Origin of the sequence: Streptomyces maremycinicus, from assembly GCF_001184025.1 — a bacterium.
In the GTDB taxonomy this organism is placed as follows: Bacteria; Actinomycetota; Actinomycetes; order Streptomycetales; family Streptomycetaceae; genus Streptomyces; species Streptomyces maremycinicus.
The window spans coordinates 112,635-569,013 of the sequence record NZ_BBYG01000012.1; the positions used below are offsets into that span (position 1 = coordinate 112,635).

The following is a 456,379-nucleotide window of genomic DNA, read 5'->3' on the forward strand; positions in this document are numbered from 1 at the left end:
GCACGCGCCCGCGTCCCGCGAGGCGGCATCCGACGCACCCCGGATGCCCGTCCCGGGCCCAGGGGTCACGGACCCGCATCCCCCACTCCGCCCTCGGCCGCACCCCCGGCGGCTTGCCCCACCCGGCGAGATGCAGCCCCCAGGTGACCAGCGTGCCCAGCGCGACGATCACGAGCCCGGCGCCCAGCAGAAGCCCGGACACGGCACACACCCCCACACCCACCACGGCGGTCCCGACGGTCACGATCCCGACGCCGGTCCAGCCGGCGACCGTATGCCCCTCGTCGTACAGATGACCCGCCACGATTACCTCACCCTCTAAGAAGTTGCAGAACTGAACCTCTTAGAGGGTAAGAGAAACCGAAAGCAGATAACAAGGACCCAGCAGAACCCCTCATCACACGGACCCGCAGCCCGCTGAGCAAGGAAAAGAGAGCAGCCCCCAGATGCCAGCCGAGCCGACACCGCCGCACCACGGCCGCCCCGCCGCCACCCCCGCGCAGGCGCTCGCGGCGATGGACGACCTCATCGCGGCCAGCATGGTCGGCCAGCAGGAGATGGCCCAGCGCCTGGGCCTGAACGTCACCGATCTGACCTGCTTCGGCTACGTCGTCCAGGCCGGCGAGAACCTCCTCACCGCGGGCGACCTCGCGACCCGCGTGCACGTCACGACGGGAGCCGTGACCGGCATCCTCAACCGCCTGGAGCGCGCCGGCTATGTCACCCGCCGCCCCGACCCCGAGGACCGTCGCCGGATCCGCGTCGCCGCGATCCCCTCCGCCGTCGCCCGCGTCCACGCCCTCTACGAGCCGTACTACGCCCGCCTCGACGCCCTGTTCGCGGAGTACTCCCCCGAGGAGACCGCCGTCCTGACGGACTGGTTCACCCGCGCCACCGGCCTGGCCAACACCTACCGCGAGGAACTCCGCCTGCACGACGGCTGAACGGCCTCCCCGTACTCCGCATCGGGCGGCACGGTCCGCACGGTCGAGGACTCGAGCGCGAGGAGCCGCTCGACCTCGGCCTCACGGTCGGACCGGCGGCGGTGGGCGAGGGCGAGGAGTACGCCGCCACCGCGGTACGACGCCTCACGATGCTCGAACAGCCGGACCCGCTCCTCCAGAGCCTCCAGCAAAAGCTCCTCGCCCACTTCACCGAACCATCCACCTAGCCGCCCGACGACCCGCCCGAGGCGCGGTTCCGCGAACGGGACTGCCGTCCTGCCGTGAGCACGACTCGATCCTTCGAGCCGTACGCGCCGCCGGGCCCGCCTTGCGCGGGTACGGCTCCGGGGCGTGCCGCCGCTCCGGGCGCCGGCCGTCCACTGCCCGTCCGCTGCACCACGCGTCGGCGGAGACGAGGCAGGAAGGTGTAGCAGCGGTCGGGAAGGAACACGGCGTCCGCGACGATCATCGCGCCGGAGAAGAGAGGCAGCCCCATCAGCACGGCGATGCCGATGTGCATGCCCATCAGCATCGCCAGAACCGGGTACTTGAGCCTGCCGAAGAGCACGAACGGGAAGGCCACCTGCAACAGCACGGTCAGGTAGCCGGCGACGGCGACCACGAGCGTGTGCTCGTCGACGAAGGCCGAGAGAGCAGGCCAGGGCCGGAACAGCTCCAGGTTCAGGACGTAGTGGAGGGCCGTCCCGCCGCCCCAGAACGCTCCCTGGACCTTGTACAGGCCGGCCGAACCGTAGAGGAAACAGACCTGCGCCGCGATGACGAACATGCCGCAGTTGTGCACCACCGTCACCAACGTGGTCCGGGCATCGCGGAGCTGCCGGGCGAAGGAACTTCCGACTCGTTCCGGCGCGCTGCCCGTACGGGCGGCCTTCAGCCTGTTTCTGCGTGCGTCCAGGGACCAGCGTCGGCCGCACGCGGTGAGGACGAGATAGAGGGACATCAGCAGGACCAGGTTGTCGCCCCCGTCCGTCATGAAGATCGCCCGGCCGTGGAACGAGGTCACCATGACGGCGAAGAGGACCGACAGGACACGGGTTCGCCAGCCCAGCGTGAACAGTGCGGCCGTGACGAGCGCCAGCGCGTAGCAGAGCTCGAAGTAGGCACGGCTGTCCGACAGGATGAGAACACTGAACCAGCCCGTCTGCTCGGAGAGCTGGTGTGCCAGGGCGGGCGTCCACGCAGAGCCCGGACCCCAGATCTCGTCCCGGTGCGAGAACTCACGCAGCAGGAAGATCAGGTAGAGCAGTCCGTAGCCGATGCGCAGCACCGACGCCGCGTACAGGGACACCGGACGGCCGGTCAGAAGGTTCCACACGCCGGTGATCCGGTCGGCGAGCCACCGGTCGACGCCTGTGGCCGCGGACCTCTGCGCCTCATTTTCCATAGCGGGTCACCTTCCACCAGGGCAGGAGCCGGTTCTCGGCCGGCGTCGGCGGGCGATTGCCGGCGGCGGGGCCGGGAGCGGGGATGGACAGTGCGACGACGCGGAGCTGGATGAAGTCGAAGGGGCCGTTCTCGCGGGCGGCGGCACGGTCCGCGGCGATATTGCTCAGGTACTTCTGCATCATCAGGGCGCGTTCGGTGCGCGCGTTGTCGTCTCCTCCGTGAGAGTCGACGTAGCCGGCCCAGGCACGGCGCAACATGTTCTGTGCCGTATGGCTGGGGAACGGATCATGCGCGACCGCGGAGCGGTCGACGGCGGTCAGGTCGAACCAGGGACTCACCTGGACCGATCCATCGGAGCTGGTGTGCGCGGTGCGCGCCAGAATCTGCCGGTTGACGGATTCGGGGTCCGGAGCGAAAAGACGCCAATTCTGTTCGAAGAAGGGGTACACCCATGAATTGATCAGCGGGCTGTAGCGCCTGGAGACGGTGTTGGCGGGTGCCACGTGAAGAAACACCAGAAGCACGTGGACGAGACTCGCCATCAGGCACAGGACCACGGTGGCGCACAGCCCGCATTTCAGCGCACGGGAACCTCTCGGCAGCTTGGGCGGCGCAGCCGTCGCGTCAGGCCTTTCCTGCACGACCGGACCGGATTCGGAGTGCTGAACTTCCTGCACATCCGCTGAGTCAATTCCGCTCGACACCGCGTACCCTGTCTTTCTCGTTTCAGCTGCTCGCACCTGCTTTCCGCGTCGGATGCCCCCGACGGCGCGCGGCGGATTCGACGAGAATTCCGCCGCGCGCCGTCATCCGGTGAGCGGACCTGTCGCAGTGCGCTGCCTAGCCCTCGTGGCCCTGGGAGTGGTCGTCGCCCCCGTGGCTCTTGGGCACGTCGTCGTAGCCGAAGTTCTCGTCGGACTGCTTGCCGTGACCGTCCTGGCCGTGGTCGTCGCGGCCGTGGTCGTACTTGCCGTGGTCGGGATTGCCGGGGTGGATGTACTGGCCGAGGTCGAGCTTGCCGCCGTGGTCGTGCTTCCCGTTGCCACCGTGGCCCGGTCCGCCCGGTCCGCCCGGTGCGTGATCATTCCCGCCGTGGCCGTTTCCGCCGGTGGTGTTTCCCGCGCTGTTGCCTGCGGTGTTCCCACCGGTGGTGTTCCCCGCGGTGTTGCCCGCGTTGTTACCGGCGGTGTTGCCCGCGGTGTTCCCGGACGAGTTACCGGCGGTGTTGCCCGAGGTGCCGCCGGTCCCGACGATGGGCCCGCCCAGGACCCCACCGGTGACGAGGCCACCGCTGACGAGGCCACCACCGAGGAGCCCGCCACTGGTGGTCGTTCCGGTGGTGGTACCGGTCGTCGTTCCCGTTGTCGTTCCACCCGTGGTGGAGGCCGCGCACCCGCCGAGGAAGATCCTGTTGTTGTTGAGGGTCACAGAACCTACCTGGGCCAGCAACCGGCCCTCGACGTTCGTTCCCTGGTTCACGGTGATCGAGTTCTCGGCCATGAGGGTGCCCACGAAGGCGGTGGTGACGCCGAGCGACGCGTCTTCGCCGATCTGCCAGAACACGTTGCACGCCGAAGCGCCGTTGGTGAGGAGAATCCGGCTGGAGGTCGCCGTCGTCAGGGACTCGGGGATCTGGAACACCCAGACCGCGTCGGAGCTGCCCTGACCGTCCAGGACCAGGTCTCCGGTGATGCCGACACCGGCCGTGGCGTGGTAAACGCCGGGAATCAAGGCCGGACCTCCGCCGATTCCCGCCGGAAGCGCGAAGTCGACGGCCTGGCCGGCGGCGTTGTTGTACGCCACGAGCAGGTCCGCCTTGGCCTGGAGGGCCGCGGCGTCCGCAGCGTGGATGGCACCTCCCACCTGGCCGGGCGGGAATCCGGTGATCGACGGATTCGGGTGCGTCCCGAGGTCGTGGGCGAGCACCGAGTTACCGGTGTTGGTGACTCCCGCACCCGCCAGAACGGAGTAAGTGGCGGTGGTGCCCAGAGGTACGGGCAATGCGATCGCCGACGCGGCCGTCGGCGTCAGGAAGACCATCGCAGCGGAAACCGTCGCCGCGAGAGCAGAGGCCAGCAAGCCGGACAGAGTGCGGCGGTCAGCTGCTTGAGGGATCTTCAGCTTCATCAAAGCCATTTTCTGTGGGGGCCATGGCGTACCGGGCCCTACCGATCACCCGGAAGCCTTTTCACTGCTGCCGCATATTACGCAGAAATATCCTGCCCCGGCAGCAACGAAACAGGGGCAGTTCCCTCTCGTTCAAACAGCGGACTGTGCTGCGCTAATACTCCGATTAACATTTCTGACTATGCGCAACACTCCACGAATAGCGGCGCCGTCGGAAACGCAATACCCCGGTCCGTCGCTGCTTCGCCTCGTCCGGGCAGCGCGGCCGTCCCGTCGGCACGGTGGCCGGCGGAACCCCGCCTCCCTCACACGGTGGACACGCCCACGCAGCCGAGCCTGCTCGCTCCTGGCTGATCCCGTCGGGCTTCCGACAATGGCCTTACGCAGAGGACGCGGCCCGACCCGCGAGAACCGAAAGGCGCCACATGTCCAAAATCTGTACAAGCGATAGCATGAAAGCGGGTCGGCACACTCTCACGTGCGTCCGGCCCGGAAGGGCGACCCCGGTGTGTATACGCCGGGGTCGTTGATTTCCGGGGCGACCTCTGCCGGCCGACCGGTCGGCCATGCCGCCCAAGGCCCGCTCGATCAAGACCGGTACCCCGAACGTGGCCCGCCCATCGGGAGGCGTGCCCCCGCCGGCACCGTCCGGTCGGCGCCGTCCGGTCGGCGCCGCCCGCACCGGCTGCGGTACGGCGAGGCCGGGGCACCGAGCCGCCCCCTCGGGGTGATGGCCGCCACCCCGGACAGGGCCGATGACGACGTACCGGCTCCCTCGCCGAGGCCTGTCGCCGGCCTGTGGTCGGTGGGCGCTAGGTCGTTCAGGACGGGATCATCGCGTCGACGTACGTCCTGGCGATGTCGGTGATGAAGTCGCGGCTGCTGTCCGGGGTGAGGGCCTGCGCCCGGAGGTGGTCGTACATCACGTCGTAGTGCCGCACGTCGGACGGCTTCTCCAGGTAGAGGTCACTGGCGAACCGTTCCAGGTACACCACCCCCGCCTCGGGACTGTCGGCGAACCGCAGGATGGAGAACTGTCCTGACAGACCCGGATGAGCGCCGACCGTGTAGGGAAGGACCTGCACCGTGATGTGCGGCTCCGCGCTGAGTGCCTTCAGGTGCTCCAGTTGTTCACGCATGATGTCCGGGCTGCCGACGACGCGGCGCAGGGCGGATTCGTCGATGACGACCCACAGGCGCAGCGGGCAGGCCAGGTCATAGATCCGGTGCTGACGACGCAGCCGCACCTTGAGCTGTGTGGCGGCCTGTTCGGCAGTGAGCCGAGGGATGGTCTCGCCGATGACGGCCTGGGCGTAGGCAGGGGTCTGGAGCAGATCGGGCACCATCATGGGGGCGTGGCTGTGCAGGGAAGCGGCGTCCGTCTCCAGGCCGATGTAGACGCTGCCGGAGAGTTCGCCGTAGGAGTGCCACCAGCCCCGCTGACCGGATTCCCTGGCCATCTCCATCAGGGAGTCGATGACCTGCTGATCCGTCACTTCGTAGATCACGCACAGGTCGCGCACGTCGCGGGGGCTGATGGCGCGGTTGCCGTTCTCCAGATGACTGATCTTGGGCTGAGAGACCATGAGCCGCTCTGCCACTTCTGTGCTCTTCAATCCACTGAGCACGCGGAGCCGACGCAGCTCGGCGCCGAGACGGCGTCTCCTGACAGTGGGATTGGTCTTCGCCGCCACGCGCGGTGTACCTCCGGGTCCAAACGGGTGTGTCGGCACGCAGGTTGCCACGGCACGAGGGGTGCCGATGATGCGCAATGCCGCTGTGATCGCCAGCAGCCGAAAAGGACTCTTACGTTGGCAATTGCCTTGGCGAAGGCCCGGCGTCGACGGGGCCGACCGACTCGGCCGCTCGGTGACCCCCCGCGCTGAGCAGCCGGCGTCCACCTGTCGGCGAGGAGGAACCTGAGCCGGGTGGCGGGAACCGGGGCGGCATGTCTGGACGACCGAACCGAGGGGTCTGATCCGCCCCGCACCCGGTTGCCGTCAAACACCGCCGTCAAGGCAAAAGCCAGAGGCCCTGAGGAGTGATCCTCAGGGCCTCTGGGCAGCTGTGCACTCGGCAGGATTCGAACCTGCAACCTTCTGATCCGTAGTCAGATGCTCTATCCGTTAAGCTACGAGTGCTTGTTATTCGGTTTTTCTGTCTCTGCTCTCGGCCCTTGCGGCCCGCTCGCGGCGACAGGAAGAACATTACATGACTGCCGCCGACATGTGAAATCCGTTTGCCATACCGCTTGTGAGCTGCGGAAACGGCTGTCTGGGGGCCTCCTGGGGAACCTTCCGGAGAACGACGAAGCCCCGGTCCTGAGGACCGGGGCTTCGGTGATCGCGCGGAGGCGGAGGGATTTGAACCCTCGATGGGATTGAAGTCCCAAACCGCATTAGCAGTGCGGCGCCATAGACCGGACTAGGCGACGCCTCCAGCACAACCGCTCGCGTGTGTGCGAGTGGTGCGTGCAGATGATGACACAGTCGAGCGGCGTGTCACCAATCGGCGTCCACGGTACTAGGCAGGTGGGTCGCAGGGCAAAGCGGTTGCCGGGCGCAACGTCGTCGTCGGCGTGGCGTTAGACCTGTCATGTTCCAGGTCATCCCGCTCCGCCGGCTCGCCGTCACCGTCTCCGCCGCCTGTTCCGTCGTGGTCGCCTCGGCCGCCACCGGGCCCGTCACCGCGTACGCCTCCGGGACGGCCGAGGCCGTCACGGCCCTCGCCGGCGTCACCTCGCTCGCGCCGCCGCCCGTCCGGGAGGAGGACCGGGTCTCCGGTGACCACCTCACGGTCACCGTCCGACATGCCGGCGGGCGGGCCGACGGGACGTTCGAGGTGTACTGCCACCAGGACGGCGGCAGTCACCCTGACGTGGAGAACGCCTGTCTAGCCGTGGACCGGAACACCCGGTGGGGCCGGGACACCTTCGCGCCCGACCCGGAAGACGGCGTCTGCACCATGCGGTACGGCGGGCCGGCCACCGCCCATGTCACGGGCCGCTGGGCCGGGCGCCCGGTCGACGCGACGTACGACCGCAGCAACGGCTGCGCGATCGAGCGGTGGGACCGGCTCGTGCCCTTGCTGCCCGACCTGCGCCGCGCGGCCGCCCGCTGACGCGTGTGACCGAGGCGCGAGGCGCGCGAGGGCCGGCTGTCCTGGGTGCCGATGTGGCGATGTGGCGATCAGCCGAGGCGCCGGGGCTCGACGGCCGGGTGCGCTCACAGGCCGCGCCTGACGGAAGCACCGGTTCCGTAAAGGTGGCGCGAAGGTCCGGCGAAGTCCGGGCGGGCGGCGCGGCGGGCGCGGAGGCGGTCCACCGGGCGCGGGGACAGGTCAGGACAGGTGAGGACAGACGTTCTGTGTCACTTCGTGGTGCGACCTCCCTCTCATCCGGCGCCGCCGACCGGACCCCAGCCCTTAGACTCCCTCGCGTGACACGGTGCGGGTCGGTTGGCAAGATGGCCCGAACGGTCGGCAAGGTGCGGTAACAGGGAGGAAGCGACTCGTGAGCAGCAGGCCATCCCGAGGCGCTGCTCGCCTCGCAGCCATACTCGACGCACTTCCCGACGCGCTGGTGCTGGTCAACGCCAACGGGACCGTCGTCAACGCGAACACCATCGCGCTGGAGGCGTTCGAGACGCCGGGTACCGCGCTGGTGGGGCGGGGCCTTCTCGATCTGCTGCCGCAGTTCGACTCCAAGCTCATCCCCGGCTCCATGCGGCGCCCCGATCACATGGACCCGCGCGGCCGGACCAAGCCGACCCGGATGGTCGCGCGCCGCACCGACGGCAGCGAGTTCCCGGTCGAGGTCACCAGCGCCAACCTCGAGAACGGCCAGCAGGCCTACGACGGCTACGGCTACTCCTCCGCCTCCGACGAACTGCTGATGCTCGTCGTACGCGACCTGTCCGGGACCGTCGACACCGAGGCCGAACTGGCGCGTTCGCAGCGGCAGACCGAGATGATCCTGAGGGCCGCCTCCGAGGGCGTCGTGGGCACCGACACCGACGGGCGGATCGTCCTCGTCAACCCGGCCGCCGCCCAGATACTGGGATACCGGGCCAGCGACCTCGGCGCCAAGGAACTGCACACCCTCGTGCTGCACTCGCGCGCCGACGGCTCGCCGTTCCCGTACGACGAGTCGCCGCTCGCCGACACCCTGCGCTCCGGGCGCAAGCACCGGGTGCGCGGCCAGGTGCTGTGGTCCAAGAGCGGCGACCGGGTGGCCGTCGATCTGACGACCGCGCCCGTGCGCGACGGCGATCAGCTCGTCGGCGCCGTCATGACCTTCACCGACCGGCGGCCCTTCGACGCGCTCGCCGAGGAGAAGGACGGCGTCGAGAAGCGGCACGCGGAGGAGTTGGAGAAGCTCTCCGAGGAGCACGCCTCCGACCTCACCGCGCTGCGCCAGCAGCACGTCACCGAGCTCGAGGAGCTGCGCGAGCGGCACGAGGAGGAGCTCGCGGCCGGCGAGGAGCGCTACGCCTCGCTCGGCGAGCGGGAGAAGGACCGGTACGAGGCGCTCGCCGGGCGGCACGAACAGCTGCTCACCCTGCTCGGCGGGTCCCTGCGCGGCCCCCTGGACGAACTGCGCCGCGAGCTCGCCGCGCTCGCCGCGGACGACGCCGGTCAGCTCTGGCCCGAGGCCAACCAGGTGCTGCACCACCTGTCCGCCGGTTACTCGCGGATCACCACGCTCATCGACAACGTGCTCGGCTACCAGCGTCTGGACACCGGGGCGGAGGTCGTCGCCCGGACGAAGGTGATGCTCGACGCCGTCGTCGCCGCCGGTGTCGACGGCGCGGTGGATCTCATCGGGCCCGGACGGGTGCAGTTCGCCGTGCACGCGCCGCCCATCGAGGCCGAGGTCGACGCGCGGCTCCTCGCGACCGCGCTCGCGCACCTCGTGGCGGACGTCGCGGGCGTCGACGCCACCGGCAACGCGCCTGTCTCCGCGGGCGGTTACATGGACAACACGGTCGTGGTGGCGGCGGCCCAGCGCGGCGAGGTCGTACGCATCGAGGTGCGCGGGCCCTACGCCGGCGGCGACCCGGTGCACGAGCCGATCGTGCGGGGGATCGTGCGGGCGCACGGCGGCGTGCTCCAGACGCACGAGGTGCCGGGCATGAGCGGCAGCGCGTACGTGCTGGAGGTGCCGTTGGGCGGTGGCGCGGGGGCCGTGGCGGCTCCGGCGGCCACGGCCCTGCCCGCTCTGGCGGCCGGTGACGGCGCCGCCGACGCGGTCCCGGCGGAGGACACCGCGGGCGAGTACGGCGCCGGTGGGCGCCGACGGGCCCGGCGGTCCTCCGTGGACGCCTTCCTGGAAAGCGACGGGCCTGCCGCGGAGGGCGGCGCCGACGCGGACGCGGCGGTTCCGACCGGGCGGCGGCGCAGGCGCGCCGGGGCCCCGGCCGCCGAGGAGACACCGGGTGACCTGGTGCCCGGCACGGACGAGGCCGAGGGCCCGGAGGGCTCCGGCGGCACCGGGCGACGGCGTGGGCGGTCGGCCGAGGTCGCCGTCATGGGGGCCGACGCGGGACCGGCCGTCGGGGTCGACGGAGCGGTGAGCGAGGGGGCCGTCCTCACCGCCGCCGAGCACGCGGCGGGAACCGCGGCCTCGGGTACGGGACTCGGCGGCACCGTGCCGCCGCAGGGCGTACCGGCGCCGGGTGGCCAGCGTGCCCCCCACGCCCCGGACGGCCGGCAGCCGCAGAACGCGCTGGAGCCCGCGCTGCCCGCGCTCGCCGGCGCTCCGGCCGAGACCCCCGGGACGGGTCCGGGCACGGGTCCGGGGTCCATGGCACCGGCTCAGGCGCAGGACGGGCAGCCGACGGGCAGGCGACGACGCGCCCTGGCCGCCGCCAACGAGCGTGCCGCCGCGCAGGAGGCGGGGCCGCGCTCGGTGTTCGCCCTGCCGCCCGCACAGGCCGACCGGGTGCCGGACGGTTCCGTCGGCGCGGGTGCGGCAGCCCAGATCGCACAGTCCCCTCAGGCCGCACAGTCCCCGCACACCGCGCAGTCCCCTCAGGCCGCGCCTGACCAGCAGACCGCCCAGGCCGCCGCCCGGACAGCGGGGCCGATCCCGATGCCCGCTCCGGGTCCGGTGCCCGGTCCGGTTCCGGGAGCCGTGCAGCCGCTGGGCGCGGTCCAGGTACCCGCACAGGCACCCGTTCCCCCGCAGGGCCAGGCGCCCGTTCCCCCGCAGGGGCAGGCGCCCGTTCCCCCGCAGGGGCAGGCGCCCGTGCCGGCTCAGGGCCAGGCGCCCGTGCCGGCTCAGGGGCTGGTTCCGGTTCAGGGGTCGGTTCCGGGTTCCGTCGGGGATTCCGCGCTCGACCACGGGCGGCACGACGCCGTCCCGCACGACCAGGCCGACGACCACACCCCGCCCCAGCCGCACCCCACGAACGCGCCCACGGGCCGCCGTCGACGGGCCGTGGCGCAGGCCGCGGAGGCCGCCGCCCCGGGGCAGGTCCAGCCGCAGCCCGCCCCTCAGCCGCAGCAGGCAGGGCAACCGGTCGCCGCCGTCGCACAGCCCGCCCCCGCGCCCGCGCAGCCGGTTCCGGCAGCCGGGCCCGTCCCGGGTCAGCCGCTGCCGGGTCAGCCGACCGCAGGTCAGCCGCTCCCCGCGCAGGCCGCACCGGGCCAGGCCGCCCCCGCTCCCGTCCCGAACGCCCCCGTCCCGAACCCGCCCGGGCCGAACCCGCCCGGGCAGGGGCAGCCGCTCCCGGCCGAAGCGGCCCCGGCAGCGGGCCCCGCGGCGCCGCGGCCCGCACCGGCGGCGGCGACGCCGAGCGGTGGGACCCCGCTTCCGCCCGAGGCCGCCGTCGGGCAGCCGCGGGTGGCGCAGCCGCTGCCCGCCGAGGCCGCGGCGGGCCGGCCGCTGGACCCCAACTCGACGCAGGGACGGGCGATCAGCGTGCGCACCCTGGGTCAGGGCGTGCCGTTCACCCGGCAGGCCGCCCAGGTGCAGCAGGCTCAGCAGCTTCAGCAGGCGCAGCAGGCGCAGGGGTTGAGTCACTCGCAGCCGGGGCTGCCGTCGGCGCAGTCCACGGCCACTCCCGCCCCGCACAGCCCGGGTGGTTCCGGGCGGCGCCGCAAGCTCGGGACTCCGCCCGACCCGACGACGCGGCCGGAGCAGACGGCGCGTCCGCACCCGTCGGCCGAGCAGCCCGCCGCGGCCCAGCCCCCGGCGCAGGCGCAGGCGCAGCCCGCCGCGGCAGCCACGCCCACGCCGGCCCCCGTACCGCATCCCTCTCTCGCGGGTCAGTCGCGGCTCGTGCCCGGTGGACCGGGCGGGCCGGGAACCGAGGGTGCCGGGCGGTCGTACGCCATAGGGGCTCCGGACGAGAACGCCGCCGAGGGACCGGAGCCGCTGGACGGACCCGGTGGGGCCGTCGAGGTGGCGGATCCGCCGCGGCCGCAGCCACTGGACGACGAGCTGCCGCCGGAGCCGCTGGACAACCCGCGTCGGCTGCTGGTGTGGCCGGCGCCGGACGTCGGTACGCAACAGGCGCTCAGCGACCGCGGCTACCGGCCGGTGATCGTGCACTCGCGCGAGGAGGTCGACGCGCAGATCGCCGCCTTCCCGGCCGCGCTGTTCGTGGACCCGCTGACCGGGCCGATCACCCGTACCGCGCTTCAGTCGCTGCGTACGGCCGCGGTGGCCGCCGAGGTTCCGGTGCTGGTCACGGCCGGGCTCGGACAGGCGACGCGCGAGGCGGCGTACGGCGCCGACCCCGCCGTCCTGCTGAAGGCGCTCGCGCCGCGCGACAGCGAGCAGCACCCGCCGCGGGTGCTGCTCATCGAGGAGCACGCCGAGATCGCCCTCGCCCTGACCTCGACGCTGGAGCGGCGCGGGATGCAGGTGGCGCGGGCGGCGAGCGACGCGGACGCCGTCACGCTCGCCGGGCAGCTGCGGCCGAACCTGGTCGTGATGGACCTGATGCAGGTCCATCGGCGCCAGTCCGGGATTCTCGACTGGCTGCGGGCCAACGGCCAGCTCAACCGCACCCCGCTGGTCGTCTACACGGCCGCCGTCGACCCGGCGGACCTGCCGCGGCTGGCGTCGGGGGAGACGGTCCTCTTCCTCGCCGAGCGGTCGACCAGCGCCGAGGTGCAGAGCAGGATCGTGGACCTGCTGGCCCGGATCGGCACCAACTAGGACCCGGCCCGGCGAGCCGGACGGGCCCGGGAGGCCCGGCGGGCTGGACCGGGCGGGTCCGTCGGGTGCCTCCTACCGGGCGACCATCCGCCGCGCCGCCTCCTTGATGGAGGCGCGCAGGCGCTCGCGGTCGGCGTCCTCGGAGCCCGCCAGGATGCGGCTCATCTGGGGGACGAACGCAGCCCAGTTGGCCATCGCGATCAGCAGGAAGAAGAGGTCGGGGGCCGGGATCGCGTCGGAGATCACGCCCCGGTCCTGGCCGTCCTGGATGGCGGCGACCTTGAGCGCGTAGTGCTCCTGGCGTTCCGTCTCGTCGGGGAGCAGCTCGGTACCGCCGTACTCGATGCCCTCCCAGTACAGGAGCCGCAGCAGCTCGGGGTGGGCGCCGTGGTAGTCCATCACCCGGTCGAGCCAGCCCTCGATGTCGTCCGGGTCGACGGGGACGGCGGCGGCGAGGTCCAGCATGCGGCGGCCGAGGACCTGTGAGAACAGCTCGGCCTTGTTGCCGAAGTAGGCGTAGATGAGCTGCTTGTTCGCCTTGGCTTCGGCGGCGATGCGGTCGATGCGGGCGCCCGCGATGCCGTGGCGGGCGAACTCCGCGACGGCGGCGTCGAAGATCCGGGCTCGGGTGGCCTCGGGATCCCTGGTGGTTGCCATGGAACCATCGTAGCCAGGGAACTAACCAACTGGTTGGTTGACAGGGAATTCACGCGCGCCGCAGACTGTTTCCCCCTTGTTCCAACCAACTGGTTAGTTGCTAGAGACGCAAGAAGGAGGACGTCCGCCATGCCGTCCGAAGTCACACAAGTCCGAGAAGCGGGCGAGGACGTCGCCCCCTCGGCGGTCGCGGGCCGCCGCAACGGGCTCCTCCTCGTCCTCATCGCCCTCTGCACCGCCGTCACGGCCGCCAACATCTACCTCGCTGCCCCGCTGCTCCCCCTCATCGCCCACGACTTCGACTCGGCGCCGTCGGCCGTGGCCTGGATCGCCTCCGTCGCCCAGTTCGGCTACGCGGCCGGGCTGCTGTTCTTCGCCCCGCTCGGCGACCGCGTGAACCGGCGCCGTCTGGTCGCCGTCCTCTCCCTGGTCACCGCGGGAGCCCTGGTCGCCGCGGCCACCGCCGCCGGGACCGGCGCGCTCGCGGCCGCCGTGCTCGTCGCCTCCGCGGCGACCGTCGTCCCGCAGCTCCTCGTGCCGCTGGTCGCCGCCCGCGCGCCCGCCGACCGGCGCGCCCGGCACGTGGCCGCCGTCATCGCCGGGCTGTTCACCGGCATCGTCGCGGCCCGCGTGCTCGGCGGGCTCGCCGGGCAGGCCTTCGGCTGGCGGGCGGTGTTCGTGGGCGCGGCCGTCCTCACCACGGTCCTGGGCCTGCTGACCGCGGCGGCGCTCCCCACCGAGGACCGCCGCCCCCGCGAGGGCCATCTCTTCACCGGGCTCACCGCGATGCCGGGCCTGGTGCGGCGCTCGCCCGACCTGTGGCGGGCCTGCGTGCGGCAGGCCGGGATGTACGGCGCCTGGAGCGCCCTGTGGACCTCGCTGGCCCTGCTGCTGACGGGCGAGGAGCCCTACGGCCTGTCGACCGCGACCGCGGGCCTCTTCGGCCTCTTCGGCCTGGCCGCCAGCGTCGTCGCGCCCCTGGCAGGCGGTCTGGTCGACCGCTTCGGCGCCGCCAAGGTCGTCCGCAGCGCGTATCTCCTCGCCGCGGTCTCGGTCCCGCTGTTCTGGCTGGGCGGGCAGGTGCTCGCGGCGCTCTTCGTGGCCGCGATCGTGATCCACGCGGCGCTCGTCGCCTCCCACGTCGCCAACCAGACCCTCGCCCTGACGACCACCTCCGCCCCGGCGACCGCCAACAGCGCCTATGTCGTCGCCGGGTTCGCGGGCGGCGCGACCGCCTCGGCCCTGGCCGGCCTCGCCTTCACCCACTTCGGCTGGACCGGCGTCGTCGCGGTCGCGGGCGCGTGGCTGCTCCTGGGCTGGACGACGACGTCCGTACGACGCTGATCTCCGCACGACGCGGCGGGCTCCGTACGACGGGGACGTCCGTACGCCACCGCCGTCCGTACGACGGCGATCCGCGGACGACGGTGATCCGCGGACGTGAGGAGACGGTGGACGCCGGGCAGGGGCCGCGAGGTGCCCTGCCCGGCGTACCCGCCGCTCGGGCGGTCAGAGCCGGGTGACGTCCAGCTCGCCCTCCGCGTACCGCCGGCGCAGCACCTTCTTGTCGAACTTGCCCACGCTCGTCTTCGGGACCGCTTCGATGATCGTCCAGCGCTCCGGGAGCTGCCACTTGGCGATCTGCCCCTCGGCGGCGAGGAAGGCACGCAGGGCCTCGAAGTCCGCGGTGGCGCCCTCCCTGAGGACGACCGTGGCCAGCGGGCGCTCGCCCCACTTGTCGTCCGGGACGGCCACGACGGCGGCCTCGGTGACGTCCGGGTGGGACATCAGCGCGTTCTCCAGGTCCACCGACGAGATCCACTCGCCGCCGGACTTGATGACGTCCTTCGCGCGGTCGGTGAGGGTGAGGAAGCCGTCGGGGGAGATGGTGCCGACGTCGCCCGTCTTCAGCCAGCCGTCCTCGCTGAACTTGTCGGCGGGGCGCAGGGGCTCACCGTCGGGTCCGTTGTAGTAGGCGCCGGCGATCCATGTGCCGCGCACCTCCAGCTCGCCCGCGGACTCGCCGTCCCAGGGGAGGCGTTCGCCGCCGGGGCCCGTGAGGCGGCCCTCGACACCGGCCGGGAAGCGGCCCTGGGTGAGGCGGTAGCCGAGTTCCTCGTCGGTGCCGACCGCGTGGGCCGGCGGACGGGCGACGGTCCCGAGCGGGGAGGTCTCCGTCATGCCCCAGGCGTGGCAGACCCGCATGCCCAGCTCGTCGAACGCGGTCATGAGGGAGGGCGGACAGGCCGATCCGCCGATGGTGACCTGGGTGAGGGAGGAGACGTCGCGCGGCTTGGCGGTGAGCTCGGCCAGCAGGCCCTGCCAGATGGTGGGGACGGCGGCCGCGTGGGTCGGTTTCTCGCTCTCGATCATCTCGGCGAGGGGCACTGGCTGGAGGAAGCGGTCCGGCATCAGCATGTTGATGCCGGTCATGAAGGTGGCGTGCGGCAGTCCCCAGGCGTTGACGTGGAACTGCGGGACGACGACGAGCGAGGTGTCCTGGTCGGTCAGGCCCATCGACTCGGCCATGTTCACCTGCATGGAGTGCAGGTAGATCGAACGGTGGCTGTAGACCACGCCCTTGGGGTCGCCGGTGGTCCCGGAGGTGTAACACATGGCGGCGGCCTGGCGTTCGTCCAGCTCGGGCCAGTCGTAGGTCCGCGGCTTGTCCGCGATCAGCTCCTCGTACTCGTGCACGCGCGCGTGGGCGCCGTCGAGGAGCGAGCGGTCGCCCGGACCGGAGACCACGATGTGCTCCAGGGTGGGCAGCTTCGGCAGCAGGGGCGCGAGCAGCGGGAGCAGCGAGCCGTTGACGATGACGACCTTGTCGGCGGCGTGGTTGACGATCCACACCAGCTGCTCGGCCGGGAGGCGCAGGTTGAGGGTGTGCAGCACCGCGCCCATGGAGGGGATCGCGAAGTACGCCTCCACGTGCTCGGCGTTGTTCCACATCAGGGTCGCCACCCGGTCGTCGCCGCGGACGCCGAGGTCGTCGCGCAGGGCGTTCGCCAGCTGTATCGCGCGGGTGCCCGCCTCGGCGAAACTGCGCCGCTGCGGTTCGCCCTCACCTGTCCAGGTGGTGATCCGGGAGCGGCCGTGCACCAGCACACCGTGCTCGAGGATGCGGGTGACGGTCAGCGGTACGTCCTGCATGGTGCTCAGCACGGCGTCCTCCCAGGGCGGCGACATTGCCTACGCGGTGGTAACGGTTGTGCTGATTCTGCGCACATACCGCGCGGTATGTCACTAGGGAGCGGTGATCGATCAGATCACGTCAGGCCCCGATCGCGGCCGGGCCGGAGATCCAGCCCTCTTCGGCGGGCCCCGTCAGCGGACGAGAACCAGCTCGGGGTCCTCGCGCAGTTTGCCGAGCGCCCTCGACACCGCCGACTTCACCGTGCCCACCGAGACACCGAGCACCTCGGCCGTCTGCACCTCACTGAGGTCCTCGTAGTACCTGAGGACGACCATCGCCCGCTGCCGCGCGGGCAGCTTCATGATCGCCCGCCACATGGCGTCGTGCAGCGCCTGCCGCTCCGCCGGGTCGTCCGCGCAGACGAGCGGCTCCGGCTCCGGCAGCTCGTCGCAGACGAACTCGTCGACCTTGCGCTTGCGCCACTGCGACGTACGGGTGTTCAGCAGGGCACGGCGGACATAGCCGTCGAGCGCCCGGTGGTCCTCGATCCGCTCCCACGCGACGTAGGTCTTGGCGAGCGCGGTCTGGAGCAGGTCCTCCGCGTCGCTCGGGTTCGCGGTCAGCGACCGTGCGGTGCGCATCAGCACCGGCTGTCGGGCCCTGACGTACGACGCGAAGGACGGGTACGGAGAAGGCCGCGTCATGCCGTGCGAAGCGCTGGTGCAGACGGGTGTGGTCATGGCTCCACGCTAGGTTCACGGCCCGCTCGGGCGGATCGGCCGCAGGTCCCGAAGCCGGATCCCTCTCAGGTTGTAGGGGTGGTGCCCGCCCCACCTCCTGAAGGTGGACGGGACGACGGCGACTACTCCGGGATGACCCCTGGGTGCTCATCCCTCCACGGCTCCGTCCGCGGTCAGGACCAGGCCCGACGTCGGCACCCCGGTCCCCGCCGTCACCAGGGTCCGGGCGGCCCCCGGCACCTGGTTCACGGACGTGCCGCGCAGCTGCCGTACGGCTTCGGCCACCCCGTTCATCCCGTGGAGGTAGGCCTCGCCGAGCTGACCGCCGTGGGTGTTCAGCGGCAACCGGTCCTCCGCGACGAAGGCCGGGGCCTCGCCCGGGGCGCAGAAGCCGAACTCCTCCAGCTGCATCAGCACGAACGGGGTGAAGTGGTCGTACAGGATGCCCACGTCGATGTCGGCCGGCGCCAGACCGGAGCCGCGCCACAGCTGGCGGGCGACCACGGACATCTCCGGCAGGCCCGTCAGGTCGTCGCGGTAGAAGCTGGTCATCTGCTCCTGGGACCGGCCGGCGCCCTGGGCCGCCGCGGTGACCACGGCGGGCGGCTGCCGCAGGTCCCGGGCCCGCTCCACCGAGGTGACGACCAGCGCCTGGCCGCCGTCCGTCTCCTGGCAGCAGTCCAGCAGCCTGAGCGGCTCGGCGATCCAGCGCGAGGCCGCGTGGTCGGCGCGGGTGATCGGCCGGCCGTGGAAGTACGCCGCCGGGTTCGCCGCCGCGTGCCGGCGGGCCGTCACGGCGACCGGCCCGAAGGCGTCCTCCGGCGTCAGCCCGTACGCGTACAGATAGCGCTGCGCCGTCATCGCCACCCAGGAGGCGGGGGTGAGCAGGCCGAACGGCAGCGTCCAGCCGAGGGCCGTCCCCTCCGCCGACGGCTCGCGGTGCCGCACACCCGAGCCGAAGCGCCGTCCCGACCGCTCGTTGAAGGCGCGGTAGCAGACCACGACCTCGGCCACCCCGGCCGCGACGGCGAGCGCCGCCTGCTGCACGGTCGCGCAGGCCGCCCCACCGCCGTAGTGGACCCTGGAGAAGAACGACAGCTCGCCCATGCCGCAGGCCTGCGCCACGGTGATCTCGGGGCTGGTGTCCATCGTGAACGTCACCAGCCCGTCCACGTCGGCGGGCGTGAGGCCCGCGTCGGCGAGGGCCGCCCGCACCGACTCCGCCGCCAGCCGCAGTTCGCTGCGCCCCGAGTCCTTGGAGAACTCCGTGGCCCCGATACCGACGATCGCCGCCCGGCCACCCAGGGAGTCCCGCGTCCGCACACTCATCCCACACCGCCCGGCCGACCGTCGGACGGGTCCGGGGCCGGGGTCGGAGCCAGGCCCGGAACTGTCACCGTCACCGTCCCGGTGACATGTCGGCCGATCCCGTTGTCCCCGGTGACCCGCACCACGGCGGTGTCCCCTTCGACCTCCTCGACCCTGCCCCGCAACACCATGGTGTCCCCGGGGTGGTTGGGCGCCCCGAGCCGGACGGCGACCTTGCGGAGCACGGCCGCCGGGCCGAAGTGGTCGGTGAGGTAGCGGCCCACCAGGCCGTTGGTGGTCAGGATGTTCATGAAGATGTCCGGGGACCCCTTGGCGCGGGCCAGTTCGGGGTCGTGGTGGACGTCCTGGAAGTCCCGCGAGGCGAGGGCGCCGGCGACGATCAGGGTGCGGGTGATCGCGATCTCCAGCGGCGGCAGCTCGTCACCGGCCCTCACGCGGCCGCCTCCCCCGCGCGCGGGCGGAACACGGGCAGCACCGAATCGTCGTCGTAGGCCCGGAACTCCAGCTCCACCGGCAGGCCGATCCGCACCTTGTCGTAGGGCACGTCGACCACGTTGCTGACGATCCGGACGCCCTCGGCGAGCTCGATCAGGCCGATCGCGTAGGGCGGGGAGAAGGCCGGGAAGGGCGGGTGGTGCATGACGACGTACGAGTAGACCGTGCCCTCGCCGCTCGCCTCGACGGTGTCCCACCCCGCCGAACCGCAGGTGCCGCACCCGGGGAGCCAGGGGAAACGGAGCGTGGCGCACGCGGTGCAGCGCTGGACGAGGAGGCGGTGGCGTCGGACGCCCTCCCAGAAACCGGCGTTGTCCCGGTTGACGACGGGCCGCGGCCGCCGCGCTGCTTCCTGCCGGCCCCGGTCCTGGTTCCGGTCCCCGTCCTGGTTCCGGTCCCCGTCCTGGTTCCGGTCCTGGTCCCGGTCCTTCAGGTCGTGCCCGGCCGGCGCGTACTTGAGGATGCGGAAGCGGTGGGTGCCGGCCGACGCGCCGCCCACCCGGATGTCCGTCCGGGTCGTGACGAAGTACCCGGTGCCCAGCTTGGTGGTCTTCCGCCCCGAGACCGACTCGATCACCGTGTCGAAGGTGACCTCGTCCCCCGGCCGCAGCGGGCGCAGGTACTCCTGCTCGCAGTCGGTGGCGACGACAGAGGTGCAGCCCGCCTCGTCGAGGAGCGCGAGCAGCTCGCCGTAGGCCCGCGCGCGGCCCCCGTGGCCGCTCAGGCCGCCCATGATCCACGCCTGGAGCATGGTGGGCGGGGCGATCGCGTCGGGGCCGGTGTACGCCGGGTTCCGGTCGCCCATCGCCTCGCACCAGTGCCGGATCATGGGCGCGTTGACCGGGTCCCGGCCGACGCCCGCGACCGTCGCGGCGCGGCCCTCGTAGGCCTTGAGCCGCGTGTGCAGCTCGTCCTCGTCCCGCGTGGGGAACTCGTCGTCCACGGCCGTACTCCTTCCGCGGGAAAGGCTCACCGGGGCTCACCGGGAACGGTTTCTGACTGTCCGTCAGATGCCGCCGCCTGTCAAGGTCACTCCCGGGTGCGGAGGCAGGCCGGCAGACGCGTACGGATGCGCGCACGAAGACGCGTCCGCGTAGGCCGTCTCGGACACCGAGGTCGAGTACCGGGAGGGCGACGCGTCCAGAAACGCCTGCGCGGCGGTACCGAAGTACCGCCGCGCAGACGCGTTGCCCCCCACACACGCCCCCCACCCGGCGCGAAGCTCCCCTCCCCCGGGGCCGGCGCCGGACACCCGCACCCTCAGGCCACCGCCCCGGTCACCACCACAGCGGGGTGAAGGTGACCCCGACATTGCTGTTGCCCTGGTTGATCGCCGTGAACGCGGACCCGTTGACCTGCGCGGAGTTGTTCTGGTTCGAGGCGCCCGAGCCGACGGCGTTCTGCTGGGTGGTGGCCGAGTTGCCCCTGTTGTCGTGCCCGATACCACTGCCGACGACGCTCGCGACACCCGCGTTCGATCCGTCGTCCGCGAAGCCGCCGTTGTCCGCCACCGCGGCGCCGGAGAAGAGGGCGGCTGCCAGCGGGAGGGCGGAGACGGCGGCGATGACGCGGGCGGTACGGATGCTTGCCATGTGATTCCTCCAGAACGGAAGTACGTGCATACCCGGGACACATGAGGCGCACGCGGCGCGCGACCTGCACGGAGGGCATGAAGTACGGCTTTTGCCCGGGCAGTTGGCCGACCGCCCCGGCGCTTGTGACGACGTCGCGAGTCCAGAGTTGCCCACGGACCACCGGCGAACCACCCCGGAAGCCGCTATTCGCACTCAAGCGTGATGACAAGTCGATAAACCCCCCATGCCATGTTTCCTGCCCGATACCCCATAACCCCCGGCAAGTCGGACACCCATCCGCCGGGCCCCGCACCAGGCGAAGCGTTCCCTCAGAGTTCCGGCACCTTTCCGCCTCCACCGCCCCTCCTCGGGCGCGTCGCACCCCACCCTCTTCCCTTTATCGAACACCTGTACGACACTGGATTCATGGCCACCACCGACCGGTACCCCCGGCAGGCCACCACGCTGGCCCTCGCCCACGCCCTGTCGGCCGCCGAACGCGGCCTGGCCGTCATCCCCCTGTCCCGGACGAAACTCCCGGCCCTGCGCTCCCCCCACCGCGACACACCCGAGCCCGCGGGGCCGCCCTGCCACGGCGAGTGCGGCCGGTTCGGCCACGGCGTGTACGACGCCTCGACCGACCCGGCCCGCATCCGCGCCCTGTTCGCCGCCGCGCCCTGGGCCACCGGCTACGGCATCGCCTGCGGCCTGCCCCCGCACCACCTCATCGGCGTCGACCTGGACACCAAGTCGGACACGGACTCCACGGCCGCCCTGCGCGAACTGGCCCTGCGGCACCTCTTCACCATCCCGCCCACCGTCGTGGTCCTCACCCCGTCCGGCGGACGGCACCTGTGGCTCACCGGCCCGCCGGACGTCGTCGTCCCCAACTCGGCCGGCCGACTCGCCCCCGGCATCGACATCCGGGGCGCCGGCGGCTACCTGGTCGGCCCCGGCTCCCGCACCGCCCACGGCGTCTACGCCACCGCTCCCGGCACCGCCCACCTCACCCCCGCGCCCTGCCCGCGCTCCCTCCTGCGCCTGCTGCTGCCACCGCCGCGCTCCTCCCGCCCGGGCCTCGGCTCGGCGGCGGGCGGCGCACACGGCAGGGGCCTGGTCCAGTTCGTCCTGGCCGCCCATGAGGGGCAGCGCAACACACGGCTGTTCTGGGCGGCCTGCCGGGCCTACGAGGACGGCATCGGCCCGGAGTTGACCGAGGACCTGGTCGACGCCGCCGTACGGACCGGCCTGACGGCACGGGAGGCACGCGGGACCATCACATCGGCGGCCCGCATGACCGCCCACCGCCCCGAACCATGACGGCCCCGGCGCTCCGCCGTACACCGGCCGAGTCGGAGCAGGCTCCCGCCCCCGCCGAGCGCCGACACCGCAGCGCCACCGGCGCACGGCCGGACACCTCGATCCCGGCAAGCACGGCACCGCGGGTACCGCCCCACCCCGCATCAGGACTGCCGCCGGGGATAACCTGCCCCTCCGTTCAACGCTCCCCGGAGGCTCCCGTGCACACCACCGTCTTTCTGCTGCGGAGCACGCTGGGCCTCGGCGGCGGCCTGGTGGGCAGCTGGGAACTGTCCCGCCAGGCGTCGGGACCGGGCTGGAGAAAGCCCCGCCTCTACACCGCCCTGGCCGCACTCGCCCTCGCGGGCCTCCTCACCGCCTAGCCCCAACTGTTCTTCGCACCCACTCCGTCGGGACTCTCATCAGGTACCCATCGTGGTGAGATCGCGGGTATGTCCGACCCCTTGGTGCCCGGTTGGCCGCCTGTTCTACTTCACGCATGACGATCACGATCTGCGTCTTGGCCGGCTGGGCGATCGGGACAGTGCTCGTGGCACGGCGGGCGCGGCGGGCTGCTGAACGGGCCGCGGCAGGCGAAGCGGTCTTCTTCCTGGTCGGGGCCAACGGCCGGACGAGGGACGCCGGTACAGCCTGGGCCGGGTGCGGACCGGGAGCGAGTTCCGATGGCAGCCTCGCCGGCCGTGGACGCGGCTGCGCGAACTGCCGGCCGACCTGCGCTTTGTCCGCGCACGTCGTGCGACGTCCCGCGAGACGTGGCGGATCCCGTTCGGCGCGCTGGTGATCGAGTGTGAGTCGTCTCGAGGTCCGGTAAGGCTGTGGGCCCGCCCGCAGCAGTTGGCACAGGTCGTGGAGATGATCGGGCGCCCGGACACCCCGGACCTGTCGACCCCTTAGGCGGACACCGGCCGACAGCCAACGCCCATGACGACGGCCCCCGACCGATTCACCTGGTCAGGGGCCGTCCGTACCGCTCTCGACGCGGTGGGTGTGGGATTTGAACCCACGGTGACATCGCTGCCACGACGGTTTTCAAGACCTCTCGGCGATAGGGATGGTGAGCCGCTCCACCGCAGGTCAGGCGGGTACGAGGACTCCGTCAGCGCCGTCGTCATCGTCATCGTGCCCGCTACGTGCCCCAGGCTCGTGATCGTGCCCGCTGAGCCAAGAGTCGGCCGCTTCGGCCACCTGGTCGTCGCGACCGGCGACCGGCCGGGCGTAGTGCCGGGTCGTGACGCTCGCGTTCGAATGGCCAAGGCGATGAGCGGCGGTCATCACGCCGTACCGGTCGGCCACCCAAGTGCCGTGCGAGGCCCGGAGGTCATGTGGAGTGACGTCGGTCAGCCCAGCCGCAGCCACGGCCGGGTCGAAGTACGCCTTGCGCCACTGGTTGTAGCGCAACGGCTTCCCCGCTGGCGTGGTGAACAGGAGCGTGTCATCCCCGCCGGGCAGAGTCTCCAAGTGCCGGCCGAGCCGCTGCGCCAGCGACGGGCCGACGCGAAGGAGCCGCTTCTGATGGGACTTCGGGGTGTCGAAGACCAAGGTGCCGTTGGCTTCGGCAAGGTTCTCGTCGACCAGGACGAAGCCGCCGGACACGTCGATGTCCGCGCGCCGGAGGGCGAACGCCTCACCTACACGCAGGCCCGCATACGCGAGGAGCGCGATCAGCAGTCCGTGAGGCTCGGCGGCACTCTGTACGACCCGTGAGGCTTCGAGCGGGGTGAGGATGTGCGGCTCGGTCTGTGGCATCCGAGGCAGCTTCACGCCCCGGCATGGCGTCTGCGGGATCATGCCGTTGTCGACGGCGGCCCGCATAACCTGCGACAGGACGCGGTACGCCTGCCGGATCCTGGAAGCGCTGAGCCCCTTGGTCTTCATCCCTCCGACCCACTCGGCAACCGTGATCGGCCGCAGGCTGGACAGCTCACGGTCCCCGAGAGCCGGGTTGATCAGCGAGTTGATCAGAGACCGGTACGAGGCCTGCGTCTTGTGCTTGAGCTGGGGGGAGACGGCTGCAAGCCACCGTGCCGCCCAGTCACGTACGAATGTCTGCCCCTCGGCGGGGTCGAGCCAGTGCCCTTCCTCGATCTCGATGCGCTTCCGGGCAAGCCACCGGTCGGCGTCCGTCGTGGTGGCGAACGTCCGGTCGGCCGGGCGGAGCACTCCATCGGGCCCGGGGTATCGAGCTTGGAAGCGGCCTGAGGGGAGCTTGCGGATCCGGCCGAAGGCGCGGCGGGACTTGCGCTTGCCAGCCATCAGGCCGCCCTCCTGAGCGCGTTGGGCCGAAGGGTGATCGGCTGCACGGTGTTCTCGGCCACGTACGCCTCAAGAGCCCATTCCGGGATCCGCACGTGTCGGCCGACCTTCACGAAGGTGATGCGACGTTCTTCAACAAGCCGACGGGGGAACCTCACGCCGGTACCGAGCCGATCGGCGACCTCCTGCACGCTCAACAGCCGATCCACACTCACCACTCCCCCTCAGCATCAAGATCAAGTTCAGATACGTCGGCCAGCGCTTCACGGGCCGTCTCTCGGTTCAGTCGGATCTCCTTTGCGATCGATGCGGCGAGCCAGGATTCGCCGGGGGAATGGCCATGCCCGGCGTAAGCCCAGTGGGCGAGCACGAGCGTGGAGCGTTCCGCGTCCTCCTGGTCTTCGGGCAGTCCTCGCTCCCTACGCTCCTGGCGGGCGCGGAAGTCGGCGCGGACCTGGCGCCGTTCGGCGAAGGTCGAGGAGTAGCGGCGGGACTTGGTGAGGAAGTGGCCGCGGAAGCCCAGCATGTGAGCCCAGGCCCAGAGCTTGCGGTCCGGGTAGTGCTGGTCAAGGGCATGACAGGCTCGGATCAGACGCCGAGTGTGGTCGGGCAGGTCCGGCCGCTTGTCGAGTTCGGAGAGCTCCCCGACGCGGCGGTCGACCGTGCCGGTGGACTCGGCGGCCTTGGTCGCGTACTTCGCGACGTACGCGGCCACGGCCTGTTCGTTCAGCTCCTGGCCGTCGGTGCCGATGGCCCGTACGTCGACCTGGGCACCCCAGCGCAGGACGCGCGCCGGGTGGTCATCGGCAGGCGCCACCGGGACGGAGACTCGGGCGGCGGCATCACGGATCGCATCCCCGAGCAGTGCCGTACTGGCCCACTCGGGCGGGGAGTCGTCGGGACCGGCCGGACCGTCCAGTCGGACGATGGCGTGGAAGTGGATCGCCCCGCGCTTCTGGAACTCGGCGACCTTGCCGAAGGAGATCCGGCAGACCTCCCGCAGCGTGGCCTGAGTGATGCCAGCGCGAGCGGCGATCTCCCGGCGGAGGTAGATCGTGAAGCGTCGCCAGAGGTCCCCGGCGTGGTTGTTCCAGAGAACGGCTCCGGCGTAGTCGTACGTGTCAGCGTCGAGCGCCGTGCCGAGTTCGGCGGCGTCCTCGGAGTGTGCGACACCGCAGCGGCAGCGACCGTTCTCGGGACGGTTGTGGACCGGCCCGAAGGAGGGCGCGGTCAGGGTGGCGAACACGCCGGGGTGGATGCGTACTCCGTCGGGGATTCCCATGCGCGGGTCACCGGTGAGTCCGGCGCGTATGAGGTGGTAGGCGTCGCCCGCGTACGTCCAGGCGCAGGAGGGGCAGCGGGAGGCCCGCCTATTGCCGCAGGCGACCCGCAGACGTCCGCCCGGCTCCTCGGCCGTGGAGTACGAGTAGAGGACGTCCCCGGTCAGGGCGTCACGGGTGACCGTCGTACCGGACAGGTGGATCGGGTCCGAGCAGCCACCCGTACGGCGTACCTGGTCGCGCCACCGGTCGAACCCGGGAGCCGAGGCGACCCGCAGCAGATCAGCCAGGGTCACGGGGTCGGTACCCATGAAGGCCGCAGCACCGGCCACGGCCTCAGGGGCGACGGGGAACACCGTCACTCGACCACCCCCGGAGCGTCGACGATCTCGACCTCCAGGACCTTCGCGCCGCCGCAGTCGGGGCAGTAGAGCTGGAATCCGGTGGTGTCGTAGCCGCTGCCCGCGCAGGCCGGGCATTCCAGCCACTCGGTGGTGCCGAAGGCCGTACGGCAGGCCTTCGCGTCCTGGCAGCGCGTCTTGCCGCACACCGCGCAGCTACGAGCCGTGCGGCGAATGATCCTCGGCGCTAAGACTCCGGTCGGCCGACCGGCGTGGATCAGCGAGACAGGCATGATGGAGGCTCCCTTGAAAGAGGGGTGGGGCGGCGCATCTGCTTGGCGGTAGGGGCGCCGCCCTTCTTCAGGGAGTGTTCACCTCCCTAGGGAGATTGAAACTAAACCTCCCTAGGGATGTCAACGGGACCTGCGAAGGGACGTGGGTTCGGGAAGTGATCGGGTACGCGTTCGTGCGTCCGGAAGGCGGTGGCGGGTAGGCTGACCACCCTAGGGAGCATCGACGAGTGGAGAGAGACATGCCCGAGACTGCGCGGCAGATTGCCGACGATCTCCGGGCGCGGATCGAGTCCGGTGAGCTGGTGCCGGGCGATCGGTTGCCCGGTGAACCCTCGCTGGTGAAGACGTACGGCGTCGCCAAGATGACCGCCAACCAGGCCTTGAAGATCCTCGTGAGTGAGGGCCTGGCGGTCGCGCGACCCGGATCCGGCACCTACGTCCGGGAGTTCAGGCCGATCCGACGGGTCGCGAACGACCGCCTCTCCAAGTCCCGCCGCGAGGCCGGTCAGTCCATCTGGTCTGCCGACGTGGCCCAGCGCCCCCTGGTCACCGACGTACAGGTCTATGAGGCCGAAGCTCCGCGCCAGATCGGGCGGTTGCTGAACCTCGAGCCCGGGGCAGCCGTCATCGTGCGGAGCCGGAAGTTCGTCGTCGAGGACCGTCCGGTGCAAATCGCGACGTCGTACCTCCCCGCGGACCTGGTCCGGGACACGGCGATCGCCCAGCCGAACACGGGCCCGGGAGGCAGTTACGCCCGCTTGGCCGAGCTGGGAGCGGAACCGGTCGCCTTCTCCGAGGAGCTGCGGGCGCGGATGCCGAGCGAGGAGGAGCGCACCGCCCTGAACCTCGCGGCCGGCACTCCGGTCCTGGAGATCTGCCGCACGGCCTTCACCGAGGACGAACGTCCCGTGGAGGTCAACCAGATGCTCCTGGACGCCGGTTCGTACGTCCTGGAGTACCGCCTGAGCAGCTGAGCTGTTACAGGAATCTCTACCTCATCAAGCACCCGTCGTCGCTTCGCTCCTCCGGGCGGGCGCGGGCCGCCGTCCGCGCCCGCGCTCATGTCTCCGCCCCGCTCGGCACGGCCGACGGCCCCCGCCCGCCCAAGAGGCAGGAACACGGAGCATGAGGTCAGAACACGTCGTGGCCGGGGCGGTCGGCTCCACGGCTTTAGGCAGCCACTTTGGGGGGAGCCTCGAAGATCATGGCCCCAACGTCGTGCTTTAACGGGCAGGTCCACAGACTGCCCGACTCGCCGGAAGCTTACGGGGCCATGATCACTCCCCCCAAAGCAGCTCCAGCCCAAAGCCGCTCCGCCGACCGCGCGCTACCGTGCACAGAGGGGGTGTTCATGATCGACCGAGATCTGCTCGCATATGAGCCAATGTGGACCACCGAACGCGATCGTTGGGAGCTCCATCAGACGAGCCTGGGCTACCTTCCGATCTTGAAGGGTGATCCGCCAGTGGCCGAACTCATCTGTGATGACGGCCTGGCAGACCAAGTGATCGCGAAGATGCTTGCTGCGGGCGTCGCAGTCGTAGCCCTGCCCGACTAGGCAGCGTGCCCCCGGCGTGCCCGATCGGGCGGGGAATCACGGGGAACAACGGCTACTCACAGACAGCACACAGCACAACGGCCCCTGACCATTTCCCTGGTCAGGGGCCGTTCACCTGCGGTGGGTGTGGGATTTGAACCCACGGTGACATCGCTGCCACGACGGTTTTCAAGACCGTTCCCTTAGGCCGCTCGGGCAACCCACCCGCGCCCCGGCCCACCTGGGGCGGAGCGGGTACAGACTACCGGGCGCGGGCGCCGCTCGGGGGGCGCGGTCCACACGAGGTCCACCGGCTCGGTGCCCTCACCTGGGCCGCCCCCCCGGACCCGGGCCGGCCGGGCGGAGGTCAACCGGGTCCTCGGGCCGCTCGGACGGTCTGCCTGACCGGCTGCCCCGCGTCGCCGTTCGTGGACGGTGGCGCGGGGCGGGGCCAAGAGGTGAGCACGCGCGCGTGGGTGTCAGCTGTCGCCCTTGCGGGAGCCGAGGGTGAGGTCGACGGTGTGGGACTTGCCGTCGCGCTCGTAGGTGATCGTGACCTTGTCGCCGGGCTGGTGGGTCCAGATCTCGCCGATGAGGGTCGGGCCGCTGTCGATCACCATGTCGTCGAGCTTGACGATGACGTCGCCGGGCTTGAGGCCCGCCTGGGCCGCCGGGCCGCCCGACTCGACCGCGGAGGAGCCGCCCTCGGCCGTCTCGGTGATCTTCGCGCCCTCCGTGGAGTCCGCCAGGGAGACGGACGCGCCGATCTTGGCGTACACCGGCTCGCCGGTCTTGATCAGCTGCTGGGCGACGTACCGGGCCTGGTTGATCGGGATGGCGAAGCCGAGGCCGATCGAACCGGACTGGGTGGTACCGCCCAGGCCGCCGCTGCCGGTGGACTGGATCGCGGAGTTGATACCGATGACGTTGCCCGAGGCGTCCAGCAGCGGGCCGCCGGAGTTGCCCGGGTTGATCGAGGCGTCCGTCTGGAGGGCGCTCATGTAGGAGGCGGCGCTGCTGGTGCCGTCGCTGGAGGCCACGGGGCGGTTCTTCGCGCTGATGATGCCCGTCGTGACCGTGTTGGACAGGCCGAAGGGAGCGCCGATCGCGATCGTCGAGTCGCCGACCGCCACCTTGTCGGAGTCGCCGAGGGTCAGCGGCTTCAGGTTCGAGGGGGCGTTCTTGAGCTTGATGACGGCGACGTCGTAGCCCTGGGCGTGCCCGACGACCTCGGCGTCGTACTTCTTGCCGTCGGGGAAGGTCGCCGTCACCTTGCCGCCGTCGACCGCGTCCGCGACGACGTGGTTGTTGGTGACGATGTGGCCCTGGGTGTCGAAGACGAAGCCCGTGCCGGTGCCGCCCTCGCCGCTGCTGGACTCCGCCTCGATGGTGACCGTGCTGGGCAGCGCCTTGGCGGCGACCCCGGCGACCGTGCCCGGGTCGCGCTTGACGTCGCCGCCGTTGGTGGACGCGGAGACGGTCGTCGAGCCGGTGTCGTCGTCGTTCTTGGCCAGCGTGTAGCCGAGTCCGCCGCCCAGGCCGCCCGCGACCAGCGCGGCGACCAGGATCGCGGCGACCAGCCCGCCGCGGCCACGCCCGGACTTGGGCGCGGGTTGCTGGTAGGAGGCACCCCAGACGGTCCCGCCGGGGCCACCCGGACCGCCGACCCCACCGGGGCCACCGGCGGCGGCACCGCCGGCGTTGTGGGCGCCGTACGCGTGCGTGCCCGCGCCGGCGTCGGCGTAGAGCGGCGTCGTCGGGGCCGGGTTCGGCCAGTCGTCGGCGGTGGCGGCCGGGGCCGGATGGGGGGCAGGGGCGGTCTGCGGAGCGGTCGGCGGCGGCCAGTCGCCGTCGACCGGGGCCGGCGCCCCCTGCGGCGCGGTGGGCGGCGGCCAGTGGCCCTCGGGCGCGCCCGAGGGGGCGTGACCGGCTTCCGGTGCCTGCGCGGGCGCCGCCGGGAGCGGAGTCGTGGGCGCTCCGGCGTCGGGCGCGGACGCCTGCGGGGAGGCCGAGGGAGATTCCACCGGCACGGGGGGTGCGGACGGGGCCGGGGGTACCTGGGTGCCCTCGCTCTTGCCCTCGTTCTCGGTGCTCACAGCTCTTCTCCTCGATCCACGGCTGTTGTCGTCGGTCGCACTGGGTCACACTCGCCCGCGCTTGTCACGCTTGCGCACGCTTTGTCGTCGACCCGGCGCGCTGAAGCTGTGCATGTGCTTTTGTACGTCTCAGCTTTTCCCACGGGCCGTCAGAGCACCATAAGCGGTGGCTGTGGGTCCTTGGCCATTCCTTATATGGGTCATTACGAACAATAAGTGCGCATCATCGAAACATCTCAGAGGGTTCTCAGACGACAGGGCGCCGATGGCACCATGACGCGGTGACCCACGCACGGCAGCACCACATTCAAGTCGTCGCCCACCGCGGGGCTTCCGAGGAGGCACCCGAGCACACCCTGGCCGCGTACAAGAAGGCCATCGAGGACGGTGCGGACGCCCTCGAGTGCGACGTACGGCTGACCGCGGACGGCCATCTCGTCTGCGTACACGACCGTCGCGTCAACCGTACGTCCAACGGTCGCGGCGCGGTGTCCGCCCTGGAGCTCGCCGACCTCGCGGCGCTGGACTTCGGCTCCTGGAAGACACGGGAGGCCCGCGAGGCCTGGCATGCGCGCGAGGAGGACCCCGACTGGGAGGTCCGCCCCGAGGACCGCGCGGAGACCTCCGTCCTGACGCTGGAGCGCCTGCTGGAGCTCGTCTCCGACGCGGGGCGCCGGGTGGAGCTGGCCATCGAGACGAAGCATCCGACGCGCTGGGCCGGACAGGTGGAGGAACGGCTGCTGGTGCTGCTGAAGCGGTTCGGCCTGGACGCACCGGCGTCGGCGGCCGAGTCCCCGGTGCGGATCATGAGTTTCTCCGCACGATCGCTGCATCGCGTGCGTGCCGCCGCGCCCGCGGTGCCGACGGTCTACCTGATGCAGTTCGTCTCGCCCCGGCTGCGCGACGGGCGGCTGCCCGCCGGGGTCCGGATCGCCGGTCCCTCGATCCGGATCGTGCGCAACCATCCCGCGTACATCGAGCGCCTCAAGGCGGCCGGCCACCGGGTGCATGTGTGGACCGTGAACGAGCCGGAGGACATCGACCTCTGCGTCGACCTGGGCGTCGACGCCATCATCACCAACCGCCCGCGCGAGGTACTGCACCGAATGGGTCGCTGAGGCACCCGACAGTCGGCCGCGCCCGGCCACCCTTCGCGTCCGCCACCCATGGCGCCCGGCCACCCTTCGCGTCCGCCACCCATGGCGCCCGGCCACCCGCCGCGTCCGGCCACCCGCCGCGCCCGGCCACCCCATGGCGCCTCACAACCCACCGCTCTCAGCCACGCGTCACGCCCGACAGAGGTCACAACAGTCACAAGAGTCACAGAAGCCCCGTCCATCCTCTTGACCCCACAGCGCCCTTACAGCATCCTCCGTTCTCAGCCATACCGTCCAAATCAAGCCACTCACTGACAGGCCCCTCACAGGGAGTGCTCCGGCGCGTTCGTTCCGTGTTCGAAGATGACGAATGCGTCTCCGGGGCCGCATTGGCCGGTTTCCGGTACAGGCCAATGGGGCATCCACACCGTGGCGTGGGGCGAAGGAGGTCTCGGGGGTGGCGTTGGTGGTGGCACAGGAGGTGCCCGCGTCGTCGAGCATGGCCGTACCCCATGGCCCTGCGGGCGTGGGGAGCGCAAGACACCGTATGCGCGATCAGTTGCGCACGGGCGGGGTGTCGGAATCGGTCATCGACGATGCCGTACTGATCCTTTCCGAACTTTTGAGCAACGCGTGCAAGCACGGCAGACCACTGGGCGACGCCCTACCCGGGGACGGCGACGTCCGGGCCGCGTGGCGTGTCGATCCGGGCGGCCGGCTGGTGGTCGAGGTGACCGACGGCGGTGGACCGACCCGTCCGGCCCCGGCGACTCCCTCCGTCACCGCGCACGGCGGCCGGGGACTCAACATCATCACGGCGCTGGCCGACGACTGGGGCGTCCGGGACGACGCCCGCGGCGAGGTCACGGTGTGGGTCGTCGTCCACGCGGACGTCCACGACCCCGACGCGGGCTGCCGCCGCGACGACTTCGCGTCCCGGGTCGCGGCCCCGTCGGTGGCGTCGATGCCCGGCCTGGACTTCGCGGACGTGTTCGACGACCTGGACTGACCGGAGACGGCCGGGGCGGCAGGCGAGGCGCGGGAGAGGCGGCGGCAGGGTGCAGGCGGCAGAAGCACCCTGGACGGCGGAGCCGACAAGCGGGGCGAGGCGGACGGGCGGGGCTCACCAGTGGGACAAGTCCGAGTCGCGGCCCGGTCGGAAGGGACTCGAAGCCGTCGGCGGACGCCCCGTAGGGCGTCGTGGAGCGCACCGCGGTGATCGCCGGGCCGTTCCCGGCGCCGGTCGTCCACAGGCCCCGCGTCGTCCACAGGTTCCCGTGACGGAGCGTACGAACGGCTAGGCTCCCGCCGTACCAGACGAGCCGTACCCGGGAGACACCCAGATGGCCAAGAAGCGACCCCAGACGAAGGCCAAGCGGCCGCAGCCCACCGACGCGGACATCCCGGTCGTCGGCGCGCGGGAGCCCTGCCCGTGCGGCAGCGGCCGCCGCTACAAGGCCTGTCACGGCCGGGCCGCCGCGCATGCCGTGACCGAGCTGGTGCAGCGGCCCTTCGAAGGCCTGCCCGGCGAGGGCGACTGGGTGGCGCTGCGTGAGCTGGTGCCGGCCGCCACGGTCGAGCTGACGCTCAAGGACGGCCTGCCCGAGGGCGTCCCGTCCGTCACGCTCGCCACGGTGCTGCCGATGGCCTGGCCCGCCCTGCGCCGTGACGACGGCTCGGTGCTGCTCGGCCTCCAGAACGACACGCCGTCGGGCGACATCAGCCGCGACCTCGCCGACACCCTGCGGCGGGCCCTGGAGGCGGAGCCGGGCACTCCGGTGCAGGCGCGCCGCGCTCCGGCCGACGGTCCGCGGATGCAGGATCTGCTCGCCGCCGAAGGCGTGTTCGAGCCAGTTGTGCACAGCGGTTTCGAGTTCTGGGTCCCGGACCCGGAGAACGCCGCGCCGGAGGTGGCCGCCTCCCTGGAGCGGGCCAACGCCGCGGCCATCCCGACCGTGAAGCTGACCGGAGTGGACGCCGCGTACTGGTGCGAGACGCCGGACAAGAACCACCTGCGCTGGGTCATGCCGCACCCGGAGGAGCGGCTTTTGGACGCCCTCGCGCGGCTGCACGCGGCGGGCCGTTCGAGCCTCGGCGAGGGCACGCGCCTGGTCGGCTCCTTCCGGGCGCACGGTCTGACGGTGCCCGTCTGGGACCTGCCGAGCGCGGTCACGGCGGACGACGTGGAGAAGCCGGCGGCCGAGTTCGCCGAGCGGCTCGCGACCGCCCTGGCCTCGGACGCTCCGCTCACGGCCGACGAGCGCCGCGCGCGGGGCGGCCTGACCAACCGACAGGTGACGCTCAGCTGACACACGGGGACGGGCTCCGGCCGAACTGACCGACCGGTCAGCAGGTATCGGGCCGGCGGGCGGCGTGACTCCGCTCACAACTACCCTCCGCACAGGGTGAGTCGGCGCGAGAAGCGCCGATTCGCCGGTGTCCGGAATACCGATGAAAACAAGAGATCGAATTTGCGTGGAGCAGATCTCTTGTTACCGTTCGAGTTGCCCGGTTGCTGATGCATCCCCCGTCGTCAGCAACCGGGTCTTTTCATGTCCGGCGCCGTTTACAGGATGCGGTCGCACGTCAACTGCCCGCAACCGTCGGGGAGTTGCTCCCGGAGCGCAGCAGCAGCGGTCCATCGCCGGTCGCTCGCGCGAACTCCGCGACCGCGGTGTACTCCGCCAGTTCTCCGCGGGTCCGCTCATGGGGTGTCTCGCAGGATTCCGGCTCGTCCTCGGCACCCACCGCGCAGTGCGTCCGCACGGTACGGCCCTCGGGTCCCATGAAGCTCAGAAAGGCGTCCAGGGCGCGTCCGGTGGCGTTGCGGTAGTAGGTGCGCGCCCAGCTGTCCTCCCCCTGGGACAGCACGCAGGTCTGCGCCTCCACGCCGTCGGGGGAGGTGAGTTCGGGGCCGCAGCGGGCGGCCGTGGCCAGTCCCAGGCCGAGGAGCAGCGGGGACCGGGAGGGCTCGACGGGCGGCGCCTTCGGATCCGTACCGCCGACGGCACGGGTGGCGGCCGCTTCGGCCGCGCCGGCCGTACGCCCCTCGTCGCCGGCCGGCCCCGCGGACGCCATGGCCAGAGGCAGCGCGATCGCGCCTGCCACGGCGCCCCCGAGGGCGAGGAGACGAAGGTTCATGTAGCGGAAGATAGAGGGCGAACACCGGTGTGCCGTCCGGCGCGCGCCCGACACCCCTACAACTCGGGTGCGCTCACACCCGTACGAGTGAGGGCGTCGACGACGGCGTCCACCACGGCCTCCACGTCGGGCACCCAGGGCGAGGCCGAGCCGGGCAGCGGCGCGCGCTCCCACCGGATGTCGCCGCGGCCCGTCTCGGACGGGGGCAGCGCGATGTAGCCGCCCTCGCCGTGGAAGCGGAGGGAGCCGGGCACGAAGTCCTTGGCGTAGAGCAGTTCACCCAGCTGCTCCATGGTGTAGGGCCGGACGAGGACCGACCAGCGGGTGGGCGAGGCGACGACCGGGCCGAGCCGGATGCCCTGCCGGTCGAGCGCCACGAGCGCGCGCGAGGCCGCGAGGGCGGGGAGGCTGACCGCGCAGGGGGCCGTGCCCCCGGTGGCCAGGATGATCGGTGCGGTCGGCCGGTTGGTCCACCACCAGCGCACCATGCGCGCCTCGGTGGTGGCCGCGAGCAGGCCGGGGTCGAAGGGGTGAGCACCGGGAACCGTGCACTCCGGGTCCGGACAGCCGCAGCGGGAACGCCCCTGCGGGTCCGCCGGCACGCCCGGGAGGACGGGCCACCGCCATTCCGTCGCGAAGGTCAGGGCCGAGTCGATCAACTCAGGTCCTCTGTCGCTGGACTGGGACAGGAGCCTGCGTCGCTTTCCGAGGATCTCGCGCATGAGCGCTCGTTCCTTTCCGTTGCACCGCTGGCAACACCGTGGGCCACATCACATCATGTGTCGATCACTTCACTGTGCGTACCTGTTGGCGCATCACACCCCTGTACGAGACAAGGGGAACCCCTCAGGGTCGAGCGGTGGCTGCTTCCGCGGCCACTCCGTTCGACTTGCATCCATCTAATGCCTGGGCGTGGCGTGGGGTGGCGAAGTCTGGCGTTTGACGTCGCGCGTATTTCTCTTCGCCTCCGCCACGGGAGGATGGGGCACGGTCGTCGATGACTATGACGCCCGGGCCGGTCACCAGGTTCCGGAAGGCTCCCGACGAGCTCCCGACGACACCTGGCCCTTACCGAGTACGTACCCATCACGACCGCTGTGACGCTCCGTGGAGCAAGCCCAGTCGACCGCAATCACCCGTTACCCGAGGCATTTTTAAGCCAACTTTACAATTCCGCAAGGGAGCCGGAAGAACTGTGCCCGATTCTCCCAAAGAGCCCACGGACACCAGCAAGCCCAGCAGGACAATGCTGGACATCCCCTCACGAGTGCGTGTACATGTGGAGACACCGCTAGCGGCGCAGAATGACATGGGGGTTTGCGATGCTTTTGAGCAATACGCTCCGGTCCGAGAGCCGGACGCCATGAACGCCCCTCACCCTCCGAAAGTGGCCGGAATCGATTCAACGGTTCCCTCGCCCGCACACACTGTCGCGCCCGCGCCCGCCACCCCGGGCGCCCCGACGGTCCCTGCCGCCCCCACCGGCGCGTCCGGTTCCACCGGCCCGGGCGCCCTGCTGACCGACCGGCTCGCCGGCTGGGTCTCCGATCTCACCACCCTCCACGAACTCACCGAACGCCTGGCCCGTACGGACGCGTTGCCGGACAGCCTCGAGGAACTGCTGCGCGCCGGAGCCGCTCTGGTCGGCGCCCGGCGCGGTCTCGTCGTCCTCGAACCCGCCGACCGGCTCGGGCCGGACCGCATGATCGGGCTGGGCCTCGGCCGCGCCGATCTCGGCCACATCGAGACCGTGCCGCGCAGCGCCCTGTCCTACGGCCGCATCCTCGAGGGGCTGCCCGGCGGCGAGGGGGAGATCGCCGAGCCCGACCTGTTCGCCGAGGACGGCATGGACCCCCGCCACCGGGAGGTGGCCGCCCGCCTCGGCTACGCCGCGAGCTACGCACTGCCCCTGGAGACGGACGGCACTCCCGGCCGCCTGGGCGCGGCCGTATGGCTCTACGACGAGCCCGCCGAGCCGGACGAGCGCCAGCGCCACCTGATCGGCCTGTACGTCCGCTACGCCGCCGAGCACCTGGCGCGGCTCCTGGAACTCGAACGCACGCGCGCGTGCATGCGGACGATGGCCGAGGAACTGCTGCCCTCCCGGCTGCCGCGGGTGCCCGGCGTCCAGCTCGCCGCCCGGCATCACACGGGTCCGCGCGGGGGCGGTGACTGGTACGACGCGCTGCCGCTGCCGGACGCCGCGCTGGGTCTCGCCGTCGGGTCCGTCACCGGGTCCGGGCCGAGCGCGGTCGCCGCGATGGGCCGGCTGCGCGCCTCCCTGCGGGCGTACGCGGTGATGGAGGGCGAGGACCCCGTCGCCGTCCTGTCCGACCTGGAGCTGCTGCTGCGGCTGACCGAGCCCGCCCGGTCGGCCACCGCGCTGTTCGCCTACTGCGAACCCGCCCTGCGCAAGATCACTCTGGCCGGCGCCGGGCACTGCCCGCCGCTGCTGGTCGGCGAACGGCGCACGGAGTTCGCCGAGACCTCCGTCTCCGCCCCGCTGGGCATGCTGGCCTGCTGGGAGGCGCCGAGCGTCGAGCTGGAGGCCGAGCCCGGCGAGACGGTTCTGCTCTACACGGACGGCCTGCTGCACCGCACCGGCGAACCCGTCGACCGCGCCTTCGCCCGGCTGCACGCGGCCGCCGCGGGGGTCCCCAGGCCGCTGCGCAACGATCCGGGCGCGATCGCCGACCACGTGCTGCGCACCCTCCTTCCGGACGGCGCGGCCGAACGGGACAGCGACGAGGACGTGGTGCTGCTCGCGGCCCGTTTCGAGTGAGCCGCCGTCACAGGCCGTGACAGGTCTTTCGGCCCTGGGCCCCCTTACGTACGTCCGTACGATGGAGGGGGTCCAGTGCCGTATCAAGGAGGATGACCGTGGCCGACGAGCTCACCCCGGCTGTGCCGGACGATGCTGCCACCGCAGCGGGCCCGGAGACTGAGAGTGAGGAGCCCATCAAGCAGCGGAAGAACGGCCTGTACCCAGGCGTCTCCGACGAGCTGGCCGAGAACATGAAGTCCGGCTGGGCCGACACGGAACTGCGGGACCTGGAGCCGATCGCCCAGGCCGCCGAGACGGCCGCCCGCCGCGCCGCGCTCTCCGCGCGCTTCCCGGGCGAGCGCCTGGTGATCCCCGCGGGCAACCTGAAGACCCGCTCGAACGACACGGAGTACGCCTTCCGCGCCTCCGTCGAGTACGCGTACCTCACCGGCAACCAGACGGAGGACGGCGTCCTCGTCCTGGAGCCCGTCGCCGACGGCCACCGGGCCACGATCTACCTGCTGCCGCGCTCCGACCGCGAGAACGGCGAGTTCTGGCTGTCCGGTCAGGGCGAGCTGTGGGTCGGCCGCAGGCACTCGCTCACCGAGGCGGAGCGGCTGTACGGCATCCCGGCCGCCGACGTGCGCCGACTGCCGGACGCACTGCGCGAGGCCACCGGCCCGGTGCGGGTCGTGCGCGGCTACGACGCGGGCATCGAGGCGGCCCTGACCGACAAGGTCACCGCCGAGCGCGACGCCGAACTGCGCGTCTTCCTCTCCGAGGCCCGCCTCGTCAAGGACGACTTCGAGATCGGCGAGCTCCAGAAGGCCGTCGACTCGACGGTCCGCGGCTTCGAGGACGTCGTGAAGGTCCTCGACCGGGCCGAGGCGACGAGCGAGCGCTACATCGAGGGCACGTTCTTCCTCCGCGCGCGGGTGGAGGGCAACGACATCGGCTACGGCACCATCGCCGCCGCCGGTCCGCACGCCTGCACGCTGCACTGGGTGCGCAACGACGGCCCGGTCCGCTCCGGCGACCTGCTGCTGCTCGACGCGGGCGTCGAGACGCACACGTACTACACCGCCGACGTCACGCGCACGCTGCCGGTCGACGGCCGCTACACCGAGATCCAGAAGAAGATCTACGACGCCGTTTACGACGCCCAGGAAGCCGGTATCGAGGCCGTCAAGCCCGGCGGCAAGTACCGCGACTTCCACGACGCCGCGCAGCGCGTGCTGACCGAGCGGCTCGTGGAGTGGGGCCTCGTCGAGGGCCCGGTCGAGCGGGTCCTCGAGCTCGGTCTCCAGCGCCGCTGGACGCTGCACGGCACCGGTCACATGCTCGGCATGGACGTCCACGACTGCGCCGCCGCGCGCGTGGAGTCCTACGTCGACGGGACGCTGGAGCCCGGCATGGTGCTGACGGTCGAGCCCGGCCTGTACTTCCAGGCCGACGACCTGACGGTGCCCGAGGAGTACCGCGGGATCGGCGTACGGATCGAGGACGACATCCTCGTCACCCGGGACGGCAACCGGAACCTGTCGGACGGCCTGCCGCGCCGCTCCGACGAGGTCGAAGCCTGGATGGCTTCGCTGAAGGGCTGACACATCGCTGTCGGATGGCCGGGTACGGGTGAGTGCCCGGCCATTCACCTGTCCGGGAGGAACCCCGGGCGGGCGGACTTCCGCGCGGGGCGGGGCTGGTGTGCAGGGGCGTTTTCTGTCTGGGGGAGACCGCGTGAACGACTTCTGGTCCGGTGTCGGCGTCGATCTGCACCTGGATCCGGATGCCGCCGAAGGGCGGCGGGCCGGTCTGGAGCGGGCACTGCGGGACGCCGTGCGGGAGGGGCGGCTGGCACCCGGCAGCCGGCTGCCGGCCACCCGGCGGCTCGCGGCCGAGACCAGCATGTCCCGCAACACGGTGAAGGCCGCCTACGACCAGCTGGTCGCCGAGGGCTATCTGACGGCGCGCCAGGGCTCGGGCACCCGCGTCGCGGCCCTGCCGTCCGACGCCGCCGCACCACCGGACGCCGCCGCACGCGCGCGTGAGCCGCGTTTCGACCTGCGGCCCGGGAGCCCGGACGTCGGGGCGTTCCCGGCCGCCGCCTGGCTGCGCGCGCTGCGCCGGGCCATCGCGACGGCGCCCTCACTGGCGTACGACTACGGCGACCCGCGCGGCCGCATCGAACTGCGCACGGCGCTCTCGGGGTATCTGGGGCGGGCCCGGGGGGTCATCGCGCCGCCCGAGCGGATCGTGATCACCTCCGGGTACGTGCAGGGTCTCGCACTCCTCACGCGCGTACTGGGCGGCACCGGGATCGCGATGGAGGACCCGGGGCTGCCCTTCCACCGCGAGGTCGTACGGCGCAACGGCGGGACCGTGACGCCGGTGCCGGTGGACGAGCGCGGGGTGCGGGTCGGGGAACTGAGCGACGCCGGGGCCGTGGTCGTCACGCCCGCGCACCAGTACCCGACCGGCGTGACGCTGCACCCGGGGCGGCGGCGGGCGCTGACGGAGTGGGCACGCGCGCGTGACGGGCTGATCGTCGAGGACGACTACGACGGGGAGTTCCGCTACGACCGGCAGCCGGTCGGCGCCCTCCAGGGGATGGCGCCGGGGCGGGTCGTCTATCTGGGCACCGCCTCCAAGACGCTCGGGCCCGCGCTGCGGCTGGGCTGGATGGTGCTGCCGCCGCAGCTGGTGGACGCGGTCGCCGACGTCAAGCTGCACAGCGACCACCACACCGAGACCATCGGGCAGCTCGCGCTGACCGAGCTGATCGTCGGCCACGCCTATGACCGGCACGTGCGCGCGTGCCGGCTGCGCTACCGCCGTCGCCGGGACCTGCTGCTGGAACGGGTGGGCGGGCGCCGGGGCGTGCGCGGGATCGCGGCCGGGCTGCACGCCCTGGTGGAGGTCGACGACGAGGCGGAGGTGCTGGCGCGCGCGGAGGCGGAGGGGCTCGCGGTCGGCCGTCTCGGCGAGCACTGGCACACTCCCGGCGCGGGCCGTCCGCAGGGGTTGGTCGTGGGGTACGGAACGCCTCGGGAGCGGCTGTACCCGGAGGCGCTGGAGGTGCTGACGAAGGTCCTGGGCGGCGGCCGTCCCTGATCGGACCGCGACCGCACCCCGCCGGACCCGGCCGGGCCTCGCGGACCGGGACGGACTTCGCCCGGGACAGCGCGGGGCAGGGGCGAGCGGGCAGGCAGGCGGGCAGGCGGGCAGGCAGGCAGGCAGGCAGGCAGGCAGGCAGGCAGGCAGGCAGGCAGGCAGGCAGGACAGGGTAGGCAGGCGGGCAGGCGGGCAGGCGGGCAGGCGGGCAGGCGGGCAGGGACGAACGGGGTGTGATCCGGGCGGGATTGGGCCTGTTTTGCGGCCGGTGATTGGGGCTGTCGAGCGGCCCACCGCGCCCCTAGCGTCGTCGGTATGTCGAAGACTCGCCCCGCGCGGCTGCTCGCGGTCGCCCAGTTGGCCAACTCGGTCGGGGACGGCGCGTACTACACGACGTCGGCCCTGTACTTCACCCAGGTGATGGGGCTCGCCCCCGCGCGCGTGGGCCTCGGTCTCACCCTCGGGTGGGCGGTCGGCTCGCTGGCCGGAGTGCCGCTGGGACGGCTCGCCGACCGGCGCGGAGCGCGCGGCACGGCGGTGCTGCTGGCCCTCACGACCGGGCTCGCGGTGGCGTCCTTCACCCTCGTGCGCGGCTTCGTGCCGTTCGTGCTCGTGGCGTGCGGGTACGCGGCCGCGCAGTCGGGGCTGGCGGCGGCCCGGCAGGCCCTGCTGGCCGGGTTGGTGCCGGCCGGGGAGCGGACGGGACTGCTCGCCCGGCTCCAGGCGACGCTGAACGCGGGGCTCGCGGTGGGCGCCGGGCTCGGCGGGCTCGCGCTGCACGCCGGGACGCGGGAGGCGTACCTCGGGGTGTTCGTGGTCGACGCGGTGAGCTTCCTGGTGTGCGCGTCGCTGCTCGCCCGGCTGCCCCGGCCGGCTCCCGGCGCGGTCCGTCCGCGCGGGAGCGGCCTCGGGGTGCTGCGGGACCGGCCGTACGCCCTGGTGGCGCTCCTGAACACCGTGCTGCTGCTGCGGATGCCGCTGCTCAGTCTGGTGCTGCCGCTGTGGATCACGGAGCGGACCGGGGCGCCCGCCTGGCTGGTCTCCGCGCTGTTCGTGCTCAACACCGCCGTGGTGACGGTGTTCCAGGTGCGGGCGGCCCGTGGCGTGACGGGGTTGGCGAGCGCCACGCGCGCGGTGCGTCGGGCGGGCTGGGTGATGTGTGCCGCGTGCGCGGTGTTCGCCCTGTCCGCGGGCGCCTCGCCGTGGGTGGCGGCGGGCGTGCTGGTGCTGGGGTCGGTGCTCCAGGTGGTCGCGGAGATGGGGCAGTCCGCGGGCTCCTGGCAGCTCTCCTTCGACCTGGCGCCGGCCGACCGGGTCGGCGAGTACCAGGGGTTGTTCGGCACCGGTGTCACGGTGGCCCGCACCCTCGGTCCGCTGGTCCTGACCTGGCTGCTGGTCGAACGGGGCACACCGGGCTGGCTGCTGCTGGGCGCGGCGATGGTCGCGGCGTCGTACGCGATGGGGCCGGCCGCCCGGCGGGCCGCGGCCGACCGGGCGGCCGGGCCGTCGGCCGCGCTGGTCCCGGCGAGCTGACGGCGCCGCCCACCCTGAGCACCCTGACCACACCGGACGAGCCTGAGCAGACCCGCGCAACCCGGAGCAGGCCCGAGCGCGCCCCTGGCCCACGCGCTCCGGGGCGGCCCGAAGACCGCCGCCTCATACCCTGCGCCCTACGTCCGCCGCGGCCCGTGGCGGGCCCGTGTCCGGTTGCCCGATGCCTGCCGCCCGTTGCCCGTTGCCCGTTGCCCGATATATGTCGACGGCCGCCCGATACCTGTCGCCTGTCGCCTCTCGACGGCCGCCTGTCGTCGCCCTCGGCCCGCTCAGGGCGCCCGGGTGAGTGCGGTGACCGGCAGGGAGTCGACGAAGAGCGCGCCCGCCAGGAGACCCGCGCTGCCGCGCGGGCTCCACGCGCGCGTGTGGAGGTCGGTGTCGAGCTCGGACAGGGCCGCGCGGCCGGCCGGGGTCGCCGTGCCGCCCGCCTCGAGGATGCCGCGGGCCCCGGCCTGTACATGACGCAGCCCCAGGGGACCGGCGGTGTGCAGGAGTTCGGTGTCCTGGAGGGTGGACATGACGGTGAGCAGGGCGTCGAGTCGCGCCTCGGGTTCGTCCGCGCCGGCCGAGCGGGCCGCGGCCAGCGCGTCCAGGGCCCGCCGTACGTGCGGGAATCCTGCGCGTGCCTCGCCCCGGGCACCGGCCGCGCCGTACTTCGCCGAGACCGTCGCGCCCCGCGAGGGACGCCGCGGGGCGGCCCGGTCGGGGTGGGCGGCGATCCTCTTGGCCGTCGCGGCGACGTCGACGCCCCGCGCGCGGGTGTCGAGGGCGGCCGCCGCGACCAGCAGGCCGAGCGTCCACAGCGCACCCCGGTGCCCGCCCCCGGCGAGGCCCACCGAATGCTCGGTGCACCTTCCGATCGCGCCCAGCTCCGCGCGGAGCCGGGGCGTGGGTTCGCCGGTGCGACGGGCGGCCGCGGCCATCGCCGCGAGGCCGGGTGCGAGCGCCTTGGCCGACCAGCGCAGCCCGCGGTGGTCCTTGCGGGTGACGCGGGCGGCCAGGTCACGTGGGTCGGGCAGGCCCGGCTTGGGAGCCAGGGCCAGTTGCCCCGTCAGCGCGGCCACGGCGGCCTGCGCGAGCGCCTCGTCCTCACGGCTTGTCATGTACCGACCCTATGAGGAGGCGGAGGCCGACGGGGTGTCGCTCGGCGGGGTGCCCGTCGGAGCGTCACCGGGGGTGCCGCTCGGGGGCGTACCACCGCCGCCTCCGCCGCCGCCCGCACCGGTGTTCTCGGCGTCGGGGTCCACGCCCAGGGTGATGGACCCCTTGTAGCCCTTGGAGGGATCGGCCTTGTGCACGGCCTTCAGGGTCAGCAGGCCGCTGGGAACGCCGCCGCCGTCGTAGACCATGTCGTTGTCGAGGGTGGTGTAGCTGCCGGAGTGCCGGGAGTAGGGCTCCAGCGTGAAGATCTCCTCGGCGATGTCGTCGGGGAAGAAGAGCTGGCCCGTGTAGTTGACCTTGCCGCCCTCGTAGGTGCCGTCCTCCTTCTGGCCGCCCGTGTGCACCTTGAGGTGGATGTGGCAGGTGCGCGGGGTGTACCAGCCGGGGAAGATCGTCTCGAACTTGACCACCCCGTTGGCGTTGGCGATCTGGTAGCCGCGCAGGTAGGTGTCGTCGTCGGCGGTGGAGCCGTCCTCGCTCTCCGCCGGGGCCGAACCGCCCGGGTTGGCGGTCGTGTAGCCGGAGTAGTAACCCCAGGCGTCGCAGTGCCAGATCTCGACAGCGGCCCCGGAGACCGGCGTGCAGCCGTCGGTGGCGTCGACGACGGTGAGGCGCAGGGTCAGCGGCACACCGCTCTTGCCCTCGGTGATGTCCTTGCGCACCAAGGCACCGTCGAGGTAGTAGGGCCCTTCCGTGACGCTCGTCATCAGCGTCATACAGCTGCTGCTCGTGGAGGTCGAGGTGGCGGACGCCGACGCGCTCGCCGCGTCGTCCGCGGCCGTGTCGGCGAAGGCGGCCTGGTACCCGGCGACGGCGAGACCGCCGGCCGCGACCGTGCCGCCGGTCACCACGAGGGCGCGGCGCCGGGTAATGGTGGAGTCCTTGTGGTTTCCCGTCATGGACATGAACGTAGGGAGGGCAGCCGTCAGCGACATGAGGGAACACTGAGAGGGACCTGTGAGCGCCCGGAAGGCCGAACTCCCGCCTCCCGGAGAGATCCTGCCGGCCCCGACCGGCCCCTGCCCGCCCCTGCCCGCCCCGAGGGGACGCCTGCCGTGACCGACGCGGGGTCAGACGGCGATGAGCGGAGCGTCCTTGCGCCACTTGAGGATCTTGTCGAAGCTCACCACCGCGCCGCTGCGGCCCGGCTTGTTGCCGATGTGGACGTGGTCGGCGAGTTCCTGGATGAGGTAGAGGCCTCGGCCGTGCTCGGCGTAGGTGTCGCTGTGGACGGGGCGGTCATGGACGGAGTGGTCCGCCCGGCCGGTGCGGCCGCCGGCGAATCCCGGCCCCGAGTCCGCGACTTCGATGCGGCACTTCTCGCCGTCGAGGTAGGCGGTGACGCGGTACGCCTCCGAACAGCCGCCGCGCGCGGCGCCCCCGCCGTGCTCGACGGCGTTGGCACAGGCCTCGCTCAGGGCGACGGACAGGTCGTAGCTGACGTCGGGATCGACGCCCGCCGTCTCCATGGTGCCGAGCAGCAGGCGGCGGGCGAGCGGCACGCTCGCGGCATCGCGCCGCAGATGGAGTGACCACCAGATGCTCATGCTCCAGCCTCCAGGCCGCGGCTCGACATACCGATACGTATTGCCCCTCGAGGCCCTGCGTAAGCGCGAATTCCGCGTGATGCCGCCCATATGGGGGATGCCCGCGGCTCTGAAATCGGTGTATGTGGGACCCAGGGCCATCAGTCGTACCAGTCATTACAGAAGATGATCTTCCGCATCGTACGGAATCTTGTGGACCTGCCGTATGGACGAGGTGAGGCCAGTGCGATGATGAGCCCGCCATGACTGCCCCCCACAGCGAGCGCTCAGGTCGCGATCTACGGCTGCTGCGAGCCGCGGTGTTCGCCGTGGTCTGCGTCGTGCTGGCCGCGGCCGGGCACACCATGGCCTCCTGCGCCACGGTTCCGCTGTGGACACTGGGCGCGGGATTCCTCGGCGCCCTCGCGGTCGTCGTGCCGCTCGCCGGACGCCGGCGCTCGCTGCCGGGCATCGCCGTACTGCTCGCGGTCGGGCAGACCGTGCTGCACACGCTGTTCGGACTCGGCCAGCACACCGCCTCCGTCACGGCTTCCGCCACCGCTTCCGCCTCCACCACGGCCTCGGCCATGTCCGACGCCACGCTCGTCGCACGGGCGGCCCGGCTGGTGTGCGGGGCCACGGCGGCCGCGATCAGCCCCGCCCGGGCCCAGCGGATCCTCGTCGACGCGCGGCTCTACCCGAGCGGCGACGGCGGCGCCGCCGGGAGCGGTACGGAGATGAGCGGCATGAGCGGGATGGGGGCCGCGCATCACCCCGCGGACGCCCTGGCCACCGCCGGCACGTCGATGTCCCTGCTGCCGTCCCTGCCCATGCTGCTCGGCCACGTCCTCGCGGCCGTCGCCGCCGGATGGTTGCTGCGGTGCGGTGACACGGCCCTGCTGCGGCTGATCGCCCTGTCGGCGCACGGGGTCGCCGAGGGCGCGCTCGTACGTTCCCTGCGAGGGGCGCTCGCGCTGGTGCGCGCTCTGCTCGCCGGGCTGCCCGCCGTACCCGGGGCGGGACCGCGCGTCCCGCGCGCCGCCCTGCTCGCGGCCGTGCCCGCTCCCCGCACCACCGCACTCCAGCACTCGGTGATCAGACGCGGCCCACCGGACGTGTCCCTTCTCGTCCTCGCTGCCTGACACGACACGACCAGCACTCCACATCAGGGGGGAGCGGCCGCCGTCGTGCGGCACGCGCGCGTGCGCACCCGTGTGCCCACGCCTCTCTCACCCGCAGATTCACTCAGAGTGGAGTGCTCGCTGTCATGAAGGCCTCTCGTATCGCCTCCCGCGTCGCCGCCGCCGCTGCCGTCGCCGGTTCCGCCGTTCTCGTCCTGTCCTCGCCCGCCTTCGCGCACGTCAGCGTCGCCGCCGAGGGCACCGCCGCCAAGGGCGGCTACGCGGTCGTCGACTTCAAGGTCCCCAACGAGCGGGACAACGCCTCGACCACCAAGCTCGAGGTCACCTTCCCGACCGACCACCCGCTGGCCTCCGCGATGCCGGAGCCGGTCAACGGCTGGAAGATCGCCGTCACCAAGGCGAAGCTCGCCAAGCCCATCGAGCTGCACGGCAAGCAGATCTCCGAGGCCGTCTCCAAGATCACCTGGACCGCCACCGGCAAGGGCATCGAGGCCGGCTACTTCCAGAAGTTCCCGGTCTCCGTCGGCGCGCTTCCCGAGGACGCCGACGAACTCGTCTTCAAGGCGATCCAGACGTACTCCAACAACGAGGTCGTGCGCTGGATCGAGATCCAGGAGGACGGCGCGGAGGAGCCCGAGAACCCGGCTCCCGTGCTCGCCCTGACCGCCGCCTCCGAGGACGAGCACTCCCACGGCGCGGCCGCCGAGGACGCCTCCGACGAGTCCTCCGACGACGCCAAGGCGGCTTCCTCGACGACCGAGGCGGCCTCCGACTCCGACAGCAGTGACACCACCGCCCGGGTCCTCGGCGTGGTCGGCATCGTCGTCGGCGCCGCCGGTGTGGCCTACGGCGTCCTCGCGGGCCGCCGCCGGAACACGACCGAGGCCTGAGCCCCACCCCAGCGTCGGGCGGCCGCGGTCGCCCGACGCCTGCTCCTCGACGGTGCGCACCGGGGCACCTGGGCCCTGTCGTACAGCCGCCCCGTACACCCCGGTGCGCGCCGGAGTTCACACATCTGGGACATTTTTCTATGCGCAAGAAGACGTTCGCCGTGGCCGCGCTGCTCGCCGCCGCGACCCTCACCCTCTCCGCCTGCGGTGGCGGCGACAGCGGCAGCAGCCCCGTCGCCGTCGTCTCCGAGGACGGCAAGCAGCAGGCCGCGACCGTGCTCGACCAGCCCTTCACCAAGCCCGACCTGGTCCTCACCGACACCCGGGGCAAGAGCTACGACCTCCGCAAGGAGACCGCGGGCCACCCGACGCTGATCTACTTCGGCTACACCAACTGCCCGGACGTCTGCCCGCTGACGATGAACAACATCGCCGTCGCCAAGAAGCAGCTCCCCCAGGCCGAACAGGACGACCTGCGCGTCGTGTTCGTCACCACCGACCCGGACCGCGACACCCCGGCCGCGCTCGGCACCTGGCTCAAGGGCATCGACCCGCAGGTCGTGGGGCTGACCGGGAAGTTCGCGACCATCCAGGCCGCCGCCCGTACCCTCGGCATCTCCGTCGAGGCGCCGCACAAGGACAAGAACGGCAAGATCGTCTCCACCCACGGCACCCAGGTCGTCGCGTTCTCCCCGAAGACGGACGGCGGTTACCTCATCTACGGCGAGGACGCCACCGTCGACGACTACACCAAGGACCTCCCCAAGATCCTCAAGGGCGCGAACCCGTGAGGCGTGTGAAGGCCGCGAGGCCCGCGCGACCGCTCGCCGTGCCCACCGCCGTGATCACCGGGGCGCTGCTGCTCACGGGATGCGGGTCGGACGCCGACGGGCCGGCCGAGCTGTCCGTCCGGGCCGCCTACATCCCCCAGCCCGTCTCCGACACCATGGCCGCCGGATTCCTGACCATCGTCAACGAGGGCGGTACGAAGGACGAGCTGACCTCCGTGACCAGCACCGCGGCGGACAGCGTCACCCTCCACGAGACCGTCGGGTCGTCCATGGAGGAGGTCACGTCACTGGACGTGCCCGCGCACGGTCAACTCGTGTTCAAGAGCGGCGGAAACCATCTGATGTTCGAGAAGCTGAAGAGCAAGCCGGTGCGGGGCGGGACGGTGACCGTGGAGCTGCACTTCGCCACGTCCGATCCCCTCGAGGTCGAGATCCCGGTGAAGTCCGCCACGTACAACCCGCAGACCGGCCAGTGAGGGAGGGACCACCTTGACGCAGACCATCGCCCCCCGCGTCCGGATGCTCGTGCTGCTGTTCCTGGCGGTCACCGGCGCGCTCCTGGCCGGCGCCGGGCCCGCATCCGCGCACGCCGCGCTGACCGGCAGCGACCCCGCGCAGGGGGTGGTGGTCGACAAGGCGCCCACACAGGTGTCGCTGACCTTCTCCGAGACCGTCTCGATGAACGACGACTCGCTGCGCGTCCTCGACCCCAAGGGCAGCCGGGTCGACACCGGCAAGCCCTCCGGCGTCAGCGGCACCACCTACGCCGTGCAGCTGCACTCGGGGCTGCTCGACGGCACCTACACGGTGACCTACCAGGTGGTGTCCGCCGACAGCCATCCCGTCGCCGGCGCCTACACCTTCTCCATCGGCTCCCCGTCCAGCACCAGCGTCTCGGTGTCCGACCAGGCGGCCGGCGGAGGCGTCGTCGGCTGGCTCTACGGCTTCGGCCGGTACGTGTCGTACGCCGGGTTCATCATGATGACCGGCGGGGCCGCCTTCGTCCTCGCCTGCTGGCAGCGCGGCACCGGCGTCCGGGCCCTTCAGCGGCTCGTCGTCTCCGGCTGGGTCGCGATGACCGCGGCCACCCTGTTCCTGCTTCTGCTGCGCGGCTCCTACACCGGCTCCGGCAAGCTCGGTGACGTCTTCGACCTCGACCTCCTCGGGGAGGTCCTCCAGACCAAGACGGGCGCGGCCCTCGTGTCGCGGCTGCTGCTGCTCGCCGCGGCCGCGCTGTTCATCGCCGTGCTCTTCGGCGCGTACGACAAGCGCGAGGGCGAGGAGAAGCGGGACCTGACCTTCGGGCTCGCCATCGGCGGCACCGTCGTGGCCGCGGGGCTCGCGGCCAGCTGGGCCATGGCCGAACACGCCTCGACCGGACTCCAGCCGGGCATCGCGATGCCGGTCGACGTGCTGCACCTGCTGGCGGTCGCGACCTGGCTCGGCGGGCTCACCGCGCTCCTCGTCGCCCTGTACCGGGCGCCCGCCGACCGGCCCGTCGAGGCCCCAGCGGCGCGCCGCTTCTCCCGGCTGGCCCTCAGCAGCGTCTCCGTCGTGGTCGCCACCGGCACCTACCAGTCCTGGCGCCAGCTCGGCTCCTGGTCCGCCTTCACCGACACCCGCTACGGCCAGCTGCTGCTCGTCAAGATCGGACTCGTGGCGCTGCTCGTCGGCGTCGCGTGGATCTCGCGGCGGTGGACGGCACGGCTGGCGGACACGACGCCCGGGGAAGCCGTACGCAAGTCCGCACCCGCCAAGGAGCGCGTCACGGCGTCGGCCGGGGCCGGGGACACCGCGAAGCAGACGACCGGCGACGCCGGGTCCGGGTCCGCGAGCACCAAGCCCGGCTCCGCGAATGCCAAGAGGGCCGCGCAGCTCGCCCGGCAGCAGGCCGCCGTCGACGCCACCCGGCAGAGGCGTCTGCGTGACTCCGACACCCACCGCTTCGGTCTGCGCCGCTCGGTGCTCGCCGAGGCCGGCATCGCCGTCGTGGTGCTCGCCGTCACCACCGTCCTCACGTCGACCGAGCCCGGCCGTACGGAGCAGGACGCGGCGGCCGCGAACCGGGCCTCGTCCTCCTCCTCGTCCTCCGCGGGAGACTCCGCGTCGGGTGCCCTGACGCTGGACATGTCGTTCGACACCGGCGGTACGGACGGCAAGGGCGTGGTCAGCGTCGACCTCGACCCGGCCCGCACCGGCGCCAACGAGATGCACGTCTATGTGACCCGGCCCAACGGCCGCGCCTTCGACGTGCCCGAGGTCAAGGTCGCCTTCACCCTCGAGGCCAAGGACATCGGGCCGCTGCCCGTCGTCCCCGACCACATCACCACCGGCCACTGGTCGGCCTCCGGCGTCCAGATCCCGATGGCCGGCGAGTGGGAGGTCTCCGTGACCGTGCGGACCTCCGACGTCGACCAGGTGACCGTCTCCAAGAACGCGCAGATCGGCTGAACCGCACCATGCCCGACCAGTCCATTTCGCAGTCCCTCCCCGGGGGCCGTACACCCGAGAGCCGTACACCCGAGGCCGCAACCTCAGGGCTGACGCGCCGCAGGCTGCTCGGCACCGCCGGTGCCACCGGCCTCGCACTCGGCGCGGCCGGGGCGGCCGTCGGCTACACGGCCGCGCCCTCGCAGGCGACGCCGCTGTCCTCGATCGGCACCGGCGAGGCGATGTTCCACGTGAAACATCAGCCGGGCATCACCCAGGGCCTCCAGGCCCGCGGCCATCTCGCCGCCTTCGACCTCGCGGCCGGCGCGGGCCGCAAGGAGGCCGCCGCGCTGCTGCGCCGCTGGTCGGAGACGGCCCGGCGCCTGATGGCGGGCGAGGCCGCCGCCACCGGCGACACCGATGTGGCGCGAGACGCGGGACCCTCCTCGCTGACGGTCACCTTCGGTTTCGGCAACAGCTTCTTCAGCCGCACCGGCCTGGAGAAGCAGCGCCCGGTCGCCTTGGACCCGCTTCCCGACTTCTCCTCCGACCACCTCGACAGAACGCGCAGCGACGGCGACCTGTGGGTACAGATCGGCGCGAACGACGCCCTGGTCGCCTTTCACGCCCTGCGCGCGATCCAGAAGGACGCGGGCGCGGCGGCCAAGGTCCGCTGGCAGATGAACGGCTTCAACCGGACGCCGGGCGCCACCGCCCACCCCATGACGGCCCGCAATCTGATGGGCCAGATGGACGGCACCCGCAATCCCAAGCCGGCCGACCCGGACTTCGACCAGCGCATCTTCGTCCCGGTGGGGAGCGCGAAGGACCCGGCCTGGATGGCCGACGGCTCCTACGCGGTCGTACGCCGGATCCGCATGCTCCTCGACGACTGGGAGAAGCTGTCGGTCACGGCGCAGGAGCAGGTCATCGGGCGCCGCAAGGCCGACGGGGCGGCGCTGTCCGGGGGTACGGAGACGACCGCGATGGACCTGGAGAAGACCGACGCGAAGGGGGATCTGGTCGTCCCCCTCAACGCGCACGCCCGCATCACCCGCCCCGATCAGAACGGCGGAGCGGCCATGCTGCGCCGGCCCTTCTCCTACCACGACGGCATCGACCCGGACGGCACTCCTGACGCGGGCCTGCTGTTCGTGTGCTGGCAGGCGGATCCGTTGCGCGGCTTCGTCACCGTGCAGCGCAAGCTGGACCGCGGCGACGCCCTGTCGAAGTACATCCGCCACGAGGCGAGCGGCCTGTTCGCGGTGCCGGGTGGGGCGGCGGAGGGCGAGTACGTGGGACAACGCCTGCTGGAGGCGTGAAGCCCGGAACGGGAAGTCCAGGAGCGGGAAGTCCAGGAGCCCGGATGCCCGGGCCCGAGAACTCAAATGCCCGGGCCCGGGAGCTCGGATGCCCGGAAGCCCGGAAGCCTCGACGCAGGAAGTTACGCCCGCTCGGGCGGATTCATTCCTGCGTGGGGCTGTCTTGAGACACGTACACCTGCTTCGGCAAGGGCCATTAGGGTGAGGTCATGCCAGCGAGCTATGCGTATCTCGGCCCCGAGGGCACCTTCACGGAGGTCGCCCTGCGCACGCTTCCGGAGGCGGCCACCCGGCAGCTGATCCCGTACGTGTCGGTGCAGTCGGCGCTGGACGCGGTGCGCACCGGCGAGGCCGAGGCGGCGTTCGTGCCCATCGAGAACTCCGTCGAGGGAGGTATCACCACCACCCTGGACGAGCTGGTCGCGGGCACACCGCTGATGATCTACCGCGAGGTGCTGCTGTCGATCACCTTCGCGCTGCTCGTCCGGCCCGGTACCGCGCTCGCCGACATCAAGACGGTCTCCGCGCATCCGGCCGCCCAGCCGCAGGTGCGCAACTGGCTGAAGGCGAACCTGCCGGACGCCGCCTGGGAGTCGGCCGCCTCGAACGCGGACGCGGCCCGGCTGGTCCAGGAGGGCCGATACGACGCCGCCTTCGCGGGCGAGTTCGCGGCCGCCCGGTACGGGCTGACCGCCCTGGAGACCCAGATCCACGACGCCGAGAACGCCCAGACCCGGTTCGTGCTGGTGGGCAGGCCCGCCCGGCCCGCGGCACCGACCGGCGCGGACAAGACGTCCGTCGTCCTGTGGCAGCGCGACGACCACCCCGGTGGCCTGCGTGACCTGCTGGGGGAGTTCGCCACCCGGGGCGTCAACCTCATGCTGCTCCAGTCCCGCCCGACCGGCGCCGGCATCGGCAACTACTGCTTCTGCATCGATGCCGAGGGGCACATCTCCGACCGCCGGATGGCCGAGGCCCTGATGGGGCTGAAGCGGATCTGCCGCGAGGTGCGCTTCCTGGGTTCGTACCCGCGTGCGGAAGTCGATGTGGCGGACGTGGCGGCGCCGCTGCCCGGGACCTCGGACAGGGAGTTCCTGGCGGCCTCGGACTGGGTGGCGCGCTGCCAGGACGGCCGGTTCTAGCAGCCGTTCCGCCCGGTCCTATCTGCACATCTTCGTTATCCACAGAAGTTATCCACAGGGCTGGTTCTCGACCTGGGGACAAGTCGACAGTGAAGGGTCATTCAGTCGACAAATCGCCCTGCAACACCCCTGGGTGGCGCTCACCTCCGGGGTCACCCTTCGTCCACCTGTTTCCTTCGATCAATCCGTTGGGGCGACCCATTTCCACCCGAAAGTGGGTCGGAGCCGGGTTTGAGCAAGGAATTGACCACCCCGTACAGCCGTATCGGAATGATCAATTCCAATGTCCACAGATCTTTCGCACACCCTGTGGATAACTATTCGGGAAGTGGGGGCGCCTGTGGACAACAGCTCTCCCAAGTCCCCGCTCCCGCAAGGGAATCGGGTCAACGAGACGCCCGCCACATGCTCCGTCCCAGGGAGTGAGACACTTTTTATTGACACGCTGGGCAATTCGCTCATAACGCACCGTAAGCCATGATTTCGGCACGGGCCGCGCACCGAGCGGAATGGTGTCGTGAGCCGCAACCCCGCACGGGTAGCCTTGGCCGCGTGATTGACCTTCGCCTGCTCCGTGAGGACCCCGACCGTGCGCGCGCTTCCCAGCGTGCCCGTGGAGAGGACGTCGCGCTCGTCGACTCCCTCCTGTCCGCCGACGAGCGGCGCAGGTCGTCCGGCGTCCGCTTCGACGAGCTGCGCGCCGAGCAGAAGTCGCTCGGCAAGCTCATCCCCAAGGCCTCCGCGGACGAGAAGGCCGAGCTGCTGAAGAAGGCGAGCCAGCTCGCCGCCGACGTCAAGGCCGCCGACGCCGAGCGCGACGCGGCCGACGCCGAGACCCAGGAGCTCCTCCAGCGGCTCGGCAACCTCGTGCACCCCGACGTGCCCGTGGGCGGCGAGGAGGACTTCGTCACCCTCGAGACGCACGGCACGATCCGTGACTTCGGCGCCGAGGGCTTCGAGCCCAAGGACCACCTGGAGCTCGGCCAGATCCTCGGCGCGATCGACGTCGAGCGCGGCGCGAAGGTCTCCGGCTCCCGCTTCTACTTCCTCACCGGTGTCGGCGCCCTGCTCGAGCTGGCCCTGGTCAACGCGGCGATCGCCCAGGCCACGGCGGCCGGCTTCACGCCGATGCTCACCCCGGCGCTGGTCCGTCCGCAGTCCATGGCGGGCACCGGCTTCCTCGGCCAGGCGGCCCAGGACGTCTACCACCTCGACAAGGACGACCTCTACCTGGTCGGCACCTCCGAGGTCCCGCTCGCCGCGTACCACATGGACGAGATCATCGACGCGGACAAGCTGCCGCTGCGCTACGCGGGCTTCTCGCCCTGCTTCCGCCGCGAGGCCGGTTCGCACGGCAAGGACACCAAGGGCATCTTCCGCGTCCACCAGTTCGACAAGGTCGAGATGTTCTCGTACGTCAAGCCCGAGGACTCGCAGGCCGAGCACCAGCGTCTGCTGGCGTGGGAGAAGCAGTGGCTGTCCTCGCTGGAGCTGCCGTTCCGCGTCATCGACGTCGCCTCCGGTGACCTCGGCTCCTCGGCCGCCCGCAAGTTCGACTGCGAGGCGTGGATCCCGACGCAGGGCAAGTACCGCGAGCTGACCTCGACCTCGGACTGCACCGAGTTCCAGTCCCGCCGGCTGTCGATCCGGGTCCGCGAGGGCAAGCAGGTCCGCCCGCTGGCCACGCTCAACGGCACGCTCTGCGCGGTCCCGCGCACGATCGTCGCGATCCTGGAGAACCACCAGCAGCCCGACGGTTCCGTGTACGTGCCCGAGGTGCTGCGCCCGTACCTCGGCGGCCGGGAGATCCTGGAGCCGGTGGCCAAGTGACCGCCTCGTTCCCCTACCGCCTGGTCGCGACCGACCTCGACGGGACGCTGCTGCGCTCCGACGACTCGATCTCGCAGCGCACCCGTGACGCCCTCGCCGCGGCCACCGCGGCGGGCGCCGCGCACATCGTGGTGACCGGCCGGGCGGTGCCGTGGACCCGGGCCATCCTCGACGACCTGGGCTACGACGGCCTCGCGGTCTGCGCCCAGGGCGCCCAGGTCTACGACGCCGGCGCGCACCGGCTGCTGACCTCGGTGACCCTGGACCGGCAGCTGGCCGGGGTGGCGCTGGCCAAGATCGAGGCGGAGGTCGGCCCGCTGTACCTGGCCGCCAGCCGTGACGGCCTGGACGGGGACGTGCTGGTCGGTCCCGGTTACGCGGTCACCGGCCGCCTGCCGTCGACCCCGTTCACGGACGTGTCCGACCTCTGGTCCGCCCCGCTGAGCAAGATCTACATACAGCATCCCGAGCTGTCGGACGATGCCCTGGCGGCGGCTGCGCGGGAAGCCGCGGGTGGCTTCGTCACGGTCGCCATGGCGGGCGCCGGCATCGTGGAGCTGCTCCCCCTCGGCCTGTCCAAGGCCACGGGCCTCTCCCTGGCGGCCCGCCGCCTGGGCCTGAAGGCCGCCGACACGATCGCCTTCGGCGACATGCCCAACGACATCCCGATGTTCGCCTGGGCGTCGCACAGCGTGGCCATGGCCAACGCCCACGAGGAACTGAAGGCAGTGGCAGACGAGGTCACCACCTCCAACGACGAGGACGGCATCGCCGCAACCCTGGAAAGCCTCCTGCCCGCATAACCTCCCCCGTGCAAGAGAGCCGGGCCCGCAGGGGCCCGAGCCACGCCGGACGGGAGGGCAAGACGACAGAGGCCGCCAGACCGCCACAGACGTCCCGGAACGCGAAGACGACAGGAGCGGCCGCGATCGCCGCAGGCGATCAAGGGCGCGAAGACGGCAGGGCGGCCCCGATCGCCGCAGACGATCAGGGCTGCGAAGACGGCAGGAGCCGTCCCGACCGCCGCAGACGATCGGGACCCACGGCACAGAGACGACACGGGCCGCCCCGACCGCCGCAGACGCTCAGGCCCCACGGCACGGAGACGGCAGGAGCCGCCCGATCGCCGTAGGCGATCAGGAGCGCGGGGAACTGCGCGATCGCCGTAGGCGATCAGGGGCGCGGGGAACTGCGCGACCAGCCACGACGCACCCGCGCCGAAAGTCCGACCGCACAGGCGCAGACACACGCGGCGCCCCACCGACAACAAGCCGCGGGCACGCGCAGCGCACCAGCACAACCCCCACCAAGTCCCAGTGACAACGCCCCGCGGAGGATGCACGGATCGAACGTGCGCGGGGTCACCCCCGACCACGGCTTAGCAAGCCGGTGCCTTACCTCTCGGCCAATCCTCCGGGTGGGCGGCCCACGCGAGAGCGACAATCGCGTGCTCGAAGCGGCCGCCCCGGGCAGCTCCCCAGTACGGGTCGGGTTCGACGGAGGGTTGGCTACTCCGGAACCCGCCCCTGGCTGCCCTGAAGGGAACTCGACGGACTGCCGTGCATGGGCATCGTCGGGCTCCTCCCCAGTCTGTGGCGCCGGAACCCTTCCGGCCCTGCGGGTACAACCACTGTGCCCCGGGCGCGAGTTGGACGCCACCGAATAAAACGTCTGTGCGAGGAGCGGGACGCGGGCACGGGGCCGGCCCGGCGACGCGCGCCGGGCGACGGGCGACGGGCGACAGGCGACAGGCGACAGGCGACAGGCGACAGGCGACAGGCGACAGGCGACAGGCGACGGCTACCGGCGACGCCACCTGCGTCGGCGCGCCTTGCTGAAGAACCACCCCGCGGGCGGCTCGTCGGAACGCCAGGGCTGCGGCTCCGGCTCCCGCGCCCGCCAGCGCGCGGCCAGCATCCGGGCCCGGGCGGACGGCTCGGACGTCTCGGCCGCCCGTATGAAGTCCTCGTCCAGCACGAGGTCGTTCCCGACCTCGCCCCCGGACCGCTCGCGACCGCCGTTCACCGGCTCGTCGTCCGCCATCCCCGCCTCCCAGCCTGTCGGTTCCGCCCAGTGTGCCGGGGCGCGGGTGAAGCCACCGTCAAGAACGCCCGGCCCGCCCCCGCCCCCGGCAGGGCCGCTCACTCCTCGCCGGCGAGGGTCAGCGCTCGCAGTTTCTGTCCCGCGTACCAGGTGGCCAACACGGTCACCACGATCAACAGCACCGTCGCCGTGGTCAGTCCGACGTCCGAGGTGACGAGGTCACCGCCCGCCACCTTGTGGGCGACGGCCAGCGACCACTGCTGGACGCTGAGCGTGCGCGCGCCCGGCACCAGGGAGCCGAACAGGGCCTCCCAGACGAGGGCGTAGACGAGGCCGAACACCACCGCGTGCCGCGACACCGTGCCCAGCAGCAGGAAGACCGCCGCGTAGGCGATGGAGGAGACCAGCGCGGCCACGGTGTAGGCGACGGCGATCTGCTGGCCGTTGCCGTTGAGGATGAAGCCGGCGATGAGCGTGGGCAGCGCCGAGAAGACCATCGTCACGGCGATCGCCACGATCAGCTTGGTGAAGATGATCGTCGGCCGCTTCAGCGGCTTGGACAGCAGGTACACCACGGAGCCGTCGTCGATCTCCGGGCCGATCGCGCCCGTGCCCGCGATGACGCCGATGATCGGCACCATCGTGGCGAGCGCGAGCCCGCCGAGCAGGTCGGACGCCGTCTGGTCGTCGGCGCCGGCGAGGCCCCGCACCACCACGGAGATCGCGATCAGCAGCAGGGGCAGGGCGCCCAGGATGAGGGCCCGGCGGCGGCCGAGCAGGGCTCGATACGTGAGCCGGGCGACTGTGGGGTCGTACATCAGGGCCTCCTACGCCGCGACCAGGTACGAGAACACGGACTCGAGGGACTCGTCGGACGGCGAGACCGTCAGCAGCCGGATGCCGTGGTCCCTGGCGACCCTCGGCAGCAGTGCGGTGAAGCGGCCGAAGTCGACGGCCTGGATGCGCAACGCGCCCTCGGCGAGGTCGACTTCGATCCCGGACGTCGACGGATCGGCGATCAGCGCGGCCGCGAGCGCGCGGTCGTCGCTGGAACGCACCAGGTAGCGGTGCGGGCGATCGGTCATCAGACGGCGGATCTTGCGGAAGTCGCCGCTCGCCGCGTGCCGGCCCGCGACGACGACCTCGATGTGCCAGGCGAGCTGCTCGACCTCTTCGAGGATGTGCGAGGAGAACAGCACCGTGCGGCCCTCGTCGCCCATGCGCCGCAGCAGGTCCATGAGCTGCATGCGCTGGCGCGGGTCCATGCCGTTGAAGGGCTCGTCGAGCAGCAGCAGCGACGGGTCGTGGACCAGCGCGGACGCCATCTTCACGCGCTGCCGCATGCCCTTGGAGTACGTGGAGATCTTGCGGTCCTGCGCGTGCTCCATCTCGACCGTGGCAAGTGCCTTCTGCGCGGCCTTGGCGCCGAGACCGTGCAACTCGGCGTTGGCGACGACGAATTCGCGGCCGGTGAGGAAGTCGTACATCGCCTCCCGCTCGGGGACGATGCCGATGTGCTGGTAGATCTCCTCGTTGCGCCAGACGGGCCGGCCGTCGAGGGTGACCGTGCCGGTGGAGGGGGCCAGGAAGCCGCCCATCATGTTGATGAGGGTCGACTTACCGGCGCCGTTGGGGCCGAGCAGGCCGGTGACGCCGGGGCCGATGGTCATGGTGATGTCGTTGACGGCGACCACGTTGCCGAACCAGCGGGAGACGTGGTCGATGCTGAGCGTGGTCACAGTCCGACCCTTCGGTAGCGGCGCATCAGGAGGCCGTAGCAGGCGGCGATGAGGCCGAGGACGACGAGGACGTAGACGACGCCCTCCCCGTCGGACGGGCCGATCCCGCCCGGGAAGGCGGAGGTGGCGCCCAGGAAGGCGGACTGCACACCGTCGATGAGGGTGACCGGCGAGAACAGGCCGATCCAGGCGATGGATCCGGTGCTGTTCTGCGCGTCGGCGATGGCCTGGAGCGTGGAGACGGCGCCGTAGGAGATGGTCAGGACGGCGATGACGGCGGCGATGCCGAAGCCGCGCCGCGGGGTCACCGAGGCGATGACCAGGCCCAGGCCGGCGAAGAGCAACGAGAGCAGGGTCACGGAGACGAGTCCTTGAGCGAATCCCTTGGTCTGGTCGGCGAAGTCCAGCTTGGCCAGCAGCGCGCCGATGTACAGCACCAGCAGCGGGGCGGCGGTCAGGACGAAGAGGGCCGAGGCCAGCGCCGCGAACTTCGCGCGGACGTAGTCCGCGGTCTCGATGGGCCGTGAGAAGTACAGCGGCACGGTCTTGAAGCGGAGGTCGCGCGAGACGGACTGGGGCGCCTGCGAGGCGACGTACAGGCTGATGACGGCCTGCATGACGATCGCGTACCGCGTGTAGTCCACCGGGAGTTCGTCGGCCTTCGTGGCGACCGCGACGGCGACCATGATGGCCGCGGGCACGCACATCACCACGAAGAGCAGCATCGGCAGCACCTTGGACTTCACCGAACGGCCGAGGCCGTAGGAGCCGCGCAGGGACTGCGAGTAGAGGGACCGGCGGGCGTAGGCGCGGCCCAGCCGGGGGCCGTCGTAGTTGCGGTAGCCGATGTTGTGGATGCGGGTCTGGTCACCCGAGGGGGCGGTGACCGGGTGCTCAACTGCCATGGTTGACGGCCTCCTTCCGCTGCTGGTCGTCGGTGGCGTCGCCGTCCGTGAAGACCTCGGAGATGTGGTGCCTGCGCTGTTCCATGCGCACCAGGCCGAGGCCGAGGTCGGCGACCACGTCCCGGACGACGTCGTAGGTGTCCTCGCCCTGCGCGGTCAGCAGCAGGACGTGGCCGGCGCCCGGCAGGCCGCTGTTTCCGTCCAGGACGGCCACCCCGCGCGCGTGGAGCGCCTCGCGGACCGCGCGGGTGCCGTCCGGGTGGGCGTCGGTGTCGGTGACCTCGATCGCGAGGGTGGTGGTGGTCTGGGTGAAGTCGGTGGTGGAGCTGGAGCGCAGGAGCTTGCCGCCGTCGACGACCACGACGTGGTCGCAGGTGCGCTCCAGTTCGCCCAGCAGGTGGGAGGTGACCAGGACCGAGATGCCGAAGTCGGTGTGAATACGACGGATCAGGCCCAGCATCTCGTCCCGGCCGACCGGGTCGAGGCCGTTGGTCGGCTCGTCCAGGAAGACCAGCTGCGGGTCGTGGACGAGGGCCTGGGCGAGTTTCACGCGCTGCTTCATGCCGGTGGAGTAGCCGCCGATGGGGCGGTAGCGCTCCTCGTACAGGCCGACATGGCGCAGGGTGTCCGCGGTGCGTTCCCGCGCGGCGGTGGGCGGCAGGCCGGACATGCGGGCCATGTGCACGACGAACTCGGTGGCCGAGACGTCGGGCGGCAGGCAGTCGTGCTCCGGCATGTAGCCGACCCGCTCCCGGATGTCGGCGCCCTTGCTCGCGACGTCGAGGCCGAGCACCTCTGCTCGTCCCTCCGTGGCGGGCGACAGACCCAGAAGGATCTTGATCAGTGTGGACTTGCCGGCCCCGTTGGCTCCGACGAGTCCGGTCACACCGGGCCCGACGTCCACAGAGAGCCGGTCAAGAGCGGTCACCCGGGGGAACCGCTTGCTCAGGCTTTCGGTCACGATCACAGTCACGTCATCGAAATTAGTGACGCACGCCACGAAAATCGTCAGACCTCAGAGCCGTCTTCGCCTCAGACCTCAGATGTACGGGTCCGTAGGGGATGCCATGCCTGAGAGCTACGGGGGCGGCGACGGCGGGTTTTCCACAGGCCCGGGACCCCCCTATTGACGCGGCCTCTAACAACTGTCACATTCGGCGATGTCAAGTTACGGGCACGTAGCGCAGTCGACGAGGACCGCGTGGGACGGGGTGGCATGACGACGGCACCGACGACGGCGGGCACCCGCGAACTCTCCGCCGAACTGCGGGGATTCAGACGGGTGCAGCGCTTGGCGTACGACTGCGCGCAGGCGGTGGCCGCGGAGCTGCGACCTGGGGTGACGGAGCGCGAGGCGGCGCGGATGCAGCGGGAATGGCTGCGCGAGCGGGGGGTGCGCGACTGGTTCCACCTGCCGTTCGCCTGGTTCGGGGACCGCACGGCGTTCACCGGCTTCCGCTTCCCCCTCCAGTTCTTCCCCACCGACCGCCGGCTGGAGCCGGGGATGCCGTTCATCCTCGACCTGGCACCGGTCTACGAGGGGTACACGGCGGACATCGGCTTTTCGGGCGCGCTCGGCGCCCATCCGCTGCAGGAGCGGCTGATGGCCGACCTCGCGGCCCACCGGGAGCTGATCCTGCGCGAGGTGCGCGAGCGGCGGTCTCTGCGCGAGATCTACGCCGACGTGGACCGCCTCATGGTCCGCCAGGGCTACGCCAACCGGCATCGCGCGTATCCCTTCGGCGTGATCGCGCACAAGGTGGACCGGGTCAGGGAGCGCCGCTTCTCGCCCCGGCTGTTCGGGTTCGGCACCCAGTCCCTCAGGGGTCTGGTGTCCGACGCGCTGCACGGCCACCGGGAGGGCTGGTCGCCGCTCTGGTCGCCGTACCGCTTCTCCGACCATCCGCCGCAGCCGGGTCTGTGGGCGGTCGAACCCCATCTCGGGTTCCGGGGCACGGGCGCGAAGTTCGAGGAGATCCTCGTCGTCACCGACTCCGCGGATCCCGGGGAGAGCGCGTTCTGGCTCGACGACGATCTGCCGCACGTCCGCGGCTGGGCGGGCAAGGGAGCGACGAAGGACACGACAGCGACGAAGGACACGGCAGGGAAGGCGGAGGGGAAGTGACGTTGCCGGAGGGTGTGCGGGAGCGCCGGGTGCGGACCGGCGGGATCGAGCTGTGCGTGGCCGAACTGGGGGAGCCGGGGCGGCCGACGGTCGTCCTGGTCCACGGCTACCCGGACAGCAAGGAGGTGTGGTCCGAGGTCGCGTCCCGGCTGGTGGACCGGCACGGGTTCCATGTCGTGCTGTACGACGTCCGCGGACATGGCCGTTCCGGCGTGCCGCGGCCGCTGCGGGGCGGGTTCACCCTGGAGAAGCTCACGGACGACTTCCTCGCGGTCGTGGACGCCGTCAGCCCGGACCGGCCGGTGCACCTGGTGGGACACGACTGGGGCTCGGTGCAGTCGTGGGAGTTCGTGACCGTCGAGCGCACCAGGGGACGTATCGCGTCCTTCACCTCGATGTCCGGGCCGTCCCTCGACCACTTCGGCCACTGGATCAACAAGCGGCTGACCAGGCCGACTCCGCGCCGGGTCGGCCAACTCCTCGGCCAGGGCGCCAAGTCCTGGTACGTGTACCTGCTGCACACGCCCGTCCTGCCCGAACTGGCCTGGCGCGGCCCGCTCGGCAAGCGCTGGCCGGGCATCCTGCGGCGGATCGAGAAGGTCCCGGCCGGTGACTACCCCACGCCGTCGCTGGCGTCCGACGCGGCGAACGGAGCCTGGCTGTACCGGGACAACGTGCGGCCCCGTCTGCGCCGTCCGCGGGCGGACGCGCACGCTCACGCGCCCGTGCAGCTCATCACGCCCTCGGGCGACCGTTTCCTGTCGGAGCGGCTGTACGACGAACTGGCCCACTGGGTACCGCGCTTGACCCGGCGCACCATCCCGGCCGGGCACTGGATCCCGCGCACCCGGCCCGACCGGCTGGCCTCCTGGATCGACGACTTCGTCACGTCGGTCGAGAGGGACCAGGAGCGGGAGCGGGAACGGACGCGAGAGGGCGGGGGCGAGGTCGCGGGAGAGGCCTGGTCGGACGGCGTGGGCGGACCGGCGCGCAAGGCCGCCACCGGCCGGTACGCCGAGCGTTTCGGCGGCCAGCTGGTGCTGGTCACCGGCGCGGGCAGCGGTATCGGCCGGGCCACGGCGTTCGCGTTCGCCGAGGCCGGCGCCCGGGTGATCGCCGTCGACCGGGACGCCGAGAGCGCGTCCCGCACCGCCGAGCTGTCGCTCCTGGCCGGCGCGCCCGAGGCCTGGGCGGAGGCGGTGGACGTCTCCGACGAGCAGGCCATGGAGACACTCGCGGCGAAGGTCCATGCGGAACACGGCGTGGTGGACGTACTGGTGAACAACGCGGGGATCGGACTGTCGGGCTCGTTCTTCGACACGACGCCCGAGGACTGGCGCCGGGTCCTGGACGTCAATCTGTGGGGCGTCATCCACGGTTGCCGTCTCTTCGGCCGGCAGATGGCCGAACGCGGACAGGGCGGCCACATCGTCAACACCGCCTCGGCGGCGGCCTACCAGCCGTCCAAGGCACTGCCCGCCTACAGCACCTCCAAGGCGGCGGTGCTGATGCTGAGCGAGTGCCTGCGTGCGGAACTGGCCGACCAGGACATCGGCGTCACGGCGATCTGCCCCGGCCTGGTGAACACCAACATCACCGCCACGGCGAGCTTCGTGGGTGTGGACGCGCAGGAGGAGCGGCGGCGCCAGAAACGCTCCACGCGCGTGTACGGGCTGCGCAACTACCCGCCGGAGAAGGTCGCGGACGCCGTCCTGCGGGCGGTCGCCCTCGACAGGGCGATGGTTCCCGTCACTCCGGAGGCGCGGGTTTCCTACGCGCTGGCGCGTTTCCTGCCCCGGGCGTTGCGGGCACTGGCGCGGGTGGGACCGCCGCTGTGAGCCGCCGACCCGCGGCACCGCGCCGGTCGAGGGGCGCGGCGTCCGCCACGGCAACGACCGTGTGGGGAAAGACGCCTTGACCACCGATCCGCCGGCCGGGCCGCCGTACCGCATAGAGACGCTCGCGCATCTCACCGGCACCACCGTCCGCACCATCCGCGCCTACCAGGACCGTGGTCTGCTCCCCCGCCCCGAGCGTCAGGGGCGGGCCAACCACTACTCCGACGCCCATCGCACCCGCCTCCACCAGATCGCCGGCCTCCTCGACCGCGGCTACACGCTCGCCTCCATCAAGGAGCTTCTGGACGCCCACGACACCGGCCGTGGCCTGGGCGGTGTCCTGGGGCTGGTCGCCGAGGTCGACGGTCCGTGGACCGACGAGATGCCCTCCCGTGTGTCCCGCGCCGACCTGACCGCCCGCTTCGGCGGCACGGCCGACGACAGGGCGATCGCCGACGCCGTGGCGCTCGGCGTGCTGGAGCGCGTCCCCGGCGAGGAGGACGTCTTCCTCGTGCCCAGCCCCCAAGAGCTTTCGGTGGCGGCGGAGTTGCACGCCGCCGGAGTGCCGCTGGGGGCGATCACAGCGCAGTTGCGGGAGTTGAGGAGCCAGGTCGAGCAGATCGCCGCTCGTTTCCTGGAGTTCACCACCGAGCACGTCTTCGCGCGCTACCTCGACGGACCGCACCGTCCGACCGACGCCGACGCGAGCGAGGCGGCCTCGCTCGTCCGACGGCTGCGCCCGCTCGCCCGGCAGACCGTGGACGCCGAACTGGCGCGGGCCATGCGTCTGTTCGCCGGGCATCACCTGCGCCGGCACCTCGGTGCGGACGACCCTCCGCCACCCCTGTCGGGGACACGGACCGTCACGGTCCCGACGGAGACAATGCGGGCCGTGGAAGCGGCTGTCGGCGCGGAGCACGCCGCGGACTTCGTCGCACTCGCGACCGAACGAGAGTTGCGCGCACGGTCCTTGGACCGTCTGGTCTCAAGTCATGCCACCTCAGATGATCCTGACGAAGAGGGCTGAAGACACGGTCAGTTGTCCACAGAAGCGCCAACTTACCTGTGGATAACTGAAGTTGGTTGTGGACCAAACCTCCACCCCAAAACAAAGTGCGTGATCTGCGTCTCTCGCGTCATGCTGAGTGGATGAACGAAATGGACAGGGACGAGAGACGCACCGTGAAGGTGTCGAAGTACCTCTCGAAGCACCTGCGGCACCAGCCGGAGCGGATCGGTCTCACGCTCGACGAGGCCGGCTGGGTGGAGATCGACGAACTGATCGCGGCCTGTGCCGCGCACGGCTTCCGCTTCACCCGGGACGAACTGGACCACGTCGTCGCCGCCAACGACAAGAAGCGCTTCGCCGTCGAAGGCACCCGGATCCGCGCCAGCCAGGGCCACAGCGTCGAGGTCGACCTCGGACTGCCCCCTGCGACCCCGCCGTCGTACCTCTATCACGGGACCGTGGCGCGCTCGCTGGACGCGATCCGCGCCGAGGGGCTGCGGCCCATGAACCGGCACGACGTGCATCTCTCGGCCGACCGGGAGACCGCGAACCGGGTGGGAGCGCGCCGGGGCCGCCCCGTGGTCCTCGCCGTCGACGCGGGGGCCATGCACCGCGACGGCCACGTCTTCCACGTCAGCGCGAACGGCGTGTGGCTGACGCAGGCCGTGCCCCCGCGATATCTGCGCTTCCCGGAGGGGCACTGAGGTGCGCCTCCGAGTCCCGCATCGCGTCCTCCTTCGGCATGATCACAGGTATGGACCACCTCCCCAGCACTGAGGCCGCCGTCACCGCGCTCCGGTCGATCGCCGCCGAGTACGCGCTCGAGATCGAGGTCACCCACGACATCGGCGCCGATCAGACCTCCCGGCGCACCTCCGCCGGCGTCGGCGTCACCAGCGACCCGGACGGCTCGCTCCCGCACGAGGCCTACGTCGAACTCGGCGGCCGCCCGAGCGTGAGCGTGCGGCTCTACCCCGACGACGACGCCCTGATCACGGTCGACGGCGTCGAATGCCCCGATGTCGACCGCGACGACGTCCCCGCCTTTCTCCGCTCCCTCTACGAGGGCCACGCCTGGGTGAAGAGCCGGCGCTTCCCGCCCGCCCACTTCCTGATGGTGCCGCTGCCGCACGATCGGGTCCACAAGGAGTTCATCCTCGTCGGCCTCAGTCCGTGGCTGGGCGGACGCGTACGGTGACTGTTTCACGTGAAACACGCTCGTCCGCATACGCTCGATGACATGAGTCTGCGTCTGAGCACCGTGATCCTCCCGTACCTGCGTTGGCACGAGGGGGGCCGGTCCACCTGGACACGGGCCGAGCAGCTCGGCTTCCACACCGCGTACACCTACGACCATCTGTCCTGGCGCACCTTCCGCGACGGGCCGTGGTTCGGGGCGATCCCGACGCTGACCGCCGCCGCGGCCGTCACCGACCGCCTGCGCCTGGGCACGCTGGTGACCTCGCCGAACTTCCGGCACCCGGTGACCCTCGCCAAGGAACTGATCTCCCTGGACGATGTCTCCGCCGGCCGGCTGACCCTGGGGATCGGCGCGGGCGGCACCGGCTTCGACGCCACCGCTCTCGGGCAGGAACCGTGGACCCCGCGCGAGCGGGCCGACCGCCTCGCCGAGTTCGTGCCGCTGCTGGACCGGCTGCTCACCGAGGACTCCGTGTCCTACGAGGGCGACCACTACTCGGCGCACGAGGCACGCAACATCCCCGGCTGCGTCCAGCGGCCCCGGCTGCCCTTCGCGATCGCCGCGACCGGCCCGCGCGGGCTGCGGCTCGCCGCGCGGTACGGGCAGGCTTGGGTGACGACGGGAGACCCCAAGCTCTACGAGAGCGGCACGCCCGAGCAGTCGGTTCAGGCCATTCGCGGCCAGGTGGACAAGCTCACCGACGCCTGCGCCGAGATCGGGCGGGACGCGCAGGAACTGGACAAGATCCTGCTCACCGGGTTCACCCCGGACCGCGGGCGCCCGCTGGAGTCCCTGGACGCCTTCGTCGACTTCGCGGGCCGGCACCGGGAGCTCGGCTTCACGGAGATCGTGGTCCACTGGCCCATCGCCGATTCCGTCTTCGCCGCGGACGAGAAGGTCTTCGAGCAGATCGCCATGGAGGCCCCGGCGCAACTGCGCTGACCTCGGCATCCGGTCATCCGCGTGGCCGCCCTGTCTCATGTGTGCGGGCCACCGCCCGACCGTGCGGGCATATGCGCGAGAATGGGCCGGTGACTTCAGCGACCAGACAGCCCGAGACCCCGACCGCCGCCCTCCCGCCGCGGCTGATCGCCACCGATCTCGACGGCACTCTGCTGCGCGACGACAAGTCGGTGTCCCCGCGCACGGTCGCCGCCCTCGCCGCCGCCGAGGAGGCGGGCATCGAGGTCTTCTTCGTCACCGGCCGGCCGGCCCGCTGGATGGACGTGGTCAGCGAGCACGTCCACGGTCACGGGCTGGCGATCTGCGGCAACGGCGCCGCCGTGGTCGACCTCCACGGCGGCCCCGGTGCCCACCGGTTCGTGAAGGTGCGCGAGCTGGCGCGGGAGAACGCGCTGGACGCCGTACGGCTGCTGCGGGACGCGGCACCCGGCACCCTGTACGCCATCGAGCAGACGTACGGCTTCTACCAGGAGCCGGAGTATCCCAAGATGCACCTGGAGATACCCGACACCCTCGCCACGGCCGAGCGGTTGCTCGCGCCGGACGCGCCCGGCGCCAGCGAGCCGGTGCTGAAGATCCTCGCGTTCCACCCCACGCTCGACCCCGACGCCTTCCTCACCCTCGCCCGGCTGGCCATCGGCGACCGCGCCAACGTCACCCGCTCCAGCCCCAGCGCCCTGCTGGAGATCAGCGGCCCCGAGGTCTCCAAGGCCAGCACGCTGGCCCTGTGCTGTGCCGAGCGCGGCATCTCCCACGAGGAGGTCGTCGCCTTCGGGGACATGCCGAACGACGTCGAGATGCTCACCTGGGCCGGCCGGTCGTACGCGATGGGCAACGCGCACCCGGATGTGCTCGCGGCGGCCTCCGGCCGGACCGTCGCCAACAACGAGGACGGCGTCGCCGTCGTCATCGAGCGGCTGATCGCCGAGCGGGAGTAGCCCGCCCCGCCGGACGTCAGCCCCTTTCCCGCTCCACCGGCAGCCACAGTTCGGCGTCGGCCTCGGCCCCGTCCGGTGACAGCCGGGTGCGCAGGATCTCCGGACCGGGGCGGCCGCGGTACGGGTTGGACGGGAACCATTGGGTGAACACGTCCCGCCACAACTCCTGGATGGCCTGCGGGGCCGGCCCGGAGGTGGTGAAGACGGCCCAGCTGCCGGCCGGCACGGCCAGGGCGGTCGTGCCCTCGGGCGCGGCCGCGGAGGTGATCACCCCCTGGTAGTAGTCGAGCTCGGTCCCCTCGGCCCGGCTCGGATCCAGGTCGTCACAGACCGCGACGACACCCTGTGGGTCCTGGTCCGACAGCTTCTCCAGGTGCTCCAGGACCTGCCGGTCGATCCCGCGGACGAAGTCGATGATCGCCTGGTTCGGCCCCAGGTGTACCAAGGGCACCCGGGCCTTGAACCCGACGACGGTGAAGTCCGGCCGGTCCACTACGCGATAGCGCATGCTGCTGCTCCCTTCGACGGTGAGACGGAAGGCCAGCCGGGGCTGGGAGACGAGCGCGGCGCCGGTACGGCGGGCCTCACCGGGCCCGACGCCGTGCACGGCACGGAACGCCCTGGCGAACGCCTCACCCGAGCCGTAGCCGTGGCGCACCGCGATCTCCAGCAGGGAGTCCTCGCCGACGAGCACCTCGGCGCCCGCGACGGTCAGCCGCCTGCGCCGTACGTACTCCGACAAGGGCATACCGGCGAGCGCCGAGAACATCCGGCGCAGGTGGTACTCCGAGGTGGCGGCGCCGTGCGCCAGCGCCGCCACGTCGATCGGCTCGTCGAGGTGTTCCTCGATGTACTCCATGGCCTGATTGAGCCGCTCCAGCACTCCGGTCCCCTTCCGCCGTTGCGATCACCACGCTAGGCGGCGGACATCCGGCCGGACCCGACATCCTGTGCCCGATCGGGTCGGGTGCGCGGGAGGAGCCTCAGCCGACCGGCGCTCCGCGCGCGGCCAGCCAGGGCACCGGGTCGAGCGCCGAGCCCGCGTGGGGCGTGACCCGCACCTCGAAGTGCAGGTGCGGGCCGGTCGAGTTGCCCGACGTGCCCGACTGCCCGATCCACTGCCCGGTGGTCACCCTGTCCCCCTGGTCGACGGTGACGGCGGCGAGGTGCGCGTACTGCGTGTAGTAACCGTCGGCGTGCCGTACCACGATCTCGATCCCGAACGGTCCTCCGCACGACACCCGCACCACACGGCCGGCACCGACCGCCCGCACCGGCGTCCCGATCGGTACCGCGAAGTCCTGCCCGGTGTGCCGGTTCGCCCAGCGCGTGCCGCCGCTGCCGTAGGACGCGGACAGGGCGTACGTCTCGACCGGTGCGACCCAGTCGACGACGAAGTGCGCCGGCGGCTGGTCCAGGCGTACGGCGCCGCGGCAGGAGCCCGCCGCCACCGACGCGTCCGCCCGGCCCTGAAGCTGCCATCGCGCCTGTTCGAGCTTGTCGTCGATGTCCTTCTTCAGCCGGGCGAGTTCCTGGGCATGACGCTCCACCGCCTGCCAGGCCTCGACGGCCTTCGCCTCGTCGGCGGCCAGCCGTGCCTCCGCCCGCCGGTTCCTGCCGATCGCGTTGTCGACGGCGAGGTTCGCCTGCGAGAACACATGCTGCCCGCGCATCAGTTTGTCGGGGCTGCCCGCCAGGACCAGTTGCGCGACGACCGGCAGACCGCCACCGCCGCGGTACTGGGCGCGGGCGATGCGGCCCAGGTCCTCGCGCAGCACGCCGATCTCCCGCCGCTCGCGGGTGAGGAGTCCCTCCACGTGCCGAGCCCGCACCTGCTTCTTCTCCGCCTCGCGCCGCCCCGCCTCGTACCGCTGCGTCGCCACCGCCGCGTCCTCGTACAGCCGCGCCACCCGCGCGCTGATCCGGGAGTCGGAGCTGTCACCGGGCTCCCCCTCGGCGGCCGTGGGCCGAGTCGCGAGCAGTCCGGACAGACACAGCAGAACCGGAACGATCAGGACGCGACGGCGAGATGAGTGCATGTCAGCGATCGTGACCCGGCTGCCGGGCCCCGGTCCTGTTCAAGTCGTACGCCTGGGGGACGCACCGCCCCCGATGGCTCAGTACGGCGCCTGCCACACCACCGTCGTACCGGCGCCGTCCGGCCCGATGCCCGGGCCGTGCGTGCTGTCGCCGCCGAGTGCCTCGGCCCGCCGCCGCAGGTTCCGCAGACCGCTGCGCCGGCCACCGTCGGGGATGCCCGAGCCGTCGTCGGCGACGGTCAGCCGCACGCCCGGGCGGCCGTCGGGAAGGGTCGCGGTGGCGTCGACGACGACTTCGACGCGGGAGGCACGCGCGTGCCGGAAGGCGTTGGAGAGGGCCTCCCGGAGAGCCGCGACGAGGTTCGTGCCGGTGAGGTCGCCGACCAGGGTGTCGACCGGTCCGACGAACCGGTGCGACGGCTCGAAGCCGAGCGGCACGGCCGCCGTGCCGATCTCACGCAGCACCCGCGTACAGAGCCCGGCGGGTGCCTCGGCTGAGCCCTGCTGGAGCGCGAAGACCGCGGTACGGATCTCCTGAAGGGTGACGTCCAGTTCCTCGACAGCCTTGCCGACGCCCTCCCGCACCTCGGGCACGACGGATCCGCGCTGGGCGCCCTCCAGCATCAGCCCGGTCGTGAACAGCCGCTGGACGACGAGGTCGTGCAGGTCACGGGCGATGCGGTCACGGTCCTCGAACACCGCGAGCCGCTCCCGGTCGTGCTGTGCCTCGGCCATCACCAGCGCGAGCGCTGCCTGCGAGGCGAACTGGACGGCCGCGGCGCGCTCGTCCTCGCCGAACGGCCGCTGCCCGCGGGCCCGGAGCATGACCAGGGCCCCCAGGACGCGCGCGTCGCTCCGGAGCGGGAGCAGCATGATCGGCCCGTAGCCTCGCGTGGACGCGGTGAGCGTCCGCGGGTCGCCGGCGGCGTCCACCACGAACACCGCCTGGCCGCGGAGGAGTTCGGTGATGATCTCGCTGTCCGGCGGGACGACCTCGCCGAGCATGGTCGACGGCCGGTCCGCGGCCACGGCGACGATCTCCAGGCCGCCCTCGTCGGCGGGCAGCAGTACGACCCCTGCGGCCGACCCGGAGAGCCCGCGGGCCTGTTCGGCGACGACCTGGAGGGCGTCATGGGTGTCCCCGCCGGACAGCAGCGCGGTGGTGACGGCGACCGACCCGTCGATCCACCGTTCGCGCCGCTGAGCGGCCGCGTACAGGCGGGCGTTGCCGAGAGCGGTGCCCGCCTCGGTGGCCAGCACGCGGACCGTGTCCACGTCCCGGTCGTCGAACGGCCTCCCGTCCCGCTTCTCCGCCAGACAGAACTCGCCGAGGACCTCGCCGTGGGCCCTGATCGGCAGGCGCAGCCCGCGGTGCCCGCCGGGCCGTCGGCCGATACGGCGAGCGGTCGCCTCGTCGACACCGTGGAAGACGATGTCGGTCGGAGTGGCGTGGCCTTCGCCTCGGACCTCGATCAGTGCGTACCGGGCCCGGGTCAGCTCCACCGCGGTCCCGCAGATCCGTTCCAGCGTGGAGCGCAGCTCCGGCAGGGGAGCGGGAAACGGATCCGTGGCCATGCCCTGAGCCTAGTTGCCCTGTTTGTCAGGGAAAGCCGGGACAGCTCGGTGGGTCACCGCGCCGCCACCAACAGCTCCGTGGCCTCCTCGCGTTCGGCCATGCTCCGCAACGGTCCCTCCGAGGCCGCCAGCGCCGCGTAGGAACCCCGCTGCACCACTCGCCCCTCATCCAGCACGAGCACCTCGTCGACCGCTTCGAGACCGGCCAGCCGGTGGGTGATGAGCAGGGTCGTGCGGCCCTCGGTGGCGGCCAGCAGGTCCCGGGTGAGGGCGTCGGCGGTCGGCAGGTCCAGATGCTCGGCGGGCTCGTCGAGCACCAGGACGGGGAAGTCGGCGAGCAACGCCCGGGCCAGCGCGAGCCGCTGCCGCTGCCCGCCGGACAGCCGGGCGCCGTGCTCGCCCACGAGCGTGTCGAGCCCGTCGGGCAGACCGTCGGCCCACTCCAGCAGCCGGGCTCGCGCCAGCGCGTCCCGCAGCTCCTCCTCGCTCGCCTCCCTCTTCGCGAGCAGGAGGTTCTCGCGGACCGAACTGTCGAAGAGGTGCGCGTCCTGCGCGCACAGCCCGACGAGTCGGCGTACGTCGTCACCGTCCAGGGCGTGCGCGTCGACGCCGCCGAGCGTGTACGAGCCCGTGTCGGCGTCGAGGAACCGCAGCAGCACCTGCGCGAGCGTGGTCTTGCCGGAGCCGGAGGGCCCCACGACGGCGATCCGGCGCCCCCGCGTCAAGGTCAGTCCGACCCCGGCGAGCGCGTCCCGGTCCTGCCCGGAATGCCGGGCGGCCAGCCCCCGCAGCACCAGCGGGAAGGGCGACGCGGGCGCCTGACGGGGCCGCTCCGGCTCGCGCACGGGCTCGGGGGAGTCCAGGACCTCGTACACCCGCTCGGCGCTCCGGCGTACCCGTTGGCGGTACTGCACGGCCAGGGGCAGCCCCAGGACGGCTTCGAAGGCGGCCAGCGGGGTGAGGACGACCACGGCCATGGTCACGCCGCCCAGCCGTCCGTCGGCGACCGCCTGGGCGCCCACGAGGGCGGCCGCCGTGACGGTCAGCCCCGACACGAGCGCCGTCAGCCCGTCGCCGAGGGCGGTGGCGGTCGCGGCGCGCGAGGCGATCCGGGTGAGCACCGAGTCGGCCGCGCGCACCCCCGCGGAACGGACGGGCAACGCGCCCGCGACGGTCAGCTCGGCGGTGCCGGTGAGCAGGTCGGCCGTGCGGGTGGCGAGCACCCCTCGGGCAGGGGCGAGCCGACGCTCGGCCCGGCGCGCCACGGCACCCGTGACCAGGGGGACACCGACCCCGGCCAGCAGCAGTCCGGCGGCGAGCACCGCCCCGGCCTCGGGCAGCAGCCACGCGGTGAAGGCGACGGAACCGGCCGAGACGACGAGCGCCGCACCCGCGGGCAGCAGCCAGCGCAGCCAGTAGTCCTGGAGGGCGTCCACGTCGGCGACCAGCCGCGTCAACAGGTCGCCCCGCCGGGTCGAGCGCAGACCCGCGGGCGCCAGCCGCTCCAGCCGGCGCCAGACGGCGACCCGGGTGTCGGCCATCATCCGCAGCACGGCGTCGTGCGAGACGAGCCGCTCCGCGTACCGGAACACCGCCCGCCCGATACCGAAGGTGCGGGTCGCCGTCACGGCCACCATCAGGTAGAGCACCGGCGGCTGCTGTGAGGCCCGCGAGATGAGCCATCCGGAGGTGGCCATGAGGCCCACGGCACTGCCGAGGGCGAGGCTGCCGAGCAAGAGCGCGAGAGCGAGCCGGCCACGTCGAGCGCCGGCCATCGCGCGGACCCGGGCGAGGACGCCACCACCGGTCACGGCCGTACCGGTCCCGGACCCACCGGTGACGGGCGGGGCAGCCGCCTCTTCCAGCGGCGCGGGAGCCTTCTGGCGCACGGCCTCCAGGGGAGCGGGTGCCTCGGCCCCGGCCAGCCGCACCACCCGGTCGGCAACCGCCAGCAGGGCCGGCCGGTGCACGACCAGCAGGACCGTCCGGCCTGCCGCGAGGCGCCGCACGGCCTCCACCACCTCCGCCTCGGTTTCCCCGTCGAGCGCGGCCGTCGGCTCGTCCAGCAGCAGTACGGGCCGGTCCGCGAGAAACGCCCTGGCCAGCGCCAGCCGCTGCCGCTGCCCGGCGGACAGCCCGGCCCCGTCCTCGCCGAGCAGGGTGCCGAGCCCGGCGGGCAGCGCCTCGACGAAGTCCAGCGCCCCGGCGTCCGCCAGGGCCCGGCGTACGGCCGCGTCGTCGGCGTCCGGGCGCGCCAGGCGGACGTTCTCCTCGATCGTCCCGGCGTAGAGGTGCGGGCGCTGCGGCACCCACGCGATCCGAGAGCGCCACTGCTCCAGGTCGGCCGCCGCGAGGTCGACTCCCCCGGCCAGCACCCGGCCCTCGGCCGGCCGCACGAACCCCAGCAGCGCGTTCAGCAGGGTCGACTTGCCCGCGCCGCTCGGTCCGACCAGCGCGACCGTCTCCCCGGGTTCGACGGTGAACGACACATCCGTGACGGCGTCGGCGGACCGCCCGGGGTAGCGGACGGTCACGCCCTCGAAGGCCACCCCTCCCTCGACCACCGCGACGGTGCCCGGTGCCGGTGCCGGCGTCTCCAGCACCTCGAAGATCTCCTCGGCGGCAGCCAGCCCCTCGGCGGCCGCGTGGTACTGCGCCCCGACCTGCCGCAGCGGGAGATACGCCTCCGGCGCCAGTACGAGGATCACCAGGCCGATGTACAGGTCCATCTCGCCGTGGACGAGGCGCATGCCGATCGTCACGGCCACCAGGGCCACCGAGAGCGTCGCCAGCAGCTCCAGCGCGAACGACGAGATGAAGGCGATCCGCAGCGTCCGCATGGTCGCCTGCCGGTACTCACCGGTGATGCGCCGGATCGACTCGGCCTGCGCCTTGGCCCGCCCGAACACCTTGAGCGTGGGCAGCCCGGCGACGACGTCCAGGAAGTGCCCGGACAACCGGGACAGCAGCCGCCACTGACGGTCCATCCGCGACTGCGTGGCCCAGCCGATCAGCACCATGAAGACCGGGATCAGGGGCAGGGTGCCGACAATGATCGCTGCGGACACCCAGTCCTCGGTCACGATCCGCGCGAGCACCGCGACCGGTACGACCACCGCGAGGCCCAACTGCGGGAGATAGCGCGAGAAGTAGTCGTCGAGGGCGTCCACGCCCCGCGTGGCGAGAGCGACCAGCGAACCGGTGCGCCGGCCGCTGAGCCAGTTCGGACCCAGCACGGTGGCCCGCTCCAGCAGCCGCCCGCGCAGCTCGGACTTCACGGCGGCACTCGCGCGGTGCGCGGCGAGTTCGGTGAGCCAGGCCACCAGCGCCCGGCCGATCGCCACAGCCACCAACAGCAGCAGGGGAGTGCGCAGTTCGGCGAGGGACAGTCCGTGCTGGAAGGCCCCCACCACGACCTCGGCGACGAGCATCGCCTGCGCGATGACCAGAGCCGCTCCGACAGCCCCCAGACCGACGACCGCCACCAGGAAGAGGCGGGTGGCGCGGGCGTACCGGAGGAGACGCGGGTCGATCGGTTTCACGTGAAACACCCTTTTCTCACAGAGCGTGTTTCACGTGAAACACGCTCTCCTCATGTGGGGTGTTTCACGTGAAACACCCCACATCAGACTCAGTGGGCGGGCTCGGCGATGTGCTGCGTACCGATCCGCTTGCGGAACACCCAGTACGTCCAGCCCTGGTAGAGGAGCACGATCGGCGTGGCGATTCCCGCACACCAGGTCATGATCTTCAGCGTGTACGGGCTCGACGAGGCGTTGGTCACCGTCAGGCTCCAGCTGTCGTTGAGCGTGGACGGCATGACGTTCGGAAAGAGCGTCAGGAAGAGCATCGCCACGGCGGCCACGATGGTGACGCCGGAGAACGCGAACGACCAGCCCTCGCGTCCCGCCTGGTTCGCCACGAGCGCCGCGACCAGGGCGCCGACCGCCACGACCAGGGCGACCAGACTCTTGGCGTCACCACTGTCGACCTGCGTCCACAGCAGGAAGATCGAAGCGAACACGGCGGTCGCGAGCCCCACCTTGAGCGCCAGCCTCCGTGCCCGTTCCCGGATCTCGCCGACGGTCTTCAGGGCCGTGAACACCGCGCCGTGGAAGGTGAACAGTGTCAGGGTCACCAGACCACCGAGCAGCGCGTACGGGTTGAGCAGGTCCCACACATTGCCCACGTACTCGAAGTTCTGATCGATCTTGACGCCCCCCACGATGTTGCCGAAGGCGACACCCCAGAGGAACGCGGGAAGGAGGGAGGTCCAGAAGATCGCGGTCTCCCAGTTGCGCTGCCAGTTCTCCTCGGGACGCTTCGCCCGGTACTCGAAGGCGACGCCCCGCACGATCAGGCAGACCAGGATGAGCAGCAGCGGCAGGTAGAAGCCGGAGAAGAGCGTGGCGTACCACTCGGGGAAGGCGGCGAAGGTCGCGCCGCCCGCCGTGAGCAGCCACACCTCGTTGCCGTCCCAGACGGGTCCGATCGTGTTGATGAGCACCCGCCGCTCGGGGCGGTCGCGGGCGAGCAGCTTGGTGAGGATGCCGACCCCGAAGTCGAAGCCCTCCAGGAAGAAGTAGCCGGTCCACAGGACGGCGATCAGGACGAACCAGACGTCGTGCAGTTCCATGTCTGTGCAGCTCCCTCGGCCTAGTAGGAGAAGGCCATCGGCTTGTCGGCGTCCCGGGAGTCGCCGCCGATCTTCGTGGGCGGGTTGAGGTCGGCCTCGGTGAGTTCGGGCGGGCCGGCCTTCACGTACTTCACCAGCAGCTTGACCTCGATGACGGCGAGGACCGCGTAGAGCGCCGTGAAGACGATCATCGAGGTGAGGACCTCGCCCTGGGAGACCCCGGGGGAGACCGCGTCACGGGTCTGGAGGACTCCGTAGACGACCCAGGGCTGGCGGCCCATCTCGGTGAAGATCCAGCCCCAGGAGTTGGCGATCAGCGGGAAGCCCAGGGTCCAGATCGCCGCGAGCCAGTAGAGCCGGGTGAGCTTGGGGCCGAGTGCCTTGTTCTTGAACAGCACCACATGCGGCACCTCGTCCTCGCCGACCCTCAGGTGCTGAGGCAGCAGGAACTTCTTGCGGGTGAGCCAGAGTCCTGCCAGGCCGAGCGCGAAGGACGACATGCCGAAGCCGATCATCCAGCGGAATCCCCAGTAGGCGACGGGGATGTTGGGCCGGTAGTCGCCGGGCCCGTACTTCTCCTGTTCGGCCTTGTTCACATCGTTGATGCCGGGGACGTACGAGCTGAAGTCGTCGTTCGCGAGGAAGGACAGCAGACCCGGGATCTCGATGGCGACCTTGTTGTGCCCCTCCTCGACGTCGCCGTAGGCGAAGACCGAGAACGGCGCGGGCGCCTCGCCGTCCCACAGGGCCTCGGCGGCGGCCATCTTCATCGGCTGCTGCTTGAACATGACCTTGCCGAGGGTGTCGCCGCTGATGGCGGTGAGCAGACCGGCGATGACCACGGTGACCAGGCCCAACCGCAGCGAGGTCTTCATCACCGGGATGTGCTTCTTGCGGTACAGATGGAAGGCGGCGATGCCGACCATGAAGGCGCCACCGGTGAGGAAGGCGGCGGACATGGTGTGGAAGACCTGGCTGAGCGCGGTGTTCTGGGTCAGCACGGCCCAGAAGTCGGTGAGCTCGGCCCGCCCCTTCTCCTTGTTGATCCGGTAGCCGACGGGGTGCTGCATCCACGAGTTGGCCGCGAGGATGAAGTACGCCGACAGGATCGTGCCGATCGAGACCATCCAGATGCAGGCCAGGTGGACCTTCTTCGGCAGCTTGTCCCAGCCGAAGATCCACAGACCGATGAAGGTGGACTCGAAGAAGAAGGCGATCAGGGCCTCGAACGCGAGCGGGGCGCCGAAGACGTCTCCGACGAAGCGCGAGTAGTCGGACCAGTTCATACCGAACTGGAACTCCTGCACGATGCCGGTGACGACACCCATCGCAATGTTGATCAAGAAGAGTTTGCCCCAGAACTTCGTCGCCCTGAGGTACTTCTCGTTCGCCGTGCGTACCCAGGCGGTCTCCAGCCCGGCGGTGAGGGCCGCGAGGGAGATCGTCAGGGGGACGAAGAGGAAGTGGTAGACGGTGGTGATGCCGAACTGCCAGCGCGCCAGTGTCTCCGGCGCCAAAGCCAGGTCCACGTCGTCACTCCTTACCCACTCGTGGATCACGCTTGTGAAAGCGTTCACATTCACAAGCTAGTATGACGCACTGATTTTCGACAAGCGAAGGGGGGTCCCCGGCTACCCGCGGGAACCCCCCTGCCACCCCTGCCGACCAGCCGGAACCGGCGGCCGATCACTCGTTACAGCTCCTTGCGGAAGCCTTCCGCCACCTTCAGGAAGATGTCGTTCGCCTCGTTCTCCCCGATCGTCACCCGCACACCCTCACCCGGGAAGGGCCGCACCACGACACCAGCCCGCTCACAGGCGGCGGCGAAGGGAACCGTGGCCTCGCCGAGCCGCAGCCACACGAAGTTGGCCTGGGTCTCGGGCACCGTCCAGCCCTGCGCGCGCAGCCCCTCGACCACCCGCAGGCGCTCGCACACCAGGGAACCGACCCGGCCGAGCAGCGCGTCCTCGGCACGCAGCGAGGCGATCGCGGCCTCCTGCGCGAGCTGGCTCACACCGAACGGCACCGCCGTCTTGCGCAGGGCCTCCGCCACCGGCTCGTGGGCGATGGCGAAGCCGATCCGCAGACCGGCCAGCCCGTAGGCCTTGGAGAAGGTCCGCAGGACGCAGACATTGGGCCGCTCGCGGTACAGCTCCACACCGTCCGGCACCTCGGGGTCGCGGATGAACTCGCGGTACGCCTCGTCGAGCACGACCAGCACGTCACGCGGCACCCGGTCGAGGAACCGTTCCAGCTCGGCCCGCTTCACCACGGTGCCCGTGGGGTTGTTGGGGTTGCAGACGAAGATCAGACGGGTCCGCTCGGTGATGGCGTCGGCCATCGCGTCCAGGTCGTGCACGTCCCCGGGCGTCAGCGGTACCTGCACGGCCTTCGCGCCGCTGATCTGCGTGATGATCGGGTAGGCCTCGAAGGACCGCCAGGCGTAGATCACCTCGTCGCCGGGGCCAGACGTGGCCTGGACGAGCTGCTGGGCGACACCGACCGAGCCGGTGCCGGTGGCCAGGTGGGAGGCGGGGACGCCGAACCGCTCGGACAGCTCCTTGATCAGAAGCGTGCAGGCCAGGTCCGGATAGCGGTTGAAGGCGGCGGCCGCCGCCGTCACCGACTCCATCACGCCCGGCAGCGGCGGATAGGGGTTCTCGTTGGAGGACAGCTTGTAGGCCACGGGACCGCCGCCCGCGGCCGGCTTGCCCGGCTTGTAGGTGGGGATCCCCTCCAGCTCGGCGCGCAGCTTGGGGCTCGTCTCGCTCACCGCAGTCCTCCTCGTGACCACCACCGGGTTCAATACTGCTCACCTTATGAGGATTCGGCGCCGGTGCGTACAGCTGAGCGGGGACCGGGGCTCGAAACGGAGGGACCTCTGCGACTTCTGAGGACGAAGCCGCACGAAGGCGTACGCGCCAGGGGGCGCGCTGCACATATATCTACGCGCCCGTGGTGCACTCCGTGGCGCGCATCCCTCGTGCAGGTGAGTTGAGACCTCTTCGAGACATCGGCGCGTTGGCAGGCTCATCCGTGCCGACGCGTCACGTCTTGGCATTGGAGGAGTTAACTGCATTGGTTTCCAAGGTACTTGGTGGTGTTTGGCCTTGCAGAAACGTGCCTGTCAATGCGTGCATATGCGTCCGCCCTACCCCACCGAATGAGCCCTACTATCGGCTCGCCATGACAGCAGCAGGGAAGCACCAGGTGAGCCGCGCGGAAACCTCACGCCGAGGCAGCCGGCCGGGCCGGGCGGGCATCAGGGACGTGGCCGCCGCCGCCGGAGTCTCCATCACGACCGTCTCCGACGCCCTCAACGGCAAGGGCAGGCTCCCGGACGCCACCCGACGCCATGTCCGCGAGGTCGCCGACCGACTCGGCTACCGCCCTTCGGCGGCGGCCCGAACCCTCCGTACCGGCAAGTCGGGCCTCATCGGCCTGACCGTGACGACATACGGGGATGAACCTTTCACCTTCACCGAGTTCGCGTACTTCGCGGAGATGGCGCGCGCCGCGACCTCGGCCGCGCTCGCCCGCGGCTACGCGCTCGTCATCCTCCCCGCGACCTCGCGCCACGACGTGTGGTCCAACGTCGCCCTGGACGGCACGGTCGTCATCGATCCCTCCGATCAGGATCCGGTGGTCAGCGAGCTGGTCCGGCAGGGGTTACCGGTCGTCTCCGACGGCCGCCCGGCCGGCACGCTCCCGGTCACCGCGTGGGTGGACAACGACCACGAGGCCGCCGTCCTCGACATCCTCGACCACCTGGCCGACGCCGGCGCCCGCCGGATCGGCCTCCTCACCGGCACCACGACGGACACCTACACACACCTGTCGACCAGCGCGTACCTGCGGTGGTGCGAGCGGGTCGGGCAGGACCCGGTCTACGAGGCCTACCCCGCCCACGACCCGTGCGCGGGCGCCGTGGCCGCCGACCGGCTCCTCGCCCGCCCCGACCGCCCCGACGCCGTCTACGGACTGTTCGACCCCAACGGCACCGACCTGCTCGCCGCGGCCCGCCGCTACGGGCTGCGGGTCCCCGAGGACCTGCTGATCGTGTGCTGTAGCGAGTCCACGGTGTACGCCAACACCGAGCCGCCGGTGACGACCCTGTCGCTGAAGCCGCGCCGCATCGGCACGGCGGTGGTGCAACTCCTCATCGACGCGATCGAGGGTGCGGAATCGGACCGCCCGGTCGAGCAGGTGATACCCACGGAACTGTTCGTACGGACGTCCTCGCAGCGACGCCCCCCACGGACCACGGTCAGCCCGCCCCGGACGCCGGAGGAGAACTAGCCGGCCGCCGCTCCCCAGGACCCACGCCACGGCGCGAGTCGCGGGGAGCGGCGGCCTGTTCGGGGGAGCGCGGGGGCGGACGGCGCGGGAGAGGTGGTGCGGCAGGGGCGGGCGTTGCGGGAGGGGGCGCGCGGTGCGGAGGGGAGCGGGCCCTGCCGGAGGGGAGCGGGCGCTGCGGAGGGGAGCGGCAGCGCGTAGGGAGTGGTGCGCGTCAACGAAAGTTGGCGGGAGGCACGTACGGGCGGTTTTCGGCGGTGCGGGAGACATCGGACGTCGCATCGGCAACAGCCTCCTCATCGACCCCGTTCCGGCCGCCGAAATCGACCGCGTCCGGCCGATGCCGTCCTCGGATCCGTCCGACGGAGCAGCCCGCAGGGGTGGGGCGCGGGTGCGGGCACGGTGCGCGCCGGGTGAGCGCGCACTGCCGAAGCCCTGCCCAATCGGGGCGAATGCCGCGATGAACTGGAGCCTTGCTCCGATTCACCACCCCTGGGTCATCACACGGCACGATCCGCATTCCTATGATGGACGCACGGCACCGCGGGCCGCTGCGACCAGGCAGCCCGAAGGGTGCAGATGCGGCGCGATGGTGGAGGGGTCTGATGACTCAGGGGGCCGGTCAGGGACCCGAGGTGGAGCGGACGGCGACGTTGCGCGACTTCCGGGTGCCCGCGTACGTGCACGAGACCGGTCCGTACGACCCCGGCACGGAACCCGGCAATGCCGCGCCGCCGATCGAGGAGCCGCTGGAGCACCCGGACGGCTACACGCCCACCCAGCGCGACCTGCCCGTCATCAGCCGGCGCGGTGACACCCTCCAGGTGGCGGTGGACCCGGCGGCCGTGCAGGCCCCGCTGCCGGCGACCGGCCCGGGACCGCTGTTCGTCGTCGGCGACGTCCATGGCTACCTCGACGAACTGGTGGCCGCGCTCCAGGAGAAGGGCCTGGTCGACTCCGCCGGCAACTGGTGCGCGGGCACCGCCCGGCTGTGGTTCCTCGGTGACTTCACCGACCGCGGCCCGGACGGCATCGGCGTCATCGACCTCGTCATGCGGCTGTCCGCGGAGGCCGCGGCGGCCGGCGGGTACTGCAAGGCCCTCATGGGCAACCACGAACTGCTGCTGCTCGGCGCCAAGCGTTTCGGCGACACGCCCGTGAACTCCGGTGCGGGCACCGCCACCTTCCAGGCGGCCTGGCTGCTCAACGGCGGCCAGAAGCACGACATGGACCGTCTCCAGGATCACCACCTCCAGTGGATGGCCCGCCTCGACGCGGTCGAGGAGGTCGACGGCCACCTGCTCGTCCACTCCGACACCACCGCCTACCTCGACTACGGCGACTCGATCGAGGCGGTCAACGACACCGTCCGCGAGACGATCACGCGCAACGACGCGGACGAGGTGTGGGACCTGTTCCGCAAGTTCACCAAGCGCTTCTCCTTCCGCGACGAGGGCGGCGCCGACGCCGTACGCTCCCTGCTCGATACGTACGGCGGCACCCGGATCGTTCACGGCCACAGCCCGATTCCCTACCTTCTGGGCGAAGTCGGCTCCGAGGACGGCGAGGACAACGGCGGCCCGCATGTCGAGGGGCCGCACGTCTACGCGGACGGGCTGGCCATCGCGATGGACGGCGGCGTGACGATGGCCGGAAAGCTGCTGGTCCAGCAACTGCCCCTGGACATCTGAGTAGTCCCCGGGCATCTCCCGGGGCAGAAGTACCCCACTGTGGGTCGTCGGTGACGTCGCAGGCCAGGGGCCAATTTCGGCAAACCCCCTGTCACCCCATGCCGTCACCGCTCTACCATCGGGTTATCCGTAGCAGGCTCCCCTCCGTTTCTGCCCGACGGCTCGTTGGCATGCGAGCCCCAAGCCCTACGGAGCATCGGGGGATGCAGATGAACAGCGTTCCGCAGCACCTCAACAGCGAGGACCGCCAAGAGTACGAGCGAATCCTCGACGAGGCGCTGCGCTCCGCCCCACACCACCCGGAACTGACCGCAGTCGGACAGCGGCTCAACCCCGAACAACTGCGCACCATGGCCCTCAACGCCTCGGCCCTCATCACGGTGGCCGCGGCGGCCGAGTACCAGCACTATGTGAAGGTCCGCGAGGAACTGCGCCATCCCGCGCCGTCCACCCCGTCGTCCCCGTCCGAGACCGGCTCCGCGGAGCCGGGCGCGGCCGCGATGGGGCTCGCCACCACCATGGGGGAGGCGGCCCAGGCCGCCGAAGCCGCCGGGGCGGGCGCCGTCGCCGCGGTCCTGACCCCCGTCCTCGCCGGGGCAGCCGCGGTGATCTTCCTGCTCGTCGGCTATCTCCTCAGGATGCTCGACCCCGAGCAGGGGTTCGCCCGGACCATGGTCACCGCCGGCTGGACGTTCGGGGCCGTGGCGGTGGCCGCGATCCTCGTCGCCACCGTCGCGCTGCTGCTCACCGCTCTGCGCAACCGGCCCTCCCTGGAGGCGGGACCGTACAGCGAACTGAGCCAGGAGGTCGACCAGGCCAGGGAAGCCTGGCGGGAAGCCCTGCTGGTGCGCGGCATCCTGCCGTTTCTCCGGGAGGCGCTCGCCGATCCCGGCACGGCGGCGGCCCTGCACACCGCTCCCGCCCCACCGGCCCCCGTCAACCGCCTCCCGAAGATCGGCTACGACCGCCCGGGGTTCAGCAGCCCGGACGACGGCCGCTCGACCGGCCCGCGCCCGAGCTTCAGCAGCCCGGACTACAGCAGCCCGGACTTCGGCGGCCCGGAGCACCAGCCGGAATAGGCACTCGGCTTGCGCCCCCGCCGACCCCACCGAGGGGGAGCGCAAGCCGTACGCCCGGCGCCGGGCGTACGGGTGAGGAGCCGGTCCACGGACCGGGCCTGCCCGCCCTGCGGCGCTCAGCGCCGCGCTCGGCCCGCGTCCGGCCCCGTGCTCAGTGCTGCCTTGTGCTCAGTGCTGCCCTCTGCCGGCCCGGTCACGGAGCCGTGCGGCCCAGAAGAGCGAGCCCCGGGTCATCGGTCATCGGTCATCGGTCGGTCATCGGTCAGATGATGCCCGCTCGGCCGGCCTCGGTGAGCCAGCTGGGGAACTCGGACAGCAGCCGGTCGTAGAGCTCTTGGTCCGGGACGGTGCTGATGTCGTCCACGGAGAAGAACCCCACATTGTCGACGCGGCGGCCCGGCAGTGTGTCGAACCGCTCCAGGACGCCGTAATTGGACCGGCCGAGCCCGACGAACTGCCAGAAGATCGGCTCCTCGACCGCCGCCCGCAGCTCCCGCTCGATCGCCGCGTCGCGATAGACCCCTCCGTCGGAGAAGAACAGCACCAAGGTCGGAGCGGCCGCCGGATTCTCCCGGACATACGATCTGACCTGGGCGATCGCCTTCTGTTCCTCGTTCTGGATACCGACCGAGCGCATGTCGACCTGTCCCGGCTCCATTCCCTTGCGAGGCTTCTTGCCGCGCCGGAACAGACTGATCTCGCCCACCCGCACATGCAGCCGCAGCCACTCGGGGAGCTCCCCCAACCGCAGGTCGGGAAGGCGTGCGGCCTCGCTGGCGAAGGTCCAGGCCTGCATCTCACCGTCGTCGTCGAGTTGCGCCGCCACCGCCGCCATACGCTCCACGACGTCCGCCACCACCCCCCGCGAGTACAGGAACGACATCGACCCGGAGGCATCGAGGACGAGTACGATCCGCGCGCTGATCCCCGCCACTCCCCGCTTGCTCAGGCTGACCGCGACCTGCTCCTTGCGCAGCGACAGCCGCTTGCGCATGTCGACGGGAAGCCGCTCCTCCCCCTTGGTCAGCCGCGGACCGGGCGGTGCGGTACTGGTGGACGACGTGCTGGTGGACGACGTGCTCGTGGGCGGGATACCGGTCGGCGCAGAGCTGGTCGGTGGAGTGACCATGGGTGGGGTCATGGCTTGTGGGGTGATCGCGGGCGGAGCGACCGGGCGGCTCGGCGGGGTGACCGCCTGCTCGGGTTCGTCGTCGACCGTGATGCCGAAGTCCGTGGCCACCCCGGAGAGCCCGGAGGCGTACCCCTGTCCGACCGCCCGGAACTTCCAGCGCCCCTCGCGCAGATACAGCTCACCGGCGATGAACGCCGTCTCCGTGGCGCCCTGCATCTCGAAGCGGGCCACTTCGGAGCGCCCTTCCCCGTCGAGCAGTCTCAACGTCAGGCCGGTCACCTGACCGAAGGTGCCGCCGTCGGCCGACGCACACAGCACCACCCGTGTGATGGCGCCCTCCAGTGAGCGCAGGTCGACCTGGACCGCGTCGCTCATCACACCGGCCTCACTCCGCTTGCCGATGTGGCGTACGGCGCCGGAGGCGTGCAGCGGCTGGTTGTAGAAGACGAAGTCCCCGTCGTCACGCACCCGGCCGTCCTGCGCCAGCAGCAGCGCCGAGGCGTCGATGTCCGGCCCGCCGGCCCTCTCGGCCCAGCTGAGTTCGACCCGTACGTCCGGCACGTCGACCGGCAGATTGGCACCCTTGCTCAGGAATCGCGCTGTCATGGAGGCAAGTGTGCCGAGTCGGCGCTCCGGGGCAACCCAATGAGCGCGATGCTCTCCTCCTGGGCGACCGCCAGGAGCCGGCCGTCAGGGCTCAACGCCGCGACCGGTGTCGGTATGTGGGTGACTCCGAAGGCACCCGCCCGGCGCGACACCCTCACCTCGGGCCACTCCTCCACCACTTCACCCGTCATGACGTCGATCAACCGGGGGTGGCCGTGCAGGGAGACGACGCGACCGCCTCCGGCGAGCAGCGTGCCGACCTCGAAATCTACGGAGTTGCGACGCAGCCACGCCCGCCGGGACAGGGACCACACTCCGATTCGGCGGGGACCGAGGGCGGCGGTGTCCTCGTCCGTGAGGAACTCGTCTCCGGTCGCCACCACCAGTCGGTCATGGTCGAGCCAGCACGCGGACTCCACCTCGGCGTCGATACCCGGCTGCCAGGGCAGCACCCCGTGGCCGTCCAGCACGGCCGGGTCCGCCAGGGCACCCTCGAGATCGAACACCTCGACGATGCCGTACGGATGCCAGACCCATCCCGCCACCAGCACATGCCTGCCGTCCCCGGCCACCGACAGCCGGGAATGGAACACATCCCTCGCCTCACGGGGGCCGGTGGTGAGCCGCTGTCCCGTCGCCGCGTCCTCGATCTGGAGCACGCCGTACTCCTCCGGGCAGTGGACCAGGATCTCCCGGCCGTCCCTCAGGGTCCCCAGGGCCACGGGGTAGTCGTAGTCCTCGGCGTGGTCCGGGCAGCGCGTCAGCTCACGGAGGGGGTGCGTGCCCTCCAGCAACAGCGCTTCGGTCCCCCGTTCCGGGTAGACGACGCTGTAGCGGCCGGACGGTGAGACGACACCTCTGTCGAAGCCGGTGCCGGTGTTGAGGCCAGTGTTGAAGCCGGGGCCGTGATCGATGGCGATCCGGCGCTCCACGCCGTCGGTGCTCCACGCCCGGCCCCCCACCACGTCGACCAGTTCGTCGCCCTGCCAGGCCAACGACCGGACCGGCGCTGTCGATTTCACCCACTCCACGGTCCCTCTCCCCCTCCGCCGACGGCAACCACGCCGCCTCCCCATCGGTGACGGCTGCACGGTGGCGGCTGCTCAGGGCGCTGTCCCCCGGTGTGGACCCCTGGGGACAGCGCCCGTCCGCGTACGTCAGTCAGCCAGCGGCAGGTACACCCGGTTGCCGCTCGCCGCGAACTCCTTCGACTTCTCCAGCATGCCCTCGGCGATCTCCTCCGCCGAGGCCCCGTCGGCCGCCCCCGCGCCGAACCGCTCGTTGATGTTCTGGCTGATCTTCATCGAGCAGAACTTCGGCCCGCACATCGAGCAGAAGTGCGCCGTCTTCGCCGGTTCCGCGGGGAGCGTCTCGTCGTGGAACTCCCGCGCGGTGTCCGGGTCGAGGGCGAGATTGAACTGGTCCTCCCAGCGGAACTCGAAGCGGGCGTCGGACAGCGCGTCGTCCCATTCCTGCGCTCCGGGGTGCCCCTTGGCGAGGTCGGCCGCATGGGCGGCGATCTTGTAGGTGATCACGCCGGTCTTGACGTCATCCCGGTTGGGCAGGCCCAGATGCTCCTTGGGCGTGACGTAGCAGAGCATCGCCGTGCCCCACCAGGCGATCATCGCGGCACCGATACCGGAGGTGATGTGGTCGTACGCCGGCGCGACGTCCGTCGTCAGCGGGCCGAGCGTATAGAACGGAGCTTCATCACAGATCTCCTGCTGAAGGTCGATGTTCTCCTTGATCTTGTGCATCGGGACATGGCCCGGGCCCTCGATCATCGTCTGTACATCAAAACGCTTCGCGATCCGGTTGAGTTCCCCGAGCGTCCTCAACTCAGCGAACTGCGCCGCGTCGTTGGCGTCCGCGATGGAGCCCGGCCGCAGGCCGTCGCCCAGCGAGTACGTGACGTCGTAGGCGGCGAGGATCTCGCAGAGTTCCTCGAAGTTCTCGTAGAGGAACGACTCCTTGTGATGCGCGAGGCACCACGCCGCCATGATCGAACCACCGCGCGACACGATGCCGGTCTTGCGGTTGGCGGTGAGCGGGACGTACGCGAGGCGGACACCGGCGTGGACCGTCATGTAGTCCACGCCCTGCTCGGCCTGCTCGATGACGGTGTCCTTGTAGATCTCCCAGGTCAGTTCCTCCGCGCGGCCGTCGACCTTCTCCAGCGCCTGGTACAGCGGCACCGTGCCGATGGGGACGGGGGAGTTGCGCAGCACCCACTCGCGGGTGGTGTGGATGTTGCGGCCGGTCGACAGGTCCATGACCGTGTCGGCGCCCCAACGGGTCGCCCAGGTCATCTTCTCGACCTCCTCCTCGATGGAGGACGTCACCGCCGAGTTGCCGATGTTGGCGTTGACCTTCACCAGGAACCGCTTGCCGATGATCATCGGCTCGATCTCCGGATGGTTCACGTTGACCGGCAGCACGGCGCGGCCCGCGGCGATCTCCTCCCGAACGACCTCGGGAGAAACGTTCTCCCGGATGGCGACGAACTCCATCTCCGGAGTGATCTCCCCCCGGCGCGCGTACGCGAGCTGGGTGACCGCCCCGCCACCCCGGCCACGGCGCGGCAGACGCGGCCGACCCGGGAAGACCGCGTCGAGGTTGCGCAGACCGCCTCGCGGTGAGGTGTGCTTGATGCCGTCGTCCTCGGGCCGGACCGGACGGCCCGCGTATTCCTCTGTGTCGCCCCGGGCGATGATCCAGTTCTCACGCAACGGCGACAGGCCCCTGCGCACGTCGGTCTCGACGAGTGGATCGGTGTACGGGCCGGAGGTGTCGTACAGGGTGACCGACTGCCCGTTGGTGAGATGCACCTGGCGAACCGGCACCTGGAGATCGGGGCGAGCGCCCTCGACGTACCCCTTGTGCCAGCCGATGGACTTCCCAGCCTCCGCGTCGTTCACGTCGACCGAGCTTCCGCTGGTCGCGTTCTGCGTGAAGGCAGGCGTGCGTGCGTCCTTGTTGGTCATGAGACCTACTCCCTACGCCGGCATTACCCGGTAACAGGTTCGGCGGTCGACGCAGCGGCTACCGCCTACCGACGTTTCATGTGAAACATCACTCGACTCGAGAGACGTTCCACGTGAAACATCGCAAAGACGGAGGTCAGCGCCCTCTCAGCCCGGTGCTCCGAGCTCCCGCGTGTGCAAAGGTTGGCTCCACGCTAGCGTCAATTCTGGCGCGGTGAACAGAGGGCCCGTGCCGTTCTTGCGATGATCGGTCGGTGACCACGACACACCAGCCCCCGTACCCGCCGCCCGAGCCGCCTCGCCGACCCGGCGCCACCAGTGGCCCCGGCAGCGGTTCTGGCACTGGCTCAGGCAGCGGTTCGGGCAGCGGCCCCAGAGGGGACCGCGACTTCAGCAACGGTCACGAGCACCCGCGGAACCCCGAGCGCGGGCCGGGATACGCCGGTGGACTCGGTGGGCTGAGACGCGTCGGAACTCCCGGCGGTCAAGGCGGTCAAGGACCCGGCTCCGACGGCGGCTTCGGGCCTGCTGCGCGGACGGGGCCGGGTTCCGGCTTCGGTTCTGGTTCTGGTTCCGGGAACGGGAACGGGAACGGGAACGGTCGAGGCTACGGAAACGGCCCAGGGCTCGGCACCGGCCGGGGTCACCAGGACGGGCAGGGGCACGGAAGCGGGCAGGAGACCCAGAACGGCCAGGGCTACGGGAACGACCAGGGCTACGGAGGCGACCGGAGGTACGGGGGCGGAGCCGCTCCCGGGCAGGAGTACGGCCCCGACCGTGGCGCCGGCCCTCGTCCCGACCCTCGTCCCGGCCCTGGTGACGGATACGGCTTCGACCGCGAACACAGCCAAGGTCACGGCCAGGGCCAGGGCCACGACGGTGGTCATGGTGGCGGGCCCGGTGACGGCCCGGGCCAGGGTCACGGCGGCGGTCACGGCCATGGCGGTGGTCATGGCCCGGGCGACGGACACGGGCACGGGCACGGGCCTGGCGACGGGCACGGTTCGGGCTCGGGCGGCGGGCACGGGCATTCGCACAGCCACAGTCACGGCCCGGCGGCACCCGTCTCCCAGCACCTGCGCAAGGTCATCGCCGCCATCCTGATCCCGTTCGGAGCCGCGGTACTGGTGGGGCTCGTGGTGCTCTGGCCCGGTGGAGCCCCGGCCCATGAACGCACCGGAGTCGGCTTCGACCGGCAGACCCAGCAGGCCACGGTCACCAAGGTCGTCAGCGTGAGCTGCGCATCGGTGAACGCCTCGGGCGGCACCCCCACCGGCGACACCTCCACGGCCGAGGGCTCCTCCGCGCAGCAGCAGGCGAGCGGCGACTGCAAGCGGGCCACGATCCGAGTGGACACCGGCGACGACAAGGGCCGTACGTTCACCGAGATCGTCCAGCCGGACCAGTCACGGCAGTTGGAGCAGGGCGAGAAGGTCGTGGTCGCCTACGAGCCCTCCGCGCCCAAGGACCTCCAGTACTCGGTGACCGATGTGAACCGCCGCATCCCCATGGCGGTCCTGGCCATCATCTTCGCGGTCGCCGTCGTGGTCGTCGGGCGGCTGCGGGGTGTCATGGCGCTGGTCGCGCTGGCCATCAGCTTCATGGTGCTGAACTTCTTCGTCCTGCCCGCGATCCTCCAGGGGTCGAACCCGCTGGTCGTCGCGGTGGTGGGATCGAGCGCCATCATGCTGATCGCGCTCTATCTCTGTCACGGGCTGTCGGCCCGCACCTCCGTCGCGGTGCTCGGCACGCTGATCTCCCTGCTGCTGATCGGCGTCCTGGGCTCGGTGTTCATCGACTGGGCCGCGCTGACCGGCAACACGGACGACAACACCGGCCTGATCCACGGCCTGTACCCGTCCATCGACATGAGCGGTCTGCTGCTGGCCGGCATCATCATCGGCTCGCTCGGTGTCCTCGACGACGTGACGGTCACCCAGACCTCGGCGGTCTGGGAACTGCACGAGGCCAACCCCGCGATGGGCTGGCGCGGCCTGTACCGGGCCGGCATCCGCATCGGCCGCGACCACATCGCGTCCGTGGTCAACACGCTCGTCCTCGCCTACGCCGGTGCCGCGCTGCCGCTGCTGCTGCTCTTCTCGATCGCGCAGAGCAGCGTGGGCAGTGTCGCCAACAGCGAGCTGGTCGCCGAGGAGATCGTGCGCACCCTGGTGGGCTCGATCGGCCTGGTCGCCTCCGTGCCCGTCACGACGGCCCTGGCGGCCCTGGTGGTCTCCGCCGACCGGCCGGGCGCCGGCAAGGCCCACGTGGCGGCTCCGGAAGCGGCTCCTGCGGCTGCGGTGGGGGCGACGGCCGCGGGGGGCAGCGCCCAGGCCCGGGGCGGCCGTGGCAGGCGACGCAAGCGCTGAGCCCGGAGGGCGCCCGAGTACGGATCGCACCGGCCGACTCGGGCGCACTGCTCACCTTCCCGGCAAGGCCGTTTCAACGCCTGCGCCACCGCAAGAAGAAGCGTTACTGCACAACATGACACCGACCGCGACGAAACACTCTCCACGACTCGACGCGCCACGGTCCTCCGCGCCACCACCTGCCGCGCCACCCCTCACGTCGCTCTCACTCGCTGCGTCCGCACATCAGCCGGCGCTCTGCTCCTCCGCCAGGATCCGGTCCAGTGCCTCGTCCAGATGCGCGTCGAAATCGGCGAGAGCACCCTCCTGGCCCAGTGGCACCAGTTTGTCGGTGCGGTCGAGGAACGCCACGAGCGGTGCCGCCGAGGAGCGGAACAGCGCCTGGTCTCCTCCGACCTGAAGGCGGATCAGAACCTCCCCCAGCACATCGGGGTCCACCGGCGAGACACGGACATCCCCTTCGCCGCACGGCCTGCCCACCCCGTCGATGAGCAGCTCGCGCCCGAAGGCCCAGGTCACCGGGGCGTCACCGGGCAGATGGAAGGTGAGCCGGACCGCGTACGGATCGCACGACTCGTACCCCAGCTCCACCGGAATGCGGAACGAGAGCTCATCGGAGACGAGGAAGCTCATCATGACCTCTGCCTGTACTGCCTGTACGGACTCGCGCATCGCCTAACCCCGTCATTTGCCGCCGACTGGCCGGGAATGGACCTTCTGACCCTGCATGCATCTTGCTGAAAGTACACAACAGATCACAAGGAGTGAGTTTTCAGATACTGATAGAGATCGCCAGCGATCCCAGAAGCCGTCCGATCTCGCTCTGGAGTTGGCGCGCCGCCGGCAGCAGACGGTCGGCGTGATGGGCGGGCAGAGAGATCGCCATGGTGGCCGCGGTGGTACCCACGGTGATCGGGATGGCCGCGCACACCGTGCCCAGCGCGTACTCCTGCCGTTCGACGACCGGCTCCATCCGCCGCATCCGCTCCAGGCGCCGTAGCAAGGTGCGGTTGTCGCGCACGGTGTACGGGGTGATCGACTGCGCGGGGTAGCGGTCCAGATGGTCGCGGCGGGCGTCTTCGTCCAGCTGGGAGAGCAGGCACTGGCCGATCGCGTGCGCGTGTCCGGTCTCGCCGAAGTCGGCCCACTCCTCGACCGCCGGATTGCCCGGGGTGTCGGAGACGCACATGATCTCGATCTCGCCGTCGCGGTACCGGGCGTAGTAGACGGGCACACCGATCGAATCGCGCCACTGCGCGAGGGTGTCGGCGACCGTGCTGCGACGTTTCTGCGCCGCTCCGCTCCTGCCGAGCCGCTCAGCCGCCTCACCGAGGAAGAACAGCCCCTTCTCCCGTCGCAGATAGCCCTCGTGCACGAGGGTGCGCAGCAGGTGGTAGGCCGTCGGCAGGGCGAGTTCGGTCTCGCGGGCGAGTTGTTTGGCCGGAGCCCCGCACTCGTGCGCCGCGACGGATTCCAGCAGGCGCATGGCGCGCTGGACGGAGCCGATCAGGGTGGCGGCGGGGTGCGGATGCTCGGGAGTGTTCGAGTTCGCGTTCGGATTCGGGTTCAGGTTCAGGTTCGGGTTCGGGTTCGGTGGGCGCTGGAGCGGGGGTGCGGCGGAACGCGGCCGGGCGGGGGGTGCGAACGGTTCTGCCGATGCGGTGTCAACCATGACCACGGGTCACTTCCGGAGCGCGAGGGGGGAGATCCGTGCGGGGAACACGGGAGGGGGGGTGTGCGCCACTCGCGGGGGTTCGCCCCGCGACGAGTTCCGGACTTTAACCGTCTGCCACCGCGTACAGACGGGCTGTCAGGGAAACTTCCCCCGGCCGAGGGAACAGGCGATTCCTGTTACCGCTCACCGGCCTCCCGCACGGCTCACCAGTCGCTGCGCGACGAGGAGCTCGAAGTGAACTTCCTTACGACGTAGATCAGTCCGCCGACCAGCGCCACGAACACCAGCAGCTTGAAGAGCAGACCGATCACGAACCCCACGACGCTGGCTATGAGGCCGCCGAACACGACCAGGGCGATGGCCGGCACCGCGACCCACTTCACCCACCACGGCATTCCCGCGAAGATCTCTCGCATCGCCCTTTTCCTCATCCTCTTCGGTCGATGTCCGGCTCCCTTGCCGGGCCGGAGCGCTTCGATGTCCTGCCGTCGATGCTAGGTCCGAAGAGGGGGCCGACGGGGGCCTCGCATCCCTTGTCCTCCCCTGACCGAACCCCTAGGGAACCCCGAGACCGCTGGTCAACCGGCAGACGGACCGGCGCAGGCAGGCACCGGGCGGCCATGCCCACGGCAGGGTCAGGGGGAAGGTCAGCTCTCGGCCGGCGAGAACACGACCATGACCCGGAGGTCCTCGCTGATGTGATGGAACTTGTGGGCGACCCCGGCCGGGACGTACACCACACTGCCGCGGGCCACCTGCGTGGTCTCCAGGCCGACCGTGATCGAGGCGCGCCCGCTCACCACGAAGTACACCTCGTCCTGGTTGTGCGGATTCTGCGGATCGTGCGCGCCGGCGTCGAGCGCGTACAGACCGACGGACATGTTCCGTTCACGCAGAAACTGTAGATACGCACCGTCGTTGGCGGCTCGCTCCGCCTCCAGTTCGTCCAACCGGAATGCCTTCATCGACCTTGTCCGCCTTCGTCCGGTGCTCGTTCTCGATCTCTCTGCCACGATCAGACACATGAAGAATTTCGTAGTCAAGACGATCGCCAACGCAGGTGCCCTGGCGGTCGCCGTCTGGCTGCTCGACAAGATCACTCTGACCGGTGACAGCACGGGCAAGAAGATCGGCACCCTGGTCGTCGTCGCACTCCTTTTCGGCCTGGTGAACTTCCTGGTCAAGCCGGTCGTGAAGGTGCTGACCTTTCCACTGTTCATACTCACGCTCGGCCTGATCACCCTGGTGGTCAACGCCCTGATGCTGCTGTTGACCTCGTGGCTGGCCGACAAGCTCGACCTGAGCTTCCACGTGGAGGGCTTCTGGACCGCGGTCCTGGGCGGCCTGATCATTTCCGTCGTCTCCTGGGCACTCAACGTCGTCATGCCCGACGGGGACTGAGCCCACGATGACCTACCGCGTCTGCTTCGTCTGCACCGGCAACATCTGCCGCTCGCCGATGGCCGAGTCGGTCCTCCGCGCGCGGGTGGAGGACGCCGGGCTCGGGGCACTGGTCGAGGTCGAGAGCGCCGGCACGGGGGACTGGCACGAGGGCGAGAACGCCGATCCGCGTGCCCTCGTCGTCCTGGAGGAGCACGGTTACGCCCTCCGGCACACAGCCCGGCGCTTCGAACCGTCCTGGTTCGCCCGCCTCGACCTCGTCGTAGCCCTCGACTCCGGCCATCGGAAGGCCCTGCGCCTCCTCGCACCCACCGAGGAGGACGCGGCGAAGGTACGGCTGCTTCGGTCCTACGATCCCGCGGCGGTAGACGACCTCGACGTCCCCGACCCCTACTACGGGGGCCGGAGCGGTTTCGAGGAGTGCCTTGAGATGGTGGAGGAGGCGAGCGCCGGGCTGCTCGCCGCCGTACGGGGCGATGTGGAAGGACGAGTGGCATGAGCGGACCAGCTACCGACGGAGAGCTTTCCGGAGCCCCCGGCGAGGGCACGCGCGCGGTGCGGGCGGGGCTGCCCGAACCGGTGAAGTACGAGCCGACCCTTCCCGGGCCGGTGTTCGCGGCGCACTTCCACCTGCCGGGCGAGCCCACGGGCCCGTACACCTACGGCCGCGACGAGAACCCGACCTGGACCCACCTCGAGCACGCCATCGGTGAGCTCGAAGCGCCGGGCCAGGACGACGTCGAGACGCTCGCCTTCGCCTCCGGCATGGCCGCGATCTCGTCGGTGCTGTTCTCCCAGCTGCGGGCCGGTGACGTCGTCGTGCTGCCCGCCGACGGCTACCAGGTGCTGCCCCTGGTGCGCGCCCAGTTGGAGGCGTACGGCATCGAGGTCCGCACCGCGCCGACCGCCGACGACGCCCAGCTGGACGTCCTGGACGACGCGAAGCTGCTGTGGATCGAGTCGCCCTCGAACCCCGGACTGGACGTGTGCGACATCCGGCGGCTCGTCGAGGCGGCACACGCGCGTGGCGCTCTGGTGGCTGTGGACAACACGCTCGCCACCCCGCTCGGGCAGCGCCCGCTGGAGCTCGGCGCCGACTTCTCGGTGGCCAGCGGCACCAAGCAGCTCACGGGTCACGGCGACGTCCTCCTCGGCTACGTCACCGGGCGGGCCGGTACGCCGATGACGGCCGTACGCCGCTGGCGCAAGATCGTCGGGGCCATCCCGGGGCCCATGGAGGCCTGGCTCGCGCACCGGTCGATCGCCACCCTCCAATTGCGCGTCGAGCGCCAGAACGCCACCGCCCTGGCCGTGGCCCAGGTGCTGCGAGGCAGGCCCGAGGTGACCGGCCTGCGCTACCCGGGGCTGCCGGACGACCCGTCTCACAAGGTCGCCTCGCAGCAGATGCGCCGCTACGGGTGCGTGATCTCCTTCACGCTGGCCACGCGCGCGCGTGCCGAGCGTTTCCTCGAGGCACTGCGGATCGTGGACGACGCGACGAGCTTCGGCGGGGTGCGGTCCACCGCGGAGCGGCGCGGGCGCTGGGGCGGGGACGCGGTACCGGAGGGCTTCATCCGGCTGTCCGTCGGTGCCGAGGATCCCGAGGACCTCGTGGCGGATGTGGTCCGTGCGCTGGAGGAGTCGGCACGGTGACCGCCTTACGGACTCCCGGCCGGGGCCCCGCTACGCGCAACGGACGGTCCGAGCCTCCCCCCTCGTGGCTCGGACCGTCCTCGGTTCCACATGCGAAGAACCGCGCGAACAAGGCTAGTTGACTCTGTGTCAGTGTCCAATCACAGTAGCGACAGAGACCTATCGACATATTTATAGTTGGGCCTTGCCTCGGAGCTGGAGGAAGGACGGCGAAAAGGGAGGAAGCCCCGTGGATCTGGCCTTGTTGCGCACCTTCGTGACCGTGCACCGGGCCGGCTCCTTCACCCGCGCCGCCGCACTGCTGGGGCTGTCCCAGCCGGCCGTGACCTCGCAGATCCGCACCCTGGAACGGCAGCTGGGCCGCCCCCTGTTCCTGCGGCAGGCCCGTGGTGTGACGCCGACGAGCATCGGCGACGAGCTCGCCCACAAGGCCGCTCCCCATCTCGACGCCCTGGTGGAGATCGCCGGGACCGGCCCCGGCGACGAGTCCGCCGAGCGGACCCTGCACCTCGCCGGGCCTCCCGAATTCACCGCCGAGCGGGCCCTTCCCGCGCTCACCGAGCTGTCCGGCGACGACGGCCAGGGTTTCGCCCTGCGTGCCTCCTTCGGGAACGCCGAGGAGGTCCTGGAGGGCCTGGCCGCCGGCCACCACGACCTGGCCATCAGCACGGCACGGCCGCGCGGCTCGCTGCTCACCGCCACTCCGCTGTGCGACGAGGAGCACGTCCTGGTCGCCGCCCCGCAGTGGGACGAGCGGATCGACGCCGACAAGCCGGGCCGCAAGGGCGCGTCCGCGCTGGAGAACCTCCCGGTGGTCGAGGTCCATGAATCGCTGCCCCTGGTCTCCCGCTACTGGGCCTCTGTCTTCGACGCCCGCCCCGCCGCTTCGGGCACCGTCATCGTGCCCGACCTGCGCGCGGTCCTCGCGTGTGCGGCCGCGGGCGCCGGTCTGGCGGTCCTTCCCCGCTACCTGTGCGCGGCGGCGCTGGAGCGCGGTGACATCGTCGCGCTGCACGAGCCGGCGGTGCCGCCGCTGAGGACATACGTCCTCGTGGCGCGCACAGGAACGCTGGCGACACCGCATATCGCGCGAGCCCACGAGTGGCTGCTGGGCGCCGCCACGGCGTGGTGCTGAGCCGGTTTACGCGCGGTGACAAGAAGCGACCGCAAGGAACGGGCCCGACCTGCGGCCTCTCCCGATGTTTCACGTGGAACCAGCCGGGCCACATTTCTCCCATGACCGTCCGACCCGTGGTCAAGCGCACCGCACGAGCCGTTCTGCTGGACGGCGACAACCTGATCCTGATCAAGCGCACCAAGCCCGGTGTGGATCCCTACTGGGTCACGCCCGGTGGCGGGGTCGAACCGGATGACGCCACCGTGGTGGACGCCCTGCACCGCGAGGTGCACGAAGAACTCGGCGCCAAGATCACCGACGTGGTGCCCTGCTTCGTCGACACCGTCGAGCACATCGGTGACGACGGAGGTGCGACCGGCGTGAAGGTGCAGCACTTCTTCGTCTGCCGCCTGGAGTCCATGGACCCGTCCCAGCGTCACGGCCCCGAGATCGAGGAACCCGCCGGGGAGTACGAGATCGTCCGGGTGCCGTTCACCCGGGTCGGGATCGCCTCCGTCCACCTCGTCCCGCTGTCGCTGCGACATTATCTCGACGGCAACATCGAGGGCGTCCGCGCCATGCACGCGCCCGACCTCGGCTGAGGGCCGGACGCCGTCCGGGGACGTCGCGCGGCGCCGGGTCAGCTTCCGGTCGCGACGAGTTCCTCGACCGAGTCGTGGCGTATGCGCTCCTCGGGGATGCCGACGCCGCGCAGGGCGTCCACTCCGCTGCGGATCATGCCGGGCGGGCCGGAGACAAAGGCGTCGTACTCGGCCCAGGGCCCGAAGGTGCGTATCGCGTCCGGCAACTGGAGCAGGCCGTGCCGGTCGACCACCGGTCGGACCTCGAGCCAGGAGTGGGACTGCTTCAGCCGGAGCATCGTGTCGATGTCGTACAGGTCGTGATCGCTGCGCGCGCCGTAGAACACCTCGACCGGACGCCGGGTGCCGTGCTCGGCGACATCCTCGACCAGTGCCTTGATGGGGGCTATGCCGGTGCCGCCGCCGAGGCAGAGCAGTCCGCTGTCCCGGGTGTGGTCGACGGTCATCGAACCCGCCGGGGGACCGAGCCGGATGACGTCACCGGGCCGGGCGCGGTGCACCAGGGCGCTGGACACCCAGCCCGCGGGGACGGCCTTCACATGGAACGCCAGCAGGCCGTCGGAGCGGGGCGCCGAGGCGAAGGAGTAGTGCCGCCAGATCCGCGGCCACCAGGGCGTCTCCAGGCTCGCGTACTGCCCGGCGAGGAAGGGGTAGGGCTGGTTGGGGCGGACGGTGAGGACGGCGACGTCCGGCGTTCTGAGGTCGTGGGTGACGACCTCCGCGTACCACCAGGGCGGGGCCCGCAGTTCGTCCACGGCCGCCGCGTCGATCATGACCTGGGAGATCGTGGTGTAGGTCCGGACCCAGGCCGCCTCCGTCTCGGCGTTCCACACGGCTCCCGCGTACTTGCTCAGGGCGCCGATGAGGCACTCGCCGACGGCCGGATAGTGCTCGGGCCTGGTGCCGTACTTGCGGTGGCCACGACCCAGGTTCTGGAGGTAGTCGACGAGGACCGTCTTGTTGTCTATGTGCTCGGCGGCGGTGAGCAGTGCCTTGAGGAGCCGGTCCCGCTGGGCGTCCATGGCGGGCGGGAACAGAGAGCGCAGATCGGGATGGCGGACGAACAGCAGCGCGTAGAAGTACGACGTGACCTTGTCGGCCACCGGGGCCACCTCGGCCATCGTGCGCCGGACGAGGACGGCGTCCGGAGACGCGGAGCTGACGGGCGTCGGCCGCTGAGCGGGCTTCGGGGACTCGGCGGGCGAGTCGGTGAACTGCCGTACGGACGAACGGGACTCGGCGAGCACGGGCCGCGGCGGGGACGGGGGCGCATCCGCCGAGACTGAGGCCGAAGCCGAGGCCGAAGCCGACGGCTGCGGCTGCGGCCGGGACGTCGACGGCTGGAAAGGAGTCCAGGGTTCGGCGCGGCCCTGTGCGGTGTCGGGTGTCACGGGCGGGCCCGGTGCCCCGGCCGGGGCGGGCGTCCGGGGCTGGGCGGAGGGTGCTGCGTCGGCGGGCCGGCGGACCTCGTCCGTGGATCCCGGCCAGGGCGGCGAGTGGGTCTGTGCGCTCGCGGGGGCGGTCGTCGCATCAGGGACCGACGCGTCGGAAGTCGGCGGGTCCGGGGGTATTCGGCGCTCGGTGTCCGTGGTGCCGCCCTCAGGCGCGTCCCCGTGGGGGTCGACCGCGGTGCGTCCCACCGGGCGCAGTGCGGCCAGGCGTCGACCCTCGGAAGCCCCTTGCTCGCCCTGCGGAGCCGGCTCCGGCTGCTTGCGCGGGGTGAACCATCCGTCCCCGCCGCCGGACATGCCGTTGTCGGCCGACCTGCTGGCCGGAGCGTCCATGGTGTGCCTCGCCTCGAACATCTTTCGGTCGGTCTGCGCACTTCCTGGATCGGAAGGTGCCTGCTTCCCCCGCAAAGGGCCTGTTCTTCCGTTCGGTTCCACGACCAGGGCCGCCGCGGTCCACCCGTATGTCCCCTCCCGTACCCCCACGGAGGACGGCTGTGCGGGTTCGGGCTGCACTTTCACCGCAGCATCGCATCCTGTCCGGACGCCTCGGTCACATCACCGGAAATGCGGGTCTTCGATCTCTCCGTCCCGTTAGGCTGCATTGCCCTGTTCTCGGCTCGCGCGGAACACATGAACCGCGTCGCGCGCACTTCGTTCCGGAAGCGAACCGGAGTCGACCATACCGGCCGTCGTCCGCCGCACAAGTCCCGCCCTTCCGTCACCGGAACACGCTCGTCACGCGATGGGCGGATTTTCCTCAATCAGCCTTCGCCGCATACCAATTCATAGGCATCCCACAGATCCTTTCCCACGTAGGAGTGGGTCGCGAGGCCCGCCAGATGGTGGTCCGAGTTGACCGCCACGGACACCGGCACGACCCCGAACAGATCCTTGTCGGAGAGCGAATCGCCGTAAGCGACACAGTCATCCCGCTTCACTCCGAACTCCGCGCAGAGCCGGTCGGCGATCAGCACCTTCGCGGCCGCGCTCAGCGCTCCCGCCGGGTCCAAGGGCTCGCTGAAGGGGACCGCCGGGAACCGGGACCCGTACGTCGCGTGGGCGCCCCAGCCGGTGAGTCTTTCGACGAAGAAGGAAGGCGAGAGCGACACGACCGCGCAGTACTCTCCCCGGCGTCTGATCTCGGTCCAGACATCGCGGATGCGAGCCAGCCACGGCGCCCCGTCGAAGGCCGCCGTCACATGCTCCTCGGTGAGCTCAGCCCAGAGGTCGTACACCTGCGCCGCGTACTCCGGCGGCCCGATCAACCCCGCCGAGATCGAGCGCTCCAGCGCCACCGTCTGGGCTTCCAGACCTAGTTGGCGTGAGATCTCCAACGGGGCCGACGTCCCGTGCATCAGGGTGCCGTCGAGGTCGAAGAGGTGAAGTCTCGCCATGGCCCGAGGCTAACGGGCCGTCCTGACACCTCCCTGACAGGGCTCCTCACGCGGTGCCGTTCGCCCCTGTTTCACGTGAAACACTCCCGCGCCCGCCGCTTCGGTGAGCATCGGACGGTGGGCTGTGAGCCGTGGGCAATGAGCGGTGGGCGATGGGTGGTGGGTGGTGGGTGGCGGGTGGCGGGTGGTGGGCAATGAGCGGTGGGCGACGCGCCAGGGCGTGGCCAAAAGCACGTACGTCCCAGGGGAAACAGGTGGACGCCGACGGTACGGGTCGGACAGCCTGACCTGCGTGCCGACTCCTTCCCTCACCGCTCTGCCCATCCGCCGTCTGACGCACCGCGACCTCACCGCCTGTGCCGACTTGTCCGAGGACCGGGGGTGGCCGCGCGAGGAGCACAAGTGGGGCCTGCTCCTGTCGGCCGGAACGGGTTACGGCATCGACGATCCCGACGGCGGACTCGTTGCCGCCTGCGTCGTCACCGAGTACGGCCCGCACGGGCGTCCCACCCTCGGTGCCATCGGCATGGTGCTGGTGGCGGAACGGCACGCCCGGCAGGGCATCGGCCGGCGGCTGATGCGGCACGTCGTCTCCTTGATGGGCACCACCCCGCTGACCCTGCACGCCACACCCAACGGCCGTCCGCTCTACGAGGAGCTGGGCTTCAAGGTCACCGGCCGGGCGGAAATGGTGCGCGGGCGTCTCGCGGTGGACGAGACCGCTTCGGCCGTCGCCACCCGCGCGGCCACGGCCGAGGACCTCAGGGCGATCCTCCGGCTCGACGAGGAGGTCTTCGGCACCGATCGAACGCATGTGATCACCCGGCTGCCCGCCTTCGCCGACCGGTTGCGGGTGGCCGAGGACGACGGCCGGATCATCGGTTACGCGGCCGCGTGGCCCAACATGGACACCCATGTCGTGGGCCCGCTGATCGCCAGGGACACGGAGACCGCGAAGGCCCTGCTGGCCTCCCTCGCCGCCCGTACGGAACGGCCGTTGCGTACCGATATCGACGTGCGGCACGAGGAACTGCTGGAGTGGGTGAAAGCCAGGGGTCTGGAATCCGTCGCCTTCAACGCCGTGATGACCCACGGGATCACCGAGTTGCCGGGCGACTGGAGCCGCCGGTTCGCTCCGCTGACGGTGGCAGCCGGCTGATCCGGGGGACACGGCGGAACGCCGGTTCCCGTGATGGTCGGGAACCGGCGTTCTCGGTGGGGGTGACAGGTCAGGCGAGCGTCTCCACGGCAGCCGTGGCGAAGCCGTGGTCCTGCTCCGGGGCGCCGCCCCCGACGCCGATCGCACCGATCAGACGGCCGTCACGGTGCACCGGCACCCCGCCGGCGATGAACAGCAGCGGCCGGTCGAGCGCGGTGGGCAGGGTGTGGAAGAGGCCGCCGGGCTGAACGGCCTCGACGAGGTCGGCCGTGGGCGCGTTCAGCTGAAGTGCCGTGTACGCCTTGCGTGTGCTCGTCTCCCCGGAGATCAGTACGGCCCGGTCATCGCGCCGGAAGGCCAGCAGATGGCCGCCGGCGTCAAGGACGGTGACGCTGACTGTGACCTCGGCGGCCTCGGCTGCACGGCGGGCCGCGGTGACGAGGGCTTCGGCGTCCTGAATGGTCAGCGGCGCGACGGTGGTGGTGCTCATGAGGGGAACTTCTCCTTGCGGTGTTGGCGGGGGGTGCTGCCGGAATCCGGCGCGGGTTCGACAGGACCGAGGTCTCAGTGCCGCGGTATCGGTGCCGAGGTTTCGGTGCCGAGGTCGTGATGCGGTCGAGGTCCGCGGGTGGTCGGGGACGGTCGCCTGCTCGCCGGGACGTCCCTGGCCCGGCGAGGTGACCGAGGGGTCTTACCGGTGGACGGCGGTCCGCGACGCGACGGGCGTTCCACCACCGGCGACCACGGCACCGGCAGGAGCGTTCTCACGGCGCTCCAGTGCGGCCGAGACGACGGCGAGGAGCAGGGCGCCCGCGGCGAGGGCGGCTCCGACCCAGTTCGGGGCGGTGTAGCCGAGTCCGGCGGCGATGACGAGGCCGCCGAGCCAGGCGGACAGCGCGTTGCCCAGGTTGAAGGCGCCGATGTTCACGGCCGAGGCCAGCGTCGGCGCACCGTGGGCCTGGTCCAGGACGCGCTTCTGGAGCGGCGGGACGGTGGCGAAGCCCAGGGCGCCGATCAGGGCGATCGTGACGGCCGCCAGGACCTTGTGGTGGGCGGTGAGGGTGAAGAGCGCCAGGACGACCGCCAGGGCGCCCAGGGAGACGTACAGCATCGGCATCAGCGCGCGGTCAGCGTACCTGCCGCCGACGAGGTTGCCGCCGACCATGCCGAGCCCGAAGAGGACCAGCAGCCAGGTGACGGACCCGTCGGCGAAGCCGGTCACGTGCGTCATCATCGGCGTGATGTAGGTGATGGCCGCGAAGACGCCGCCGAAGCCGAGGACGGTCATCGCCATGGCGAGCAGTACCTGGACGTTCTTGAAGGCGGCCAGCTCGTGCCGCAGGTTCACTCCCTCGGCCCGCGGCATCTCGGGCACGAGCCTGGCGACACCGGTCAGGCCCACGACGCCGAGCGCGGCGACGACGGCGAAGGTGACGCGCCAGCCGACGCTCTGTCCGACGAGGGTGCCCAGCGGAACGCCCACGACGTTGGCGACGGTGAGGCCGGTGAACATCATGGCGATGGCCCCGGCCTTCTTGTCCGGTGCGACCAGGTCCGCCGCGACGACCGAGCCGATGCCGAAGAAGGCTCCGTGGGCGAGTGAGGCGACCACGCGGCCGATCAGCATCACGGTGAACGACGGGGCGACGGCGGAGAGCAGGTTGCCGATGATGAACAGGCCCATGAGCAGCATCAGCATCCGCTTGCGGGAGACCTTGGTGCCGAGGACCGTCATGAGCGGGGCACCGAACATGACCCCGAGCGCGTAGCCGGTCACCAGGAAGCCGGCCGTGGGGATGGAGACCCCGAAGTCGGCCGCGACCTCGGGCAGCAGACCCATGATCACGAACTCGGTCGTTCCGATTCCGAAGGCCCCGATCGCGAGGGCCAGAAGCGCGAGAGGCATAGGGGGTAAGACCTTCCCAGACGATTGCAGATGCGCTTTGCGTGCGTTCACAATAGTTGCACACGCTGGCTATCTGCAACCGCCGTATATCGCGAAGCTGCTCTATCCTGGTGTCAGCCGCTCCGGGACGGAGGAGAACCCCTATGACTGCGACGGACCCCGCGCTCACCGCTCTCGCCCAGGGCTGGTGCGCCCTCTCCCTGCTGCACGGGAGGATCGAGGCCCACATCGAGCGCGCGCTCCAGAGCCGGCACGACCTGAGCGTGCGCGAGTACTACCTGCTCGACGTCCTCAGCCGACAGCACGACGGCGACGGCGGACATCTCCAGATGAAGCAGGTGGCCGACGCGGTCGTCCTCAGCCAGAGCGCGACCACCCGGCTGGTGACCCGCCTCGAGGACCGCGGCCTGCTCGAGCGCTATCTGTGCCCCACCGACCGACGGGGCATCTACACCAACGTCACCGACGCCGGTCTGAAGCTCCTCGCCGAAGCCCGTCCCACCAACGACGCCGCCCTGCGCCAGGCACTCGACGAAGCCGCCAGGAACCCGGAACTGGCGCCGCTGGTACGGGTCGTGGAGTCACTGAACACGCCCGTCGCCGCCGTGGACGCTTAGGGTTGCGGGCATGGGAGATCTTGAAATACGGGCCGCCGCCGCCGAGGACATACCCGCGATCGTCGCCATGCTCGCCGACGACCCCCTGGGCGCACAGCGCGAGTCGCCGGACGATCTCAGCCCTTATCTGACCGCGCTGGAACGACTCACCGCCGACCCGAACCAGCGCCAGGTCGTCGCGGTCCGCGAGGGACGAGTTGTCGGAACGCTCCAGTTGACGATCATCCCGGGCCTGTCCCGGCGCGGCTCGACCAGGTCGATCATCGAAGGCGTGCGGGTGCACGCCGACGAGCGTGGCAGTGGTCTGGGCACACGGTTCATCGAGTGGGCCATCGAGGAATCCCGGCGTGAGAACTGCCAGTTGGTGCAGCTCACCTCCGACAGCTCACGCACCGACGCCCGCCGCTTCTACGAGCGCCTGGGCTTCGTCGCGTCCCACGTGGGCTTCAAGCTCCAGCTCTGAGGTCTCCGAGTACGAGCAGAAGCGCCTTGTTTCACGTGAAACAAGGCGCTTCCTCTGTAGGGGCGGCTATCCGATGCCGCGCCAACCCTCCGGGTCGATGCCACCGGGCACAGCAGCCCTCTCGTCGTACGGCTGACGCGTGAACACGAACGACCCGAGGTCCAGGTGGTCCACGCTCCCGTCCGGCCGCCGTACGGCCCGCAGAAGCTCTCCCGCGTAGTAGCCCTCCAGGCCGGTCCAGGTGCCGTCCCCGTTCGGCCTGAACCGGGAGCGCCGGCCACCGCCGGACAACGGTCCCAGGGAGACCATCCCGTCGGCCGTCACCCGGAGCGCGAAGGGGCTGGTCCCCCAGTGCCACTGACCCGCCAGCTCCAGGACGGCGGGGTCCACATCCCGCAGCAGACGCCACGGCTCGGGAATCCGCGGCTCGGCCTCGGCGACGATCCGTACGAGATCGGCGGCCACCTGGGACGTCAGAAGGCCGGACGTGCAGTTGGCGAGCACCACCGCGGCCACGTCGTCCGCCACATCGATGGTGAGGGTGGCCAGGAAGCCGGGTACCGAGCCGGAGTGGCCCACGAGCAGACGGCCGTCCCGGTGCTGGATCTGTAGTCCGAGTCCATAGGTGGCCCCGTCCGCCACGTCGGCCGGCCCGGCCGGTGCCGCGGGCGTCCACATCTCGCGCAGGGTCTCCGCGCTCAGCACGCGGTCGTCGCCCCGGGCCAGAAAGGCGGCGAAGCGCGCGAGGTCGCCGGTCGTGGACCAGAGCTGGCCTGCCGGGGCCATCCGCCCGAAGTCCTCGGCGGGCTCGGGCAGCATCACATCGGCCCAGGGATGAACCGCCCAGCCGCCCGCCGCCGGAGCCTGTGATCTGACACTCGTGCGATCCAGGCCCAGAGGTTCGAGAACTTCCCGCCGCAGAACCTCCTCCCAGGGCGCCCCGCGGAGCTCCTCCACGAGAGCACCCAGAAGCGCGTAACCGGGGTTCGAGTAGTGATGGCGCCGGCCGGCCGGGAACGGGGCGGCCCGGTCGCCGAGGACATCGGCGAGCCCCGGCCGCAGCGAACCCGGGGTCCGCTCCCACCAGGGGCCGGGCGACTCGGCCGCCAACCCACCGGTGTGGGCGAGCAGTTCGGCCACCGTGGCCTCCCCCGCGCCGGTGCCGGGCAGGTGCTTCTCCAGCGGGTCCTCGAGGCCGAGCACTCCCTCGTCACGCAGTCGCAGCACGAGCACGGCGGTGAAGGTCTTGGTGATCGAGCCGATCCGGTACTGCACGTTCTCGTCCGGCGCGTGTCCGTCGACCGAGGTCCGCGCCCCGTGCCACACGGCCCGTCCGTCCCGTACGACCGCGGCGACCAGCGACGGAGCCCGTCCCTCGGCCTGGGCCACGGCGACGCGGTGCAGCAACGCCCGCCGGGTACCGGGAAGGAGCTCATCCTGAGGTGTCGTCATGGGCCCAGTCCATCCGCCCGCGCGGCCGGCGTCGAGCTCATTTCGCCGCGGCGCCTGTCTCGGAGCCGATGAGATTCCCGCACCGCGTCGGTCTGCACGCGTGAGACCGATTCACGGAAGGCTGGCGCCATGCGGAAACTGATCTACGGCATGAACCTGTCCCTGGACGGCTACACCGCGGCGCCCGGCGACGACATCGGCTGGAGCGTGCCGAGCGACGAGCTGTTCCAGTTCTGGTCCGACCAGCTGCGGGCGACCGATCTGACGCTGTACGGGCGCAGGCTGTGGCAGACGATGAGCTCCTACTGGCCGACCGGCGACCAGCGGCCCGACGCCACCCCGGCGGAGATCGAGTTCGCGCGCCGATGGCGGGACATGTCGAAGGTGGTGTTCTCCTCGACGATCGACGAGGTCGACTGGAACACCCGCCTGGTCACCGGCGACGCCGTCGCCGAGATCGCCCGGCTCAAGGCCCAGGACGGCGGCCCGATGGACATCGGCGGCGCGACGCTCGCCGGGGCGGCCATGCGGGCCGGGCTGATCGACGAGTACGTGCTGGCTACCGCGCCGGTCCTGGTGGGCGGCGGCACGCCGTTCTTCGCCGGGCTGGACAACTGGGTGAACCTGAACCTGGTGGAGACGCGGACGTTTCCCTCCGGCGTGATCCTCACCAGGTACGAGACGAGGCGCTGAGCGGGCACCGGATCAGGTCTGCGCCATGTCCACGAAGCGGGAGTAGTGGCCCTGGAAGGCGACGGTGATCGTGGCCGTAGGGCCGTTACGGTGCTTGCCCACGATGATGTCCGCCTCGCCCGCGCGCGGGGACTCCTTCTCGTAGGCGTCCTCACGGTGCAGCAGGATGACCATGTCCGCGTCCTGCTCGATGGAGCCGGACTCACGCAGGTCGGACACCATCGGCTTCTTGTCGGTGCGCTGTTCGGGACCACGGTTGAGCTGCGAGAGCGCGATCACCGGGACCTCCAGCTCCTTGGCCAGCAGCTTGAGGTTACGGGACATGTCCGAGACCTCCTGCTGACGGCTTTCGGAGCGTTTGGACCCACCGGCCTGCATCAGCTGGAGATAGTCGATGATCACGAGCTTGATGTCGTTGCGCTGCTTCAGCCGGCGGCACTTGGCCCGGATCTCCATCATCGACAGGTTCGGGGAGTCGTCGATGTACAGCGGTGCGGAGGACACCTCGGGCATCCGGCGCGCCAGACGCGTCCAGTCCTCGTCCGTCATGGTGCCGGAACGCATGTGGTGCAGGGCGACCCGGGCTTCGGCGGAGAGAAGGCGCATCGCGATCTCGTTGCGCCCCATTTCCAGGGAGAAGATGACGCTGGGCAGGTTGTGTTTGATCGACGCCGCGCGCGCGAAGTCCAGCGCGAGCGTCGACTTGCCCATGGCGGGACGCGCCGCGATGACGATCATCTGGCCGGGGTGCAGGCCGTTGGTGAGCGAGTCGAGGTCCGTGAATCCGGTGGGCACACCCGTCATCTCGCCGCTGCGCGAGCCGATCGCCTCGATCTCGTCGAGGGCACCCTCCATGATGTCGCCGAGCGGCAGGTAGTCCTCACTGGTGCGCTGCTCGGTGACCGCGTAGATCTCGGCCTGGGCGCGGTTGACGATCTCGTCGACGTCGTCGTCGCCCGCGTATCCCATCTGCGTGATGCGGGTGCCGGCCTCCACCAGGCGGCGCAGCACGGCGCGTTCGTGGACGATCTCCGCGTAGTACTCGGCGTTGGCGGCCGTCGGCACCGTCTGGACGAGGGTGTGCAGATAGGACGCCCCGCCGACCTTGTTGATCTCACCGCGTTTGGTGAGCTCGGCGGCGATCGTGATGGGGTCGGCCGGCTCGCCCTTGGCGTAGACGTCCAGGATCGCCTGGTAGATCGTCTCGTGCGCGGGCTTGTAGAAGTCGTGGCCCTTGAGGACCTCGACCACGTCGGCGATGGCGTCCTTGGACAGCAGCATGCCGCCGAGGACCGACTGCTCGGCGTCCAGGTCCTGCGGCGGTACCCGCTCGAAGGCGGTGCCACCGCCTTCCCACTCGCCGCTGTCCCGACCGCGGTCGTGCTGTTCGTCACGACCGCGCCCTCCTTCGCCGCGCCGCCGGGCCGGAGGCAGACGATCACTGGGCCCGCTGTCGGCCCACGGGTCGTCCAAGGGCTCGGAAATGCTCACCGAGCAGCCTCCTCCCGTCCGCCGAGCGGACCTCGCCATGCCTTCTTTCTACGGCACGGCACTGACAATCGAGAGCGCCAACTCCGGTTGTGGCGCGTCGGTTTTATGAGGGTTTCCTCGGCCGACGGACGGAGCGGGCGCCGGACCACGGTAGGCCCGTCTGCACCGTCAGCCAATCTGGTTATCCACAGGCCATGTGGACGACGGCCCCGATGCTGTGGAGAACTCCGCGAAACCTGTGCACGACCCGGTGGACAGCGCTGTGAACAAGCCCTCGACTTTTCTTACGGAGCGTCGCTGACCTGCACTTTCCCCATCCACCGGCTGTGCAGAAGAAAAAGTTGCCCGGTCGGGCCAAGATCTCTTCGAACGGCGCGCGAGAGGATACGCGACAAGAGAAGCAGTAAGGGTCACATGCGCACTGGATCTCTTACCTGTGGACGATTAGATTGGTGGTCATGACACAGGCACCCGCGCCCCCCGAGGCCGCCCGTCGGCGGCACGATCGAGAGATCGTCGCACTGGCCGTCCCGGCCTTCGGCGCGCTCGTCGCCGAGCCGCTGTTCGTCATGGCCGACAGCGCGATCGTCGGCCATCTCGGCACCGCCCAACTGGCCGGACTCGGCATCGCCTCCGCTCTTCTGACGACAGCCGTCAGCGTCTTCGTCTTCCTCGCCTACGCCACCACCGCCGCCGTAGCGCGCCGCGTGGGCGCCGGTGATCTGCCGGCAGCCATCCGCCAGGGGATGGACGGCATCTGGCTGGCACTGCTCCTCGGCGCCGCCGTGATCGCGGCCACCCTGCCCACCGCTCCGGCACTCGTCGAACTCTTCGGAGCCTCGGACACCGCCGCGCCCTACGCGACCACCTATCTGCGCGTCTCGGCGCTCGGTATCCCGGCCATGCTCGTCGTGCTGGCCGCGACCGGTGTGCTGCGTGGCCTCCAGGACACAAGGACTCCGCTCTATGTCGCCGTCGCGGGCTTCGTCGCCAACGCCGCTTTGAACGTCGTCCTCGTCTACGGCGCGGGCCTCGGGATCGCAGGCTCCGCCTGGGGCACCGTGATCGCCCAGTGGGGCATGGCCGTCGTCTACCTCGCCGTGGTGGTCCGTGGAGCCCGGCGCCATGGCGCGTCGCTGCGCCCTGATGCCGCCGGCATCAGGGCCTCCGCCCAGGCCGGGGTTCCCCTGCTGGTCCGCACGCTCTCGCTGCGGGCCATTCTGATGATCGCCACCGCCGTCGCCGCCCGCCTCGGGGACGACGACATCGCCGCGCATCAGATCGCTCTGGGCTTGTGGAGCCTGCTGGCCTTCGCTCTCGACGCCATCGCGATAGCCGGGCAGGCCATCATCGGACGGTATCTCGGTGCGGACGACGCTCAGGGCGCCCGTGACGTCTGCCGCCGCATGGTCCAGTGGGGCATCGCCGTGGGTGCCGTGCTCGGGCTGCTGGTCGTGATCGCCCGCCCGCTGTTCCTGCCGCTCTTCACCGGCGACCCCGCGGTGAAGGAAGCCGCGCTGCCCGCTCTTCTCGTGGTGGCGCTCTCCCAGCCCGTCTGCGGCATCGTCTTCGTACTGGACGGTGTGCTGATGGGCGCGGGCGACGGCCCCTATCTCGCTTGGGCGATGGTTCTCACCCTGGCGGTCTTCGCTCCGGTGGCCCTGCTGGTGCCGGTTCTCGGCGGCGGACTGACCGCCGTATGGGGAGCGATGACCCTGATGATGGCGGTCCGCATGCTGACCCTGTGGCTACGGGCCCGCTCCGGTCGCTGGATCATCACCGGCGCCAGCCGCTGACCGGTTCACCTGGCTCCCGGTTTCACGTGAAACCGGGAGCCAGGTGAACCGGCCGGTCGTGCAGGACCGGTGTTTCACGTGAAACAGGCAAGCAGAAGGGGCCGCACCCCCGTGGAGTGCGGCCCCTTCTCAGCTCTTCGAGCCAAGCGCGGCGATCAGGCCGCGACGACCTCGATGTTGACCTTGGCGGCAACCTCGGGGTGCAGACGCACGGACGTCACGTGGGCGCCCAGGGTCTTGATCGCCGAGCCGAGCTCGATGCGGCGCTTGTCGACCTCGGGGCCACCGGCAGCCTTGATCGCGGAAGCGATGTCGGCCGGGGTGACGGAACCGAAGAGACGACCGGCGTCGCCGGAGCGCACGGCCAGACGAACCTTGACGCCCTCGAGCTGGGCCTTCACGGAGTTGGCCTGCTCGATGGTCTGGATTTCGTGGATCTTGCGAGCACGACGGATCTGCTCGACGTCCTTCTCGCCACCCTTGGTCCAGCGGATAGCGAAATTCCGCGGGATCAGGTAGTTGCGAGCGTAACCGTCCTTGACGTCGACGACGTCACCAGCGGCACCGAGGCCAGAGACCTCGTGGGTGAGGATGATCTTCATTAGTCGGTCACCCTTCCCTTATCGCGCCTGGGCGGTGTACGGCAGCAGCGCCATCTCACGGCTGTTCTTGACGGCCGTGGCGACGTCACGCTGGTGCTGCGTGCAGTTGCCGGTCACGCGACGGGCACGGATCTTGCCGCGGTCGGAAATGAACTTCCGCAGCATGTTCGTGTCCTTGTAGTCCACGTACGTGACCTTGTCCTTGCAGAATGCGCAGACCTTCTTCTTAGGCTTGCGCACAGGCGGCTTCGCCATGGTGTTTCTCCTGTGTGATCAAGAAGTGGGATACGACCCGCCCTCGACCCGGACAGGCCCGGAGAACCGGGCCCGAACGGCCTAGAAGGGGGGTTCGTCCGAGTAGCCGCCGCCGGAGCCGCCGCTGCTGCCGCCGGAGTTTCCACCCCAGCCGCCGCCACCGCCGGCGCCCTGGTTGCCGGCGGCAGGAGCGCCGGTAGCCCACGGGTCGTCGGCGGGAGCGCCGCCGCTCGGCTGGCCGCCGCCGGAGTTTCCACCCCAGCCGCCGCCCTGCTGGCCGCCACCGCCACCGCCGCCGTAACCACCCTGGCCGCCCTGGCCACCGCGGCCGGAAGCCTTGGTGACCTTGGCCGTGGCACTGCGCAGGCTGGCGCCGACTTCCTCGACGTCCAGTTCGTAGACCGTGCGCTTGACGCCCTCACGGTCCTCGTAGGACCGCTGCTTCAGCCGGCCCTGCACGATGACGCGCATGCCTCGCTGAAGCGACTCCGCGACGTTCTCCGCCGCCTGACGCCAGACCGAGCAGGTCAGGAACAGGCTCTCGCCGTCCTTCCACTCGTTCGTCTGGCGGTCGAAGGTGCGGGGAGTGGACGCGACACGGAACTTCGCGACCGCCGCACCGGAGGGGGTGAAGCGCAGCTCGGGGTCGTCGACAAGATTGCCGACGACCGTGATGACGGTCTCGCCTGCCATGGGGGAACCTCTCGGCGGGTTTGCTGCTGGCTGCTAGTGCTGCTGCTACTCAGAATCCCGAGATCAGCTGAGCTGGAGAGCTCAGTGGGTCTCGGGACGGAGGACCTTGGTCCGGAGGACCGACTCGTTCAGGTTCATCTGGCGGTCGAGCTCCTTGACGACCGCAGGCTCGGCCTGAAGGTCGATGACCGAGTAGATGCCCTCGGGCTTCTTCTTGATCTCGTACGAGAGACGACGGCGGCCCCAGGTGTCGACCTTCTCCACCTTTCCGTTGCCCTCACGGACGACGGAGAGGAAGTTCTCGATCAGCGGAGAGACAGCGCGCTCTTCGAGATCGGGGTCGAGGATGACCATCACTTCGTAGTGACGCATGTGGAACCCACCTCCTTTGGACTCAGCGGCCACGGTCGATCCGTGGCAGGAGGGTTGTGATGCGTACGCAACGGTATCGGCCGCCACTGACAATCGGGGGTCGGCTGGCGACTTCCCCGCTCTCAGCTGGACGGACTCCCTGGCAATGCCTGGGCAGACACCGGTGCAGACGGTACAGACTACCTGCACACACGCTTCCGGTTGAAATCCGGCGTGGATGGCCGTCAGTCTGTACACGTCGGGTGTGTATGGCGCTACGATGCGCCGCCTTCCGCAGGAGGTGCCACATGGCACAGGCATTGCGACCCAATACCGCCGGATCCCTCTTCGCCACCGACGGCAGAGCCCATCCCCTCCAGGACACCTTGCTGGCAGTGACGCTGGTGCTCGGTGTGACCGCGTTCATCACGTCGTTCTTCCACAGCCTTCATCTGCTCAGCTCCTGGGTGGGCCTGGTCGGAATCCTGACCGGTGCGTACGGACAGTGGATCTCCGAGACCACCCGTGAGCGCTTCGGTCTGATCCTGGGTCTCGGTGCCGCGGGCTTCGGCTTCTTCATCGGAATGGCCCACGGCGGCCTCTTCGGCGGAGTCTGGTGACCCGACCGGCGCGGGCGGTGCCGGCGCCACGGACCCCGCCCGCGCCGGAGGACGCCTAGACACCTACGAATCAGGACGGAACGCCCCGGCCGCACGCGGGCCGGGGCGCAGGTTCCGTACGCCCAGTCGGGCTGGTCGCAAGGCGCAGTAGGCTTCGGCGCGAGAGCCGGAGCCCCTGTACCCATGGGGACACACCAGCCCGAGGAGCGCCCCGAATGAGCCTGACCCTGAGGACGATCAGCCGCGAGCAGCATCTGGCATACATCCAGAGCCTGCCGTCGGCTAGCCACATGCAGGTTCCGGCCTGGGCCGATGTCAAGGCCGAGTGGCGTTCGGAGAGCCTCGGCTGGTTCGACGAGCGCAACGGTGAACTGGTCGGCGTGGGCCTCGTCCTCTACCGCCAGCTGCCCAAGATCAAGCGCTACCTGGCCTACCTTCCCGAGGGCCCGGTCATCAACTGGTACGCGCCGAACCTGACCGACTGGCTGGAACCGATGCTCGCGCACCTGAAGCAGCAGGGCGCCTTCTCGGTGAAGATGGGCCCGCCGGTGATCATCCGCCGCTGGGAGGCCACGTCCATCAAGGCGGGCATCCAGAGCCCGGACGTGAAGCGACTGCGCGACATCGAGGCCGACTTCATCGAGCCGCGTGCCTTCGAGGTGGCCGACAAGCTGCGCCGCATGGGCTGGCAGCAGGGCGAGGACGGCGGCGCCGGCTTCGGCGACGTCCAGCCGCGCTACGTCTACCAGGTGCCGCTGGCGAACCGTTCGCTCGAAGAGGTCCACAAGAACTTCAACCAGCTGTGGCGCCGCAACATCAAGAAGGCCGAGAAGGCCGGCGTCGAGGTCGTCCAGGGCGGTTACCACGACCTGGAGGAGTGGCAGCGGCTGTACGAGATCACGGCGGTGCGGGATCACTTCCGGCCACGTCCGCTCTCCTACTTCCAGCGCATGTGGTCGGCCCTCAACACCGAGGACCCCAACCGCATGCGGCTGTACTTCGCCCGCCACAACGGCGTGAACCTCGCTGCGGCGACGATGCTGATCGTCGGCGGCCACGTCTGGTACTCCTACGGCGCGTCCGACAACATCGGCCGTGAGTTCCGGCCCTCGAACGCGATGCAGTGGCGGATGCTGCGCGACGCCTACGCGCTCGGCGCGACCGTCTACGACCTGCGTGGCATCTCCGACTCGCTGGACGAGACCGACCATCTCTTCGGTCTGATCCAGTTCAAGGTCGGCACCGGCGGACAGGCCGCGGAGTACCTCGGCGAGTGGGACTTCCCGCTGAACAAGCTGCTCCACAAGGCTCTCGACATCTACATGTCGCGCCGCTGACGTCACGTCCGGTGATTCCATACCTCTGACGCCTCTGACGCGTTTCCCCCACACCGCAGCCACGAGAAAGGTCCCAGGTCCGGCCATGGCGCTCACCCTCTACGTCGACACCGCGCGCTGGCGGGCGCACCACAAGCACGTGCAGGAGCAGTTCCCGGGACTCGTCCCGGTCTGCAAGGGCAACGGCTACGGGTTCGGGCACGACCGGCTGGCCGAGGAGGCCACCCGGCTGGGCTCGGACGTCCTCGCCGTCGGCACGACGTACGAGGCCGCGCGCATCAAGGACTTCTTCGGCGGCGACCTCCTGGTGCTGACGCCCTACCGGCGCGGTGAGGAGCCCGTCCCGCTGCCCGACCGGGTCGTGCGCTCCGTGTCGTCGATCGACGGCGTGTACGGCCTCGTGGGCGCTCGGGTGGTCATCGAGGTCATGTCGTCGATGAAGCGGCACGGCATCAGCGAGCAGGACCTGCCGCAGCTGCACGCGGCCATCGAGAACGTCAGGCTGGAGGGTTTCGCGATCCACCTCCCGCTGGACCGCACCGACGGCTCCGACGCCGTCGAGGAGGTCATCGGCTGGATGGACCGGCTGCGCGCGGCCCGGCTGCCGCTGCACACGATGTTCGTCAGTCACCTCAAGGCCGACGAACTCGCCCGGCTGCGGCAGCAGTTCCCGCAGACCCGCTTCCGCGCCCGTATCGGCACGCGGCTGTGGCTGGGGGACCACGACGCCACCGAGTACCGCGGTGCCGTCCTCGATGTCACGCGCGTCTCCAAGGGTGACCGCTTCGGCTACCGGCAGCAGAAGGCGGCCTCCGACGGCTTCCTGGTGGTCGTGGCGGGCGGAACCTCGCACGGGGTGGGTCTGGAGGCCCCCAAGGCCCTCCACGGCGTCATGCCGCGCGCCAAGGGCGTCGCCCGCGCGGGCCTCGCCACGGTGAACCGGAACCTGTCTCCGTTCGTCTGGGGCGGCAAGCAGCGCTGGTTCGCCGAGCCGCCGCACATGCAGGTGTCCATCCTGTTCGTGCCCTCGGACGCGCCGGAGCCGCACGTCGGCGACGAACTCGTGGCGCATCTGCGGCACACCACCACGCAGTTCGACCGGATCGTGGACCGCTGAGGCGCGACACCGAAGAACGAGGCCGGCAACGGGAAAGGCCGTACACGGAGTTCGTGTACGGCCTTTCCCGTCGGCGCGTCAGCCCGTCGGCTCACTGGCCTGTCAGCGCGCCGACCAGATCCTGATGCCCTGGCCGACGCCCTGTTCGCTCAGAGCGAACTGTCGGTGGCATCCTGTTTGCCCCAGTCCACCTGGGGCCCGTCGAAGTGGGATGCGTGCCGCGGCGGATGCGCCGCGGCACCGAGCACGAAGACGTCCTCCGCCCCGTCGAGCACTCCGCCCGAGGGGTCGTCGTCGCCCGCCTGCCGCACCACGTCCCGCTCCGGCATCAGGATGTCGCGCACGACGACTCCGCACAGGTAGAGCGTTCCCAACAGGTGCACGCCGATGGCCCAGTGGTAGCCGTCGGTCGGCAGGCCCTTGTGGGCGTCTCCGCTCATCGTGTACGCGAGGTACATCCAGATACCCAGGAAGTAGGCGACCTCGCACGCCTGCCAGATCAGGAAGTCCCGCCACTTCGGCCGGGCCAGCACCGCCAGCGGCACCAGCCACAGGACGTACTGCGGCGAGTAGACCTTGTTGGTGAGGATGAAGGCGGCCACGATCAGAAAAGCCAGCTGGGCGAAACGGGGACGGCGGGGCGCGGTCAGCGCCAGCAGGGCGATGCCCGCGGCGCACACGACGACGAGAAGCGTGGCGAGGGTGTTGACGCTGTCGGTGGTCAGTGGATCGCTGGAGTTCTGCGCCATGATCAGCCAGAAGGATCCGAAGTCGACGCCGCGCTCCTGGCTGAACCGGTAGAACTTCGACCACCCGTCGAAGGCGAAGAGCATGACGGGCAGGTTCACCACCAGCCAGGCGACGACCGCACCTCCCGCGGCCTTGCCGAAGTCCCGCCACTTCCCCGCCCGCCAGCACAGCACGAACAGGGGGCCGAGGAGGAACACGGGATAGAGCTTGGCGGCCGTGGCAAGCCCCAGGAGGACTCCGAAGGCGAGGGACCGGCCCCGCGACCACATGAGCATCGCCGCGGCCGTCAGAGCGACCGCCAGCAGGTCCCAGTTGATGGTCGCGGTCAACGCGAAGGCGGGCGCCAGGGCGACCAGCAGACCGTCCCAGGGGCGCCGGGCGTGCGTCCGGGCCACACAGACGGCGATCACGGCCGCGCACGCCATCAGCATCCCGGCGTTGACCATCCAGTACCACTGTTCCTGGTCCTGGATGCTGCCGCTGCCCGGGGTCAGCCAGTTGGCCACCTCCATGAACACGCCGGTCAGTACCGGGTACTCGAGGTAGTCCATGTCGCCGGGGAGCTTGTCGAAGTACGGCACGAGCCCGTCGGCGAAACCGCGCCCCTGATACAGGTGCGGGATGTCCGAGTAGCAGGCGTGCGTGTACTGGGTGGTGGCACCGAAGAACCAGCCGCCGTTGTAGCAAGGCGCCTTCTGGATCAGTCCTAGGGCGAACATCCCGATCGCCACGAGCGCGACGATCCGTACGGGCGTCCACCAGGACGTCCCGAGCAGCGCCCGGCGGCCGATGGGGCCGCCGATCAGCTCACTGCCGGCCGCGGCCACCGGGTCATCGCTGGTCGGCTTCACCGGATCCGGCTCGTGCGCGCGCGTCGGCGTCGATTCTGCACTGGGCATGAGCGACATCCTGCCGTACGGACCTAGGAAAACGCCGAGGGCCGCCCCACCTCGTTGGGTGGAGCGGCCCTCGTTTCACGTGAAACAAGCGCATGTTTCACGTGAAACACGCAAGTGGGGCAACGGTGCGACTAGCCGCCCGGGCCTCCGAAGAAGCCGCCATTGCTGGTATTCCCTCTGGTGTCGCTCTCCGTCTCGGTCGCGGTGGCCGATGGGCTGGTTTCGCCTGAGCCGCCGTTCCCGTTCCCGTTGCTCGTCCCGCCGTCTTCCTCCTCGCAGCCGAAGAACTTGGAGCAGGTCTCGGACGGCGACGGCGAGGGCTCGATCTCCGTCTCGCTGGGAGACGCGGACGGCGACGGCGACTCCTCTTCGGTCTCGGTGGCCGAGGGCGTCGGAGTCGGGGACGGTTCCGCGTTCACGACCTCGCCGATCGGCTGGGGCTCCGGGAAGTCCTTCGCCTTCGTGCCCTTCAGCGCCTCGGCCATGTAGTCGTGCCAGATCTGGGCCGGGAACGAGGCACCGTGGATCTTCTCCTGGCCACCTGTTCCGAACATCTCCAGGAACGTGCGGTTCTTGTTCGACTCGTCGTCGTCGTAGCGGAACATGGTGACCGCGGTCGACAACTGCGGGGTGTAGCCCACGAACCAGGCCGACTTGTTGCCGTCGGTGGTACCGGTCTTGCCGGCCACCTCACGGCCGGGCAGCTGGGCGTTGGTACCGGTGCCCTTCTCGACCACGGTCTTCAGGACGTCCGTGACGTTGTCGGCGACCTTCGCGGTGAACGCCTGCTTCGTCTCGGTCTCGTGCGTGAAGATCTGGCCCTTCTCGCTCGTGACCTTCTCCACGGAGTAGGGGTCACGCTGCTTGCCGCTGGCGGCGAAGGTGCCGTACGCGCCCGCCATCCGGATCGCGCTCGGGTCGGAGATGCCGATCGAGAACGACGGGAAGCCGCTGTTGGTGAGGCTGGACTCCTTGAGGCCCGCGCTGACGGCGGAGTCCTTCACCTTGTCCAGGCCGACGTCCATGCCGAGCTGCACGAAGGCGGAGTTCACCGACTCGCGCATCGCTTCGCGAAGGTCGATCTTGTACTTGGGCGGCGTTCCGAGCGAGACGTTGCCGTCATTGGTCTGAAGCCACTCCTCGCCCTTCTCGTTCTTCCAGACCGTGCCGTCGTAGTTCTCGATCTTGAGCTTGTTCTTGCCGCTGAACAGGCTCTTGGGCGACACGATGGTGCGTTCGTCCTGCGCCTGCGACGAGCCCAGGTCCGGATCGCGCACGCCCCAGGTCATCGCGGCGGCCAGCACGAACGGCTTGAACGTCGAACCGACCTGGGCGCCGGTCTGGTCGGCGTTGTCGGTGAAGTGCTTGGTGGCGTCCTCACCGCCGTAGATGGCCCGGATGGCACCGGTGGCCGGTTCCACGGACGCCCCGCCGAACTGGACGTGCGTGTCCGTATCCGGCCGCTGCTTCGGCTTGATGTTGGCCTTCTGGACCTTCGCGACCGAGTCCGCGAGCTGCTTGACCTTGTTCTTGTCGAAGGTCGTGTAGATCGAGTAGCCGCCCTGCTGGAGCAGGTCCTGGGTGATCCCGGTCTTCTTGCTGTTGGTGACCAGGTAGCCGTTGGCGAGGTCGACGAGGTAGCCGATCTGGCCCTTGAGGTCGGTGTTGGAGCGGGGGTTCTGCCAGTCGGGGAGGTCGGTGTACTGGGCCCGCACCGACGCCTTCAGGTGGCCGTACTCGACCATCTTGTCGAGGGTGTCCTGCATCTGGAGCCGGGCCCGCTTGCTGTTCGCGGCGGGGGTGGCGCCGACCGGGTCGACCGAGGTCGTGCCGGCCGGGTCGTAGTAGGTGGCGCCCTTCAGCATGGCGGCCAGGAACGCGCACTCGCCCGGGTTGAGCTTGATCGCGTCCTTGTTGAAGTAGGCGCGGGAGGCGGCCTGGATCCCGTAGGCGTTGCGGCCGTAGTACGCGGAGTTCAGGTAGCCGGCCATGATCTGGTCCTTGTCGACCTCGGCCCCCACCTTGATGGACACGAAGATCTCCTTGAACTTCCGGGAGATCGTCTGCGACTGGTCGTTCAGCATGGCGTTCTTGACGTACTGCTGGGTGATCGTCGATCCACCCTGCGTCTGGCCGCCCCGGGCCATGTTGAACACGGCGCGGGCGATGCCCTTGGGGTCGATGCCGCTGTCGTCGTAGAAGGTCTTGTTCTCCTGCGAGATCACCGCCCAGCGCATCTCCTCGGGGATCTGCGAGAGGCCGATGTTCTGCCGGTTCGTCTCACCACCGGTGGCAACCATCTGGCTGCCGTCCTTCCAGTAGTAGACGTTGTTCTGCGCCGTGGCCGTCTTGGCGACGTCCGGGATGCCCACCATGGCGTACCCGATGCCCGCGACGGCCACCAGACCGCCCACGAAGCCGACGAACAGGCCCGCGACGAGCTTCCAGGAGGGCATCCAGCGCTGCCAGCCGTACTTGCCGGCGCGCGGGTAGTCGATCAGACGCTTGCTGTCGGGCGCAGGCCGTCCTCTGCCCCGTCCGGGGCCGGCCGGGGCTCCGCGACGGCCTCCCGTGGGCTCGGCCGCTCTGCGCCGCCCGCCCGAGTCTCTCTGGGATGCGCGCCGGGCGTCGGCGCGGTTGCCGTGCGACTGGTCTTCGCCTCCGGCCCCGTAACCCAACCCGTAGTCGGAAGGAGATCCGGTTGCGCCTCGCGGTGCCGCGCGGCGGCCGGAGGACGGACCGGACTGGCCGCGTCGGGCCGCGGCACGTCCGCCTCCCTGCGGCTGCGGCGGTTTGCGACGGTGCTCGCTCATCGAACGATTACTCCTCGGGCAGGCGCATCCGTGCGCGCCTGGAAAGGGCGGCTGGTTTCCTGTCCCCCCGAAGTACGGATGCGGTCGGTCGCGCATTCACCCGTACTGCACCGAGGACCTCGACGCCCCCCGGCGTCTCATGGGTCCCGGTGGTGTGCATGGCGCACAGACTACGCACCGTCAAAACCTGCCTAGGCCCGAAGTTCACCGCAAACCAGGCAACTTGCCCTCAATGAATCGGTGATGTGATCCCGTTCACCCTTTCCCCTCTTGTCGCATCCGGAAGGCCGTTCTATCGTCATGATGTATCGAGTCGATACATCAGCGCGACATAAGGACGAGAGGAGGCGACGATGAGCCGGCGTGCCGGGATCCTCGAGTTCGCCGTCCTCGGCCTTCTCCGCGAGTCTCCGATGCACGGCTATGAGCTGCGCAAACGACTGAACACGTCCCTGGGCGTGTTCCGTGCGTTCAGCTACGGCACGCTCTACCCCTGCCTCAAGACGCTGGTCACCAACGGCTGGTTGATCGAGGAGCCGGGCAGCACCCACGAAGACGCCCTCGCCGCACCACTCGCAGGGCGTCGCGCCAAGATCGTCTACCGGTTGACGGCGGAGGGTAAGGAGCACTTCGAGGAGCTGCTCTCGCAGACGGGTCCCGACGCGTACGAGGACGAACACTTCGCCGCTCGTTTCGCCTTCTTCGGACAGACGTCACGCGATGTACGCATGCGCGTACTCGAGGGCCGCCGCAGCCGGCTGGAGGAGCGCCTCGAGAAGATGCGCGCCTCCCTGGCGCGCACCCGGGAGCGCCTCGACGACTACACGCTTGAGCTCCAGCGCCACGGTATGGAGTCCGTGGAGCGCGAAGTGCGCTGGCTGAACGAGCTCATCGAGAGCGAGCGGGCCGGACGGGACCTGACAGGTTCCGCCTCCGGGGGGTCCGCTCAACAGAACACCACATCTGGATCGACGGGCGGCCTGCCCCGTCCCGGGGACACCCCCGGGACGGATCTGCCCGACGAAACCGCCACGTGAGCGCCTGTTCAGGGCCTCACTCGTACACACAGGGAGCAACCGGAATGGGTTCGGTTCGCGTAGCCATCGTCGGCGTCGGAAACTGCGCCGCCTCGCTGGTGCAGGGCGTCGAGTACTACAAGGACGCCGACCCGGCGTCCAAGGTCCCGGGTCTGATGCACGTGCAGTTCGGCGACTACCACGTCGGTGACGTCGAGTTCGTCGCCGCCTTCGACGTCGACGCGAAGAAGGTCGGCCTCGACCTCTCGGACGCCATCGGTGCCAGCGAGAACAACACCATCAAGATCTGCGACGTCCCGAACAAGGGCGTCACGGTCCAGCGTGGCCACACCCTGGACGGTCTCGGCAAGTACTACCGCGAGACCATCGAGGAGTCCGCCGAGGCCCCGGTCGACGTCGTCCAGATCCTCAAGGACCGCCAGGTCGACGTCCTTGTCTGCTACCTGCCCGTCGGTTCCGAGAACGCGGCGAAGTTCTACGCCCAGGCCGCCATCGACGCCAAGGTCGCGTTCGTCAACGCCCTCCCGGTCTTCATCGCCGGCACCAAGGAGTGGGCGGACAAGTTCACCGAGGCCGGCGTCCCGATCGTCGGTGACGACATCAAGTCCCAGGTCGGCGCCACCATCACGCACCGTGTGATGGCGAAGCTGTTCGAGGACCGCGGTGTCCGGCTCGAGCGCACCATGCAGCTCAACGTCGGCGGCAACATGGACTTCAAGAACATGCTGGAGCGCGACCGCCTCGAGTCCAAGAAGATCTCGAAGACGCAGGCCGTCACCTCGCAGATCCCCGACCGCGACCTGGGCGAGAAGAACGTCCACATCGGTCCCTCGGACTACGTGGCCTGGCTGGACGACCGCAAGTGGGCGTACGTCCGCCTCGAGGGCCGCGCCTTCGGTGACGTCCCGCTGAACCTGGAGTACAAGCTCGAGGTCTGGGACTCCCCGAACTCCGCGGGTGTCATCATCGACGCCCTGCGCGCCGCGAAGATCGCCAAGGACCGCGGTATCGGTGGCCCGATCCTGTCGGCGTCCTCGTACTTCATGAAGTCCCCGCCGGTGCAGTACTTCGACGACGAGGCCTACGCCAACGTCGAGAAGTTCATCCGCGGTGAGGTCGAGCGCTGACTCGTCCCGCACGGAAAATTCGCTCCTGCCAGGGCTGAGAAGGGTCCCCGGGTCCTATGACCCGGGGACCCTCCCCGTATGTGAGGCTGTGCCGCATGGCCGTCGTCCGTGATCTGCGCGTCCTGCTGCGCTTCGGGAACTTCCGGCGGCTTCTCGCGGTGCGGCTGCTCTCCCAGTGCGCGGACGGCGTCTACCAGGTCGCACTCGCCACCTATGTCGTCTTCTCCCCGGAGAAGCAGACCTCGGCCGGCGCGATCGCCTCCGCCATGGCGGTCCTGCTGCTGCCCTACTCCCTCGTCGGCCCCTTCGCCGGTGTCCTGCTGGACCGCTGGCGCCGCCGGCAGGTCTTCCTCTACGGCAATCTGCTGCGCGCCCTGCTGGCGTCCGTGACGGCCGTCCTGATGATCAGCCATGTCCCCGACTGGCTCTTCTACGTCTCCGCGCTGTGCGTCACCGCCGTCAACCGCTTCGTCCTGGCCGGCCTCTCGGCGGCTCTGCCGCGCGTCGTCGACGGCGACCGCCTGGTGATGGCCAACTCCCTCTCTCCGACCGCCGGAACACTGGCCGCGGTCGCGGGCGGCGGCCTCGCCCTCGTCGTCCGGCTGGTGGTCGCGGACTCCGACGCCGCGGTGGTGCTGCTCGGCTGCGCCCTGTACCTGTCCGCGGCGCTCGCCTCCCTGGCCATGGCTGCGGATCTGCTCGGACCCGACCGTGATCTGGTCCAGCCCCGGCTGGCGAGCGCACTCCGGGGCACCGCCCGCGGCCTCTCGGCGGGCCTGCGTCACCTGGCCGAGCCCAAGCGCAGGGAGGCCGCCTGGGCGCTCGGCTCGATCTCCCTGATGCGGTTCTCCTACGGCGCCCTGACCGTGATGGTGCTGATGCTCTGCCGGTACGCCTGGTCGTCCGACCCTGACGACGGGCTGGCCCTGCTGGGGCTGGCCGTAGGGGTCTCCGGCGTGGGGTTCTTCGTCGCCGCCGTGGTCACTCCGGCGGCTGCGGGAGGGCTGGGTCCGGGCCGCTGGATCATCGTCTGCGCCGCGTCCGCCGCGGTCCTCGTGCTCGCTCTCATGCTGCCGTTCACCCAGGTGACCACGTTCGTCGCGGCGTTCGTGCTGGGGGTGGTCACCCAGGGAGCGAAGATCGCCACCGACACCATCGTCCAGTCGTCCGTGCAGGACGGCTTCCGCGGCCGGATCTTCTCTCTCTACGACGTCGCGTTCAATGTCGCCTTTGTCGGCGCCGCGGCTGTGGCCGCTCTGATGCTGCCGCCCGACGGACGTTCCGCCGCATTGGTGGTCACGGTCGCCGTTATCTACGGAACAATTGCTGCCGCTATGACCCGCTTTGAACGCCGGTAAGTGTCACATCAATGACACAGACTCCCCCTCGGCTTCAGGCTTGTCAGTGGGGGCCGGTAGCTTACGTGCGTCTTACTTCGCGAGTGATTTCGCGCCACACGTCCAAGTTTTTAGGGGGACCCCTAAGTGTCGACTCCGCCGCCCCAGGGCCAGAATCCGTTCGCGCAGCAGGGCCAGCAGCCCTACGGCCAGCCCCAGGGCCAGCCCCAGGGCCAGAACCCGTTCGCGCAGCAGCCCGGCTACCCGCAGCCCGGTGCCGCTCCCTACGGCGCGGTCCCGCCGGAGCAGCCCCGACGCAAGGTCAGCTTCAAGCTGATCAAGAACGTCGTCATCGTTCTCGCGGCCATCGGTGTGGGCATCGGCGTCTACATATCGAACCAGGACGACGCCAACACGGCGGCGGTCGGCGACTGCATGCACCGCGGCAGCAGCGACGACAACAACCCCGACCTCGAGGTCGTCAAGTGCGACTCCTCGAAGGCCCAGTTCATCGTGCTGGCGAAGATCGAAGGCACGTACACGCAGGTCACGGCCGACAGCAAGTGCGCCGAAGAAGCCAAGGACTTCCAGTACCAGTACACCGAGAGCGGTGACGGCAGTAACTTCCTGCTCTGCCTGAAGGACTACAAGAAGTAAGGCAGTTGCTGGAAGGGGCGGTGTTTCACGTGAAACACCGCCCCTTCGCCTGTCCGCCTGCCGTGCAGCCGGGGCCATGTTTCACGTGAAACATGGCCCCGCTTCACAGCCTCACTCCTGTTCGGCCCACCACTCCTTGAGCGCCGCCACTGCCGCGTCGTACTCCATCGGCCCGTTCTCCAGGCGCAGTTCCAGCAAGTGCTTGTACGCCTTGCCGATGGCAGGTCCGGGACCGACGCCCAGGATCTCCATGATCTGGTTGCCGTCGAGGTCGGGGCGGATCGCGTCCAGCTCCTCCCGCTCCTTCAGCTGGACGATGCGCTCCTCCAGCCCGTCGTAGGCGCGGGAGAGCGCGGCCGCCCTGCGCTTGTTCCGGGTGGTGCAGTCCGAGCGGGTCAGCTTGTGCAGGCGGTCGAGGAGCGGTCCCGCGTCCCGCACATAGCGACGCACCGCGGAGTCCGTCCACTCGCCGGTGCCATAGCCGTGGAAGCGCAGATGGAGCTCGACCAGCCGGGAGACGTCCTTCACCAGCTCGTTGGAGTACTTCAGAGCCGTCATGCGCTTCTTCGTCATCTTCATCCCGACCACCTCGTGGTGGTGGAACGAGACGCGCCCGTCGTTCTCGAAGCGACGGGTGCGCGGCTTGCCGATGTCGTGCAGCAGCGCGGCCAGCCGCAGCGTGAGGTCGGGGCCGCTCTCCTCGAGGGCGATCGCCTGCTCGAGGACGATCAGGGTGTGTTCGTAGACGTCTTTGTGACGGTGGTGCTCGTCGCTCTCCAAGCGCAGGGCGGGCAGCTCGGGCAGCACATGGTCGGCGATGCCGGTGTCGACCAGCAGCGACAGCCCCTTGCGCGGGTGCGCGGACAGGATCAGCTTGTTCAGCTCGTCCCGTACCCGCTCGGCCGAGACGATCTCGATGCGGCCTGCCATCTCCTTCATCGCGGTGACGACCTCGGGGTCGACCTCGAAGTCGAGCTGGGCGGCGAAGCGGGCGGCGCGCATCATGCGCAGCGGGTCGTCCGAGAAGGACTCCTCCGGCGTACCCGGGGTGCGCAGCACACGCGCCGCGAGGTCCTCGAGGCCACCGTGCGGGTCGATGAACTCCTTCTCGGGAAGCGCCACGGCCATGGCGTTCACGGTGAAGTCCCGGCGGACGAGGTCCTGCTCGATGGAGTCGCCGTACGACACCTCGGGCTTGCGCGAGGTGCGGTCGTAGGCTTCCGACCGGTAGGTGGTGACCTCGATCTGGAAGCTTCGATCGACGTCTCCGACGCGGGCGTCCTTCTGGACCCCGACGGTGCCGAACGCGATCCCGACCTCCCACACGGCGTCCGCCCACGGCCGGACGATCTTCAGGACGTCCTCGGGCCGGGCGTCCGTCGTGAAGTCCAGGTCGTTGCCGAGCCGGCCGAGCAGCGCGTCCCGCACCGAGCCGCCGACCAGGGCGAGAGAGAACCCGGCCTCCTGGAAACGGCGGGCAAGGTCGTCGGCGACAGGGGCGACCCGCAGCAGTTCACCGACCGCGCGGTGCTGCACCTGGCTCAGGACGCTGAGATTGTCTTCATTGGCGTTCGGCACAACAAAAGAGGGTACGTGGCCCGGCCGATCCGGGGCGCCCCTATATGCAGCGGGCGGACATCCTTCCCGATAGCCGGGCAAGACGTCTGCTTACCCTCCACTTCGCGACTTTCTCTCATAGACGCAGATAGCGGACGATCCGACCGGCTTCCACGATCTTGTGGAGCAGTCCGCGGCACTTCCCCTCAGCGCGCATCGTTACCATGCGTGGACGCACATTCCGACGACCACTGACGACGACGAGGGACGGCGAACGCGTGGCCGAGGCGGCAGACTTTCCGGGGATGACTCCCTCACCTGCCCGCCGGTGGCTGCGGCGCACCGGCGCACTGCTCGCCGGGGCGCCCCTGCTGGCCGGTCTGCTCCAGCTGCCCGCCGCCACCCCCGCGCAGGCAGCCGGCCCGACCTCCGCCAAGGAGGCCGCCGACACCGGCACGGTGGCCGTCACCGTCGACTCGCTCAGCCCCACCGCTCCCACCGACGGTGACACCCTGACCGTCTCCGGCACGGTCACCAACAACGGCAAGCAGGCGGTCACCGACGCCCATGTGGGTCTGCGGGTGGGATCCGCCCTCACCACCCGCTCGGCGATCGACAGCGCCGCCAAGCGCGCGGATGTCCTCTCCGACGAGGACGGCTCCGAGGTGGGCGGCAAGTACGTCGCCGAGTTCGCCAAGCTCACACCGGGCGTCGCCGAGCACTTCAGCATCTCCGTCCCGGTGAACAAGCTCGACCTGGACGACGACGGCGTCTATCCGCTCGGTGTCTCCCTCGCGGGCGAGACGGCCGCGCAGCCGTGGGAGCGGGTGCTGGGCGTCCAGCGGACCTTCCTGCCGTGGCAGCCCGAGGAGGCGGATACCCCGACCCGGACGACGGTGCTGTGGCCGCTGGTCTCCACCGTCCACATGTCGGCGGAGACCGGTTCGAACGCGCAGCAGACGCCGGTCTTCCTCAACGACGACCTGGCCAAGGACCTGTCGCCCGGCGGCCGCCTGGAGCAGCTCCTGAGCCTGGGCAGGGAACTGGACGTCACCTGGGTGATCGACCCGGACCTGCTCGCGTCCGTCGACGCCATGACCGGCAGCTACCGGGTCCGCGGCGAGGGAGACACCACCACCGCCGGCACCCACCAGGCGGTCGCCAAGCAGTGGCTCGACGAACTCCAGGACGCGGTGCTCGGCAAGGAGGTCGTGGCACTGCCGTTCGCCGACCCCGACCTGGCCTCGCTCGCCCACAACGGCACCGGCGTCGCCGGCTCGCTGAGCCAGCTCAAGGCGGCCACCGACGTCGCCGCCACCACCGTGGAGACCGTGCTCCATGTGACCCCGGACACCGACTTCGCCTGGCCGGTGGACGGCGCCGTCGACCCGTCGATCGTGAAGGTCGCCACCTCGGCGGGAGCCGACAAGGTGATCGCGCGCAGCGACAGCCTGACGGAGAACGGCGATCTCACCTACACCCCCTCCGCGGCCCGGCCCATCGGCGGTGGTACCACGGCGGTGGTCGCGGACGCCCGGCTGTCGACGGCGTTCGAGGGCGACCTGACGAACGCCTCCACGTCCACGCTCGCGGTGCAGGAGTTCCTCGCGCAGAGCCTGGCCCTGAACCTCCAGACGAGCAAGCAGCGCAGCGTCGTCGTCGCCCCGCAGCGCATGCCGACCGCGAGTCAGGCCCGGTCGCTGGCGACGGCCGTCAGCATGCTCCAGGGCGGTACCTGGTCGCAGTCCCAGCCGCTCGAGGCGGCCGCCAAGGCCAAGCCCGACCCGGGCGCCACCACGAAGGTGCCGTCGAAGTCGTCGTACCCCTCCTCGCTGCGCAAGCAGGAGCTGCCCCGGTCGGCCTTCGAGCAGATCGCGTACACGCAGGACAAGCTCGACAACTTCAAGGTGATCCTCGCGAACGAGGCCCGGGTGGTGACCCCCTTCGGGCGGGCCATGAACCGTGAGATGTCGACGTCCTGGCGGGGCCGGAGCACCGCCGCGAGCTCGTTCCGTCAGGGTGTGCAGGGCTACCTGGACACCCTGACCGGCCAGGTCAAGCTGATCGACAAGTCGGAGACCAAGCTCTCCGGGCGAAGCGCCACGATCCCGGTGACCGTGCAGAACAACCTGGTGCAGGGCGTCGACCACCTGATCCTGCGTCTCACCTCGAAGAACCCGACCCGTCTGGAGATCTCCGACGAGGCCTACGCCGAGCAGATGGTGACGGTCTCCGGCGGACACACCACGACGGTGAAGTTCACCACGTCCGCCAAGGTCAACGGCCAGACGACGGTGGTCGCCCAGCTGTACACCGAGGACGGCCAGAAGTACGGCGAAGAGGTCGCCTTCGACGTACGGGTCACCGAGATCACGGCCACGGTGATGCTGGTCATCGGCGGCGGCGTCCTGCTGCTCGTGCTGGCAGGCTTCCGCATGTACACCCAGCGCAAGCGTGCCGCGGCGCGGGAAGCCGAAGAGAGCGACGAGACCGAAGAAGACGGCGAGGCCGGCCAGGCCGGTGCCGACGAGACGGGCGAGCCCGCCGACGGCCCGGAGAACGCCGCGGACCGGAACCGTGTCGAGAAGGAGTCCGGCGGCCGAGCAGTGGCAGCCGACCCGGAGCAGCCGAGTGACGGGACACCGGACACCGCGGTGGAAAACGCTGACCCGTCCGGCACGGGTGAGAGAGTGGACCGTTGAGGATGTCGTGGCCGGTGGGCCCGGGACGATGAGGTGGGGTAACCATGAACGCGCCGTACGACGGTGACCGCGGCCAGGCCGCGGGCGGCTCGGGCCACCCCGAGGGCCCGCCGCCCGAGCATGGCCAGGTGCCGCCGCAGCACCCCGCGGACATGTACCTCCAGGACGCCTACGACCAGGACCCCTACCGGGCCCAGGACCTCACCGCGCAGGACCCGGTCGCCGAGGCGCTCTACGACCGTGCCGCGCACCCCCCGCCGCCGCCGGGCATGCACCAGCCGCAGCAGCCCCTCTACGGGCGGCCCCCGCAGTCCCCGTACGCCCCAGACCCGCGGGTGTGGGCCCAGACCCCGGCGCCCGAGCCGGAGGGCCCCACGCAGTACCTGCCCTACGGCGACGACCCCCGTACGACGCAGTTCGTGGGTGTGGACGACCTGGTGACGCACTCCGGCGAGGAGCAGCACCAGCCCGACGCATTCGCCCACCTCTTCCGGGACCAGCAGCAGGGCGGCGCCCGCTCCGCGGAGGCCCCGTCGGTGCCCGGCCCGGCGTCCGCTCCGGGCGGTCAGGGGGCGGTACCGCCGTACCAGGCGCCGGTGGCGGCGGACGCCGCCGCCGACCAGACCATGAACCTCACCGCCACGCCCGCCGCGCCCCCCGCGGCGGCCGCCCCTGCGGCGAAGAAGGGCGGACGCGCCGGTGGACTGCTGAAGTCCAGCGCCGTCATGGCGGCGGGCACGATGGTCTCCCGCCTCACCGGCTTCGTACGCTCCGCGCTGATCGTCTCGGCGCTCGGTGTCGGTCTGCTCGGCGACACCTTCCAGGTCGCCTACCAGCTGCCCACGATGATCTACATCCTGACCGTCGGCGGCGGCCTCAACTCGGTCTTCGTACCGCAGCTCGTGCGCGCCATGAAGGAGGACGAGGACGGCGGCGAGGCGTACGCCAACCGGCTGCTCACGCTGGTCATGGTGGCGCTCGGCCTGCTCACGGTCGCCGCGATCGCGGCGGCGCCCGTCCTGATCCGCCTCCTGTCGGACTCGGTCGCCAGCAACCCGGCGGCCAACGAGGTCGGCGTCACGTTCGTCCGCTACTTCCTGCCCTCGATCTTCTTCATGGGCGTCCACGTGGTGATGGGACAGATCCTCAACGCGCGCGGCAAGTTCGGCGCGATGATGTGGACGCCGGTCCTGAACAACATCGTCATCATCGTGACCCTGGGCATGTTCATCTGGGTCTACGGCACCTCCGCCGACTCCGGCATGAAGGTCACGACCATCCCGCCGGAGGGTGAGCGGCTCCTCGGCATCGGGATCCTGCTCGGCCTCGTCGTACAGGCCCTCGCCATGATCCCGTACCTGCGCGAGACCGGGTTCCGCCTGCGGCTGCGCTTCGACTGGAAGGGCCACGGCCTCGGCAAGGCGGCGACCCTCGCCAAGTGGACCGTGCTGTTCGTCCTGGCCAACCAGGCCGGCGCGCTCGTCGTCACCCAGCTGTCCACGTCGGCGGGCAAGGACTCACCGGTCGACGGCACCGGCTTCGCCGCCTACGCCAACGCCCAGCTGATCTGGGGCCTGCCCCAGGCCATCATCACCGTCTCCCTGATGGCCGCGCTGCTGCCCCGCATCTCCCGCTCCGCGGCCGAAGGCGACGCCGGCGCGGTCCGCGACGACATCTCCCAGGGCCTGCGCACCACGGCCGTCGCGATCGTCCCGATCGCCTTCGGCTTCCTCGCGCTCGGCATCCCGATGTGCACGCTGATCTTCGGTTCCTCCGGCACCAGCGAGGCCACGAACATGGGCTTCATGCTGATGGCCTTCGGCCTCGGCCTGATCCCCTACTCCGTGCAGTACGTCGTCCTGCGCGCCTTCTACGCCTACGAGGACACCCGGACCCCCTTCTACAACACGGTGATCGTGGCCGCGGTCAACGCGAGCGCCTCGGCACTCTGTTACTTCCTCCTCCCCGCCCGCTGGGCCGTGGTCGGGATGGCGGCCTCCTACGGCCTGGCGTACGCGATCGGCGTCGGCGTCGCCTGGAACAGACTGCGCAAGCGGCTCGGTGGCGACCTCGACGGCTCCCATGTCCTGCGGACCTACGCCCGGCTGTGCATCGCCTCGGTTCCGGCCGCCCTGATCAGCGGCGCGGCCTGCTACGGCATCGGCCACAGCCTGGGCCAGGGCGTCCTGGGTTCGTTCGCCGCGCTGCTGGCCGGCGGGGCCCTGCTGCTCGGTGTCTTCTTCGTCGCGGCCCGCCGGATGCGCATCGAGGAGCTCAATTCTCTGGTCGGCATGGTCCGGGGACGCCTGGGTCGCTGAGACCGGGGGTAGGCGCACAACCATCGTCCGCCGCCGCGTGTCGTGCATAGCGGCGGACTGTGGGCACAATTGGGTTCGGCGTCGGACGGCGCGCACGAGGTCGGACGGCGCGCACTGAATGGGGAGGCAGGAACGACGGTGGCAGAACGGAGCACAGCTGCCGTCGACGTGGCAGACAACAGCGGTGACAAGCCGCTGACCGCACAAGCGGACCAGTCCACGGCCGACGGGGTGGCCAAGAACCGGGAGCAGGACACGGACAGCGACGAGGCACAGGGGAGCGGCGGGGCGGAGCGTCCCGGAAAGGCCTCACCGCCGGAACTGCACAGCGGTCACAAGCTCGCCAGACGCTATCGCCTCGAAGAGTGCGTCACCCGTCTGGACGGTTTCAGCAGTTGGCGTGCGGTCGACGAGAAACTCCGTCGTGCCGTCGGCGTCCACATCCTGCCCGCGGACCACACCAGGGCCCGCTCCGTGCTGGCCGCGGCCCGCTCCTCCGCGCTGCTCGGAGATCCCCGCTTCGTCCAAGTGCTGGACGCCGTCGACGAGAACGACCTCGTCTACGTGGTCCATGAGTGGCTGCCCGACGCCATCGAGCTGACCGCGTTGCTCGCGGCCGGCCCGCTGGAGCCGCACGACGCCTACCAGATGGTGAGTCAGATCGCCTCCGCCATGGCCGCCGCCCACCGCGAAGGCCTGGCGCATCTGCGTCTGAACCCCAACGCTGTTCTGCGCACCTCCTCCGGCCAGTGGCGCATCCGCGGTCTCGCGGTGAACGCCGCCTTGCGCGGCGTCACCTCGGACACTCCTCAGCGCACCGACACCGAGGCCATCGGCGCCCTGCTGTACGCGGCGCTCACCCAGCGCTGGCCGTACGAGAACGACGCCTACGGCCTCGCGGGGCTGCCCAAGGACATCGGTCTGATCGCCCCCGACCAGGTGCGCGCCGGCGTTCACCGGGGTCTGTCGGAGCTGTCGATGCGCGCCCTCGTCAACGACGGTGCGACCGCCTCCCGGCACGAGTCCGCCTGCACGACGCCGGAGGAGCTGGTGAAGGCGATCGGCGAGATGCCCCGCATCCGTCCGCCGGAGCCCGCCTTCACCGCCCCGCCCGAGTACCAGCGCACGACGTACCAGCAGGGCACCTACGGCCGTCCCGCGCCGCACTCGGGTGCCACCCAGCAGGTGCCCACGGCGCCGCCTCCGCTCCAGAGCCGCACCGGCAAGGCACTGAAGTGGGCGGTCTCCGCCCTCCTCATCGCCGCCCTCGGCCTGGGCAGCTGGCAGCTGGCCGACGCCCTGATGGACCAGAGCCAGGCGGATGATCCGAACCAGACCCAGACGACGGACGAGGGCGACAAGAACAGCACCGCGCCCAAGCCGGTCACCACGCTCAAGATCCACGATGCCGCCGAGTACTACCCGGACGGCAAGGCCCAGCACCCCGACGACGTGAAGCTGACGTACGACAACAACAGCTCCACGTACTGGCGGTCGTACTCCTTCGAGGGTGGGCCGGTACTCGCGCCGTTCAAGAAGGGCGTGGGGATCGTCTACGACCTCGGCTCCGAGCAGAGCGTCACGGCAGCCTCGATAGGGCTTCGCTACGGCGGCGACTACACCGCCGCGAGCCTGTACGCGGCCGATTCGCTGTCGTCGTCGGCCAGCCTCACGTCCATGACGAAGATCGCCACCGCCCAGACGTCCGGGCAGGAACTGAAGATCTCCGTCAAGACACCGGTGAAGACGCGGTACGTTCTCGTATGGATCACCGCCGCGCCCTACGCGCCGCGCGACCAGTACAGCGACCCCGGCTACAAGCAGGCCATCACCGACGTGAAGTTCACCGGCTGAGGTCTCACCGGAGGGGAGAGGGGGTCCGATGGCGGAAGGCGCCGGATATGACGGAGCGAGCGACCAGGACCTCCTCACCCGCCACGTAGAGGGCGACCCCGACGCCTTCGGCGAACTCGTGCGGCGTCACCGCGACCGGCTCTGGGCGGTGGCCCTGCGCACGCTGGGCGACCGCGAGGAAGCCGCTGACGCCGTCCAGGACGCCCTCGTGTCCGCCTACCGGGCCGCGCACACCTTCCGAGGCCAGTCCGCCGTCACGACCTGGCTGCACCGCATCACGGTGAACGCCTGTCTGGACCGCGCCCGCAAAGCGGCCTCACGCAAGACCTCACCCGTCGACGACACCGAGCGACTGGAGCAACTGCTCGAGCCGCACGAGTCGGCGTCGGCCCCCGCCGAACGCAACGACCTGCACCGCCAGCTCCTCGAAGCGCTCGGCACCCTCCCTCCCGACCAGCGAGCCGCCCTCGTCCTCGTGGACATGCAGGGCTACCCGGTCGCCGAGGCCGCCCGTGTACTCGATGTGCCGACCGGGACCGTGAAGAGCCGCTGCGCCCGGGGCAGAGCCAGACTCCTGCCGCTTCTCTCTCATCTGCGGCCGGACTCCACCGCCGCCGGCAGAGAAAACGGCACAGGACGGAACCGGGCGCAGGGGACATCCGTCCCACCGACAGCGGATCCTCGGAACGAGGAGCCGGGCAATGCCGGGACAGACGATTCAGCTGCTGTGAAGGGCGGAGGTGGGCGAGCGTGACCCCGACGACGGACACGACCGGGCACCCGGACGTCGCGGAGATCGCCGACCTCACCGAGGGCCTGCTCGCTCCCTCCCGGAGCGCCGACCTGCGTCGGCACCTGGACGCCTGTGAACTCTGCGCGGACGTCCACGCCTCGCTGGAGGAGATCCGTGGCCTGCTGGGCACTCTCCCCGGCCCGCCGCGCATGCCGGACGACGTAGCTCACCGCATCGATGCCGCGCTCGCCGCCGAGGCACTGCTGGACGCCACGGCGCCGGAGGACGCGGACACCTCACCGACGGTGAACGTGGTCGCGAGCGACGCCGACGCACCTCATGTTTCACGTGAAACAGCAACGGCGGCGGATCGGCCCGCCGGGCGGGCCGACGTCAGCACCGGCCCGGGCCGCAAGGACCGCAAGCGGGGCGGCCGCCGCAGGGTCGCTGTCCTCGGGGCCGTCGTCGCCACCGCGGCGCTGGGCCTCGGCTCCCTCCTGGTGACGTCGCTGACGGACGGCGACGGACCGGGCACCTCGGCTCATCAGTCGACCGGGCCGGACACCTTCTCCGCGAGCGGGCTGGAGGGGCGGGTCACCGATCTCCTCTCCAAGGCCGCCGAGACCCGCGGCTCGCACAGCGTGGGCATCCAAGGGAACTCCGACCCCGCGTCGCCCAGTGACGGACCACCCCAGCTCTTCCGGCAGCCCGTGGTGCCCTCGTGTGTGGAGCAGGGCATCGGTCGCAGCGACGCGGCACTCGCCGTCGAGGAAGGCACCTACGAAGGCACGGGCGCCCTGCTCGTCGTGCTGCCCGACCCATCCGACAGCACGCGGGTCGACGCCTACATCATGGACAAGACCTGTGTGGCTCATCCGGAGTCGGGGCCGGCGAAGGTTCTGCTGACGAACTCCTACACGCGTCGCTGACGCCCCCTGTTCCCGTCTCACCTCTGCGCCATGTCCCCCTGGAACCCCCTACGGTGCGATCCCTCCGTGTGCCCGGACACACCGGGAATGCACGCCCCTTAGGATCCGTTGGGTGGGGTGAGAGTCCAAGTAGCTCCCACCGCTCAACCGATGCAGTCCAGAGACGAGGAAACAAGCCGTGAGCGACGTCCGTAACGTGATCATCATCGGCTCCGGGCCCGCCGGCTACACCGCGGCGCTGTACACCGCGCGCGCGTCGCTGAAGCCGCTCGTGTTCGAAGGAGCCGTCACCGCGGGCGGCGCTCTGATGAACACCACCGAGGTGGAGAACTTCCCCGGCTTCCAGGACGGCATCATGGGGCCGGAGCTCATGGACAACATGCGTGCCCAGGCCGAGCGTTTCGGTGCCGAGCTGATCCCCGACGACATCGTCTCCGTCGACCTCACGGGTGAGATCAAGACCGTCACGGACACCGCGGGCACGATCCACCGTGCCAAGGCCGTCATCGTGACCACCGGCTCCCAGCACCGCAAGCTCGGTCTGCCGAACGAGGACGCCCTCTCCGGCCGCGGTGTCTCCTGGTGCGCCACCTGTGACGGCTTCTTCTTCAAGGACCAGGACATCGCCGTGATCGGCGGCGGCGACACCGCGATGGAGGAGGCCACGTTCCTCTCCCGCTTCGCCAAGTCCGTGACGATCGTCCACCGCCGGGACACCCTGCGCGCCTCCAAGGCGATGCAGGAGCGCGCCTTCGCCGACCCGAAGATCAAGTTCGTGTGGGACAGCGAGGTCGCCGAGATCCAGGGCGACCCGAAGCTGGCCGGGCTGAAGCTGCGCAACCTCAAGACGGGCGAGCTCTCGGACCTCGCGGTCACCGGCCTCTTCATCGCGATCGGCCACGACCCGCGTACCGAGCTCTTCAAGGGTCAGCTCGACCTGGACGAGGAGGGCTACCTGAAGGTCGCCGCGCCCTCCACCCGGACGAACCTGACCGGCGTCTTCGCCGCCGGTGACGTGGTGGACCACACCTACCGCCAGGCGATCACCGCGGCCGGCACCGGCTGCTCCTCCGCTCTCGACGCCGAGCGCTACCTCGCCGCCCTCGCGGACGAGGAGCAGGCCGAGCCCGAGAAGACCGCCGTCTGACCCTCTCCCCGCCCCACCGCACACAGAATTAAGGAGCCCCCTGTGGCCGGCACCCTGAAGAACGTGACCGACGCCGACTTCGAAGAGGTCGTCCTCAAGAGCGACAAGCCCGTCCTGGTGGACTTCTGGGCCGCCTGGTGCGGTCCGTGCCGCCAGATCGCCCCCTCGCTCGAGGCCATCGCCGCCGAGCACGGCGACAAGATCGAGGTCGTCAAGCTCAACATCGACGAGAACCCGGGTACGGCCGCCAAGTACGGCGTCATGTCGATCCCGACGCTGAACGTCTACCAGGGTGGCGAGGTCGCCAAGACCATCGTCGGCGCCAAGCCGAAGGCCGCGCTGGTGCGCGACCTGGAGACCTTCATCTCCGAGTGACACGCTGAGCCGTCTCGCCGACGGCAGATGTTTCACGTGAAACACGAATGGGCCAGCCCTCGCGGGCTGGCCCATTTGCGTTACCGGAATCTTCAGAGCGGCCGCAGCGCCGGCTCCTTCTGGACGGCCCCCAGCAGCCGGTCGAGCGCCATCTCCACATCTTCCTTCCAGGACAGCGTGGTCCGCAGCTCCAACCTCATCCGGGGATGGGCGGGGTGAGGACGGACCGTCTTGAAGCCCACAGCCAGCAGATGATCGGCCGGAAGCACACAGGCCGGCTCCTTCCAGCGCGCGTCTCCGAAGGCCTCGATCGCTTTGAAGCCCCGTCGCAGCAGATCCTTGGCGACCGTCTGGACCATCACACGGCCCAGTCCCTGTCCCTGGTAACCCGGCATGATGAAAGCGGTCATCAGCTGCACGGCATCCGGCGACACAGGGCTCGTGGGGAACGCCGTGGAGCGGGGAACGTAAGCGGGCGGCGCGTAGAGCACGAACCCCACGGGAACGTCGTCCACATAGACGACCCGGCCGCACGACCCCCAGTCCAGCAGGACAGCCGAGATCCAGGACTCCTTCTCCAGAGCGGGTGTACCCGCCCTTACCGCGGCCGCACTGCTGACGGGGTCCAGCTCCCAGAAGACACACGCCCGACAGCGTTTGGGAAGGTCTTGAAGGTTGTCCAGCGTGAGCGGTACGAGCCGACGCCCCATGAAGGCTGTTCCTCGCTTCCTTCGCTCGCGGCGTCGCGAGCGGCTGTCAGAGCGCTCCGTTCCCTGAGCAGGCTGCCGACAAAGCCGCCGACCGCCCCCAGTCCCAGCCCGGCGCTCACCAGTCCGGTCCGGCTCATCGTTCGCATGGCCCCCGCCTCCCGCTCCGAGGTACTGCCAGGTAGATGCGCCACAACCCCTTCGCATCGTATCCACGATGCGATTCCATCGATACCGCCTGAAAGCAAAGAGCGAGCCGTGTTCCGGTACACACCGGACACGGCCCGCTCACAGGTCCCACGGCCCGACACCGCCTCGGCTCGAGCACGCGGCTCAGTCCTCCGACTCCTCGGCGTCGCCCTCCACGAGACCCTTCTGAAGGACAGGTCCCTCACCGGGCGCGAGCGAATCGAGGATGCGCTCCAGGTCCTCCATCGAGGCGAACTCGACGGTGATCTTGCCCTTCTTCTGCCCCAGGTCGACCTTCACCCGGGTCTCGAAGCGGTCCGAGAGGCGGGTCGCGAGGTCGGTCAGCGCCGGAGAGACCCGACCGCCGGCCCTCGGCCCCTTGGCACGCTGAGCGGCCTGGGGACGCGAGCCCATGAGGGTCACGATCTCCTCGACGGCCCGCACCGAGAGTCCCTCGGCCACGATGCGATGGGCCAGCCGGTCCTGCTCCTCCGAGTCGTCGACCGAGAGAAGCGCGCGAGCGTGACCGGCGGAGAGCACTCCGGCCGCGACCCGGCGCTGGACCGCAGACGAGAGCTTCAGCAGACGCAGAGTGTTGGACACCTGCGGACGGGATCGGCCGATCCGGTCCGCCAGCTGGTCGTGCGTGCAGTTGAAGTCCTTGAGCAACTGGTCGTAGGCGGCTGCCTCTTCCAGCGGGTTCAGCTGCGCCCGGTGGAGGTTCTCCAGAAGCGCGTCCAGGAGAAGCTTCTCGTCATCCGTGGCCCGCACGATCGCCGGGATCGCCTCCAGGCCGGCCTCACGGCAGGCACGGAAGCGCCGCTCACCCATGATCAGCTCATAGCGCGCGGGGCCCAGCTGGCGTACGACGACCGGCTGGAGCAGACCGACCTCCTTGATGGAGGTGATGAGCTCGTGCAGCGCGTCCTCGTCGAAGACCTCCCGGGGCTGACGCGGGTTCGGCGCGATGTGGTCGAGGGGAATCTCAGCGAAGTGTGCGCCGATGGGAGGCGCGGGCATCTCCGCAGAGCCGTTCGCTGACTGCTCCTCTGTTTCACGTGAAACAGGCAGCAGTCCGGCCACCTTCGCCGCAGCCACTCCGCGGTCGGTCGTCAGAACCGGCACGGCTGTCGGGGCCATGGCCGCTCCGCCCCCCACCGCGGCCTGCGCCGGCGTCTTCTCCGTCGGGGCCGCCGGGATCAGTGCGCCAAGTCCGCGGCCCAGCCCCCTCCGTCGCTCACTCACTGAATGCCCTCCACCATGTTCGGGTTGTTCTGGGCGCCGATATGGGCGTGTGTCGCGTCGTAGCTGACCCCGACACCCCTCAGCGCCAGCTCTCGTGCTGCCTCAAGATAGGAGAGAGCACCGCTCGATCCCGGATCGTAGGTCAGCACCGTCTGTCCGTAGCTCGGCGCCTCGGAGATGCGGACCGAGCGGGGAATGCTCGTCCGCAGCACCTCCTCGACGAAGTGGGTGCGCACCTCTTCCGCGACCTGCGACGCGAGGCGCGTCCGGCCGTCGTACATGGTGAGCAGAATGGTCGACACATGCAGGGCGGGGTTGAGGTGCCCCCGTACCAGGTCGACGTTGCGCAGCAACTGCCCCAGACCCTCCAGCGCGTAGTACTCGCACTGGATCGGGATGAGTACCTCGGCACCGGCCACCATCGCGTTGACGGTCAGCAGGCCGAGTGACGGCGGGCAGTCGATGAGGATGTAGTCCAGCGGCTGCTCGTACGCCTGGATCGCGCGCTGGAGGCGGCTCTCACGTGCCACCAAGGAGACCAACTCGATCTCCGCGCCGGCGAGATCGATCGTGGCGGGAGCGCAGAAGAGGCCTTCTACATCGGGGACAGGCTGAACGACTTCCGCGAGCGGGCGACTGTCGACCAACACGTCATAGATGGACGGCACCTCGGCGTGGTGATCGATCCCCAGGGCCGTGGACGCGTTGCCCTGAGGGTCGAGGTCGACCACCAGGACCCGGCCACCGTGCAGAGCCAGGGAAGCGGCAAGGTTGACGGTCGTCGTTGTCTTGCCCACCCCGCCCTTCTGGTTGGCGACGACGATCACACGGGTCTGCTCAGGGCGCGGCAGGCCCTCGCCGGCGCGGCCCAGAGCCTCCACCGCGAGTTGGGCAGCACGACCGATCGGGGTGTCGTCCATCGGGGGCGGTGTTTCACGTGAAACATCCTCCCCAAAGGACTCGGTACGGGGACCGGGGACCGGATCGGTCATCGGTCCCGCGATGTTGGCGTCGGACCGCAAGGATTCACTCTCCTCGACTTCAGGCTCGCAATGAACAGAGCCTCCCATGCCTTCGGGGTCACGAACCAGTGAGGCCTGTTGTTCTGTGGAGAAATCCACCTCTGTGGACAACTCCCGCCTCCCATCGAGTGAGCCGAGAGGCTTTCGGTCGCGGGGTTCGGCTGCGGCGCGGCCGCGGCTGATGATGCCGTGGAGCAGAGAGCGACGTTTCACGTGAAACACGATGCACAGCGCCGACGGCCGGATCCCCCGCGACACTCCGTGATGCACGGGTTTGGCAGCTTGTGTGGAGTACGCCTCAGCGGCGACGGCGCGTTCGGCTGGTGCGTGCCGCCTTGGCCCGTTTGGCGGCGAACCTCACACCGCCGGGGCTCTCCCCGACCTCCACCCGTACCACCGTGGACAGCGGATCCACCACGCCCTCCCCGACATGGAGGATCGAGGTGCCCACGGCCCCGAGCTTGCTCAGAGCCGTGGACGCGCTCTTCAGCTCCTCCTCGGCGGTGTCGCCCTTGAGGGCGAGCATTTCGCCGTAGGGACGCAGCAGCGGGATGCCCCATGTGGCCAGCCGGTCCAGCGGTGCCACCGCACGGGCCGTCACCACATGCACCGGCGGCATCGTGCCCATGACCTCCTCGGCCCGCCCACGAGCGACCGTCACATGATCCAGGCCGAGGAGCTCGACGACCTCGGTGAGGAAGTTGGTCCGGCGCAGGAGCGGCTCCAGCAGGGTGATCTTCAGGTCCTCCCGCACGAGCGCCAGGGGAATGCCGGGCAGACCGGCCCCCGACCCGACGTCGCAGACGGTCACCCCCTCGGGCACGACCTCGGAGAGCACCGCGCAGTTCAACATGTGCCTCTCCCAGAGGCGGGGCACCTCGCGTGGGCCGATGAGCCCGCGCTGCACGCCCGCCTCGGCGAGGAGCTCGGCGTAACGGACCGCATCACCGAAGCGATCGCCGAATACCTCTCGTGCCACCTCAGGCGCAGGGGGGAGTTCCGCTGCCTCCGTCACGGGGACCGTCCTTCCGTACCGCATCAGCGCTTGGGGCGCCGACCACCAGAACTACCGGGCTGACAAAGATCGGCCCCGTCTGCGCAACAGACGGGGCCGGGGATATGTACGTACCGAATCAGTTGGGCAGGACGACGACGAAGCGCTGCGGCTCCTCGCCCTCGGACTCGCTCCGCAGACCTGCGACCTTGACCGCGTCGTGGACGACCTTGCGCTCGAAGGGCGTCATGGGCTTCAGCTTCACCGGCTCGCCGCTGTTCTTCGCGTCGGCCGCGGCCTTGGCGCCCAGCTCGGAGAGCTCGGCACGCTTCTGGGCACGGTAACCCGCGATGTCCAGCATCAGTCGGCTGCGGTCGCCGGTCTCCCGGTGCACGGCCAGGCGCGTGAGTTCCTGGAGCGCCTCCAACACCTCGCCGTCCCGGCCGACCAGCTTCGACAGGTCACGGGTGCCCGCGTCGCTGATGATCGACACAGAGGCGCGGTCGGCCTCGACGTCCATGTCGATGTCGCCGTCGAGATCGGCGATGTCCAGCAGACCCTCGAGGTAGTCCGCGGCGATCTCGCCCTCCTGCTCCAGGCGGGTCAGGGTGTCTGCACCCTCGGCGGCGGCGGAGGTGGTGCCTTCCGTCACGGGATGGGCTCCTTCTTACTTCTTGGACGGGGACTTGGGGCGCTGCGGGCCGCCCTTGCGCTGCCCGGACTGGGCCTTGCTACGACCTCCGCTACCGGACTTGGGAGCGGCCGGCTTGGCCGTATCGGCGGCTCCGGAGGGCTTGGTGTCCTCCGGCTCGTCGGACTTGCTCAGCGAGGTGGTCTCGCCGGCACCCTTCGCCGGGGTCGCGGACTGACGCTGCGACTTCGACTGCCGCTTGGGCTGCTGTCGCCTGGCGGCGGCCGCACTGGTCGGCGTGCCGTCCTCGGCCTGGCCCGCGGCCTGCGCCTCGCTCTTGATCACGGTGCCGTCGGCCTGGGCGGCGAAGCCCACCTTGGTCAGACCGTTGATGAACTTGCGCTCGGCGTCGTTACGGTCACGGCCCTTGGCCACGATGGCCTTGACGATGGCCCGCTCGCCGCGGCTGCGGGTCTTGCCGTGGTGCGTGACGTGCTTGTACAGGCGCTCCAGGTACGCGGCCTGCGCCTTGGAACCCGGGGTCGGGTTGTTGCGGATCACGTACATCTGCTGGCCCATGGTCCACACGTTGGTGGTCAGCCAGTAGACGAGGACACCGACGGGGAAGTTGATGCCGAAGACGGCGAACATGACCGGGAAGACGTACATCAGCATCTTCTGCTGCTGCATGAACGGCGTCTTCACCGAGGTGTCGACGTTCTTCGTCATCAGCTGGCGCTGCGTGAAGAACTGCGACGCCGACATCAGAATGATCATGATGGCGGTGACGATGCGGACGTTGGTCAGTGAGGCGTCGAACGACACCAGGTCCGAGGCGCTGTCCGTGAACTTCGCGGCCAACGGGGCACCGAAGATGTGCGCCTTCTGCGCGCTCTCCAGGAGGCTGTCGTTGATCACGCCAATGGTGTCACCGTTGGCGATGCCGTTGAGCACGTGGTACAGGGCGAAGAAGAACGGGGACTGCGCCAGGATGGGAAGGCACGAGGAGAGCGGGTTGGTACCCGTCTCCTTGTACAGCTTCATCATCTCTTCGGACTGGCGCTGCTTGTCGTTCTTGTAGCGCTCCTGGATCTTCTTCATCTCGGGCTGGAGCGTCTGCATGGCCCGCGTCGCCTTGATCTGCTTCACGAAGAGCGGGATCAGGCAGATACGGATCAGAATCACCAGGGACACGATGGACAGGCCCCAGGCCCACCCGGTGTCAGGGCCGAAGATGGCCCCGTACACCTTGTGGAACTGGACGATGACCCAGGAGACAGGTGTCGTGATGAAGCTGAAGAGGCTGGCAATCGTGTCCACTAATCATGCTCCTTGGGCATGGGACGGTGTCTCTGCGGCCGGGCTCGAAGGAGAAGGAAGGTTCTCTTCGGTGGCCGTTTCGGCGGCGGAGGTCCCGCCCCTGCGTGCACGCCAGGCGTCACGCAACATTTCGTGCCACCGCGGGCGCTTGCGCGGCGGAACATGGTCCACGCCGCCGAGCGACCACGGATTGCACCGCAGGATCCGCCAGGCGGTAAGTGCCGTTCCCTTGACCGCGCCGTGCCGGTCGATGGCCGTGTAGCCGTAATGGGAGCACGACGGGTAGTACTTGCACACCGGCCCGAGCAGCGGACTGATCGTCCACTGGTAGAGCTTGATCAGAGCCAGCAGCGGGTACTTCATCGCGCGCCCCCTCCCAGTAGCCGTTGAAGGGCGGCATCCAGGTCTTGGGCCAGCTGTGCGTGGTCGGCGTCGCCCGCCCCGGGCAGCGCCCGTACGACTACCAGGCTACCGGGGGGGAACAGGGTGACTCGGTCGCGCATCAGATGACGCAGTCTGCGCTTCACCTTGTTGCGCACGACCGATCCGCCCACGGCCTTGCTCACGACGAAACCCGCACGCGTCGGGGGAGCGCTCTCCCCAGGCGCGTGCGGGTCCGTGGCACCGCTTCGAAGATGGACAACGAGGGTCGGGCGGCCGGCCCGACGACCCCGTCGTACCGCGGTCGCGAAGTCCTCGCGCCGCCTCAGCCGATGCTCGGTAGGCAGCACGACGTCATGACCTGATCAGGCTCAGGCGGACAGGTTGGCGCGACCCTTGCTGCGGCGGTTCGCCAGAATCGCGCGACCGGCACGGGTGCGCATCCGCAGGCGGAAGCCGTGGGTCTTGGCACGACGACGGTTGTTCGGCTGGAAGGTGCGCTTGCTCACTCGGGGGCTCCAGAAATCAATCGGTGGTGGCGGGGTGCCGTCCTGGCTGTCACCGTGCGCCCACGAGGTAGCTCGCGGTTAAACGCCCGAGTGCACCGCTTCCCGATCACCTGACGTGATCTGTGCCCATCGGAGGCAGGCGGCAGCAGCCATCGACAACTCGACCTGGTTACGGTACGCGCGGCTGCGCCATTCGGTCAAACCGGCGGTCACGGGAGACACTATCCACAGGCTGGGGACAACAACTTGAACCGCACCCGTCGCCCTGACTACCGTGGCTGAACTCCGATTCGTTCCTTTGTCCCTGCCTCCACCGATATGAATCCCGACCGTCCCACAACCACACGTTCGTGGGACCCACGAGAGAGCGTGCCCTGTGGCTGACGTGCCTGCCGATCTTGCCGCAGTGTGGCCACGAGTACTGGAGCAGCTCCTCGGGGAGGGCCGCGGCCAGGGTGTCGAGGTGAAGGACGAGCACTGGATCCGGCGCTGCCAGCCGCTGGCGCTGGTCGCCGACACCGCCCTGCTCGCCGTACCGAACGAGTTCGCGAAGGGCGTCCTCGAAGGCCGCCTCGCCCCGATCGTCAGCGAGACGCTGAGCCGCGAGTGCGGGCGGCCGATCCGCATCGCGATCACCGTCGACGACTCCGCGGGCGAACCCCAGGCCCCGTCGGCCCCCGCCGCGCAGCAGCAGTCGCGCTACGAGGAGTCCGAGCCCCCCGCCGGCCCCTACGACGGCCAGGACAAGCGGTACGAGGGCCAGGACGGTCGGTACGACTCCGGCTACGACAAGCCGTACGAGAACCAGTACGAGGGGTACGGCCGGCACCGCGCCGAGCAGTTGCCCCCGACCCCCGGCGACCAGCTGCCCGGCTCGCGCCAGGACCAGTTGCCCACCGCCCGGCCCACGTACCCCTCGGAGTACCAGCGCCCCGAGCCCGGCGCCTGGCCGCGGCCGCAGCAGGACGAGCACGGCTGGCAGCAGCAGCGGCTCGGCTTCCCGGAGCGCGACCCCTACGCGTCGCCCTCGTCGCAGGACACGTACGGCGGGCCCGCCTCCCAGGCCCCCTACGGCGCCCCGCCGCAGCAGGACTCCTACGGCCCTCCCTCGGACTACCGCCCCCAGTCCATGGAGCGGCCGCCGTACGACCCCTCGCCGTACGGCCAGAAGCGCTCCGAGTACGAGCCGTCGCGGTCCGACTACGACCAGCGCGACGCCGGCCGGCGTGAGCTGTCCGACCCCTCGGCCGGTCCCGGTCATCCGCACCGCGGCGGTCCGGCCGGTCCCGGTCAGCCCGGCGCCGGCGCGCCCGGGCAGTCGGCCAAGCAGTCCTCGCCGACGCCCGGCCCCGGGGAGCCGACCGCGCGTCTCAACCCGAAGTACCTCTTCGACACGTTCGTCATCGGCGCCTCCAACCGGTTCGCGCACGCGGCCGCCGTCGCCGTCGCCGAGGCACCCGCGAAGGCCTACAACCCTCTGTTCATCTATGGGGAGTCGGGCCTCGGCAAGACGCACCTGCTGCACGCCATCGGGCACTACGCGCGAAGCCTCTACCCGGGCACGCGCGTGCGGTACGTGAGCTCCGAGGAATTCACCAACGAGTTCATCAACTCCATCCGCGACGGCAAGGGCGACAGCTTCCGCAAGCGGTACCGCGAGATGGACATCCTGCTCGTCGACGACATCCAGTTCCTGGCGGACAAGGAGTCGACGCAGGAGGAGTTCTTCCACACCTTCAACACGCTCCACAACGCCAACAAGCAGATCGTGCTGTCCAGCGACCGGCCGCCGAAGCAGCTGGTCACGCTGGAGGACCGGCTGCGGAACCGTTTCGAGTGGGGCCTGATCACCGATGTCCAGCCGCCCGAGCTGGAGACGCGGATCGCGATCCTCCGCAAGAAGGCGGTGCAGGAGCAGCTGAACGCCCCGCCGGAGGTGCTGGAGTTCATCGCGTCCCGGATCTCGCGCAACATCCGCGAGCTGGAGGGCGCGCTGATCCGGGTGACGGCGTTCGCGTCGCTCAACCGGCAGCCGGTGGACCTGGGCCTGACGGAGATCGTCCTGAAGGACCTGATCCCCGGTGGCGAGGACTCCGCTCCCGAGATCACCTCGACGGCCATCATGGGCGCCACCGCCGACTACTTCGGGCTGACGGTGGAGGACCTGTGCGGCACCTCGCGCGGGCGCGCGCTGGTGACGGCCCGGCAGATCGCCATGTATCTGTGCCGCGAGCTGACGGACCTCTCGTTGCCGAAGATCGGCGCGCTGTTCGGCGGCCGTGACCACACGACGGTCATGCACGCCGACCGCAAGATCCGCAATCTGATGGCCGAGCGCCGCTCCATCTACAACCAGGTCACCGAGCTGACCAACCGCATCAAGAACGGCTGACGACACCGCGGAACACGGCACGCGGACGACGCCGAGGGCGCCCCTGGATCTCTCCGGGGGCGCCCTCGGCCTTTCCGGACCGGACGCGGGCCCCTCGCGGTGCGGCCCCGAGGGCCGGACAGGGCGGAACGCGGGGCACGGAGCGCTCGCAGGGGGACGGCCGCACGGACGTCCGGGGCGGCACACGGGGCGGACACGCGAGCCGCCGGCGGCAGATCCCGGCCCACGCCTGGCCCGCCCCTGGCCCGGGCCCGCCCCGATCCGGCGTCGGCCCAGGCACCGATGCCCGACAGTTCCCGTGAAGATTCCGTGTCGATCCCCGCCGGTCCATGCCGCCCGGGCCCGGTCCGGAGCGGATCGCGGGTCGACCGGGGCCGATCCGGTGCCGAATCGAAGCCGCCCTGAGCCGACCCGGGGCTGCCCGGAGCCGATCCAAGTCCGCCCGGGGGCGGATCCGGGGTCGTCCAGCGCCGATCCGGAGCGACCAAGGAGCCGGATTCGCGCCCGACCGACCCCCGACCAACCCTCGATCGACCCCCGAGCCGCCCTCCAGCCGGCCCGCCAACCGCCGTCCACCGCTCACCCGTTGTTCGATTACCGGCCGGGTTACGGCCACTCTCCACAGATTCGGCGACTTTTTCCCGTCCACACCCTGGGGACCTGGAAGTTGTCCAGACTGTGTCCACAGGCGCTCCCGGTGCGGGACCATCGGACCAGGTCACCTGGATGTGGATTCGTGGACGAAGGTTGTCCACAGGTTGTGGACAAGAAAATGATCCACAGGCTGTGCACGAAGTTGTCCACCGGCAACCCACAGGATGTGGCCCGTTGTCCCCAGCGATCTCCGGCTTCTCCACATGTCTGTCCACTGTTCGGCAACCTGACGCGCCTCCTCACCGGGTCGAGTGAAAGGCGTCACACCAAGGTGCCGGGTTGGCCTGTGGGAAAGACGGGTAAACCTGGGGACGCCGCTGGGGAGAACTCGCCTCAGCCTGTGCACGGCGTGTGCAGAACTTTCTGTTCTCCACAGAAGGCCCCGGTTGTCCACCGCCTCCGCCCACAGGCCCGGTGGATAAAATTCCGCCTCTGAGCTGCGAAAACACGGTTATCCACCGTTTCCACAGGCCCTACTACTACTCCCGACTAGAGAGAGCGAGAAATCCGTTTAGAAGGGGGTCCTGTGCACAACTCGCTGCTCGGTGCCCGGCTGCCCCTCGTCACGACTTGACCCCGAGGGGCACCGACTGTCAGTGCGGTGCGTCAGACTGGTCCCCGTTGGTCCTGCCCCTCGCCGGGGCCGACCACACCGAGACAGACGACGAAGGCCAGGCAGGGCGAGAAGCGCCGGCAACAGCAGGAGGCGGCAAGAGTGAAGATCCGGGTGGAACGCGACGTACTCGCGGAGGCCGTGGCCTGGGCGGCACGCAGCCTCCCGGCCCGTCCGCCGGCGCCTGTCCTCGCCGGCCTGCTGCTGAAGGCCGAGGACGGCCAGCTGAGCCTGTCCAGCTTCGACTACGAGGTCTCCGCGCGGGTCTCCGTGGACACCGAGGTCGAGGAGGAGGGCACGGTCCTCGTCTCCGGCCGCCTGCTGGCCGACATCTGCCGCGCCCTGCCGAACCGCCCGGTGGAGATCTCCACAGACGGTGTACGGGCGACCGTGGTCTGCGGTTCCTCGCGCTTCACGCTCCACACCCTGCCCGTGGAGGAATACCCGTCCCTGCCGCAGATGCCGAACGCGACGGGCACGGTCCCGGGCGAGGTCTTCGCCTCCGCCGCGGCCCAGGTGGCCATCGCCGCCGGCCGTGACGACACGCTGCCGGTCCTGACCGGTGTGCGCATCGAGATCGAGGGCGACACGGTCACCCTGGCCTCCACCGACCGCTACCGCTTCGCGGTCCGCGAGTTCCTGTGGAAGCCGGAGAACCCGGACGCCTCCGCGGTCGCCCTGGTGCCCGCCAAGACGCTCCTGGACACCGCCAAGGCGCTCACGAGCGGCGACAGCGTCATCCTGGCGCTGTCCGGTTCCGGCTCGGGCGAGGGCCTGATCGGCTTCGAGGGCGCGGGCCGCCGTACGACGACCCGGCTGCTGGAGGGCGACCTCCCGAAGTACCGCACGCTGTTCCCGACCGAGTTCAACTCCGTCGCCGTGATCGAGACCGCCCCCTTCGTGGAGGCCGTCAAGCGTGTGGCCCTGGTCGCCGAGCGCAACACCCCGGTGCGGCTCAGCTTCGAGCAGGGCGTGCTCATCCTGGAGGCCGGCTCCAGCGACGACGCACAGGCTGTGGAGCGGGTCGACGCCCAGCTCGAGGGCGACGACATCTCGATCGCCTTCAACCCGACCTTCCTGCTGGACGGCCTCAGCGCCATCGACTCCCCGGTCGCCCAGCTGTCCTTCACGACGTCCACGAAGCCCGCGCTGCTCAGCGGCAAGCCGGCGCTGGACGCTGAGGCGGACGACGCCTACAAGTACCTGATCATGCCGGTGCGCCTCAGCGGCTGACGCCGCCGCCGCGGTCCGGCCGGTCGTCCACAGGCGGTGGACGACCGGGGCGGTCCCTGGGGAGAAGCCACGGTGAATCCCCAGGTGGGGTCGTACGTCTGAGCGCGTATGCCCACAGGTGTGCGTGACCGTCCGGGTTTAGGCTCGGACATGGGTACGAAGGTGCCCCACACGCCACACAGCGACCTAAGGAACAACTGATGGAGCTCGGTCTCGTCGGCCTCGGCAAGATGGGCGGCAACATGCGCGAGCGGATCCGCCGCGCAGGCCACACCGTCGTCGGATACGACCGCAACCCGGACCTCGCCGATGTCCACAGCCTGGAAGAGCTTGTGGGCAAGCTCGAGGGCCCGCGGGTGGTCTGGGTGATGGTCCCGGCAGGTGCGGCCACCCAGTCGACCGTCGACCAGCTCGCCGAGCTGCTGGAGCCGGGCGACGTCGTCGTGGACGGCGGCAACTCCCGTTGGACGGACGACGAGAAGCACGCAGGTGAACTGGCCGCCAAGGGCATCGGGTTCGTCGACTGCGGAGTCTCCGGCGGCGTCTGGGGCCTGGAGAACGGCTACGCGCTGATGTACGGCGGCGACGCGGAGCACGTGGCCAAGGTGCAGCCCGTGTTCGACGCCCTCAAGCCCGAGGGCGACTTCGGCGCGGTGCACGCCGGCAAGGTCGGCGCCGGCCACTTCGCGAAGATGGTCCACAACGGCATCGAGTACGCCATGATGCAGGCCTACGCCGAGGGCTGGGAGCTGCTGGAGAAGGTCGACTCCGTCACGGACGTGCGCGAGGTCTTCCGCTCCTGGCAGGAGGGCACGGTCATCCGGTCCTGGCTGCTCGACCTGGCGGTCAACGCCCTCGACGAGGACGAGCACCTCGACAGGCTCCGTGGCTTCGCGCAGGACTCGGGCGAGGGCCGCTGGACGGTCGAGGCCGCCATCGACAACGCCGTGCCGCTGCCCGCGATCACGGCCTCGCTGTTCGCGCGGTTCGCCTCCCGCCAGGAGGACTCGCCGCAGATGAAGATGATCGCGGCGCTGCGCAACCAGTTCGGCGGCCACGCGGTCGAGAAGAAGTAATCCACAGGGTCGCTCCGCGATCCACAACCCTGGGGGAGGTCGGCGAACGACCATGCACGTCACGCATCTGTCGCTGGCCGACTTCCGCTCGTACGCCCGGGTCGAGGTTCCGCTCGATCCGGGCGTCACCTCGTTCGTGGGCCCCAACGGGCAGGGCAAGACGAACCTCGTCGAGGCCGTCGGTTACCTCGCCACCCTCGGCAGCCACCGGGTCTCCTCGGACGCGCCCCTGGTCCGCATGGGCGCCGACCGCGCGATCGTCCGGGCACAGGTCAGACAGGGCGAGCGGCAGCAGCTGATCGAGCTGGAGCTGAACCCGGGCAAGGCCAACCGCGCCCGCATCAACAGGTCCTCGCAGGTCAGGCCCCGTGATGTGCTGGGCATCGTCCGGACCGTGCTGTTCGCGCCCGAGGATCTCGCGCTGATCAAGGGCGATCCCGGTGAGCGGCGCCGTTTCCTCGACGAGCTGATCACCGCGCGTTCCCCGCGGATGGCGGGGGTGCGCTCGGACTACGAGCGGGTGCTCAAGCAGCGCAACACGCTCCTGAAGTCGGCCGCGCTCGCCCGGCGGCACGGCGGGCGCACCATGGACCTGTCGACGCTCGACGTGTGGGACCAGCATCTCGCGCGCGTGGGCGCCGAGTTGCTGGCCCAGCGCCTCGACCTGGTCGCCGCGGTCCAGCCGCTCGCCGACAAGGCGTACGAGCAGCTGGCGCCCGGCGGCGGTCCCGTGGCCCTGGAGTACAAGCCGTCCGCGCCCGGGGAGGCACACACGCGTGAGGACCTCTACGGGCAGCTGATGGCCGCGCTCGCGGACGTCCGCAAGCAGGAGATCGAGCGGGGTGTGACCCTGGTGGGTCCGCACCGGGACGACCTGCTCCTCAAACTCGGTCAGCTGCCCGCCAAGGGGTACGCCTCCCACGGTGAGTCCTGGTCGTACGCGCTGGCGCTGCGGCTGGCCTCGTACGACCTGCTGCGGGCCGAGGGGAACGAGCCGGTGCTGGTCCTGGACGACGTCTTCGCGGAGCTCGACGTCCGTCGGCGGGAGCGGCTGGCGGAGCTGGTGGCGCCCGGTGAGCAGGTGCTGGTGACGGCGGCGGTCGACGACGACGTCCCGCATGTGCTCGCGGGGGTCAGGTACGCGGTGGCCGAGGGGTCGGTGGAGCGCGTATGACCGCCGAAGAGCCCGCCAAGCGGGTTCCCGAGCCGTCCGGCGTGGATCTCGCGCGGGTGGCGCTCCGCGCGGCCCGCGAGCAGGCACGCGCGCGGGGGGACGCGGCGCAGCAGAAGAAGCAGGCGCGGCGCGGTGGCGGTCTGCGCTCCGGCGCCCGCGCGGACGGCCGCGACCCCATGGCGCTGGGCGCGGCGATCAACCGGCTGCTCAACGAGCGCGGCTGGGAGGCGCCGGCCGCGGTGGGCGGTGTGATGGGCCGGTGGCCGCAGATCGTCGGCGAGGACGTGGCCAAGCACTGCGTGCCGGAGAAGTACGACGAGGACGAGCGGGCGCTGATCGTGCGCTGTGACTCCACGGCGTGGGCGACGAACCTGCGGCTGCTCGCCCCGACCCTGGTCGCGCGGCTCAACGAGGATCTGGGCCACGGCACGGTGCGGGTGATCAAGGTGCTCGGTCCGAGTGCTCCCGTGCGCCGCTACGGCCCCCTCAGAGCCCCTGGGAGCACCGGTCCCGGCGATACCTACGGGTGACGTGCGTCACGCTTTTCGAGGCCGGGACGGGTCCGTGCGGACCGCCCGGCCTCTGTCGTGTGTGCCCGCGTGCGGGTGCGAATCCGGACGTGACTCCCAAGTAGCCAAGGGTTGACACCCGGAAGCGCTGAGTGCCTCCGTGAGCCTCTTGGAGCCCCCTTCCGTATATCGGGACCCGGAAGAGACCGGTTGAGGGCGGCACATGCGGACTCAGGTACCCGCAAACCCCCATCAGTGTCAGTGCTACCGGTAGACTGGAAGCCAATCCCGCCCCGAACGTGGGGACCGCCCGGGAGAAGCTGAGCAACGCTGATCAAGGCTTACCAACGCAACATGCCGCAGCCGCTCCGGCAACCTGCCGACGAGCCTGGCTGGTGCTGTGCCAGAAAGGGCGCTTCGTGGCCGATTCCGGCAACCCCAACGAGAACATCCCGTCCACCGACGCCGGCGCGAGCGGCGAGGCAGCCGCCTCGACCAGCGAGGTCACCACCTCGTACGACGCCAGCGCCATTACCGTCCTCGAGGGTCTGGACGCGGTCCGTAAGCGACCCGGTATGTACATCGGCTCGACCGGCGAGCGCGGCCTGCACCACCTCGTGTACGAGGTCGTCGACAACTCGGTCGACGAGGCGCTGGCCGGCCACGCGGACACCATCGACGTGACGATCCTGGCCGACGGCGGCGTCCGTGTCATCGACAACGGCCGCGGTATCCCGGTGGGCATCGTCGCGTCCGAGGGCAAGCCGGCCCTCGAGGTCGTGCTGACCGTGCTGCACGCGGGCGGCAAGTTCGGCGGCGGCGGCTACGCGGTCTCCGGTGGTCTGCACGGCGTCGGCGTCTCGGTCGTGAACGCCCTGTCGAGCAAGGTCGCGGTCGAGGTCAAGACCGACGGCCACCGCCACACGCAGGACTACAAGATGGGCGTCCCGACCGCCCCGCTCGTCAAGCACGAGGCCACGGACGAGACGGGCACGTCGGTCACCTTCTGGGCCGACGCCGACATCTTCGAGACCACGGAGTACTCCTTCGAGACGCTCTCGCGGCGCTTCCAGGAGATGGCGTTCCTCAACAAGGGTTTGACGATCAAACTCACCGACGAGCGCGAGTCGGCGAAGGCGACCGCCGGGGCGGACGAGGCGGGTGCGGACGAGAAGGACGAGGTCAAGACCGTCACGTACCACTACGAGGGCGGCATCGTCGACTTCGTGAAGTACCTCAACTCCCGCAAGGGCGACGTGGTGCACCCGACGGTGATCGACCTCGAGGCGGAGGACAAGGAGAAGAGCCTCTCCCTCGAGGTCGCCATGCAGTGGAACAGCGGTTACAGCGAGGGTGTGTACTCCTTCGCCAACATCATCCACACGCATGAGGGCGGCACGCACGAGGAGGGCTTCCGCTCGGCGCTGACGAACCTCGTCAACAAGTACGCGCGCGACAAGAAGCTGCTGCGCGAGAAGGACGACAACCTCACGGGTGACGACATCCGCGAGGGTCTGACGGCGATCATCTCCGTCAAGCTGAGCGAGCCCCAGTTCGAGGGCCAGACGAAGACCAAGCTGGGCAACACGGAGGCGAAGACCTTCGTCCAGAAGGCGGTCTACGAGCACCTCAACGACTGGCTGGACCGCAACCCGGTGGAGGCGGCGGACATCGTCCGCAAGGGCATCCAGGCGGCCACCGCGCGCGTGGCGGCCCGCAAGGCCCGTGACCTGACCCGCCGCAAGGGTCTGCTGGAGTCGGCGTCCCTGCCGGGCAAGCTCTCCGACTGCCAGTCGAACGACCCCACCAAGTGCGAGATCTTCATCGTCGAGGGTGACTCCGCCGGCGGCTCGGCCAAGTCCGGCCGCAACCCGCAGTACCAGGCGATCCTCCCGATCCGGGGCAAGATCCTCAACGTCGAGAAGGCGCGGATCGACAAGATCCTCCAGAACCAGGAGATCCAGGCGCTGATCTCCGCCTTCGGCACCGGTGTGCACGAGGACTTCGACATCTCCAAGCTCCGCTATCACAAGATCATCCTGATGGCGGACGCCGACGTCGACGGCCAGCACATCAACACCCTGCTGCTGACCTTCCTGTTCCGCTTCATGCGGCCGCTGGTCGAGGCCGGGCACGTGTTCCTCTCCCGTCCCCCGCTCTACAAGATCAAGTGGGGCCGGGAGGACATCGAGTACGCGTACTCCGACCGGGAGCGCGACGCCCTGCTCGAGATGGGCCGTCAGCGCGGCAAGCGGGTGCGCGAGGACTCGATCCAGCGCTTCAAGGGTCTCGGTGAGATGAACGCCGAGGAGCTGCGCATCACGACCATGGACCAGGAGCACCGCGTCCTCGGCCAGGTCACCCTCGACGACGCCGCCCAGGCCGACGACCTGTTCTCGGTCCTGATGGGCGAGGACGTCGAAGCGCGCCGCGCCTTCATCCAGCGCAACGCCAAGGACGTCCGTTTCCTCGACATCTGAGTCGGTCTCAGCTGACCGCGTCAGAAAGGATTCTCACCAGCAATGACCGACGAGAACACTCCCGTCACGCCTGAAGAGGGCGGCGACGTCGTGATGCGTATCGAGCCCGTCGGGCTCGAGACGGAGATGCAGCGCTCGTACCTCGACTACGCGATGTCCGTCATCGTCTCCCGTGCGCTGCCGGACGTCCGCGACGGCCTCAAGCCCGTCCACCGCCGCGTCCTGTACGCCATGTACGACGGCGGCTACCGGCCCGAGAAGGGCTTCTACAAGTGCGCCCGCGTCGTCGGCGACGTCATGGGCAACTACCACCCGCACGGCGACTCCTCGATCTACGACGCGCTGGTCCGTCTCGCGCAGCCGTGGTCGATGCGGATGCCGCTGGTGGACTCCAACGGCAACTTCGGCTCTCCCGGCAACGACCCGGCGGCCGCCATGCGGTACACCGAGTGCAAGATGATGCCGCTGTCCATGGAGATGGTCCGCGACATCGACGAGGAGACCGTCGACTTCACGGACAACTACGACGGCCGCTCCCAGGAGCCGACGGTCCTGCCGGCCCGCTTCCCGAACCTGCTGATCAACGGCTCGGCCGGTATCGCGGTCGGCATGGCGACCAACATCCCCTCGCACAACCTGCGCGAGGTCGCGGCCGGCGCCCAGTGGTACCTGGAGAACCCGGAAGCCTCGCACGAGGAGCTGCTGGACGCCCTCATCGAGCGCATCAAGGGCCCCGACTTCCCGACCGGCGCGCTCGTCGTCGGCCGCAAGGGCATCGAGGAGGCGTACCGCACGGGCCGCGGCTCCATCACGATGCGCGCGGTCGTCGAGGTCGAGGAGATCCAGAACCGCCAGTGCCTGGTGGTCACGGAACTGCCGTACCAGGTGAACCCGGACAACCTCGCGCAGAAGATCGCCGACCTGGTGAAGGACGGCAAGATCGGCGGCATCGCCGACGTCCGTGACGAGACGTCGTCGCGCACCGGCCAGCGCCTGGTCATCGTCCTCAAGCGGGACGCGGTCGCTAAGGTCGTCCTCAACAACCTCTACAAGCACACGGATCTCCAGTCGAACTTCGGCGCCAACATGCTGGCCCTGGTCGACGGTGTCCCGCGCACCCTCTCCCTGGACGCGTTCATCCGCCACTGGGTGACGCACCAGATCGAGGTCATCGTCCGCCGTACGCGCTTCCGGCTGCGCAAGGCCGAGGAGCGGGCGCACATCCTGCGCGGCCTGCTGAAGGCCCTGGACGCCATCGACGAGGTCATCGCGCTGATCCGGCGCAGCGACACCGTCGACATCGCGCGCACGGGCCTGATGGAGCTCCTGGAGATCGACGAGATCCAGGCCAACGCCATCCTCGAGATGCAGCTGCGCCGACTGGCCGCCCTGGAGCGCCAGAAGATCATCCAGGAGCACGACGAGCTCCAGGCGAAGATCACCGAGTACAACGCCATCCTGGCCTCGCCGCTGCGCCAGCGCGGCATCGTGAGCGAGGAACTGGCCGCGATCGTCGAGAAGTACGGCGACGACCGCAAGACGATGCTGGTGCCCTACGACGGTGACATGTCCATCGAGGACCTGATCGCCGAGGAGGACATCGTCGTCACCATCTCGCGCGGTGGCTACGTCAAGCGCACGAAGACGGACGACTACCGCTCCCAGAAGCGCGGCGGCAAGGGGGTGCGCGGGGCGAAGCTGAAGGAGGACGACATCGTCGACCACTTCTTCGTCTCCACCACGCACCACTGGCTGCTGTTCTTCACCAACAAGGGCCGGGTGTACCGGGCGAAGGCGTACGAGCTGCCCGACGCCGGCCGTGACGCGCGTGGACAGCACGTCGCGAACCTGCTGGCCTTCCAGCCGGACGAGGCGATCGCCGAGATCCTCGCGATCCGCGACTACGAGGCGGCGCCCTACCTGGTCCTGGCGACCAAGGGCGGTCTGGTCAAGAAGACGCCTCTGAAGGATTACGATTCGCCGCGTGCCGGTGGTGTCATCGCGATCAACCTCCGTGAGACGGAGGACGGTTCCGACGACGAACTGATCGGAGCCGAACTCGTCTCGGCCGATGACGATCTGCTTCTGATCAGCAAGAAGGCGCAGTCGATCCGGTTCACCGCCACGGACGAATCCCTGCGGCCCATGGGCCGTGCCACCTCGGGCGTCAAGGGCATGAGCTTCCGCGAGGGAGACCAGCTGCTCTCGATGAATGTTGTTCGACCCGGTACGTTCGTGTTCACTGCCACAGACGGCGGGTACGCGAAGCGGACCGCCGTCGACGAGTACCGCGTCCAGGGTCGCGGCGGCCTGGGTATCAAGGCTGCCAAGATCGTCGAGGACCGCGGTTCGCTCGTCGGCGCGCTGGTGGTCGAGGAGACCGACGAGATCCTCGCCATCACGCTGTCCGGCGGTGTGATTCGTACGCGAGTCAACGAGGTCAGGGAGACGGGCCGTGACACCATGGGCGTCCAACTGATCAACCTGGGCAAGCGCGATGCCGTCGTCGGTATCGCTCGTAACGCCGAGGCGGGGCGCGAGGCGGAGGAGGTCGACGGCGAGGTCGCCGTGGACGAGACCGCCGAGGCAGCCACGACCACCGGCACGGACGAGGGTGAGTCGCCCTCGTCCGAGTAGCACGAGGAGTGAGTCATCGTGAGCGGAGCCACGGGCGCCGGTACGTCTGCCGGTACGGGAAAGAACGGCGGCGGCCGTGGCTCCGCCGCGCCGGCGGGGGACGCGCGTACGACCGACGCGCGGGGCGCCGGGGGTGCCGACGGACGTGCGGCGGACACCCACACGACCCAGTTGAAGGCCATAAAGCCCCCTGCGGCCGACTCGCCCTCACCCTCGACCGACACGCAAGGATCGAAGGGATCCCAGGGGGGAACCGTGACGGACAGCAGAGGTTCGCAGGCCCAGCAGGAGGCATCGCCGCTCCCCGGTGAGCGCCAGCCGCAGCAGCCCGCCGGGCCTTACCACCCGCCGCAGGCCTACCCGACGCAGGCGCCGGGGGCGCCGGCCGCGGGCGGCGCCGGTACCGGTGCGGTACGGCGTCCGCGGACCGGGGCGCGCACCACGCCGCGGGTGCGCAAGGCGCGGCTGCGCGTGGCGAAGGCCGACCCCTGGTCGGTGATGAAGGTCAGCTTCCTGCTCTCCATCGCCCTGGGCATCTGCACGATCGTCGCGGCCGCCGTGCTGTGGATGGTCATGGACGCGATGGGCGTCTTCTCGACGGTGGGCGGCACGGTGTCGGAGGCGACGGGCTCGAACGAGTCCAACGGCTTCGACCTCCAGTCGTTCCTGTCGCTCTCCCACGTCCTGATGTTCACGGCGATCATCGCGGTCATCGACGTCGTCCTGGCGACGGCTCTCGCGACGCTCGGCGCGTTCATCTACAACCTGTCAGCGGGCTTCGTCGGAGGCGTCGAGCTGACGCTGGCCGAGGACGAGTGAGCTGCTCCGTCGTAGCGGTTCCCGACCCTGCCGTGCGTCCCGCGACTATCGATTTTGGGACTGCCCAGGTCGTGCGCTAATCTTCAGGAGTCAGCGCGCGGGACACACACCGCAGAGCGCGGCGGGGCTATAGCTCAGTTGGTTAGAGCGCATCCCTGATAAGGATGAGGCCACAGGTTCAAATCCTGTTAGCCCCACCAGCCAGAAGACCCCCGGTCCGTTGGACCGGGGGTCTTTTTTGGCGTCGGTCGCCGGTGCGGGCGGTCGTGACCGGTCGTGGGTGGGTCAGGGTCTCGGCTCGGGCTCCCATTGGTCGGGGCCCACGCCGCGCCAGTCGATCCAGGGGGAGCCCGCTATGTCCGCGGGGTCGATCTCCAGTCCGGCGCGTCGGAGGAACTCCGCGATGTCGGCGACGTTGTGCGCCAGGCCCAGGATCTCGCCGTCCACGCGAACGCGTCGGCCGCTCCTGGCGGAGGGCGGATGCACCGTCACACGGCTCGGTCCGGGCAGGTCTCCAGGGTCGTCCGAGGTGGGGGTCATCCGGTCATCCGTCCACGCGTGTCCGTGGCCCGGCCTTCCAGGTGGCGCAGTTCCCACCACGCCGAGGGGCTGGGACGCCGTTGCCGCCAATAGGGATGGAAGAACACCTGGACGGACAGCCGGTGCAGACGCCGCCGCAGCGCGGTGCGACCGGGCCGAGCGGCGAGCTGCCGGTAGACGGCGCTCCACTCCTGCTGTGCTTGGACGAGATCGTCGGGGAACCGTCGCATGACGGAATTCAATCATGTGTTCGATTTACTGCGCCATCCGACACGTCGGGCACCGTCGGCGTCGGGTGGACATGGCGAAGGCCCGGTTGCTCCGGGGGAGCTGCCGGGCCTGCGAGTTCGCCGTTACGTCGGGGGAGGCGGCACGTGGCGTGCCGGGGGCTCAGCGCTGGAGCGGGGTGGCCGGCTCGGCGGGGTCCGCGGAGTCGCAGGAGGCGGTGGTGTGCTCGGCCGCTTCGGTGTCCGGGAGGCCGCGGTGGCGGCAGCTGGGCGACTTGCCGTGCGCCTCGGCGCGGATGCGCTGCTTCATCGTGGGGGGCAGGGAGCGGGCTTGGGTCCCGACCCAGGGAGCCGCGGCCGTCGGCCACGCCGTCGTGTCCGTGGTGGCCACCCACTCGCTGCCGTGCGTCGGAGCGGTCTGCGCCGTCGCCGCGGCGGCGGTCGTGGTGATGAGTCCGAGCGCCGTGCACAGCGCGAGGAAGGCGGTGACGATGGCGGTCCACAGCTTGATGACCCGGTTCTCGGGCATGGCCCCTCACTTTCGGGTTGGGCGATTTGCGTACTTTCCTCATGATGTGTATGGACGGCTCGAAGTGGTGGACCGACGCTCGCGGCGTGGCGTTGTTCTGATGAACACCACCCGGATGGATGCAAGGCGCTCTAAAAGCGGAGAAGTGAGGATCAGATGGGATGAGGGCGGACAAAAATCACCGTCCGTGCGGGTGTGATCACCCTCCGATCGGAGTGATGTGATCCGCTTCTACTGCGCTGCCGAGGGCGGGAGTTGAGCGGCGGACGCAGGTCACCGATCGGTATCGGTCGGTGTGTATAGTCGGGCGCCAGAGGTCCCCTACGTCAAGGAAAGACGAGGTCGCGCGGTGAAGAAGCTTCTCCTGGTCGCACTGGCCGCCATCGGCGGGCTCCTCGTGTACCGCCAGATCCAGGCGGATCGCGCCGAGCAGGATCTGTGGACGGAGGCGACTGACTCCGTGCCCACGGGTTCGTGAGTATCGATACCGAAGACTGAACAGACCCCGGCCGCGCTCGCGGTCGGGGTTTTGTGTTGCGGCTCCCCCGACCCGGGGTTAGAGGCGGGTTTTTCGGACGCTCGTACGGAATGCGGGGGCGGCACGCGCGCGTGCGGGGGAGGATGGCCCACATTCGGTCGAAGGCGAGGGGGCGGGATCGCGATGGCCCGGCGTGCGGGGCGTGGAGCGGCTGTGTGGCGGGCCGTCGTGCGGAGCGCGGTCGTAGGAGCGGTGCTCGGCGGGTCGTCGGCGGTACTGCCCGGACCGGCCGCCGTGGCCGCGCCGGACGTCCCCTCGTACGCCTTCGCCGACGACGTCCGCAGCGCGCCCGCGGCGACGGGCACCACCGGCGCCGCGCGCCTGGAACCCGGCGCGACGTACCGCAGCTCCCTTCAGACCCGGGACACGGGCGGGGGCGCGGCCGGTGACACAGACGGGGACACGGGTGAGGGCCAGGGCAAGGGCAGGGCCTACTACCGACTCGAACTCGACGGTGTCTCCGACGTGTACGTCGCCGTGACGGCGATCCCGCGCGCGGAGGCCGTGCTGTCGCCCGGGGACGGGATGAGCGTCTCCGTCCAGGACGCCGACAGCACCACGTGCTCCACCGACTCCGTGACCGTCGGCGCCGCCAGGAGCCCGCAGCCGCTCACCGCCTGGGGGGCGCGCGAACTCCTGCCGGGCAAGGGGCTGTGCCAGAAGGCCGGAACGTACTACGTCGTCGTCGAGCGCACCGGGACCAGCACCGGCACCGGCACCGGGGGGGCGGACACGGACCTCGCCGACGCCCAGCCCTGGGATCTGGAGCTCGCGCCCGTCTCCGAGGCGCCCCTGGCGAAGGCGGCCGCCACGAGCGTGCCCGAGGTGTGGGACTCCGCCACGCCCACGCCCCTCGTGGACGAGCCGGCCGGTGTCCGGGGCGGGGCCGGCTTCACCGCGGCGGCCGCCGTGCGACAGGGTGTCTGGAGCGACGAGATCGTCCCCGGGCAGACCCTCTTCTACAAGGTGCCCGTCGACTGGGGGCGGCAACTGTCCGCCACCGTCGACCTGGGCAGCGCGGACAAGAGCTCCGGGTACGTGGTCGACGCCCTGGACCTGACGCTCTACAACCCGGTCCGAGCCTCGGTCAAGGAGACCGGCATCGGATACGGCGGCAGCCAGAAGTCGGCCTCGCTGCCGCCGGTGCCGCCGGTCGGATACGCCAACCGGTACGCCCCGACCGACCCGACGAAGTCCCTGCGGTTCGCCGGCTCCTACTACCTCGTGGTGCATCTCGCCGCGCAGGTCGCCGAGGGTTTCGGCGACGGGCCCTACGGACTCACCCTGCGCGTCCGTCTCGGCGGCAGCACGCGGGCCGGTCCGGGGTACGCGCGGCAGTCGGTGCCGCGCGGGTTCTTCGACGTCGGCGCGCCGGACCCCGTCCTCTCGGTGGGCGCGGGCGCGGGTGCGGCGGGCGCGGACGCGGCGGGGGACGGTGCGTCCGGTGACGACCCCGCGATGAAGGCGGTCGCCGTGGGCGGCATCGGCTCCGGAAGCGTGCTGCTGACGGTGCTCGGGGTATGGACGCTGACCGCGCGGCGCCGGGCGGCGGCTCAGATGCGCGTCAACGCCCAGAACCCCACGGCGTAGCAGGCCAGCGCGAGGAACAGCAGCGGCAGGGCGACCCTGGCGGGCGGGCCGGGACGACCGCGCCGGGCGGCACGATGCCCCCGGCGACGGCCGTGCGCCGACACGATCTGCGGAGCTTGCGGGGCCTGGGGGGCTTGGGGGGCCTGAGCGGTGTACGAGGCGGTGGACACCTCGCCGCGGTGCCCACGGGTGGGCAGCACGAACGTGGGCTCGTACGGCGGCGCGGCCATGGGGCCGGGCGTCGGCGCGTAGGCGGGAGGATGCGGAGTGGGGGGCTCCGGGGTTCCGGGTCCGGAGAAGAAGCCGTTCGAGCCGGTGGAGCCGGGTGGTTCGGTCGGGGTGGCCGCCGGTCGCGGGGGTGGCAGGTGGAAGCTGCCGGTGTCCGACATGGAGGGAGCGGGGGCGGGCGCGGCGGCGGAGTCCGAGGCTGCCGAGCCTGGTGTCGGTCGCGTGGGCCGACGGGAGTCGGTGGGCGCCGAGTCCGGGTGCTGCCGTGGGTCGTTCGGCACCGACCCCGGGGCGAAGCCTGGCGCGGCCGGTACGGATCCCCCGCCCGACCACGCCGTCCCGGAACCGCCACCGGTAGCGCTACCGGCGCCAGTACCGCGACCGGCGCCGTCACCGCCGCCGGTGCCCGCGCCCCTGCCGGTGCCCGCGCCCCTGCCGGTCTCCGCACCGGTGCCCGCGCCCGTACCAGTTCCCGTATCCGACCGGGCCGGAGTCGGCGCTCCGTCCGGCCAGGAGCGCGGACCGTGTGTGCCCGGGTGGGCAGGAGCGCCGGGTGCCGCTGGACCGGAGGAGAGGGGTCCGGTGCCCGCAGGGGCTGCACCGGGGGCCACCTCGGGCCGGGCGGGCAGCGAACCGGTGCCCTGTCCGGTGGTCCGGGTCCCGCTGCCAGGTAAGCCGGAACCCGTACCCCCGCCGTACGGAACGACACCCCGCCCACCGTCCGCAACGACACCGCCGCCGCCGTCCGGACCGAGACCCCCGACCCCGCCGTCGGGAACGAGACCGCCGCCACCCTCCGAACCGAGACCGCGGCCATCCTCCGAACCGAGACCGCCCCCGCCGTCCGAAGGGTGATTCGGGTCGGGTGTGGTCGGGGGGTGGGGCCGGCCGGGGTCGGTGGCCGGGCGGGGGGACAGGGAGTGGCGGGGCCTCGGCGGGCCGGGAGGGCCGTCGGGGCCGAAACCCGGTGGCAGGGGGCCGAGTTGGTCGAAGATCTCGATGAGCTCGTCGTCCGGGCCGGGCTCGGGCAGCAGCTCGGCGGCCGCCGCGAGGGCTTTGCGCGCCCCCGTGGCCGTACGGAAGCGTGCCTGCGGGTCCGGCTGGAGCAGAGTGGCGACCACCTGCCACAGCGGCTCCGGAACGCTCTTGGGGGCGCCCGGGGTCCCGTGTTCGGCGAAGTACTGGACGAGCGCCTTGGCGTCCGGTTTCGCGCCCTCCAGCAGATACAGCGCGACCAGACCGACGGCGAACAGGTCGGCGGGGAAGTCCGGTTCGGCGCCCATCATCTGCTCGGGGGCGAGGTAACCGGGCGTTCCGACCACGAGGTTGGTCTCGGTCAGCCGGGGCTCGCCCAGTCGCATCGCGATGCCGAAGTCGGAGAGCCTGAGGCGTGGCCGGGCCGTACCGGTCGCCTCCAGAAGGATGTTGGCGGGCTTGATGTCGCGGTGCACGACACCCTCCGCGTGGACCGCGGTGAGCCCGGAGAGCAACTGGTCGAGCAAGGTGCACACGAAGACCGGGGGCAGCGGGCCGTAGTCGCCGACGAGATGGACCAGCGAGCCGCCGGCCACCAGATCCATGGTGAACAGGACCTTGTCGTCGTCGGCGGCCCAGCTGGCGGGCGCGAGCACATGAGGGTGGTCGATCCGCAGCGCCTGCTCGCGGACGAAGCGCAGCAGCGCGTGCGCGTCGCTCTGCTGGAGCACTTTGGCGGCCACGTAGCGGCGGCGGCGGTGGTCCCAGGCGCGCCAGACCGCGCCGACCCCGCCACGGCCGATCGGGTCGGCCAGTTCGTACCGTGCGGCGAACACCTCACCCATGGCTGTGCGTCGCTCCTCCCCCTGGTCCCGCTCGGTCCCGCTCGGGTCTCCCCCTCTGCTTCCCCCGCGATGAGCGATACGACCCCCGTGTGCCCCCTGCTCCGTGCCCCCCGAGCCGCCGACTGCCCGGCTGCCGAACCCCCTTCGGCGACCGGGCCGAGGGCTCAGCTCTGGTGGGACTGGTAGTGCGTCACCGCGTCGGAGGTACGGCCGGCGCCGTACACCCGGAGGAACTCTGCCAGTTCGGGGTGGGTCGGGGCGAGGGTGTCGGCGGCGTCGATGATGTCGCCGGCGGCGGCGACCGAGCGCAGCAGGGACTGGATCTCGCGGACGACGCGCTTGACCGTGGGTGCTCCCGAACCACTCGTCGTCTGTGTGGTGTTGCTGAGCACCGAGCCTCCCTGCGACCGCTTGATCTCGTCCATGCGCTCGGTGGCCTCGGCGGCGCTGACGCTGCCGTCCGCGACCTGTGACGCCAACTCCTGGAGCAGCTGAACCCGCTGCACCACGGCCGGGTTGCCGATCTTCGCCCGCTGACCGCTCATCAGCTGCGACAGCATCGGCGCCGAGAGTCCCAGTACCCCAGCGAGACGAGCCTGGTTGAGGCCAAGATCGTCGATGAGCTTACGGAAGAGCGCCCCCAGCGGCTCCCCGTACCAGTTCCGCTGAAGTTCCCGCGCTCTCGCGGTCGCTTCTTGCTGTGCGGCGTCCATTGCGTCTCCCCATCGCTTCCCCAGAAACCGCGGTTCGCTCCAGCGAACCGCGTCCGAGCATCTTACGGAGAGTGGTCATCCGGGGGGACCCCCCATCTTTTTGCGAGATACCCCGGGTGACCCGGTACTCTGGTCTGCGGCGCCCGCCGGTGCGAGGTTTTCCGGCCGGACGTCTCTTGCGGGGCCTTAGCTCAGTTGGTAGAGCGCTGTCTTTGCATGGCAGATGTCAGGGGTTCGACTCCCCTAGGCTCCACCCACAAGACCCCGCCCACCTGCGCAAACGCAGGTGGGCGGGGTCTTTTCGACGCGTGGGGAGACAGTGGACCGCGGGCCGCTCAGCTGCGGTCGTCGCGGTTCGCGGCCTCCTCCTCGGCTTCCTTGGCCTGGACCTCGGGGTCGAGGACCGACGGGTCGGTGGTGCCGTCCACCGAGGCCAGGCCGCCCGAGGCGGGCACCTCGGTGGCGGCCGGCGGCTCGACCAGCCAGTCCGGGTTGGCCTGCTTGTCCCACCACTTCCAGGCCGCGTAGGCGCCGCCGGCGACCGCACCGAGGACGACCAGTGCCCTGGCGAGCTTGCCCGCCTTGGCCCGACGCCGGTGCTTGCGCGTCAGCTTCTCGATCTCCTTCGGCGTCACCTGGCCGCGCAGGGCGGCCAGCGCGGCGACGCCTCGGGCGGCGGCCTCGTCCCTCATGGGCCCGGCCGCGGCGACCGCCTGTTCGATCCTCGGCCGGGAGTAGTCGGCGGCCTGACGTGCGGCCAGCCGGGTGCGGGCGGCCGCTTCCTGCGCGGCCAGGTCGACCTTCGGCGGGACATGGGTCTTCGCCTGTTCCAGACGCGGGGCGACGTGGGCGTCGTACTGCACGCGGGCCTGTTCTGCGGCGAGCGACACCTTGGGCGCGAGCCGTACACGGGCCTCGTGCGCGTAGAGCGCGGCCCGTTCCTTGGCCGTGTCGGCGTAGGGCGCCACCACTTCCGCGGCGTGCAGCACGCTGTCCTTCGCCGAGCCGGTCGCGGCGCGCACGCTGTCGATGCGGGTCACGGGTTCCTCCTCCTCGGTGGCGTACGGTATTTCGACTTTCCACCCTTTTACGGATCATGCCTGTCGATGACCGTCCCGGCACGCGTGGACGGGCATATGGGTGCTGATCACATGCGATAGGGGACGGATCAGGGGCAATGTCATAGAGGGTCGACAGAGCGACAAAGCCGACGATGCCACGGATCGGCGCCGCCCGCTCCCCTCCCGGACGGGTCGGATGCTTTTGTGTACCCGGAGCGCCGCGTCTGATGCCGGAACGAGCCGTCGGACATCGCCTGTCCCGGGCCGTGCGAGGATCTGGGGGTCACAAAGAGACAACGGAAGGCAGACCGTGGCCGAGCACCTGTACGCCACCCTGAAGACCAACCACGGCGACATCGAGATCCGGCTCTTCCCGGACCACGCCCCGAAGACGGTCAAGAACTTCGTCGACCTCGCCACCGGTGAGCGTGAGTGGGTCAACCCGGCGACCGGCGTGCGGTCCAAGGACAGGCTGTACGACGGCACCGTCTTCCACCGGGTGATCAGCGGGTTCATGATCCAGGGCGGCGACCCGCTGGGCAACGGCACCGGCGACCCCGGCTACCAGTTCGAGGACGAGTTCCACCCCGACCTGCGCTTCGACCGGCCCTACCTGCTGGCCATGGCGAACTCCGGCCCGGCCACCAACGGCTCCCAGTTCTTCATCACCGTCTCCCCGACGGCCTGGCTGACCCGTAAGCACACCATCTTCGGCGAGGTCGTCGACCCGGCCGGCCAGAAGGTGGTGGACGCCATCGCGGCCGCCTCGACCAACCCGCGCACCGACCGTCCGCTGAAGGACGTCGTCATCGAGTCGGTCGTCGTCGAGAGCCGCAAGGGCTGAGGCGACGGCCACGGGAAGCCGCGGGGAACCAAACGCCCTGCTCGTCCGTAAGGATGGGCAGGGCGGTTCCTTTCCGACTGCGCCGACCACGCCGACCGCGCCGAACACTCCGCTACTCGATCACTCGACCCCGACGACTCGGACGACTTTCTTGGGGGAGCCCATGGACCAGGCGCCTGGCAGCCGGCAGGACGACGCGCAGAGCGGCCTGCCCGGCTGCTACCGGCACCCCGACCGGGAGACCGGCATTCGCTGCACCCGCTGCGAGCGCCCGATCTGCCCCGAGTGCATGGTCAGCGCCTCGGTCGGATTCCAGTGCCCCACCTGCGTCCGCGAGGGCTCCGGTACGGGGCACGCGCCCAGTGCCTCCCAGCCCCGCACGCTGGCGGGGGGCGTGGTGAGCGCGGATCCCCACCTGGTCACCAAGATCCTCATCGGTCTCAATCTCGCGGCGTTCCTGGTCCAGCAGGCCGTCGGCGACAGCTTCACCGACCGGTTCGACCTGATCGGCCGCGCGATCATGCCGTACGGCGGAGTGCATGGCGTGGCCGAAGGCCAGTGGTACCGGCTGCTGACCGCGATGTTCCTGCACGGCGGCTATGTCCACATTTTGTTCAACGCGCTCAGCATCTGGTGGATCGGCGGCCCCCTCGAGGCGGCTCTGGGCCGGGCCCGTTACCTCGCGCTGTATCTGGTCTCCGGTCTGGCCGGCAGCGCGCTGACCTATCTGATCGCCGAGCCCAACCAACCTTCGCTCGGCGCCTCCGGGGCCGTCTACGGGCTGCTCGGCGCGCTGATCGTGCTGGTGCGGCGCCAGCGCTACGACATGCGGCCGATCATCGCCCTGATGGTGATCAACCTGGTCATCACGTTCGGCTGGAGCGGCATCGCCTGGCAGGCGCATGTCGGTGGCCTGATCGCCGGTGTGGTGATCGGTATCGGCATGGTTCACGCCCCCCGCCGACGTCGGGCCCTCGTCCAGTTCGGGGTCTGCGCGTCGATGCTGGTGATCGTCGTCGTGGTGACGCTCCTGAGGACCGTCCAGCTCACCTGAGCGCACTGTTGTCCACAGTCTGTGGCGAATCTTGTGCACAACGTGCGGAGACAGCGACGCCCCCTGCCGCCGGTCTGCTTTTCCGCAGGTCAGGCAGGGGGCGAACACGTTTTCGAGTGAGGGTGACAGCCGGTAGTTAGGTCACACCGGCGTCAACCTCCAGTGAGTTATCCACAGATCGTCTTTCTTTTCCCCATGTGGAAAACCGCTGTGGATAACTCAGGGGATAGTCCTGGGCAGAGCTGCTCGCCCCACCCTGCTCCCCGCTGGCGCGACCGCTACTTCCACTGCGTGGAGACGCCGAACCCGGCCGCGATGAACCCGAAGCCCACGACGATGTTCCAGTTGTCCAGCTTGTCGATGGGCAGCGAGCCGTCCGTCACGTAGAAGACCACGATCCAGGCGAGGCCGATGAGGAACATGGCCAGCATGACCGGCGCGACCCAGGCACGGCTGTTCAGCTTGATGGCGGTCGCCTGCTTCGCCGGGGGCGGCGTGTAGTCGGCCTTCTTGCGGATACGTGACTTCGGCACGAGGGTCTCTCCTGTCGATGCGCTGCGTGGCCGCGCAGGTGCTGGATCGGGCTCGGGGGCTGTGTCTAGGGGACTGAAGGGCTCCCCCGGGCGTCCGTTAGCGTAGTGCTTCTACGGCGCCGAAGGAGATAAGGGTACGTTGAGCAATTCTGCCGACTCCCCCGGGACAGGTACAACGGGTTCCGCCCCCGAGTCCGCCGGCGGCCCCTCCTCCGCCTCCGACCGCCGGGGCGGTTTCCGTCCCGTGCGGGTGCTCACCGTGGGTGTCTTCGCCCTCGCCGGACTGCTCTTCTTCACCAGTTTCAACACGGCCAAGGGCACCAACATCCGCACGGACGCCTCCCTGCTGAAGCTCTCGGACCTGATCCAGGAGCGCAGCGAGAAGAACGGCGAGCTGGACGAGACGAACGGGGCCCTGCGCGACGACGTGGAGTCGCTGGCCGAGGCCGACGACGGCAGCACCCGGGCCCAGGACGACAAGCTCGCCGGACTGGAGAAGGACGCCGGGACCCAGAAGGTCAAGGGCAAGGCCATCACCGTCACCCTCAACGACGCCCCGCCGAACGCCACCGCCAAGCTCCCCGGCTACCCGGAACCCCAGCCCGACTACCTGGTCATCCACCAGCAGGACCTCCAGGCCGTGGTGAACGCGCTCTGGCAGGGCGGTGCCCAGGGCATCAAGGTCATGGACCAGCGGCTGATCTCCACCAGCGCCGTGCGCTGCGTCGGCAACACCCTGATCCTCCAGGGCCGCGTCTACTCACCGCCGTACAAGATCCAGGCGGTCGGTGACCCGGAGAAGCTTCAGCAGGCGCTCGCCGAAGCCCCGGCGATCCAGAACTACATGGTCTACGTGAACGTCTACGGCCTCGGCTGGAAAGTCACCGAGGACGGGACGGTGACTCTGCCCGGCTACTCGGGCACAGTGGATCTGCACTACGCCAAGCCTGTGGAGTAGTGGAGCAGCGGCCGCCGGGGGGCGCCTGTGTCGGTGCGGGTGATCGTCAGGACGTTCAGCGAGCTGTGCATCACCGCCGGCACCGTCATCGTCCTCTTCGTCGTCTACGTGCTCTTCTGGACGGGAGTGCGGGCCGACCGCGAGATGGGCGACCAGATCGACGACCTCCACGACCAGTGGGCACAGGGGACCGCCGCCGCCCCCAGCCCCGGTGCGAGCACCACCGCGACGCCGGCGCCGTACCGCAGCGGTAGGCCCTTCGCGGTGATGTACATCCCACGCCTTGGTTTCACGTGGAACAAGCCGGTGCTCGAAGGGACGGCGACCGGCACCCTGAAGAAGGGGCTGGGGCACTACGCGGGCAGCGCCCGGCTCGGGCAGACCGGGAACTTCTCCGTCGCGGGGCACCGCCGTACCTATGGCGATCCGTTCAAGGACTTTCCCCAGATCAGACGGGGTGACGCGGTGGTCCTGACGGACGGGACGACCTGGTTCACCTATCGCGTCGACAAAGGGCCTTACAAAACCGTGCCCTCCGACGTCGAGGTGATCGACGCTGTGCCACGTAAGTCCGGGTACACGCGTCCGGGCCGGTACCTGACGTTGACCACGTGCGATCCGGAATGGGGGCACAGTCACCGGCTGATCGTCTGGGCGCACCTCGACTCCACACAGCCCGTGGAGGCAGGCGAACCGAAGGCCCTGCGCCGTTAGTCTGGTGGCGTACGGCGTGAGTCAGGTGCCGTGATGCGACGGAAGGGACGGCATGTACGGCTGGATCTGGCGGCATCTGCCGGGAAACGCGTGGGTCAAGGCGCTGATCTCGATCATGCTGGTCGTGGCCGTGGTGTACGCGCTGTTCCAGTACGTCTTCCCGTGGGCCGAACCGCTGCTTCCCTTCAACGATGTGACGGTGGACAACCAGTGAGCGCGCGCATCCTTGTCGTCGACAACTACGACAGCTTCGTCTTCAACCTGGTCCAGTACCTGTACCAGCTGGGCGCCGAGTGCGAGGTCCTGCGCAACGACGAGGTCTCCACGGCCCACGCGCAGGACGGCTTCGACGGTGTGCTGCTCTCCCCCGGGCCGGGAACGCCCGAGGAGGCCGGGGTCTGCGTCGAGATGGTCCGGCACTGCGCAGCCACCGGTGTCCCCGTCTTCGGCGTCTGCCTGGGCATGCAGTCGATGCAGGTGGCGTACGGCGGTGTCGTGGACCGGGCGCCGGAGCTGCTGCACGGCAAGACCTCGTCGGTGGAGCACGGGGGCAGGGGCGTGTTCGCCGGCCTGCCGACCCCCTTCACCGCGACCCGCTACCACTCGCTGGCCGCCGAGCCGGCGACGGTCCCGGCCGAACTCGAGGTCACGGCCCGTACCCACGACGGGATCATCATGGGCCTGCGCCACCGTGAACTGCCCGTCGAGGGCGTCCAGTTCCACCCCGAGTCGGTGCTGACCGAGCACGGGCACCGGATGCTGGCCAACTGGCTGGTGGAGTGCGGCGACCAGGGCGCGGTGGCGAGGTCGGCGGGGCTCGCCCCGGTGGTGGGCAGGGCCACGGCGTGACCGCGCTGCGCCCCGAGCGCGAGGACTCGTACGGCACGGCGCCGTACGAGTCGTTCGGCGGTGACGCTCACGGAGCCGGCCGTCCCTACGGCGGGGAGCCGTACCGGCAGCCGGTCGACGAGGAGACGGTGGCGCTGCGGATACCGCCGTCGTCCGCGTTCGGTCGGGGCTCCATACCCGCTTCTGGCGCCTCGGCGGCCTCTCCCGCCCCTGGAACCCCGGCAGGCGGTCGAGCGGCCCGCAGAAAGGCCGCCAAGGGCCGTCGTGGGCGTCACGGGGGCCCGGGCGAGGTATCCGAGTCGTACAACGGGGCCGACGCGCCGCCGCGGGACGGGCGGCCGCTGTCCCGCGTCGAGGCGCGCCGTCGGCAGCGGGCCCGTAAGCCGAGCGCCGCCGTGGTCGTGAGCCGGGCGGTCGGCGAGGTGTTCATCACCACGGGCGTGCTGATGCTGCTGTTCGTCACCTACCAGCTGTGGTGGACGAACGTGCGGGCGCACGCGCAGGCCGACAAGGAGACCAGCAGCCTCCAGGACGACTGGGCGAGCGGCAAGGGCGCCCCCGGGGTGTTCTCGCCGGGGCAGGGCTTCGCCATCCTGCACATCCCGAGGCTGGACGTGGTGGTGCCCATCGCCGAGGGCATCAGCAACAAGAAGGTGCTCGACAAGGGCATGGTCGGTCACTACGGCGAGAGCCCGCTGAAGACGGCGATGCCCGACGCGAAGACCGGCAACTTCGGGCTCGCGGGCCACCGCAACACGCACGGTGAGCCGTTCCGCTACATCAACAGGCTCCAGGCGGGCGACGACATCGTCGTCGAGACGCAGGACGAGTACTTCGTCTACAAGATGACCTCCTCGCTTCCGGTGACCGCGCCCAGCAACACGAGCGTCCTCGACGCCGTGCCGCCGCAGTCCGGGTTCACCGGACCGGGCCGGTACATCACCCTCACCACCTGCACCCCGGAGTTCACCAGCAAGTACCGCTTGATCGTCTGGGGCAAGATGGTCGAGGAACGGCCGCGCAGCAAGGGAAAGCCGGATGCGCTCGTCGAGTAGGCGTGCAGTCGAGTAGGGGCAGATGAACGTGGCAGCGACCACCGGCGACACCGAGCACGAAGAGCACGCGCGCGTGGACGCGTCCGATCCCGCGCCGCGCCGCCGCGGAGGCGGCCGGATCGCGTTCGCCGTCAGTGTCTTCGGCGAACTCCTCATCACGGCGGGCCTGGTGCTGGGCCTGTTCGTCGTCTACTCCCTGTGGTGGACGAACGTCGTGGCCGACCGGCACGCGGACCGGCAGGGCGACAAGGTGCGCGACAACTGGGCCCAGCAGAAAGGCGGTCCCGGGGCGCTCGACACCAAGGACGGCATCGGCTTCCTGCACGTGCCCGCCATGAACAACGGCGAGGTGCTGGTCGAGAAGGGCACCTCGTCGAAGATCCTCAACGACGGCGTCGCCGGCTACTACACCGACCCGTTCAAGGCCGCGCTCCCGACGAGCGGCAAGGAGGGCAACTTCACGCTCGCCGCCCACCGCGACGGCCACGGCGCGAAGTTCCACAACATCGACAAGCTGGAGAAGGGCGACCCGATCGTCTTCGAGACGAAGGACGACTGGTACGTCTACAAGGTGTACGCCGTCCTCCCCGAGACCTCGAAGTACAACGTCGAGGTCCTCGGCCCGATCCCCGAGGAGTCCGGCAAGAAGAAGGCCGGCCACTACATCACCCTGACGACCTGCACGCCGGTGTACACGAGCCGGTACCGGTACGTGGTGTGGGGGGAGTTGGAGCGGGTGGAGAAGGTGGACGCGGACCGGACCCCGCCGAAGGAACTGAGCTAGACCGCGGGGCCCGCGGCCGGCGGGCACCCGGCGCGCGGCACCCGGCCGACGGGCACCCGGCGCGCACAGCACACAAGGGCGTGGGCCCCACCGGATACGTCCGGTGGGGCCCACGCCCTTCGCTCTGTGCGGTCGGCTCTTCGTTCTGTGCGGTCAACCGCTGGTGCCGCCGAAGAAGTTGATGCCGCCGTTGTTGCCGCCGTTGTTGTTGTCACCGTTCTTGACGGCGATCAGGTTGACCGTCTGCCCCTTGTTGACGGTGCTTCCGGGGGCCGGGTCCGAGCTGACCACCTGGGCGTCGTCGTCCGAGTTGCCGGCGATGTTCCCGACGGTCAGACCCGCGTTCTGGAGCGCCTGCTTGGCGTCCTTCACGGTCATGCCCTGGAGGTTGGCCGGGACCTGGGTCTGGCTGCTCTTGCCGATCTGGATCTGGACCGTGGAGCCCTTGTCGGCCTGGGAGCCGATGGACGGGACGGTCTGGATGACCTTGCCGACCTGGTTCTGGTCCTGGGTGTCGACCTCGACGCAGTTGCCCTTGAGGTCGTTCTGCTCCATCTGCGCCTTGGCGTCGTCGCAGCTCTTGTTGGAGACGTCCGGGACGGTGGCCTTCTCCTCGGCCTTGGCGATGGTGAGGGTGATGGTGGTCCCCTTCTCCACCTCCTTGCCGAGCTTCAGGCTCTGCTCCAGGACGGTGCCCTCCTGCTCGGTGGACACCTGCGTCTTGGTCTCGACGACGAGCCCGTACTGGTCGCCCTCCAGGAGCGCCTTGGCGTCCTCGAGGCTCTTGCCGAGAACACTCGGCACCGCCACCTTCGGCGCCCCGGTCGACACGACGAGGTTGACGGTGGAGTCCTTGTCGACCTTGGTCGCGGCGTCGGGGTCCTGGTCGCAGATCTTGCCCTTGCTCTGGTCCGCGCAGGGCTTCTCGGTGACCGTTCCGAGCTTGAGGTCGCTGTTGGTCAGCTGTTTCTCGGCGTCGGCCCGGACCTGGCCGACCAGGTTGGGCACCGCCACCGACTCGTTGTTCACGCCGCCGCTGAACACCCACTTGCCGATCAGCACCGCGCCGACGAGCACCAGCACCGCGGCGACGACCAGCAGGATCGTCGAGGCATTGGACTTCTTCTGGCGGCGCCGGTCGGGACGGTCGTCGTAGCCGTAGCCGCCGTCGTCCGGGTTCATCGGCGGCAGCATCGAGGTGGCCCCGGCGTCCGTGGAGCGCAGGGCCGTGGTCGCCTGGTCGTCGCCGTAGCCGCCGTAACCGACCGAGCCCATGGCCGCCGTCGCGCCGACCGGCTGGCCGTCGAGGCAGGCCTCGATGTCCAGGCGCATCTCGTCGGCGGACTGGTAGCGGTAGTTCGGGTCCTTGACCAGCGCCTTCAGGACGATGGCGTCCATCTCGGGGGTGATCTCGGGGTCGAAGACGCTCGGGGGCTGCGGCTCCTCGCGGACGTGCTGGTAGGCCACGGCGACCGGGGAGTCCCCGACGAACGGCGGGCGCACCGTCAGCAGCTCGTAGAGCAGGCAGCCCGACGAGTACAGGTCGGAGCGCGCGTCGACCTGCTCGCCCTTGGCCTGCTCCGGCGAGAGGTACTGGGCCGTGCCGATGACCGCCGACGTCTGGGTCATCGTCATCCCGGAGTCGCCCATCGCGCGGGCGATGCCGAAGTCCATGACCTTGACCTGGCCGTTGCGCGTCAGCATGACGTTCGCGGGCTTGATGTCGCGGTGGACGATGCCGGCCCGGTGCGAGTACTCCAGGGCCTGGAGGATGCCGATGGTCATCTCCAGCGTCCGCTCCGGCAGCAGCTTGCGGCCGGAGTGGAGCAGCTCACGGAGCGTGGAGCCGTCGACGTACTCCATGACGATGTACGGGATCGAGACCCCGTCGATGTAGTCCTCGCCCGTGTCGTAGACCGCGACGATCGCGGGGTGGTTGAGCGAGGCGGCAGACTGGGCCTCCCGGCGGAACCGGGCCTGGAAGGAAGGGTCGCGCGCGAGGTCCGCGCGCAGCGTCTTCACCGCCACGGTGCGGCCGAGACGGGTGTCATGCGCGAGATAGACCTCCGCCATGCCACCACGACCGAGCACGTGGCCCAGCTCGTACCGGCCGCCGAGGCGACGCGGCTCTTCCATAGCTACCTACCAGCCCTCTCCGTCGGTCCCGACCGGCACACGTGTGCGGCCGGAGGCTGCCGTCCGGGCATACCGTACCCGGACGGCGCTGTGTGACCTGGCCAAGCCCGTCACCCGATACAGGACCGGTATCGCAACGTGCACCGATGTGTAGGCGACGTGATGGGGGTCACTTCTTGCTGTCGATGACCGCCTTCATCACGTTCCTGGCGATCGGGCCGGCCAGACCGCCACCGGTGATGTCGCCGCGGTCGGCGGCGCCGTCCTCGACGACGACGGCGACGGCCACCGGGGCGCTGCCGTCGGACAGCTTCGCGTACGAGATGAACCAGGCGTACGGCTTCTCTTTGTTGTTGAGGCCGTGCTGGGCGGTGCCGGTCTTGCCGCCGACGGTGACGCCGTCGATCTTGGCCTTGCCGCCGGTGCCCTGCGGGTCGTTGACGACGGTCTCCATCATTTCCTGGAGGGCCTGCGCGGTCTTGGACGAGACGGCCTGGGACAGCTGCTGGGGCTCGGTCGTCTCCAGGGTGTCCAGGTTGGGGGCCTTGAGCTGGTCGACCATGTACGGCTTCATCAGCTTGCCGTCGTTGGCGACCGCCGAGGCGACCATGGCCATCTGGAGCGGGGTGGCGCGGTTGGAGCCCTGGCCGATGCCGTCCAGGGAGTTCTGCGGCCGGTTGTCCTCGGGGTAGATCGACTCGGCGGCGCGCACCGGGGTGTCCAGCTCGGCCTCGTTGAAGCCGAACTTCCCGGCCTGCTCGATCATCTTCTCGTTGCCGACGTTGTCGGCCATCTTCGCGAAGACGGTGTTGCAGGACACCATGAGCGCGTAGCGCAGCGTGGCGTCCTCGCAGGTGCCGTGCTCGTTGGTGAGCTTGCTCGAGGACTGCGGCAGCGGGAACGGGTCAGGCGTGTCGGTCTTCTCGTCGATGCCGGAGACCTCGCCGTTCTCCAGCGCGGCGGCGGCCGTGACCACCTTGAACGTGGAGCCGGGCGGGTAGGTCTCGCGCAGCGCGCGGTTGAGCATCGGGTCGTCGGCGTCGTTCTTCTTCTGGACGGCGTTCCACGCCTCCTGGTCCGTGTCGGAGGACCCGGCGAACTTCGACGGGTCGTACGACGGGGTGGAGACCAGCGCCAGGATCTTGCCGGTGGACGGCTCGATCGCGGCGACCGCGCCCTTCTTGTCGCCCAGGCCCTTGTACGCGGCCTTCTGCGCGGCGGCGTTGAGGGTGGTGACGACGCTGCCGCCCTCCTTCTCCTTGCCCGTGATCATGTCCAGGGTGTTGCGGAAGAAGAGCCGGTCGTCGTTGCCGCTGAGGATGCCGTCCTCGAGCTTCTCCAGCTGGTTGGCGCCGAACGCCTGCGACGAGTACCCGGTGACCGGCGCCCACATCGCGCCGTTCGACCAGGTGCGCTTGTACTTGTAGTCGCCGGTGGTCTCCACCGAGCCGGTGATGGCCTTGCCCTCGACGATGATGTCGCCGCGCGGGGTGGAGTAGCGCGTGATGTTGACGCGGCGGTTCTTGGTGTCGCTGGCGAGGCTGTCCGCCTTGACGTACTGGAGGTAGTTGTCCCGCAGGAGCAGGGTGAGGACCAGGAGGCCGCAGAAGATCGCGATCCGGCGCAGGGGCTTGTTCATGACGGGCGGACCACCTGGGTCATCTCGGCGTCGGGGTTCGAGGCGGGGGCGGGCGCGGGGCGGCGCGCGGTGTCGCTGATACGGATCAGGATGCCGATCAGCGCCCAGTTGGCGATGACGGAGGAACCGCCGTAGGCCAGGAAGGGCATCGTCATACCGGTCAGCGGGATGAGGCCCATCACACCGCCGGCGACGACGAACACCTGGAGGGCGAAGGCGCCGGAGAGGCCGATGGCCAGCAGCTTGCCGAACGGGTCGCGGGCGGCCAGCGCGGTGCGCACACCGCGCTCGACGATCAGGCCGTACAGCAGCAGCAGCGCCATGATGCCGGCCAGGCCGAGCTCCTCGCCGAAGGTGGCGAGGATGAAGTCGGAGTTGGCGGCGAACTTGATCAGCTCGGAGTGGCCCTGACCCCAGCCGGTGCCGAGGGTGCCGCCGGAGCCGAACGCCCACAGGGCCTGCATGGCCTGCTCGGAGTGGCCGGCCACGCCTTCCTGGGAGAGCGTGTACTCCTTCATCGGGTCGAGCCAGGCCTGGACACGCTGCTGGACGTGGCTCTCGAACTGCGCCACGCCGACCGCGCCGGCCGCCGACATCAGCATGCCGAAGACGATCCAGCTGGTCCGCTCGGTGGCGACGTACAGCATGATGACGAACATTCCGAAGAACAGCAGCGAGGTGCCGAGGTCCGTCTCGAAGACCAGGATCAGGATCGAGATGATCCAGACGACGATGATCGGGCCGAGGTCGCGGCCGCGCGGCAGGTACAGGCCGAGGACGCGGCGGCTGGCCAGGGCGAGCGCGTCGCGCTTCACCATCAGGTAGCCGGCGAAGAAGATCGCCAGCACGATCTTGGCGAACTCACCGGGCTGGATGGAGAAACCGGCCACCGAGATCCAGATCTTGGCGCCGTAGATGTTCTGGCCGAGACCCGGCACGAGCGGCAGCAGCAGCAGGAAGATCGCGCCGACCATGGAGATGTAGGTGTAGCGCTGGAGGACGCGGTGGTCCTTCAGGAAGACCAGCACCACGACGAACAGCGCGATGCCCATCGCCGTGTACAGCAGCTGGCGCGGCGCGGCGGTACCGGCCTGTTCGATCCGCTGGAGCAGCTTTGACTGGTCGAGCCGCCAGATGGCGACGAGTCCCAGGCCGTTCAGCAGCGTGGCCACCGGCAGCAGCAGCGGGTCCGCGTACGGCGCGAACTTGCGCACGACGAGGTGCGCGACGCCGGCCAGCAGGCCGAGGCCGAGGCCGTAGCTCAGGAGGCCGGACGGCACCTGCTCGTTGATGGCGAGGCCCACGTTGGCGTAGGCGAAGACCGGGATCACGACGGCGAACACCAGGAGCGCGAGCTCGGTGTTGCGCCGGCTCGGGGTGCCGATCGAGCCGATCGTGGACGTGTGGTGCGTCGGCGAGTTGGTAGTACTGCTCATCGTGTGACGGGGCCTCTCACGGCTTGCCTACTGCTCACCGCACCGCGAGACGACCTTCTGCTCTTCCTCCGAAAGGCTGGGGCCGGGGGTGGGAGTAGTGGTCGCGGGTGCGGACGGGGACGCGGTTGCCGAGGGGCTCGGCGATGCCTTGGACGTGACGGAGGCGGGCGTGGTTCCCGTGCTGCCGCCGGTCTGGCCCTCGCCGGTCTTCGAACCGGTCTTGCTCGCCGTGGGGGTCTCGGCGTGCTTCTTGCATGCGGAGGCCTGGACGGCCAGTTCGTCGATCTTCTTCTGGGCGGCGGACAGGTCGCCCTCGGCGATCGTCGCCTCGACCAGCTTCTGCTGGTAGTCCGGGAGGTACTTGAGTTCGATCTCGGGGTGGTCCTTCTCCACCTTCGACAGCGAAACCCAGGCCAGGTCCTGGCTGATGCCGCGGTACAGCGCGACGTGCTCGTCCTTGGTGCCGACGTAGTACTGCGTCTGCGTCCAGCGCCAGCCGCCGTACAGGCCGCCGCCGATCACGGCGAGCGCGAGCACGCTGTAGAAGGATCTCTTCAGCCACTTACGGCCCTTGCGCGGCTTGACGAAGTCGTCGTCGGTGTAGTCGCCGAAGCCGTCGGTGGGGATGAAACCGGTGATGTCGCCGCCGGAGCCGGGCGGGCCGAACTCGCCGCCCCCGCCGCGTCCTTGCTGCCGGCGGCCGAGGCCCGAGGCGCGTCCCGCCGGGGTCTGCATGATGCCGTTGTCGTGCAGCTGGAGCTGGTTCTCGGCGACCGCGCCGACCACGACCGGGGTGTCGGACAGCTGCCCGGCGAGGGTGTCGCCGGTGTCCAGGTCGAGGACGTCGGCGACGATGACCGTGATGTTGTCGGGGCCGCCGCCGCGCAGCGCGAGCTGGATCAGCTCCTGCACGGTCTCCTGCGGGCCCTGGTAGCTGGCGAGGGTGTCCTCGAGCGTCTGGTGGGAGACGACGCCGGACAGGCCGTCGGAGCAGATCAGGTAGCGGTCGCCGGCCCGCACCTCGCGGATCGACAGATCCGGCTCGACATGCTCACCACTGCCCAACGCCCGCATCAGCAGCGACCGTTGGGGGTGGGTGGTGGCCTCTTCCTCGGTGATGCGGCCCTCGTCGACGAGGCGCTGCACCCAGGTGTGGTCCTGGGTGATCTGGGTCAGGACGCCGTCGCGCAGCAGATACGCGCGCGAGTCGCCGACATGCACGAGTCCGAGGCGCTGGCCGGTCCACAGCAGGGCGGTCAGGGTGGTCCCCATGCCCTCGAGCTGGGGGTCCTCCTCGACCAGCGAGCGCAGCTGGTCGTTGGCGCGCTGGACGGCGGTACCGAGCGAGGTGAGGACATCGGAGCCGGGTACGTCGTCGTCGAGCGCGACGATGGTGGAGATCGCCTCGGAGGAGGCGACCTCACCGGCGGCGGCGCCGCCCATGCCGTCGGCGATGGCGAGCAGCCGGGGCCCGGCGTAACCGGAGTCCTCGTTGCCCTCCCGGATCATGCCCTTGTGCGATCCGGCGGCGAAACGCAGTGACAGGCTCATGCGCACCTCGCCCGTCGGCCCCGGGTACAGCCGGTCGTGTCGAGCCACACTGCCCACCCTCCGGTCGGGAGCACTCCGGGGCCATGGGTGCCGGCCGCCGCCGCGTGCTCGCTCCGCTCGCACTCAGTCATGATGTAGCACTACTTCCGCAGCTCGATGACGGTCTTGCCGATACGGATCGGCGCACCCAGCGGGATCGGTGTGGGAGTCGTCAGCCGCGATCGGTCGAGGTACGTGCCGTTGGTGGAGCCCAGGTCCTCGACGATCCACTGGCCGTCGCGGTCCGGGTAGATCCTGGCATGGCGGCTGGAGGCGTAGTCGTCGTCCAGCACGATCGTGCTGTCGTGCGCCCGGCCCAGACTGATGGTCTGGCCCTGGAGCGCGACGGTCGTGCCGGTGAGGGTGCCCTCGGACACGACCAGCTTGGTAGGTGCGTTACGACGCGTGCGGCCGGCGGCGGGCTGCTGGCGCTGCTGCGGGGGCGCCTGCTGGCGCTGTGCCTGCTGCGCCCGCCCTGCCTCCCGGCGCGAACCGCGCTGGGTGACACGCGTACCGAAGAGGTCGCTGCGGATGACCTGCACGGCCACGATGACGAACAGCCACAGTACGGCCAGAAAACCCAGCCGCATGACCGTGAGGGTCAGCTCTGACATTGCCCCCGCTTCACCCTTCGGCTTGCCGGTAAATGATGGTGGTGCTGCCCACGACGATCCGCGAGCCGTCGCGGAGCGTAGCGCGGGTGGTGTGCTGCCCGTCCACCACGATGCCGTTGGTGGAGCCGAGATCCTGGATCGTCGAGGGCGAACCGGTGCGGATCTCACAGTGTCGGCGGGAGACGCCGGGGTCGTCGATCCGTACGTCGGCCTCGGTGCTGCGGCCCATCACCAGCGTCCCGCGGGAGATCTGGTGACGGGTGCCGTTGATCTCGATCCAGTGCCGGGCGCGTGATCCGGGCTGCGGGGCCCCGGCCAGGCCGCCGGCCGCCGCACCGGGACGCTGGGCGCCTCCGGCCGGCGGGTAGCCGTAGCCGCCGGCGCGGGCGCCGGGCGGCGGAGCGGAGGGCATGGGCGGAGCGGCGGCGGCCCCGGGGTAGCCGGGCCCGCCCGGTCCGCCGGGACGCTGTCGGCCGCCCGCGGGCGGCTGCTCCGGCGCCTGGCTGGTGGAGGAGGCGAGCGTACGGCTGCGCACCCGGTACAGACCGGTGTCGAGGTCGTCCGCCTTCTCCAGGTTGACCTTGATGGGGCCCATGAAGGTGTAGCGCTGCTGCTTGGCGTAGTCGCGGACCATTCCGGCGAGCTCGTCGCCGAGCTGGCCGGAGTAGGGGCTGAGCCGCTCGTAGTCCGGCGTGCTCAGTTCCACGATGAAGTCATTGGGGACGACGGTCCGGTCCCGGTTCCAGATGGTCGCGTTGTTGTCGCACTCGCGCTGGAGCGCGCCGGCGATCTCCACGGGCTGGACCTCGGACTTGAACACCTTCGCGAAGGTGCCGTTGACCAGACCCTCGAGACGCTGCTCGAACTTCTTCAGGACTCCCATGGGGCACCTCCTCCGTAGTGGCTGCTGTCCCGTGCCGTGCTGCCTACCTGGTACTGCTTACTGATCGTATCCACGCGCCGGTGAATCGGCTGGTTCCCCCTGTCGGCCCCGTCGACGGGTGTCGACGCCCTCTTGCGCACCTGCTTCTGCCCAGGATCGTAGAGGCGGCCGAGGACCAGTGTCCCGCACCTGACTGTGGTCCTTGTCCGGCTCCCGGGGAGACGGCCGCCTTAGGTACGAGGTTGATACGTGAACCAGTCACCGCCGAGACGTACGGGGGCCGCCGATGGCCTCCCACCTGCTCCCTGCCCCCGCAGAAGGGATGTGAACGCACCCTGGCCCGCGTGCTAATGTTCTGCGTGTCGGAAGGCGCCAGGCCGAAAAGCCCAGAAGCCCGAAGACGCACCCAATGCGCGGGTGGCGGAATAGGCAGACGCGCTGGATTCAGGTTCCAGTGCCCGCAAGGGCGTGGGGGTTCAACTCCCCCCTCGCGCACAAACCGATAGCCCCGCAGGTCTCAGACCTGCGGGGCTATCGCATGTCCTGGGGCTTTCGCGTGACCTGGGGGCTTTGGCGTGATCAGAGGCGGGCTGTCCGGCGCGGGTGAGTCCCGGTCGGAGCCCCGGGCCAGTCCCATCCGGGTCTCATCCGGGTCCGAGCCGAGTCCGATACGGGTCCGATCCGGGTCCCGGGTCGAGTTCGGGCCACGGTTGCTCACCGTGTGTGAGGAACATCTCAGGCCGGTGACCGGCGTCGAACCGGTGCGGGTGGCCGGGTCCTCTGCGGCCGCCGTTCGTCCCTGGTGCGGTGTGTGGGGGTGTTTGGGATCGGAGGGTGTGTTTCACGTGAAACATGCCAGCCGCCCCGGAGTCGTTGCCATGGATCCTCCGCCGGAGAGCCGTTGTCCAGGGTGGGGGCGTGCCCACGGGTGTCCCAGGAGCCCGAGCGAGGGGTTTTCCACAGGCGGGAGGTTGTCCACAGGGGCTGCCGCCGTGTCGTTGTCGGGCGGTACGGTCGGCACGGGTTGAAGATCGGCTCGTCGAGAGCCGACGGACGTACGTGTGCGGGGGAGGCGGTCCAGGATGACCGAGGCCGGTGGTGCGAGGACGGAGACGGGTGGGTCGCGCAGGCTTCCCCGCGTGCGGGGCTTCGCCGAGTGGCCCGCCGTGCGGCCCACCGCGGACCCGGAGTCGACCCCCCGGTCGGCCTCGGACACGGGAGCGGGCGCCTGGTCGCCGAAGGCGGAGGGCAAGGCGCTGCGCGGCCGGGTGCCGCGTTCGGCACATGCCGCGTTCGACCTGGACCCCTCCCGGCCGGACGCGGTGGCGGCGGTCGAGGAGTCCAGCCGGGGCCGCATCCCGGAGCTGGCCCCGATCCGCGTCGGCCGGATGGCGGCGACGCCCTTCGCGTTCCTGCGCGGCTCGGCCGGACTCATGGGGTACGACCTGGCCCGCAGTGCCATGACCGGCATCCGTGCCCAGATCTGCGGCGACGCCCATGCCGCGAACTTCGGTCTGTACGGCGACGCGCGGGGCGGCCTGGTCATCGACCTGAACGACTTCGACGAGACCGTCGACGGCCCCTGGGAGTGGGACCTCAAGCGCCTGGCGACCTCTCTGGTGCTCGCGGGCCGTGAGTCCGGAGCGGACGAGGAGGCCTGCCGCAGGGCCGCGCACGGCGCGGCCGGCTCCTACCGCCGCACCATGCGTCTCCTGGCGAAGCTGCCGGTGCTGGACGCGTGGAACGCCATCGCCGACGAGGAACTGGTCTCCCACACCGACGCGCACGACCTGCTCGGCACCCTGGAGCGGGTCGCGGAGAAGGCGCGCGCCAACACCAGTGGACGGTTCGCGGCGAAGTCGACGGAGCCGACGCCGGACGGCGGCCGACGCTTCGTCGACGCGCCGCCGGTGCTGCGCCGCGTCCCGGACGCGGAGGCCCACGCGGTGGCCGCGTCCCTGGAGCACTACCTGACCACCCTGTCCGAGGACCGTCACCCGCTGCTGGCCCGCCACGCGGTGCACGACGTCGCCTTCCGCATCGTCGGTACGGGCAGCGTGGGGACGCGGTCGTACGTGGTGCTGCTGCTCGACCACCGGGGCGAGCCGCTGATCCTCCAGGTGAAGGAAGCCCGCCCCTCGGCCCTGGTCCCGCATCTGCTGACCGCCGGCTTCGAGGTGCCGAAGGCGGAGCACGAGGGTCGCCGGGTGGTCATCGGCCAGAAGCGCATGCAGGTCGTCAGCGACATCCTGCTGGGCTGGACCACGGTGAACGGACTCCCCTTCCAGGTACGGCAGTTCCGTAACCGCAAGGGCAGCGTCGACCCGGCCGCGCTGGCCGCCGACCAAGTCGACGACTACGGCCGGATGACCGGCGCGCTGCTCGCCCGCGCCCACTCCCACAGCGCCGATCCCCGTCTCATCGCCGGCTACTGCGGCAAGAACGAGGAACTCGACGAGGCGATCGCCGCCTTCGCCGTCGCCTACGCCGACCGCACCGAGGCGGACCACTCGGACCTGGTGGCCGCCGTACGGGCGGGACGGGTGCCGGCGGAGACGGGTGTGTGAGGCGCGGGACGGGGCGTCCGGAGCGGGGGAGCCGGAGCGCGGCCGAAGCGGGGTGGGAGCGGGACCGGAGCCCGGCCGGGGCGGCGCCGACGCCGACGCCGGGGCCGGGGCGGGGGAGCCCGGCAGGGAGCCTCTGCGGGGCGGTGGGCGGCACAGGGGGAGCCCGGCCAGGAAGGCCCTGCGGGACGGTGGGCGGGGCGGCGGCCGGGTGGGTTCGGGGGAGCGTTGGCCTAGGCTGGTCGGGTGACGACCCCCGAAGCTGAGCAGCCCCGGCCCGAGGCACGGCTGGAGCAGGCCGTGCGGGCCGCCGAGCAGGCGTTGATCGAGTTCGAGATCGCGGTGGAGACCTTCCGCGTCGAGGTCGAGAACTTCTCGCGGCTCCACCATCAAAAACTCGGCCCGATGTACGCCCGGCTCGACGAACTGGACGCCCAGATCGCCGAGGCCAGGGCGGCCCGTACCGGTGATCCCGAGGACGCGCGCAAGGCCGCCGAGGCGCGGGCCCGGGTGATGCCGATGCCCGGGGTCGAGGAGCTGTTCCACGGCTGGATGGACGGCGAAGGGCTGTTCCCCGAGGCCGAGGCGATGCTCACGGACCAGCCGGTCCGGCCCCCGCAGCGGGTGCGGCCCAGCGAGGAGGCCCGCAAGCTCTACCGCGAGCTGGCCCGCAAGGCGCATCCGGACCTGGCTCAGGAGGACGCCGAGCGGGCCCGGCGCGAGGAGTTCATCACCCGCGTCAACGCGGCCTACGCCCGTGGCGAGGAAGCGCTGCTGCGCGAGCTGGCCGAGGAGTGGGCGGCCGGTCCGGCGCCCGCGGAGCGCAGCCCGAGCCCGAGCGAGGAGCTCTACGCCCGGCTCGAGTGGCTCGCCCAGCGCAAGGAGATGCTCGCGCTGGTCGCCCGGGAACTGGAGGACGGCGCGATCGGCTCGATGCTCCGCATGGCTCCGGAGGACCCCGACCGGCTGCTGGACGAGATCGCCGACAAGCTTCTCGCGGACGTCGCCGCCCGCGAGGCGGAGCTGGCCGAGCTGGTGGGCCAGTAGCGGACCGATCGGGTCCTGGGCCGGGTCGGGTAGCGTCGGACGTATGAGTTTCGGAGCTGGTGTGTTCACGGTCGAGGTCGGCGACCTCAAGGACGACGACTTCCTGCTGGACGTCCGCGAGGACGACGAGTGGCAGGCGGGTCACGCCGAAGGGGCACTGCACATTCCCATCAGCGAATTCGTCGGCCGCTACGGTGAGCTGACCGAGGCGGCTCCGCAGGACGGCCGGGTCCACGTGATCTGCCGTTCCGGCGGTCGCTCGGCGCAGGTCACGATGTACCTGGTCCAGCAGGGCATCGACGCCGTGAACGTCGACGGCGGTATGCAGTTCTGGGCGGCCACGGGCCGCCCGGTCGTCACGGACGAGGGCAACCCGGGCGTCGTCCTGTAGGTCGACGACCCGGCACGTCGCCGGGTCGGACGGGCTTCGCCCTGCCGGGGGCCGGGGGCCGGGGGCCGGAGGGCCGGCGGTTGCGTCGGCGGGGCGGTCGGAACAGCCCCCGCGCGGGTGGGTGTCGGCCGTGTCAGGCGAGGGGGTGGGCGGCCAGCAGGTCGCCCAGGGCTTCCTCGTGCGCCGCGGCCGGGCCGAGCGACAGTTCCAGGTGCTTGGCCCAGGCGTGGTACCGGTGCAGTGGGTAGTCGACGTCGGCACCGAAGCCTCCGTGCAGGTGCTGTGCGGTCTGCACGACCCGGCGGACGCCTTCCGCGGCCCAGATCTTGGCCACGGCGACGTCCCCGGCGGCCGGCAGCGCGCCCGGAGCCCCGGAGGCGATCCGCCACGCGGCCTGCCACAGCGTGACCTCCATCGCCCGCAGGTCGATGTAGCGGTCGGCGGCCTGCACGGCGACGGCCTGGAACGTGGCGATGGGGTGCCCGAACTGTTCCCGCTTCCCGGCGTACTCGCTGGTCATCGTCAGTACGCGCTCGCCCAGCCCGAGCGCCTGCGCGCAGGTTCCCGTGGTCAGCAGGGCGCGCAGCCACTCCCAGGCGCCGTCGGCGGTGATGACGTCCCGGCCGGCGATCCGCGCCGATTCGAGACGCAGTTCGCCGAGCCGCTCGCCGGTGGTGGAGATCTGCTCGGCGAGCGCGACTCCTTCGTGTCCGCGCGCGACGACGGCGAGGACGCTCCGGCCGTCCCCGGTGCGTGCCGGTACGAGGACGAAGTCGGCGTCGTACGCCCACGGCACCATCGTCTGCACCCCGTCCAGCACCCACTCGCCTGCCTCGGGCTCCCCCGGACCGCCCGCATCCCTTCCGTCGTCCGTGCCGGTCATGGCAGTCCCGTCGGCCGTGGCGTTCTGCCGTGCGGTCACGGCGAGTTCGGCCGGATCGTGGCCGGAGCGGCCGTTCGCGGCGACGGTGAGGACGATCTCGCCCCGGCCGGCCCGAGCGAGCAGGGACGCCTTCAACTCGGGTCCGCCGTAGGCCTGGAGGGCGGCCGCGGCCGCGCTGCCCTCCAGCAGGGGGACCCGTGCGAGTACCTTCGACGCCTCGCGCAGCACCAGGCAGAGCGCGATCGCGTCGAGGCCGGCCCCGCCGAACTCCTCGGCCAGCAGCAGGCTCAGCAGGTCCGCCGAGGCGAGCCTGGCCCACAGCTCGCGGTCGAGGCCTTCGGCCACGGCGCCTCGGGTGAGCGCGGGGCTCGGCACGCTGTCGGGGGCCACCCCGGCGAACACTCCTCGCGCCGCCTCCGCCGCTGCCTGCTGCTCCTCGGTGAAGGTGAAGTCCACGGCCTGTCCTCCCGACGGGTCAGCTGATCTGACGGAGCGTCAAGATAGAACAGGTTCTAGAAGAAGGGAACGGGAACGGTCGCCGAGAAGGAGACCGTCGGTCGGAGGAGGGCGCCTTCGGTCGAAGGAAGGCGCCGTCGGTCGAAGGAAGGCGCCGTCGGTCGGGCGGGGGCGCCGTCGACCGGACAGGGCCGCTGGGGCGCGGGTGGTTGCCGGAGGCGGCGCGGGGGCGCGGGTGGTTGCCCAACGGCGGCGGTTGCCGACCGACGGCGCGGGGCGCCGTCGGTCGCGATGGTGGTGCCGGGTTCGTCGCGCGCTTCTCAGCCGGTGGTCCTCACCGGTCGAAGTCCACCTCCACCGCCTCCGTCAGCGGATGCGACTGGCAGGCCAGCACGTACCCGGAGTCCGTCTCCTCGGGTTCCAGCGCGAAGTTGCGGTCCATGCGCACCTCGCCGGAGACCAGGAAGGCCCGGCAGGTCCCGCACACCCCGCCCTTGCAGGCGTAGGGCGCGTCCGGACGGTTGCGCAGCACCGTCTCCAGGACCGACTCCCCGTCCCGCACGGGCCAGCTGCCGCCCCGGCCGTCGAGCCGGGCGGTCACGGTGCTGTGGGCGGGGGCCGCCACTGGTGCCAGGGGCGCAGTGACCTCCACATGGAAGATCTCCTCGTGGATCCGGGAGCGCGCGACCCCGATCTCCCGCAGTGCCTGTTCCGCGCCCTGGACGAGACCGAACGGCCCGCACAGGAACCAGGCCGCCACCTCCGTGACCGGCAGCAGTGACGGCAGGAGCCCGGTCAGCCGCTCCCGGTCCAGCCGCCCGGACGGCAGCCCGGCCTGCTGCTCCTCCCGGGAGAGCACGGTGACCAGCTGGAACCGCTCGGGGTACCTGTCCTTGAGATCGGCGACCTCTTCCAGGAACATCGTCGAGGCCGCCGTCCGGTCGCTGCGGACCAGGCAGAAGCGGGCGGCGGGCTCACGGGCCAGCAGCGTCGAGACGATCGACAGGACGGGCGTGATCCCACTGCCGCCGACGATCGCCGCGTACAGGCCGGGCGCGGGGGCGAGGGTGAAGCGGCCGGCCGGGGTCATCACCTCCAGCTCGTCGCCGACGGCGATCTCCTTCAGCGCGTACGTGGAGAAGGCACCGCCCTCGACCAGCCGCACGCCGACCCGCAGCGTGCGGGGCCCCTCACCGCCGGGATCGGGCGCGGGCGAGCAGATCGAGTACGTCCGTCTGACCTCGGTCCCGTCGACCACGCGGCGCAGGGCGAGATGCTGGCCGGGCGCGTGCCGGTACTCCTCGCGCAGCGCGGCCGGGACCGTGAGGGTGAGCGTGACGGAGTCGTCGGTCAGGTGGTCCACCGCGGCCACCTGGAGCGGGTGGAAGCGGGCCATCACAACTCCTTGAAGTGGTCGAAGGGTTCACGGCAGTCGAGGCAGCGCCGCAGGGCCTTGCAGGCGGTGGAGGAGAAGCGGCTGAGCAGCTCGGTGTCGGTGGAGCCGCAGTGCGGGCAGCGGATCGGCTCCAGGGCCGCGCCGCCCGGGTCGGCCGTGGGCTCGGGAGCGAGGGTGCGGGTGGGGCCCAGGGTGACGCCGACCGGTTCGGACGCCGCCCGCACGCGGGGCGGAGCGATGCCGAACTCCCGGAGTTTGCGGCGCCCTTCGGCGGAGATGTCGTCGGTCGACCAGGCGGGGGACAGCACCGTGCGCACGGTGACCTCCCGCACCCCGTGCGCGTGCAGCGCCCGTTCGATGTCCAGGGACATCGCCTCGACGGCCGGGCAGCCGGTGTAGGTGGGGGTCAGCTCGACCTCCACGGCGTCCGCGGCGCGTACGTGCACCGCGCGCAGGACGCCGAGTTCCCGGAGCGTGACCACGGGCAGTTCGGGGTCGAGCACCGAGCCGGCGATCTCGAGGAGTTCCGCCTCGAGCGGGGTGAGCGTCACCATGACGCGCCCGGGTGGCTGCGGTGCAGGTGCTGCATCTCGGCGAGCATCCGGCCGAAGGACTCGGTGTGCAGGCCCTCGCGGCCCGCGCCGGCGCTCCAGGCTCCGGTGCGCGGGCCTTCGGGCACGGCCAGGCCGGCCCGCTTCAGCACGCCGCGCACCGATTCCAGCCAGGCAGGCTCCAGCTCCGCCGGATCGAGGCCGAGGCCGTCCACGGGGCGGAACATCTCGCCGGTGAACCGCCACAGAGCCGTGCAGGCCACCTGCGTCCGCCCGTGGCTCTCCTCGGTGCCGTCACCGAGCCGCAGCGTCCACTGCTCGGCGTGGTCGCGGTGGTAGGCGACCTCCTTGACGGCCTTCGCCGCCAGTCCCGCGAACGGGCCCTCGGTGGCCGCCAGTCGCCCGTACAGCAGGTGCTGGTAGGTGGAGAAGTACAGCTGGCGGACGATGGTGTGGGCGAAGTCGCCGTTCGGCTGCTCGACCAACTGGAGGTTGCGAAAGGCGCGTTCCTCGCGCAGGTACGCCAGTTCGTCCTCGTCGCCGGCCATCGACAGCAGGATCCGGGCCTGGCCCAGCAGGTCGAGGGCGATGTTGCCGAGGGCGACCTCCTCCTCCAGCACGGGCGCGTGGCCCATCCACTCCCCCAGGCGGTGGGAGAGCACCAGGGCGTCGTCGCCGAGGGCGAGGGCGGCGGTGCGGGTGTGCGTCGTCGTGGTCACAGGTGCTTCACCCCCTCCGGGATCTCGTAGAACGTCGGGTGCCGGTAGGGCTTGTCGGCGGACGGCTCGAAGAACGGGTCCTTCTCGTCCGGCGAGGAGGCCGTGACCGCTGAGGACGGCACGACCCAGATCGAGACGCCCTCACCTCGGCGGGTGTACAGGTCGCGCGCGTTGCGCAGGGCGAACTCGGCGTCCGGGGCGTGCAGGCTGCCGGCGTGGGTGTGGGAGAGGCCGCGCCGGGAGCGCACGAAGACCTCCCACAGGGGCCAGTCGGTGTTCGTCATGCCTGCTCCACTTCCGTCCCAGAGCTGTGTTTGGCCGCGTAGGCCGCGGCCGCCTCTCGTACCCACGCGCCCTCGTCGTGGGCGCGCCTGCGTTGGGTGATCCGCTGTTCGTTGCACGGGCCGTTGCCCTTGAGGACCTCTTTGAACTCGGTCCAGTCGATGGCTCCGAAGTCGTGGTGCCCCCGCTCCTCGTTCCACTTCAGGTCCGGGTCGGGCAGCGTCAGGCCGAGCGAGGCGGCCTGGGGGACGCAGATGTCGACGAAGCGCCGGCGCAGTTCGTCGTTCGAGTGCCGCTTGATCTTCCAGGCCATCGACTGCGCGGAGTGCGCGGACTCGTCGTCGGGCGGGCCGAACATCATCAGGGACGGCCACCACCAGCGGTCCACCGCGTCCTGTGCCATCGCGTGCTGCTCGGGGGTGCCCCGGCTGAGGGCCAGCAGCAGCTCGTACCCCTGGCGCTGGTGGAAGGACTCCTCCTTGCATACCCGGACCATCGCGCGTGCGTACGGGCCGTAGGAGCAGCGGCACAGGGGGACCTGGTTGGTGATCGCGGCGCCGTCCACCAGCCAGCCGATGGCGCCTACGTCCGCCCAGGTCAGCGTGGGGTAGTTGAAGATCGAGGAGTACTTCTGGCGGCCGGAGTGGAGCTTGTCGAGCAGTTCCTCGCGGCTGGCGCCGAGCGTCTCGGCCGCGCTGTACAGGTAGAGGCCGTGGCCCGCCTCGTCCTGGACCTTCGCCATCAGGATGGCCTTGCGGCGCAGGGAGGGCGCGCGGGTGATCCAGTTGGCCTCCGGCTGCATGCCGATGATCTCGGAGTGGGCGTGCTGGGCGATCTGGCGCACCAGCGTCGCGCGGTAGGCGTCGGGCATCCAGTCGCGCGGTTCGATGCGTTCGTCGGCGGCCACGGTGGCGTCGAAGACGCGCGCGAACGCCTCGTCGTCGGCGGCGCCGCCGGACTGCCCGGTGTGCGGCTGTGTGCGGGCCGTCTGGTGCGCGGCTGCTGTCGCCATGCGGTCCCCCTTGACCTCGGGCCCCGGCTCGGTGCCGTGACCTCGGCTCTGCCCGAGCCTTCTCCCGACCGATCGTTCGGTCCGTGCGATTCCATGGTGGGACGGCCGTCGTAAGGTGTCAACCGCTGTGGATAACCTGCGGGCATCCCCTGTGGACAACCTGCCCCGGCCTTCTCCCGGCCGGGGTGTGACGGGGAGGGGGCTGCGCCGAACGGGTGAAGCTGAGTACCGTTCGCGATTGCGCGACGCAGCGCGAGGACGACCGGCATCGGGGAACGGGGCGGAATGGACGTGCACGACGGAGGGTCCGGCTCTCCCAAGGGGCCGAACACGTCGAGGGAGGCGGAGGCGGACTCGCCACCCGCCCGGGACGCCGTACCCCGCCCCCGAACCGAACTCCCGGCCCCCGAGGTCGCCTCCCGGGCCGACATCCCGGCCCCCGGACCCGGGTCCGGGGCCGACGGCGCGGATTCCGTGCCCGCTCCCCGGGCCGATGACGCGGACTCCGTGCCTGCCTCCAGGGCCGACGGCGCGGACTCCCTGCCCGAGTCCCGGGTCGAGCCCGCGGATCCCGTGCCCGCTCCCCGGGCCGACGGCGCGGACTCCCTGCCTGCTCCCCGGGCCGAGCCCGTGGAACCGGACATCGCTGCCCCGGACGAGGCCACGACCACCGACGGTCTCGCGTCGGGGCCCGGGCGGCCGGAGGCGCGTACCGGTGTGGCCGCCCTCTCTCCCCGCTATCAGGTCGGTGCCGCGCTGGCGCTGGCCGTCGTCGCGGTGGCCGTCTGTGTGCATGTCGGGATGGTGTTCCTGCACGTCGCCCCGTCGAACACCGTCACCAAGGCGCACGGCAAGGCGGTCGACGACTGGATATACCCGGAGTTCGAGCAGAACTGGAAGCTGTTCGCGCCGAACCCGCTCCAGCAGAACATCGCCGTCCAGGTCCGCGCCCAGGTCCGTACCGAGGACGGCGGCTCGCGGACCACCGGCTGGTACGACCTGTCGGCGCAGGACGGCCGGGCCATCGACGGCAACCTGCTGCCGAGCCACACCCAGCAGAACGAGCTGCGCCGAGCCTGGGACTTCTTCACCGCCACGCACGACAACGAGAACCGCCCCGTCGGCCTGCGCGGAGCCCTCTCCGAGACGTACCTGCGCCGCATCGTGGTGCTTCGTCTGGAGCGCGGCGGCGTGGCCGGTGACGGCGGTGTCGTCGAACGGATCCAGGTGCGTTCGCAGACCACCAATGTGACCCCGCCGAAGTGGAGCACCGAGAAGGTGTCGATGAGCCCGGTGTACCGCGAGCTGTCCTGGTGGTCCGTGCCGGCCGGCGCGACCGAGGGAGGCACGAGGTGAACCGGTTCTCCCTGACGGTGTCCGCCGCCATCGCCCGCGTCACCGGGTCGGCGCTCGCGCCGTACCAGAGCGCCGTGGTCCGGATCGGCTTCAGCGCCACCTGGCTGTTGTTCCTGCTGCGCGAGTTCCCCCACCGCCAGGAGCTCTACGGCCCCGACGGCCCCTGGGACTGGGAGCTGGCCCGGCAGCTGATCGACACCAACGGCGCGTTCACGGCGCTGATGTGGTCGGACGGGCGGGGCTGGTTCGAGGCGGTGTACCTGCTCGCGCTGCTCTCGGCCGCGCTGCTGCTCGTCGGCTGGCGCACCCGCGCGATGTCGGTGCTGTTCATGGTCGGTGTGCTGTCGCTCCAGAACCGCAGCGTCTTCATGGGGGACGGCGGGGACAACGTCCTGCACCTGATGTCGATCTACCTCGTGTTCATGCGGTGCGGCCGGGTGTGGTCGCTGGACGCCCGACGGGACCGGCGGGCGCACGAGGCACGCGCGCGGGGAGAACGGGTCGCCGACCGGGTGGGCCCCGTCCTGTGGGCCGCGGCCGGGTTCGTCCTGGTCACGGTGACCGTGGCGGGCCGCTTCCACAGCGCCTGGACCATTCCTGTGCTCCTGTGGGCGGTGTGGGCCGTGCTGGGCCTGTGGTGGGCCGTCGGCCGCCGTACGAAGCCGGGCGAGCCGCGGATCCTGCTCGACGTGATGGCGAACATCCTGCACAACGGCGCCCTGGTCGTGATCATGGCCGAGGCCTGTCTGATCTACGCGACCGCCGGCTGGTACAAGATCCAGGGGTCGCGCTGGCAGGACGGCACCGCCGCGTACTACCCCCTGCACCTGGACTACTTCTCGCCGTGGCCCGGGCTCGCCGATCTGCTGGCCGGCAGCGGCACGATGGTCCTGCTGGCCACCTACGGGACCGTCATCGTGCAGGTCGCCTTCCCGTTCACGCTCGCCAACCGGCGGCTGAAGAACGTTCTGCTGGCCCTGATGATGACGGAGCACGCGGTGATCGCCGTGGTGCTCGGCCTGCCGTTCTTCTCGCTGGCGATGATCGCGACGGACGCCGTCTTCCTGCCGACGCCCTTCCTGCACCGGGTGGGCGGATGGGCCACGCGCGCGCGGGGACAGCTGCTCCCCCGTGTCGGCCGTACGGCGGTCCCGGAGCCGCGGGCCCAGGAGAACCCCGAGCCCACCCACGTAGGCTTCACGGCATGACCGACCCCGTGACCGCCGGTTCCGGTCCGCTCGACCGGTGGCGCCGGCTCGCCGACGCGTCCGTCCTGCTCGACGGTTTCCACGCCCTCAAGCACGCCGTGCGCTTCGGAGCCGAGATCCCGGTGGCGGTCACCGCCGACCGGCGGGCGACGCTCGCCCTCGCCGGCGAACTGGCCCCGGACGTCCGCGACGCGCTGGACGCCCTGCTGACGGAGGTCCCGGAGGCGACGTACACCTCGCTGGTGGCGCGCCCGCATCCCACCGCGGTCGCGGCCCTCGCGGTACGGCCCTCCCGCGAGGCCGCTCTGGAGCGGCTGGGGCACGCGCCGCGCGGCACGCCTGTCGTGGTCCTGGACAACCCGCGCAACCTCGGCAACGCGGGCGCGGTGATCCGGCTGGCCGCAGGTTTCGGGGCCACCGGGGTGGTCACCACCGGCACGCTCGATCCCTGGCACCCGACCGTGGTGCGCGGCGGGGCGGGGCTGCACTTCGCGACCGCCGTGGAGCGGCTGACCGTCGACGAGCTGCCCGCCGGACCGGTGTTCGCCCTCGACCCGGAGGGGGACGACCTCCGGGGCGTCGAGCTGCCGGACGACGCCCTCCTGGCCTTCGGCTCGGAGCGCAGCGGGCTCTCCGCCGAACTGCGCGCGCGTGCCGACCACCTTCTCGCCCTGCCGATGCGCCCCCAGGTCTCCAGCTACAACCTCGCGACCAGTGTGGCCATGACGCTGTACCACTGGAGCGCCACCGGGGGCGCGCCGCACGTCCCTTGAGCGTCCGGACGCCTAGGCGTCCCGGCGGACCTCGACCACCCGGAAGCGGTTCGCGACGAACGCGCCGTCGGTGAGGGCCGCGTTGGCCGCCGGGTTGCCGCCCGAGCCGTGGAAGTCGGAGAACGCGGCCGTCTGGTTGACGTAGACCCCGCCGGTGAGGTTGAGGGACAGCTGGGCGGCCTCCTCCAGGCAGACCTCCTCGATCGCCCGCTCCACCTCCTCGTCGGTGGTGTACGCGCCGACCGTCATCGCGCCCTTGTCGCGCACCGTGCGCCGCAGCAGGGCGACCGCGTCGGCCGCGGAGTCGACGGCGACGGCGAAGGAGACCGGGCCGAAGCACTCGCCCATGTAGGCGGCCTCGTCGTCCGCGCCGTCCCAGTACTTCCGGGCCCCGTCGAGCTTGACGAGCACCGGGGTGCGCACGACCGCGTCGGGGAACTCCGGGTTGCTCACCTCGCGGGAGGCGAGGGCGACCTCGCCGAGGCCCGCGGCGGCCTCCAGGCGCGCCTTGACGTCCGGGTTGACGATCGCGCCGAGCAGCGCGTTCGCGCGGGCGTCGTCGCCGAGGAGACCGTCGACCGCGCGGGCGAGGTCGGCGACGACCTCGTCGAAGGTCTTCGTGCCGTCGTCGGTGCGGATGCCGTCGCGCGGGATCAGCAGGTTCTGCGGGGTCGTGCACATCTGGCCGCTGTACAGGGAGAGCGAGAACGCCAGGTTGGCGAGCATGCCCTTGTAGTTCGCCGTGGACTCCACGATCACGGTGTTGACGCCGGCCTTCTCGGTGTAGACCTGCGCCTGGCGGGCGTTGGCCTCCAGCCAGTCGCCGAAGGCGGTCGAGCCGGTGTAGTCGATGATCCGGATCTCGGGCCGGGTGGCCAGGGTCTTGGCGATGCCCTCACCGGGGCGCTCGGCGGCCAGCGCGACCAGGTTCGGGTCGAAGCCGGCCTCGGTGAGCACCTCGCGGGCCACGCCGACGGTCAGCGCGAGCGGCAGCACCGCGCGCGGGTGGGGCTTGACCAGGACCGCGTTGCCGGTGGCCAGGGAGGCGAACAGGCCCGGGTAGCCGTTCCACGTCGGGAAGGTGTTGCACCCGATGAGCAGGGCGATCCCGCGCGGGACAGGCGTGAAGCGCTTGGTCAGCGCGAGCGGGTCGCGCTTGCCCTGGGGCTTGCTCCACTCCGCCGCGTCGGGCGTACGAACCTGCTCCGCGTAGGCGTACGCCACCGCCTCCAGGCCGCGGTCCTGCGCGTGCGGGCCGCCCGCCTGGAACGCCATCATGAAGGCCTGGCCGGAGGTGTGCATGACCGCGTGGGCGAACTCGTGCGTCCGGTCGCTGATCCGCTTGAGGATCTCCAGGCAGACCACCGCGCGCAGTTCCGCGCCCGCGTCCCGCCAGGCGCCCTGTCCGGCCCGCATGGCGGGCAGCAGCGTGTCCACGTCCGCGTGCGGGTAGGTCACGCCCAGCTCGACGCCGTACGGCGAGATCTCGCCGCCCACCCAGTCGTCGGTGCCGGGCTGGCCGAGGTCGAGGCGGGTGTGCAGCACGGCGTCGAAGGCGGCCTTGCCGGCCGCGGCGTCCAGGCTGCCGTTCTCCCCGTAGGCCTTGGGGTGTTCCGGGTGCGGGGACCAGTAGGCGCGGGTACGGATCGCTTCCAGGGCCTGGTCGAGGGTGGGCCGGTGCTGGGCGATCAGAGCGTGCGCGGTCGGTTCGGCGGCGGCCATGCGGGACCAACTCCTCGTCTTGAGAACTCTCCGTCGAGCTCATGACCTGGCGGAAACCTGGGCAGGAACAGCCAGTCAGGGCTAGAGTAACCGAACGATCGGTCGGGACAAGGGGGCCTGCCGCATCTGTGGAAAACCCCGTGCGGGAGGATCGCGCACATGACAGCACTCGACCTCAGCAGCCCCGTGGCCGTCGTCGGCACCGGCACCATGGGCCAGGGCATCGCCCAGGTCGCGCTCGTCGCCGGTCACCCCGTGCGGCTGTACGACGCCGTGCCCGGCCGTGCCCGCGAGGCGGCCGATGCGATCGGTGCCCGCCTGGACCGGCTCGTCGAGAAGGACCGCCTCTCCACCGGCGACCGGGACGAGGCACGCGCCCGTCTGCGGCCCGCGGAGAGCCTCGCCGACCTCGCCGACTGCTCCCTGGTCGTCGAGGCCGTCGTGGAGCTCCTGGAGGCCAAGCAGGACCTGTTCCGGCAACTGGAGGACGTCGTCGGCGAGGACTGTCTGCTCGCCACCAACACCTCGTCCCTGTCCGTGACGGCCGTCGGGGGCGCCCTGCGCAACCCGGGCCGCCTGGTGGGTCTGCACTTCTTCAATCCCGCGCCGCTGATGCCGCTGGTGGAGGTCGTCTCCGGGTACGCCACCGACGTCACGTCGGCCACGCGCGCGTACGAGACCGCCCGCTCCTGGGGCAAGACGCCGGTCGCCTGCGCCGACACCCCCGGCTTCATCGTCAACCGCATCGCGCGGCCCTTCTACGCCGAGGCGTTCGCCGTCTACGAGGCCCAGGGCGCCGACCCGGCCACCATCGACGCGATCCTGCGCGAGTCGGGCGGCTTCAAGATGGGCGCCTTCGAGCTGACCGACCTGATCGGACAGGACGTCAACGAGTCGGTCACGCACTCCGTGTGGCGGTCCTTCTTCCAGGACGTGCGTTTCACGCCCTCGCTCGCCCAGCGGCGCCTGGTCGAGTCGGGCCGCCTCGGCCGCAAGACCGGCCAGGGCTGGTACGACTACGCGGACAAGGCCGGGGCCGCCGAACCGCACACCGCGGAGAAGGCCCAGCCGCCCGCGTACGTCGTCGCCGAGGGCAATCTGGGCCCCGCCTCCGAACTGCTCGCGCTGATCCGCGAGGCGGGCATCCAGGTCCGCGAGGAGGAGGAGGACCACGGCACCCGCCTGGTGCTGCCCGGTGACGGCCAGCTCGCCCTCGCCGACGGCCAGACCTCCGTGGAGTTCCGGGACGTCGTCTACTTCGACCTCGCCCTGGACTACCGCAAGGCCACCCGCATCGCCCTGTCCGCCTCCCAGGACACCTCCACGCAGACGATGTCCGAGGCGATCGGCCTGTTCCAGGCGCTCGGCAAGGACGTCAGCGTCATCGGCGACGTCCCGGGCATGATCGTCGCCCGTACCGTCGCGCGGATCGTCGACCTCGCGCACGACGCCGTGGCCAAGGGCGTCGCCACCGAGGAGGACATCGACACCGCGATGCGCCTGGGCGTGAACTACCCCCTCGGCCCCTTCGAGTGGAGCCGCAGGCTGGGCCGCACCTGGGCCTGCTCCCTCCTCGACGACCTGCACGAGCGCGACCCCTCCGGCCGCTACGCGCCGTCCCTCGCGCTGTACCGGCACTCCTACGCCACCGAGAAGCGGGAGGGCGCCTCGTGACCACCGCCAAGCGCGACACGTACACCCCGGAGACGCTGCTCTCCGTCGCCGTCCAGGTCTTCAACGAGCGCGGCTACGACGGCACCTCCATGGAGCACCTCTCCAAGGCGGCCGGCATCTCCAAGTCGTCGATCTACCACCATGTCGCCGGCAAGGAGGAACTGCTGCGGCGGGCCGTCAGCCGGGCCCTCGACGGCCTCTTCGGGATCCTCGAGGAGGAGCACGCGCGCGTGGGGCACGCCTCGGAGCGCCTGGAGTACGTCGTGCGGCGCATGGTCGAGGTGCTCATCGGCGAACTGCCGTACGTGACCCTGCTGCTGCGCGTGCGGGGCAACACCGACACCGAGCGGTGGGCCCTGGAGCGGCGACGCGACTTCGACCACCGGGTCGCCGAACTGCTCCGGGCGGCCGCCGCCGACGGGGACATACGCGCGGACATGGAGTTCCGGCTCGCGACCCGGCTGGTCTTCGGGATGATCAACTCGATCGTCGAGTGGTACCGGCCGGGCGGCCGGGGGATGGTCGAGAGCGAGGTCGCCGACGCGGTCGTACGGCTGGTCTTCGAAGGGCTGCGCACGGCCCCGTAGGCTTCAGCCCTGCGGCTCCAGGTCCTCCTCCTCGAACACCAGCAGCGTGCGCGTGCTGAGCACCTCCGGGATCGCCTGGAGCCGGGTGAGCACCACCTCGCGCAGCGCCCTGTTGTCCGGCGTGTGCACCAGCAGCAGGACGTCGAAATCGCCGCCCACCAGGGCGATGTGCGAGGCGCCGGGCAGCAGTCTGAGCTGCTCGCGCACCGTCCGCCAGGAGTTCTGCACGATCTTCAGCGTGATGTAGGCGCTGGTGCCCTGCCCGGCGCGCTCGTGGTCCACCCGGGCGCCGAAGCCGCGGATGACGCCGTCCTCGATGAGCCGGTTGATCCGCGCGTAGGCGTTGGCGCGTGAGACATGGACCCGCTCGGCGACCGACCGTATCGAGGCGCGGCCGTCCGCCTGGAGCATCTGGAGGATGTCCTGGTCGATGGCGTCGAGCGGCCGCGGCGGCGGCAGCGTGGCACCGGCCGGAGCGGCGGCGATGCCCGGCGACGGGGCGCCGGCCGGTGTCGCCGGGCCGGCCGGAGGCGGCACGGTGCCGGTCTCCGGCCCGTCGGCCATTTGTTCAGGTGCCATGTCCCCCTGCCTCCCTGCCATGGACGTACTGCACCCATCTCAGGTTGTGGAGAACCGTTTGTCCACAGCCTGAGGGGCCCTGTAGCCAAAATGTGCCGACGACCGAACAATCGGTAGGTGAGGCGCATCACAACCGGCGCGCCTCCCGTAGCCACTCCCACGAGGAGGTGCCGTCATGACGGTCATGGAGCAACGGGGCGCGTACCGGCCGACCCCGCCGCCGGCCTGGAAGCCCCGTACCGACCCCGCGCCGCTGCTGCCCGACACGGAGCCCTACCGCGTGCTCGGCACCGACGCCGCCGCGCAGGCCGACCCGGAGCTGCTGCGCCGGCTGTACGCCCAGCTGGTGCGCGGCCGCCGCTACAACGTGCAGGCCACCGCCCTCACCAAGCAGGGCAGACTCGCCGTCTACCCCTCCAGCACCGGCCAGGAGGCCTGCGAGGTCGCCGCCGCGCTGGCCCTCCAGGAGCGGGACTGGCTCTTCCCCAGCTACCGCGACACCCTCGCCGTCGTCGCGCGCGGTGTGGACCCCGTCGAGGCCCTCACCCTGCTGCGCGGCGACTGGCACACCGGCTACGACCCCTACGAGCACCGTGTGGCGCCCCTGTCCACCCCGCTCGCCACCCAGCTCCCGCACGCCGTGGGCCTCGCGCACGCCGCCCGCCTCAAGGGCGACGACGTGGTCGCGCTCGCCATGGTCGGCGACGGCGGCACCAGCGAGGGCGACTTCCACGAGGCGCTGAACTTCGCCGCCGTCTGGCAGGCCCCGGTCGTCTTCCTCGTGCAGAACAACGGCTTCGCGATCTCCGTACCGCTCGCCAAGCAGACCGCCGCCCCGTCGCTGGCCCACAAGGCCGTCGGCTACGGCATGCCGGGCCGCCTGGTCGACGGCAACGACGCGGCCGCCGTGCACGAGGTGCTCACCGACGCCGTACGGCGCGCGCGCGAGGGCGGCGGCCCCACCCTCGTGGAGGCGGTCACCTACCGCATCGAGGCCCACACCAACGCCGACGACGCCACCCGCTACCGCGGGGACGCCGAGGTCGAGACCTGGCGCGAACACGACCCGATCCAGCTCCTGGAGCGCGAACTCACCGCGCGCGGGCTGCTCGACGAGGACACGAAGCAGTCCGCGCGGGACGCCGCCGAGACGATGGCCGCCGATCTGCGCGCCCGCATGAACCAGGACGCCGTCCTCGACCCCATGGACCTGTTCGCCCACGTGTACGCCGAGCCCACCCCCCAACTGCGTGAGCAGCAGGCCCTGCTGCGGGCGGAGCTCGAGGCCGAGCACGCCGACCGGGAGGGTACGCACCGATGACCACCGTCGCCCTCAAGCCCGCCACCATGGCGCAGGCCCTCACCCGCGCCCTCCGGGACGCGATGGCCGCCGATCCGTCCGTGCACGTCCTGGGCGAGGACGTGGGCACCCTCGGCGGTGTCTTCCGGGTCACCGACGGCCTTGCCGCCGAGTTCGGCGAGGACCGCTGCACGGACACCCCGCTCGCCGAGGCGGGCATCCTCGGCACGGCCGTCGGCATGGCGATGTACGGGTTGCGGCCGGTCGTGGAGATGCAGTTCGACGCCTTCGCCTACCCGGCGTTCGAGCAGCTCATCAGCCATGTCGCCCGAATGCGCAACCGCACCCGCGGCCGTATGCCGCTGCCGATCACCGTCCGCGTGCCCTACGGCGGCGGCATCGGCGGCGTCGAGCACCACAGCGACTCCTCCGAGGCGTACTACATGGCGACCCCGGGCCTCCATGTCGTCACGCCCGCCACGGTCGCCGACGCCTATGGCCTGCTGCGCGCCGCCATCGCCTCCGACGATCCGGTCGTCGTCCTCGAACCCAAGCGTCTGTACTGGTCCAAGGACGCCTGGAACCCGGACGACCCGCAGCCCGTCGACCCGATCGGCCGCGCGGTGGTGCGGCGCCCCGGCCGCAGCGCCACACTGATCACCTACGGACCGTCGGTGCCGGTCTGCCTCGAAGCCGCCGAGGCGGCGCGCGCGGAGGGCTGGGACCTCGAGGTCGTCGACCTGCGGTCCCTGGTGCCCTTCGACGACGAGACGGTCTGCGCCTCGGTACGGCGGACCGGCCGCGCGGTCGTCGTGCACGAGTCGGGCTCCTTCGGCGGCCCGGGCGGGGAGATCGCGGCCCGGGTCACGGAGCGCTGCTTCCACCACCTGGAGGCGCCGGTGCTGCGCGTCGCCGGGTTCGACCTCCCGTACCCGCCGCCGATGCTGGAGCGCCACCACCTGCCCGGCGTCGACCGCATCCTGGACGCCGTGGCGCGGCTGCAATGGGAGGCCGAGAACTGATGGCACAGGTCCTGGAGTTCAAGCTCCCCGACCTCGGCGAGGGGCTCACCGAGGCGGAGATCGTGCGCTGGCTGGTCCAGGTCGGCGATGTGGTCGCCGTCGACCAGCCGGTCGTCGAGGTCGAGACGGCCAAGGCGATGGTCGAGGTGCCCTGCCCCTACGGCGGTGTGGTCACCGCCCGCTTCGGCGAGGAGGGCACCGAACTGCCCGTCGGCGCCCCGCTGATCACCGTGGCGGTCGGCGCGCCGGCCACCGGCGTCCCGGACGTTCCGGCCAAGAGCGCCGAGGGGTCGGGCAACGTGCTCGTCGGCTACGGCACCTCGGAGGCACCCGCGCGCAGGCGCCGGGTCCGGTCGGCGCGACCGGCACCCGCCGCCACCGTGACCGTCACGGCGGCACCGGCGGCTCCGGCTGTTCCGGAGGCTCCGGGCCTTCCGGCCGCGGCGTCCGACGGCCCCGTACCGGTGATCTCCCCGTTGGTGCGCAGACTCGCCCGGGAGAACAACCTGGACCTGCGGGAGCTGACGGGCTCCGGGCCCGAGGGGCTCATCCTGCGGGCGGACGTGGAGAAGGCGCTGCGCGCGGCCGTCCCCGAGGACCGGGCGACAGCGCCGTCGCCCCTGTCCACGGCTCCCGTCGGCAGCCGCCGCGTCCCGCTGAAGGGCGTCCGCGGCGCCGTCGCCGACAAGCTCTCCCGCAGCCGACGCGAGATCCCCGACGCCACCTGCTGGGTGGACGCCGACGCGACGGAACTGATGCGGGCCCGGGCGGCGATGAACGCGTCCGGCGGATCGAAGATCGCCCTCATCGCGCTGCTCGCCCGTATCTGCACCGCGGCGCTGGCCCGCTTCCCGGAGCTCAACTCCACCGTCGACCCGTCGGCCCGGGAGGTCGTCCAGTTCGACCACGTCCACCTCGGCTTCGCCGCGCAGACCGAGCGGGGACTCGTCGTGCCCGTCGTCCGCGACGCGCACGCCCGGGACGCCGAGGGACTCACCGCGGAGTTCGCCCGGCTCACCGAGGTGGCCCGGGACGGCCGGCTCACGCCCGCCGACCTGACCGGCGGCACCTTCACCCTGAACAACTACGGGGTGTTCGGCGTCGACGGCTCCACGCCGATCATCAACCACCCCGAGGCGGCCATGCTCGGGGTCGGCCGCATCGTCCCCAAGCCGTGGGTGCACGACGGTGAGCTCGCGGTGCGCCAGGTCGTCCAGCTCTCGCTGACCTTCGACCACCGGGTGTGCGACGGCGGAACGGCGGGCGGCTTCCTGCGCTACGTGGCGGACTGCGTGGAGCAGCCGGCGGTGCTGTTGCGCACGCTGTGATTGCGGGCGGGCCCCGGCGATCGGCGCGTTTCCCGTGATCGGGCGGGCCCGCATCGCCGGGGCGGCCCGCATACTCGGGGGGTGACCTCGAACGAGCCCCTCCCCTACGACGTCGTCGTGCTCGCCGGTGGCGGCGCCCGCCGGCTCGGCGGCGCCGACAAGCCGGGCGTCAGGGTGGGCGGGCGCGCGCTGCTCGACCGGGTGCTCGGCGCCTGCGCCGACGCGCGCACCACCGTCGTCGTCGCGGATCCCCGCCGCACCGCCCGGCCCGTGCGCTGGGCACGCGAGGAACCCCCCGGCGCGGGGCCCGTCGCCGCGCTCGACGCCGGACTGCGCCACACCGCCGCGGACGACGTCCTCGTCCTCTCCGCCGATCTGCCCTTCCTCGCGACGGACACCGTGCGGGGGCTGCTGACCGCCCTGCGCGCCGGGCGGGCCGACGGCGTGCTGCTCACCGACGCCGACGGCCGTGACCAGCCGCTCGTCGCCGCCTACCGCTCGGCCGCCCTGCGTCGCGAGCTGGCGGTGCTCACCGCCGGCGAAGGCGGCCTCACCGGACTGCCACTGCGCCGGCTGACCGCCGGACTCGACCTCGCCCGCGTCCCCGACCCGGTCGCGTCGTTCGACTGCGACACCTGGGACGACATCGCCGCCGCCAGGGCCCGTATCAGGGAGCATGACCACGTGTTGGATGAATGGATCTCCGCAGTCAAGGACGAGCTGGGCATCGACCTCGACGTCGACACCGGCCTCCTCCTCGACCTCGCCCGTGACGCCGCCCACGGGGTGGCCAGGCCCGCGGCGCCGCTGACCACCTTCCTGGTCGGCTACGCGGCCGCACAGGCCAAGGGAGGCCCCGAGGCCGTCGCCGAGGCCGCCCGCAAGGCCGCCGCGCTGGCGCTGCGCTGGGCGCAGGAGGCCGAGCAGGAGAACGCCCAGCAGCAGAGCGCCGAGGAGCAGAAGGCCGGCAGGCCCGGGGGCTCCGGACCGGACGCCGGATGACCGCCCGCGGGACCCGGCAGGGCCTCGACGCCGAGGACCTCGACGTCGAGGAGGCGCTCGCCCTCGTGAAGGACGGCAACGGCACCGCCCGCCCGCCCGGCGGCCAGAGCCCGGCGCCACGAGACGGCAGCGGGCACGCCACTTCGCGCGCTTCTTCCGCCTCCACCCCGGCCCAGGCCTCGGAGACGGGGCACCGGGGCGACGCCGCCGAGCACCGCCACCGGGCGACCGCCTGGCCCGAGGCCCGGACGGTCGCCGCCTGCGCCGCCCGGTCCGGCGCCGCCCGCCTCGCCCCCGTCTCCGTGACCCTCGGCGACGCCCTCGGCCTCGTGCTGGCCGCCCCGCTGACGGCCCTCACCGACCTGCCCTCCTTCGACACCTCGGCGATGGACGGCTGGGCGGTCGCCGGCCCCGGCCCCTGGCACGTACGGGAAGAGGGCCTGCTGGCCGGGAGCGCGACGCCCGCACCCCTGGCCGACGGCGAGGCCGTACGGATCGCCACCGGCGCCCGGATCCCCCCGGACACCACGGCGGTGCTGCGCAGCGAGCACGGCCGTACCGACGACAACGGTCGGCTGCACCCGACCCGCGAGATGCAGCACGGCCAGGACATCCGCCCGCGGGGCCAGGAGTGCCGCAGCGGGGATCAGTTGCTGCGCGCCGGGGCGGTGGTCACCCCGGCCGTCCTCGGCCTCGCCGCGGCCGCCGGGTACGACACGCTGGCCGCCGTCCCCCGGCCCCGGGTCGAGGTGCTCGTCCTGGGCGACGAACTGCTCACCGAGGGCCGCCCGCACGACGGCCTCATCCGGGACGCGCTCGGCCCGATGCTGCCCCCGTGGCTGAGGGCACTGGGCGCCGAGGTCACCGCGGTGCGCCGGCTCGGCGACGACGCGAAGGCCCTGCACCGCACCATCACCGCCTCCGGCGCCGATCTCGTCGTCACCACCGGGGGCACCGCCTCGGGACCCGTCGACCATGTGCATCCGATCCTGCGCCGCCTCGACGCCGAACTGCTCGTCGACGGCGTCAAGGTGCGCCCCGGTCACCCGATGCTGCTGGCCCGCCTCAAGGAGAACCAGCATCTCGTCGGTCTGCCCGGCAACCCTCTCGCGGCCGTCTCCGGTCTGCTGACGCTCGCCGAGCCGCTGCTGCGCACCCTCGCCGCCCGGCCGGCTCCCGAGCCGTACGCGCTGCCGCTGAGACAGGCGGCGCACGGGCACCCGCACGACACCCGGCTCGTCCCGGTCGTCCTGCGCGGTGACCACGCGGTGCCGCTGCACTTCAACGGCCCGGCCATGCTGCGGGGTATCGCGGCGGCCGACGCCCTCGCCGTCGTGCCGCCGGGCGGCGCACGCGCGGGTCAGGAGACGGAGCTCCTCGACCTGCCGTGGGCGTCGGGCGGGATCGACGCCTGTTTCACGTGAAACAGTCCTGATCGGCCAGGCCTGATCGACGTCGACCCGTCCGGCTCGCTCCCGGTTTCACGTGAAACATCCTCACGCCTGCTCGGGGGCCGGGACGGCACGACTGACCGTGATCACCCGGTCTCCCGACTGGAGGCGGGCGAGCCGGGGGTCGGTGTAGTCCAGCAGCTCCTTGCCCCGGACGACGGCCACGACCTGGTCCGAGCAGCTGCGGGGCGCCTCGCCGACCTCCGCCTCGCTGACCGGCCGCTCGATGAGGTCCAGGCCGTTGCCGAGGGTCATCAGGTTCTCCAGGGTCTTGGCCACGGTCGGGCTGACCATCGAGACGCCGAGCAACCGACCGGCGGAACTGGAGCTGGTGATCACGGTGTCCGCGCCGCTCTGCTTGAGCAGCGGCACGTTCTCGTCCTCCCGGGCGGCCACGACGATCGTCGCGCGCCGGTTGAGCTGCCGGGCGGTGAGGGTGACCAGGGCGGCCGTGTCGTCCCGTTGCGGGGCGACGATCACCCGGGCGGCGTTCTGGACCTCCGCCTTGAGGAGTGTCTCGGAGCGGGTCGCGTCCCCGGTCACCGACACCAGGCCGTCGTCGCCGGCGGCGAGCGCGGACTTGCGCTGGGCGTCCACGATGACGATCCGGTCCTTGGGGATGCCCTGTCCGACGAGGGTCTCCACCGCGTGGCGGCCCTTCGTGCCGTAGCCGACGACCACGACGTGGTGGCTGATGCGGGTCCGCCAGCGGTGGACGCGGACCTGTTGACGGGTGCGCTCGGTGAGCACTTCCAGGGTGGTGCCGACCAGGATGATCAGGAACACCACGCGCAGCGGTGTGATGACGAGGATGTTGACGAGCCGCGCCGTGTCGCTGACCGGGGTGATGTCGCCGTAGCCGGTGGTGGAGAGCGTGACGGTGGCGTAGTAGGCGGCGTCGAGGAGGCCGACGGAGCCGTCCGAGTTGTCGTTGTAGCCGTCATGGTCGGCGTAGACGATCAGCGTGGTGAGGGCCAGTACCAGCAGGCCCATGGCGAGGCGGCGCAGTACCTGCTGGAGCGGGGGGACGCCGATGCGCATGGGCATCGTGATGGAGCGGCCCGCCTCCGCGTCGTCGCGGGCCTCGCTGCGCGAGCGGTACCAGAGGGACCTGAAGAGGGAGAGTCTGGCCTGGCCGGCCGGCTGTCGTTCGTGGTCCTTCATCGTGTGCCCCCTGTGACGGTGATCCGATCGGTGGGCACCATGGTTCCCGGCGGGCTCGTACCCGTCATGAAGCAACACGTGTCCATGAGTCCACAGATCCATGATCCCGGAGGTCCCCTTGCGCGACCACATTGTCGTCGTCGGCTTCGGCACGAAGGGCCGGTCCGCGATCCGGACGGCCTGCGCGGCGGGCCTGCGCAAGGAGCAGGTCGTGGTGATCGACCCCAGTGCGAAGGTGATCGACGCGGCGACGGCCGAGGGCTACGAGGGTGTGGTCGGGGACGCCACCCGCAGTGATGTGCTGCGGCGGGCCGAGGTGCAGCGGGCGGGGCGGATCGTCATCGCGACCCAGCGGGACGACACGGCGGTCCTCGTGGCGCTGACGGCCCGCCAGCTCAACCCGGGGGCGAAGATCGTGGCGGCGGTCCGCGAGGAGGAGAACGCCCCGCTGCTCAAGCAGTCGGGCGCCGACGAGGTCATCACCAGCGCCGGTGCGGCCGGCCGGCTCCTCGGCCTGTCCGTGCTCAGCCCGGCGGCGGGCAGGGTCATGGAGGACCTCATCCAGCAGGGCGACGGGCTGGACCTCGTCGAACGGCCCGTCACCAAGGCCGAGACGGGCCGTGGACCGCGCGAGACGGACGACCTGGTGGTGAGTGTCGTCCGCGGGCACCGCGTCCTCGCCTACGACGACCCGGCGATCGGCATGCTGGAACCGACCGACCGGGTGGTCACGATCGTGCGGGTGGGCCCGGAGCGCAGCCGGGCCCCCCTCGGAACGCCCGGCATGCCCGGGATCCCGCCGCTGCCGCCGGCCTGAGGAACATGCCCCCGGGCGCTGTACGGCGGCGCTACTTACGGTTGTAGAGCCGCATCGTCACCGGCCCGAAGACCAGCACGAACAGCGCGGCCCACCCCAGCGACCAGGCGATCTCGGTACCGGGCCAGTCACCCGCCATCAGTCCCCGCACCGCCGAGGCGAGATGGGTGACCGGGCTGTTGTTGACGAACGCCTGGAGCCAGCCCGGCATGGTGCGGGGGTCGACGAACACGTTGGACAGGAAGGTGAGCGGGAAGATCACCATCATGCTGACGCCCATCACCGACTTCTCGGTGCGCAGCAGCAGCCCGAACATCGTCCAGATCCACGAGAACGCGAACGAGAACACGACCAGCAGGGCGATTCCCGCGACCACCCCCGCGAACCCGCCGTCCGGCCGGTAGCCGAGGACCAGGCCGACGGTGAGCATCACGACGGACGCGATCGTGTAGCGCAGCGCGTCGCCCAGCAGATAGCCGACCATCGTCGAGGGCCGCCAGATCGGCAGGGACCGGAAGCGGTCGAAGACGCCCTTCTCGATGTCGGTGTTCACCGAGACGCCCGTGTACATCGTGATCATCACGACCGACATCACCAGGATGCCCGGCAGCAGGAACTGGATGTACTCCTCCGGGGACCCGGCCAGGGCGCCCCCGAACAGGTACGTGTACATCAGCACCATCATGATCGGGAACGCGGTGACGTCGAAGAGCTGCTCCGGCACGTGCTTGATCTTGAGGATCGCCCGCCAGCCGAAGGTGAGGGAGGCCGAGAGGGCGCTCGGGCGGGGCGGCCGTTCCCGCGAGACGAGCAGCTCGGTCAGCGACTCGGCGCTCACGGGAGCGAGATCCTGGACGTCCGTGCTGGTCACGGTGCTCATACCGGCACCTCGCCTTTCTCGCCGCGGCCCGCTGCACCGGCACCGGCGGAAGTCCCGCCGCCACCCGCCGGGCCCGTGCCGGTCTCCGTGTCGCTCTTCGGGTCGGTCTTCGGGTCGGTCTTCGCGTGGGTCTTCGCGTCGGTCTTGGTGTCGTGTCCGGTAAGGGCGAGGAACACCTCGTCCAGGCTGGGCTGGCCCAGAGAGAAGTTGTCGACGACGATCCCGGCCCGGGACAGTTCCCCGAGGGCCCGGGCGGCCTGGGCGGCGGCCGTGTCGCCCGCCGCCGCGTCGAGCCGGGCGGTCAGCGCCACCGGGTCCGGATCGCGCTGGACGTCCGCGTCCAGGGCCAGTCGCAGCACCTGTTCGGCCTCGGGCCGCTGCGCGGGGTCACGCAGCCGCAGATGGACGGAGCCGGCGCCGACGGACGCCTTCAGCTCGCCCTTCGTGCCCTCGGCGATCACCCGGCCCCGGTCGATGACGGCGATCCGGGACGCCAACTGGTCGGCCTCGTCCAGGTACTGCGTGGTCAGCAGCACGGTGGTGCCCTGGGCGACCACCGCCCGCACGATGTCCCACACCTGGTTGCGGCTGCGCGGGTCGAGTCCGGTCGTCGGCTCGTCGAGGAAGAGCAGGTCGGGTGTGCTGAGGATGGACGCGGCGATGTCGATCCGCCGCCGCATACCGCCCGAGTAGTGCTTCACCTGCTTCCCCGCCGCGTCGGTGAGCCCGAACGCGGCGAGCAGCTGCGCGGAGCGTTCCCGGGCGGCCTTCTTGGCGTGCCCGAGGAGCCGGCCGAGCAGCACCAGGTTCTCGGTGCCGGTGAGGTCCTCGTCGACGGACGCGTACTGGCCGGTCAGGCTCACCCGGCCGCGCACCTCGTCGGCCTCCCGGACGACGTCGTGGCCGAAGATCCGGGCCTGGCCGCCGTCCGGACGCAGCAGCGTGGCGAGCATCTTCACGGTGGTCGTCTTGCCGGCGCCGTTCGGGCCGAGGACGCCGTAGACCGTGCCGGTGGGGACGGCGAGGTCGACGCCGTCCACGGCCCTGGTCTCGCCGAACGTCTTCACCAGGCCCGCAGTCTCGATCGCCAGGCCGGCGGTGTGCTGGCTCATGGGGGTTCCTTCCGCGTACTTGGGCTACGCATGGGGAGACCTTTACCGTCGCCCGAACTCATCGGTGATCGCATCTCGTTTTTCCGGACCCACCGATACGGCCCACCGACCCCGCACGCCGATACGGCCCATCGACCCCGCACGCTGATACGGCCCACCGACCCCGCTCGCCGACCCTGCACGCCGCCCCCCGCACGCTGCCCCGTACGCCGACCCCGCTCACCGTGTTCCGTCGCGGCTCATGATCGGCAGCGCGGAGGGGGAGGAGTAGCGTCCCCTTCATGCATGCGATCACGATTCCCGAACCTGGTGGTCCCGAGGCGCTGGTGTGGGACGAGGTCCCCGATCCCGTACCCGGCGCGGGCGAGGTCCTGGTCGAGGTGGTGGCCGGCGCCGTCAACCGGGCCGACATCCTTCAGCGGCAGGGCTTCTACGATCCGCCGCCCGGCGCCTCCCGCTACCCCGGCCTGGAGTGCTCCGGCCGGATCGTCGAGGTCGGCCCCGGCGTCTCCGGCTGGGCCGTCGGCGACGAGGTGTGCGCGCTGCTCGCGGGTGGCGGCTACGCCGAGAGGGTCGCCGTGCCGGCCGGTCAGCTGCTGCCGGTGCCGGACGGCGTCGATCTGCGGAGGGCCGCCGCGCTCCCGGAGGTGGTGAGCACCGTCTGGTCGAACGTCTTCATGATCGCCCACCTCCGCCCCGGCGAGACACTGCTCGTGCACGGCGGCTCCAGCGGCATCGGGACCATGGCCGTCCAGCTGGCCAAGGCCGTCGGTGCCAAGGTCGCCGTCACCGCGGGCACCAAGGAGAAGCTGGACCGTTGCGCCGAGCTGGGCGCGGACATCCTGATCAACTACCGCGAGCAGGACTTCGTCGCCGAGCTGAAGCAGGCCACGGACGGCGCCGGTGCCGATGTCATCCTCGACAACATGGGCGCGAAGTACCTGGACCGCAACGTCCAGGCGCTCGCCGTCAACGGCCGTCTCGCGATCATCGGTATGCAGGGCGGCCTCAAGGCCGAGCTGAACATCGGCACGCTCCTCGGCAAGCGCGCCGCGATCAGCGCGACCTCGCTGCGGGCCCGTCCGCTGGAGGAGAAGACGGCCATCGTGGCGGCCGTGCGCGAACACGTCTGGCCGCTGCTCGCCGCGGGTCATGTCCGCCCCGTCGTCGACCGCGAGGTCCCGATGAGCGACGCGGCCGAGGCCCACCGGATCGTCGAGGCCAGCACCCACGTCGGCAAGGTACTGCTGGTCACGCCCGGGGGCCGGGCCTGAGGCCGGCGAGCTGGCTGCCCGGCGGCGGCCTCAGGTGCGGCGCAGCCGCAGCGCGGCCAGGGCGAGGGCGATGCCGAGGCCGATGAGGACGAGGCCGCTGCCGAGCGGCAGGATCTGGAGCACGGGGCCGTCGGCCGCCCGCTGCTCGGTCGACGCGGCCCGCCGCCCGGCGTCCCGGGGCGCCGTCGAGGGCACGGGGGCGGCGGCCTCCGGCGACTCGGAGGCGCCGGTGTCGCCGGAGAGATCGCCGTCGTCGGCGCCCTCGTCCGTGCCGTCCTCGTCCTCCGTGGCCTGTGCCTCCTCGTCCGCCTCCTCGTCCGCCTCCTCCTCCGCGCGGTCGCCCGGCCGTCCGGGCCGCTGGCGTCCCTCGCCCGCCCGGCTGCCGGCCCGGTCCGGTTCGGGGGAGGAGGGGACGGGGGTGGCGGACGCCGCCACCGGGGCGTGCGACGCGACGACCGCGTGTGTCGAGACGGCCGCGTACGACGAGACACCCCCGTAGGGCAGTACGAGCACGCCGAGCATGCCCACGCCCGCGCCCACGACCGCGCGGGCTCGCACCGCGCACCACGCCTGCTGCCATGGAGTCACGTCCGTGACCCCCTCCCGGTGCCCAGTGGCCAAGAAAAGACGCAATAAGCCTCACATCGGCGAACATTTCACGCATTCCGGACTCCGCCGAACGGAAACAGTGGATCACCTTTCCCGGGGGGTGCCACGGTGATGAGGTGGGCACGTGCGAGAGAATGACGGCATGGAGATGCCGAGGAACGAAAGGTCGCCGGAGAACGCCCAGAAGATCCTGGTCGTAGGTCAGGACGGCATGGCGCTCGGTGACATCGACGCTGACGACGACTCCCGTGAGATCCCGGTGACCGAGCAGGTCGAGCAGCCGGCGAAGGTCATGCGGATCGGCAGCATGATCAAGCAGCTGCTCGAGGAGGTGCGCGCGGCTCCCCTGGACGAGGCGAGCCGGGCCCGGCTGAAGGAGATCCACTCGAGTTCGGTGAAGGAACTGGAGGACGGCCTGGCGCCGGAGCTGGTGGAGGAGCTGGAGCGGCTCTCCCTGCCGTTCAACGAGGACTCGACCCCGAGCGACGCGGAACTGCGCATCGCGCAGGCCCAGTTGGTCGGCTGGCTGGAGGGCCTCTTCCACGGCATCCAGACCACCCTCTTCGCCCAGCAGATGGCCGCGCGGGCCCAGTTGGAGCAGATGCGTCGCGCGCTGCCGCCGGGAGCGAGCCACGAGGGCGTCGACGACCCGCGCGCGGGCGGCCGTTCGGGCGGACCGTACCTCTAGGGAATCGGGGCCCTGACGGGTTCCTGGACACGAGAAGGGCCCGGCGGTGAACCGCCGGGCCCTTTCCCATGACGTCGGGCGGTCAGGACGCCGGGTTGCCCGTGGAGACCTTGATCTGGATCTCGGGCATGTCCTCCGGGTCGACATCCGTCCCGGCGGCGGGGAACTGGTCCATGACCGCCCCGTCGCCGTACGTGTTCTCGTCGACCTTCACGATCTTGTACTGCCAGCCGGCGGCCTGGAAGCACTCCTTGACCGAGCCGATGTACTTGAACTTGAAGTTCGGCACCCGGATCTTGTCGGGGTCGTTGTACGACTCCTGCGGCTCGGAGCACTCCGTCGACTCGATGGTCTTGGAGGTGTCCGGCGCCCGGTAGTCCGCCGCCTTCGTCGCCGACGGCGAGGAGCTGGTGGTACCGCCCTTGGCGTCGTCGTCACCGGTCCCGTTCAGCGCGAGGCTGGCGAGGAGGCCGCCGACCGCCACCACGGCGACGACGGCCGAGCCGATGAGCACCGCCTTGCTGTTCCTGCGGCCGTCGCCTCCCGAGGTCACCGTGGTCGACGGCTGCGGGCTCAGGTTGTACGCGGGCGGGGTGTGCGGGGCCTGCTGGTGGCCGTAGGCCGGCGCGGGCGTCTGGTAGCCCTGCTGCGGGTAGCCGTAGGAGGCGGACGGCGTCGGCGTGCCGTACGGGTTCGGGGTCGGGGCGGGCTGATACGGCGTCTGGACGCCGGCCTGGGGCGGCGGGGTGCTCTGTCCGACCGGCGGGAACACCGCGGAACCGACACCCGCGCCGCTCGACGTCTGGGCGCCCGGGACGATGCTCGGCGGCGCCGCCTGGAAGGAGGCGGCGACCCGCAGGCACTCGTCGCGCATGGCGACGGCGGTCGGAAAGCGCTCGTTCGGGTTCTTCTTCAGCGCGCGGGCGATCAGCGCGTCGACGGCCGGCGGCAGCGCCCGGTTGACCGAGGAAGGAGCGACCGGCTCCTCCTGCACGTGCGCGTACGCGATCGCAAGCGGCGAATCGGCCTCGAACGGCAGCCGCCCGGTGACCAGTTGGAACAGCATGATGCCGACCGAGTACAGGTCGGAGCGGGCGTCCACCGCGCGCCCCAGGGCCTGTTCGGGCGAGAGGTACTGCGGGGTGCCGACGACCATGCCGGTCTGCGTCATCGAGGTGACCCCGGACTGCATCGCGCGCGCGATGCCGAAGTCCATCACCTTGACCACGCCGCGCTTGGTCATCATCACGTTGCCGGGCTTGATGTCGCGGTGGACGAGCCCCATCTCGTGGCTGATCTCCAGCGCCGCCAGCACGTCGGCGGTGATCTTCAGCGCCTTGTCGGCGGGCATCGCGCCCTGCTGCCGTACGTCCTCGTCGAGCACCGAGCCGAGCGGGCGGCCCTCGATGTACTCCATGACGATGTACGGGGTCGTCAGACCCTCGACGTCGTCCTCGCCGGTGTCGAAGACGGAGACGATGTTGGTGTGCGTGAGCTTGGCCACGGCCTGGGCCTCGCGGCGGAAGCGCTCGCGGAAGGCCTGCTCACGGCCGAGTTCGGTGTGCAGGGTCTTCACCGCGACCTGACGGTCGAGCACGGCGTCGTAGGCGAGGTGCACCGAGGCCATGCCGCCCTCGCCGAGCAAGTCGCGCAGCTGATACCGGCCGGCGGCGAGCGCCCGCCCCGTGTACCGGCCCTGCGCGCCGTCCTGGCTCATCTTCTGCGTCCCCCGTAAGCCCTCAGGCGCCGTTGACTGTCGTTGATCGAAAGTGCTATTCCCGGCCAAGTCTGCCGTAGGGCACTGACACGTCAAGCTCGGTGCCCGTTCCGTGACCCTACGAGAAAGAAGCGTCGCGGAAGCGTTACAGGTGCCGTACGACCGGTACACGGAATTTGCACGTCGGTACGGAGTACAGGTTTCATGGCCGGTCCGCCTCGGACCGGCGCCCGGGCACGCCCCGGGCGATGTTCCGGGGATCGCCCCGGGCCGGAGGCTTGCGCGGAGGCTGTAGCGTGGCCGACGGAGACCGTAACAACACCGCGCGTTCCGCGGGCAGAAACGACGGCGAGGACTGATGGCACAGCAGCGCGCTCAGGGCCCGTCCGACCCCGAGGCGACTGGCGGCGGTATGTCAGATGCGCCGGAGAACTGGGGCAACGGCGGGCTGGTTGGGGACGGCCGGTACCGGCTGACCCGCAGACTCGGCCGGGGTGGTATGGCCGAGGTGTTCGCGGCCGAGGACGTACGCCTCGGACGCACCGTCGCGGTGAAGCTGCTGCGCGCCGATCTCGCCGAGGACCCCGTGTCCAAGGCCCGCTTCACGCGTGAGGCCCAGTCGGTCGCCGGCCTCAACCACCACGCGATCGTCGCCGTGTACGACTCCGGCGAGGACTTCGTGGGCGGCCAGAGCGTGCCGTACATCGTGATGGAGATCGTCGAGGGGCGCACCATCCGTGACCTGCTCCTCAACGCCGAGGCGCCGGGGCCCGAGCAGGCCCTGATCATCACCTCGGGGGTGCTGGAGGCGCTCGCCTACTCGCACCAGCACGGCATCGTGCACCGTGACATCAAGCCGGCGAACGTGATCATCACGCACAACGGCGCGGTCAAGGTGATGGACTTCGGCATCGCGCGCGCCCTGCACGGCGCGTCCACGACGATGACGCAGACCGGCATGGTCATGGGCACCCCGCAGTACCTCTCCCCGGAGCAGGCGCTCGGCAAGGCCGTCGACTACCGCTCCGACCTGTACGCGACGGGCTGCCTGCTGTACGAACTCCTCGCGCTGCGACCGCCGTTCACCGGTGAGACGCCGCTGTCGGTGGTCTACCAGCACGTGCAGGACATCCCGGTGCCGCCGTCGCAGACCTCGGACGGGCAGTGCCCGCCGGAACTCGACGGCCTCGTCATGCGGTCGCTGGCCAAGGACCCCGACGACCGGTTCCAGACCGCGGAGGAGATGCGCGGCCTGGTCCAGTACGGGCTCCAGATGCTGTACGACCAGGGCGGCCACACCGGCACCTGGAACACCGGCCCGGTCGGCGCGCACGACGGCCGCGGCACGCCCGCCGGCGGCTTCGCGAGCACGACCCCGCTGGCGCACGGCGCCGACGGTTCCAGCACGTCGCAGATCCCGCAGCCGATCCTGCCCACCGGTTACGGCGGCGGTGACGACGGCGGCTTCGAGGGGCACGGCAACAAGGGCAGCGGCCGCGGCAAGCTGTGGATCCTCGCCGTCTTCGCGGTGATCGCCATCGCCGCGGGCGTCGCGCTCGCGCTCAACGGCCAGGGGAAGGGCGGCGGCGGCACCGACACCTCGCCCTCGCCGTCCACCTCGCAGTCCGCGACGAACGACACCTCCAGCGAGACGCCGAGCGACGAGGCGAGCGAGTCGTCCTCGGACGACACGTCCGACGACAACTCCGGTTCGAACTCGGATTCGAACTGGACGCCGACGTACACGCCCTCGGACACGCCGCAGTACACCCCCTCCGAGTCGGCCACCAGCGAGCCGACCGACGAGGAGACGGAGACCCAGCCGTCGGACGAGCCGACCGACACACAGCCCTCGGACGATCCGACCGATGTGGAGCCGAGCGACCCGGCCACCGAGGGCGGCACCCTCGGCAGCCTCGGCTGACCGGTCGGCGTACGCCACGACCACCACCGCACGCGCGCGTGGGCCCCTGACAGGGCTCCACACGCGCGTGTCGTGTGTCCGGGGCCCGGATCAGTCCGTGAAGGCGCCGCACACCGCGTCGTACTCCCGGGTCCACCACACGACGAGGGCCGAGGCCGCCGGGAACTGGGAGTCCGCGCGGGCGTCGCCGCGCTCGTAGTGCCAGCGCAGCATCCAGAAGTCGTTGAGACGCTCCCACCACACCCGGTGCACGGCCGCCGTGAGTTCGCCGGCGGTGGCCCCGGCCGCGCGCCGGTACGCGCGTGCGTACCGCCTGGCTCTCGACAGGTCGAGGGTGCCGTCGGGGCGGACGAAGAAGATCGCTGCGGCGCGGACGGCCTCCTCGGCACGGGGCTGCACGCCCAGCCGGTCCCAGTCGACGATGGCGGCGGGGGCGTCCCCGCGGTAGAGGAGGTTGAAGGGGTGGAAGTCCCCGTGCACCCAGCCGACCGGTCCGCCGGGCGGGGGACGCCGGTCCGCGTGCCGTTCCAGCAGTGCGCGCCGCTCCAGGAGGCGGTGTCGGGCCAGTTCGTCGAAGGAGTCGGCGGGCCGGTGGCGGCGCACGCGCGCGAGGAGGCCGTCGATGAGGACGAAGGTGTCGGCGGGGTCGGGACTCGGGGCGGCGGAGGTGGTGGTGGTCGCGACGGGGCCGGGGCGCTCGGCGCGGTCCGGGTGCGCGCGGGGGGCCGTGACGGTGGCCGTGGCCGGTACTGCGGCCGGGGTGCGGTCGAGGGGTTCGGGCCGGGGCCGGGGCACGTGCCCGCCGCGCTGCGGTGGCGGGCGCTCGCCGTGGGACGCCCGCATCACGTGCTCCAGGCCGGCGTGCACCACCCCCAGCAGCGTTCCGAGGCGGCCGCACTGACCGGGGGTGAGCTGGGCGCCGTGGCGGTGGCGGCCGTCGATCCACGGGTGCAGGGCGTAGGCGTGGCCGCCGACGACGGCGACCGTGCGTCCGTCGTGGCCGGGCAGCGGGGGAGCGACCGGGACACCGAGGTCGGCCAGCCGCTCGGTGGCCCGGTGCTGGCGGGCGATCGCGTCCGGGTCGGCGGTGTCCGGATCGACGTGGTGCTTGAGGAAGTAGCGGCCCCGGGTGGTGCGGAGCCGGTAGCCGCGGTTCAGCAGCCCCTCGTCGACGGGCTCACAGGTGAGCGCGGTGCCGGCGGCGTACCGGCGGAGCAGAGCGCCCAAAGGGGGCGCGTGGAGCGGCGAGGGTGGTACACAGGAGCGCGGCACGCGCCCGATGCTAGGGCACGATCCGGGGCTGTGAGCTGGGCGTTGTCACAGAAAGTCACCAAAGGTCAACGGGCGTCACAGGCGGTCGCATCAGGACCCTTCAGGTCGCCGCCAGGGTGTTCACGGTGACGAACCGCGGGATCACGCGCGCGTAGACCGGGTCGAACGGGACGCCGCCCTCCATGGACCGGGGCGCGGGCCCGAACAGCTCCAGTTCGGCGGCGGTGGGTTCCACGGCCGCGCACGTGCCGACGATCTCCACCGACCACCGGCCCTCGGTGGCGTCCGGCCGCTCCTGGTTCAGGTTGTCCGAGGCGTAGGCGACCACATGGCCGACGCAGGCCCGGTGGTAGCCGTGGCCGCGGTGCATGCGCAGCAGCAGCCGGCCGTCGACCACGATGTGGCGGGCACAGGCCAGGAAGGGCATCGCGCGCAGACTGGCGGCCACCCGGCCGTACTCGGTGCGGGCGAGCAGGTCGACGGCGCGTCGTTCGTCGGTCGGCATGCGACCACTGTGCGGGGCGGGCGCGGGGTGCCACAGAGTCCACCGTCCCGTCCGGACGGGACGTAAGTCCCTGACGGCTCCTCTAACGGCTGCCCCGGCCACTGCTGCCGGTCTGCGTCCCCGCCTGCATCCGGGCCACGTACGCGGCCGCCTGGGAGCGGCGCTGCATCCCGAGTTTGGACAGCAGGCTCGACACGTAGTTCTTGATCGTCTTCTCGGCGAGGTGCAGTTCCGTGCCGATCTGGCGGTTGGTGAGACCCTCGCCGATCAGGTCGAGGATCCTGCGCTCCTGGTCGGTGAGGTGCGCGAGCCGGTCGTCGGCCCGGGGAGCGCCCTCACGCAGCCGCTGGAGCACGCGCGCGGTGGCCGCGGGGTCCAGGAGGGACCTGCCGGCGGCGACGTCCCGTACGGCCGTCAGCAGCTCCTCGCCGCGGATGGCCTTCAGGACGTATCCGGAGGCGCCCGCCATGATCGCGTCGAAAAGGGCCTCGTCGTCGGCGTACGAGGTCAGCATCAGGCACTGGACGGAGTCGTCCCGGGAGCGGATCTCGCGGCACACCTCCACGCCGCTGCCGTCCGGGAGCCGTACGTCGAGCACCGCCACGTCGGGCCGGGTGGCGGGGATGCGCGCCAGCGCGTCGGCCGCAGTGCCGGCCTCGCCGACGACCTCGATATCGCTCTCCACGGAGAGCATCTCGCGGACCCCGCGCCGGACGACCTCATGGTCGTCGAGTAGAAAAACGGTGATTTTTCCTTCTTCGCGCACGCGGTCAGTCTCACATACGGAGTCTTCCCGTGGACCGGGTGCCCGGGATAACGTGCCGTTGCTCCGGCCTCCTGCAAGGCTGTGACCAGGGTCTCTCCCGACTTTGCCGATTTACTTGGAAATCCAAGCAAAAACGCAGGTCAAGAGGGGTTTCACAGAAATGTGAAGCACTGGGTAACGTGATGACCGCAGGGCGCTCGCCGGGGCACCTGTCACACCTGTTCCCGACCGAGTGGCACCCACCCCGTGCACGGGCGTCGGACGCAGGTGAGCCGCACTGGTACCCGGCAACCCCGGGGGCCGGACCGACGGAGGAGCACACGTGACCGTGGAGAGCACTGCCGCGCGCAAGCCGCGACGCAGCGCCGGAAGCAAGGCCGGCACCACCGGCACCGAGCGCACCACCCGCACCACCGCCAGGAAGGCCGCCGAGCCCGAGCTCGTGCAGCTGCTGACGCCGGAGGGCAAGCGGGTCAAGAACGCGAAGAACGCCGAGTACGCCAAGTATGTCGCCGGTGTCACCCCCGAGGAGCTCCGCGGCCTCTACCGCGACATGGTGCTCACCCGCCGTTTCGACGCCGAGGCCACCGCCCTCCAGCGTCAGGGCGAGCTGGGTCTGTGGGCCTCGCTGCTCGGCCAGGAGGCCGCCCAGATCGGCTCCGGCCGGGCCCTGCGCGACGACGACTACGTCTTCCCGACCTATCGCGAGCACGGCGTGGCCTGGTGCCGCGGGGTCGACCCGACCAACCTGCTCGGCATGTTCCGGGGGGTGAACAACGGAGGCTGGGACCCCAACGGCAACAACTTCCACCTCTACACGATCGTCATCGGCTCCCAGACGCTGCACGCCACGGGCTACGCCATGGGCGTCGCCAAGGACGGCGCGGACAGCGCGGTGATCGCCTACTTCGGCGACGGCGCGAGCAGCCAGGGCGACGTGGCGGAGTCCTTCACCTTCTCCGCCGTCTACAACGCGCCGGTCGTGTTCTTCTGCCAGAACAACCAGTGGGCGATCTCCGAGCCCACCGAGAAGCAGACCCGGGTGCCGCTCTACCAGCGCGCCCAGGGCTACGGCTTCCCCGGCGTCCGCGTCGACGGCAACGACGTCCTCGCGTGCCTCGCGGTCACCCGGTGGGCGCTGGAGCGGGCCCGCGACGGCGAGGGACCCACCCTCGTCGAGGCGTACACGTACCGCATGGGCGCCCACACCACCTCCGACGACCCCACGAAGTACCGGGCCGACGAGGAGCGCGAGGCCTGGGAGGCGAAGGACCCGATCCTGCGCCTGCGCCGCCACCTGGAGGCGTCGAACCACACGGACGAGGGATTCTTCGCGGAACTCGAGGCGGAGAGCGAGGCGTTGGGCAGGCGAGTGCGCGAAGCGGTCCGCGCCATGCCGGACCCGGACCGCTTCGCCATCTTCGAGAACGTGTACGCGGACGGACACGCCCTCGTCGACGAGGAGCGGGCCCAGTTCGCGGCCTACCAGGCATCGTTCGCGACGGAATCTGACAGCGGCTTCGCCGCGGGTTCGGGGGGAAACTGAGATGGCGGAGACCGTGACGTCCAAGAACCTGGCCCTGGCCAAGGCGATCAACGAGTCGCTGCGCCGCGCCCTGGAGGCGGACCCCAAGGTCCTGATCATGGGTGAGGACGTCGGCAAGCTCGGCGGCGTCTTCCGGGTGACGGACGGCCTTCAGAAGGACTTCGGCGAGAGCCGCGTCATCGACACCCCGCTCGCCGAGTCCGGCATCGTCGGCACCGCGATCGGCCTGGCCCTGCGCGGCTACCGCCCGGTGGTGGAGATCCAGTTCGACGGTTTCGTGTTCCCGGCCTACGACCAGATCGTCACCCAGCTCGCCAAGATGCACGCGCGTTCGCTCGGCAAGGTCAAGCTGCCGGTCGTCGTCCGCATCCCCTACGGCGGCGGCATCGGCGCGGTCGAGCACCACTCGGAGTCGCCCGAGGCCCTCTTCGCGCACGTGTCGGGCCTGAAGATCGTCTCCCCGTCCAACGCGTCCGACGCGTACTGGATGATGCAGCAGGCCATCCAGAGCGACGACCCGGTGATCTTCTTCGAGCCGAAGCGTCGCTACTGGGACAAGGGCGAGGTCAACCCCGAGGCGATCCCCGGCCCGCTGCACAAGGCCCAGGTCGTCCGCGAGGGCACGGACCTGACCCTCGTCGCCTACGGCCCGATGGTGAAGCTCTGCCAGGAGGTCGCCGCCGCGGCCGCCGAGGAGGGCAAGAACCTGGAGGTCCTGGACCTGCGCTCGGTGTCCCCGCTGGACTTCGACGCGATCCAGGCGTCGGTCGAGAAGACCCGCCGCCTGGTCGTGGTCCACGAGGCGCCGGTGTTCTTCGGGTCGGGCGCGGAGATCGCCGCCCGGATCACCGAGCGCTGCTTCTACCACCTGGAGGCCCCGGTGCTCAGGGTCGGCGGCTATCACGCCCCGTACCCGCCGGCGCGCCTGGAGGAGGAGTACCTGCCGGGCCTGGACCGGGTGCTCGACGCCGTCGACCGTGCCCTGGCGTACTGAGGAGAGGGTCGTGACGACGATGACGGAAGCGTCCGTACGCGAGTTCAAGATGCCCGACGTGGGTGAGGGGCTCACCGAGGCCGAGATCCTCAAGTGGTACGTCCAGCCCGGTGACACGGTCACGGACGGCCAGGTGGTGTGCGAGGTCGAGACGGCCAAGGCCGCCGTGGAACTGCCCATCCCCTACGACGGGGTGGTCCGCGCGCTGCACTTCGCCGAGGGCACCACGGTCGACGTGGGCATGTCGATCATTGCCGTGGACGTGGCGGGAGGGGCGGGCGGTGCCCCGGCCGCCGCCCCGATCGCCGAGGTACCGGCGCAGGCGGCCGTGCAGGCGCCCGCCCCGGCCCCGGCCGCCCCCGAGGAGCAGCCGGCGGCGCCGCAGGCCGAGGCCGCCAAGTCGGTGGGTTCCGGCCGCCAGCCGGTCCTCGTCGGGTACGGCGTGGCCGCGTCCTCCACCAAGCGCCGCCCGCGCAAGGGCCAGGAGACCGCGGCCTCCCAGGCCGCGGAGGCGGTCCAGGCGGAGCTGAACGGACACGGCGGCACGTCCGCCGTGCGGGAGCGCCCGCTGGCCAAGCCGCCGGTGCGCAAGCTGGCCAAGGACCTCGGCGTCGATCTCGCCACGGTGGTCCCGTCCGGCCCGGACGGCATCATCACCCGCGAGGACGTCCACGCGGCGGCGGCCCCGGCGGCCCCGGTCGAGCAGGCCGCTCCGGTGGAACGGCCGGAGCCGCAGGTGACGCAGGCTCCGGTCACCACCCCGGCGGCCGTGCCCGCGCCCTCGTACGACACGGCCCGGGAGACCCGTGTCCCGGTCAAGGGCGTCCGCAAGGCGACGGCGGCGGCGATGGTCGGTTCGGCCTTCACCGCGCCGCACGTCACGGAGTTCGTGACGATCGACGTCACGCGCACCCTGAAGCTGGTCGAGGAGCTCAAGCAGGACAAGGACATGCAGGGCCTGCGGGTCAACCCGCTCCTGCTGATCGCCAGGGCCCTGCTGGTCGCCATCAGGCGCAACCCGGAGATCAACGCGTCCTGGGACGAGGCGGCGCAGGAGATCGTGGTCAAGCACTACGTCAACCTGGGCATCGCGGCCGCGACCCCCCGGGGCCTGCTGGTCCCGAACATCAAGGACGCGCACGCCAAGACGCTGCCGCAGCTGGCGGAGTCCCTGGGCGAGCTGGTCTCGACGGCGCGGGAGGGGCGGACGTCCCCGGCCGCGATGCAGGGCGGCACGGTGACCATCACCAACGTCGGCGTCTTCGGCGTCGACACCGGCACCCCGATCCTCAACCCCGGCGAGTCCGCGATCCTCGCGGTCGGCGCGATCAAGCTCCAGCCGTGGGTCCACAAGGGCAAGGTCAAGCCACGTCAGGTGACGACGCTGGCGCTGAGCTTCGACCACCGGCTGGTGGACGGGGAGCTGGGCTCCAAGGTGCTGGCGGACGTGGCGGCGATCCTGGAGCAGCCCAGGAAGCTGATCACCTGGGGTTAGGGCCTGTCCGGCGGCGCACGCCGGACACCCGCAGGCGGCCGTCGGCCGGGGCTGCGCCTCCCGAGGAGGCGCAGCCCCGGGCCCCGGCGGACCTTGTTCCGCCCCGGCCCGCCCCGCCCCGGCCCGCCCCGGCCCGCCGCGGCCCGCCCCGCGCCTCAGCCCGCCTCGCCCCGCCTCAGCCCGGCTGGGACGCCGGGTCGGGCGCAGCCAATGGGGCCAGCCCACCAGCAGCCGGCCCGGCGCCAGCGTCAGCTGGGCTCGCGCCGTCTCAGCTCGGCCCGCCTCGCTCCGCGTCAGCCCGCCTCGCCCCGCCTCAGCTCCGTTCGGAGGTCGGGTTCGGGTGCAGCCAGTGTCTGTCCGTGGTCCAGCCCAGCAGCATTCGGCCGGTGCCCTCGTCGGCCCGGCCGCCCTCGGCGACCTGGTACAGGCCGGTCAGGGCGGGGGCCAGCCGCCCCGCCACATGGCCGGGGTGCAGGGCCGGCTCATGCGCCAGCCGGCCCAGCGTGCGGGCCCGCTCGCCGGGTGTGCACAGGGACAGGTAGAACACCAGCTGCCGCCAGGCGTAGGCCACGTCCTTGATGGTGCTCAGCGGGCGCGGGTTGTTGTGCACGCGGCCGGTCAGCCGGCACACGGTGGCGAAGGCGCGGCGGGCGAGGTCCGCCCAGCCCGCCTCCGGGTCCACACCGGCCCGGTGGACCAGGGTGGCCAGGTTGTGCGTGGTGAGGATCTGCGCCTGCTCGATCACCTTGCCGTTCGCGGCCACCGATCCTGCTCCGCGCCGCGACCGCGGTGAGCCGGCCTCGGCCCGCTCGACGCACAGCTTCGCGAACCCGGGCGAGGTCCTCGCCCCGTACGACGTCGTCAGCGCCTCGCCGGCCTCGACGATCGCCAGGTTGCGGACGGCCCGGTAGTCGACGGCGTAGTAGCGCTCGTAGAGCGAGCCGCCGCCCAGCAGCTCCGCCGCGATCCGGGCCGCGGCGAGGAACTTCGGGCTGAACGTACCCATGAAGATGTCGGCGGCCAGCTCCTCGACCAGGGGAGCGCCCAGCTCGGCCCGGCGGGCCAGCACGGACAGCTCACGGATCAGGGGGTTGGGCAGGATCGTGCCGGGGAACGCCTGCACGGCCAGCTCGCCGAGCTGCCGCAGCGCGACGGCGGACACCGCGCCCGCCTCGCTGTCCGCGCGCTGTCCGGCCACGGCCCGCACCCAGGGCAGTTCCTCCGCCCGCACCTGCCGCTGGAGATTGAGCAGCAGCAGGGAACGGCGGCTCGCGAACGCCCGGTGGTGGGCGGCCGCGAGCGTGCGCAGCGCGAGGTCGGGGTAGGCCTGCGCGGTGGTGGCGGCGACGAGCTGCGGTACCAGCTCGGCCAGCACCTCCGCCGAGGGCACGATGCCGCGCTCCACGAGGGTGCCCAGGGGTGCGCTCAGCGCGGCCTCGACGGGCCGCCGGACGGCGGGCGGAACCCTCGCGCCCGTGGGCAGTCCCGTCTCCCGCGCCTCCTCCTCGCTCACGTCGGCGACGAGCGGCGCGACCTCGGCCACGCCCGCCCGCTGGTCGAGCCCGGACAGCCGGCGCAGGACCAGCTGGGCCAGCGCGTGGTGCGAGGGCAGTGCCGCCTGCGTGGCCTGCTCCCGGCGCAGCGCGGTGAGCCGCGGGGAGCCGGGCAGTCCGCGCCGGCGCACCATGGACGTGACGGCGTGCCGCAGCAGCCCGAGCCGGCGCGCGTCGAGTTCCCGTCCCGCGACGGTCTCCTCCAGCGCCCCGCGCAGGATCCCCAGGTTCTCCTTGGCGCTGCGGTGCTTGGTGCAGTACGTGTGCCGTCCGGCCAGGTCGCGGTAGCGGCGCAGCAGTTCGGTGCCGCGTCCGCGCCAGGCGGTGTCGGGGGCGCGGGTCAGCACCCGGGCCGGGTGCCCGGCGTCGGCGGTCTCCAGCCAGTGGGCGAGCAGTTCGTCGCCGAACGGCTGCCACACGGTGAGCGCCTCCCGCTGCGTCTCCACCGCCGCGCTGGGCCGCCGCCGCGCCAGGCTCGCGCCCGCCTCGGCGACGGTCCGCCGGTGCAGCGTGCCGGCGTCGGGCAGCGGGCGGGCGGCCGGGCGGGGGGTGAACCGCAGGCGTCCCGCGAACGGCGCGAGCTCCTCGACGAGTGCGACCGCCGCGTCCGTCTCCCCGGCCCGGGCCAGCCAGGCCACGGTGAGCAGGGCGGCCTCCTCGGGGACGGTCACCTCGTACCGTCCGCCGTCGAGGAGTTCGCCGAGCTGTGCCAGCCCGTCCTCGGTCAGCCAGTACGCGAACAGCGCCTGCCGGTCCGGCGGCACCCCGGCCCGGCGCGCGGCCTCGGCCTCGTACTCCGTCAGGGGTCCGCCGGCGCTCGGCGCGCCGGTGGCGAAGCCGCCCCGGAGCACCTCGGGTGTCACCCAGGCGGGCAGGTCCCGGACCGGTGTGCGGGAGCCGATGGTGAGCAGGCCGTTCGCCATGCCCGCCAGCACGGACCGCCAGGCGCGCTGTCGTTCGCCGGCCCGCCGACGGGTGTCGGGGTCGTCGTGGGTGAGCGCGGTCCGGAGCGCCCTGGCCAGTTGGCCGGAGGCGTAGCCAGGGTTGGCCTCTGCGAGGTGCTGCTGGTCAGCGTCGTCGTTCATAAGCCGACGTGGCGGGTGCCGCCCCCGCGCCCTCCGGGTCTCGAGCCCGGTGCTCCGACTGCTGAGCTACACGTCGATGAGCCGACGTGGCAGGTTCCGCCCCTGCGCCCTCCGGGTCTGGAGCCCGGCGCTCTGGCTACTGAGCTACACGTCGATGAGGCCCGACGGTAGACGTCGAACGCCCGTCCGGACAACCGTGTTTCGCGCCGGGGAGCCGCGAACGGCCCGTACGCGGGAGCGCGCTGAAAGCCGCTCCCGCGGTTCGGCCCCCTACGCGGGCACGTGCACCGTTTCCACGCGGCTGGCCACCAGGCGTTCCCGCTCGCGACGGGCCGCCCGGCCGCGCAGCCGCAGGATCTGGCTGACGCCGAGGGCCTGGAGGACGAAGACGCAGGAGAAGGCGATCGTGTAGTCGTCGCCGGTCGCGTCCAACAGCACGCCGACCGCGAAGAGCGTCGTCATCGAGGCCACGAAACCACCCATGTTGGTGATGCCGGAGGCCGTTCCCTGACGCTCGGGCGGGTTCGCCGGGCGGGCGAAGTCGAAGCCGAGCATCGAGGCGGGGCCGCACGCGCCCAGGACCGCGCAGAGCGTCACCAGCAGCCACATCGGCGCCCGCTCGCCGGGGTAGGCGAGGGTCGCCGCCCACATCAGGGCGGTCGCGCCGACCGTGCTCAGCGCCAGTGGCAGCCGCGCCTCGTGGTGGCGGGCGACGATCTGGCCGTAGACGAGGCCCACGACCATGTTGCTCAGGACCACCAGGGTCAGGAGCTCACCGGCCGTCGCCCGCGACAGGCCCTGCGCCTCCACCAGGAACGGCAGGCCCCACAGGAGCAGGAACACCATCGCCGGGAACTGGGTGGTGAAGTGCACCCACAGGCCGAGCCGGGTGCCCGGCTCGCGCCAGGACGCGGCGATCTGACGGCGCACGTACGCCGCGCCCCGGTGCGGGAACGGCGCGGGCTCGTGGCCCTCGGGGTGGTCCTTCAGGAAGAGCAGCAGCAGGACCAGGACCACCACGCCCGCCAGCGCGCTGCCGGCGAAGGCCGCCGTCCATCCGACGCCGTGCAGGAGGCGGGCCAGGACCAGGGTCGAGACCAGGTTGCCCGCCATCCCCGCCAGTCCCGCGAGCTGGGCGACCATCGGCCCGCGGCGCGCCGGGAACCACCTGGTCCCCAGCCGCAGGACGCTGATGAACGTCATTGCGTCCCCGCAGCCGAGCAGCGCGCGTGAGGCGAGGGCCATGCCGTAGGACGGAGAGAAGGCGAAGCCGAGCTGGCCGACCGTGAACAGCACGACGCCGATGGTCAGCATCTTCTTCGTGCCGAGCCGGTCGACCAGCAGGCCCACCGGTATCTGCATGCCCGCGTAGACCAGGAGCTGGAGGATCGAGAAGGTGGACAGGGCCGAGGCGTTGACGTGGAAGCGGTCGGCGGCGTCGAGGCCGGCCACCCCCAGGGAGGTACGGAAGATGACCGCGACGAAGTAGACCGAGACACCGATCCCCCAGACGGCCATCGCGAGCCGTCCGCCCGGCGGATCACCCGGAAGGGTGGAGTTCGGGCCGCGGGAGCCGGCGCTCATCGGACGTCCCCGCGGGCCAGGTGGGAGAACCAGCCGACGTGCCGGTGGACGATCTCGACGGCGGCTTCGGCGTCTCCGGAGCGCAGCGCCCGCAGGATCTCCTCGTGCTCGCCCAGCGTCTTGGCGATCCGGTCGGGGTGGGAGTGCATCACGGCGACGCCCATCCGCAGCTGGCGGTCACGGAGCTGGTCGTACAGCCTCGACAGGATGGCGTTGCCGCCGCTGCGGACGATCTCCGCGTGGAAGCAGCGGTCCGTCACGGCGGCCGCGGCCAGGTCGCCCGCCGCGGCCTGCGCCTTCTGCTCGGCGAGCAGCTCCTCCAGCCGCTCGATGAGCGCGGGTGACGCGGGAACCGCCTTGCGTGCCGCGTGTTCCTCCACCAGCAGCCGGGTCTCCACCACGTCCGCGATCTCCTGTGCGGAGACCGGCAGGACCAGGGCGCCCTTCTTCGGGTAGAGCTTGATCAGCCCCTCCACCTCGAGGCGCAGCAGCGCCTCCCGGACCGGGGTGCGCGAGACGCCGACGGCCTCGGCGAGCTCGCCCTCGGTGAGGAGGGTGCCGCCCTCGTAACGGCGGTCCAGCACACCTTGCTTGACGTGGGCGTACACACGGTCGGCGGCGGGGGGTTGCTTCACGGGGACGGGAGCGGGCGGGGCGGAGGACGGCATGCCCACAGGATAGATACAACACGTACCCAACGGGGGGCCGGTCCAGAATGCGGACCCGTTCCGACCTTCCCCGGCGGACCCGTTCCGACCTTCCCCCGGCGGACCCGTTCCGACCTTCCCCCCGGCGGACCTGCGCCGGCCCGTGCGGACCGCTTCGACCTCTGTGGAGCGGCACGGACCTCCGCGGAGCCCGGTGCGGTCCGGTGCGGTCCGGGGAACCGGGTGCGGGCCGGGTCAAGTAATCGGAAATTCGGCCCAGCAAGCGCACAACTTTCTGTGCTACTTACGTGTCACACACATGCGGCCCGTTTTTTTTTATCCCCTCCCCAACTTGGCCGCATCGCAGGGGCATTCGACGTAATCGGGGTATTTCAGTTGATAACCGCCACCAAGGGCATCCGAGTCCGCAGGGCCGCATCCGTCGCCGTCACGGTCGGCGCAGTGCTCGCGACCGGAGCCCTCACCGCGGCACCCGCACAAGCCGTCACGACGCCCACGATCGCCGCCAAGACCGGCTACGTGATGAACAACGCGAACGGCGCCGCGCTCTACAACAAGGGCATGGACACCAAGCTGTCCACCGGTTCCACCACGAAGATCATGACGGCGAACGTCGTGCTGTCGCAGACGAACCTGAACCTGGACGCCAAGGTCACCATCCAGAAGGCCTACAGCGACTACATAGTGGCGAAGGGCGCCTCGTCCGCGCGTCTGATCGTCGGTGACAAGGTAACGGTCCGTCAGCTGCTCTACGGGCTGATGCTGCCGTCCGGCTGTGACGCCGCGTACGCCCTGGCCGACAAGTTCGGCACGGGCTCCACGCGGGCCGCGCGCGTGAAGAACTTCATCGCCAAGATGAACAACAAGGCCAAGGCGCTGGGCATGACCCGGACGCACTTCGACTCGTTCGACGGCATCGGCAACGGGTCGAACTACTCGACCGCCAAGGACCTGTCGAAGCTCGCCAGCAACTCGCTGAAGAGCGCGAACTTCCGCGCGGTCGTCAAGACCAAGTCGTACACCGCCAAGACCATCACCAAGACCGGCTCCACCCGCACCATGGCGGCCTGGACCAACACCAACACGCTGCTGAGCAGCTACAGCGGCGCCATCGGCGTGAAGACGGGCTCCGGCCCGGAGGCGAAGTACTGCCTCGTGTTCGCCGCCACCCGCAACGGCAAGACCGTCGTGGGCACGGTGCTGGCCTCCACCAGCGCGTCGGTGCGTGCCGCCGACGCGACGAAGCTGCTGAACTTCGGCTTCGCCAAGCTGGGCTGACACCCGCTCGACCCGCGCCACCGGAACGGGCCCGCCGTGATCCACACGGCGGGCCCGTTCCCGTTGTCCCTGTCCCGCCGGCTACCTGGTGACCGCGAAGTTCCGCAGGATCGCCGCCGTCAGCTCCGGGTCGCCCTCCGCCTTCACCCGGTCGGCGACCGCGTCCGCCGTCACCCGCCCGCACGCCAGCCGCACGTACGTCTCCCAGTCGAGGGTGAACGCGGCGGCCGGGCCGAGCGCCGGGGCCGTCTCCAGGGTGCCGCGGCCCTGGATGTCGACGCGGATGGTGCGCAGGAACTCGATCGGCCCGTGCACGTCGAAGACGACCGCGGAGCTGCGCGGGGCGTCGGCCTTCTCGGCGACGACCGCCGGGAGTTCCGCGAGCAGCGCGTCGCGGGCGATGTGCGCGCCGGGCGAGTCGAGGTTGCCGGGGCGGCCGAGGGCGGCGCGCAGGTCCTGCTCGTGCGCCCACACGTTGAACGCGTGCTTGCGCATGGACTCCTCGAGCGTCAGCTCGGTGCCGAGCGGACCGCGGACCATGGTGGTGGGCTGGCGCGACTCGTTGCGCAGCTGGCGGTTGCGGCGGATGACCGTGTACTCCAGCTCGGACGTCATCTCCGGCGCCGTGTGGTGGCGGCGGACGTCGACCTGCATCTCCATGTAGCGCTGGATGTCGTTGGTGACGTGGTACAGGTCGCGCGGGAGCGTGTGGATGGGACGCGGGTCGCCGTACATCTCGCAGTCCAGCCCGATGACGTGCGACACGATGTCGCGCACCGACCAGCCGGGGCACGGCGTCCGGCGGTTCCAGTCCGCCTCCACCAGCGGCAGCACCAGCTCGGATATCGCTTCGATGGAGTGGGTCCAGGCGTCGGCGTAGGGCTGGAGGGTGGGATGCAGACTCACGGAAACGGGACCCCTCGGCGGTCGGTACTCGGGTGGCTGTGGCGGCGTTGCCAGCGGGAGGTGGCGGATGTCGGCAGTGTCGGCGGGTGTCTCGGAACGCTAAGTTACGCTGCTGTGAGGCACCCCGGCAGTGCTTTCGTGTGACGATCGTAGGCCCGTGTGGACGACTCGAATGCCAGGACGGTGGTAGTGTGCGCGCCTCTCTGATCCAGATCGCTGTAGAAGAGGGCGAATCGGTCGAATCGCGCCGGGTGCGGGTAGCCGCTCTGGTGCGGGAACAGGCCGGAGCCGCCGACCTGGTGGTACTGCCGGAGCTGTGGACGACCGGGGCGTTCGCCTACGAGGAGTTCGGCAGCGAGGCCGAGCCCCTGGAGGGGCCGACGTTCGAGGTGATGGCCAAGGCCGCGAGCGACGCGGGCGTCTGGCTGCACGCGGGCTCGATCCCGGAGCGGGCTCCGGCCGGCGAAGGTTCCGCCGCGGGCGAGGGCGCCCTCTACAACACCTCTCTGGTCTTCTCCCCCTCCGGTGAGCTGGCCGCCGCCTACCGCAAGATCCACCGCTTCGGCTTCGACAAGGGCGAGGCCGTGCTGATGGGCGCGGGCGAGGAACTGGTGACGGTCCGCCTCCCCGGGACGACCGTCGGCGTCGCCACCTGCTACGACCTCCGTTTTCCCGAACTCTTCCGCGGTCTCGTCGACGCCGGTGCCGAGACCCTGGTCGTCCCCGCGGGCTGGCCGGAGCGCCGCCGGGCGCACTGGACGCTGCTGGCCCGGGCGCGGGCGGTGGAGAACCAGGCGTTCGTGCTCGCGTGTGGAACGGCCGGGACGCACGCCGGAGTTCCGCAGGCGGGTCACTCGATCGTGGTGGATCCGTGGGGCGAGGTGCTGGCCGAGGCGGGTTCGGGCGAGGAGATCCTGACGGTCGAGTTCGACCCCTCCAGGGTCGCCACGACCCGGGAGCAGTTCCCGGCCCTGAAGGACCGGGTGCTCGGACTGCGCGCTCCGGAGCGCCGCGCCCGGTCCTGACCCAGGCCCCGGTCCTGACCCAGGCCCCGGTCCTGGCCCAGGCCCCGGTCCTCGAACCGGTCCTGGTCCGTGCCCTGGCCCTCGTCCCGGTCCTAGTCCTCGTGCTCCTTGTCGGCGAGGTGGATCACACACACCGCCACCGCGATCAGCAGCGCCGGATCCGCGTCCTCCCGGACGACGTCGACACCGTACGTCTCCCGTACGTGCAGCCATCGCCGGGAGACGACGGCCAGCAGCTCGCCGTCGTACTCGACCGCGAACTCCCGGTCGAGGATCTTGCCGCTGACGTCGAGTTCGGTGCGGCCGTCCGCCAGCGCCACCCGGTAGTGGTTGCGCAGCAGCGACAGCCGCTTGCGCCGGATCGTGGCCAGCGGCTCGCCTGCCCGTTCGATGACCATCGTGTCCCGCAGGGCGAACATCTTCTGGTGGATGTCGATCAGGACCCGCCCACGGGTGTCCTTCAGCTCGAAGGTGTCCCGCAGCCGCATCGCCTTCCCGTCGACGAGGTACACCTTGTTGCCGTGGTCGTCCTCGATCCAGTAGTCGTCACCGAAGCCGAGGAGCCGGTCGCGTACGAGGAATCTCATGCGGTTACGGCTTCCCCGGCGGCCGGTCCGAAACGCCGCCGGTAGGCCGATGGGCTGAGTCCGGTCTCGCGTCGCACGCGTGCGCGAAGGTTCGCTGCGGTCCCCAGCCCGCTCCTGGCCGCCACCACGTCCAGCCGCCGCTCCCCCCGCTCGATCAGCCGGCAGGCGAGCGCCACCCGCTCCGCCGTCAGCCAGGCGAGCGGGGTGGTGCCGAGCTGCGCCCTGAACCGCCGGTGCAGGGTCGCCGGGCTCACCGCCGCCCCGGCCGCGAGCTCCGCCACCGTCAGCGGCTCCCCCAGCCGCAGCCGCGCCCACGCGAGCAGCGGCGCCAGCGACTCGTCGGGCACGTCCGGCACCGGGCGCTCCACGAACTGCCGCTGACCGCCGTCGCGGTGCGCGGCGAACACCAGCCGGCGGGAGACGGCGTTGGCGATCTCCGCGCCGTGGTCGCGCCGCACGACGTACAGCCCGAGGTCGAGCGCGGCGGCGCTGCCCGCGGCGGTCAGGATGCCGCCCTCGTCGACGAAGAGGACGTCCGACTCCAGTCGCACCCGGGGATGCAGCGTCCGGAACGTCTCGGCCCACATCCAGTGCGTGGTGGCCCGGCGTCCGTCCAGCAGCCCGGCCTCGGCGAGCGCGAAGGTGCCGGTGCAGAAGCTCATGACCCGCGCCCCGCGCGCGTGGGTGCGCCGGATGGCGTCCAGGACGGCCGGGCCGCGCGGGACGACGTTGTCCGGCCGTCCTGGCACCACGAGGGTGTCCGCCGAGTCCACCGCGTCCAGGCCCCGCCCGTCGGTCAGGGTGAAGAACCCGTGGTTCATCCGCACCTCGCGCGCGGGGGTGCACAGCACGACCTCGTACAGCGGCCCGGCCAGTCCGAGTTCGGGCCGGGGCAGCCCGAACAGCTCGGTGGCGACACCGACCTCGAACGGGTTGGTGCCCTCGTCCACGATCACGGCGACCCGGTGCGGCGCGCGTGGTCCGGGCTGCGCGGGCGGCGCGGGCTGCGCGGGCTGCGAGGATTCTTGCGGCATGTGCGATTCCTAGCACTCGTGGGGCGGCCGGCGCATCCCGCAGGCTGAGCGCATGACCGCCGAACCCGTTTCCCTGGCCACCGCACTCGCCTCCTTCACCCAGCGCTGGAGCCCGCGCATCGTCACCGCCGTCAACGACTACGACGTGCGCGTCGCGAAGGTGGAGGGCGAGCACGTGTGGCACGTCCACGACCACACCGACGAGTTCTTCCTCGTCCTGGACGGTGAGCTGCACATCGCCCTGCGGGAGGCGGGCGGCGAACGCACCGTCGTCCTGCCCGCGCACTCGGTGTTCACCGTCGCCCGCGGTACGGAGCACAAGCCGTTCGCCCCGGTCCCCACGCAGATCCTCGTCTTCGAGCCGACCGGCACGCTCTCCGTGGGCGACCGCCACGACGACGTGCCGGACCACGTGGACGCCACCACGGGGCACGCGCTGAGGTGACTGTCGGTGGCCGGTGGCACTCTTGGGTCATGACCGACTCCGCCCCGGCCCCGACCCCCCGTCGCGCCCGTGTCCGCGCTCCCGAGCTGATCGGCAAGGGGGGCTGGCTGAACACGGGCGGGCAGCAGTACACCCTCGCCGACCTGCGAGGACGCATCGTGATCCTCGATTTCTGGACGTTCTGCTGCATCAACTGTCTGCATGTCCTCGACGAGCTGCGCGAGCTGGAGGAGAAGCACCGGGACACGGTCGTCGTCATCGGGGTGCACTCGCCGAAGTTCGTCCACGAGGCCGAGCACGGGGCCGTCGTCGACGCCGTGGAGCGGTACGGGGTGGCGCATCCCGTCCTCGACGACCCCGAGCTCGCCACCTGGAAGCAGTACGCCGTCCGCGCCTGGCCGACGCTCGTCGTCGTCGACCCGGAGGGGTACGTCGTCGCCCAGCACGCCGGTGAGGGGCATGTGCACGCCATCGAGCGGCTGGTGACCGAGCTGGAGGCCGAGCACGCGGCCAAGGGCACCCTGCGGCGCGGCGACGGGCCGTACGTGGCGCCGGAGCCGGAGCCGACCGCGCTGCGCTTCCCCGGCAAGGCGCTCCTGCTGCCGAGCGGGAACTTCCTGGTCAGCGACACCACCCGGCATCAACTGGTGGAACTGGCGCGGGACGGGGAGACGGCGGTGCGGCGGATCGGGTCCGGGGCGCGCGGCTTCGACGACGGCCCGGCGGACACCGCCTCCTTCAACGAGCCGCAGGGACTGGCCCTGCTCGACGACCGCGCCGTGGTCGTCGCCGACACCGTCAACCACGCCCTGCGCCGCCTCGACCTCGTCTCCGGGGCGGTGACGACCGTGGCCGGGACCGGCAAGCAGTGGTGGCAGGGGTCGCCGACCTCCGGGCCGGCCCGCGGGACCGCGCTCTCCTCACCCTGGGACGTGGCGCTCTTCGGGGACCGGGTGTGGATCGCCATGGCCGGTGTCCACCAGCTGTGGACGTACGACCCGGCCGAGGACACGGTGGGCGTCACCGCCGGCACGACCAACGAGGGGCTCGTCGACGGTCCGGGCGCCGAGGCCTGGTTCGCCCAGCCCTCGGGCCTCGCGGCCGCCCCCGACGGGGAACGCCTCTGGCTCGCCGACTCCGAGACGTCCGCGCTGCGCTGGGTCGACCGGGAGGGGGCCGTGCACACCGCCGTCGGCACCGGTCTGTTCGACTTCGGGCACCGGGACGGCGCGGCCGGCCAGGCCCTGCTCCAGCACCCGCTGGGCGTCACCGTGCTGCCCGACGGCTCGGTCGCCGTCAGTGACACCTACAACCACGCCCTGCGGCGCTATGACCCGGCGACCGACGAGGTCACGACGCTGGCGACGGACCTGAGAGAGCCCAGTGACGCCGTTCTGGCGGGCGAGGACATCGTGGTCGTCGAGTCGGCCCGGCACCGGCTGACCCGGCTGCGGCTGCCGGAGGAAGCCGTCGAGGTGTCCGCGGTGGCCCACCGCACCAGGCGCGCCGCCACCGACGTCGCCTCCGGGACCCTGCGGCTGGACGTGGTCTTCCAGGCGCCGGCCGGTCAGAAACTGGACACCCGGTACGGTCCGGCGACCCGGCTGCTGGTCTCCGCCACCCCGCCCGAGCTGCTGCTCCAGGGCGCGGGCGCGGGCACGGATCTCTCCCGGACGCTGGAACTCGACCCGGCGGTCCGCGAGGGCGTGCTGCATGTCTCGGCGACGGCCGCCTCGTGCGACGACGATCCGGCCGTCGAGTATCCGGCCTGCCATGTCCACCAGCAGGACTGGGGTGTTCCGGTCCGCCTCACCGAAGGCGGGGCGGACCGGTTGCCGTTGGTACTGGCCGGGATGGACGCCTGACCCGGCGCACGGTCAGACGCCGTAGCCGCCGTTGTAGCCGTCGCGCTGGTGCCGTTCCGTCTCGACCACGGTGGTCGAGGTGGGAGGCACCATCACGCGGCGCCGCCGGGCGATGCTGCTGAAGGTCGTCACGCCGATCAGCCCGACGATCATCAGGATCACGCCGACCAGGTCGAGATTGACGCCCTGCATGTCCCAGTCGGTCGCGAACGTGAGGATGGCTCCCACGGCGATGAGGATGATGCATCCGCCGAGGCCCATGATGTTGCCTCCTGTCCGGTGTACCGGCCACTCCGGTTCACCACCGGATCCGGGTACCCCGCGGCCCGACTCCCATGCGCGGCGCCCGACTTGCTACCCCTCCAGGAACGCCACCAGCGCGTTGGCCAGCAGGTACGGGTCGGCGTCGCCGCACAACTCCCGTGCGCTGTGCATCGACAGGATGGCCACGCCGATGTCGACCGTGCGGATTCCGTGCCGGGCCGCGGTGATCGGGCCGATGGTCGTGCCGCACGGCATGGAGTTGTTGGAGACGAAGTTCTGGAACGGCACGCCCGCCTTGTCGCAGGCGGCGGCGAAGATCGCCCGGCCCGAACCGTCGGTCGCGTAGCGGTTGTTGACGTTGACCTTGAGGATGGGGCCGCCGTTGACCCGGGGGTGGTGCGTGGGGTCGTGCCGCTCCGCGTAGTTGGGGTGCACGGCGTGACCGGTGTCGGAGGACAGACAGACGGTGCCCGCGAAGGCTCTCGCCCGGTCCTCGTACGAGCCTCCGCGCGCGAACACCGAACGCTCCAGCACACTGCCCAGCAGCGGCCCGTCCGCGCCGGTGTCCGACTGCGAGCCGTTCTCCTCGTGGTCGAACGCGGCCAGCACCGGGATGTACGGCAGGCTCTCGCCTCCGGTCGCCACGGCGGTCAGCGCGGCCGTACCGGCGTGCACGGACAGCAGGTTGTCCATCCGCGGACCGGCCACCAGTTCCTGGTCGCGGCCCAGGTAGGCGGGCGGTTCCACGGAGTGCGCCATCAGGTCCCAGCCGGTGACCTGGCCCGCGGCGAGCCCGGCCTCCTGCTCCAGGAAGGCGATCAGGTCGCCGTCGCGCACGTCGCCGCCCAGGCCCCAGACGGGCTGGAGGTGACGCTGCTTGTCGAGCTTGAGGCCGTCGGTGTTGACGGCCCGGTCCAGGTGGATGGCGAGCTGGGGGACCCGCAGCAGCGGACGGCCGACGTCGACCAGGCGCGTCGAGCCGTCCCGCAGGGTCAGCCGGCCCGCCAGGCCCAGGTCGCGGTCCAGCCAGGAGTTCAGCAGCGGACCGCCGTAGATCTCCACGGCCACCTGTCGCCAGCCGTGCGCGCCGGTGTCGGGCAGCGGCTTGACGCGCAGGTTCGGGGAGTCGGTGTGCGCGCCGATGATCCGGAACGGCGTGTGCGCCGCGGCGCCCTCGGGCACGTACCAGGCCACGATCGCGCCCCCGCGCAGCACGTACCTGCCACCGCTTCCCGAGGCGGAGCCGGCCGAGTTCTCCGCGTCCCAGGCGTCCGTTTCCGACACCTGCCGGAACCCGGCCTTCTCCAGGCGCTCGGCCGCGTTCGCCACGGCGTGGTACGGCGACGGGCTCGCCGTCAGGAACGTCATGAGGTCGTCGGTGTGGCCGCGGTCGAAGCGGGGGGGTGCGCTCATGGTGTTCACCTTAACGACGTACGAGAGCCCGCTCCCGGTGATGGGGAGCAGGCTCTCGTGAGGAGAATGTGGAGTGCTGCGCGGTTGTGCGGATGCGTCCTGGAACGCGCCCTCTGCGTGCTAGAAGGCGGCCTCGTCCAGCTCCATCAGGTCGAGCTCGACGCCTGCGGCGATCTTGCGGGCCAGGGTGACGCCCGGCAGGACGTCGGCCGCGAAGAACTTCGCCGCCGCGATCTTGCCGGTGTAGAACGCCACGTCCTTGGCGGAGACGGCCTTCGTGGAGGCCGACTCCAGCTTCTCGGCGGCGATCGCGGCACCCTTGAGGAGCAGGTAGCCGACGATGACGTCACCGGAGGCGAGCAGCAGGCGGGTCGTGTTCAGGCCCACCTTGTAGATGTTCTTGACGTCCTGCTCGGTGGCCGCGAGGTCGGTCAGCATCAGGCCGACGATGGCCTCCAGCTCGACGGCCGCCTTGGCCAGGTGCTCGCGGGCGCCGGCCAGCTGCTCGCCGCCGGTGCCGAGCGCGAGGAACTTCTTGATGTCCTCGGCGAGGGAGTTCAGCGCGGCGCCCTGGTTGCGGACGATCTTCCGGAAGAAGAAGTCCTGGCCCTGGATCGCCGTGGTGCCCTCGTACAGGGTGTCGATCTTGGCGTCGCGGATGTACTGCTCGATCGGGTACTCCTGGAGGAACCCGGAGCCGCCGAAGGTCTGGAGCGACTGGGCGAGCTGCTCGTAGCCCTTCTCGGAGCCGTAGCCCTTGACGATCGGCAGGAGCAGGTCATTGAGCGCGTGCTCGGCCTTCGCGTCCTCCCCGTTCGCCTCCTTCACGGCGATCGCGTCCTGGACGGAGGCCGTGTAGAGGACGAGGGCGCGCATGCCCTCCGTGTACGCCTTCTGCGTGATCAGCGAGCGGCGCACGTCGGGGTGGTGGGTGATGGTGACCTTCGGCGCGGCCTTGTCCATGAAGTTCGCCAGGTCGGGACCCTGGACGCGCTCCTTGGCGTACTCCAGGGCGTTGAGGTAGCCGGTGGAGAGGGTGGAGATCGCCTTCGTGCCGACCATCATGCGGGCGAACTCGATGATGCGGAACATCTGGCGGATGCCGTCGTGCTTGTCGCCGATCAGCCAGCCCTTGGCCGGGTGCCGGTCGCCGAAGGTCATCTCGCAGGTGTTGGAGGCCTTCAGGCCCATCTTGTGCTCGACGTTGGTGGCGTAGACGCCGTTGCGCTCGCCCAGTTCGCCGGTCTCGAAGTCGAAGAGCGTCTTCGGGACCATGAAGAGGGACAGGCCCTTGGTGCCGGGACCGGCGCCCTCGGGACGGGCCAGCACGTAGTGGAGGATGTTCTCCGACATGTCGTGCTCACCCGACGTGATGAAGCGCTTCACGCCCTCGATGTGCCAGGAGCCGTCCTCCTGCTGGACCGCCTTGGTGCGGCCGGCGCCCACGTCCGAGCCGGCGTCCGGCTCGGTGAGCACCATGGTGGAGCCCCACTGCCGCTCGACCGCCATCTGCGCGATCTTCTTCTGGACGTCGTTGCCCTCGTCGAAGAGGATGCCGGCGAAGGCCGGGCCGGAGGAGTACATCCACACGGCCGGGTTGGCGCCGAGGATCAGCTCCGCGTACGCCCAGATCAGGGACGGCGGGGCAGTGGTGCCGCCGATCTCCTCGGGCAGGCCGAGCCGCCAGTACTCGGAGTCCATGAAGGCCTGGTAGCTCTTCTTGAAGGACGCCGGGACCGGGGCGGTGTTGGTCTCGGGGTCGAAGACCGGCGGGTTGCGGTCGGCGTCCGTGAAGGACTCCGCCAGATCGTTCTCCGCGAGGCGGGTCAGCTCCTCGAGGACGCTCTTCGCGGTCTCGGTGTCCATCTCCTCGAACGGGCCGGTGCCGTACAGCTTGTCGCGCCCGAGTACCTCGAAGAGGTTGAACTCGATGTCGCGGAGATTCGACTTGTAGTGCCCCATGGCGACGGCTCCGTAAAGAGAGATCGGCGAGGGACTGGGATCCTCGCGCTAGTTCACGTACCAACAAGTAGCTACCGATGATGCTACCCGTCGGTAATAAGTCGCAACCCCGAACCGGCCATCTGTGACGCGTAACGCGTCCCGTGCGCCCCGGAAGGGGTCCCCGTACCGCCCCGTCGGCCGGGCGCGCTCGGTACGCTTGCGCCCATGTACGGATACGGCCAGCCCATGGACGGCGGTGCTGCGCAGCAGCAGTACGCCCCGCCGCAGCAGCAGATGCCCGGCGGCCACGGCGGGTACGGTCAGCAGCCGCCGCTCTATCCGGAGCCGTCCCCGCCGTCCCTCGCGGACGCGGTGCGGGCCTTCACCACCGGGCAGCTGGCCGCGGAGGACTTCCAGCAGGTCTTCGCGACCTCCAAGGTCTACTGCCCGCGCGGTGACAACCCCGGTTTCCTCGCCCTGCACAACACCCAGCAGCCGGTGATCCCGATGTTCACCTCGCTCAAGGAACTGCGCCGGTACGCGGGCAAGGAGTCCAAGTACTTCGTGATCACCGGCTCCGAGATGATCGACCTGCTGCCCACCGGGTACGGCTTCGTCCTCGACATGGAGGGTGAGCACCGGATGGTCTTCGACGCGAAGGCGGTCGAGCAGATGGTCGAGTTCGCGATGCGGCGGATGTACGGCTGAGGGTCTCCACCCCCCTCCCTCTCCCCTTCCCCTCTCCTTCTTCTGATCCCCGGCGGGCCCTCGGGCGGCCGGGGATCGTCCTTTTCCCTTCACAGCAATGCCATAGGGTTCCCCCGCGCCACCGCCCCGCGTGGCCGCCTCTCCACGGGAATGTCCTCCGGACTTCCTTCGTTACGGGTAGCAGAAAGTTCAATGCTCAACTAAACTGGGACGTACGAAGCCCAAGGAGGTACGGACATGCCCGCAGTGACCGTCGAGAACCCGCTGACCCTGCCGCGCGTCACGGCATCGGCCGAGGCGGTCGCACGTCCCGTGCTCACCGTCACGACCGCGCCGAGCGGATTCGAGGGCGAGGGATTCCCGGTACGCCGTGCGTTCGCCGGGATCAACTACCGCCACCTCGACCCGTTCATCATGATGGACCAGATGGGCGAGGTGGAGTACGCGCCGGGCGAGCCGAAGGGCACCCCCTGGCACCCGCACCGTGGCTTCGAGACCGTCACCTACATCATCGACGGCGTCTTCGACCACCAGGACAGCCAGGGCGGCGGCGGCACCATCACCAACGGCGACACCCAGTGGATGACGGCCGGCTCGGGCCTCCTCCACATCGAGGCGCCGCCGGAGTCGCTGGTCGTGTCCGGCGGTCTGTTCCACGGCCTCCAGCTGTGGGTGAACCTGCCGGCCAAGGACAAGATGATGGCGCCCCGGTACCAGGACATCCGCGGCGGCAACGTACAGCTCCTGACGAGCCCGGACGGCGGCGCGCTGCTGCGCGTCATCGCGGGCGAGCTGGACGGCCACTCCGGGCCCGGTATCACCCACACCCCGATCACGATGGTCCACGCGACCCTCGCGCCGGGCGCGGAACTCACTCTTCCGTGGCGTGAGGACTTCAACGGACTCGCGTACGTCATGGCCGGCCGCGGTTCGGTCGGCGCCGAGCGCCGGCCCATCCACCTGGGGCAGACGGCGGTCTTCGGCGCGGGTTCCTCGCTGACCGTCCGCGCGGACGAGAAGCAGGACTCCCACACGCCTGACCTGGAGGTCGTGCTGCTGGGCGGACAGCCGATCCGTGAGCCGATGGCCCACTACGGCCCGTTCGTGATGAACACCAGGGACGAACTCCAGCAGGCCTTCGACGACTTCCAGAAGGGCCGCCTGGGCACCATCCCGGCGGTGCACGGGATGACGGCGGGTGGCCCGCAGACCGCCTGAGTTCCGGTACGTTACGACAGGGCCCGAAGCCGCAACTTTGGTTTGCGGCTTCGGGCCCTGTCTCATGTCGCCTCGCTACGGCAGTACGTAGACCGGCGCCCCGTCCGGTGCACAACCGGTCTGGCGCACGCACCCGCGCTTGAGCAGCATGCGCAAGCAGTCGTGGACACGGTCGTGCGGCAGCCCCGTACGGGTGGCGATCTCCTCCACGCGATACCGGGCTTCGCCCTGGGCCAAGGCCGGGGCGAGGAGAGCGGCGACCGCGTGCACGTCATCCGTGATGACGAGGTTCCTCGCCTTCCAGACGGCGAGGATCTCCTGAGGCAGCAACTTTGCCTCGGCGACGGGCCGGGAGCGGTCGGCGGGGCGGCCCAAGGCTTCGGCGATGTTGTCCAGGGCTGCGGCCATCCTGTTCTGGCTGTAGCTGATCTGCCGCAGCAGGTCGTTGTGCTCCCCGGCGGTGGCCAGCCTCTCTTCCATCCGCATGGCGCGTTGTTCGAGGCGCACGATCGCGTCGGCGACCTGCTCGGGCATGACGTACGCGGTGCCGCCGGCGGGAGCGGGTTGTACGGCGGCGGGTTCCAGGGAGTAGGAGCCGTCGCGCTGGATGGTGGCGATGACTCCGGCGACCCAGGTCTTGAAGGGCTGGGCTTCCGGTTTGGTGCACCCGTTCACGAGCTGGATGAGTCCCTGGAGATTCACCATCTTCATGGACTTCTTGAGCCTGCGACCTGCGATGTTGCATGAAGCGTCGGCTGTACCGACGCTTCGTGCAAGATCGTCGAGGGATGTTGTGTGTTGTTGCGCAACGCTTTGGCGCAATGCGTCCCGCGTGTTGGCGTAGCCGAGTTGAGCCGCCACGTCCACGGCGGGGAACCAGTGTTCCCCGCTCGGCGTGGTCAGCCTCCGTACCCGAGCCCCGGTCGCCGCGAACACGAAGTCGTTGACGTCGATCGCGTCCCGCTGGGCCGCCGACAGGTCCGGCGGTTGTGTGTTGTTCTGCTCGTACATCGAGCATCACCTCCGCCATGAAAAATAGGCATATGCCACAGCAACTCGCCTTGGCGGCAAGGATCTTCACCCTTTAGGAGCGGGTGTTCGATTCTGGGTCCGGGGTGTGGGGCGGGGTTTCCGTCGGGGGGCGGCAGCGGTCGCAGAGTTCGTGGAGCTCGAACCAGATGGTCTTGCCCTCGCCTCGCGGGGCCACTCCCCAGGTGCCCGCGAGCAGTTCGATGAGGACCAGGCCACGCCCCGAGGAGGCCAGTTCGCCGGGGCGGCGCTTGTGGGGGAGGTCGTCGCCTGCGTCGGTGACCTCGATCCGGAGCCGGCGCTCGCCGGGGGTGCCGGTGACCTCGGCGACGAGCAGGGCGTCCGCGTCGGTGTGGACGAGGACGTTCGTCAGTGTCTCGGAGACGAGCAGGACCGCCGAGTCGACCTGGTCCTCGCAGGTCCAGTCGTGCAGCAGCTCGCGCAGTTGCTGCCGGGCCACGGCGATCCGCTCCGGTTCGGCCTGCGCGACCGTCAGCATCGAGCGGCGCACGGGCTCCCGGACCGGCGCGGGAGCGATGCCCGGCCCGCAGCCGCCCTCGCCCTGGCGGCACAGGAGCAGTACGGCTATGTCGTCCTCACGGCGGTCCGCGAGGGGGCCCGTGGTGTGGTGGGAGGAGGGGCCGTGCACCGCCTGGACCAGGGCGTCGGCCAGTTCCTCCAGATCGCCCTCGTGCGCCTCGAGGATCTTGCGGACGCGCCGCCAGCCGGTGTCGAGGTCGTGGCCGCCCGTCTCCAGCAGGCCGTCGGTGCACAGCATGAGCGCCTCGCCGGGTTCCAGGGCGAGCCGGGTGGTGGGGTAGTCGGCGTCGGGGTCGATCCCCAGGGGCAGGCCCCCGGCGGTGGCACGGACCAGCACGGTGCCGTCGGCCATCCGGATCGTGGGGTCGAGATGTCCGGCCCGGGCGGCCTCCAGGACCCCGGTCACCGGGTCGACCTCTATGTACAGACAGGTGGCGAAGCGCGGATCGGCGCCGGTTCCGCCGTCCGTGTCGGTGAGGCCGTGGAAGAAGCCGGAGGCGCGGGACAGGACGGCGTCGGGACGATGGCCCTCGGCGGCGTACGCCCGGACCGCTATGCGCAGCTGGCCCATGAGCCCCGCGGCGCGGACGTCGTGACCCTGGACGTCGCCGATGACCAGGGCGAAGCGGCCCCTGGGCAGCGGGATCATGTCGTACCAGTCGCCACCCACCTGGAGGCCGCCGCCGGTCGGTATGTAGCGGGCGGCGAGGGTCATGCCGGGTATCTCGGGGCCGAGGGTGGGCAGCATGGAGCGCTGGAGGCCGTCGGTCAGCTCACGCTGGGTCTCCGCGAGGCCGGCGCGGGTGAGGGCCTGGGCGAGCATGCGCGCGACCGTCGTCAGCACGGACCGCTCGTCGGGGGTGAACGCCACCGGGTACGCGAAGCCGGCCATCCAGGCGCCCATCGTGCGGCCGGCCACCGTCAGCGGCAGGAAGGCCCAGGAGTGGCGGCCGAAGTGCGCGGCCAGCGGCCAGGTGAGCGGGTAGCGCTCCTTGTACCGCTCGGGGGAGGACAGGTACACGGCCCGGCCGGTGCGCACGACCTCGGCGGCCGGATAGTCCGTGTGGACGGACATCTGGCTGAACGGGTCCTCGTCGCCGGACCCGTGTCCGTGGTGGCCGATGATCGTCAGCCGGTCACCCTGCACGCCGAAGACGGCGAGTCCGTCCGGCGAGAAGCCCGGCATGGACAGGCCCGCCGCGACCCTCAGCACCTCCTCGGTGGACCGCGCCTCCGCCAGCGCCCGGCCCGCGTCCAGCAGGAACGCCTCGCGAGAGCGTCGCCAGTCGCCGGTCACGGCGGTCCGTCCCGCGGGGGTGCCCGGCGTCGGCTCGGTCACTTCCTGGAGGGTGCCGATCAGTTCGTACGCCTTCTTCACCGGGTCGAAGGAGGGCTTGGAGCGGCTGCGCACGACCCGGACGACCCGTCCCCGGTTGTCCATGATCCGGATGCGTACCTCGGCGAGGGTGCCCTCGGTGACGGCGAGCTGGATCACCCCGGTGATCTCGTTCCAGTCGACGGGGTGGAGACGGGCCCGGGTCTGGGCCTCGGTGAGGACCGCCTCCGCCCGGGGCAGGCCGAGCAGCCGGGCTGCCTCGGCGTCGACCGTGACCAGCCCGGTGGCGGTGTCCCAGTGCCACAGGCCGGTCGCGAGGGAAGCGAGGACCTCCCCCACGGCGGGCAACGGCTCGCCAGTGCGCATTGCCCCACTTTAAGAAGATGCGGTCGACAAGTGCCACTGATCGCCGCACCGGTATTGCGGGGAGGTGATCAGCGGCTGCCCGGTACCCTGGGGGTTGTTTCACGTGAAACACGCCCCCGATCCGCGAAGACTGGATGAACGACGATGCATCGGTACAGGTCCCACACCTGCGGCGAGCTCCGCGCCTCTGACGTCGGCACCGACGTCCGGCTGAGCGGCTGGCTGCACAATCGGCGCGACCTGGGCGGCATCCTCTTCATCGATCTGCGTGACCACTACGGCATCACGCAGCTCGTCGCCCGTCCGGGTACCCCCGCGTACGAGGCGCTCGACCGGCTGACCAAGGAGTCGACGGTCCGCATCGACGGCAAGGTCGTCTCGCGCGGCGCCGAGAACGTCAACGCGGATCTGCCGACCGGCGAGGTCGAGGTCGAGGTCGGCGAGGTCGAGCTGCTCGGCGCCGCCCAGCCGCTCCCCTTCACGATCAACGCCGAGGACGGGGTCAACGAGGAGCGGCGCCTGGAGTACCGCTTCCTCGACCTGCGCCGCGAGCGCATGCACCGCAACATCATGCTGCGCACGTCGGTCATCTCGGCGATGCGGCACAAGATGACGGCGCTGGGCTTCAACGAGATGGCGACGCCGATCCTGTCCGCGACCTCCCCCGAGGGCGCCCGCGACTTCGTCGTCCCGTCCCGTCTGCACGCGGGCCGTTTCTACGCCCTGCCGCAGGCCCCGCAGCAGTTCAAGCAGCTGCTGATGATCTCGGGCTTCGACCGCTACTTCCAGATCGCGCCCTGTTTCCGCGACGAGGACGCGCGCGCGGACCGCTCGCCGGGCGAGTTCTACCAGCTCGACGTCGAGATGAGCTTCGTCGAGCAGGAGGACGTCTTCCAGCCGATCGAGAAGCTCATGACGGAGCTGTTCGAGGAGTTCGGCGGCGGTCGGCATGTCACCTCGCCGTTCCCGCGCATCCCGTTCCGCGAGTCGATGCTGAAGTACGGCTCCGACAAGCCGGACCTGCGGGCCCAGCTGGAGCTGACCGACATCACCGACATCTTCGAGGGCTCGGAGTTCAAGGCCTTCGCCGGCAAGCACGTCCGCGCGCTGCCGGTGCCGGACGTCTCCGCGCAGCCCCGAAAGTTCTTCGACCAGCTCGGCGACTTCGCCGTGACGCTGGGCGCTAAGGGTCTGGCCTGGGTCCGGGTGGCCGAGGACGGCTCGCTGACCGGCCCGATCGCGAAGTTCCTGACCGAGGAGAACGTCGCCGAGCTGACCAAGCGCCTGTCGCTGGCCGCCGGTCACGCGGTGTTCTTCGGCGCGGGCGAGTTCGACGAGGTCTCGAAGATCATGGGCGCGGTGCGGGTCGAGGCCGCCAAGCGTGCCGGGCACTTCGAGGAGAACGTCTTCCGCTTCTGCTGGATCGTCGACTTCCCGATGTACGAGAAGGACGAGGACACCGGCAAGATCGACTTCTCGCACAACCCGTTCTCGATGCCGCAGGGCGGTCTGGAGGCCCTGGAGACCCAGGACCCGCTGGACATCCTGGGCTGGCAGTACGACATCGTCTGCAACGGTGTCGAGCTGTCCTCCGGCGCGATCCGGAACCACGAGCCGGAGATCATGCTCAAGGCGTTCGAGATCGCGGGCTACGACCGGGAGACGGTCGAGGAGAAGTTCGCCGGCATGCTGCGCGCGTTCCGCTTCGGCGCCCCGCCGCACGGCGGCATCGCGCCGGGCGTCGACCGCATCGTGATGCTGCTGGCCGACGAGCCGAACATCCGCGAGACCATCGCCTTCCCGCTCAACGGCAACGCCCAGGACCTGATGATGGGCGCGCCGACGGAGCTGGAGGAGGCCCGGCTGAGGGAGCTGCACCTGTCGGTGCGCAAGCCGCAGCCGAAGTAGCACGCGCGGCGGGAAGCGGCAGGCTTTTCCCGGAGTGGCCCGGAACCGACGTCGGTTCCGGGCCACTTTGGTTTTCCCCGGGAACTGACAGCCCGTCCTCATGCTGCTGACAGGTTTCGTCCCTACCGTCCCGGCCTCATGACGGGATCTCAGAAACCACACAGTGAACAGGACTTATCGCGTCGGAAGGTCGTGGCCGTCGCCGCGGGCGGCATCGCGACGGCGGGTCTGGGCGGCACCGCCTTCGCGGCCGGCACCGCAGGCGAACGCGGCAGACCGGCGCCGGCCGGAGCGGGCGCCGATGCCGACGAGGAGGTCTGCTACCGCCTGACCTCGGAGACGGTCGAGGGCCCCTACTACATCGACGCCGACAAGCTCCGCCGGGACGTCACGGAGGACCGGGAGGGCGTCCCGCTCCTCCTCGGCCTGAAGGTGATCGACTCGGAGACCTGCCGGCCGATCCGGAACGCGGCCGTCGACATCTGGCACTGCGATGCGGTGGGGGTGTACTCGGGCTACGAGGACCAGGGCAACGGCGGAGGCGGCGGTCCCGCGCCGACCGGTGAACCCCCGACCACTGAGCCCCCGACCGGCGCGCCCACCGGGGCGCCTCCAGGCGGCGGCCACCAGGAGCCGACGGACGACAGCCGGTACCTGCGCGGCACCTGGCGTACGGACCGGCATGGACAGGTGACCTTCCGGACGGTCTTCCCGGGCTGGTACCGGGGCCGCTGCGTGCACATCCACGTCAAGGTGCATGTCGACGGCGAGTGGACGGACGCCGGTTACGAAGGCGGGCACACCTGCCACACCGGCCAGTTCTTCTTCGACGAGGAGTCGGTGCTCGCCTCGGCGGTGGTGGAGCCGTACGCGAGCAACGCCGCGGAGCGCACGACCCTCACCGAGGACACGATCTACGACCAGAGCGGTGCGCGGGGCGGTCTGCTGAAGCTGCGTTACGACAAGCGGGACATCACCAAGGGTGTCCACGGGTCGCTCACGGTCGGCGTGGACCCGGGCGCGACGGAGGACGGCCAGGGGTCGCCGCCGCAGCCGAGCGCGTCGGCCTCCGCGTCCGATTCCGCGTCGGCTTCGCCCTCGGCCTCCGGCGGCTGACGGTTCTCCTCGGGCCATGCCCACCGACCCGCGGGTCGGTGGGCATGGGTCTCTTCCTGGGCCGATCGCGTTTCCCGCCCTCCTGGAAACCTCACCGGAGGCGCACAGGGACACCGAGGGGTGAGCACAGCGGCGCGCCGTCTCATGGCGGTACGCCGGCACCGGCCGACGGGCGGGGCGCGCAAGGGAGGAAGCCAGCCATGGGATCCACGGGGTTCATGTTCACGCTGTCGGTGCTGCTGATCGTCGGCGCGGCGGCGGGGGTGGTGGCCCAGCGCCGTGCGGGCCGTGCGGGCCGCGCCGGTCGGTGCGGTCGGTCCGGTCCGTCGGGCCCGTCCGGGCTGTCCGGCCTGGACGCGGAGGTGGAGGCGAACCACTGGCTGATCCGGCTGGGCGGCGGCCTCGTCCCGCCGGACGCGCGTGCCTGGGCGGGTGCGGACGAGACCGCGGGCCGGGCGCTGACCAGCGCGGCGGAGTGTCATCGCGCGGCGCGGGACCGGCTGTCCACGGCCCGTACGGCGGGTGAGTACGAGGAGGTCACCCGGGTGGCGAGGGAAGGGCTCGAGCATCTTCGGGTGGCGCGGACAGCGCTGGGACAACCGGTCCTTGCGGGGCTGGGGACCGTCTCCCCCCGTGCCGCCCGGTTCCCGGCGGTCGGCGGGGCCTGCGCGGCCACCTCCCGCTAGGAGCCGGCAGGGCCGGCCGCCCCGGGTCGGCCGCACCGGGCCGGGCGCACCGGGCCGGGCGCACCGGGTCGGGCGAAAAAGTAGCCATGGACATAGTAGCCAAGTACTCTATTCCTCGTACCGGACGACGAGAGCACTCAGGGGGCATCACCATGACCACCACCACATCCGGCACCGCCACCGCACCCGGCACCGCATCCACCACCACCGGACCAGTCGCCGACTCCCGCGCCCTCGCCCTGGCCCACTACGCGGCGCGGGGCGTTCTGGAGCACGTCCTGGCGCGGCACGGCATCACCTTCCAGCAGCAGATCACCCTGCGCGCCGCCGTCACCGCCGAGGCCCCACGGACGCCGGACGATCTCGTCACCGACGTCCAGGGCTCCCTCAAGGCCGACCCGGCCGACATCCGCGTCACCGTCGACGAACTGCTGGCCGCGCGGTTGCTCGTCGTGGACGGCGCCCACCTTCGCCCCACGGACGCGGGGCGTGAGCTGACGGCCGCCGTCGGCGCGGAGACCGCTCCTGTCAGCGCCCGGGTCTGGGGCGGGATACCCGCCGCTGATCTCGCCGCCGCCGGCCGTGTCCTCGCCCTCGTCACCGAGCGCGCCAACGCGGAACTCGCGGCGCTGAGCGCCTGAACGGCACCCGACTACCGCAACGGCACCTGACGGCCTGAACGTCCTACGGTCCGATCGTCCCGGCTGCCCGTCCGCCGTGATCCGAGGTGATCCGCCGGTACCGCCGTGGGAACGGCCGCGGGGCGGCGTACGCCGACGTGGTGTCGGAGTGCGCCGCCCCGGAGCAGGACGAGCGGGCGAGCCGTTGTTCACTTCGGGTCGCGGTCGAACAGTGACCGGGACCAGAGGTAGCCGAGGACGGCGAGGCCGAGGCACCAGGCGACGGCGATCCATCCGTTGTGGCCGATCTCGGTGCCGAGCAGCAGGCCGCGCAGGGTCTCGATGGCGGGGGTGAAGGGCTGGTACTCGGCGATCGGCTGGAACCAGCCCGGCATCGCGTCGATCGGGACGAAGGCGCTGGAGATGAGGGGGAGGAAGATCAGCGGCATGGCGTTGTTGCTGGCGGCCTCGGCGTTCGGGCTGGACAGGCCCATGCCGACGGCGATCCAGGTGAGCGCGGTGGCGAAGAGGACGAGCAGTCCGAACGCAGCGAGCCATTCCAGGGCGGTGGCGTCGGTCGACCGGAAGCCGATGGCCACCCCGACGGCTCCGACGAGGATCACGCTGGCGACGCACTGGAGCACGCCCCCGACGACGTGTCCGAAGAGGACGGATCCGCGGTGGATCGCCATGGTCCGGAAACGGGCGATGATGCCTTCGGTCATGTCCATGGAGACGGAGACCGCGGTGCCGATCGTGGTGGAGCCGATGGTCATCAGCAGCAGGCCCGGAACGAGGTAGGCGATGTACTCGGACCGGTCCGCTCCGCCGCCTCCGATGCCCGCGCTCATCGCCCCGCCGAAGACGTAGACGAAGAGCAACAGCAGCATCACCGGCGTGAGCAGCAGGTTCAGGGTCATCGACGGGTAGCGCCGAGCGTGCAGGAGGTTGCGGCGCAGCATCGTGGACGAGTCGCGCACGGCGAGGGAGATCCGGCTCGGGCGGGCGACGGGGGCCAGGGGGGTGCTCATCGGACGTTCTCCTTGGGCTGGTGGGGGACGGTGGCGTCGCCGGTGAGGGCGAAGAAGACGTCGTCGAGGTCGGGGGTGTGCACGGTCAGTTCGTCGGCCTCGATGCCGGTCGTGTCCAGCCGGTCGAGGACGGAGCGCAGCTCGCGCTGGCTGCCGTCGCTGGGGATCTGGAGGGCGAGGGCCTCGTCGTCGCGGGTGACCTCGCCCAGTGCGGCGAGGGCGGCGCGGTAGGCGGCCGGGTCGGTGAAGCGCAGCCGGACGTGTCCGCCGGGGACGATCCGCTTCAGCTCCTCGGCGCTGCCCTCGGCGGCGATGCGGCCGTCGTGGAGCACCGCGATGCGGTCGGCGAGCTCGTCGGCCTCCTCCAGGTACTGGGTGGTGAGGAAGACCGTGACGCCGTCGGCGACCAGCTCACGGATGATCTGCCACATGTTGTGCCGGCTGCGCGGGTCCAGGCCGGTGGTCGGCTCGTCGAGGAAGATGATCCGCGGATCGCCGACGAGCGTCATGGCGATGTCCAGGCGGCGCTTCATACCGCCCGAGTAGGAGGCGGCGGGCTTCTTCGCCGCCTCGACGAGGTCGAAGCGCTCCAGCAGCTGAGCGGTGACCCGCCGGCCCCGCGCCCGGGACAGGTGGTGCAGGTCGGCCATGAGGAGCATGTTCTCCTCGCCGGTGATCAGACCGTCCACCGCGAAGAACTGCCCGGTCACACCGATCGCCGCCCGCACCGCCTGCGGATCGGCCGCGAGGTCGTGGCCCGCGACCTGGGCCTGTCCGCCGTCGGCGGTGATGAGCGTGGACAGGATCTTGACGGCGGTGGTCTTGCCGGCGCCGTTCGGGCCGAGCAGCGCGAACACGGATCCGGTGGGGATGCGCAGATCGATGCCGTCGAGGACGGTCTTGTCGCCGTAGGACTTGCGCAGCCCGATGGTGGAGACGGCGAGCGTCGACTGGCGACCGTCTCCCCGACTGGACGTGGGCATGACAGAAGAAGGCATGGGGCCCTCCGTTTCGAAGGCTGAAGTGGGTGGGGGTGGCGCGGGGCGAGCAGGTGATCGAGAGGTGGTGCTCAGGCCTTGGCGCGGCGGACGTGGATGTTGCCGTACCGGGTGCGGGCGCGGATCTTCACGGTGTCCTCGGTCTGCTCCGGGGAGTCGGACGCGGTGAGCGTGTTGCGCACCTGGCCGGATGCGGAGCTGACGTCGAGCCAGGCGGCCGTGCCCTCGCGGATGCCGACGTCGATGGCGCCGTAGGAGGTCTCCAGCTGGACGGTGCCGCGGACCACTTCGCCCACCCGCAGGGTGCCGTGGGCGGTGGTCGCGGTCACCGAGTCCTCGGCGCGCGTGATGTCGATGTCGCCGTTGGCGCCGCTCACGCGCAGTTCGCCGGTCACGGCGCCGACGGTCGTGCTGCCGTGCGAGTTCTTCAGGACGGCGGAGCCGTCGACGAAGCCGACGCGCATGCTGCCGGAGCTGGCGGTGATCTCGGCGGAACCCTCGACGCGGTCCACCGTGATCGTGCCGTGCGAGGCGGTCAGGTCCAGCGGGCCCGTGGTGTCGAGGCGGACGTCACCGGCCGAGTTCTTCACGCGGACCTCGCCGAGCCGGCCCTCGCCGATCACCTGGGTCCAGGCGCCGGTCGTGTCGATGCGGGAGCCCGTGGGCAGGTCGACCGTCACGTCCACGGTGCCGGTGCGGCCGAGGCCGAACAGCGTGGGCTTGGGCGTCCGGATGGTCAGCACACCGCCCGCGTAGCCGACCTCGGTCTGGGCGGCGGCCCGTGTGTCCAGGTCCTTCTCCGGGTCGCGGGGCCGCACCTCGACGACGGTGTCGGAGCGGTCGCCCGCGGTGAACTGGAGGGAACCGGCGTCCACGCGAGCGGAGACCGAGATCGCTTCGGGAGTGTCGAAAGAAGGCATGGCTGTCCCGTCCTCTTGGGTCTTCAGGGCGTCCCCGCTGGTGGGACGTGGTGTGAGTGAGGTGGTGCGGGTGCAGTGGTGCGGGTGCGGAGGTGGGTGCGGGCGGCGGGTGCGGGGCTAGCGCACCCAGCCCGTGAAGCTCTGTCCGAGGGCCTGGGTCTTCTCCGTCGTGCGCGGCTGCCGGGGGCCGCCGTCGACCGCGGCCGACACGGCGCGCACCAGCCACGCGTTGACCGACAGGCCCTCGCGGGCCGCGGCCTCCTCGGCGCGGGCCTTGAGGTGGGCCGGCAGCCGCAGGTTGACGCGGGCGGTGCCGCCCTCGTCGCCCTCGGCCGGGGTCTTGACGGGCTCGGCGGGCGCGGTCGGCTCCGTGGGGGCGCCGCCGTCGCCGGGCGGAAGGGTCACCACGAAGTGGGGGTCGAGCCCACGCAGCCGTACGTCGACCGAGCCCGGGGCGAGATCGCGGGTGATCTCGTCCGTCGCGGCGGACAGCACATGGAGCATGGTCAGCCGGGTCGCCGACTCCAGCGGGGCGGTGAGCCGCTCCGCCAGCTCGCGGGCTTCGTCCCCGCCGGCTTCGGCGGCCACCGCGAGTTCGCGGCGGAGGGTGTCGACATACGGGGTGAGGTCCATGACGCCATCATGGCACCACTATGGCGTCATGTGCAAGCGGCTGGGTGACATCTTCGGGTGGTCGGTCACGATTAACACTCTGACCTGCGAGAATGTGATGGTGCCTGGCGGGGCGACTGTGGCGCCATGGGTGACAGGGCGCCGTTGGTGGCACCTGATGGCACCTGGTGGTGCCAGGTGGTGCCAGGTGGTGCCAGGTGATGCTGGGCGGTGTCGCGTGGTGCCAAGTGATGCCACGTGGTGCCCGCCGGCGCTTCGCAGTCCACAGGTCGTTCCCACGCCTGTGACAGGCCCGCCTCCTAGCTTCGCCGCCATGACGGGAAACTCAGGAAACACAGAAAACACAGCCGGTGCCGAGAACGACCAGCAGGGTCCCCGGCACAAGCGCGATCTGACCCGGCGCAAGGTGGTCGTCGCCGGTGCGGGCGCGGCCGTGGCCGTCGGGGCGGGCGGGGCGCTCGCCGCCGGTGCCTTCGCCGGGGAGAAGGGCACGAACAAACCGAAGGCCGGCGCTTCCGCCAGTGCCGGTGAGGCCTGCTACAAGCTCACCTCCGAGACCACCGAGGGCCCGTACTACATCGACGCGGACAAGATCCGCCAGGACATCACCGAGGACAAGGAGGGCATCCCGCTCACCCTCGCCCTCAAGGTGATCGACTCCGAGACCTGCAAGCCCCTCGCGAACGCGGCCGTCGACATCTGGCACTGCGACGCGCTCGGCATCTACTCCGGTTACGAGAGCCTCTCCACCGGCGGTGGCGGCGGCGCTCCCACCGACGCGCCGTCCGGCACCCCGACCGGTACGCCGACCGACGTGCCGACCGGCACCCCGACCGGCGAGCCGCCGGCCGGTGGCGGCGGTGGCGGGCACGCGGAGCCCACCGACGACGAGCGCTACCTGCGGGGCACCTGGAAGACCGACCGGCAGGGACGCGTCACCTTCAAGACGATCTTCCCGGGCTGGTACCGCGGCCGCACGGTGCACATCCACACCAAGGTGCACGTCAACGGCGAGTGGACCGACGCCGGTTACGAGGGTGGCAACACCTGTCACACCGGTCAGTTCTTCCTGGACGAGGAGTCCGTGCTCGCCTCGGCCGAGGTGGAGCCGTACTCCACCAGCACCACCGAGCGCACCACCCTCACCGAGGACACGATCTACGACCAGAGCGGCGTCCAGGGCGGTCTGCTCACGCTGAAGTACGACAAGAAGAACATCGCCAAGGGTGTCGTGGGTTCGATCACGATGGGCGTCGAGCCCGACGCCACCCACGAGGGCACCGACGACGCCGTCCAGCCGGGCTCGTCCGCGACGGCGTCCGCCCAGGCGTCGGCCTCCGCGAGCTGATCCGGGCGGTGTGAGGGGGCGGGGGCGGCGTACCGCGCGGGCGCCTCACTCGTCCGGTGACGCCCCCTCCTCCAGCAGCCGCTCCGCGATGTCCGTCGACCAGCTCTGGGCCCACGCGCGCAGGTCCGTGAGCTGGTCCTCGGTCAGGCCGTACGCCGTGAACGCCGAGTCCGGGTAGTGGTCCGTGCCCGTCAGCCGGGTCTGGAGGGTGGGCAGGTCGAAGTCGTCACGGGCATGACGGCGGGCCAGTTCCTCCAGGTCGGGATGGGTGAAGCGGGCCGAGGCCGCCCGCGCGTCGATCAGGTCGACGGCCAGTCCGCGGTCGTAGAGCGCCCGGACCTTGGTGCCCACCGCGTCGGGCAGGGAGAGCGCCGGACCGTACGGGGTCGGGACGGGCGGGCTCCAGAAGGTTTCCTTGTGCAGGGCCAACCGGAGGACCGTGTCCGCGCCGCGGTCCAGCACGGCCAGGTGCGCGGACAGCGGATCCGTGTCACGGACCGTCGCCCCGTAGCCGCCCCGGGAGGTGAGCGCCGCGCCCAGCGCCTCGGCGAGCCGGGGCATCGGCTCTGCGCTCTCCGTCGCCAAGTCCACGTTCGCGTGCGGGCGTTGGAGCAGTTCGTGCGCCTGGAGCGCGTAGCCGCCCGCCAGGGCCCAGGGGGCGCCGGAGGCGGCCACGTCGAAGACCTCGGCGAGGAGCCGGAGGTGGGGTTCGAGAAGGTCCACCGAGTAGTCGTACCAGGTGCGGTGACCCTCGGCGGGGAGCACTCCCCCCGGGTCGGATCACCCAGCCCGGTCCGTACCCGCCCGGCAGGACGGAGCTCTGCCGGGGGAGGCGCGGACGGGGGCGCTACTTCGCCACGAACTGCGTGAGGATCGCCTGCACCTCGTAGATGTCGACGCCCTTGGTGAACGTCTTCTGGATCGGCACGGACGAACCGGACACCCAGATCTTCAGCTCGGCGTCCAGGTCGAAGGTCCCGGCGGTCTCCACGGCGAAGTGCGTGATGCTGCGGTACGGAATCGAGTGGTACTCGGTCTTCTTGCCGGTGATTCCCTGCTTGTCGACGAGGATCAGCCGGCGGTCCGTGAACAGGATGGTGTCGCGGATCAGCAGGAAGGCGGCCTGCACATGCTCGCCCTGGCCCAGCAGCCGGGCGTAGTCCTGCTGCGCCTGCGCAGGGTCGATCGGGTGCGCGTTGCCGAAGAGTGCCATGGAATTCCCCCAGTTGACGATGACGCCGGTCGTGGTGCGGTGATCCCTCCCCGCCGGAGGTGATCCCGCTCCGGAGGGGGTGAGACCGCTCCGGAGGGGTTGATCGCCCCCGATGCGCACCTTAGGGGGCGGACCGGGACATCGTGAAGGCGTTCGCCCGGGGGGCGGAGGGGGCCGTGAAAAAAAAGTCCCCCTCCGGCGGCAACTCTTCGCGCGGTGGCGACCACTGACAGGACGTAAGTCCGCTCCTCCCCGTAAGGATCCCCCGTGGCAGCTCCCTCCCACCGCCGGTCCCTCCGCTCGCGCCGTGTCCTCGTCGTCTCCGCCGCCGCCGTGGCCGCGGCCGTCGGCGCCGGTGTCGTCGTGATGAACGCGAACGCCGGGACCGTCGACCTGTACCACCAGACGCTCGCCGCGAAGGACGGCTGGGCCGCCTCCGGCACGGGCACCACCGGGGGCACCAAGGCCGACGCCGCGCACACCTTCACCGTCTCCACCCGCGCCCAACTGGTGAAGGCACTGGGTTCCGCCTCCGACACCACCCCCCGGATCATCAAGATCAAGGGCACGATCGACGCCAACACGGACGACGCGGGCAAGAAGCTGACCTGCGCCGACTACGCGTCGGGCACCGGCTACTCGCTCTCGGCCTATCTGAAGGCGTACGACCCCTCGTCCTACGGCACGTCGAAGCTGCCGTCCGGGACCCAGGAGAAGGCCCGCGCGGCCGCCCAGACCAAGCAGGCGAAGAACATCGTCTTCAAGGTGCCGGCCAACACGAGCATCGTGGGGGTGCCGGGCACGGCCGCCGGGATCTCCGGGGGCATGCTCCAGATCCAGAACGTGGACAACGTCGTCGTCCGCAACCTGACCTTCGCCGCCACCGAGGACTGCTTCCCGCAGTGGGACCCGACCGACGGCGACGACGGCAACTGGAACTCCAACTACGACTCCGTCACCCTGCGCGGGGCGACCCATGTGTGGGCCGACCACAACACGTTCACCGACGCGCCCCACCTCGACAGTGCCAACCCCGAGTACTACGGCCGCGAGTACCAGATCCACGACGGCGCCCTGGACATCACCAAGAGCTCGGACCTGGTGACCGTCTCGCGCAACCAGTTCACCAACCACGACAAGACGATGCTGATCGGCAGCAGCGACAGCGAGCCCGGCGGCAAGCTGCGCGTGTCGATCCACCACAACATCTGGAAGGGCATCGTCCAGCGCGCCCCGCTGGCCCGGGTCGGCCAGGTGCACATCTACAACAACTACTACGACGTCACGACCCTCAACGGCTACGCGACGCAGTACAGCATCAACGCGCGCGCCAAGGCCCAGGTCGTCGCCGAGGACAACTACTGGAAGGTCCCGGCCGGCGGCAAGGTCGCCAAGCTGCTGAGCGGTGACGGCACCGGCGCGGTCAAGGGCTCCGGCAACCTGGTCAACGGCACGGTCACCGATGTCGTCGCCGCGTACAACGCCGCCTCGTCGAAGGACCTGAAGACCACGGTCAACTGGACCCCGGCCCTCACCTCGGGTCTGGAGACGTCGGCGAAGAACCTGCCCACGACCCTCGCGACGACCACGGGCGCGAGCGTCCTGAAGTAACACCCCAGGACACGCGAGGGCCGGGTGACCACGAGCCCCCGGCCCTCGCGTTCACCAGCCCTCAGGCGTCGTCAGGCGTCGGCACGTATGGCCGGGCGTCGGCACGCGTGGCCGGCCCTCGTCACGTGTCGTACGTGCCGTCCCACGGCTCGGCGAAGGCCAGGCGGTCCGGGTAGAGCTCCGCCCAGGTCTCCGGGACGCCGTCCTCGTCCTTGTCCTCACGGATCACCAGGCCGAACAGCACACCCTCGTGGGTGATGCGGAAGGGGCGCACGGCGATGTCCGTGTAGGACCGGCGGGGCAGGCTGCGCAGGAGGGTCGCCAGGCGGACGCGGGCCCGGTTGAGGACCGAGTCGTCGCCGTGCGGGTCGCGCTGCTGCTCCGCCCAGGTGCCGGCACACCAGATGTCCGAGTCGCGGTAGGTGCCGTCCGCGTCGAAGGTGTGCAGCACGGTGTAGAGGCGCTTGTGCTCTTCCCAGCCGTCGTCGAGACGGAACCCTTCGGGGAAGGCGTACGTGACCGACGCGAGGAACTGGCCGTCCGCGTACCGTCCGATGGACTCGGTGCGGTGCTTCGGCTCGTAGGCGATCGGGATGACGTTGGGGACTGCCATGGCGGAAACCATACGGCTTGGCGGGAACATGCCCGAGTCGGGGGAACCCCCCAGGGCTCGTCCGCTGTCTTCCGACCGGGGTCCCGGGAAACTCCTCGTTTCCCGGGACCCCGTGGTCGGCCTTCGACGCGCTACGCGGTCGGCTTCTCCTCCAGGCGCGGGAAGAGGACCGCGCCCTTGGTGACCGTCGTACCGGCCGGGAGGATGCCCCAGGTGCCGGCCTCCTGCACCCGCTGGTCGGCGAGGGCACCCAGGGCCGCCTCGGCGCCCAGCGAGTCCCAGAGCTTCTGGGAGGTGTCCGGCATGACCGGGTTCAGCAGGACGGCGACGGCGCGCAGGGACTCCGCGGCGGTGTAGAGGATGGTCGCGAGACGGGCCCGGCCCTCGGCCGAGTCGTCCTTCGCGACCTTCCACGGCTCCTGCTCCGTGATGTAGCCGTTGACCTGCTTGACGAAGTCGAACACGGCCAGGATGCCGCCCTGGAAGTCCAGCTCCTCGCCGATCTTCCGGTCGGCCACCGCGACCGCGGTCGCCAGACCGTCGTGCAGCGCCTTCTCGGCCTCGCTGTCGGCGGCGGCCTCGGGCAGGACACCGCCGAAGTACTTGCCGACCATCGCGGCCACCCGGGACGCGAGGTTGCCGTAGTCGTTCGCCAGCTCGCTCGTGTAGCGGGCGGAGAAGTCCTCCCACGAGAACGAACCGTCCTGGCCGAAGGCGATGGCGCGCAGGAAGTACCAGCGGTACGCGTCCACGCCGAAGTGCGAGGTCAGGTCCTGCGGCTTGATGCCGGTCAGGTTCGACTTCGACATCTTCTCGCCGCCGACCATCAGCCAGCCGTTCGCGGCGATCTTCCCGGGCAGCGGGAGGCCCTGCGCCATCAGCATCGCGGGCCAGATCACCGCGTGGAAGCGCAGGATGTCCTTGCCGACCAGGTGGACGTCGGCCGGGAAGGTCTCTTCGAACTTCTGCTGGTTCTCGTTGTACCCGACCGCCGTGGCGTAGTTCAGCAGCGCGTCGACCCACACGTAGATCACGTGCTTCTGGTCCCACGGGATCGGGATGCCCCAGTCGAAGGTGGAGCGCGAGATGGACAGGTCCTGGAGGCCCTGTCGGACGAAGTTCACGACCTCGTTGCGCGCGGACTCCGGCTGGATGAAGCCCGGGTTCGCCTCGTAGAGGGCGAGGAGCTTGTCGCCGTACTCGCTCAGCTTGAAGAAGTAGTTCTCCTCGCTGAGGATCTCCACGGGCTTCTTGTGGATCGGGCACAGCTTCTGACCTGCGAAGTCGCCCTCGCCGTCGAGCAGCTCGCCCGGGAGCTTGTACTCCTCGCAGCCGACGCAGTACGGGCCCTCGTAGCCGCCCTTGTAGATCTCGCCCTTGTCGTACAGATCCTGCACGAATTCCTGGACGCGGTCGGTGTGCCGCTGCTGCGTGGTGCGGATGAAGTCGTCGTTCGCGATCTCCAGGTGCTCCCACAGGGGGCGCCAGGCCTCGTCGACGAGCTTGTCGGCCCACTGCTGCGGGCTGACGCCGTTCGCCTCCGCGGTGCGCATGATCTTCTGACCGTGCTCGTCCGTGCCGGTGAGGTACCACACCTTCTCGCCACGCTGGCGGTGCCAGCGGGTGAGCACGTCGCCTGCGACGGTCGTGTAGGCGTGGCCCAGGTGAGGAGCGTCGTTGACGTAGTAAATGGGGGTGGAGACGTAGAACGCCTTGCCACCCTGCTTCTCGGTTCCAGTGGCCGCCATGCCCGAAATCCTACTGGGCCCGCGAAGATCCACTCACATGCGTTTCGGGGGGTGGACGTGACGCTCCACCCCCCGACGGGGGGCTACGGGCGCCAGCCGGCCAGTACGCCCTCGTAGAGCTCGGCGTCCGTCAGCTCGCGCGGGGCCGGGCCCGCGTGGAAGAAGGACGTGTTGGGGGTCTTCAGCTTGCGGAGGTAGTCGAAGGCCTTGTTGTCGGGCTCTCCGAAGGCGACGAAGGAGAAGAAGACGGCGGGGTGGTTCTTGGCCGCGTCGGTGAGGGACTGGGTGGCCGGGGTCTTCGCGTCCGGGGCGCCGTCCGTCTGGAACACCACCAGGGCGGGGGTGTCCGCGGCCTCCTTCTCGTGGTGCGCGAGGACGGCTTCGACTGCCGCGTGGTAGCTGGTACGGCCCATGCGGCCGAGCCCTGCGTGCAGGTCGTCGATCTTGTTCTCGTGGTCGGTGAGGGTCAGCTCGCCGGTGCCGTCCAGTTCGGTGGAGAAGAAGACGACGTGGACCTTGGACTCGGGGTCGAGGTGGGCGGCGAGGGCGAGGGTCTGCTCGGCGAGGGCCTGGGCGGAGCCGTCCTTGTAGTACGGGCGCATGCTCGCGGAGCGGTCCAGCACGAGGTAGAGCTTCGCTCGGGTGCCGGTGAGGTTGGTTGTCTCCAGGGTGGTGGCCGCGGCGGCGTAGGCGGTGGCGAGGCCGGCGGGGAGGGTCGGGGTGGGGAGGGCCGGGGTGGGGGTGTCGTCCTCGACTTCGTCCTCGGCTTCGCCTTCGGCCGAGTCGTTCCCACCCGCACCACCCGTGCGGCTTTCGTCGTCGGCCGCGAGTGGCCCCTGTGCGGCGTCCTCGCCGTCGGCGGCCTCAGGCTCGTCGGCCTCGGCCTCGTCGGCCTTCGCCGTCGGCTCGGCCTGCGGCGCGGGGGCAGCGGCGGCCTCGGGATTCGCCTCGGCCTCGGGCTGGGTGTCGTCCTCGGCTTCGCCTTCGGCCGAGTCGTTCCCACCCGCACCACCCGTGCGGTTTTCGTCGTCGGCCGCGAGTGGCCCCTGTGCGGCGTCCTCGCCGTCGGCGGCCTCAGGCTCGTCGGTTTCCGTCTTCGCCTCGTCCTCGGGCGCAGTGGCCTCGGGCTTCGCATCGGCCTGCGTCGCGGGCGCCTCGGCCTCGGCCTCGTCGGCCTCCGCCGTCGGCTCGTCGGCTACAGCCGCCGGCGCGGGCTCCGGTGCGGTCTCGTGCTCGTCGGCCGTTCCCGGTGCGGGCTCCTCCGCCACGGGCTCGGTCTCCGGCTGCGGGGTCTCCTCGATCGTCGGCGTGGGCTCCTCGGCCACCGCCTCGACCTTCGGCTCGTCGACTTCGGCCTCGGTCTCGGCCTCGGTCTTCGCTTCGGCCGTCGGCTCGTCGGCCTCGGCCTCCGCCTTCGCGGGCGCGTCGGCCTCGGTCTCCGCCTTCGCGGGTGCCTCCGACTCGGTCTCCGCTGGAGCTTCCGCCGCCGGTGCCTCGGTCTCAGCCTCGGTTTCCGCCTCCGCCGGCGCGTCAGCCTCGGTTTCCGCCTCCGCCGGCGCGTCAGCCTCGGTTTCCGCCTCCGCCGGCGCGTCAGCCTCGGCTTCCGCCTCCGCCGGCGCGTCAGCCTCGGCTTCCGCCTTCGCGGGCGCGTCAGCCTCTGCCGGAGCAACCGACTCCGCCGGAGCAACCGTCTCCGCCGCAGCAGCCGTCTCCGGCGCAGCAGCCGCCTCCGGCGTTTCCTTCTCCGGCGTCGGTGTTGTCGCTTCTGGTGGGAGGGTTTCTGTCGACTGGGTCGGCTTGGGGACCGTTACGTTGTCGAAGGCCGCCGAGACGAGGTCGTGTTCGTTCGGGGAGGCCGGGCGCGGGTCCGGGACCTGGGCCGTGGGGGTGGCCCTCGGGGTGGGTTCGGGGGAGGGGGAAGGGACCGTCGGCTCGGGGGCCGGGGTCGGCTCGGGGGCCGACGTGGGGGTGGCCCCGGTCGGCTCCTGGTGCCCCTCCTCGGAGGCGGTCTGTTCCTGCGAAGGAACCTGTTCCGCACCCTCTGCCTCGGCGGCCCGCTCTTTGCGTGACCGTCCGAACGCGTTCCGCAGGAGAGTGAGAATGCCCATGTGCGCAACCCTTCGCGTGAGTTGAAGCCCGTAAATCCCTGGCCAGGACGGACACGTAAGGTTAGCGGCCCCGGATGGTGATCTTGGGCAGGGGTGAGTGTAAGGAACCCAGGTGTGTCAATACCGCCTCGGACCCCCCTCAGCGCAAGTCCAACACCCTTGTGGCTGCCGGGGCTTCACTCTCCGTTCACCCTGCGTCAGCACCTCCGCACATACGTGCCCCTAACGTCACGGTCACACCAAGGGCACGCAAGGGGAGATTAAAGGTGCGCAAGCTTCTGCCGCTGATCGGAACGCCGTCCCAGTCCCATCCCGGCGGACGCTCCGCCATGACCTGCCGCTTCCGGTGTGGTGACGCCTGCTTCCACGAGGTGCCCAACACCAGCGACAACCCCTACGTCGGTGAGGTCATCGCGGGGGCGATCGGCCGTCGCGCGCTGGTGCGCGCCGCCGCGGTCGTCACCGTCGCGGCCGCCGCCGGGACCGCGGGGGCGGCCGGTGCGCCGCCCGCCGCGGCCGCGCCGGTGCGGGAGTCCGGGAAGCCCGCCGGGAAGCCGGCCGCCAGGGCCGCCCGCGGGCTGCGGTACAGCTCCGTCGCGCCCAACACCGCCGACGCCGTCACCGTTCCGGACGGGTACGCGCAGAATGTGGTCATCCGGTGGGGCGAGCCGATCCTGCGCGGGGCTCCCGCCTTCGACCCGGAGAAGCAGACCGCCGCCGCCCAGGCCGGGCAGTTCGGCTACAACAACGACTTCCTGGCGCTGCTGCCCATCCCGGGCGAGTGCGACCGGCAGCTGCTCGTCGCCAACCACGAGTACACCGACGAAGTGCTGATGTTCCGCGGCTACGACGCGGCCAACCCCACCCGGCAGCAGGTCGAGATCGCCTGGGCGGCGCACGGGCTGGGTGTCGTCGTGGTGGCGGAGGACCGGCGGACCGGCAAGCTCACCGCCGTGCCCCGGCACCACCTCAACCGGCGGGTCACCGCCACCACCGAGTTCCGGCTCACCGGCCCCGCCGCCGGTTCCGACCTGCTGAAGACCTCCGCCGACCCGACCGGCACCAAGGTGCTCGGCACGCTCAACAACTGCTCCGGCGGCACCACGCCGTGGGGCACCACGCTGCACGGCGAGGAGAACTTCAACCAGTACTTCGCCAACAGCGGCCGGGCCACGGACAAGCGGTACGGGATCGGGACCGGCGCGAGCGAGCGCAAGTGGGAGCGGTTCGACAAGCGCTTCGACGTCGCCCAGGAGCCGAACGAGGTGCACCGCTTCGGGTACGTCGTCGAGCTCGACCCGTACGACCCGGACTCCACGCCCCGCAAGCACACCGCCCTCGGCCGGTTCAAGCACGAGGCCGCGACCGTGCGGCTGACCGAGGACGGGCGGCCGGTCGTCTACACCGGTGACGACGAGCGCTTCGACTACTTCTACAAGTTCGTCGGCAGCAAGCGGATGAAGAAGGGGTCGAGCCGGGCCGTCCGCGAGCACAACCTGTCGCTGCTCGACGAGGGCACGCTCTACGTCGCCCGGCTCACCGGCGACTCCCCCGCGATCGAGATCGACGGCACCGGCAAGCTGCCCGCCGACGGCGAGTTCGACGGCAACGGCGAGTGGATCCCGCTCGCCACCGCCACCGCCGAGGGAGCCGTCTCGCACGTCGAGGGGATGAGCGCCGAGGAGGTCTTCGTCTTCACCCGCCTCGCCGGTGACAAGGTCGGCGCGACGAAGATGGACCGGCCCGAGGACATCCAGCCCTCGCCCGTCACCGGCAAGGTGTACGTCGCGCTCACCAACAACACCAACCGCGGTGTCGGCGCGAACGCCAAGGCGGACGAGGCCAACCCGCGCAACGCCAACAAGCACGGGCACATCCTGGAGCTGACCGAGCGGCGGGGCCGTCCCGAGAGCACCGCCTTCGCATGGTCGCTGTTCCTCGTCGCCGGTGACCCGGAGGACCCGGCGACCTACTTCGCGGGCTTCCCGAAGGACGACGTCAGCCCGATCTCCTGCCCGGACAACGTGGCCTTCGACCCGCACGGCAACCTGTGGATCTCCACCGACGGCAGCCAGCTCGGCTCGCACGACGGTCTGTTCGGCGTCGCGACGCGCGGCTCGCGGCGCGGTGAGCTGAAGCAGTTCCTGACCGTGCCGACCGGGGCGGAGACGTGCGGCCCGATCGTCCAGGACCGGCGGGTGCTCGTCGCCGTGCAGCATCCGGGCGAGATCGACGGCGCGACGGTGGAGAAGCCGGCGAGCACCTGGCCGGACGGCCCCGGCAAGATCGTCCGCCCGGCCGTCGTGGCCGTCTGGCGCAAGGACGGCCGCGACATCGGGGTCTAGGCACCCCTGCACCCCTGCACCCCGTGCACCCCTGCACCCCGTGCACGCCGGTCCGGTGGTCCGGGCGTCCCGGTCAGGCGGCCGTGTGCGGTGAGGCGATCGCTCTCGCCGCCGCGACCTCCTGGCGCAGGGGCTCCAGGACGCTGCCGGGCGGGCCGGTCAGGTCGGTGCGGACCGGATAGAGCACGTCCGTGTCGCGCAGGCCGTCGGCCAGTTCCCGCAGCTGGAACGTGACATGGCCGACCTCCCGCTCCGACGGCGGCCCGGCTCCGTGTTTCACCCGGACCCGGGCCGCCGTCGTCGCGTCCACGATGCGTTCGACGGCGACGACCAGCGGCCACCAGGCCGCGGCCCGGCGTCCGGTGGGCGGGGGCTCGGTCAGGGCGCGCTGGAACTCCGTGCGGATGACGGACAGGTCGCGGTAGAGACGGCGGCGCATCCGGGCCCGGGCGGCGGGGTCGACGGCCGGGCCGAAGGCCGCGTCGACATAGCGGGCGGTGTCCGCGACGGCGTCCGCCAACCGGTCGCCGACCCTGGTGTGCCAGCTCTCCGGCCAGAGCAGGTAGCCCGCCACGAGCGCGATGCCGCAGCCGATCAGCGAGTCCACCAGACGGGGGAGCAGCAGTGCCGTGCCCTGGTGGTTGAGGATGTCCGACAGCAGCAGGATCACCGGGGTGATCGCCGCGGTCTGGTAGCCGTATCCGCGGGGTGTCAGGGCCGGGATCAGCGGGGCCAGCAACAGCATCGTCGGGACGTCCCACCAGCCGCGCGGCACCTGGGACAGCACCGCCGCCGCGACCACCAGGCCGGCCACGGTGCCGAGCGCCCGCAGCAGCGCCCGTGAGAACACCGAGCCGAAGTCGGGCTTCATCACGAAGGTGATCGTCAGGGCCACCCAGTACGAGCGGGGCACCGGGACGATCGAGACCAGCACCTGGGCGAGGCCGATGCACAGGGCCAGCCGCAGGCCGTAGCGCCAGGACGCGGCGGAGAGGGCGACGTCGCGGGTGGCGCGGGCGGCCCGGACCCGCAGGGCGGCCGGACGGCCGAGCCGGTCGTCGATGCCCCGGGGGTCGGGATCGGGGGCGGCCACCACCTCGGCGGCGTGCCGCAGGGCGTGGTCGACGGCGCGGGCGGTCTCGGAGGCGGGGGCGGGCAGCCGGAGTCCTATCGGTCCGCTGAAGCCGGTCTCGACCGCCCGCGCGAGGTGGAGTACGGCCTCGGGGACCTCGGCCGGGAGCGGACGGCCGCTCAGATGGGCCGCGGGGGCCGCCTCCACCACCGGGGTGACGGCGTTCAGCTCGGCGACCAGCCGGGTCAGTTCGGGGCTGCGGCCGTGCTGTCCCGTGCGCCGCGCGAGGACCAGGTCGTAGGACTGGTTGAGGGACTGGGTGACGGTGTGCCGGGCGTCCTCGTACGCGCCGGGGACCGTGCTGCCGCAGGCGGCCAGCAGATCGGCGACCGCGCGGTAGGCGGCGGCGACCGCCGTGCGTTCCGGTACCCCGGAGCGCAGCGGCCAGGCCAGCAGGGCGAGGAGGAGCACGAGCAGCCCGCCGCCGGTCATCAGGGCCGGCGCCAGCCACCACGCACCCGGCATGGCGAGTCCCGCCCCCACCACGGAGTTGAGCAGGAGCAGCAGTCCGGACACGGACGCCACGGCTCCGATGGTCGAGATCATCCCGGAGACCAGCGCCACGCCGGTGACGGCGGCCACCGCGAGCCATCCGTGCCCGTACACGGCTGCGCCCAGGGTGACGCCCACCGCCCCGAAGAGCTGCGGGATCGCGATGTTCATGATCCGCATGCGGTAGGCGTCGGCGGTGTCGCCGATGACTCCGGACAGGGCGCCCATGGAGGCGAGCGCGCCGTACGCGGGCTGTCCCACGGCGAGGCCGATCAGCAGCGGCAGGGTCATGGCGAGCGCGGCGCGGGCGACGGCGGGCCGGTTGACGGCGGACGGCTGCGACCGGAGGTTCCGCACCAGCCAGTCGGGAGGGGTGAGACCGGTGGGGAACTGGCGGGACATGCGCCCATTATCGGGGACCTGTCGATCCGGTCCCGCGGGAGGTCACACCCCGGTCGTCGCCAGGAACTCCGCCAGCACCCGGTTGAACTCGTCCGCCCGCTCCAGGTTCGGCAGGTGGGCCGCGCGCTCGACGATCCGCAGCGCGGAGTGCGGGATCGCCGCGTGCATCGCCTCCGCGTCGGACACCGGGGTGTACTCGTCGTCCTCGCCGACCACGATCAGGGCGGGGACACCGCCGCGGGCCAGCAGGGGCCGGTAGTCGGGGCGTTCGGCCCGGCCGCGCAGTGCGGCGGCGGCGCCCTCGGGAGACGTCGACGTCATCATGCGGTGGACGTGGGCCTTGACCTCGGGGTCCGCGTACGGGGCGACCATCTTCTCCAGGACCTCGTCGGCGTAGCCCCGCAGGCCCTCCGCGAGCAGCCGGTCGGCCATCGCGTTGCGCTCCAGTCGGCCGCCGGGGGTCTCCGGTGCCGGGAAGGTGTCGGCGAGGACCAGGCCACGGACGCGGTCCGGGAACTGCCGGTAGAGGTCCATCGCGATCTGGCCGCCCATCGACAGCCCGGCCAGGACGAAGGCCTCCACCTCCAGTTCGTCCAGGAGCGCGGCGATGTCCCGGGCGAAGTCGGAGAGCAGCGTGGTGCCGGGGACCACCGGGGACGCGCCGTAGCCGCGCAGGTCGGGGGCGATCACCCGGCGGGTGGGGGCGAACGCCTCGATCTGCGGGGCCCACATGGTGCGGTCGAAGGGGTGGCCGTGGACGAGGACGAGGGGGAGCGCCGGGGGCGTATCCGCTCCTTTGTCCTCGTATGCGAGGAAGGGTGCCATGGCAGCGACGGTAGGCCGGGCCGACTGCTCGGTGCAATAAGATCTTTGCCCTCGGTGCAATCCCGGACAGGGCCGCGGTGGGGGTACGGCCGGCGGGTAGGCGAGGGTGCACCGAGGGACACGGGACGACGAGGGAGGGTTGCGGAGACACCATGGCCGACTTCCGTCTCATCGCCGACCGCATCGCCGGCGACATCGCCGCCGGCCGGCTGCGTCCTGGCCAACAGCTGCCCCCGCAGAGGTGGTTCGCCCGGCGGCACCGCATCGCGCCCTCGACGGCCGGACGGGTCTACGGCGAACTCGTGCGGCGCGGGCTGGTGGTGGGCGAGGTCGGGCGCGGCACCTTCGTGCGGGCGGCGCCCGCCGTAGGGCAGGGACGGGCGCTCATCGAGGCGGCCACCTCCGCACCCGTCAACCTCGAGCTCAACTACCCGTCGGCCGCCGGGCAATCGGAGCTGATCGCGGCCTCCCTCGCGCCGCTGCTGCGGGCCGACGTGCTGACGGAGGCGATGCGTCCGGGCGCCGCCGACGGGACCGCGGCCGCCCGTGAGAGCGCCGCCCGGCTCCTGGCCCTGCCGGGCTGGCGGCCGGACCCCGCACAGCTGCTGTTCACCGGCAACGCCCGGCAGGCCATCGCCGCCGCCCTCGCCTCCCTGGTCCGGCCGGGCGGCCGGGTCGGGGTGGAGGAGCTGACCTATCCGCTGGTCAAGGAGATCGCCGGACGGCTCGGGGTGGTGCTCGTCCCGCTCGCGGGCGACGCGGAAGGGATACGGCCCGACGCCCTCGCCGCCGCCCACCGCGCGGCGCCGCTCTCCGCTCTCTACCTTCAGCCGACGCTCCACAACCCGACGTCCTCGACCATGGGCGAACGGCGGCGGGGTGAGCTGGGCCGCCTGGTCGTCGCGTGGGGGCTGCCGGTCGTCGAGGACCGCGTCTGGTCCTTCCTCCGGCCGGACGCCGCCGCGTTCGCCGCGCACGCCCCCGGGCTCACCCACGTCGTCGACGGGCTGTCCAAACGGGTCGCGCCGGGCCTCACCGTCGGTTTTCTCGTCGTCCCCCCGGACCGGGTGGAGGCCGTGGGAGCCGCGGTGCGGTCCGGCGGGTGGAGCGCGGGACGGTTCGCGCTGGAGGCGGCCGTGCGGTGGACGGGGGACGGGCTGGTGCGCCGGCTCGTCGAGGAGAAGCGGGCGGACGCCGCCCGGCGCCAGACGATCCTCACCCGGAAGCTCATCGAGAACCTCGCCGACGGGGGCACGGTACGGACCGATCCGTGTGCCTGCTTCGCCTGGTGGGAGCTGCCCGCGCCCTGGCGGGCCGACACCTTCACCGCCGCTGCCGCCGCGCACGGCATCGCCGTGACCCCGGGGACCGCGTTCGCCGTCGACCCGCACCGCACCCCGGACGCGGTCAGACTCGGACTCGCGTCGGCTCCGGAGGGGGAGCTGGCACGGGCGCTGCGCACGCTCGCCGGCGTCGCAGCAGCCGGACCGCCGGGGAGGGCCGACGGATGAGCCAGGTGGCCGCGGCCACCGTCAGGCCCAGCGCGAGCAGCAGCCAGGAGGCTGTCCGCAGGGTCGCGGTGAGGGCGTCGTACACCGCGCCCGCGGCCGGGCGGTGGGCCGCGTCGGGGAGGTCGGAGAGGGTCAGACGGCGGGCGATCGCGACCGCCAACCCCAGCAACGCGCCGCCCAGGGCGGTGCCGAGGGCCGTCGCCGTGACCGCCCGGCGGCGGGAGACCGCCACCGAGACACCGGCCACCGCGAACACGACGGCTGCCAGGGGCAGCCAGAAACCGGCTACGTCCAGCACGTGGTAGCCCTTCCGGAGAGCGGCCAGTCCGGCCGGCGGGAGGAGTGCGACCCGGGTGTGCTCCACCGGCACGCGGTCGGCGAACGGCACGTGGTCGGCGGCCAGTCGGGCCTTGAGCGGGGAGGTGACGGTGGCGAGGTCCACGGTCACCGGGTGGGAGTCGCGGTCGGCGCTGTCGTCGTTCAGCGCTCTCATCACGGCCGTGTGGGCCGCCTCGTTGCCCGCGTCCCACGCCGTCTGGTAGGCCCGGGTCGCGGTGAAGGAGCGGACGGCGTCCCGCAGGAAGAGCGGGTTCATCCCGGCCTCGCGTGCCACTCCGTCACCCACCGTGTCCGCGACGGCGTTCCGTACGGCGGGGTCGGCGGCCAGCGGCGCCATCGTGGCGACATAGCCGCGGGTGTCGGTGAGGCCGTACGCCGCCCAGGCCGCGAGCGCGCCGAACGGCACGAGCAGGCAGGACAGCGCGACGAGGACGGCCGCGAGGGCGGTCCGCAGGCTTGGGGACACCCTTCCAGGCAACGGGCTGCGGGCGGGGAACGCGAGCCCATGACGGCCGTCCGGGTGGCGGCCCGTGGAGCCCTCGCGGTGCTCTCCGGTGGAGGGTTCACCCGAACGGGTGTTTCCTGGTTCTGGGGAGAAGGAGGTCGATCATGCGCACCACTTTGGCCCTGCGGACCCTGGCCGCGGCCCTGCTCACCGGCGGCACCCTCGCCGGTTCGGCACTGGGAACCACGGCGGCCGCGGCCTCTCCGACCAGCGGCGGCGATGGCAACGACTCGATCCGGGGCACCGTCGTCTCCCGCTCCGAGCTGAGTGTGCGACAGGAACCCACCACCCGCTCGCCCGTCGTCGCGGTGCTCGCGTCCGGCAGCCACGACCGTGTGCAGTGCAGGGTCAAGGGCCAGAGCGTCAACGGCGACCCGGACTGGTACTGGCTCTTCGGCGCCCAGGGCTGGGCGAGCGCCGCCTTCGTGGACACCGGCGGCGCGCGGGTGCCCGACTGCGCCGACCCGTGCCCGCGGTGGAAGGACGGCGACTGGACCAACTGGGACGACCCGTTCACCGACAGCTCGTTCGGCGTCTCGGCCTCCGGGACGTTCAGTTTCTCCGGCTCCTGGAGCTTCAGCGTCGGCGGAACGTCAGATACCTCGTCGGGTGACTGGGAGTGGGTCCCGGTCGGCCGGTGAGTGGAGGGATGAGGGAAGGCACGGGCCCCGGCGTCACCACGCCGGGGCCCGTGCGCGTCCTTGTGCGGACGCCGCCGGTGGGCGGATCAGCGGATACGGTGTCCCGCCGCGTCCTCTCGCGTGTAGTAGCGGTAGAACAGCGTCACGAAGACGCCCGCCGAGACGGCCAGGGACATCCCCACGGAACGCAGCGCGGTGGCGCCGCTCTGGCTGTAGACGAAGCCGAAGGCGCAGCCGGCGAACGCCGTCCACAGCACGGCGTGCACTTCGCGCCGCATGCGTGGGGCCAGGGCGTGGATGCCCATCCACAGGGCCGCGAACACGAACGCGCTCACGAAGCCGAGCAGCAGGTTCCAGCCGGTGATGGGGCCTCCGGACCGGTTGTTGGCCGCGACCCAGTAGCCGTAGACGAGTCCCAGTGCCACGGGCGTCGCCCACTCCGCGGCCCGGTGGGTCCGTTCGCTGAAGACGTCGGGTGTACGGGACCGTGCGGACGGTGCCGTTACGCCTGACGCGGGTGCCGCATGAGCCATGAGAGGACTCCTCTCTCCTCGCCCCCGCCTTCCAGGGCACACCTGGGCGGCGACGGCGGCAAGTCGGTGGCGGAACCGGCGGCGGGCCGGTGGCACCGGTTCCGTCCGCGGTCCCGTCCCCGCCCGCGGGCCCGGGTTCCCGGATGCGGGCGCTGCCCGCCCGTGTTTCGCTGACCTCATGGAGTCCGGCGGTCACGGCCTGCTCGACCGCTATCCGCGGGCCCGGCGCCGGGACGTCCTCCAGCGGCATCAGCTGCTCCAGATCCGGGGCCGCAGCGTCACCTGGCTGGTGCCCCTGGTGATGCTCGTCGCCATCTCCTACGCCGACTACAACACCACCGGCGAGTTCCGCATCGTCTCCTGGTGCGTCTTCGTCGCCGCCATCGCCGCCGCGCTGTGCGGGGTGTGGACGACGGCGCTCTTCGCGGCGCTGGCCCTGCTCACCTACGTGACCAGCGACGCCGCCTGGCCGTCCGAGTACCGGGAGGGCGCCGCCGACTTCGTGCTGGTGCTCGTCGGCGGGGTGCTGTCCGTGCTCGCCGCGTCGGTCCGGGTGCGCGGCGAGCGGCGGATGGTGCACATGATGAACATCGCCGAGACGACCCGTCGTACGGTGCTGCGTCCGCTGCCGCCGCACTGGGGAGGCCTCGACCACGCGGCGGTCTACCTGGCCGCCGACGCCGAGGCCCGGGTGGGCGGCGACTTCTACGACATCCAGCCCGGTCCGCACGGCACCCGGGTCCTGCTCGGCGACGTACAGGGCAAGGGGCTGGGCGCGGTGGAGGCGGCCGCCGCGCTGCTCGGCACCTTCCGCGAGGCCGCGTACCACGAGGCGGATCTGGCGACGGTGGCCGGCCGGCTGGAGACCCGGATGCGGCGGCACCGCGCGCACACCGCGGCCCTCGGGTGGGCGGACGGCGACCGGTTCGCCACCGCCGTGCTGATCGGGTTCCCCGGGCCCGTGGGCGGGGTGGACGGGGAGAGCGGGCCGGCCGTGGGAGAGCCGGGGGTGGTCGAGATCGTCGGGTTCGGGCACGAGCCGACGCTCGCGGTCGGCGGGACCGAGGGCGTGCGGGTCCTGCCGAACGGCGAGGGGCTCCCGCTGGGCCTCGGGGAGCTGGTCGCGCCGGTGGACGGGCCCGCGCCGGTGCTGCGGGTGGCCGTGGCCGCCGGGGAGACGCTGCTGCTGGTCACCGACGGGGTGACCGAGGCACGGGACGCCGCCGGTGAGTTCTACCCGCTGGCCGAGGAGGTCGCGGCGGCCCTCGCCCGCGAGCCGCGCACGGCCGAACCGGCCCGGCTGGTGGCCTTCGTACGGGACGGCACGCTGCGGCACTGCCGGGGACGTCTCGCCGACGACACCACGGTCTTCGCGGTGCGTCCCGCGCCGTCCGCGCCGTCATCCACGCCGGGATCGCCCGGGTGGCCCGGGTGGCCCGGGTCGCCGGGGTCGCCGGGGTCGCCGTGGCCGTCGGGGCCGTCGGGGCCGGTGTCCGGTGACGACCCCGCAGGGGGACGTTCGCAGGGCTGAGGCCCCCCTTCGCACCCGCAGCGGTTACGGTGCTGACGTAAGTGATCGACAGGGGAGGGGACCATGCGGGAGGGGACCATGCCCGGAACCGTGCTGCTGCTCGCGGCCTCGCCCATGGGCAAGGGGTGTCTGGTGGACGCGGCCTCCGTGCTCCCCGTCCTCGCGGCCGTGCCGCCTCCCGTGCTGGCCGGCACCGACACCGCGAACGTCGTCGAACTCGCCGATCCGCTGGATCCGCAGGCCGTGCTCACCCGGCTGCGGGCCGCCGCCGTGGCCCCCGGGCCGCTCACCCTCTTCGTCACGGGCCAGCTTCAGCTCGACCGGCGGCAGCGGCTGCCGCACCTGGCGCTGGCCCGAACGACGCCCCCGACCGTGCGGTACACGGGGTTCCCCTGGCACTGGTTCCGGGAGGAACTGCGGCTGCGGGCGCCCGGTGCCACGACGCTGGTCCTCGACCTGCGCGCGGACCCCGAGACCTGGGACTGGCTGCGGGGCAACGCCCTGGACTGCGGGCCCGCGGTGGCCGTCTACGGGCGGATCGCGCCGCCGCCGGGCCGCCGGGTCGTCGCCGCGCCCTCGTACATGAGGGCGGTCGCGACCATACTGCGCAGCGGGGGTCGTCCGGCGATCGGGCGCCTGCACCAGGCGGCCCTGGCCCGCATCGCGGGCGACGGAGAGGTGGGCGACCTGGTCTTCACCCCGTCCGCCGGTCACGCCACCCCGGCCCCTGTCGCCCCCTCCCCCGCACCCCTCACCTGGGCACCGCCACCCGCCCCCGTCCCGTCCGACACCCCGTCCGCCCCGGACACGCCCCTCACCCCGCCGCCACCGACCCCGCCCGCCGCACCGCCCGCATCGCTCCCGTCCGGCCCGCTCGCCGCACCGCCCCTGTCCGGCCCGCCCGTCGCAGCGGAGGAGTCCCTCCTCCCGGCCGTGCCGGTCGCGTCCGGCCTGCCCGTCGCGGCGGGCGCGCCGCTCGCGGTGGCGGTGACCGCCGCGTCCGACGTCCGCGCAGTGCCGGGTGCGTCGCGCGTCCCGGCCGTGCCCGGCGCCCGTGGGGCGGCCGGTGTCCCGGGCGCGCCGCTCGCGGTGGCCGTGCCCGGTGCTCGTGGCGCATCCGGTGTGCCGCACGCCCCGGCCGTGTCCGCCGATCCGCACGTCGCCATCTCCGGCGCGGTGCGGGACGGGCGGCACGCCGAGGCGGATGTGCTGGCGGCGCGGCTCGAGGACGAGGCCGCCGCCTCGTGCGGGGCCGGGTCCGAGGAGGCGTTGCACTGGGGCGAGGTGCGGGCGGATCTGGCGATGTTCGCGGGCGACGCCGAGCGCAGTTGCCGTACCTGGATGGCGGTCGCCGTGGCCCGGCTGGAGGCCGGGCAGCCGGTCGACGCGCCCGCCGTCGAGGCGGCGGTCGACCGGGCGCACCACCAGTGGGGACGGATCCCCGACGCGTCGCGGGCCCGCGCGCTGGGCCCCGAGATCGCGCGGCTGCGCGGCCGGGTCCCGGGCCGGCGCGAGGGCGCGCTGGACCACGTCCGCCGGCAGCTGCGTCAGCTTCAGACCCAGAGCTGAGCCCCCGCGGGACGGGCGACAGCCCTAGGGGGTGTCTGACACATGCCCGCGGCGTCGCGGCGTCCGGCACGCACGCTCGCCGCGTTGCCGAAACACCCACGTGGCTCCGCCACGAGGGCGCTCCGGCGCCTTGCGATCGCACGGACCGGACGCCGCTCCTCCACCCGCGCTCATGTGCCAGACACCCCCTAGCGGCGCTCCGACGTCTCGTGGCGGGCCGTCGGGGCGGTCGGTCCGGCGTCCGTCGCTCTCGCGGGGCCCGCGTTGGCCGCGGCGATCAGGGCCGTCACGGCCAGGACCGCCGCGGCGACGGCCCTGACATAGGGCGCGGAAGGTCGTGCGGATGTGCGTCCGGGCACGGCTACCTCGCAACGTCGGCGACTGCGATACTCACGTCAGCCAGCTATTAAGCATGCTTAACTCGCCGTTTAACCTAGGGGCTGAGATAGTCCAACGGCAAGAGGCACAGGCGCAGTTGGGGGAGCCGGGCGTGGGAGAGCGGGACGAACCGGAGGTCGTCGGTCGCCGGGTGCAGCGGTTGCGGGTCGAACGGGGTCTGACACAGCGGCAGTTGGCCGAGCCGACGTACACTCCCGCCTATGTCTCCACACTGGAGGCCGGCCGGGTGCGGCCCTCCGACGAGGCGCTCAAGCACATCGCCGAGCGGCTCGGCGTCGACTTCGACGAGCTGGCGACCGGCCGGCCCGCCCGCCTCGTCACCGATCTGCGGCTGCGCCTCACCGAGGCCCAGCGCGCGCTGGCCACCGGCGCGGCCGAGGACGCGGCCCTCCAGTACACCGGGCTGCTCGCGGAGGCGCAGGAGCACGGGCTGGCGGAGGAGCAGGCCACCGCGCTTCTCGGCCTCGGGGAGTGCGGGATCGACACGGGGGACCTGGACACCGCCCTGCGCTGCTTCGAGCGGGCCGAGGCGGCGCTCGCGCACGCGCCGCTCCCCGCCCGCGTCCCCGCGCTGCGCGGCCGCGCCGTCGCGCACTACCTCACCGGTGAACTGCGCTACGCGGTCTACCTGCTGGAGTCGACCCTCGACGAGCTGAACCGGGGCGGGCTGCACGACCCCGACGCGCTGCTCCTGCTCTACGCGTCCGTCATCGGCCCCTACATGGACATGGGCGCCCAGGCCCGCGCCGCGCAGGCCGCCGAGTTCGCCCTCGCCCTCGCGCCCCAGGCGGGCGACCCCGCCCTGGTCGCCCGTATGCACCGGTCCGTCGCCCGGACCCTGCTCGCCGAGGGCCGCCTCGCGGAGGCCGACGCCTCCCTGGCCAAGGCGTCCGAGCTCTACCGCCAGCTCCAGCTCCGTACCGAACTCGCCAACTGCCACTGGATGCGCGGCTACGTCTATGCCCAGAACGGCGAGCTGGAGCGTGCCGAGGACGAGCTGAAGCAGGCCCAGGCCATGCTCTCCGCGCAGCGCGCGGCGCTCTACAGCAGCCAGGTCGCCGTGGAGCTGGCCGACGTCCTGCACCGGCGGGGCAAGTCGGCGGAGGCCGCCGCGCTGCTGCACACCGTCCTCGGGGATCTGTCGCCCGAGCGGGGCGCCGTGCACTCCGCGGGGGCGCACCGGCTGCTCGGGATCATCGCCGAGGACGCGCGGGACACGGAGGCGGCGGAGGAGCACTACGTGCGCGCGCTCAGTCTGCTGGAGCGGGCGGGGGCGGCGGGGGACCTCGCCGATCTGTGCCGGATGCTCGGGGATCTGCTGCGGCGTACGGGGCGGGTGGAGGCGGCGCTCGACGCGTACCGCACGGGGCTCGGACACCGTACGGCGCCGGGGACGACGACCCTGGGGCCGGCGCCCGCGCAGCCGCCGCTGTAGTCACAGCGTTCTCCTGGGAAAGCGGCCGGTCGGGCACAGCCGCCACCGCTAGCTTGCTGGGCGTGCAGAATCAACGGACTGTGGCCGACGGCCTGCGGGTCGTCGTGCGGGCGTCCGTGTACGCCGTGCTCGGCGGCGCCGCGCTGGTCGCCATCGCGACCGTCGTGTCGGTCCTCGGGCCGCTCCTCGCGCTCGACCTCTACACCCCGCCGGTGGCCGCCTGGTGGACGGTGTTCACCGCCGTCGCCGTGCAGGGGGTGCCCTTCCTGCTGCTCGGGACGGTCGTCTCGGCGGCGATCGGCGCGTTCGTGCCGGACCGGGTGTTCCGGCGGCTCCTGCCGCGCAACCCCGCGCTCGCCGTGCCGGTCGCGGGTCTGGCCGGGGTCGTGCTGCCCGGCTGCGAGTGCGCCTCCGTGCCGGTGGCCGGGAGCCTGATGCGGCGCGGGGTGGCCCCGGCGGCCGCCCTCGCCTTCCTGCTGTCCGCACCCGCGATCAATCCGGTCGTGCTCGTCGCGACCTCCATCGCCTTTCCCGGGCAGCCGGAGATGGTCCTGGCCCGGCTGCTCGCCTCGCTCGGCACCGCCGTCGTGATGGGCTGGCTCTGGGCGCGGTTCGGCAAGGAGAAGTGGCTGCGGCTGCCCGGGCGGGGGGCCGCCTCGGCGGCCGCCACCGGACCCCGCGCCTTCCTCACCGGGCTCCAGCACGACTTCCTGCACGCGGGCGGCTTCCTGGTGCTGGGCGCTGCGGCCGCGGCGACCTTCAACATCGCCGTCCCGCGCTCGGTCCTCGACCTCTTCACCGGGTCGCCCTGGCTCGCGGTGCCGCTGCTGGCCGTACTGGCCGTCGTGCTGTGCGTGTGCAGCGAGGCCGATGCCTTCGTCGCCGCCTCCCTGAGCGCCTTCCCGCCCACCGCGCGGCTGGCGTTCATGGTGGTCGGCCCGATGGTGGACCTCAAGCTGCTCGCCCTCCAGGCGGGCACCTTCGGCCGGTCCTTCGCCGTGCGGTTCGCGTCGTCGACCTGGGTGGTGGCCGTGGCCGCCAGCGTCCTCGTGGGGTGGTGGCTGCTGTGAGGCGGTACGGACCGGCGGCGCTGCTCCTCCTGACGGGCGGCGCGGTCCTGCGGATCACCCTCTTCGGCGATCTGTACCTGCGCTATGTGCAGGCCGGCCTGCGCCCCTACCTGATCGTGTCCGGGGTCGCGCTGGTGCTGCTGGGCGTCGTGACGGCGGTCCTGCACCACCGCCCGCCCGGCCCTCACGAGGACGGCCCTCACGAGGACGGCGATCACGAGGACGGCGATCACGGGGACGGCGATCACGGGGACGGCGGGCGCGGGGACGGCGGGCATGGGGGCGGCGCCCGTGGTGGGGACGGCGATCACGAGCTCGGCGATCACGAAGGCGGTGACCGTGCGGAGGACGGTGTTCACCGAGGCGGTGGGGGACACGAGGGGCACTCCCACGGGCCCGCCGGGCCCCGGGTAGCCTGGCTGCTCACCCTCCCCGCGCTCGCCCTCCTCCTCTTCCCGCCGCCGGCCCTCGGCTCCTACAGCGCCGGCCGCGAGGCCGCCCAGCGGGCCGCGCAGGGCGTCGGCAGCTTCCCCGCGCTCCCGGCCGGGAACCCGGTCGAGCTGACCGTCGCCGAGTTCAGCTCACGCGCGATCTACGACAGCGGACGTTCGCTGTCGGGCCGTACCGTCCGCATGACCGGCTTCGTCACCCATGGCGACGACGGCACGTGGTACGTCACCCGCCTCCTCGTCACCTGCTGCGCCGCCGACGCCACCACCGGCAAGGTCGAGATCCGGGACGCGGACGACGACGTCCTGCCCGCCGACACCTGGGTCACCGTCACCGGCACCTGGCGGCCGAAGGGCAGCCTCGGCTCCGACGCCGCCTGGCCGCCGGCCCTGGACGCGGCCACGGTCACGCGGGTGAAGCAGCCCGCGGATCCGTACGAGAAGGCGTAGCCGCGCAGGTTCTCCCGGTGGGCGAGGGGTACCCGGCGGACCACGAGAGGTGGGCCGGCCCGTCGACGCAGGTGATGGCAGGTGAGGGCAGGTGATGACCGTGAACCACCGGGATCGGGACCAGATCGCCGGAGTCATCGCCGAGGAGACGCGCGGCGCCGGTCCGCGCGAGGTGCCCCAGCGGCTGTGTGACGCCGTACTGAAGCTGCTGCCGGTGAGCGGGGCGAGCATGTCGCTGCGCGGTGACGGCATGCCGGTGCCGCTGAGCGCGAGCGGTGAGCGGGCCGCGTTCGTGATGGAGATGCAGGTCAGCCTGGGGGACGGGCCCTCACTGGAGGCGGCGGCGACCGGTGCGGTGGTGTGCGCCGCGGATCTGCTGTCGGGCCGGGACGCCGCCCGCTGGCCGGTGTTCGCCCAGCAGGCGGCGGCCCTCGGGGTGCGGTCGGTGTACGCGCTGCCGCTGGGCACCCGCACGGTGTGCGTGGGCACCCTCGACCTCTGCCGGGACGTGCCGGGCGAGCTTCCCGCCGAGGAGATCCGCACCGCGCGCGTGGTGGCCGAGGTCGTGACCGAGGCGCTGGTGGCGCTGTCGCGGGCCGGACCGCGGGACGTGGACGACCTCGGCGGCTGGCTCAGCCCGCTCGCCACCGACCATGACGACGTGTACCGGGCCGTCGGGATGGTCATGGTCCAGCTCGGCGTCGGCGCGGAGGAGGCGCTGTCGCTGCTGCGCGGCCACGCCTTCGCCCACAGCCTCACGGTGCTGGACCTGTCCCACGAGGTGGTCGCCCTGCGGACGGGCCTGGACGCCGACCCGCCCCGCTGACCCGCACCCCCACCTACGCCCCGGGATGCCGGGCCCCCACCCCGGAGCCCTGCCCCACTCCGAGGCCCTTCCGGCGTCTCTCCGACCTCTCAGACCTGTACCTTCCCCTGCTGCCTGACGTCCGCCAGGCGACGGACGCCGAGCTGTACGGCCGCCTGGGTCGCCGCGTTGGGCGCGTCGCCGAGTCCGCCGTTGGTGAGGGCGAAGGCGTCCTCGCCCGCCCGGACGGCGGCGACGTCCAGGGTGAGGGCGGTCGGGTCGCCGTCGGAGTTCTTCTCGGACGTCGCCCAGATCGTCAGGGTCACGCGCAGGCCCTGCCGGACGTCGCCCACCTCCGGCAGCGCCAGCTCGGAGACCTGCGCGTCCAGCACGGTGTCCCCGGTCGCCCGTGCGGTGAACCGGGCGCACTTCTGGGGCATCGTCTTCAGCCAGGCCAGCCTGGCGTCGATCGCCGCCGGACGGCTGCCGCTGAGCTGGTAGCGCAGCTGGGCGCCGGCGTCCGGGTCGTCGAGTCCGACGACCGCGCGGGCCGGGGCGCCGAGCAGCTCGTCGGCGTAGAGGGCGTCGAGGAGTTTCTGGCACTCGGGGACGGAGGCGGTCGCCTTGAGCATGCCGTCCCGCCAGGTGGCGGCGCCGCGGGTCGGGGTCCAGGGCGCGCCGAGGTCGGTGTCGGTGATGAGGGCGGCGCGCGCCTGCGCCTCGGTGAGGCCGGGGGCGGTGGTCGGCGCGGTGGGCCTGGCCGAGGACCGCTCGACGCTCGGGGTGGCCGGATCGGCGGTCGGCGGATGCTCCAGACCGAGGGTGGCACAGCCGCTGGTGAGGACGGCGACGGTGACGAGGACGAACGTGGAGGCGAGGGGGGTGCGACGGGCCATCGGGGGGTGCCTCCAGGAGTGCGCGCGGGTGCCTCCTCTCACGGCAACACCGGTGCCACGAGCCGACCAGCGCGGCGGGCCGTACGGGTTACCGGCGTTGGTGCGGGCGGGTGGCGGGTGGCGGGTGGCGGGCGGCGGGTCCGGGGAGCGGCGGCCGCGGAAAACGGATCGCGTCCCGCGGGACCGCGTTGCTACGGTCGCCGGTATGAAGCGCGCCCAGCCGTCCCTCACGACGACGCCGGACCCCGTCCCGGCGCGCTGATCCACGGACCGATGTCCGAAGCCCCGGGGCGAGTGCCCCGGGGCTTCGACGTGCCCCGGTCTCTCGCCCCTTCCCGAGCGAGGGAGCCCCCCCATGAACGCCCAGCCGCACCCACGACACGACGACCATGACGGTCCCGCCGACCGCACCAGCGCCGACGGCCCCGACAGCCCCGACGGACACGGCAGCCACAACAGCCCCACCGACCACAACAGCCCCACCGACCACGACGGCCGTGTCGGCGACGGCGGGCAGGGCCATGACCACCGGCGTCTCGGCCGCGAGCTCGGTCTCTTCGACACCGACCCCCTGATGGGCGCCGGCCTGCCGTACTGGCTGCCGGACGGCGCGGTCGTACGCCATGCCCTGGAGGAGTACGTGCGCCGGGCCGAGCGCGCCGCCGGCTACCGGCACGTGTACTCGCCGGTCCTCGGCAAGCGTGAGCTGTACGAGATCTCCGGTCACTGGGCCCACTACTGCGAGGACATGTTCCCGCCGATGGAGCTGGGAGCCGAACAGGTCGTGCTGCGTCCCAGTCTCTGCCCCCACCACGCGCTCATCTACCGCTCCCGCTCCCACAGTTACCGCGAACTTCCGCTGCGGATAGCGGAGTTGGGCGGCATGTACCGTTCAGAGCCGTCCGGTGTGCTCGGCGGGCTGACCCGGGTCCGGGCCATCCAGCTCAACGACGCCCATGTCTTCTGCACCCTGGACCAGGCCGTCGAGGAGGCCGGGGCCGCCCTGGAGCTCATCGGCCGGGCCTACGCGGACCTGGGGATCCGCGCGTCCCGGTACCGGCTCTCCCTGCCGGGCGAGGGCGGTAAGTACGTCGCCGACCCGGAGCTCTGGCGGCGGGCCACCGACCTGCTCCGGGAGGTCCTTCGGCAGGCGGGCGTCGCCTACGAGGCCGTCGAGGGCGAGGCGGCGTTCTACGGTCCGAAGATCGACGTCCAGATCACCGACCGGGCGGGCCGGGAGGCGACCCTGTCCACCGTCCAGATCGACTTCCACCAGCCGGAACGCTTCGATCTGACCTACATCGGCGCCGACGGGGCGAAACACCGGCCGGTGATGGTGCACCGCAGTGTCATCGGCAGTGTGGAACGGGCCGTGGCACACCTCCTCGAGGAACACGGCGGCGCGTTCCCGGTGTGGCTGGCGCCCGTCCAGCTGGTCGTGCTGCCGGTGTCGGAGGCGCAGGAGGAACGGGCGGCGGAGCTGGTGCGGCGGGCGGTGGCGGCCGGTCTCCGGGCGGAGCTCGCCGGGCCGGACCGGGGCAGCCTGGGGGCCCGGATCCGGGCGGCGAGGCTGGTGCCGTACCAGGCGGTGATCGGGGAGCGGGAGGCGCACGGCGACCTGGCCGCCGTCCGGCTGCGCGACGGCCGCCGCCCGGGGGAGCTGCCCGCCGACGAACTGCTCCGCCGGATCGGCCAGCGGGCGGCGGCGCGCGGCACCGGACTGTGGGCGTGAACGCGCCCGCATAGGGTCGGTGGCGACGGCGACCGTGGTGCGGAAGGAGTCCCCGAGGTGACCGAGCAGCCCATTCCCGTGATCATCGACTGCGACACGGGCGTCGACGACGCCCTGGCCCTGCTGTTCGCAGTGCGCCATCCCGGCCTGGACGTGCGGGCGGTGACGTGCGTGGCGGGGAACACGGACGTGGACGGCGTGGTCCGCAACACGCTGACCGTGCTGGAGTACGCGGGCGCCGGTGACATCCCGGTGGCCCGGGGCGCCGCGCGACCGCTGATCGAACCGGTCCGCACGGCGAGCCATGTGCACGGGCAGGACGGCATGGGCGACCTGGGTCTGCCCGCCCCCACCCGCAGGCCGGTCGACGTGGACGCGGTCACGCTGCTGCGCCGGGAGATCCTCGCCTCCCCGCGCCCGGTCACCCTCGTTCCCACCGCCCCGCTGACCAACATCGCCCTGCTGCTGCGCACCCACCCGGAGGTGACGGCCAACATCGAGCGGATCGTGTTCATGGGCGGCGCGGTGACGACCGGGAACGCCACGCCGGTCGCGGAGTTCAACGTGTGGCACGACCCGGAGGCGGCCGCGATCCTGCTCACCGCGGGGGTGCCGATCACCATGTACGGCCTGGACGTCTTCAAGCGGGTCCTGGTACCGGCGGCGGACGTGGCGCGGCTGCGGGCGAGCCCGGAGCCGCGGCTGCGGCTGGCCGGCGAACTGCTCGCCCACCGTGACCCGGCCACCTCCGGCGACCCGACGCCGACCGGTGGTCTCGGCGACGCGGGCGCGGTCTGCGCGGTGGCCGACCCGGCGGGCCTGACCACCGAACTCCTCCCGGTGGAGGTCTCGCTGGGCCCGGGTCCCGCCCGCGGCCAGACGGTCGTCGACCGCCGCCCGCGTCCCGGCGAGTCCGAGATCCACGAGGGCGTCCGTGAACAGACGCTGGTGGACGTGGCGCTGGACGTGGACGTGGAGCGCTACGTGAAGCTGTGGCTGACGGCGCTGGAGAGCTGACCCCCCCGACCGCCCCCCGGCCCCGCCACCCCGACAGCCCCCGGCCCCGGCACCCCGGCCGTACCCCACCGGCTCCTCGCGCACGGAACGCGGGCCCGGGAGCGTTCACCCCCGGGCCCGCGTCACCTCGGCCATGTCACCTCGGCCATGTCACGTCGGCCGTGTCGGCCGTGTCTGTCGGGTCGGCCAGGTCAGCCGCGCAGGGCCTTGCGGCGGCGGGTGGCGACCACGATCGCCGCGCCACCGAGGAGCAGCGCGGCCGCGCCGCCCGCGATCAGCGGGGTGTTGCTGTCCGCACCGGTCTCGGCGAGGTCACCGCCGCCGCCGCCGTTCGGCGTGGGGGCGGGCGCGCCGGTGGACGCGGAGGCGGACGGCGTCGGCGTGCCGGACTCCGACTCCGACGCCGAAGGCGACGGCGACGCGGACGTGCTTCCGGACGGGGACCCGGACGGCTCCGAGGGCTTCGACGGCTCCGACGGCGTCGAGGCGGACGGCGACGGGGCCCCGCCGCCCCCGGCCGGCGGTGACGACGGGGGCTGCTCGGTCACCGTGCAGTCCTTCGTGCCGCCGTTCCAGGCCGCGATCAGCTTGTCCTTGATGACCGGGCGGTCCGGCCCCTTGGGCAGGTCGCCGTGGACGAAGCCGTCCTTCGCGTCGAGCTCGCCGTCGAACTTGACCGCGCCGCGGTAGAGGTCGATCTGGGCGTAGCAGCCCGCGTCGGGCACGGCGATGTCGAGGGAGTCGGTCTGGCCCGGCTTGACCGTGACGCTGTCGAAGTCGATGAAGACCTGCTCGCCGGAGGTGGCGAAGCTGGGGCCGTGGGCCAGGTAGGAGGCGAGGGAGGCGGTGCACGTCGACGCGTCGCCGGCCGCGCGGACCTTGACGTGGATCTTGCCGTCGTCGGTCGGCTTGAGGTTCTGGTCGTCGACCCGGACCGAGTCGTAGAAGTGGGTGCCGTCGAGCGAGAACTGGCAGCGGTCGGCGCCCGTCTCGGTGCCCGCGCCCGTCCCCGGCTGGTACTGGCCGCCGGACTTCCAGCCGTCGCCGCCGGGAGTGCCGGTGCCGGCGAAGGCGCCGGAGGCGGCGGCGAGGGAGGCGGCGCACAGGGTGAGCGAAGCGGCGCCCGTCCCCAGCAGGCGGCGTGCGGTGAGACGTCTCGCTATGGACATGCGAATCCATTCTTGGCGAATGCCAGGACTCATCGGCCGGAGTTGAGCGGCCGGGGCTGATTGGTCAGATCAGAAGAAGAAACACCGGGCCCTCCGGTCACAGGGGCCACAGCGTGCGCCCATCGTCATGCGGATCACGGACCGCTGTCAACCTGCCTCAAACCTCTGGGAGTTCAAGGTTTCATCACACCTCCGCCACGTGCGGAGCCATCCACTCCGAAGGGCCCGCACGTTCACTTTCCGGGCGGAATGGACAGGCTTCCGCTCATGACCGACTTCTCCTCCCACCGCCCCGACTGGTGGCGACAGGCCGTCGTCTACCAGGTCTATCCGCGCAGTTTCGCCGACGCCGACGGCGACGGACTCGGGGACCTGCGGGGTGTCACCGAGCGGCTGCCCCACCTGGCGGGCCTCGGCGTGGACGCCCTCTGGCTCTCCCCCTTCTACCCGTCCGAGCTGGCCGACGGCGGCTACGACGTCGCCGACCACCGGGACGTCGACCCGCGCCTGGGCTCGCTGGACGACTTCGACGCGCTGGCCGCCGAGGCCCACCGCCTCGGTCTGAAGGTGATCGTCGACCTCGTCCCCAACCACACCTCCCACCTGCACCGGTGGTTCCAGGAGGCGCTGGCCGCCGGCCCCGGCTCCCCGGCCCGCGAGCGCTACGTCTTCCGGGACGGGCGCGGCACGGGCGGCGAACTCCCGCCCACCGACTGGCAGTCGGTCTTCGGCGGCAGCGCCTGGCAGCGGGTCCCCGACGGCCAGTGGTACCTGCACCTGTTCGCCCGCGAGCAGCCCGACCTCAACTGGGACCACGAGGAGGTCCACGAGGACTTCCGCACCACCCTGCGCTTCTGGTCCGACCGGGGCGTCGACGGCTTCCGGGTGGACGTGGCGCACGCCCTCGCCAAGGACCTCACCGAACCCCTGCGCGACCTCGGGACCCCGGAACCGGTCGGCGAGGACGCCCTCGCCCACCTGCCCCCGGGCACCCACCCGTTCTACGACCGCGACGAGGTGCACGAGATCTACCGCGACTGGCGCCGCGTCCTCGACTCCTACACCCCGCCGCGCACGGCGGTCGCCGAGGCCTGGGTCCCGGGTGCCCGCCGCGCCCTCTACGCCCGTCCCGAGGAACTGAACCAGGCATTCAACTTCGAGTATCTCCAGGCGGGCTGGGACGCCGAGGAGATCCGTACGGTCGTCTCGGACTCCCTGGCCACCGCGCGGGCCGTCGGAGCCTCGGCCACCTGGGTGCTCTCCAACCACGACGTCCTGCGCCACGCCTCCCGGCTCATGCTGCCGCCGGGCACGGACGACAACGCCTGGCTCCTCTCGGGCGGCCACGCACCGCGCGTCGACGAGGCGGCCGGCCTGCGCCGGGCCCGCGCGGCGACGCTGCTGATGCTGGCGCTGCCGGGATCCTCGTACGTCTACCAGGGCGAGGAGCTGGGCCTGCCCGAGGTCGCCGAACTGCCGGTGGAGGTGCTCCAGGACCCGCTCTGGGAACAGACGGGCCGGGTCCGCAAGGGCAGGGACGGCTGCCGGGTGCCGCTGCCCTGGACGACGACGGGAGCCTCGTACGGCTTCGGCGCGGCCGGTGCCTGGCTGCCGCAGCCGCCGTACTTCGCGCGGTACGCCGTCGAGGCCCAGGACGGGGTGCAGGGCTCCACCCTGGAGCTCTACCGCACGGCCCTGCGCCTGCGCCGCAAGCTGCTCGACGGCGAGGAGCTCGGCTGGCTGCGCGGCGACATCCCGCCGGGCGTGCTCGCCTTCGCCCGCCACGACGGCTGGCGGTGCGTCACCAACCTGTCGGACGCGCCGGTGCCGCTGCCGCCGGGCGAGGTGCTGCTGAGCAGCGCCCCGCTCGACGACGACGGACGGCTGGGCCCGGACACGACGGTCTGGCTGGCCTAGGTCCTGTCCCGGCGGACCCGTGCCGTCACCGACCGGGACCAAGTGGAAGTGAAACATTCCGGTCCGCGCACCACGTCTGTTGAGAGTGAGGCACATGTTCCGTCGTGTGCCCGAATTTCCTCTCTGAGGAGGACAGTTGCGCGGACAGTTGCGCGGAAGACAGCACGGACGACGGCACGGCCGACAGCACGGACGACAGCTCGGAGGACGGCACGGGCCCGGCAAGGCGGTCCTGGCGGCGGCGCTCGCGCTGGTGGCGGGTACGGCCGGCGCGCTCCCGGCCGGAGCCGCCGCGGCGGCGGCCGTGCCGCCCGCCGCCGCGGGGAGCGGTACCGCCGCCCCCGCGACCCACTGGATCACCCTGATCACGGGTGACCGGGTGGGTGTGAGCGCGGCGGGCGAGCCGGTGCGGATCGTGCCCGGCGAGGGCCGCGAGCACCTACCCGTCCGGATCGAGCGGACCGAGGACCGCACCCTGGTCCTCCCGTCCGACGCCGGGCCGCTGCTGGACGCGGGCCAGGTCGACGAGCGGCTGTTCGACATCAAGGAACTCGACGCCGTGGCGTACCGCGAGCGCCACGCGGCGGACACCGGGCTGATCGTCGCCTACCGCGACGCGTCCGCGGGCGCCGCCGCCGCCGAGGCGGGCCGGAGCCTGAGGTCCGCACTGCGCGCGGACGGCGACGCGGCCCTCCGCCGCTCGCTCCCCCGGATCGGCGCCGAGGCGCTCACCGTGCCCGACGCCTCGGCGGGAGACGTCTGGAAGACCCTGACCCGGCCCTCCGGCACGGCCCGCACCGGACAGCGCGCCGCCGCCCCCGGCATACGGTGGATCTCCCTCGACGGCGTGCGCCGGGCGAGCCTGGACAAGAGCACGGCGCAGATCGGTGTGCCCGCCGCCCGGCAGGCCGGTTACGACGGCCACGGGGTGCGGATCGCGGTCCTGGACACCGGCGTCGACGAGACGCACCCCGACCTCGCGGGCCGGCAGGAGGCCGAGCGGAACTTCTCCGGCTCACCGGACGCCAAGGACCGCTTCGGCCACGGCACCCACGTGGCGTCCATCGCGGCCGGTACCGGAGCGAAGTCCGGCGGCACCTACGAGGGGGTCGCACCGGGCGCCCGCATCCTCGACGGCAAGGTGCTCGGCGACGACGGCTACGGCAGCTTCTCCGCGATCATCGCCGGCCTGGAATGGGCTGCCGCCCAGCAGGCGGACATCGTCAACCTGAGTCTGGGCGGGCAGGACCAGCCCGGTATCGATCCGGTGGAAGAGGCCGTCGACCGGGTCACGACCGAGAGCGGCCTCCTCGTCGTGGCCGCCGCGGGCAACACGGGCCCGGACGCGGGCACCGTCTCCTCCCCCGCCAGTGCCGAGAAGGCGCTGGCCGTGGGCGCGGTCGACGCGAACGACACCGTCGCGTCCTTCTCCGGCCGTGGCCCGACCGCCGACAGCCTCGTGGTCAAGCCGGACATCACGGCGCCCGGCGTGGACATCACCGCCGCCGTGGCGCCGGACAGCGTCATAGCCCGCGAGGACGGCGAGCAGCCGCCCGGGTACGCCACGATCTCGGGCACCTCGATGGCCACCCCGCATGTGGCGGGCGCGGCGGCGCTGCTCAAGCAGCAGCATCCCGGCTGGAAGAGCGCGGAGCTCAAGGCCGCGCTCGTGGCCGGCGCCCGGCCGGTCGGCGCGGGCGCGTTCGCCGAGGGCGGCGGTCGCGTCGACGTCGCCGCTGCCCTCGGGCAGACGGTCGTCTCCGAGCCGACCGCGGTGGCGTTCGCCCGGCAGTCCTACCCGCACGCGGACGACGCACCCGTCACCGAGCGGCTCACCTATCGCAACCTCGGCAGCGAGCCGGTCACCCTCGACCTGTCGGCGGCCGGTGTCGGACCCGACGGGAAGCCCGCTCCGGCGGACATGTTCACGCTCGACGCGCAGCGGCTGACCGTGCCCGCGAACGGCACCGCCACCGTCGGCCTGACGGCCGACACCCGGCCCGGAGGCGACCTCGACGGGGTGTACACGGGGACCGTGACGGCCCGCGGGACGGATCAGACCGTCCGGACGACGGCTGCCGTCGAGCGGGAGGTCGAGACGTACGACGTGACGGTGCGGCATCTCGGCACCGACGGCGAGCCGGCCACCGACTACTGGCCCGCCCTGTACGGACTCACGGGCCTCGGTGTCGCGGGCCACGACTACGCGACGGTAAGCCTGACCGGCACCTACACGGCCCGGCTGCCGAAGGGCGTCTACTTCCTCGACGCGACGATCTCCGGCGCGGACGGGACCGACAGCCGGATCACCGCACCGCACTTCGAGGTCACCGAGGACACGACGGTCACGCTGGACGCGCGTACCGCGAAGCCGATCGACATCACCGGCGTCGATCCGGCCGCGGAACGGGTGCACGCCGAGATGTTCACCGAGCTGACCACTCCCGATTTCAACACTTCGACCGGCATGAGCGCGTCCTCCTTCACGTCGCTGCGCAGCGCACAGCTCGGTCCGGACTTCTCCACCGAGGGCACCCTCTACCAGGAGTTCGACGCGCTCGACATCCACGGGACCGAGGAGTACCGCTACTCGTACGGCGGCAAGGTGACCCGGCTGGCCACCGGTTTCGCACGGACGGCGAAGCGGACCGGGATGGCGGAGATCAGCACCGCCGAGGGGGCCACGGTCGCCGGCCGTCAGGGCGTGCTCTTCGCCCGGCCGTTCGTCCCGGACGTCTTCGGTTCCCTCATCAGCCCCGGCGTCATGCGGCCGCTGCCCGTGGCGACGAAGACGTACGTGACGACGGAGGGCAACGACTGGGCCATCGGGCTGGATCAGTTCGACGAGACGGGGAGCTACCCCGAGCTGTCGTACGCCACGGGGATACAGCACTACGAGGCCGGCCGGTCGTACCGCCGGGACCTGGGAGTGGGCGTCTTCGGCCCCGGGCTGGAGGCCGGTGAGGGCGTATCGCGCACCGGCGACTCCCTCACCGGATGCCTCACCCCCTTCCGGGACGGCACCGGCAACTGGAGCTACGCCTACGAGGACACCCTGACCGCCACGCTGTACCGGGACGGCGTCGAGGTGGCCTCCACACCGGATCTCCTGGGCTGCTGGAACGCCGTCACCGTCCCGGCGGAGCCCGGTGACTTCCGGCTCACGGCGACCGCGACCCGCGGCGGTCCCGCCGCCGCGCCCACCGAGGTCTCGGCGGCCTGGACCTTCACCTCCGGCCACACCGCCGCCGAGGAGAAGCTGCCCGTCTCCGTCGTCCGCTTCGCACCGCGGCTGGGCCTCGACTCGACGGCCGAGGCCGGGGCGGTGCTCCGGGTTCCGGTGACGGTGCTCGGCGCCGCCGCCGGAAAGAACCTCGAGTCGCTCACCGTCGAGGTCGGTCACGACGGAAACGACGGAACGACCTGGAAGAAGGTGAAGGTGGTCAAGGGCGGCTTCCTGGTCCGCAATCCCGCGGCCGGGCAGAGCGTCTCGCTGCGCGCCGTCGTGGTCGACCGGCAGGGCAACACCCTGACCCAGACGATCCGCAACGCCTACCGGACCGTGTAGGCGGACGAGAGCGGGCCCGGCCGACAGACACCGGCCGGGCCCCCTCCGTCGCTCTCCGGGCCAGGTCTACTGGCCGTTGCCCACGATGGCGCCGATGTCCACGGGGGTGGCCGTGGCGGTCGGCGGCGGGGTGAGGACGATCAGCGGCTGGCCGGCCGGCGGGACCGGCGGGGTCATGTCCGACTTGGGCAGCTTAGGCGGGGTGGTCTGGTTGAACAGCGTGGTGTCGAAGTCGACCAGGCCGGTCTGCTCCATCACCGTGATGTGGTCCAGGACGGTGTCGTTGGCCTGGTCGGCCAGCGCGCGCACCAGGGTGTTCTTCGTGGTCGAGCGGATCTTCGCCACCGTGTTGAAGATCGAACCGTGCGTCTGGCGCAGGATGTTGGCGAAGTCGATGTCGAACTGCTTGCCCTGGTCGGCCTTCAGGGTGTTGACGAACCCTTCCTGCTGCGGGCTGGCCACGTTCGGGATCGTGATGTTGAGCATCGGCGCGATCTTGCGGCAGGTGGTGTCCAGCGCCGCGTGTCCGTCGATCAGGTGCTGGCTGGCGGTGATGACGCCCTTGCTCTGCCCCTTCTGGAGCCCGATCTGCCCGACCGGGTACTCCCACAGACCGGCCGCGCGCACCGCCACGACGAAGTTGCGGTCGGCTTCCGTCAGGGGGCCCCACTGGGTATTGGCGATGATCCGGTCGGTCGAGGTCGACACGGTGTCAAGTCCGAGCATCGATGGGTAGGCGAGCGCGCTGAGTGTCAGCGTCAGCGCACCGCCGACGAACAGGGTTCCCACCATGTTTCGCGAAATTGGCACCGTGCCTCCTGCCCGGTCGGGGATTCCGCCGATGTGTCGAAGTGCTGGGTCCGTGGGGGCGGACGCACAGGAGTACGGACGCGGGGCCGATCGTACTCACCGTCCCGAGTGAAAAGTTGATGGACGGGGCTCCCGCGCACGAGTAAGTTCCCATAAGGAACCTACTGGCCCTCGGTGAGGCCCGTACGGGACGACGAAGGGACCCCCCGTGCAGCAGATCTGGACCGCCGTCGACGACTACTTCAACGGCCTGCTGGTGGAGGAGGACGATGCCCTCCGGGCGGCGGGCGAGGGCAGCGAGGCGGCGGGTCTGCCACCGCACCAGGTGGCGCCCAACCAGGGCAAGCTGCTGCACCTGATCGCCCGCGTGCGGGGGGCGCGCAGGATTCTGGAGATCGGCACCCTCGGCGGCTACAGCACGCTGTGGCTGGCCCGCGCCCTGCCCGAGGGCGGCCGCCTGGTGACCCTGGAGGCGGACGAGCGGCACGCGCAGGTGGCGGCGGCGAACATCGCGGACGCGGGCCTGGACGGGGTGGTGGACCTGCGGGTCGGCAAGGCCTCGGACACCCTGCCGGTGCTGGCCGCCGAGCTCGGCGCGGAACGCTTCGACCTGGTCTTCATCGACGCGGACAAGCCGTCCAACCCGCTCTACCTGGAGTGGGCCCTGCGGCTGACCCGCCCCGGCAGCGTCATCGTCGGCGACAACGTGGTGCGCGAGGGCGCGGTCACGGACGCCGACAGCACGGATCCCCGCGTCCGGGGGGTCCGCGAGTTCACCGAACTCATCGGGCGGCACCCGAGGTTGACCGCGACGGCGGTGCAGACGGTGGGCGGAAAAGGGTACGACGGTTTCGTACTGGCGCTGGTGACGGACTGAGCCCTGAACCGGGGCGGACAGGGTCGGACCGAGTCGGACGGGCGAGGGGGCGTGGGGATGACGATCGCGCGATTGGCGGGGATCACGTACTACCCGGTGAAGGGCTGCGCGGGCACGGAGCTGTCGGAGGCCGAACTGACGAGCACCGGCCTGCTGCACGACCGCACCTACGCGGTCGCCGACGAGAAGGGCGACCTGCGCTGGCAGTGGGGCGACCCCGGGCTGGCCCTGATCACCCCGGAACTGACGGAGGGTGAGCTGACGCTGCGGGCGCCCGGCCGGGACCCGGTGCGGGCGGACGCCGCGGACGTGCACGACTGGCTCACGGAGGTACTGGGCACCCCGAGCACCCTGGTCCGTCCCCCGGCCGGGAACAACGGCCGGCTGCACCTCGTCTCCCGGGCCAGTCTGGACGCCCTGAACGAGCGGATCGCCGGACGCGGAGCCGTGCCCCTTCCGATGAACCGCTTCCGGCCCAACCTGGTGGTGGACGGCTGGGACACCCCCCACACGGAGGACGGCGCGGCCCGCCTCACCATCGCCGGCACCGAACTGGCCTTCACCGAGGACACGATCCGCTGCGCCATCACGATGGTCGACCAGCGCACCGGCCGCCGCTCGGGCCCGGAACCCCTGCGCACCCTCGCGGACTACCGCCGGGCGCAGGACGGCGGCGTCGCCTTCGGCGCCTACTTCGAGGTGCGGCGAGCGGGGAAGGTGTCGGTGGGCGACGAGGTGGTACTGAGCGCGGGCCCGCACCGCGTGGGGTGACTGCGGGGCCGAGCCCCGCCGGGTGAGTGCGCGGACGAGGGCCGTCAGGTGACCGCGAATCCGATGCTCACGGCGTTGGCGATCAGATAAACGGCCGTGGTCGACACGACGACAAACGTGTTCGTCCGCCGCACCGCGGCCCGTTTCCCGGTATCGGCCCACTGATAGAGGATGTAGGTCGTGCGGCCCACACCGATCAGCGTGTAGAGCAGGGTGGCCGGACCCAGCGCAGTGCGGCCACCTGGTCGAGCAGTCCACGGTTGTCGGGAAAGCCCGGCACATGGCCGAACCCCTCGAAGCCGACGCGGTAGTTGCAGCTGACCACGACCACTCCGGCCCGGGCGAGCGCGGTGCCGTCGAAGTCGGGCTGGGCGGAGGAGCCGAAGGTGTAGGCGCCGCCGTGGATCCAGAAGAGCACCGGCAGCGGGCCGCCGTCCGGCGAGGGCGGCGCCCACACGTTGACGGTGAGCACGTCCTCGTCACCCGGCCGCCACACCGGTGCGCCGGGCAGCTCGGCGGACTGCGGCGCGACGGGTCCGAACGCCGTGCCGTCCCGCGGCGCGCTCCAGCCGGGGGCGGGCCGCGGCGCGCGGAAGCGGTTCGCGCCGAAGGGTGGGGCGGCGTAGGGAACGCCGAGTACGGCGGTGACCCCGTCGGCCGACCGCCGGCCGCGGACCGGGCCGCCGACGGTCCGGAACTCGGCCCCCGCCCGGGCCCGATCCCCCGCACCCGCACCCGCACCCGTGCCCGTCACCGTGCCCCCGCCCGTTCCCTAGATGCCCTCGATGCGCTTCATGCCTTCCAGGGCCTTCGCCTGGCGACGGGTCTGGAGGGCACGCCTGATCGTGTGGATGCGGACGGCGGTGAACACGGCGACGGCGGTGCCGAGGGCGGCTCCGATCCACTCCCGGTCCCGGATGGCCGCGTAGAACAGGAGGACGCTGAAGGGCACGCCGACGACGACGAGCAGGGGTTCGCGCACCCAGAACGGGAGGGCGCGCACGATGAGACCGATCATCCGGTCACTTCAGCAGGCGCGGCCTGCGCGGGCTGTGATGGAGGCCACAATTCCGGGAGTTCCTGCGCGTATGGCGTGCAGAAACCGAGCGACGGGGGCCGGGGCGGTGGCGAGCACGGCGCCGGGGTCGTCGGACTCACGGAGGTGGAGCGTGGCGGCGGCGGAGCCAAGCTCCACGCAGTCGTTGCCGTCGCCGCCGTCGGAGTAGCTCGACTTCTGCCAGTTCGCGGGAGTCACAGCGAGCCTCACAGCTCCTTTACCAGCCTGTGGATGAAGTCACGCGAGCGATGGGGGTCGAGTGACGCGGCTTCCACTTTATGGAACCGTGCGCGGTACTCGGCAAGCTGAGCCTCGGAATCGACCAGGGCCGCACCGTGAGGAGCGTCGCGGACCACCGTGTCCAGTCTGGGGACCGGGCCGCTCAGGTAGTGCATGGTGCTGCCACCCCTGGAGAAGCCGTCGAGGTCGAGAGGGATGACGCGGACGCTGATGTGATCCGCTTCGGAGAGGTCCAAGATGCGTGTGAGCTGGACTCGTGACGCGGCGCGGTCGCTGACCCTGATGCGCAAGGCCGCCTCGTGGATCACCGCTTCGAAACCGATGGGTGCCACACGTTCGATGACCACGCGGCGCGCCTTGCGGTGCTGAACGCGCAACTCGATGTCATCAGAGCTGAGTTCAGGGATCCTGTTGGAGAACACGGCACGGGCGTACTCCTCCGTCTGCAAGAGGCCCGGCACGAACAGAACGGCCACATTGGCCTGGGATCGAGAGTGGTGCTCCAACTCCGACAGGTCCAGGAATGACGCCGGCAACAGCCCCCGGTATTCCTCCCACCAGCCGCGCGTTCGGTCGATGGCCATCGCCACCAGGGCGTCGATGAACGCGTCGTCCGTGCAGGAGTAGTGGGACGCGAGACGGCGAAGCCGCGTCTCGCTCACGCCCGCGAGTCCGGACTCGATGTGGGTGATCTGGGCGGGACTCACGCCGAGCAGCGCTGCCGCCTGGCGGGCGTTGAGGTCTGCCGCCTCCCGGAGTCTGCGCAGTTCGGTCGCCACGCGCATCTGACGTGCCGTTGGTTCGCGCCTCAAGGCTCGGCCGCTCCTCTGTTCAACGCGCCGTGACGCGCGACTCGTTCGGCGTCAGATTACGCGATCGGCTTGCCCCGTCTCTAGATTTAGATTTACCTTCGGTGACGTACCGCACACGCTGCGGAAGTGCACCGCTCCGTCCTGCCATGACGGCTGCGGCAACGCCACCGCGCGCAAATCCCCTCACCTCACTCGGAGTTGACGCATGTCCGAAACCGCCCCCGACTCCTGGGAGTACTCCCTCTTCGTCCCCGGCGACCCCCGCGCCGTGACCGTCTGCCGCCGTACCCTGCGCCTGATCCTCACCCTGCACGGGTTGATCCACCTGGTGGACACCGCGGAGCTGCTCGCCTCGGAGCTGGTCTCCAACGCCGTCCTGCACACGAAGGGGCCCGCCTGTCTGCGGCTGCGTTTTCGGGACGGCGTCCTCCAGATCGGTGCCTGGGACGCGGACCCCGAGCCGCCCGAGCCGCCGGGACGGCTGGCGGACCTGGCGGATCCGGCGGACGCCGAGAACGGCCGGGGCATGGCGTTGGTGCGGGCCTGCTCGGACCTCTGGCACTGGCAGCCGCTGTCCCGGATGGGCCACCGGGGCAAGCTCGTGTGGTGCGAACTGAACGCGGCGTAGCTCGTTGACCAGGCGCAGCGGATCTGGTCCGAGCGCGCCGTCCGCGCCACCACCGACGACGACCTGTTCGACGATCCGATCGGGTGAGCCCGTCGCTTCGTCGGTTGGGGAGCCGTTGACCCGTTCGACGAAATGTTGACCACTTCGCGGCGGAGTGCGGACGAACGGAGGGGCGAGTCATGAGGGACGCCCGACCTAGATTCGCCGCATGTCCATGCCACAGCGGCCCCACCAGCCCGCACGGGCTGCCGCCACGCTCCCCGTGCTCCCGTACCGCAAGCCCACCAAGGGCCGCGACTACTGGGTCGTCGACGACGTCTTCCCCGAGGCCGGCATCACCGCGATCCGGGATCGCTGCCTCGCCAAGGACGACTGGGTCAAGGGATATCCGTACACCTCCGAGAGCTGGCCGGGACTGCGCACCATGCCCGGTCTGGAACCCGGTGAACTCGGCCGCGTGGAGCGGCTGGTGAGGAAGGCGACGGGGGCCGGGAAGCTGTGGGTGCAGCGGGCGCCCGGCGGCGGGACCCTCAACCACAACTGCATCCAGGTGGTGGGGGAGGGCGAGAGCGCCCCGCGTCCGCATTCCGACTCCCGCGCGCTCTGCCGGTACGCGGCCGTCCTGTACCTCAACCCCTCCGTCCCCAAGGACTGCGGAACCAGCTTCTACCGGCAGTCCCTGCCCGGCGGGCGGCTCGGCGGGAACGTCGTCCAGGCCCCGCACAACAACCTCGTCGAGGCGCTCGGCACCCGGTTCGTGGCGCCGGACGCCTTCGAGGAGGACGTACGCATCCCCCACAAGCACAACCGGCTGCTCCTCTACAACGCCAACCTCGTGCACAGCGCGACCGGTTACTCCGGAACGACGCTGGAGGAGAAGCGGATGACGGCCGTCTTCTTCTGGATGGCCTGACGCCGTCGGACGGACACTGCCGGTCGGACGCCGACGGACGGAACAACCGCCGGTCGGACGCCGACGGACGGAACAACCGCCGGTCGGACGCCGACGGTCAGACCGCGTCGTCGCGTCGGCCGGCCAGCGCAGCGCCGGTCACCAGGCCGACCGCGATCGCGGTCACGATCGTGACCAGTTTCAGCGGGTCCGTGAAGCCCGCGATGACGTGCCCGCCCGCGAGCGTGGTCAGCCCGCGCATGCCCAGCGAGCCGACGGTGAGCGTGAAGAAGCCCGGCAGCATCAGGATCAGCCCCGGCGGACGGTCCGGACGGCGGCTACGGCGGCGGCGCCTCCTCGATGCGGCGCACCCGCGCGTGCGCCTCCCGCACGTCCAGTTCCCCGCGCGCCACCGCCGCGAGCAGCGGCTTCAGCGCGGCGTCCCGGTCCAGCCGGAACACCTCGGGAAAGCCCCGCACGGTGACCGTGCGGCTCCCCCCGTCCGCCGCGACCACGGTCACCACGGCCGCCTCCGGCACGAGCAGCACGGTCGCCTCGGCCCCGTAGGCCCGCGCGGTCCGCGCGACCGTCCCGCCGATCAGGTGGGCGCCCTCCCCCGAGGACCGCAGCGGCAGAGCGGTGAGCCGGGCGAGGAACGCGGCGAGGTCGTCGACGAGGGCCGGGGGCTGCACGTCACCCAGCGTGCGTCCGCGCCGGTCCGTACGCACTCCGGGTCGCCGTACGGCAGGCCCCGTCACCTGAACGGCCTACCCGCCCTGCGTCCCGCCCCCGCCCCCCACAGGCTGGCGGGAGACCGGACCGCACCGCAGGGAGGGCGCATGGCCTCGATGGACGTACCCGCCGACCGGCAACCGCCGGCCGCGGCGGAGAAGACCCGTGCGGCTGTGGTCGACGCGCCACGGCTGACCTGGCTCACCCTGGCCCTGATGACGACGGCCTCCGTCGCCAGTCTGCGTGCCGCCCCCACGATGGCCGTCTACGGCCTGGCCTGCGTGTTCCTCTACCTCGTACCGGCGATCGTGTTCCTGCTGCCGACCGCGCTGGTGTCGGCGGAACTCGCCTCGGGCTGGAACGGCGGTGTGTACCGCTGGGTGAGCGAGGGTCTGTCCAAGCCGCTCGGGTTCCTCGCCGTGTGGTGCCAGTTCGCGATGACGATCTTCTACTACCCGAGCCTGCTGGCCTTCGTGGCGAGCACCCTCGCGTACATCATCGATCCGTCCCTCGCCTCCAGTGGTCTCTACACGGCGATCGTGATCATGGTCCTGTACTGGACGGGCGTGTGGGTCTCCTCGCGCGGGACCAAGGCCCTCGCCGGGCTGTCCAGTTGGGGCCTGGTCATCGGCACCCTGGTGCCCGGCACGATCCTCGTCGTCCTCGGCATGGTCTTCCTCGCCCAGGGCAACCCCTCGGCCGCGCCCATGACGGCAAGTCACCTGCTGCCGCAGTGGACCGGCCTGGCCAGCCTGGTGCTGATCGTCAACAACTTCCTCTCGTACTCGGGCATGGAGATGAACGCCGTCCACGTCTCCTCGCTGAAGAATCCGGCGAAGGAATACCCGAAGTCGATGTTCCTGGCCATGGCCCTCGTGCTGCTGATCTTCATCCTGCCCGCGCTGGCCATCAGCTGGGTCGTCCCGGCCGACCAGACCAGCCTGACCGCCGGGGTGATGCAGGCCTTCGACTCGTTCTTCGCGTACTTCCACATCGGCTGGATGACGCCGATCGCGGCGGTCATGCTGATCTCCGCGTCGCTGGCCGGGATGCTGACCTGGCTCGCCGGTCCGTCCAAGGGCCTGTTGGAGATCTCCCGCAGCGAGGGCTATCTGCCGCCGTTCCTCCAGCGGCTGAACCGGTTCGGCGTCCAGCAGAACATCCTGGTGACGCAGGGCGTCGTGACCACGGTGATCGCGCTCGGATACGCGTTCATCCCTAACGTCTCCAGCGTGTACTGGATCTTCTCGACGATCACCACGCAGGTGTATCTCATCGTCTACCTGCTGATGTTCGTCGCGGCGATGCGCCTGCGGAAGAACCAGCCCGACCACCCGCGCGGCTACCGCGTCCCCGCCCTCAACGTGCTGTGCACCGTCGGGCTGCTGGCCTCCGCCGCGGCCATGGTCATCGGCTTCGTGCCGCCCTCGCAGTTCGGCGGCGGCAGCGTGTGGTCCTACGTCCTCATCATCGGCTGCGGCCTGGGCATCCTCGGCCTGCTGATCCCCTGGGCCTTCCTGAGGTTCCGCAAGCCGGACTGGCAGACGGAGGCCGCGCGAGAGGAGGCAGGGGCATGAGTCCCACCCGGTTCGCGTCCGAGCACAAGTGGATCTACCTCGGCGCGATCGTCGTGCTGCTCGCGTTCGTCGTGATCGGCCTCGTCAACTACGAGACCGTCAAGAAGACCAACGAGGCCACGGACAAGGCGAACCAGCTCGCCGACGCGGCCGTCGACGCGGGCTACCCGCGCCCCGACACCGACACCGTCGTCCGCGCCCTGGGCACCGACGGCGGCATCGTCTGCGAGAACCCCGGCGGCGCCCTGAAATCGGCGCTGTGGAAGATCAACGTCTCCAACGGCGCCGCGTTCGTCGGCCAGCGGCCGGTCGTCGGCGACACCAGGGCGCTGCGGGCCGAGGCGAAGATCATCGAGATCTACTGCCCGCAGAAGCTCGACGACTTCCGGGACCGGCTGGACGACCTGGACACCGACGACACGGTGAGGCGGTGACGACGATGACCTCTTCCGCATCCGAAGCGACCGGACTGGGCGCGCGCATCGCCGCGTTGATGCCCCGGGCGAAGGCCGACCTCGCCGAGCTCGTCGCCATCCCGTCCGTCGCCGACCCCCGCCAGTACCCGCCCGAGGAGTGCACGCGGGCCGCGCAGTGGGTCGCCGACGCCTTCACCCGGGCGGGCCTGCGCGACGTCCACCTCGCCGAGACCCCGGACGGCAGCCACGCCGTCCTCGGTCACCGCCCGCCCCCGCCCGGCGCGCCCACCGTCCTGCTGTACTGCCACTACGACGTGCAGCCCCCGCTCGACGACACCGCCTGGAACAGTCCGCCGTTCACCCTCACCGAGCGGGCGGACGGCCGCTGGTACGGGCGCGGCACCGCCGACTGCAAGGGCAACATCGTCATGCACCTCACCGCGCTGCGCGCGCTCGGCGAGGACGTTCCGGTGGGGCTGAAGTTCGTCGCGGAGGGCTCCGAGGAGCAGGGCACCGGCGGGCTGGAGGCGTACGTCGGTCAGCACCCGGAGCAGTTCCTCGCCGACGCCCTGCTGGTGTGCGACACCGGCAACGCGGAGGTCGGCACCGGTACCGCGACCATCACCCTGCGCGGTCTCGCCAACCTCGTCGTCACCGTCCGCACCCTCGAGGGCGAGGTGCACTCCGGCATGTTCGGCGGCCCGGCCCCCGACGCGCTCGCGGCACTGATCCAGATGCTCTCCACCCTGCGCGACCCGGTCACCGGCTCGACCCGCGTCAACGGGCTGGTCTGCGACGGGACATGGGAAGGCGTCGGCTACCCGGAGGACCGGTTCCGCGCCGACGCCGGTGTCCTGGACGGCGTCCCGCTCACCGGCACCGGCACGGTCGCCGACCGGCTGTGGGCGAGGCCCGCCGTCACCGTCCTCGGCATCGACTGCCCGCCGGTCGTCGGCTCCGCGGCCGCCGTCCCGGCCACCGCCCGCGCCCGGGTGAGCCTGCGCGTCCCGCCGGGCACGGACGCGGACTTCGCCCGCGAGGCGCTCACCCGGCATCTCACCGAGGCCACTCCGTGGGGCGCCCAGGTCACCGTGGAGCCGGAGGGCACCGGATCGCCCTTCCGCGCCGCCACCGACGGACCCGCGTACACCGCCCTCGGCACGGCCGTGCGGGAGGTCTACGGCAAACCCCTCGCCCATCTCGGCCAGGGCGGATCCATCCCCCTGTGCAACGTCCTCGCCTCCGCCTTCCCGCGCGCCGAGATCATTCTCATGGGCGTGGAGGAACCCCGCTGCCTCATCCACGCCCCCGACGAGAGCGTCGACCCGACCGAGATCGAGCACATGGCCCATGTGGAGGCGCTGTTCCTGCGGGAGTTCGCCGGCACGAGGGGCGCGCGGAGCCGCTAACCCGGCCGCCGGGGGCGGTGCCCGTGCCGGTGGCGGTGCCGGTTCCACAGCCACACCGCTCCCGTGCCCACCGAGGCCGCGGTCAGCACGACTCCCAGGACCGGCCACCGGCTGCCCGCGATCCGCAGGTCGGCGACGAGCACGCCGACGGCCAGCGTCACCGGCACCAGCAGGGACAGCAGGGCGCGACCCGCGCCGGCCAGTGCGGCCGGATCGAGGCGGCGGCGCCGGGAACGGGGCGGGGGCGCGTCGTCGTCCGCCCCGGCCTGCGGGAAGTAGAAGCGGACGGCCCGGTCGTTGAGCCGGGTGGTGGCGCGGTCGTAGGAGTTCGCCATGTAGGGCAGCCAGACGAGCGGAGCTGCCAGGCCGACGAGGATCACGGCGGCGAGCAGCAGCCAGCGCCCGGCCCGCGCCGCGCGGCGGGGAGGGCCGCCGGGTCCGACCGGCGTGAGCAGGCCGAGCAGCCGGGCCATGCGCAGGGTGAGCCTCCACAGGGCGGCCGGGCGGCGCAGCGGGCCGGTGGACCTGCCGGAGGGGCGGTGGGGCCCGGTGGGCCCGCCGGAGGGGTGGCGCGGGCCGGTCGGCTTTTCGGACGGGTGGTGCTGGTCGGAGGGGCGGTGCGGGTCGGCGGTGTGGGCCGCCAGGCCGGTGCGGGCCGCGGGGACGTCGTCGTACACCCCTTGCAGGACCAGGAGTTCGGCCGCGCGGTCGCGCTCCGTCGGGTTCCGGCCGGTCAGCGCGGCCAGTTCCAGGATCGTGCGGGTCTGGCGGAGCAGGGCGGCGCAGAACGCGACCGGGATGAGCACGAGGAACGGGCCGCCCACGAACGCGCCCTCGGCGACCGTGGCGCGGCGGCCCCGGGCGAGCAACTGGGCGCGGGTGGGCGGCGGTTCGGCCGAGGTCGTGCGGTGCGCCACCGGACCCAGGTGGCGTACCGCGAACAGGGCCAGATGCTCGGGGAGGCGGCCTGGGTCGGTGACGGTCTCCCGCAGCAGCCGGCCCGCGACGGACGTCTCCGCGGTCGGCGTCAGTACCGCACCGCCCGGGCCACCTCCGCCTTCACCTGGCCGGACAGCGTGCGGTTGCTGCGCGCCGTCGCCTTGCCGGTCTTGCCCGCCGCCACGTCGGAGACGGTGGTGACGACCGTGTCGAGCCGGTTGCCGGCGGAGTCGGTGAAGTCGATCTGGACGGAGAAGGACTTCGACCCGTCGGTGGTGTTGGAGACGGTCACGTCCACCGTGGACCGGTCGTCCTTGTCGGTGCCCGGGGTGCCGAGCTTCACGTCGGACTTCACGTCGACGCCGTCCTTGATCTCGTCCAGCTCACGGCGCGCCGACGCCGACGCGAACGCCGAGGACGCCTCGGAGGCGAAGCCGGAGGCGAGGGAGGACGCGGCCGCGGTGGCTTCCCTGCCCAGCGACTCGGCCGCCGAGGCGGCCTTGCTGGCCGCGGACGACACCGACGAGGGGGTGTCGTCGTCCGAACAGCCGGTGAGCACGGTGGCGCAGCAGATCGCCGCCGCCGTCAGCAGCACGCCCTTGGTGCGTGGCATCTTGTCTCCTCCTGAGGGGTCCACGGGCCTTCCTCCAGTGAAGGGGCGGCCCCGCCCGTCCGCATGCCGGGTCACCCGTACGGCGCACCCCCGTGGTGGCGGCCCTCGTCCGGACGGAGGGTCGGTGCAGAACACCGACCGAGAGACGGGACAGCGCCATGAGCGACCAGCCGCACTCCCAGCCGTCGCAGGGGTCCCCGGTGTGGGACCCGTCCCACCAGGGCACCGGTACGCAGGGTCTGGCCTCGCCGCCGCCGGCGGGGGGTGGACTGGTCGCCGGTGGCGTCGTCTTCGGCGGAGTGCTGATGTTCGTGAGCGGCTTCCTCGCCGTGTTCCAGGGCATCGCCGCGATCGCCCAGGACGACGTCTACTCCGCGATCGGCAGCTACGTCTACGAGATGAACCTCACCGGCTGGGGGTGGGTCCTGCTGATCGTGGGTGTCGTGGCCGTGCTGACCGGCTGGGGGCTGCTCAGCGGGGGCGAGTGGGCCGGATGGGCCCGGATCAGCGGTCTGGCACTGGCCTCCCTGAGCCTGATCCTCCAGTTCCTGTTCCTGCCGTACGCGCCGTTCTGGGCGATCATCCAGATCGCCATCGACGTCTTCGTGATCTGGGCGCTGGCCGCCTACCGTCCCCCGCAGGCGTAGTCCCTCCCGGCCCGCGCGCTCAGGGCGTCAGGGCCGCTCCGGTGACCTGTACGTCCTTGCGGCGCAGCCAGGGCAGGGGCGGCACCGCGGAGCCGACGTACGGGGTGATCCGCACCTCGAAGTGCAGATGCGGGCCGGTGACGTTGCCGGTCGCGCCGGACAGGCCGATGCGCTGGCCGGCCGTCACCCGCCCGCCCTTGCGCACGTCCATGCGCGACAGGTGGGCGTACTGCGTGAAGTAGCCGTCCCGGTGGCGGATCACGACCTGGTTGCCGAAGCCGTCGCCGCAGGTGGTGGCGCGGACGGTGCCGGAGCCGACGGCGTACACCGGGGTGCCGGAGTCCACGGCGAAGTCCTGGCCGGTGTGCCGGTGGGCCCAGCGGGAGCCCTTGGCGGCGTAGCCCGCGGAGAGCCAGTAGCGGCGGGTCGGGGCCGTCCAGGCCTGGGCGCGTCGCTCCGGCGGGCGGCTCCGGTCGCCGAACGGGCAGCGGCCGTCCCGTCCGGACGGGTCGACGGCGACCGGATCGCCGGAGTTCCGCCCGGTGGACCACAGCAGGTCCCAGAGCTCCGCGCGGACGGCCTTGCGGCGGCGTTCGGCGTCCTTGACCTCGGTGGGCGAGGCGTCGGACTCGCGCAGCCGGTCGACCTGCTCGCGAGCCCGCTCGTGCGCGCGGACGGCACGGGCGGCCTCCTTGCGGAACCCGTCGCCCCCCGCCCCGGCGGGCACGGCGGCGAGCACGAGCAGCAGGAGGGCCGGCAGGAGTGCCAGCGGGGCGGCCTGTGTTCGCGTTCGCGGGAGACGCGCATGGTGTTCTCGTCCCATTGTGTGATCATCGGACCGATGGGGCGTTCGAGGGCGGCACCCGGCCCGCGTGGCGACCCGGTTCAGCCGAACGGCCCCCCGACCAGCGAGCGGTACACGGCCGACGACCGTGGATTGCCGGAACACCGCCACACGCCGTGCGGGCAGTAGTCGCTGATGGTCTGGTACAGCGGCCGGTGCTCGGCGAACCAGGTGAGCATGCCCCGCACGTACTCCGGGTTGTCGCCGTTGCGGTACAGCCCCCACTCGGGATACGAGACCGGCTTGCCGTGCGCCCGAGCGAACCGCACGTGCGCGGCGAGGCCGTACGGCTCGTCGGCCTGCTCCTCGAAGGACATCCCGCGGGGCTGGTCATAGGCGTCCATGCCGATGACGTCGACGTACCGGTCGCCGGGATAGCAGGCGGTCCAGGGAACCGCGTCCGGTCCCCGACTGGGCGTGAACTCGAACCGGAACCGCTGCCCGCCGTCCACGGAGCGCATGGCGCCGACGATCCGCGCCCAGTACCGCTTCCAGGCCGCCGGGTCGGGCCCGCACCGGTGGGTGTAGGTGATGCCGTTCATCTCCCACCCCACCACCAGCACGGCATCGGGCACCCCGAGCGCGACGAGCCGCCGGGCCAGCACCCGGAAGTGCTCGTCGTAGTCCCCGCGCGCCCCTCTGCGCAGCTCCTCCCGCACGACCCGGTCGGACACGTGGTCCTCGGTGCCCTCGAGCATCGGCACGTTGAGCACGAACATCCGGTCGGCGCGCTCCCGCCGCCATCGCGCCCAGTACTCCAGATACCCGGGCGCCCCCTCGATGTTGCTCCACCGGTCCCCCGGCAGATACGCGTGCCCGACCCGGGGCGTGGCCGCCCCGAGCCACCCGTCGAGCGCCGCGATCCGCCGCACACCGGCGTCGTCGTACCCGACGTACGCCCCGAAGGCCCCGGGCGGCGCGCCGACCCCCCGCCCGACGGGAACGGAGGCGGGCCCCGCGAGCAGCGCGCACGCGACGAGCAGCCCGGTCAACGCAACCCGGAGCAGGCGAAGACGACGAGGAGGACGAGCGGAACGAGGGAAGCGACGGAGACGGAACACCGGCTCATGATGGCCGCGAACGCGACCGGGTACGGGGCTCCCGCACCAGGAACACGTCTACGGAGACCTCGTGTTCGAACGTGAAGCCGTTCCGTTCGTAGAGCCGGCGGGCCGGACTGCCCCGCAGGACGTCCCCCCGCAGCCGCAGCGCCGAACGGTCGGCCGCTCCCGCAGCCGCTGCCGTACCCGGTGCTCGTCGTAGCGCCCGAGCCGCTCCGGATCGGCCCGCATCGCCACCGCCCGCACCTCCGCGACGGCCTCGACGTCATCCGCCCTGGCCGGCCGGGTCCCCCAGTCCACCATGGCCCAGACGCTACGACCGAAACCGACGACCCGACCGGGCCCCTGGACGACTTCTGCGACAGGACCCCGACCGGCCAGTGCCGCTTGCGCGGATGAACGCGGGCGGCGCCACATGGACGCTCCGCGACTTCCGGCGCCACCCGGGGCCCGCTACAACCGCTGACGCACCCCTCGCCCGGCCGCTCTGTCCCGCCCCCGACCGGCGCCGATCTTCCCGGTCGTCGCCGGGCGGATTTCCGGCGGATCGCCCCGGGATTCACCTCCTGGCACTAGAGTCTCACCGTGCGTCACATGTGGCGCGTGTCACATCAGTGCGGTCGCTAGGGGGGCTAGTGCACGAGATGGTCAAGGGCGCCAACGTGGGTTTGGCGGCTCTCAGCGAGAACACGGACGCGGTGGTCGTGAGCCTGGGGTGGGCCAGTCCGACCGGAGAGGGCGACGCGGACGTCTCCGTGCTTCTGCTCGACACGAAGGGGAAGGTGCGCAGCGACGCCGACTTCTACTTCTACAACCACCCGGTCGCCCCGGACGGCAGTGTGCAGCTCCTGGGCAAGGTGCCTTCGGGCGAGGGCAGCGAGGACCGGATCGGCTTCGACCTGACGGCGATCCCGGCCGAGGTGGACCGAATCGTGGTCGCCGCCAGCCGGTACGAGGGTGCACACTTCGGTGAACTGGACGAGCTCCGGGTGACGTTGGCCGACGGGGCCGGGGAGGACCTGCTGCGGTTCGCCATCGAGGACGCCGGATCGGTGAGCGCGTTCATCTTCGGCGAGCTGTACCGGCGCGGGGACGAGTGGAAGTTCCGGGCGGTCGGGCAGGGATATGAGACCGGTCTGGCCGGCCTCGCGATGGACTTCGGCGTGGACATCGACGACGACGCCGATGAGGCGGATGCCGACCCTGCCGACGCGTTGTCCGCCATCGGCCACGAGTCCGGCCCTGAATCCGAGTCCGAGGCCGCGTCCGATGCCGCCTCAGTCGCCGCCCCGGAGTCCGGCGCTGAAGTTCCGGGCACCGCTTCCGGCACCGGCGCCCCGGGCGGGACCGCCGGCTCCGCACCGGCCGGTTCCGCCGCCGAGTCCGGCCGGTCCGCGCCCGACCCGCTGCCGGCCGTCCCCGCCCCGCGCAGGGCCGCCGACGACACTGAGCCTGACCGGACCACCGCACGACCCCGCACCGCCAAGAAGAAGATCACCCTGCCGAAGACGCCGAAGAAGTCCCTTGCGGAGAACGAGTCATGGCGGGGCGCCCGGCTCTTCCCGGTCTCCGCGCTGAAGAGCGACCGGGACCGGGAGACCCGCGCGACCTCGGTACTGCTGTCGGTGATGGCACAGGTCCCTGAGTTCGGGCGGCGGCTCACGGCCGCCTTCGGCGCACCGGCGGGCCGCATGGAGACCTTCACCGAGGTGTCCCTGCCGCACGGCGACACCCCGCGGCGCCCGGACGGCGTCATCCGTGTCGAACGCGCCGGCAAGCTGTGGACCGCGCTGCTCGAGACCAAGACCAACGGCAACCCGCTGCGGCCCGAGCAGGTGCAGGCCTACATGGACATCGCCGCGCGGCGGGGCTACGAGGCCGTGATCACCCTCTCCAACGACGTGGCGCTCGAGGGCAGTCCGCTCGTCGACGTCAAGATCGACGGTCGGCGCAAGCACAAGGTCGCCCTCCGTCATCTGTCCTGGGCCGAGGTGGCCCACCAGGCCCAACTCCTCATCCGGCACGAGGGTGTCGACAACAGCGCGCACGCCTGGCTGCTCCAGGAACTCCTGCATTACCTCCAGCACGACAACTCCGGCTGCCACGGCTTCCAGAACATGGGCTCGGCCTGGGTCCCCGTGCGCAAGGGCATCGACGACGAGACGCTGTGCCCCGGCGACGCGCGGGCTCTCGAGGTCGTGGAGAGCTGGGAGAGGCTCATCCGGCAGGTCTGTCTGGGGCTCGGCGGCGAACTCGGACAGAAGGTGCTGCCGGTCCAGCGCGCCCGGCGGGGTACCGACCCCGGCGCCCGCCGGGCACGGATGGCCGATGAACTCTGCGCAGAGGGGAAAGTGGGAGCGGAGTTGCGGATCGAGGGGATGCCCGGGGTGCTGGCGGTCGGCGCCGACCTGCGCACCGGCAGGCTCCGTACGTCCGTGGAGATCCCCGTGCCCGACCAGGGCTATCCGCTGAGCTGGATCAAGCGGCTCCTGCGACGCCTGGCGGAGGCGCCGGCCGACCTGCACGTGGAAACACTGGTCGAGGACGGATCCGCCGGGCCACGCGGCACCCTGGAGCGTCTCCGTCCGGAACCGGCGGATCTGTTGCCGAAGAACGGGGCGCGGATCACCGGATTCCGGCTCACCCTCGTCAAGGGCATGGGCAGCGGTCGCGGCAACGCCGAGTCCGGGTTCATCCGTAGCGTCGACGACGCCGTACAGCGCTTCCACTCCACCGTCGTCGTCCATCTGGAACAGTCGGCGCCGCGCCGGTCCGCGGTCGCGGCGGTGTCGGGTCGGCCGGGCGGGTGATGTCCTCGGGGGGACAGCGATCTCTGCTGGTTCCTCACCGATTCCTCGCAACAGGCAACCCGGGTAGGGCATTCGGGGCTCTCACAGGGTGCTCACAGTTCCGGTCGGGGCGCGGGGGATGCGTCGTCTGTGCCGGGCGGGGTGTGGGCTGTCCAGTCCGATGCCACTGACCATGGCACTCGCAGACGAGGAACCGATGACCAGATCGCAACACCGCAAGGGCCTCAAGCGCGCGGCGTTCGCCGCGGGGGCCGCGCTCACCGTCGTGGCCGCCGTCGCCGGGTCCGCTCCCGGCGCCGGGGCCGCGCCCGCGAGCCCGGCCGGGACGCCGAAGCTCAAGCTCGTCGCCGCGTCCAAGGCCGTGACCGCCGACCGGTACGAGGGGAACTCCGGGGTCTACCTCGACCTCGGCACGTACGTCACCGTCGACAACGCTCCGCTGGAGCTGAAGGTGACGCGCAAGTCGTACAAGGACCCGGTCGTCGCCCAGCAGATCCTGCGCAACGGGACGAAGGTGACGACGAAGGCGCTGCCCGCCGGGCTCGTCAAGGACTTCGGCGGCCTCCCGGACTTCCTGGAGGTCTCCATCAAGAACGCGGCCGGGGTGGAGGTCCAGAAGACCAAGAGCACCTTCTGCCCGAACAACGCCTCCGGCCGGCTGCGTCCGGACGCCCCGGCCACCTCGCACTATCCGGAGAGCTGCTCCACCAACCCCTTCACCCTCGGCTCGGTCTGGGGTGTCGAGAAGGGGTGGGCGGCCAACACCTCCGCCTTCGACTACGACCGGCCGCTCGACCTGGCCGCGGGTGAGTACACCGTCAAGGTGGCGGTGGCGAAGAAGTACCGCGACCTGTTCGGCATTCCCGACGACCGGCCGACCATCGCGCTGACCGTCCGGGAGATCAGCGACGGCGGGGAAGGCGGAGAGGGCGGCGGGGTCGGTCTCACCGCCCGGAGCGGCCACAGCGCCCACAGCGGGCACGGCGGGCACGGTGCCGCCGGCAGTGGCCACGGCGCGTCGCACGGCATGGCCGGCATGGCCGGCACGGCGGGTGGGCATCACCACGGGCCCCGTGGCGCCGACGCCCCCACGCCCTCCGCGCTCTCGCACGCCCTGGAGGCCCGCGGTCTCGCCCACCACCTGGGCGACGGCGCCGGGCACACCGACGGCTCCCGGATCGCGCCCGCGCTGAAGGCCGCCGCCCAGCGGCCCACCGGGCGGGCCGGAGTACCGGCCGGTGTGCCCAAGCCGGACCTGCGTTCGCTGCCCGCCTGGGACATCGCGGTCACCGACGGCGAGGACGGCGACGTGGCCGGCAAGGACTATCTCGCCTTCAGCGCCAACGTCTGGAACGCCGGCCCCGCGCCGCTCGTCGTGGACGGCTTCCGCAAGCCGGGCGCCGACCTGATGGACTCGTACCAGTACTTCTACGACGCCAAGGGCAAGCAGGTCGGCTACGCGCCGGCCGGAACCATGGAGTGGGACCCGCGCATCGGTCACGAGCACTGGCACTTCACCGACTTCGCCAGCTACCGGCTGCTCGCCGCCGACCAGAAGGAGATCGTCAAGAGCGGCAAGGAGGCGTTCTGCCTGGCCAACACCGACGCCATCGACTACACGGTGAAGAACGCCAACTGGCACCCGAACAACACCGATCTGTCGACCGCCTGCGGTCAGCAGAACTCGATCTCCGTGCGCGAGGTCCTCGACGTCGGGTCCGGCGACACGTACACCCAGTACCGTCCCGGTCAGTCCTTCGACATCACCGGCCTGCCGAACGGCACCTACTACATCCAGGTCGTCGCCAACCCGGCGAACCGCCTCCAGGAGACCGACACCAAGAACAACGTCTCCCTGCGCAAGGTCGTCCTGGGCGGCACCGACGGCGCCCGCACGGTCTCGGTCCCGCCGGTCGGTCTGATCAACGCGCCGTAGCCGACGGTCCGCACCACCGGGCCGTCCGGTCGTCCGGGCGGTCCGTCCGTCCGGACGTCCGGACGGTTCCGTCGCCCCCGCGGTGATCGACCGCGGGGGCAACCCTCGGGTGGCTCCGTGAGTCTCCTGAGTCATCTGTGCTTTTAAGACGTATTCCTGCACGCGTGTAGGGTTCCGACGGTTCGGCGGTGACCAACGCCGACGATCCGAGCACGGTGTACGGGGTGAAACAGCCGAGGCGGAGGAGCGAGCGCCGGTGAGCGGGACGAGGAGGCGTGGGCGTACTCCGGTGGAGGCGGCCGGCCACGGCAGCAAGGCCAGGACGGGCGGACCCGCCGGCAGGACGGGCGGACCCGGCAGGACGCGGCTCACCCGGCGGGGCCGGATCCTCGCCTGGGGCGCGGGCGTGACATCCGTCGTCGTCCTCGGGGTGGGCGGGGTCGGGGCCTGGGTCTACAACGACCTGAACAACAACATCAACTCCGCCGACGTGGACGACAAGCTGGGCGAGAACCGGCCCGACAACCTCAGTCCCGGCTCGAAGAACATCATGATCGTCGGATCCGACAGCCGTGACGGCGCCAACGCCAAGTACGGCAGGGACCTGACCACCATGCAGTCCGACACGCTGATGGTGCTGCACATCCCCGCGAACCGTGAATGGGCGTCGGTCGTCTCCTTCCCGCGCGACTCGTGGGTGGAGATACCCAGCTGCGAGAAGGGCGACGGCAGTTCGTCCTCCCCGCACCACTTCAAGATCAACGAGGCGTTCGCGCTCGGCGGCAGCAACGGCAAGGTCGCCGAGGCCGCCGCGTGCAGCATCAAGACCGTCGAGTCCAACACGGGGCTGCGCATCGACCACTTCATGTCGGTCGACTTCTCCGGCTTCAAGGGCATGGTCGACGCGCTGGAGGGCATCGAGGTCTGCCCGAAGCAGGCCATCCACGACGAGAAGGCCCACCTGGACCTGGAGGCGGGCTGCCAGACCGTCAAGGGCGAGAAGGCACTCGGGTACGTCCGCACCCGCTACAGCGTCGGCGACGGCTCCGACATCGGACGCATCGGGCGCCAGCAGGAGTTCATGGACGCGTTGGCCAAGAAGGCCAAGTCCAAGCTCACGAGCCCCGACGCGATGTACGGCTTCCTCCAGTCGATCACCAAGTCCCTCACCACCGACCCCGACATGGCCGGCATCCAGCCGCTGTACGGGCTGGCCGACGAACTCAAGGGGATACCGAGCGACCGTCTGAGCTTCCTCACCGTGCCCAACTACGGACGGGAGGCCGACCAGCCCACCGACAAGGCCAACATCGTCTGGCAGTACCCGCAGGCCGCCGACCTGTTCACCTCCCTGGCCAAGGACAAGGAGGTCACCAAGCCGCAGTTGGAGGCGGCGAAGAAGAACGTGGTGTACGCCTCCAGCGTGCGGGTCCAGGTCCTCAACGGCACCGGGGTCTCCGGCCGCGCCGCCGCCGTCGCGGAACGGCTGAGGGACGCCGGGTACACCGTCACCGGCACGGGCAACACCACCGGGACGGTGGCCAGGACGACCGTCACCTATCCGGCGGGCCTAGACAGCCAGGCCGCCGTCCTCGCCTCCCGGCTGCCGGGCCGGACCGCCACCGCCGACGCCTCGGCCACCCCGGGTGTCGTCACTCTGGTCGTCGGGCCCGAGTTGAAGGTCGGCGACGTCGCCTGACGATCCGTCCGGGTCCTGACGATGTACATGGTCAAGAGCGCCCCGGAGATGGGGTAAGCTTGATCTTGAGCCGGTCACCGGAACGAAAAACGGTGAACGACCTCATGCGTTGGTGGTCCAAGGAAAGACGCCCCGCTTCCTGCGGGGAAATGCAGGTGCAAGGCCTGCCCGGCGCTCCATACAGAACGAGTCCCATCCCGTGTCAGGCGGGGTGGGACTCGTTCGTTTCCGTCTTCGCGGACGAATCCCGAAGGGGAGGGACGAGGGCCCCGGGTGGTCGGGGGAAATCCCTCCCGACCACCCGGGGCCCTGAAGCCGTCGGGCCGAACCTTCAGACCGTCACGTCGAGTTGGCGCTCGACCGGCCGAAGAACTCGATCTCGGCTATCGACACCTGCTTGCTCCCGGACGCCATGTAGGACGACTCGATCGTGAACCGGACCTTGGTGACCTCGCCGACGCGGAACGCGCGCCGCTGGCCCCCCGCGCTCTGGTCCAGGACGAGCTCCTTGGTCGTCGTCTTGCCGTCCTTCAGGGTGATCGTCGCCTTGATGCGGTGAGGAAGGGCCGACTGGCTGAGCTGGTCGGGGCGGACCGACGTGCCCGAGGTGATGATCAGGTCGAGCAGACGGGTGGGCTGGTCGAAGCGGGCCTCGATCCACTCGCCCTCGCCCGACTGGGAGACCCCGGGACCCCACCAGGTGTTGTTGATCTTGTCGAAGGCCAGCTCCGGCTTGTGCCCCGGGTAGGAGCGCGAGGCCGCGAACGAGTCCGGGGCGACCGGCGCGCGCTTGGCGAAGTGGTCGCGGGCGGCCTGGATCCAGGTCGGTGTGTTCACCCCCACGAAGATGAGCAGGCTGAGGACGACGGCCGCCACCACCCAGCTGAGGATGCGGTCGAACGTCCGGCGCAGGCGCGGGCGGTCGCCGGCCCACGGGGTCGCGCCGTTGCGGTTGAACAGGCGCCGCCACCACGGGAGGCGCATCGACGAGCGGTCCTCCAGCGTCATGGGCATCGCGCAGCGGACGCAGAAGTGCCGGTCCGGGTTGTTCGGGGTGGCGCACCAGGGGCACGCGACGCCGTTCAGCTCGCCCTGGACCGGACCGGGCGCGCGCACCTGCGGCCGGTCCGCGACCGGCCTGCCCGGCAGGACCGGGGCCACGGACGGGGGCGCGGCGGGGCGCGGTTCCGCGTCGGCGACGGGGACCAGCAGGGAGCGTGCCCGGGCCGCCATCGTGTCGCCGAGCGCGGGCGCGGCGGGCGCCGGTACGGGTGTGGTGGGCGCGGTCCGGTCGGGAGCGGGCGCGGGGGCCGGGGCGTGCGCGGGGGCCGGTGCCGTGCCCGACGGGGCGGCGGTGCCGTCCTCCGGCGGGATGACCGGCAGGGGAGTTTCCGTGGTGTCCTCGTCGTCCGGGTCGTAGTCGTCGTCATGGGCGGCCGGGGCGGCCGCCGGGGGTGTCGCGGGTGCGGGAGTGGTGTGCGGAGCGGCCGGTGCCGGTGCCGGTGGGGACGCGTTCGTCGCCGCCGTCGTACCGGCGACGGCTGCGGGCGCGGGCGGGGGCGTGGCAGCGGGAGGGGGAACGGGAGCGGGGGCGGCGGGGGCGGCAGCCGGACGGGAGGGCGCGGCGGCCTCCGGTCCCGCGGTGCCCGCCGGCTCCCGTGTGCCCTCCGTCGAGCGGTGCCCGGTCCCGGAGCCGCTGCCCACGGTGCCGGCGCCGGCCGCCGCCCCCGACCCGTACACCGGGGCCGGGCCGGAGCCGTCGACCGTCGTGGACGCGCCGCCAGGAGCGGCGGCGGCAGCCCCTGCCCCGGGGGCCGGGCCCGCGCCCGTCGCCGTACCGGATTCCGGTCCCGAGGCGGCGGCCGACCCCGAGCCCGACCCCGAGACCGAGCCCGGCCCGGTGCCCGCGCCGGTGCGGGCCGGAGGGCGGTCCGTCCAGCTCAGTACGGCGCCGCAGGCGTCGCAGAACGACTGGCCGGGCTCGGCCCGCGTGCCGCACTCGGCGCAGTTCTGGGTGGTCATCTCTCCGGGGTCCTTTCGGCGGCGGTCACCTTGACCGTGTACGGCATGTGGGCGGGGCGGGCGGCGGCCACGAGGGTGTCCAGGCGGTGCTCGTCCGCCGGGCCGGGGTCGGGCAGCCGGATCGTGACGTGGAGGTGCGGCCGGGGTTCGCCGGGGACCGGGCCGAGCGGCCGGGCGCTCCAGTCGGCGCCGCCGCTCTCGGAGATCTCCGGCTCCACGCCGAAGGCCAGCCGGACCGTCTCCGACAGGCCGCGCCGGGTGCCGCGCACCCGGTGCAGGTAGGCGGCCGCCGCGACCGCCGCCCGCAGCCTCGGTTCCGGCTCCGTGCCGTCGGTCTCCGCGCCGACCCAGCCCGCCAGCCAGCGGGTGAAGTCGACCGGGGCGAGGGCCGGGTCGAAGTAGGCGGGCAGACAGTCGAGGACGTTGAGGATGGGGGCCATCACCTCGTCCAGGCCCCCCACGAAGCGCTGGGCCAGGTCGTCGTCGGCGAAGACGGCCGGCAGCATCGTGCCGATCGGGACGGAGGAGCCGAGTCCGTCGACCGAGCCTCTCAACGTGCCGTTCCCTTCCGTGCGTTCGCGCCGGTCATGCGCCGTCCCCGATCACGCGCACCCGGTGGTCGTAGGAGAACACCAGGGCCGGGGCGGCCAGGTCGATGCGGTCGGTGGCCTCGCCGCGCTTGCCCGTCAGCGGATCGGCGGGGTGCAGCATCACCTGGTCGACCAGCTCCACGCCCGGGACGCGTTGGAGGACGGCGAAGACCTCGCCCGACTGCACCGGGCGCCCGAAGGGCCACCCCTTGCCGTCCGCGCCGCCGATCAGCGGGTCGAGGTGGCGGTACAGGGCGTCGTGGGCCTGCCGGCGGACACGGTCCGTGTCGACGCCGCGGAAGGCGTGCACCGTCGCCACCACCGTCACACCCTGGTAGTACGGCGGGCCCACGGCCAGCCGGGTGCCGATCAGGCGGCGTTCGTCGAGATGGCGGGTGATGCGGTCCAGCAGGGAGTCGCCGGGCACCAGTTGCTCGAAGCGCAGCCGTCCGCCGGGGTCCGGCACCGCCTGCGGGACGACCAGTACCCGTACCGCGTAGGAGCCGTGTTCGTCGGGCTGCCCCTCCAGACAGGTGATGCGGGCGGTCTCGGGGGCCGCGCGGCGGGCGAGCTCCTCGTAGTCCCGCAGGGTCACGGCCCGTTCCTGGGCGCGCAGGGTGATCGGCGCGCGGAGTTTCGCCTCCTCCACGGTCTCGCCGTCGACCCCGCCGCGCGCCGCCTCCCGGTTGACGACCTCCGAGACGTACGGGACGGAGGTGCGGAGCACCTGGACCGCTCCCCGGGCCACGTTGCCCGCGCGGCCGCCGCCGGTGCGGTAGCGGCGGGCGCGGATGACCGAACCCTTGGGGGCGACGGCCCCGTACTGGCGGAGCTTGCCGTCGGGCTCGCGGACGGACGGGCCGAAGGCGATCTCGCCGGTGGCCGCGTCGAGGGTGACATGGCGGTCGTCGGGGCCGGACGCGGCGAAGTGCGGGACGACCTGCCAGTCGGACCAGCCCTCGTGCTCGGCGGTCTGGAGCAGCAGCGGCGGGTCGTCGCCGACGACGGGGGAGTGCGCGAGGCCGACGTGCTGGCCGGGCAGACCGGTGGACTCGCCGAGGGCCTCGTCGTAGACGGTCTCGGCGTGCACGGCGGGCGCGGTGCCGCCGACGGTGAAGACCTCGGCGGAGCGCACGGTCGGCGAGGTGGTGTAGAAGGGCTGGCCGGGCAGGGGCTCGGTGACGCGACAGCGCAGCCAGCCGGCCTCCTGGCCGCCGGACCGGGACAGGACGTGCCCGCCGGTGATGTGCAGCACCACCTCGCCGGGGCGGTTGAGGCCGCCGGTGCCGTCGCGGTCGATCTCGCACTCCTGCCAGCCGTCCTCCGTCCACGCCTCCCACACCAGCGGGGGCTGGCGCGGGTCGACGCCGACGCCGTCGACGCGGCTGTCCAGTTCCAGGACCACCGCGCAGTGCGGCACGGCGGCGCTCAGGCCGAACAGCATGCAGTCGCCGGGCTGCGGGGCCTCGGCGAAGCAGAGCAGGTCCTTGCCCTCGGTGAGGTCGCTGGTCCGGTCGGTGACCGGCTCGCCCCGGTGCTGCACGACCAGATGGTTCAACCGGCTGGGTACGACGGTGAGTTCGCGTTCCGTCGCGAAGACGACCGCTTCCTCGCTCTCCGTGCGGACCGTCGCCACCTCGGTGCCCACCGGCAGCAGGACCGGCTCGTCCTGCGGCGCGGACAGCCAGAAGGTGACCTCCGTGCGGGCGGCGGACGGTGGGAAGAGACGGATGCCGACCAGGTCCAGGAAGGCCAGGTGGTTCTTGTCCGGGACGCGGTTGAGGCGGTAGACGATCTGGTCGGCCATGTGGGCGACCGTCTCGACGAGGGTCACGCCCGGGTCGGAGACGTTGTGGTCGGTCCACTCCGGTGCGCGCTGCTGGATGTAGCGCTTGGCGTCGTCGACGAACTGCTGGAAGCGGCGGTCGTCCAGGTTCGGGGAGGGCAGGGCCATCAGCGGTCGCTTTCGGAAGCCGTACCGGACGGACCGGGAAGACCCGGCTCGTCGTGGGACGGAATGACGTAGAAGGGGAAGACGAGACTGCGCGGATTGTTCGTGCCGCGGATCGCGTACTGGACGTCGATGAAGAGCACGCCCTGTTCGGCGCCGGCGGTGACCTCGACGTCGGTGACCTCGATGCGCGGCTCCCAGCGGTCCAGGCTGGTGTACACCTCGTGCTGGATCCGCCCGGCCGTCGCCTCGTTGACCGGGGCGAACACCAGGTCGTGGATGGCGCAGCCGTACTCGGGGCGCATGGGGCGTTCGCCCGGCGCGGTGGCGAGGATCAGCCGGATGGCCTCCTCGATCTCGCGCTCCCCGCTGACCAGGGCGATGCCCCCGGTGGGGCCGATGCGGAGCGGGAACGCCCAGCCCGAACCGACGAATTGCTCGGCCATCAGAGGGCCACCTGCCTTCTCCTCGTTCTCACGGCGTGCCGTCCGTCCGTCACGGCAGCGGGTACGGCTTGGCGTTGACCATGACCATGCCCTGGAGCATGAGCGTGGCGGCCCGGATGCCCACGTTGGCGGTGGAGTTGATCTGCACGGTGGCGCCCGCGCTGAACGTGGCGGCGCCGCCCGACTTGAGGTTGAGCAGGCCCGCGGCGTCCACCGACACCATGCCCGTCATCGACCTGATGTTGATCAGGTTGCCCCTCAGGGTGATGGAGCCGCCGCTGCGGATCGCGATGTTGCGACCCGCGGTGAGGGTGAGGTCGGTGCCCGCCTTGACGGTCACCGAGCGGCTGCCCGTGATGCTGACGGTGCCCTTGCTGTCCACGGTGATCTCGGTCTGCGCCCGGTCCAGGTTGATGACGAGTTTGTCGTCGCCGCTGGTCAGCCGCACGCCCTGCTTGCCGCCGGTCCGCTGGCTGAGCAGGTCCACCCGGTTGCCCTCGCGGTCGGACAGGGTGTGCCTGGAGGCCCGCTGCCGGGCGCCGTCGTGCAGGGGCACGTCCTTGACGGGGGTCGGCTTGTCCTTGCCGTTGTACAGGCCGCCGATGACGTAGGGGTGGTCCAGGGCGCCCCGGTCGAAGCCGACCAGCACCTCGTCGCCGACGTCCAGGGGGAAGATCGAGCCGCCGCGCTTGCCGCCCCACTGCACCACGCGCGTCCAGTCGCTGACGTAGGCGTCGTCGAGCCAGGGGAACTGGAGCTTGACGCGCCCCTGCTTGAGCGGGTCGCCGGCATCGGTGACCAGGGCGTTGGCGGTGCCGGGGAGGTGCAGGCCGTTGGACGCGTTCCCGCCGCCGGAGGCCAGGCCGTACAGGGACCGCCACTGCCGTCCGCTCACCGTCACCCAGGCCTCGTAGTGCTTGCCGTCGCCGAAGACGTGCCGTACGGAGGTGGCGGTGTACTTGCCCTCGAAGGGCGCGCCGACGTCGGCGAGGGTCACGGGCAGCCCGGGGCGGAGCTTCGGGGTGCCGCGCGCGATGACCTCCAGCTCGGCGAAGGAACCGGTGACGTCGTCGGCGAGGGCCTCGGCGGCGAACTTCACCTCCGACTGCCGGTCGTACGGCGTCTGCGCGTCGACCAGCTTGGCCGGCTTGAACTTGGCGGCGGCCTCACCGGGGGTCGTGCCGATGCTGATGCCGGGGTTGGTCCTGGCGGGCGCGGTCGCGGTGAGCTTCTTCTTCGTCGTCACGTCCCAGCCGCGCGCCTCGACGGTCGCGACCTGCTCGGCGGCCGTGACGGCGGCCCGCAGACGGAGGATGTCGGTGCCGGCCTCCATGACGAACGGGCTCTTGTCGCCGGGGGTGGAGGTGGCCGGGGCGCCGGACGCCGGGTCGGGCTTGACGAACTGGAACTTGCCCTTGGCGTCCACCGACATGACCATCTCGTTCTCGTCGGCCAGCCGGGCCAGGAAGTCCCAGTCGGTGACGTTGGCCTGGCTGATGAACTCGTAGACGGTCTTGGTGGACTGGATCTTCCCGACCGGGACGCCGTCCTGGGCGGCCAGCTTGCGGGCGATGTCGGAGGCGCTCTGGTTGCGGTAGGCGGCGACCCGGCGCTGGCGCATCAGCCGGTGGCCGAAGTCGTAGCCGCGGATGACGGTGAAGGAGCCGGTGCCGTCGTAGTCGGCCTCCAGACCGCAGACCTCGCCGGTGAGCAGCGGGTCGCCCGCGCCCTTGCCGTCGGCGATCGGGGCGAGGACGACGGGGGTGCCGAACTTGACGCCCAGCTTGCCGAGGACCAGACGGCCGGGGTCGCGGAAGGTGAGCCGGAACGCGGCCGGCACCCCGAGACCCTGGTCGACCCAGCCGTCGACGAGGAGCGGCGCGATGTCGACGGGGAGGGGAGCGCCACCGAGGGTGACCTGGATGACGCTCGAGAACGCGGACTGGACCACTAGTGGCGCACCTCCTCGGCGGCCGGCAGGACCAGCTCGATGCCGGTCGGCAGCCGGGACGGGTCGTCGATGCCGTTGACCTCGGCGATGGACCGCCACGCGGAGGCGTCGCCGTACTCGCGCCAGGCCAGCGACTGGAGGGAGTCACCGGCCACGACCCGGTGCACCCGTTGCGCGGTGAGGGCGCCGGAGGTCGGGTTCTGGCCCTTCGTCTTGCTGGGGATCTCGTTCAGGCGCACCTGGCAGGTGGCCCGGATCGGGACACCGGTCGTGCCGAAGAGGGAGTACGTGACGTCGATGCTGCTGACGTAGGCGGTGAAGCGGGCCGTGGAGAACGAGCCCCACTGGAACACCACCCACGGCGGCGAGGGCTGCTTGGCGGCGATGCTCTTGGTGGTGACCTCGCAGCACTCCAGCAGCGACTCGACCTTCTTCAACACGGTGTTGCTGCCGGGCTGGTCCGAGGTGTCGAGGAAGATCTCGACGGTCATCTCGCGGGGCTCCGGGCCCATGAACTCCGGTACGGAGCCGTCCCGGACGGCCGCCGTGGGGGTGACCTTCCACTGGGCCCGGCGGCCGAGCTGGAGCTGGGCCGGGTTGAAGTCGAACCCGAAGGATTTGATCAGCCCGCCGGGCGTCGTGCTCGTGCCCACCGGCGGTTCGTGGATCGCGAGGGTGGCACGGACCAGGCTCTTGCCGGCGCCGCCTTTGCTTCCCTTGGCCATGGCTTGTACTCCCTGCCTCGTCCTGGTCCTCGTCCTGGTCCTGCGGTCCCTGGTCCTCGGGTCCCTGGTCCTGCGGTCCCTGGTCCTGCTCCGGTTTCTCGTCCCGCTCCTCAGTCCGTGAAGCCGTGGTGGGTGATCTCCAGGACCTCCGTGGCCACTCCCGGGCTGTCCGGGCTGAGCGACGGTCCCTGCCAGCTGACCGGCAGCACGTCGATGAGCCCCCACCGGGCGACCTCGGAACCGTCCGCGCGCAGCGCCGCGATCTGCGCGGTCGGCCGGGTCACGCCCGTGGTCACCGACGAGATCCACTTGGCGACCTTGGTGGTGTCCGGGGTGAGTGGACGGGTCAGCCGGATCGTGGAGAACGTGACCCGGGAGGGCAGTTGCCAGACGAAGCCGTTGTTGCCGCCCTCCTGGCGGTGCTCGATCTCCACCTGCGACGAGAGCCCCTCACACCCGTTGAAGAAACCGAGGCTCTCGCCGTCGATGGTCAGGGTGAAGAAGATGGTGGAGCCCGGGTCGAGATCGGAGGGCATCGGGAGCCTGGCCTTTCTGGGAGAGGGGAGCCGGGGGTGTCGGGGGCGCTGGGGTCTCGGGGTTTCGGGGGGTCGGGTGTCGGTCTGTCGGGACGTCCGGGGTCAGTGGCGGGGGTCGCGGAGCCTGCCGATGCGTTCGCGGTCCAGCCGCAGTTCGGTGCGGAGCAGACGGGTGATGCGACCGGTCAGGCGGTGCGTCAGTTCGTCGAGCTGGAAGTCGGTGAGCGAGCGGGGATCGAAACCGGGCTGCGCCCGCGCGGGAACGGGGTCCGCCGCGCCCTGGTCGGCGCCGTGCGGGAGTCCGCCGGCGCCGCGAGGCGGCTTCGGGGGCGGCGCGAGGGGCGGTGCGGCGGCGCGCCGCTGGACCACCGGCGCCGGGGCGGCGGGCAGCGACCGTGCGACGGGCGCCGGAGCCGGTATGGGCGAGGGCATCGGGACGGGCGATGCCTGGCCCGGTGATGCGGGTGGTGCCGGTGAGGCGAGGGGGGCGGCGGGGCGTACGGGGGCCGTGGCCGCCGATACCGGGGTGGGCAGCTGTCGCCGCTGGACGAACGGGGCCGACGGACCCGACAGGGCTGAGGGGGTGGCCGGGACAGGCGGTGCCATGTGGGCCGGCGCCGGGACGGTCGGAAGGCCGGGGGCGGAGACGGGAGAGGGGGTGTGGGTGGAGAGGGGGGTGGGGTACGGGTGCGCCACGGGCCGGCTCGCTGCCTCGCCGGGCGTGCTGCGGCGCAACGGCACCGGCGCGGTGACGGCGCGACGCTGCACGGGCGCCGGGGACACGGCGGACCCCGGGGACACGGGAGACACCGGAGGCTTGCCGGTGAGGGAGGCCGGGTGGCGCAGGGCGCCCAGGGGCGGGGTGGCCGTTACCTGGGGCAGTGGGGCCGGGCGAGGCTGCGGGGTGCCCGTGCCCGTGCCGGTGCCGGTGCCGGTGCCGGTGCCGGTGCCCGTGCCGTGGGCGGGTGTGGTTGTGGGGAAGGGGAGTCGGGGCCCGCCCGGGGTCGCGGTGCTGCGTTGCACGACGGGGATCGCGACCGGGGGGAGCGCCGAGGCGGTGCCTCCGGGGCCGGTCGCCGTACGGGGGGTGCCGTCCTGGGAAGCGATCGGCATGCCGCTCGGCGCGTTCAGCGGTACGGCGTCGGTGGGACGGGTGGAGAGGGGGGCGCCCAGCGCGGGGCGCGTGGCCGCGGGGCGACCGGGCTGCGCGGCGGCTGCGACGGGCACGGCGGCTCGCTGAACGGGGGCGCCGAGCGGGGTGGAGCGCCGCGGCGGGGACAGCGGTTCGGTCCGCGCGCCGGGGGCGGATGCGGTGGGGGCGGACATGGCGGCGGGAGGCGTGACGACGGGAGCCGGAACCGGAGCAGGAGCCGATGTCGGCGTCGAGGGGGGCGTCGGTGATGTCGCGGACGAGCGGGTCGGTGCCACCGGGCCCGGTCGGCCCGAGGGAAGGCTGGTGGGAGCGCCGAGGCCCGCGCGCCGCCGGGGGGCGGGCTGCCCGGCGGCGGCCCGCTGGACGCTCGTCGCGGAGGGGGAGGCAGGGGCGGGGGCGGCAGCAGTCGTGGACACCGGGTGGTCGGCAGCGGAGCCGGCCTTTGACGCCGGACCGGTGTGCGTCGGTGCCGAACCGCTCACGCCGCCGGGAACGGGGGCCGCCACGGCACGCTGCACCTCGGTGGGCGCCGCACGACCGCCTACGGGCGGCTGCGCAGGCGTGGTCGGTGCCGGTACCGGTATCGAGGCGGAGCGGCCGGGGCTCGTGGGAGAGACCGGTGCCGCCGTGGCGCGTTGCACGCTCGGGACCGGTGCGCGGCCGCCCTCGCGCGAAGACCCGGAGGGGCCGGACACCGAGGCGGGGCCCGCACTCGGGGCCGCGCTCGGCCCGCGACCGGCCACGGGACCGGGAGCGGGAGCGGAGGGCGGGATCGGTGCCGTCGTGGCGCGCTGCACGCTCGGCGTCGACGGGCGCCCGCCCTCGTGCGCGGACGCGGAGGGGCCGGGCGCGGAGGCGGGACCCGCACCGGAGGCTGCGCTCGACCCGGGGCCGTGACCGCGCCCGGCCCCGTGGCTGTGACCGGGGCCGTGGTCATGACCAGAACCGGAACGAGAAGCGGAGGGCGGGATCGGCGCTGTCACGGCGCGCTGCACAGTGGGCGCCGACGTGGGCGCGGAGACAGGCACGGGGTCGGCCGCCGCGGCCGGTGTCGTAGCCGCCCGCTGCACGCTGGAGGACGAGAACGAGGACGAGGACCGGCCACCTGCACCGGAGGCCGGGCCGGGGCGTGCGGGCGAACCAGCGCCGGTGGCGGAGGTGGGTGCGGTCGGTCCGGAGGCCGAGGTGGGGACAGGCCCGGAGGCAGCCGCAGAACCGGTGCCGGGCACGCGTCCGGAGGAAGAAGCGGAACCAGATCCGGAGCCCGAACGGCGGGCGGCCGACGGCCCGTTCGGGGCGTCGGCGGCGGGAGCGGCGGGAGCGGGCCCGGCGTCGACGGCGGCGCGTCTGCTCACCGTGACCGGCGCGGCCGCGCCGGAGCGCGGGGTCGTCGCGGCGGCCGGGGCGGACGTCGGTGACGGGCCGCGTTCCGTGCCGCCCGCCCGAGGTGCGACGTTGGCACCGCTGCCCGGGGAGCCCGTGCCGTTGCCCCCGGGAGTCCCGCCTGACGCGGAGGGCGGTGCCGTACGCGCCGGAACGGCACGCTGGACATGGGGACCGGCGCTCGCCGAAGGAGACCCGGCGAAGCTGCCCGACGGAGCCGTCGCCCCCGAAGGACGTGCGGAAGCCGAACCGGCCGAACCGGACGAACCAGATGAACCGGCAGATTCAGCAGGTGAGTTGGCCGAGAGCGGCCGGGTCGGGTCCGTGCGGGGGGTGGGCGTGACGCCGCCCGGTGCCGACGGACCGGAGACGGCAGCACCGGGGTCACCCGCGCCCGGCACCCCGCCCGCTACCGCCCGCTGCACTCGTACGGGTGCGCCGCCGGGTGCCGAACCCGCGTGCGGGGCCACCGCTCGCTGGAGTCCGACGGGCGGGAGGGCGGCCGTACGGGCCTGCCCCGCCCCGGAGTTGCTTCCTGTCGCCGGTGTACCCGGAGCGGCCGCTCGGTGAGGGCCGGGAGAGGGTTCCTTGCCGCTCGCCGGGCCTCCGCCGCCGGCGTCCGCACCCCGGCCGGACGCCTGAGCCGATCCGCCTTCGGCGGACGAGGCGGCGGTGGGCGCGGGGGCCGACGCCGGGGCGGCGGGCGGGGAGGTGGTCGGGGACGCCGGTCGGGCGGGCAGGCTGCGTCGCTGCACCGGCGCCGACTGGGACCTCGTCAGCGGGGCCGGTCCCGTCGAGGGAGCCGGGCCGGCCGGGGACACCCGGATGCCCCGCGCCGGGAAGGCGGCCGGAGCGGACGGTTGCGCAGGCCGCGACGGCACCACGGGCACCGCCCGGGCAGCCGGAGCCGCGGGCAGCGCGGAAGCCGCAGGCCCGGACGGACGCGCCCCCGTACCCGAAGCCGCCGTACCCGTGGACCCCGCAAGACCCGTGGTACCCGTCGCGCTCGATACGCCGGGGGCAGCCGTCGTCGTACCCGTAGTACCCGAGGTACCCGTAGTACCCGAACCGCCCGGATGGGCGGCGGCCGGCGGGGACGCGGGAACGGAACGCTGGAGCGGCGTGGGCCGGGGCGACCGGCTGGGCGGCGCGGCCACCCGCTCGGGTTCGGCGGCCGCCGGGGCCGCCCGCAGGCTGCTCATCAGGCCGCCCGGTGCAGCGTCGAGCACCGCGCTGAAGCCGCTGCCGGTGAAGGAGGGGTTCTGCCAGGTGGCCAGTCGGCCGCCGAACCCGGCGTCGGCGACGCCCGACGTGCCCCCGGTCGCCGCCCGTTGGATGGGCGGCAGCGTCGGCCAGGCGGCCGCGACCACGCGTGGCACCGCACCGGCGTCGCTCACCGGAGCCGGACCGCCGCTGCTCACCGGAGCCGGACCGCCGCCGTTCACCGCGGCCGGAGCGGCACCGCTCGCGGCTCGCGCACCGGTGGCGGCGGCCGGTGACGTGGCCGGGCCGTCCGCGCGTCCGCTTCCGCGGCCACCGCGGAACCGTTCCAGGAACCCCATGCCTCAGCCCTCCGCCCCGCCCCGGGTCACCAGGGACGCGATCTGGTCGGCGTAGCGGCGCCGGTCGTGGTGTTCCAGGTCCAGGATCTCGTCCTGACCCCAGTGGAAGTGGTAGGCGACGTACGCGATCTCCTCGTGCAGCCGGTCGGTCGCGTACGTCACGATTCCCCCAGGCGGCTCCCGCCGAGTTCCACCTCGAAGGGCTCCGAACAGTGGGGGCACTGCACCGAGGCGCGGGTGTGCCCCTCGGCGTTGACCTGGCGGTAGAAGTCCTGGAGGAACGCCAGGTCGGAGGCGAACATGTTCTCCACGACGCCGTCGTGGACCAGCGGGAGGCTGCCGAGCCGGGTGATGACCCGGCCCAGCAGCACCACCGACAGGTACGCCGGGTTCTCCTGGACGCGGATGTCGCGGAGCGGGACCAGTTCGTCCCGCGCCGTCGCCAGCCGCATCACGCCGTCGCGGTGGACGGTGCCCGCCTCGTCGACGTAACCGCGCGGCAGCTCGAAGGGGAACTCCGTCTGGAGGCGGTACGGCGCGGGGGCCGGGGCGGCGGCCGCGCCCGGCGCGGAGAACGCGGACGCGGCGCCGGACAGGGACTCGGACTCGGGCACGGCGGTGGCCGGGAGCGCCTCCTGCGGCTCCCCGCTCGCCGCCGCGGCCCGGACAGCCGTGCGCCGCATTACTCGATGACCAGTTCTTCGAACGTGATCGTCACGGTCTCGGTCAGCGCGGAGGCCTCGCCGGCCTTCACCGAGCTGGTGTCGATCTTGCTGCACCATGCGTTGCGCATGTTGTACCGCTTGACCGGGTTGTTCTGGTAGTCCATCACCATGATCGTGGCGTTCTTGCGGGCGGTGCCCATCACGCCGTTGATCGACTCGGTGATCCACTGGTTGAACGCCGCGGACTGGGTCATACCGCGCACGACCGTGCAGGTGCCCGCCTTCTTCACACCGGGCAGCTTCTTGGTGACGGGCTTGCCCTGCGCGGAGACCTGCTGGTACTCGATGACGTCCTGTTCGAGGCTGAGGCCGCTGACCTCGGCGAGGTACTCGACCATCACGCCGTCGATCTGGAGGCCGAAATTATGTGAAGTAAGGGCGTCACCCGGCTGGAGACTCATCTGGCTTTCCTTCTAAGTGTGGTGAGGACGTGCGATCCGACGACGGAGGGAGGAGAGGCGTCGGGGCCTACTCCTCCAGCTCTCCGTTGCCGCTGGAGAACTGGGCCAGCCGGAAGATCACGAACTCCGCGGGCTTGACCGGAGCGATGCCGATCTCGCAGATCACGCGGCCGAGGTCGACCGACTCCGGAGGGTTGGACTCCTCGTCACACTTGACGTAGAACGCCTCCTCGGGACGCGCGCCGAACAGCGCGCCGCCGCGCCACTCGTTCACGAGGAACGCCGAGACGTTGCGCCGGATCCGGGCCCACAGGGCGTGGTCGTTCGGCTCGAACACCACCCACTGGGTGCCGATCAGGATCGACTCCTCCAGGTAGTTGAAGTACCGGCGCACGTTCAGGTAGCGCCAGGCCGGGTCGGAGGAGAGGGTGCGGGCGCCCCAGATGCGGATGCCGCGGCCCGGGAACGCCCGGATGCAGTTCACGCCGATCGGGTTCAGCAGGTCCTGCTCGCCGCGGGTGATCTGGATCTCCAGGTCCACCGCGCCGCGCACGACCTCGTTCGCGGGCGCCTTGTGCACGCCGCGCTCGGAGTCGTTGCGGGCCCACACACCGGCCACGTGGCCGCTCGGCGGGATCAGCCGGGCCTTGCCCGCCGCCGGGTCGAAGGACTTGATCCAGGGGTAGTACAGGGCCGCGTACTTGGAGTCGTAGCCGGCCGTCTCCTGGCGCCACACCCGGATCTGACGGGCGTTCAGGCCGGGCGGCGGGTCGATGATGGCGACGCGGTCACCCATCAGCTCGCAGTGGGCGATCAGGCCCAGCTGGACGGCCTTGACCGACTCCAGGTCGATCGCGCCGCGCTGGTAGGCGGCCATCAGGTCGGGCACCGCGACCATGGACACCTCGTCGACGGCCTCCAGGCCGCCGAAGCCGGTGCGGTCGGAGCTGTCGCCCAGGTACTGCGCGGGGCCGACGGGCTGCGCGGCCTCGACGGCACCGGCCGGCGCGCCGGCGGGCGGCGCGGCCAGCGCGACCGTCTGGTTGTCCGGGCGGGCCAGCTGCGCGGCGGGCGCGGCCTCGGCCACGGTGATGAGCTTGGAGCGCTCCTTGACCTGGGTGACGACGTAGGAGCGGTTGCCCTTCTTCGCCGACACGTCGAACGTCTCGACGGCCTTGTCGCCGTCCTTGACGATCAGCTTGAAGCGCTCGGCGGGGCCTTCGCCCTCGGCGTCCGCGACCTCCACGCTCAGCGCGCCGCCGTTCTCGCCCGGCGCCACGGCGGTCACCGTGAACGTGCCGAGCTGCTTGGGCTCACCGGCCGGGAGGGCGGCCGGCGCGGAGCCGGAACCGGTCACCGCGGAGGGCGACTTGGCGTCTCCGGCGGCACCCGCCGAGGTACCGCCGACCCGGACGACGTACGCCGCCGAGCCGCCGTTGTTGAAGAACCCGTAGACGGAGTGCGCCAGGTAGTAGCCGTCGGTGAAGTCACCGAACGCGGCCACGTACTGGGTCCAGTTGGTCACCAGGGTCGGCTCGTTGAGGGGGCCGGTCGGCGCGAGCCCGACGAAGGCCGCCACCGAGGTGCCCACCCCTTCGATCGGGCGGGAGCCGCTGGCCACCTCCTCGACGTATACGCCGGGCGACAGGTAGGACGGCATGCTGTGCTCTCCTCGGGGTACGCGTCAGGACGTCTTTCACGGTCACGCGCGAAGCGCGTCCGTCGAAACGGCTTCCGGTGCAGGGTTCGGGGCACGGCTGTTGCCCTCGTGGGCAGCGCCGACCGCCGGGACCCGTCCGCGCCGCCTCGGTACCGCTTTCGGAGCGTCTCCGTACCGTCCCGTACCGCCTGCGTACCGTCCCGTACCGCCTCCGTGCCGTCCCTGTCGGCGCCGGTGCGCCGCCGGGGCGGCACGGAGGCGGCACGGCACGGCTCCTGGACGGTGTCCGGGTGGCCGGGGTGGTGTCCGGGGGGTGCCGGGGGTGCTGCCCGGCCCGTCGGGTCCCCTCGGGCAGCCGGGCGCGGCCCGGCAGGGCACACACCCTGCCTTCTCTCCTCTGACCCCGCCCGCGGTCCGCCCCGTAGCGTCGGCGCGTGAGCCTGTGGACTTCCCTCGAACCCGCCTCCGTCACCGTCGACCCCGGCAGCCGGGCGACCGTCCGGCTGCGGGTGCGCAACACCGGTGACGTCGTCGACGAGTACCGCTTCGAGCCGGTCGGCCCGACCGCGCCCTGGACGACGGTGGAGCCGCAGGCCCTGCGGTTGTATCCGGGCACGACGGGCACGGTCGAGCTGACCTTCGCCCCGCCGCGCACCCCGGACGCGACGGCCGGACCCAACCCCTACGCGGTGCGCATCACCCCGACCGAGCACCCGGAGGCGGTGACCGTCCCCGAAGGCACCGTGACGGTGACGCCGTTCACCGAGGTGCGGGCGGAGCTGGTGCCGCCGACGGTGAAGGGGCGTTTCCGCGGCCGGCCCCGGCTGGCTATCGACAACATCGGCAACACCAAGCTCACCGCCTCCCTGAGCGGCAGCGACAACGGTGACCGGCTGTCGTACGAGCTCCAGCCGGCCAACGTGCAGATCGAGCCGGGGCGGGCGGCGTTCGTGAACACGACGCTGCGCCCGCGCCAGATCATCTGGTTCGGCTCGAAGGAGGAGCAGCGCTACAGCCTGGCGGTGCGCCGGTCGGGCGCGCAGGCGCTGGAGGTGGAGGGCACCTTTGTGCAGCGCGGGTTCCTGCCGCGCTGGCTGGCGACCGCGCTCAGTCTGACGGTGGCCCTGGCGATCGCGTTCGTGATGATCTGGCTGGCGTACAAGCCGCAGGTCACCAGCAGCGCCGGCGAGAAGCTCGCGGAGGCCGGGGTGAGCACCCTGGCGCCCAGTCCGTCGGCGACGCCGAGCGCCCCGGCGCTGGTGCCCACGCCGACCGCGCCCGTCGTGGTGGAGGCGCCCGTCACCAGCCAGGCCCCGGCGAGCGGCGGCGGCGGGGACGGCGGCGGGACCGAGTCGAAGGCCCCCGTGAAGCCCAAGCAGGAGACGGCGGCCGACGCCGTGAACAAGCTGGCGGCCCGCAGCGACGGGCGGCACATCTGTTACCGCGCCTACGTGGCGGACAAGGGCTGGCAGGACCCGGTCTGCGACGGCGCGATCGCCGGCACCACCGGCAAGGACCTGCCGATCAAGGCCCTCAACATCGCGACGGCGCGGACCGGCGGCGTCTCGGGCAACGCGGCCCATGTGGTCGGGGGCTGGCTGACCGGTGACAAGTGGTCCAGTGCCACCGACGGCGTCAACATGTACATGGGCTCCAGCAAGCCGGCGGTCGCCGTGATGGAGGGGTTCACCATCAAGACCATCGAGGGTTCCGTCTGCCAGAACGCGCACGTCGGGGACCGGGGCTGGCTGGGCAACGGCTGCACCAAGGCGGGCGACTGGATCTACGGCGGCAGCCCCATGGAGCAGAAGCTCCAGCTCGAGGCGGTCCGCTTCACCGTCTGACCCGGGAGCCCGGTCGCCCGGGAGCCCGGGAGCCCGGTTGCCCGGGAGCCCGGCGGACGCGTGCGGGGGCACCACCGTTCGTCCCTTTCGGGCAGCGGTGCTGCCCCAGGGCTTCCTGACGCGCCCCCGTCCGCCGTCATAGCGTCGACAGGTGACTCTGTGGACCTCTCTGGAACCGGCCGCTGCGACCGTGGACCCCGGCGGCACTACGACCGTACGGCTGCGGGTGCGCAACACCGGTGACGTCGTCGACGAGTACCGCTTCGAGCCGGTGGGCGCGGTGGCGCCCTGGACGGTGGTGGAGCCGCAGACGCTGCGCCTCTTCCCCGGTACGACGGGCACGGTCGACCTGACCTTCGCCCCGCCGCGCACCCCGGACGCCACGGCCGGACCCAACCCCTACGCGGTGCGCATCACGCCCACCGAACACCCCGAGGCCGTCACGGTCCCCGAGGGGAACCTGACGATCACGCCGTTCACCGAGGTACGGGCCGAACTGGTGCCGCCGACGGTGAAGGGCCGCTTCCGCGGCCGGCCCCGGCTGGCGATCGACAACATCGGCAACACCCGGCTGACGGCCTCCGTCGCGGGCAACGACATGGGCGACCACCTCGGGTACGAGATCCGGCCCGGCAGTGTGCAGATCGAGCCGGGTCGGGCGGTGTTCGTCGACACGACGCTGCGTCCGCGCCAGATCATCTGGTTCGGCTCGAAGGAGCTGCGGCCGTACACGCTGAACGTGCAGCGGTCGGGCGCGGTGCCGCTCGCGGTGGACGGCACGTTCGTGCAGCGCGGGTTCCTGCCGCGCTGGCTGGCGACCGCGCTCAGTCTGACGATGGCCCTGGCGATCGCGTTCGTGATGATCTGGCTGGCGTACAAGCCGCAGGTCACGACCAGCGCCAGTGAGAAGCTCGCGGAGACCGGCAGCACGGCGCTGCCCAGCCCGTCCGTGTCCGCGCCGTCCGCGCCGAAGGTGGACGCCTCCGCCGCGCCGCTGCCCGAGCAGCAGACGCCGTCCGCCCCGGCCGTCGAGGAGGACGGCGGCGGCGGTTCCGGATCCGGCGGCTCCACGGGGTCGGGCGGCGGCAGCGGCAGCGGATCCGGCGGTTCGGGCGACACGAAGACGACGGCTCCGGTACCCGGTGCCGTGATCATCGGCACGGGCTCGGACCGCTGCATCGACATCACCGGCGCCCAGAACGGCAAGGGCAAGGACGGCACCCCGCTCCAGCTGTGGGACTGCGCCGGGTCGGCCAACCAGAAGTGGGTGTTCAAGAGCGACGGCACCGTGCGCGCGCTCGGCCTGTGCATGGACGTCGCCTGGGGCTCGAAGGACGACGGCGCGGTCATCCAGGTGGCGAACTGCTCCGGCAACCCCGCCCAGCAGTGGGTGCTGAGCCAGTACGGCGACCTGGTCAACCCGCAGGCCGACAAGTGCATCGACGCCAAGGACCAGGGCACCGGCAACGGCACCAAGCTCCAGCTGTGGACGTGCTCGGGGACGCCCAACCAGAAGTGGCGCGCGGAGTAGCCGCGGCGGCCGGGTGAGCCCCGTCCGGGCTCACCCGGCCGGTCACCAGTTGGCTTCGCCCGGCACCAGCCGGCCCGCCTTGCGGTACTCGCGACGGGCCCCCTCCAGCAGGTCGCCGTCGCCGACCGGTTCGTCGCGTCCGGCGGCGAGGTAGGCGGCGGTGACGACCGCGCTGCGGATGGAACCGCCGGCCAGCTCGAAGTCCTTGGCGAGCGGCCCGGGATCGACGTCGGCGGCGCACGGCACATGGCTCAGCCCGTGCCGCCACAGCGCGAGCCGCTGCCCGGCGTCGGGGAACGGGAAGTCGACCACCAGGTCCAGGCGGCGGGTGAAGGCGTCGTCGATGTTGGCGCGCAGGTTGGTGGTGAGCAGCGCGATGCCGTCGAAGGACTCCAGCCGCTGGAGCAGGTAGGCGCTCTCCATGTTGGCGTACTTGTCGTGCGCGTCCTTCACCTCCGACCGCTTCCCGAAGACGGCGTCGGCCTCGTCGAACAGCAGCACGGCGTCGGTGCGGTCGGCCTCGGAGAAGATGCGCTCCAGGTTCTTCTCGGTCTCGCCGACGTACTTGTCGACGACCGAGGAGAGCTGGACGACGTAGAGGTCGAGGCCGAGTTCGGCGGCGACCACCTCGGCGGACAGCGTCTTGCCGGTGCCGGACTCGCCCGCGAACAGCCCGAGCACACCCCGGCCGCGCCCGCCGCCGGCGCTGAGCCGCCAGTCGCCGAGCACCCGGTCGCGGTGCCGGGCGCGCAGGGCGAGCTCGTGCAGCTGGGTCAGCGGCCGCTCGGGCAGCACGAGGTCCTGCCAGCCGACGTCCGGCCGGATCCGCCGCGCGTGCCGTTCCAGCCCGGACGCCGATTGCTGTCGCGCGGCCAGCCGCACGTGGTCGGCGGTGAGCGGCCCGCCCTCGAAGGCGGCCAGCACGGACGCGGCCCGCGCGGCCCGGGCGACCCGCTCGCCGCCGAGGCGGTAGGGGGCGACGGTGGCGGCGAGGTCGAAGCCGGGGGCGGCGGCGGGCGGGCAGGCGGCCTCCAGCGAGGCCGCCCAGGCGGCCGTCCCGCCGGCCCGGCGGCGCGGTGCCTCCAGGACCAGCGGATCGTGGGTGGACCAGTGCGGGTCGTAGGGGCGCGGGTCCGTGAGCAGGACGGTGACGTCCGCCGCGTCGGCCAACGTGCCGATCAGCGGCCCCGGCTGGTCGGGCAGCCCGGACAGCACGACCGCCAGCCCGCCGAGCCGTGCCTCGCGCAGCAGGCCGGGCACGCGGTCGTCGGGCCCGGTGAAGCGGAGGGCGCCGACACCGGCGGCGCGCAGGGCCGAGGTGATGGCGGCGAGGCCGTCGCCCTCGCGGTGCTCGCGCAGATAGGCGGTGAGCGGGCCGCCGTCCCGCAGCCGGTGCGCCAGCCGCCGGACGAACTCCTCGTCGTCCACGGGCAGCGGCGGGGGCAGCGGGTGCAGGTGTCCGTGCAGGGCGGCGTCCGGGGTGTCGTCGCCGAGAAGGTGGGCGAGCAACCGGTCCGGGACGCGCAACGAGCGGGACAGGAAGGGCCGTTCGGGCTCCTCCACGTCCAGCAGGCCGAACGCGCGCAGCGGTGCCGAGGAGTGGAAGCGGGCGCGGGCCGCGGCCCGGTGGGCGGGCGCCCCGCACAGTTCCAGGGCGAGGCCCACGGTGGCCCGCCGCCTGCTCACGTCGTCGTTGAGATACCCGTAGAGCGGTTCGAAGTCGCGGTCCAGATCGGGGGCGAGGGCGATCAGGAGGATCGCGGCGTCCAGTTCGGTGAGCCGGAGCCGGGCGGCGAGAGCGCTGAGCGAGTCGACCGGGCCCGCCTCGGGCCCGGGGCCCGCCGCCCGCGCCTCTGCCGGTGTCTCGCCCTGTGCCGGTGCCACACCGTGCCCGGTGTCGGCCGGACCGCCGCCGAGCAGATGACGGACCGCCTCCTCGGACAGGTACAGCCCGCGCAGCGGATCGGCGGCCGTCGGGTCCACGGCGGCCCGCCGGTCGACGAGGGCACCGACCCGGTCCCGCAGGGCGCCGAGCCGGACGAGCAACGCGGCACTCCCGTCCCCCGGAGCGTCGGCCACGCCCGCCCGGGCATGGACCGCCCGGGCATGGACCGCCTCGGCATCGACGGCCCCGGCGGCGGCCGCCACCGCGTCGGCATCGGCGCCGGACGCGAACGGCTCGGTGCCGGCTGCGGCCGGGCCGGTGGCGGGGGCGGGGGCGGACGCCGAGGCGGGCGCGCCGGTCACGGCCGGTCCGTGCGGTGGGCGCCGGCCTCGCGGGCGGCGCGGGCCGCGGCCACCTGGTGGGGACGGTGGGCACGCTCGCCGGACTCCGGCGGGTCGCCGTCCATCCCGCGCAGGCGGACCGCCGCGCCCTCCGTGACCGGCGGCCCCGCGTCGTACTCGGGGTAGGCCGGGAAGGGCGCCGTGACCACCAGGTCCAGCGACGGCTTCAGCTCACCGCCGAGGGCGGACCAGATCTCGGCCAGGGAACGCGACTCGGTCTGGATGCCGGCCACCGTCACGGGCATCGCGAGCCCCAACGCGCGCAGCGAGCCGGGAAGCTCGTCGGCCGGCAGCATCTCGCGCGGCAGCAGCGTCGCCAACACGGCCGACAGCAGGCGATGTTCGTCCTGCGGGGTCCGCGTCCAGGCGGTCACCAGGTACGACAGCCGGAACCAGCGCGGCGGTTGACGGCGCTTGACCACGATGTCCCGCTCGTCCCGCACCGCCATCTGGCCGCGCTGCCGACGGGTCACGTCCTCACGGATGTCGTACAAGTAGGTGTTGATCACAGGGGCGTTGCGCCGGGCCGCCCAGTCCCGGGTCGGGGCCTCGAAGGAGACGTCGATCCCGGATCCCGCGAGGGCGCCGCCCGCGAGCAGCTCTTTGAGGACCTCGTCCACCTCGTGGATCACCGTCGTGCTCCTCAACTTGCCTTGCCACACCCACCGTCCGACGATCGTGCCCCGGACGGCCCCGGATCCGCAGGCACGACAGGGTCGGCGGCCGGGCAGGGCATGCTGCCCGCGTGTCCGCCTTCGATTGCCCGTTCGGTCAGATGTAGCCTTCCCGCAGGGCATATGCCACAGCGTGCGCCCGGTTGCGCAGATGCAACCGCGTCGTGAGTCCGTGCATGACGTTCTTGACGGTTCGTTCGGAGTAGGACAGCTTGCTGGCGATCTCTCCGGTGTCCAGGCCCTCGGCGACCAGCCGCAGGACGTCCACCTCCCGTGGCGCGAGTCCCAGGGAGGGGGCGCCGGGCCGGCCCGCCGCACCGCGATGCAGCGTGCCCACCTGGCTGATGAGCCTGCCCAGCAGGTCGGCGGGCAGGTCGCCGACACCGCGGTGGGCGGCCAGCACCGCCTGCACCAGCCGGTGCGCGGTGGCCTCTCGACGCCAGACGATGGCCCCGACCCCGCATTCGATGACGTCCAGGAGTTCCGTCTCACGGATCGTGCCCACGACGAGCACCGCCCGCGCGCCCTCGCTGCGCACGATCCGCCGCAGCCGGCCCAGCGCCCCCTCGTCGAGGGTGTCCTCGATCAGCAGCGCCACCGTGCCGGCGGCCGCCGAGACCTCCTCGCGGACCTCGACCTCGGGACGCCCGCGCAACTGGCTGACGGCGCCCTCGCGGGAGATCGGGTCCGGTGCCTGGACGGCCACGGGAATCCGCCGCCGGGTGCCGAGGACGGGGTCCGCGACGGCGGCGCCCGTCGCGGCGATACCCGCGACGCCGGTCTCTGGTGTCCGTGGTGAGCTGAGCAACCGTTTCCCCCAAGTTCACGGGCCCGCCGTCCGATGGGGTCCGGTGACGGGTGGGTCCCGTCCAGACTTCTGGGACATCAGCGGCGCGCGCAATCGTGGAGCACCACGAGGGGGACCACGAGAGCAAGCCTTCAGGCACCACGGTTCACCTGCATCGTCGCAGGTCAGAGCCCTTTCGTTCGTCGCGTACGAGGCCACCGTGAGCCTCGCCACAACGGCCGCGTGGACCCGTACCGAACCACACGACCTCTACGTGTACATGGACAAGTCCGATGTGCCCGACAGCAGGAGGCAGGGATGACCGGACCGTTGCGGGAACGCGAGGACGCGCACGCGCTGCTCACGGCGGAGGCGGAGCGGGCCCGGACCGGCCAGGGCCGTCTCGTCCTGCTGCGCGGAGCCACGGGCACCGGCCGGTCCGCCGTCCTGGAAGCGGCCACCGCGCACGCGTCCCACCTCGGCATGCGGGTGCTGCGCGCCCGCTGCTCGCCCGACGACACCGCGCTGCCCTTCTCCTCGGTGCTCCATCTCCTCGGCTCCGTACCCGAGTTCGCGGACGTCGGGCCGGGCGGTGACGACCGGGGGAGCGCGGCGCGGCTGTGGCGGCTGCTGCGTTCCTACGCGGACGAGTCACCGCTCATGGTGGCCGTGGACGACGTCCACCTCGCCGACGAGGCCTCGCGCCGCTGGTTCGTGGAGGCGGCCCGCCGTATCGACCGATTACCGGTACTGCTGGTGGCCACCGAGCGCAGTCAGTACGACATCGGCCCGCGGCCCGCCGGTCTCACCCACGCCCTGTCCCCGTCCGTGGTCCGCACGCACACCCTCGCCCCGCTCACCGACGACGCCTCGGCCGACCTGGTCCGGGCGGCCTTCCCGACGGCCTCCGACCGGTGGACCGCGGACTGTGTGCGGGCCGGTGCGGGCAGCCCGCTGCTTCTGCACGCCCTCCTCGACGACCTCGACGGCGCCCCGCCGCCGACGGCCGTCCCGCGGACGTGCGCCGCGCTGTACCCGGGTTCCTATCCGGCGGCCGTCTCCTGGTGGCTGGACAGCGCGGGCCCGGCGACGGCGGAGGTGGCCCGCACCCTCGCGGCCCTGGAACAGGCGGACGAGACCGCCTCTCCGGCCGCGGCCACTGCCGCAGCCCCGACCGCAGCCGCAGCCGCAGCCGCACCCGCAGTCGCTGCCGAAAGCGCTGCGGGAACCGTTGTCGTGACCGCTGCCGAAGGTGCTGCCGAGACCGATTCCGAGTGCGCCTCGAAAGCCGCGACCGACACGCTCGCCGCGCTCGTCGCCGATGCCTCCGGCACCGACCCCGCCCGGGTCTCCGGATGGTTCACCGCGATGACGCGGCTCGGCGTGCTGCGCCCGGACCGGACCGGCCGCCCCCGCTACGCGCACCCGCTCCTGCGGGACGGCGTGCTCAGCGGCTGGTCGACCGACCGCCGTCAGGACGCGCACCGGGCGGTCGCCCAGGCGATGCTGCGCCGGGGCGACCATCTCGACGCGGTGGCAAGGCAGTTGCTGGGCAGCGCGCCCACCGGGCTGCCCTGGGCGCTGCGCGTGCTGCGGGACGCCGCCACCGTGGCCGCGCGCGACGACCGCCCCGGTGACGCCGTCCGCTATCTGCGCCGGGCCCTCCAGGAGCCGCTGCCCGACGACCTGCGCCAGCGGCTGCTCACCGAACTCGGCTCGCTGGAGTACGCCTCCGCGGACACCCCGGCGGGCATCCCGCGGCTGGCCGAGGCCCTCGACCTGCCGGCCGAACCCCGCGACCAGGTCCGTACGGCCATCGCGCTGGGCACCGCGCTCGTGGGCCGCGGGGAGGTCCGTACGGCGGTGGAGGTGTTGCGCCGGCTGGAGGCCACGCTGGCCGGCCACCCCGACCTGGCGCGTGCCCTCCAGACCGCGTCCGCGCTGCTCTCGGACCAGGACCAGACGGTCCGCCGGGAGGCCTACCGCTGGCTCACCGACACCGCCGAACGCTCCCCGGAACTCGTCGGGGCCTCCGGCCAGGCGCTGCTCGTGCGGTACGCGGCGACCGCGGGCGACCTCCCGGCGCGGGAGGCGATGCGCCGGCTGCGCACCCTGCTGACGGAACCGGCCGATCCGCTCGCCGAGCCGTTCCTGCTGGGCACGGCCGCGGCGGTGGCCCAGTGGGCGGACGAGCTGGACGAGGCGGAACGCCTGGTGGAACGCGGCCTGGCCGGCCAGCACCCGACCCTGCTGCACCCGATGGAGCAGGCGCTGCTGGACACCCGGTGGGACATCGCGGCGGCGCGTGGCGCGTACGGCACCCTGCTCACCGCCCGTCCCGGGGCGCCCCGGGCCCGGCGCACCGGCGGCCCGGTCAACGCCGACGCGCACACCCTGCTCGCGCTGGTCGAGACGGGCCGCACGGCGCAGGCCCGCGTACTGGCCGACACCTTCGACCTGCGGGACGCACCCGACTCGTGGGAGCTCAACCGGTTCCTGTACGCGCGGGGCGTGCTGCGGCTCACCGAGGGAGATGTCGCGGGCGCCCTGCACGACTTCCTGGAGTGCGGCCGACGGCAGTCCGCCCGCGCGGTCCTCAGTCCCGTCGTCACACCGTGGCGGTCGGCGGCCGCGGAGTGCCGGCTGGCGCTGGGCAACCCCCAGGAGGCGCTGGCCCTGGCGACGGAGGAACTGCGACTGGCCCGGGTGTGGAACACCCCGCGCACGACGGGACGGGCACTGCGGGTCCTGGGCCGGGCGACCCGGGGCCGCCGGGGCCTGGAACTGGGCGCGGAGGCCGTCGCCGTCCTGCGGGAATCCCCGGCCGAGGCGGAACTCGTGGCCTCCCTGCTCGCCCACGGCCGGCAGCTGACCGACGCGGGGGAGCGCGGCCGGGGCCGCGACCTTCTGCGGGAGGGCGCCGAACGCGCCGAACGGCTGGGCAGCGTCCGCCTCCTGACCCATGCCGAACAGGCCCTGCGGACCGCCGGCGGCCGCCGCACGACGCCCGCCCACACCGGGTCGGGGGCCCTCACCGGCAGCGAACGCCGGATCGCGGAACTCGCGGCGGAAGGCCGTACCAACACCGAGATAGCGGAGCTCCTGCATGTGGCGCGCCGCACCGTGGAGACCCACCTGACCAGCACCTACCGGAAGTTGGGCATCCGGCGCAGGGGCGAGTTGCGGGGCGTGCTGGACGACTGAGGCGGCTGCGTGGCACCGGGTCGTCGCGCGCCGCCCGGCCTACGATGAGGACATGGCCGTCGACCTCTTCGCAGGCATCCCCGTCAACGACTACGCAGCGGCCCTGGCCTGGTACGAGCGGCTGCTCGGCGCTCCGCCGGCGTTCTTCCCGAACGACACGGAGGCGGTCTGGGAGCTCGCCGAGCACCGGTACCTGTACATCGAGCACCGGCCGGGCCACGCGGGCCACGCCCTGCACACCCTCGTCGTCGACGACCTCGACACCCGGGTCGCCGCCATCGCGGGCCGAGGTCTGGCCCCGGCCCGGCGTGAGACCTACTCCAACGGCGTCCGCAAGGTCACCTATCACGACCCGGACGGCAACGAGATCGGCTTCGGCGGCACCCCTCTGTGACAGCCCGGCGGCCGCACGAAGGGCTTGCGTCACAGCCGGACCGGCCCGCCCCGGTGGGGTGGCCGGACGAGCACCGCACCCCCCGTACCGGTGACGCGGATCACACGACGCCTGCGGACACTTCTCCCGCCGGCACCGGTCTTCATCGACATGACCGAACCTGTGAAGGGCCCCGCCAGTTACTTCCCGTCCATCGAGAAGAAGTACGGACGTCCGATCGCCGAGTGGAAGACCCTGATCCGCGCCTCACCCCTCACCCGGCACATGGAGCTCGTCTCCTGGCTGAAGGCCGAGCACGGTCTGGGGCACGGCCACGCCAACGCGCTGGTCGCGCACACGCTGGCGGAGGACGCCGGCGCGTGAGCCCCCGCCGGGCCTCCGCGGGGCTCAGCGGCCGTTCGCGGCGTTGCCGTTGCCCTTGGCCGGGGCGCGGCGACGCCCCTGGGAGGTGGGCCGTCCGCCCTGCGAGGCGGCCCGGCCACCGCCGCCCTGCGAGGCGGCCCGGCCACCGCCGCCCTGCGAGGCGGCCCGGCCACCGCCGCCCTGCGAGGTGGCACGGCCACCGCCGCCCTGGGCCGCGGGACGGCCGCGGCGCGAGCGCGCGGTGGACGCCGAACGCGCGGGACGCTCCTCGGCGGCCGGCGGCGGAGTGAGCACGACGGGCACGCCGGAGGGCGTCTGCGCACCGGTGATGCGGCTCAGCTCGGCCTCACCGGAACGCACCCGGGTGGTCTGCGGGGTGATGCCGGCGTCCGCCATCAGACGCGTCACCTCCCGGCGCTGATGGGGCAGGACCAGCGTGACGACGGTGCCGGACTCACCGGCGCGTGCCGTACGGCCGCCGCGGTGCAGGTAGTCCTTGTGGTCGCCGGGCGGGTCGACGTTGACGACGAGGTCGAGGTTGTCGACGTGGATGCCGCGGGCCGCGACGTTGGTCGCCACCAGCACCGTGACGTGGCCGTCCTTGAACTGGGCCAAGGTCCTGGTCCGCTGGTTCTGGGACTTGCCGCCGTGCAGGGACGCGGCACGCACCCCGACCGCCAGCAGCTTCTTGGCCAGCCGGTCCGCCGCGTGCTTGGTGTCCAGGAACATGATCACGCGGCCGTCGCGGGCGGCGATCTCCGTCGTCGTGGCGTGCTTGTCCTCGTCGTCCACGTGCAGCACGTGGTGCTCCATCGTGGTGACGGCACCCGCCGACGGGTCGACCGAGTGGACGACGGGGTCGTGCAGGTAGTTGCGCACCAGCCGGTCGACGTTGCGGTCCAGGGTCGCCGAGAACAGCATGCGCTGGCCGTCGGGCAGCACCTGGTCCAGCAGCTGCGTCACCTGCGGCATGAAGCCCATGTCGGCCATCTGGTCGGCCTCGTCGAGGACGGTGATGGCGACCCGGTCCAGCCGGCAGTCACCCCGGTCGATGAGGTCCTTGAGACGGCCGGGCGTGGCCACGACCACCTCGGCGCCGCCGCGCAGGGCGCTCGCCTGCCGGCCGATCGACAGACCGCCGACCACCGTGGCGAGCCGCAGCCGCAGCGCGCGGGCGTAGGGGGTGAGGGCGTCGTTGACCTGCTGGGCCAGTTCCCGGGTGGGCACGAGGACCAGGGCCAGCGGCTGCCGGGGCTCGGCCCGCTGTCCGGCCGTACGGGCCAGCAGCGCGAGGCCGAAGGCGAGGGTCTTGCCGGAGCCCGTGCGGCCGCGGCCCAGCACGTCCCGGCCGGCCAGCGAGTTCGGCAGCGTCGCGGCCTGGATGGGGAACGGGGTGGTGACCCCCTCGGCGCCGAGGGCGGTCAGCAGCCGCTCGGGCATGTCGAGATCGGCGAACGACTCGACCGCCGGCAGTCCCGGGGTGAGGGTGACGGGCAGCGCGAATTCACCGCCGGACGCGGCGGGACGACTCCCGCGTCCACTCCGCCCGGGCTTGGCCGAACGGGAGGGGGCGCCCTGGCGCCGATCCGTACGGGAGCGGACGGAGCTGTTGCGGTTCATCCGATACCTTCCTCGAAAGGGCAAAATGCCATGGGCCGGGGCCCGCACTCAGGGAGTACGGGCCCCGGCCACTGGTCCGCGTGATGCGCAGCCGATCGCGTCAGCGTCAGCGTCAGGCGGCGTCAGGCGGTTCAGGCGGGCTGGATGTTCTCCGCCTGCGGGCCCTTCTGGCCCTGAGTGACGTCGAAGGTAACCTTCTGGCCTTCCTGAAGCTCACGGAAGCCGGACGTGGCGATGTTCGAGTAGTGGGCGAACACGTCAGCGCCGCCACCGTCCTGCTCGATGAAGCCGAAGCCCTTTTCCGAGTTGAACCACTTCACGGTGCCAGATGCCATGTTGAATCTCCCTATGGGGCAAGGCCCGGACACCGCACCTTGCGGACCCGGGTGCGACAGGATCGGGAAAGCCCCAAAAACAAAAAGAGTGCCCGTCGACGGAAGGTCGAAGAGCACTCAAAAGTCTCTGGTAACCGAAACTGCCACTTTTATCACGGTAGCACAGGTCCCGATGAGGGGCCGGGGACCGGAGGGGGCGTCACTCAGGCGTGTCGAGGACCTCGCCCCGCACATATGAGTACCCGTACTCAAGAGGATCACTCCCGCGCTCGGCAGGCTGATCGCATCACCGGTGCAGCCGTCGGGCTGGCCGGCCGTCGAGCCGTGCAGAGGAGCGCCCACCATGCGTACGACCAGGAGCCGAGGGGGAGCGGGCCGCGCGGTGGCCGGTGCGGTGGGTGTGGTCGCGGCGGCCGCCGTGGCCTTCGCGGCGCTGACCGGCTGCTCCCTCCAGATCGAGGAGGCGACCTGCGGCGGCGGCGAGTACCCGGTGCTGGCGGTGAACAACGGCGGCAGCGACTGCGTGCCGGACGGCGAGGAACCGGCGCCGGGCTGGGCCCGCTATCCGAAGGGCAAGGTCCCCGAGAAGGTCGGCGACAAGTGGGACACCTATTGGAGCACCCACACCCTCGACGAGAACGGCAAGATCATCGAGCTGCCCGAGGGCGGCTGAACGCCCGTTGTATAACGGGACGATGATTTACCACGTCGTACCGCTCGACGAGTGGAACTCCGCCCCCGAGCGGCCCTACGCGCCCGCCTCGCTCGCACAGGACGGATTCGTGCACTGCTCGCCGGACGAGGCGACCACGCTCGCCGTCGTCAACGCGTTCTACCGGACCGGCGCCCGGCCGCTGCTGGCGCTGGTCCTCGACGAGGAGCGGCTCACCGCGACCTGCGCGTGGGAGGCGGCCGCGCCCGCCCCGCCGCCCGGGGTCGCTCGGGACACCCTGTTCCCGCACGTGTTCGGGCCGATCGACCGGGACGCCGTGACCCGTGTCCTGGAGGTCGAGTGGGACGGACACGGCACGGCGACAGGCCTGACCGACTTCCACTGACGGACTTCCACCGACGGACTTCCACCGACGGACATCCGCTGACGGACGTCCACCGACGGACGTCTCCGGTGGTGCGGGGAACCTCGCGGGGTGTCCCGCACCACCGTCCGGCCGGTTCAGCGGCGCGGCTTCGGGGAGTTCGGCCCGCTCAGAGGTCGAACTCGTGCGGCGGCAGGTCGAGGGTGAAGCACGCCTCCCGCACGACACCCTGCTCGGTCTTGTCGAAGTCGCCGTCGGCGCCGCCGATGACGATGCCGATCTGGATGACGGCGCGCGCCTCGGCCGGCTTCTTCTTCGCCTTGGCGATCTCCTGGAGCACGCTGACCTTGCCGAAGTCGAAGTCGGTGGTGAGCTTGTTGAGGTTGTCGTCGAAGCGCCGCTGGAGATCCGTGGCGTCGAAGTTCTGGAGCACCTCGTTGGTGGCGATCAGCTGCGCCACCCGGCGCCGCTCGGCCGGGTCGATGGTGCCGTCCGCCGCCGCGACCAGGGCACACATCGCCATGCTCGCGTCGCGGAAGGCACCGCTCTTGAGGTCGTTCTTCTTCGACACGAGCTGGGTCTGCATCGTCGACGCGGACTCCTTGATGCGGTCCCACAGGGCCATGAGAACTCCAGAAGGTCGGGGCGGAGTAAGTGACTGCACAAGATCTACAGCAACGTAGAAACTAACAGCCGCCCCGATAAGTTCCCCGCGTCTCCTCAGTCCCCCGTGCCCCGGGGCCGGTCGCCCCGCAGCGTGATGCGGTGCATGACGCGGTGCCGGTCGCCGTAGTCGCGGTTGGCGTAGTGGGCCGTGCTGCGGTTGTCCCACAGGGCCACGTCCCCCGGCCGCCACCGGTGGCGCACCAGATGCTCGGGCTTGGTGAGATGCGCGTACAGGATGTCGAGCAGGCCCCGGCTCTCGTCATCGGAGACACCGACGATGTGCGAGGTGAACCCGGGGTTCACGAACAGTCCCCGCCGGCCGCTCTCGGGGTGCACCCGCACCACCGGATGCTCGACCGGCTTCAGTTCGGTGACCACCTCGCCCTCCCAGCGGTTTCCGCGGCCCTGCCGGCGCTGGGCCAGGTAGTAGCCGAACGCGCGGTTGCCGTCGTGCACCGCGGTGAGGGAGTCGGCCAGCGTCCGCAGCCCCGGCGACAGCGACTCGTAGGCGAGCTGGCTGTCGGCCCAGCTGGTGTCCCCGCCGTTCGGCGGCAGGACGACGGCCCGCAGCACGGAGATCGCCGGGGGGCGCGGGACGAAGGTCACGTCCGTGTGCCACACGTCGGAGAAGCCGCCGTCCTGGCTGTCCAGGGCGTACACCTCCGGCGGCACGCCGACCCCGGAGTCGTGCACCGGATGCCCGGCGGTGACCTCGCCGAGCCGTCGGCCGAACTCGATCTGCGTGGCGTCGTCCAGCCCGTCCTGGCCGCGTACGAACAGCACCTTGTACTCCACCAGCGCGGTCCGCAGCGCGGCGACCTCCGCGTCGGTCGCGCGGGCGAGGTCGAGGCCGTGGAGTTCGGCGCCGAAGCCGGGGCCGAGGGGGGTGAGGGGCAGCCGGGACGGCGCGCCCACCTGGGTTTCGAGGGTCACCGGAGCTTCCTTCCTTTCGTACCGGTACGGCGGTCAGGCCGCGGCGGCGGACTTGACGGCGTGGGCGACCTGCGCGCGCAGGTCGGCGAACTCGCGGGACTCGCGCAGTTCGTCGGCGTCGACGCCGGCTCGCGGCAGGGTGATCGGCAGATCGAGGGCGACGGTCCCCGGGCTCTTGGTCAGGACGACGATGCGGGAGCCGAGGAACACCGCCTCGTCCGCCGAGTGGGTCACGAAGACCGTGGTCCGGCCGGTCAGGGCGGTCACCTGCCGGACGTCGTCCTGGAGACGTTCGCGGGTCAGCGCGTCCAGCGCGGCGAACGGCTCGTCGAGCAGGAAGAGCGGGTTCTCCGCGGCCAGGGCACGCGCGATCGCCACCCGCTGCTGCTGGCCCCCGGAGATCTCCCAGACGCGGCGCCGCTCGGTGCCCTCCAGGCCGACCCGCGCCAGCAACTCGGCGCGGCGCTGCGGCCATTGGGTGCGGGCGACCCGCGCGTACCGCAGCGCGAGGTCGACGTTGCCGCCGACCGTGCGCCAGGGGAACAGCCGGGGCGTCTGGAAGACCACCCCGGCCGTCTGCCCGGGACGGGCCGCGCTGCCGGAGATCCGCACCGCGCCCTCGGTGGGCTGCTCGAAACCGGCGATCAGCCGGAGCAGCGTGCTCTTGCCGCAGCCGGAGGCGCCGACGAGGACGAGGAACTCGCCCGCCGGCACGGTGAGATCGACGGGCCCCACGGCGGTGACCGGGCCGTACCGATGGGTGACGTTGTCCAGCCGGACGGACCCGGTGCGGGCGTCGTCCGCCGCCACTCCCTTGAGGGCGGCCTCACTTGAGGACATCGGGCAGCCCCTTCAGATAGAACGCCTTGCCGACGACGTCCTCGGCGGGTGCGGCCTCGATCTGCTTCTGGCCCGCCAGGAACGCGCCCGTGTCGGTGAGGTAGGTCAGCAGCTTGCCGGGGCTGCCGTCGGTGCCCAGCCAGTCGGCCGAGGCGACCTCCTCCGGAGTGAGGAACACCCCTTGCGCGAGCTGCGCCTTGGCGTCGGCGGCGCTGATGCCGAGCTCGGCCGAGACCGCCTCGACCGCTCCGTCGGGGTCGGACTTGATCAGTCTCAGGGCCTCGGCCTCCACCTTGCGCCAGGCGTCGATCGCCGTCGGGTCCTTCGCGATCAGTTCGTCCGAGACGACCGCCAGGTCCAGGGTCGGCTTGCCGGCGGCGCCTATCTCCTTGCTGCTGGTGAGCTGGGTGCCGCTCTCGCGCAGTTCGTCGAGGGTGGGCAGCCATACGTAGGCGGCGTCGATGTCCCCGCGCTGCCAGGCGGCGATGATCGGCTGCGGCTGGAGGTCGACGAGCTTGACGTCGGAGGTCTTCAGCCCGGCCGCCTCCAGTGCCGCCAGCAGGCTGTAGTGCGAGGTCGAGGCGAAGGGGGTGGCGATGGTCTTTCCCTCGAGACCGGCGACATCCGTGATTCCGGTGTCCTTGCGGGCGACGAGGGCCTCGTTCTCGCCCGCGACGTCCAGGATCCAGGCGACCTTGTACGGGATCGGCGAACTCCCGGAGATCCCCCGGGCGAACGGGCTCGAACCGAGCGCGGCGATGTCCAGCGACTTCCCGAGAAAGGCCTGGTTGACGCTGGCGCCGGAGTCGAACTTGATCCAGGTGATCTTGTAGTCGGGAAGCGCCTTCTCCAGCAGTTTCCGGTTCTTCACGATCAGGTCGCCGCTGGGAAAGGCGAAGTAACCGATGCGCAGCCGCTTCGCTCCGCCGGACGACGAGGCAGCGCTGTCCGAGGAGCAGCCGGTGACGGCGGCGGTGACGGCGGCCAGGGCACCGGCGAACAGCAGCCGACGGGACGGGCCTTGGGCAACACGGGACATGGCTGGCCGTTCCTTTGCAGGGGAGGGGAGGGGAGGGGAGGGGAGGGGAAACGAAGGAAGGGGAGAGGGAGCGGGGGACGGGAGTCGAGGGGGAAAGAGGGAGCGAGGGGACGGGAGTCGAGGGGAAAGGAGAGAAGAGGAGAGAGGGAGAGAGAGGGGGACTTACGCGCGTCCGCGCCAGGGCACGACGGCCCGCTCCAGCCGCAGCAGCAGACCGTCGATGAACAGGCCCGATACCCCGATGGCGATGATGCCGACCAGCACCACGGGGGTGTTGTTGTAGTTGGCGGCGTCCTTGACCATGCCGCCGATCCCCGGCAGCCCGTTGACCAGTTCGGCCGCGACGAGCGAGGAGTAGGCCACGCCCACGGCCAGTCGGACGCCGGTGAGCGTCTCGGGCAAGGCGGACGGCACGACGACGTCCCTGACGACGTCCCACCGTGACCCGCCCAGTGCCCGAGCCGCCTCGATCAGACTCTGCGGCACGGCGGAGACAGCCGTCGTGGTGGACACCGCGACCGGCGGGAAGGCGGCCACGGCCAGCAGCGTGATCTTGGGCTCCTCGTTGATGCCCAGCCAGATGATCAGCAGCGAGAAGTAGGCCAGCGGGGGCAGCGTCCGCAGGAAGGTGATCCAGGGCTCGAACAGCGAACGCACCCAGCCGACGGTGCCCATGACCAGCCCGAACAGCACGCCGAGGGCGATGCCGATACCGGCGCCGAGCGCGATGCGCCGCAGGCTGATGCCGAGATGCTCGATGAGGGTGGTGCCGTTGTAGCCCCGTACGCCGTCGTGCGTCGTGGACACATCGAGGAACGCGTCCCAGACCTTGGCCGGCGGCGGGACCAGTGTCTCGCTCCAGGTCCCGCTCACCGCCAGCAGCTGCCAGAGGGCGAGGAACAGCAGGAGCGAGCCGAAGGGCAGCGCGAAGTGGCGCAGACGTGCCCAGGCGGGGGAGGGGGCGGCCGAGTTGGCCGCCGTGGTGGAGGGGTCGGCCTTCGACCATGGGCGTGTTGCGGACACGGGCGGCCTCCAAAGGGCGCCGGGATACCGGGGAGAGACCCGCCGGGTCCTACGACCGCACGGCGGGTGGAGAGAATCAGTGACCCGGGATCAACAACACGCAGCCGGGCGTCGGCACAGGTCGATGACCAGGCGTCGCACCAAGGGCTCGTGAATCATGGGGCCCATTTCTACCGGAGCCGGGTCCCGCTACCAAGAGGCGTCTTACTTCCTGGAACGGGACCCGTCCGGCCGGCCGCTCAGCTGAGGCAGATCAGGCCCAGCAGGCAGATGTCCGAAGGCGAGGTACCCGCGGGCGCGGTGCTCGTCGAAGAGGACGAGGAGGACGAAGACGAGGAGGACGAAGACGACGAGGACGACGACGAACCGGACGCGTCCGAGGCGGAGTTCGAGCCCGAGCCAGAGCCTGACCCCGGGGCCGAACCCGCGCCCGAGGCCGATGAACCCGTGGCGGAGCCCGCGGTGGACGCGGACGACGGCTGCTGGTTCGCGCCCGTCCCGCCGGAGAAGCCCGTCGTGCCGTCGGGTGCGGCGGCCGTCCCCTCGTAGGACGAGGTTCCGTTCCCCTGCCGGGGCGCCGACGGCACCGTGGCGGGGGAGGAGGCCGGTGAGTCCGGGTGGATGTTCGCCGACGGCCGTGACGGCGCGCCGGGCGAGGGCGAGGTCCGCGCGTCGGAGCGGGTCACCGTCGGGCGGGTGTGTTCCAGGGTCGGCTCCTCGCCGCCCTCCGTGGTCGGGGTCTCCGGCGCCGCGGCCGCCTGCGCCTGGTCGCCTGTCTGGCGGTCCAGCGCGGCGAAGCCCAGCCCGCCTCCGACGAGGGCGACGGCCGTCGCGACGACGGCCCGGCGCTGGTTCTTCTTCCACCGGGCCAGCTGCCGCCGCCGGGCGGCCCGCCCCGACGGCGCGTGGGGAACGGACCCCGCGACAGGCTCGATCGCCGGGGTCTTCCCCGGGGCGTCCTCAGGGGCGTTCTCCGGCTCGCTCTCCGGGCCGGTCGGAGCGGCGGCCCATGTCGCCGGATCGGCATATGACGACGTCGCGGGCGCCCGCGTCGGCCCTGAGGCGGGCACCGGTGCCGGTATGCGCAGCGACATCGCGGCCCGGGCCGGGGCGATGCCGCGGTCGACCGTGACCGGGGCGATGTCCGGGGCGTAGGCGCCGCATCCAGGGCACACCAGGGCGCCGTTGAGATGCCGGCGACACGTGGAGCAGTAGTCCATCTGCGGTCTTCCTACGCGGGGGTCCGATGGCCGGAAACGCTAACGACAGGTTCCAAGGACTGTGTGCAGTCTGTGTGACGCTCCTGCGCGGATCCCTTGAGGAGATCGAGCGCACCCGGACGCACACGGACACACGCGGACACACCCTCACTCTGCCGTCCATGGATGTGAACAGGGGACAGGTACGCGTCTCTTGACGCGCTCACGCCACTCCCCTAACTTCCGACGGAAAGCGCTTTCTGGTTCGGCCGACCCGCACTCGTTCCGTTCCTGGAGATGAATCATGCAGCTGAGATCCGTCACGGCCTGCGTCAGCCTGGTGGCAGGGGCGCTCGTCGCGCTGTCCGGCACCACGGCCCAGGCGGCCACCACCACCCGCTACGAGGCCGAGACCTCCCCGGCGGTCTGCGCCGGCACCATCGACTCCGACTGGACCGGCTACTCCGGCAGCGGATTCTGCAACGGCACCAACGGGACCGGCGGCTACGCCCAGTTCACCGTGAACGCGGCCACGGCCGGCACGGCGACGCTGAACGTCCGCTTCGCCAACGGCACCACCACGGCCCGCCAGGCCTCGCTGGTCGTCAACGGCACGACCGTGCAGACGCCGTCCTTCGAGGGCACCGGCGCCTGGTCGACCTGGGTCACCAGGACGCTCACCGTGTCGCTGAACGCCGGGAGCAACACCGTCCGGCTCGCCCCGACCGCCGCAACCGGCCTGCCCAACGTCGACTATCTGGAGGCGACCACCGCCGACAGCACCACACCCCCGGCGGGCGGCGCGATCTACGTCTCACCGAGCGGCACGGACGGCGCGGCCGGCACCCAGTCGGCGCCGACCACCCTCACCTCGGCGATCAGCCGCGTCACCGCAGGCGGCACGATCTACCTGCGCGGCGGGACGTACGCCCAGTCCTCGACGGTCACCGTCCCGGCCACCAGCAGCGGCACGGCGGGCGCGCTCACCACCCTGTCCGCCTATCCGGGTGAGACACCGGTCCTCAATTTCTCCGCGCAGACCGAGAGTTCGTCGAACCGTGGGCTCCAGCTATTCGGTTCGTACTGGCATGTCTACGGCCTCGTCGTGGAACACGCCGGTGACAACGGGATCTACGTCGGTGGCAGCGACAACGTCATCGAGCGCACCGTCACCCGCTACAACCACGACACCGGGCTCCAGCTCGGCCGGATCGCCTCCAGCACACCGGCCGCGCAGTGGCCCGCCCGCAATCTGGTCCTGTCCGCCGAGTCGCACGACAACGCCGACTCCGACGGCGAGGACGCCGACGGGTTCGCCGCGAAGCTCACCACCGGCACCGGGAACGTCTTCCGGTACGCCGTCGCGCACCACAACATCGACGACGGCTGGGACCTCTACACCAAGACGGACACCGGAGCCATCGGTCCGGTGACCATCGAGGACTCCCTCTCGTACGGCAACGGCACCCTGTCCGACGGCACCGTGAACAGCAACGGCGACCGCAACGGCTACAAGCTGGGCGGAGACGACATCGCCGTCGACCACGTCGTGCGGCGCAGCATCGCCTACCGCAACGGCCACCACGGGTTCACCTACAACAGCAACCCGGGCTCCATGACCGTGTCGAACAACCTGAGCATCGACAACGCCGAGCGCAACTACTCGTGGGACGCGGGGACCTCGGTGTTCCGGACCGACACGTCCTGCCGGTACAACGTCAGCGGCTCCAACGACAAGACCGTCGGTGACGCCGACGGCACCAACCAGTTCTGGACCGGCGCCAACGGCTCCCGGTGCGCCTCCTCCTACGGTGGCGCGCTCGCCTGGTCCTTCGCCTCGAACGGCCAGCTGGTGGTGACGCTGGGCGGCAGCAGGGTGACGCTCTAGCCGAGGGGCCGGTACGGGTGCGGGGGCCTCCCCTCGCACCCGTACCGGCGTCGGCCGGCCGTCGATGCGTCGGTCAGCCGTCGATGTCGAGCGCCGTCCCGTACAGCCGCTCCACCTTCAGCCGGACGACCACCCGGCGCTCGGCGACCTGCTGCTCCAGGAACGCCCCCTCGTCCGCGCCCTCGGGCCGCGCGTCCGCCGGGATCATCCCGAGCAGCTCCCGTCCGACCGCGTCACCGGGGACGGTGGTGACGCCGGAGACCTCGGCCTCGCCCTCCGCGACGGCGAACGACCACACGTCGTCGCCCGGTACGTGCAGGGCGGCGTGCGGGTCGCGGCGCAGGTGCCGGACCTTGACGCGGTCGGCCGTCGTCGAGAACCGCACGATCCGGGCGTCGGCGTCCCAGCTGAAGCCCATCGTGGTCAGGTGCGGGTGGCCGGTGCGCCGAACGGTGGCGAGCGTGCCGAACCGCTGCCGGCCGAGCAGCGCGGAGAGGGCGTCGTCGGACAGCGTTCGAGGTGCGGGACCTTGAGTCATGACGACATCAACTCCGTTGTGCCACAAGGTATTTCACTTCCGCCGACCGGGAACCGCGGCGATCAGTCCGTGGGCCTGCCGGTCAGCGTGGTGAGTTCGGCCGCGAAGAGAAGCTCGGGGTCGAAGCCCATTCCGGTGAAGTGGCCCGCCAGTTCGAGGGACAGGACGCCGTGCAGGCGGGTCCAGCAGCTCAGGGCCCGGTGGAGGGCGGCCGGTGGGGCGGGGTGGCCGCTGGTCCACTGGTCGCCGAGGCCTTCGAGGTGGGCGGCGAGCGGGCTCGGCGGACCGTCGGCGGGCAGGTCGGCGCAGGCGTCGAGCAGGGCCGTCATGATCTCGGACGCGATCGTGGTGACGTCGTCGGGCGCGTGGTAGCCCGGGACGGGTGTGCCGTAGACGAGGAAGTACCGGTGGGGATCGTCCAGGGCCCACGCGCGCAGTGTGTGCGCCAGTCCGGTCAGGCCGCCACCGGCCGCCGAGGAGGCGCGGAAGGCGTCGGCGAGGCTTCGGTACGCGTCCCGGACGAGCTCGGTGATCAGCTCGTCGCGGCCGGCGAAGTACCGGTACAGCGCGGGCCCGCTCATCCCCATCTGCTTGGCGATCGCGTTGAGGGAGAGCGCGGACGCCCCCGCCGTGGCGATCTGCTCCCAGGCGCGCTCCTTGACCTCCGCCCGCACCTGGGCGCGGTAGCGCTCGCGCGGGGTGGTCGTGCCCGTCTCCGCCATGGCCTGCCGCCACCTCTCCGCACTCGGTCCAGAGGTTCAAGATTTAGTTAGAGGCTATCACGAAGGTTATTGACACCCTCCTTCTCGTTGCGTTACAACTTCTAACGAACGCAAGGGCAAGTAACGCTCACTGGAGGTCATCATGAACGTCGAGGGACTCGTCGAGGTCGTCCTGCCGGGCAAGGTCGAGCCGGAAGGGCTGCGGATCCGGCACGGAGCCGTGCCCACCCCGGGCCCCGGCCAGGTGCTGGTCCGGATGGAGGCGACCGGGGTCTCCTTCGCCGAGCAGCAGATGCGCCGCGGCCGCTACTACGACCAGCCGCCGTTCCCCTTCGTCCCCGGCTACGACCTGGTCGGCACGGTGCAGACGACCGGCGACGGCGTCGAGCCCGGCCTGGCCGGGACCCGGGTGGCCGCCCTGCTCAAGGTCGGCGGCTGGGCCAGCCACGTCCTCGTCGACGCCGCCGACGTGGTGCCGGTGCCCGCCGGGATCGACGCGGCGGAGGCGGAGACCCTGGTGGTCAACGGCATCACCGCCTGGCAGATGCTGCACCGCAAGGCCCGGGTCCGCCCGGGCGGCACCATCGTCGTGCACGGCGCCAACGGCGGCGTCGGCTCGGTCCTCGTCCAGCTCGCCCTGGCCGCCGGGGTGCGGGTGATCGGCACTGCGTCCACCCGTCACCACGACGCGCTGCGGCAGCAGGGGGTCGCCCCCGTCGACTACCGCACCGCCGACCTGGCCGCGCGGATCCGCGCCCTCGCCCCCGGCGGCGTGGACGCCGTCTTCGACCACGTCGGCGGCCGGGGCATCGTCGACTCCTGGCGCCTGCTCGCCCCCGGCGGCACGCTCGTCTCGTACGGCACCGCCTCCACGCGGGACGACGAGGGATCCAAGCAGTGGCCCGTGCTGAAGCTGCTCGGCCGGCTGTGGCTGTGGAACGCGCTGCCCAACCGGCGCCGCGCCTGCTTCTTCAACGTCTGGGCCGGCCGGGCCCTGGCCAAGAACCGCTTCCGGGCCCGTCTGCGGACCGACCTCACCGAACTCTTCGCCGCCCTCCAGCGCGGTGACGTGACACCCCGGATCGCCGCTCGGCTCCCGCTCGCCGAGGTCGCCGACGCCATGCGCCTGGCCGAGTCCGGAACGGCCGCGGGCAAGGTCGTCCTCCACCCGTAGCCGCCCACACCACCCGCGGGCGCCTCCACCGGCAGGCGCGCGTCCTCCACCCGCAGGCGTCTTCCACCCGCAGGCGCCTCCTCCCGCAGGCGCGCGTCCTCCACCCGCGGGCGCCTCCACCCGCGGGCGCCTCCACCCGCAGGTGCACTCCACTCACGGGTGTCCGCCACCGCGGGTGCCTCCACCCCGTAAGCGACCCGCACGACCCACCGAGGGAGAACTCATGCCCGGCACCAGGCCGCTGACGTCCGCGCTTCCGCTCGGACTTCCGCTCGCGCTCGCCGTCGTCGGCACGCTCGCCACCGCCACACCGGCCGCCCAGGCCGCGCCCGCCCACGCCACCGCCCAGCACCACGGCCGTACGCCCCAGTGCCGAGGGCAGGGGGTGGACGCCTCCGCCCGTATCCGCTACCGCTCCGACGTGGTGATCAAGGCGCCGCTGAGCACCGTCTGGAAGCTCCAGACCGACGTCGAACGCTGGCCCTCCTGGCAGCCGCCCGTCCTCACCGCCGACCGCCTGGACACCGGACGGCTCCGGGAGGGCTCGCGGTTCCGCTGGTCCACCCCGGCGCCCGCGACGCCCACCACCCCGGCCACCACCCTCGACATCACCTCCACCGTCCGGCAACTCCGGCGCGAGGCCTGCGTCCTGTGGAGCGGACCGGCGATCGGCCAGGGCCTGCGCATCGACGAGGGCGTCCATCTGTGGACCTTCACCGAGGTCGAGGGGGGAGTCCGGGTCCACACCGAGGAGACCTGGACCGGCGCCCAGGTCGAAGCCGACGTGCCCACCGCGACCGCGGCACTCGGCGCCGGCCTCGAAGCCTGGCTCCACGATCTCAAGGCCACCGCCGAACACCGCCGGACGTGACACCGCCCGCGTGCGAACCTCTGTCCCGGGACCCGGAACGGGCGGGTGGGGCGAGTGTGGCGCAGGTCACGGGAAGTCGGTGTGGTGTGCCGGACAGCTCATTGAGGTGAGCACTCATATGCGTACCCGGGTACGGGCCGGGGAGTCGAGCGCGTTCGCGGAGCTGTTCGACGCCTACGCCCGCGCCGTCTACAACCATGCCTTCCGGCTGACCGCCGACTGGTCGACGGCCGAGGACGTGATGGCCGCGACCTTCATGGAGGCATGGCGGCTGCGCGACCGGGTCGACCCCGAGGGCGGCTCCCTGCGCCCCTGGCTGCTGGGCATCGCCACCAACACCGCCCGCAACCAGTACCGCAGCAACCGGCGGTACCGGACGGCGGCCGGCGCCGCCGCGGCGGCCGAACTGTCCGTGCCCGACCACGCCGACGAGGTCGCCGACCGGATCGACGACCGGCGCCGGCTGGCGGCGGCCCTTACCGCGCTCGCCACCCTGCGCAGACCGGAGCGCGAGGTCGTGGCGCTCTGCCTGGGGGAGGGGCTGGACTACGAGGCCGCCGCCGAGGCCCTGGGGATCCCGGTCGGCACCGTCGCCTCCCGCCTCTCCCGGGCCCGCCGGAAACTGCGGGCGCTCGCCGCGGAAGAACCCGAGAAAGCCGGCGGAAACCGGGAAGGCGGCCGCACCGGCCGACAGGTAAGAGGCGATCACACACACGTGGTCCGGCCCGCGCAGGGAGGAAACCGATGAACGCGAACACGTCCCGGCAGAGTCCGGCCGAGGGGGAGGAGAGCGCACAGCTCTTCGCCCGGACGGCGCGTGATCTGCCGACGGGCCGTCACCAGTTCCACAAGGAGCGTCTGATGGCCCGCATTCACGAAGCACGGCAGGAAGAACGACAGGCGGAAAGCCCGGCGGTACGACGGCAGACGGAACGACAGGCGGAGCGCACGGCGGGTGCCCCGGGCGGGTTCCGCCGGCTGCGGCTGCCGCGTCCCGCGATCACCTTGCCCGTGCTGGCCGCCGCGCTGGCCGGCGTGGTCGTCACCGGGGTGGTGCGGACCGGGGGCGACGGGGTGCGGGACGGCGGCGGTGTCGCCACCGGACCGGCGCTGACCACGACCGTCGGAGCCGCCACCACCAAGGGCCTGCCGCAGCTGCTGGACCAGATCTCGCTGGCGGCCGCCGAGGACGACCACCCGGTGGTCGAGCCCGGTCAGTACATCTACATCGAGTCCAAGGCGGCCGACACCTTCCTGAAGACCGTCGGCGACAAGACCACCCTGGCCAGCCACCGGCTGCACACCCGCCAGATCTGGGACTCCCCGGACGGCACCAAGGGCTGGCTGATCGACCCCGCCGTCAACGACAGCCCCGAGGGCGAGACCCTGAGCCTCCCCGACGAGCAGGGCAACACCCCGAGGGCGCACCTGGGCGCCCCGTCGTACGACTACCTGGCCGAGCTGACGACCGACCCCGACGAGCTGCTCGCCAAGATCTACGAGGAGACGGCGGGCCAGGGGAACACCCCGGACCAGCAGGCCTTCACCACCATCGGCGACCTGCTCGCCGAGAGCTACCCGCCGGCGGAGCTGTACTCGGCGCTGTTCAAGGCCGCCGCCAAGATCCCCGGTGTCGTGGTCGTGAACGACGCGGTGGACGCGGTCGGGCGGCACGGGGTGGCGGTGGCCAGGCTGGACGAGACCAGCGGGCTGCGCGAAGAGTGGATCTTCGACACGAAGAGCCATGTCTTCCTCGGCGAGCGCTCGGTCCAGGTGAAGCGGCTCACCGGGACGGACGCACTGATCGAGCCCGGCACGGTCACCTACACCAGCGCCATCCTGACCCGGGCGATCGTCGACGGCATCAAGCAGACGCCGTCCCGGTCCGGCTGACCGCGCACCGCGCCGCGGCGGGGCGCCCGGACCCGACGTTCCGTGCTCAGCCGGAGTGGGAACCGGAGCTGTCGGACGTCTCGCTCGCGGCGCGGCGGTACTCGGCGTTGATGCGCTGGGCCTCCTCGAGCTGGTCCTCGAGGATGACGATGCGGCACGCGGCCTCGATCGGGGTGCCCTTGTCGACGAGCTCGCGGGCGCGGGCGGCGATCCGGAGCTGGTAGCGGGAGTACCGGCGGTGTCCGCCCTCCGAGCGCAGGGGCGTGATCAGCCGGGCCTCGCCGATGGCTCGGAGGAAGCCCGGAGTGGTGCCGAGCATCTCTGCGGCCCGGCCCATCGTGTACGCGGGATAGTCGTCGTCGTCCAGACGACCGCCGAGCGGGGTATCTGCTGTCATGTCACCTCGTAGTGCAACGCGTCGAGGGGCCCTGGTGCCGTACGGCACCAGGGCCCCGAGGGAAATTCAACACCATCGGTCGGGCGTACTGCTGCGCCGACCTTCCGTTTTCGCTACCCGGGCCCGTCGTAGGGGCGGGGGCGCGTGGATCGCGGATGCGTGACCGGGGACCACCTTCCATCCATGGCCTTGCGGTACCCGGACCCGGAGGCTTCCTCGGGCCGGGCGATCCTGATGGCGTATGCGTTTCCGTCCTTTCTACGGACCGACCACCGGCTGGTCATGTCTACGAAAGAAACGCTACCCAAGCGGCATGCCAATGTCTACCTTCGCCAGAGTAGATTTCAGTTCTTCGGAGGCGCAGGTACACCCGTGCGCGCGCACACGCCAAGAGGGCCCCGCCGACCTGGTCGGCAGGGCCCTCTCGGTACTTCGCGGTTCTTCGGCCCGTCAGGCCTGCCACGCTCCGGCCGTCCCGGCGGTGCCGAGCAGCGCCGAAGCGCTCTGGAGCGGCGTCAGGACCTGGACGGGTGCGGCGGGGTGGTCGTGGCAGGTGAAGCCGAGGCGGACCATGGCCCGGACGACCTCGCCGCCGGTGAAGTCACGGCGGTCCTGGCGGGTGATGATCTCCCCGACCTGCTTGACGGGGTAGCGGCGGCGGCCGATGGTCACGGACTCACCGGCGACCGGCTCGGGCGTGACGCCCTTCATCGAGTCCATGACGCCGTCCTTGGTGAGGTCGAACGGGTAGCGGGCGATGACACAGCGCATGTTGCCTCACAGAGAGAAGGAGCAGGGCCTGGACGAGAGCCGGACCGGTGTGTCGAGCACGTCCCGCAGGCGGAGCCGGTCCGTGTAGGAGACCCCGGCGCGCAGCGCGGCCAGCTGGACCCGGGTGACCGAGCCCGTGCACTGGTCGTCGCCGTCGCAGAGGATCAGATGATCGACCTGGGCGCCGGCCATGACGGACAGGGCCACCTCGACGGTCATGTCGTCACGGACCCGCGGCCCCGACTCGTCGTGCGGGTGCCGCGTCCGTACCGGGTGCGTCTGGACCGATGTCACTGGTGCCTCCTGCGGAGATGGGCGAGCCTTGCGGCCGGGCGAACCGGGTCCGGCATCAGGCCGCCGGGTTGACGGCGGGCCGGTTCCGGCCCGGCCGCCCGCGGCGGCCCCGGAACGAGGAGGACCGGGACGAGGAGGACGACGACGAGGGCGACGACGACGGCGAGCGGCGGCGCGGCGTCGCCGCGACCGGCGCGGTGATGACCACCGGGACGCCGGAGGGCGTCCGGGCACCCGTGACGCGGCTCAGTTCCGCCTCGCCCGAGCGCACCTGGGTGACCTGCGGGGTGATGCCGGCCGAGACCATCAGCCGGGTCATGCCGCGCCGCTGGTCGGGGGTGACCAGGGTCACGACGCTGCCGGACTCGCCGGCGCGTGCCGTACGGCCGCCGCGGTGGAGGTAGTCCTTGGGGTCGCTCGGCGGATCCACGTTGACGACCAGGTCGAGGTTGTCGACGTGGATGCCGCGGGCCGCGACGTTGGTCGCCACCAGCACCGTGACGTGTCCGTCCTTGAACTGGGCGAGGGTGCGGGTGCGCTGCGGCTGGGACCGGCCACCGTGCAGGGCCGCGGCGCGGACGCCGTTGTGCAGCAGGTGCTTGGTCAGCTGGTCCACCGCGTGCTTGGTGTCCAGGAACATGATCACCCGGCCGTCGCGGGCGGCGATCTCGGTGGTCGCCCGCTGCTTGTCCGCGCCGTGCACATGGAGCACGTGGTGTTCCATCGTGGTGACGGCACCCGCGACCGGGTCGACGGAGTGGACCACGGGGTCGACCAGATAGCGGCGGACCAACAGGTCCACGTTGCGGTCCAGGGTGGCCGAGAACAGCATCCGCTGACCGTCGGCCCGCACCTGGTCGAGCAGCGCGGTGACCTGGGGCATGAAGCCCATGTCGGCCATCTGGTCGGCCTCGTCGAGGACCGTGATGTCGACGGCGTCCAGGCGGCAGGCGCCCCGGTCGATCAGGTCCTTGAGCCGCCCGGGGGTGGCCACGACGACCTCCGCGCCGTTGCGCAGCGCGCCGGCCTGCCGGCCGATCGACATCCCGCCGACCACGGTCGCCAGGCGCAGCCCGACGGAGCGGGCGTACGGGGTGAGCGCGTCGGTGACCTGCTGGGCCAGCTCGCGGGTGGGCACGAGGACCAGCGCGAGCGGCTGGCGCGGTTCGGCGCGCCGGCCCGCCGTACGGGCCAGCAGCGCGAGGCCGAAGGCGAGGGTCTTGCCGGAGCCGGTGCGGCCGCGGCCGAGCACGTCGCGGCCGGCGAGCGAGTTCGGCAGGGTCGCCGCCTGGATCGGGAACGGTATGGCCACGCCCTCGTGGCCGAGCGCGGCCAGCAGCCTCTCCGGCATCGCCAGTTCGGCGAACGACTCGACGGCGGGCAGCGCGGGGGTGATCGTCTTCGGCGGCGCGAACTCACCCTGGGGCGAGATCCGTCGGCGTCCGCCGTCGTTGCCGCGGCGCGGGCCGCCCGAGCCGGCCCGGGGGCGGTGATCGGAGAAGCGGTCGTTCCTGCGGGCATGCGGGCGTGCGTGGTTCATACGAACCTTCCTTGATGCGTCGGCGCGTATCAAGGAATTCCCGCGGCACAGGGGCGGCGCTGAGAATCGCGTGAACGGGCCAAAAGCGATGGCGTCGAATCGGGTCGACGGCGAAAAATGCGCCGCGGTGTTTATCCGCGGGAAAGCAGCGAGCTGGGGCCCGCACCCCAAGGTGCGGGCCCCAGCTGCGAAATTATTGTGTCCGCGTCTGCGTGAGTGTCAGGCGGGGACGATGTTCTCGGCGGTCGGGCCCTTCTGGCCCTGCGCGATGTCGAACGTCACCTTCTGGCCTTCCTGGAGCTCACGGAAGCCCTGCGCGGCGATGTTCGAGTAGTGGGCGAAGACGTCGGGGCCGCCGCCGTCCTGCTCGATGAAGCCGAAGCCCTTTTCCGCGTTGAACCACTTCACGGTGCCAGCAGCCATTTTGAATCTCCTTCGGGAACGGTGTCGGAATCCACCCTGTGCGGATCCCGGTCGCCGTGATGATCACCCCGTCGGAAAAAACCTTCTGGAGACCACAACTGCAACTGGTAACGACAGTAGCACGCCTCGATCGACGGTGCGTGACCGTTAATTACGCTCCGTCTGTCGATCGAGAAATACTCATCGCGGGTCCCGTCCATTTCTCACTCTGTGACAACAGATAATGCGTCACCGGCGCCGCCGGGCCGTGCTGTGGCGCGGCGGCGCCGGTGGTGCGGCGGTGCGGTGGTGCGGAAGCGCGCCGGGGTCAGCTCGCGGTGCAGGAGACCGTGGGCCAGGTCCAGTTGCCGTTGGTCTGCACGGTCACACCCCAGTTGTTGCCGCTGCCGTTGGGCTTGGCGGTGAGCACCTGGGCGCTGGGATAGGCGGCGCTGATGTTCCAGGTGGAGAGGATCTTCGCGGGGGAGGGGACGTTCATCGTGACGGTCCAGTTGCTGGACCCGGTGACCGCGACGTTGAGGTTGTACCGGTCGCTCCACGACTGGCCCGCGGACAGGGTCGCGGTGCAGGCGCCCGTGCCGCCGCCGCCACCGCCGCCACCACTGTCGTCGGGGGCCACGGCCCGGCCGGTCTGCGCGGAGATCCTGCCCGCGCACAGGCCGCGGGCGGCCAGGCCCTGAGCGATGCGCGGTATCGCGGCGATCGTGTTGGCGGGCCAGTCGTGCATGAGGATGACCTGGCCGTTGGCGAGCCGGCCGGCGGCCTGCACGATCGCGTCGGTGCTCGCGTTGTTCCAGTCCTGCGAGTCGACGTCCCAGATGATCTCGGTCAGGCCGTACTTGGCCTCGACCGCCTTCACGGTCGCGTTGGTCTCGCCGTACGGCGGCCGGAACAGCACCGGGGTGCCGCCGCCCGCGCCGGCGACGGCCTGCTGGGTCCGGGAGATCTCCGAGTCGATCTGGGCTTGGCCGAGCTGGGTCAGATGCGGGTGGGTGTAGCTGTGGTTGCCCACCCACATACCGGCGTTCACCTGGGCCCGGACCAGGGACGGGTTGGCGGCGGCGTACTGGCCCTGGTTGAACATCGTGGCCCGCAGCCCGTTCTGGGTGAGGGCGTTGAGCAGGGCGGTCGTGGTGCCGCCCGGACCGTCGTCGAAGGTGAGCCCGACGTAGCCGTTGCACGTCGCGGCCCGGGCCGGGGCGGCGGCGGCCTGGACGGTCAGGGTGCACGCGGCGGCCGTCGCGACGACGGTCAGCCTCGTGACCAGGGCGCGTAAGGAGAGATGTGGTCTGGTGCTCATACGGGGTGGTCCTCCAGCCTGGGGCGGGATGCGGGGGTCAGCTCGCGGTGCAGGAGACCGTGGGCCAGGTCCAGTTGCCGTTGGGCTGGACGGTGACGCCGAAGTTGTTGCCGCTGCCGTTGGGTTTGGCGGTGAGCACCTGGGCGCTGGGGTAGGTGGCGCTGATGTTCCAGGTGGAGAGGATCTTCGCGGGGGAGGGGACGTTCATCGTGACGGTCCAGTTGCTGGAGCCGCTGACCGCGACGTTGAGGTTGTAGCGGTCGCTCCACGACTGGCCCGCGGACAGGGTCGCCGTGCAGCCGCCGCTCCCGCCACCGCCGGTGCCGCCGCCCGAACCGGTGCCGTCCACCGTGATGTTGGAGTTGCCGCTGCTCTGGTATCCCTCGGTGGCCATGATCATGTAGTAGCTGAAGCTGCCCAGGGTCATTCCGGCGCGGGCCCAGGCGTCGAAGTGGTTGCCGGTGGTGATGGTGCCGCCCGTCCGCTTCGACTGCCGGACGCTCCAGTACTGGTCGAAGGTCTTGGTGCCCTCGACGGACGGGGCGTTGTACCGCGTCGTCTTGTAGATGTCGTACGTGCCGCCGTCGCTGGTGACGGTCCCCATGTGGGTGCCCGTGGGCCGGTAGGTGCCCCAGTTGTCGACGATGTAGTACTCCACGAGCGGGTTCGACGTCCATCCGTAGAGGGCCAGGTAGGCGTTGCCGGACGGGTTGAAGGTGCCCGAGTAGGTGACGGTCCGGCGTCCGCCGTTGCTCCAGCCCTTGCCGGCGACGAAGTTGCCGGTGTTGCTCCACGAGGTGCCGTAGTTGCCGCCGGAGCCCAGGTTCATGGAGACCGTGCCCTGCGAGTCGGTCCAGAACGAGTAGTAGTAGCCGTTGTCGGTGCCGGTCTGGTTCGTGGTGACGAGCGTGTCGGCGTGCGCGGTGCCGGGCAGGGTGAGCGCGGCCAGAGCGACCAGCAGCATGGTGCAGACACCGCTGATGAGCAGCCTGAGTCGCTGTGCGGGTGCGGTTTTCATGTGCGTGCTTCCTCCTCGTCCTCATACGGCCGATGACGGCGCCAGTGTTGGCCTGGGCACGACAACTGTCAATACTTTCGGTTTTTGCTTCGAAACATTCGACGTGCCCTGCGGGTGTCCGTGGGATTGTTCATGCAGCTCATAGGTCACATCGACTCTGATTCATCACTTCACCCGAGCAAGATCGGTAAAGTCAAGATCAAAAGACCGGGCGAGACCTCTTCGAATGTTTCGGAACCTCACCGGTTCTTCCGGGCGCGCGAACCGTGGATGCCGAGGGCGGGGCGGGGGCTAGGCTCGCCCCTGTGTTCGAGGCGACGGCGTCACCACTGTCATCCCAGCCATCGCACGCACGGCTGTCCTCACTGGCGGACGGTGCCCGAGCCGTCATGACGCGGTGGAGCGCCCGGAGCGTGCTGCTGCGGGACGGCGTGCTCACCGCCGTCCTCGCGCCGGTGATGTTCGCGCCCGTGACCGCCCCCGTCGGCGCGGAGTTCGGCGATCTGACCCAGCGTCCGTACGACGGTCCCGGGCTCCTGGTGGCGGCGGCCCTGTGGCTGCCGCTGGCGCTGCGACGGCGGTGGCCCGGCGTGTGCCTCGCGCTGGTGGCGGGAGCGATCGCGGTCCACGAACTGGCGGGCTATCCGCAGACGTTCGCGAGCGTGGGCCTGTATGCCGCCCTGTACGGCGCGGGCGCCCACGGGCAGCGGGCGGGCGGCGTACGCCTCGGGGTGACGGCGGCCGTCGCGACCGGGCTGTTCACGCTGTTCGCGATCGGACTGCACGGCCGGGGTTCACCGCAGCGGGTCTCCGACTTCGTCCTCATGTACCTCGTGCTGGTGGCGTGCTGGGCCGTGGGCCGATCGGTGCGGGCCCGGCGGGCCGCCGAGGAGGAACGGCGGCGCATCGGCGCGGAGATGGCGACGGCGCGGGAACGGGCCCGTATCGCACGGGAGTTGCACGACGTGGTGACCCACCATGTCACCGCGATGGTGGTGCAGGCGGACGCGGCGCGGTTCCTGCTCGCCGACGCGCCGGACCGGGTGGCCGCCGGGCTCGGCGCGATCAGTGATTCCGGCCGGCACGCCCTGACCGATCTCCAGCATCTGCTGGGCGTGCTGAGGGCGTCCGGCGACAGGCCCGACGACCGGACGTCCGGCGGCGGGCCCGACGGCCGGAAAGACCGGAGGGACCTGGGCGGTCTGGTCGAGCAGGTCCGGGCGGCGGGCCAGCCGGTGGAACTGGCGGGGCATGGCGAGCGACGGCCGCTTCCCTCGGCTGTGGATCTGGCCGTCTACCGGGTGGTGCAGGAAGCCCTGACCAACGCGCTCCGGCACGCGCCGGGCCACGGGACGCGCGTCGGGATCCGCCACGGCGAGGACGCGGTCGAGGTCGAGGTGATCACGGAGGGGGCACCCGCGGTGCTCGCGGAGGGCGCGGGACCGGCCGTCCCCGCGCCCAGGCCGCTCGGCAGCGGAGGCGGCCACGGACTGGACGGGCTGCGCGAGCGGGTGGGCGTCCTCGGCGGCGAACTGCGCGCCGGCACCCGACCGGACGGCGGCTTCGGCGTCCACGCCCGCATTCCCGTCCCCGCACCCGTCCCCGCGCCCGTCCCCGCACCCGTCCCCGCACCCGACCCCGCGCCCGGCCCCGCGCCCGGTTCCGGCCCCGCCACCGCGCCGGCACCCACCCCCGCGCCCGCCTCCGCTCCAGAGTCCCCTCCCGCCACCGCCCCCGAGTCCGCCCGGAGGCACGCATGACCGGTACCGGCGCGGGGACGCCGATCCGTGTCCTGGTCTGCGAGGACCAGGAACTCGTGCGCACCGGCTACGTCACCATCTTCACCGCGCAGCCCGACCTCGAGGTCGTGGGAGAGACCGCCGACGGCCGCGCGGCGGTGGAGGCCGCGCGAGCGCTGCGCCCGGACGTGGTGGTGATGGACATCCGGATGCCCCTCCTGGACGGGATCGAGGCGACCCGGCTGCTGGCCGGGCCCGGCGTCGCCGACCCGGTGAGGATCCTGGTGGTCACCACCTTCAACCTCGACGAGTACGTGTACGACGCGCTGCGGGCCGGGGCGAGCGGCTTCCTGCTCAAGGACGCCCCGCCCCGTGACCTCGTGCAGGGGATCCGGACGATCGCCGCGGGCGAGTCCCTGCTGGCGCCCGCCGTCACCCGGCGGCTCGTCGGCAGGTTCGCGGACCGGATCCGTCCGGACGCCCGCGGGGCCGCCGTCCCGCAGGCGCTGTCGGTCCTGGCGCCCCGTGAGACCGAGGTGCTGAAGCTCATCGCCGAGGGGCTGTCGAACGCCGAGATCGCCGACCGGCTGGTCCTCAGCCGCGAGACGGTCAAGACGTACGTGTCCCGCATCCTCACCAAGCTCGACCTGCGCGACCGTGTGCAGGCGGTGGTCCTCGCCCACCGGGTGGGCCTGGTCACCGTCCACGACTGAACGGGCCTTGTCCCCCGGGAGAGCTACACGCGACTGTCCACCACAGGGCGATGATCGGCGGTGCCCCGCGCTCGTAGCGTTCCCGGCGAAGCGGCGGCCACCGGACCGCCGCCCGGCTGGGGAGGAACGTCATGCCGCTCAAGGGCGCGGGTCCGCTGCGGAACACGCGGGAGTACTTGCCGAACGGCTCGAAGGACCTGTTCTCGCAGGAGCCGTTCGTCGTCTCGCGGCGGGTACGGCCCGCGGGGGTGCGGCTGGTGGCGATGGTGCTGGTGTTCGTGGTGGTGACGGCGCTCGCGGCCGGGGCGCGGGCCGTGGCGGGGGGCAACCCGGTCCTGTCCCTGCTGTTCGGCGCGGTCGTCGCGGTACTCGCGCTGATGACCTACGCGGCGGTCGTCCGGCTCCTGGAACAACGCCCGGTCTCCGAACTGGACCCGGCGACGGCGGCCTCCGGGCTGCGCACCGGAACGCTCGTCGGCCTCGGCCTCTTCGTCGCGACGATCGCGGTGATCGCCCTGCTCGGCGGTTACGGCACCGAGGGCGGGGTGGTCGTGGGCGGAGTGCTGACCTATCTCGGGATGATGGCGGGCGTCGCCGTCACCGAGGAACTCCTCTTCCGCGGCATCGTCTTCCGGCTGCTGGAGGAACTCACCGGCACCCGGGGCGCGTTGGCCGTCTCCGCGCTGCTGTTCGGCGGGTTGCACCTGCTGAACACCGGCGCCACCGTGTGGGGCGCTCTGGCCATCGCCGTCGAGGGCGGACTGCTGACCGGTGCCGCCTATGTCGCCACCCGCAGCCTCTGGCTCCCGATCGGTGTCCACTTCGGCTGGAACTTCGCCGAGAGCGGCCTCTTCGGCACCACGGTCTCCGGCAACGAGGACGCCCCGGCGGGCCTGGTGCACGGCGTGCTGTCGGGCCCCGACGCGCTCACCGGGGGCGGCTTCGGCCCGGAGGCGGGCATCGCCGCCATCCTCGTCTGCGCCGTCCCCACGGTCCTGTTCCTGCGCGCGGCGGGCCGACGGGGACACCTCCGCCCCCGCCGCCGCTCCACCGGTACGCCCGCGTCGCCCACGGCCCCCTGACCGCGGCTTCCCACCCCTCAGGGCCATGCTTCCTCCGGGCGGCTCGTGCGGTGCGCCACGGCGTTGTCCGACGCGCCGGTGATGGAGGAGATGATCTGTTCCTGCGAGGTGGTGTTCACGTCGAAGAAGCCGTTGTTGCGGCCGAGGCGCAGGACGGCGACCCGGTCGGCGACGGCCTTGATGTCTCCCATGTTGTGGCTGATGAGGAGCACTCCGAGGCCTTGGTCGCGCAGCTCCTCGATGAGGTCGAGGAGCTGGCTGGTCTGTTCGATGCCCAGGGAGGCGGTGGGCTCGTCGAGCAGGACGAGCCGGGGCTCGCCGAGGAACGAACGGGTGATCGCGACGACCTGCCGCTGGCCGCCGGACAGGGTGGCGAGCGGTACGCGCACGTCGGGGATGCGGATGGACAGGGTCTTCAGCAGCTCGCGGGTGCGGCGCTCCATCTCCACCTCGTCGAGGATGCCGAACCGGTGGATCTCCCGGCCGAGGAAGAGGTTGGCGACGACATCGAGATTGCCGCACATCGCGAGGTCCTGGTAGACGGTCGCGATCCCCAGTACCTGGGCGTCCTGGGGGCGCCGGATCTGCACGGCGCTGCCCTGCCACTCGATGACGCCCCGGTCGGCGGGGCCGACCCCGGAGATCACCTTGACCAGGGTGGATTTGCCGGCGGCGTTGTCGCCCATCAGGGCGACCACCTCACCGGCCCTGATCTCCAGCTCGACGTCGGCCAGTGCCTGGACGGCGGCGAACCGCTTGGAGACACCGCGCAAGGCCAGCAGGGGCTGAGCCGCCACGGGTCACCTCCTTCCGCTGTCGGGAAGACGCGTCGAGCGAGTCCGGCCCTGTCGCGGGGGGACCTGAGGGTGAGGGACCCGCGTCGCGCGGCCTGAAGGCCGGCACCGAGACCCCTCGTCGGTCCCTCAGGGCATTTGTCCGCCATTGCCCCGCAGTAGGTGCATACGTCAAGCGTAGCCAAGCCGCTCTAGTCGGCGCGTTCGGCGGTCCAGGTGATGCGCGGGGGCTCCACGCGCGCGCAGAGGGGGCCGCCCTGCTCGTCGGTGAGGCCGAGGCGTCCGACCAGCAGTCCGTCCCGTGCGGCGGCGGCGAGCACGTCGGCGGGGACGGCGTCGAGCATGAGCTTGGCGCGGCGGAACATCGAGAAGACGCCCGACTCGTCGACCGTGCCCCACGACAGGTAGACGAAGCGCCGGCCCAGACGGTCCTGGACGTAGGGCCCCCTGACCTCGGTCCCGGTCGGCGAGGCGCTCGTGGTGCAGTCCAGGGTCCAGGTCGCGGACGGCGCGTCGCCGGGCTGCGGCTCGAGCAGCTCGGCAGGACGGTCCCGGCGCTGCACGGCGACGTGCAGGTTGCCGTAGGCGGGGACCCTGCCGTCGGCGGAGGCCGGTCGGGTGAGGCCGGGCAGGTCGACGGCGTCGATGCGGATACGCATACCGGCCATCATCCCGTGCCCGCCCGTGCCCGCCCGCGCCGGGGAGACCCGGCACCCGGTGCGCTCCGGCGCGGAACCTCGGACGTCCGTTCGACATCAAGCAGTGGACGGGGTCGAGGCGTACGGACGACATGGGGTGCACACGATGGACAGGCGGATCTCAGGGGCGGCGCTGGCCTGCGTCCTTCTCCTGACGGGCGGCGCCGCGACGGGCTGCGCGGCCGAGCCCCCGGCGGATTCCGGCCGCCCCGCCGCACCCTCCCGCTCCGCGGCGCCCACCGGGTCGCCCGGCGGCGGGGCGCGAGCGCGGGCGGAGGTCGAGGCGGCGTATGCCGAGTGGGGCCTCGACCCGCTGGCCGCGGCGCCCGCCCCGCCCGCCGCCAAGCCGGTCGGGCTGCCGGCCGCCGACGGCCGGGTGCCGGTGATCAGTGAGATACCCACCCAGGAGAAGATCGTCTTTCTCACCCTCGACGACGGTGCCGAGAAGGACCCCGAGTTCGTCACGATGATGCGGGAGCTGAAGATCCCCTTCACGATGTTCCTGACGGACTCCGCCATCAGCGCCGACTACGACTACTTCGGTGGGCTCCAGGCCCTCGGCGGCGGCGTCCAGAACCACACCCTGACCCACCCGAACCTGCGCACCCTGGGCGCGGCCGCGCAGCAGCAGGAGATCTGCGGCCAGCAGACCAGGTTGAAGAATCGATACGGCACCGCGCCGAGGCTGTTCCGGCCGCCCTACGGCAACTGGAACGAGGACACCCGGGCCGCCGCCGCGTCCTGCGGTGTCGAGGCCATCGTCCTGTGGCGCGAGTCCATGCAGATCAAGAACATGCAGTACCAGCGCGGCGACAGGAAGCTCCACCCGGGCGACATCGTTCTCGCCCACTTCCGCGGGCCGTCCGAGCTCAAGGGCACGACCATGACCGAGATGACGGCGAACCTGCTGCGGCACATCCAGGAACAGGGGTTCACGGTCGCGCGCCTGGAGGACTACCTCTAGACCGTCCGCCGCCGGGCCGTGTCCCCCCGCGGTGTGCCCGACGGCCGACCGCCCGCGCCGACCGCGTCCAGATAGCGCAGGACGGCCGCGACCCGCCGGTCCACCCGGTCCGTCGGCGACAGGTCCAGCTTGGCGAAGATGCTGCGGATGTGCTTGTGGACGGCGCCGTCGGTGACGACGAGCCGTTCGGCGACGGCCGCGTTGCCGAGCCCCTCGGCCATCAGGGCGAGCACCTCCCGCTCGCGGGGGCTGAGCCGCTCCAGCCGGGTGTCCTGGCGCGAGCGGGTGAACAGCTGGGCGACGACCTCGGGGTCGATGGCGGTGCCGCCCGCCGCGACCCGGCGCAGCGCGTCCAGGAACTCCTCCACCCGGCCCACGCGTTCCTTGAGCAGGTAGCCGAGGCCCCGCACACCGCCGCCGAGCAGCTCGGTGGCGAAGCTCTGCTCGACGTACGCGGACAGCACGAGCACGGCAAGGCCGGGCCGCCGGCGCCGGGCCTCGACCGCCGCGACGATCCCCTCGTCGGTGTGGGTCGGCGGCATCCGGACGTCGAGGATGGCGACGTCCGGCTCGTGCGCGTCGATGGCGTCCAGCGCCTCACCGGCCGTGCCCGCGGTGGCCACCACGTCGAGTGACTCGGCGCGCAGCAGCAGGGCGAGCCCCTCGCGCAGCAACGGGTCGTCCTCGGCGATCACGATCCGCATCTCATGCTCCACATCTCATGCTCCGCAGGTCTGGTTCCCACAGGTCTTGTTCCACCGGTCCGGTTCCGCAGTTCAGGACCCGCAGGGCAGGTCCACGTCCAGGACGGTCGGGCCACCGGGCGGGCTGGTCAGGGAGACGTCGCCGTCGTGCGCCGCGACCCGGCGGCGGATGCCGGTGAGCCCGGACCCGCCGTCCATGTCGGCGCCGCCGCGGCCGTCGTCCTCGACGCGGAGCAGCAGGCGGCCGCCCCGGCCGCGAGCCGTGACGGTGGCGTGTGCGGCCCCGCTGTGCTTGGCGATGTTGGTCAGGGCCTCGGCGAGGACGAAGTAGGCGGTCGCCTCGACGGAGGCGGCGCAGCGTTCGGGCACGTCCACGTCGATCCGGCAGGGCACCGCGCAGTCCGCGGCGAGACCGGAGAGGGCGCCCGTCAGTCCCCGGTCGGCCAGCACCGGCGGCAGGATGCCGCGGGCGACCGTGCGCAGCTCGGCCAGCGCCTGTTCGGCCGCGGACTGGGCGCGCTCCAGGAGCTCTTCGGCGCCGGCCGGGTCACGGGACACCATGCGGCGGGCGGCCCCGACCAGCACGGTGACCGAGACCAGCCGGTTCTGGGCGCCGTCGTGCAGGGAACGTTCGATGCGGCGCAGTTCGGTGGCGTGGGCGTCGAGGGCGGCGGCCCGGGTGGCGGTCAACTCCGCGACGCGCAGGGAGAGATCGGCATCGGGACCGGCCGACAGGAGCCGCCGCCCGGGACCCGACTGGAGCCGGGCCATGCCAGGACCCAGTCCCAGGACGATGGCGATCCAGCCCACGCCCAGCAGGCTCACGGCCAGGGCGTCCGGCCAGGTCCGGGCGTTGCCCATGCCCACGGAGGTGGCGGTCGCGCCCTCGGGCATGAGCGTCCAGTACAGCGGGAAGGCGGTGTCCCGCACGGCGAGGACCGGCAGCAGGACGCCGAGCAGCCCGAGCAACGCCCCCAGGGTGGAATGCCCGACCAGCCAGGTCAGTTCGCGCCGGGTCGTGGGGTCGACCAGGGCGGCCCGCAGCCGCGTGGGCGGGGGCTCCGGGGCGGCGACCTCGGGACCCCGGCGGGCCAGCCTGCCGCGTTCCCGGCCGGCCAGAGCGTGCAGGGCGCGCAGGAGCGGGGGCGCCATGAGCAGCCCGGCTCCCACGACGCTCGTCACGGCGGCGACGGCCAGCCACAGCAGGAGGAACAGGGCGAGCAGCGCCGTGCGGAGACCGGAGGCGAGTTGGGCGATCGCCTCGCCGGCGGCGCTCAGGGTCCGCAGGGCGATGTCCTTGAGGCCTTCGCGCGGAACCGCCCCCGCGCCGCCCGCCCCCGCGCCGCCCGCCCCCGCGCCGCCCGCCGCTGTCCCGCTCGCGCTTCCCGTCATGCGAACGACCCTATGCCGTGGGCCAGTTCTCCGTGGCCGCCGGACGCGGGAGTACAGCCTGCTGTACCCCGGACCGGGCGGACTGCGGGATCGCCCCGGAGCGCGCCGGTCCCTAGCGTCGTGGACGACAGCGGGAACGGCACACGGCCCCCGCAGGACGACCCCCACACGACCGGGAGCAGCCCCCATGCCGCACACGACGAACCCCGACCCCGCAGACCGGCTCAGCTCCGGGGACATCGCCCGCACCCTGCTCTGGATGGTGGTGGTGACCAGCGCGCTCGCCAACATGGCGGCCTCCTTCGGCGGCGCCGACACCTGGGTGCACCTGGTGTGCGGCGCGGTCACCGTGCTGTGCGCGGGCACCCTCGTCGTACGGAACCTGCGGGGCCGGCGATGAACGCCACCCGCACCGCCGTCGGCGCCCCCGCCATCGCCCTGACCGGCGTCAGCAAGGCATACCCGGGCGGCGTACGGGCCCTCGACGACGTGTCGTTGACCGTGGAGCGCGGCACCTTCCTCGCCGTGATGGGGCCGTCGGGCTCCGGCAAGAGCACGCTCATGCACTGTGCCGCCGGGCTGGACTCCCCGACCTCGGGCAGCGTCCGTATCGACGGCCACGAGATCGCCGGCCTGAACGAGACCCGGCGCACCGAACTGCGCCGCGAGCGCGTCGGCTTCGTGTTCCAGGCGTACAACCTCATCCCCTCGCTCAGCATCGAGGACAACATCACGCTGCCGCTGCGGCTCGCGGGACGCACCCCCGACCGCGACTGGCTGCGGACGCTGGTGGAACGGGTCGGACTCGCCGACCGGCTGACCCACCGTCCCGCCGAACTCTCCGGCGGCCAGCAGCAACGCGCTGCCGTGGTGCGGGCGTTGGTGGCACGACCGGCCGTCGTGTTCGCCGACGAACCGACCGGCGCGCTCGATCTGCGCAGCGCCCACGAGGTCCTGGACCTGCTGCGCGACCTCGTCGCCGATCTGCGTCAGACGGTGGTGATGGTCACCCACGATCCGGCGGCCGCGGCCCGCGCCCACCATGTCCTGGTGATGGCCGACGGCCGGGTGGTCGAGGCGCTCGACGCGCCGACCGCGCCCGAACTGGCAAGCCGTCTCGTCGCGTTGGGAGAGATCTGAGTCATGTTCCGTCTCGCGATACGGATGGCCGGGCACCGGATCACCGCACTGATCGCCGTGGCCTGCGCGGTCCTCGGCGGCGCGGCGCTGATCACCGCCACCGGTGTACTGGCCGAGTCCGGCCTCAGCTCCCGGCTGCCGGCCGGCCGGCTCGACGGCGCGGACGTCGTGGTCGCCGCCGACCAGGAGTTCCGCGCGGCCGGTGAGCTGCCGCTCGCGCTCCCCGAGCGCCGCGGGGTCCCGTCCCGGCTGGTCGGCGAGCTGGCCGGGCTGCCCGGTGTCACCGCGGCGGTCGGCGACCTCAGCTTCCCCGCGGCGCTGCTCGACGCCCGCGGACAGGTCGTACCGGCCGGGGACCCGCAGACGGCCGGGCACGGCTGGTCCTCGGTGAGGCTGGCGGAGCCGCGGGCGGACGCGCACCTCGACGGCGCGGGGCCGACCGGTTCCGGTGAGATCGCCGTGGACCGCGCCACCGCCGCCGCGGCGGGCATCGGGGCGGGCGACCGGGTGCGGGTCGTCGTCGCCGGGAGGCCCGCCGCCGGCTACCGCGTCTCGGCGGTCGTCGACACGCCCGACACGGGCCTCTTCCTCGCCGACGCGACGGCCGCGCGTCTGACCGGCCGCGCGGACCGGGTCGACCTGGTGGGCCTGCGCACCGAGCCCGGCGCCGAGCGGCGCGTCGCCGCCGAGGTCCGGACGAGGCTGAAGGGCACCGGTCTGCTGACCGTCACCGGAGCCGACCGGGGCGACACGGCGCAGCCCGGCGCCGGCGCGTCCCGCTCGCTCCTGGTCCTCCTCGCGGGTTCGCTCTCCGGGATCGTCCTGCTGATCACCGGCTTCGTGATGGCGAGCGCGCTGGCCGTGTCGATCGCCGGGCAGCGCCGCGACCTGGCGCTGATGCGGGCCGTCGGCGCGACCCCGAAGCAGATCCGCCGACTGGCCGCCGCCCAGTCCACCGCCGTCGCGGCCCTGGCCCTGGTGCCCGGCGTGGGACTCGGCTACCTGCTCGCCGGGCAGTTCCGGCGGCTGCTCGCGGACCGTGCGGTCGTACCGTCCGAACTCCCCTTGACGTACAGCCCGTTGCCCGCCCTCGCGGCGGTCGTCCTGCTGGTCCTGGCGGTCCAGGTGTCGGCCCGCTGCTCGGCCTGGCGCACCTCGCGGATGCCGGCCACCGAGGCGGTCGCGGAGTCGCGCAGCGAGCCCCGCGACCCCTCGCGGGCCCGGACGCGCGCCGGTGTGATCGTCATCGTCGCCGCGACCGCCCTGTCGGCACTGCCGCTCCTCTCCCGCACGGTCATCGGAGCGACGGCCACGTCCATCTCGGGCATCCTCGGCGCGATCGGCCTGGCGCTGGCCGGACCGGCGCTCGTCCGGCGCGTCGGCGGCGCCGCGGCCCGGGCGGCCGGAGCGGGCGCCTCCGCCCCCACCTGGCTGGCGATGGCCAACCTCCGCGCCTACGCCCTGCGCAACGCGGGGATCGTCAGCACCCTCGCCATGGCGGTCGTGTTCGTGCTGACGTACACCCTCACCCAGACCACCGTGCTGGCCGCCACCGCCGCCGACACCCGCAGCGGCACCCTCGCCCAGCAGCGGCTGACCGCTCCGGGCCTGGGCGGACTGCCCACCGGCACGCTCGCCGCCGTGCGGGACACGACCGGCGTACGGGCCGCGGCCCCGGTCGGCGCCACCACCGTGGTGTGGCAGTACCCGCAGTTCGGCGACACGGTGACCGAGTCGGGTCCCGCGACGATCCTCACCCCGGACGCCTCCGCCGTCCTCGACCTCGACGTACGGGACGGCGGCCTGGACCGCCTGCGCGGTGCCACCGTCGCCGTCAGCAGCGAGGCCGCCCGCACCCGGGACGCGACGGTGGGCCGCCGGATCGACCTGGTCCTCGGCGACGGCACGCGTGTCGACGCGGAGGTCGTCGCCGTCTACGACCGGGGCCTCGGCTTCGGCGCGGTGGTGCTCTCCCACGACCTGGCCGCCGGACACACCACGACGGCGCTCGACCAGTCCCTCCTGATCCGTACGGACGGCACGGAGACGGCCCGGCGCAGCCTCGGCGCGCTCGCGGCGTCCCACCCCGGCCTGCTGCTCCAGCCCGCGGACCTGCCCTCCACCGGCGGTCTGAAGGACGCGCCGCCCGAGGTGTGGATCAACCTGGTCACCATCGTGGTCCTGCTCGTCTACCTGCTGCTCAGCATCGCCAACAAGCTCGTCGCGGCCACCGCGCAGCGCCGGGTGGAGCTGGGCGCCCTCCGGCTGAACGGCACCACACCCCGTCAGATCCGTTCGATGATGCGCCGCGAGGCCGCGGTGACCGCCGCCACCGCGCTCGTCACCGCCCTGCTGCTGTCCGCGCTCCCGCTCGCCCTCCTGGGCCAGGGCTTCCTCGGCCGTCCCTGGCCGGCCGGCCCCGTCTGGCTGCTGCCGGGCCTCGCGCTGACGGTCACCGTCACGGCTTTCCTCACCATCGAGATCCCCACCCGGCAGGCCCTGCGCACCGCACCGGCCGACGCCATCCGTGCGCACTGAGGGCGACCGTTACTCACTTTCGGGTGACGGCCGGTCGCCCGGTGGGGTGGCGTGACCTGGCGTCCGGGGGCCACAGGCCAACTCCCCCAAGGGGTCGGAGACCGACGGGGCGTCAACTTCAGTACACGTTCACTTAAATGGACGTTGCAGTCGAGAGTCACAGAGATATGGACAACACGTAACACACGCCACGTTTCCTACCCATCTCCCGCACCCCGTGGACAGAGTGTGTGTGCGGCCAGCCGACCGCACCCGCACATCGCACCGACCCCCACGGCGTCCACCAGGGCCGCCGTGGGAAGGTGCCCGCACATCCCAGGGGAACTCTTTGTCCACTTCCGCTTCTGTCACCGCCCGCCGTCTGACCGCCGCCGCTCTCACGGCCGGCGCCGTGGTCGGCGCGATGGCACTGCCGGCCTCCGCGTCCGACCACGCCCGTCCCAACCGCCCCGAGGTGCGGATCAGCGCCGTCCAGTACGACGCCCCGGGGCGTGACGACCGCTCCCGGAGCTCGCTGAACAGGGAGTGGGTGGAACTCACCAACACCACGCGCCACACGATCAACCTCGACGGCTGGACCCTCGAGAACGAGGACGGCCGCACCTACACCTTCCACCACTACCGCCTCGAGGGCCGCGCCACCGTCCGGATCCACACCGGCGAGGGCCGCGACACCCGCCGCGACCTCTTCCAGGACCGCAACCGGGAGATCTGGGACAACCGCTCCGACACCGCCACCCTGCGCAACGACCGCGGCCGCTTCGTCGACGACGAGTCCTGGGGCCGCAACCGTCACCACGGCGGCCACGGCCACGGCGGCCACGGCCACGGCCACTGACCACCCCGGACCCGGTGAGCCGATGAAGACCTGACCCGGCACACCGGCGCACGACAGGCGGCGCGCCCGACCCCCACAGGGCCGGGCGCGCCGCTCACGTGTGCGGCGGACGAAATACCGGCGCCCCCTACTCCGGAATACCGGCGCCCCCTACTCCGGAAGGTCCCGCTTCTCCAGCGGGTGGACCGCCGGGCCTTGCAGGATCTGTCCGTCCGGGGCGAAGCGGGAGCCGTGGCACGGACACTCCCAGGCCTGCTCGCCCTGGTTGAAGGCCACGATGCAGCCGAGGTGGGTGCAGCGCGCCGACACCGAGTGGAGCGAGCCGTTCTCGTCCCGGTGGACGGCGTACTGCCGCCCGCCCAGGCGCAGCACGGCGCCGTGGCCCCGGGGGATGTCGTCCGGCGCGGGGGCCGTCACGGCCGGCAGCCGGTCGCCCACGAAATGCCGGGCCACCTGCGCCTGGTGCTTCAGGAAGGTGCTGCCCTCGCGGACCACGGAGGCCAGGCGGCGCGGATCGTAGAGACCGCTCCACTCGACCTCGCGGCCGTTGATCAGGTCAGCGAGCAGACGCCCCGCCATGATCCCGCCGCTCATTCCCCAGCCGCCGAAGCCGGTGGCCACATAGGTGTGCCGGCTGCCGGGGTGGAACGGTCCGACCAGGGGCACGGAGTCGGTGGGGTCGAGGTCCTGGGTGGCCCAGCGGTGGGTGAAGGTGAGACCGGCGAACCGGTCGGCGGCCCAGGCGGTCAGCCGCGCGAACCGCTCCTCGGTGTCGGCGGTGCCGGGGGTGAAGTGCTCCCCGGTGACGATCAGCAGGCGTTCGCCGTCGCGGTACGGGGCGGTGCGCACGGAGCGGGTGGCCCGTTCCGGGGTGATGTACATGTCGCGCGGCGCGCGGTCCGCGTCGATGGCCGCGGCGACGACGAGTTCACGGCGGGCGCTGAGCCGGGTGAAGAGCAGGGCCCGGTCGAACACGGGGTAGTGCGTGGCGATCACGACCTCCCGGGCGCGGACCGACACCCCGGCGTCGGTGCGCAGGACGCAGGGCTCGCCCTCCGTGAGGCCGACGACCCGCGTCCCCTCGTACACCGTGCCGCCCCGCCGGAGCAGGTCGTCGGTGAGCGCCAGCAGGTACTTGCGGGGGTGGAACTGGGCCTGTCCGCTCACCCGGACCGCGCCGGAGACCGCGAAGGGCAGCTCGGTCGCGGTCACGAACTCGGCGGGCAGCCCCGCCTCGCGCGCGGCCTCGGCCTCCGCCCGCAACTCCGCGACGTGCCGCTGGTCCTCGGCGTAGGTGAAGGCGGCCGCCTCCTCCCACGCGCAGTCGATGCCGAGTTCCTCGACGATCCCGGCGGCGTGCCGGATCGCCTCGGTCTGCGAGCGCGCGTACAGGGCGGCGCCCTCGGGGCCCCGGGTACGCCGCAGACGGTCGTAGATCAGGGTGTGCTGGGCGGTCAGCTTGGCCGTGGTGTGGCCGGTGACCCCGGCGGCGATCCGGCCGGCCTCCAGGACCACCACCTCGCGGCCCTGCCGCACCAGCTCCCAGGCCGTGCTGAGGCCGGCGACGCCTGCGCCGATCACGGCGACGTCGACGCTGAGGTCGCCGGACGGCGGGGGAGCAGGGGCGCCGGGCGGCGCGCTCTCGAGCCAGTAGGAGCCCTGGGTTCCTGTCTCGGCGTTCATGGCGGCCGAGTGCCCGCCGGGCGGAGTGATACGCCGCGATACGCCCTCATTTGTTGTTTTTCGACGAACGGGATCGCGATGCACGGGTGCGTCTCGTGCCTGGTGTGGCACTCGTCGGCCATGGAGTGGACGCAGAGGGCGACCTGGTCGGCGCGGCGCTGGACCGGATCCGCCGTGGCCGCGGTGCGGCGGGCGGGGGCGGGCCCCGGCCGGGAACGGGACCTGGCGGTGCAAGCGGGCAAGGCGGCGCTGGCCGCCTGGCTGGCCTGGGCGGTCGTGGGCTGGTGGCTCGACGCCCCGATGGCGTTCGTGGCGCCGTGGGTCGCGGTCGTGCTGGTGGAATCGACGGTGTACCGGTCCGTCGCGCACGGGCTCCAGCAGCTCGCGGCGATCGCGGTGGGTACGGCGGTGGCGACGGCCGGGGCGCTGCTGCTGGGCAGCACGATGGCCGCCATGGCCCTGGTCCTTCCGGCGGTGCTGCTGCTGGGGCAGTGGCAGCGCCTGGGCAGCCAGGGCGTGTACGCCGCCACCGGCGCGCTCTTCGTGCTGACCGGCGGCCAGGTGAGTGTCGCCTCGTCGGGCGCCCGTATCGCGGAGGCGGTCTTCGGCGCGGTGGTCGGGGTGGCGGTCAACGTGCTGATCCGGCCGCCGGTGTACCTGCGTGACGCCCGTGCCGCGCTGGAGGACGCGGCCCGAGAGGCACAGGAGATCCTGGACGCGGTGGCCGACGGCCTGGACGACGGCACGTGGGACGGACAGGCGGCCGGGAGCCGGCACGAGCGGGCGCTGCGCCTCGGCCGGCTGGTCGACCAGGCACGGTCGGCGATCGGCTGGAGCCGGGAGAGCATGCGCGGCAATCCGCGGGGCCGCCGTACCCGGGCCCTTTCCCCGGAAGGCAAGGCGTTCGGCGACGCGCTGGTCGTACTCGACCACGTCGCCGTCCACACCGTCGAGGTGACCCGGACGGTGTGGGAGATCGCGGAGAGCACTGAGGACGCCCGGCCGCCCGAGCGGATCACCGGGGCCTACGCGGACTTCCTGCGTCACACGGCCCGCGCCGTCCGGCTGTACGGGCGGACCCGGTTCGCCCCCGACGGCCCCGACGACCCTGCCGACGAGCGGTTGCGCGAGGCGGTCGCCGAGCTTCACCGCACCCTCGACGAGTTCCGCAGGCGGCTGCCGGGAGCGGTGCCCGACGACCCGGACGCGCTGGTGACGTACGGGACGCTGCTGGCCCAGGCGCACCGGCTGGCCCACCAGCTCGTCCGGGACTGACCCGGCCCGGCCCGCCTCGCCGGGCCGTGCCGTCTGCGCGGGCCGCCGACGCCCGCGTGGCAGGGTGGCGACCGGTGGTGACAGCGGCCGGGAGAGGTGGAGGACGGATGGACTGGGAGCGGTTCGCGCGGCAGCTGGCGTCGATGGCCCGGGACCTTCTCGCGCAGGACTCGGTCGGGGCCACGCTGGACCGGATCGCCGTCTCGGCCACCGAGCTGGTGGAGGGCTGCGACGAGGCCGGCATCCTGACCCTGCGCGGCACGAAGGTGGAGACGGTGGCCGCGACCGACCGGCTCGTCGTCGACAGCGACCGGCTCCAGGAGCGGATGGGTGAGGGGCCCTGCTTCGACTCGGCACGCACCGCGCGGGGCGAACGGGTGTTCCGCATCGCCGACTTCACCCACGAGGAGCCGCGCTGGCCCGCCTACGCGCCACGGGCCCGCGCCCTGGGGGTGGGCAGCATGATGGGCTTCCTGCTGTTCACCGACGACGCGGATCTCGGTGCGCTGAACCTCTATTCGCGCAGGCCGGGCGCCTTCACCGAGGCCGACGAGACGGCGGGCTGGCTGCTGGCCTCGCACGCCGCGGTCGCCTTCTCCAGCGCCCGCACGCACGCCCAGCTGGAGGCGGCGGTCGCCACCCGGCATGTGATCGGCGAGGCCATGGGCATCCTCATGGGCGGCCACCGGCTCACCGAGGACCAGGCGTTCGACGTCCTGCGCCGCTTCTCGCAGGAGCACAACGTCAAGCTCCACGAGGTCGCCCGCCGGGTCTGCGCACAGGGCGGCCTGAACTGAGGGCGCCCCGCCCGGCGGACGGCCCCGCCCGGCGGACGGCCCCGCCCGGCGGAGGGCGGCTCCGCGGACCGAGGGCGGCCGCGCCCGGCCGGCAGCCTCGCTCGCCCGTCAGGCGCCGCGCAGTGCCGGCAGGACCTTCGTCCGGTAGAAGTCGAAGAAGCCCTGCTGGTCCTTGCCGATCTGGTTGACGTAGACGGTGTCGAATCCCGCGTCGACGAACGCGGACAGTGCCTCGATGTGCGCGTCGGGATCGTCGCCGCACGGTACGGAGTCCGCGACCCGCTCCTCGGTCACCAGCTCGGACGCCTGTTCGAAATGGCGCGGGGTGGGCAGGATCTGCGGGAGTTCCCCGGGCAGTTGCTCGTTGGCCCACAGGTGGTGCGCCGTGCGCAGCGCCTCCCCGCGGTCCGGGCCCCAGCACACCTTCATTCCGCCGTACACCGGCTTGGTGCCGCCGCCACCGCGACGGAAGCGCTCGATCAGGGCGGTGTCCCGCATCATCGTGATCAGGCCGTCGCCGACGCGCGCCGCGAGCTCGGCGGCCTGCGGGCCGAAGGCGGAGACGTCGATGGGCACCGGCTCGTCGGGCAGGGTGTACAGACGGGCGTTCTCCACCGTGTAGTGCTTGCCGTGGTGGCTCGTCTGTTCGCCGGTGAACAGCCGGCGGATGATCTGGAGCGCCTCCTCCAGCATCTCCAGGCGCACCGACGCCTCCGGCCAGGGGGTGCCAAGGATGTGTTCGTTGAGCGCCTCGCCGGTACCGACCCCCAGCCGGAAACGGCCGCCCAGCTGGGCCGCGCTGGTGGCGGCCGCCTGGGCGATCACGGCCGGATGGGTGCGGACCAGGGGGCAGGTCACCGCCGTCTCGACGGGCAGCGAGACGGCCTGGGACAGGGCGCCGATCACCGTCCATACGAACGGACTCGAGCCCTGACGGTCGTTCCACGGGTGGTAGTGGTCCGAGATCCAGAGGGAGTCGAAGCCGGCCTGCTCGGCCATCCGGGCCTGGTCGACGAGTTCGGCCGGGCTGTGCTCCTCGCACGACAGGAAGTATCCGAAGTCGGGCATCTTCTCTCCCAGATGAATCAGGTGGATCAGATGGTCAGGTGGATCAGATGGATCACGGCGGGCGGGTGCGGCAGGTGCAGCAGGTGAAGTGGTGAAGCAGGCGAGAGGGGTGGGCGCGGTGGCCGGAACGGGCCGACGGGCTGCCGAGTACCCGGTGGCCCGGGGGCCTAACGACGGTCCTCGTCGGCGGGCGGGGTCGCGGGCGCGTCGGGGCCGGGCACCCACTCCGCCCCGGTGCGCAGCCGGAAGGCGGCGACGGCGGCCTCCACGGTGGGGAAGAAGTGCCGGGGGTCGATGGTGCGGGTGAGCCCGTACTGCTCGATCTTGCGCCGCACGGGATCCTTGAGCTCGGCGAACACGAGGTGCACGTCGTGGGCGTTGAGGCTCTCGTCGAGTTCCGTCAGGACGTCCGCGGCGGTGGTGTCCACGTCGGTCATGGGCTCCGCCGCGATCACGATCCAGCTCGGCCGCGGGTCCGCGCCCGCCAGCCGTGCGACCTCGTCCCGGAAGGTCTTGGCGTTGGCGAAGATGAGCGGGGCGTCGAACCGGTAGATCACCAGCCCCGGCAGCCGCCCGGCCGCCGGGTAGGAGCGGACGTCGTGGTAGCCCTCCAGGCCCCGCACCCGCCCCAGCACGGTGTTGTAAGGCCACCAGGCGCGCCGGAACACGTTGAGGACGGACAGCGCCACGGCGATGGCGATCCCGGGCAGCACGCCGAGGAGGGCCACGCCGAGGAAGGCCGCGAGGCACAGCGTGAACTCCGTCCGGCGCTGCCGCCACAGCCGCACCGCCCCCGGAATGTCGGCCAGCGACAGCGACGCGGTGATGACCACGGCCGCCAGGGCGGGCTGGGGGAGGTTGCGGAACAGGCCCGGGACCAGCACGAGCATGAGGACGATCAGCGCCGCGCCGACGACCCCGGTGAGCTGGCTCCTGGCCCCCGCGCGTTCCGCCACCGCCGTACGTGATCCGCTCGCGCTGACCGGGAATCCCTGGAAGAGACCGGCCGCCAGGTTCGCTACCCCGACGCCGGTCATCTCCTGGTTGCCGCGGACCTCCTGTCCGGAGCGGGCCGCGAAGGCCGACGCGTTGGAGATCGTGTCGGCCAGGGACACCAGGGCGATGCCCAGAGCCCCGCCGAACAGCGGCGCCAGGTCGGCGAGCCGGACGTCGGGGACCGTGAACGGGGGGAAGCCCTCGGGCAGTTCGCCGACCAGGCTGACGCCGTGCTCGCCGAGGTCGAGGACGGTGGTCGCGGCGATGGCCAGGACCACCATCACCAGCACCGCGGGGACCTTCGGCGCGAAGCGCTGGAGCACCAGGACCAGGACGATCGCGCAGCCGCCGACCGCGGCGGCGGCCGGCACCGCCGCCCCCTCCGCGAGCCCGCGTACGAGACCCGCGCACTCCCCGATCAGGTTGTCCGCGTCGACCTTGAAGCCGAGCAGCTTGGGCAGCTGACCGATGAGGATGGTCAGGGCCAGGCCGTTCATATAGCCGATCATCGTCGGTTTGGAGATCAGGTCGGCGATGAAACCGAGCTTCGCCACCGACGCCAGGATCATGATGGCCGCCACCATCAGCGCGAGCACCGACGCCAGCGCGACCGCCCGGTCGGGATCGCCGTCCGCCGCCACCAGGGGCAGCACGGTGGCGGCGATCATCGGCCCCAGCGAGGAGTCCGGGCCCAGCACCAGGACCCGGGACGGTCCGCACACCGCGTAGCCGAGCAGACAGAGGATCGACGTGTACAGACCGGTGATGGCCGGCAGCCCCGCCAGCTCGGCGTACGCCATGCCCTGCGGCACCAGCAGCGTGGTCAGGACGACTCCCGCGACCAGGTCCTTGACCAGCCACTCGCGCCGGTAGGACGCCACCGCCCGGACCCCGGGGACGGCGCCCCACCGGGAGCGGAGCGTGCGGCTGCGGTGCTGGTCCTTCACAGATGGTCCCTCACAGATGGTCCTTCCGTTCGCCGGCGGTCCCTGACGGCAGGCTAGGCGTCGGCCGGTGGGGCCGCGAGATGTTCCCGCGCGCGCCCGGACACCGGTGGGTCGATCTTCACCGAGCCCTCCGCGATCGCCGCGACGACCCGCCTACCGCGGTCCTGCCGGTGACGCGGCCGGGCCCGGTCCGCCGGTGCGGTCCGCCGGTGCGGTCCGCCTGTCCGGTCCGGCTATCCGGTCCGCCTGTGCGGTCCGCTTGTCCGTTCCGCGTCGGGCCCGGAGCGGAAGGTGCGGCGGTAGGTGTCGGGAGGCACGCCCACCGTGCGGTTGAAGTGCCGGCGCAGCGTCGTGGCGGTGCCCATGCCGGTGGCCGTCGCGATGACGTCGACGACGTCGTCGGTGGTCTCCAGCAACTCCTGGGCGCGGCGGATCCGTTGGGTCAGCAGCCATTGCAGCGGGGTGGTGCCGGTCACCGTCCTGAAGTGGCGGCCCAGCTGGCGCGAGCTCATCCCCGCCCGGCGGGCCAGGTCCTCCACGCCGAGCGGCCGGTCGAGGCGTTCGATCGCCCAGGGCAACAGCGAGGCGAGCGGATGGTCGTCCCGGTCGGGCACCGGCGCGGCGACGAACTGGGCCTGGCCGCCCGCCCGGTGCGGTGGCACCACCAGCCGGCGGGCGACGGCGTTGGCGACGGACGAGCCGTGGTCGAGCCGGACGAGATGCAGGCACAGATCCATCGCGGCGGCCTTCCCGGCGGAGGTGAGCACGCTGCCGTTGTCCACGTAGAGCACGTCCGGATCGACCTCCAGCCGCGGATGGCGGGCGGCCAGGACCTCGGTGTGCGCCCAGTGCGTGGTGGCGCGCCTGCCGTCCAGCAGTCCGGCGGCGGCCAGCACGAACGCGCCCGTGCACAGGGAAGCCACCCGCGCTCCCGCCTCGTGGGCCGCGCGCACCACCTCGACGAGTCCGGCGGGCGGCTCCTCGTCGACGTCCGCCCAACCGGGGACGATCACGGTGTCGGCGGGCCCGAGGCGGCCGAGACGGTCGAGCCCGTGGTCGGGCTCCAGCCGGAACCGACCGACCCGCACGGCGCCCGACCCGCACACCTCGACGTCGTACCAGGGGACGGTCACGCCGACCGGAGCGGAGCCGAACACCTCGTACGCCATGGACAGTTCGAAGTGCAGCATGCCGTCGGTGACGGCGAGCGCGACGGTAGCCATGTCCGAAAGTGTACGGGGCATGTCGTTCCGGACACTCCCCCGGAGCGCCCCGCCCTCGCCAGGATGTTCACGACGGATCACGCGGCTCGCGCGGAGCGTTCGAGGACGGGGGACACCATGGGAACGGCAACGGGGGCAGGGTCGACCGGGGCTGGGGCTGGGGCTGGGGCTGGGGCAGGCGCAGGGTCGGGGTCGGGGGCGGGGCGGACGGTGCTGGTGTACGGCGCGTACGGCCACACCGGACGCTTCGTGGTGGCCCGGCTGCTGGACCGCGGATTCGTCCCGGTCCTCTCCGGCCGCGACGCCGGGAAACTGCGGGCGGCGGCGGCAGGGGTGTCGGCGGCCGGGGCGGTGGGAGCGGCGGCAACAGCGTCAGCGGCGGCAGCGGTGGCGGTGGCGGTCGCGGACACACCCGCACCCGGACGCGCACCCGAACCCGCACCCGCACCCGAACGCGCACCCGAACCCGCCTCCGCTTCCGCCTCCGCCCCCGCACCCGGGCCCGAGATCCGGCCCGCGTCGGTCGACGACGCCGCCTCGCTCGACCGCGCGCTGACCGGTGTGGACGCCGTGATCAACTGCGCCGGGCCCTTCGCCACGACCGCCGCGCCGCTGATCGAGGCGGCCCTGCGGGCCGGGATCCCGTACGTCGACGTGGCGGCCGAGATCGAGGCCAACCTCGACACGTTCGCGCACTTCGCGGACCGCGCCCGTGCGGCGGGAGTGGTGATCGTCCCCGCGATGGCCTTCTACGGCGGTCTCGGCGACCTGCTGGTCACCGCCGCGATGGGCGACTGGACGGCGGCCGACGAGGCGACCGTCGCGTACGGACTGAGCGGATGGCACCCGACCCCCGGGACCCGCACCGCCGGTACCGTCTCGCGGGAGCGGCGCGGCGGCCGGCGCGTCCGCTGGACGGGCGGCCGGCTGGAGTACCACGACGACCCGCCGACGCTCCTGAAGTGGCCGTTCCCCGAGCCGCTGGGCACCCGGGAGGTCGTCGGGGAGTTCACGATGGCCGACGTGGTCACCGTCCCCAGCCACCTCTCGATCCCCGTCGTGCGCACCCATATGACGACCGCGGCGGCCACCGATCTCGCGACCCCGGACACCCCGGCGCCGACCGCGACCGACGCCGAGGGGCGCTCCGACCAGACCTTCGTCGTCGACGCCGTCGTGCGCTGCGGTGGCACGGAACGGCGCGCCCTGGCGAGCGGCCGGGACATCTACGCCGTCAGCGCGCCGCTCGCGGTGGAGGCGGTGCACCGCGTCCTCACCGGCCGGACCCGCACGGTCGGTGTCGCCTCCGCCGGCGCGGCCTTCGACGCGCCGGACTTCCTCCACGCCCTGTCCCCGGACATCTCCCTGTCCTCGGACATCCCCCGCGCCCCGCACCTCTCGCGGCGGACGGCGTCCTGAGCGGGGCCCCGGGCGGCGCGTCGCCTCCGCGAGGGTCAGGACCCGAGGCGGCGGTGGTCCTCCTCGTCCCACGCCCGGGTGTCGCGCGGCTCGACGTACGGCTCCTCGTCGGCGGGATGGCCACCGGCGACCGCTCGCTGCCGGACCATCTCCGCGTCGAACTCGAGGCCGAGCAGGATGGCCAGGTTGGTGATCCACAGCCACACCAGGAAGATGATCACGCCGGCGAGAGTGCCGTAGGTCTTGTTGTACGAGCCGAAGTTCGCCACGTACAGCGCGAAGCCGGCGGACGCCGCCAACCAGATCACCAGGGCCAGGAAGCTGCCCGGCGTGACCCAGCGGAAGCCTCGCACCCGTGCGTTCGGGGTGGCCCAGTACAGGACCGCGATCATCACCGTGACCAGTACCACCAGCACCGGCCACTTGGCGATCGACCACACGGTCAGCGCCGTGTCGCCGACCCCGAGGGTGGTACCGACCTGCCGGGCCAGACTGCCGGTGAACACCACGATCAGCGCGCTGATCACCGCCATGACCATCAGCAACACGGTCACCCCGACCCGCACCGGCAGCACCTTCCACACCGGACGGCCCTCGGGGATGTCGTACACCGCGTTGGCGCTGCGGATGAAGGCGGCGACGTAACCGGAAGCCGACCACACCGCCAGCACCAGACCCACGATCGCCATGAGCGAGCCGACCCCGCCCTTGCCCTGCATCTGCTGCACCGCGTTGCGCAGGATGTCCTGGGCCGGGCCCGGCGCGAGCTTCTGGATGTTGTCCAGGACCGTCTGGGTGGCCGACTGCCCGACGATGCCCAGCAGCGACACCAGCGCCAGCAGCGCGGGGAACAGGGCCAGGATCGAGTAGTAGGTCAGCGCGGCCGCCCGGTCGGCCAGCTCGTCCTTCTTGAACTCCTTCAGGGTGCCTTTCAGCACCGCTTTCCAGGAGCGTTTGGGCAGGTCCGTGGGCTTGTCAGGGGCCTGCCGCTCCACCTGCTCGGCCGGACCGACGGCGGCCGGATCCTGCCGGGGCCCGCCGTCGCGGTCGACCGTGTGCTCGTCGTGCCGCCTGTGCGGCTTCAGTGTCCGTGCCATTCCGCACGGGTATCCGGCTGAGCGCCACACATGCGTAGAAATGACATATATCGGACTTTTCTCTTCGGTGGCGCGCCACCGAAGAGCCGCGCGGGGGCGCGGCCGCGACCGTCAGCCGCCCACGTACCAGCTGAATCCGCCGTTGCTGGCGGCGAGGATCAGGAGCAGGACCCAGAGCACCACGTCGACGATGCCGAGGATGATGCCCGCCTTCGCCATCCCGGCGCCGTTCGCGACCGACGCCTGCCGCCGGGAGACGACACCGAAGACGATGGCCAGCGGACCCAGGACGATGTTCAGGACGAACAGTCCGACGATGCCGCAGCAAAGGCTCGCGATCGCCAGACCGTTGGTACGTGATCGGGGGGACGCGGTGGAAGGGCCGCCATAACTCGTCATGGAAGACTCCAGGTTGTCGATTGCGCGCGGACCGGACGGCCCCCGCGCTCCTCACTCCTGACTCACCACTGCGAGTGCCCCTCCGAGCCGCTCCCATGTCGACGACCCGTCAGACGCGTTGCCGAACAGGCGACTTCGCGGGCCGGGCCGCCGTCTACGACCCGTCGTCGAGCGGCCGGAGGAAGCGGCGCTCGTACCGCCTGATGCAGCGGGTGTCCCGCGCCAGCCGCAGGGCCTCCTGGCACTCCGGGTCCGACAGGCTGTCCGTGCGGTACCGCTCGTACGCGGCCAGGCCGGGAAAGGAGAAGAGGGCGTAGGCGATGTCACTGTCGCCCTCACTCGGCAGGAAGTAGCCGTGATGCGTTCCGCCGAAACGGTTCACGAGCCGGACCCAGCGACGTCCGTACTCCTCGAAATCCTCGATCTTGTCGGGGTCGATCTCGTACTTCAGATGAATAGTGATCACCCCCGAATGATGCCGCGCCGCGTCAGGAAAGTGCCCCCGCCACAGCCCCGGCCACAAGCAGCAGACCGACGAACAACTGGAGTACGAGACCCGCGCGGGATCCGAAGGAGGCCAGGTAATACGCGCTCTCAGCGGACGAGGGCTTACGCGCGTCGAAGACGACGGGAACCTCCTCGCCCTCCCACGGAGGCGGCTTCGGGGCGGTGACGAGCGCCCACACCTCCTCGCCGTCGGCCGTCCGGAACGAGCAGTTCAGTCTCTCCACCGCCGTACCGCCGCGGCGTATGCGCTCCGTGCAGACGGCCAGGGTCTCCACCCCGCTCTTCCTCAGCCGGCGGTCCCGCAGCTGCTGGGGAACGAACAGGAGCGACGCTATGCCGAAGGGAACGGCGATGATCAGGAACGGGATGCCGTAGTTCGTGGTGCTCGCGAGCGTGGTGTACATCTGCGTTCTCCCCCTGTGATACGCGTGGTGCCGCAGCATACAAACGGCCACCGGGAACTCCCCGCGCCCACCTCCACGCACCCACACCGATTCCCCGGCGGATCAGGCCGTGGTCGGCCTGGTGATCCGGCGTTCGAACCCACCCCCGGACGCGTGACGGCGGCTCTCGCCGGACATGCTGATGCAGCAGAGTCATCCGCACGGCCCTCGTGCGAAAACCACGATCGCCAAGGCGTCCCGACTGTCCTTGCCTTCCCGGGTCCCTTGAACGCCACGGCCCGTAGGGCTGGCACGCGTCATTCGTCGTCACATCGCTCCAAGACCAGGCCTACGGAGCCCTCTTCGAGCCCGTTGTTCTGCTCCAAGTGAAGATGAGCACCGTCCGGTGTGCCGTCTCGGGCGAGCGTGAGGAGGTGGCCGGCCAGGGTCTTCACCCCGGCAGCGTTTGCCTCTATGACGATCTCACCACCCAGGTTGCGGACCTCGATGCGTGCGCCTTCCTCCCACGTGAAGATCCTGGTGACTCCATCGGTCGCCGCCTCTCGCCGTCGCGTCCGGCCCGGAGTACGCGATGCTTGGGGTATGTGTAGGAGGCCGCTGAGGTTCAGGACCTCTGTGAGATGGCGGAACGTCGTGCGGGTGACTCCGCGGCTTCGAGCCTCGTTCTCGAATTCGTCGAGCTGCGGCAGCCCGGTCTCAGGATCGGGTTTCACCGCTGGCTGGTCCTTGAGCCGTGCGGCCTTGTTGCGCTCGTAGTCGATTTCCGAGTAGCCGCAGACCCAGCGGCTGTGTGCCTCGACCTCGTCCAGAGTGGTGGTCGAGAGGATGGCGCGGGCCAGCTCGTTGCGGTGCAGGGCGTCGTCCAGGTCGACTTCGTGGCGTCGGCTCATCGCCTCGCGCGAGGACGTCCAGGAGGTCGATCGAGGCGGGCTCCAAGCTACGGATCGGCTCTTCGAGTTGGCGCGTGACACCTTGGACGCCGTGATGCGGATCGATCGGGGCGAAGGTGTGCGGGAGCCGGCCGCGAGTCTCCATCTACCTCCGCCGGGAGAACGCCAAGCGCGCCGGCCTCACCCAACGCACCTTCCGCGACCACGCACGGGTCTCCTTCGTGAAGGTCGCCGATTACCAGAGGCGCGGTGCCGTGCACTTCCACGCGGTCATACCGTATCGACGGCCCGGAAGGCGGAGACACCCCACCCGCGGGGCTCCCGGACGGCTTCCGCTTCTACGATCTTCGCCACACCGGACACACGCTCTCGACCCGGTCGGGCGCGACCCTCAAGGACACGATGGTCCGGGCCGGGCAGTCGTCCGAGAAGGCCGCGCTGATCTACCAGCACTCCGACGAGGAGTGGCAGCGCGACCTGGCGGCCGGCCTCGACGACCTGGTCCGCGCCGAGCGGGCGAAGCACCACAAGGGCAAGGATCACGACCCCGCGCACCACAACGAGAAGCCCACGAGCAGCCAGCCACAGCCATATGGTGCGGATGTGGTGCGCGCCCTGGCCGCTGGTCTAGACAACAAAAAACCCCCGGGGTCGCGGACCTGGGGGTTTCATATGGAGCGGGTGACGAGAATCGAACTCGCGCTCTCAGCTTGGGAAGCTGATGTTCTACCATTAAACTACACCCGCGTAAGACGCCGGTTCGCACCGGTGTCGGAACGCTCCGTCACTCTACCTCATGCCGGGCCCCGGGCGATGGAGCCCCGGGGTCCGAGCGCGTTTCGGGGGAGGGATCCGGGTGCGAGGGGCCGGAGTTGGGGCGTACGGTGGGCTCGTGGAAGTGGGGTCGGGCGGGGTCGGAGTGCCGCCTGGAGGGCCGTCCCGTTCGTCCCGTAATGTGGCTTTCGTTGTCCGGTGGTCAGCAGCCGGACAGGGCTCTTGGGGAAGGGACTCTAGGACTTGATGGAGCGCACCGTCGTCCGTTGTGCCGATGGGCACGTGTTCAGCACCGCTTCGTTCCCGATGCAGCAGGCCGAGCGGCTCGGTCCCGGGCGGCTCGTCCGGTGTCCCCGGTGCACCCGGTTGCGGAGCGCCGTACCGGTGACGCTCGAGAAGCGGTAGCGGCGAGAGGAGCCGGCGGAGCCGGAGGGCCGCCGGCCTGGCGCGCGGAGACGTCCGATGGTGGTCGCTCCGCGCGCTTTGCGTATCCTCGGGGCGTGCTTCTCTCAGACAAGGACATCCGGGCCGAGATCGACGCCGGGCGAGTACGGATCGATCCCTACGACGAATCCATGGTGCAGCCCTCGAGCATCGACGTACGCCTCGACCGGCTGTTCCGGGTGTTCGAGAACCACCGGTACCCGCACATCGACCCCGCCGTCGAGCAGGCCGACCTGACCCGGCTCGTGGAGCCCGAGGGCGACGAGCCGTTCATCCTCCACCCGGGGGAGTTCGTGCTCGCGAGCACCTATGAGGTCATCACCCTCCCCGACGACCTCGCGTCGCGGCTCGAGGGCAAGAGTTCCCTCGGCCGACTGGGGCTGGTCACCCATTCCACCGCCGGGTTCATCGACCCCGGGTTCTCCGGTCATGTGACGCTCGAGCTGTCCAACCTCGCCACCCTGCCGATCAAGCTCTGGCCCGGTATGAAGATCGGCCAGCTGTGCATGTTCCGGCTCAGCTCACCGGCCGAGTCCCCGTACGGCAGCGAGCGCTACGGGTCCAGGTACCAGGGCCAGCGCGGGCCGACGGCCTCCCGGTCCTTCCTCAACTTCCACCGGACCCAGGTGTGAGCGGCGCGGACATGGCGCGGGAGAACCTGACCTACGAGCAGTTCGGCACCGCCGTCCGTGAACTCGCGCAGACCATCGCCGACGACGGTTACGTGCCCGACGTCGTGCTGAGCATCGCCCGCGGCGGTGTGTTCGTCGCCGGCGGCCTCGCCTACGCCCTCGACTGCAAGAACCTCCACCTGGTGAACGTCGAGTTCTACACCGGGGTGGGAACCACGCTCGAGATGCCCGTCATGCTCGCGCCCGTCCCCGACGTCATCGACTTCTCCAACAAGAAGGTCCTGATCACCGACGACGTCGCCGACACGGGCAAGACGCTCAAGCTCGTCCGCGACTTCTGCCTGGACGCCGTCGCCGAGGTGCGCAGCGCCGTCATCTACGAGAAGTCGCAGTCGCTGGTGAAGTGCGAGTACGTGTGGAAGCGGACCGACGACTGGATCAACTTCCCCTGGAGTGTTCTGCCCGTGGTGCGTAAGTCGGGGGAGCAGGTCACGCCCTCCAGGGAAGCGCTCTGATCGCACCCGCCCAGGGCGGGCGGCTCGGCCGTCCAGACGGCGCTCGGCGAGCCGGGTGACCATCTCGGGGTCGTGGTGGTCGAAGAACGGGGAACCGCCGGTGTCGAGGGTGGCGATCAGGGCCATCTGCTCGTCGGTCAGCCGGAAGTCGAAGACGTCGAAGTTCTCGGCCATGCGCTCGGCGCGCACCGACTTGGGGATGGCGACGACACCCGCGCCGGGTCAGCCAGCGCAGCACGACCTGCGCCACGGACTTGCCGTGTGACCGGCCGCAAGCCCGCCCAGAAGACCTTCCGGCACCCCCCGGGTCGGGACGGTCACCCTCACCTCGCAGTCCCTGCACGTGGAAGGCACGCCCGGCCAGCGCATCGGCGTCCACACCGCCGAGCCCGGCACACCCGACCACGACGCCCTGCTCCTCCTGGACATGACGGCACCGGTCGCCCCGACGCGGCACCCGACACCCCGGACTGGCTGACGCCCGCTCACGACGGCCCGGACCGTTGCCCGGACCCGGCGACGAGCGACGAGCGCCGGGCACCGGGCGCCGGGCGCCCCACGCACCGGAAGCTCCACGGCCGCCCGGTCCGGCCGTCTCCTGCGTCGGCCGGCCCGGTCCGGCTCACGGCCGCCTACTTGGCGCGCAGTACTTTGACGCCGTCCCGCTCGAAGTCGTAGACGTAGTCGTTGAGGCGGAGACCGTCGACCGCGCCGATCCACATGAAGTCCTGCCCCTTGCCCACGGCGACCGTGTAGACCGTCGGCCTGGCGTTGCGGGACGTGAACGCGGCCTTCAGCGCGGCGAAGGTGCACGGCGTGGCGAAGGTGCAGCCCGTCGTGGGGCCCGCGGTGCTCGTCAGGGCCCAGCCGCCGGTCCGCGTGGCGTCGAGGAACGGGCTCCAAGCGTTCGTGACCGGGGACGCGCCCGGCAGCCACACCAGCGAGGAGTAGTCGTCGGTGGAGTTCAGGTTCGGGTCGATCTCGAACTTGATGTTCGGCATGTTCCGCGGTCCGCCGTACTGGACGTTCTCGCTCGTCTGGAACACGTGGAAACCGATGCGCCGCAGCCCCAGCAGCGACTTGCCGAAGAAGTCCACCTCGTTGCCGAAGTCGACCTTCTCGCTGGGAGGGACCAGCGTGGTGGAGCTGTCCGCCACCTCGATGCCGAGGCTGCCTCGCCCGTACGGCGGCCTCGCGCCGGTGCCGGTCACGTCGTACGAGCCGAAGGGGCCGTTGCGGAGATCGGCGACCGGCGAGCCGATCGTGTTGCGGGCGATCACGCCCCAGTGGTCCGAGTGGGCTCGGCCGTCGTCCGTCCCGGCGGCTGCCGATCCGGGCAGGATCAAGGCGATGACGGCGACCAGCAGGGCGGCCACGAGCGCCGTTCCCCGCCCCACGCCAAAGCGAGCTTTCACGCGCACTCCTTGTAGGAGGTGTAGGGAACAGTCACCATAAATGACGCTCTGTAGTTGCGATGGTGCGACATGCGGTATTTTCGTATGGTTCGTCTCGCGCGGGAGCCCCGGGAGGGGCGTGCAGGATCGCTTTCGGTGACGGCATGCCGAAAGCCCCCGACCAGATCGTCGAGGGCCTTCGGCGTCGGCCGGTCACCGGCCGGGTGGTGCTAGAACGTGCCCAGCTTCACGATCGACAGCAGTGCGATCAGCTGGATCGACGCCGCGCCCAGCGCCTTCGGCCAGGGCAGGTCGTGGGAGCGGCTGACCATCAGGGTCAGCAGGGCGCCGGCCGCGACCCAGGTCGCCCAGCCCAGCAGCTGCACGAAGGACGCGTCGCCGCCGAAGAACATCGCGACGACCAGGCGTGGGGCGTCGGTGAGCGACATGATCAGCATGGAGAGGCCGACCGTGGGCTGCCAGGCGCCGTCGCCGCCCAGCTGGCGGGCCAGCGTGTGGGTGACCACGCCCAGGATGAAGGAGCTCAGTACCATCGCGACGGCTGTCGTCAGGACGATCGGGATCGCGTTGGACAGCGTCGCGTTGATCGCGTCCGCGCGGGTGTCGTCGAAGCCGAAGACCGCGAGCAGGCCGTAGAGGAACGTGACGACGAGGGCGGGGCCCCACATCGTGTAGTCCCGCATCTGGAGGAAGGTCTGCTTGGGAGTGAGGACGATGCCCTTCAGCAGCTCCTTCCAGTGCAGACGCGGACCCACCGGGCCCGCCGGGGCCGAGCCCGCGTGATACGTACCACCCTGGTTGTACTGGTCGTACTGCTGGTGGTCGTCGATCGAGAAGGCCTGGGTGTGGCCCGGATTGTTCGCGGCGTACGGGTCGTGCGGGACCCCGCCCGGACCGCCGGGACCGCCCGGGGCGCCGTACGGGGCGTCGCCGCCGAAGTACTCCGGCTCGTCGCCGTTCTGGCCGCCGTACCCTCCGCCGTTCGCCTGCGGCCACTGGCCGCCGCCCGCGCCCGTGCCGCCGTACTGCGGACGCTGCTGCGGGTACGGCTGCTGGCCCGACGGGTAGCCGTAGGACGGCCCAGAGGGTCCCGACGGTCCCGAGGACCGCGAGGGTCCCGAGGACCGCGACGGCCCCTGGGGCGCCTGCTGCCCGTACGGAGGGTGTTGCGGTCGCGCTTGCGGGGCACGGTTGTCCCGGCCGCCGCGTCCGATCCTGAATCCAGCCACGCCTTCGAACGTACCTGGTCCCGGAGAGTCACGTGCCCGGGCCTGCCGTCCGGGCACGGCTTTGCTGCCGAGCTGTGACATCCCCTAAGGGGAGCAACCGGACGGGAATCAGTGGTTGTTCAGGGGAGGGTCGTAGGGGGCGCGGGGGTTGTGGGGGGTGTGTGCAGGAGTGCGGGGGTGTATGGCGGCGCCCCCGTGTCCGGGGTGGGACACGGGGGCGCCGGTGGGGCCGTTCGGGCTATTTGACGGGTTGTGGTTCGGGTTCGTTCTCGGTCTGTGCCTCGCCCGCGGGGGGTTCGTCGTCGACCGGGGTCTTGACCGATTCCAGCAGGAGCTGGGAGACGTCCACGACCTGGACGGACTCCTTGGCCTTGCCCTCGTTCTTCTTGCCGTTGACCGAGTCGGTCAGCATGACCAGGCAGAACGGGCAGGCGGTGGAGACGATGTCGGGGTTGAGGGAGAGGGCTTCGTCGACGCGCTCGTTGTTGATGCGCTTGCCGATCCGCTCCTCCATCCACATCCGCGCGCCGCCCGCGCCGCAGCAGAAACCGCGCTCCTTGTGCCGGTGCATCTCCTCGTTGCGCAGACCGGGGACGTTGGCGATGATCTCGCGCGGAGGCGTGTAGATCTTGTTGTGACGGCCCAGGTAGCAGGGGTCGTGGTAGGTGATGAGGCCCTCGACCGCGGTGACGGGGATCAGCTTGCCCTCGTCGATGAGGTGCTGGAGCAGCTGGGTGTGGTGGATGACCTCGTAGTCGCCGCCGAGCTGCGGGTACTCGTTGCCGATGGTGTTCAGGCAGTGCGGGCAGGTCGCGACGATCTTCTTCGCCGACCGCGGCTTGCGCGAGGCCTCGGTGACCTTGCCGTCGTCGTCCATCTCCTCGCCGAACGCCGCGTTCAGCGCCATGACGTTCTCCATGCCGAGCTCCTGGAACAACGGCTCGTTGCCCAGGCGGCGGGCGGAGTCACCGGTGCACTTCTCGTCACCGCCCATGATCGCGAACTTCACGCCCGCGATGTGCAGGAGTTCGGCGAACGCCTTGGTGGTCTTCTTGGCGCGGTCCTCCAGCGCCCCGGCGCAGCCCACCCAGTACAGGTACTCGACCTCGGTGAGGTCCTCCAGGTCACGGCCCACGACCGGGACCTCGAAATCGACCTCCTTGAGCCACTCCAGGCGCTGCTTCTTCGCCAGCCCCCAGGGATTGCCCTTCTTCTCCAGGTTCTTGAGCATCGTGCCCGCCTCGGACGGGAACGCGGACTCGATCATCACCTGGTAGCGGCGCATGTCGACGATGTGGTCGACATGCTCGATGTCGACCGGGCACTGCTCCACACAGGCACCGCACGTCGTGCACGACCACAGCACGTCCGGATCGATCACACCGTTGTCCTCGGCGCTGCCGACCAGCGGCCGCTCCGCCTCCGCCAGCGCCGCCGCCGGCACACCGGCCAGCTGCTCCGCCGTCGCCTTCTCCTCGCCCTCCATCGACTTGCCGCCGCCCGCCAGGAGATAGGGCGCCTTGGCGTGCGCGTGGTCACGCAGCGACATGATCAGCAGCTTGGGGGACAGCGGCTTGCCGGTGTTCCAGGCCGGGCACTGCGACTGGCAGCGCCCGCACTCGGTACAGGTGGAGAAGTCCAGCAGGCCCTTCCAGGAGAACTGCTCGACCTGGGAGACACCGAAGACGTCGTCGTCACCCGGATCGGCGAAATCGATCGGCTTGCCGCCCGACGTCATCGGCAGCAGCCCACCCAGAGCCGTCGCACCATCGGCGTTGCGCTTGAACCAGATGTTCGGAAACGCCAGGAACCGGTGCCACGCCACACCCATGTTGGTGTTGAGCGAGACCACGATCATCCAGATGAACGACGTCCCGATCTTGATCATCGCGACGAGGTAGACCAGGTTCTGGAGCGTGCTGACGCCCAGCCCCTTGAAGGCCAGGACGAGCGGGTACGAGGCGAAGTAGCCGGCCTCGTAGTGCTCCACGTGGTGCAGCGCGCCCTCGAGACCCCGCAGCACGTAGATGGCGAGGCCGATGGTGAGGATGACGTACTCGACGAAGTAGGCCTGCCCGGCCTTGGAGCCGGCGAAGCGGGACTTGCGGCCGGCGCGCGAGGGCAGGTTCAGCAGGCGGATCGCCATGAGGACGACGATGCCCAGGATCGTCATCACGCCGATGAACTCGATGTAGAGCTCAAACGGCAGGAAGTCGCCGATGACCGGCAGCACCCAGTCGGCCTGGAAGAGCTGGCCGAAGGCCTGGGCGAGGGTCGGCGGCAGCGTCAGGAAGCCGATCGCCACGAACCAGTGGGCGAAGCCCACGATGCCCCAGCGGTTCATCCGCGTGTGGCCGAGAAACTCCCGTACCAGCGTCACGCTGCGCGCGTAGGGGTTGTCTGTCCGGGTTCCGGCGGGGAGCGGCTGGCCCAGCTTGAAGTACCGGACGAACTGGCCGATGGCACGTGCGATCAGGGCGACGCCGACCACGGTCAGAAGCAGCGACACGATGATCGCGGCGAGTTGCATTTGGGGGCTCCTCGGGCCTGCGAGGGAAATTACTAAGCGGTAACTTATGCAGTCCGTTTGAGACTACCCCGTATTCTCCGTCGCACTGTAGCGGGGTGCGGAGTGATCTCAGTCGCTGAGGGTTGCCTCAGAATCCGGTCAGGTTCGGGTCGGGTCGGGGTCGGGTCGGGGGTCGGTTCCGGGTGGGCCCCGGGGTCGGTGGAAGGGCGGGTTCCGGTGGGGATCCGGCCGTGAGGCGGTCGCGGGGCGGTCGTCGGTCGGTCGTCGGGCGGTGGTCGGGCGATCGTGGGGCGGTCGCGATTGGGTCGTGATTCGGCCGTGTTATTCGTACCAAATTGGTACATATGTGACTAATTTATATCCGTGCTCTACGGGATCGTCGCCGCCATCACCGCCCTGTTCCTCGCCGCCGTCCTCGCCGCGCTGCTGCGCGTGCCCGCCCTGCGCCTGGGGTTGCTCGACCGCCGGCAGCGTCAGCGGCGGGTACCGCTGTTCGGGGGTGCCGCCGTGGTGCTCGCCACCTGTCTGGTCGCCGTCGCCGGCGACTGGACGGGCATCGCCCCGCTCGGCGACGGCATCGAGGTGCTGCTCGTCGCGGGGGGCGCCGTCGCCGCACTCGGACTGGTGGCGGACGTCTGGCGGCTCCATGTGCGGTTCCTGGTGACGGGTACGGCGGTCGCGGCCGCCTTCGTGGTGCCGTACGGCGAGACCGGGGTGGCCGCCGGAGTGGTGGGTGTCGGCTGGATCACCTTCGTCGCCCTGGCCTTCCGGTCGCTCGACCACGCCGACGGGGTGGCCGGAACCGTCGGGGTCGTCACCGCCTTCGGGGTGGCCGCCTGCGCCGCCGTCGAGGTCATGGACGGCCTCGCGGTGCTGCTGAGCGTTTTCGCCGCCGCGCTCACCGGGTTCCTGATGCACAACTGGCCTCCCGCGCGTGTCGCCCTCGGGGCGTGCGGGTCGCTCTTCGCGGGATTCCTCCTCGCGGCGGCCGCCGTGATCGCCCGCGCGGGACACGCTCCGGTGGCCGGCGCCGGAGTGCTGTTCGCGCTCACCGCGGTCGCCGTGGCCGATGTCGTCCTCGTCGTGCTGTCCCGACGGCTGGCCCGACGGCCGCTGCCGCGGGGTGCGTCCGATCATCTCGCCCATCGGCTGCGGCGGCTGGGGCTCACCGCGCAGGGGGTGACCGTGCTGCTCGGTGTGGCGGCCTTCGCCGCGGTGCTCGTCGGGGTGCTGGTGCACGGGGGATGGGCCGACGCGCGGGCGGTGTTGTGGGTGGCGGGCGGGGCACTCGTCGTCGTGCTCGGGATGCTGCGGGTCGCGGTGTACGGGCCGCCACGCGCGCGTGGCCGTCGTGCCCGGCAGGTCCGGCGCGCGCAGCGGGCTCCCGCGCCGCGTCCCGGGTCGGGGTCGGGTCCGGGGTCGGGTCCGGCGGTCGGTCCGAGGGCGGGCTCGGAGTCGCGTTCCGGGCCGGGTTCCGCACCGGTGTACGCGCCCCGGCGTCAGTCCGAGGACCCTGCGCATCACCCGGAGCCCGGGGTGCGGCGACCCGGGAGATCTGTATCGCCGCAGGTCAACGCCTCCTTGCGTGTAAGGAACGGATAAGAGTTGAGTGGGGCCGACTCAGGTCTGTTGACCCAGAGGTGAGCCTCGTGCACACTTGAGTCCGTTCCACTCAAGTCAGCTGGAGGAAGATCACCATGGCACGTGCGGTCGGCATCGACCTGGGCACAACCAACTCCGTCGTCAGCGTTCTGGAGGGCGGCGAGCCCACCGTCATCACCAACGCCGAGGGTGCCAGGACCACGCCGTCCGTCGTCGCCTTCGCCAAGAACGGTGAAGTGCTCGTCGGCGAGGTGGCCAAGCGCCAGGCAGTCACGAACGTGGACCGGACCATCCGCTCCGTGAAGCGTCACATGGGCACGGACTGGACGATCGAGCTCGACGGGAAGAACTTCAACCCGCAGCAGATGAGCGCGTTCATCCTTCAGAAGCTCAAGCGCGACGCCGAGGCGTACCTGGGCGAGAAGGTGGCCGACGCGGTCATCACCGTCCCGGCGTACTTCAACGACTCCGAGCGTCAGGCGACGAAGGAAGCCGGTGAGATCGCCGGTCTCAACGTCCTTCGTATCGTCAACGAGCCCACCGCGGCCGCGCTCGCGTACGGCCTCGACAAGGACGACCAGACGATCCTCGTCTTCGACCTCGGTGGCGGCACGTTCGACGTGTCCCTCCTGGAGATCGGTGACGGCGTCGTCGAGGTGAAGGCCACCAACGGTGACAACCACCTCGGTGGTGACGACTGGGACCAGCGTGTCGTCGACTACCTGGTGCAGCAGTTCAAGGCCGGCCACGGTGTGGACCTCGCCAAGGACAAGATGGCGCTCCAGCGTCTGCGCGAGGCCGCCGAGAAGGCGAAGATCGAGCTGTCCTCGTCCACCGAGACCTCGATCAACCTGCCCTACATCACGGCGTCCGCCGAGGGCCCGCTGCACCTGGACGAGAAGCTCACCCGCGCCCAGTTCCAGCAGCTGACGGCCGACCTGCTGGAGCGCTGCAAGACGCCGTTCCACAACGTCATCAAGGACGCCGGCATCAACCTCTCCGAGATCGACCACGTCGTTCTCGTCGGTGGTTCGACCCGGATGCCCGCCGTCGCCGAGCTCGTCAGGGAGCTGACCGGCGGTCAGGACGCCAACAAGGGCGTGAACCCGGACGAGGTCGTCGCCATCGGCGCCGCGCTCCAGGCCGGTGTCCTCAAGGGTGAGGTCAAGGACGTCCTGCTCCTCGACGTGACCCCGCTGTCCCTCGGTATCGAGACCAAGGGCGGCATCATGACCAAGCTGATCGAGCGCAACACGACGATCCCGACGAAGCGTTCGGAGATCTTCACGACGGCCGAGGACAACCAGCCGTCGGTGCAGATCCAGGTCTACCAGGGCGAGCGCGAGATCGCGGCCTACAACAAGAAGCTCGGCATGTTCGAGCTGACCGGTCTGCCGCCGGCGCCGCGTGGCGTCCCGCAGATCGAGGTCGCCTTCGACATCGACGCCAACGGCATCATGCACGTCACGGCCAAGGACCTCGGCACCGGCAAGGAGCAGAAGATGACCGTCACCGGCGGCTCCTCGCTGCCGAAGGACGAGGTCGACCGCATGCGCCAGGAGGCCGAGCAGTACGCGGACGAGGACCACCGCCGCCGCGAGGCCGCCGAGTCCCGCAACCAGGGCGAGCAGCTCGTCTACCAGACGGAGAAGTTCCTCAAGGACAACGAGGACAAGGTCCCGGCCGAGGTCAAGACCGAGGTCGAGGCCGCCGTCGAGGAGCTGAAGGCCGCGCTCAAGGGCGAGGACACCGCCGAGATCCGCACCGCCACCGAGAAGGTCGCCGCGGTCTCGCAGAAGGTCGGCCAGGCCATGTACGCCGACGCCCAGGCCGGTCAGGCCGCCGACGCCCCCAAGGCCGACGCCCCGAAGGCCGACGACGACGTCGTGGACGCCGAGATCGTGGACGACGAGCGCAAGGACGGTGCCGCGTGACGGAGGAGACCCCGGGCTTCGAGGAGAAGCCCGACGTCCCCTCCGGCGCCACCCCTGAAGACGCCGAGCCGAAGGCCGCCCCCTCCTCCGCCTCGGCGGCGGGGGAGGCCCCGGCCGGGGACGCGAACCAGACAGCCGGTCTGGTGGCCCAGCTGGACCAGGTGCGCACCGCTCTGGGTGAGCGCACCGCGGACCTCCAGCGCCTCCAGGCCGAGTACCAGAACTACCGCCGCCGGGTCGAGCGCGACCGGATCGCGGTCAAGGAGATCGCCATCGCGAACCTCCTGACCGAGCTCCTGCCCGTCCTCGACGACATCGGCCGCGCGCGGGAACACGGCGAGTTCGTCGGCGGCTTCAAGTCGGTGGGCGAATCGCTGGAGACCGTCGCGGCCAAGATGGGCCTCCAGCAGTTCGGCAAGGAGGGCGAGCCCTTCGACCCGACGATCCACGAGGCCCTGATGCACAGCTACGCGCCCGACGTCACCGAGACGACGTGCGTGGCGATCCTTCAGCCCGGGTATCGGATCGGCGAGCGCACCATCCGCCCCGCGCGGGTGGCCGTCGCCGAACCGCAGCCCGGTGCCCAGGCGGCGAAGGCCGACGAGGCCGAGGTGACGGACGACAAGGAGAGCGGTGGCCCGGACGAGGGCTGAGCTCGATCGGATGAGTGAGCGGGAGGAGGGACGTCGAGGATGAGCACCAAGGACTTCGTCGAGAAGGACTTCTACAAGGTCCTCGGCGTCCCCAAGGACGCCACCGAGGCCGAGATCAAGAAGGCGTACCGCAAGCTCGCCCGCGAGTTCCACCCGGACGCCAACAAGGGCAACACCAAGGCGGAGGAGCGTTTCAAGGAGATCTCCGAGGCGAACGACGTCCTCGGTGACCCCAAGAAGCGCAAGGAGTACGACGACGCCCGCGCCCTCTTCGGCAACGGCGGCTTCCGCCCCGGTCCCGGCGCCGGCGGCAACTTCAACTTCGACCTGGGCGACCTCTTCGGAGGCGGCGCCCAGGGCGGAGGTGCCCAGGGCGGCTTCGGCGGCGGCATCGGGGACGTGTTCGGCGGACTGTTCAACCGCGGCGGCCCCGGTACCACCCGTACCCAGCCCCGGCGCGGCCAGGACATCGACACCGAGGTCACCCTGACCTTCACGGAGGCGATCGAGGGCGCGACCGTCCCGCTGCGCATGTCCTCGCAGGCTCCCTGCAAGGCGTGTTCGGGGACGGGCGACAAGAACGGCACCCCGCGCGTGTGCCCGACCTGTGTCGGCACCGGCCAGGTGGCGAGGGGCTCGGGCGGCGGTTTCTCCCTGACCGACCCCTGCCCCGACTGCAAGGGCCGGGGCCTGATCGCCGAGCATCCCTGCCTGGACTGCAAGGGCAGCGGGCGCGCGAAGTCGTCGAGGACCATGCAGGTCCGCATCCCCGCGGGGGTGACGGACGGTCAGCGCATCCGGCTGCGCGGCAAGGGCGCCCCGGGCGAGCGCGGCGGCCCGGCGGGCGACCTGTACGTCGTCGTCCATGTCGGCGCCCACCCGGTGTTCGGCCGCAAGGAGGACAACCTCACGGTGACCGTGCCGGTGACCTTCACCGAGGCGGCCCTCGGCGGCGAGATCAAGGTGCCGACGCTCGGTGGACCTTCCCTGACGCTGAAGCTTCCGCCCGGCACGCCCAACGGCCGCACCATGCGGGCGCGGGGCAAGGGCGCGGTCCGCAAGGACGGCACCCGCGGCGACCTGTTGGTCACCGTCGAGGTGAGTGTCCCGAAGGACTTGTCGGGGAAGGCTCGTGAGGCACTGGAGTCGTATCGCGAGGCGACCGCGGGTGAGGATCCGCGGGCGGAGCTGTTCGAGGCCGCGAAGGGAGCATGAGAGTGATGGACGGCCGTCGGCGTAACCCGTATGAACTGACCCAGGAGACTCCGGTCTACGTCATTTCGGTGGCGGCCCAGCTCTCGGGCCTGCATCCGCAGACGCTGCGCCAGTACGACCGCCTGGGTCTCGTCTCCCCCGACCGCACCGCCGGACGGGGGCGCCGTTACTCGGCCCGCGACATCGAGCTGCTGCGCACGGTGCAGGCCCTGTCCCAGGACGAGGGCATCAACCTGGCCGGCATCAAGCGGATCATCGAGCTGGAGAACCAGGTCGCCGCGCTCCAGGCCAGGACGGCGGAGCTGGAGGCCGCGCTGGACGGCGCGGCCACGGCGATGCAGCAGCGGGAGGCGGCGGTGCACGCCTCCTACCGGCGGGACCTGGTGCCGTACCAGGAGGTGCAGCAGACCAGCGCGTTGGTGGTCTGGCGGCCTAAGCGGCAGCAGAAGTCGGACTGAGGTCCGGCGACAGTCATCGAGAGGAGGGCCCGGAGATTCGTCTCCGGGCCCTCCTCTCGTTCTGCACGGCTGTACGGCCGGCCCGTCGTTCCTTCACGGCCGGCCGGCCGTTCCGTACGTCCTCGATGGCCGTTCCCGTACGTTCTCGACGGCGGTGCCGTCCGTCCGTCGTCCACGACCCTCAGGTTCAGGTGTCCATATCGACGCCCGGGTCGGGCCGCTCGGGGCTCGGCGGCTGCTGTTGCGGCTGTTGCTGCGCGGGGGAGGGCGGCCGGCCGGCGCCGCCCCGGCGCAGACCCATCTGCCAGAGGTGCGAGCCCGAGACCTGCGGGGAGGGAGAGGCTCCCTTCGGGGCAGGGGCAGGGGCAGGGGCAGGGGCGGTGGCAGGGGCTGCGGTTGGGGGTTCGGCTGGGGCGGGCGGTGAGGGTCGGGCCGGGGTCGGCGTGGTGGTGGGGGCCGGGGTTGAGGGCTGGGTCGGGACGGAGGGCTGGGCCGGGGGTGCGGCGGGTGCCGATTCCGGGGTGGGTGTCGGGGCCGGTTCAGGGGTGGGTCCGGGGGTGGCGACGGGCTTCGGGTCCTGTTCCGCCGTGAGGTTCCGTTCCGCCGTGGGGTTCCGATCCGGTGCGGGGGCCTGGTCCGCTGCCTGGTTCCGTTCTGCCGCGGGGGCTTGGTCCGGCGCAGGGTTCCGTTCCGCCGCGGGGGCGGCCCGGTCCTGCGCAGGGGTCCGTTCCGCTGTCGGCTGGGTCTTCTCCTGGGGCAGGGTGGGGTTCTGGGGGCCGGCCGTCGGGGGCTCGGACGCGGGGCCCAGGTCCGGGCGTCGCCAGCGTTCCGGGATCGTCGACAGCCGGCGTACTGCCTCGGGGTCGCCGGCGGCCGCCGCCGCGACGGCGCGTGCGCGCAGGGCGCTCTGGCGGGCGATCGGGGAGAAGCCGGGGGCGGCGTTGCCGGTCTCGGAGGGCAGACCGCGCAGGCCCATTCCGTTCAGCGCGGCCTGGAGTCCCGTCTCCGGGGCGAAGACCTCGCGCGGCAACTGCCAGGAGGCGGCGCCGTCCACGTCGACGCGGTGCTCCCGGCCGTCCACGGTGAACGTGAGCCCGTAGCCGATGTACTGGTCGTCCCTGTCGAACAGCAGGTCCCCGGAGATCTGCCCACCCCGGTCGCGCACCTCGTCGGCGAGGACCTGGAGCGCGGGCGGGAGGGGGTTGGTGCGGCCGAGGCTGGAGACGTAGCCGGCCGCCCGGGCGGTCCTGCGTTCCCCGGTGGCCTCGACCACGTAGTCCGCCTGGAACCAGGTCTCCCCGTTCTCGTGCCGGTAGGTCTCGACCGCGCCCAGCTCCGTCCGGCCGATCGTCAGCCGCGGGTTCTCGCCCGTTCCGTAGCGGGCGAGCATCTCCGGGTACTGGACCTGGTGCCGGAGCGCGGCCGGCGGATTCGAGCCGACGATCGTGACATAGGCGTCGGGGTTCTCCCGGAGGATGATCTCGGCGTTCGCGACGCCGGTGCCGCCGGACCCCGCGATGATCCAGTGCTGGGCGGCGTGCGGGTCGAAGCGGTTCTCAGCGACCTCGTCGCCCAGCAGGGCCCGGCCCGCGGCGGCCTCGCGCGCCGCCTCCCACTTCCGCGTCGACTCGAGGGCGGTGAAGCAGTTCGTCATGCGGGCGGCGGCGTCGCCCTCCAGGCCCGCGGAGAGCGCCTCCTTCAGCATCGAGGAGTCCAGGGCCTCCAGCACGGTACGGGTGTCGGCGCCGCCCCGTTCGGCCTGGGTCAGCCAGGCGCGTACCTCGCCCGCGTGGGCCGTTCCCTGGCCTTCCAGCTCCCGCAGCCGGTCACTGATCAGCCGCACGGCCTCGGCGCGGCTCTCCACGCCCGTCCGGCCGCGTGCCATGCCCGGCACCACGTCCGGCGTGAGACCGGTCGCGATGCTCGGCGTCCCGTCGCACGCCACCCACAGCGGGGTCGCGCTCTCCTGGCCGTCCGGCCCCGACCCGCGTATCTCGGCGAGGAGTTCACCGTCCCGCCCCAGGCGCAGCCGGGCGTGGCCGTTCACCACGTCGCCCTGGGTGGCGAGCTGGTCCTCCCAGACCCGGACGGCGTGGATGGAGATGCGGTGCCGGGGGTCCTCGACGGCCGCGTACGGGTCGACGCCCATCCACTGCGCGAGGTCGCGGTCCTGGTCCGCGGACTGCACGATCCCGTTCCCGGGGTCCAGGTGCCAACGGCCCGCACCGTCCACCAGCAGCGCCTCCGGGTCCCGTCCGGTGAGGCTCGCGCCGCCGCCGATCACGACCTTGCGCAGCGGGAGCCGGCCTTCGGCGAGCTGCTCCTCCAGCGTCCGCACGGTGCGCTCGCTGACCTGGGCGCGGTACTCCGCCCACCGCTCGGCGGCGGGTTCCAGCTCGTCGCGGGGGAGCGGGAGGCCGTTCTGGTCGTAGCCCGGCATGGGCATGGTGACGTCGCGCCGCCCGATGAAGGCCTCCACCTGACGCTCCGCACGCAGCGCGGCGTCCCGGGAGGCCTGGAGCGCGGTGGCGTCGGCGGGAGAGAGGTTCTCGATGGGGTGGGCGAGGGCGTCGAGAAGGCTCACCGAGTCCGAGGACAGGGAGCCGTACGCCATCCGGTACCGGGCGCGGGCCGCTCTCTCCTCGGCCTGGAAGGCCGCCTCTTCGCTCATGGCGGCGGTGGGGCGCATCCCGTAGGGGTCGAGCAGCGCGGAGAACTGGGTACGTGCCTCCACCTGCTGCTGGGGGGACAGACCGGCGTCATTGCTGCGCTGGGCCAACCAGTTGAGCTCGCCTATGCGTCCCATGTCCGCGGTGGACAGCTGTGGTCCGGCCGGGAGTTCCGCGCCTTCGCGCAGCAGGTCTTCCCGGACGGGGGCCAGGCCGGCGGCCGAACGCTCGCGTACGGCGGTGAGTTCGCCGAGTTCGTGCGCGAGGACCCGTCCCAGCATCTCGGTCGGAAGGCGGTCGGAGATGCGGATGACATAGTTCTGTGAGGCGGTGTTCGTCGTCGTGTCGGCGATCGCTCCCGTCGCCAGCGGAATCGCATCCACCCAGATCTTGGCGGACTCACCCCGACTGTCGCGCAGCACGAAATACTGGCGCCCGTCGTCGGTCTGGGCCGGATCGAGGGAGGTCAGCCTGTCTCCCATGACGACGGCCGCGACCGCACCCATGTCCCGCCTCGCGGCCCACACGAGTTCCGCCTGCTGCGCCGGGCCGCCCGGACGGAGTGTTCCCCTGACGAACTGCGGATCGGCCGATGTGTCCACGTGATGCCCTCCCCCAGGCTCTGTACATATGCACACCGCACAACAGACTTTAGGATCATCCCATGTTGAGAGCCCGTTCCTCACTGGAAGCCCACCTGTACATGGACCTGCACCCATGCGAGTGCGGGAGCTCCGACTTCGTCCGACGGCACCGCCTGGAGCAGCGCGGTGGCGACATCGTCGCCGTGTACGAGGGACCGTGTGCTCAGTGCGGCCGCAACCGGAACTTCGCCTTCCTGATGGCCGAGCAGATCCCGCCGCCCCCGCCGGCCTTCGGCGGCCCCGAGCCGTCCGAGATCATCGACCCCGGTGAGTTCGCGGCGATCGCGGCCGATGCCGCCGGCCGCGCCGGACTCGAGCTGCTCAACTCACCCGAATCCGAGCACCACCGGCAGCGCGGCGCGGTGGCGTACGCCGTGGCCGCCCTCGAGGAGATCCAGAAGTTCATCCCCGCGGGCCAGGACGCGGTTCCCGCCTCGGCCTTCACCTCCGAGGCGGGCAGGGCCCGCTACGAGAAGGACCCGGGGAAGTTCCGCCGCGACATCCTGGACATCGAACTCCGCCTCACCCGTCAGATCCTCGCCGACATCGACGCCGTCAGCCCTCCGCCGGGGGAGAGCGGCTCCCGGGCCTGAAGGCGGGCCCGGTGGCGAGGGTTCAGCCCAGTTGTTCCGTTGTGCCGTCCGGGTGGATCAGGAGGCGGATCGCGCCGCCGTAGCGGTTGTCGGTGATGGTGGCCGGGGTGGGGGTGCCGAGCTGTTGGGCGCGTTGCTGGAGGATCGCCAGGACGACGTCCTGGATGTCGCCGTAGGGCGGGGCGGTGACCGGGACGCCGTCGATCAGGCCGGCGTTGGGGGAGAAGACGTGCACCTGGGCGTCCGCCGTAGCGGGGGGTGGCGGCGTCGGTTCGGTCATCGGGGGTCTTGGTTCCTTCCGGCTCGGTCCGGATCAGTTCCGGCTCAGGCGCTCTTCGCCTCGTCCTGTTCGGGGACGACGGCCACGGTGATGTCCGGGGTGACGTCGACGGTGCGAGCGTACGTGCCCCGCGCGAGTCGTCGAAGGCGGCCCGACTTGACGAGCGCGGAGAGCACGTTGCTGATCGTCTTGGAGGGGTCGCCGTACACGCCGGGCGGCAGTGCGCGCAGGACGTCACGGGCGGAGAAGGGCCCGGGGAAGGTCGACACGGCCGTCTCCACGGCCGCCCGGATGCTGGGGGCGCCGGAGGGGACGAGGGTGGCGGCCTGGCCCGTGCCGGCCGCGGTCTTCCCGGTCGGGGCGGGGTGGGGGAGGCACGTGCGGATGCCTTGCAGCGCGGTGCGGATCGCTTCCGGATCGATCCGTTCGCCGTCCGGGGCCCCGGTCGCGGCCAGCATGGTCGCGACCTTCTCTATGTTGGCGAGGGACGAGGCCAGTTCGCGCAGCAGCGGTTCCAGGAAGTCGCGGCGCAGGGCCGCCACCGGGTCGGTGGTGGCGAGTTCGACGGAGACCGAGCCGGTGAGGGCGCGGAGCGGGCCGGCGCTGTCCGGGGCGGCGTCGGCGGAGTCGTTGGAGCCCGGCCCGCCTTGCGGAGCCAGTGCCTCCACTGCCTTGCGCGCGGCGCGGACGGTGTCCGGCGTCTCCGGCGCGATCCCACCGCCGGGCACGCTCGCCAGCATCGCGACCAGCTGCTCCAGGCTGTCGAGGGTGGGCAGGGCGGAGCGGATCAGCGGGGCCAGCAGAGCCTGTCGTACGGCCTGGGCGGGATCCTCGTACGAGAAGGCGATCCGCTGCCCGGACTCGGCCGCTGCCATGTCCTCGCTCCTGCTTTCCGGGTCGGCGTGCGGGTGGGAGTGTCCCGGCCCGCTGTGTGCGGGCTGTGTGGTGGTGTGCTGCTGCAACTGCCGCGGAATGGCGGGCAGTTCGCTGCGCTGCCTGGCCAGTTGGTCCTGGCGGGCGTCGAACGCGTCGAGGATTCGCTCCACGGTGGGCAGGCCGCGCTCGGCGTCGTGCCGGGCGGCCGTACCGGTGCTGAGGGAGCGCAGCCGGAGCAGACGGCGGGACGTTTCGCCGGAGCTGTAGCCGGGACCCGCGCCGGGGCCGTCCACCGTGTGGGTGGGCAGGTCGCCGTTCGCGTCGCCGACGCCGAGGGCGCGGCGGATCCAGCGACGGTCGTCGAGCGTGGTCGCGGCCGCGTACCCGTAGGGCTCGGCGTGGGCGACCGCGTCCTGGAGGCATTCCGCCCACAACGGGCAGGAAGCGCACAGGTCACGGGCGGTGCGGAGCAGTACGAGGTGCTGATGGCGCTGTGCGGGCGAGGTGTACGGAATGTCCGTGGGTGCCTCCAGCAGCGGGTGCTGGAAGACGTCCGGTCGGCGCTGGCAGGGCAGAGCGGCGTCGGGCGTGTGGACCCCCGTCCCCGCCCCCGCTCCCCGTACCGGCCCGCGCGCGGGACGCGTGGGCAGCGCCGTATGGCTGGCCATAGGCATGTGTGTTGTCCCCCGTGGTGATACGTGATCGGGGGGGAGCCTAAGGCGTTCCGTCAACCCCGTGCAACGCATCTGCAAAGCGTGTGCCGACTTGGCACAGTGACGAGACGAAACGTTCACACGGGCCTCAACTGTCCGTCGGATCACTGGCTTTGCGCTTCCGCAGGCGGGCAAGTGCCTGGCCGGCCCGGCCCGTAACCGCTTTCGCGCTGCTTCCGCGCACTGCCAGTACGCCGAGCACGCCGAGGAAACCGAGCGGTACACCTGCTTCCGGAAGGAACATCCCGACGACGGACGCGATGACGAGGATCACATCCGCGAGCACCACGGTGACGCCTCGTCGGCCCGGGTGGTTCTTCACCATCCAGGCGCCGAGGAGGGCCATTCCGGCGAGGGCCCAGTAGCCGAAGGCGGCGGTGCCGGTGACGGTGGCGCTCGCGTCCTCGCTGGTGCGGGCCGCGTCGCCGACCGCGGAGAAGTATCCGGTGAAGGCGATGGCGAGGATGCTCACCCCGAGCGCCAGGAGCAGCTGGGTGCGGCGGCGGAGGAACCAGAGCACGAGGCCGAGGAACAGCACGGTGACCACGGCGACGAAGCTGGAGCCGCTCTGCGAGGCGAGGGTGATCACCGTGTAGAGCGCGGCCACGCCGAAGACGATGCGAGGGAGGAGGCGGACGGCCCAGGCGTCGTCCTTGTCCTGGTGGAGGAAACGGCGGAGGAGGGGAAGGGCCGGGGCGGAAGTGGTGCTGGGCGCGGGGCTGGTGGGCTCCGGGGCGGTGGTCTCGTCCGGCCGGTCGGCTGCGGTCTGCTGGGCAGTGCGCGTGGTGCGGGCGGGGCCTGGTGGACGAGAGGTGCGCGGGGTGCGGGCGTTGCCCGGCGTGCGGCTCATGGGCCGGTCACACTCCCATTCCGGTGTCGTTCGACTGCTCAGGACCCGGCGGTGCCATCGGGGGAGCCGCAGGGGTGTCGGTCCCCTTCGGGACGACGACCGACTTCGCCTGCGCGGTGACGCCGGGCAGGAAGTTGTGGGCCTGGACGGCGGCTGCTTCCGTCGTCGGGAGGGTGAGCGAGTCGAGGGGCGCCGGTCCCGTCCTGGCGTTGACCTTGACGCCGGGCAGGTACTGCCCGTGGGTGCTGACGGCGACGGGCGGTGGTCCCGTCGGTTCGGAACCGCGGAGTCCGGCCGCCCACTGCTGGTCCTCCACGCTGGGCAGCGTGACCTCGTGGTCCGGTCGCAGGACCTTGATCTCCTCGATGAGCTTCTCCACGTCGGCCGCGCGAGCGGGACCGTCCATGGTCGCCACCCGGGCGCACACCTCCAGCACGGCGGCGCGCTGCGCCTCGGGGGTGGGGAGCGCTGCCAACTGCTTCAGGTCGAGGTGCCCCGCCTTGGTCAGCGGCGTGTACTTCGCGTCGTTCTCGTCGTACGAGAAGGTGTGGACCTGGGCGCGAACGGCTTGGGAGGCCAGCAGCTCCTGGGTCTCCGGCGCAAGGTCGGTGTACTTGCGCGTCGGCGCCGGATACATGAAGTTGATGATGTCGAGTTTGCCGTCCTGGCGGAGCTGACGAGACTCCGTCTGGTAGGCGACCGTTCCGGGGTTGAGCTCGGCCATGAAGAAGAGGGCTTCGTTCTCCGTCTTCGCGGCGTACTTCTCGGAGAGGGTGCCCCAGGCGTCGTAGGCCAGGGCCAGGCCCGCCTTCTCGTCCAGGCCCAGCGCGTCCTGCATCTCCGTGTCCCACAGATGCAGCCGGCCCAGCGCCTCACCGCCGGGCGTGCCCTCCAGGTACCGCAGGGTGTCCGGCACGATCGAGTTCTGTGCCTCGGTGTACGCAGCCGCCATGTGCATGCTGTACAGCTCTTCCCCGGGCTCCCTATTGATCTGCGGATGGTCCTCCAGTTGGTAGGACCAGAAGGTCGACCTGGTGTCGGGGGAGGGCAGGTCCATGTCCTGGGCAGCTGCGATCTCCCTCAGCCGCTGGTGGAGCTGCTTCCTGTACTCCGTGTCCTGGAGGTGGTCGATGCCCGCGCGCAGCCCTCTCGCGATCCGCTTGGCCTCGGCCTCGGTCAGGCCGGGCTCGACGGTCCGCTGCCGGTCACGGGCGTTGTCGAGGACTCTGTCCGGGATGTGTGCCTGGATCACTCGGCCTCCGGCGGGTAGCAGGTCACTTTGATCGACGCGCGCCGGAGCGCACCCGGCGCTCGGGCGGATCCCGGCTTGACGGCGAGAACGGTGAGGTGGCCCTCCGGCCCTTCCTCCCGCCAGATCGCCATGCGGTAGGGGTCCATGTCCTCCAGCCGCAGGTCGCTGGGCATCAGCCAGTGCCGGTCGTGCGGCGGTTCAGGGAAGGCCGGGTCGTCCCAGGCGCCCGCATAGGAAGGATCGCCGAGCACAGCGCGGGCAGCCTCCACATAGGCGGCCCACGTCTCAGCGGCCTGGGTGAGGACCTCGTCGTTCTCGGACGCGCTGTCCGCGGACATGTGCCAACTCGTCCAGCTGAGCTGTTTGACCGGAGCCCAACCGGCGGAGCGCACAGGGAAGAGGGCGAGGTCCTGGCCCGTACCACTGCGCACGGTCAGCACCCGCTCCGCCGACGTCGGCTTCCAGCCGAACAGAGCGCACCAGTCGTCCAGTGCCTGACCGGGGTTGGGCGGGCCCGCCCAGACCGCCGGCCAGTCCACCTGCTCCAGCCCCCTGAGCTCCTCTGCCAGCTGCTCGGGGCTGCGTTCGATGCTGAGGGTCGTCATCGCTTGTCACCTTCCTCGCGTTCCGCACGGCTCCGGTTCATCCGCGCCGCGCCTGCCGACGGGACTCCGCGTGGTCGGGGTCATGGCAGACGAGTTCGATCCTCGCATTGGCCGGAACCGGACCACGTCGTGCCGTTGCTCCGAGCGTCGCCCTGAGCTCGAAGACCGGTGCCTGCGCTACCCGGAACCGCCACACCGCTACGCGGTGCGGGTCCTGGTATTGCGCACGCCACCCGGCATCGGGCCAAGGTCCCCGGCCCGGCAGTTCAGGGAAGTCCGGGGTGTCCCAGGTGCCGTGCCAGGTCGGGTTGCCCAGCAGGCCGCGCAGGGCGGTCAGGCAGGCGGTCCAGCGGGTCTCCGCCAGGTCGGTGACGAGGGCGTTCTCGTCCGTGTCCCGGGCCCGGGCCGACCACACCGTGTGGTCGATCCGGGTCACCGGGCCGCCCGGCGCGGCGGAGGCCAGGTACAGGCGGCCGCCCAGGGCCGTACGGACGCGCAGTCCCGCCTCGGCCCACAGCGGACGCCAGTCGAACCCCGCGCACCACCTCGCCCGCTTCTCCGCGTCCTCCGGGACCCCCGCCCACACCGTGGGCCAGTCCACGCCGATGAGCCGCTCCAGTTCCGCGACCAGTTGGTCGGGGCTGCGGTCGGCGGTCAGGGCGGGCATCGGGTGGCTCCTTGGTGGGGGTGGGGCGGCGGGGAGGGGCTAGACGCGGCCGCTGGGGCCGCGGGGGTCCCTCCGGGGCGGCGTGGGTGCCGGGGCGGCGGGTGCCACCGGCGGGTCTGCGGGCCGGGGGCGTGGCGCGGGCACCTGCGGTGCGGGGGCGGCGGGAGCAGGAGCGGGCGCGGGTGCCGGACGGGACTCGGTCGGCGTCGTCGACTGCGAAGCCGGCGCGCTGCTGGAGCCGCTGACCCGGCGGCCACGAGTGCGGGGCGCCTCCGGAGCCGGTGAATCCTGGCCTCCCTGCTCGCCGAACTCCCGGTCGTAGTTCTTCTGGGCGACCTGCGAACTCTGGTAGGCCGTCTGCCGCTGCTCGCGCTTGGACTGACCGAGCCAGCCCTTCTCCTGCATCTTGGCGCGCCCCTTGCCCTTGAAGGCGAGCTTGTCCACCGCCCAGGCGGTTCCGCGTGCCGTGCTGCCGGTCGCCCGGACCGTGCCCTTGGCCGTGGTGCTCGCGACACGGCCTGTGGTGCGGGCGGTAGAGCCCGCGGCGGACGCGGCTAGCCCGGGTGCCATTGCGGTCACCTTGCCGGCCATGTCCCCGACGCCGAGAGCGTCGTCCGCGCCCTGGACCTGCGGGCTGAACTTCCCGGACAGCAGGTTCTTGAGCAGCATGATCACGGCGATCGTGACGAGCAGCAGCATCAGCAGCTGCATACCCAGCGGGATCTGGAGCGGCAGGATCAGCTGGTAGAAGAGCAGCAGGATCGTGAGGATCACGCCGAACCCGGCGCGCAGGACGAAGCTGTGCACGAAGGTCTGCCACCAGCCCCGCAGCAGCTTCTGCTGGGTCGGGTGGATCGAGATGATCGCGACCAGGGGCAGCAGGATCACCATGATGAGCGTGACCGCGTGCCACAGCAGGGTCAGAGCGCTGAGCACGATCACCATCAGGCCGACGATCAGCGACGCGACCAGGGCGTAGACGCCGATGCTGATGCGGTTGGCGGGCTTGTCGCCCGACCACTGCTCGTAGATGCGCGCATTCTCGTTCTTGGCTATGTAGTGGCGCAGCTCGCCGTACTGGTTCTCCTTCGCCTTGATGATGTCGCCCTTTTCGTTCTCCTCGATTTCGACCGGCGAAGGGTGCTGGTAGTACTCGATGTTCGTCACCGACTGGATGATCACCTGCTTGACTCGCAGGTCGGTGCAGCGCTTTTCCGACCCGAAGTCGCACTTCTGGGCGCCCTTGTACTCCATGCGAGCCTTGCCCGGGTCGCCGAACTGGCCGATGGCCCAGGGGCGGAACGCCAGGGTGTCGTACATGGCACAGCTGGAGATGCGCATGCCGCGCTGGGGTGCGTTGTCAGGCAGGTCGCAGGGCGGGTCGACACCATCGATCGCACCGTCCAGCACGGCCTCGGTCAGGGCGGCGTTTCCCTGCGCGATTCCTGAGTCGGCCGTTTCGACCACGGCCACGTAGTTCCCGTTGACGAGGAACGCCGATACGGCGATCACCACGAACGCGGCCCAGCCGACGCCCGACCAGACCTCACGCATATCGCCCTTGCGCCACTTGCCGAACACCCAGAGGCCGGTGAGCAGGATCATGGTGGGCACGGCGAGCTTGAAGACACCGTTGTTCAGGCGGTCGACGACGCTGTCGTCACCGGAGACCGTGCCGTCGTAGAGGGCGGCCAGCGGGCTCGGGTTGGAGGAGATCTCCTTGATGCTGATCGCGGCCCGGCTCATGATCTTGCTCAGGTCGAAGATGGCCTGGGCGATGCTGTTGTAGATCTCGTTCTGGAGGCTGCACTCGTCGTCGTCGGCGGCCTGCCCGCGGTCGCCCTGCTGGGCATCGTGCTGGCTCTGCTGGGTCGAGGCCCAGTTGAGACCGCGCATGGCGCTGAGTTCGTAGAGCGTGTACTTCGACGCGGGACCGTCCATCTTCGTCGCGCCGGCGACGAGTTCGCGCTTCCCGTCCCATTGCTTCACCGAGGGGAAGATGTTCTCCGCGGCGGGGCCTGGCATGTCGGCCTTCTGGTTGATGCTCTGCTGCGCCCAGTCACAGGTGTCGAAGAGGGCTTGCGCCTGCTGTGGAGCTGAGAACGAGAGCGCGATCACCCCGAGCACCAGGAACAGCACGGCCCGCGCGGCGATGCCGGTGCTGATGAGGTTCTCGCGTAGGGAGCGCCTCGTCCGGGGCCGTGCCGGACGGCCGGAGCGCGGCCGGAAGCGGGTCAGCATGAAAAGCCCTTCGGAGGGATCAGTTGGCGAAGTAGTTCGTGAGGACGCACCCGTCCACCTCGGCAGGCTCCTGCTTGTAGCCGCTGGGGATCTGGCGTTCCGATTCGCACGACAGGACCACGAGGCCGGAGTTCTTGAGATCTCCGGTCGTCTCGGCGCCGCCCGGCGCCACCGCGAAGTCCTTGCCGATCAGGATGGACCCGTAGTTCTTGGCGCGCATGGAGGTCTGGAACTTCTTCATGTCCGACAACACCAACAGCGTGCTGGAGTCGTCGTAGTTGTCCCGGCAGACGGCACGTTCCTTGATCCCCCATGCGGGTTCGCGCGTCATGTTGTCATCGCCCCAGGCGGGATCGTGGTCTGCAAGGGAGCTGTCGTCGTACTCGGTGCCCGACATGAGATCCAGGCAGGATCCGTGCTCGTTGAGGAAGTAGGCGATGGACGCCATGTCCGAGGCCTCGGGCAGCTCCGTCCCGGCCGCTTCGCCGCTGCCGTCCTTCCCGCTGCTCGCGCTCGCGCTGGCGCCCGTCCTGCCGTCGCCGTCGCTGTTTCCGCCGCTCTTGTCGTCGTCGCCGCACGCCGTCATCGACGCCGACATGAGGAGGAGGGCGCCGATGGTGATCGCTCGCCTGAGTCGCATGGGGTTTCTCGCCTTACTCGGGGACGTAGTTGGTCAGGACGCAGCCGTCCACGAGGGCCGGCTCCTTCTCGAAGCCGCTCGGCACCGTGAGGTCCGCATCGCATGCCAGGAATCTCAGGCCGGACTGCTGGAGGCCGCGGATCGCCTCGTCGCCGACCGGAACGACCGCGAAGTCCTCGCCGACCAGGAACTCGTCGCCGTTCAACTTGGCGGCGGCCTGGAACTTCGTCATGTCGGAGACGCTGAGCAGCGCGATGGGCCCGCCCGCGCCGTCCGCGCACACGGCGCGTTCCTCGATGCCCCAGATCGGGTCCTCCGACTCGTCCGTGCCCCAGGCCTCACCGTCGTTGTCGGCGTCGTACTCGTCGCCCGTCGTCACGTCCTGGCAGGGGGTGTACTGGTTCAGGTACTCGGCGATCGAGGCCGTGTCCGACGCCTTGGGCAGGCCGTCGGCCGTGGACTGTCCGGTGGAGTCACCCGCGCCGGCGTCACCCGCACCGGCCTCGGAGCCCGTCTCCGAGCCGCCGTCCGCGCCGAAGACGGAGTCCGCCCCGGTCCTGGTCCCCGACCCGGACTCCGCGTCCGACCCGCACCCGCTCAGCGTCACGAGCAGGGCGAGGGCCGCGGCCCCGGTGGCGAGACTTCTGGACAGGCGCACGGTGGAACGGCCTCCTCGGTGGGTGTGCGGGTGGGTGTGCGGGCGGGTGGTGCCGATGCGACGCGTCATGCCGTCGCCGTCGCGGTCTCCGCCGCCGGTTTCGCCGACTGCGCCGGGTCCTCCTCCGCCTCCTGCAAGAAGGTCCAGTCCCAGACGCTCAGCGGTGGGTTGACGCCCTGGCGGGCCGGGCGGGTGGTGCCGTTGGTGTCCGTGGCGGCGAGGATCTCCTTGAAGACCAGGTCGACGGCGACCGTGCCGACACGCTTGTCCGCGTCGCGCTGGAGGCAGACACCCGTGCGGAGTTCCTGGAGGGCGGCGATGACCTTCGGGTCGTTCTCCGGGCGTCCCAGGAGGGGGGCCACCATGGACGCCTCCTGCGCCGACTTCTGCTTGAAGGCGAAGACCGTGTGGATCTGGTTGGCGCCGCCGCTGCGGGCCTCGGAGTCCTCGATCTGGACCAGGTCGATGGCCTGCTGGGTGATCAGGACGGTGACCGCCAGGTAGGAGCGGCCCTGCTTCAGCGCGCGGCGCATCAGGTCGCGGCCGGACTCGGTCGCCGTGACGACGTACGCCTCGTCGACGAAGAGGGCCTTCGGGCGCAGCCCGATCTCGCCGGTCACCGGGTTCTTCTCGTAGCCGACGTCGAGCATCTGGCTGCCCAGCTCCACGACCGCCATGAGGGCCGTCGCCGCGAGGCGCTCCGCCGGGTTCCAGCTGCGCGGGTCGGAGGCCGCGGGGGACTGGAAGCCGCGCAGGGTGATGACCGTGCGGCGCTTGCGCATGCTGGACAGGGGCTGCGGGCGCTCCGCGAAGGAGAGCCGGGCGTAGGGGAGGGTGCGCAGCTCGGTGAGGAGCATCTGGGCGAGCTTCAGGTCCTTGATGGCCTCGCGGTCGCCGGACGCCACCGCGTGGTCGTACGCGGCCACGACCTCGTCGACGACCTGCCACAACGTCGGCCGGGGGACGGCGAGTTCGGCGTCGCGGGCCGTGTAGCCCTGCTCGACCGCCTGGCGGATCGCGGAGTTGTAGCGGCCGATGACGGTCGCCATGCCCTCGATGACGGGGAGGCGCACCCGCTGGTAGTCCTCGTCGCCGAGGAAGCCGCGGAGCATCGACTCGGCGAGCAGCCGGCCGGCCGGTACGTCCCGGGCGATGACCCACGGGTCCAGCACGCCCGCCTGGCCCTTCAGGAGGTCGACGACCTCCGTCTCGGCCCAGAACTCGGGGTTCACCGGCTGGAACTTGCTGGCCGGGGTGCCGAGCAGGCCCGTCTCCGCGTCGCTCGCGAAGTCCGGGTCGTTCACCTGGGAGCCGAAGGCCAGGTAGTAGCAGAGCTGCGCGAAGTCGGTCTTCGGGTCGATGACCAGGCAGCGGACGCCGGACTCCGACTCCTCGTAGAACTTCTGGAGGGCCAGCGAGGACTTGCCACCGCCGGACGCGCCGACGATGGCCAGGCCACCGCCGTCGTTGCGGGCGGGGCCGACGTGCAGCGAGTAGTGGACCGGCATCTTGCCCGCCCAGCCGACCAGGTTGCCGACCCAGCCCAGCCGCTTGCCGGAACGGTGCTCGGGGTTGTCGCCCAACTCCGTTCCCGCGGTGGGCAGTCCGGCACCGAGCTGCTCGACCTCCTGGAGCCGGAGGTAGGGCGCGATCGGCAGCTTCGGCGCGTCGCCGGGCAGCTGTGCCTGGAGCAGCCGCCACTGCTGGCGGGTCGGGCGCAGCAGGGTGACCTTGAGGTCCTGCTTGAACTGCATCTCCAGGACGCGGCGCCGGCGTTCGAGCTCCTTCACGTCGTGCGCCGAGATCGTGAAGCGGATCTGCGCCTCCATGCCCGGCATCTTGTGCTCGTCGATGTCGTCGACGAGCTCCTGGGCACGGGTGACCTGGGTGGCCAGCTTGGTGTCGGGGCTGCGGCCGGAGTTGGCCATGTCGTTCATCTCGTCGACCAGGTTGCCGCGGATCTTGTCGGCGCGGTCCTTGAACTTCAGGTACGGGATGAGCGTGAACCGCATGTCGATCTCGACGGGGAAGTCCACGTGCTGGGCGGCGTAGCGCGCCCACGCGGTCGACTGGCGGAAGCGGGTCTCCGCGGGCCAGTTGGCGGCCACGAGGGTGGTGGTGTAGCTGGTCTGCTGCTCGCCCGTCACCTCGTCGTACTGGTTCAGCACGATGTGCGTCTTGCGGTTCTCACCGGAGAAGTCGACGACCAGGTCGAACTGGTTCGGTCCCCAGGCGCGCGAGCCGAGCACCGGCTCCGGCGGGACCGGCAGGTCGCCGTGGAGCGGCTTGCGGATCAGCCAGACGAGCTCCTCGCGGCTGAGCGGGGTGCCCTTGAGGCCCTCCAGGCTCTCGTGGACCTCGACGGCGACCTGCGTCCACTCGGCGAGGACGTGCGGGGAGAGGTACTCGTCGGCGACGCCCGTCGCGGTGGCGGCGGCCTGGTCGGCGGCGCCGCGGACACCCTGGAGCAGGCCGGGCTCGTCGTACGGCTCGTCGTCCTGGGCGACGACCCCGCTGCCGCCGTTGGTGCGCTTCAGCGATCCCAGCTTCACCAGCAGGATGTTGCGCTCGCGCTTGGCGCCGATGCGCTCCTGGTACTCGGCCTTGCGCAGGTTGTACGCCTTGTAGTTCTCGGTGGGCTCCCAGGCGACCGCGTTCAGTTCCTCCGCCCAGGTCATGGCCGTGATCGGCTGGTAGACCTTGCGGTAGTGGCACTCGACGTTGCGGTCGCCGCGGGCCAGGTTGAGCAGCCCGCGGGCGGGGCCCTCGGCCATCGCCTGGAGCTCGGCGGCGTTCAGGTACTCGTCGATGGCGTTGGGCAGGACCATGCCCGTCCACACCGAGTCGCCGTGCACGAAGATCATGTCGTCGGCGTAGCGGTAGGGGAGGCGGAGGTCCTCGCGGCGGGCGGCGGCCGACGAGCCGGACGGCTTGGAGCGCGCGGAGGAGTTCCTGCCAGCGCCCTGGCCGCCCTGGCCGTTCTTCTTGCTCGACGAGGCGGCCATGATCATGGCGACCACGAAGAAGGCGGCCGCCCCGCCCAAAAGGATCAACATGAACATGGAGGACTCATCCTGCGGTAGGCGACATCGGGAGGTGGTGGGGTGAGCGCGGCGTCAGCGCCTGGTGGCGGCGAACGCACTGCCGCGCTCGGCGGCGGTGCGGCGCGCGGCCTCGTAGCGGGCCTGCCAGCGCGGCGAGCCCGGGGTGAAGAGGATGACCTGCCAGTGCAGCCGCTCCGGCTCCTGGTCCGCGGAGAGGCCCTGGAGACGCTTGGGCTGGAACCACCAGTCGGTCCACACCACGATCTGCTGGCTCAGCGTGAGCGCCGAGGGCAGCGGGCGGCCCCAGACGAAGTAGATGCCGAACGGCGGTCCGAAGTAGAGGATCGACGTCCACATCGACATGCCCAGGAAAGGCAGGAACGCCGACACGGTGAACAGGGTGATGAGCCAGACCAGCCCGAAGCCGAAGGCCGCGCCCAGCGCGGGCAGCAGCAGGCCCGGCAGCGGGATGTTGCCCCAGTTCCAGATCCGCTTGGGGCGGTTGACCAGATCGGTGTGGTCGTACGCGACCAGCGGCTCCGGTGCCTCCTGGCTCATGTCTGCGAACTCCCCTGATCCTGAGTGGGACGGCTACTGACGGCACGTCGGGCAGAGCCCGGACGGTCCGTCAGTTGCCGCCGCCGATCTGACTGCCGAGCCCGATCAGCACACCGGCGAGACCGCCGGCGCCACCGATGATCAGAGCGGCCAGCGCGATCATGCCGAAGCCCTGGAAGGCCTCGCGCATGCCGTCGCCGCGCTTCATCGACAGGAGCATGCGGATGCCGAGGATGAGCAGGGCGATGACGGCGACCATGGTGCCCGCGTTGCGCAGGATGTCCTCGATCTGCCCGAACATGTCGTTCAGGGTCGTCTCGGCCAGGTACATGGTGGTTCCTCTCGGTGGTGGAGCTGCGGTGAGTGGTATGGGGGTGTGGGCGGTGCGGTCCGGTCAGGGCTTGCCGGGCTTGGCCGTGGACGACGGGACGGCGGCGGAGGCCGAGGCGGACGCCGAGGCCGAGGGGACTCCGGAGGCACCGGCCGAAGGCGCGGCCGTTCCCGTGGCGGTGTCGCTGTCGCTGTCGTCGTCGGCCCGGCCGCCCTCGGCGTCGAGCACGCCGCCCCGGACGTCCTTGATGAACCAGCCCTGGGCCGTGTTGACCATCGTCATCCGGTAGGCGCGGCGGACGGTGACGCCCTTCGCGTCGGTCCAGTCGACGGCCACCCGCACCTGGACGGCCTGTCCGGCGTCGTAGGCGTACGGCTTGGTGTCCTGGGCGCTCACCGGGACGAGCGCGACGACGGTACCGACCTGCGGGCCCGTCAGACGGCCGGCCAGACCGGTGGTGGCCGTCAGGGTCGCGTCGGGCGTCAGGAAGCGGGCCATGGCGGTGGAGTCGGAAGCGCCCCAGGCCTCGAAGTAGCCCGGCAGCACCTCCTTCTGGAGCTGCGTGGACAGGGTGTCGTCCACGACCTCGTCACCCTGGTCGACCTCGGGTACGTCGGCGGCGGCCGGCAGCGGCATCTGGCCCACGTCGCCGGAGACGCGCATGCCCTCGCCCGTCTTGAGGTTCTGTACGTACACGGGGACGGTGAGGGTGGTGAGCGTGCCGTCGTCGGTGCGGACCTGGACCCCGATGTAGCGGCCGTGGTCGCCGTACTCGGGAAGCTTCTCGGCGGTGCCGTCCCAGGTGACGGAGACGGCCTTGCTGGTGCCCTCACCGCTCCAGCCGCAGTCGGGGTCGACACCGGCGGAGGCGTAGCGGGCGAGGTCGGTGCGGCGGGCGGACGAGGTGTCCGGGGAGAACGTCATGCAGAGCTGCGCGTACTGCTCCGCGAAGGCCGCCGCCTGCTCGGTGGGGAACTCGGTGAGGCGGTACCGGGTGGCGTCCGACGCGTCCAGCCCGGCGGTGGTGGTACCGGAGGACTTGCCGATCACCAGCCCCATCACCCCGCACGAGCCGAGCGCGAACACGCAGGTGGTGATCAGCAGGGTGGCGCGGAGCGCGACGTGCGTGCGGCGCCCGCCGCCGGGGATGCGGCCGCCGGGCCTGGGCACGTCGAAGTCGCGTCCGGGGGCACGCTTCGGGGTCGCCTGGCCGGGGGTGACAGCGCCGGGGGTGGCGGCACCGGCGGCCGGGGCGGTCGCGCCCGCGGCCGGGCCCGCCGTGCCCCTCGACGGCGTCGCGGGAGAGCTGTGGGCGGGAGCCGCCTGATGGCCGTGCTGAGGGGGGTGCGAGTTCGGGTGCGGGTGCTGGACGCCGGTGCTCGGTGCGGGCGCCGGGGCGGTGGCGGCCGTCGCCGTACCGCCGCGCTTGCGCTGCTCCTTCTCCGCCTTCTTCTGTTCGTACGCCGCCTTGCGCGCCGCCCGTTCGCGCTCGCGCTTCTCCTTCTTCGACTCGCCCTGGGGGCGCGTCTCACGCGGCGGCAGCGACGGAACGGCGGCCTGGCCGGCCCGGGGCGTGCTGCGCACCCAGGCGGCGGCGACCTGGGCGCGGGCCGCGTCGGAGGGCAGCGGCTGCGGCTGCTGCGGGGCGGGGGTCCGGTGCGGGGCCGGCTGCGGGGCGGGGGCCTGCTGCCCTTGCCCCTGCCACTGCTGCTGCGGTGGCTGCTGGGAAGGACCGAAGGACCCGGGCTGCCCGGAAGGCTGGCCTCCGCCGACCGCGCCAGCAGGGCTGTTGTGGTCTGTCATCGAGTCGGTTACTCCAGCGAGTCGGTTCCCCGTCCGCCTGGGCGGGTTCACGACCGCACCGCACGACGGGCCCTGGCCCGGCCAGGTGCGCTTGGCAGTGTGACAAAGACCTGTCACCGGACCGGTGCCGCTTTCCTCGTCGGGACTACGGGAATTCCCGATGCCGTGTCCATGAGGAAAACGCTCGGGAAAAGTGTCAGGGACACGGCGGGAAGGCGCTGTGCCGTTCCGGCCCGCCCTGGGCCCACAATGCGCTGGGCACGTGTGCCCGAGGTGCCCCGGCCGACGCCACCCGGCACCATCCCTTGGACCCGACGGACCCGGCGAAGGACGAGAGTTGACCGACCACAACGGGCACCCGCAGCAGCCGCAGTACCCGCAGCAGCCGCATCCCACGGAGCAGCCGGACCCGCGCACCTGGGAGATCCCGCAACAAGCTCCGCCGGTCCAGCAGGCTCCGCCGGTCCAGCAGGCCCCTCCGGTCCAGCAGGCTCCGCCGGTTCAGCAACCCCCTGCCGCTGTCCCTGTTCCTGCCCCCGCTCCTGCCGCTGCCGCCGTACCGGCCCCGGCCGCGCAGTCGGTCCAGGCCGCCGCGCAGTCGGTCCAGGCCGCCGCGCAGCCGGTCCAGGCGGCCCCGCAGGTCTTCCAGGCCGAGCACGCCTGGATCGACGGCTATGAACCCGGCAACCCCTGGCAGGCCAGCCTGTGTGTGGAGACGCCGTACGGGACCTTCGCCTATCCCCTCACGCCGAACACGATCCCCGAACTCCTCGAGCAGATGGTCCTGGTGGCGCAGGAGCAGCAGGGGATGCCGGTCGGGTTCGACGAGGATCCCGAGCTCCCGGCATTGGACGAAGAGGCCGTGGACGAGGAGCAGCAGACGTCCGGCTCCGACATCCACAGCGGCCGGGCCGCGCGGCTGACGGGCTGGGCCGTCGTCCACGACCTGTGGGAACGCGAGGACCCCACGGCGCGCATCGTGATGGGCGCGGTGGTCGTCGTCCTGCTGCTGCTCGGTATCGTCCTGACCTGATCGAGCGGGCCTGGCCGGGCACGACCGATCAAACGCCGGCCGCGGATCGACCGGCCGCGGATCGGCTGACCGAACCGACCGACCGCACCGGCCGACCGAACCGGCCGACGAAACCGACCGGCCGCACCGACCGCACCGGCCGACCGAACCGACCGACGGGGGCACCGATGTCCGGCACCGCAGAGGGCTCCGAGGAGCCGGAGTTCTACTTCGCGGACGTCTTCGTCTTCGTCTCCGACTACCTCGCCCAGATGATCCGCCGTCGGGTAAACGGCAGTTCGGCCACCTGGTGCCCCACATGGTGGGAGCACCCCGAGGCCGGCGCCCGTCTGTCGGCGCTCTGGCTGGCCTGGGAGCATCTGCGCCAGGACCCGGCGCTCGGCATGTCCACCTGGTGGCTGCACCACGCCGACCCGCATCTGAGGGTGCTGATGGACGCGGACTCGGGCCCGTTCGCGGCCTGTTCGCCCAAGGACGGGCATACGGCGTACCCCTTCGACCCGCTGCCGGTGGATCCGCGGCCCGAGTGACCGCGGTGGGGGCGGCCCGGCACGCGTTCCGCGCACGGCACCGCGGTGCGGTGAGCCCGCTTCGGGCTTTCCCCCGCTTTCCCGCCGACCGCCCCGCCGTTTTCCTCGCCGGGAATCGCCCCGACTCCCCGCTTCCGCCTCCCCCTACCGTGTCCCGGTCACCCGCCGTACCGGCTCAGCACAAGGGAGGCGCGGGAACGTGGACTTGCCTGCGGAGAACAAGCGCACGGGGCTCTTGGCCCTGGGGGTGCTCGGGTTTCTCCTGATCGCCGTGCTCACCGTCTTCACCGTCTTCGACGGGGACGACGGGGGCGACGACGGTGACGCCAAGGGCGGCTCCGCGACGCCCACCGCCACCTCGGGCGGGAGCGACACCGGCTCGGACGGGGAGGGGACGGGCGGCGACGGAACGCAGAACACCGCGGTCGCGCCGATCGTCTCGGCCTCCGAAGCCCTGAAGGCGCACGCCGCCATGGTGCAGTACATGTCCGGGCTCACCACGTACGACCACTCGAGCGACGCCGCGACCTGGAGCGCGCCGCTGCTGCGGCTCACCACCAACGACGACCGGATGAAGGCCGCGACCTCGCTGCCGACCGGCAAGGAATGGGCGACCTGCGAGGCCCAGCAGTGCTCCTCCAAGGGGACGGCCGTGGTGGTGCGGGACGCCCTGGTCTCGGACGACCTGGTGCGTGACAGCGGCCGCTCGATGTCCACCCTCGTCGAGGTGACCGCCACGCACACCGCGGACGGCAAGGCCACGACCGAGTCCAACCAGTGGCTGGTGACGGTCAAGGAGAACGACGGCGACTGGATCGTCTCCGGATTCGACGTCTTCGGCCTCGGTGACGTGGGCGCGTCCGACGACTCGGGGGTGTGAGCCGGCATGGTTGCACCAGCGGTACTGGCCGCCGCCGGGAAGGCGGCCAAGGTCGCCAAAGCAGCGAAGGCGGCCAAGGCGGCGGCCCAGCGCGGCGGCGGTCAGGGCGGCGGCGGAGGCAAGAAGAACAACAAGTGGATATGGATAGCCGGCGGCGTCGGCTGTCTGCCCATCGCCGGGGTCGGCACCCTGGTCCTGGTCCTGGTGGGAAGCATGATCGGCGGGGTGGGCGCCGGTGCCGCGGCCGCCTCCTGCGCGGACTACTCCGACAACGCCGAGGCCGGCAACACCAGTGACGCGGCGGCCACCAACCCGGTCATGCCGGCCGGCAAGATGTACATGCCGAGCGAGACGGCGCGCAACGAGATCCCGCCGAAGATGATCCTCGCCGCGATGCGTGCCGCCGCCCGCTACGACGGCCTCGACTGGACGCTCATCGCCGGGCAGATGTACCAGGAGACCAAGTACGGCCAGCACCCCTCGGCCGCGCCCGGCGGCGCGAACTCCCTCGGCTACATGGGCATCCTCCAGTTCGGCAAGCCGGCCTGGACGGACTACGGCGCCGACGGCAACGGCGACGGCACGAAGGACCTGTACAACATCGACGACGCGGCCTGGGCCGCCGCCAACTTCCTGCACGCCAAGAAGGCCGAGACCGCTCCCTTCAAGGCGCTCCAGATCTACTCCGGTTCCACGGCAGCCAACACGATCTACCCGCGGGTGGTCCTCACCCAGGCCGCGCGTTACCGCGGGGTGCTCACCGGCGACAAGGACCTCATCAAGCGCTGGTACGCGCATCTGAAGGAGACCATCGAGAAGAACCCGGGCTTCCCCACCCTCGGGAAGCAGTCGGACATTCCCGAACCGGTGGGCAACAACGCCCAGCCCGGCTCCGCGCTCAGCATCGCCGCGACCCCGGCCCGCTCCTGGTCGACCCCTGCCCTGGACGACGACAGCGGTGACGGCAGCACGACCGCGATGTCCCTGGCCGCGTACAGCAGTGACGTCGGCGGCAGCAGTGACTTCAGCGGTGTCGGCGACAGCGGCGCTGTCGGCGCCGGCCACGCGACGACCGTGTCCTTCCCCCTTGCCAAGGAGCCCTCCACCGGCAAGGACTGGCAGTGGCCCATGAAGCAGGGCACCTACACGATCGGTACCCCTTACCACCAGAACGGCCGTATGTGGAGCCTCGGTTACCACACGGGTCTCGACCTGGTGGCCGGCAGCGGCACCCCGATCTACGCCCCGGCCGACGGCAAGGTCGTCCACGCCGGTCCCGGCGGCTCGTACGGCAACATGACGAAGATCGAGCACGCGGGCGGGGTCATCACGCTCTACGGCCACCAGACCTCGATCAAGGTGTCCGTGGGGCAGACCGTCAAGCGCGGTCAGCAGATCGGCACGGTCGGCGCGACCGGCAACGTCACAGGACCCCACCTGCACTGGGAGGTCCTCGTACCCGGCGTCGACAACCCCTTCGTGGGCGGTCAGGACCGGGGCCCGGGCATGGTCGACCCCCAGCAGTGGATGCAGGGCAAGGTCACCGCCAACCCCGACTACGGCACCGTTCCCGGGTCCGACGAGGGCAGCAAGGACGCCGAGTACGCGAACTGCGCCGAGAACAACGGCGGCGCCGCGGTGGCCCCGGACGGCGCGGGCGCCTCCGGTGTCCTCCCCGACGCCGACGACCCGGTGATCCGCGCGGTCCTCGGCTGGGCGCAGCGCGGCATCGGCGTCCCGTACGTGTTCGGCGCCCCGCGCCTCCAGGGCAAGAACCCCACCAGCTTCGACTGCTCCAGCTTCACGCAGTGGGCGTACTACATGGCCAGCGGCGGGAAGATCAACATCGGGACGACGACGTACACGCAGGAGCCCTACCTCAAGAAGTACGAGGTGTCGCTGTCCGAGGCGCAGCCCGGTGACGTCATCTTCTTCCGGCCGGAGAAGGGCCATTCGGGCCATGTGGGTCTGGTGTGGGACCCCAAGGGCCACAAGATCATCCATGCCCCGCGTCCGGGCAAGTCCGTCGAGTTCAGCAAGTGGGACTACCAGGACACGATCACCGGCGTCTACCGCGTGCCGATCCCCAACGGCACGAACGCGGTCGAGGGTGACGGCACGGACAGCGGAACAGGAGCATGAACCGACCGATGAGGCGCCGCCTTCTCCCTCTCACCGGAGCCCTGGTGTCACTGGGCCTCGTCGTCGGCTGCGCCGGAGGCGAGGACACGGGCAAGGACGGGGCGACGAAAGGAAAGGCGAGTCCCGAGGCGTCCGCGTCGCTCGACGCGGGCCCCGCGTACCGGGGCGCCGCACTGCCGGGCCTGACCCGCGAGCCCGCGTGGAGCCTGACCGCCGACGGTGTCACGGGCTGCCCCGGCGACCCGGTGGAACGGGCCACGAGCAGGGTCATCGGCGACCACTCGCAGACCTGCGTGCTCGGTGACGCCGTCGTTCTCACCGAGGACGCGACGACGTACCCCGACAACACCGGCGGCACACCCGAGGAGTACCTCTTCCGGGCCCGCTTCCTCGACGCGGCCACCGGCCGGGAACGCACCTCGGTCGAGGTCACGATCCCCGCCGACGGCTGGTCGAGCGACCGGGATCCCGTGCCGTCCGAGTTCTTCACCGTCGGCCGCTGGACGGACGGCGCGCCCGCCCTCCTGGTCGTCGACGGCGACGTGACGCCGGCGAGCGGCCTGAAGAAGAAGTCGGTCCGGACCACGTACACCATGTACGCCCCCTCCGGCGAGAAGCTGGGCAGCTCCGCCTACGACGGCGAGGATGGCACCGACTTCGCCGTCGAGGCCGGCCATGTGCGGCTGAAGGAGGGCGACGACAGCGCCTCCTACGCCCCGCTCGGCGGCGGTGCCACCGTCGAGGTCCAGGACCGGTGGGAGGACCAGGCGCCGATCGGCCCGGGCTTCGGCTACCGGGTGGCGACTTCCCTCGCCGAGTTCTACGTCAGCGGCGACCGGCTCCAGGTCTCCGACCGGCTCACCGGCAAGGAACTGTGGGACACGGAGAGCGTCACCCTGCCGGCCGCCGTGGCCTCGCGGACCCCGGCCGGTGACCGCGCGGCCGCCTCCCTCTTCCCGCTCGCCGGGGACAAGGGCCTGCTCGCCTGGGGCATCGAGGACGACACGTACGACGCGCTGCTGACGGTGGTCGACCTCAGGACGGGTCGCACCCTGGTGGAAGGCCCCAAGACCGCCCTCGACCCCAATGACGCGCACGAGCCGGTCGTCGTCCTCTCCGCGGACGGCAGCCGCGTGGTCACCCAGTTCGGCGGAGGCGCGGTGGCCTGGGACGCGGAGACGGGCGACGAGCTCTGGCGACAGGAGGAGGACGAGCAGGACATCGAGCCGGTGGCGCTGCCGACCGGCGATGTCCTGTACGCGTCCGTCAGCGATCTGGGGCTGGCGGCGCTCGACATGCGCACCAAGAAGGTGCTGGCCTCCGGTCTGGAGCCGGACACCTCGCTGAACGACGACATCGACGTCCTGGAGCGCACCTCCGACGGCCACACCCTGCTGGCGACGAGCACGGGCGTCTTCGTCTTCGCTCCGGAAAAAGCCTGAACCCACCACCCACCCCCCAGACAACTCAGCAAGTCCACAGTCCAGAAAGGACGGACCCGCGGGTGACCGCAGAACAGCAGAAGAAACCCCGCGCCGAGGACGACTGGACCTTCGAGATCGTCATCGCCGTCGCGGTCGTGCTCCTCGTCGGTGCCGGTGCCTGGCTGGCGGCGAAGGTCGGGGCCGGGTACTCCGACGCGCCCGCGCCGGCGGGCAATCCGCTGACCTTCCTCGTCGAGGTGATCAAGGGCGACTACAGCTGGCCCGGTTCGGCGGCCAGTGCCGTCGCGGCCGGTGAGGCGGTCGTCGTCGGGATCCTCGGCCTGGCCGCCTACCGGGTGCGGGAGCGGTTCCGGAACAAGCCCAAGGTGGACGGCGCCGCCCGGCACCTCGCGAAGGGCGAGGAGCTCGGCAAGCTGACCATGAAGGGCGCGGCCGCCACCGCCGAACGCCTCGGCGTGCGGGCGGGCACGCCCGGCGTGTTCATCGGCCGGTCCGTCAAGGGCCGTCAGCCGCTGTACGGGTCGTACGAGGACATGCACGTCGACATCTGGGGCCCGCGGACCGGCAAGACGACCCGGCGCGCCATTCCCGCCATCCTGGACGGGCCCGGCGCCGTCCTGGTCACCTCCAACAAGCGCGACATCGTGGACGCGACCCGGGGTCCGCGGACCGCGCGCGGACCGGTGTGGGTGTTCGACCCGCAGCAGGTCGCGCAGGAGGAGCCGAGCTGGTGGTGGAACCCGCTGTCGTACGTCACCGACGTGGCCCGGGCCCGCAAGATGGCCGACCACTTCGCCAGCGGCTCGCGGGACGCCAACGCCTCCACCGACGCCTTCTTCGACCCGGCCGGCCAGGACCTGCTCGCCAACCTGCTGCTCGCCGCCGCCTGCGCCAAGGCGCCGATCACGCAGATCTACACCTGGCTGTCCAACCCCAAGGACGACGCCCCGGAGCGGATCCTGCGCGGTGCCGGGCACGCCATGTCCGCGGACGGGCTGGCCGGGGTGATCAACGCCCCGGACAAGCAGCGCAGCGGCATCTACGGCGTCGCCCAGCAGATGGCGTCCTGCCTGGTCAATCCCGAGGTCAACCGGTGGGTCACGCCTCCGGCCGACGAGTACGCGGGCGAGTTCGACCCGCACGCCTTCGTCCGCGGCACGGGCACCCTGTACTCGCTGAGCCGCGAGGGACGCGACTCCGCCGGGCCGCTGGTGACCGCGCTGACCGTGGCCGTCGTCGAGGCGGCCGAGGAGTACGCCACGACCCAGCGCGGCGGGCGTCTCCCGCTGCCTCTCGTCGGTGTCCTCGACGAGGCCGCCAACGTGTGCCGCTGGCGGAACCTGCCCGACCTGTACTCGCACTACGGCTCGCGCGGGATCATCCTCATGACGATCCTCCAGTCGTGGGCGCAGGGCATCGAGGTGTGGGGCGAGCGCGGCATGGAGAAGCTGTGGTCGGCCGCGAACGTCCGCGTCTACGGCGGCGGCGTCTCGGACACCCGCTTCCTGGGTGATCTGAGCGAGCTGGCCGGTGAGTTCGAGCTGCGGGAGTACCAGACCAGCCGTGAGTCGGAGTTCGGCGGCTGGTCCGGCAACCGCGCGATCAGCGAGTCCACCCGCCGCGAGCGGGTCCTCCAGGTCTCGGACCTCGGCGCGATGCCGCCCGGCCGGGCCCTCGTCCTCGCCTCCGGCACCAAGCCGGTGCTGGTCGAGACGGTGCCGTGGTGGGAGGGCGCGTACGCGGCCGAGGTCCAGGCCTCGCTGAAGAAGTACGACCCCGGGGCGCGCTGAGCCGCCGGTGGCGGCATCTGTGACGGGAGAGGGTGAGGGGCCCGGAGGCGACTGCCTCCGGGCCCCTCACCCGTCCGTCGACCGTAGACCGTCCACCGTCGATCGCCGTCCGTCGGCAACCGCCAACCGGCCCCCGTCCGGCGACCGCTGTCCGTCGGCAACCGGCAACCGGCGACCGGCAACCGGCGACCGTCCGCCGTCCGTTGACTGCCGTCCGTCGACTGCCGTCCGTCGGTTACCGGTTGTCGGCTGTGTCCGTCGTCTCCGACTGCCGACTGCCGACTGCCGACTGCCGACTCCCCGACTGCCGACTCCCCGGCTGCCGACTGTCGGTCGGCCGGGGGCGGACGCGCGTGGTCCGGCGGTGCCGTGTGCCGAACACTGCCGCCGCACCGCCGCACCGCCGCACCGCCGCGCCACCGCGTCACCGCACCGCCGCACCACCGCACCGCCGCACCGCCGGAGGCACCCGCGGCCGCGAGGGGGCCGTAGAGGCCGCCGGTCGTGGTCGTACGACGGCCATGGCGAGTCTGGCGGGATTCATGCGCTCCTCTGGTCGGAACGAAGCCTGTCGTGATCGTGACCGGCGAGGAACAGCCTTGGTTGTGCGACTTTTTGCCCACTCGTCGGCTGATTCTCTGTCCGGCTCTTTTCCAGGTCTCCGCATGCTCTCCATGCGTCTTCACCCGCTAAGCGGAGTGTGATGTTGCTACTTCGTTAAGTAGTTTCGCTTGACGCCGATGGTCGCCGCCGCGTTGTCTTTTCAGACACCTGGGTCTACCTGTCGCGCCCATGTGTCCGGAATCGCACCGAACGCACCTGAAGTGAGCCCCCGAATGCGTCGTATCGCCATAGCTGTGGTCGCCTCCACGATGTCCCTGTCGCTCGCCGGGTGCGGAATGCTGGGGGCGTCGGAGAACAGCAGCAGCGCGACACCGACCCGGAGCAACGACGTCACGGTGGGCGTGCTGATGCCGGAGGAGACCAACACCCGGTACGCGGACTTCGACTACCCCATCATCAAGAAGAAGGTCGCCGAGCTCACCGAGAACAAGGGCAGGACCGAGTACGCGAACGCCGACGGGGAAGCCAAGACGCAGCTCACCCAGATGCAGAAGATGATCGACGAGAAGGTCGACGTCATCCTGCTGGACGCGGTCGACTCGAAGTCGATCGCGCCGATGGTGCAGAAGGCCAAGGACGCGAACATCCCCGTCATCGCCTACGACCGCCTGGCCCAGGGGCCGATCGACGGGTACGTATCGTTCGACAACGAGCTCGTCGGCGAGGTGCAGGGCCGCACCCTCGCGGAGGCCATCCCCAACCTTCAGGCCAGCGACAAGATCGTCATGGTGAACGGCTCGCCCACCGACCCGAACGCCGGGCAGTTCAAGGCGGGCGCGCTGAACGAGCTCAACGGCCGGGTCACGGTGGCGAAGTCGTACGACACCGACAAGTGGAGCCCCGAGGTCGCCGAGGCCAACATGACGAAGGCGATCGAGGCGCTGGGCGTGTCCAACATCGCCGGTGTCTACTCCGCCAACGACGCCATGGCCGGCGGCATCATCAAGGCCCTCAAGGCCGCGGGTGTCAGCTCCGGCGACCTGCCCCCGATCACCGGCCAGGACGCGGAGCTGGCGGCCGTGCAGCGCATCATCAGCGGCGAGCAGTTCATGAGCGTCTACAAGCCGTACCCCAACGAGGCCGAGGCCGCCGCCGAGGCCGCCGTCGCCAAGGTCCAGGGCCGTGACATCCAGTTCGACGCCCTCACCCGCGACCGGGTCGACAGCCCGACCAACAAGGACATCCCGGCCAAGCTGGTGACCGTGGTCGCGCTGACGAAGAGCAACATCAAGTCGACCATCGTCGCCGACGGCATCTACAAGGTCTCCGAGATCTGCACCGCCAAGTACAAGGCCGCCTGCCAGGCTCTCGACCTGATCTGAGTCACGGACCCCGGGCGGGCCGCCGGTCCGCCCGGACCGCACCCGCCCGCCCGCTCCGGAAGGCGCGAGCCGACACGGGCGGGCTCGAGGCAGACGCGAGGCAGGAACGAGGCAGGCGCGAGGCCGAGGAAGGGCCGCCCGGTTGCGGAGGGGGTCAGGTGCCGCCGTCCGCCTCCGTGCAACCGTAGGACTCCGTACGGCCGTAGGGGCGCTGAAAGGCCGTGGGGCACTCTCCGACGGGCCGTGCGACGCCGGGTCGGCGGACGCCTGCCAAGTGGCGCCCAGGAGCCCCCACACCGCCGCGGAGACGGCCTCACGGGCGCGCCGAGCGTGTCCGGCCGAGTGGCGACGGGCGGCGACAGGCAACACGCCGTCGGCACCGCACCCGCGCTGCGCGCACACCCCGCCCCCACCGCACCCGTGCCGTCGCCCGCCGGTTCTCGAGGTCGCTCGACGGCCCACGACGACCCTCGACGACACTCGGCGACGGATCACGGATCACGGATGCCGGATCACGGATGCCGGACGACAACACCCGCCCGCGTCCGGTGCGTTGTCGCGCGGGTGCGGGGCCCGGTGAACGGGACGCGCCGCATGGCCTGAGCCCGGCCGGACTCCCCCGTGGTCCGGCCGGGTGGGCTGTGCCCTCCCCCGAGTGGGGAGCACCCGGGGGCAAGCGGAACCAACGATGCCCTGTCGTGAACACCTCGCACCACCGTCAGCTTGTTGCAGTGTGAGGGGAGGAGGCCGGGAGAAACAGGAGCAGATCGGTGGTTTTCCCGGGCGTCGGCCGGGGCAGCCGTGTTGCGGACCTGGTCCAGGCCGCGCATAGTTGCGCTCCGGAAGAGGCGTACGGCGGGGGTGGGATGGGCGATGGCCGGGCACGGGACGGAGGAGCATCCACACGGTGCCGACCGACTGTGCGAGGCCGGGGATCGCGTGTATTCCCGGGCCGTACGGCGCGGCCGGGTGGCGCGGACCGACGCCGAGCCGGTTCCGTGTCTGCTGGAACTCGCCCTGCTGCACCCCGACCCCGACGACATGGACTGGCTGGTGCCGACCTCCCCGCAGGAGGTCATGACCCGGCTGCTGCGCGGTCTCTACGACGAGGTGAGCGCGAGCGGGCGCCGGATGGGCTCTGCGGTCGCCGCCTTCGAGTGGTACGCGGGCCTGGGCGGTCCGGCGCGGGGCGGGACGGCCGGTGAGGGCGCGGCGATCCGGGTCCTGGACGGCGCCTCGCGCATCCAGGCCGCCCTGGACGCGGCGACCGAGGCGTGCACGACCGAGGTGTTCACGGTGCAGCCCGGCGGCATCCGGCGCGAGCACGAGCTGTCCGAGGGGCTGCACCGGGCGCTGGAGCTGCGCGGCCGGGGCGTGCGCATGCGGGACATCTACAACCACGTCGCCCGGCACGGCCAGGGGCTGCTCACCTACCTGGAGCTGATGGGCGACGCGGTGGAGGCCCGCACGCTGGACGAGGTCATCGACCGGCTGATCCTTTTCGACCGCACGGTGGCCTTCATCCCGGCGAACACCGACCGCACGATGGCCCTGGAGTTGCGCCATCCGGCCCTGGTCTCCTACCTGGTGACGGTCTTCGAGCGGCTGTGGCGGCTGGCGATCCCGCTCACCGCGCCGCTGCCCGAGACCCGGATCGAGGGCATCTCGCACCGGGAGCAGTCCATCGCGGCCCTGCTGGCCGAGGGGCACCAGGACGCGGTGATCGCCGAGCGCCTGGGCATCAGCGTCCGCACCTGTCGGGCGCACATCGCCCGGCTGTCGGAGACGCTCGGCGCGGCCAGCCGGACCCAGTTGGGGGTGCGGATCGCGCAGGTCGGCCTCGACCGGCCGTCCGGGGAGGCGGAGCCGCCGCCGGTCAGTGTTCCGGCGCCGGGGGCCGGTCCTGACCCGGCCGCTGCTCCTGCTGATCCCGCTCCGTCGCCCGGTTCGGGTTCCGTTCCCGGTCAAGGATCCCCGACTGCCCGATGAGGTAGCCGAGTTGGGCGCGGCTCTCGCTGCCGAGGGTGGTGGCGAGCTTGGCGATATGGACGCGCGCGGTCCGGATGTTCATTCCGAGGCGGTCGGCGATGACGGCGTCGGTGTGTCCCTCGACGAGGAGGGCGGCGATGGCCTGCTGCCGGGGCGTGACGCCGTTGCGGGACGGACGGTGCACGGCCTGCGGGTACATGGGGGTGGCCAGCCGCCAGAGGCGGTCGAAGGTGATGGTGAAGTACGTCAGGAGGGCGGGGTGGCGGACCTCCAGGGCCAGCCGGCCGTCCTCGCCCGCGGGGATGAAGGCGACCTTGCCGTCGATGACGATCAGCCGGTCGGTGACCTCGTCCAGGGTCCGGGCCGCCACATCGCCCCGGAGCTGCTCGTAGCGGGCCAGCACGAGGGGCTGGTGGCGCTGGGTGTGCTGGTAGAGGGTGCGGATGCGGCAGCCGCGGTCGAGCAGGGCCTGGTCGCGGGCCATGGCCACGGTCTGGGCGGTCTCGCCGCGCGGCCCGCTGTAGTGGACGTTGGGCTGGATGCAGAGCAGTTCGTCCGTGGCCTCGGCGGTCGCCTCGGTGATGGCCCCGTTGATCTGTTCCGTGCCGCTGAGCAGGCGCAGGGAGGCGGGATCGGCGGCGGCGGTGCGGCTGCCGGTGATCCGCATGAGGGGTTCGAAGAGGGTCGCCAGCCGTTCCTCGCGGCGCCGTTCGTCGGCGATACGGGTGCCCGAAGCGCGCAGCAGCCGGTGCAGGGCCAGGGCCGGCGAGACGGGTTCGAGCTGGTCCGGGTCGTCCACGACCGGGTGCAGGAGGCCGAAGGACAGCAGACAGGGAGCCGCCGCCTCGGCTTCTTCGGTCTTGACCCGCCCGTCGCGCAGGGCCGCCTCGTAGAGGCTGGTGCCGGAGGCGCACAGGTTCTCCACGCCGTGGTGGGGGTGCGGCGGCGCGTTCACTGCGAATCTCTCTCCTGTTCGAGGACGGCGGACGGCCGGACGGCGGGGGTCGGGCGGCGGGCGGCGGGCGGTCTGGTTGCCGATCTGCCGATCTGCCGGTCTGCCGTCTGCCGTCTGCCGGTCTGCCGTCTGCCGGTGTCCGGTGGTCCGGTCGCCGGGTGGCCGGGTGGCCGGGTGGCCGGGCGGGGTGCGGGCGTGCCGGTCCCGGTTCTCGGTGCCGGGCCCGCCCGCGGGGTCAGGGTTCCTGTTTGAGGATCCCCGACTGGGCTATGAGGAAGCCGAGTTGGGCGCGGCTGCCGCTGCCGAGGGCCGTGGCGAGCTTGGCTATGTGGGCTCGGCAGGTGCGGACGTTCATGCCCAGACGGCGGGCTATGGCCTCGTCGACGTGCCCCTCCACGAGGAGCTTGGCGATGGAGTGCTGGATGTCCGTGATGCCGTCGGGGGCGGTCTCGTAGGGGGCGCCGGTGGCCAGCGGTACGGCGCGCCCCCACATGAACTCGAAGACCTTGATCAGATAGCGGACGAGCCCCGGGTGGCGGAGTTCGAGCGCGACCTGTCCGTCGTCCCGGGTGGGGATGAAGGCGACGGTCTCGTCGCAGATGATCAGCCGCTCCACGAGTTCGTCGATGGTGCGGTACTCCACCTTGCCGTCGGTGAACTGGGAGACGTAGGCCAGCGTCTCGGGGCTGTACCGGGCCGTGTGCTGGTAGAGCGTCCGGATCCGGCACCCGCGTTCGATCAGCGGCCGGTCGCGCTCGAGGCCCTGGACGAGGGTGTGTTCGAGGCGCCGGCGGCTCGGCTGGACGGTGAGCATCTCGGTCTGGCACTGGGAGGTGGCCAGATCGAGTGCCGCGTTGATCCGGTCGATGCCCTCCAGCACCGTGATCGAGTGTGTGGTCGGCGTCGGCTGGGCGCTGAGGGTCATGAACGGCTCGAAAGCGTCGGCGAGTTCGACCGACAGCCGCCTGCGCTGGGTGATCTCGCGTTCGATCGGGTTGAGCAGCTGGGACAGAGCGATCGACGGGGGCACCGGACGGAGCCAGTCCGCGTCGTCGGGGTCCGCGTGGAGCAGGGCGAACTCCATCAGACACGGAGCGGGCTCCACGTCCGCGCGGGCTATGCGGCCCGTCCGAAGAGCGTTCCCATAGAGACGGCGACCTTCCTCGCACAGCTCAGTCGACGCATGAGGATGTGTCTGCTTTGTCTCATTTTTCGTCAAATCTCCACCCCCCAGGGTCCTGAACGTGCAGGAACATGATGCATCGATTGTGTGGCCATGACGTGCCCGAATGGGCCATCGTCGTAGTGGACGGGGGAGAGGTGACCTTCAAATGAGGACGAAGCCGACTATGCATAAGAGAATGCTTCGCTCGGCGCTTGCCGCCGCCTTCTCCGCCGCCTTGGCCTTCGGGGCGCTGAGTGGCCTTGCGGGAACGACGGGTGACACGGCGCGCGACAGTACCTGGAGCACGGGTACCGGGACCGTCGCGGCGCCCGCGGACAGTACGTGGGTCGCGCCCCGCGACAGCACGTGGGTGATCACGGCGGCAGACGTGCCGGGTGACAGCACATGGGTCGCTCCCGGTGACAGCACCTGGGTCGCTCCCGGCGACAGCACGTGGGTCGCCGAGTCATGACCACTCCACCCGACGACCGCTCCTTCCGCCGCGAAATGGCCACCGCCTACCGCTCCGGCTGGCACTTCATCGACCTGGTCACCGCCATCCCCCACAGTGGTGACTCGTTGATGGTGACCGTGTTCGGTGAGCCCGTGGTCGTGACGCGCGACGAGGACGAGGACGTACGGGCCTACCGGTGCCTGCGCAAGCCCCGGGGAGCGCCGCAGCCCGTGCGGTGCGCCATTCGTTACGGAATGATCTTTGTGAACCTGGACCAGCGGGACCACAGGCTCGTCGAGCCCGAGACCCCGCCCCTGAAGACCATCTCAGCCACCCCCCGCAGTGCCTGACGCGATTCCCCCGTCGTAACAGATCGCTCAGGTGCTTCCCCCCGCAGCGGCGTCACCGTGACCTGAACACGGTGACGCCGCTGTGTTTAGGGGGACATTTCCCCACATGCGCCCGCTTGAGCCTTGGCCGAAAAACGACGGGGACGGATCCGGTCATCCGCACACCCCCGCGCCGCACCCGCCCCTCGCGTCACCCGCGTCCCATCGCCCGGGTCAGCTCGATCTCGATCACCACGCGCGAGGGGTTCGGGCCCGGTGTGCGCCCGTAGCGCTCCGCGTACCGGCGCTCCGCCTCCGCGACCCGGTCCGGCTCCCCGCGCACGTACGCCCTGCCCTCCAGGGTGGCCCAGCGCCGGCCGTCCACCTGGCAGACCGCGACCCGGGCCCCGTCCGGCCCCGCCGCCAGGACGTTGCCGACCTTGGTGCTGCGCCGGTCGGCGATGACCCGAGCGAGCCGGGCCCCGGGTTCGTATGTCACTCCGACCGGAACCACGTGCGGGCTGCCGTCCGGACGTGGTGTGGTCAGGGTGCACAGGTGTCGTTCGCGCCAGAAGGCGAGATACGGCGCGTCCGGGGCGCCCGGGTCCTGGGGGTATGCGGCCATGGTCCGGAACCTAACCCCTTCCAGGATTCCCGCGCACACCTTGAGTGGAATAGACTCAACTTTGTGTACGCTGACTGAGTCAGACACGGAAGACTGCTGACGCCAGGAGGAGAAAGCGAACGTGGACGCCGAGCTGACCAACCGGAGCCGGGACGCGATCAACGCGGCCAGCAACAGGGCCGTGTCCCAGGGACACGCCGACCTCATCCCCGCCCATCTGCTGCTCGCTCTGCTCCAGGGCCAGGAGAACGACAACATCGTCGACCTCCTGGCCGCCGTCGACGCGGACCAGGCGGCCGTGCGGGCCGGGACCGAGAAGGTGCTCGGCGCGCTGCCCAGCGTGACCGGGTCCACCGTCGCGCCTCCGCAGCCCAACCGCGAGCTGCTGGCCGTCATCGCCGACGCGCAGAGCCGGGCCCGCGACCTGGGCGACGAGTACCTGTCGACCGAGCATCTGCTCATCGGCATCGCCGCCAAGGGCGGACAGGCCGCCGACGTGCTGAGCGGGCAGGGGGCGACCCCCAAGAAGCTCCAGGAGGCCTTCCAGAAGTCCCGCGGCGGGCGCCGGGTGACCAGCGCCGACCCCGAGGGGCAGTACAAGGCCCTGGAGAAGTTCGGCACGGACTTCACCGCCGCCGCCCGCGAGGGCAAGCTCGACCCGGTCATCGGGCGGGACCAGGAGATCCGGCGCGTCGTGCAGGTCCTCTCCCGGCGTACGAAGAACAACCCCGTCCTCATCGGCGAGCCCGGCGTCGGCAAGACCGCCGTCGTCGAGGGCCTCGCCCAGCGGATCGTCAAGGGCGACGTGCCCGAGTCCCTCAGGAACAAGCGGCTCGTCGCGCTCGACCTCGGCGCGATGGTCGCCGGCGCCAAGTACCGCGGCGAGTTCGAGGAGCGGCTGAAGACCGTCCTCGCCGAGATCAAGGACTCCGACGGGCAGATCATCACCTTCATCGACGAGCTGCACACGGTCGTCGGCGCGGGCGCGGGCGGCGACTCCGCGATGGACGCCGGCAACATGCTCAAGCCGATGCTGGCGCGCGGGGAACTGCGCATGGTCGGCGCGACGACCCTGGACGAGTACCGGGAGCGGATCGAGAAGGACCCGGCGCTGGAACGCCGCTTCCAGCAGGTGCTGGTGGCGGAGCCGTCGGTCGAGGACACCATCGCGATCCTGCGCGGGCTCAAGGGCCGCTACGAGGCCCACCACAAGGTGCAGATCGCGGACGCGGCCCTGGTCGCCGCCGCGACCCTCTCCGACCGGTACATCACCTCCCGCTTCCTGCCCGACAAGGCCATCGACCTGGTCGACGAGGCGGCCTCCCGGCTCCGTATGGAGATCGACTCCTCGCCGGTCGAGATCGACGAGCTCCAGCGGTCCGTGGACCGGCTGAAGATGGAGGAGCTGGCCCTCAGCAAGGAGACCGACGCCGCCTCCCGCGAGCGCCTGGAGAAGCTGCGCCGCGACCTCGCCGACCGGGAGGAGGAGCTGCGCCTGCTCACCGCCCGCTGGGAGAAGGAGAAGGAGTCCCTCAACCGGGTCGGCGGGCTGAAGGAGAAGCTGGACGAACTGCGCGGCCAGGCCGAGCGCGCCCAGCGCGACGGCGACTTCGACACCGCCAGCAAGCTGCTGTACGGCGAGATCCCGGCCCTGGAGCGCGATCTGGAGGCCGCGTCCGAGGCCGAGGAGGAGGCCGCGAAGGACACCATGGTCAAGGAGGAGGTCGGCTCGGACGACATCGCCGACGTCGTCGCCTCCTGGACCGGCATCCCCGCGGGCCGCCTCCTGGAGGGCGAGACGCAGAAGCTGCTGCGCATGGAGGAGGAGCTCGGCCGCCGCCTCATCGGTCAGACGGAGGCGGTACGGGCGGTCTCCGACGCCGTACGACGCTCCCGCGCGGGTATCGCCGACCCCGACCGCCCCACCGGCTCCTTCGTCTTCCTCGGCCCGACCGGCGTCGGCAAGACCGAGCTGGCCAAGGCCCTCGCCGACTTCCTGTTCGACGACGAGCGGGCCATGATCCGCATCGACATGTCGGAGTACGGCGAGAAGCACAGCGTCGCCCGCCTGGTCGGCGCGCCTCCCGGCTACGTCGGCTACGAGGAGGGCGGCCAGCTCACCGAGGCGGTGCGCCGGCGCCCGTACAGCGTGGTCCTGCTGGACGAGGTGGAGAAGGCGCACCCGGAGGTCTTCGACGTCCTGCTCCAGGTGCTGGACGACGGCCGGCTGACCGACGGCCAGGGGCGCACGGTCGACTTCCGCAACACCATCCTGGTGCTGACGTCGAACCTGGGCAGCCAGTACCTGGTCGACCCGGTGTCCACCGAGGCGGAGAAGAAGGAACAGGTCCTGGAGGTGGTGAGGGCCTCCTTCAAGCCGGAGTTCCTCAACCGGCTCGACGACCTCGTCGTCTTCTCGGCCCTGAACAAGGAGGAGCTGGAGCGGATCGCCCGGCTCCAGATCGACCGCCTGGCCAAGCGGCTCGCCGAACGCCGCCTCACCCTGGAGGTCACCGACGCGGCCCTGGCCTGGCTCGCCGACGAGGGCAACGACCCGGCGTACGGCGCGCGCCCGCTGCGCCGCCTGGTCCAGACGGCCATCGGCGACCGGCTCGCCAAGGAGATCCTGGCCGGCGAGGTCAAGGACGGCGACACGGTCCGCGTGGACACCTTCGGCGAGGGCGAGGGCCTGATCGTGGGCCCGGCGACGGCGGAGCCGGACAAGACGCTGTAACGCACCGGCTCCGGCGCCGGCCGCGGCTCCTGCTCCGGCACCGGCCGCGGCTCCTGCTCCGGGCCGGAGCGGGCCCGCCCCGCTCGGGCCCGCGCCCGCGTCACGTCGTGAACGCCGAGTACCGCACCCGCGCGGTCTCGGCGTTCTCGTACGTCACGTTCACGTTGACGACGTACGCCTGCGCCCCCGGGTGTCCGGTGACGTCGATCTGGAAGCAGTAGTCCACGCCGTGACAGGCCTGGGTGCCCGGACCGCCGGGCGGGGGCGCCTCGGGGTAGGCCTGCGCCAGCCAGGCGCTGACGCCCGCGCGCGGCATGCGGAACTCGGCCTGGTAGTTCGTGTCCAGCCAGGACTGCACCGTGCAGTCGGCGTCCCGTGTGCCCGCCGGCAGCTCGGCCCCGCCGAACGCCAGCGCCTCGGCGCAGGGCACCTTCTTCAGCCGGGTCCCGTCCACCTCCTCGTCGTCGGTCAGCAACCAGACGCCGACCAGCACCACCAGGCCCACCACCAGCAGCACCGGCAGCGCGAGGATCGCCGCCACCAGCCCCCATCTGGTCCGGCCCCGGGCCCTCGGCCCCGGCGGCACACCGGCCCCGCTTCGCCCGTTCGCCATGTGATCCCCCTCCACCCGTCACCGCCCCTTCGCGCAACAGGCCGGATCATGTCAGCTCAGGGCTGACAGGCCCCTGCCGGGCTTGCCACCCCCCTCCCCGCATGGGGGAGGATGGCGGGATCCGTACGAAGGGAAAATCACGGTGAGCATCGACCCGTCCTCGATTCCGAACTTCGGGGGCCAGCAGGAGCCGCAGCCCCAGGGTGGACCGGCGGGCCCCGTCGTCCCGGATCAGGATCTTGTGAAGCAGCTCCTCGACCAGATGGAGCTGAAGTACGTCGTCGACGACGAGGGCGACCTCGCGGCGCCGTGGGAGGAGTTCCGTACGTACTTCATGTTCCGCGGCGAGGGAGACCAGTCGGTCTACTCGGTGCGGACGTTCTACGACCGGCCCCATGGGATCGACGACAAGGCGCAGCTGCTCGAGGCGATCGACGACTGGAACCGCCGCACCCTGTGGCCCAAGGTCTACACCCACACCCACGACGACGGCACCGTCCGCCTCATCGGCGAGGCGCAGCTGCTGATCGGCGCCGGTGTGAACATCGAGCTCTTCGTCTCCTCGACGGTGAGCTGGGTGCGGGCCGCGATCGAGTTCGACAAGTGGCTCGTGGAGCAGCTGGGCCTGGAGTCGGCGGCCGGTGACGCCGACGCGAAGCCCGGCGACACCGCCGAGCACGTCGAGAAGGCCGAGGACGACGAGTAGGTCCCCGATCTGCCGTACGCCCGGCGGGCGCCCGTCCACAGCCTGTGGACGGGCGCCCGCTTCTCGTTCGTCCCGCTTCTCGTCCGCTCCGCCTTCTCGTCCGTCCGCTCCCTGGCGAGGGCGGTCAGTGGGAGAACGCCTTGCGCAGCCGCTCCGCCGCGTCCGCCAGCACCTCGGTCCGCTTGCAGAACGCGAACCGCACGAACGGCGCGCCCGCCTCGCGGTGGTCGTAGAAGACGGCGTTCGGGATGGCGACCACACCCGCGCGCTCGGGCAGCGAGCGGCAGAAGGCGAAGCCGTCGGACTCGCCGAGGGGGCGGATGTCGGTGGTGACGAAGTACGTGCCGGCCGGGCGGAAGACCGTGAGACCCGCGTCCGCGAGCCCCGCCGCCAGCAGGTCGCGCTTGGCCCGCATGTCCGCGCGGAAGTCGTCGAAGTAGCTGTCGGGCAGGGCCAGCGCCTCGGCGACCGCGTACTGGAAGGGGCCGGACGACACATACGTCAGGAACTGCTTCGCCGAGCGCACCGCGGTGACCAGCCCGGGCGCCGCCGTCACCCAGCCGACCTTCCAGCCGGTGAACGAGAACGTCTTGCCGGCCGAGCCGATCGTGACCGTGCGCTCGCGCATGCCCGGCAGCGTGGCCAGCGGCACGTGCTCGGCCCCGTCGAAGACCAGGTGCTCGTACACCTCGTCGGTCACGACGAGCAGGTCCCGTTCCACCGCCAGCGCGGCGATCGCCGTCAGCTCCTCGCGGGTGAGGACGGTGCCGGTCGGGTTGTGCGGGGTGTTGATCAGCAGCAGCCGGGTGCGGTCGGTGACCGCGTCGCGCAGCTCGTCCAGGTCGAGGCGGAACCGGGCCCGCTCCGGGTCCGGCCGCAGGGTGACCGGCACCCGTGAGGCGCCCGCCATCGCGATGCAGGCCGCGTAGGAGTCGTAGTACGGCTCGAGGGCGACGACCTCGTCACCGGGCTCCAGCAGCGCGAGCAGGGTGGCGGCGATGGCCTCCGTGGCGCCCGCGGTGACCAGGACCTCGGTGTCCGGGTCGAAGGAGAGGCCGTAGCGGCGGCGCTGGTGGTCGGCGATCGCCGTGCGCAGCTCGGGGACGCCGGGGCCCGGCGGGTACTGGTTGCCGCGTCCGTCCCGCAGCGCCCGTACGGCGGCCTCGCGGACCTCCTCGGGGCCGTCCGTGTCGGGGAATCCCTGCCCCAGGTTGATCGCGCCGGTCGTCGCGGCCAGGGCGGACATCTCGGCGAAGATCGTCGTCCCGAACTCGGCGAGGCGGCGGTTGAGGAAGGGGCGCGCGGTGGAGGTCATGCCCGCCATCCTGCGCCGAAGCTCTGGAGTTCCTCAACTCTGCTTTGGCAGCTGAGACAGACGGGCATCCCCCGTTCACGCGGCGCTCGGGCGCCACGCGAGGCGCCCACGGGGGGCCGCTTCGGGGGACACGGAAGGAGGGTGACGCCATGGTCTTCGGCATCATCCTGGCGGTGATCGGAATCGTGTTCGTGGTGGCCCTGGTGGCCAACGCGGGCAGGCGCGGCGCCGCGCGGACGCACCGCGGCGGCCGGTCGGGCCGGTACAGCGACGGGGGCGGCTCCGCCGCGGCCGGCGGCAGCTGGTGGGCCGGTGACGGCGGCTCGGGCGGCGGCCACGGAGGAGGGCACGGCGGCCACGGAGGAGGCCACTCCTGCGGCGGGGGATCGTCCTGCGGGGGCGGCGGATCGTCCTGCGGCGGAGGCGGCGGATGCGGCGGAGGCAGCTGACACGGGGCAGCTGAGCTCCCCGCGGGGGGAGCCGCATCCGGACCGCGGGGCCCGATCCGACCACGGGCTCCGTGGTCACACCGATGACGGCGGCCGCAGCGACTACCCGCGGCCGCCGCTTTCATGTGGGGCGCGTGGAAGCACGGGTGGGCCGCCCGGGGTACGCCATAGTTGAACAATTGAGCTGCGGACCCCCCGAGGGATGGAAACCCCACGAAGTTGGGTAAAAACGCTGTGGAGCCATCGCAGTTCATGATTCCCTCTAACCACCAACGCAGCCCCTCGGACCCCCTCGGACGTCCCTCGCGGACGACCTTCCGGACCGGGCCGACCGGGGCAGTTCTCCCGGCTTCGACCGGGGTGCGCCGACCTGCCCCCTCTTCTCTTTGCGTCTCCGCGGAGCCGATCCATGCTCACGACCCTGAACACCTCCTACACCGACACGCGCGCGGCCGACCTCGCCTGGGCCCTGGGGCGAGAGCCGCTGCCCGCCCTCGCCACGCTCGACCTCGAACTGTCCGCCGCCAGGTTGCAGCTGAGGCTGCTCGGCGCCTCGCACCAAGTGCTGCTGGAGGAAGAGCAGGGCTCCTGTTCCGAGACGGTGGCCTGTATCCCCGGCAGCAGCACCCCGCTCCCGCTGGGCGTCGCCAAGCGGGTCGGCGACTGGGAGTACGAGTTCGCGGCGCGCGTCGAGGTGCTCTCGCCCGGCCAGTTCGCCGGCCGCGCCCAGGAACTCCTGGCGCTCGTCTCCGAGCACCCGCACGGCCTCGCCGGTGTCTTCCCCGGCAGCCCGCACGCCTTCACCGCCCTGCTCGCCCACCGCAGCGAAGGCCAGGTGCACTGGCGCACCTGGCACGCCTATCCGCAGGACGGGCAGCTGGTGGCGACCAGGACGAGGGTGGGCGTCCGCGTGCGGTCCGGCGATCCCGGCTTGTCCGTGAGCGCCTCCGCCACGGGAGTCTGAGGCGCCGGCGGCTCAAACGTCGGTCGCGCGGACGGCCCCGGATTCCACACGTGTGGGTGACGAAGGGCACCCATGCCGTGACGTAACGTCGCAGTCGTGATCGAACCGCACGCGCCGGCCCCGCCCGGTGTCCGGCCCGACCGGCAGCCGCCCCCGCACGGCGCCGCGCGGCTCCCCGTGCGGCCGGCCACCGGGCGGTTCCTGGTTCTCGCGTGCGTCTTCGTCTGCGCGGCCTGCGGTCTCGTCTACGAACTGGAACTCGTCGCCCTCGCCTCCTACTTGATGGGCGACTCCGTCACCCAGGCCTCCGTCGTGCTGTCCGTCATGGTCTTCGCGATGGGCGTCGGCTCGCTCGCCGCCAAACGGCTGCGGCGGTTCGCCGCGGCCGGCTTCGGCGCGCTGGAGACGACCCTCGCCCTGGTCGGCGGGTGCAGTGCCATGGCGCTCTACGCGGTGTTCGCGTGGACGGGCGACTGGGGCGGCCCGTGGGCCTACGGACCCCGCGTCCTCCTCGTCGCGTTCTCCCTCGCCATCGGTGTGCTCATCGGCGCCGAGGTGCCCCTCCTCATGGAGCTCATCCAGCGCATCCGCCGCCAGGACGCGGGCGGCGCCGTCGCCGATCTGTTCGCCGCTGACTACGTGGGCGCGCTCGTCGGCGGCCTCGCCTTCCCCTTCCTGCTGCTGCCCTTCCTGGGCCAGCTGACCAGCTCCCTGCTGACCGGCGGGGTCAACGTCGTGGCCGGCGCCGCCCTGGTCCTGGGCCTCTTCCGCCGGGACCTCAGCTGCCGGGCCCGCGCTCTGCTGCTCGTCGCCAACATCACCGTCCTGGGCGTCCTCGCCTCCGCGGCCGTCCTCGTCGACGACTTCGAACGGGCCGCCCGGCAGGCGGTGTACGGCGACGACGTGCGCGTGGCGGTGCGGACCGGCGTCCAGGAGATCGTCCTCACCGGCGGCACCGACGGCCGCCCCCTCGACCTCTACCTCGACGGCCGCCTCCGCTTCGCGGGCCACGACGAGCGGCGCTACCACGAGGCCCTGGTCCAGCCCGCGATGAGCGGCCCGCACGCGCGCGTGCTGCTCCTCGGCGGCGGCGACGGCATGGCCGCCCGCGAGGCTCTCGGCCACCCCGGCGTGCGCCGTGTCGACGTCGTCGCGACCGACCCCGGTCTGGTCCGGCTGGCCCGCACCGATCCGGCCCTGTCCCGCCTCAACGGCCACTCCTACGGCGACCCGCGCGTCCACGTCACCACCGAGGAGGCCTTCCAGTGGCTGCGCGGGGCCCCTCCGGCGACGTACGACGTGGTCGTCGCGGATCTGCCCGACCCGGGCATGACGGCGAGCACGAAGCTCTACTCCCAGGAGTTCTACGGCCTCGCCCGCCGCGCCCTCGCCCCGGGCGGCCGCCTCGTCGTGCACGCCGGCCCGGTCGACGGAGGGCTGCGGGCGTTCTGGACGGTCGAGACGACGATGCGCGCGGCCGGCCTGCACACCGCGCCCTACCGCGTGGACGGCCGCGCCCCCGGCCCCGCCGAGGGCCCCGACCGCGGCACCGGCGTTTCCCGGGCACCCGATGACTGGGGCTTCGTCCTGGCCGCCGCCGAGAGCCGCCCGCGGCTGCGCCTCGACCGGCGCGAGCGGCCGCCGCGCACCCTGACCCAGGCGCAGCTGGCGGCGGACGCGCGGGCGGCCGAGGCGACCCGGGTGACCGGGCTGCGGCCCTCGACGCTGGTGCATCCGCGGTACTGACCCCGCGCCGGGGGTGTACCACCGGCCGGCGCCCGGCGGAGCCGATTCCCGGTTTCGCCGGGTGCTTTCCGGCGGGGGCTGGGTAGGCTCCGATGTCATGGAGCAAGAGGTGTTCGTTCCGGTTCCGGCCGAGCGGTTGAGGGCGGCCCTCGCGGATCCGGCCCGGGTGGCCCGGGCGGTCCCCGGGCTCCAGCAGGACGCGGGCACCGAACCCGTCGCGGGGCGGCTGAAGGTGCGGGTCGGCGGCCACACGATCACGTACCGGGGCGCCGTACGGGTCTCCCCGCGCGAGGACGGTGCGTACGCCGTGGAGGGCGACGCGACCGAGGTGCGCGGCAGCGGGGTGGTGAAGCCGCTCCTCACGCTGTGGCTGCGGGAGACCGGAGCGGGCACCACGCTCCGCTTCGAGGGGACGGCGTCGGCGGACGGCCGGATCACCGAACTGCCCTCGGAAGCGGTGGAATCGGCCGTCACCCGCCTGCTGAACCGCTTCGCGGCGAACCTTGCGACGGAAGCGGCCGAAGCCGTGGATACCGCGGAAGCCGTGCAGGTGGCCGCTGCGGACGACGTGGGCGACGCGGACCCCGTGGACGAGGTCGCCGGTGACTCCGCCGATGACGTGGACGAGGTCGACGACGTGGACGAGGTCGACGACGTCGACGTATCGCCGGTGCCCGGGACCGTCTTCGAGGCGGAGGTGCCGCCCGCCGGGCTGGAGGACCTCACGGGACCCGGGGAGCCGCCCGCCGAGGCCGCGCACGCGCGCCGGACGATGATCGGACGCAGCGCCGAGGAGGTGGACCACGCCCCGCCGCGCGGGCGCTACGCGCCGGTCCCGGCCCCGCAGACCGTCGTACCGAACAGCACCCTGCGATGGGCCGCACCGGCGGCCGCGCTGGTGGTGGCGTCGGCGATCGTGGTGGGCAGGGCACTGCGCCGACGCGGCTAGGCAGGAAGCGGCGCCCGGGCCGGACACGGCGCCGGGTCGGAGGCGGGCCGGGCCCGAGGCCGTCGCCCGGCGTCCTGGCCGGTCCGCGACCGCGCCGGTCCGACCGTCCCAGTAGGGTCGTCCCGTGAGTGACGAAGACATCACGCTGACCGCGGGCGACGCGGAGGTGACCGTGCAGCCGGGCAACGGCGGCCGGGTCGGTGGGCTGCGCGTCGGCGGCCTCGAACTGCTGCGTCAGGGAGACCGTTTCGGGTGCTTCCCGATGGTCCCCTGGTGCGGCAGGATCCGCGACGGCCGTTTCCGCGACGGCGGCACCGTTCACCAGATGCCGCTGAACGCCGCGCCCAACGCCATCCACGGCACCGTCCGCGACGGCGCCTGGAAGGTGGCGCGGCGGACCGCCGACGAGGCCGTGCTGACGTACCGCCTGGTGGAGCCCTGGCCCCACCCCGGCCTGGTCACCCAGGTGATCACGCTGACCGAGGACAGCCTGACCCTCGCGACGGCCGTGGAGACCTACCACTCGTCCTTCCCGGCGCAGATCGGCTGGCACCCCTGGTTCAACCGCAACCTGGGCGGCCCCGACGACCAGGACGTGCGGGTCTCCTTCGACCCCGCGTGGCAGGAGGAGCGCGGCGACGACCACCTGCCCACCGGTAACCGGATCGAGCCGAAGCCCGGCCCCTGGGACGACTGCTTCGGCATGCCCGGCGGAGTCTCCGTCGGTCTCACCTGGCCCGGCCGGCTGGAGCTGAGGGTGACCAGCCCCGAGGAGTGGGTCGTCGTCTACGACGAGCAGGAGGCGGCCGTGTGCGTGGAGCCGCAGACCGGCCCGCCGGACGGCCTGAACACGCTCCCGCGCCTGGTCACGCCCCTGGAGCCGCTGGAGGCCAGCACCAGCTGGCACTGGACCCGGCTCTGACCTCGCCCTTCGGGCTTCGCCTTAAGCTGAGCACCATGACGGACGTAAACGAAGTGATGCCGTCGGGCACACGTGGCGCGCTGCTTCAGCAGATCAAGGACAAGGCCGTGGTGCACGGCAAGGTGACCCTGTCGTCGGGGCTGGAGGCGGACTACTACATCGACCTCCGCCGCATCACCCTCGACGGGGAGGCCGCCCCGCTGGTGGGGCAGGTGCTGCTCGACCTGACCGCCGAGCTCGACTTCGACGCTGTGGGCGGTCTGACCATGGGCGCCGACCCGGTGGCCGGCGCCATGCTGCACGCGGCCGCCGCGCGCGGCCGGCGGCTCGACGCCTTCGTCGTCCGCAAGGCGGCGAAGGCGCACGGGCTCCAGCGGCGGGTCGAGGGCCCGGACATCAAGGGCCGGCGGGTCCTGGTCGTCGAGGACACCTCCACCACCGGCGGCTCGCCGCTCGCCGCCGTGGAGGCCGTCCGCGAGGCGGGCGCCGAGGTCGTCGCCGTCGCGACGATCGTGGACCGGGCGACCGGCGCCGACGAGAAGATCCGCGAGGGCGCGGGCGTGCCGTACCTGTTCGCCTTCTCGAAGGATGAACTGGGTCTGGACTGACGGCCCGCATTGACCTCCACTTGACCCGGGCGTGGGCCCGCCATGGACCGGGTGTGGACCAGGCATGGACCATTCGCCCAGGTCTGGAAAGATGGGGCCGACGATGACGTCGCACCCCAGGTCTAGGTCAGGGCCGTAGTACGCAGATCGAACAGATCGCCAACCCGCAGATACCAAGGAGCGGACAGATGCCCATCGCAACCCCCGAGGTCTACAACGAGATGCTCGACCGGGCGAAGGCAGGCAAGTTCGCCTACCCGGCCATCAACGTCACCTCGACGCAGACCCTGCACGCGGCACTGCGCGGCTTCGCCGAGGCGGAGAGCGACGGCATCGTCCAGATCTCCACGGGTGGCGCCGAGTTCCTGGGCGGCCAGTACAGCAAGGACATGGTGACGGGCTCGGTCGCCCTCGCCGAGTTCGCGCACGTCGTCGCCGAGAAGTACCCGGTCACCGTCGCGCTGCACACCGACCACTGCCCGAAGGACAAGCTCGACGGGTACGTCCGTCCGCTGCTCGCCGTCTCCGAGGAGCGGGTGAAGGCCGGCCGCAACCCGCTGTTCCAGTCGCACATGTGGGACGGTTCCGCCGAGACCCTCGCCGACAACCTCGCCATCGCGCAGGAGCTGCTCGCCCGCGCCGTCGCCGCGAAGATCATCCTCGAGGTGGAGATCACCCCGACCGGTGGCGAGGAGGACGGCGTCTCCCACGAGATCAACGACTCCCTGTACACGACGGTCGACGACGCGGTGCGCACCGTCGAGGCGCTGGGTCTGGGCGAGAAGGGCCGTTACCTGCTGGCCGCGTCCTTCGGCAACGTCCACGGCGTGTACAAGCCGGGCAACGTGGTGCTCCGCCCCGACCTGCTCAAGGAGCTGAACGAGGGCATCGCCGCGAAGTACGGCAAGCCGGCCGGCTCCCAGCCGTTCGACTTCGTCTTCCACGGCGGCTCCGGCTCCACCGCGGAGGAGATCGCGACCGCGCTGGACAACGGCGTCGTCAAGATGAACCTCGACACGGACACGCAGTACGCCTTCACGCGTCCCGTCGCCGACCACATGTTCAAGAACTACGACGGCGTCCTGAAGGTCGACGGCGAGGTCGGCTCCAAGAAGACCTACGACCCGCGGACCTGGGGCAAGCTGGCCGAGGCGGGCATGGCCGCGCGGGTCGTCGAGGCCACGCAGCACCTGCGCTCGGCGGGCCAGAAGATCAAGTAACCCAAGGCGCCTCCGTGGTGCCCCCGTAGTACCTACCTCCGTATCACCTCCGCGTGTCCCGGGAGGTACTACGGGTGAGTACCGGGTGTACTACGGGTACGGGTGAGCCCGGCGTCTGTCTACGGCGCCGGGCTCGCTGTATACCTGGGGGCATGCCTGACGTCCGGTTGGCCTCGCCCCGGGGCAAGTGGATCCTGCTGACCACGGTGCTCGGCTCCAGCATGGCCCTGCTGGACTCGACCGTCGTCAACGTCGCCCTCCCGCGCATCGGCCGTGACCTGGACGCCGACCTGGCCGCCCTCCAGTGGACCGTCAACGCGTATCTGCTGACGCTGGCCGGGCTGATCCTGCTCGGCGGCTCCCTGGGCGACCACTACGGGCGGCGCAAGGTGTTCGTGGTCGGCGTGGTGTGGTTCGCCCTCGCCTCGCTGCTGTGCGGGATCGCCCCGAACGCGGGCGTGCTCATCGCCGCCAGGGCGCTGCAAGGGGTCGGCGGCGCGCTCCTGACGCCGGGTTCCCTCGCCCTCATCCAGGCCTCCTTCCACCCGGACGACCGGGGGCGGGCGGTGGGCCTGTGGTCCGGGTTCGGGGGCATGGGGGCGGCCGTGGGGCCGTTCCTGGGCGGCTGGCTGGTGGACGGGCCGGGCTGGCGGTGGGTGTTCCTGCTGAACGTGCCGCTGGCGTTGGTGTGCGTGCCGGTGGCCCTGCGGCACGTACCGGAGTCGGACGGCAGGCCCGCCCGCGCGGCGGACGACGGTCCGCACGCGCGGTTCGACGTGCTGGGCGCCTTCCTCGGCGCGCTGGCGCTCGCCCTCGTCACCTATGCGCTGATCGAGGCCCGGAGCGGACCCGTAGGGGTCGTCACGGGGGCGGCGGTCGCGGGGCTGGTCGCCGGGGTGGCCTTCGTGGCGGTGGAGCGCCGCAGCCCGGACCCGATGCTCCCGCTGGACATCTTCGGGTCCCGCCAGTTCACGGCCGTCAACCTGGTCACCCTGTGCGTGTACGCGGCCTTCGGCGGCTTCTTCTTCCTGTCCGCGGTCCAGCTCCAGGTGGTGGCCGGCTGGTCCGCCCTCGGAGCCGGTACGGCGCTGCTGCCGACGACCGTGCTGATGCTGCTGCTGTCCGCCCGCTCCGGCGAACTCGCCGAGCACATCGGCCCGCGGATCCCGCTCACCGTCGGCCCGCTGCTGTGCGCCGCCGGGATGCTGCTGATGCTGCGCGTCGGACCCGGCGCGTCCTACGCCACCGATGTCCTGCCTGCGGTCCTGGTGCTGGGCTTCGGCATGGTCGCGCTGGTCGCCCCGCTCACCGCGACCGTGCTGGCCTCGGTGGACGTCTCACGGGCCGGGGTGGCCAGCGGCGTCAACAACGCGGCGGCCCGCGCGGCGGGTCTCGTCGCCGTGGCCGCGCTGCCCCTGCTGACCGGGATGAGCTCGGAGGCGTACCGCTCGGCCACGGCCTTCGACGACGCGTTCCGGCGGGCGATGGTGCTGTGCGCGGGGGTGCTGGTGGTGGGCGCGGCGGTCGCCTTCGCGACGGTACGCCGACCGGCGCCGGACTGCCGCAGGCCGGAGTGCAGGACCCACGGGAGCGTGCTGGCGCCGCCTCTGGAGGGGGAGCGGACGAAGGGCCGGCTGTCCTAGCCGGTGCCGGCCGCGCTCTCCCGCCCGAGGTGCCGACCGCGCTCTCCCGGCACGACGGGTCTGTTCCGGGGTGCCGGTGGTGTTCTCCCGGCGCGACGGGTCTGTTCCGGGGTGCCGGTGGTGTTCTCTCGGCGCGACGGGTCTGTTCCGGGGTGCCGGTGGTCGGGGTTCACCCGGAGGACCCGGGGCCGAGGGCTCGCGGATGGCGCAGACTGGACGCATGTCCATTCACGAAAACCTCCTCGGGGGACCGCCCCCGACCCACCTGCCCGACGACCCCGAGCCGCGCGAGCTCCTCGCGAACGGCACCGCGCCCGCCGACGTCGCGGCGAAGTACCCGACGTCCTCGCTGGCCTGGGCCCAGCTCGCCGACGACGCGTTCGAGCGGGGCAGCGTGGTGGAGTCGTACGCGTACGCCCGCACGGGGTACCACCGCGGGCTGGACAGCCTGCGCCGCAACGGCTGGAAGGGCCACGGCCCGGTGCCGTGGGAGCACGAGCCGAACCGCGGCTTCCTGCGCGCGCTGCACGGCCTCGCCCGTGCCGCGCAGGCGATCGGTGAGCAGGCGGAGTGGGAGCGCTGCTCGCAGTTCCTGAAGGACTCCTCGCCGACGGCGGCCCAGACCCTGGGCTAGCCGAACCCGGCCCGGCCGCCCCTGGGCCGGCGACCCCTGCGGCGGCTGCCCCTGGGCCGGCCGTCCGTCGGGGTGTCTCAGCTGTGTGTTTTCGGGGCCCGTCTGGTGTGACCAGGCGGGCCTTGCGTTTCCGGGAGAGTATTGCGCAGTATGTGCCGATGGGGACCGGGGCCCCCGTGTCGGTAACGGCAGGGGCGGACCGCTACCCGGAGTACACAACAGGAGACAGCGATGTCCCAGCAGGCTCAGCCCGTACAGGCTTCGGAGCCCGAGACCCCGCATCTCGACTTCGCCGGCACCACGCCGTACGAGGACTACGTCAAGGCGGACGTGCTCACCCACCTCCAGCACACCCTCTCCGACGATCCCGGAGAGATGGTTTTCCTGGTCACCACCCAGGTCATGGAGCTGTGGTTCACGGTCATCGTGCACGAGTGGGAGACCGCCGCGAAGGCGCTCCGCCAGGACCGGGTGCCGGTGGCGATCGACGCGCTGAAGCGGTCCGTCCGCGAACTGGACGCGCTGAACGCGTCCTGGCGGCCGCTCGGGCAGCTGACCCCGGCGCAGTTCAACTCGTACCGCTCCGCGCTCGGCGAGGGCTCCGGCTTCCAGTCGGCGATGTACCGGCGCATGGAGTTCCTGCTCGGTGAGAAGTCCGCGTCCATGCTGGTCCCGCACCGTGGCGCGCCGCGCGTCCACGCGGAGCTGGAGAAGGCGCTGCACGAGCCGAGCCTGTACGACGAGGTGCTGCGGCTGCTCGCCCGGCGCGGTCACGCGATCCCGTCCGCCGTCCTGGAGCGTGACACCACGCGCCGGTACGAGCCCTCGGCGGAGGTCGAGGCGGTCTGGACGGCCGTCTACGCGGGGGACGAGGGCGACGAGATCGCACGCCTCGGCGAGGCCCTGACGGACGTCGCCGAGCTGGTGTGGCGCTGGCGCAACGACCACCTCGTCGCCACCCGCCGTGCGATGGGCGCGAAGGCCGGCACGGGCGGCTCGGCCGGCGTGGCCTGGCTCGAGAAGCGTGCGCAGAAGAACGTGTTCCCCGAGCTGTGGACGGCCAGGTCCCATGTCTGAGCGCCCCGGATTCGAGCAGCTCGCCCTCAGGGCGAAGGAGTTGGACGGCGGCGACGGGCTGGCGGGCAAGCGTGCCCTGTTCCTCCTCGACGACGGTGTCTACCTCGACGGCAACTCGCTGGGCGCGCTGCCGCGGTCCGTCCCCGGGCGGGTCGAGGACGTCGTACGGCGTCAGTGGGGCGCCCTGAGGATCCGCTCCTGGGACGAGAGCGGTTGGTGGACGGCGCCCGAGCGGATCGGCGACCGGATCGCCCCGCTGGTGGGCGCGGCGACCGGCCAGATCGTGGTGGGCGACTCGACGAGCGTCAATGTCTTCAAGGCGCTTGTCGGCGCGGTCCGCCTGGTCGACGACGCCCGGGACGAGATCCTCGTCGACGCGACGACCTTCCCCACGGACGGTTACATCGCCGCGTCCGCGGCCCGTCTCACCGGCCGCACGCTGCGCGCGGTGTCTCCGGGCGAGGTGCCGGCGGCGCTGTCGGAGCGTACGGCCGCCGTACTGCTCAACCACGTCGACTACCGCACCGGGCGGCTGCACGACCTGCCCTCGCTCACCGCCGCCGTGCACGCGGCCGGCGCGATCGCCGTCTGGGACCTGTGCCACAGCGCGGGCGCCCTGCCCGTCGGTCTCGACGAGCACGGCGTGGACCTCGCGGTCGGCTGCACCTACAAGTACCTGAACGGCGGCCCGGGTTCACCGGCGTACCTGTATGTCCGCCACGGTCTCCAGGACCGGTTCGACTCGCCGCTGCCCGGCTGGAACTCGCACGCCGAGCCCTTCGGTATGCGGGAGACGTACGAGCCGGCGGCGGGTGCTCCGCGCGGGCGGGTCGGCACTCCGGACATCCTGTCGATGCTCGCCCTGGAGGCAGCCCTCGACGTCTGGGACGGGGTCTCGGTCGAGGCGGTGCGGGCGAAGTCGCTGGCCCTGACGGACTTCTTCCTGGAGTGCGTCGCCGCGTACGTCCCCGAGGGGCGCGTCGAGTCGCTCACCCCGGTGCGGCACGAGGAGCGCGGCAGCCAGGTCGCGCTGCGCTGCGAGGAGGCCGGCGAGGTCATGGAGCGGCTGATCGGGCGCGGGGTCGTCGGCGACTTCCGCCGCCCGGACGTCCTGCGCTTCGGCTTCACCCCGCTCTACGTCGGCTTCGCGGACGTGGAACGGGCGGCCCGCGTGCTGGCGGAGGAACTGCGCTGACCCGGTGGCCGGCCGGCGGACCCGGTCGGCAGACCGGGCCGGCGGACCCGGCCGGCAGACCCGGACGGTGGCCCGGCGGGCTGAACCGGCCGGGTCTCCCGGTCGTACCTGGGGGTACGACCGGAGGGATTCCCGGCGGGCGGGCCTGCCGGGGCGGCGGAACAGCAGAACCGTTTACCTGGACCGGTTGCCTCTCACCGAGCGTGACATCCGCGTGTCCGCGCACGTCACGGGCCTGATACCGTCCCGGCCAACGGCCGAATTCCCATCTGGTCCGCCAAATCTGTTTCGCCGCTGAGAGGTTGGAGCATGCCGGACGACGTTGTCGAAGCCCGGGCCGCCGCCGAGGAGGCGTCGGCCTTCGCGCATCCGCCCGTCGAGCCCGACGTCACCACGGCGTACGGCGATCACCCCGACCAGGTGATCGACTTCTACGTCCCGCGCGTGCAGGCCGGCCCGGGGGGCTCCGTCCCGCTCGTCGTCGTGCTGCACGGCGGGGCCTGGCGGGCGCCGTACGACCGGCGCCACATCACGCCGTTCGCGGACTACCTGGCGCAGCGCGGCTTCGCGGTGGCCAACGTGGAGTACCGGCGGGGCGCTGGAACCCCCGACCCGGAGGGGACATCCCCGGTCGCCGGACGCTGGCCGGAGACCTTCGACGACATCGCCGCGGCCCTCGACGCGCTTCCCGCCCTCGTCCGGGAGGCCGTGCCGCAGGCCGACGCCCGCCGTACGGTGCTGACCGGTCACTCGGCGGGTGGCCACCTCGCCCTGTGGGCGGCGGCCCGGCATGTGCTGCCCGCCGACGCGCCCTGGCGCACCGGGGGTTCGGCCTCGCTGCGGGGCGTCGTCGCGCTCGCCCCGATCGCCGACTTCGCGGTCGCCGAGAAGCTCGACGTGTGCGACGGAGCGGCCCATCAACTCCTCGGCGGTGAGGAGCGGTTCGGTGAGCGGCGGCCGTACGCCGACCCCGCGCTGCTGCTGCCGACGGGGGTCGCGACGACCCTGGTCCAGGGCCGGACCGACCTGGTCGTCCCGCAGGCGGTCGCCGAGGCGTACGCGGACGCGGCGGCGAAGGCGGGGGAGGTGGTGGGCCTGACCCTGCTGGAGGACGTCGGCCACTTCCCGCTCATCGACCCGGCGGCGGACGCGTGCGCGGTGGTGGCGGAGGAGATCGCCCAACTGGCGTGGTAGCCGCGGCCCCGGCCCGGTGGGGGTGAAGTCCCCTGGGTCGTACCCGTAGTACCTGAGCTACGTCGCAGAAGAGCTCCCCAGCGGGACGCGAACGACGCGCGCCGGTCCGTAACTTCCCAGCCAGGAAGGCCCGATGGCCGGGCGCAGTGGCGGGGGAGGAGCGGGATGGCGGAGCTTCGTTTTCGCGGGAGGCGGCGCCGTGCGAGGGGAACGCACGGGTAACGGCACTGGTTCCGCGCCCTGTTGGCCGTTCTCGTCACCACCGCCGTGGTCGCCCCCCTCACGGCGGCAGCGGGCCGGCCGCGGATCCCGGCCTCGGCCCCGGCACGATCAGCGCCGCCGTGATCACCCCGGACCGCGCCGAGGAAGCGGCCCCGGATCCGGAGGAGTTCCTGCGCGGGCTGCGCGCCGTCACCGCGCCGCGCTCCCGGTTCACCCTCCTGTGCCACTCGTACGGCACGGTCGTGTGCGGCCGTGCCGCCCCGAACCCGGAGGTGACGGATCTCGTCCTTCTCGGCAGCCCGGGCACGGGCGCGGAATCGTCCGCCGACCTGCGCACCGACGCACGGATCCGGGCGGCCCGCGGACCGGTTCGCCGAGGCGGTCCGGGTGGTGGCGGCCGGTGACGCCCTGCTCGCGCCCGTCATCACCCGCGAGCTGATCGCCGAGTTCTCCCGTCTCGACGGCAAGCCCAGAGCCCCGCTGAAGGAACGGGTCGGCGATCTCACCGAGCGCGAGACGGAGGTGCTCACCCTGATCGCGCGGGGTCTGTCCAACGCGGAGATCGCCGACCACCTCTTCGTGGCCGAGCAGACGGTGAAGACGCACGTGGGCCGGATCCTGGTGAAACTCGGGCTGCGGGACCGCACCCAGGCGGCGGTGTTCGCGTCCGAGTCGGGGCTGGTGAGACCGTCGGGGTACCGAACGGCCGTGCCCCGTCGGACCCGTAGTACTTGAGAGGGATCCGCACGAACCCCTCTCACTGGTGACGACCGCGACCCTGTCCTGCGCATACCGTTTTGAACGTGACAGAGACGACGCAGACGCACACCACGCGCCCGGACGACCCGGACGACTCCTTCGAGGCCTACCGGCCGCGCAGTCCGGAGTTCCGGGCGGCCGTGGACGCCCTGCGCGGCCTGCGGGAGGACCTGTTCCAGGACGCCTTCGCCTACCGCCCGCTGCCCCGCAAGGAGCACGCGGGCAGGCTCCTGGGCCGCATGAGGGGCCGCAGGCGGGAGTACGCGACCTGGTCCCGGCACGCGGTGGTCGGGGCGGCCGGCGCCGTGGCGACGCTGATCGCCTGGGCGGACGGCGAGGGGAGCGGTGTCGGTCTCCTCTCCGGTCTGCTCGCCCTGGTCCCGGTGCTGCTGACGCTGGTGCGGCCGGTCGGCGCCTTCTGGCTGTCGCTCGCGGGGACCACCGTCGTCGCGGTCATCGGCTCCACGTACACCGAGTGGCCGTGGCTGCCGGGCAGTTTCGCCGCCCACCTGATCGTGCTGACGGTCGTGGCGATACGCACCCGCCCGCGTACGGCGGCGTGGATGTGGATGCTGACGGCGGCCTACGGCTTCGTCGCCGAGACCGTCTTCGGCTGGGGTCACTACTACACGAACGTCGCGCCCATGCTGGTGTTCTCGGCGATCCTCCTGCTCGCCGTCACCGTCTGGCACATCCGCCGGCAGGCCGAGGAGAAGGTGACGGCCCAGCGGACGGTGACCGCGCACGAGCGCTCCCGACGCACCCTGCTGGAGGAGCGCACCACGATCGCCCGCGAGCTGCACGACGTGGTCGCCCACCACATGTCGGTGGTGGCCATCCAGGCCGAGGCCGCCCCCTACCGGGTGGAGAACCCGCCGGAGGAGCTGGAGAAGGCGTTCGCCACCATCCGGGAGAACGCGGTGGCGGCGCTCACGGAGCTGCGCCGGGTCCTGGGCGTGGTCCGTGCCGAGCACTACGAGGTCCCCGACGCCCCGCAGCCCACGCTCGCCGAACTGGACGGGCTGCTCGCCAATGTCCGGCAGACGGGCCTGGAGGTGGAGAAGACGGTGACCGGCGCCGTGCGCGAGCTGCCGCAGGGCGTGGAGCTGTCGGCGTACCGGATAGTCCAGGAGGCGCTGAGCAACACCCTGCGCCATGCTCCCGGGGCGGGCGCCCGGGTGGAGATCGGCTATGTGCTGGGCGGCCTGGGGCTGCGGATAGTGAACGGCGCGCCGCCCAACCCGTCCCTGATCAAGCCCTCGCCGGGCGCCGGTCACGGCATCACCGGAATGCGGGAGAGAGTCGGCATGCTGAACGGCGAGATGACGGCGGAGCCCACCCCGGAGGGCGGTTACGAGGTGACGGTGTTCCTGCCGGTGCCCGTCGCGAGCGAGAGTGCGGCATGACGATCCGCGTACTGGTCGCCGACGACCAGATGATGGTGCGCGAGGGCTTCTCGGTCCTGCTGAACGCGATGCCGGACATCGAGGTCGTGGGCGAGGCGGTCAACGGCCGGGAGGCGATCGACCGCGTCCGTGAACTCGCGCCCGACGTGGTCCTGATGGACATCCGCATGCCGGAGCTGAACGGCATCGAGGCGACGCGGGAGATCGTGGCGGCGGACGACTCGGCGAAGGTCCTGGTGCTGACGACCTTCGACCTGGACGAGTACGTCTACCAGGCGCTGCGCGCGGGTGCCTCGGGCTTCCTGCTCAAGGACGCGTCGGCCCGCCAGCTGGCCGAGGGGGTGCGGGTGGTGGCGGCCGGTGAGGCACTGCTGGCCCCGTCCGTCACCCGGCGGCTGATCACGGAGTTCTCCAAGCTGTCCGACACCCCGCGGCTGTCACCGACCGCGCAGGCGGCCTACGGCGACCTGACCGAGCGGGAGACGGAGGTGCTGGTCCTCATCGCGCAGGGGCTGTCGAACCTCGAGATAGCCGGCCGGCTGGTGGTCGCGGAGTCGACCATCAAGACCCATGTGAGCAGGATCCTGGTCAAGCTGGGCCTGCGGGACCGCACCCAGGCGGCGGTCTTCGCCTACGAGGCCCGACTGGTGACCCCGGGCTAGGGCCTGTCCGCCGGATCGCCCCGCGGACGCGGGCCGACAGCTGCGCCCGCGCCGACGCCTTCCTCCGGCCCGACGCCTTACTCCGGCCCGGCCCCTCCCTCCGGCCCGACGCCGTCCTCCAGCCCGATCCGCCGGACAGGTCCTCGGCCGCGGGACGAAGGCCCCCCTGGTCAGCAGGCCGCTCACCGGCTAGCGTCCGTTCATGGCAGCAGTTGACGCTCTCTCCTTCGATCCCTGGGATCCCGCGTTCGTCTCGGACCCCTACCCGGCCTACGCCGAACTTCGGGAGCGGGGGCGGGTGATCTACTACGAGCCGACCGACCAGTGGCTGGTGCCGCGGCACGCGGATGTGTCGGCGCTGCTGCGGGAGCGGAGGCTCGGGCGGACGTATCAGCACCGGTTCACGCACGAGGACTTCGGGCGGACGGCGCCCCCGGCCGAGCAGGAGCCGTTCCACACGCTCAACGACCACGGGATGCTCGACCTGGAGCCGCCCGACCACACCCGGATCCGGCGGCTGGTGTCGAAGGCGTTCACCCCGCGCACGGTGGAGCGGTTGAAGCCGTACGTCCGGCAGCTCGCCGGGGAGCTGGTGGACCGGCTGGTGGAGGCGGGCGGGGGCGATCTGCTGAGCGATGTCGCCGAACCGCTGCCGGTCGCCGTGATCGCGGAGATGCTGGGCATCCCGGACTCGGACCGGGCGCCGCTGAGGCCCTGGTCGGCGGACATCTGCGGGATGTACGAGCTGAGCCCGTCGAAGGAGACCGCGGCGAGGGCGGTGCGGGCCTCGGTGGAGTTCTCCGAGTATCTGCGGGAGCTCATCGCCGCTCGGCGCAAGGAGCCCGGCGACGATCTCATCTCCGGTCTCATCGCCGCGCACGACGAGGGGGACCGGCTCACCGAGCAGGAGATGATCTCGACCGCGGTGCTGTTGCTCAACGCGGGGCACGAGGCGACCGTGAACGCCACCGTCAACGGCTGGTGGGCGCTGTTCAGGAACCCGGAGCAGCTGGCCGCGCTGCGTGCCGACCACACACTCGTGCCCTCCGCCGTGGAGGAGCTGATGCGGTACGACACCCCGCTCCAGCTCTTCGAGCGGTGGGTGCTCGACGACATCGAGATCGACGGGACCACCGTGCCCCGGGGCGCCGAGATCGCCATGCTCTTCGGGTCGGCGAACCACGACCCAGCCGTCTTCGCCGCCCCGGACCGGCTGGATCTCACCCGTGCCGAGAACCCGCACATCTCCTTCAGCGCGGGCATCCACTACTGCATCGGAGCCCCGCTGGCCCGTATCGAGCTCGCCGCCTCCATGACGGCACTGCTGGAGCGGGCCCCCACCCTGGCCCTGGCGGCGGAGCCCCGGCGCAAGCCGAACTTCGTGATCCGAGGGCTGGAGGGACTCAACGTGACGCTTTGAGGCGGCTCTCGGCGCGGCTCTCGGTGCGACTCTTGAGTCGGCGTCTGACGCGGACGCCGAGGCGGCTGAGCACGGCCCACAGGGCCAGGCCGCCGGCCGTTCCGCCCAGCAGGGCCAGCGGGAGTTCCGCGTAGAGGACGCTCCAGTCGGGGCTCTGCTCGAATCGCCACCAGCGGCCGCGGAGCCCGACGGACCAGACCGCGAGCCCCGCGCCCCAGCCGAGCGCCATGGCGAGGCACCCACCGGCGGCCTGCGTACGTTGTCCCATGCCCGAGACGGACGCACGCCGGCCGCCGGGAGTTCCCCGTCCGCCCGAAGACCGAGCGGCGCGGCGCACGGCGCCGCCCGCCGGAACCGCGTGGCCAGCCCGGGGGCATGTGGCCCGCCGGACCGCGTGGCCCGCCCGGGCCGTGTGGTGCGCCGGGCCGTGTGGTGCGCCGACCCGCATGGCCCGCCCGGACCGTGTGGTGCGCCGACTCGCATGGCCTGCCCGGACCGTGTGGTGCGCCGGACCGCGTGGCCCGCCCGGCCCGTATGGCGCGCCGGACCGCGTGCTGCGCTGACCCGCGTGGCCTGCCCGGACCGTGTGGTGCGCCGGACCGCGTGGCCCGCCCGGCCCGTATGGCGCGCCGGACCGCGTGCTGCGCCGACCCGCGTGGCCCGCCCGGGCGTGGCCCGCCCGGGCGTGGCCCGCCCGGACCGTACGGTGCGCCGGACCGCGTGCTGCGCCGACCCGCGTGGCCTGCCCGGACCGTGTGGTGCGCCGACTCGCATGGCACGCCCGGACCGTGTGGTGCGCCGGAGCGCGTGCTGCGCCGGACCCGGCCGACGGCGGGCTGTCCGGGCTGCGTGTCGGTCGCAGACCTAGGTCGTCATGTCCCGCCGTCGCAGGGCCGCCAGTCCCGCGGTCACCAGCGTCGCCGCCGCAGCGGAGAGCACCAGCACCGGCGTCCACTCCATCGCGCCGCCCGGCAGTTTCGGCAGGTGGCCGAAGGGCGACAGGTCCAGGACGGCCTGCGGGGCGTCCAGGGCCGGGCCGATCCAGCCGATGAGCAGGATCGCGCCCGCCACCCCCCACGCGGCCGGGGCGATCCGCGGGGCCGTTCCGTACAGCAGTACGGCCAGGCCGCCGACCAACCAGATCGCCGGGAGCTGCACGAGACAGGCGCCCAGGATCGGCAGGACGTCCCGGCGGTGGCCCGCGGCGAAACCGAGCCCGGCCAGGAGCATGATCAGGGTCGCGCCGCCGAAGGCGATCGTCAGGTGACCGGCCGCCCAGCGCAGTCGGCCCACCGCGTTCGCGAGAACCGGTTCCGCGCGGCCCGAGGTCTCCTCGCCGTGCAGCCGCAGGACGGACGACACCACGTACAGGGCCGCGATCAGGCCGAGCATGCCGATCATCGAGGCGAGGAACGCGTCCGTCAGGTCGCTCCGGCCGCCCATCCGCTCGAAGATCTCGCGGGCCTTGGCGTTGTCGGCGACCAGGTCGGCCACGCCCTCGGTGAGCGAGCCGTACACCACCCCCGTGAGGAAGAAGCCGACGCTCCAGCCCAGCACCCCGCCCCGCTGGAGCCGCCAGGCCAGCGCGGCGGCCGTCCTCAGCCGGCCCGTCGCCGGGCCGGGGCGGGTGGGCAGGAAGCTCATGCCCACGTCCCGGCGGCCGGCGAGCCCGTAGGCCAGCGCGCCCTGCGCTCCGGCGACGGCCGCGAACAACGCCAGCACCCACCACCGCTCGCCCGCGAAGGCCCGCAGGTTCTCCAGCCAGCCGAGCGGGGACAGCCAGGTCAGCCATGCGGAACCGTCGTCGGCCGACGCGTCGCCCGCCGCCCGCAGGACGAAGGCCACGCCCAGCACCGCCGCCGTCAGTCCGCGGGCCAGCCGCGCGCTCTCGGTGAGCTGTGCGAGGACCGCCGCGGCCGTGGCGAACACCATGCCCACCCCGGCGAGTCCGAGGCCGAACGCGACCGCGCCCGCCGCGCCGTGGCCTGCCAGGCCCGCCGCGACCAGCAGGGCCAGTACGGCGTCGGCGACGGCCGCCGCGAGCAGGGCCGCCGTCAGGGAGGCGCGGCGGCCGACCATGCCGGACGCGATGAGTTCCTGACGGCCGCTCTCCTCCTCGTCCCGGGTGTGCCGGACGACGACCAGCAGACTCGTCACCGCGGCGAGCGCGGCCGCGAACACCCCCACCCGCCAGGCCGTCAGCGCGCCGAGCGAGTCGTCGAAGACCGGGCCGATCAGGGCCCGCAGGGAGGCGTTGGTCTCCATCTGCCGCAGCAGGCCGGCCCGGTCGGCCGGGGTGCCGTAGAGGCTCTCGAGCGTGTTCGGCATGGACAGGACCATCAGGGTGTTCACCGCCACCCAGACGGGGATCAGCACCCGGTCGCGGCGCAGCGCGAAGCGCAGGAGCGGGCCGGTGCCCGCCAGCGTGGTCATGCCGGTGTCTCCTGGTAGTGCCGCAGGAACAGCTCCTCCAGCGTCGGCGGCGTCGACCGCAGCGACCGTATGCCCGAGTCCGCCAGCGACCGCAGCACCGCGTCGAGTTGGTCGGTGTCGACGTGCAGCCGCACGCGCTTCCCCTGGACGTCGAGGTCGTGCACGCCCGGCAGACGCGCCAACCCGTTGGGGGAGTGGGTGAGTTCGGCGGTCACGCTGGTCCTCGTCAGATGGCGCAGCTCGGCCAGCGAGCCGGTCTCCACCGTGCGGCCCTTGCGGATGATGCTGACCCGGTCGCACAGTTCCTCGACCTCGCTGAGGATGTGGGAGGACAGCAGGACCGTACGGCCGCGGTCCCGTTCCTCCCGCACACAGCGCTGGAAGACCTCCTCCATCAGCGGGTCCAGGCCCGAGGTCGGCTCGTCCAGGATCAGCAGGTCGACGTCCGAGGCGAACGCGGCCACCAGGGCGACCTTCTGGCGGTTGCCCTTCGAGTAGGTACGGCCCTTCTTGGTGGGGTCCAGCTCGAAGCGGTCGATGAGGTCGGCCCGGCGAACCGCGTCCAGGCCGCCGCGCAGCCGGCCGTACAGGTCGATGACCTCGCCGCCGGACAGGTTGCGCCACAGGGTCACGTCGCCCGGGACGTACGCGATTAGGCGGTGCGCCTCGACCGCGTCGGTCCACGGGTCGCGGCCGAGGACCTGTGCGGCGCCGGAGTCGGCGCGCAGCAGGCCGAGCAGGATGCGGATGGTGGTGGACTTGCCGGAGCCGTTGGGACCGAGGAAGCCGTGCACCTCACCGGCCTCGACCTCAAGGTCCAGGCCGGCGAGTGCGGGGGCACGGCCGAAGGACTTGTGCAGTCCGGACACCGAGATGGCCTTCGTCATGGTTCAGAACGTACGCTTCTTTCAGAAATTTGTGAAGTTAAGGAAGTCGGTGAAGCAACGTTAGGATGGGGTCATGGCGGTCGAACGGGTCGAGCGGGGAGAAGCCGGTGGTGACCGGGACGCCGAGGCCGTGTCGCGGTTCGTCGAGGCCTTCGCGGCGCAGCTCGTCGAGGCCGGGATGCAGCGGATGCCCGCCCGGGTCTTCGCGGCGCTCCTCTCCTCCGACGAGGGCGCGATGACCTCGGCCGAGCTGGGCGAACAGCTGCGGATCAGCCCCGCTGCGGTGTCCGGCGCGGTGCGCTACCTGGCCCAGCAGCACATGGTCGCGCGCGAGCGCGAGCCCGGTTCGCGGCGCGAGCGCTACCGGGTGCACAGCAACCAGTGGTACGAGGCGATGACCAACCGCGAGTCCATGCTCAAGCGGTGGGAGGACGCGCTGCGCGAGGGTGTCACCAGCCTCGGAAGCCGCACCCCCGCCGGACGCCGCATGGCCGAGACGCTCGCCTTCTTCGAGTTCGTCGACGGCGAGCTCGTGGCCATGATGGAGCGGTGGCGGGTCCACCGGGCGGAGGTCTTCGGGAACCGGTAGGCCCCGTGAGGCGACCGCTCAGCGGCGGCCCCCGGAGCGGCCGCTCAGCGAGGCATGGCACGTCGAAGCTCCAGGACCCGCGCGGGCAGCCTGAATCCGATCGCCCGCCCGCCGCCTTCGTCGTCGATCGCCCGGCCGCCGCCTTCGTCGTCGATCGCCCGGCCGCTGGGCAGCCCAGCCGGGCACCCCGCGCGGACGCCCCCGGATTTCACGGCCGGGGCCAGTGGGGTCAGCCGGGTCGTCAGGGTCAGCCGGGGTCGTCAGGGGCGACCGGGTCAGCCGGGTCGGTCGGAGCAGTCGGGTCGGTACGGTCAGCCGGGGTCAGCCAGGTCAGCCGGGTCGGCAGGGGTCGGCAAGGTCGGCCGGGGTCGTCAGGGGCGGCCGGGGTCATCGTTCCGGCAGCATCAGTCCCAGGGCGCCCTCGCGCACCGTCCAGGTGCGCCGTCGTACCGGTCCCGCGACGGTCGCGTCCGCGCGGTAGCGGAAATCCGCGCCCGACACGGTCACGATCCGCCCCCGGGCCTCCAGCGGCACCGCCACCGCGCCCAGGGACAGCGGCCGCACCCGCACCACGGCCGTGCCGGCGGGCCCCGGCGTCACCGACACCGCCTCCACCGGCTGGTCGAGGTCGACCAGGGTCACCCCGTCGACCTCGATCCGCAGCCGGGCCGGACCGGGCGGTGCCGGGGCGGCGGAGAGCCGCGACGGCCGGGACGGCACCAGGGTCCGGAAGAGGGACTGGTAGGTCCGCAGCCAGGGGTGGCCGCCGCCCTGCGCGAGGCCGGCCTCCGCCACGGTCGGCTCCGGCCGCGGGGTCAGCGGTACCGGCGGGATGCGCAGCGCGCCCAGCACCACCCCGTCGCTGTCGTCCACCAGTACGTCCAGACGCCGCTCGGCGCCGTCCAGGGCGGCCCGGGCCGCCGCCACCGCCCCCGTGGGCACCCCCAGGGCCTGCGCGACGCCCAGGGCGGCGCCCACCGGCACCACGGACAGCACGGTTTCGGCCAGGGTCCGCTGCCGGTGCAGCAGGGCCACCGCCCGCATCAGCGCGCGGTCGTCACCGACGACCACCGGCCGCCGCGCACCCCGCCGGGCCAGCGCCCGGGCGAATTCCTCCGGGCCCTCCGGCAGACACACCTTCGTGCTCGCCGCACCCGCGCTGAGCACGTCTTTCGCGATTCGAACGGACTCCCCGTCCGCGCGCCGGGCGACCGGATCAATGATCACCAGCAGCTGATCGGACGTCGGAGAAGTCGCCACCTCGGTCCTGCCTCGCTTCCTCGGGTAGCATCTTTGTGCAAGAGCCCCTTGCGCTATTGCGCCAGGGGCTTGGTCTATTCCGGGGCATCCGGGTCCGACAAGCGGCGACCGACCACGGTCGCGGTGCACGTGGTGCACGCGGTGGAAAGAGCCACCGCGTACGCCCCTGGCCTTGGACATGCCCCACCCGGAAGGGGTGTACGCGCGTGCCCGCACTTGTGCTGCTCGGTGCTCAGTGGGGTGACGAAGGCAAGGGAAAGGCCACCGACCTTCTCGGTGGCTCGGTGGATTACGTAGTGCGTTACCAGGGCGGCAACAACGCCGGCCACACGGTCGTCGTGGGCGACCAGAAGTACGCACTCCACCTGCTCCCTTCGGGAATTCTGTCACCCGGCTGTACGCCGGTCATCGGTAACGGTGTCGTTGTCGACCCGTCGGTCCTGCTCTCCGAGCTGAGCGGTCTGAACGAGCGCGGCGTCGACACGTCGAAGCTGCTGATCAGCGGCAACGCGCACATCATCACCCCGTACAACGTCACTGTCGACAAGGTGACGGAACGCTTCCTCGGAAAGCGCAAGATCGGCACCACCGGCCGCGGTATCGGCCCGACCTATGCCGACAAGATCAACCGGGTCGGCATCCGGGTCCAGGACCTGTACGACGAGTCGATCCTCACCCAGAAGGTGGAGGCGGCGCTCGACGGCAAGAACCAGCTGCTGACGAAGCTGTACAACCGCCGCGCGATCGCCGTCGACCAGGTCGTCGAGGAACTGCTCGGCTACGCGGAGAAGCTCGCTCCGTACGTCACCGACACGGTCCTGCTGCTCAACCAGGCGCTCGAGGCGGACAAGGTCGTCCTCTTCGAGGGCGGTCAGGGCACGCTCCTCGACATCGACCACGGCACGTACCCCTTCGTCACCTCGTCGAACCCGACCGCGGGCGGCGCCTGCACGGGCGCGGGCGTGGGCCCGACGAAGATCAGCCGGGTCATCGGCATCCTGAAGGCCTACACGACCCGTGTCGGCTCGGGTCCCTTCCCGACCGAGCTCTTCGACGAGGACGGCGAGGCGCTGCGCCGCATCGGCGGCGAGCGGGGCGTCACGACCGGCCGGGACCGCCGCTGCGGCTGGTTCGACGCGGTCATCGCCCGCTACGCGACCCGCGTGAACGGCCTGACGGACTTCTTCCTGACGAAGCTCGACGTGCTGACCGGCTGGGAGCAGATCCCGGTCTGCGTGGCGTACGAGATCGACGGCAAGCGCGTCGAGGAACTCCCGTACTCGCAGAGCGACTTCCACCACGCGAAGCCGATCTACGAGACGCTGCCCGGCTGGTCCGAGGACATCACCAAGGCGAAGTCGTTCTCCGACCTGCCGAAGAACGCCCAGGCGTACGTCAAGGCGCTGGAGGAGATGTCCGGCGCTCCGATCTCCGCGATCGGTGTGGGTCCTGGCCGGGACGAGACGATCGAGATCAACTCGTTCCTTTAGGACTTCCGGCGGTAGCACGGCGTGGGCCGGTCCTGGACTTCCGGGACCGGCCCATGGTCCGTTCACGGCTCCGTCCGGGGCGGGCGGAGTCCGGCAGCGAGGGAGAAATGTCGCATTCGGGAATACCCTGGGAGCGACAGGCGTGTGCGTCGACCAGAAGGAAGTGACTGCGATGCGCATGATGCTGAAGGCGTCCATGGACACCGAGAAGGCGAACGAGGCCATCCGGAACGGCACCCTCGGAAAGCTGCTCGAGGAGTCCATGGCGCAGCTCAAGCCCGAGGCTGCCTACTTCACCACCGACCACGGCAAGCGCACCGCCTTCCTGTTCTTCGACATGGAGGAGAGCGCGCAGATGCCCGTGCTCAGCGAGCCCTTCTTCCTCAACCTCGGGGCGGAGATCTCCTACACCCCGGTGATGAACAGGGAAGACGTACAGAAGGGCCTCTCGCAGCTCGGCCGTTGAGCCGTACCCCGGGCGCCCCGCTCAGCTGAACACGATCATCGACCCCTGCGCCAGGCTCCGCGTCGCCGCCGCGTGCAGCCCGAGCCAGACGTGCCGCTCGCGCGCGAAGGGGCTGGAGTCGTACGGCGCCGGCACCGCGGGTTCCTCCAACTCCGTCGGACCGGACGGAGGTTGCGGAGCCGCCGGCGGATTGGCCGGATCGATGCCGATCGACGGGGCCACGAACTCCAGTTCCCGCAGCAGCGACTGCGCGGAACCCAGGGGTCCGCCGCCCGCGAGGAGTTCGTCGTTGGACAGGGGCTGGGGGAAGTCGACCGGAACGTAGGCGCCCGCGTGGTCGTAGTGCCAGACCAGGTGCGACTGCTGGGCCGTCGCCTCGAACATCTCCAGGAGCTGCTCGTAGTCGCCGCCCAGTTCGTCCACCGGCGTCACCGGCAGCCGGCACACCTGGAGCAGGTAGGCGCGCCGCAGGAAGTGCAGGGCGTCGTAGTCGAAGCCGGCCACCGGGGCGACCTCGCCGGACAGTCCCGGCATGTACTGGTACACCGGCACGGGCGGCAGACCCGCCTCGGCCAGCACCTTGTCGTACTGGGCGAGTTCGTCGGCGAAGGGATTGTCGGGGGTGTGGCACAACACGTCGACGAGCGGCACCAGCCACAGGTCACAGGCCAAAGAGAGCTCCTCACTCAGTACGTTGACCGGTCAGGGAAGACTAGTCGGTGCGGCACCCGTCAGCTCCCCTCGTGCAGGTCCCATACCCACACTCCGGCCACCCGCCCACCGGCCCGGCCGACCAGCTTCTCCACCGTCTCACGCAGTTGCTCCGCGTGCGGTTGCGGGGCCAGCACCAGGGCCCCCGCCCGCCAGTACGCGAGGTCCTCGCGGGTCTCGGCCCGGGCCCGGGCGTCGATCACCGGGACCACGCCGGTGGAGCGCACGTCCCGCAGCAGACTCGCCGTGAAGCGCAGCGGGACGCCGTAGACGCCGGTGCGGTCGCCGTCGCCGTAGGGGCCGTTGAAGTAGCCGCCGGGCATCCGGAAGCCGAGACCGGCCGCCGTCTGCCAGTGCAGGGCCGCGGCGTCCTCGGGTTCGGCGAGCGGCACCGGGACCAGGGTCTCGCCGCCTCGGACGTACGACTTCCAGGCGCCGTCGGTGAAGAACGCGGGCACCTCGGCGCGCGGCTCGGACCTCAGCGGGGCGGGGACGAGCGGGAGCAGCGCGAGGCTGACGGCGAGCAGACCGGCGTACCGCGTGCCCGGCCGGCGTGCCCGGACGAGCCGGTCGACCGCCAGGGCGAGCAGCATGCCCAGGGCCGGGGCGCAGACCAGCGCGATCCGGCTCTCGATGACCGAGTCGAACAGCGGCAACCCGGCGAGCGCCGCCCAGGGGCCGGGGACGGTGGTGTCGCCGAGCGGGAGGGGGACGCGCGAGCCGAGGGACAGCACGGCCGCGGCGGCCGCCGTGCCCGCCAGTGCCCTGACCGCGGGCCGCCGCCACAGCCCCACCGTGATCGCGGACGCGAGCAGCGCCAGCGGCCAGCCGTAGAAGGCGTTCTGTTCGGTCGGGTTCAGGGAGAGGGCGTCGGCGCGCCGGGGGTCGCCCGCGAGCAGGGAGCGCTCGGCGAAGGAGAACAGCGCCCGCACCGGGTTGGCGACGCCGGGCGCGGTGCCGTGGTCGATACCGGTGTAGCTCTGCGGCCCGGAGAACTGCCAGGCCAGCGGGTAGACGACGAGCGGGAGACAGACGGCGGCGGCGACCGCGAGCCCTCTCAGCAGGGGCCGTACGGCTTTCCGCGCCACCTCGGGGCGGGCGGCGGCGTAGGCGGCCGCGAACAGCAGCATGCCCATCGCGGCGAGCAGCAGCGGCTCCTCGCCGAGGAAGAACTGATACGCCGCCATCAGGCCGAGGACGACCCCGTCGCGGGTGACCCGTTCCCCGGCCGCGAGCCGCAGCGCGCGGTCCACGATCGGCGGGATCATGAACAGCACGACGAAGTTCGGATGGGCGTTGGCGTGGCTGACCATGGGCGGCGCGAACGCGGCCAGCGCGGCTCCGACGAACGCGGCCGCCCGCCCGCGGACGAGCCGTTTCGCGATCAGCCGGTACCAGGCGACGGCCGTCGCGGCCATGCCCAGCGTCATCACCAGGCTCAGCGTGACGGCCGGGCCGAGCAGCAGCGTGACGGGGGTGAGCGGGACGGACAGGCCGAGCATCGTCGTGTTGGCCATCAGGTTCACGCCGTCGGGGGCGCCCTGAAGGCCGGTGAACAGGGGATTGCGCAGGTGGGCGATGTTGTCGGCGGTCACCGCGAAGAACCACTCCCACTGGTTCTGGTCCTGGAGGGAGTCGGTGAGATAGCGGTGGGCCGGGTCGAGGAGGCGGCCGGAGTAGAGGGCCGCGGCCATCGCGAGGAACAGCACGACGGCGACGACGTCCGCCGGCCTCGGCGCCGGGAACCGCAGCCGGACCAGGTCGCGCAGGACCCGGAGGTAGTCGGCCGGACGGACCTTCGAGCCGGGCCGGTGCGACCAGTGCACGGGCACCTCGGCGACCGGCCAGCCGACCCGCTGGAAGTGGCGCAGCACCTCCACGTCGATGGCCCAGCCGTCGAGTCGGGAGGTGGCGAAGGCGGCGCGGGCCTTGTCGCCGTCGAACAGCTTGAACCCGCACTGGGTGTCGCGGGTGCCCCGCAGGGTCGTCCGGCGTATGAGCAGGCCGCCCGCCCGGCCGGCGAGTTCGCGTATCGGGTGCTGACGGGCGCCGAGGGTCGCGCCGGGCACGGCCCGCGAGCCGATCGCCGCCGCGTTGCCGTCGGCGAGAGCCTTCTCCAGCCGCTCCAACTCCTCGACGGGAGTGGCGAGATCGGCGTCCATGACGAGTACCTGGCGGCCCCGGCCCGCGGCCACACCGCGGCGCAGGGCGTGTCCCTTGCCGCGGTTGCCGGAGCCCGCGACGAGCCTCACCCGCGGGTCGCGGCGGGCGGTGACGAGCTCGCGGGTGGCGTCGGTGGAACCGTCGTCGGCGACCAGGACCTCCCAGGTCCGCCAGTGGCTCGCGCTCGCGTCGAGGTAGCGGGTGACGGCGTCCAGGGTGGGGCCGAGCCGGCGCTCCTCGTTGTAGGCGGGGATGACGACGGAGAGTTCGACGGGCGCGGTGCGGGGTGCGGGGACGGGCGTGCCGGGCGTGTCCGCACCGCTCATTCCGCCGCCAGGCGCTCGATCAGGGCGATGGAGTCCTCGTTGTACGCGGCGAGCATCGCCCGGGCGGTGGCGGTGTCGCGGGCGTACAGGGCGTCGACCAGTTCGGTGTGGCCGGACCACAGATGGCCGCGCAGATCGGTCAGTCGGCGCAGGTGCTGCACCGTGCACACCCAGGACTGGAGCCGCAGCCGGTGCAGGAAGTCGGCGAGATAGGCGTTGCCGAACAGGGAGCTCAGCTCACGCCAGAAGCGCAGGTCGTAGCCGATCAGGACGGTGAGGTCACCGGCGGCGGCGGCGCGCTGCGCCTCCTCGCCGCGGCGGCGCACCCCGGCTATCGCGGCGGCGGTGCGGGGGTCCTCGTAGTTGTGGTGGCGCTGACGGCCCTCGTCCAGGGCCAGGAACATCCCCTCGATGATCAGGCTGCGCGCCTCGATCATGCCCCGGAAGTCGTCGACGGAGTACTCGTGGACCCGGAAGCCCCGGTGCTGGTCGGCCTCCAGCAGACCCTGCGCGGAGAGGTCGACGAGGGCCTCGCGGACCGGGGTCGCGGAGACGCCGTACTGGTCGGCGATCTCCTTGACGGTGAACGCCTGGCCCGGCTGGAGCCGTCCCCCCAGCACCTCGTCGCGCAGCGCGTCGGCGATCTGCTGTCGCAGGGTGCTGCGCGTCACGGCTCCGTTGCCGGTGCTGCCGGGCATGGTCGCGGCGTCTCCATCGTCGGGTGCGGAAAGTGCGTGCTCGTCGGTATGTACGAGCACGCCACCTTACGCGTTCGACGAAATCAAGACCTTGAACGATTGCCGCGTCGCCGAGTGCGGGCCGGTGCGGGCCGGTGCGGGCCGGTCCGGGTCGGCGACGCCGGACGCGCGGTCCCCCGCCGCCCCCGCCCGGCCTTCGCCCGGGCCCCTGCCCGGCCTCTGCCCGGCCTTCGCCCGGGGCCTCTGCCCGGCCTTCGCCCGGCCTTCGTCCGGCCTTCGTCCGGGGCCTCTGTCCGGCCTTCGTCCGGCCTTCGCCCGGCCCCCGTTAAGGGCCTTAGCCCGCCCCTGAAGGGTCCCGCGTCCGGCCCCGGAAGGGTCCCTCGCCCGACTCCCGAAAGATCCCTCGCGCGGGCCCGGAAAGGGCCTTCGCCTGCCTCCGAGGGGTCCTTCGCCCGGCCCCGGAAAGGGCCTGCGTCCGCCCTCGAATGATCCCTCGCCCGGCCCCGCAAGGGTCCCTCGCGCGGCCCCCGGAACGGGCCTTCGCCCGGCCCCCGAAAAGGGTCTCGCCCGGCGCCAGAAGCCCCGGAAGGCCGCCGTCCGGTCCTAGACCGTGTACTCGTCGGCCGCCGAGAGCGCGGTGTCCAGGGCCGCGAGGCCCTCCTTGATCTCGGATTCGGAGACGTTGAGCGGCGGCACGAAGTGGGTGCGGTTCATGTTCACGAAAGGCCAGACACCCGCCTTCTTGGCGGCCGCGCCGAACGCGGCCATGGCCGCGTTGGCCTCACCGGCCGCGTTGTACGGCACGAGCGGCTCGCGGGTCTCGCGGTTCTTCACCAGCTCGAGCGCCCAGAACATGCCGACACCGCGCACCTCGCCGACGCACGCGTGCCGCTCGGCCAGTTCCCGCAGACCCGGCTCGACGACCGTGGTGCCCAGGTTCTTCGCGTTCTCGACGATGCCTTCCTCCGCCATGACGTTGATCGTCGCGACGGCGGCCGCGCAGGCCAGCGGGTGCCCGGAGTACGTCAGACCGCCCGGGTAGGGCCGCCTGGCGAAGGTCTCCGCGATGGCGCCGGAGATCGCGACCCCGCCCAGCGGCACATAGCCGCTGTTCACACCCTTGGCGAAGGTCATCAGGTCGGGCGTCACACCGAACAGGTCGGCCGCGAACCACTCACCGGTGCGGCCGAAGCCGGCCATGACCTCGTCCAGGACGAAGACGATCCCGTACTGGTCGCAGAGCTGCCGCACCCCGGCGAGATAGCCGGGCGGCGGGACCATGATCCCGGCGGTGCCGGGGACGGTCTCCAGGATGATCGCGGCGATCGTCCCCGGCCCCTCGAAGGCGATGGTCGTCTCCAGGTGCTCGAGCGCCCGCGCGGTCTCCTGCTCCTCCGTCTCCGCGTAGAAGCGGGAGCGGTACAGGTACGGCGCCCAGAAGTGGACGACGCCCGCCGTCGCGCTGTCGGAGGCCCAGCGGCGCGGGTCGCCGGTGAGGTTCACGGCCTGCTGGGTGCCGCCGTGGTACGAGCGGTAGGCGGACAGCACCTTGGGGCGGCCGGTGTGCAGCCGGGCCATGCGCACGGCGTGCTCGACGGCGTCCGCCCCGCCGTTGGTGAAGAAGATCTTGTCCAGGTCGCCCGGGGTCCGCTCGGCGATCAGCCGGGCCGCCTCCGAACGGGCCTCGACGGCGAAGGCGGGCGCGAAGGTGGTCAGGTGTGCGGCCTGCTCCTGGATCGCGGCGACGACCTTCGGGTGCTGGTAGCCGATGTTGGCGTAGACGAGCCCGCTGGTGAGGTCGAGGTACCGCTTGCCGTCGTAGTCCCAGAAGTACGACCCCTCCGCGCCGGCCACGGCGAGCGGGTCGATGAGCTCCTGGGCGGACCAGGAGTGGAAGACATGCGCGCGGTCCGCGGCCTTCACGGCGGCGCCGGCCTGGGGGCTGGACTGAGGGGTCATGTCCGCGAGCGTAAATGTCCGCGATGCGGAAGCGGTATCGGCGTCCTGTTCCGTGGAGGGGGCGATTTAGCGACAGGTTGTCGGGCGTGCAGGGGAGCCCG

General features: G+C 71.5%; 401 protein-coding genes, 11 tRNA genes and 10 pseudogenes (1 of these 422 running past the window's edge). 204 read left to right on the forward strand and 218 right to left on the reverse strand.

The window, feature by feature from the left end; all coding sequences use genetic code 11:
* Positions 1-304, reverse strand: partial view of an HGxxPAAW family protein gene (locus AOQ37_RS41265; RefSeq protein ID WP_062644669.1) — the 5' portion only. The gene continues 128 nt to the left of window position 1, outside the view; only the first 304 of its 432 coding nucleotides appear in the window; its start codon is at positions 302-304; the stop codon falls past the left edge of the window.
* Positions 305-446: 142 nt separating this feature from the next.
* Here AOQ37_RS41265 and AOQ37_RS13600 point away from each other — a divergent pair, with 142 nt between their 5' ends.
* A complete protein-coding gene (locus tag AOQ37_RS13600) occupies positions 447-944 on the forward strand; it encodes a MarR family winged helix-turn-helix transcriptional regulator (protein ID WP_062644670.1) in 498 nt (165 codons plus the stop codon).
* On the opposite strand, the gene AOQ37_RS41270 is transcribed toward AOQ37_RS13600, so the two are convergent.
* From AOQ37_RS41270 to AOQ37_RS13635, 7 genes are all read right to left on the reverse strand, one after another.
* The gene (locus tag AOQ37_RS41270) at positions 911-1,150 is read right to left on the reverse strand and encodes a hypothetical protein (protein WP_062644672.1); all 240 of its coding nucleotides are present in this window, start codon (positions 1,148-1,150) and stop codon (positions 911-913) included. The two genes, AOQ37_RS13600 and AOQ37_RS41270, sit on opposite strands and share 34 nt — an antisense overlap.
* A 17-nt stretch (positions 1,151-1,167) precedes the next feature.
* Positions 1,168-2,349 carry an HTTM domain-containing protein gene (locus AOQ37_RS13610; RefSeq protein ID WP_062644674.1) on the reverse strand — a complete coding sequence of 394 codons (1,182 nt, stop codon included), beginning with the start codon at positions 2,347-2,349 and terminating at the stop codon, positions 1,168-1,170.
* Positions 2,339-3,028, reverse strand: coding sequence for a DUF5819 family protein (locus AOQ37_RS13615; RefSeq protein ID WP_062644676.1), 690 nt, complete (start codon positions 3,026-3,028; stop codon positions 2,339-2,341). The genes AOQ37_RS13610 and AOQ37_RS13615 overlap by 11 nt, the downstream gene beginning before the upstream one ends.
* Positions 3,029-3,191: 163 nt before the next feature.
* Positions 3,192-4,478: an ice-binding family protein gene (locus AOQ37_RS13620; protein WP_062644678.1), complete on the reverse strand. Its 1,287-nt coding sequence runs from the start codon at positions 4,476-4,478 to the stop codon at positions 3,192-3,194.
* Between the two features lie 821 nt (positions 4,479-5,299).
* Positions 5,300-6,172, reverse strand: coding sequence for a helix-turn-helix domain-containing protein (locus tag AOQ37_RS13625; protein WP_062644680.1), 873 nt, complete (start codon positions 6,170-6,172; stop codon positions 5,300-5,302).
* A gap of 374 nt (positions 6,173-6,546) precedes the next feature.
* Positions 6,547-6,619, reverse strand: a tRNA-Arg gene (locus AOQ37_RS13630).
* Positions 6,620-6,826: 207 nt separating this feature from the next.
* Positions 6,827-6,917, reverse strand: a tRNA-Ser gene (locus AOQ37_RS13635).
* A 156-nt stretch (positions 6,918-7,073) separates the two neighbouring features.
* Between AOQ37_RS13635 and AOQ37_RS13640 the strand changes: the two genes are divergently transcribed.
* The gene (locus AOQ37_RS13640; RefSeq protein ID WP_062644682.1) at positions 7,074-7,598 is read left to right on the forward strand and encodes an SSI family serine proteinase inhibitor; all 525 of its coding nucleotides are present in this window, start codon (positions 7,074-7,076) and stop codon (positions 7,596-7,598) included.
* A gap of 391 nt (positions 7,599-7,989) precedes the next feature.
* Entirely contained in the window at positions 7,990-12,645 is a 4,656-nt protein-coding gene (locus tag AOQ37_RS13645) for a hybrid sensor histidine kinase/response regulator (protein WP_078890165.1), read from the forward strand.
* A gap of 72 nt (positions 12,646-12,717) precedes the next feature.
* Here the strand turns inward: AOQ37_RS13645 and AOQ37_RS13650 are convergent, their stop codons facing one another.
* The gene (locus tag AOQ37_RS13650) at positions 12,718-13,302 is read right to left on the reverse strand and encodes a TetR/AcrR family transcriptional regulator (protein ID WP_062644686.1); all 585 of its coding nucleotides are present in this window, start codon (positions 13,300-13,302) and stop codon (positions 12,718-12,720) included.
* A 129-nt stretch (positions 13,303-13,431) separates the two neighbouring features.
* Between AOQ37_RS13650 and AOQ37_RS13655 the strand changes: the two genes are divergently transcribed.
* A complete protein-coding gene (locus tag AOQ37_RS13655; RefSeq protein WP_062644688.1) occupies positions 13,432-14,646 on the forward strand; it encodes an MFS transporter in 1,215 nt (404 codons plus the stop codon).
* Positions 14,647-14,811: 165 nt separating this feature from the next.
* Here the strand turns inward: AOQ37_RS13655 and AOQ37_RS13660 are convergent, their stop codons facing one another.
* The 6 genes from AOQ37_RS13660 to AOQ37_RS13685 all read right to left on the reverse strand — a co-directional run bounded on the left by AOQ37_RS13660 (position 14,812) and on the right by AOQ37_RS13685 (position 20,594).
* A complete protein-coding gene (locus AOQ37_RS13660; RefSeq protein ID WP_062645118.1) occupies positions 14,812-16,467 on the reverse strand; it encodes a long-chain fatty acid--CoA ligase in 1,656 nt (551 codons plus the stop codon).
* A 162-nt stretch (positions 16,468-16,629) separates the two neighbouring features.
* Positions 16,630-17,178, reverse strand: a complete 549-nt coding sequence (locus AOQ37_RS13665) for a SigE family RNA polymerase sigma factor (RefSeq protein WP_062644689.1) — start codon at positions 17,176-17,178, stop codon at positions 16,630-16,632.
* Positions 17,179-17,325: 147 nt separating this feature from the next.
* Positions 17,326-18,507 carry a lipid-transfer protein gene (locus tag AOQ37_RS13670; protein ID WP_062644690.1) on the reverse strand — a complete coding sequence of 394 codons (1,182 nt, stop codon included), beginning with the start codon at positions 18,505-18,507 and terminating at the stop codon, positions 17,326-17,328.
* Complete coding sequence (locus tag AOQ37_RS13675; protein ID WP_062644691.1) at positions 18,504-18,941, reverse strand: MaoC/PaaZ C-terminal domain-containing protein; 438 nt, start codon at positions 18,939-18,941, stop codon at positions 18,504-18,506. The genes AOQ37_RS13670 and AOQ37_RS13675 overlap by 4 nt, the downstream gene beginning before the upstream one ends.
* A complete protein-coding gene (locus AOQ37_RS13680; protein ID WP_062644692.1) occupies positions 18,938-19,945 on the reverse strand; it encodes a bifunctional MaoC family dehydratase N-terminal/OB-fold nucleic acid binding domain-containing protein in 1,008 nt (335 codons plus the stop codon). The genes AOQ37_RS13675 and AOQ37_RS13680 overlap by 4 nt, the downstream gene beginning before the upstream one ends.
* 334 nt (positions 19,946-20,279) lie before the next feature.
* Positions 20,280-20,594: a hypothetical protein gene (locus tag AOQ37_RS13685; RefSeq protein WP_062644693.1), complete on the reverse strand. Its 315-nt coding sequence runs from the start codon at positions 20,592-20,594 to the stop codon at positions 20,280-20,282.
* A 408-nt stretch (positions 20,595-21,002) separates the two neighbouring features.
* Here AOQ37_RS13685 and AOQ37_RS13690 point away from each other — a divergent pair, with 408 nt between their 5' ends.
* Together AOQ37_RS13690 and AOQ37_RS40420 are read left to right on the forward strand one after the other, a co-directional pair.
* Positions 21,003-21,896, forward strand: a complete 894-nt coding sequence (locus tag AOQ37_RS13690; RefSeq protein ID WP_062644694.1) for a bifunctional DNA primase/polymerase — start codon at positions 21,003-21,005, stop codon at positions 21,894-21,896.
* A gap of 200 nt (positions 21,897-22,096) precedes the next feature.
* Positions 22,097-22,258 (forward strand): hypothetical protein, encoded by a 162-nt coding sequence (locus AOQ37_RS40420; RefSeq protein WP_159401339.1) that lies wholly within the window; start codon positions 22,097-22,099, stop codon positions 22,256-22,258.
* Positions 22,259-22,873: 615 nt separating this feature from the next.
* Here AOQ37_RS40420 and AOQ37_RS40425 read toward each other — a convergent pair.
* The 5 genes from AOQ37_RS40425 to AOQ37_RS13715 form a co-directional block, all read right to left on the reverse strand.
* Positions 22,874-22,967 (reverse strand) — tRNA-Ser (locus AOQ37_RS40425).
* 3 nt (positions 22,968-22,970) lie between these two features.
* The gene (locus AOQ37_RS13700; RefSeq protein ID WP_062644695.1) at positions 22,971-24,149 is read right to left on the reverse strand and encodes a tyrosine-type recombinase/integrase; all 1,179 of its coding nucleotides are present in this window, start codon (positions 24,147-24,149) and stop codon (positions 22,971-22,973) included.
* Positions 24,149-24,367: an excisionase family DNA-binding protein gene (locus AOQ37_RS13705; RefSeq protein ID WP_062644697.1), complete on the reverse strand. Its 219-nt coding sequence runs from the start codon at positions 24,365-24,367 to the stop codon at positions 24,149-24,151. Before AOQ37_RS13705 ends, AOQ37_RS13700 begins: the two co-directional genes overlap by 1 nt.
* Complete coding sequence (gene repSA / locus AOQ37_RS13710; RefSeq protein ID WP_062645119.1) at positions 24,361-25,740, reverse strand: replication initiator protein RepSA; 1,380 nt, start codon at positions 25,738-25,740, stop codon at positions 24,361-24,363. Before repSA ends, AOQ37_RS13705 begins: the two co-directional genes overlap by 7 nt.
* A 47-nt stretch (positions 25,741-25,787) precedes the next feature.
* Positions 25,788-25,979, reverse strand: coding sequence for a hypothetical protein (locus tag AOQ37_RS13715; RefSeq protein WP_062644699.1), 192 nt, complete (start codon positions 25,977-25,979; stop codon positions 25,788-25,790).
* A 323-nt stretch (positions 25,980-26,302) separates the two neighbouring features.
* Between AOQ37_RS13715 and AOQ37_RS13720 the strand changes: the two genes are divergently transcribed.
* Both AOQ37_RS13720 and AOQ37_RS13725 read left to right on the forward strand, forming a co-directional pair.
* Positions 26,303-27,037: a GntR family transcriptional regulator gene (locus AOQ37_RS13720; RefSeq protein WP_062644701.1), complete on the forward strand. Its 735-nt coding sequence runs from the start codon at positions 26,303-26,305 to the stop codon at positions 27,035-27,037.
* Positions 27,038-27,414: 377 nt separating this feature from the next.
* A complete protein-coding gene (locus AOQ37_RS13725; protein ID WP_159401340.1) occupies positions 27,415-27,621 on the forward strand; it encodes a hypothetical protein in 207 nt (68 codons plus the stop codon).
* Positions 27,622-27,739: 118 nt separating this feature from the next.
* On the opposite strand, the gene AOQ37_RS13730 is transcribed toward AOQ37_RS13725, so the two are convergent.
* Positions 27,740-27,826, reverse strand: a tRNA-Ser gene (locus AOQ37_RS13730).
* A gap of 253 nt (positions 27,827-28,079) precedes the next feature.
* Entirely contained in the window at positions 28,080-29,696 is a 1,617-nt protein-coding gene (locus tag AOQ37_RS13735; protein ID WP_062644704.1) for a S1C family serine protease, read from the reverse strand.
* 281 nt (positions 29,697-29,977) lie between these two features.
* Here AOQ37_RS13735 and AOQ37_RS13740 point away from each other — a divergent pair, with 281 nt between their 5' ends.
* From AOQ37_RS13740 to AOQ37_RS13750, 3 genes are all read left to right on the forward strand, one after another.
* A complete protein-coding gene (locus AOQ37_RS13740; protein WP_062644706.1) occupies positions 29,978-30,814 on the forward strand; it encodes a glycerophosphodiester phosphodiesterase in 837 nt (278 codons plus the stop codon).
* Positions 30,815-31,163: 349 nt separating this feature from the next.
* Positions 31,164-31,802 carry an ATP-binding protein gene (locus AOQ37_RS13745; RefSeq protein ID WP_062644708.1) on the forward strand — a complete coding sequence of 213 codons (639 nt, stop codon included), beginning with the start codon at positions 31,164-31,166 and terminating at the stop codon, positions 31,800-31,802.
* A gap of 334 nt (positions 31,803-32,136) precedes the next feature.
* Positions 32,137-33,102 carry a DUF5926 family protein gene (locus AOQ37_RS13750; protein ID WP_062644711.1) on the forward strand — a complete coding sequence of 322 codons (966 nt, stop codon included), beginning with the start codon at positions 32,137-32,139 and terminating at the stop codon, positions 33,100-33,102.
* A gap of 277 nt (positions 33,103-33,379) precedes the next feature.
* On the opposite strand, the gene AOQ37_RS13755 is transcribed toward AOQ37_RS13750, so the two are convergent.
* Positions 33,380-33,934 carry a hypothetical protein gene (locus AOQ37_RS13755; RefSeq protein WP_062644713.1) on the reverse strand — a complete coding sequence of 185 codons (555 nt, stop codon included), beginning with the start codon at positions 33,932-33,934 and terminating at the stop codon, positions 33,380-33,382.
* 56 nt (positions 33,935-33,990) lie between these two features.
* A complete protein-coding gene (locus AOQ37_RS13760) occupies positions 33,991-34,656 on the reverse strand; it encodes a bifunctional DNA primase/polymerase (RefSeq protein ID WP_062644715.1) in 666 nt (221 codons plus the stop codon).
* Positions 34,657-35,180: 524 nt separating this feature from the next.
* Here AOQ37_RS13760 and AOQ37_RS13765 point away from each other — a divergent pair.
* The 4 genes from AOQ37_RS13765 to AOQ37_RS13780 all read left to right on the forward strand — a co-directional run bounded on the left by AOQ37_RS13765 (position 35,181) and on the right by AOQ37_RS13780 (position 41,342).
* A complete protein-coding gene (locus AOQ37_RS13765) occupies positions 35,181-36,716 on the forward strand; it encodes a PP2C family protein-serine/threonine phosphatase (RefSeq protein ID WP_078890166.1) in 1,536 nt (511 codons plus the stop codon).
* 92 nt (positions 36,717-36,808) lie between these two features.
* A complete protein-coding gene (locus tag AOQ37_RS13770) occupies positions 36,809-38,302 on the forward strand; it encodes an aminopeptidase P family protein (protein ID WP_199825003.1) in 1,494 nt (497 codons plus the stop codon).
* A 133-nt stretch (positions 38,303-38,435) separates the two neighbouring features.
* On the forward strand, positions 38,436-39,809 hold the full coding sequence (pdxR, locus tag AOQ37_RS13775) for a MocR-like pyridoxine biosynthesis transcription factor PdxR (RefSeq protein ID WP_062644719.1): 1,374 nt from the start codon (positions 38,436-38,438) through the stop codon (positions 39,807-39,809).
* Positions 39,810-40,124: 315 nt separating this feature from the next.
* The gene (locus AOQ37_RS13780) at positions 40,125-41,342 is read left to right on the forward strand and encodes an MFS transporter (protein WP_062644720.1); all 1,218 of its coding nucleotides are present in this window, start codon (positions 40,125-40,127) and stop codon (positions 41,340-41,342) included.
* Positions 41,343-41,632: 290 nt separating this feature from the next.
* Here AOQ37_RS13780 and AOQ37_RS13785 read toward each other — a convergent pair whose 3' ends face one another.
* The 3 genes from AOQ37_RS13785 to AOQ37_RS13795 form a co-directional block, all read right to left on the reverse strand.
* Positions 41,633-42,466: a triphosphoribosyl-dephospho-CoA synthase gene (locus tag AOQ37_RS13785; RefSeq protein WP_062644722.1), complete on the reverse strand. Its 834-nt coding sequence runs from the start codon at positions 42,464-42,466 to the stop codon at positions 41,633-41,635.
* Positions 42,467-42,475: 9 nt separating this feature from the next.
* Positions 42,476-43,423 (reverse strand): intradiol ring-cleavage dioxygenase, encoded by a 948-nt coding sequence (locus tag AOQ37_RS13790; protein WP_234436896.1) that lies wholly within the window; start codon positions 43,421-43,423, stop codon positions 42,476-42,478.
* Positions 43,424-43,594: 171 nt separating this feature from the next.
* Positions 43,595-44,071 (reverse strand): ATP-binding protein, encoded by a 477-nt coding sequence (locus AOQ37_RS13795; protein WP_062644724.1) that lies wholly within the window; start codon positions 44,069-44,071, stop codon positions 43,595-43,597.
* Between the two features lie 242 nt (positions 44,072-44,313).
* Between AOQ37_RS13795 and AOQ37_RS13800 the strand changes: the two genes are divergently transcribed.
* From AOQ37_RS13800 to AOQ37_RS13840, 9 genes are all read left to right on the forward strand, one after another.
* Positions 44,314-45,192 carry a hypothetical protein gene (locus AOQ37_RS13800; RefSeq protein ID WP_062644726.1) on the forward strand — a complete coding sequence of 293 codons (879 nt, stop codon included), beginning with the start codon at positions 44,314-44,316 and terminating at the stop codon, positions 45,190-45,192.
* Positions 45,193-45,317: 125 nt separating this feature from the next.
* Entirely contained in the window at positions 45,318-46,082 is a 765-nt protein-coding gene (locus AOQ37_RS13805; protein WP_062644727.1) for a YcnI family copper-binding membrane protein, read from the forward strand.
* Positions 46,083-46,222: 140 nt separating this feature from the next.
* Positions 46,223-46,873, forward strand: a complete 651-nt coding sequence (locus AOQ37_RS13810; RefSeq protein WP_062644729.1) for an SCO family protein — start codon at positions 46,223-46,225, stop codon at positions 46,871-46,873.
* Positions 46,870-47,349 carry a copper chaperone PCu(A)C gene (locus AOQ37_RS13815; protein WP_374701500.1) on the forward strand — a complete coding sequence of 160 codons (480 nt, stop codon included), beginning with the start codon at positions 46,870-46,872 and terminating at the stop codon, positions 47,347-47,349. Before AOQ37_RS13810 ends, AOQ37_RS13815 begins: the two co-directional genes overlap by 4 nt.
* A 13-nt stretch (positions 47,350-47,362) precedes the next feature.
* Positions 47,363-49,324, forward strand: a complete 1,962-nt coding sequence (locus AOQ37_RS13820; protein ID WP_062644731.1) for a copper resistance CopC/CopD family protein — start codon at positions 47,363-47,365, stop codon at positions 49,322-49,324.
* An 8-nt stretch (positions 49,325-49,332) separates the two neighbouring features.
* Positions 49,333-50,625 carry an iron uptake transporter deferrochelatase/peroxidase subunit gene (gene efeB, locus AOQ37_RS13825; protein ID WP_062644733.1) on the forward strand — a complete coding sequence of 431 codons (1,293 nt, stop codon included), beginning with the start codon at positions 49,333-49,335 and terminating at the stop codon, positions 50,623-50,625.
* A gap of 209 nt (positions 50,626-50,834) precedes the next feature.
* Positions 50,835-51,767 carry a prephenate dehydratase gene (gene pheA / locus AOQ37_RS13830; RefSeq protein WP_062644735.1) on the forward strand — a complete coding sequence of 311 codons (933 nt, stop codon included), beginning with the start codon at positions 50,835-50,837 and terminating at the stop codon, positions 51,765-51,767.
* Between the two features lie 552 nt (positions 51,768-52,319).
* Complete coding sequence (gene serS / locus AOQ37_RS13835) at positions 52,320-53,597, forward strand: serine--tRNA ligase (protein ID WP_062644737.1); 1,278 nt, start codon at positions 52,320-52,322, stop codon at positions 53,595-53,597.
* Positions 53,594-54,400 carry an HAD family hydrolase gene (locus AOQ37_RS13840; protein WP_062644739.1) on the forward strand — a complete coding sequence of 269 codons (807 nt, stop codon included), beginning with the start codon at positions 53,594-53,596 and terminating at the stop codon, positions 54,398-54,400. Before serS ends, AOQ37_RS13840 begins: the two co-directional genes overlap by 4 nt.
* Before the next feature lie 527 nt (positions 54,401-54,927).
* On the opposite strand, the gene AOQ37_RS13845 is transcribed toward AOQ37_RS13840, so the two are convergent.
* The 6 genes from AOQ37_RS13845 to AOQ37_RS13870 all read right to left on the reverse strand — a co-directional run bounded on the left by AOQ37_RS13845 (position 54,928) and on the right by AOQ37_RS13870 (position 59,251).
* Positions 54,928-55,012: transfer RNA gene (locus tag AOQ37_RS13845), tRNA-Ser, on the reverse strand.
* Between the two features lie 385 nt (positions 55,013-55,397).
* Positions 55,398-55,640: an SGM_3592 family protein gene (locus AOQ37_RS13850; RefSeq protein WP_062644740.1), complete on the reverse strand. Its 243-nt coding sequence runs from the start codon at positions 55,638-55,640 to the stop codon at positions 55,398-55,400.
* Between the two features lie 98 nt (positions 55,641-55,738).
* Positions 55,739-56,458 carry an ABC transporter permease subunit gene (locus AOQ37_RS13855; protein WP_062644742.1) on the reverse strand — a complete coding sequence of 240 codons (720 nt, stop codon included), beginning with the start codon at positions 56,456-56,458 and terminating at the stop codon, positions 55,739-55,741.
* Positions 56,459-56,467: 9 nt separating this feature from the next.
* Positions 56,468-57,379 carry an ABC transporter ATP-binding protein gene (locus tag AOQ37_RS13860; RefSeq protein ID WP_062644744.1) on the reverse strand — a complete coding sequence of 304 codons (912 nt, stop codon included), beginning with the start codon at positions 57,377-57,379 and terminating at the stop codon, positions 56,468-56,470.
* Complete coding sequence (locus AOQ37_RS13865; RefSeq protein WP_062644746.1) at positions 57,376-58,284, reverse strand: ABC transporter permease; 909 nt, start codon at positions 58,282-58,284, stop codon at positions 57,376-57,378. Before AOQ37_RS13865 ends, AOQ37_RS13860 begins: the two co-directional genes overlap by 4 nt.
* Positions 58,274-59,251, reverse strand: a complete 978-nt coding sequence (locus AOQ37_RS13870) for an ABC transporter ATP-binding protein (protein ID WP_062644748.1) — start codon at positions 59,249-59,251, stop codon at positions 58,274-58,276. The genes AOQ37_RS13865 and AOQ37_RS13870 overlap by 11 nt, the downstream gene beginning before the upstream one ends.
* Positions 59,252-59,500: 249 nt before the next feature.
* On the opposite strand from AOQ37_RS13870, the gene AOQ37_RS13875 reads away from it, so the two are divergent.
* From AOQ37_RS13875 to AOQ37_RS13905, 7 genes are all read left to right on the forward strand, one after another.
* Complete coding sequence (locus AOQ37_RS13875; protein ID WP_062644750.1) at positions 59,501-60,409, forward strand: M24 family metallopeptidase; 909 nt, start codon at positions 59,501-59,503, stop codon at positions 60,407-60,409.
* Positions 60,406-62,247 carry an SDR family oxidoreductase gene (locus AOQ37_RS13880; protein WP_062644752.1) on the forward strand — a complete coding sequence of 614 codons (1,842 nt, stop codon included), beginning with the start codon at positions 60,406-60,408 and terminating at the stop codon, positions 62,245-62,247. The genes AOQ37_RS13875 and AOQ37_RS13880 overlap by 4 nt, the downstream gene beginning before the upstream one ends.
* Before the next feature lie 76 nt (positions 62,248-62,323).
* Positions 62,324-63,274 carry a MerR family transcriptional regulator gene (locus tag AOQ37_RS13885; protein ID WP_062644753.1) on the forward strand — a complete coding sequence of 317 codons (951 nt, stop codon included), beginning with the start codon at positions 62,324-62,326 and terminating at the stop codon, positions 63,272-63,274.
* A gap of 122 nt (positions 63,275-63,396) precedes the next feature.
* Complete coding sequence (locus AOQ37_RS13890; protein ID WP_062644755.1) at positions 63,397-63,960, forward strand: RNA 2'-phosphotransferase; 564 nt, start codon at positions 63,397-63,399, stop codon at positions 63,958-63,960.
* Between the two features lie 50 nt (positions 63,961-64,010).
* Positions 64,011-64,454, forward strand: a complete 444-nt coding sequence (locus AOQ37_RS13895) for a hypothetical protein (RefSeq protein ID WP_234436897.1) — start codon at positions 64,011-64,013, stop codon at positions 64,452-64,454.
* Between the two features lie 42 nt (positions 64,455-64,496).
* Positions 64,497-65,399 carry an LLM class flavin-dependent oxidoreductase gene (locus tag AOQ37_RS13900; protein ID WP_062644759.1) on the forward strand — a complete coding sequence of 301 codons (903 nt, stop codon included), beginning with the start codon at positions 64,497-64,499 and terminating at the stop codon, positions 65,397-65,399.
* A gap of 71 nt (positions 65,400-65,470) precedes the next feature.
* Complete coding sequence (locus tag AOQ37_RS13905; protein ID WP_199825005.1) at positions 65,471-66,358, forward strand: HAD hydrolase family protein; 888 nt, start codon at positions 65,471-65,473, stop codon at positions 66,356-66,358.
* A 16-nt stretch (positions 66,359-66,374) separates the two neighbouring features.
* Here AOQ37_RS13905 and AOQ37_RS13910 read toward each other — a convergent pair whose 3' ends face one another.
* The 7 genes from AOQ37_RS13910 to hisC all read right to left on the reverse strand — a co-directional run bounded on the left by AOQ37_RS13910 (position 66,375) and on the right by hisC (position 77,381).
* Positions 66,375-67,241 carry an AraC family transcriptional regulator gene (locus AOQ37_RS13910; RefSeq protein WP_062644763.1) on the reverse strand — a complete coding sequence of 289 codons (867 nt, stop codon included), beginning with the start codon at positions 67,239-67,241 and terminating at the stop codon, positions 66,375-66,377.
* A gap of 100 nt (positions 67,242-67,341) precedes the next feature.
* Positions 67,342-68,397: a M23 family metallopeptidase gene (locus AOQ37_RS13915; protein ID WP_062644765.1), complete on the reverse strand. Its 1,056-nt coding sequence runs from the start codon at positions 68,395-68,397 to the stop codon at positions 67,342-67,344.
* A 78-nt stretch (positions 68,398-68,475) separates the two neighbouring features.
* Complete coding sequence (locus AOQ37_RS13920) at positions 68,476-69,972, reverse strand: GAF domain-containing sensor histidine kinase (protein WP_062644767.1); 1,497 nt, start codon at positions 69,970-69,972, stop codon at positions 68,476-68,478.
* 53 nt (positions 69,973-70,025) lie between these two features.
* Entirely contained in the window at positions 70,026-73,514 is a 3,489-nt protein-coding gene (gene cydD, locus AOQ37_RS13925) for a thiol reductant ABC exporter subunit CydD (RefSeq protein ID WP_062644769.1), read from the reverse strand.
* An 89-nt stretch (positions 73,515-73,603) separates the two neighbouring features.
* Positions 73,604-74,608 carry a cytochrome d ubiquinol oxidase subunit II gene (gene cydB / locus AOQ37_RS13930; RefSeq protein ID WP_062644771.1) on the reverse strand — a complete coding sequence of 335 codons (1,005 nt, stop codon included), beginning with the start codon at positions 74,606-74,608 and terminating at the stop codon, positions 73,604-73,606.
* 20 nt (positions 74,609-74,628) lie between these two features.
* Positions 74,629-76,137, reverse strand: a complete 1,509-nt coding sequence (locus tag AOQ37_RS13935) for a cytochrome ubiquinol oxidase subunit I (RefSeq protein ID WP_062644773.1) — start codon at positions 76,135-76,137, stop codon at positions 74,629-74,631.
* Positions 76,138-76,301: 164 nt separating this feature from the next.
* Positions 76,302-77,381, reverse strand: coding sequence for a histidinol-phosphate transaminase (gene hisC, locus AOQ37_RS13940; RefSeq protein WP_062644775.1), 1,080 nt, complete (start codon positions 77,379-77,381; stop codon positions 76,302-76,304).
* Between the two features lie 413 nt (positions 77,382-77,794).
* Here hisC and AOQ37_RS13945 point away from each other — a divergent pair, with 413 nt between their 5' ends.
* From AOQ37_RS13945 to AOQ37_RS13955, 3 genes are all read left to right on the forward strand, one after another.
* Positions 77,795-78,907, forward strand: a complete 1,113-nt coding sequence (locus AOQ37_RS13945; protein WP_078890167.1) for a LacI family DNA-binding transcriptional regulator — start codon at positions 77,795-77,797, stop codon at positions 78,905-78,907.
* Between the two features lie 602 nt (positions 78,908-79,509).
* Positions 79,510-80,595, forward strand: a complete 1,086-nt coding sequence (locus AOQ37_RS13950) for a metallophosphoesterase (protein ID WP_062644779.1) — start codon at positions 79,510-79,512, stop codon at positions 80,593-80,595.
* 203 nt (positions 80,596-80,798) lie between these two features.
* Positions 80,799-81,674: a hypothetical protein gene (locus AOQ37_RS13955; RefSeq protein ID WP_062644781.1), complete on the forward strand. Its 876-nt coding sequence runs from the start codon at positions 80,799-80,801 to the stop codon at positions 81,672-81,674.
* A gap of 262 nt (positions 81,675-81,936) precedes the next feature.
* Here AOQ37_RS13955 and AOQ37_RS13960 read toward each other — a convergent pair whose 3' ends face one another.
* From AOQ37_RS13960 to thiC, 3 genes are all read right to left on the reverse strand, one after another.
* A complete protein-coding gene (locus tag AOQ37_RS13960; RefSeq protein WP_062644783.1) occupies positions 81,937-83,412 on the reverse strand; it encodes a VWA domain-containing protein in 1,476 nt (491 codons plus the stop codon).
* On the reverse strand, positions 83,409-84,434 hold the full coding sequence (locus AOQ37_RS13965; protein WP_234436898.1) for a WD40 repeat domain-containing protein: 1,026 nt from the start codon (positions 84,432-84,434) through the stop codon (positions 83,409-83,411). Before AOQ37_RS13965 ends, AOQ37_RS13960 begins: the two co-directional genes overlap by 4 nt.
* 135 nt (positions 84,435-84,569) lie before the next feature.
* Complete coding sequence (gene thiC / locus AOQ37_RS13970) at positions 84,570-86,396, reverse strand: phosphomethylpyrimidine synthase ThiC (RefSeq protein ID WP_062644787.1); 1,827 nt, start codon at positions 86,394-86,396, stop codon at positions 84,570-84,572.
* A 1,136-nt stretch (positions 86,397-87,532) separates the two neighbouring features.
* Here thiC and AOQ37_RS13980 point away from each other — a divergent pair.
* Positions 87,533-88,765 (forward strand): YibE/F family protein, encoded by a 1,233-nt coding sequence (locus tag AOQ37_RS13980; RefSeq protein WP_234436899.1) that lies wholly within the window; start codon positions 87,533-87,535, stop codon positions 88,763-88,765.
* A 225-nt stretch (positions 88,766-88,990) separates the two neighbouring features.
* Here the strand turns inward: AOQ37_RS13980 and AOQ37_RS13985 are convergent, their stop codons facing one another.
* From AOQ37_RS13985 to AOQ37_RS14000, 4 genes are all read right to left on the reverse strand, one after another.
* Positions 88,991-89,437, reverse strand: a complete 447-nt coding sequence (locus AOQ37_RS13985; RefSeq protein ID WP_062644793.1) for an SsgA family sporulation/cell division regulator — start codon at positions 89,435-89,437, stop codon at positions 88,991-88,993.
* A 100-nt stretch (positions 89,438-89,537) separates the two neighbouring features.
* Positions 89,538-90,437, reverse strand: coding sequence for an IclR family transcriptional regulator (locus AOQ37_RS13990; protein WP_234436900.1), 900 nt, complete (start codon positions 90,435-90,437; stop codon positions 89,538-89,540).
* Between the two features lie 206 nt (positions 90,438-90,643).
* On the reverse strand, positions 90,644-90,856 hold the full coding sequence (locus AOQ37_RS13995) for a DUF5326 family protein (protein WP_062644795.1): 213 nt from the start codon (positions 90,854-90,856) through the stop codon (positions 90,644-90,646).
* A gap of 231 nt (positions 90,857-91,087) precedes the next feature.
* On the reverse strand, positions 91,088-91,405 hold the full coding sequence (locus tag AOQ37_RS14000) for a cupin domain-containing protein (protein WP_062644797.1): 318 nt from the start codon (positions 91,403-91,405) through the stop codon (positions 91,088-91,090).
* A 58-nt stretch (positions 91,406-91,463) separates the two neighbouring features.
* On the opposite strand from AOQ37_RS14000, the gene AOQ37_RS14005 reads away from it, so the two are divergent.
* From AOQ37_RS14005 to AOQ37_RS14025, 5 genes are all read left to right on the forward strand, one after another.
* Positions 91,464-91,841, forward strand: coding sequence for a phage holin family protein (locus AOQ37_RS14005; RefSeq protein ID WP_054242144.1), 378 nt, complete (start codon positions 91,464-91,466; stop codon positions 91,839-91,841).
* 7 nt (positions 91,842-91,848) lie between these two features.
* Positions 91,849-92,340 (forward strand): low molecular weight protein-tyrosine-phosphatase, encoded by a 492-nt coding sequence (locus tag AOQ37_RS14010; protein ID WP_062644799.1) that lies wholly within the window; start codon positions 91,849-91,851, stop codon positions 92,338-92,340.
* The gene (locus AOQ37_RS14015; protein ID WP_062644801.1) at positions 92,337-93,494 is read left to right on the forward strand and encodes a cystathionine gamma-lyase; all 1,158 of its coding nucleotides are present in this window, start codon (positions 92,337-92,339) and stop codon (positions 93,492-93,494) included. Before AOQ37_RS14010 ends, AOQ37_RS14015 begins: the two co-directional genes overlap by 4 nt.
* A 229-nt stretch (positions 93,495-93,723) precedes the next feature.
* Positions 93,724-94,629, forward strand: a complete 906-nt coding sequence (locus AOQ37_RS14020; protein ID WP_062644803.1) for a LysR family transcriptional regulator — start codon at positions 93,724-93,726, stop codon at positions 94,627-94,629.
* A 101-nt stretch (positions 94,630-94,730) separates the two neighbouring features.
* Entirely contained in the window at positions 94,731-95,213 is a 483-nt protein-coding gene (locus AOQ37_RS14025) for an NUDIX domain-containing protein (RefSeq protein WP_062644805.1), read from the forward strand.
* A gap of 38 nt (positions 95,214-95,251) precedes the next feature.
* On the opposite strand, the gene AOQ37_RS38660 is transcribed toward AOQ37_RS14025, so the two are convergent.
* Both AOQ37_RS38660 and AOQ37_RS14035 read right to left on the reverse strand, forming a co-directional pair.
* Entirely contained in the window at positions 95,252-97,018 is a 1,767-nt protein-coding gene (locus AOQ37_RS38660; protein WP_078890169.1) for a globin domain-containing protein, read from the reverse strand.
* A gap of 407 nt (positions 97,019-97,425) precedes the next feature.
* Positions 97,426-98,058: an HAD family hydrolase gene (locus tag AOQ37_RS14035; RefSeq protein ID WP_062644807.1), complete on the reverse strand. Its 633-nt coding sequence runs from the start codon at positions 98,056-98,058 to the stop codon at positions 97,426-97,428.
* Between the two features lie 292 nt (positions 98,059-98,350).
* On the opposite strand from AOQ37_RS14035, the gene AOQ37_RS14040 reads away from it, so the two are divergent.
* Entirely contained in the window at positions 98,351-99,217 is an 867-nt protein-coding gene (locus AOQ37_RS14040; protein WP_062644809.1) for a GNAT family N-acetyltransferase, read from the forward strand.
* Between the two features lie 70 nt (positions 99,218-99,287).
* Here AOQ37_RS14040 and AOQ37_RS14045 read toward each other — a convergent pair whose 3' ends face one another.
* Entirely contained in the window at positions 99,288-99,707 is a 420-nt protein-coding gene (locus tag AOQ37_RS14045; RefSeq protein ID WP_062644811.1) for a GlcG/HbpS family heme-binding protein, read from the reverse strand.
* A gap of 201 nt (positions 99,708-99,908) precedes the next feature.
* Positions 99,909-101,123, reverse strand: coding sequence for an MFS transporter (locus AOQ37_RS14050; RefSeq protein WP_062644817.1), 1,215 nt, complete (start codon positions 101,121-101,123; stop codon positions 99,909-99,911).
* A gap of 143 nt (positions 101,124-101,266) precedes the next feature.
* On the opposite strand from AOQ37_RS14050, the gene AOQ37_RS14055 reads away from it, so the two are divergent.
* Positions 101,267-101,740, forward strand: a complete 474-nt coding sequence (locus tag AOQ37_RS14055) for a MarR family winged helix-turn-helix transcriptional regulator (RefSeq protein ID WP_062644819.1) — start codon at positions 101,267-101,269, stop codon at positions 101,738-101,740.
* A gap of 10 nt (positions 101,741-101,750) precedes the next feature.
* On the forward strand, positions 101,751-102,203 hold the full coding sequence (locus AOQ37_RS14060; RefSeq protein WP_062644821.1) for a GNAT family N-acetyltransferase: 453 nt from the start codon (positions 101,751-101,753) through the stop codon (positions 102,201-102,203).
* A gap of 66 nt (positions 102,204-102,269) precedes the next feature.
* On the opposite strand, the gene AOQ37_RS14065 is transcribed toward AOQ37_RS14060, so the two are convergent.
* Positions 102,270-103,655 (reverse strand): serine hydrolase domain-containing protein, encoded by a 1,386-nt coding sequence (locus AOQ37_RS14065; protein ID WP_062644823.1) that lies wholly within the window; start codon positions 103,653-103,655, stop codon positions 102,270-102,272.
* Positions 103,656-103,784: 129 nt separating this feature from the next.
* Between AOQ37_RS14065 and AOQ37_RS14070 the strand changes: the two genes are divergently transcribed.
* Positions 103,785-104,348 (forward strand): dihydrofolate reductase family protein, encoded by a 564-nt coding sequence (locus AOQ37_RS14070; RefSeq protein ID WP_062644825.1) that lies wholly within the window; start codon positions 103,785-103,787, stop codon positions 104,346-104,348.
* Between the two features lie 12 nt (positions 104,349-104,360).
* Here the strand turns inward: AOQ37_RS14070 and dnaB are convergent, their stop codons facing one another.
* Positions 104,361-105,839 carry a replicative DNA helicase gene (gene dnaB, locus AOQ37_RS14075; protein ID WP_062644826.1) on the reverse strand — a complete coding sequence of 493 codons (1,479 nt, stop codon included), beginning with the start codon at positions 105,837-105,839 and terminating at the stop codon, positions 104,361-104,363.
* 458 nt (positions 105,840-106,297) lie between these two features.
* Between dnaB and AOQ37_RS14080 the strand changes: the two genes are divergently transcribed.
* Positions 106,298-107,635 carry an MATE family efflux transporter gene (locus tag AOQ37_RS14080; protein ID WP_062644828.1) on the forward strand — a complete coding sequence of 446 codons (1,338 nt, stop codon included), beginning with the start codon at positions 106,298-106,300 and terminating at the stop codon, positions 107,633-107,635.
* Between the two features lie 155 nt (positions 107,636-107,790).
* On the opposite strand, the gene rplI is transcribed toward AOQ37_RS14080, so the two are convergent.
* The 4 genes from rplI to rpsF form a co-directional block, all read right to left on the reverse strand.
* Positions 107,791-108,237, reverse strand: coding sequence for a 50S ribosomal protein L9 (gene rplI / locus AOQ37_RS14085; protein ID WP_062644830.1), 447 nt, complete (start codon positions 108,235-108,237; stop codon positions 107,791-107,793).
* Between the two features lie 18 nt (positions 108,238-108,255).
* Complete coding sequence (gene rpsR, locus AOQ37_RS14090; RefSeq protein WP_020130672.1) at positions 108,256-108,492, reverse strand: 30S ribosomal protein S18; 237 nt, start codon at positions 108,490-108,492, stop codon at positions 108,256-108,258.
* 81 nt (positions 108,493-108,573) lie between these two features.
* A complete protein-coding gene (locus AOQ37_RS14095) occupies positions 108,574-109,185 on the reverse strand; it encodes a single-stranded DNA-binding protein (protein ID WP_062644832.1) in 612 nt (203 codons plus the stop codon).
* Between the two features lie 81 nt (positions 109,186-109,266).
* Complete coding sequence (gene rpsF, locus AOQ37_RS14100) at positions 109,267-109,557, reverse strand: 30S ribosomal protein S6 (protein ID WP_006604399.1); 291 nt, start codon at positions 109,555-109,557, stop codon at positions 109,267-109,269.
* Between the two features lie 287 nt (positions 109,558-109,844).
* Between rpsF and AOQ37_RS14105 the strand changes: the two genes are divergently transcribed.
* The 3 genes from AOQ37_RS14105 (at position 109,845) to AOQ37_RS14115 (ending at position 112,610) form a co-directional block, all read left to right on the forward strand.
* Positions 109,845-110,156, forward strand: coding sequence for a hypothetical protein (locus AOQ37_RS14105; RefSeq protein WP_062644834.1), 312 nt, complete (start codon positions 109,845-109,847; stop codon positions 110,154-110,156).
* A 215-nt stretch (positions 110,157-110,371) separates the two neighbouring features.
* Complete coding sequence (femX, locus tag AOQ37_RS14110) at positions 110,372-111,493, forward strand: peptidoglycan bridge formation glycyltransferase FemX (protein WP_062644836.1); 1,122 nt, start codon at positions 110,372-110,374, stop codon at positions 111,491-111,493.
* Between the two features lie 85 nt (positions 111,494-111,578).
* The gene (locus AOQ37_RS14115) at positions 111,579-112,610 is read left to right on the forward strand and encodes an alanine racemase (protein WP_062644838.1); all 1,032 of its coding nucleotides are present in this window, start codon (positions 111,579-111,581) and stop codon (positions 112,608-112,610) included.
* Between the two features lie 149 nt (positions 112,611-112,759).
* On the opposite strand, the gene AOQ37_RS14120 is transcribed toward AOQ37_RS14115, so the two are convergent.
* Together AOQ37_RS14120 and AOQ37_RS14125 are read right to left on the reverse strand one after the other, a co-directional pair.
* Positions 112,760-114,259: a glycosyltransferase family 87 protein gene (locus tag AOQ37_RS14120; RefSeq protein ID WP_062644840.1), complete on the reverse strand. Its 1,500-nt coding sequence runs from the start codon at positions 114,257-114,259 to the stop codon at positions 112,760-112,762.
* A 131-nt stretch (positions 114,260-114,390) separates the two neighbouring features.
* Positions 114,391-117,072: a transglycosylase domain-containing protein gene (locus AOQ37_RS14125; protein ID WP_078890170.1), complete on the reverse strand. Its 2,682-nt coding sequence runs from the start codon at positions 117,070-117,072 to the stop codon at positions 114,391-114,393.
* A 353-nt stretch (positions 117,073-117,425) separates the two neighbouring features.
* On the opposite strand from AOQ37_RS14125, the gene AOQ37_RS14130 reads away from it, so the two are divergent.
* From AOQ37_RS14130 to AOQ37_RS14145, 4 genes are all read left to right on the forward strand, one after another.
* Entirely contained in the window at positions 117,426-118,109 is a 684-nt protein-coding gene (locus AOQ37_RS14130) for a PadR family transcriptional regulator (protein WP_062644843.1), read from the forward strand.
* A 44-nt stretch (positions 118,110-118,153) separates the two neighbouring features.
* Positions 118,154-119,236: an inositol-3-phosphate synthase gene (locus AOQ37_RS14135; protein ID WP_062644845.1), complete on the forward strand. Its 1,083-nt coding sequence runs from the start codon at positions 118,154-118,156 to the stop codon at positions 119,234-119,236.
* A gap of 95 nt (positions 119,237-119,331) precedes the next feature.
* Complete coding sequence (locus AOQ37_RS14140) at positions 119,332-120,594, forward strand: MFS transporter (protein ID WP_062644846.1); 1,263 nt, start codon at positions 119,332-119,334, stop codon at positions 120,592-120,594.
* Positions 120,595-120,720: 126 nt separating this feature from the next.
* Positions 120,721-121,230: an LppU/SCO3897 family protein gene (locus tag AOQ37_RS14145; protein ID WP_062644847.1), complete on the forward strand. Its 510-nt coding sequence runs from the start codon at positions 120,721-120,723 to the stop codon at positions 121,228-121,230.
* A 111-nt stretch (positions 121,231-121,341) separates the two neighbouring features.
* Here the strand turns inward: AOQ37_RS14145 and AOQ37_RS14150 are convergent, their stop codons facing one another.
* The gene (locus AOQ37_RS14150) at positions 121,342-122,808 is read right to left on the reverse strand and encodes a CCA tRNA nucleotidyltransferase (protein ID WP_062644848.1); all 1,467 of its coding nucleotides are present in this window, start codon (positions 122,806-122,808) and stop codon (positions 121,342-121,344) included.
* A 257-nt stretch (positions 122,809-123,065) separates the two neighbouring features.
* Here AOQ37_RS14150 and AOQ37_RS14155 point away from each other — a divergent pair, with 257 nt between their 5' ends.
* The 7 genes from AOQ37_RS14155 (at position 123,066) to trxA (ending at position 132,845) form a co-directional block, all read left to right on the forward strand.
* A complete protein-coding gene (locus tag AOQ37_RS14155) occupies positions 123,066-125,489 on the forward strand; it encodes a DUF6049 family protein (protein WP_062644849.1) in 2,424 nt (807 codons plus the stop codon).
* 44 nt (positions 125,490-125,533) lie between these two features.
* The gene (murJ, locus tag AOQ37_RS14160) at positions 125,534-127,807 is read left to right on the forward strand and encodes a murein biosynthesis integral membrane protein MurJ (protein ID WP_062644850.1); all 2,274 of its coding nucleotides are present in this window, start codon (positions 125,534-125,536) and stop codon (positions 127,805-127,807) included.
* A gap of 138 nt (positions 127,808-127,945) precedes the next feature.
* Entirely contained in the window at positions 127,946-129,661 is a 1,716-nt protein-coding gene (locus AOQ37_RS14165) for a protein kinase family protein (RefSeq protein ID WP_062644851.1), read from the forward strand.
* Between the two features lie 28 nt (positions 129,662-129,689).
* Positions 129,690-130,415: an RNA polymerase sigma factor SigM gene (sigM, locus tag AOQ37_RS14170; protein ID WP_062644852.1), complete on the forward strand. Its 726-nt coding sequence runs from the start codon at positions 129,690-129,692 to the stop codon at positions 130,413-130,415.
* Positions 130,412-131,323, forward strand: a complete 912-nt coding sequence (locus tag AOQ37_RS14175) for an RsmA family anti-sigma factor (protein ID WP_062644853.1) — start codon at positions 130,412-130,414, stop codon at positions 131,321-131,323. Before sigM ends, AOQ37_RS14175 begins: the two co-directional genes overlap by 4 nt.
* A 178-nt stretch (positions 131,324-131,501) precedes the next feature.
* Positions 131,502-132,470, forward strand: coding sequence for a thioredoxin-disulfide reductase (trxB, locus tag AOQ37_RS14180; protein WP_062644854.1), 969 nt, complete (start codon positions 131,502-131,504; stop codon positions 132,468-132,470).
* A 42-nt stretch (positions 132,471-132,512) separates the two neighbouring features.
* Complete coding sequence (trxA, locus tag AOQ37_RS14185) at positions 132,513-132,845, forward strand: thioredoxin (RefSeq protein ID WP_062644855.1); 333 nt, start codon at positions 132,513-132,515, stop codon at positions 132,843-132,845.
* Positions 132,846-132,937: 92 nt separating this feature from the next.
* On the opposite strand, the gene AOQ37_RS14190 is transcribed toward trxA, so the two are convergent.
* From AOQ37_RS14190 to rpmH, 9 genes are all read right to left on the reverse strand, one after another.
* Positions 132,938-133,555, reverse strand: coding sequence for a GNAT family N-acetyltransferase (locus tag AOQ37_RS14190; RefSeq protein ID WP_054242119.1), 618 nt, complete (start codon positions 133,553-133,555; stop codon positions 132,938-132,940).
* A 330-nt stretch (positions 133,556-133,885) separates the two neighbouring features.
* The gene (locus AOQ37_RS14195; protein ID WP_062644856.1) at positions 133,886-134,986 is read right to left on the reverse strand and encodes a ParB/RepB/Spo0J family partition protein; all 1,101 of its coding nucleotides are present in this window, start codon (positions 134,984-134,986) and stop codon (positions 133,886-133,888) included.
* A complete protein-coding gene (locus tag AOQ37_RS14200) occupies positions 134,983-136,056 on the reverse strand; it encodes an AAA family ATPase (RefSeq protein WP_078890171.1) in 1,074 nt (357 codons plus the stop codon). Before AOQ37_RS14200 ends, AOQ37_RS14195 begins: the two co-directional genes overlap by 4 nt.
* A 250-nt stretch (positions 136,057-136,306) precedes the next feature.
* Entirely contained in the window at positions 136,307-137,023 is a 717-nt protein-coding gene (rsmG, locus tag AOQ37_RS14205) for a 16S rRNA (guanine(527)-N(7))-methyltransferase RsmG (protein ID WP_028806977.1), read from the reverse strand.
* Between the two features lie 118 nt (positions 137,024-137,141).
* Positions 137,142-137,654 (reverse strand): Jag family protein, encoded by a 513-nt coding sequence (locus tag AOQ37_RS14210; RefSeq protein WP_062644858.1) that lies wholly within the window; start codon positions 137,652-137,654, stop codon positions 137,142-137,144.
* Positions 137,655-137,669: 15 nt separating this feature from the next.
* A complete protein-coding gene (yidC, locus tag AOQ37_RS14215; RefSeq protein ID WP_062644859.1) occupies positions 137,670-138,953 on the reverse strand; it encodes a membrane protein insertase YidC in 1,284 nt (427 codons plus the stop codon).
* Between the two features lie 3 nt (positions 138,954-138,956).
* Positions 138,957-139,316, reverse strand: a complete 360-nt coding sequence (gene yidD, locus AOQ37_RS38665; RefSeq protein WP_078890172.1) for a membrane protein insertion efficiency factor YidD — start codon at positions 139,314-139,316, stop codon at positions 138,957-138,959.
* Positions 139,313-139,684 carry a ribonuclease P protein component gene (gene rnpA / locus AOQ37_RS38670; RefSeq protein WP_078890173.1) on the reverse strand — a complete coding sequence of 124 codons (372 nt, stop codon included), beginning with the start codon at positions 139,682-139,684 and terminating at the stop codon, positions 139,313-139,315. The genes yidD and rnpA overlap by 4 nt, the downstream gene beginning before the upstream one ends.
* Before the next feature lie 21 nt (positions 139,685-139,705).
* Positions 139,706-139,843, reverse strand: coding sequence for a 50S ribosomal protein L34 (gene rpmH, locus AOQ37_RS14225; protein WP_018846094.1), 138 nt, complete (start codon positions 139,841-139,843; stop codon positions 139,706-139,708).
* Between the two features lie 376 nt (positions 139,844-140,219).
* On the opposite strand from rpmH, the gene dnaA reads away from it, so the two are divergent.
* From dnaA to AOQ37_RS14270, 9 genes are all read left to right on the forward strand, one after another.
* Complete coding sequence (gene dnaA, locus AOQ37_RS14230) at positions 140,220-142,235, forward strand: chromosomal replication initiator protein DnaA (protein WP_078890174.1); 2,016 nt, start codon at positions 140,220-140,222, stop codon at positions 142,233-142,235.
* A 1,369-nt stretch (positions 142,236-143,604) separates the two neighbouring features.
* Entirely contained in the window at positions 143,605-144,735 is a 1,131-nt protein-coding gene (gene dnaN, locus AOQ37_RS14235) for a DNA polymerase III subunit beta (RefSeq protein ID WP_062644862.1), read from the forward strand.
* 200 nt (positions 144,736-144,935) lie between these two features.
* A complete protein-coding gene (gene gnd / locus AOQ37_RS14240; RefSeq protein WP_062644863.1) occupies positions 144,936-145,811 on the forward strand; it encodes a phosphogluconate dehydrogenase (NAD(+)-dependent, decarboxylating) in 876 nt (291 codons plus the stop codon).
* A 52-nt stretch (positions 145,812-145,863) separates the two neighbouring features.
* Complete coding sequence (recF, locus tag AOQ37_RS14245) at positions 145,864-146,985, forward strand: DNA replication/repair protein RecF (protein ID WP_062644864.1); 1,122 nt, start codon at positions 145,864-145,866, stop codon at positions 146,983-146,985.
* A complete protein-coding gene (locus AOQ37_RS14250; RefSeq protein WP_062644865.1) occupies positions 146,982-147,515 on the forward strand; it encodes a DciA family protein in 534 nt (177 codons plus the stop codon). The genes recF and AOQ37_RS14250 overlap by 4 nt, the downstream gene beginning before the upstream one ends.
* A 374-nt stretch (positions 147,516-147,889) precedes the next feature.
* On the forward strand, positions 147,890-149,974 hold the full coding sequence (gene gyrB, locus AOQ37_RS14255; RefSeq protein ID WP_062644866.1) for a DNA topoisomerase (ATP-hydrolyzing) subunit B: 2,085 nt from the start codon (positions 147,890-147,892) through the stop codon (positions 149,972-149,974).
* A gap of 42 nt (positions 149,975-150,016) precedes the next feature.
* Complete coding sequence (gyrA, locus tag AOQ37_RS14260) at positions 150,017-152,611, forward strand: DNA gyrase subunit A (protein WP_062644867.1); 2,595 nt, start codon at positions 150,017-150,019, stop codon at positions 152,609-152,611.
* Positions 152,612-152,629: 18 nt separating this feature from the next.
* Positions 152,630-153,430: a DUF3566 domain-containing protein gene (locus AOQ37_RS14265; protein WP_078890176.1), complete on the forward strand. Its 801-nt coding sequence runs from the start codon at positions 152,630-152,632 to the stop codon at positions 153,428-153,430.
* Positions 153,431-153,553: 123 nt separating this feature from the next.
* Positions 153,554-153,630 (forward strand) — tRNA-Ile (locus tag AOQ37_RS14270).
* Positions 153,631-153,715: 85 nt separating this feature from the next.
* On the opposite strand, the gene AOQ37_RS14275 is transcribed toward AOQ37_RS14270, so the two are convergent.
* The 3 genes from AOQ37_RS14275 to AOQ37_RS14285 form a co-directional block, all read right to left on the reverse strand.
* The gene (locus tag AOQ37_RS14275) at positions 153,716-153,970 is read right to left on the reverse strand and encodes a hypothetical protein (RefSeq protein WP_199825006.1); all 255 of its coding nucleotides are present in this window, start codon (positions 153,968-153,970) and stop codon (positions 153,716-153,718) included.
* On the reverse strand, positions 153,967-154,200 hold the full coding sequence (locus AOQ37_RS14280; protein ID WP_062644869.1) for a DUF8825 domain-containing protein: 234 nt from the start codon (positions 154,198-154,200) through the stop codon (positions 153,967-153,969). The genes AOQ37_RS14275 and AOQ37_RS14280 overlap by 4 nt, the downstream gene beginning before the upstream one ends.
* Before the next feature lie 160 nt (positions 154,201-154,360).
* Positions 154,361-154,726, reverse strand: coding sequence for a DUF6344 domain-containing protein (locus tag AOQ37_RS14285; RefSeq protein ID WP_062644870.1), 366 nt, complete (start codon positions 154,724-154,726; stop codon positions 154,361-154,363).
* Between the two features lie 349 nt (positions 154,727-155,075).
* On the opposite strand from AOQ37_RS14285, the gene AOQ37_RS38685 reads away from it, so the two are divergent.
* Both AOQ37_RS38685 and AOQ37_RS14290 read left to right on the forward strand, forming a co-directional pair.
* Complete coding sequence (locus AOQ37_RS38685) at positions 155,076-155,204, forward strand: DLW-39 family protein (RefSeq protein WP_003999697.1); 129 nt, start codon at positions 155,076-155,078, stop codon at positions 155,202-155,204.
* A gap of 213 nt (positions 155,205-155,417) precedes the next feature.
* Positions 155,418-156,854: a hypothetical protein gene (locus tag AOQ37_RS14290; protein WP_062644871.1), complete on the forward strand. Its 1,437-nt coding sequence runs from the start codon at positions 155,418-155,420 to the stop codon at positions 156,852-156,854.
* On the opposite strand, the gene AOQ37_RS14295 is transcribed toward AOQ37_RS14290, so the two are convergent.
* Both AOQ37_RS14295 and AOQ37_RS14300 read right to left on the reverse strand, forming a co-directional pair.
* Entirely contained in the window at positions 156,818-158,902 is a 2,085-nt protein-coding gene (locus AOQ37_RS14295; protein WP_062644872.1) for a serine/threonine-protein kinase, read from the reverse strand. The two genes, AOQ37_RS14290 and AOQ37_RS14295, sit on opposite strands and share 37 nt — an antisense overlap.
* Positions 158,903-159,066: 164 nt before the next feature.
* Positions 159,067-159,615 carry a helix-turn-helix domain-containing protein gene (locus AOQ37_RS14300; protein ID WP_062644873.1) on the reverse strand — a complete coding sequence of 183 codons (549 nt, stop codon included), beginning with the start codon at positions 159,613-159,615 and terminating at the stop codon, positions 159,067-159,069.
* 180 nt (positions 159,616-159,795) lie between these two features.
* Between AOQ37_RS14300 and AOQ37_RS14305 the strand changes: the two genes are divergently transcribed.
* Positions 159,796-159,868, forward strand: a tRNA-Ala gene (locus AOQ37_RS14305).
* 82 nt (positions 159,869-159,950) lie between these two features.
* Here AOQ37_RS14305 and AOQ37_RS14310 read toward each other — a convergent pair.
* On the reverse strand, positions 159,951-160,655 hold the full coding sequence (locus AOQ37_RS14310) for a DUF5324 family protein (RefSeq protein WP_062644874.1): 705 nt from the start codon (positions 160,653-160,655) through the stop codon (positions 159,951-159,953).
* 331 nt (positions 160,656-160,986) lie between these two features.
* Between AOQ37_RS14310 and AOQ37_RS14315 the strand changes: the two genes are divergently transcribed.
* On the forward strand, positions 160,987-161,520 hold the full coding sequence (locus AOQ37_RS14315) for a peptidylprolyl isomerase (protein ID WP_062644875.1): 534 nt from the start codon (positions 160,987-160,989) through the stop codon (positions 161,518-161,520).
* Between the two features lie 163 nt (positions 161,521-161,683).
* Complete coding sequence (locus AOQ37_RS14320; RefSeq protein WP_062644876.1) at positions 161,684-162,574, forward strand: rhomboid family intramembrane serine protease; 891 nt, start codon at positions 161,684-161,686, stop codon at positions 162,572-162,574.
* Positions 162,575-162,852: 278 nt separating this feature from the next.
* On the opposite strand, the gene crgA is transcribed toward AOQ37_RS14320, so the two are convergent.
* Positions 162,853-163,107, reverse strand: a complete 255-nt coding sequence (gene crgA, locus AOQ37_RS14325; protein WP_054242100.1) for a cell division protein CrgA — start codon at positions 163,105-163,107, stop codon at positions 162,853-162,855.
* Positions 163,108-163,246: 139 nt separating this feature from the next.
* On the opposite strand from crgA, the gene AOQ37_RS14330 reads away from it, so the two are divergent.
* The 6 genes from AOQ37_RS14330 to AOQ37_RS14350 are packed head-to-tail and all read left to right on the forward strand — an operon-like array spanning position 163,247 to position 167,467.
* Positions 163,247-164,065 carry a DUF881 domain-containing protein gene (locus tag AOQ37_RS14330; protein ID WP_078890177.1) on the forward strand — a complete coding sequence of 273 codons (819 nt, stop codon included), beginning with the start codon at positions 163,247-163,249 and terminating at the stop codon, positions 164,063-164,065.
* A gap of 33 nt (positions 164,066-164,098) precedes the next feature.
* Positions 164,099-164,779, forward strand: coding sequence for a class E sortase (locus AOQ37_RS14335; protein ID WP_062645127.1), 681 nt, complete (start codon positions 164,099-164,101; stop codon positions 164,777-164,779).
* 52 nt (positions 164,780-164,831) lie between these two features.
* Positions 164,832-164,993 (forward strand): hypothetical protein, encoded by a 162-nt coding sequence (locus tag AOQ37_RS39795; RefSeq protein WP_020130626.1) that lies wholly within the window; start codon positions 164,832-164,834, stop codon positions 164,991-164,993.
* On the forward strand, positions 164,990-165,628 hold the full coding sequence (locus tag AOQ37_RS14340) for an aminodeoxychorismate/anthranilate synthase component II (protein ID WP_062644878.1): 639 nt from the start codon (positions 164,990-164,992) through the stop codon (positions 165,626-165,628). The genes AOQ37_RS39795 and AOQ37_RS14340 overlap by 4 nt, the downstream gene beginning before the upstream one ends.
* Complete coding sequence (locus tag AOQ37_RS14345) at positions 165,625-166,683, forward strand: class E sortase (RefSeq protein ID WP_062644879.1); 1,059 nt, start codon at positions 165,625-165,627, stop codon at positions 166,681-166,683. The genes AOQ37_RS14340 and AOQ37_RS14345 overlap by 4 nt, the downstream gene beginning before the upstream one ends.
* 22 nt (positions 166,684-166,705) lie before the next feature.
* Positions 166,706-167,467, forward strand: a complete 762-nt coding sequence (locus tag AOQ37_RS14350) for a class E sortase (RefSeq protein ID WP_234436901.1) — start codon at positions 166,706-166,708, stop codon at positions 167,465-167,467.
* Positions 167,468-167,620: 153 nt separating this feature from the next.
* On the opposite strand, the gene pknB is transcribed toward AOQ37_RS14350, so the two are convergent.
* From pknB to AOQ37_RS14380, 6 genes are all read right to left on the reverse strand, one after another.
* Positions 167,621-169,603 (reverse strand): Stk1 family PASTA domain-containing Ser/Thr kinase, encoded by a 1,983-nt coding sequence (gene pknB, locus AOQ37_RS14355; protein WP_062644880.1) that lies wholly within the window; start codon positions 169,601-169,603, stop codon positions 167,621-167,623.
* 169 nt (positions 169,604-169,772) lie between these two features.
* Positions 169,773-171,242, reverse strand: coding sequence for a peptidoglycan D,D-transpeptidase FtsI family protein (locus AOQ37_RS14360; protein ID WP_062644881.1), 1,470 nt, complete (start codon positions 171,240-171,242; stop codon positions 169,773-169,775).
* Positions 171,239-172,678: an FtsW/RodA/SpoVE family cell cycle protein gene (locus tag AOQ37_RS14365; RefSeq protein ID WP_062644882.1), complete on the reverse strand. Its 1,440-nt coding sequence runs from the start codon at positions 172,676-172,678 to the stop codon at positions 171,239-171,241. Before AOQ37_RS14365 ends, AOQ37_RS14360 begins: the two co-directional genes overlap by 4 nt.
* Positions 172,679-172,705: 27 nt before the next feature.
* On the reverse strand, positions 172,706-174,277 hold the full coding sequence (locus AOQ37_RS14370) for a Stp1/IreP family PP2C-type Ser/Thr phosphatase (RefSeq protein WP_062644883.1): 1,572 nt from the start codon (positions 174,275-174,277) through the stop codon (positions 172,706-172,708).
* A 92-nt stretch (positions 174,278-174,369) separates the two neighbouring features.
* The gene (locus AOQ37_RS14375) at positions 174,370-174,882 is read right to left on the reverse strand and encodes an FHA domain-containing protein FhaB/FipA (protein WP_062644884.1); all 513 of its coding nucleotides are present in this window, start codon (positions 174,880-174,882) and stop codon (positions 174,370-174,372) included.
* A gap of 10 nt (positions 174,883-174,892) precedes the next feature.
* Entirely contained in the window at positions 174,893-175,765 is an 873-nt protein-coding gene (locus AOQ37_RS14380; protein WP_062644885.1) for an FHA domain-containing protein, read from the reverse strand.
* 411 nt (positions 175,766-176,176) lie between these two features.
* Here AOQ37_RS14380 and AOQ37_RS14385 point away from each other — a divergent pair.
* The 4 genes from AOQ37_RS14385 (at position 176,177) to AOQ37_RS14400 (ending at position 179,767) form a co-directional block, all read left to right on the forward strand.
* A tRNA-Leu gene (locus AOQ37_RS14385) sits at positions 176,177-176,260 on the forward strand.
* Between the two features lie 587 nt (positions 176,261-176,847).
* Positions 176,848-178,332, forward strand: coding sequence for a DUF2252 domain-containing protein (locus AOQ37_RS14390; protein WP_062644886.1), 1,485 nt, complete (start codon positions 176,848-176,850; stop codon positions 178,330-178,332).
* 243 nt (positions 178,333-178,575) lie between these two features.
* On the forward strand, positions 178,576-179,376 hold the full coding sequence (locus AOQ37_RS14395) for a J domain-containing protein (protein ID WP_062644887.1): 801 nt from the start codon (positions 178,576-178,578) through the stop codon (positions 179,374-179,376).
* A 61-nt stretch (positions 179,377-179,437) separates the two neighbouring features.
* Positions 179,438-179,767, forward strand: coding sequence for a rhodanese-like domain-containing protein (locus AOQ37_RS14400; RefSeq protein WP_062644888.1), 330 nt, complete (start codon positions 179,438-179,440; stop codon positions 179,765-179,767).
* Between the two features lie 133 nt (positions 179,768-179,900).
* On the opposite strand, the gene AOQ37_RS14405 is transcribed toward AOQ37_RS14400, so the two are convergent.
* The 6 genes from AOQ37_RS14405 to paaA form a co-directional block, all read right to left on the reverse strand.
* Positions 179,901-181,106 carry an acyl-CoA dehydrogenase family protein gene (locus tag AOQ37_RS14405; RefSeq protein ID WP_062644889.1) on the reverse strand — a complete coding sequence of 402 codons (1,206 nt, stop codon included), beginning with the start codon at positions 181,104-181,106 and terminating at the stop codon, positions 179,901-179,903.
* 334 nt (positions 181,107-181,440) lie between these two features.
* The gene (locus AOQ37_RS14410; RefSeq protein WP_062644890.1) at positions 181,441-182,502 is read right to left on the reverse strand and encodes a 2Fe-2S iron-sulfur cluster-binding protein; all 1,062 of its coding nucleotides are present in this window, start codon (positions 182,500-182,502) and stop codon (positions 181,441-181,443) included.
* On the reverse strand, positions 182,502-183,056 hold the full coding sequence (gene paaD / locus AOQ37_RS14415) for a 1,2-phenylacetyl-CoA epoxidase subunit PaaD (protein WP_062644891.1): 555 nt from the start codon (positions 183,054-183,056) through the stop codon (positions 182,502-182,504). Before paaD ends, AOQ37_RS14410 begins: the two co-directional genes overlap by 1 nt.
* The gene (paaC, locus tag AOQ37_RS14420) at positions 183,050-183,772 is read right to left on the reverse strand and encodes a 1,2-phenylacetyl-CoA epoxidase subunit PaaC (RefSeq protein WP_062644892.1); all 723 of its coding nucleotides are present in this window, start codon (positions 183,770-183,772) and stop codon (positions 183,050-183,052) included. The genes paaD and paaC overlap by 7 nt, the downstream gene beginning before the upstream one ends.
* The gene (paaB, locus tag AOQ37_RS14425; protein WP_020130608.1) at positions 183,769-184,056 is read right to left on the reverse strand and encodes a 1,2-phenylacetyl-CoA epoxidase subunit PaaB; all 288 of its coding nucleotides are present in this window, start codon (positions 184,054-184,056) and stop codon (positions 183,769-183,771) included. The genes paaC and paaB overlap by 4 nt, the downstream gene beginning before the upstream one ends.
* Positions 184,053-185,066, reverse strand: a complete 1,014-nt coding sequence (gene paaA, locus AOQ37_RS14430; protein ID WP_062644893.1) for a 1,2-phenylacetyl-CoA epoxidase subunit PaaA — start codon at positions 185,064-185,066, stop codon at positions 184,053-184,055. Before paaA ends, paaB begins: the two co-directional genes overlap by 4 nt.
* 285 nt (positions 185,067-185,351) lie before the next feature.
* Between paaA and AOQ37_RS14435 the strand changes: the two genes are divergently transcribed.
* From AOQ37_RS14435 to AOQ37_RS14445, 3 genes are read left to right on the forward strand one after another with little or no spacing between them, the layout of a single operon-like run.
* Complete coding sequence (locus AOQ37_RS14435) at positions 185,352-186,422, forward strand: DUF5819 family protein (RefSeq protein ID WP_062644894.1); 1,071 nt, start codon at positions 185,352-185,354, stop codon at positions 186,420-186,422.
* Positions 186,419-187,630 carry an HTTM domain-containing protein gene (locus tag AOQ37_RS14440; RefSeq protein ID WP_062645129.1) on the forward strand — a complete coding sequence of 404 codons (1,212 nt, stop codon included), beginning with the start codon at positions 186,419-186,421 and terminating at the stop codon, positions 187,628-187,630. The genes AOQ37_RS14435 and AOQ37_RS14440 overlap by 4 nt, the downstream gene beginning before the upstream one ends.
* Positions 187,627-188,403, forward strand: coding sequence for a TrmH family RNA methyltransferase (locus AOQ37_RS14445; protein ID WP_062644895.1), 777 nt, complete (start codon positions 187,627-187,629; stop codon positions 188,401-188,403). The genes AOQ37_RS14440 and AOQ37_RS14445 overlap by 4 nt, the downstream gene beginning before the upstream one ends.
* Before the next feature lie 12 nt (positions 188,404-188,415).
* On the opposite strand, the gene paaN is transcribed toward AOQ37_RS14445, so the two are convergent.
* A complete protein-coding gene (gene paaN / locus AOQ37_RS14450) occupies positions 188,416-190,125 on the reverse strand; it encodes a phenylacetic acid degradation protein PaaN (protein WP_062644896.1) in 1,710 nt (569 codons plus the stop codon).
* A gap of 159 nt (positions 190,126-190,284) precedes the next feature.
* On the opposite strand from paaN, the gene AOQ37_RS14455 reads away from it, so the two are divergent.
* Both AOQ37_RS14455 and AOQ37_RS14460 read left to right on the forward strand, forming a co-directional pair.
* A complete protein-coding gene (locus AOQ37_RS14455; protein ID WP_062644897.1) occupies positions 190,285-191,799 on the forward strand; it encodes a 3-hydroxyacyl-CoA dehydrogenase in 1,515 nt (504 codons plus the stop codon).
* Complete coding sequence (locus tag AOQ37_RS14460; RefSeq protein ID WP_062644898.1) at positions 191,796-192,386, forward strand: TetR/AcrR family transcriptional regulator; 591 nt, start codon at positions 191,796-191,798, stop codon at positions 192,384-192,386. Before AOQ37_RS14455 ends, AOQ37_RS14460 begins: the two co-directional genes overlap by 4 nt.
* Before the next feature lie 3 nt (positions 192,387-192,389).
* On the opposite strand, the gene AOQ37_RS14465 is transcribed toward AOQ37_RS14460, so the two are convergent.
* Positions 192,390-192,872: an Lrp/AsnC family transcriptional regulator gene (locus tag AOQ37_RS14465; RefSeq protein WP_062645130.1), complete on the reverse strand. Its 483-nt coding sequence runs from the start codon at positions 192,870-192,872 to the stop codon at positions 192,390-192,392.
* Between the two features lie 268 nt (positions 192,873-193,140).
* Here AOQ37_RS14465 and pdhA (AOQ37_RS14470) point away from each other — a divergent pair, with 268 nt between their 5' ends.
* The 5 genes from pdhA (AOQ37_RS14470) (at position 193,141) to AOQ37_RS14490 (ending at position 199,041) form a co-directional block, all read left to right on the forward strand.
* Complete coding sequence (gene pdhA, locus AOQ37_RS14470) at positions 193,141-194,286, forward strand: pyruvate dehydrogenase (acetyl-transferring) E1 component subunit alpha (protein ID WP_062644899.1); 1,146 nt, start codon at positions 193,141-193,143, stop codon at positions 194,284-194,286.
* A complete protein-coding gene (locus tag AOQ37_RS14475; RefSeq protein WP_062644900.1) occupies positions 194,283-195,287 on the forward strand; it encodes an alpha-ketoacid dehydrogenase subunit beta in 1,005 nt (334 codons plus the stop codon). Before pdhA (AOQ37_RS14470) ends, AOQ37_RS14475 begins: the two co-directional genes overlap by 4 nt.
* Positions 195,287-196,615 carry a dihydrolipoamide acetyltransferase family protein gene (locus AOQ37_RS14480; protein WP_062644901.1) on the forward strand — a complete coding sequence of 443 codons (1,329 nt, stop codon included), beginning with the start codon at positions 195,287-195,289 and terminating at the stop codon, positions 196,613-196,615. The genes AOQ37_RS14475 and AOQ37_RS14480 overlap by 1 nt, the downstream gene beginning before the upstream one ends.
* An 81-nt stretch (positions 196,616-196,696) precedes the next feature.
* Entirely contained in the window at positions 196,697-197,617 is a 921-nt protein-coding gene (locus AOQ37_RS14485) for an NTP transferase domain-containing protein (protein ID WP_062644902.1), read from the forward strand.
* Positions 197,614-199,041: a molybdopterin molybdotransferase MoeA gene (locus AOQ37_RS14490; protein ID WP_062644903.1), complete on the forward strand. Its 1,428-nt coding sequence runs from the start codon at positions 197,614-197,616 to the stop codon at positions 199,039-199,041. The genes AOQ37_RS14485 and AOQ37_RS14490 overlap by 4 nt, the downstream gene beginning before the upstream one ends.
* 72 nt (positions 199,042-199,113) lie before the next feature.
* Here the strand turns inward: AOQ37_RS14490 and AOQ37_RS14495 are convergent, their stop codons facing one another.
* Positions 199,114-200,232, reverse strand: coding sequence for a potassium channel family protein (locus AOQ37_RS14495; protein ID WP_062644904.1), 1,119 nt, complete (start codon positions 200,230-200,232; stop codon positions 199,114-199,116).
* 118 nt (positions 200,233-200,350) lie between these two features.
* On the opposite strand from AOQ37_RS14495, the pseudogene AOQ37_RS14500 reads away from it, so the two are divergent.
* Positions 200,351-201,049, forward strand: a pseudogene (locus tag AOQ37_RS14500) (potassium channel family protein); the annotation flags it as partial.
* Positions 201,050-201,080: 31 nt separating this feature from the next.
* Here the strand turns inward: AOQ37_RS14500 and AOQ37_RS14505 are convergent.
* Positions 201,081-201,929, reverse strand: coding sequence for an ABC transporter permease (locus AOQ37_RS14505; protein ID WP_062644905.1), 849 nt, complete (start codon positions 201,927-201,929; stop codon positions 201,081-201,083).
* Positions 201,926-203,041: an ATP-binding cassette domain-containing protein gene (locus tag AOQ37_RS14510; RefSeq protein ID WP_078890179.1), complete on the reverse strand. Its 1,116-nt coding sequence runs from the start codon at positions 203,039-203,041 to the stop codon at positions 201,926-201,928. Before AOQ37_RS14510 ends, AOQ37_RS14505 begins: the two co-directional genes overlap by 4 nt.
* A gap of 281 nt (positions 203,042-203,322) precedes the next feature.
* Between AOQ37_RS14510 and AOQ37_RS14515 the strand changes: the two genes are divergently transcribed.
* Positions 203,323-204,315, forward strand: coding sequence for an NAD(P)H-quinone oxidoreductase (locus tag AOQ37_RS14515; RefSeq protein ID WP_062644906.1), 993 nt, complete (start codon positions 203,323-203,325; stop codon positions 204,313-204,315).
* Between the two features lie 30 nt (positions 204,316-204,345).
* On the opposite strand, the gene AOQ37_RS14520 is transcribed toward AOQ37_RS14515, so the two are convergent.
* Positions 204,346-204,903 (reverse strand): hypothetical protein, encoded by a 558-nt coding sequence (locus tag AOQ37_RS14520; RefSeq protein WP_063781146.1) that lies wholly within the window; start codon positions 204,901-204,903, stop codon positions 204,346-204,348.
* A 163-nt stretch (positions 204,904-205,066) separates the two neighbouring features.
* On the opposite strand from AOQ37_RS14520, the gene AOQ37_RS14525 reads away from it, so the two are divergent.
* Complete coding sequence (locus AOQ37_RS14525; protein ID WP_062644908.1) at positions 205,067-205,612, forward strand: bacterial proteasome activator family protein; 546 nt, start codon at positions 205,067-205,069, stop codon at positions 205,610-205,612.
* 82 nt (positions 205,613-205,694) lie between these two features.
* Here AOQ37_RS14525 and AOQ37_RS14530 read toward each other — a convergent pair whose 3' ends face one another.
* Complete coding sequence (locus AOQ37_RS14530; protein ID WP_062644909.1) at positions 205,695-207,329, reverse strand: Stk1 family PASTA domain-containing Ser/Thr kinase; 1,635 nt, start codon at positions 207,327-207,329, stop codon at positions 205,695-205,697.
* 412 nt (positions 207,330-207,741) lie between these two features.
* On the opposite strand from AOQ37_RS14530, the gene AOQ37_RS14535 reads away from it, so the two are divergent.
* Positions 207,742-209,253 carry a protein kinase domain-containing protein gene (locus AOQ37_RS14535; RefSeq protein ID WP_062644910.1) on the forward strand — a complete coding sequence of 504 codons (1,512 nt, stop codon included), beginning with the start codon at positions 207,742-207,744 and terminating at the stop codon, positions 209,251-209,253.
* Between the two features lie 90 nt (positions 209,254-209,343).
* On the opposite strand, the gene AOQ37_RS14540 is transcribed toward AOQ37_RS14535, so the two are convergent.
* The 3 genes from AOQ37_RS14540 to AOQ37_RS14550 all read right to left on the reverse strand — a co-directional run bounded on the left by AOQ37_RS14540 (position 209,344) and on the right by AOQ37_RS14550 (position 211,796).
* Positions 209,344-210,525 (reverse strand): phosphotransferase, encoded by a 1,182-nt coding sequence (locus AOQ37_RS14540; RefSeq protein WP_062644911.1) that lies wholly within the window; start codon positions 210,523-210,525, stop codon positions 209,344-209,346.
* A 100-nt stretch (positions 210,526-210,625) separates the two neighbouring features.
* The gene (locus AOQ37_RS14545; protein WP_062644912.1) at positions 210,626-211,030 is read right to left on the reverse strand and encodes a pyridoxamine 5'-phosphate oxidase family protein; all 405 of its coding nucleotides are present in this window, start codon (positions 211,028-211,030) and stop codon (positions 210,626-210,628) included.
* A gap of 82 nt (positions 211,031-211,112) precedes the next feature.
* A complete protein-coding gene (locus AOQ37_RS14550) occupies positions 211,113-211,796 on the reverse strand; it encodes a response regulator (protein ID WP_062644913.1) in 684 nt (227 codons plus the stop codon).
* A 322-nt stretch (positions 211,797-212,118) separates the two neighbouring features.
* Here AOQ37_RS14550 and pdhA (AOQ37_RS14555) point away from each other — a divergent pair, with 322 nt between their 5' ends.
* The 3 genes from pdhA (AOQ37_RS14555) to AOQ37_RS14565 are packed head-to-tail and all read left to right on the forward strand — an operon-like array spanning position 212,119 to position 215,831.
* A complete protein-coding gene (gene pdhA / locus AOQ37_RS14555) occupies positions 212,119-213,342 on the forward strand; it encodes a pyruvate dehydrogenase (acetyl-transferring) E1 component subunit alpha (RefSeq protein WP_062644914.1) in 1,224 nt (407 codons plus the stop codon).
* Between the two features lies 1 nt (position 213,343).
* Positions 213,344-214,336, forward strand: coding sequence for an alpha-ketoacid dehydrogenase subunit beta (locus AOQ37_RS14560; protein WP_057606248.1), 993 nt, complete (start codon positions 213,344-213,346; stop codon positions 214,334-214,336).
* Positions 214,337-214,346: 10 nt separating this feature from the next.
* Positions 214,347-215,831, forward strand: coding sequence for a dihydrolipoamide acetyltransferase family protein (locus AOQ37_RS14565; RefSeq protein WP_062644915.1), 1,485 nt, complete (start codon positions 214,347-214,349; stop codon positions 215,829-215,831).
* Positions 215,832-216,144: 313 nt separating this feature from the next.
* Here AOQ37_RS14565 and AOQ37_RS14570 read toward each other — a convergent pair whose 3' ends face one another.
* From AOQ37_RS14570 to AOQ37_RS14590, 5 genes are all read right to left on the reverse strand, one after another.
* Positions 216,145-218,469: a hypothetical protein gene (locus AOQ37_RS14570; protein WP_062644916.1), complete on the reverse strand. Its 2,325-nt coding sequence runs from the start codon at positions 218,467-218,469 to the stop codon at positions 216,145-216,147.
* 3 nt (positions 218,470-218,472) lie between these two features.
* Positions 218,473-218,545 (reverse strand) — tRNA-Ser (locus AOQ37_RS14575).
* Between the two features lie 5 nt (positions 218,546-218,550).
* A tRNA-Trp gene (locus AOQ37_RS14580) sits at positions 218,551-218,623 on the reverse strand.
* A 116-nt stretch (positions 218,624-218,739) separates the two neighbouring features.
* Complete coding sequence (locus AOQ37_RS14585) at positions 218,740-219,987, reverse strand: MFS transporter (RefSeq protein ID WP_374701504.1); 1,248 nt, start codon at positions 219,985-219,987, stop codon at positions 218,740-218,742.
* Between the two features lie 62 nt (positions 219,988-220,049).
* Positions 220,050-220,721, reverse strand: coding sequence for a GntR family transcriptional regulator (locus AOQ37_RS14590; protein ID WP_062645131.1), 672 nt, complete (start codon positions 220,719-220,721; stop codon positions 220,050-220,052).
* A 375-nt stretch (positions 220,722-221,096) separates the two neighbouring features.
* On the opposite strand from AOQ37_RS14590, the gene AOQ37_RS14595 reads away from it, so the two are divergent.
* Positions 221,097-221,999, forward strand: a complete 903-nt coding sequence (locus AOQ37_RS14595) for a D-alanyl-D-alanine carboxypeptidase family protein (protein ID WP_062644918.1) — start codon at positions 221,097-221,099, stop codon at positions 221,997-221,999.
* 81 nt (positions 222,000-222,080) lie between these two features.
* Here AOQ37_RS14595 and AOQ37_RS14600 read toward each other — a convergent pair whose 3' ends face one another.
* The gene (locus tag AOQ37_RS14600) at positions 222,081-222,905 is read right to left on the reverse strand and encodes a maleylpyruvate isomerase family mycothiol-dependent enzyme (RefSeq protein ID WP_062644919.1); all 825 of its coding nucleotides are present in this window, start codon (positions 222,903-222,905) and stop codon (positions 222,081-222,083) included.
* 191 nt (positions 222,906-223,096) lie between these two features.
* Between AOQ37_RS14600 and AOQ37_RS14605 the strand changes: the two genes are divergently transcribed.
* A complete protein-coding gene (locus tag AOQ37_RS14605) occupies positions 223,097-223,930 on the forward strand; it encodes a carbon-nitrogen family hydrolase (protein ID WP_062644920.1) in 834 nt (277 codons plus the stop codon).
* 92 nt (positions 223,931-224,022) lie between these two features.
* Here the strand turns inward: AOQ37_RS14605 and AOQ37_RS14610 are convergent, their stop codons facing one another.
* Together AOQ37_RS14610 and AOQ37_RS14615 are read right to left on the reverse strand one after the other, a co-directional pair.
* A complete protein-coding gene (locus AOQ37_RS14610) occupies positions 224,023-224,517 on the reverse strand; it encodes an LURP-one-related/scramblase family protein (RefSeq protein WP_062644921.1) in 495 nt (164 codons plus the stop codon).
* Positions 224,514-225,551 (reverse strand): GlxA family transcriptional regulator, encoded by a 1,038-nt coding sequence (locus AOQ37_RS14615; protein ID WP_062644922.1) that lies wholly within the window; start codon positions 225,549-225,551, stop codon positions 224,514-224,516. The genes AOQ37_RS14610 and AOQ37_RS14615 overlap by 4 nt, the downstream gene beginning before the upstream one ends.
* A 52-nt stretch (positions 225,552-225,603) precedes the next feature.
* Here AOQ37_RS14615 and AOQ37_RS14620 point away from each other — a divergent pair, with 52 nt between their 5' ends.
* Complete coding sequence (locus AOQ37_RS14620; RefSeq protein ID WP_062644923.1) at positions 225,604-225,996, forward strand: cupin domain-containing protein; 393 nt, start codon at positions 225,604-225,606, stop codon at positions 225,994-225,996.
* Positions 225,997-226,025: 29 nt separating this feature from the next.
* Positions 226,026-227,861: an NHL domain-containing thioredoxin family protein gene (locus AOQ37_RS14625; RefSeq protein ID WP_062644924.1), complete on the forward strand. Its 1,836-nt coding sequence runs from the start codon at positions 226,026-226,028 to the stop codon at positions 227,859-227,861.
* Between the two features lie 12 nt (positions 227,862-227,873).
* Here AOQ37_RS14625 and AOQ37_RS14630 read toward each other — a convergent pair whose 3' ends face one another.
* From AOQ37_RS14630 to AOQ37_RS14640, 3 genes are all read right to left on the reverse strand, one after another.
* On the reverse strand, positions 227,874-228,122 hold the full coding sequence (locus tag AOQ37_RS14630) for a DUF6458 family protein (RefSeq protein ID WP_054242050.1): 249 nt from the start codon (positions 228,120-228,122) through the stop codon (positions 227,874-227,876).
* Positions 228,123-228,215: 93 nt separating this feature from the next.
* The gene (locus tag AOQ37_RS14635; protein ID WP_062644925.1) at positions 228,216-229,538 is read right to left on the reverse strand and encodes a M18 family aminopeptidase; all 1,323 of its coding nucleotides are present in this window, start codon (positions 229,536-229,538) and stop codon (positions 228,216-228,218) included.
* Positions 229,539-229,658: 120 nt separating this feature from the next.
* Positions 229,659-231,500 (reverse strand): acyl-CoA dehydrogenase, encoded by a 1,842-nt coding sequence (locus AOQ37_RS14640; protein WP_062644926.1) that lies wholly within the window; start codon positions 231,498-231,500, stop codon positions 229,659-229,661.
* Positions 231,501-231,707: 207 nt separating this feature from the next.
* Between AOQ37_RS14640 and AOQ37_RS14645 the strand changes: the two genes are divergently transcribed.
* Positions 231,708-232,190: an SseB family protein gene (locus tag AOQ37_RS14645; protein ID WP_028806966.1), complete on the forward strand. Its 483-nt coding sequence runs from the start codon at positions 231,708-231,710 to the stop codon at positions 232,188-232,190.
* A 237-nt stretch (positions 232,191-232,427) separates the two neighbouring features.
* Entirely contained in the window at positions 232,428-233,408 is a 981-nt protein-coding gene (locus tag AOQ37_RS14650; protein ID WP_062644927.1) for a pirin family protein, read from the forward strand.
* Positions 233,409-233,483: 75 nt separating this feature from the next.
* Here the strand turns inward: AOQ37_RS14650 and AOQ37_RS14655 are convergent, their stop codons facing one another.
* Together AOQ37_RS14655 and AOQ37_RS14660 are read right to left on the reverse strand one after the other, a co-directional pair.
* Entirely contained in the window at positions 233,484-234,419 is a 936-nt protein-coding gene (locus tag AOQ37_RS14655) for a BRO-N domain-containing protein (protein ID WP_062644928.1), read from the reverse strand.
* Between the two features lie 73 nt (positions 234,420-234,492).
* Positions 234,493-236,679, reverse strand: a complete 2,187-nt coding sequence (locus tag AOQ37_RS14660) for an ATP-binding SpoIIE family protein phosphatase (RefSeq protein WP_234436902.1) — start codon at positions 236,677-236,679, stop codon at positions 234,493-234,495.
* Positions 236,680-236,823: 144 nt separating this feature from the next.
* Between AOQ37_RS14660 and aspS the strand changes: the two genes are divergently transcribed.
* The 4 genes from aspS to AOQ37_RS14680 all read left to right on the forward strand — a co-directional run bounded on the left by aspS (position 236,824) and on the right by AOQ37_RS14680 (position 241,030).
* On the forward strand, positions 236,824-238,587 hold the full coding sequence (aspS, locus tag AOQ37_RS14665; RefSeq protein ID WP_062644929.1) for an aspartate--tRNA ligase: 1,764 nt from the start codon (positions 236,824-236,826) through the stop codon (positions 238,585-238,587).
* Between the two features lie 138 nt (positions 238,588-238,725).
* Positions 238,726-239,703 (forward strand): intradiol ring-cleavage dioxygenase, encoded by a 978-nt coding sequence (locus AOQ37_RS14670; RefSeq protein WP_062644930.1) that lies wholly within the window; start codon positions 238,726-238,728, stop codon positions 239,701-239,703.
* A 200-nt stretch (positions 239,704-239,903) separates the two neighbouring features.
* Positions 239,904-240,389 carry a hypothetical protein gene (locus AOQ37_RS14675; protein WP_063781147.1) on the forward strand — a complete coding sequence of 162 codons (486 nt, stop codon included), beginning with the start codon at positions 239,904-239,906 and terminating at the stop codon, positions 240,387-240,389.
* Between the two features lie 152 nt (positions 240,390-240,541).
* Entirely contained in the window at positions 240,542-241,030 is a 489-nt protein-coding gene (locus AOQ37_RS14680) for a winged helix DNA-binding protein (RefSeq protein ID WP_062644931.1), read from the forward strand.
* 188 nt (positions 241,031-241,218) lie between these two features.
* Here the strand turns inward: AOQ37_RS14680 and AOQ37_RS14685 are convergent, their stop codons facing one another.
* The 4 genes from AOQ37_RS14685 to AOQ37_RS14700 form a co-directional block, all read right to left on the reverse strand.
* A complete protein-coding gene (locus AOQ37_RS14685) occupies positions 241,219-242,040 on the reverse strand; it encodes an ABC transporter permease (protein ID WP_062644932.1) in 822 nt (273 codons plus the stop codon).
* Entirely contained in the window at positions 242,037-243,023 is a 987-nt protein-coding gene (locus AOQ37_RS14690; protein ID WP_062644933.1) for an ATP-binding cassette domain-containing protein, read from the reverse strand. The genes AOQ37_RS14685 and AOQ37_RS14690 overlap by 4 nt, the downstream gene beginning before the upstream one ends.
* An 86-nt stretch (positions 243,024-243,109) precedes the next feature.
* Positions 243,110-243,958 carry a DUF4097 family beta strand repeat-containing protein gene (locus AOQ37_RS14695; protein WP_062644934.1) on the reverse strand — a complete coding sequence of 283 codons (849 nt, stop codon included), beginning with the start codon at positions 243,956-243,958 and terminating at the stop codon, positions 243,110-243,112.
* Positions 243,959-244,075: 117 nt separating this feature from the next.
* Positions 244,076-244,591, reverse strand: coding sequence for a toxin-antitoxin system HicB family antitoxin (locus AOQ37_RS14700; RefSeq protein ID WP_062644935.1), 516 nt, complete (start codon positions 244,589-244,591; stop codon positions 244,076-244,078).
* Between the two features lie 313 nt (positions 244,592-244,904).
* On the opposite strand from AOQ37_RS14700, the gene AOQ37_RS14705 reads away from it, so the two are divergent.
* The gene (locus tag AOQ37_RS14705) at positions 244,905-245,939 is read left to right on the forward strand and encodes a dioxygenase family protein (RefSeq protein WP_062644936.1); all 1,035 of its coding nucleotides are present in this window, start codon (positions 244,905-244,907) and stop codon (positions 245,937-245,939) included.
* A 45-nt stretch (positions 245,940-245,984) separates the two neighbouring features.
* Here AOQ37_RS14705 and AOQ37_RS14710 read toward each other — a convergent pair whose 3' ends face one another.
* Both AOQ37_RS14710 and AOQ37_RS14715 read right to left on the reverse strand, forming a co-directional pair.
* Positions 245,985-246,662 carry a hypothetical protein gene (locus AOQ37_RS14710; protein WP_062645132.1) on the reverse strand — a complete coding sequence of 226 codons (678 nt, stop codon included), beginning with the start codon at positions 246,660-246,662 and terminating at the stop codon, positions 245,985-245,987.
* 124 nt (positions 246,663-246,786) lie between these two features.
* Complete coding sequence (locus AOQ37_RS14715; protein WP_062644937.1) at positions 246,787-247,152, reverse strand: PH domain-containing protein; 366 nt, start codon at positions 247,150-247,152, stop codon at positions 246,787-246,789.
* 267 nt (positions 247,153-247,419) lie between these two features.
* Between AOQ37_RS14715 and AOQ37_RS14720 the strand changes: the two genes are divergently transcribed.
* Complete coding sequence (locus AOQ37_RS14720) at positions 247,420-248,763, forward strand: pectate lyase family protein (protein WP_062644938.1); 1,344 nt, start codon at positions 247,420-247,422, stop codon at positions 248,761-248,763.
* Positions 248,764-248,884: 121 nt separating this feature from the next.
* Here AOQ37_RS14720 and AOQ37_RS14725 read toward each other — a convergent pair whose 3' ends face one another.
* The 3 genes from AOQ37_RS14725 to AOQ37_RS14735 form a co-directional block, all read right to left on the reverse strand.
* On the reverse strand, positions 248,885-249,376 hold the full coding sequence (locus AOQ37_RS14725; protein ID WP_062644939.1) for a hypothetical protein: 492 nt from the start codon (positions 249,374-249,376) through the stop codon (positions 248,885-248,887).
* 131 nt (positions 249,377-249,507) lie between these two features.
* Complete coding sequence (metG, locus tag AOQ37_RS14730; RefSeq protein ID WP_062644940.1) at positions 249,508-251,124, reverse strand: methionine--tRNA ligase; 1,617 nt, start codon at positions 251,122-251,124, stop codon at positions 249,508-249,510.
* Between the two features lie 83 nt (positions 251,125-251,207).
* Positions 251,208-253,232: a VWA domain-containing protein gene (locus AOQ37_RS14735; protein ID WP_062644941.1), complete on the reverse strand. Its 2,025-nt coding sequence runs from the start codon at positions 253,230-253,232 to the stop codon at positions 251,208-251,210.
* 266 nt (positions 253,233-253,498) lie between these two features.
* Here AOQ37_RS14735 and AOQ37_RS14740 point away from each other — a divergent pair, with 266 nt between their 5' ends.
* On the forward strand, positions 253,499-255,577 hold the full coding sequence (locus AOQ37_RS14740; protein WP_062644942.1) for a PhoX family protein: 2,079 nt from the start codon (positions 253,499-253,501) through the stop codon (positions 255,575-255,577).
* Positions 255,578-255,650: 73 nt separating this feature from the next.
* On the opposite strand, the gene AOQ37_RS14745 is transcribed toward AOQ37_RS14740, so the two are convergent.
* Together AOQ37_RS14745 and AOQ37_RS14750 are read right to left on the reverse strand one after the other, a co-directional pair.
* A complete protein-coding gene (locus AOQ37_RS14745; protein ID WP_062644943.1) occupies positions 255,651-257,603 on the reverse strand; it encodes an FUSC family protein in 1,953 nt (650 codons plus the stop codon).
* Between the two features lie 42 nt (positions 257,604-257,645).
* Complete coding sequence (locus AOQ37_RS14750; RefSeq protein WP_062644944.1) at positions 257,646-258,428, reverse strand: alpha/beta fold hydrolase; 783 nt, start codon at positions 258,426-258,428, stop codon at positions 257,646-257,648.
* Between the two features lie 152 nt (positions 258,429-258,580).
* Between AOQ37_RS14750 and AOQ37_RS14755 the strand changes: the two genes are divergently transcribed.
* Positions 258,581-259,939: an aminotransferase-like domain-containing protein gene (locus AOQ37_RS14755; protein ID WP_062644945.1), complete on the forward strand. Its 1,359-nt coding sequence runs from the start codon at positions 258,581-258,583 to the stop codon at positions 259,937-259,939.
* Here the strand turns inward: AOQ37_RS14755 and AOQ37_RS14760 are convergent.
* The gene (locus tag AOQ37_RS14760) at positions 259,836-260,744 is read right to left on the reverse strand and encodes a hypothetical protein (RefSeq protein WP_062644946.1); all 909 of its coding nucleotides are present in this window, start codon (positions 260,742-260,744) and stop codon (positions 259,836-259,838) included. The genes AOQ37_RS14755 and AOQ37_RS14760 overlap by 104 nt on opposite strands.
* A 143-nt stretch (positions 260,745-260,887) precedes the next feature.
* Here AOQ37_RS14760 and AOQ37_RS14765 point away from each other — a divergent pair, with 143 nt between their 5' ends.
* Positions 260,888-261,424, forward strand: a complete 537-nt coding sequence (locus AOQ37_RS14765; protein WP_062644947.1) for a hypothetical protein — start codon at positions 260,888-260,890, stop codon at positions 261,422-261,424.
* 86 nt (positions 261,425-261,510) lie between these two features.
* Here AOQ37_RS14765 and AOQ37_RS14770 read toward each other — a convergent pair whose 3' ends face one another.
* Positions 261,511-261,957, reverse strand: a complete 447-nt coding sequence (locus AOQ37_RS14770; protein WP_078890180.1) for a hypothetical protein — start codon at positions 261,955-261,957, stop codon at positions 261,511-261,513.
* A gap of 178 nt (positions 261,958-262,135) precedes the next feature.
* Between AOQ37_RS14770 and AOQ37_RS14775 the strand changes: the two genes are divergently transcribed.
* Together AOQ37_RS14775 and AOQ37_RS14780 are read left to right on the forward strand one after the other, a co-directional pair.
* Positions 262,136-263,488 carry a PP2C family protein-serine/threonine phosphatase gene (locus tag AOQ37_RS14775; protein ID WP_078890181.1) on the forward strand — a complete coding sequence of 451 codons (1,353 nt, stop codon included), beginning with the start codon at positions 262,136-262,138 and terminating at the stop codon, positions 263,486-263,488.
* A gap of 78 nt (positions 263,489-263,566) precedes the next feature.
* Positions 263,567-265,057: a hypothetical protein gene (locus AOQ37_RS14780; RefSeq protein ID WP_062645133.1), complete on the forward strand. Its 1,491-nt coding sequence runs from the start codon at positions 263,567-263,569 to the stop codon at positions 265,055-265,057.
* 188 nt (positions 265,058-265,245) lie between these two features.
* Here AOQ37_RS14780 and AOQ37_RS40845 read toward each other — a convergent pair whose 3' ends face one another.
* Positions 265,246-265,416: a hypothetical protein gene (locus AOQ37_RS40845; RefSeq protein ID WP_199825008.1), complete on the reverse strand. Its 171-nt coding sequence runs from the start codon at positions 265,414-265,416 to the stop codon at positions 265,246-265,248.
* Between the two features lie 131 nt (positions 265,417-265,547).
* Between AOQ37_RS40845 and AOQ37_RS14785 the strand changes: the two genes are divergently transcribed.
* The 4 genes from AOQ37_RS14785 (at position 265,548) to AOQ37_RS14800 (ending at position 269,686) form a co-directional block, all read left to right on the forward strand.
* Positions 265,548-266,891, forward strand: coding sequence for a helix-turn-helix domain-containing protein (locus AOQ37_RS14785; RefSeq protein ID WP_062644949.1), 1,344 nt, complete (start codon positions 265,548-265,550; stop codon positions 266,889-266,891).
* A gap of 62 nt (positions 266,892-266,953) precedes the next feature.
* On the forward strand, positions 266,954-267,961 hold the full coding sequence (locus AOQ37_RS14790; RefSeq protein ID WP_078890196.1) for a permease: 1,008 nt from the start codon (positions 266,954-266,956) through the stop codon (positions 267,959-267,961).
* Positions 267,958-268,860, forward strand: coding sequence for a TIGR03943 family putative permease subunit (locus tag AOQ37_RS14795; protein ID WP_062644950.1), 903 nt, complete (start codon positions 267,958-267,960; stop codon positions 268,858-268,860). The genes AOQ37_RS14790 and AOQ37_RS14795 overlap by 4 nt, the downstream gene beginning before the upstream one ends.
* Before the next feature lie 94 nt (positions 268,861-268,954).
* Entirely contained in the window at positions 268,955-269,686 is a 732-nt protein-coding gene (locus AOQ37_RS14800) for a GAF and ANTAR domain-containing protein (RefSeq protein ID WP_062644951.1), read from the forward strand.
* Between the two features lie 89 nt (positions 269,687-269,775).
* Here the strand turns inward: AOQ37_RS14800 and AOQ37_RS14805 are convergent, their stop codons facing one another.
* Complete coding sequence (locus tag AOQ37_RS14805) at positions 269,776-270,561, reverse strand: hypothetical protein (RefSeq protein ID WP_062644952.1); 786 nt, start codon at positions 270,559-270,561, stop codon at positions 269,776-269,778.
* A 355-nt stretch (positions 270,562-270,916) separates the two neighbouring features.
* On the opposite strand from AOQ37_RS14805, the gene thrS reads away from it, so the two are divergent.
* Together thrS and AOQ37_RS14815 are read left to right on the forward strand one after the other, a co-directional pair.
* Positions 270,917-272,293 (forward strand): threonine--tRNA ligase, encoded by a 1,377-nt coding sequence (gene thrS / locus AOQ37_RS14810; protein ID WP_267888009.1) that lies wholly within the window; start codon positions 270,917-270,919, stop codon positions 272,291-272,293.
* A gap of 57 nt (positions 272,294-272,350) precedes the next feature.
* Positions 272,351-273,310, forward strand: coding sequence for a nucleoside hydrolase (locus AOQ37_RS14815; RefSeq protein ID WP_062644953.1), 960 nt, complete (start codon positions 272,351-272,353; stop codon positions 273,308-273,310).
* Positions 273,311-273,501: 191 nt separating this feature from the next.
* Here AOQ37_RS14815 and AOQ37_RS14820 read toward each other — a convergent pair whose 3' ends face one another.
* Entirely contained in the window at positions 273,502-274,479 is a 978-nt protein-coding gene (locus AOQ37_RS14820) for an LAETG motif-containing sortase-dependent surface protein (protein WP_062644954.1), read from the reverse strand.
* A gap of 267 nt (positions 274,480-274,746) precedes the next feature.
* On the opposite strand from AOQ37_RS14820, the gene AOQ37_RS14825 reads away from it, so the two are divergent.
* Positions 274,747-276,396, forward strand: coding sequence for a glycoside hydrolase family 13 protein (locus tag AOQ37_RS14825; protein WP_199825009.1), 1,650 nt, complete (start codon positions 274,747-274,749; stop codon positions 276,394-276,396).
* Between the two features lie 136 nt (positions 276,397-276,532).
* On the forward strand, positions 276,533-279,964 hold the full coding sequence (locus tag AOQ37_RS14830; RefSeq protein WP_159401341.1) for a S8 family peptidase: 3,432 nt from the start codon (positions 276,533-276,535) through the stop codon (positions 279,962-279,964).
* 66 nt (positions 279,965-280,030) lie between these two features.
* On the opposite strand, the gene AOQ37_RS14835 is transcribed toward AOQ37_RS14830, so the two are convergent.
* Entirely contained in the window at positions 280,031-280,756 is a 726-nt protein-coding gene (locus AOQ37_RS14835) for a DUF4142 domain-containing protein (RefSeq protein WP_062644957.1), read from the reverse strand.
* Positions 280,757-280,982: 226 nt separating this feature from the next.
* On the opposite strand from AOQ37_RS14835, the gene AOQ37_RS14840 reads away from it, so the two are divergent.
* Both AOQ37_RS14840 and AOQ37_RS14845 read left to right on the forward strand, forming a co-directional pair.
* The gene (locus AOQ37_RS14840) at positions 280,983-281,651 is read left to right on the forward strand and encodes an O-methyltransferase (protein ID WP_062644958.1); all 669 of its coding nucleotides are present in this window, start codon (positions 280,983-280,985) and stop codon (positions 281,649-281,651) included.
* Positions 281,652-281,708: 57 nt separating this feature from the next.
* Entirely contained in the window at positions 281,709-282,422 is a 714-nt protein-coding gene (locus AOQ37_RS14845) for an MOSC domain-containing protein (RefSeq protein WP_199825010.1), read from the forward strand.
* Positions 282,423-282,466: 44 nt separating this feature from the next.
* On the opposite strand, the gene AOQ37_RS40430 is transcribed toward AOQ37_RS14845, so the two are convergent.
* From AOQ37_RS40430 to AOQ37_RS14865, 5 genes and pseudogenes are all read right to left on the reverse strand, one after another.
* Positions 282,467-282,613: a hypothetical protein gene (locus AOQ37_RS40430; RefSeq protein ID WP_159401342.1), complete on the reverse strand. Its 147-nt coding sequence runs from the start codon at positions 282,611-282,613 to the stop codon at positions 282,467-282,469.
* 26 nt (positions 282,614-282,639) lie between these two features.
* Positions 282,640-283,176: pseudogene (locus tag AOQ37_RS14850) on the reverse strand (carboxylesterase family protein); the annotation flags it as partial.
* An 18-nt stretch (positions 283,177-283,194) separates the two neighbouring features.
* Complete coding sequence (locus tag AOQ37_RS14855) at positions 283,195-283,440, reverse strand: hypothetical protein (RefSeq protein ID WP_062644960.1); 246 nt, start codon at positions 283,438-283,440, stop codon at positions 283,195-283,197.
* Between the two features lie 9 nt (positions 283,441-283,449).
* Positions 283,450-283,689 carry a DUF397 domain-containing protein gene (locus AOQ37_RS14860; protein WP_306305214.1) on the reverse strand — a complete coding sequence of 80 codons (240 nt, stop codon included), beginning with the start codon at positions 283,687-283,689 and terminating at the stop codon, positions 283,450-283,452.
* Complete coding sequence (locus AOQ37_RS14865) at positions 283,686-284,504, reverse strand: helix-turn-helix domain-containing protein (RefSeq protein WP_062644961.1); 819 nt, start codon at positions 284,502-284,504, stop codon at positions 283,686-283,688. Before AOQ37_RS14865 ends, AOQ37_RS14860 begins: the two co-directional genes overlap by 4 nt.
* A 232-nt stretch (positions 284,505-284,736) precedes the next feature.
* Here AOQ37_RS14865 and AOQ37_RS14870 point away from each other — a divergent pair, with 232 nt between their 5' ends.
* Complete coding sequence (locus tag AOQ37_RS14870; protein WP_062644962.1) at positions 284,737-285,159, forward strand: ATP-binding protein; 423 nt, start codon at positions 284,737-284,739, stop codon at positions 285,157-285,159.
* Between the two features lie 208 nt (positions 285,160-285,367).
* Positions 285,368-286,072 (forward strand): DUF6445 family protein, encoded by a 705-nt coding sequence (locus AOQ37_RS14875; RefSeq protein WP_199825011.1) that lies wholly within the window; start codon positions 285,368-285,370, stop codon positions 286,070-286,072.
* A gap of 97 nt (positions 286,073-286,169) precedes the next feature.
* Here the strand turns inward: AOQ37_RS14875 and AOQ37_RS41275 are convergent, their stop codons facing one another.
* Positions 286,170-286,355: a hypothetical protein gene (locus AOQ37_RS41275; RefSeq protein WP_062644963.1), complete on the reverse strand. Its 186-nt coding sequence runs from the start codon at positions 286,353-286,355 to the stop codon at positions 286,170-286,172.
* Positions 286,356-286,389: 34 nt separating this feature from the next.
* Positions 286,390-286,743, reverse strand: coding sequence for a threonine/serine exporter family protein (locus tag AOQ37_RS41280; protein ID WP_234436903.1), 354 nt, complete (start codon positions 286,741-286,743; stop codon positions 286,390-286,392).
* 147 nt (positions 286,744-286,890) lie between these two features.
* Between AOQ37_RS41280 and gadC the strand changes: the two genes are divergently transcribed.
* The 3 genes from gadC to AOQ37_RS14900 are packed head-to-tail and all read left to right on the forward strand — an operon-like array spanning position 286,891 to position 290,185.
* Positions 286,891-288,360, forward strand: a complete 1,470-nt coding sequence (gadC, locus tag AOQ37_RS14890) for a glutamate/gamma-aminobutyrate antiporter GadC (RefSeq protein ID WP_062644965.1) — start codon at positions 286,891-286,893, stop codon at positions 288,358-288,360.
* Positions 288,357-288,794 (forward strand): hypothetical protein, encoded by a 438-nt coding sequence (locus AOQ37_RS14895; protein ID WP_062644966.1) that lies wholly within the window; start codon positions 288,357-288,359, stop codon positions 288,792-288,794. Before gadC ends, AOQ37_RS14895 begins: the two co-directional genes overlap by 4 nt.
* A 5-nt stretch (positions 288,795-288,799) precedes the next feature.
* Positions 288,800-290,185, forward strand: a complete 1,386-nt coding sequence (locus AOQ37_RS14900; RefSeq protein ID WP_062645139.1) for a dipeptidase — start codon at positions 288,800-288,802, stop codon at positions 290,183-290,185.
* Here AOQ37_RS14900 and AOQ37_RS14905 read toward each other — a convergent pair.
* On the reverse strand, positions 290,182-291,102 hold the full coding sequence (locus AOQ37_RS14905; RefSeq protein ID WP_062644967.1) for a hypothetical protein: 921 nt from the start codon (positions 291,100-291,102) through the stop codon (positions 290,182-290,184). The two genes, AOQ37_RS14900 and AOQ37_RS14905, sit on opposite strands and share 4 nt — an antisense overlap.
* A 110-nt stretch (positions 291,103-291,212) precedes the next feature.
* Positions 291,213-291,737 (reverse strand): FxLYD domain-containing protein, encoded by a 525-nt coding sequence (locus AOQ37_RS14910; protein ID WP_062644968.1) that lies wholly within the window; start codon positions 291,735-291,737, stop codon positions 291,213-291,215.
* 158 nt (positions 291,738-291,895) lie between these two features.
* On the opposite strand from AOQ37_RS14910, the gene AOQ37_RS14915 reads away from it, so the two are divergent.
* Positions 291,896-292,384, forward strand: a complete 489-nt coding sequence (locus tag AOQ37_RS14915; protein WP_062644969.1) for a DUF7144 family membrane protein — start codon at positions 291,896-291,898, stop codon at positions 292,382-292,384.
* Positions 292,385-292,403: 19 nt separating this feature from the next.
* Here AOQ37_RS14915 and AOQ37_RS14920 read toward each other — a convergent pair whose 3' ends face one another.
* From AOQ37_RS14920 to AOQ37_RS41285, 3 genes and pseudogenes are all read right to left on the reverse strand, one after another.
* Positions 292,404-293,207: a M23 family metallopeptidase gene (locus tag AOQ37_RS14920; protein ID WP_062644970.1), complete on the reverse strand. Its 804-nt coding sequence runs from the start codon at positions 293,205-293,207 to the stop codon at positions 292,404-292,406.
* A gap of 62 nt (positions 293,208-293,269) precedes the next feature.
* On the reverse strand, positions 293,270-294,220 hold the full coding sequence (locus AOQ37_RS14925) for a glycoside hydrolase family 26 protein (protein ID WP_374701502.1): 951 nt from the start codon (positions 294,218-294,220) through the stop codon (positions 293,270-293,272).
* Between the two features lie 73 nt (positions 294,221-294,293).
* Positions 294,294-294,592, reverse strand: a pseudogene (locus tag AOQ37_RS41285) (hypothetical protein).
* A 341-nt stretch (positions 294,593-294,933) separates the two neighbouring features.
* Between AOQ37_RS41285 and AOQ37_RS14930 the strand changes: the two are divergent.
* The 3 genes from AOQ37_RS14930 to AOQ37_RS14940 all read left to right on the forward strand — a co-directional run bounded on the left by AOQ37_RS14930 (position 294,934) and on the right by AOQ37_RS14940 (position 300,734).
* Positions 294,934-297,099 (forward strand): TerD family protein, encoded by a 2,166-nt coding sequence (locus tag AOQ37_RS14930; protein WP_199825019.1) that lies wholly within the window; start codon positions 294,934-294,936, stop codon positions 297,097-297,099.
* Between the two features lie 196 nt (positions 297,100-297,295).
* Positions 297,296-299,035 (forward strand): lysyl oxidase family protein, encoded by a 1,740-nt coding sequence (locus AOQ37_RS14935; RefSeq protein WP_234436904.1) that lies wholly within the window; start codon positions 297,296-297,298, stop codon positions 299,033-299,035.
* Positions 299,036-299,291: 256 nt separating this feature from the next.
* Entirely contained in the window at positions 299,292-300,734 is a 1,443-nt protein-coding gene (locus tag AOQ37_RS14940; protein ID WP_445407220.1) for an LCP family protein, read from the forward strand.
* A 339-nt stretch (positions 300,735-301,073) separates the two neighbouring features.
* On the opposite strand, the gene AOQ37_RS14945 is transcribed toward AOQ37_RS14940, so the two are convergent.
* Genes AOQ37_RS14945 through AOQ37_RS14970 form a run of 6 tightly spaced genes read right to left on the reverse strand, consistent with a single transcriptional unit; the run spans position 301,074 to position 308,419 of the window.
* Positions 301,074-302,756, reverse strand: a complete 1,683-nt coding sequence (locus AOQ37_RS14945; RefSeq protein WP_062644973.1) for an NADase-type glycan-binding domain-containing protein — start codon at positions 302,754-302,756, stop codon at positions 301,074-301,076.
* Complete coding sequence (locus AOQ37_RS14950) at positions 302,753-303,310, reverse strand: phage tail protein (RefSeq protein WP_062644974.1); 558 nt, start codon at positions 303,308-303,310, stop codon at positions 302,753-302,755. The genes AOQ37_RS14945 and AOQ37_RS14950 overlap by 4 nt, the downstream gene beginning before the upstream one ends.
* A 31-nt stretch (positions 303,311-303,341) precedes the next feature.
* A complete protein-coding gene (locus AOQ37_RS14955; protein WP_062644975.1) occupies positions 303,342-305,300 on the reverse strand; it encodes a putative baseplate assembly protein in 1,959 nt (652 codons plus the stop codon).
* Positions 305,300-305,743: a gp25 family contractile injection system sheath assembly initiator gene (locus AOQ37_RS14960; protein ID WP_020132881.1), complete on the reverse strand. Its 444-nt coding sequence runs from the start codon at positions 305,741-305,743 to the stop codon at positions 305,300-305,302. The genes AOQ37_RS14955 and AOQ37_RS14960 overlap by 1 nt, the downstream gene beginning before the upstream one ends.
* Positions 305,744-305,792: 49 nt before the next feature.
* On the reverse strand, positions 305,793-307,694 hold the full coding sequence (locus tag AOQ37_RS14965) for a VgrG-related protein (RefSeq protein ID WP_062644976.1): 1,902 nt from the start codon (positions 307,692-307,694) through the stop codon (positions 305,793-305,795).
* Complete coding sequence (locus tag AOQ37_RS14970) at positions 307,694-308,419, reverse strand: CIS tube protein (RefSeq protein ID WP_020132883.1); 726 nt, start codon at positions 308,417-308,419, stop codon at positions 307,694-307,696. Before AOQ37_RS14970 ends, AOQ37_RS14965 begins: the two co-directional genes overlap by 1 nt.
* On the opposite strand from AOQ37_RS14970, the gene AOQ37_RS41810 reads away from it, so the two are divergent.
* Positions 308,418-308,540, forward strand: coding sequence for a hypothetical protein (locus AOQ37_RS41810; protein ID WP_267888010.1), 123 nt, complete (start codon positions 308,418-308,420; stop codon positions 308,538-308,540). The genes AOQ37_RS14970 and AOQ37_RS41810 overlap by 2 nt on opposite strands.
* Here AOQ37_RS41810 and AOQ37_RS14975 read toward each other — a convergent pair.
* Together AOQ37_RS14975 and AOQ37_RS39800 are read right to left on the reverse strand one after the other, a co-directional pair.
* Complete coding sequence (locus AOQ37_RS14975) at positions 308,530-308,955, reverse strand: phage tail protein (protein ID WP_020132884.1); 426 nt, start codon at positions 308,953-308,955, stop codon at positions 308,530-308,532. The genes AOQ37_RS41810 and AOQ37_RS14975 overlap by 11 nt on opposite strands.
* 102 nt (positions 308,956-309,057) lie before the next feature.
* Positions 309,058-310,182, reverse strand: coding sequence for a hypothetical protein (locus tag AOQ37_RS39800; protein ID WP_159401343.1), 1,125 nt, complete (start codon positions 310,180-310,182; stop codon positions 309,058-309,060).
* 1,981 nt (positions 310,183-312,163) lie between these two features.
* Between AOQ37_RS39800 and AOQ37_RS40435 the strand changes: the two genes are divergently transcribed.
* A complete protein-coding gene (locus AOQ37_RS40435) occupies positions 312,164-313,108 on the forward strand; it encodes a hypothetical protein (protein ID WP_062644979.1) in 945 nt (314 codons plus the stop codon).
* Here AOQ37_RS40435 and AOQ37_RS40850 read toward each other — a convergent pair.
* The 4 genes from AOQ37_RS40850 to AOQ37_RS15005 form a co-directional block, all read right to left on the reverse strand.
* Entirely contained in the window at positions 313,057-313,215 is a 159-nt protein-coding gene (locus AOQ37_RS40850) for a DUF6760 family protein (RefSeq protein ID WP_020132885.1), read from the reverse strand. The two genes, AOQ37_RS40435 and AOQ37_RS40850, sit on opposite strands and share 52 nt — an antisense overlap.
* Positions 313,212-313,736, reverse strand: coding sequence for a hypothetical protein (locus AOQ37_RS14995; RefSeq protein ID WP_062644980.1), 525 nt, complete (start codon positions 313,734-313,736; stop codon positions 313,212-313,214). The genes AOQ37_RS40850 and AOQ37_RS14995 overlap by 4 nt, the downstream gene beginning before the upstream one ends.
* Positions 313,736-314,179, reverse strand: a complete 444-nt coding sequence (locus AOQ37_RS15000) for a contractile injection system inner tube protein (RefSeq protein ID WP_020132887.1) — start codon at positions 314,177-314,179, stop codon at positions 313,736-313,738. The genes AOQ37_RS14995 and AOQ37_RS15000 overlap by 1 nt, the downstream gene beginning before the upstream one ends.
* Positions 314,180-314,246: 67 nt before the next feature.
* On the reverse strand, positions 314,247-315,839 hold the full coding sequence (locus tag AOQ37_RS15005; protein WP_062644981.1) for a phage tail sheath family protein: 1,593 nt from the start codon (positions 315,837-315,839) through the stop codon (positions 314,247-314,249).
* A 434-nt stretch (positions 315,840-316,273) separates the two neighbouring features.
* On the opposite strand from AOQ37_RS15005, the gene AOQ37_RS15010 reads away from it, so the two are divergent.
* Both AOQ37_RS15010 and AOQ37_RS15015 read left to right on the forward strand, forming a co-directional pair.
* Entirely contained in the window at positions 316,274-317,683 is a 1,410-nt protein-coding gene (locus AOQ37_RS15010) for a hydrolase (protein ID WP_062644982.1), read from the forward strand.
* 151 nt (positions 317,684-317,834) lie between these two features.
* The gene (locus tag AOQ37_RS15015) at positions 317,835-319,214 is read left to right on the forward strand and encodes a ricin-type beta-trefoil lectin domain protein (protein ID WP_062644983.1); all 1,380 of its coding nucleotides are present in this window, start codon (positions 317,835-317,837) and stop codon (positions 319,212-319,214) included.
* Between the two features lie 42 nt (positions 319,215-319,256).
* Here AOQ37_RS15015 and AOQ37_RS15020 read toward each other — a convergent pair whose 3' ends face one another.
* From AOQ37_RS15020 to AOQ37_RS15030, 3 genes are all read right to left on the reverse strand, one after another.
* Positions 319,257-321,293 carry an ATP-binding protein gene (locus tag AOQ37_RS15020; protein ID WP_062645142.1) on the reverse strand — a complete coding sequence of 679 codons (2,037 nt, stop codon included), beginning with the start codon at positions 321,291-321,293 and terminating at the stop codon, positions 319,257-319,259.
* A gap of 164 nt (positions 321,294-321,457) precedes the next feature.
* The gene (locus tag AOQ37_RS15025; RefSeq protein WP_062644984.1) at positions 321,458-322,132 is read right to left on the reverse strand and encodes a Pvc16 family protein; all 675 of its coding nucleotides are present in this window, start codon (positions 322,130-322,132) and stop codon (positions 321,458-321,460) included.
* 139 nt (positions 322,133-322,271) lie between these two features.
* Positions 322,272-322,982, reverse strand: coding sequence for a helix-turn-helix transcriptional regulator (locus tag AOQ37_RS15030; protein WP_374701503.1), 711 nt, complete (start codon positions 322,980-322,982; stop codon positions 322,272-322,274).
* 297 nt (positions 322,983-323,279) lie between these two features.
* Between AOQ37_RS15030 and AOQ37_RS15035 the strand changes: the two genes are divergently transcribed.
* The 3 genes from AOQ37_RS15035 (at position 323,280) to AOQ37_RS15045 (ending at position 326,922) form a co-directional block, all read left to right on the forward strand.
* Complete coding sequence (locus AOQ37_RS15035; RefSeq protein ID WP_062644985.1) at positions 323,280-326,165, forward strand: AAA family ATPase; 2,886 nt, start codon at positions 323,280-323,282, stop codon at positions 326,163-326,165.
* Positions 326,166-326,217: 52 nt separating this feature from the next.
* The gene (locus AOQ37_RS15040) at positions 326,218-326,559 is read left to right on the forward strand and encodes a VOC family protein (protein ID WP_062644986.1); all 342 of its coding nucleotides are present in this window, start codon (positions 326,218-326,220) and stop codon (positions 326,557-326,559) included.
* A gap of 150 nt (positions 326,560-326,709) precedes the next feature.
* A complete protein-coding gene (locus AOQ37_RS15045) occupies positions 326,710-326,922 on the forward strand; it encodes a DUF4287 domain-containing protein (RefSeq protein ID WP_062645144.1) in 213 nt (70 codons plus the stop codon).
* Positions 326,923-326,946: 24 nt separating this feature from the next.
* Here the strand turns inward: AOQ37_RS15045 and AOQ37_RS15050 are convergent, their stop codons facing one another.
* Both AOQ37_RS15050 and AOQ37_RS15055 read right to left on the reverse strand, forming a co-directional pair.
* Positions 326,947-328,542 (reverse strand): DEAD/DEAH box helicase, encoded by a 1,596-nt coding sequence (locus tag AOQ37_RS15050; protein ID WP_078890185.1) that lies wholly within the window; start codon positions 328,540-328,542, stop codon positions 326,947-326,949.
* Between the two features lie 131 nt (positions 328,543-328,673).
* Positions 328,674-328,877 carry a cold-shock protein gene (locus tag AOQ37_RS15055; protein ID WP_020133270.1) on the reverse strand — a complete coding sequence of 68 codons (204 nt, stop codon included), beginning with the start codon at positions 328,875-328,877 and terminating at the stop codon, positions 328,674-328,676.
* Between the two features lie 343 nt (positions 328,878-329,220).
* Between AOQ37_RS15055 and AOQ37_RS15060 the strand changes: the two genes are divergently transcribed.
* On the forward strand, positions 329,221-329,550 hold the full coding sequence (locus tag AOQ37_RS15060; protein WP_062644988.1) for an SCO0607 family lipoprotein: 330 nt from the start codon (positions 329,221-329,223) through the stop codon (positions 329,548-329,550).
* A gap of 22 nt (positions 329,551-329,572) precedes the next feature.
* The gene (locus AOQ37_RS15065) at positions 329,573-329,935 is read left to right on the forward strand and encodes a DUF952 domain-containing protein (protein WP_062644989.1); all 363 of its coding nucleotides are present in this window, start codon (positions 329,573-329,575) and stop codon (positions 329,933-329,935) included.
* A 148-nt stretch (positions 329,936-330,083) separates the two neighbouring features.
* On the opposite strand, the gene AOQ37_RS15070 is transcribed toward AOQ37_RS15065, so the two are convergent.
* From AOQ37_RS15070 to AOQ37_RS15090, 5 genes are all read right to left on the reverse strand, one after another.
* A complete protein-coding gene (locus AOQ37_RS15070; RefSeq protein ID WP_062644990.1) occupies positions 330,084-330,539 on the reverse strand; it encodes a tellurite resistance TerB family protein in 456 nt (151 codons plus the stop codon).
* 95 nt (positions 330,540-330,634) lie between these two features.
* The gene (locus AOQ37_RS15075) at positions 330,635-331,513 is read right to left on the reverse strand and encodes a TauD/TfdA dioxygenase family protein (RefSeq protein ID WP_062644991.1); all 879 of its coding nucleotides are present in this window, start codon (positions 331,511-331,513) and stop codon (positions 330,635-330,637) included.
* Positions 331,514-331,546: 33 nt separating this feature from the next.
* The gene (locus AOQ37_RS15080) at positions 331,547-332,353 is read right to left on the reverse strand and encodes an ABC transporter ATP-binding protein (protein WP_062644992.1); all 807 of its coding nucleotides are present in this window, start codon (positions 332,351-332,353) and stop codon (positions 331,547-331,549) included.
* Positions 332,340-333,392: a taurine ABC transporter substrate-binding protein gene (locus AOQ37_RS15085; RefSeq protein WP_062644993.1), complete on the reverse strand. Its 1,053-nt coding sequence runs from the start codon at positions 333,390-333,392 to the stop codon at positions 332,340-332,342. The genes AOQ37_RS15080 and AOQ37_RS15085 overlap by 14 nt, the downstream gene beginning before the upstream one ends.
* Positions 333,393-333,554: 162 nt before the next feature.
* Positions 333,555-334,331: an ABC transporter permease gene (locus tag AOQ37_RS15090; protein ID WP_062645145.1), complete on the reverse strand. Its 777-nt coding sequence runs from the start codon at positions 334,329-334,331 to the stop codon at positions 333,555-333,557.
* A 354-nt stretch (positions 334,332-334,685) separates the two neighbouring features.
* Here AOQ37_RS15090 and AOQ37_RS15095 point away from each other — a divergent pair, with 354 nt between their 5' ends.
* Positions 334,686-334,964 carry a hypothetical protein gene (locus tag AOQ37_RS15095; protein ID WP_062644994.1) on the forward strand — a complete coding sequence of 93 codons (279 nt, stop codon included), beginning with the start codon at positions 334,686-334,688 and terminating at the stop codon, positions 334,962-334,964.
* A gap of 248 nt (positions 334,965-335,212) precedes the next feature.
* Here the strand turns inward: AOQ37_RS15095 and AOQ37_RS42270 are convergent.
* A pseudogene (locus tag AOQ37_RS42270) lies at positions 335,213-335,635 on the reverse strand (SCO2400 family protein); the annotation flags it as partial.
* A 283-nt stretch (positions 335,636-335,918) separates the two neighbouring features.
* Here AOQ37_RS42270 and AOQ37_RS15105 point away from each other — a divergent pair.
* A complete protein-coding gene (locus AOQ37_RS15105) occupies positions 335,919-337,502 on the forward strand; it encodes a right-handed parallel beta-helix repeat-containing protein (RefSeq protein ID WP_062644996.1) in 1,584 nt (527 codons plus the stop codon).
* A 73-nt stretch (positions 337,503-337,575) separates the two neighbouring features.
* Here AOQ37_RS15105 and AOQ37_RS15110 read toward each other — a convergent pair whose 3' ends face one another.
* Positions 337,576-338,040, reverse strand: coding sequence for a pyridoxamine 5'-phosphate oxidase family protein (locus tag AOQ37_RS15110; RefSeq protein ID WP_062644997.1), 465 nt, complete (start codon positions 338,038-338,040; stop codon positions 337,576-337,578).
* A 62-nt stretch (positions 338,041-338,102) separates the two neighbouring features.
* Entirely contained in the window at positions 338,103-338,762 is a 660-nt protein-coding gene (locus AOQ37_RS15115; protein ID WP_062644998.1) for a TetR/AcrR family transcriptional regulator, read from the reverse strand.
* Positions 338,763-338,904: 142 nt separating this feature from the next.
* Here AOQ37_RS15115 and AOQ37_RS15120 point away from each other — a divergent pair, with 142 nt between their 5' ends.
* From AOQ37_RS15120 to AOQ37_RS15135, 4 genes are all read left to right on the forward strand, one after another.
* A complete protein-coding gene (locus tag AOQ37_RS15120) occupies positions 338,905-339,936 on the forward strand; it encodes a medium chain dehydrogenase/reductase family protein (protein ID WP_062644999.1) in 1,032 nt (343 codons plus the stop codon).
* Positions 339,937-340,159: 223 nt separating this feature from the next.
* Positions 340,160-340,807, forward strand: a complete 648-nt coding sequence (locus AOQ37_RS15125) for an SRPBCC family protein (RefSeq protein ID WP_062645000.1) — start codon at positions 340,160-340,162, stop codon at positions 340,805-340,807.
* 118 nt (positions 340,808-340,925) lie between these two features.
* Positions 340,926-341,555 (forward strand): RNA polymerase sigma factor, encoded by a 630-nt coding sequence (locus tag AOQ37_RS15130; RefSeq protein WP_062645001.1) that lies wholly within the window; start codon positions 340,926-340,928, stop codon positions 341,553-341,555.
* Complete coding sequence (locus tag AOQ37_RS15135) at positions 341,552-342,700, forward strand: CU044_5270 family protein (RefSeq protein ID WP_062645002.1); 1,149 nt, start codon at positions 341,552-341,554, stop codon at positions 342,698-342,700. The genes AOQ37_RS15130 and AOQ37_RS15135 overlap by 4 nt, the downstream gene beginning before the upstream one ends.
* A 46-nt stretch (positions 342,701-342,746) precedes the next feature.
* Here AOQ37_RS15135 and AOQ37_RS15140 read toward each other — a convergent pair whose 3' ends face one another.
* The 7 genes from AOQ37_RS15140 to xynA all read right to left on the reverse strand — a co-directional run bounded on the left by AOQ37_RS15140 (position 342,747) and on the right by xynA (position 348,443).
* Positions 342,747-343,097: a helix-turn-helix domain-containing protein gene (locus AOQ37_RS15140; RefSeq protein WP_062645003.1), complete on the reverse strand. Its 351-nt coding sequence runs from the start codon at positions 343,095-343,097 to the stop codon at positions 342,747-342,749.
* Positions 343,098-343,547: 450 nt separating this feature from the next.
* On the reverse strand, positions 343,548-343,868 hold the full coding sequence (locus tag AOQ37_RS15145) for an SCO5918 family protein (protein WP_062645004.1): 321 nt from the start codon (positions 343,866-343,868) through the stop codon (positions 343,548-343,550).
* 6 nt (positions 343,869-343,874) lie between these two features.
* Positions 343,875-344,162 carry a CBS domain-containing protein gene (locus AOQ37_RS15150; protein ID WP_062645005.1) on the reverse strand — a complete coding sequence of 96 codons (288 nt, stop codon included), beginning with the start codon at positions 344,160-344,162 and terminating at the stop codon, positions 343,875-343,877.
* 55 nt (positions 344,163-344,217) lie between these two features.
* Entirely contained in the window at positions 344,218-345,702 is a 1,485-nt protein-coding gene (locus AOQ37_RS15155) for a DEAD/DEAH box helicase (RefSeq protein ID WP_062645006.1), read from the reverse strand.
* 219 nt (positions 345,703-345,921) lie between these two features.
* Positions 345,922-346,125 (reverse strand): cold-shock protein, encoded by a 204-nt coding sequence (locus AOQ37_RS15160; protein ID WP_020133169.1) that lies wholly within the window; start codon positions 346,123-346,125, stop codon positions 345,922-345,924.
* 307 nt (positions 346,126-346,432) lie between these two features.
* Positions 346,433-347,425 (reverse strand): polysaccharide deacetylase family protein, encoded by a 993-nt coding sequence (locus tag AOQ37_RS15165; protein ID WP_062645007.1) that lies wholly within the window; start codon positions 347,423-347,425, stop codon positions 346,433-346,435.
* A 37-nt stretch (positions 347,426-347,462) separates the two neighbouring features.
* On the reverse strand, positions 347,463-348,443 hold the full coding sequence (gene xynA, locus AOQ37_RS15170; RefSeq protein ID WP_062645008.1) for an endo-1,4-beta-xylanase XynA: 981 nt from the start codon (positions 348,441-348,443) through the stop codon (positions 347,463-347,465).
* A 389-nt stretch (positions 348,444-348,832) separates the two neighbouring features.
* On the opposite strand from xynA, the gene AOQ37_RS15175 reads away from it, so the two are divergent.
* From AOQ37_RS15175 to AOQ37_RS15185, 3 genes are all read left to right on the forward strand, one after another.
* A complete protein-coding gene (locus AOQ37_RS15175; RefSeq protein ID WP_234436906.1) occupies positions 348,833-350,203 on the forward strand; it encodes a sensor histidine kinase in 1,371 nt (456 codons plus the stop codon).
* Complete coding sequence (locus AOQ37_RS15180; protein WP_062645009.1) at positions 350,200-350,895, forward strand: response regulator; 696 nt, start codon at positions 350,200-350,202, stop codon at positions 350,893-350,895. The genes AOQ37_RS15175 and AOQ37_RS15180 overlap by 4 nt, the downstream gene beginning before the upstream one ends.
* Before the next feature lie 131 nt (positions 350,896-351,026).
* Positions 351,027-351,977 (forward strand): CPBP family intramembrane glutamic endopeptidase, encoded by a 951-nt coding sequence (locus AOQ37_RS15185; protein ID WP_078890186.1) that lies wholly within the window; start codon positions 351,027-351,029, stop codon positions 351,975-351,977.
* Between the two features lie 17 nt (positions 351,978-351,994).
* On the opposite strand, the gene AOQ37_RS15190 is transcribed toward AOQ37_RS15185, so the two are convergent.
* Both AOQ37_RS15190 and AOQ37_RS15195 read right to left on the reverse strand, forming a co-directional pair.
* Positions 351,995-352,774, reverse strand: a complete 780-nt coding sequence (locus AOQ37_RS15190) for an ATP-binding cassette domain-containing protein (RefSeq protein WP_199825013.1) — start codon at positions 352,772-352,774, stop codon at positions 351,995-351,997.
* Positions 352,775-352,962: 188 nt separating this feature from the next.
* Positions 352,963-353,430, reverse strand: a complete 468-nt coding sequence (locus AOQ37_RS15195) for a DUF5990 family protein (protein ID WP_234436907.1) — start codon at positions 353,428-353,430, stop codon at positions 352,963-352,965.
* A gap of 145 nt (positions 353,431-353,575) precedes the next feature.
* On the opposite strand from AOQ37_RS15195, the gene AOQ37_RS15200 reads away from it, so the two are divergent.
* On the forward strand, positions 353,576-354,433 hold the full coding sequence (locus AOQ37_RS15200; RefSeq protein WP_062645148.1) for a polysaccharide deacetylase family protein: 858 nt from the start codon (positions 353,576-353,578) through the stop codon (positions 354,431-354,433).
* On the opposite strand, the gene AOQ37_RS15205 is transcribed toward AOQ37_RS15200, so the two are convergent.
* Positions 354,430-355,137: a response regulator transcription factor gene (locus AOQ37_RS15205; protein ID WP_062645011.1), complete on the reverse strand. Its 708-nt coding sequence runs from the start codon at positions 355,135-355,137 to the stop codon at positions 354,430-354,432. The genes AOQ37_RS15200 and AOQ37_RS15205 overlap by 4 nt on opposite strands.
* A 72-nt stretch (positions 355,138-355,209) precedes the next feature.
* Positions 355,210-356,529 carry a sensor histidine kinase gene (locus tag AOQ37_RS15210; protein ID WP_234436908.1) on the reverse strand — a complete coding sequence of 440 codons (1,320 nt, stop codon included), beginning with the start codon at positions 356,527-356,529 and terminating at the stop codon, positions 355,210-355,212.
* Between the two features lie 187 nt (positions 356,530-356,716).
* Between AOQ37_RS15210 and AOQ37_RS15215 the strand changes: the two genes are divergently transcribed.
* From AOQ37_RS15215 to AOQ37_RS15230, 4 genes are all read left to right on the forward strand, one after another.
* Complete coding sequence (locus AOQ37_RS15215; protein ID WP_062645012.1) at positions 356,717-356,929, forward strand: hypothetical protein; 213 nt, start codon at positions 356,717-356,719, stop codon at positions 356,927-356,929.
* Positions 356,926-357,669 carry an ABC transporter ATP-binding protein gene (locus AOQ37_RS15220; RefSeq protein ID WP_062645013.1) on the forward strand — a complete coding sequence of 248 codons (744 nt, stop codon included), beginning with the start codon at positions 356,926-356,928 and terminating at the stop codon, positions 357,667-357,669. The genes AOQ37_RS15215 and AOQ37_RS15220 overlap by 4 nt, the downstream gene beginning before the upstream one ends.
* 3 nt (positions 357,670-357,672) lie before the next feature.
* Positions 357,673-360,207: an FtsX-like permease family protein gene (locus AOQ37_RS15225; protein ID WP_062645014.1), complete on the forward strand. Its 2,535-nt coding sequence runs from the start codon at positions 357,673-357,675 to the stop codon at positions 360,205-360,207.
* Positions 360,208-360,535: 328 nt separating this feature from the next.
* The gene (locus AOQ37_RS15230; protein ID WP_062645015.1) at positions 360,536-361,045 is read left to right on the forward strand and encodes a lamin tail domain-containing protein; all 510 of its coding nucleotides are present in this window, start codon (positions 360,536-360,538) and stop codon (positions 361,043-361,045) included.
* A gap of 150 nt (positions 361,046-361,195) precedes the next feature.
* On the opposite strand, the gene AOQ37_RS15235 is transcribed toward AOQ37_RS15230, so the two are convergent.
* Positions 361,196-362,728 carry an FAD-dependent oxidoreductase gene (locus AOQ37_RS15235; RefSeq protein WP_062645016.1) on the reverse strand — a complete coding sequence of 511 codons (1,533 nt, stop codon included), beginning with the start codon at positions 362,726-362,728 and terminating at the stop codon, positions 361,196-361,198.
* Between the two features lie 120 nt (positions 362,729-362,848).
* Here AOQ37_RS15235 and AOQ37_RS15240 point away from each other — a divergent pair, with 120 nt between their 5' ends.
* Both AOQ37_RS15240 and AOQ37_RS15245 read left to right on the forward strand, forming a co-directional pair.
* Positions 362,849-364,003: an aromatic acid exporter family protein gene (locus AOQ37_RS15240; protein WP_062645150.1), complete on the forward strand. Its 1,155-nt coding sequence runs from the start codon at positions 362,849-362,851 to the stop codon at positions 364,001-364,003.
* 107 nt (positions 364,004-364,110) lie between these two features.
* Positions 364,111-364,800 (forward strand): GAF and ANTAR domain-containing protein, encoded by a 690-nt coding sequence (locus AOQ37_RS15245; protein ID WP_062645017.1) that lies wholly within the window; start codon positions 364,111-364,113, stop codon positions 364,798-364,800.
* 108 nt (positions 364,801-364,908) lie between these two features.
* Here the strand turns inward: AOQ37_RS15245 and AOQ37_RS15250 are convergent, their stop codons facing one another.
* From AOQ37_RS15250 to AOQ37_RS15260, 3 genes are all read right to left on the reverse strand, one after another.
* The gene (locus AOQ37_RS15250; RefSeq protein ID WP_062645018.1) at positions 364,909-365,868 is read right to left on the reverse strand and encodes an LLM class F420-dependent oxidoreductase; all 960 of its coding nucleotides are present in this window, start codon (positions 365,866-365,868) and stop codon (positions 364,909-364,911) included.
* A gap of 167 nt (positions 365,869-366,035) precedes the next feature.
* Positions 366,036-367,811 carry a SulP family inorganic anion transporter gene (locus tag AOQ37_RS15255; protein WP_062645019.1) on the reverse strand — a complete coding sequence of 592 codons (1,776 nt, stop codon included), beginning with the start codon at positions 367,809-367,811 and terminating at the stop codon, positions 366,036-366,038.
* A 233-nt stretch (positions 367,812-368,044) separates the two neighbouring features.
* Positions 368,045-369,034 carry a helix-turn-helix domain-containing protein gene (locus tag AOQ37_RS15260; protein WP_062645020.1) on the reverse strand — a complete coding sequence of 330 codons (990 nt, stop codon included), beginning with the start codon at positions 369,032-369,034 and terminating at the stop codon, positions 368,045-368,047.
* A 216-nt stretch (positions 369,035-369,250) separates the two neighbouring features.
* On the opposite strand from AOQ37_RS15260, the gene AOQ37_RS15265 reads away from it, so the two are divergent.
* Positions 369,251-370,453 carry a saccharopine dehydrogenase NADP-binding domain-containing protein gene (locus AOQ37_RS15265; protein WP_062645021.1) on the forward strand — a complete coding sequence of 401 codons (1,203 nt, stop codon included), beginning with the start codon at positions 369,251-369,253 and terminating at the stop codon, positions 370,451-370,453.
* A gap of 35 nt (positions 370,454-370,488) precedes the next feature.
* Here the strand turns inward: AOQ37_RS15265 and AOQ37_RS15270 are convergent, their stop codons facing one another.
* From AOQ37_RS15270 to AOQ37_RS38725, 6 genes and pseudogenes are all read right to left on the reverse strand, one after another.
* A complete protein-coding gene (locus AOQ37_RS15270) occupies positions 370,489-371,550 on the reverse strand; it encodes a YihY/virulence factor BrkB family protein (protein WP_062645022.1) in 1,062 nt (353 codons plus the stop codon).
* A 111-nt stretch (positions 371,551-371,661) separates the two neighbouring features.
* The gene (locus AOQ37_RS15275; protein ID WP_062645023.1) at positions 371,662-371,949 is read right to left on the reverse strand and encodes a DUF4190 domain-containing protein; all 288 of its coding nucleotides are present in this window, start codon (positions 371,947-371,949) and stop codon (positions 371,662-371,664) included.
* A gap of 154 nt (positions 371,950-372,103) precedes the next feature.
* Complete coding sequence (locus AOQ37_RS15280) at positions 372,104-372,415, reverse strand: NIPSNAP family protein (RefSeq protein WP_062645024.1); 312 nt, start codon at positions 372,413-372,415, stop codon at positions 372,104-372,106.
* A 22-nt stretch (positions 372,416-372,437) separates the two neighbouring features.
* A complete protein-coding gene (locus AOQ37_RS15285) occupies positions 372,438-372,860 on the reverse strand; it encodes a hypothetical protein (RefSeq protein ID WP_159401345.1) in 423 nt (140 codons plus the stop codon).
* A 296-nt stretch (positions 372,861-373,156) separates the two neighbouring features.
* The gene (locus tag AOQ37_RS42275; protein ID WP_445407263.1) at positions 373,157-373,468 is read right to left on the reverse strand and encodes an Imm32 family immunity protein; all 312 of its coding nucleotides are present in this window, start codon (positions 373,466-373,468) and stop codon (positions 373,157-373,159) included.
* Positions 373,454-373,877: pseudogene (locus tag AOQ37_RS38725) on the reverse strand (hypothetical protein); the annotation flags it as partial. The pseudogene AOQ37_RS38725 and the gene AOQ37_RS42275, both read right to left, overlap by 15 nt.
* Between AOQ37_RS38725 and AOQ37_RS41300 the strand changes: the two are divergent.
* Positions 373,867-374,067: pseudogene (locus AOQ37_RS41300) on the forward strand (replication initiator); the annotation flags it as partial. The pseudogenes AOQ37_RS38725 and AOQ37_RS41300 overlap by 11 nt on opposite strands.
* Positions 374,066-374,284, forward strand: a pseudogene (locus AOQ37_RS41305) (tyrosine-type recombinase/integrase); the annotation flags it as partial. The pseudogenes AOQ37_RS41300 and AOQ37_RS41305, both read left to right, overlap by 2 nt.
* A 139-nt stretch (positions 374,285-374,423) precedes the next feature.
* On the opposite strand, the gene AOQ37_RS15295 reads toward AOQ37_RS41305, so the two are convergent.
* A tRNA-Gly gene (locus tag AOQ37_RS15295) sits at positions 374,424-374,497 on the reverse strand.
* A gap of 527 nt (positions 374,498-375,024) precedes the next feature.
* Here AOQ37_RS15295 and dcd point away from each other — a divergent pair.
* Together dcd and AOQ37_RS15305 are read left to right on the forward strand one after the other, a co-directional pair.
* Positions 375,025-375,600, forward strand: coding sequence for a dCTP deaminase (gene dcd, locus AOQ37_RS15300; RefSeq protein ID WP_062645026.1), 576 nt, complete (start codon positions 375,025-375,027; stop codon positions 375,598-375,600).
* Positions 375,601-375,611: 11 nt separating this feature from the next.
* Positions 375,612-376,115 carry a phosphoribosyltransferase gene (locus AOQ37_RS15305; protein WP_062645152.1) on the forward strand — a complete coding sequence of 168 codons (504 nt, stop codon included), beginning with the start codon at positions 375,612-375,614 and terminating at the stop codon, positions 376,113-376,115.
* Between the two features lie 30 nt (positions 376,116-376,145).
* Here AOQ37_RS15305 and AOQ37_RS41310 read toward each other — a convergent pair.
* Positions 376,146-376,383 (reverse strand): annotated as a pseudogene (locus AOQ37_RS41310) (aldo/keto reductase); the annotation flags it as partial.
* Here AOQ37_RS41310 and AOQ37_RS38740 point away from each other — a divergent pair.
* Positions 376,377-376,593, forward strand: a pseudogene (locus AOQ37_RS38740) (MmyB family transcriptional regulator); the annotation flags it as partial. The pseudogenes AOQ37_RS41310 and AOQ37_RS38740 overlap by 7 nt on opposite strands.
* Before the next feature lie 154 nt (positions 376,594-376,747).
* Here AOQ37_RS38740 and AOQ37_RS15310 read toward each other — a convergent pair.
* The 3 genes from AOQ37_RS15310 to AOQ37_RS15320 all read right to left on the reverse strand — a co-directional run bounded on the left by AOQ37_RS15310 (position 376,748) and on the right by AOQ37_RS15320 (position 381,289).
* Positions 376,748-377,530: a hypothetical protein gene (locus AOQ37_RS15310; protein WP_234436909.1), complete on the reverse strand. Its 783-nt coding sequence runs from the start codon at positions 377,528-377,530 to the stop codon at positions 376,748-376,750.
* 209 nt (positions 377,531-377,739) lie between these two features.
* Positions 377,740-378,840 carry a Yip1 family protein gene (locus AOQ37_RS15315; protein ID WP_062645028.1) on the reverse strand — a complete coding sequence of 367 codons (1,101 nt, stop codon included), beginning with the start codon at positions 378,838-378,840 and terminating at the stop codon, positions 377,740-377,742.
* 157 nt (positions 378,841-378,997) lie between these two features.
* Positions 378,998-381,289, reverse strand: a complete 2,292-nt coding sequence (locus AOQ37_RS15320; RefSeq protein ID WP_062645029.1) for a heterodisulfide reductase-related iron-sulfur binding cluster — start codon at positions 381,287-381,289, stop codon at positions 378,998-379,000.
* 363 nt (positions 381,290-381,652) lie between these two features.
* Between AOQ37_RS15320 and AOQ37_RS15325 the strand changes: the two genes are divergently transcribed.
* From AOQ37_RS15325 to AOQ37_RS15345, 5 genes are all read left to right on the forward strand, one after another.
* Entirely contained in the window at positions 381,653-382,891 is a 1,239-nt protein-coding gene (locus tag AOQ37_RS15325; RefSeq protein ID WP_062645030.1) for an MraY family glycosyltransferase, read from the forward strand.
* 95 nt (positions 382,892-382,986) lie between these two features.
* A complete protein-coding gene (dnaK, locus tag AOQ37_RS15330; RefSeq protein WP_062645031.1) occupies positions 382,987-384,825 on the forward strand; it encodes a molecular chaperone DnaK in 1,839 nt (612 codons plus the stop codon).
* The gene (grpE, locus tag AOQ37_RS15335; protein ID WP_062645032.1) at positions 384,822-385,478 is read left to right on the forward strand and encodes a nucleotide exchange factor GrpE; all 657 of its coding nucleotides are present in this window, start codon (positions 384,822-384,824) and stop codon (positions 385,476-385,478) included. Before dnaK ends, grpE begins: the two co-directional genes overlap by 4 nt.
* Positions 385,479-385,517: 39 nt before the next feature.
* Positions 385,518-386,693 carry a molecular chaperone DnaJ gene (dnaJ, locus tag AOQ37_RS15340; protein WP_062645033.1) on the forward strand — a complete coding sequence of 392 codons (1,176 nt, stop codon included), beginning with the start codon at positions 385,518-385,520 and terminating at the stop codon, positions 386,691-386,693.
* 5 nt (positions 386,694-386,698) lie between these two features.
* A complete protein-coding gene (locus AOQ37_RS15345; RefSeq protein ID WP_062645153.1) occupies positions 386,699-387,151 on the forward strand; it encodes a heat shock protein transcriptional repressor HspR in 453 nt (150 codons plus the stop codon).
* A 187-nt stretch (positions 387,152-387,338) separates the two neighbouring features.
* Here the strand turns inward: AOQ37_RS15345 and AOQ37_RS15350 are convergent, their stop codons facing one another.
* Positions 387,339-390,422 (reverse strand): hypothetical protein, encoded by a 3,084-nt coding sequence (locus AOQ37_RS15350; RefSeq protein WP_062645034.1) that lies wholly within the window; start codon positions 390,420-390,422, stop codon positions 387,339-387,341.
* Between the two features lie 62 nt (positions 390,423-390,484).
* Here AOQ37_RS15350 and AOQ37_RS15355 point away from each other — a divergent pair, with 62 nt between their 5' ends.
* Positions 390,485-391,057 carry a hypothetical protein gene (locus tag AOQ37_RS15355; RefSeq protein ID WP_062645035.1) on the forward strand — a complete coding sequence of 191 codons (573 nt, stop codon included), beginning with the start codon at positions 390,485-390,487 and terminating at the stop codon, positions 391,055-391,057.
* 22 nt (positions 391,058-391,079) lie between these two features.
* On the opposite strand, the gene AOQ37_RS15360 is transcribed toward AOQ37_RS15355, so the two are convergent.
* From AOQ37_RS15360 to AOQ37_RS39830, 13 genes are all read right to left on the reverse strand, one after another.
* Positions 391,080-391,337, reverse strand: a complete 258-nt coding sequence (locus AOQ37_RS15360) for a hypothetical protein (RefSeq protein ID WP_062645036.1) — start codon at positions 391,335-391,337, stop codon at positions 391,080-391,082.
* Between the two features lie 44 nt (positions 391,338-391,381).
* A complete protein-coding gene (locus AOQ37_RS15365; RefSeq protein WP_062645037.1) occupies positions 391,382-392,881 on the reverse strand; it encodes a WhiB family transcriptional regulator in 1,500 nt (499 codons plus the stop codon).
* A 133-nt stretch (positions 392,882-393,014) separates the two neighbouring features.
* Positions 393,015-393,776, reverse strand: a complete 762-nt coding sequence (locus tag AOQ37_RS15370) for a DUF2339 domain-containing protein (protein ID WP_234436910.1) — start codon at positions 393,774-393,776, stop codon at positions 393,015-393,017.
* A 7-nt stretch (positions 393,777-393,783) separates the two neighbouring features.
* Positions 393,784-395,028, reverse strand: a complete 1,245-nt coding sequence (locus tag AOQ37_RS15375) for a hypothetical protein (RefSeq protein WP_062645038.1) — start codon at positions 395,026-395,028, stop codon at positions 393,784-393,786.
* Positions 395,025-395,633, reverse strand: a complete 609-nt coding sequence (locus tag AOQ37_RS15380; protein ID WP_062645039.1) for a hypothetical protein — start codon at positions 395,631-395,633, stop codon at positions 395,025-395,027. The genes AOQ37_RS15375 and AOQ37_RS15380 overlap by 4 nt, the downstream gene beginning before the upstream one ends.
* Positions 395,634-395,670: 37 nt before the next feature.
* Positions 395,671-396,300 carry a hypothetical protein gene (locus AOQ37_RS15385; protein ID WP_062645040.1) on the reverse strand — a complete coding sequence of 210 codons (630 nt, stop codon included), beginning with the start codon at positions 396,298-396,300 and terminating at the stop codon, positions 395,671-395,673.
* A gap of 39 nt (positions 396,301-396,339) precedes the next feature.
* Entirely contained in the window at positions 396,340-398,541 is a 2,202-nt protein-coding gene (locus AOQ37_RS40440; protein ID WP_062645041.1) for a hypothetical protein, read from the reverse strand.
* Between the two features lie 19 nt (positions 398,542-398,560).
* On the reverse strand, positions 398,561-399,181 hold the full coding sequence (locus tag AOQ37_RS15395) for a hypothetical protein (protein WP_062645042.1): 621 nt from the start codon (positions 399,179-399,181) through the stop codon (positions 398,561-398,563).
* Positions 399,182-399,194: 13 nt separating this feature from the next.
* Entirely contained in the window at positions 399,195-399,908 is a 714-nt protein-coding gene (locus tag AOQ37_RS15400) for a hypothetical protein (RefSeq protein WP_234436911.1), read from the reverse strand.
* On the reverse strand, positions 399,905-402,901 hold the full coding sequence (locus AOQ37_RS15405) for an ATP-binding protein (protein ID WP_062645043.1): 2,997 nt from the start codon (positions 402,899-402,901) through the stop codon (positions 399,905-399,907). Before AOQ37_RS15405 ends, AOQ37_RS15400 begins: the two co-directional genes overlap by 4 nt.
* A 54-nt stretch (positions 402,902-402,955) precedes the next feature.
* Positions 402,956-403,441 (reverse strand): hypothetical protein, encoded by a 486-nt coding sequence (locus tag AOQ37_RS15410; RefSeq protein ID WP_062645044.1) that lies wholly within the window; start codon positions 403,439-403,441, stop codon positions 402,956-402,958.
* A gap of 70 nt (positions 403,442-403,511) precedes the next feature.
* Entirely contained in the window at positions 403,512-403,772 is a 261-nt protein-coding gene (locus AOQ37_RS15415; protein WP_062645045.1) for a hypothetical protein, read from the reverse strand.
* A gap of 63 nt (positions 403,773-403,835) precedes the next feature.
* Entirely contained in the window at positions 403,836-405,575 is a 1,740-nt protein-coding gene (locus tag AOQ37_RS39830; RefSeq protein ID WP_107085207.1) for a conjugal transfer protein, read from the reverse strand.
* Between the two features lie 337 nt (positions 405,576-405,912).
* Between AOQ37_RS39830 and AOQ37_RS15425 the strand changes: the two genes are divergently transcribed.
* The 8 genes from AOQ37_RS15425 to AOQ37_RS15460 all read left to right on the forward strand — a co-directional run bounded on the left by AOQ37_RS15425 (position 405,913) and on the right by AOQ37_RS15460 (position 417,330).
* Positions 405,913-406,608 (forward strand): hypothetical protein, encoded by a 696-nt coding sequence (locus AOQ37_RS15425; RefSeq protein ID WP_062645046.1) that lies wholly within the window; start codon positions 405,913-405,915, stop codon positions 406,606-406,608.
* Positions 406,609-406,775: 167 nt separating this feature from the next.
* A complete protein-coding gene (locus AOQ37_RS15430; RefSeq protein WP_062645047.1) occupies positions 406,776-407,138 on the forward strand; it encodes a DUF4913 domain-containing protein in 363 nt (120 codons plus the stop codon).
* 199 nt (positions 407,139-407,337) lie between these two features.
* Entirely contained in the window at positions 407,338-408,018 is a 681-nt protein-coding gene (locus AOQ37_RS15435; RefSeq protein ID WP_062645048.1) for a hypothetical protein, read from the forward strand.
* 6 nt (positions 408,019-408,024) lie between these two features.
* Positions 408,025-410,160 carry a peptidoglycan DD-metalloendopeptidase family protein gene (locus AOQ37_RS15440; protein ID WP_062645049.1) on the forward strand — a complete coding sequence of 712 codons (2,136 nt, stop codon included), beginning with the start codon at positions 408,025-408,027 and terminating at the stop codon, positions 410,158-410,160.
* Positions 410,157-411,602, forward strand: coding sequence for a PQQ-binding-like beta-propeller repeat protein (locus AOQ37_RS15445; RefSeq protein ID WP_078890187.1), 1,446 nt, complete (start codon positions 410,157-410,159; stop codon positions 411,600-411,602). The genes AOQ37_RS15440 and AOQ37_RS15445 overlap by 4 nt, the downstream gene beginning before the upstream one ends.
* Before the next feature lie 62 nt (positions 411,603-411,664).
* Positions 411,665-413,395 (forward strand): type IV secretory system conjugative DNA transfer family protein, encoded by a 1,731-nt coding sequence (locus AOQ37_RS15450; RefSeq protein ID WP_062645051.1) that lies wholly within the window; start codon positions 411,665-411,667, stop codon positions 413,393-413,395.
* Positions 413,396-414,231: 836 nt separating this feature from the next.
* Positions 414,232-415,341, forward strand: a complete 1,110-nt coding sequence (locus AOQ37_RS15455) for a sugar ABC transporter substrate-binding protein (protein ID WP_062645052.1) — start codon at positions 414,232-414,234, stop codon at positions 415,339-415,341.
* Positions 415,342-416,214: 873 nt separating this feature from the next.
* A complete protein-coding gene (locus tag AOQ37_RS15460; RefSeq protein WP_062645053.1) occupies positions 416,215-417,330 on the forward strand; it encodes a helix-turn-helix transcriptional regulator in 1,116 nt (371 codons plus the stop codon).
* On the opposite strand, the gene AOQ37_RS15465 is transcribed toward AOQ37_RS15460, so the two are convergent.
* Positions 417,218-418,285, reverse strand: coding sequence for a helix-turn-helix transcriptional regulator (locus tag AOQ37_RS15465; RefSeq protein WP_062645054.1), 1,068 nt, complete (start codon positions 418,283-418,285; stop codon positions 417,218-417,220). The two genes, AOQ37_RS15460 and AOQ37_RS15465, sit on opposite strands and share 113 nt — an antisense overlap.
* A 235-nt stretch (positions 418,286-418,520) precedes the next feature.
* Positions 418,521-419,504, reverse strand: coding sequence for a helix-turn-helix domain-containing protein (locus AOQ37_RS15470; RefSeq protein WP_078890188.1), 984 nt, complete (start codon positions 419,502-419,504; stop codon positions 418,521-418,523).
* 414 nt (positions 419,505-419,918) lie between these two features.
* On the opposite strand from AOQ37_RS15470, the gene AOQ37_RS15480 reads away from it, so the two are divergent.
* Positions 419,919-420,254, forward strand: a complete 336-nt coding sequence (locus AOQ37_RS15480; RefSeq protein ID WP_054241900.1) for a Rieske (2Fe-2S) protein — start codon at positions 419,919-419,921, stop codon at positions 420,252-420,254.
* 190 nt (positions 420,255-420,444) lie between these two features.
* Here the strand turns inward: AOQ37_RS15480 and AOQ37_RS15485 are convergent, their stop codons facing one another.
* Complete coding sequence (locus AOQ37_RS15485) at positions 420,445-420,858, reverse strand: pyridoxamine 5'-phosphate oxidase family protein (RefSeq protein ID WP_062645057.1); 414 nt, start codon at positions 420,856-420,858, stop codon at positions 420,445-420,447.
* Between the two features lie 121 nt (positions 420,859-420,979).
* Here AOQ37_RS15485 and clpB point away from each other — a divergent pair, with 121 nt between their 5' ends.
* Positions 420,980-423,592 carry an ATP-dependent chaperone ClpB gene (gene clpB / locus AOQ37_RS15490; protein WP_062645058.1) on the forward strand — a complete coding sequence of 871 codons (2,613 nt, stop codon included), beginning with the start codon at positions 420,980-420,982 and terminating at the stop codon, positions 423,590-423,592.
* Positions 423,593-423,692: 100 nt separating this feature from the next.
* Here the strand turns inward: clpB and AOQ37_RS15495 are convergent, their stop codons facing one another.
* Positions 423,693-424,205: a hypothetical protein gene (locus tag AOQ37_RS15495; RefSeq protein WP_062645059.1), complete on the reverse strand. Its 513-nt coding sequence runs from the start codon at positions 424,203-424,205 to the stop codon at positions 423,693-423,695.
* 142 nt (positions 424,206-424,347) lie between these two features.
* Here AOQ37_RS15495 and AOQ37_RS15500 point away from each other — a divergent pair, with 142 nt between their 5' ends.
* The gene (locus AOQ37_RS15500) at positions 424,348-424,911 is read left to right on the forward strand and encodes a YbjN domain-containing protein (RefSeq protein ID WP_062645060.1); all 564 of its coding nucleotides are present in this window, start codon (positions 424,348-424,350) and stop codon (positions 424,909-424,911) included.
* A gap of 124 nt (positions 424,912-425,035) precedes the next feature.
* Here AOQ37_RS15500 and AOQ37_RS15505 read toward each other — a convergent pair whose 3' ends face one another.
* Complete coding sequence (locus tag AOQ37_RS15505) at positions 425,036-426,235, reverse strand: pyridoxal phosphate-dependent aminotransferase (RefSeq protein WP_062645061.1); 1,200 nt, start codon at positions 426,233-426,235, stop codon at positions 425,036-425,038.
* 140 nt (positions 426,236-426,375) lie between these two features.
* Here AOQ37_RS15505 and AOQ37_RS15510 point away from each other — a divergent pair, with 140 nt between their 5' ends.
* The 17 genes and pseudogenes from AOQ37_RS15510 (at position 426,376) to AOQ37_RS15590 (ending at position 443,296) form a co-directional block, all read left to right on the forward strand.
* Positions 426,376-426,675: a hypothetical protein gene (locus AOQ37_RS15510; protein ID WP_062645062.1), complete on the forward strand. Its 300-nt coding sequence runs from the start codon at positions 426,376-426,378 to the stop codon at positions 426,673-426,675.
* A 409-nt stretch (positions 426,676-427,084) separates the two neighbouring features.
* On the forward strand, positions 427,085-427,639 hold the full coding sequence (locus AOQ37_RS15515; RefSeq protein WP_062645063.1) for a DUF2617 family protein: 555 nt from the start codon (positions 427,085-427,087) through the stop codon (positions 427,637-427,639).
* Between the two features lie 96 nt (positions 427,640-427,735).
* Positions 427,736-429,385, forward strand: a complete 1,650-nt coding sequence (locus AOQ37_RS15520) for a polyamine aminopropyltransferase (RefSeq protein ID WP_062645064.1) — start codon at positions 427,736-427,738, stop codon at positions 429,383-429,385.
* A 97-nt stretch (positions 429,386-429,482) separates the two neighbouring features.
* A complete protein-coding gene (locus AOQ37_RS15525) occupies positions 429,483-430,334 on the forward strand; it encodes an SRPBCC domain-containing protein (RefSeq protein ID WP_078890189.1) in 852 nt (283 codons plus the stop codon).
* A gap of 124 nt (positions 430,335-430,458) precedes the next feature.
* Positions 430,459-431,256, forward strand: coding sequence for an aldose epimerase family protein (locus tag AOQ37_RS15530; RefSeq protein ID WP_062645066.1), 798 nt, complete (start codon positions 430,459-430,461; stop codon positions 431,254-431,256).
* Between the two features lie 35 nt (positions 431,257-431,291).
* The gene (gene pyrE / locus AOQ37_RS15535) at positions 431,292-431,864 is read left to right on the forward strand and encodes an orotate phosphoribosyltransferase (protein WP_062645067.1); all 573 of its coding nucleotides are present in this window, start codon (positions 431,292-431,294) and stop codon (positions 431,862-431,864) included.
* A gap of 188 nt (positions 431,865-432,052) precedes the next feature.
* Positions 432,053-433,084: a class II fructose-bisphosphate aldolase gene (fbaA, locus tag AOQ37_RS15540; protein ID WP_062645068.1), complete on the forward strand. Its 1,032-nt coding sequence runs from the start codon at positions 432,053-432,055 to the stop codon at positions 433,082-433,084.
* A 152-nt stretch (positions 433,085-433,236) separates the two neighbouring features.
* Positions 433,237-434,727, forward strand: a complete 1,491-nt coding sequence (locus AOQ37_RS15545) for an MFS transporter (protein ID WP_062645069.1) — start codon at positions 433,237-433,239, stop codon at positions 434,725-434,727.
* A gap of 220 nt (positions 434,728-434,947) precedes the next feature.
* Entirely contained in the window at positions 434,948-435,361 is a 414-nt protein-coding gene (locus AOQ37_RS15550; protein WP_020129192.1) for a DUF3151 domain-containing protein, read from the forward strand.
* A 231-nt stretch (positions 435,362-435,592) separates the two neighbouring features.
* Positions 435,593-436,438: a tryptophan 2,3-dioxygenase family protein gene (locus AOQ37_RS15555; protein ID WP_062645070.1), complete on the forward strand. Its 846-nt coding sequence runs from the start codon at positions 435,593-435,595 to the stop codon at positions 436,436-436,438.
* Positions 436,431-437,633: a kynureninase gene (gene kynU, locus AOQ37_RS15560; protein WP_062645071.1), complete on the forward strand. Its 1,203-nt coding sequence runs from the start codon at positions 436,431-436,433 to the stop codon at positions 437,631-437,633. The genes AOQ37_RS15555 and kynU overlap by 8 nt, the downstream gene beginning before the upstream one ends.
* Before the next feature lie 309 nt (positions 437,634-437,942).
* A complete protein-coding gene (locus AOQ37_RS15565) occupies positions 437,943-438,827 on the forward strand; it encodes an alpha/beta hydrolase (protein ID WP_062645072.1) in 885 nt (294 codons plus the stop codon).
* Between the two features lie 341 nt (positions 438,828-439,168).
* The gene (locus AOQ37_RS15570) at positions 439,169-439,453 is read left to right on the forward strand and encodes an alpha/beta hydrolase (RefSeq protein ID WP_062645073.1); all 285 of its coding nucleotides are present in this window, start codon (positions 439,169-439,171) and stop codon (positions 439,451-439,453) included.
* Positions 439,410-439,784: pseudogene (locus tag AOQ37_RS15575) on the forward strand (LuxR C-terminal-related transcriptional regulator); the annotation flags it as partial. The gene AOQ37_RS15570 and the pseudogene AOQ37_RS15575, both read left to right, overlap by 44 nt.
* 68 nt (positions 439,785-439,852) lie before the next feature.
* Entirely contained in the window at positions 439,853-441,214 is a 1,362-nt protein-coding gene (locus tag AOQ37_RS15580) for a sensor histidine kinase (protein WP_062645156.1), read from the forward strand.
* On the forward strand, positions 441,211-441,876 hold the full coding sequence (locus tag AOQ37_RS15585) for a response regulator (RefSeq protein ID WP_062645074.1): 666 nt from the start codon (positions 441,211-441,213) through the stop codon (positions 441,874-441,876). Before AOQ37_RS15580 ends, AOQ37_RS15585 begins: the two co-directional genes overlap by 4 nt.
* Before the next feature lie 202 nt (positions 441,877-442,078).
* Positions 442,079-443,296 carry a cytochrome P450 gene (locus AOQ37_RS15590; RefSeq protein ID WP_062645075.1) on the forward strand — a complete coding sequence of 406 codons (1,218 nt, stop codon included), beginning with the start codon at positions 442,079-442,081 and terminating at the stop codon, positions 443,294-443,296.
* On the opposite strand, the gene AOQ37_RS15595 is transcribed toward AOQ37_RS15590, so the two are convergent.
* From AOQ37_RS15595 to AOQ37_RS15605, 3 genes are all read right to left on the reverse strand, one after another.
* Positions 443,280-443,564, reverse strand: coding sequence for a hypothetical protein (locus AOQ37_RS15595; RefSeq protein WP_062645076.1), 285 nt, complete (start codon positions 443,562-443,564; stop codon positions 443,280-443,282). The two genes, AOQ37_RS15590 and AOQ37_RS15595, sit on opposite strands and share 17 nt — an antisense overlap.
* Before the next feature lie 596 nt (positions 443,565-444,160).
* Positions 444,161-445,729, reverse strand: a complete 1,569-nt coding sequence (locus AOQ37_RS41315) for an ABC transporter permease (RefSeq protein WP_062645077.1) — start codon at positions 445,727-445,729, stop codon at positions 444,161-444,163.
* Positions 445,726-446,616, reverse strand: a complete 891-nt coding sequence (locus tag AOQ37_RS15605; RefSeq protein ID WP_062645078.1) for an ABC transporter ATP-binding protein — start codon at positions 446,614-446,616, stop codon at positions 445,726-445,728. Before AOQ37_RS15605 ends, AOQ37_RS41315 begins: the two co-directional genes overlap by 4 nt.
* 73 nt (positions 446,617-446,689) lie before the next feature.
* On the opposite strand from AOQ37_RS15605, the gene AOQ37_RS15610 reads away from it, so the two are divergent.
* The gene (locus AOQ37_RS15610; RefSeq protein ID WP_062645079.1) at positions 446,690-447,205 is read left to right on the forward strand and encodes a GbsR/MarR family transcriptional regulator; all 516 of its coding nucleotides are present in this window, start codon (positions 446,690-446,692) and stop codon (positions 447,203-447,205) included.
* A gap of 387 nt (positions 447,206-447,592) precedes the next feature.
* On the opposite strand, the gene AOQ37_RS15615 is transcribed toward AOQ37_RS15610, so the two are convergent.
* On the reverse strand, positions 447,593-448,465 hold the full coding sequence (locus AOQ37_RS15615; protein ID WP_062645080.1) for a diacylglycerol kinase family protein: 873 nt from the start codon (positions 448,463-448,465) through the stop codon (positions 447,593-447,595).
* Between the two features lie 206 nt (positions 448,466-448,671).
* On the opposite strand from AOQ37_RS15615, the gene AOQ37_RS15620 reads away from it, so the two are divergent.
* Both AOQ37_RS15620 and AOQ37_RS15625 read left to right on the forward strand, forming a co-directional pair.
* Positions 448,672-449,955, forward strand: a complete 1,284-nt coding sequence (locus tag AOQ37_RS15620; RefSeq protein WP_028806748.1) for an adenylosuccinate synthase — start codon at positions 448,672-448,674, stop codon at positions 449,953-449,955.
* A 172-nt stretch (positions 449,956-450,127) separates the two neighbouring features.
* A complete protein-coding gene (locus AOQ37_RS15625) occupies positions 450,128-450,421 on the forward strand; it encodes a hypothetical protein (protein ID WP_062645081.1) in 294 nt (97 codons plus the stop codon).
* 21 nt (positions 450,422-450,442) lie between these two features.
* Here the strand turns inward: AOQ37_RS15625 and AOQ37_RS15630 are convergent, their stop codons facing one another.
* From AOQ37_RS15630 to AOQ37_RS15645, 4 genes are all read right to left on the reverse strand, one after another.
* Entirely contained in the window at positions 450,443-451,093 is a 651-nt protein-coding gene (locus tag AOQ37_RS15630; protein ID WP_062645082.1) for a putative DNA-mimic protein, read from the reverse strand.
* Between the two features lie 59 nt (positions 451,094-451,152).
* Positions 451,153-453,621 carry a dolichyl-phosphate beta-glucosyltransferase gene (locus tag AOQ37_RS15635; protein ID WP_062645083.1) on the reverse strand — a complete coding sequence of 823 codons (2,469 nt, stop codon included), beginning with the start codon at positions 453,619-453,621 and terminating at the stop codon, positions 451,153-451,155.
* A complete protein-coding gene (locus AOQ37_RS15640; RefSeq protein WP_062645084.1) occupies positions 453,618-454,319 on the reverse strand; it encodes a GntR family transcriptional regulator in 702 nt (233 codons plus the stop codon). Before AOQ37_RS15640 ends, AOQ37_RS15635 begins: the two co-directional genes overlap by 4 nt.
* A 603-nt stretch (positions 454,320-454,922) precedes the next feature.
* Complete coding sequence (locus AOQ37_RS15645) at positions 454,923-456,278, reverse strand: aspartate aminotransferase family protein (RefSeq protein WP_062645085.1); 1,356 nt, start codon at positions 456,276-456,278, stop codon at positions 454,923-454,925.
* Positions 456,279-456,379: the final 101 nt, after the last annotated feature.

Bases quoted from the DNA above. Each gene is read 5' to 3' on its own strand.
- AOQ37_RS13600 (WP_062644670.1), top strand. From the start codon at position 447: ATGCCAGCCGAGCCGACACCGCCGCACCACGGCCGCCCCGCCGCCACC.
- AOQ37_RS13610 (WP_062644674.1), bottom strand. From the start codon at position 2,349: ATGGAAAATGAGGCGCAGAGGTCCGCGGCCACAGGCGTCGACCGGTGG.
- AOQ37_RS13620 (WP_062644678.1), bottom strand. From the start codon at position 4,478: ATGAAGCTGAAGATCCCTCAAGCAGCTGACCGCCGCACTCTGTCCGGC.
- AOQ37_RS13640 (WP_062644682.1), top strand. From the start codon at position 7,074: ATGTTCCAGGTCATCCCGCTCCGCCGGCTCGCCGTCACCGTCTCCGCC.
- AOQ37_RS13650 (WP_062644686.1), bottom strand. From the start codon at position 13,302: ATGGCAACCACCAGGGATCCCGAGGCCACCCGAGCCCGGATCTTCGAC.
- AOQ37_RS13655 (WP_062644688.1), top strand. From the start codon at position 13,432: ATGCCGTCCGAAGTCACACAAGTCCGAGAAGCGGGCGAGGACGTCGCC.
- AOQ37_RS13665 (WP_062644689.1), bottom strand. From the start codon at position 17,178: ATGACCACACCCGTCTGCACCAGCGCTTCGCACGGCATGACGCGGCCT.
- AOQ37_RS13670 (WP_062644690.1), bottom strand. From the start codon at position 18,507: ATGAGTGTGCGGACGCGGGACTCCCTGGGTGGCCGGGCGGCGATCGTC.
- AOQ37_RS13685 (WP_062644693.1), bottom strand. From the start codon at position 20,594: ATGGCAAGCATCCGTACCGCCCGCGTCATCGCCGCCGTCTCCGCCCTC.
- AOQ37_RS13690 (WP_062644694.1), top strand. From the start codon at position 21,003: ATGGCCACCACCGACCGGTACCCCCGGCAGGCCACCACGCTGGCCCTC.
- AOQ37_RS13700 (WP_062644695.1), bottom strand. From the start codon at position 24,149: ATGGCTGGCAAGCGCAAGTCCCGCCGCGCCTTCGGCCGGATCCGCAAG.
- repSA (WP_062645119.1), bottom strand. From the start codon at position 25,740: ATGGGTACCGACCCCGTGACCCTGGCTGATCTGCTGCGGGTCGCCTCG.
- AOQ37_RS13720 (WP_062644701.1), top strand. From the start codon at position 26,303: ATGCCCGAGACTGCGCGGCAGATTGCCGACGATCTCCGGGCGCGGATC.
- AOQ37_RS13725 (WP_159401340.1), top strand. From the start codon at position 27,415: ATGATCGACCGAGATCTGCTCGCATATGAGCCAATGTGGACCACCGAA.
- AOQ37_RS13745 (WP_062644708.1), top strand. From the start codon at position 31,164: ATGCGTCTCCGGGGCCGCATTGGCCGGTTTCCGGTACAGGCCAATGGG.
- AOQ37_RS13750 (WP_062644711.1), top strand. From the start codon at position 32,137: ATGGCCAAGAAGCGACCCCAGACGAAGGCCAAGCGGCCGCAGCCCACC.
- AOQ37_RS13755 (WP_062644713.1), bottom strand. From the start codon at position 33,934: ATGAACCTTCGTCTCCTCGCCCTCGGGGGCGCCGTGGCAGGCGCGATC.
- AOQ37_RS13760 (WP_062644715.1), bottom strand. From the start codon at position 34,656: ATGCGCGAGATCCTCGGAAAGCGACGCAGGCTCCTGTCCCAGTCCAGC.
- AOQ37_RS13765 (WP_078890166.1), top strand. From the start codon at position 35,181: ATGCTGGACATCCCCTCACGAGTGCGTGTACATGTGGAGACACCGCTA.
- AOQ37_RS13770 (WP_199825003.1), top strand. From the start codon at position 36,809: ATGACCGTGGCCGACGAGCTCACCCCGGCTGTGCCGGACGATGCTGCC.
- AOQ37_RS13780 (WP_062644720.1), top strand. From the start codon at position 40,125: ATGTCGAAGACTCGCCCCGCGCGGCTGCTCGCGGTCGCCCAGTTGGCC.
- AOQ37_RS13785 (WP_062644722.1), bottom strand. From the start codon at position 42,466: ATGACAAGCCGTGAGGACGAGGCGCTCGCGCAGGCCGCCGTGGCCGCG.
- AOQ37_RS13790 (WP_234436896.1), bottom strand. From the start codon at position 43,423: ATGACGGGAAACCACAAGGACTCCACCATTACCCGGCGCCGCGCCCTC.
- AOQ37_RS13795 (WP_062644724.1), bottom strand. From the start codon at position 44,071: ATGAGCATCTGGTGGTCACTCCATCTGCGGCGCGATGCCGCGAGCGTG.
- AOQ37_RS13800 (WP_062644726.1), top strand. From the start codon at position 44,314: ATGACTGCCCCCCACAGCGAGCGCTCAGGTCGCGATCTACGGCTGCTG.
- AOQ37_RS13805 (WP_062644727.1), top strand. From the start codon at position 45,318: ATGAAGGCCTCTCGTATCGCCTCCCGCGTCGCCGCCGCCGCTGCCGTC.
- AOQ37_RS13810 (WP_062644729.1), top strand. From the start codon at position 46,223: ATGCGCAAGAAGACGTTCGCCGTGGCCGCGCTGCTCGCCGCCGCGACC.
- efeB (WP_062644733.1), top strand. From the start codon at position 49,333: ATGCCCGACCAGTCCATTTCGCAGTCCCTCCCCGGGGGCCGTACACCC.
- pheA (WP_062644735.1), top strand. From the start codon at position 50,835: ATGCCAGCGAGCTATGCGTATCTCGGCCCCGAGGGCACCTTCACGGAG.
- AOQ37_RS13850 (WP_062644740.1), bottom strand. From the start codon at position 55,640: ATGGCGGACGACGAGCCGGTGAACGGCGGTCGCGAGCGGTCCGGGGGC.
- AOQ37_RS13855 (WP_062644742.1), bottom strand. From the start codon at position 56,458: ATGTACGACCCCACAGTCGCCCGGCTCACGTATCGAGCCCTGCTCGGC.
- AOQ37_RS13865 (WP_062644746.1), bottom strand. From the start codon at position 58,284: ATGGCAGTTGAGCACCCGGTCACCGCCCCCTCGGGTGACCAGACCCGC.
- AOQ37_RS13875 (WP_062644750.1), top strand. From the start codon at position 59,501: ATGACGACGGCACCGACGACGGCGGGCACCCGCGAACTCTCCGCCGAA.
- AOQ37_RS13890 (WP_062644755.1), top strand. From the start codon at position 63,397: ATGAACGAAATGGACAGGGACGAGAGACGCACCGTGAAGGTGTCGAAG.
- AOQ37_RS13895 (WP_234436897.1), top strand. From the start codon at position 64,011: ATGGACCACCTCCCCAGCACTGAGGCCGCCGTCACCGCGCTCCGGTCG.
- AOQ37_RS13900 (WP_062644759.1), top strand. From the start codon at position 64,497: ATGAGTCTGCGTCTGAGCACCGTGATCCTCCCGTACCTGCGTTGGCAC.
- AOQ37_RS13905 (WP_199825005.1), top strand. From the start codon at position 65,471: ATGCGCGAGAATGGGCCGGTGACTTCAGCGACCAGACAGCCCGAGACC.
- AOQ37_RS13915 (WP_062644765.1), bottom strand. From the start codon at position 68,397: ATGCACTCATCTCGCCGTCGCGTCCTGATCGTTCCGGTTCTGCTGTGT.
- AOQ37_RS13920 (WP_062644767.1), bottom strand. From the start codon at position 69,972: ATGGCCACGGATCCGTTTCCCGCTCCCCTGCCGGAGCTGCGCTCCACG.
- cydB (WP_062644771.1), bottom strand. From the start codon at position 74,608: ATGGAACTGCACGACGTCTGGTTCGTCCTGATCGCCGTCCTGTGGACC.
- AOQ37_RS13945 (WP_078890167.1), top strand. From the start codon at position 77,795: ATGACAGCAGCAGGGAAGCACCAGGTGAGCCGCGCGGAAACCTCACGC.
- AOQ37_RS13950 (WP_062644779.1), top strand. From the start codon at position 79,510: ATGACTCAGGGGGCCGGTCAGGGACCCGAGGTGGAGCGGACGGCGACG.
- AOQ37_RS13955 (WP_062644781.1), top strand. From the start codon at position 80,799: ATGCAGATGAACAGCGTTCCGCAGCACCTCAACAGCGAGGACCGCCAA.
- AOQ37_RS13960 (WP_062644783.1), bottom strand. From the start codon at position 83,412: ATGACAGCGCGATTCCTGAGCAAGGGTGCCAATCTGCCGGTCGACGTG.
- thiC (WP_062644787.1), bottom strand. From the start codon at position 86,396: ATGACCAACAAGGACGCACGCACGCCTGCCTTCACGCAGAACGCGACC.
- AOQ37_RS13985 (WP_062644793.1), bottom strand. From the start codon at position 89,437: ATGCGCGAGTCCGTACAGGCAGTACAGGCAGAGGTCATGATGAGCTTC.
- AOQ37_RS13990 (WP_234436900.1), bottom strand. From the start codon at position 90,437: ATGGTTGACACCGCATCGGCAGAACCGTTCGCACCCCCCGCCCGGCCG.
- AOQ37_RS13995 (WP_062644795.1), bottom strand. From the start codon at position 90,856: ATGCGAGAGATCTTCGCGGGAATGCCGTGGTGGGTGAAGTGGGTCGCG.
- AOQ37_RS14000 (WP_062644797.1), bottom strand. From the start codon at position 91,405: ATGAAGGCATTCCGGTTGGACGAACTGGAGGCGGAGCGAGCCGCCAAC.
- AOQ37_RS14005 (WP_054242144.1), top strand. From the start codon at position 91,464: ATGAAGAATTTCGTAGTCAAGACGATCGCCAACGCAGGTGCCCTGGCG.
- AOQ37_RS14010 (WP_062644799.1), top strand. From the start codon at position 91,849: ATGACCTACCGCGTCTGCTTCGTCTGCACCGGCAACATCTGCCGCTCG.
- AOQ37_RS14015 (WP_062644801.1), top strand. From the start codon at position 92,337: ATGAGCGGACCAGCTACCGACGGAGAGCTTTCCGGAGCCCCCGGCGAG.
- AOQ37_RS14025 (WP_062644805.1), top strand. From the start codon at position 94,731: ATGACCGTCCGACCCGTGGTCAAGCGCACCGCACGAGCCGTTCTGCTG.
- AOQ37_RS38660 (WP_078890169.1), bottom strand. From the start codon at position 97,018: ATGTTCGAGGCGAGGCACACCATGGACGCTCCGGCCAGCAGGTCGGCC.
- AOQ37_RS14035 (WP_062644807.1), bottom strand. From the start codon at position 98,058: ATGGCGAGACTTCACCTCTTCGACCTCGACGGCACCCTGATGCACGGG.
- AOQ37_RS14045 (WP_062644811.1), bottom strand. From the start codon at position 99,707: ATGAGCACCACCACCGTCGCGCCGCTGACCATTCAGGACGCCGAAGCC.
- AOQ37_RS14050 (WP_062644817.1), bottom strand. From the start codon at position 101,123: ATGCCTCTCGCGCTTCTGGCCCTCGCGATCGGGGCCTTCGGAATCGGA.
- AOQ37_RS14055 (WP_062644819.1), top strand. From the start codon at position 101,267: ATGACTGCGACGGACCCCGCGCTCACCGCTCTCGCCCAGGGCTGGTGC.
- AOQ37_RS14060 (WP_062644821.1), top strand. From the start codon at position 101,751: ATGGGAGATCTTGAAATACGGGCCGCCGCCGCCGAGGACATACCCGCG.
- AOQ37_RS14065 (WP_062644823.1), bottom strand. From the start codon at position 103,655: ATGACGACACCTCAGGATGAGCTCCTTCCCGGTACCCGGCGGGCGTTG.
- AOQ37_RS14070 (WP_062644825.1), top strand. From the start codon at position 103,785: ATGCGGAAACTGATCTACGGCATGAACCTGTCCCTGGACGGCTACACC.
- AOQ37_RS14080 (WP_062644828.1), top strand. From the start codon at position 106,298: ATGACACAGGCACCCGCGCCCCCCGAGGCCGCCCGTCGGCGGCACGAT.
- rplI (WP_062644830.1), bottom strand. From the start codon at position 108,237: ATGAAGATCATCCTCACCCACGAGGTCTCTGGCCTCGGTGCCGCTGGT.
- rpsR (WP_020130672.1), bottom strand. From the start codon at position 108,492: ATGGCGAAGCCGCCTGTGCGCAAGCCTAAGAAGAAGGTCTGCGCATTC.
- AOQ37_RS14095 (WP_062644832.1), bottom strand. From the start codon at position 109,185: ATGGCAGGCGAGACCGTCATCACGGTCGTCGGCAATCTTGTCGACGAC.
- rpsF (WP_006604399.1), bottom strand. From the start codon at position 109,557: ATGCGTCACTACGAAGTGATGGTCATCCTCGACCCCGATCTCGAAGAG.
- AOQ37_RS14105 (WP_062644834.1), top strand. From the start codon at position 109,845: ATGGCACAGGCATTGCGACCCAATACCGCCGGATCCCTCTTCGCCACC.
- femX (WP_062644836.1), top strand. From the start codon at position 110,372: ATGAGCCTGACCCTGAGGACGATCAGCCGCGAGCAGCATCTGGCATAC.
- AOQ37_RS14115 (WP_062644838.1), top strand. From the start codon at position 111,579: ATGGCGCTCACCCTCTACGTCGACACCGCGCGCTGGCGGGCGCACCAC.
- AOQ37_RS14120 (WP_062644840.1), bottom strand. From the start codon at position 114,259: ATGCCCAGTGCAGAATCGACGCCGACGCGCGCGCACGAGCCGGATCCG.
- AOQ37_RS14125 (WP_078890170.1), bottom strand. From the start codon at position 117,072: ATGAGCGAGCACCGTCGCAAACCGCCGCAGCCGCAGGGAGGCGGACGT.
- AOQ37_RS14130 (WP_062644843.1), top strand. From the start codon at position 117,426: ATGAGCCGGCGTGCCGGGATCCTCGAGTTCGCCGTCCTCGGCCTTCTC.
- AOQ37_RS14135 (WP_062644845.1), top strand. From the start codon at position 118,154: ATGGGTTCGGTTCGCGTAGCCATCGTCGGCGTCGGAAACTGCGCCGCC.
- AOQ37_RS14140 (WP_062644846.1), top strand. From the start codon at position 119,332: ATGGCCGTCGTCCGTGATCTGCGCGTCCTGCTGCGCTTCGGGAACTTC.
- murJ (WP_062644850.1), top strand. From the start codon at position 125,534: ATGAACGCGCCGTACGACGGTGACCGCGGCCAGGCCGCGGGCGGCTCG.
- sigM (WP_062644852.1), top strand. From the start codon at position 129,690: ATGGCGGAAGGCGCCGGATATGACGGAGCGAGCGACCAGGACCTCCTC.
- AOQ37_RS14190 (WP_054242119.1), bottom strand. From the start codon at position 133,555: ATGGGGCGTCGGCTCGTACCGCTCACGCTGGACAACCTTCAAGACCTT.
- AOQ37_RS14200 (WP_078890171.1), bottom strand. From the start codon at position 136,056: ATGGGAGGCTCTGTTCATTGCGAGCCTGAAGTCGAGGAGAGTGAATCC.
- yidD (WP_078890172.1), bottom strand. From the start codon at position 139,316: ATGAAGTACCCGCTGCTGGCTCTGATCAAGCTCTACCAGTGGACGATC.
- gnd (WP_062644863.1), top strand. From the start codon at position 144,936: ATGGAGCTCGGTCTCGTCGGCCTCGGCAAGATGGGCGGCAACATGCGC.
- recF (WP_062644864.1), top strand. From the start codon at position 145,864: ATGCACGTCACGCATCTGTCGCTGGCCGACTTCCGCTCGTACGCCCGG.
- AOQ37_RS14250 (WP_062644865.1), top strand. From the start codon at position 146,982: ATGACCGCCGAAGAGCCCGCCAAGCGGGTTCCCGAGCCGTCCGGCGTG.
- gyrA (WP_062644867.1), top strand. From the start codon at position 150,017: ATGACCGACGAGAACACTCCCGTCACGCCTGAAGAGGGCGGCGACGTC.
- AOQ37_RS14275 (WP_199825006.1), bottom strand. From the start codon at position 153,970: ATGACCCCCACCTCGGACGACCCTGGAGACCTGCCCGGACCGAGCCGT.
- AOQ37_RS14280 (WP_062644869.1), bottom strand. From the start codon at position 154,200: ATGCGACGGTTCCCCGACGATCTCGTCCAAGCACAGCAGGAGTGGAGC.
- AOQ37_RS14285 (WP_062644870.1), bottom strand. From the start codon at position 154,726: ATGCCCGAGAACCGGGTCATCAAGCTGTGGACCGCCATCGTCACCGCC.
- AOQ37_RS14295 (WP_062644872.1), bottom strand. From the start codon at position 158,902: ATGGGTGAGGTGTTCGCCGCACGGTACGAACTGGCCGACCCGATCGGC.
- AOQ37_RS14300 (WP_062644873.1), bottom strand. From the start codon at position 159,615: ATGGACGCCGCACAGCAAGAAGCGACCGCGAGAGCGCGGGAACTTCAG.
- AOQ37_RS14320 (WP_062644876.1), top strand. From the start codon at position 161,684: ATGGACCAGGCGCCTGGCAGCCGGCAGGACGACGCGCAGAGCGGCCTG.
- AOQ37_RS39795 (WP_020130626.1), top strand. From the start codon at position 164,832: ATGTACGGCTGGATCTGGCGGCATCTGCCGGGAAACGCGTGGGTCAAG.
- AOQ37_RS14350 (WP_234436901.1), top strand. From the start codon at position 166,706: ATGAACGTGGCAGCGACCACCGGCGACACCGAGCACGAAGAGCACGCG.
- pknB (WP_062644880.1), bottom strand. From the start codon at position 169,603: ATGGAAGAGCCGCGTCGCCTCGGCGGCCGGTACGAGCTGGGCCACGTG.
- AOQ37_RS14360 (WP_062644881.1), bottom strand. From the start codon at position 171,242: ATGAACAAGCCCCTGCGCCGGATCGCGATCTTCTGCGGCCTCCTGGTC.
- AOQ37_RS14365 (WP_062644882.1), bottom strand. From the start codon at position 172,678: ATGAGCAGTACTACCAACTCGCCGACGCACCACACGTCCACGATCGGC.
- AOQ37_RS14375 (WP_062644884.1), bottom strand. From the start codon at position 174,882: ATGTCAGAGCTGACCCTCACGGTCATGCGGCTGGGTTTTCTGGCCGTA.
- AOQ37_RS14380 (WP_062644885.1), bottom strand. From the start codon at position 175,765: ATGGGAGTCCTGAAGAAGTTCGAGCAGCGTCTCGAGGGTCTGGTCAAC.
- AOQ37_RS14390 (WP_062644886.1), top strand. From the start codon at position 176,848: ATGACCGAGGCCGGTGGTGCGAGGACGGAGACGGGTGGGTCGCGCAGG.
- AOQ37_RS14410 (WP_062644890.1), bottom strand. From the start codon at position 182,502: ATGGCCCGCTTCCACCCGCTCCAGGTGGCCGCGGTGGACCACCTGACC.
- paaD (WP_062644891.1), bottom strand. From the start codon at position 183,056: ATGGTGACGCTCACCCCGCTCGAGGCGGAACTCCTCGAGATCGCCGGC.
- paaB (WP_020130608.1), bottom strand. From the start codon at position 184,056: ATGACGAACACCGACTGGCCCCTGTGGGAGGTCTTCGTGCGCTCCCGG.
- paaA (WP_062644893.1), bottom strand. From the start codon at position 185,066: ATGGCGACAGCAGCCGCGCACCAGACGGCCCGCACACAGCCGCACACC.
- AOQ37_RS14435 (WP_062644894.1), top strand. From the start codon at position 185,352: ATGGACGTGCACGACGGAGGGTCCGGCTCTCCCAAGGGGCCGAACACG.
- AOQ37_RS14445 (WP_062644895.1), top strand. From the start codon at position 187,627: ATGACCGACCCCGTGACCGCCGGTTCCGGTCCGCTCGACCGGTGGCGC.
- paaN (WP_062644896.1), bottom strand. From the start codon at position 190,125: ATGGCCGCCGCCGAACCGACCGCGCACGCTCTGATCGCCCAGCACCGG.
- AOQ37_RS14455 (WP_062644897.1), top strand. From the start codon at position 190,285: ATGACAGCACTCGACCTCAGCAGCCCCGTGGCCGTCGTCGGCACCGGC.
- pdhA (WP_062644899.1), top strand. From the start codon at position 193,141: ATGACGGTCATGGAGCAACGGGGCGCGTACCGGCCGACCCCGCCGCCG.
- AOQ37_RS14475 (WP_062644900.1), top strand. From the start codon at position 194,283: ATGACCACCGTCGCCCTCAAGCCCGCCACCATGGCGCAGGCCCTCACC.
- AOQ37_RS14480 (WP_062644901.1), top strand. From the start codon at position 195,287: ATGGCACAGGTCCTGGAGTTCAAGCTCCCCGACCTCGGCGAGGGGCTC.
- AOQ37_RS14490 (WP_062644903.1), top strand. From the start codon at position 197,614: ATGACCGCCCGCGGGACCCGGCAGGGCCTCGACGCCGAGGACCTCGAC.
- AOQ37_RS14495 (WP_062644904.1), bottom strand. From the start codon at position 200,232: ATGAAGGACCACGAACGACAGCCGGCCGGCCAGGCCAGACTCTCCCTC.
- AOQ37_RS14505 (WP_062644905.1), bottom strand. From the start codon at position 201,929: ATGAGCACCGTGACCAGCACGGACGTCCAGGATCTCGCTCCCGTGAGC.
- AOQ37_RS14510 (WP_078890179.1), bottom strand. From the start codon at position 203,041: ATGAGCCAGCACACCGCCGGCCTGGCGATCGAGACTGCGGGCCTGGTG.
- AOQ37_RS14515 (WP_062644906.1), top strand. From the start codon at position 203,323: ATGCATGCGATCACGATTCCCGAACCTGGTGGTCCCGAGGCGCTGGTG.
- AOQ37_RS14525 (WP_062644908.1), top strand. From the start codon at position 205,067: ATGGAGATGCCGAGGAACGAAAGGTCGCCGGAGAACGCCCAGAAGATC.
- AOQ37_RS14530 (WP_062644909.1), bottom strand. From the start codon at position 207,329: ATGAGCCAGGACGGCGCGCAGGGCCGGTACACGGGGCGGGCGCTCGCC.
- AOQ37_RS14535 (WP_062644910.1), top strand. From the start codon at position 207,742: ATGTCAGATGCGCCGGAGAACTGGGGCAACGGCGGGCTGGTTGGGGAC.
- AOQ37_RS14545 (WP_062644912.1), bottom strand. From the start codon at position 211,030: ATGCCGACCGACGAACGACGCGCCGTCGACCTGCTCGCCCGCACCGAG.
- AOQ37_RS14560 (WP_057606248.1), top strand. From the start codon at position 213,344: ATGGCGGAGACCGTGACGTCCAAGAACCTGGCCCTGGCCAAGGCGATC.
- AOQ37_RS14570 (WP_062644916.1), bottom strand. From the start codon at position 218,469: ATGAACGACGACGCTGACCAGCAGCACCTCGCAGAGGCCAACCCTGGC.
- AOQ37_RS14585 (WP_374701504.1), bottom strand. From the start codon at position 219,987: ATGGCCGTCTGGGGGATCGGTGTCTCGGTCTACTTCGTCGCGGTCATC.
- AOQ37_RS14590 (WP_062645131.1), bottom strand. From the start codon at position 220,721: ATGCCGTCCTCCGCCCCGCCCGCTCCCGTCCCCGTGAAGCAACCCCCC.
- AOQ37_RS14610 (WP_062644921.1), bottom strand. From the start codon at position 224,517: ATGAGATTCCTCGTACGCGACCGGCTCCTCGGCTTCGGTGACGACTAC.
- AOQ37_RS14615 (WP_062644922.1), bottom strand. From the start codon at position 225,551: ATGCCGCAAGAATCCTCGCAGCCCGCGCAGCCCGCGCCGCCCGCGCAG.
- AOQ37_RS14620 (WP_062644923.1), top strand. From the start codon at position 225,604: ATGACCGCCGAACCCGTTTCCCTGGCCACCGCACTCGCCTCCTTCACC.
- AOQ37_RS14625 (WP_062644924.1), top strand. From the start codon at position 226,026: ATGACCGACTCCGCCCCGGCCCCGACCCCCCGTCGCGCCCGTGTCCGC.
- AOQ37_RS14630 (WP_054242050.1), bottom strand. From the start codon at position 228,122: ATGGGCCTCGGCGGATGCATCATCCTCATCGCCGTGGGAGCCATCCTC.
- AOQ37_RS14635 (WP_062644925.1), bottom strand. From the start codon at position 229,538: ATGAGCGCACCCCCCCGCTTCGACCGCGGCCACACCGACGACCTCATG.
- AOQ37_RS14640 (WP_062644926.1), bottom strand. From the start codon at position 231,500: ATGGGGCACTACAAGTCGAATCTCCGCGACATCGAGTTCAACCTCTTC.
- AOQ37_RS14645 (WP_028806966.1), top strand. From the start codon at position 231,708: ATGTACGGATACGGCCAGCCCATGGACGGCGGTGCTGCGCAGCAGCAG.
- AOQ37_RS14650 (WP_062644927.1), top strand. From the start codon at position 232,428: ATGCCCGCAGTGACCGTCGAGAACCCGCTGACCCTGCCGCGCGTCACG.
- AOQ37_RS14655 (WP_062644928.1), bottom strand. From the start codon at position 234,419: ATGTACGAGCAGAACAACACACAACCGCCGGACCTGTCGGCGGCCCAG.
- AOQ37_RS14660 (WP_234436902.1), bottom strand. From the start codon at position 236,679: ATGCGCACTGGCGAGCCGTTGCCCGCCGTGGGGGAGGTCCTCGCTTCC.
- aspS (WP_062644929.1), top strand. From the start codon at position 236,824: ATGCATCGGTACAGGTCCCACACCTGCGGCGAGCTCCGCGCCTCTGAC.
- AOQ37_RS14670 (WP_062644930.1), top strand. From the start codon at position 238,726: ATGACGGGATCTCAGAAACCACACAGTGAACAGGACTTATCGCGTCGG.
- AOQ37_RS14675 (WP_063781147.1), top strand. From the start codon at position 239,904: ATGGGATCCACGGGGTTCATGTTCACGCTGTCGGTGCTGCTGATCGTC.
- AOQ37_RS14680 (WP_062644931.1), top strand. From the start codon at position 240,542: ATGACCACCACCACATCCGGCACCGCCACCGCACCCGGCACCGCATCC.
- AOQ37_RS14685 (WP_062644932.1), bottom strand. From the start codon at position 242,040: ATGAGCACCCCCCTGGCCCCCGTCGCCCGCCCGAGCCGGATCTCCCTC.
- AOQ37_RS14690 (WP_062644933.1), bottom strand. From the start codon at position 243,023: ATGCCCACGTCCAGTCGGGGAGACGGTCGCCAGTCGACGCTCGCCGTC.
- AOQ37_RS14695 (WP_062644934.1), bottom strand. From the start codon at position 243,958: ATGCCTTCTTTCGACACTCCCGAAGCGATCTCGGTCTCCGCTCGCGTG.
- AOQ37_RS14700 (WP_062644935.1), bottom strand. From the start codon at position 244,591: ATGGACCTCACCCCGTATGTCGACACCCTCCGCCGCGAACTCGCGGTG.
- AOQ37_RS14705 (WP_062644936.1), top strand. From the start codon at position 244,905: ATGACGGGAAACTCAGGAAACACAGAAAACACAGCCGGTGCCGAGAAC.
- AOQ37_RS14715 (WP_062644937.1), bottom strand. From the start codon at position 247,152: ATGGCACTCTTCGGCAACGCGCACCCGATCGACCCTGCGCAGGCGCAG.
- AOQ37_RS14725 (WP_062644939.1), bottom strand. From the start codon at position 249,376: ATGGCAGTCCCCAACGTCATCCCGATCGCCTACGAGCCGAAGCACCGC.
- metG (WP_062644940.1), bottom strand. From the start codon at position 251,124: ATGGCGGCCACTGGAACCGAGAAGCAGGGTGGCAAGGCGTTCTACGTC.
- AOQ37_RS14735 (WP_062644941.1), bottom strand. From the start codon at position 253,232: ATGGGCATTCTCACTCTCCTGCGGAACGCGTTCGGACGGTCACGCAAA.
- AOQ37_RS14745 (WP_062644943.1), bottom strand. From the start codon at position 257,603: ATGTCCCGCCAGTTCCCCACCGGTCTCACCCCTCCCGACTGGCTGGTG.
- AOQ37_RS14750 (WP_062644944.1), bottom strand. From the start codon at position 258,428: ATGGCACCCTTCCTCGCATACGAGGACAAAGGAGCGGATACGCCCCCG.
- AOQ37_RS14755 (WP_062644945.1), top strand. From the start codon at position 258,581: ATGGCCGACTTCCGTCTCATCGCCGACCGCATCGCCGGCGACATCGCC.
- AOQ37_RS14765 (WP_062644947.1), top strand. From the start codon at position 260,888: ATGCGCACCACTTTGGCCCTGCGGACCCTGGCCGCGGCCCTGCTCACC.
- AOQ37_RS14770 (WP_078890180.1), bottom strand. From the start codon at position 261,957: ATGGCTCATGCGGCACCCGCGTCAGGCGTAACGGCACCGTCCGCACGG.
- AOQ37_RS14775 (WP_078890181.1), top strand. From the start codon at position 262,136: ATGGAGTCCGGCGGTCACGGCCTGCTCGACCGCTATCCGCGGGCCCGG.
- AOQ37_RS14780 (WP_062645133.1), top strand. From the start codon at position 263,567: ATGCCCGGAACCGTGCTGCTGCTCGCGGCCTCGCCCATGGGCAAGGGG.
- AOQ37_RS14800 (WP_062644951.1), top strand. From the start codon at position 268,955: ATGACCGTGAACCACCGGGATCGGGACCAGATCGCCGGAGTCATCGCC.
- AOQ37_RS14805 (WP_062644952.1), bottom strand. From the start codon at position 270,561: ATGGCCCGTCGCACCCCCCTCGCCTCCACGTTCGTCCTCGTCACCGTC.
- thrS (WP_267888009.1), top strand. From the start codon at position 270,917: ATGAACGCCCAGCCGCACCCACGACACGACGACCATGACGGTCCCGCC.
- AOQ37_RS14820 (WP_062644954.1), bottom strand. From the start codon at position 274,479: ATGTCCATAGCGAGACGTCTCACCGCACGCCGCCTGCTGGGGACGGGC.
- AOQ37_RS14825 (WP_199825009.1), top strand. From the start codon at position 274,747: ATGACCGACTTCTCCTCCCACCGCCCCGACTGGTGGCGACAGGCCGTC.
- AOQ37_RS14835 (WP_062644957.1), bottom strand. From the start codon at position 280,756: ATGGTGGGAACCCTGTTCGTCGGCGGTGCGCTGACGCTGACACTCAGC.
- AOQ37_RS14845 (WP_199825010.1), top strand. From the start codon at position 281,709: ATGACGATCGCGCGATTGGCGGGGATCACGTACTACCCGGTGAAGGGC.
- AOQ37_RS14855 (WP_062644960.1), bottom strand. From the start codon at position 283,440: ATGATCGGTCTCATCGTGCGCGCCCTCCCGTTCTGGGTGCGCGAACCC.
- AOQ37_RS14865 (WP_062644961.1), bottom strand. From the start codon at position 284,504: ATGCGCGTGGCGACCGAACTGCGCAGACTCCGGGAGGCGGCAGACCTC.
- AOQ37_RS14870 (WP_062644962.1), top strand. From the start codon at position 284,737: ATGTCCGAAACCGCCCCCGACTCCTGGGAGTACTCCCTCTTCGTCCCC.
- AOQ37_RS14875 (WP_199825011.1), top strand. From the start codon at position 285,368: ATGTCCATGCCACAGCGGCCCCACCAGCCCGCACGGGCTGCCGCCACG.
- AOQ37_RS41275 (WP_062644963.1), bottom strand. From the start codon at position 286,355: ATGCTGCCGGGCTTCTTCACGCTCACCGTCGGCTCGCTGGGCATGCGC.
- gadC (WP_062644965.1), top strand. From the start codon at position 286,891: ATGGCCTCGATGGACGTACCCGCCGACCGGCAACCGCCGGCCGCGGCG.
- AOQ37_RS14895 (WP_062644966.1), top strand. From the start codon at position 288,357: ATGAGTCCCACCCGGTTCGCGTCCGAGCACAAGTGGATCTACCTCGGC.
- AOQ37_RS14900 (WP_062645139.1), top strand. From the start codon at position 288,800: ATGACCTCTTCCGCATCCGAAGCGACCGGACTGGGCGCGCGCATCGCC.
- AOQ37_RS14910 (WP_062644968.1), bottom strand. From the start codon at position 291,737: ATGCCACGCACCAAGGGCGTGCTGCTGACGGCGGCGGCGATCTGCTGC.
- AOQ37_RS14915 (WP_062644969.1), top strand. From the start codon at position 291,896: ATGAGCGACCAGCCGCACTCCCAGCCGTCGCAGGGGTCCCCGGTGTGG.
- AOQ37_RS14920 (WP_062644970.1), bottom strand. From the start codon at position 293,207: ATGGGACGAGAACACCATGCGCGTCTCCCGCGAACGCGAACACAGGCC.
- AOQ37_RS14930 (WP_199825019.1), top strand. From the start codon at position 294,934: ATGGTCAAGGGCGCCAACGTGGGTTTGGCGGCTCTCAGCGAGAACACG.
- AOQ37_RS14935 (WP_234436904.1), top strand. From the start codon at position 297,296: ATGACCAGATCGCAACACCGCAAGGGCCTCAAGCGCGCGGCGTTCGCC.
- AOQ37_RS14945 (WP_062644973.1), bottom strand. From the start codon at position 302,756: ATGACCACCCAGAACTGCGCCGAGTGCGGCACGCGGGCCGAGCCCGGC.
- AOQ37_RS14955 (WP_062644975.1), bottom strand. From the start codon at position 305,300: ATGGCCCTGCCCTCCCCGAACCTGGACGACCGCCGCTTCCAGCAGTTC.
- AOQ37_RS14960 (WP_020132881.1), bottom strand. From the start codon at position 305,743: ATGGCCGAGCAATTCGTCGGTTCGGGCTGGGCGTTCCCGCTCCGCATC.
- AOQ37_RS41810 (WP_267888010.1), top strand. From the start codon at position 308,418: ATGGCTTGTACTCCCTGCCTCGTCCTGGTCCTCGTCCTGGTCCTGCGG.
- AOQ37_RS14970 (WP_020132883.1), bottom strand. From the start codon at position 308,419: ATGGCCAAGGGAAGCAAAGGCGGCGCCGGCAAGAGCCTGGTCCGTGCC.
- AOQ37_RS14975 (WP_020132884.1), bottom strand. From the start codon at position 308,955: ATGCCCTCCGATCTCGACCCGGGCTCCACCATCTTCTTCACCCTGACC.
- AOQ37_RS14995 (WP_062644980.1), bottom strand. From the start codon at position 313,736: ATGCGGCGCACGGCTGTCCGGGCCGCGGCGGCGAGCGGGGAGCCGCAG.
- AOQ37_RS15000 (WP_020132887.1), bottom strand. From the start codon at position 314,179: ATGAGTCTCCAGCCGGGTGACGCCCTTACTTCACATAATTTCGGCCTC.
- AOQ37_RS15005 (WP_062644981.1), bottom strand. From the start codon at position 315,839: ATGCCGTCCTACCTGTCGCCCGGCGTATACGTCGAGGAGGTGGCCAGC.
- AOQ37_RS15035 (WP_062644985.1), top strand. From the start codon at position 323,280: ATGACCGGACCGTTGCGGGAACGCGAGGACGCGCACGCGCTGCTCACG.
- AOQ37_RS15040 (WP_062644986.1), top strand. From the start codon at position 326,218: ATGGCCGTCGACCTCTTCGCAGGCATCCCCGTCAACGACTACGCAGCG.
- AOQ37_RS15045 (WP_062645144.1), top strand. From the start codon at position 326,710: ATGACCGAACCTGTGAAGGGCCCCGCCAGTTACTTCCCGTCCATCGAG.
- AOQ37_RS15050 (WP_078890185.1), bottom strand. From the start codon at position 328,542: ATGAACCGCAACAGCTCCGTCCGCTCCCGTACGGATCGGCGCCAGGGC.
- AOQ37_RS15055 (WP_020133270.1), bottom strand. From the start codon at position 328,877: ATGGCATCTGGCACCGTGAAGTGGTTCAACTCGGAAAAGGGCTTCGGC.
- AOQ37_RS15060 (WP_062644988.1), top strand. From the start codon at position 329,221: ATGCGTACGACCAGGAGCCGAGGGGGAGCGGGCCGCGCGGTGGCCGGT.
- AOQ37_RS15065 (WP_062644989.1), top strand. From the start codon at position 329,573: ATGATTTACCACGTCGTACCGCTCGACGAGTGGAACTCCGCCCCCGAG.
- AOQ37_RS15070 (WP_062644990.1), bottom strand. From the start codon at position 330,539: ATGGCCCTGTGGGACCGCATCAAGGAGTCCGCGTCGACGATGCAGACC.
- AOQ37_RS15080 (WP_062644992.1), bottom strand. From the start codon at position 332,353: ATGTCCTCAAGTGAGGCCGCCCTCAAGGGAGTGGCGGCGGACGACGCC.
- AOQ37_RS15085 (WP_062644993.1), bottom strand. From the start codon at position 333,392: ATGTCCCGTGTTGCCCAAGGCCCGTCCCGTCGGCTGCTGTTCGCCGGT.
- AOQ37_RS15095 (WP_062644994.1), top strand. From the start codon at position 334,686: ATGTCCGAAGGCGAGGTACCCGCGGGCGCGGTGCTCGTCGAAGAGGAC.
- AOQ37_RS15105 (WP_062644996.1), top strand. From the start codon at position 335,919: ATGCAGCTGAGATCCGTCACGGCCTGCGTCAGCCTGGTGGCAGGGGCG.
- AOQ37_RS15110 (WP_062644997.1), bottom strand. From the start codon at position 338,040: ATGACTCAAGGTCCCGCACCTCGAACGCTGTCCGACGACGCCCTCTCC.
- AOQ37_RS15115 (WP_062644998.1), bottom strand. From the start codon at position 338,762: ATGGCGGAGACGGGCACGACCACCCCGCGCGAGCGCTACCGCGCCCAG.
- AOQ37_RS15120 (WP_062644999.1), top strand. From the start codon at position 338,905: ATGAACGTCGAGGGACTCGTCGAGGTCGTCCTGCCGGGCAAGGTCGAG.
- AOQ37_RS15125 (WP_062645000.1), top strand. From the start codon at position 340,160: ATGCCCGGCACCAGGCCGCTGACGTCCGCGCTTCCGCTCGGACTTCCG.
- AOQ37_RS15130 (WP_062645001.1), top strand. From the start codon at position 340,926: ATGCGTACCCGGGTACGGGCCGGGGAGTCGAGCGCGTTCGCGGAGCTG.
- AOQ37_RS15135 (WP_062645002.1), top strand. From the start codon at position 341,552: ATGAACGCGAACACGTCCCGGCAGAGTCCGGCCGAGGGGGAGGAGAGC.
- AOQ37_RS15140 (WP_062645003.1), bottom strand. From the start codon at position 343,097: ATGACAGCAGATACCCCGCTCGGCGGTCGTCTGGACGACGACGACTAT.
- AOQ37_RS15145 (WP_062645004.1), bottom strand. From the start codon at position 343,868: ATGCGCTGTGTCATCGCCCGCTACCCGTTCGACCTCACCAAGGACGGC.
- AOQ37_RS15155 (WP_062645006.1), bottom strand. From the start codon at position 345,702: ATGAACCACGCACGCCCGCATGCCCGCAGGAACGACCGCTTCTCCGAT.
- AOQ37_RS15160 (WP_020133169.1), bottom strand. From the start codon at position 346,125: ATGGCTGCTGGCACCGTGAAGTGGTTCAACGCGGAAAAGGGCTTCGGC.
- AOQ37_RS15165 (WP_062645007.1), bottom strand. From the start codon at position 347,425: ATGAGCACCAGACCACATCTCTCCTTACGCGCCCTGGTCACGAGGCTG.
- xynA (WP_062645008.1), bottom strand. From the start codon at position 348,443: ATGAAAACCGCACCCGCACAGCGACTCAGGCTGCTCATCAGCGGTGTC.
- AOQ37_RS15175 (WP_234436906.1), top strand. From the start codon at position 348,833: ATGACGCGGTGGAGCGCCCGGAGCGTGCTGCTGCGGGACGGCGTGCTC.
- AOQ37_RS15180 (WP_062645009.1), top strand. From the start codon at position 350,200: ATGACCGGTACCGGCGCGGGGACGCCGATCCGTGTCCTGGTCTGCGAG.
- AOQ37_RS15185 (WP_078890186.1), top strand. From the start codon at position 351,027: ATGCCGCTCAAGGGCGCGGGTCCGCTGCGGAACACGCGGGAGTACTTG.
- AOQ37_RS15195 (WP_234436907.1), bottom strand. From the start codon at position 353,430: ATGCGTATCCGCATCGACGCCGTCGACCTGCCCGGCCTCACCCGACCG.
- AOQ37_RS15200 (WP_062645148.1), top strand. From the start codon at position 353,576: ATGGACAGGCGGATCTCAGGGGCGGCGCTGGCCTGCGTCCTTCTCCTG.
- AOQ37_RS15205 (WP_062645011.1), bottom strand. From the start codon at position 355,137: ATGCGGATCGTGATCGCCGAGGACGACCCGTTGCTGCGCGAGGGGCTC.
- AOQ37_RS15210 (WP_234436908.1), bottom strand. From the start codon at position 356,529: ATGACGGGAAGCGCGAGCGGGACAGCGGCGGGCGGCGCGGGGGCGGGC.
- AOQ37_RS15215 (WP_062645012.1), top strand. From the start codon at position 356,717: ATGCCGCACACGACGAACCCCGACCCCGCAGACCGGCTCAGCTCCGGG.
- AOQ37_RS15220 (WP_062645013.1), top strand. From the start codon at position 356,926: ATGAACGCCACCCGCACCGCCGTCGGCGCCCCCGCCATCGCCCTGACC.
- AOQ37_RS15225 (WP_062645014.1), top strand. From the start codon at position 357,673: ATGTTCCGTCTCGCGATACGGATGGCCGGGCACCGGATCACCGCACTG.
- AOQ37_RS15235 (WP_062645016.1), bottom strand. From the start codon at position 362,728: ATGAACGCCGAGACAGGAACCCAGGGCTCCTACTGGCTCGAGAGCGCG.
- AOQ37_RS15240 (WP_062645150.1), top strand. From the start codon at position 362,849: ATGGAGTGGACGCAGAGGGCGACCTGGTCGGCGCGGCGCTGGACCGGA.
- AOQ37_RS15245 (WP_062645017.1), top strand. From the start codon at position 364,111: ATGGACTGGGAGCGGTTCGCGCGGCAGCTGGCGTCGATGGCCCGGGAC.
- AOQ37_RS15250 (WP_062645018.1), bottom strand. From the start codon at position 365,868: ATGCCCGACTTCGGATACTTCCTGTCGTGCGAGGAGCACAGCCCGGCC.
- AOQ37_RS15260 (WP_062645020.1), bottom strand. From the start codon at position 369,034: ATGGCTACCGTCGCGCTCGCCGTCACCGACGGCATGCTGCACTTCGAA.
- AOQ37_RS15270 (WP_062645022.1), bottom strand. From the start codon at position 371,550: ATGGCACGGACACTGAAGCCGCACAGGCGGCACGACGAGCACACGGTC.
- AOQ37_RS15275 (WP_062645023.1), bottom strand. From the start codon at position 371,949: ATGACGAGTTATGGCGGCCCTTCCACCGCGTCCCCCCGATCACGTACC.
- AOQ37_RS15285 (WP_159401345.1), bottom strand. From the start codon at position 372,860: ATGTACACCACGCTCGCGAGCACCACGAACTACGGCATCCCGTTCCTG.
- AOQ37_RS15305 (WP_062645152.1), top strand. From the start codon at position 375,612: ATGGCGCGGGAGAACCTGACCTACGAGCAGTTCGGCACCGCCGTCCGT.
- AOQ37_RS15315 (WP_062645028.1), bottom strand. From the start codon at position 378,840: ATGTCACAGCTCGGCAGCAAAGCCGTGCCCGGACGGCAGGCCCGGGCA.
- AOQ37_RS15320 (WP_062645029.1), bottom strand. From the start codon at position 381,289: ATGCAACTCGCCGCGATCATCGTGTCGCTGCTTCTGACCGTGGTCGGC.
- dnaK (WP_062645031.1), top strand. From the start codon at position 382,987: ATGGCACGTGCGGTCGGCATCGACCTGGGCACAACCAACTCCGTCGTC.
- dnaJ (WP_062645033.1), top strand. From the start codon at position 385,518: ATGAGCACCAAGGACTTCGTCGAGAAGGACTTCTACAAGGTCCTCGGC.
- AOQ37_RS15345 (WP_062645153.1), top strand. From the start codon at position 386,699: ATGGACGGCCGTCGGCGTAACCCGTATGAACTGACCCAGGAGACTCCG.
- AOQ37_RS15355 (WP_062645035.1), top strand. From the start codon at position 390,485: ATGTTGAGAGCCCGTTCCTCACTGGAAGCCCACCTGTACATGGACCTG.
- AOQ37_RS15360 (WP_062645036.1), bottom strand. From the start codon at position 391,337: ATGACCGAACCGACGCCGCCACCCCCCGCTACGGCGGACGCCCAGGTG.
- AOQ37_RS15365 (WP_062645037.1), bottom strand. From the start codon at position 392,881: ATGGCCAGCCATACGGCGCTGCCCACGCGTCCCGCGCGCGGGCCGGTA.
- AOQ37_RS15370 (WP_234436910.1), bottom strand. From the start codon at position 393,776: ATGAGCCGCACGCCGGGCAACGCCCGCACCCCGCGCACCTCTCGTCCA.
- AOQ37_RS15380 (WP_062645039.1), bottom strand. From the start codon at position 395,633: ATGACGACCCTCAGCATCGAACGCAGCCCCGAGCAGCTGGCAGAGGAG.
- AOQ37_RS15385 (WP_062645040.1), bottom strand. From the start codon at position 396,300: ATGCCCGCCCTGACCGCCGACCGCAGCCCCGACCAACTGGTCGCGGAA.
- AOQ37_RS40440 (WP_062645041.1), bottom strand. From the start codon at position 398,541: ATGCTGACCCGCTTCCGGCCGCGCTCCGGCCGTCCGGCACGGCCCCGG.
- AOQ37_RS15395 (WP_062645042.1), bottom strand. From the start codon at position 399,181: ATGCGACTCAGGCGAGCGATCACCATCGGCGCCCTCCTCCTCATGTCG.
- AOQ37_RS15400 (WP_234436911.1), bottom strand. From the start codon at position 399,908: ATGACGCGTCGCATCGGCACCACCCGCCCGCACACCCACCCGCACACC.
- AOQ37_RS15405 (WP_062645043.1), bottom strand. From the start codon at position 402,901: ATGTTCATGTTGATCCTTTTGGGCGGGGCGGCCGCCTTCTTCGTGGTC.
- AOQ37_RS15410 (WP_062645044.1), bottom strand. From the start codon at position 403,441: ATGAGCCAGGAGGCACCGGAGCCGCTGGTCGCGTACGACCACACCGAT.
- AOQ37_RS15415 (WP_062645045.1), bottom strand. From the start codon at position 403,772: ATGTACCTGGCCGAGACGACCCTGAACGACATGTTCGGGCAGATCGAG.
- AOQ37_RS39830 (WP_107085207.1), bottom strand. From the start codon at position 405,575: ATGACAGACCACAACAGCCCTGCTGGCGCGGTCGGCGGAGGCCAGCCT.
- AOQ37_RS15430 (WP_062645047.1), top strand. From the start codon at position 406,776: ATGTCCGGCACCGCAGAGGGCTCCGAGGAGCCGGAGTTCTACTTCGCG.
- AOQ37_RS15440 (WP_062645049.1), top strand. From the start codon at position 408,025: ATGGTTGCACCAGCGGTACTGGCCGCCGCCGGGAAGGCGGCCAAGGTC.
- AOQ37_RS15445 (WP_078890187.1), top strand. From the start codon at position 410,157: ATGAACCGACCGATGAGGCGCCGCCTTCTCCCTCTCACCGGAGCCCTG.
- AOQ37_RS15455 (WP_062645052.1), top strand. From the start codon at position 414,232: ATGCGTCGTATCGCCATAGCTGTGGTCGCCTCCACGATGTCCCTGTCG.
- AOQ37_RS15460 (WP_062645053.1), top strand. From the start codon at position 416,215: ATGGCCGGGCACGGGACGGAGGAGCATCCACACGGTGCCGACCGACTG.
- AOQ37_RS15480 (WP_054241900.1), top strand. From the start codon at position 419,919: ATGACCACTCCACCCGACGACCGCTCCTTCCGCCGCGAAATGGCCACC.
- AOQ37_RS15485 (WP_062645057.1), bottom strand. From the start codon at position 420,858: ATGGCCGCATACCCCCAGGACCCGGGCGCCCCGGACGCGCCGTATCTC.
- AOQ37_RS15495 (WP_062645059.1), bottom strand. From the start codon at position 424,205: ATGGCGAACGGGCGAAGCGGGGCCGGTGTGCCGCCGGGGCCGAGGGCC.
- AOQ37_RS15505 (WP_062645061.1), bottom strand. From the start codon at position 426,235: ATGGCGGGCATGACCTCCACCGCGCGCCCCTTCCTCAACCGCCGCCTC.
- AOQ37_RS15510 (WP_062645062.1), top strand. From the start codon at position 426,376: ATGGTCTTCGGCATCATCCTGGCGGTGATCGGAATCGTGTTCGTGGTG.
- AOQ37_RS15515 (WP_062645063.1), top strand. From the start codon at position 427,085: ATGCTCACGACCCTGAACACCTCCTACACCGACACGCGCGCGGCCGAC.
- AOQ37_RS15525 (WP_078890189.1), top strand. From the start codon at position 429,483: ATGGAGCAAGAGGTGTTCGTTCCGGTTCCGGCCGAGCGGTTGAGGGCG.
- pyrE (WP_062645067.1), top strand. From the start codon at position 431,292: ATGACGGACGTAAACGAAGTGATGCCGTCGGGCACACGTGGCGCGCTG.
- fbaA (WP_062645068.1), top strand. From the start codon at position 432,053: ATGCCCATCGCAACCCCCGAGGTCTACAACGAGATGCTCGACCGGGCG.
- AOQ37_RS15545 (WP_062645069.1), top strand. From the start codon at position 433,237: ATGCCTGACGTCCGGTTGGCCTCGCCCCGGGGCAAGTGGATCCTGCTG.
- AOQ37_RS15550 (WP_020129192.1), top strand. From the start codon at position 434,948: ATGTCCATTCACGAAAACCTCCTCGGGGGACCGCCCCCGACCCACCTG.
- AOQ37_RS15555 (WP_062645070.1), top strand. From the start codon at position 435,593: ATGTCCCAGCAGGCTCAGCCCGTACAGGCTTCGGAGCCCGAGACCCCG.
- kynU (WP_062645071.1), top strand. From the start codon at position 436,431: ATGTCTGAGCGCCCCGGATTCGAGCAGCTCGCCCTCAGGGCGAAGGAG.
- AOQ37_RS15565 (WP_062645072.1), top strand. From the start codon at position 437,943: ATGCCGGACGACGTTGTCGAAGCCCGGGCCGCCGCCGAGGAGGCGTCG.
- AOQ37_RS15585 (WP_062645074.1), top strand. From the start codon at position 441,211: ATGACGATCCGCGTACTGGTCGCCGACGACCAGATGATGGTGCGCGAG.
- AOQ37_RS15590 (WP_062645075.1), top strand. From the start codon at position 442,079: ATGGCAGCAGTTGACGCTCTCTCCTTCGATCCCTGGGATCCCGCGTTC.
- AOQ37_RS15595 (WP_062645076.1), bottom strand. From the start codon at position 443,564: ATGGGACAACGTACGCAGGCCGCCGGTGGGTGCCTCGCCATGGCGCTC.
- AOQ37_RS41315 (WP_062645077.1), bottom strand. From the start codon at position 445,729: ATGACCACGCTGGCGGGCACCGGCCCGCTCCTGCGCTTCGCGCTGCGC.
- AOQ37_RS15605 (WP_062645078.1), bottom strand. From the start codon at position 446,616: ATGACGAAGGCCATCTCGGTGTCCGGACTGCACAAGTCCTTCGGCCGT.
- AOQ37_RS15610 (WP_062645079.1), top strand. From the start codon at position 446,690: ATGGCGGTCGAACGGGTCGAGCGGGGAGAAGCCGGTGGTGACCGGGAC.
- AOQ37_RS15625 (WP_062645081.1), top strand. From the start codon at position 450,128: ATGCGCATGATGCTGAAGGCGTCCATGGACACCGAGAAGGCGAACGAG.
- AOQ37_RS15635 (WP_062645083.1), bottom strand. From the start codon at position 453,621: ATGAGCGGTGCGGACACGCCCGGCACGCCCGTCCCCGCACCCCGCACC.
- AOQ37_RS15640 (WP_062645084.1), bottom strand. From the start codon at position 454,319: ATGCCCGGCAGCACCGGCAACGGAGCCGTGACGCGCAGCACCCTGCGA.
- AOQ37_RS15645 (WP_062645085.1), bottom strand. From the start codon at position 456,278: ATGACCCCTCAGTCCAGCCCCCAGGCCGGCGCCGCCGTGAAGGCCGCG.